The organism is Stenotrophomonas sp. 63632_Sma (assembly GCF_056482875.1).
This window is the reverse complement of record NZ_CM151220.1, coordinates 1,472,234-1,917,340: the sequence shown is the minus strand read 5'-3', so window position 1 is coordinate 1,917,340 and position 445,107 is coordinate 1,472,234. Positions and strand designations below refer to the sequence as shown.

Below are 445,107 nucleotides of genomic sequence, written 5' to 3'. Positions count from 1 at the left end.
GTACTCGCGACCATCACGCTCCAGGTCCACGGCGATCGAGTCGCGGGTGGTGCCCGGCACGTCGGAGGCGATCATGCGCTCCTCGCCGAGGATGCGATTGACCAGCGTCGACTTGCCCACATTCGGGCGGCCGACGAAGGCGATGCGGATGCGGTTCGGATCGTTGTCCAGCTCTTCGCCGCTGCCTTCTTCCGGCAGGCGCTGGACCACTTCGTCCAGCAGGTCGTCCAGGCCCTGGCGATGCGCGGCCGACACGGTCAGCATCTCGCCGAAGCCGTAGCGGGCGAACTCCGAACGCACGGTGTCCTCGTCGGTGCCGTCGATCTTGTTGATCAGCAGCAGCGTCGGGCGCGACAGCTTGCGCAGCCAGGCCAGGATCTCGTCGTCCATCGCCGAGGTGCCCTCACGGGCATCGACCACGAACAGGATCAGGTCGGCTTCCGCCGCAGCGGCGCGGGCCTGGCGGGTGGTAGCCCCTGCCAGACCCTCTTCCTCTTCCGCGATACCGCCGGTGTCGACGACGAGGAAATGATTGTCCTCGTCCAGACGGCAGACACCGTAGTTGCGGTCGCGGGTGACGCCGGGCTGGTCATGGACCAGCGCGTCACGGGTGCGCGTAAGCGCATTGAAAATAGTCGACTTGCCGACATTCGGCCGTCCAACCAGGGCGACCAAAGGCAGCATCGCGATTACTCCAATTTTTAATTTGCCAACCGGAAGGCGGTCAGCTTGCCATCAACGTTCTGCACCAGCAGCACCCCGTCTACGACGATTGGCTGGGCCAGCAGGGCGTCACCGCCGCTCTTTGCCCGTGCCGCCATCGCACCATCGGAGGTCTGCAGCCAGTGCACGTATCCCTTGTAGTCGCCGACCACGACGTAGTCGCCGTGCAGTGCCGGGCCGGTCAGCGAGCGACGGGCCAGTGCGGTCTGCGACCACATCGCCGCGCCGCTGGCCTTGTCCAGGCCGAACACGCCGCCCTTGTTGTCGGTGACGAACACATTGCCAGACGAGACCGCCACGCCACCGGCACCGCCATGGTCGCGCGCCCAGAGCGGGCGACCGGTCGGGCCTTCGATGGCCATCGTCTGGTTCTTGAAGCTGCTCACGAACAGGGTGTTGCCATCCAGCACAGGCGCGCCGTCGACATCGGCCATGCGCTCCAGCTCGGTACGGCCTTCACCGTTGCCCACATTCTGTTCCCACAGGGTGCGGCCATCCTGCTGGGCCAGGGCGGCAACCGCGCCCTCGTCCTTGCCGATGAACAGCACGCCCGGGCCGGTCACCACCGGCGCGTTGCCACGCACGGTCAGCGCCGGCAGCTCGCTCGGGTTGAACCACTTCTGGGTGCCGTTGCCGGCATCGAACGCGGTGATGCGGCCGTCATTGCTGCGCACGTAGACCGCGCCCTGGGCGATGGCCGGCGCGGCGATGACTTCACCCGGAACACGGGCGCGCCACTTCTCGCTGCCGTCGTTGATGTCCAGGGCGATGACCTGGCCATCGAGCGTGCCGATCACGACCAGGTTCTCACCGACCCCCGGGCCGCCGGACAGGCGCAGCTTGGCCTTCTTCTTTTCCTTCTTCGGCTCCCAGGTCCAGACCTTCTTGCCGGTCTGCAGGTCGATGGCGTGCACGCCACCGGTGAGTGCCGCAGCGAATACGTGGCCGTTGGCAACGGCCGGGCCCTGGCGCACGCCGATGCGGCGCTCGCCCTTGCCGAGGTTGACCGACCAGGCCTTGTTGACCTTCAGGGTCGGCTCGAACTTGACCAGCTCAGCCGGTTCCTGTGCCTTCTTCGCGGCCGCGTCCTTGCCGGCGAACCAGCCCTTCACGGTGCTGCAGCCGGTCAGGGCCATGCCCATCAGGAGCACGGTGGCGACGCGGGTGATCATGACCTTCTGACTCATCAAACCGACTCCGCAGGGGCGGCAACGGTGCCGCCGGCGTCCATAACCTTGGTTTCCAGCAGGCGCCGCTGCGGCGCTGCCACGTCCAGCGACTTCAGCGCTTTCTCGTACTGGCCTCGGGCGTCATCACGCTTGCCCTGCGCCATCAGCGCGTCGCCATGGATTTCCAGGCTGCTGCTGTCGGTGGCGCTGCCCAGCAGCTTGATCGCCTCGTCACTCTTGCCGGTGGCCACCAGCAGGCGGGCCACACGCTGGTCGACCACGCGCTGCAGGTCACCTTCGACCTTCACGCCGCGCAGGGTGGCCAGGGCTTCTTCGTTCTTGCCGGCGTCGACCTGGGCCTTGGCCAGCTGCAGCGCCGCGAGGTCGCCGTAGATGCTGGACGGGCCGGCTTCGAGCGCCTTGACCGCCTTGGAGGCGTCGTCGAGCTTGTTCTGCTGCAGGCCAACGAGCGCCTTCTGGTACTCGACATTGGCCGAGGCCAGCTTGCCGCCCTGATCCTTCTGGTACCACTGCCAGCCGGCAATGGCACCGATGGCGATGACTACGCCACCGAGGATGCTGGCGCCATTCTTCCGCAGCCAGCTGCGGACGCGTTCACTTTGTTCGTGCTCGTCGAGCAGATCGTCGATCGCCATGCGTACTCTCGCCCCGCCCATCGGGAGGGACCATTGGGATTAATCGAAGGTGGTGAAACCGCGCCTCAGTGCGAAACCGGGACTACGGAGCCTTCAGAGGATACCTGAAAGCGTGCCACGTTGGCTCGCTGGTAGGGGGTCAGATCGACGATAGCGCCGTTCTGCTGAACCTGGACCGCCGAGGCGTTGCCCAGGGTCACCCGGGTCACCTGGCCCGGCGTGAAGCTGCGGCTCTCGCCGGATTTGATCAGCGCCTTCTCGACGGTAGCGCCGTCCGGGCCGCCGATATCGACCCAGCTGTCGCCGCTGAACTGCATGTCCAGCGTGTTGGTGGCAGCCGCTGGTGCCGGGGCTGAACGCGGCACCGGGGCCAGCGAGGCTACGTACGGGGTGGCGGCCGGCTTGCTGGCCGGGGCGCTCGCCACGTCAGCCACGGCAGCCGGCTCGACGCCGGCGGCAGACGGGGTCACCGGCACAGCGGCCGGGATCGCGTCCAGCGAAGCGGTGTTCGGCGACGGCGTCGCACTGCCATCAAAATGACCACGGGTGGCGAACCACACCGGCACCGCCAGCACCGCGGTGATACCGACATACAGCACGCGACGGCCGAGATTCTCGGCAATGCGGCGCGCACGCGGGGTGTGGGTATGGCTGACCAGGGTGGGCGGAACCACCGGGCCGACCTGGGCCTGCTCCAGCAGCTGGCTCACATCCACGTCCAGCAGGCGCGCGTAGCTGCGCAGCTGGCCGCGCACGAACACCGGCGCCCCCAGCTTCTGCCATTGTTCCTCTTCCAGCGACTTGACCACCTGGACCGGCATGCGCAGGCGCGAGCCGACATCTTCGAGGGTCAGTCCGGCCGCCTCGCGGGCCTGGCGCAGGCGGCTGCCGCAGCCGGCCGCAGTCTCGAGAGTGCTCACAGTCTGGTCATCAATCACAATGCATCAACCCTGGAGTTAGGAGCCCGCTTCCTGCGGAAATTCCTGTCGAATGCGCTGAAGATAGCGGTCAGATGCCGCCCGATCTCCCAGCCGCGCTTCGATTTGAGACGCAAGTTGTAACACGGAACGCGTTGCGGGTGCAGCCGCAATCCTACGTTCGGCGAAGGCCCGGGCCTCCATGAAGCGCCCCTGGCGGAAGCTGAGCTGGGCCATCGCCTCCAGCGCGACCGGGTTTCCCGGCAGCGTTGCCAGCGCCGCACGCAGGTCGCGCTCGGCACGTTCGAACTGACCGGCATCCAGCGCACAGCCCCCGGCATTGGCCTGGGACTCGGCCGGCGTGGCGTAGCCCGGCGCCAGCAGCGCACGATCGAACCAGATCAGCGACTCGGCCGGCCGGCCCTGCTGGCACAGCCACGCGCCGTAATTGTTGAGGATGTCCCCGCGCTGCGGCGCCTGCTCGGCAGCCCTGCGGAAGCTCTCGCCAGCCTGCTGGGTCCGGCCACGGCGCTCGTCGATGCCGGCCAGCAGCACCAGCGCATCGGGCGACTCGGGGGCCAGCTTCAGCGCCTCGCGCGCCTTGCGCTCGGCCGCATCGAGGTTGCCCACCTGCATGTCGCGGGCGGCCAGGGCCAGCAGGTCCTGCAGGCGCACCTGGCGCCGCACGCTGTCCGGATCACGGACCGAGTAGACCGGCGCCTCGCTGGGGCCCAGCTTGGCCTTGGGATGGGATTTGCAGCCGCCGACCGCAACGGCCAGCATGCCTGCGAACAGAACCAGCCAGAGGCGGTCAGGCCGCGGCATCGCTCCCCTTCCCCGCCTGCAGCGTCTTGTTGAACTCCGCCTGGCGGCGGGTGCGGTCCATCACCTGGCCCTTGAGCTGGCCACAGGCGGCGTCGATGTCGTCGCCACGGGTGCGGCGGACCATGGTAAGCACGTTGCTGTCGAGCAGGATCTTCTGGAAGGCACGGATGTGCGCTTCTTCCGAACGCTCGTAGCGGGTGCCCGGGAACGGGTTGAACGGAATCAGGTTGACCTTGCCCGAATCCTTGGCCTGCACCGCGTTGTCGAACTGGCGCATCAGGCGGGCCAGCTCGCGGGCATGCTCGGGCTTGTCGTTGATGCCCTTCATCAGGGTGTATTCGAAGGTGACCGATTCGCGGCGCTTGTTGGCGCGCAGGTAGCGTGCGCACGAGGCCATCAGCTCGGCGATCGGATACTTCTTGTTGAGCGGCACCAGCGTCTCGCGCAGCGCGTCGTTCGGCGCATGCAGCGACACCGCCAGAGACACGTCGCTTTCGGCAGACAGGCGGTCGATCTGCGGCACCAGGCCGGAGGTCGACAGGGTCACGCGCTTGTTGGCCAGGCCGTAGCCCAGGTCGTCGCGCATCACGCTCATGGCGCGCACGACGTTGTCGAAATTCATCAGCGGCTCGCCCATGCCCATCATCACCACGTTGGTGAGGCGGCGCATCTGGTGCGGCACGTTGCCCAGGTGGCGTGCGGCAACCCACACCTGGCCGATGATCTCGGCGGTGGTCAGATTGCGGTTGAAGCCCTGGGTGGCAGTGGAGCAGAACGTGCAGTTCAGGCCGCAACCGACCTGCGAGGACACGCACAGCGTGCCGCGGGTCTTGTCCGGGATGTACACGGTCTCGATGGCGTTCTTGCCATCCACGCCCATCGCCAGCAGCCACTTGTGGGTGCCGTCGGCGGAGGGCTTGTCGAACACGATGTTGGGAACCAGCACCTCGGCATGGGCCTGCAGCTTGGCGCGCAGGACCTTGCCGAGGTCGGTCATTTCATCGAAATCGGTGACGTAGCGATGGTGGATCCACTTCATCACCTGATGGGCACGGAACTTCTTCTCGCCGAGAACCTCGACGAAGAACTTCTCCAGGCCCGCGCGATCGAGGTCGAGCAGGTTCTGCTTGCCAGCCGTGGGTGCCGACTTCGGCAGCGGCTGGATGGCGGGGGACTGTACGACCTCGTTCACGGCATTACTCTCAGCGCGAAACGACTTCGGTGGCGGCGAAGAAGTAGGCGATTTCAATCGCGGCATTCTCGACCGAGTCCGAGCCGTGGGCGGCGTTGGCATCGATGGATTCGGCGAAGTCGGCGCGGATGGTGCCCGCAGCGGCTTCCTTCGGGTTGGTGGCGCCCAGCAGGTCGCGGTGGGCCAGGACGGCGTTCTCGCCTTCCAGGGCCTGGATCATCACCGGGCCGGAGATCATGAACTCGACCAGCGCGTTGAAGAACGGACGCTCGCGGTGCACGGCGTAGAAGCCTTCGGCTTCACGGCGCGACAGCTGCTTGTACTTGGCGGCCACGACCTTCAGGCCGGCCTTCTCGAAGCGGGCGTAGATTTCGCCGATGACGTTCTTGGCAACGGCGTCCGGCTTGATGATCGAAAGGGTGCGCTCCAGCGCCATGGGATGTCTCCAATGGAATCGGGCCGCTGATGGCCCGAAGGGTAACATGAAAAAAACCCGCGTCGGGACGCGGGCTTAGCCTGATAAACGTAGGCGAATTGTAAAAGATAAAGCGGCAGGGTGGTAGTGCCGGCCGCTGGCCGGCAGGCTGGCGCCTCACGGGCTGCCTGCGGTTGCCGGCCAGCGGCCGGCACTACCCTTTGCGCCCATTCACCCACCTGAGTGAAATCTGACCGGTCCGGGCATTTTTGCTGCACTGCAAAATGCCATACGCTACCGTCTGGTCCTAGTATCAAACAATCGTTTGATTAAGGTCCGCCCGCCGATGGCCAAACCCGCCCACTTCTCGACCAAGGACCGGATCCTCGGCGCGGCCGAGGAGCTGTTCGCACAGCACGGCTTCGCCGGCACTTCGCTGCGCCAGGTGACCAGCCAGGCCGACGTCAACATCGCTGCGGTCAACTACCACTTCGGCTCCAAGGAAAACCTGGTCAACGAGGTGTTCCGCCGCCGCATGGACGAGATGACCGGCGCGCGCCTGGCGCAGCTCGAGCGCGCCCGCAGCGAACACCCCGGGCAGCTGCGCCCGGTGCTGGCCGCCTTCGTCGAGCCGGCACTGGCGCTGGCCCAGGACCGCCAGAACGGCGGCGCCTTCGTGCGCGTGATCGCCCGCGCCTACGCCGAGAAGAACGACAACCTGCGCAAGTTCCTGTCCGACCACTACGGTCACGTGCTGCGTGCGTTCGGCAAGGCGATTGCCGAATGCGCCCCCGACCTGAGCAAGGAAGAGCTGTACTGGCGCCTGGATTTCCTGGCCGGCTCGCTCACCTATGCCATGGCCGACTTCGGGCTGATCAAGCGTCCCGCCGGTGTCACCGAAGCGGCGCATCGTGCCCATGCCGCCCACGAACTGATCCATTTCGCCGAAGCCGGGTTCCGCGCCGCCGCACGCGCCAGCGCCCTGCCCGCTTCCCCTTGATTCCACCCAGTAACTGCTGACCAACAAAGGCCCTACACCATGTCCAATTCCCTGCTAGTCCGCCGCGCCGCCGTGCTGGGTGCCGGCGTCATGGGTGCCCAGATCGCCGCCCACCTCACCAACGCTGGCGTCGACACCGTGCTGTTCGACCTGCCCGCCAAGGAGGGTCCGGCTGACGGCATCGTGCTGAAGGCGATCGCCAACCTGGGCAAGCTGAGCCCGGCGCCGCTGGCCAGCAAGTCGCTGGCCGAAGCCATCACCCCGGCCAACTACGAGTCCGGCCTGGAGCAGCTGAAGGACTGCGACCTGATCATCGAGGCCATCGCCGAGCGCATGGACTGGAAGCAGGACCTGTACAAGAAGATCGCGCCGTTCGTGGCCGACCACGCGGTGCTGGCCTCCAACACCTCGGGCCTGGGCATCAACAAGCTGGCCGACGTGCTGCCCGAGCAGCTGCGCCACCGCTTCTGCGGCGTGCACTTCTTCAACCCGCCGCGCTACATGCACCTGGCCGAGCTGATCCCGGCCACCACCACCGACGCCGCCGTGCTGGAAGGCCTGGAAGAATTCCTGGTCACCACTTTGGGCAAGGGCGTGGTATACGCCAAGGACACCCCGAACTTCATCGGCAACCGCATCGGCGTGTTCTCGATCCTGTCCACCATCCACCACACCCAGCAGTTCGGCCTGGGCTTCGATGAAGTGGACGGCCTGACCGGCCCGCTGGTCGGCCGCCCGAAGTCGGCCACCTACCGCACCTCCGACGTGGTCGGCCTGGACACCATGGCCCACGTCATCAAGACCATGGGCGACACCCTGCCCAACGACCCGTGGCATGAATTCTTCAAGTCGCCGAAGTGGCTGGACGCGCTGATCTCCAAGGGCGCGCTGGGCCAGAAGACCGGCGCCGGCATCTTCCGCAAGGTCGGCAAGGACATCGTGGTGCTGGACCTGGAGAAGCAGGACTACCGCGCCGCTGATCGCACCGCCGCACCGGAAGTGGTCGAGATCCTGAAGATCAAGAACCCGGCCGAGAAATTCGCCAAGCTGCGCGAAAGCCAGCACCCGCAGGCGCAGTTCCTGTGGGCGACCTTCCGCGACCTGTTCCACTACAGCGCCTACCATCTGGCCGACATCGCCGAAACCGCGCGCGACGTCGACCTGGCCATCCGCTGGGGCTACGGCTGGTCGCTGGGCCCGTTCGAAACCTGGCAGGCCGCCGGCTGGAAGCAGGTGGCGCAGTGGATTGCCGATGACATCGTCGCCGGCAAGAGCATGAGCAACGCCCCGCTGCCGGACTGGGTGTTCGATGGCCGCGACGGCGTGCACGCCGCCGAAGGCAGCTACAGCCCGTCGCGCAACGCCAAGCTGCCGCGCTCGTCGCTGCCGGTGTATCAGCGCCAGCGCTTCCCGGATCCGCTGCTGGGCGAGAAGTTCGCGCCGGGCGAGACCGTGTTCGAGAACGACGGCCTACGCATGTGGCACGACGGTGATGGCATCGCCGTGGTCAGCTTCAAGACCAAGATGAACACCGTGTCCGACCACGTGCTCGACGGCCTGCAGGAATGCGTGTCACTTGCCGAAAAGAACTTCCAGGGTCTGGTGATCTGGCAGCAGAAGGAACCCTTCTCCGCCGGTGCCGACCTGGCCGGTGCGCTCGGCCTGCTGCAGGCCGGCAAGGTCGACCAGTTCGAAGAGATGGTCGCCAACTTCCAGCGCACCAGCCAGCGCATCAAGTACTCGCTGGTGCCGGTGGTGGCTGCCGTGCGTGGCCTGGCGCTGGGTGGTGGCTGCGAGTTCCAGATGCACAGCGCCAAGACCGTGGCCTTCCTGGAAAGCTACATCGGCCTGGTCGAGGCCGGCGTCGGCCTGCTGCCGGCCGGTGGTGGCCTCAAGGAACTGGCCGTGCGCGCCTCGCAGGCCGCTGGCCCGGGCGGTGACGTGTTCGCCGAACTGAAGAAGACCTTCGAAACCGTGGCGATGGCCAAGGTCTCCAACTCGGCGGTCAACGCCAAGGAACTGGGCCTGCTGCGCAGCACCGACAAGGTGGTGTTCAACAGCTACGAGGCCCTGCACATCGCCAAGGCCGAAGCGCGCGCCCTGGCCGAAGCGGGCTACCGTCCGCCGCTGCCGGCACGCCGCATCCAGGTGGCCGGCGACGTGGGTATCGCCACCTTCAAGATGATGCTGGTCAACATGCTGGAAGGCCGTTTCATCAGCCCGTACGACTACGAGATCGCCGAGCGCATCGCCACCGTGCTGTGCGGTGGCAAGGTCGACCGCGGCACCCTGGTGGACGAAGAGTGGCTGCTGACCCTGGAGCGCAAGCACTTCGTCGAACTGGCCCAGCAGGAAAAGACCCAGGCCCGCATCGCGCACATGCTGAAGACCGGCAAGCCGCTGCGTAACTGATTGATGGCGGGTGCCGGCTGCGGCCGGCACCACCTGCTGTGGCAGTCGAGCATGGCTCGACTCTACAAAACCTATTCGAGAGATCACTGCAATGACCAAGCAAATCCAGGACGCCTACATCGTCGCCGCCACCCGTACCCCGGTTGGCAAGGCGCCCAAGGGCATGTTCCGCAACACCCGCCCCGACGACATGCTTGCGCACGTGCTGCGCAGCGTCGTCGCCCAGGCCCCGGGCGTGGACGTCAACCGCATCGATGACGCGATCATCGGCTGCGCCATGCCGGAAGCCGAGCAGGGCATGAACGTGGCGCGCATCGGCGTGCTGCTGGCTGGCCTGCCCAACACCATCGCCGCGCAGACCGTGAACCGCTTCTGCTCCTCCGGCCTGCAGGCCGTGGCGCAGGCCGCCGACGCGATCCGCCTGGGCAATGCCGACCTGATGCTGGCCGGTGGCACCGAATCGATGTCGATGGTGCCGATGATGGGCAACAAGATCGCCATGGCGCCGAGCGTGTTCGACAACGACCACGTCGCCATCGCCTACGGCATGGGCATCACCGCCGAGAAGGTCGCCGAAGAGTGGAAGGTCTCGCGCGAAGACCAGGACGCCTTCGCCCTGGCCTCGCACCAGAAGGCCATGGCCGCGATCCAGAACGGCGAGTTCAAGGACGAGATCAGCCCGTACGAGATCGTCTCGCACCTGCCGGACCTGGCCGATGGCCAGCGCATCATCACCCGCAACAAGATCGCCGACACCGACGAAGGCCCGCGCCCGGATTCCTCGGCTGAAGGCCTGGCCAAGCTGCGCCCGGTGTTCCGCAACGGCCAGTTCGGCGGCACCGTCACTGCTGGCAACTCGTCGCAGATGAGCGATGGCGCCGGTGCCGTGCTGCTGGCCTCGGAACAGGCGATCAAGGACTACGGCCTGACCCCGCTGGCTCGTTTCGTCAGCTTCTCGGTAGCCGGCGTGCGCCCGGAAGTGATGGGCATCGGCCCGATCGCCGCGATCCCGAAGGCACTGAAGCAGGCCGGCCTGACCCAGGACCAGCTGGACTGGATTGAACTGAACGAAGCCTTCGCCGCGCAGTCGCTGGCGGTGATCCGCGATTGCGGCCTGGACCCGAGCAAGGTCAACCCGCTGGGCGGCGCGATTGCCCTGGGCCACCCGCTCGGTGCGACCGGCGCGATCCGTACCGCGACCCTGCTGCACGGCCTGCGCCGTCGCCAGCAGAAGTACGGCATGGTGACGATGTGCATCGGCACCGGCATGGGCGCAGCGGGTATTTTCGAGGCGCTGTAAGGTTCAAAGCGTTGCCTCGTTGGGCTTCATGGCGTGGGCCGGGTCGGCAGGGCTGCCCGGGACACGCCGTGAACCCCCCTCCGGGGTCCGGCCCAGCCGCTGGCGGCTGTGCGTTCGGGCGCTTGCGAAGCGGTGCTTCGCAAGCAAAGCGCCCTCACCCCTGGGGGCTCGATGGCGCCTTGCTCGTGTGCGCTGTCCTGCGCACACGGCAAGACTGGGGTTGGGCGTCCTGCCCAACCCGCCCAAGGCATGCCTTGGGCCCATGGCGCAAACGGTCCCGGGCAGCCCTGCCGACCCGGCCCTTCCAGCCTCCCCCGGCGGAGGAGTGAGCAAAGGCAAGGGCAGTAGAGCCACGCCATGCGTGGATGCTCGCGGAAACGGAAAAGGCAGCCATTGGCTGCCTTTCTGCTTTTGCTCTTGCCTTTGATTCCGCCCTTCCCGTCCGCGCCGCACGGAAACTGTCGAGAGGGGGCGGATGGCCCTCTCCAAAACCGTTGGCGCCATGGATGGCGCCATCGAGCACCATGGAAGGGCTTTGGCGTGTTTTGGAGAGGGCCATCCGCCCCCTCCCCCACGTATCAATCAAGGCGCAGCACGGAGCGCTTGATAGAACCCTTACTCCGCCAACATCGCCGTCAGTTTCTCCCGCGCCGGCCCTGCCAGCTTCGGGTTGTCCAGCGCGAAGCGGATCGTCGCCTCCACCAGCCCCAGGTGCGTGCCGCAGTCGAAGCGGGTGCCCTCGAAGCGGTAGGCATCGACCTCTTCGGTCTTCAGCAGCTGCGCGATCGCATCGGTCAGCTGGATCTCGCCACCAGCACCACTGCCGGTCTGCTCCAGCAGCTCGAAGATCTTCGGGCTCAGCACGTAGCGACCGACCACGGCCAGGTCGCTCGGTGCGTCCTCCGGCTTCGGCTTCTCCACGATCTGCGAAATGCGACCCTTGCGGCCGTCGAACGCGTCAGTGGCAACGATGCCGTAGCTGGCAGTCTTGTCGTGCGGCACGTCTTCAACGGCGATCACGCTGGCACCACTGGCCTCGTTGAGGTCTGCCATCTGCTTCAGTGCGCCGTCGCCGCGGTTCCAGATCAGGTCGTCCGGCAGCAGCACCGCGAACGGCTCGTCACCGATCACGGCCTTGGCGCACAGCACCGCATGGCCCAGGCCCAGTGCTTCGGCCTGGGTCACGAAGATCGCGCGCACGCCCTTGGGCAGCACATGGCGGATCATCTCCAGCTGCTCCTGCTTGCCGGCGCGCTCGAGCTTCTGCTCCAGTTCGTAGGCCTTGTCGAAGTAGTCGGCCACGGCATGCTTGTAGCGGTTGGTGATGAACACCAGCGTATCGCAGCCTGCTTCGATTGCTTCATCCACAGCATATTGGATCAGCGGACGATCAATGATCGGCAACATTTCCTTCGGAACCGTCTTGGTTGCCGGCAAAAAGCGCGTCCCGAGCCCTGCCACTGGAAAAACTGCCTTGCGAATTCGCTTGCTCATTGGTGCCTGTTGGCCTCACGTGCCGGAAAGGGCACGACTTTAGCGGATGAAATGTAAGCATCCTGTTCGATGGGAGAGAACTCCGGCATCGTCGCGAACAGGATCTCCTGGATGCTGGTCGTGTCGTAACCAGCCACGGCATCGCGCAGGCGCGGGACATTGCCCAGCACCAGGTCACGCGAGAACGTACGTACACCGGCCTCGAGAATCTTCGGGTGCGCGGTGGAACGGTAGTCCTCGTCCGAATAGAACAGCGTCTCGTGCAGCTTCTCGCCCGGACGCAGCCCGGTGTAGATGATCGGAATGTCCTTGTACGGCTGCTTGCCGGCCAGGCGGATCATCTGCTCGGCCAGCACGCGGATCGGCACCGGCTCGCCCATGTCGAGCGTATAGATCGCACCATGCGATGCCGAAGCGGCCGCCTGCAGGATCAGCTGGCAGGCCTCCGGGATGGTCATGAAGTAGCGACTGACTTCCGGGTCGGTGACGGTCACCGGACCGCCACGCAGGATCTGTTCGCGGAACAGCGGCACCACGCTGCCGGCCGAGGCCAGCACGTTGCCGAAGCGCACCGTAACAAAACGGGTATGCGTGGACTTCTGGTCCAGGCTCTGGCAGATCATCTCCGCATAGCGCTTGCTGGCGCCCAGTGCATTGACCGGGTCGACCGCCTTGTCGGTGGAGATGAACACGAAATGCTCAACGCGCGCTTCCAGGCAGGCGCGGGCCACGTTCTCGGTGGCCAGGATGTTGTTGCGCACCGCTTCGCGCAGCTGCCGCTCCAGCACCGGCACGTGCTTGTAGGCAGCCGCGTGGAAGGCGGTGTCGACCGGATGCAGCGACAGGGCGTGGCGGATCACCGCCGGGTCACCGCAGTCGCCCAGCACCGCTTCGATCTCGACATCGGGGAAGCTGCGCCGCAGCTCGCCTTCGATGGTCAGCAGCAGCAGTTCGCTGATCTCGAGCAGGATGATGCGGCCGGCACCATGCCGTGCGCACTGGCGGCAAAGCTCGGAGCCGATCGAACCGCCGGCACCGGTGACCATCACCGTACGCCCGCCCAGCCAGCCACGGATCAGGTTCCAGTCCGGCATGATCGGCTTGCGGCCCAGCAGATCCTCGATCGCCACTTCCTTCAGCTGCCCCGGCAGCGACTGGCCCTGCAGGATGTCGCTGAGCTTGGGCACGGTGCGGAACGGCACACCGGTGCTTTCACAGATGGCGACGATCCGCTGCATGCCCGCCGCGTCCAGCGACGGAATGGCGATCACCAGCAGCTTGGCCGCCGTCTCCCGGACCACTGTCGGCGCATCGTCCAGGGTGCCGAGGATCGGCAGGCCCTGCAGCTTGGCGCCGCGCAGGTGCGGCGCGTCGTCCAGCAGGCCGACCGGCTCGAAATTACCGGAACGGCGCAGGTCACGGACCAGGGTCTCGGCGGCCTGGCCGGCACCCAGGATCAGCACGCGGCGCGCGGACGAGTCCGACTGCAGTGCCTGATAGTCCTTCCAGGCCCGGTACAGCAGGCGCGGCGCGCCCAGCAGCGCCGACAGCGCGAACGGATAGATCACCAGCACCGACATCGGCACGCCGTCGAAGCGCTTCCACATCAGCACCAGCACGATGGCGACCATGCCGATGAAGCTGGCCTTGAAGATGTTCAGCAGGTCGCTGACGCTGGCGAACCGCCACAGGCCCCGATAGAGGCCCACGCGCCAGAACACCATGCCCTGCAGCAGCAGCACCAGCGTGGTGTCAACGTTCCAGAGAGGGAGCTCGGGGGCGTTGGCCAGGATCGAATACCGCCCCGCGTGGAGCAGCTGCCAGCATGCCCAGACCATGAACAGGTCGTGGCAGACGATGGCCGAACGCGGCATCAGGCCGAGGATTCTGTCCCGCCAGGGTGAAGCCATAAGTCAGGTATTTCCTTTTGGGTGGCGCAATCCATTGCGCAGGAGGAGCCAGAGGACGCTCAGCGCAATGAACCACGCGATCGCCACGGCAGCCTCCCACCTCGGCTGCAAATTGGAGCAGACATTAAGCACTGTAATACTGAACAGGCCTAAAGCAAAGTACATCCCTGTTACCTGGGCGTGACTGGCTCCTGCCTGCACCGCGCGCTGGTAGACGTGCTGGGTATGGGGTTCCATCCAGCGTTGTCCGGAAATGATGCGCGCCAGCAGTGTGAAGCCCGCGTCCACAAGGAACGGCGATGCCGACACCAGCAGCAGGATCCAGTGGATGTCGGTCTTGACGCTGGCCAGTGCCAGCACTGCCGCCACCGCGTAGCCCAGCGCGCCACTCCCGACATCGCCCATGAAGATCCGGGCCCGCGGGAAGTTGAACGGCAGGAAGCCCAGGCAGGCCAGGCCCAACGCGACCGCCGCCAGCGAGTACGGCCAGGGCAGCAGCGGCGCCAGCCCCAGCGCGACCACGATGGCCTGGCTGGCCGCGATGCCGTTGATCCCATCCATGAAATTCCAGATGTTGATCAGCGAGGCGGTGAACAGCAGGACCAGTACGGCCAGCAGCCAGCTGCCACCGTGGACCTTGACCAGCGCGGCCAGCAGCGCGGCGGCGATGAAGTGCACCATCAGGCGGCGCATGGCCGGCAGCGGCCGGTGGTCGTCCCACCAGCCGATACCCGCCACCAGCGCCAGGCCAAGGCTGGCGACCAGCAGGCTCGGACGCGCTTCGGGCCAGGCCCACATGGCAATACCGGCGGTCACCAGCAGGCTGATGACAATGGCGATGCCGCCGCCGCGGGGTGTCGCCACGCTATGGCTGCGGCGCTCGCCCGGCTGGTCAAACAGTTGCCGGCGCAGCGCGTAACCCCGCGCCGCCCAGGTCAGTGCCGCACTCAGCAGGGCCAGGCCCAGCAGCGCGCCCATCACGAGCCACGGCATGGATCAGAGCACCGCGTAGTTCAGCAGCGGCTTGACCGTACCCCACTCCTTGCAGCTCGGGCACTGCCAGTGGTGGGTGCGCGCACCGAAACCACAACGGGTGCATCGATAGGCCGGATTGCGCACCAGCAACTGGTCGGTGATGTGCTTGAGGTCGTGCAGGGTCGCCGTGGAATCGGCGCCTTCAGCCAGGGTCAGGTCGATCAGCGCGGACTCGCCACGCACCGACGGGCGATCCTTGAGCTGGCGGCCCAGGTAGGCACGGGCTGGCGCCACGCCCTCCTGCTCTTCCATCAGGCGGGTCAGCGCCAGCACCGGGGCGATGCCGCGGTAGTGCTCGGTCATCTCCGACAGGAACGCGCGTGCGCCTGCCAGATCGCCGACCTTGCGGTAGTTCTGCATCAGCGCCGGCAACAGCTCCGGCAAGTACTCCGGATCGTTGCGCGCGGCACGCTCGAAGGCGCGCACGGCCGCTTCCGGATTGCCGGCATCGGTTTCCAGGCGTCCTTCAATGATGCCGGCACGTACCGACATCGCATCGGCCTGGTAGGCCCGGGCAATCGCTGCCCTCGCCTCTTCCAGCTTGCCAGCACCGCGGAAGCGTTCGGCCAGTTCGCACTCGAACTGCCCGATCAGCTTGCCCATCGGCTCGCCGGTAACGTCCTCGAAACGGGTCGCGTTGTCGATCGCCTTTTCCCAGTCGCGCTCGGCCTGGTAGATACCGATCAGGTGCTTGAGTGCCTGCGGAGCACGCTGATCCAGCTGGGCCAGTTCGGTGAACACGGTCTCGGCGCGGTCCAGCAGGCCGGACTTCATGTAGTCCTCGCCCAGCGCCAGCAGCGCCTGCACGCGTTGCGCATCGCTGAGGTCGTGGCGGTTGACCAGGCCCTGGTGCAGGCGGATGGCGCGGTCGACTTCGCCGCGGCGGCGGAACAGGTGGCCCAGCGCGACCTGGGTCTCGAAGGTTTCCTTGTCCAGCTCGGCGATGTGCAGGAACAGCTCGATGGCCTTGTCCGGCTGCTCGTTGAGCAGGTAGTTCAGGCCGCGGAAGTAGGTGCTGGACAGGCGGCTGACCTGGCTGTCACCGTGGCGTTGACCACCACGCCGTCCGATCACCCACCCGGCCAGTGCGGCCAGCGGAACGAACAGGAAGAACCAGAACCACTCGGTGACGAAATCCATCTTCGATCAGCGTCCATCAAAAGATTGGGGGGAAGCAACCGGTGCCGGCGTGGCGACAGCGGACTTGTTGGCGCGGCGCAACTGGCTGTAGAGCGGAATGACCACGCTCACCAGCACCAGGCCGGCACCGACGATGACACCCACCAGCAGCGCGGCGATCAGGGCCACGCCTACCGAGGTATGCAGTTGGGTAAACAGCAGGTTGATCGACATCGCGGTCATGTTGACCGCACCGATGATCAACCCAAGGATCAGAACCGCCAGCAGGACCAGCAGACGAAAAACCTTCATGCGACAGCTCCAGTGGCAGGAGTCCGTAGCTTATCCGACTCGCGGCTGGATTCGCACGCGGTGGCGCGACGGAAGGCTCAGGCCGGATCGGCGTCCAGCGGCAGCACACTGCTGACCCGCTCACGCAGTTCCTTGCCCGGCTTGAAATGAGGGACGTGCTTGCCCGGCAGGGCAACCGATTCGCCGGTTTTCGGGTTGCGACCCAGGCGCGGCGGACGATAGTGCAGCGAGAAGCTGCCAAAACCACGGATTTCGATGCGATCCCCGGCGGACAGCGATCCGCCCATCATTTCCAGCAACGACTTCACCGCCAGATCGACATCATCGGCCTTCAGGTGCGCCTGGCGGCGCGCAAGGATTTCGATCAGTTCGGATTTGGTCATTACCGGCTCACATCAGGGGTATCTCAGCCTGAAACGGCCCGGGCAATGCCCGGGCCGTCCAGGAAACAACGAACAGCGTAAGGCCGATTACTCGGACTTGTTGCCGTTCAGCTGTGCACGCAGCAGCGCGCCCAGCTGGGTGGTGCCGCTGGAAGCCGAAGAGGACTGGTATTCCTCCAGCACTTCGCGCATTTCAGCGTCGTCCTTGGCCTTGATCGACAGCTGCAGGGTACGGCCCTTGCGGTCCATGCCCACGAACTTGGCTTCGACCTTGTCGCCGACCTTCAGGTGCTGGGTGGCGTCGTCAACGCGCTCGTTGGCGATGTCGCGTGCCGAGACGTAACCTTCGATGCCGTCAGCCAGCTCGATGATCGCGCCCTTGGCGTCGACTTCCTTCACCACGCCTTCGACCTTGGAGCCCTTCGGATTGGCAGCCATGTACTGGCCGAACGGATCCTGCTCCAGCTGCTTCACGCCCAGGGAGATGCGCTCGCGCTCCGGATCGACAGCCAGGACGACGGCGTCCAGGGTATCGCCCTTCTTGAAGTTGCGAACGACGTCTTCGCCGGTGGTGTTCCAGCTGATGTCGGACAGGTGAACCAGGCCGTCGATGCCGCCGTCCAGGCCGATGAAGATGCCGAAGTCGGTGATCGACTTGATCTGGCCCGACACCTTGTCACCCTTCTTGTGGGTGGCAGCGAAGGTTTCCCACGGATTGGCGGCAACCTGCTTCATGCCCAGCGAGATACGGCGACGCTCTTCATCGACGTCCAGCACCATCACTTCGACTTCATCACCAACCTGGACAACCTTGGACGGGTTGACGTTCTTGTTGGTCCAATCCATCTCGGAGACGTGCACCAGGCCTTCGACGCCCGGCTCGATCTCAACGAACGCGCCGTAATCGGTGACGTTGGAGACCTTGCCGAAGACGCGGCTGTTGGCCGGGTAACGACGGCCGATGTTGTCCCACGGATCCTCGCCCAGCTGCTTCAGGCCCAGCGAAACGCGGTTGCGCTCGCGGTCGAACTTCAGCACGCGGACGTCCAGCTCGTCGCCGACGTTCACGACTTCCGACGGGTGACGCACGCGCTTCCACGCCATGTCGGTGATGTGCAGCAGGCCGTCGATACCGCCCAGGTCCACGAACGCGCCGTAATCGGTCAGGTTCTTGACGACACCCTTCAGGATCGCGCCTTCCTGCAGCTTGTCCATCAGCTGCTCGCGCTCTTCCGAGTGCTCGCTTTCGACGACAGCGCGGCGCGAGACCACGACGTTGTTACGCTTGCGGTCCAGCTTGATGAGCTTGAACTCGAGTTCCTTGCCTTCCAGGTAGGCCGGATCGCGCACCGGGCGCACATCGACCAGGGAACCCGGCAGGAAGGCGCGGACATCCTTGATGTCCACGGTGAAACCACCCTTGACCTTGCCGCTGATGCGACCGGTGATGGTTTCGTTCTTTTCCAACGCTTCTTCCAGCTCGTCCCACACCATCGCGCGCTTGGCCTTCTCGCGCGACAGGACGGTTTCGCCGAAGCCGTTCTCGATCGAGTCGAGGGCGACCTTGACGATGTCGCCTTCGGCGACGTCGATTTCGCCAGCGTCGTTACGGAACTGTTCGATCGGCACGATGCCTTCGGACTTCAGGCCAGCGTTGATCACCACGACGTCGCCGCGGACCTCAACAACGGTACCGCTGACGATGGCGCCCGGCTTCAGCTTGGCCAGATTGGCCTGGCTGGCTTCAAACAGTTCGGCAAATGATTCGGTCATTAGATTTACTCTGTTGGACACATGGGTCGGTGGCGTCCCCTTCAGGGGAATGGCGACCGCCCGCCTGTTGGTCGACCCCGGAAACGCAGGTCGTGTGTAGTAGGAAAACCGCCACGCATCATTGCGCGACGGAGCTGGTACAGCACTGCTATGCGCGACCACCACCGATGCTGCTGGCAGTGCTCCCGCGCGAACGGATCAGGCAGCCGGAACCGGAAGCAGATCCATCACTCTGGCAACGACATCTGCGATGCCGATGCCTGTGGTGTCGATGAGGACAGCATCGTCTGCCGGCTTCAGGGGCGCCACGGTACGCTGAGCATCACGGGCGTCGCGGGCCATGATCTCGCGCAGGAGGTCATCAAAGTTAACAGAAACCCCCTTGTCTTTCAACTGCTTATGCCGGCGCTCGGCGCGCTCCTCGGCACTGGCGGTCAGGAAGACCTTGAAGGAGGCGTCCGGGAAGATCACCGTGCCCATGTCGCGGCCATCGGCGACCAGGCCGGGCAGCTCCCTGAATGCGCGCTGGCGCTCCTTCAGGGCAGCCCGGACCTCGGGAATGGCGGCGATGGCCGAGGCCAGCGCGCCGGTGGTCTCCAGGCGCAGCTCGTCGGTGGCATCGGTCCCGTTCACCATGACCCGCATGGCTTCACCCTGCTCGACAAACTGAACGTGGGTATCAAAGGTGCAGCGGACCAGCGCCGAGGCATCGGAGGTATCGATGTCGGCCCAGCTCGCGGCCACGCCCACTGCCCGGTACAGCGCGCCCGAATCCAGGTAATGCCAGCCCATCCGGCGCGCGATGATGCGGCTGATGGTACCCTTGCCAGCCCCTGAAGGGCCGTCGATGGTCAGGACGGGAGCGAGTGGATTCATGGGGTTCCCAGAGCGTGTGAAGGGGTCATTCTAGCCCCTGTCAGACGCCCCCAATGGGATCTTTTGTGCAACCACTTGAAACCACGAGGAAAAGCCCGGTAGAATGGCGGGCTTGAACGAGCGTCAACTGCCGATTGTCTTTCGCATATCGCGGCCACGCTCCACCCGAACAACTACTGTTTACGCCGAGGTATGCCATGAAAGTCCTGTCCTCCCTGAAGTCGGCGAAGGCCCGTCACCGTGACTGCAAGGTCGTGCGTCGTCGTGGCAAGATCTTCGTCATCTGCAAGTCGAACCCGCGTTTCAAGGCGCGTCAGCGCTAAGCCCAACAGCCTTCGCGGCTGCGGCTGGCCCTACGCGGGGCCGACCCGATGCAAAAAGCCGCCTTCGGGCGGTTTTTTGTTTATGCGGCTTTTTCCTGCCGTTTTTGCTGTAATCGCCTTTCTTGACCACTGGGGAGTAGATCGAGATGAAGCGTTACCTGTCCGCCCTGGCCGTGATGGCCACCCTGGCCACCGCCACGCCGGCGCTGGCCGATACCCTGCTTGTCGACCGTGCCCGCGAGAAGCCGGCCGGTGCCCTGCCCGTGCGCGGCCAGAGCATGCAGCAGGTACAGGCGCAGTTCGGCGCGCCGAGCGAGCAGCTGCAGCCGCGTGGCGGGCAGAAGCGGCAATGGCCGACCATCAACCGCTGGGTGTACCCGCAGTTCACCGTCTACTTCGAGAAGCAGAAGGTGATCGACGTGGTGGCCAACCAGGCGGACCCGAACGAAATCGGCCCGAAACCGCCGATCCGTTGATCCCTTTACCCGCCCTGGGCGGGCCTGTGTAGCGAGACCATGAACCAGACCCTTCGTTTTCCTGCCGAGTGGGAAGCCCAGAGCGGCGTCCTGATTGCCTGGCCCACCGCCGACACCGACTGGGCCGACCGCCTGGGCCAGGTGGAAGAGACCTACATCGCCTTGGTCGCGGCCATCACCCGCTTCCAGCCGGTGCTGATCTGCGTGGCCGACGACGATGTGGAGACCTATGCCGAGATGCGGCTGCGCTCCAACCGCATCGACATGGACAAGGTCCACTTCACCACGGCGGCCTACGACGATACCTGGTTGCGCGACTCCGGCCCGATCACCCTGCGCCGTGCCGACGGCGGCTTCCAGCTGCTGGATTTCCGCTTCACCGGCTGGGGCGGCAAGTTCGACGCCACCCTGGATGACCAGCTGGTGGGCGTGCTCGACCAGGCCGGCGTGTTCAACGACGCACCGGTGCGCAGCATTCCGTTCGCGCTGGAAGGCGGCGGCATCGAAACCGATGGCGAAGGCACCCTGCTGACCACCTGGAAGTGCCTGCATGAGCGCCACCCGGACCGCGACCGCGCCAGCCTGACTGCCCACCTGGCCGACTGGCTGCAGCAGGACCGTGTGCTGTGGCTGGACCACGGCTATCTGGAAGGCGACGACACTGATGCGCACATCGATACCCTCGCCCGCTTCGCCTCGGCTGACAGCATTGTCTACCAGGCCTGTGACGACGAGAGCGACTCGCACTACGCCGAACTGCAGGCGATGGGCAATGAGCTGGCCGCGCTGCGTACCAAGGATGGCCAGCCGTACCGCCTGTTCCCGCTGCCGTGGGCACAGCCGGTGATCGACGAAGGCCGCCGCCTGGCGGCGTCGTACGCCAACTACCTGATCGTCAATGGTGCGGTGCTGATGCCGGCCTATGGCGATCCGGCCGATGACCTGGCCCGCGATGTACTGGCGCAGGCGCACCCGGGCCGCGAGATCGTGCAAGTGCCCTGCCGCTCGCTGATCTGGCAGAACGGCAGCCTGCACTGCATCACCATGCAGCTGCCGGCCGGGTTGTTGAAGGCCTGATGGATGACGCCGGGCCCCGCCCGGCGCTCTCCTTGTAGAGTCGAGCCATGCTCGACTGCCTTTCCGCGCGATCTGACCGGAGAGCAGTCGAGCATGGCTCGACTCTACAAAGGGCGGCCCATTCAGCGCGCGACACGCCGTCGCCGCCCATCCGCGCTAACATGCAGGTTTTCCCCCGCAGGAACGCCCCGCATGAACTCGCGCAGCCCCCTTACCGTCGCCCTGATCCAGGAGCGCAACCACGGTGATGCCGCCGCCAACCTGGCGGTGATCGAAGCACGCGTGGCCGAGGCGGCTGCGCAGGGTGCCAAGCTGGTGCTGCTGCAGGAACTGCACAACGGCCCGTACTTCTGCCAGCACGAATCGGTGGACGAGTTCGACCTGGCCGAGCCGATTCCGGGCCCGAGCACCGAGCGCCTGGGCGCGCTGGCGAAGAAGCATGGCGTGGTGCTGGTCGGCTCGCTGTTCGAGCGCCGTGCTGCCGGCCTGTACCACAACACCGCCGTGGTGTTCGAGAAGGACGGTACGCTGCTCGGCAAGTACCGCAAGATGCATATCCCGGACGATCCGGGCTTCTACGAGAAGTTCTACTTCACCCCGGGCGACATCGGTTTCAAGCCGATCGATACCTCGGTGGGTCGCCTCGGCGTGCTGGTGTGCTGGGACCAGTGGTACCCGGAAGCGGCACGCCTGATGGCGCTGGCCGGCGCCGAGCTGCTGCTGTACCCGACCGCGATCGGCTGGGACCCGGACGACGTGCAGGACGAGAAGACCCGCCAGCGCGACGCCTGGGTGCTGAGTCACCGCGGCCACGCCGTGGCCAACGGCCTGCCGGTGCTGAGCTGCAACCGCGTCGGCCACGAGGCATCGCCACTGGGCGCGTCGGGCATCCAGTTCTGGGGCAACAGCCACGTGCTCGGCCCGCAGGGCGAATTCCTGGCCGAAGCCGGCACTGACGCCACCGTGCTGCTGTGCGATGTCGACCTGCAGCGCAGCGAGCACGTGCGCCGCATCTGGCCGTTCCTGCGCGATCGCCGCATCGACGCGTACGGTGACCTGCTCAAGCGCTACATCGACTGAGCCGGAGCCCGCGCATGGCCGTCCTCATCCGTGATGCCGGCCCGGCCGACATCGCCGCGATCACCGCGATCTACGCGGTGGAAGTGACCGACTTCGTCAACACCTACGAGTACGACATCCCCGACGCGACCGAGATGCTGCGCCGTATGCGCGACATCATCGATCGCGGCTTCCCCTACCTGGTCGCCGAGATCGACGGCCAGGTGGCCGGCTATGCCTACGCCAACACCTACCGCACCCGCGTTGCCTACCAGTGGACCGTGGAGAACTCGGTCTACGTCGATGCCGCGTTCCAGGGCCAGGGCGTGGGCACCGGCCTGCTGCAGGCCTTGATCGATGCCTGCGTGGCGCGTGGTTACCGGCAGATGGTGGCCGTGATCGGCGAACCGACCAACGCCGCGTCGATCAAGCTGCACGAACGCTTCGGCTTCGAGCTGGTCGGCGTGTTCCGTGGCCTTGGCCGCAAGCACGGCCGCTGGCTGGATACCGTGCAGATGCAGCGCGCGCTCGGCGATGGCGCCGACACCGCACCTTCCAATGAATGAACCCATGACCGAAACCCTTCCCGAAACCGGCGACGACCTGTTCGCCGGCCAGCCGGTGCGCGTCGTTGAACGCGATGGCGTGCGTTATACCCTGCTGGGCACTGCCCACGTCTCCCGCGCCAGCGTCGAGGCGGTGGAAAAAGCCATCGACAGCGGCCGCTTCGATGCCGTTGCCGTTGAACTGGACCCACAGCGCCTGCAGGCGCTGAGCGATCCGGACACACTGGCCAAGCTCGATCTGGTCGAAGTGATCCGCAAGGGCCGCGTGGCCCTGTTCGCCGCCAACCTGGCCCTGTCCGCGTACCAGCGCCGCCTGGCCGAACAGCTCGACATCGAGCCGGGCGCCGAACTGAAGCGCGCGGTGGAACTGGCGCGCGAGCGCAACCTGCCGGTACACCTGATCGACCGTGAAGTCGGCCTGACCTTCCGCCGTGCCTCGCAACGGCTGGGCTTCTTCGGCAAGCTGAAGCTGGTCGCCGGGCTTGGCGCAGGTCTGTTCTCATCCGAGGAAGTGGGCGAAAACGAGATCGAGAAGCTCAAGCAGGGCGACATGCTGGAGTCGAGCTTCGGCGAGTTCGCCAGCGAGAGCCCGGCGCTGTACGAGACCATCATCGGCGAGCGTGACCGCTACATGGCCACGCGCCTGCGCGAGGAACACGACCCGCAGCAGCGTGAAGTGCTGGCGGTGGTGGGTGCCGGTCACCTTGCCGGGCTGGCCCGCTACCTGGAAACCGACACCGAAGCACCGGCACCGCTGCGCGCCGAGCTGGAAGCGGTGCCGAAGAAGCGCAACATTCCGTGGTTCACGCTGGGCATCCTGGCCATCGTGGCGACCGGCATCGGCGTAGGTTTCTACCGCGGTGGCCTGGGCGTGGGCACCGAACTGCTGGCGACCTGGGCGATGTATACCGGCGGCCTCGCCGGCCTGGGCTGCCTGCTGGCCGGCGGCCATCCGCTGAGCATCCTCACCGCGATCGCGGTGGCGCCGTTCAAGCCGTTCCGCCTGAGCATCCCGACCGGCGCATTCTCGGCGCTGGTGGAAGCGCGCCTGCGCAAGCCGGCGTATGAGGACTTCCTGAAGCTGCGCGACGATGCGCAAAGCCTGAAGGGCTGGTATCGCAACCGCGTCACCCGCGTGGTGCTGACCTTCATGCTGACCAACATCGGCAGCATGCTCGGCCTGTGGCTGACCACGTTCAAGGTGTGGGGCAAGGTGGCGGGTTGATTGTTCCGTGTAGCGTCGAGCCAAGCTCGACTGCGCTCTGGTAGGTGCCAACCTTGGTTGGCACATCATTCCCAAGCAAAAAAGCCACGCATTGCGTGGCTTTTTTTGTGCCACGCTTCCGGCAAGTATGATCAATGAAACTTTTCTGAGCCTGGAGGGCCAGTATGGGAAAAGGTATCAAGATGGCTTCAGCCGTGGACGATCGGAGGAACCGACATACGCTCGAATCACTGCAGAATCGAGCCGAAAATGGTCAAACAATCCCTCCACTGTTCTGTGATGGTGTTGGATGCTCTGCGTCCGTCCGTTTCGTCAAACTTGGACTTCGAAATGGACCGCCGGGAAAAGAGCCGGTAGAGCGGGCTGCATACATAGGCCTCACATCAGCCAGAGATTCAGATCACGCGACAAGCTGCAGCTACAACGCAACCGGAAAGCTCAAGCTGATCATCGCCAATCAATCTGATCCTGACTTCTTGTCAAGCCTTGACGAAGGAAAACACGAGCTTCGCTTACAGCTGCTACACAACGCACTTGGCAATTCTGATCGATCTGTGAAGGCTGGTTACCAGACTGGATCGAAAACTAAAGATGAACACATAAGAACAGACTACATCAGAACTGGTGGAAAGCTCGACGGCTATCTCCGAACTACGATGGACATTCTCAAGCTGCGCGAACGCTGCGAGGAGGATGCCGAGCTGAGCGCGACGCTGCTCCTGCGCTTTGGCAATCGCAAAATCCCTTGGCGCCGTTTCTACTTTGAACAAGATCGGTATGAGGACGCTTGGAAAATGCTGCGTAAGGCCGAGCCTTCGGCCCACCCGTTTGCGATAGCCGGCGTTGTGGATCGAATCTGGCTTCCAAACACCGGTTCGAATCAACGGAATACGTTTCTCAATCTGATTCCGGAACGGCACAAGGTTGGAACTGACGGGATACAGCTGACGTATGGAGCAAGTATCGGTCACACTGACCAAGAATGGCTCCAGCAGTATCCGCATGGCACCCATGTCATTGCGTTTGGCCTTTGGAGGGCATCAGACCCCCAACAAAACTCGGTAAGGCGTCTAGACCCTCACGCGCGCGTAAAGGGTTTCCTCAACCATCAGATCACGCTGTTTCCAAAGTTCAAATCACAGGTGATCAAGGTCGAAATGAGCTGAAAGAAAGGGGGAGGCCGCCCCACTACGACCGGCCTCCCCCACACCACAACACGTTGTCGTGCATTACGGACGGTCGAGCAAGCTCGACCACTACACCGGGGTACCCGGCACGATCTCCAGACCGCGGGCGCGGCGGATCAAGCGTGTCACCGCACTGCGCAGGTCATCCAGCACTGCATAGATCGTCGGCAGGAACAGCAGGCTGACCACGGTCGAGAACGCCAGGCCGCCGGCAATCGCGCGCGCCATCGGCGCGTACTCCGGGCCGTTGCCGAACATCTGCGTACTGGTCAGCGAGATCGGCACCATCGCCAGGATCGCCGTGCCCATGGTCATCATGATTGGCCGCAATCGCTCGCGTGAGCCCTCCACCAGCGCCTGGGTGCGTCCCATGCCGCCGCGCCGCAGGTTGTTGATGTGCTCGATCATCACGATGCCGTTGTTCACCACCACGCCCATCAGCACCAGGATGCCGATGAAGGACATGATCCCGAACGAGGTGCCGGTGATCCAGAACAGCCAGAACACGCCGAAGATCGAGAACAGCACGCCACTCATGATCGCCGCCGGGAACAGCAGCGACTCGAACACCGCCGCCATCACCACGTAGATCATCACCAGCGCGATCAGCAGGTTGAACACCATCTGCTGCATCGCTTCGTCGTCGTTGCCGTAGTCACCGCCATCGAAGGTGAAGCCATAACCGGCCGGGAAGTTCATCGGCTTGAGCACCGACTCCATCGCCTTGCGGCCATCCGGCGCGGTGACCTTCTCGGCCAGGTTGGCCTTGATGGTCAGCGTGGTCTGGCGGTTGGTGCGGCCGATCTGGGTGGCGGACGAACCGACGTCGACGGTGACCAGGCTCAGCAGTGGCACGCTGCGGCCATCGCCGGTACGCACGCTGAAGCCGGCCAGGTCTTCCGGGCTGCTCTGCTCGGCACCGGCGAAGCGCACCCATACCGGCACTTCGTTGTCACCACGGCGGAACTCGCGCATCGGTGCACCGCGCAGCGCCAGGCCGACGAAGCTGGCTACCTGTTCGGCATTGAAGCCGAACGCCGCCGCACGCTCGCGGTCGACGCGCACCTTCAGTTCGCCGCCCTTTTCACCATTGTCGATGCGCACATCGCGCAGCTCGGTGCGCTGGGCCAGCAGCGGCACCACTTCCTGGCCGATCTCCTGCAGCATCGAACTGGAGTCGCCGACCAGCTGCACCTGCACGCCCTGGTTGCCGCCACCGCCGCCATCACCGCCCTGGTTGCCGACGAAGTAGTCGGTGCGGGCCGACTTCGGCAGGCCTTTGCGCAGTTCTTCCTGCAGCGCCTTGATGTCCTTGGCGTACTTCTCGTCCAGGGTGACCACGGTGGAGCTGCCTTCCTGCTCGCTGTACCAGGAGTACACCTGCTTGACGTGCAGGCGCTCGCGGTTGGCGTCGATCCAGTTCTCCACGCGCGCCACTTCCTCGGACATCTGCCGATAGGTGTAGGCGCCCTTCCACATGTAGCCGATGAAGATGTCCTTGCCGCCATCCCCTCCGAACATGTCGACCTTGGTCAGCTTCATCGGCACCAGGCTGACCAGCACCACCAGCACGATGCCGAGCAGGCTCCAGCCGCGATGGTGCAGCGACCAGTCCAGCAGCCTGGCGTAGCGGCGCTGCAGCCGCGCGATCAGGCCGGTCTGCGAGTGCACCAGCTTGGGCGTGGCCATGCGCGCGGACAGCATCGGGATCAGGCTGACCGCGACCAGCCACGAGGCCAGCAGCGAGACCGAGATGGTGATCGCGATCTGCGCCATGAAGATGCTGATGTTGTTGGTCTCGCCGAACAGGTTCGGCACGAACACGATGCAGTGGCACAGCGTACCGGCACTGAGCGCGATGGCCACGTTGCGGGTGCCGATGATCGAGGCCAGCCGCGGCTGCCCCGGCATGCGCTCGCGTTCCTGGTAGATGCTCTCCACCACCACCACGGCGTTGTCGACCAGCATGCCCACCGCCAGCAGCAGGCCCATCATGGTCAGGATGTTCAGCGTCACCCCGACGAAGTACATGAAGCCCAGGGTGATGGTGAAGCAGATCGGAATGGCCAGGGTCACCATCAGCGTGGACGGCCAATGGCGCAGGAAGAAGAACAGCACCGTGATCGACAGGATCAGGCCGACCGCACCGGCCTCGGCCAGTTCCAGCAGCGAGGAGGTCACCGCCTTGCCCTGATTGTCGATCACCTTGATCTGCACGTCGCGCATCGACGCTTCGGCACGGATCGATTCAACCTCGGCCAGTGCCGCGCGCGACACCTCCACCAGATTGGCACTGCGCTCCTTGAAGATATCCAGGCCAACCGCCGGGTTGCCGTCCAGGCGGCGCCCGTAGTTCATCCGCGCCGGCTTCAGGCGCACATCGGCGATATCGCCCAGGCGCAGGCCCTTGGCGTTGATCACCAGATCGCGCATTTCCTGCAGGTCGGTGATCTCACCCACCGGCTGCACGCGCACGCGCTGGCCGTTGTCGTCGATCTGCCCGGCCGAGATCGAGAAATTCAGCGTACGCAGGCGCTCGCTCAGTTCATTGATGCTCAGGCCGTGCGCGTTGAGGCGGTTCGGATCGATGGCGATCTCCACCTCGTTCGGCGGCGCACCGGTGATGTCGACACGGGCCACGCCGGGAATGCGCTCGATGCGCCGCTTGAACTCGCGGTCGAGCATGTCATAGGCGGTGGTCAGGTCGGTGGTGCTGGCCAGGCGCACCTTCAGCACCGGCTGGTCACTGCTGGACCACTTGAACACGTTGTAGCGCTGCAGGTCGTCGGGCAGGTCGCTGCGGATCGCGTCGATGCGCTCGCGTGCATCGGAGGCGGCGATGGCGATGTCGCGGTCCCAGTCGCTGAACTCGATGAAGATCAGCGCCGCTTCGGAGGTGGCCGACGAGCGCATGCGCTTGATGCCGGTCATCGTCGCCAGCGACTCCTCGACCGGACGGATGATGGTCCGTTCCACCTCCTCCGGGGTGGAGCCGGTGTACGGAATCTGCACGAACAGGAACGGCGCGGAGATGTCCGGCAGCGCTTCCAACGGCAACCGGAACGAAGCGATCAGGCCGATCACCACCAGCGACACGAAACACATGATGGTGGTGACCGGACGGCGGATGGAGAACTCGGCCACACTCATGCCGGTTCCTCCGCACCCGCCGCACTGTCCGCTGCACCCGGCTCGATCTCACCGGCATGCTTGCGGCCACGTTCGCGGTAATACGCATCGCCACGACGGTCCATCAGGTCGTACACCACCGGGATCACCAGCAGGGTCAGCAGGGTCGACACCAGCAGGCCGCCGATCACGGTGATCGCCATCGGCGCGCGCACTTCAGCGCCCTCACCCATCGCCACCGCCAACGGCAGGAAGCCGAACAGCGTGCACAGCGTGGTCATGATGATCGGCCGCAGGCGCGAGCGCGCGCCTTCCACAAGCGCCTCGTGCTTTGCTACGCCGGCCTCGCGCAGCTGGTTGACCTTGTCGATCAGGATGATCGCGTTCTTGGTGACCAGACCGACCAGAAGGATCAGGCCGATGAACACCACCACCGAGATGGGCTTGCCGGTCAGCATCAGCGCCAGGATCGCGCCGACCAGCGCCAGCGGAATGGTGAACAGGATCACGAACGGATGCAGCAGCGATTCGAACTGCGAAGCCATCACCAGGTAGACCAGGAAGATCGCCAGGCCGAAGGCGAAGATCAACGACTTCGCCGCCTGCGCCAGCTCCTCACCCTGGCCACCGATGTGCAGGCCGACGCCCGCACCCAGCGGCTGCTCGGCGACCATCTGCTGCACCTCGCGCATGGCCGCGCCGAGGTCGATGTCGCGCAGGTTGGCCGACACCACCGCAACCCGGGTCTGGTCGGCGCGGTGGATTTCGCTGGGGCCAGTGGTGGCGACCACTTCGGCCACCGCGTCCAGCGTGACCGGACGGGTGCTGCCCGGGTTGACGATCAGCCGGCGGATGCTCTCCACGCTGGCGCGGTCGCCCTCCTGCGCACGCACCAGCACGTCGATCTTGCGGTCACGGAAGCTGTAGCGGGTGGCGACATCGCCGCGCACCTTCTTCACCACCACGTCGGCGATCTGGCGGGTGGTCAGGCCCAGCGCACCGGCACGCTCCTGGTCGAAGCGGATCTGGATCTCCGGGAAGCCCTCTTCCACCGTCGACTTCACATCGGCGTAGTGCGCGTTGCCGCGCAGCATCGCCGCCAGGCGCTGGCCGGCCACTTCCAGCGTGGCCATGTCCTGCCCGCGCAACTCGATTTCCAGCGGCGTGGAGAAGCTGAACAACGCCGGCCGCGCGAAGTCGACCTGTGCCCCCGGATGCTGGCCCATGGTGTCACGCAGGCGCTCGGTGATCTCGGCCTCGGTGCGTGCATTGCCACCGCCTTCCATCACCACGGTCAGTTTGCCGATGTTCTCGCCGCTCTCGGTGGGGCTGGCATCCAGGCGGGTGCCGCTGCCGCTGACACCGTACAGCGACGCCACGCCCTCGCCCTTGCCGTGCGCCAGCTGCAGCTCGCGCACCAGTGCATCGGTCTGCTTCAGCGGCGTACCGGCCGGCAGCTTCACCGTCATCTCGAAACGGTCCTGCGCCAGCTGCGGGATCAGGTCGGCACCGAGCATCGGCACCAGCGCCATGGTCGCCACGAAGATGATCGAGGCGACACCCAGCACCTTGCCCGGATGCGCCAGTGCGCTCGGCAGCAGGCGCAGGTAACCGCGCTCGGCACCGGCATAGGGCTTCATCGCCAGATCGCTGGCCTTGCGCATCACCGGGCCCACCACCGCCACCACGCCACGCCACGCCCGCACCACCAGCCAGGCCAGCGCGTAGAAGCTCCAGCGCGCAGTCGCCACGGCACCACGACGGCCCAGCGCCACCGGCTTCTGCCAGCGGTTCTGCGGTTGCCACGGTTCGTTCGGCGCTTCTTCCGGGAACGCCAGCGGCGGCCGTCCCTTCAGCGAGCTCAGCATCGGGATCAGGGTCATCGACACCAGCAGCGAGATCGCGATGGCGATCGCCACGGTCAACGCCTGGTCGCGGAACAGCTGGCCAGCGATGCCATCGACGAACACCAGCGGCAGGAACACCGCGATGGTGGTCAGGGTGGAGGCGACCACCGCCATGCTCACTTCGCGGGTACCGGCGATGGCCGCCTGCAGGATGCCCAGGCCACGCTCGCGGGCCTTGGCGATGCTCTCCAGCACCACGATCGAGTCATCCACCACCAGGCCGGTGGCCAGTGCCAGACCGCCCAGCGACATCACGTTCAAGCTGAGGCCGAGCTGGCCCATGAAGAAGAACGTGGCGATGATCGAGACCGGCAGCGACAGGCTGATCACGAACGTGCTCCAGCCATCACGCAGGAACAGGAAGATGATCAGGATCGCCAGCAGGCCGCCGATCACTGCATCCTTCTTGACGTCGGCGATGGCGTGCTCGATGAAGCGCGACTGGTCCTCGATGGTGGTCATCTCGACATCGGACGGGAACGTGCCCTTGATCTGCTCCAGGCGCTTGCGCAGCGCTTCGGCGGTGGACACGGTATTGGCGTCGCCTTCTTTGTAGATCGCCAGTTCGACCGATTCCTTGCCGCCCAGGCGGATCACCGCTTCGCGCTCCTTGTAGCCCTGGCGCACGGTGGCCACGTCCTTCAGGCGCACCGGCACACCGTTGGCGACCACGCTGGAACCACCGCTGGACGATGCGCTCTGCGCCGCCGATGCCGCCGCGATGGCTGCCGCCGAACCGGTCGACGCGGCGATGTTGAACATCTGCTGCAACGCCGAGTCGGCCGCGCTGCCGTTCGACGCCTGGGTGGTGACCAGCAGGTTGCGGATCTCCTCCAGATCGGCGAACTGGTTGACGGTGCGCACCAGGAAGCGCTGCGAGCCCTCCTCCAGGCGGCCGCCAGAGATGTTGATGTTCTCGTCCTTCAGGCGCTTGATGACGGTGTCGATCGGCAGGTTCAGCTGGGCCAGCTTCTGCTGGTCGATGTCGACCTGGATCTCGTCTTCCAGGCCACCGCCGACCTTGACCGCCGCCACGCCGCTGACCGGCTCCAGCTTCTTCTTCAGGTCTTCATCGGCATAGCGGCGCAGGCCGGTCAGCTCGCGGACCGCATCGGCATCGCTGGTCGGCGCCACCTTGTTCGACAGCACCAGGCGCATGATCGGCTCGGTGGACGGATTGAAGCGCAGCAGCACCGGGGCCTTGGCCTCCAGTGGCAGGTTCAGCGCTTCCATCTTGTCGCGCACCTCCAGGCTGGCCTGGTCCATGTTGGTGCCCCAGGCGAACTCCAGCACTACATCGCTCTGGCCGGTGCGCGAGACCGACTTCAGCTTGCGCAGGTTCTTGACCACGCCGACCGCTTCTTCAACCGGCTGGGTGATCAGGGTTTCGATTTCGGTCGGCGCCGAACCGGTGTACTCGGTGCGCACGGTCAGCGTCGGGTAGCTCAGGTCGGGCAGCAGGTTGACCTTGAGGTTGCCCAGCGCGATCAGGCCGAACAGCAGCAGCGTGACCGTGCACATGGCGATAGTCACGCGACGGCGGGTGGCGAATTCCACCAGGCCGCCGCGCATGCCGGCGGCGGCGCCGTCGCTCGCCGGCGAGGCACCGTGGTCGTGGCCCGGGGCGGTCATTGCTTGCTCCCGGCCTTGTCTGCCGGCTTGGCGGCCGCTGCGACCGTCTTCGGCTTTGCCTTCGGATCGGCGATCACCTGCACTGCGGTGCCGTCGCGCAGGGCGACCTTGCCGGCGGTGACCACCTGATCACCGGCCGCCAGGCCATCACGGATCTCCACCCACGGGCCCTCGGCGTAACCCAGCTTGACCGGAACGCGTGCGACCTTGCCTTCGCGCACCCGGAACACCGCCGGCTCACCATCGTCGAGCAGCGCCAGGCGCGGCACCACCAGCGCATCGGCACGCTGGTCGTAATCGATGCGGATGCGCCCGAACATGCCGGGCTGCAGCGCATGTGCGGCGCCATCGAAGGCGCTGACCACGCGAAACGTACCGCTGCCCGAATCCACCACCGGCGCGATGCGATCGACGGTGCCGGTGAAGCTCTGGCCCGGCAGCGCATCGGCAGCCAGCGTCACCGGCTGGCCGGCGCGCAGGGTGGCCAGCTCGCGCTCGGGCACGTTGAGGGTGGCTTCCAGCCGCGAGTTGTCGACGATGCGGAAGATCGGCGTGTTGATCTGCACGAAGTTGCCGGTCTTGATCGAGCGCGACGCGATCACGCCGGAGATCGGCGCCACCACCGTGGTGTAGGACAGCTCCAGCGTGGCCAGCCGGTACTGCGCGCGGACGTTTTCCAGGTCATAGCGCAGCTGGTCGACATCGGCGGCGCTGACCATCTGCTGGCCGACCAGCTTCTGTGCGCGCTGGTAGTTGTTCTCCAGCTTGCGCATCTGCGCTTCGCTCTGTGCCACGGCCAGCCGCGCGCGGTCCGGGTCCAGGCGCACCAGCGGCTGCCCGGCGGTCACCCGCTGGCCTTCCTCGACCAGCACCGCCAGCGCCACGCCGGAGGTCTTGGCCACCACCTGCGACTCGGCGCGTGGTTCCAGCGCAGCGGTACCGGTGTAGCTGGCCGCGACAGCACGGTGGCTGGCCACGGCCACTTCGACCGGGACCGCATCGACCTTCTTCTCCTCCTTGGTCTCGGCGGCCTTGGCTTCGGAATTGGGCCCTGCGGCGCAACCGCCCAGCAGCAGGGAGGTGGAGATCAGCAGTGCGGCAGCGCAGATTCCGCTGCGACGGCCGGACAGGAAGGTTGGGTGCGACATCGTCAGATCCCTGGAGGATGCGTGGACAGGTGTGGTAGCAAAGTAATGCACCACTTCACGGCAACACCATATCCCAAAGGTCATGGTGTCTTCGTGCCACCGGTCGGCCCGCCCCCCATTTCAGCTAGATGAAACCTGGGGCTATACTCGGGGCGTTCCGTACCCCACGCCGGAACGACCAGACCCGAATCCCCGGAAACGACACCATGCGCCCGCAGCCGCTCGCCGCTTGTCTCGCTCTGGCCGTCCTCCTGCCCCTTGGGGCCGCCGCACAGCCCGCTCCTGCTCCTGCCACACCTGCCCCGGCCCCGGCTCCCGCCGCTGCCGCGGCGCCTGCCGCCCCCACCGGCAACTTCGACAATGGCCGTGTCCTGGCCTACACCTGCCAGGGGTGCCATGGCATCACCGGCTACAAGAACGCCTACCCCAGTTACCGGGTGCCGAAGATCGGCGGCCAGACCCAGCAGTACCTGGCCCAGGCCCTGACCGAGTACCGCCAGGGCAAGCGCAGGCATCCGACGATGCAGGCGCAGTCGATGAGTTTCAGCGAACAGGAGATCGCCGATCTCTCTGTTTACCTGTCCACCGTCAAGTAAGGCCCGCCCATGTCGAAAGCCGCGCATCCGATGCGTCACGCCATCGCCCTGTCCGTTGCCCTGCTGCTGGCCGCCTGTTCACAGTCGCAGGTGGAAAACAGCGAGAAATCCGCCGCCGACCCGGGCCATGCCAGCGGCGAACACGGCTCTTCATCCTCCGCCGGCCTGCCACCGGGCCGCGAGGCCGCCGGCGAGGCCCGCGCCAAGGTGAAGAGCAAGGCCACCAACCAGAGCTGCATCGACTGCCACGGCGCCGACGGCAACGCGCCGATCGATGCGACCTACCCGAAGCTGGGTGGGCAGTACGGTGATTACCTGGCGCATGCGCTGCAGGCCTACCGTGCCGGTGACCGCCAGCATGCGCTGATGACGCCGCAGGCGAAGGACCTGAGTGATCAGGACATCGCCGATCTGGCCGCGTACTTCGGCAGCCGGCCGAGCCAGCTGCGGGATCTGCACGGGGTCAAATGACCGCCGGCGCCCCGGTGGGTGCGGACCTTGGTCCGCACGGACCGTTGATTGGTGGGTGCGGACCTTGGTCCGTACGGAGGCGTAACCGGCTTCGGTAGGTGCGGACCGTTGGTCCGCACGGATCCCGATATCCACGCATGGCGTGGATCTACTGAGTTCACCGGCAGCGCCGGCGGACGCTCAGCTCAGCCTTCCAGCTCTTCCCAGCGCGCGTACGCGGCATCCAGCTCGGCCTGCACCTTGGCCAGCTGCTGGGTGTGCGCCGCCACTTCAGCGCTGCTGCGGGTGTAAAACGACGGGTCGTTCATCGCCGAGGTCAGCCCTTCTACGTCGCCTTCCAGCTTCTCGATGGTCTTCGGCAGCTGCTCCAGCTCGCGTGCTTCCTTGTAGGCCAGCTTGCGCTTGGGCGCGGCCGGCGTAGCGGCCGCTGCAGCAGGTGCAGCTGCGGCTGGCTTGGCGGCAGCCACCACCGCCGGCGCGGCGGCAATGCTGCTGGCGTACCGCTGCCAGTCGCTGTAGCCACCCACGTACTCACCGATCACGCCGTCGCCTTCCATCACCAGCGTGGAGGTCACCACGTTGTCAATGAAGTCACGGTCGTGGCTGACCAGCAGCAGCGTGCCGGTGTACTCGCCCAGCAGCTCTTCCAGCAGCTCCAGGGTTTCCACGTCGAGGTCGTTGGTCGGTTCGTCCATTACCAGCAGGTTGGACGGCTGCGCGAACAGCTTGGCCAGCAGCAGGCGGTTGCGCTCGCCACCGGACAGGCGGGTGATCGGCGCACGCGCACGTTCCGGGGTGAACATGAAGTCCTGCAGGTAGGCATGCACATGCTTGCGCTTGCCGTTGAACTCGAGGAAATCGCGGCCTTCGGCCACGTTCTCGATCGCGCTCCAGTCTTCGCGCAGCACCGCGCGGTACTGGTCGAAATAGGCGATCTGCAGATTGGTGCCCGCGTTGACCTCGCCCTTGGCCGGCTGCAGTTCGCCCAGCAGCAGCTTCAGCAGCGTGGTCTTGCCGCTGCCGTTGGGGCCGATCAGGCCGATGCGGTCGCCACGCAGGATGGTGGTGGTGAAATCGCGGACCATGGTGCGCTCGCCGAAGGCGAACGAAATGTCCTTGACGTCGATGACCTTCTTGCCGGAGCTGACGCCTTGGGCAGCTTCCATCTTGACGTTGCCACTGAGGTCGCGGCGCTGCGAGCGTTCGGTGCGCATCGCCTTCAGGCGGCGCACGCGGCCTTCGTCGCGGGTACGACGGGCCTTGATGCCTTGGCGGATCCAGACTTCTTCCTGCGCCAGCAGCTTGTCGAAACGGGCGTTTTCCTGCGCCTGCGCGTTGAGGCGTTCCTCGCGGCGGCGCTCGTAGTTGGCCCAGTCGCCCGGCCAGCTGGTGACCTGGCCGCGGTCGATCTCGACGATGCGGGTGGCCAGTGCACGCAGGAAGCGACGGTCGTGGGTGACGAACACCACGCTGCCGCTCCAGCCCTTCAGGAACGCTTCGAGCCAGTCGATGGCTTCGATGTCCAGGTGGTTGGTCGGTTCGTCCAGCAGCAGCACGTCGGGGCTGGACACCAGCGCGCGGGCCAGCAGCACGCGGCGCTTCATGCCACCGGACAAGCGGCCGAACTCGGCCTCGCCATCCAGGTCGAGCTTGGTCAGGGTTTCGCTGACGCGCTGGTCCAGGCCCCAGCCGTTGGCGGCGTCGATCTTGGCCTGCACGTTGCCGAGCGCTTCGCCATCGAACACCTCGGCATGGCTGAGGTGGTGGAATTCGGCCAGCCACTGGCCCAGTTCGCCGAGGCCATCGGCGACGACGTCGAACACCGAGCCGGCGGCGCCATGCGGCACTTCCTGCTCCAGGCGGGTGACGCGCACGCCCTGCTGCACGCGGACTTCGCCATCATCAGGCTTGTGGTCGCCGGACAGCAGCTTGAGCAGGGTGGATTTGCCGGCGCCGTTGCGGCCGATCAGGGCGATGCGTTCGCCCGGCTCGATCGACAGTTCGGCCTTTTCCAGCAACAACGGGCCGCCGACGCTGAAGTCGACGTTCTGTAGGGTAATCAGAGGCATCCGGCCATTGTACCGGTTGGGGGCGTCGGCCGGGCTGCACCCGGCACCCGCGGTAGTGCCGGCCGCTGGCCGGCAACCTCAACGGCAACGTCAAAAGCGGGTTTCCTGCGGGATGGCGAAGTGGATCCCGCGATCTGTCGGAACGGCATTCTGCTCTGGTGGGTGTCGACCCTGGTCGACACAGTAGATCCACGCCATGCGTGGATGAGCACTACAAGAAGTGTCGATGGATGGAATCAACTGGGGTTCTGATGGATTACCCCACCTCCCCCAGCAACGCCTGCAGCCCCGGCAGCCACTGCTTGCCGGGATGCCGTACCAGCCACAGGGTGCGCTGCAGGGCGGGCAACGGGGTCTCAAGCACGCGCAGGCGGCCGAGGGCCAGCGGCTCTTCCAGCGCATGACGCGAGAGACAGGCCAGACCGAGCCCGGCGATGGCGGCCTGCTTGATCGCTTCGGTATTGCCCAGCTGCAGGGTCTGCGCGAAACCGCGCAGGTGCGGCAACAAGGCCTGCTCCACCGCTTCGCGGGTACCCGAGCCCGGTTCGCGCAGCAGCCAGCGTGCGCGGCGCAGTTCGTCCAGCGACCAGCGCGCGGGGGCATCGGTGGCGGCGACGATCACCAGCGGGTCCTGCTGCCAGGCGGTGACCTGCAGGCCGCGCTCGTGGCACGGGCCTTCGATCAGGCCGGCGTCCACATCCAGGCGCTGCACGGCAGCAACCACGCCGGCACTGTTGTCGATGCGCAGGTCGACCTCGGCCTGTGGCGCCTGGCGCAGCAGATCGGCGATGCGTGGGGGCAGCAGGTAATTGCCGATGGTGGTGCTGGCGGCCAGCACCAGCCGCAGTGGCGCGCCCTGCGACGGGTCACCGCCGGCGGCGAGCTGGCGCTCGAGGTCGGCGGCGTTGACCAGCAGCGTGCGCGCGGGTTCCAACAGGGCGCGGCCGTGGCCATTCAGCGCCAGGCGGCGGCCGATGCGGTCGAACAGGGGCGTGCCGAAGTGCGCTTCCAGCTCCTGCAGGGCGGCGCTGCTGGCCGACTGCGAAAGCGCAATGGCCTGGCCGGCAGCAGTGGTGCTGCCATGGTCGGCGATGGCGACGAAGACCTGCAGCTGGCGCAAGGTCAGGCGCATGCTATTTACCCGTTTGATAGGTAGGTTTCACCCATATTATTCGTTTTACAGGTCAGAGACTCAGGCGCACGCTTGCCACGTCACCCCAGCCCTGCCCCTGTCATGAACGCCCCCGCTCTCTCCCCCTGGTCCCTGCCCGCCCTGCGCCAACGCTGGCAGCCGCGTCTGCCCGGCCTTCTGCTGGTGGGCCTGATCGCGGCGGCGTCGCTGTACCTGGCCAAGCTTCCCTGGTTGCAGGCGCATGGCCTGAGTGCACTGACCGTCGCCATCGTCGCCGGCATCGTGGTCGGCAACACCCTCTACCCGCGGCTCGCGCCAAGCAGCGCGGCCGGCGTCGGTTTCTCCAAGCATTGGCTGCTACGCGCCGGCATCGTGCTGTACGGCCTGCGCCTGACCTTCCAGGACATCGGCCATGTCGGCGTCAGCGGCGTGCTGATGGACGTGCTGGTGGTGGCCAGCACCTTCGGACTGGCCTGCTGGCTGGGCATGCGCGTGTTCAAGATGGAACGCGAGGCGGCGATGCTGATCGGTGCCGGCAGCGCGATCTGCGGCGCGGCAGCGGTGATGGCCGCCGAACCGGTGGTGCGTGGCCGTGCTGCGCAGGTCACGGTAGCGGTGTCGACAGTGGTGGTGTTCGGCACGCTGGCGATGTTCCTGTATCCCGCCCTGTATGCGCTGGTGCAGTCGCACGGCTGGCTGGCAATGGACGCGCGCCAGTACGGTCTGTTCACCGGCGCGACGGTGCATGAAGTGGCACAGGTAGTCGCCGCTGGCCGCGCGGTCAACGAAGCGGCGGCTGACACGGCGGTGATCACCAAGATGGTGCGGGTGATGCTGCTGGCACCGTTCCTGGTGGCGCTGTCGCTGTGGCTGGCGCGTGGCGGCAAGGCCAGCGCCGATGGCAGCAAGGCGCGCATTGTGGTGCCGTGGTTCGCTTTTGGTTTCGTGGCGGTGGCCGGGTTCAACTCGCTGCATCTGCTGCCGGCCGGCCTTCAGGCGGGGCTGGTGCAGCTGGATACCGTGCTGCTGGCGATGGCGATGGCCGCGCTGGGCCTGACCACCCACGTCTCGGCGCTGCGCCAGGCCGGCCTGAAGCCGCTGCTGCTGGCACTGATCCTGTTCGCCTGGCTGCTGTTCGGGGGCCTGGCGATCCACCAGGGCGTGCTGGCGGTGCTTGGCTGAGCAGGAGCGTGCCGACCAAGGTCGGCACCCACCAGTAGATCCACGCCATGCGTGGATGGCGGCTCCAATTGGGGGTCAGAGCCCTTTCCTGCGGAAAGGGATCCGACCCCACCCCATTAGGCGGGAGCGGCCGCGCGGACGGGTACAATGCGCCATGACTGACTTCTCGACCCTGCCGCTGAGCCCGGCCCTGCAGCCCGGCCTGGATGCCCTCGGCTACACCACCCTTACCCCCGTGCAGGCGCAGAGCCTGCCGGCCATCCTGGATGGCCGCGATGTGATCGCACAGGCGCCGACCGGCAGCGGCAAGACCGCCGCCTTCGGCCTCGGCCTGCTGCAGGCCATCGACCCCAGCCTGATCCGCGTGCAGGCGCTGGTGCTGTGCCCGACCCGCGAATTGGCCGACCAGGTCGGCAAGCAGATCCGCAAGCTGGCCACCGGCATCCCCAACCTGAAGCTGCTGCTGCTGGTCGGCGGTGTGCCGCTGGGCCCGCAGCTGGCGTCGCTGGAAGGCCACGACCCGCACGTGGTGGTCGGCACTCCTGGCCGTGTGCAGGAGCTTGCACGCAAGCGCGCGCTGAATCTTGGCGCGGTGCGCACGCTGGTGCTGGACGAAGCCGACCGCATGCTCGACATGGGCTTCGAGGAGCCGATCCGCGAGATCGCCGGCCGCACCCACAAGGATCGCCAGAGCCTGCTGTTCTCGGCCACCTTCCCCGACAGCATCCGCACCATGGCGCGTGACCTGCTGCGCGACGCGGTGGAAGTGACCGTGGAGGGTGCCGACCAGGCACCGGCCATCCGCCATCTGTTCTGCGAGGTGGAACCGGCGCACCGCCAGAAGGCGCTGGCTGGCCTGCTGCTGAAGTACACGCCGGAATCGGCGGTGGTGTTCTGCAACACCCGCAAGGACGTGGACGAAGTGGCCAACTCGCTGCAGCAGTTCGGCTTCTCCGCACTGGCCCTGCACGGCGACATGGAGCAGCGCGACCGCGAGGAAGTGTTGTTGCTGCTGGCCAACCGCAGCTGCAACGTACTGGTGGCCAGCGATGTGGCCGCACGCGGCCTGGACGTGGAAGAGCTGGCGGCGGTAATCAACTACGAGCTGCCGACCGACGTGGAGAGCTACCAGCACCGCGTGGGCCGTACTGGCCGTGCTGGTGCCAGCGGCCTGGCGATCAGCCTGGTGGCCGGCCGCGAGAAGACCCGTGCCGAAGCCATCGAAGCGCAGATGGGTCAGCCACTGGACTGGCAGAAGACGCCGCTGGCGACTTCGCGCCCGGCCGAGCTGCCGCAGGCCGCGATGCGCACGCTGCGTATCGACGGTGGCAAGACCGACAAGCTGCGCCCGGGCGATATCCTCGGTGCACTGACCGGCGACGCCGGCCTGTCGAGCAAGTTCATCGGCAAGATCGCGATCTTCCCAACCCGCTCCTATGTGGCGATCGCGCGTGAGCAGGCCAACAAGGCCGTGGCCAAGCTGGAAGCCGGCAAGATCAAGGGCCGACGTTTCCGCGTGCGGATGATGTAACCGGGTGACCTGTAGAGTCGAGCCATGCTCGACTCTGTGGGAACAGCGAACGGCAACAGCGCTGCCACCCAAGGTTGGCAACTACCGGCTCCAGGCCATTCGCTCTGGTAGATGCCAACCTTGGTTGGCACCCACCCTTCGATCAGAACACCAGTTCGGTGTGCAGCGGCAGGTCCGCTTCCCAGCGGGCGCGGCCGCCGAGACCGTCCAGTTCGACCAGCACGCCGGCACCGACCACGTCAACGCCCAGGCGGCGCACCAGCGACAACGCGGCGACCAGCGTGCCACCCGTAGCCAGCACGTCGTCGATGATTGCCACGCGGGCACCGGCCGGCAGCGCATCGGCGTGCACTTCGATGCAGTCGCTGCGGTATTCCAGCGTGTATTCCTCGCGCAGCACCTGGCCCGGCAGCTTGCCCGGCTTGCGCACCGGCACGAAGCCGACGCCCAGTTCCAGCGCCATCGCGGCGCCGAGGATGAAGCCGCGCGATTCGATGCCGACCACCGCGTCCAGCTTCTGGTCGCGCCAGCGGTCGGCCATCGCGGTGATGGCACCGCGGAAGTCCTCGCCGTGGGCGAGCAGCGGCATGATGTCCTTGAACAGGATGCCGGGCTTGGGGAAGTCGGCGATGTCGCGCAGGCGGGAGGCCCACTGCGGAGCGACGATGGCGTCGGTCATGTCACGTTGGCTATCTGATGGCGGCATAGGGTACCTGTTCCGGGCGCCGCCTGCCTGTTGGGGGGTGTCTGCCGGGCTGCGCCCGGCACCTGCAGAAGCCACAGCAACATCAAGATCAACGTCAAGAGCGGCATTCCGTGGGATGGCGGGGCGGGTCCGGTTGCGGGAGACGCCGTAAACCCGTCCATGAAGTGACCCCCGGGGCTTGGCCGCGGCATCCATGCCGCGGACACTCCCGCAACCGGACCCACCCCGCCTTCGACAGATTTCTGCGATCTGTCGGGCATTGCTTTCTGTAGATCCACGCCATGCGTGGATGGATCTCTATCGAAATCGAATGTTTCGAGAATTGAACGAAGAGCATCCACGCATGGCGTGGATCTACCGTGTCGACCAAGGTCGACACCTACCCACAGCAGCGGGAATCTGTCGGAGGCGGGGCGGTGTGGGGCTGCAGGACCGTTGGCGCCATGGATGGCGCCATCGAGCCCCCATGGACGGGTTTACGGCGTGTCCTGCAGCCCCACACCGCCCCGCCAGACCACGGAATCCGCTTTTGCTCTGGCTGTTGCCCTGGCCTCTGCGGGTGCAGGGCGCAGCCCTGCCGAAACCCACCCTCAGGAACTGCAGGACAGCATCGAGCAGCCGGCGCGGTTGTCGGCCCACGCCGGGCGCTTGCCGGCGAAATGCTCCAGCCCGGCACGCTCGGTGTACGGATCACGCAGTACGTCCTGCAACGCATGAACACCGCCGAGGTCGCCCTGTTCGGCGCGGTCGATGGCTTCCTGCGCCAACCAGTTGCGCAGCACATACAGCGGATTGGCCGCGGCCATCTTCGCCGTGCGTTCGCTGGCCGACAACGGATCGGCCTGCAACCGTGCCGCGTAGTCCTGCAGCCACTGCTGCAACGGTGCCTGCACCGCCTGCTGGCGCGCCTCGTCGTAGTACACCGCGTCCAGCAGCGCCGCATCCGCTGCCGTCGGATCGAGGCGCATCAGCGCGCGCCAGGCCAGGGTCATGTCCATGGCACCGTCCTGCATCAACTGCTGCCAGCGCAGGTAGAGCTGCAGGTCGTCATCGTCGGCAGCGGCCAGGCCCAGCTTGGCTGCGGCATCGCGACGGGTGCAGGCCACGAAGGTGGACTGGTAGGCCGCCAGACCGGCCTGCAGCGGCGCCACATCGGCGAACAACGGCGACAATGCCTGCGCCAATCGGCTCAGGTTCCAGTACGCCACCTGCGGCTGGGTACCGAAACGATAACGCCTGCCCTGTGCGTCGGTGGTGTTCGGCGTCCAGTCCGGATCGAAATCCTCGACCCAGCCGTAAGGGCCGTAATCAAGTGTGAGGCCGAGCACGGACAGGTTGTCGGTGTTCATCACGCCATGCACGAAACCCACGCGCATCCAGTGCGCGATCATCTCGGCGGTTCGCACCGCGATCTGCGCGAACCAGTCGCCATACAGCGCCTCGCCCTGCCCTTGCAGTCCGGGGAAGTCGCGGGCGATGCAGGCATCCACCAGCTGCTGCAGCAGGGCGGTTTCACCGCGCGAGGCCGGCAGTTCGAACGAACCAAAGCGCAGGAACGACGGCGATACCCGGCACACGATGGCACCCGGCTCCGCGCGCGGGTGGCCGTCGTAGAACATGTCGCGCACCACGTCGTCACCGGTGCCGACCAGCGACAACGCGCGCGTGGTCGGCACCCCCAGATGGTGCATCGCTTCGCTGCACAGGAATTCGCGGATCGATGAGCGCAGCACTGCGCGGCCATCGGCGCCGCGCGAATACGGCGTCGGTCCGGCACCCTTCAGCTGCAGTTCCCAGTGACGGCCATCGGGTGCGACCAGTTCGCCCAGCGAGATCGCGCGGCCGTCGCCGAGCTGGCCCGCCCAATGGCCGAACTGATGGCCACCGTAGTTGGCGGCCCATGGCTGCATGCCTGCATACAGTGCGTTGCCACCGAATACACGCGCGAAACCTTCGCTCTCGACCTCAGCGGTATCGAAGCCGAGCATCGCGGCGACGTCCGGCGCCCAGGCCAGCAGCGTGGGCGCCGTCACCGGGGTCGGCATCACCGGCGACCAGGCCGCGCCCAGCACTTCGCGGCGGCGCGGGCCGGATTCGGGGTCGCCCGGCAGGGTATGCAGCAGGCGGTTGTCGAAACGGGGGCTGTCGGTATCCATGGTGCTGAAGATGGGGGCGACGGCCGCCCGCCTCAATTGCCGCTGAGCGCCTGCAGGTGGCCGCCGTGGGCCTCGGCACGCTGGTAGGCCGGGCGCTCACCGATACGCTTGAGGAAGCCACGCAGTGCCGGCTTGTCGTCGAGGCCACCACCGCGCGCGGCAGCGGCCTGGATCGGGAAGCTCATCTGGATGTCGGCCGCACTGAAGCGCTCACCGGCAAACCACGGGCTTTCGGCCAGGCGGCGCTCCATCCAGTCCAGGTGCAGGCGCCGCTGCGGGCCGATGAAGCCGCGCTCGGCCTTGTCGGCAATGCTGCGTGCGATCGGGCGGGCGAAGAACGGCATCGGCGCGTTGCGGATGCGGCCCATCACCAGGGTCAGCAGCAGCGGCGGCATCGCCGAGCCTTCGGCGTAGTGCAGCCAGTAGCGGTAGGCGATGCGCTCGGCGCCATCGGCCGGCATCGGTGACGGCGACAGCTGGCGTTGGGTGTCATAGCGATCCGCGAGGTAGTCGAGGATCGCGCCGGACTCGGCCAGTACCAGCTCGCCATCCTGCAGCACCGGCGACTTGCCCAGCGGATGCACGTTACGCAGTTCCGGCGGTGCCAGCAGCGTCTTCGGATCGCGGGGATAACGGCGCAGTTCGTAGTCCAGCCCCAGCTCCTCCAGCATCCACAGCACGCGCAGGGAACGGGAGTTTTCCAGATGGTGGACGATGCGCATGGGGGGTGATCCTTGGGGAGGCCCACATCGTACCGCGCGCAGTGCATGCCCTTTGTAGAGTCGAGCCATGCTCGACTGGCTTTGAGAACAGTCGAGCGTGGCTCGACTCTACAAAAAACGGCGGGCAATAAAAAACGCCGGAAGCTTTCGCTTCCGGCGTTCTGGCTACCAAACGGTAGCAGACGGATTAGACCGCCTGCACCTGGTCAGCCTGCATACCCTTCTGACCCTGGACGGCGATGAAGGTAACCTTCTGGCCTTCCTGCAGGGTCTTGAAGCCGGTGCCCTGGATGGCACGGAAGTGCACAAACAGGTCCGGGCCGCTTTCCGGGGTGATGAAGCCGAAGCCCTTGGCGTCGTTGAACCACTTGACGGTGCCGGTCTGACGATCAGACATTTGACTAACTCCTGAAACACATGTTGAAAAAATCGCAGCCACCGGGTATCGGGGCCGAGACTGAGTTGCAGGCGTTGGTAAAGCGGATCGATGAGCGGATCGTGAGATCAACTGCACCAGGCCACGATTCACGGTGACCCTAGCAAACACAGTGGGACGAACGATACGCGTGTTTTCTGCAAAAAGCGATAGCCCGGACGTTCATGGGCAGACCCCGCCCGCTAGACGTGACAAGGGCTGGCAGCCGATCGAGGCTAACTCCGAGTCCCCATTCAGGATTTTCCTACCCTACACTGGGTAAATGACTGAAGCTGAAACCCAAGCTGAACCCGCTCTCCCACGCATATGGGTAGACGCGGACGCCTGCCCCACCGTCATTCGCGACATCCTGTTCCGTGCCGCTGAACGCGTTGGGATCGAGCTGACCCTGGTTGCCAACCAGTGGATCCGGACCCCGCCCTCACGCTGGCTGCGCTCGATCCAGGTCCCCCAGGGCCTGGACGTGGCCGACAGCGCCATCGTCGAACGGGTCGCCGCTGGCGACCTGGTGGTCACCCAGGATATCCCGCTGGCCGCACTGGTGCTGGAAAAGAAGGCGGTGGCGCTGAACCCACGCGGCCAGCTGTACACGCCGAACAACATGGCCGAGCGGCTGTCGATGCGCAATTTCATGGAAGAGCTGCGCGGCGCCGGGGTGCAGACCGGGGGCCCACCGCCGCTGGGCCCGCGCGACCGGCAGCTGTTCGCCGCCGAGCTGGACCGCTGGCTTGCGCGGCGCCCGGTTCGCTGAACGGCCCTACCCGCTCTGGCCCGGCAGGCACAGGCGACGCTGACTGCTGAACCGCCTGGGCTCCCCACTCAATGGATCGTCGAAGGCCAGCCCCTGCGCCAGCAGCTGCAGGGGTGACTCGACCGTTTCATCCGGGCGCGGCCTCAGCTGCGGATACAGGTCATCGCCCTCGATGGGGGCGCCCAGCATCGCCATATGCACGCGCAGCTGGTGCTTGCGGCCGGTTTCCGGCCGCAACCGGTAGCGCCAGACCGGCCCCTCGGCCTCGATCAGCTCGATCCGGCTGCGGGCATTGGGCTCGCCCGGCACTTCGGCCATGCGGAAGAACGGCTCCCCCGGCACCAGACGACTGTCCCGCTGCAGCGGAAACTCCAGCCCAGGCAGCGCCGGTGCCAGCGCCTCGTAGGTCTTCCCGATGCGCCGCTCGCGGAACAGCCGCTGGTAGGCATCACGCGTGGCTGCCTGGGTGGAAAACAGTACCAGGCCGGCGGTCAGCCGGTCCAAGCGGTGCAGCGGCACCAGCTCGGTGTTGCCGGTGCGGACGACCAGGCGCGAGAGCAGGGTTTCGCGTACATACCCACCGGCCGGCGTCACCGGCAGGAAGTGCGGTTTGTCGGCCACCAGCAGGTGCGCATCCAGATGCAGGATGGTCTCGGCGAAGGGAATCACCGGCTCGTCGGCCACCTCGCGGAAGTACTGGATTTCCAGCCCCACCTGCCAAGGCATGTCCGGCGCCAGTGCCCTGCCCTGCGCATCCTGCACGCGGCCTCGGGCGAAGCGGTCCTGCCATTGCGCACGGTCGATGCGCGGGAAACGCACGCACAGGCCATCGAGCAGGCTGGACCAGTGGCCGGGCGGCAGCTGCAGGCGGCTGGGCAAGGTCATGGCGTCCACTCCGGCCACGGGAAAGAGCGCAAGAGTGCCACCGTTGACGCTGCGCAGACAGACCGGCAACGGACACCCCTGGAGCAAACCTCTATCATTGTCGTCTTTAGTCCACGGACCCCCCATGGCCCTCACCGCCACCATCCGCAAGGCCGAACTGCAGATCAGCGACATGGATCGCGGCTACTACGCGACCCACAACCTGACCCTGGCCCAGCATCCGTCCGAGACCGACGATCGCCTGATGGTGCGCCTGCTCGCCTTCGCGCTGAACGCCGGCGACCGCCTGGAATTCGGCCGCGGCCTGAGCACCGATGACGAGCCGGATCTGTGGGAACACGACTACACCGGCGACATCCTGCAGTGGATCGACCTGGGCCATCCGGACGAATCGCGTATCCGCAAGGCCAGCAATCGCAGCCGCCAGGTGCAGGTGATCAACTACGGCGGCAACGCCTCGGAGATCTGGTGGGGCAAGCAGAGCAAGGGCCTGGCACGCTTCGACAATCTCTCGGTGGTTGATCTGGACGGTGAATTCGTCGAGCGCTGGGGCCAGCAGATCCAGCGCGCCATGCGCTGGAGCGTGCTGATCCAGGACGGTGAAGTGCAGCTGCTCAACGACCAGATCCAGCTCGACGTGATCCCGAACTGGCGCAAGCGCGCCAAGGCATGAGCACGATCCGTTGCGACGTGGTTGTCATCGGCGCCGGTGCGGCCGGGCTGATGACCGCGATCACGGCTGGCCAGCGCGGCCGCCAGGTGCAGGTGATCGACCATGCCAACAAGGTCGGCAAGAAGATCCTGATGTCCGGCGGTGGCCGCTGCAACTTCACCAACACCGGCACCACCCCGGCCAACTTCCTGTCGGCCAACCCGCACTTCTGCAAGTCGGCACTGGCGCGCTACACGCCCTGGCACTTCATCGAGCTGGTCAGCAAGCACGGCATCGCGTATCACGAAAAAGAGCTGGGCCAGTTGTTCTGCGATGTCTCGTCCAAGCAGATCGTGAAGATGCTGGTGGACGAATGCCAGGCGGCAGGCGTGCAGGTGCGTACCGACTGCAGCGTGCAGCGCATCGAGCATGGCAGCGATGGATTCCGCGTGCACACCACGCAGGGCCTGTTCCATTGCGCCTCGCTGGTGGTGGCCACCGGCGGCCTCTCCATTCCCAGCATGGGCGCCAGCGGCTTCGGCTATGAAGTGGCCCGACAGTTCGGCCACCAGGTGCTGCCGACCCGCGCCGGGCTGGTGCCGCTGACGCTCAGCGGCAAGCACCAGGAACGGCTGGCCGACCTCAGCGGCGTCGCTCTGCCCATCGAGGCGCGCTGCAACGGAAAGAGCTTCCAGAATTTCATGCTGCTGACCCATCGCGGCGTGAGTGGCCCGGCGATCCTGCAGATCTCCTCGTTCTGGCAACCCGGCGACGCGCTGGAGCTGGACCTGCTGCCCGGCCAGGATGCCGGCGAGTGGTTGCGCCAGATGAAGCGCGAACGTCCTGCCGCCGAGCTGCGCACGGTGCTGGGCGAGGTACTGCCGAAGCGGCTGGCACAGCGGTTGTGCGAACACTGGCTGCCCGACCGGCCCGTGCGCCAGCTGGACGAGCCGGTGCTGCGCCAGGCCGCACAGCTGCTGGGCGCGTTCCCGCTGGTGGCCAGTGGCACCGAGGGCTACCGCACCGCCGAGGTCACCCTGGGCGGCGTGGATACTGCCGAGGTCTCGTCCTCGACGATGGAATCCAAGCGCGTACCCGGCCTGCATTTCGTCGGCGAGGTGCTGGATGTGACCGGCTGGCTGGGCGGCTACAACTTCCAGTGGGCCTGGGCCAGCGGCCACGCAGCCGGTGGCGTGGTGTGAACCACATCGCCGTTCGATGCGTGCAAGGGGTGCGCGCATGGACGGTTCGCCGCGCATCGTGTATCTAGATTTGCAGATTGGGGAGCAGTGCATGCAGAACGCGAACGACATCACCATCCGCCTGCTGATCGTCGATGACAGCGGCGAGAATGCCGAAGCCATCGTCAGCACGCTGCGCAACAGCGGCATCGCGGTACGCCCGTGGCGTCCGCAGGATGCAGCCGAGCTGGCCCAGGTGCTGGCCAGCCAGGCCATCGACCTGGTGCTGGCTTCGCCCTCCCAGGGCATCCCGCTGCCACTGGTGGCCCAGCATATTGCTGCCAGCGGCAAGGACATTCCGCTGGTGCTGCTGGCCGAGCGCATCGACGAGGATGAACTGGTGCAGGCCAGTAGCCACGGCATCCGCGCCCTCGCCCTGCGCCAACGTCCGGAGCATCTGCTCGCCGTGGTCCGCGACCAGTGGGTGGACCTGCAGGCGCGTCGTGGCCTGCGCCGCATCGAGGCGCAGATGCGCGAAACCGAGCGCCGCTGCGACGCGCTGATCGCCTCCTCGCGCGACCCCATCGCCTACGTGCATGAAGGCATGCACATCCGCGCCAACGATGCCTATCTGGACATGTTTGGTTACGAACATTTCGACGACATCGAAGGCATCTCGCTGCTGGACATGGTCGCCGCCCAGCACGTGGAGGGCTTCAAGCAGCTGCTGAAGGGGCTGAGCCGTGGCGAGGCGCCGCCGCCGCAGTACCAGCTCGACGCGCGCCACGAGGATGGCAGTGCGTTCCCGGCGACGATGGAGTTTGCCGCTGCCACCTACGAAGGCGAATCCTGCCTGCAGGTGGTGCTCCGCCGCCGCATGGAATTCGACCCCGAGCTGGCACGTGAGGTCGAGGACCTGCGCCAGCGCGACCAGGTCACCGGCCTGCTCAATCGCCCGACCTTCATGCTGCAGCTGGAAAGCGCGGTGGCCCAGGCCGGGCGCAGCGAAGGCCAGTTCGGCCTGCTGCTGATCGAGCCGGACCACTACGCGCGCCTGCTGCCGGACATTGGCCTGGCCTCGGCCGACACCTTGATCGGCGCGCTCGCCGCGCTGCTGGCCGAGGTGGTCGGCGAGGACGCACAGCTGGCCCGCTTCGGCGAGCACAATTTCGCCGTGCTGCAGGCCGGGCCCTATGCGCAGACCGTGGCACTGGCCGAGCGCATCCGCGAAGCCTACGCCGCGCACGTCTTCAGCATCGGCGCACGCTCGGCCACGGTAACGGTCAGCATCGGTGGCGTGCAGGTGGGCGAGAAGATCGCCAGTATCGGCCAGGTGCTGGCACGCGCCAGCGAATGCACGCAGGCCGCCGCAGAACTGGGCAACACCTGCCGCATCTTCGACCCGGCCGCCGCCGACCGCGTGGAGGAAGAACGCGTGCTGCGCTGGGTCGCCCGTATCCGTGAAGCGCTGGCCGGTGACGGCTTCCAGCTGCACTACCAGCCGGTGCTGAACCTGCAGGGCGAGTCGCTGGAGCTGTATGAGGCCTACCTGCGCCTGGAGCACAACGGCGAACTGCTGAGTCCGACCGCGTTCCTCGGTATCGCGGAGGAGCACGGCCTGCTGGCCGACATCAACCGCTGGGTGGTGTCACGGGCCATCGCGGTGCTGGGCCAGCGTGCACGCGAAGGCCATGCCACGCAGATGCTGGTGAAAGTGACGCCGGAATCGTTCGACGACCCGCAGATGATCGCTACCCTGCGCCGCGAGCTGCAGGCTCAGGGTGTGCCCGGCGAACGGCTGTGGCTGCATGCGCCGGAAGCGAAGGTGTTCACCCACCTGCGCAGTGCACAGCAATTCCTTGCCGAAGTAGCACCGCTGGGCTGCCGCATCGGCCTGGAGCAGTTCGGTTCGGGGCTGGATTCGTTCCAGCTGCTGGCCCACTTCCAGCCGCAGTTCCTCAAGCTGGACCGTGGCTTCACCAGCGACCTGGCAGCCACCCGCGAGAACATCGACCGCATCAGCCAGATCACCGCGCGCGCGCAGGAAGCCGGCATCCGCACCATCGCCGAGTTCGTCAGCGATGCCAATTCGATGACGTTGCTGTTCAGTGCCGGCGTGGACTACGTGCAGGGCGACTTCGTTGGCCCGGCGTTGCCGGAGATGGGTTTCGAGTTCGGATGACCGATGGTAGTGCCTAGCCGCTGGTAGCAACCTCAGGTACCCGGGATTGTACCAGCGGCCGCGACTACCCAAAGAGAAGGCCGGCTTTCGCCTCTCTTCGTTGATCAGGTCATGTCGACCAGGTTTTCGATCTTCACGTCCGGATTGACGTCGGCCTCGTAGTCGACACCCTCCACGCCAAAACCGAACAGGCGCAGGAAATCGGCCTTGTAGCCGGCCAGATCGCTGATCTCGTACAGGTTCTCGTTGGTCACCTGCGGCCACAGCGCGACCACCTTGCCCTGCACGTCCGCGGCCATTTCCTTGTAATCGGCACGCAGGCGGCCGTCGTCATCGACCAGCGCGACGGTGTGGCCATCGCCATCGACCAGGTCGTGGCGCAGACGATCGACCGCCACGCCATCGGCCTTGCCGCCGTAGAGGATGTCGTACAGCACGTCGAGCTGTTCGATGCAGCCTTCGTGCGTGCCCTTTTCCTTCATCACCTTGAACAGCAGCGACAGGTACAGCGGCATGGTCGGAATGGCCGAGCTGGCCTGGGTGACCACGGCCTTCAGTACCGACACGCGTGCATCACCACCGATCCTGGCCAGCTTCTCGCGCAGGCCCAGCACCTTGTTGTCCAGGTCCTTCTTGGCCGCACCGATCGAGCCATTCCAGTAGATCGCCTGGGTGATCTCTTCGCCCACGTAGGTGAAGGCGGTGGTGGTGCAGCCATTGGCCAGCACGCCAGCGTCGGCCAGCGCATCGATCCACATCTGCCAGTCCTCGCCACCCATCACCGCGACAGTGCCAGCGATTTCTTCCGGGGTGGCCGGCTGCAGATGGGTCTCGGTCAGCACTTCCTTGTCGGTATCCAGGCCACGCAGGGTGATCGGCTCGCCGATCGGCTTCAGCGTGGAGCTGATTATCTCTCCGGTTTTCGGGTGCTTGCGGCGCGGCGCGGCAAGGCTGTAGACGACCTGGTCGACCTGGCCGAGATCGGCCTTGATCATCTCGATGGTCCTGGCCTTCACTTCATCGGAGAAGGCATCGCCGTTGATGCTCTTCGCGTACAGGCCGGCTTCGTCGGCGTACTTGTGGAACGCGGCCGAGTTGTACCAGCCCGCGGTGCCCGGCTTGGTTTCACTACCCGGGCGTTCGAAGAAGATGCCCAGGGTGGCGGCGCCACTGCCGAAGGCGGCAGTGATGCGCGCAGCCAGGCCGTAGCCGGTGGAGGCGCCGATCACCAGCACGCGCTTGGGACCATTCTGGATCGGCGGACGTGCGCGGATGTAGTCGATCTGCTGCTTGACCGCGGCTTCGCAGCCGGTCGGGTGGGTGGTGACGCAGATGAAGCCGCGGACGCGCGGTTTGATGACCATGGATACCTCGGGTTGGCAGATGCGGCGCGCGGGGCGCTCAGCAGGAATACGGGCGCGCGCCTGCGCGCGCGAACCGCAGGATCGTAGTGCGCGGGGGAAGATTGCACAACCGACGGCGGCGTAGGGTGGGGTTTGTTCTGCAGGGTTGCACCCTGCACCCGCAGAGGCCGGAGCAACGGCCGGAGCCGGAGCAACTTCAAAAGCTGGGTTCCTGTGGGTTGGCGGGGTGGGTCCGGTTGCGGGGGACGCCGTAAATCCGTCCATGGAGGCTTGGCCGCGGCATCCATGCCGCGGACACCCCCGCAACCGGACCCACCCCGCCTTCGACAGATTTCCGCGATCTGTCGGAGCGGCATTCTGCTCTGGTAGGTGTCGACCTTGGTCGACATGGATGAACTCATTCAATATCTGACAGATGTGTCGACCAAGGTCGACACCTACCAACAGCCGCGCGATCCAACAGCCGCAGGAATCTGTCAGAGGTGGGGCCATGTGGGTTGGCAGGACCGTTGGCGCCATGGATGGCGCCATCGAGCCCCCAAGGACGGGTTTACGGCGTGTCCTGCCAACCCACATGGCCCCACCATTCCACGGAATGCCCGCTGTTGCTATTGCTGTTGCCGACCAGCGGCCGGCACTACCGCGGGTGCAGGGCTGCAAGCCCTGCACACAAAAAACCCCGCTTGCGCGGGGTTCTCTGTGTGTTGCCTGCAGCGGGTGCTTACGGGCGACGGGCCAGGGCCTCGATGTCCTTCGCCTTCGGCAGCAGGTCCTGCTTGCTGACGCGCAGGAAACCGATCGTCAGCATCGGCACCGCCACCAGGATCGAGGACAACACCACGATCACCGCACCGATCATGTGCGTCTCGGCCAGGCCTTCCATCGAGCTGCCGCCGTACATGTACAGGGCAAGTGCCGACAGGAAGAACATCACCGCAGTGATCACCGTACGCGACAGCGTCTGGTTGATCGAACGGTTCAGCACTTCCATCGAGTCCACGCGCAGGCTGCGGAAGTTCTCGCGGACGCGGTCGAAGACCACGATCAGATCGTTGATCGCAAAGCCCATCACCGACAGCAGGCCGGCCAGCACGGTCAGGTCGAACTCACGGCCCAGCAGGGACACGTAAGCGACCGTCACGATCAGGTCGAACATCGCCACGATGCTGGCGGTGACCGCGAACTTCCATTCGAAGCGCACCGCGATGTAGATCAGGAAGCCGGCCAGCATGAAGATGGTGGCGTACAGGCCATTCATCGCCAGGTCCTTGCCGATCTGCGGGCCCACGAACTCGTTGCGGAGCACGGTGGCCTGGTTGTCGGCGGTGGACAGTGCCTTCACCACGGCGGCGGCGGTGGCCTTGTCCTCGTGCGCGGCGTCGCCGGTACCGGCAGCGTGCTCACCGTGCGGGGCCAGGCGGATCAGCAGATCGGTGTTGCCACCGACGCTCTGCACCTGGGCACCGTCGAAGCCACTTTCCTCGAGCCTGGTACGGACCTGCTCGACGTCCACCGCCTTGTCGAAGCGGGCTTCGATCAGGGTGCCGCCGGTGAAGTCCAGAGCGTAGTTGAAGCCCTTGAAGCCGATGATGGCAACCGAGGCCAGGAACACGATGACCGTGACAACCATCGCGACATGGCGCCAGCGCATGAAGTCGATCTTGGTGTCGTTCGGGAGGATGTGCAGCGGAAACAGTTTCATGTGCGTGTCGTCCCGTCAGATGGCCACGTTCTGGAGCTTCTTGCGGCGGCCGTAGATCAGCGTCGCCAGCGCACGCGACACGGTGATCGCGGTGAACATGGAGGCGAAAATACCGATGATCATGGTCAGCGCGAAGCCCTTCAGCGGACCGGTACCGAATGCGAACAGCGCCACACCGACGATCAGGCCGGTCAGGTTGGCGTCGAGGATGGTGCCGGAAGCACGCTCGTAACCGGTCACGATCGCGGTCTTGCCCGGCACGCCGGCACGCAGCTCTTCACGGATACGCTCGTTGATCAGCACGTTGGCGTCCACCGACAGGCCGACCGACAACGCCAGACCGGCGAAGCCCGGCAGGGTCATGGTCGCGCCGAACAGCGACATCACCGCCACCACGATCAGCAGGTTGAACAGCATCGCGATCGAGGTGATCACGCCGAACATGCGGTAGTAGACGCTGAAGAACACCAGGGTGAACAGGAATGCGAACACCACCGCGCGCATACCGTTCTTGACGTTCTCGGCACCCAGGCTCGGGCCCACCACGCGCTCTTCGACGAAGTCCATCGGCGCGGCCAGCGAGCCGGACTTCAGCAGCTTGGCCAGGTCCTCGGCTTCCTTCTTCTGCAGGCCGGTGGTCTGGAAGTTCTTGCCGAACACGCCGTTGATGTTGGCCACCGAGATCACTTCCTCGTTGACCTTGAAGCCACGCACTTCCTGGCCGTCGACGACGGTCACGGTCGGCACGCGCTCGGTGTAGACCACCGCCATCGGCTTGTTCACGTTGGCGCTGGTGAAGTCGAACATGCGCTGGCCGCCGACATTGTTCAGCGTCACGCTGACCGCCGGAGAGCCGCTGTTCGAATCGGTCACCGCCTGCGCGCCGACCATCTGGTCACCGGTGACGATCACGCGCTTGTTCAGCAGGACCGGACCACCGCCATCACGACGCTGGTAGACCTTCGCTTCCGGCGGAATGCGCCCGGAGTTGATGGCGTCCTGTGCATTGCCGTCAACCACCGCGCGGTACTCGAGGGTAGCGGTGGCGCCGATCATGCGCTTTGCTTCGGCGGTGTCCTGCACGCCCGGCAGCTGCACCACCACGCGGTCGGCACCCTGGCGCTGGATGATCGGCTCGGCCACACCGAGCTGGTTCACGCGGTTGCGCAGGGTGTTGATGTTCTGCTCGATGGCGCCGTTGGCAATCTGGGTGATTTCGGTTTCCGGCACGGTCACCGTGATGCGATTGCCGCTGACGTCGTAGCCGAGGGTCGGCTGCGCCTTCACCAGGGCGGTGCGGGCACGCTGCGCGGCGTCGTCACCGGCGGACGGGCTCAGGTTCGCCACGATGCTGTTGTCAGCGCGGCGTTCCACCGACTGGTACGGGATGCGGGCGTCGCGCAGGGTGCTGCGCACGTCTTCGGTGTAGGCGTCCAGGCGCTTGTCGAGGGCGGCCTTCTGGTCGACCTGAAGCACGAAGTGCACGCCACCCTGAAGGTCCAGGCCCAGCACCATCGGACGACCGCCGAGGTTGGCCAGCCAGTCCGGCACGGTCGAGGCCAGGTTCAGGGCCACGGTGTACTTTTCGCCGACCGTGTCACGCAGGGCGTCGCTGGCAGCGGACTGCGCCTTCAGGTCCGGCAGGCGGACGATCAGGCTTTCCCCTTCCTTCTCGACACCGATGGTGGTGACACCGGCCGTCTTCAGGTCGGCCAGCACACGGTCACGCAGCGCATCGTCGATCTGGCCGCCACGGTTGGCGGTGATCTGGAGGGCCGGGTCCTTCTGGTAGATGTTGGGCAGCGCGTACAGCGCGCTGAGCGCCAGTACGATCAGGATGACGACGTACTTCCAGCGTGGAAATTCGAGCATTGCTTGGGTCCCGCGCGGCGCCATCCCCGGCGCCGCGGTTGTGCATCGGAAAGGGAGTGGCTTACTTGGCCGAATCCAGGGTGCCGGTCGGCAGCACGCTGCCAACAGCGCCCTTCTGCACGCGGATGCGCACGTTCTCGGCCACTTCGATGGTGATGAAGTTGTCGCCGATGTCGGTGACCTTGCCGGCGATGCCGCCATTGGTCAGCACTTCGTCACCACGCTTGATCTTCTCCAGCATGGACTTGTGTTCCTTCTGCCGCTTCATCTGCGGGCGGATCATCAGGAAGTACATGATGGCGATCAGGATGACCGGGAACAGCAGCGTGGTCAGGCCCATGCCCTGCGGTTGGCCGCCGGCGGCCTGGGCGTGGGCGGCGGGAATCAGGAAGGCAAGCAGGTTCATCGTTGGTCCTTTGGTTGGGCGGCGCTTCGGCCCTTTCACGGGCACGAGGTGTCGACCGCGGATCTGGGTCAGCCTTGAAGTATGCCACGGCCCCGGGCATTCGTCCTTGGGCCGTTTGGCAGGGGGTGTTCGGGTTACAGGGGCGGCGCGACCGCCCCGCGTGCCGCGTAGAAAGACTCACGGAAGGCCAGGAAGGTTCCCGCCTCGATCGCCGCGCGGATGTCGGCCATGAGCTTTTCGTAATAGAACAGGTTGTGCAGGGTGCCCAGCATCGGCGCCAGCATCTCGTTGCAGCGGTCCAGGTGGCGCAGGTAGGACCGGGTGTAGCCGCCGGTGCAGGCCACGCAGCCGCAGCCCGGCTCGATCGGGTCCATGTCGCGCGCGTACTGGGAATTACGGATGCGAACGGTGCCGAACGAGGTGAAATAGTGGCCGTTGCGCGCGTTGCGGGTGGGCATCACGCAGTCGAACATGTCCACGCCACGTGCGACACCCTCGACCAGGTCCTCCGGCCGGCCCACGCCCATCAGGTAGCGCGGGCGGTCGGCGGGCAGTTCCGGGTCCAGGTGGTCGAGCATGGCGTTGCGCTCGTCTTCGGGCTCGCCCACGGCCAGGCCGCCGATGGCATAGCCGTCGAAACCGATCGCCTGCAGGGCATCGGCCGAGCGGCTGCGCAGGTCGGTGTGCACGCCGCCCTGGACGATGCCGAACAGGGCCGCGTCGTTGCCCAGCTCGTCATGCGCGTTGCGGCTGCGCTGGGCCCAGCGCAGGCTCAGCTCCATCGAACGGCGGGCGACATCCTCGGTGGCCGGGTACGGGGTGCACTCGTCGAAGATCATCACCACGTCCGAATCGAGCACCTTCTGGATCTTCATGCTCTCTTCCGGGCCCAGGAACACGCGGGCACCGTCGGTTGGCGAAGCGAAGGTCACGCCCTGTTCGGTGATCTTGCGGCGATGGGCCAGCGAGAACACCTGGAAGCCGCCGGAGTCGGTCAGGATCGGGCCATCCCAGCGGCAGAAGCCGTGCAGGCCGCCGTGGTCGGCGATGATGTCCAGGCCCGGCCGCAGGTACAGGTGGAAGGTATTGCCGAGGATGATCTCGGCGCCCAGCGCACGCACCTGGTCCGGCAGGATGCCCTTGACCGAGCCATAGGTCCCCACCGGCATGAAGGCCGGCGTTTCCACCGTGCCACGCGGGAAGGTCAGGCGGCCACGGCGGGCACGGCCGTCGCGGGTCTTGAGCTGAAACTGCAATCGGGACATGGAGCGGTCATTCGGGCAAATAGTCGCCCATTGTCTCCCAAAACCGGGTCGACCGCCCATTCAGGCCTGAACGGCACGGCAGTAGAGCCACGCCATGCGTGGCTTTCCTGGCCTCCAGGCACCGGCAAGTGCGCACCAACGGTGCGCACCCACCACAAGCAGGCAGAGGTCAGCGCCCTACCCCGCCTGCGGGAACAACAGCATCGCGTCGCCGTAACTGAAGAAACGGTAGCGCTGCGCGATCGCGTGCTGGTAGGCCTCGAACACGCGCGCCTTGCCGGCGAACGCGGAAATCATCATCAGCAGCGTGCTTTCCGGCAGGTGGAAGTTGGTCACCATCGCGTCGACGCTGCGGATGCGGTAGCCCGGGGTGATGAAGATCTGGGTCTCGCCGGCAAACGGCAGCAGCTCACCGTCACGCATCGCGCTTTCCAGCGCGCGCACCACGGTGGTGCCGACGCCGATCACGCGGCCGCCGGCGGCACGCGTGCGCCGTACCTGCTGCACCAGCTCGGCACCGACATTCAGCCACTCGCGGTGCATCACGTGGTCCTTCAGGTCATCGGCACGCACCGGCTGGAAGGTGCCCGCACCCACGTGCAGGGTGACGTGGCCAAAGTCCACACCCTTGTCCTTCAATGCGGCCAGCAGCGGTTCGTCGAAATGCAGGCCGGCGGTCGGTGCCGCCACCGCGCCCACTTCACGCGCGAACACGGTCTGGTAGCGCTCGCGGTCATCCACACCCGGCTCGCGCTGGATATAGGGCGGCAGCGGCAGGCGGCCGGCATGCAGCAGCCACTGTTCCAGCGATTCCGGCACATGGAACTGCAGCACGTAGAACTCGCCATCGCGACCCAGCACCTCGGCTTCGCCACCGGCATCCAGCGCGATGCGGCTGCCGGCCTTGGGCGACTTGCTGGCGCCCACCTGCGCGCGGGCCTGCTGGCCACCCAGCAGGCGCTCGATCAGAATCTCCACGCGGCCGCCACTGGCCTTCTGCCCGAACAGGCGCGCCGGGATCACCCGGGTGTCGTTGAACACCAGCAGGTCGCCCGGCTGCAGCAGCGACGGCAAGTCGCGCACCTGCAGGTCGGTGAAGGCATCGGGCGCCGGAGGCACCAGCAGCAGGCGGCTTGCGGAACGTTCGGCCAGGGGCGCCTGCGCGATCAGTTCAGCCGGCAGGTCGTAGTTGAAATCGGACTTCTTCAAGGCAGTGGGCGGCAACAGGTCGACAATGGCGCGCATTGTACGTCCAGCGTCTGCGAGCCGGCGTGCTTCGCGGCGAACGTCGCGCAAAATGCTGCTATGCAGCAGGTTTCTGCGGGGTTATCGCGCAAAAAAACAAGTGCTAGCATCGAGTCGGAAGTCCGCTGCACGAGCCTGCCCCAAGCGCGCGTGATGACGCGCGTTTTGCTTTTGAAGACCCGTGCGACCCATTGTTTCAGGAGATCTGCAATGAGCTTCATCGAACGCCTCGCCCCCCTGCGCAACCAGCCCGGCACCCGCCTCACCTCCGGCCTGGACGACGCCACCCTGACCGCCCTGTCCGCCAACCACCCGCAGCTGATCGCCGCGGTGGACGCCGCCGCCGAGGAATTCGCGCGCGTGCAGGCCGACCTGGGGCCGCTGCTGGCGCAGGACGAACAGGCGCAGATCGACGCGATGCAGGACGGTTTCGTCAATTTCTACGCCGATGACGCGGTGACCCCATACGTGGCACTGGCTGCACGCGGCCCGTGGGTGGTCACCCTGAAAGGCGCCGTGCTGTACGACGCCGGCGGCTACGGCATGCTCGGCTTCGGGCACACCCCGGACGCCGTGCTGGAGGCGATGGCCCGCCCGCAGGTTATGGCCAACATCATGACCCCCAGCCTGTCGCAGCAGCGCTTCATCACCGCCCTGCGCGCCGAGATCGGCCACCGCCGTGGCGGCTGCCCGTTCGCCCGTTTCATGTGCCTGAATTCCGGTTCCGAGGCGGTCGGCCTGGCCGCGCGCATCGCCGACGTCAACGCCAAGCTGCAGACCGACCCGGGCGCACGCCACGCCGGTGCTGCGATCAAGCGCGTGGTGGTCAAAGGCAGCTTCCACGGCCGTACCGACCGCCCTGCCCTCTATTCGGACTCAAGCCGCAAGAGCTACATGCAGCACCTGGCCAGCTACCGTGGCGAGGATTCGGTGATCACCGTGGCGCCGTACGACGAAGCTGGCCTGCGCAAGGTGTTCGAGGATGCCGCGCGCAACCAGTGGTTCATCGAGGCGGTGTTTCTGGAACCGGTGATGGGCGAAGGCGACCCGGGCCGCTCGGTGCCGCCGTCGTTCTATGCCGTCGCCCGCGAACTGACCCGTGCCCATGGCAGCCTGCTGCTGCTCGACTCGATCCAGGCCGGCCTGCGTGCGCATGGCGTGCTCTCGGTGGTCGATTACCCGGGCTTCGAAGGCCTGGACCCGCCGGACATGGAGACCTACTCCAAGGCGCTCAACGCCGCGCAGTACCCGCTGTCGGTGCTGGCGGTGACCGAGCATGCCGCGCAGCTGTACCGCAAGGGCATCTATGGCAACACGATGACCAGCAACCCGCGTGCGCTGGACGTGGCCTGCGCCACCCTGGCCCAGCTGACCCCGCAGGTGCGCGCCAACATCGCCGGGCGTGGTGCCGAGGCCGTGCGCAAGCTTGAACAGCTGAAGAACGAGCTGGGCGGACTGATCACCAAGGTGCAGGGCACCGGCCTGCTGTTCTCCTGCGAACTGGCGCCGCAATTCAAGTGCTACGGCGCCAACTCCACCGAGGAATGGCTGCGCCAGCACGGCATCAACGTGATCCACGGTGGCGAGAACTCGCTGCGCTTCACTCCGCACTTCGGCATGGACAGCGAAGAGCTGGACCTGCTGGTGGGGATGGTCGGCCGCGCGCTGCGTGAAGGCCCGCGCCGCGAGCAGGCAGCGGCGGCGTAAGTCTCGTTCTTTGTAGAGTCGAGCTTGCTCGACTCAGCCGTAGCCGCGATCTGAACGAAGAGCAGCCGAGCATGGCTCGGCTCTACAGGGGCCCACCGCGGTCTGAACGAAGTGCAGCCGAGCATGGCTCGGCTCTACAGGGGCCCACCGCGGTCTGAACGAGGGGCAGCCGAGCGTGGCTCGGCTCTACAGACGGCAACCGCGAAGGTCCATACTCCATAGACACCCCGTCCCTGACCGCTCTGCGGTCGGCGATGGGGCGTTTTCGTTTCCGGCCAAGAGACAGGAAGATCCATGAAATCGATCTGTGTGTACTGTGGTTCCAACGCTGGCAGCAAGCCGGCCTATACCGAACGCGCCCTGGCCCTGGGCGACCGCATCGCCCGCGACGGGATGCGCCTGGTGTACGGCGGCGGCAATGTCGGCCTGATGGGAACCGTGGCCAATGCCGTGCTCGCCGCCGGCGGCGAAGTGACCGGCGTGATCCCGCGCCAGCTGGCCGACTGGGAAGTGGCCCACCGCGGCCTGACCGAACTGGAAATTGTCGGTTCGATGCATGAGCGCAAGTCGCGCATGTTCGACCTCGCCGATGGCTTCGTCACGCTGCCCGGCGGCTTCGGCACCATGGAAGAGATCTTCGAGATGCTGACCTGGCGCCAGCTTGGCATCGGCAACAAGCCGTGCGCCTTCCTCGACGTGGAAGGTTTCTACGCCCCGCTGATCGGCATGATCGACCGCATGGTGGAAGAGCGCTTCCTGCACCCGGACCAGCGCCAGGACCTGTGGTACGGCTCGGATATCGAAGCGATGCTGGAGTGGATGAAGAACTACAAGCCAGCGCAGGCCTCGAAGTGGATCGACGAAAAGCGTCGCGCCGCCCTGCGCTGATGCTTTCCTGCGCGGCGGCTCAGACCGCCGCGCAGCTCCACGGTGCGGGCCGCCCCAGCAGATAGCCCTGGCCGTAGTCGCAACCCAGTTCGCGCAGGGTCTGCCGCTGCGCCTCGGTTTCGATGCCCTCACCGATGGTCTCGATGCCCAGCGTACGCGCCAACGACAGCACGCCCTCGACCAGTGCCCGCGTGCTCTGCACTTCCGGCCCATGCAGGCCGGCGATGAAGCTCTGGTCGATCTTCAGCGTACTGATCGGGAAACGGTGCAGGTAGGACAGCGCCGAGAAGCCGGTACCGAAATCGTCCAGCTGCACCTGGATGCCGCGCTCGCGCAGGCCCTGCAGGATGCGCAGCGTGTGCGGGCCATCGTCCAGCAGCGCCACCTCGGTGATCTCCAGGCGCAGCCGGCGCGGATCGGCACCACATGCATCCAGCAGGCCGAACAGGCGGCCGCTGAACCCGGCGGAGCGGAAATGGCGCGGTGATACGTTCACCGAGACGTAACTCTGCCCGCCCTCGGCCAGGCCGGCAATCACCTGTTCGTAGATCAGCCAGTCGACCTGCTCGATCAGGCCGCTTTCCTCGCCCAGCTCCAGGAACGCCCCCGGCAGCAGCAGGCCGCGGCGCTCATGCTGCCAGCGCAGCAGCGCTTCGTGGCCCACCACCTCGCCATCGGACAGGCGCACGATCGGCTGGTAGAACGGCACGAAATCGCGGTTGTTGATCGCACGACGCAGGTCGGCTTCCAGATCGAGGCTGCGCATGGCCTGCTCGCGCATGTCTTCGTCGAAGATCGCACAGCGGTCATGGCCCTGCGCCTTGGCCCGGTACATTGCCGCGTCGGCATCACGCAGCAGCTCTTCGCCGGTGCGGTAGCGGGGGTTCCACAGCGCGATGCCCAGACTGCCGGACGGGAACAGTTCGCGCCCGGCGATCCACATCGATTCCTGCAGCGCCAGCAGGAGGCGCTGGCCAAAGTCCAAGGCCTGGGCCAGGCCCTGCGGGCATTGCAGCAGCACCGCGAATTCGTCACCGCCCAGCCTGGCCACCACGTCCTCGGTGCCGGCCATCGATACGATGCGCTTGGCCACTTCCACCAGCATGCGATCGCCGGCAGCATGCCCGATGCTGTCGTTGACCAGCTTGAAGCGGTCCAAATCGAGGAACAGCACGGCGAACACCGGGCCGCCCTCACGCTTGGCCAGGGCCAGCGCATCCTGCAGGCGGTCCAGCAGATGCAGGCGGTTGGGCAGCCCGGTCAGCGCATCGTGCATGGCCTGGTGGGTCAGGCGCTGTTCGGCACGCAGGCGCTCGCCGATCTGGCCGAGCAGCTTTTCGTTGACCTCGGCCAGTTCGCGCGTGCGTTCCTCCACGCGCTTCTCCAGCTCGGCATGCGCCGAGCGCAGCCGTTGCTGGTCGCGCTGACGGGCCAGGCCGGTACCGATGTTCTGCGCGACGAAGGTCAGCAGGCGCTGGTCATGCACGCTGAAAATGCTGTTCTCGCTGTAGCTCTGCACCACGATCGCGCCGACCACTTCGTCGTCGCGCAGCAGCGGTACGCCCAGCCAGCAGTGCGAACGCGCACCGGATTCACGCACTTCGCCACTGGCCAGCAGCGCGTCGATCTGCGCACGTGATGCCAACAGTGGCCGCCGGTTGCGCACGACGTACTCGGTCAGGCCCCGGCTGAACGGTCGCGGCGCGCGGCTGGCGTTGTGCTCGTCCACCGAATAGACGAAGTCCAGGCCGTTGCCGGCCGGGTTGACCAGGGCGATGTAGAAATTGCGAGCGTCGAGCAGGCGCCCGACCACCCCATGCACCTGTCCGTAGAACTGCGCCAGGCTGTCGGCCGACATCGCCATCTCGGCGATGTTGTACAGGGCGGTCTGCAGCTGTTCGGCGCGTCGACGCTCGGCCACCTCGTCCTGCAGGCTGTGATTGGCGCGCTGCAGTTCCTGGGTGCGCCGCGCCACCTGCTGCTCCAGCCGCACCTGCGCCTGGCGCCGGTCCATCGCGGTCTGCACGTGCTGCGCAACGAAGCCCAGCAATGCGCGCTCGGCCTCGCCATAGCGGGCCGCCTGCTCATAGCTCTGGACCACGATGGCACCGCATACGCGGCCATCGCGCAGCATCGGCACGCCCAGCCAATCCAGACTTTCGGGCCCGCGTTGCGGGTCGTGCTCCTGCTCCATCACCTGCGCCAGCAGTTCGCGCGAGGGACCACTGAGCGGCTTGCCATGACGCAGCAACGCCACGGTCAGGCTGCGCGGCATCTCGCTGGCGTCATGGCTCTGCGTGGGATCGGCGACGAAATCATCGACCTGATCGGCGAAGTACAGGAAACGGATCTGGTCGCGCACATCGTCGTATTCCACGATGTAGCAGTTCTCGGCATACATCAGCGTGCCCAGCACACCATGCACGTGGCGCAGCATCTCGGGCATTTCCAGGTCGGCACCGGCCAGATCTGCAATCTGGAACAAGGCCTGCTGCAACCGCTCGGCCTCTTCCAGCGCCTTGATCTGGCCGGCCTGGCGGCCGCGCTGCAGCGCCAGCTCCATCGCCTGCCGGGCAACCCCCCACCATGCCGGCGAAGGCACCGCGCCTTCCACCGACAACAGCAGGCGCGCCCCATCATGTTCCCAGCCGTGCTGGCCGTCGCCCACGCCTGGCGCCGCCGCATCACCTCCGGCAGCCGCCCTCGGCCAGGCCCCCTGGCCACGGCCAAGCTGCGGGTCATCCCAGCCGACGCGGACCACGGCCGCTTCCGGCAGAAGCGCATGCAACGCGCGCACCAGCGCCGCGCTCAGCACGGCCTCGTGTGGTGGCTCTTCCGCCGGTTCAGCATGCGTGGACAAATGACAATCTCTTGGCGCCGTCAGTGCGTCGCCTCCCCTGAGCCGCCGAGCATAGCGCGCCACCCGGGGGGCAATGGAAGCCCGTGAACCCCGAATCGTGCGCCCGTACGTTTTTCCTGCTGACCGTAGCCCCTTCCGAGCCATGACCCTCGCCCTGCCCGCCCTCGCCACCGGCTATGCGCCATCGCCTGCAGGCCTTACCCTGTACGCCGTGGAAGCCAGCGCACTGCCAACCGATGAAGCCTTGATGCTGGCCTGGGCCGGTGGCGACCTGCGCGCGTTTGAAAGCCTGTATGCGCGCCATCGCAAGCGCCTGTTCGGCTTCCTGCTGCGGCAACTGCGCGACAACGCGCTGGCCGAGGAGATCTTCCAGGACGTCTGGCAGCGGGTGATCAGCGCCCGTGCGGGGTGGCAACCGGACGCGGCGTTCAGCACCTGGCTGTTCCGCATCGCCCACAACCGCCTGAACGACCATTGGCGCGCCGCCCGCCACCGGCCGGCTGCCCCGGCCGATGCCGATCTGCGCCTGGCCGCGATCGAGGATGGACAGACCCCGGAAGGCGAGCTTTCCGAATTCGAACAACGTCGCCGCATCCAGCTGGCGATGGAACAACTGCCGCCCGAGCAGCGCGAAGTGCTGCAACTGCGGCTGGATCAGGAACTGAGCCTGGAGGAGATCGGCCAGATCACCGGCGTAGGCCGGGAAACCGTGAAATCGCGGCTGCGCTATGCGATGGACAAGCTGCGTGCGGGATTGAACGCATGAACCGAGACGAACCGCTGACGCCGGAAGAACGCGAGCTGGCCCGGCTGCTCGGCCGTCGCGCCGAACAGGCACCGCCCGCCGCACTGGACGCCGCCATCCTGGCCGCGGCCCGCGCTGCCGTGGACGCTCCGGCTGCCGATGCGGTCGCCTCTCCCGAAGCACCACGTACGCAGCGCACACGCCCGCGTTGGCCGGCGGTGTTCGGCATCGCCGCCTCGATGGTGCTCGCCATCGGCATCGCCTGGCAGCTGCGTCCGGAACCGCCACCGATTCCGGCGGGTGAGGCCGCTGTTGCGGCGGCACCGGCTGCGGCAGAAGACGTCGCGGCTGCCGATCAGGCCGCTGAGCGCAGTGCAGCCGACAGCGCGGTGGCGACTGCGGAACCGGCCGCTGCGCCCGCAGCACCCGAGGCAGCCCCGGTTGCCGCTGCCCCGGCACCGGCCATCGCGCGCGCAAGCAAGCCTGCGCCGGCCGAGACCGCTGAAGCGCCGGCCCAGGCTGCACGATCGATGGCTGCGGATGCGGCCGCCGATACCTCCTTTGCGGCCCTGCCGCCCGCTCCGGCCGCAGCGCCGGCAGCAGCCCCCCCTGCGCCTCCGGCTCCCACCGCCTACTCGGCACCCGCGCCGCTGATGGCGCCGGTTGTCGCCAGTGGTTCGCTGAAGGCGCGCTCGGCAGGCACGCCAGAGTCCAACAGCGTGCAGGCCGAACAGGCCCCGGCATTGGACCGGGTAGAAATCACCTCGATGAAGCGCGAGGCTCCCAGCCGTTCCGCACCTGGCATCATGCGCCGCGGCAGCGATGCGGGCCTGAGCGCGGATGCCGTGCAGGCCGAGGTGGACGCTGACGCACGACTGCCGCGCCGGCAGTGGCTGCAGAAGATCCGTACACGACGCGACGACGGCCAGCGCGATCTGGCCCGTGCCAGCCTGGAGCGCTACATGCAGCAGTACCCGGAAGCACGCCTGCCGCGCGACCTGCGCCCGCTGCTGGACGACTGAAGCGGACGGGAATACCCGGCAACCCCGTAGAATGACGGGAATGCTCGATACTCTCGCCCAGCCGGTCAGCCACACGCTGGAAGTCAAACACAGCCGTTTCATCGCCCATGCCGCGCCGATCGATGGCGCCGCAGCGGCCATGGCGTTCCTGCAGCAGGTTGCGGTGGCCGATGCCACCCACAACTGCTGGGCCTACCGGCATGGGCAGGACTATCGCTCCAGCGACGATGGTGAGCCGGCCGGCACGGCTGGACGTCCGATTCTGGCGGCGATCGACGGCCAGGGTTTCGACCGGGTGATGGTGGTAGTGACGCGCTGGTTCGGCGGTATCAAGCTCGGTGCCGGTGGCCTTGTGCGCGCCTACGGCGGCGCCGCCGCCGAGTGCCTGCGCACCGCCCCGCGCCTGCCGCTGGTGGCGATGGCCCGGCTGCAGCTGCTGGCCGGCTTCGAGGACCTGGGTACCCTGCATGCCACCCTGCCCGCCTTCGGTGCCGAAAAGCGCGATGAACAGTTCGATGCCAATGGTGTGTGCCTGCGGATCGAATTGCCTGCCGATCAGGTCGACGCATTGAAAATCCGCCTGCGCGACGCCACCCGTGACCGTATCCGCATAGAAGACGACGACCAGGATGACTGACAAGGACGACGCCCCCGCTTCGACCCCGCCGCTGCGGCGCCTCGGCAGCCTGCGCACGCTGTGGCCGTTCGTGCGCCGCCACAGCGGCCTGTTCACCGCCTGGCTGCTGGCCCTGGCGGTGTCTTCTGCAGCCACGCTGAGCCTGCCTCCGGCGGTGAAGCAGATGATCGATCACGGTTTCAGCAGCGGCGGCCAGATCAACCGCGCCTTCGCCCTGCTGATGCTGGTGGCGGTCGTCATGGCGTTGGGCACGGCCGCGCGCTTCTACTTCGTATCGTTGCTGGGTGAAAAGGTCGTGGCCGACCTGCGCAGCCAGCTGTATGCCCACCTGATCCAGCTGGGCGCCGGCTTCCACGACCGCAGCCGCAGCGGAGAGCTGGTCTCGCGCCTGACCGCGGACACCGAACTGCTGCGCAGCGTGGTCGGCTCGACCATGTCCGTAGCATTGCGCAGCACGGTCACCGTCATCGGCAGCCTGGCAATGCTGTTCGTCACCAGCCCGCGGCTGGCCGCATGGTCGCTGCTAGGCATTCCGCTGGCGGTGCTGCCGATCATCATCGGCGCGCGCAAGCTGCGCACGGTCGCACGCAACAGCCAGGACCGCATCGCCGATGCCAACAGCCTGGCCAGTGAAACCCTGGGTGCGGTACGCACGGTGCAGGCACATGCACGCGAGCCGTACGAGCGCGGGCGCTTCGACAAGGCACTCGGTGATGCCATCGGCGCCGCCCGTCGCCGCATCGGCGCACAGTCGCTGGTCACCGCCAGCGCCATCCTGCTGGTGTTCGGCGCCATCGTCGGTGTGTTGTGGCTGGGCGCGCACGACGTCATCGACGGCCGCCTCAGCGCCGGTACGCTGGGCCAGTTCGTGCTGTATGCATTGATCGGTGGCGGCTCGGTGGGCGCGCTGGCCGAAGTGTGGAACGAACTGCAGCGCGCGGCCGGCGGCATGGGCCGTATCGGCGAACTGCTGCAGGAAGACATCGAGATCCGCGCGCCGGCACAGCCGCACGCGCTGCCGCAGCCGCTGCGTGGCGAGATCAGGTTCGACGACGTGGTGTTCCACTACCCGCAGCGACCGGACCAGGCCGCACTGGACCACTTCAACCTGCACGTGCACCCCGGCGAGACCGTGGCGCTGGTGGGTCCGTCGGGGGCGGGCAAGAGCACGGTGCTTTCGATGCTGCTGCGCTTCCATGATCCAGCCAGCGGCCGCATCGACGTGGACGGCATCGACGTGCGCCAGGTCGACCCGGCCGAGCTGCGTGCGCAGCTGGCGCTGGTGCCGCAGCAGCCGACGCTGTTCGCTGCCAGTGCGCGCGACAACATCCGCTATGGCCGCCTGCAGGCCAGCGACGCCGAAGTCGAGGCTGCCGCGCGTGCTGCCGAGGCCGATGGCTTCCTGCGCGCGTTGCCGCAGGGCTATGACAGTGAGCTGGGCGAGCGCGGTGCCCGCCTGTCCGGTGGCCAGCAGCAGCGTGTGGCGATTGCCCGTGCGCTGCTGAAGGATGCGCCGATCCTGCTGCTGGACGAAGCGACCAGCGCGCTGGACGCGCAGAGCGAGCACAGCGTGCAGCAAGCGCTGGAGCGGTTGATGGCGGGCCGCACCACACTGGTCATTGCCCACCGCCTGGCCACCGTGCTCAAGGCCGACCGCATCGTGGTGATGGACCAGGGCCGCATCGTCGCCGAGGGCACGCACGCACAGCTGCTGGCCGAAGGTGGACTGTACGCTGAACTTGCGCGCCTGCAGTTCATCGATTGATGACGTCCGGCTAACATCGGCGCGGCCAAGCTGGCCGCGCAACAACCGCATCCGCTGAAGGAGGTGCACGATGTCGTTCCGTCAGTTCCCCGCCGTCGACAGCAACGGCGAAAGCCACATCATCATCGAGTTCAAGCCCGAGGCGAATGGCAGCGGGCATCACTCTGAAGCCACGCCACGCTACGAACTGGATGACGGGCGGCCGCTGGTGCGCGATGGCCGCGAGTTCACCACCAGTGGCGGCGAGCTGCGACTGACGATCTGAGGTTCGCCGGGCATGACCCGGCGCTACCCGATTTCGTATCGCCCCGCTCTGGCGGGTGTCGACCTTGATCGACCCGCTTTCTTGCCTCTGGTAGGTGTCGACCTTGGTCGACACACCTTTTGCCCAAGGCGGTCGAACATGGCTCGACTCTACAAATGGCGTGATCAATTTTTGGCCAAGCATCTTGACAGCCTTTGCTGGCAGGGCCTGAGCGAGGTTATCCACACGTTTGCTCAGGAACCATCCACACCGCCTGTGGATGAATTCAGCCCAGCACCCGCCCAATGCCGCTGGCGTCCACGTCGGCTGCTGCCCGGGTGATCGCCGCCGCATCGCTGCCGGCCACGAACCCGATGCGAAAATGCACTTCGCCACCAGGCGTGCGCGAGGAATGGATCGAAGCCAGGCTGATGCGATGCTGCTCGAACACGTTCAGCAGCTCACGCAGCGAGCCGGGCCGGTCTTCCGGCAGGTGCACCGACAACGCATTACGCTCGGTCAGGTCAGCCAGCAGATAACCCACGCGTTCAAAGGTGTAGTTGCCGTCCGCCAGCGCCTGCTCGCCGAAGGCACCGCGGTTTGCCGACAGCAGCTGCTCGCGGAATTCACCACGCGCACGGTCGTCGCCCTGCCCGACCTGCGCCTGCAGGGCCTGCAGCTGGCCGACCAGCCGTTCCAGCATCGGCGCCACGTACGGGTTACCGAACTGGATGTCTTCGTAGATCGCCGGGTTGAGCGACAGGATGCGCGAGATGATCGCCGTGTCCAGCTCGAACGATGCCGAGCGGTACGGCATCATCGCGGCCAGATCGCCCAGCTGCGGCTGGTACTGGCGCAGCACGCCGGCCTGGGCCAGGTGGGTGGCATGCACCATCGCCTGTACCAGCGCCATCATCTGGTCGTGGTGCTGCGGCGTGGCCCGCACGCACTCGGCCTGCAGCGCCGTGCACAGCGTATCGACCCATGGCTGCCAGTGCTGCAGCCGCGCTTCGCAGACCACCATCACCCGGCCCTTCAGGGTCGGCGCCTTGGGTGGCGCGGTCATCGGGTGCAGGCCAACCACTTCGGCTTGAGAGGCCAGCATCGCCTGCACCGGCGCTTCCTTCACCGAGGTCACGTCCAGCCACAGCCGGTCCTGCTCACGGCCGGCCGACTGCCGCACGTACTCGGCAATCAGAGCCGGCGTATGCCGGATCGGTGCCGAGAACACCAGCACGTCGGCCTGCGCCAGCAGCTGTTCCGGCGTATGCGAGTCCGGATCGGCCGGATCGTGGCCGATCACCTGCAGCTGCATGTGCTGCTGGAAGAAGCGGCTCAGCCAGCGCCCATAGGCGCCGGCACTGCCGACGATGCCGACCGTGCGCGGCGTGCGTTCGAGCAAGCCGCTCATGCCACGCGTTCGGCGCGGAAGCGCGTGCCTTCGGCCAGTGCGGCAGGCGCCGCCGCGATCACGTCGAACTCTTCGAAGCCATTGTCCAGAGTCGCCTCCAGCGCCGCATGGGTACCGGCAATCGCACGCGAAATCACCTGCTGCATCGATTCACCTCGCAACAGGAACGACACCACCAGCGACATCAGCACGTCACCGGTGCCGGCCACGTCCACCGGCAGCAGCGGCGAAGTCCAGCGCCAGGTTTCCTCGCGACCGACCGCCAGGGTCACCAGCTCACCCGGGTTACCGCCCACGCTGTGCGCGATCACCCAGTGCGGGCCACGGTCCAGCAGCGTGCGCGCGGCGGCGATGGCATCGGCCTCGGCCAGTGCCGGCATACCGGTCAGACGATTCAGTTCGAAGGCGTTCGGGGTCACCAGCCAGGCATGCGGCAGCAATCGCTCGGCGAAGATCGCCTCCAGGCCCGGTTCCACGTAGGGGCCGGTGTGGGTGTCACCAATCACCGGATCCAGGCAGTAACGCAGCTGCGGACAGGCCGGCAGGATGTTGTCCAGCCAGTCGGCGAAGGCGGCACCGTTGGCGGTGCTGCCGAAGTAGCCGGACACCAGCATCTTCGCCCGCTGCGGCAGGCTGCGCTCGTGGGTGCCCAGCAGCAGGTCGGCGAACCAGTCGGCGGGCAGCACGCGACCACGCGTGGTGTCGTAGAACGGCGCGTTGCTCAGCAACACGGTCGGGATCTCCGCCACGCGCACGCCGAGTGCGCGCATCGGCGGTACGGCGGCGCTGTTGCCGGCGTGGCCGTAGACAAGTTGCGACTGGACCGAGATGACATCGATCGGCGACGGACCATCCGGCCGCTGGCGGCGGCCGTGGACCAGGTGGTTATCAAGGGATTCGCTCATGGCCGCATTCTACGCCCAAGGGAGTTTTCGGCAGGGCTTGCAGCCCTGCACCTGCTCAATGCAACGGCAATCGCAACGGCCGAAGCCAAAGCGGCCTTCCGTGGGGTGGCGGGGCGGTGTCGGAGTGCGGGGATGCCGCAAGTACGTCCTTGTAGCCAAAGCGGCATTCCGTGGGGTGGCGGGGCGGTGTCGGAGTGCGGGGACGCCGCAAGTACGTCCTTGTAGGCTTGGCAGCGGCATCCATGCCGCTGACACCCCGCAATCCGACACCGCCCCACCTTCGACAGGTTCACGCGGCTGTTGGTAACTGCGCCTGTTGTTCCGCGCGGCTGTTGGTAGGTGTCGACCTTGGTCGACACATCTGTCAGATATCGAATGAATTCATCCACGCATGGCGTGGATCTACCGTGTCGACCAAGGTCGACACCTACCGGACCCACCCCGCCAACCCGCGGAATGCAGGCTTTTGACGTTGACGTTGATTCAGCAGGTGCAGGGCGGCAAGCCCTGCAAACCCCACCCCCTCAGTGAGCAGCAGGCCGCGACGGTGGCAGCCACGCCGCCACGATGCCCAGCAGCGGCAGGAACGCGGTCAACTGGTAGACGTACTCGATGCTGGTCTTGTCCGCCAGCAGGCCCAGCACAGCCGCCCCAAGCCCACCCATGCCGAAGGCGAAGCCGAAGAACAGGCCGGACACCATGCCGATGCGGTGCGGCATCATCTCCTGCGCGTACACCACGATCGCCGAGAACGCCGACGACAGCACGAAGCCGATCAGCACCGCCAGCACGGTCGTCCACAGCAGATCAGCATGCGGCAGCATCAGCGCGAACGGCGCCACGCCCAGGATCGAGGTCCAGATGATCGGCTTGCGGCCGATGCGGTCACCCAGCGGGCCACCAAGGAAGCCGCCGGCGGCGGACGCCACCAGGAACGCGAACAGATGCAGCTGGGCCTGCGCCACTGGAATGCCGAAGTGGTGGATCAGGTAGAAGGTGAAGTAGCTGCCGATGCTGGCCATGTAGAAGTACTTGCTGAAGATCAGCACCAGCAGGATCGCCAGCACCTTGGCCACGGTGCGCGACGGATGCCGCGGCGCCATCGCAGCCGTGCTGACCGGTCGAGGCGTACCCAGATGCAACGCGTACCAGCGGCCGACATAGGTCAGCAATGCCATGCCGATCAGGGCAGCACCGGCAAACCACGATGCGGCGTGCTGGCCATACGGCACGATCACTGCGGCGGCGATCAACGGGCCCAGCGCTGTTCCGAAATTGCCACCCACCTGGAACACCGACTGCGCGAAGCCGTGACGGCCGCCCGAGGCCAGTCGCGCGATGCGCGAGGCCTCCGGATGGAAGATGGCCGAGCCAATACCGACCATCGCCGCAGCCATCAGCACAACCGCGTAGTTCGGTGCGAAGCCGAGCAGCAGCATGCCGCACAGGGTCGAGGCCATGCCGATCGGCAGCGAGTACGGGGCTGGGCGACGGTCGGTGGCCATGCCGATCAACGGCTGGAAGATCGAGGCGGTAAGCTGGTAGGTCAGCGTGATCAGACCGATCTGGGTGAAGCTGAGATTGAAGCCGCCCTTGATCACCGGATAGATGGCCAGGATCAGCGACTGCATCATGTCGTTGACGACATGCGAGGTGGAGATGGCGGCCAGCACGCCGGGGGCCACCGGGCGTGAGGTCGTTGCGGGAGAAGCCAGGGTCGACATGGACACAGTCAGGTTGGGGGCGAGCCACGCATGCTACGGTGGCCTCCCCCTCCCTTCTGCCGCGTTCGGGTCATGGCATATCGCAAAAAGGACACTCCCTGCCCGGTCCGCGAGACTGCGCCGTGGAACGAGGTTCCGGTGCACCGCCCGGTGACCTGCCGCGCCCGCCACTACAAACCCGGCACCCACATCGCGCCCCACCGGCATCGCCGTCACCAGCTGGTGTTCGCCATGTCCGGACTGATGGTGGTGCGTGCGGACGGCGGCCGCTGGGTGGTGCCCTCGACCCGCGCGATCTGGGTGCCGGCCGGCATGGCCCATGCGGTGGACTGCATCGCTGAGGTGCATATGCGCAGCCTGTATGTGGAACCGGACTTCGCGCCGCAGCTGCCGGACGAGGCGTTCGCGGTACAGGTAGCGCCGTTGCTGCGCGAGCTGCTGCTCGCCGCCAGCCTGATCGAGACCGCGCATGTGGATGACAGCCGCGACGGCCGCGTGGTGCGCCTGCTGCTGGACGAGCTGCACCGCATGGACGTGCTGCCGCTACACCTGCCCTCGCCCTCCGACCCGCGCCTGCAGCGGATCTGCCAGCACATCCAGAAACATCCCGGCGACGACGCCACCCTGCAGGACTGGGCGCAGGCGCTGCAGGTGGACGTGAAAACCATCCAGCGTCATTTCGCCAGTGAACTGGGCATGACCTTCGGGCAGTGGCGGCAGCAGGCGCGGCTGTTGGCCGCCCTGGAGCGACTGGCGGTCGGCGACAAGGTCATCGATGTCGCGCTGGCGATGGGCTACGACAGCCCGAGTGCATTCACCAGCATGTTCAAGCGCCAGCTCGGGCAGACGCCGGCGGCGTTTTTCCGGTAGCGCCGGGCCATGCCCGGCGGCGGCAGTGCGGCACCACAAACGAAAACGCCGGGCATTGCCCGGCGCTGTCGTTCAACACATGCGTCGATGGATCAGGACGTCATCCGGTCCCAGAAGCCCTTCACGCCATCCATGAAGGTGGCCGACTTCGGCGAATGCTTGCGCGCTTCCTCACCGACGAAGGTGGCTTCGAACTGCTCCAGCAGCTTGCGCTGTTCGTTGGTGAGGTTGACCGGGGTCTCCACCACCACACGGCAGTACAGGTCGCCTTCGCTGCGGCTGCGCACCGAACGCACGCCCTTGCCACGCAGGCGGAACAGCTTGCCGGTCTGGGTCTCGGCCGGGATGCGGATCTCCGCTTCGCCGCCCAGGGTGGCCACGCGCACGGTGTCACCCAGTGCCGCCTGCGAGATGCGGATCGGCACTTCGCAGTGCAGATCGTCGCCATCGCGCTGGAAGATCGCATGCTCGCGCACGCGCACTTCCACGTACAGGTCGCCCGGCGGCGTACCGGCCGGACCGGCCTCACCTTCGCCCTGCAGGCGGATGCGGTCGCCGGTATCGACGCCCGCCGGCACCTTCACCGACAGCACCTTGTCTTCCTCGACACGGCCATTGCCGTGGCAGGTCTTGCAGGGCTTGGCAATGATCTGGCCGCGGCCGCCGCAGTTGTGGCAGGCCTGCTGCATGGCGAAGATGCCGCGTTGGATGCGCACCTGGCCGCGGCCATGGCACACGTTGCAGGTCTCGACCTTGCCGTCTTCGGAGCCACTGCCATCGCAGTCGCCGCACTCGGCCAGGGTCGGGATCTCGATGCGGCGCTCGACGCCGCGCACGGCCTCTTCCAGGTCCAGTTCCATCACGTAGCCGATGTCGGCGCCACGACGGGCCTGGCGCGGACCACCGCCGCCACCGCCAAAGATGTTGCCGAAGATATCGCCGAAGATATCGTTCATGTCCGGGCCGCCCGGACCGCCTCCGCCCATGCCGTGCTCGAACGCGGCGTGGCCATGGCTGTCGTACATGCGGCGCTTGTTGCCGTCGGACAGCACTTCGTAGGCTTCCTTGCACTCCTTGAAGGAGGCTTCGGCCGCCGCATCACCCGGGTTGCGGTCCGGGTGGAATTTCATCGCGCATCGACGGTAGGCCTTCTTCAGCTCTTCGTCGTTGGCGGTGCGGGCAACGCCCAGCACTTCGTAGTAATCGCGCTTGCTCATATCGTGAATCGGGTTCCGGAAAGTCGGGATTCGTCAAAGCGGAAGAGCGGAACCAGGTCCGCTCTTGCGTCGGGCGCCCCGACACACCGGTGGGCGGTCAGGACCCTGATGCGACAACGGGACGCTGATGGCCAGCGTCCCGTGTCGGTCCGGATCAGGACTTCTTGTCGTCCTTGACTTCGGTGAACTCGGCGTCCACCACGTCATCCTGCGGCTTGCCCGCATTGCCGGCGTCGGCACCCGGGGCGGCACCGCCCTGGTCGGCCGAAGCGGCGGCAAACAGCGACTGGCCGGCTTCTTCCAGTGCCTTCGACTTGGCTTCGATCTGTGCCTTGTCGTCACCCTTCATCGCGGTTTCCAGGTCGGCCAGCGCCGCCTCGACCTTGCCGATGACATCGCCGCCGACCTTGCTGCCGTGCTCGGTGATGGCGCTCCGGGTGCCGTGGATCAGGGCGTCGGCCTGGTTGCGGGCCTGCACCAGTTCCTGGAACTTCTTGTCTTCTTCGCGGTTGGCTTCCGCGTCGGCGACCATGCGCGCGATCTCTTCCTCGGACAGACCCGAACCGGCCTTGATCTCGACCTTCTGTTCCTTGTTGGTCTTCTTGTCCTTGGCCGACACGTGCAGGATGCCGTTGGCGTCGATGTCGAAGGACACTTCCACCTGCGGCAGGCCGCGCGGGGCCGGCTCGATGCCAGACAGGTCGAACTTGGCCAGCGACTTGTTGAAGCGGGCCTGTTCGCGCTCACCCTGCAGCACGTGCACGGTCACGGCCGACTGGTTGTCCTCGGCGGTGGAGAACACCTGCGAAGCCTTGGTCGGGATGGTGGTGTTCTTCTCGATGATCTTGGTGAACACGCCGCCCATGGTTTCGATGCCCAGCGACAGCGGGGTCACGTCCAGCAGCAGCACGTCCTTGACGTCGCCGCCCAGCACGCCGCCCTGGATCGCAGCACCCAGTGCCACGGCTTCGTCCGGGTTGACGTCCTTGCGCGGTTCCTTGCCGAAGAACTCGGTCACCGCCTGCTGCACCTTCGGCATGCGGGTCTGGCCACCGACCAGGATCACTTCGCTGATGTCGCTCGAACGCAGGCCGGCATCGTTCAGGGCGACGCGGCACGGCTCGATCGACTTCTTGATCAGGTCTTCCACCAGCGCTTCCAGCTTGGCGCGGGTCAGCTTGATGTTCAGGTGCTTCGGACCCGAGGCGTCAGCGGTGACGTACGGCAGGTTCACTTCGGTCTGCTGGGCGCTGGACAGCTCGATCTTGGCGCGCTCGGCGGCGTCCTTCAGGCGCTGCAGGGCCAGCGGATCCTTGCGCAGGTCGATGCCCTGGTCCTTGTTGAACTCTTCAACCAGGTACTCGATGACGCGGTTGTCGAAGTCTTCGCCGCCCAGGAAGGTGTCGCCGTTGGTGGCCAGCACTTCGAACTGCTTCTCGCCGTCGACGTTGGCGATCTCGATCACCGAGACGTCGAAGGTGCCGCCGCCCAGGTCGTACACCACGATCTTGCGATCCTTGTTGTCACCCTTGTCCAGGCCATAGGCCAGCGCAGCCGCAGTCGGCTCGTTGATGATGCGCTTGACGTCCAGGCCGGCGATGCGGCCGGCGTCCTTGGTCGCCTGGCGCTGGCTGTCATTGAAGTAGGCCGGCACGGTGATGACCGCTTCGGTGACCTTCTCACCGAGGAAGTCCTCGGCGGTCTTCTTCATCTTTTCCAGCACCTTGGCCGAGATTTCCTGCGGCGCCATCTTCTTGCCGTCGCTGGTGGCCACCCAGGCATCGCCATTGTCATGGGCGAGGATGCTGTAGGGGACGTGCGCGATGTCCTTCTGCACTTCGGCGTCGGTGAACTTGCGGCCGATCAGGCGCTTCACCGCGTAGAAGGTGTTCTTCGGGTTGGTCACGGCCTGGCGCTTGGCCGAGGCGCCGACCAGGACTTCGCCGTCCTTGGTGTAGGCGACGATCGACGGGGTGGTGCGATCGCCTTCCGAATTCTCGATGACGCGGGCCTTGCCGCCGTCCATGATCGCCACGCACGAGTTGGTGGTGCCGAGGTCGATACCAATGATCTTGCCCATGGGGGAGACTCCTGAGGATGCTTGTTGGGGTCAGTCCGGCCGTTCGGCCGGTGGATGAATACGATGTGGGGGAGGCTCGTGGAACATTCAAGCCATCTCCCGAACGCTGTGTTCAGCGCCTGGAAAACCTTGCCAGGCATGGCCTGGCTCGACCGGGGCCGGGCATCACCCGGCCCAGTCAATCAATCGGCGGCCACCACCACCAGCGCCGGCCGCAGCAGGCGCTCGTTGAGCAGGTAGCCCTTCTGGAACACGGTCACCACGCTGCCCGGGGCGGCGCCCGGGGTCGGCACCTGGCTGATCGCCTGGTGGTGTTCCGGGTTGAACGGCTGGCCGATCGGGTCCAGCAGGACCAGGCCGTTGTCGGCAGCGACCTTCAGCAGCTGCTTGTAGGTCAGCTCCAGGCCTTCGCGCAGCGGATGCGGGTCGTCGCATGCCGGCAGGTCCGGCATCCAGGCTGTCGAATACCGGCAGCAGCTCGCCAAGCAGCTTCTCGTTGGCGAACTTGCGGGCCTGCTCGATGTCACGGGCAACACGCTTGCGCTGGTTCTCGAGGTCGGCGCGCTCACGCAGCGCATCGGCCTTGATCTGCTCGACTTCGGCGCGCAGGCGCTCCACTTCGTCGTTGACGCCGGCGGCGGCGGCCGCATCGGCGGCAGTCTGCTGGGATTCGATATCTGGATGTTCGTGGTTCATGTCTGGGTCCCTGGCGGTCAATCTCCGCCTCCACCCACCCTAGTGTGGGCGGGATGCTGCGTTTCAAGCGTCGGATGTTCCGGGAGTGCGCCCGGCCGGTGAAAAGGCCGCGCCGAGCACATCGGCGGTGGCCTGGACCAGCGGAATCATGCGGTCGTAGGCCATCCGCTTGGGGCCGATCACGCCCAGCACGCCCAGTACCTGGCCATTGGCGGTGTACGGGGCGGTGACCAGCGAGACCCCCTGCAGCGGCATCATCCCGGTCTCCTCGCCAATGAAGATGCGCACGCCCGGGGCCTGGATGGTCCGCTCCAGCAGCTGCAGGATCTCGCGCTTGCTGGAGAACAGCTCGAACAGTTCGCGCAGGCGCTCCAGGTCGGACAGGTCCTGCACCCCCATCAGGCGGGTCTGGCCGGCCACCAGCATGTCGTCGGCGGCCGGCTGCAGGGCCTGCTCGGCCAGTTCGATGCTGTGCGCCAGCAGCTGCTCCAGCTCGGAACGGGCATCGCGCAGCTCCAGCAGCAGGCGGGTGCGGATCTCGGCCATCGGCAGGCCGGCGAAATGCGCATTGAGGTAGTTGGCCACCTGCTCCAGCTGACCCGGCGCGAACTCCTGCCGGGTCTCGATGACGCGGTTCTGCACCTCGTTGTCGGCAAACACCAGGATCGCCAGCACCCGGCGCCCGTCCAGCGCCACGAAATCGATCTGGCGGAAGGCGAACTGCTCGCGCCGCGGCGCACTGACCACGCCGACGAAGTGGCTCATCGCCGACAGCAGCTCCGAGGCGCTGCCGAGCAGGGCCTGGGTGCTGCCGCCGCTGGCCAGCTCCTGGCGCAACCGGGCCAGTTCGCCCTCGCCCGGCGGCTGCATCTGCAACAGGCTGTCGACGAACACCCGGTAACCATGCGCGGTCGGGATGCGCCCGGCCGAGGTGTGCGGCGAGGCCAGCAGCCCCAGGTCTTCCAGGTCGCCGAGGATGTTGCGGATGGTGGCCGGGCTGACCTCCAGGCCGGCCACGCGCGCCAGCGTCTGCGAGCCGACCGGCTCGCCGTCCTGGATGTAACGCGCAATCAGCGTGCGCAGCAGATGGCGCGCACGCGGGGCAAGCTGGTCGGGAGAACCGTGCATGGAATCAACCTGTGAGACACGGACACTAGATAATGGCGGCGCATCACCTTGGCAAGTCATTGGACCTCCCTCGCCCGCGTGCTAGCGTTGCGCGGCTGCTGATACCCCCTTACCCATGCTCAGACATCTTTCGATCAAGGATTTTGCCGTCGTCCGCGCCACCGAACTGGAGTTCGGGCCAGGCATGACCGTGGTTTCAGGCGAGACCGGCGCCGGCAAGTCGCTGATGGTCGACGCGCTGGGCTTCCTGTCCGGCCTGCGCGCCGACAGTGGCGTGGTCCGCCACGGCGCTGCGCGCGCCGAACTTTCCGCCGAATTCGCGCTGGACCAGCTGCAGGCCGCGCGCCAGTGGCTGGCCGACAACGAGCTGGACGACGAGGAACAGTGCCAGCTGCGCCGCGTGATCCGCGCCGATGGCGGTTCGCGGGCGTGGATCAATGGCCGTCCGGTGACCCTGGCCCAGCTGGGCGACCTGGCCTCGTTGCTGGTGGAGATCCACGGCCAGCACGAACAGCAGGCCCTGCTGACGCGCCCGTCGCAGCTGGCCCTGCTGGACGCTTATGCCGGCAACGAGAACGAGCGCCGCCAGGTGCGCCGCGCCGCTGCGGCCTGGCAGGCGCTGGTCGATGAATCGCTGGCGCTGTCGCAACAGGGCGACGTCAGTGACCGGATCGGCTTCCTGGAGCACCAGCTGCGCGAACTGGACCGCGAAGATCTGGAACCGGAGTCGATCGTCGCACTCGGTGCCAGCCACCGCCGCCAGGCCCACGCCAGCGCCCTGCTGAGCGCCTGCCAGGCGGCCAGCAACCAGCTCAATGGCGACGACGGCAGTTCCGCGCTGGACCTGCTGCAGCAGGTGCGCCACGAGCTGTCGCGCCTGATCGAACACGACCCGCGCCTGGGCGAGGTGGACGGCCTGATCGAGAACGCCTCGATCCAGCTGCACGAAGCCCTGTCGCTGCTGGACCGCGTGCATGACGACCTCGACGCCGACCCGGAGCAGTTCGAGGAGAACGAGCGTCGCCTCGGCCGCCTGCACGACCTGGCCCGCAAGCACCGCGTGCCGATGGACGAGCTGGGCGCGCAGCGCGAGCGCATGCATGCCGAAGTGGAACAGCTGCGCGGCGCCGACGAACGCCTGCAGCGCCTGGCCGGCGAAATCGACAAGGCCGCTGCGGCCTGGCGCGTACAGGCCGAGGTGCTGACCGCCAGCCGTCGCAGCGCCGCTGCCGAACTGTCGGCCACCACCACCGGCATCATCGCCGAGCTCGGCATGGGCGGCGGCCAGTTCCTGATCGAGCTGGAACCGCAGGACGCCGGCAAGCCCGACCCGCAGGGTGCCGAACGCGTGGAGTTCCTGGTGGCGGCCAACGCCGGCCAGCCGCCGCGCGCCCTGCGCAAGGTCGCCTCGGGCGGCGAACTGTCGCGCATCTCGCTGGCCATCGAAGTGGCCGCGCTGGACCTGGATGCAGTACCGACCATGGTGTTCGACGAAGTCGACTCCGGCATCGGCGGCGCGGTGGCGGATATCGTCGGCCAGAAGCTGCGCGCCCTTGGCGAGAAGCGCCAGGTGCTGTGCGTGACCCACCTGCCGCAGGTCGCCTCCAAGGGCCACGCGCATTACCGGGTCAGCAAGGCGCCGGTGGAAGGCATGACCCAGAGCGCGGTGGAAAAGCTGGACAGCAAGGCGCGCGAGGAAGAGCTGGCGCGCATGCTCGGCGGCGTGGAAGTGAGCAAGGAAGCGCGCGCCGCCGCCCGCAAGCTGCTGCAGGTCTGAGGCCTGTTCGCGGTTATCCACGCATGGCGTGGATCTACAACGCGCGAGGTAGTGCCGGCCGCTGGCCGGCAACCCAACACAGGTGAACGAAGATCATGAGGTTGCAGGCCAGCGTGCAGCACTACCCCCGTGGCTGCGCCAGATCCACCGTTTCCACCAGAAAATCAAGGAAGGCGCGCACCCGCAGCGGCAGGTAGCCGCCCTGCCCCAGGAACACCGCGTGCACCTCTTCCAGGTCACCGGGGTTGGCCTCCTCCAGCACCGGCAGCAGGCGTCCGGCGGCGATGTCCTCCTGCACCTGGTAGGTCGCCAGCCGCGCCATGCCCAACCCGCCCAGCACCAGCTGCCGCAGCGCGTTGCCGTTGCTGGCGCGGGCATTGCCACTGGGCAGCAGCATGCGCTCGCGACCGTCCTGCAGCAGCGGCCAGCCCTGCATCGCACGCGCATGGCCGATGTCCAGACGGTTGTGCGACATCAGCTCCTCAGCGTTGCGCGGCAGTCCATGCCGCTGCGCGTAGGCTGGCGCGGCCACGATCATCATCCGCGTCGCACCCAGCCGTCGCGCCACCAGGCTGGAACTCTTCAGCGGGCCTGCCCGCACCGCCACGTCGGTGCGCTGCTCAAGCAGGTCGATCACCTCGTCGTTCAAGGTCAGGTCCACGCCCACCTGTGGGTTGCGTTCGAGGAACGCCGGCAGCAGCGGCAACAGGAAATGCTGGCCGAACGGCACGTTGGAATTGACCCGCAGGCGTCCGCGCGGCTCGGCATGGGCGCTGGCGCAGCGCTCGGCCTCCTCCAGGTCGGCCAGCACGCGCAGGCCGCGCTCGTAGAACGCGCAGCCTTCCGGGGTCAGCTGCAGCTGGCGGGTGGAGCGCTGCAGCAGGCGCGTACCCAGCCGCTGCTCCAGCCGTGACACCAGCTTGCTGACTGCCGACGGCGTCATGTCCAGGGTGCGCGCTGCGGCAGAGAAGCCACCGGTCTCGATCACCCGCACGAACACTTCCAGTTCGCCGGATCGGTTGATGTCGGGTCGCGCCATGGCGATGAATCCAGTTCACAGATGATTATCCATGCGCAGTCTAGTTCACAGATCGACGGAGAATCACCATGGCCCTCCCTCCTCCCGGGATTGCCCGATGAACCGCCTCAGCCAGCTCACCGCGACCGCCTTGATCGCCCTCTCCAGCGCAGCCAGTGCCGCCCCGGCCCCGCACTGGGTCGCCAGCTGGCAGGCCAGTCCGCAACCGGTCTGGGGCGCCGATTTCCTGTTCCCGACCCTGGTTCCGGCCACGCTGCAGGACCAGACCTTCCGCCAGACGGCGCGTATCAGCCTGGGCGGGCCTCGGCTGCGGGTGAGGCTGAGCAACGCCTACGGCAGACAGCCGCTGCGGATTGGGGCGGCAAGCGTGACGGCACAGGCAGGCGCAATGCCGCAGCCGCTCAGCTTCGACGGCCAGCCCGGGGTGCTGATCGGCCCCGGTCAGGAACGGCTGAGCGATCCGCTGCCACTGGCCACGGATGACCACCAGGCGTTGCAGATCAGTGTCTTTGTGCCGGGGCCGACGCCCGTGCAGACGTTCCACTGGGAGGGTCGGCAGACCAGTTGGATTGCGCCCGGCGACCAGAGCCAGACCCAGGCTCTGAGCGGGGCCAGCAGCACCACTGCCCGCCTGTTCCTGGCTGGCATCGAGGTCGAGGCGGCGGCCAGCGCACGCAGCGTGGTGGTGATCGGCGACTCGATTACCGACGGCGCCACCGCCAGCCTCGACCAGGACCAGCGCTGGACCGACCATCTGGCGGCGCGCCTGGCATCGCGGGGCGTTGCCGTGGTCAACGCCGGTATTTCCGGGGGGCGGCTGCTGCGCGATGGCATGGGCGAATCCGCCCTGGCCCGCTTCCGGCGTGACGTGCTGGATCAACCAGGCGTGGTCAGCGTAGTCGTGCTGATCGGCATCAATGACATCAGCTGGCCCGGCACCGCCTTCGCCCGGAACCAGGCCCGGCCCACGCTGGCCGAACTGCAGGCGGGGTATCGCACCCTGGCCGAGCAGGCCCATCGGCGGGGTCTACGCATCCTCGGCGCCACCCTGACGCCGTTCGCCGGCGCCCTGCCCGGCACGCCGTTGGACGACTACTACCAGCCGGACAAGGAGGCCCTGCGCCAACAGCTCAATGCCTGGCTGCGCAGCGACAGCCCGTTCGATGCGGTGATCGACCTGGATGCGGCGCTGCGCGACCCGGCCGATCCGTCACGGATGGCCGCCGCCTACGACTCCGGCGACCACCTGCATCCGGGCGATGCGGGTAACCGGGCCATGGCCGAGGCGGTGGATCTGGAGGTGTTGATGGGGCCCCTCACACATGGCGCGGATCTGCCGTAAGCAACGAAAAACCCCGGGCAGGCCCGGGGTTTCGTCGCATCCAGCTGGCTGGAACGGCTTACTTGCGCTTCTTGCGCACGTACAGCACCAGCGAATGCTCTTCCAGCTCGTAGCCGTGGTCGGCCGCGATCTTGCGCTGCAGCTCCTCGATCTCGTGGCTTTCGAACTCGATGATCTTGCCGCTGTCCACGTCGACCATGTGGTCGTGGTGGCCGCCACGGTCCAGCTCGTAGACGGCCTGGCCGCCTTCGAAATTGTGCTTGAGCACGAGGCCGGCGGCCTCGAACTGGGTCAGCACCCGGTAGACCGTCGCCAGGCCGATCTCGTCGCCATGCTCGAGCAGCTGGCGGTAGATGTCTTCGGCGGTCATGTGGTGCTGGGCATTGCGCTGTTCAAGCAGCGCCAGGATCCGCATCCGTGGATGGGTCACCTTCAGGCCGACTTTTCGCAGGTCGTGGGTTTCCATAGGTCTCCGTTCATTGGCGATTTAGCGCCAGCTGCCTCGGATTGGGTCGCGGTGGCACGCCGGGAGTGTATCATCGGTTTGATTTCCCCAACCGCCAGTCCCGATGCGAAATCTCCTGTTGGTCGCCGCCGTCGCCCTGTCCACCACCGGGTGCGGCATCATCTACAAGCAACCCATCTATCAGGGCAACCTGATCCGGGAAGATGCCGTGGCCAAGCTGCAGGTCGGGCAGAGCAAGCAGCAGGTCACCGCGCTGCTGGGCACCCCGTCCATTCCGGACCCGTTCCACGCCCAGCGCTGGGACTACACCTCCAGCCAGCGCGTGAACCGCCTGGGCCGTACCGAGGTGAAGAACTTCACCGTGTTCTTCGACAATGACAACGTGACCCGCTGGGAAGGCGATTACTTCCCGGGTAACGACAAGGCCCTGGCCCAGCAGACCGTGCGCCAGTTCGGCCGCAATCTGCCGAAGGACAAGAAGAAGAAGGGTCGCTGACGCCCCCTGCCCGTCCTCGCGGACGGGCGACAGGAATCAACCGCCGAGCGCGCGACGCCGGCGGTTGTCCTTGGGGTCGGCCTGCAACGGGCGTAGCAGCTCGATGCGGTCGCCATCCAGCAGCACCTGCTGCGGGCGCGCCAGCAGCCCATGCACGGCAGCCGCCGGGCAGTCGGCACTGCCTTCCAGCGCAGCAGCGGCAATGGCCTCGGCCACGGTCGCGCCCTCGTCCAGCTGCAACCGGCGCGAAAGCACCCGCTGCGGCCAGGCCAGCACCACCTCGACCTCGATCATCGCTCAGGCCTCGTCGGCAACGCGGATGAAGTCGTTGACCATGCGGTCGGCCAGGCTCTGGAAGCCCAACGCCAGCGCCGGACCGAGCAGGCGCGAACTGGGCTCGAAGTCCAGGGTCAGGGTGACCTTGCAGGCATCTTCGGCCAGCGCATGGAACTCCCAGCGGCCGTGCAGCTGCTTGAACGGGCCATCGCGCAGCTGCATATCGATGCTGTGCGGGCGCTGCAGGGTGTTTTCAGTCTGGAACCAGGTGCTGAACGAGCCCAGGCCCAGGTCCAGGCGCGCTACCAGCCGGTCCTCGCCCTGCTCCAGGATCTGGGCAGCCGAACACCAGCGGAAACGGCGCGGATAGGCCTGGACATCATTGACCAGGTCGAACATGCGCGCGGCCGAATGTTCGACCAGGGCGCTGCGGCGGATAGTAGGCATGAATACAGGACGTTTCGGCAATCGACCGGGCGGGCCCGAATCGGAGACAATACGGAAATGAGCAAGAACAGCGGCAAGGATAAAGCAAAGAGCGCGACGGCCAACAAAACCATCGCGTTGAACAAGCGTGCCCGCCACGAGTACCACATCGAAGACCGCTTCGAAGCCGGCCTGGCCCTGCAGGGCTGGGAGGTGAAATCGATCCGTGCTGGCCGCGGCAACATCGTCGACGCCTACGCCTACGTGAAGGATGGTGAGATCTTCCTGATCGGCGCGCAGATCACTCCGTTGATCCAGGCCTCGACCCATGTCGTGGCCAACGACCGGCGCGATCGCAAGCTGCTGCTGCACCGGAGCGAGATCGACAAGCTGGTCGGCAAGGTCGAGCGCGATGGCTACACGATCGTGCCCACCGCGATGTACTGGAGCAAGAACAAGATCAAGCTCGAAGTCGCGCTGGCCAAGGGCAAGCAGACCCACGACAAGCGCGATGCCGCCAAGGACCGCGACTGGGCGATCGAGAAGCAGCGCGTGATGCGTCGCGGCAACCGCGACGCGTAAGGCCGTTGCACATGACCATGTAGAGCCGAGCCATGCTCGGCTGCCTTGGCTTTCTGTAGAGCCGAGCCATGCTCGGCTGCCTTGGCTTTCTGTAGAGCCGAGCCATGCTCGGCTTCGGTAAGAAAAGCAGTCGAGCATGGCCCGACTCTACAAAAGGCGGGTCACCCCGCCAGCATGCCCTGCCTGCGCATCCGCGGCGACAGCGCCGCGTGCATCACCGCCAGGTGCATCACTACCGCCAGCTCCGGTGCGTAACGGTCATCGCCCAAGCGCCACTGTTGGGCCAGGTTCGCGGCATCAGCCGGCAGCAACGCCAGCAACTGGGCGTCGTCCAGGGCATCGGCCGCGCCCTGCAGCTGGCGCGCCATCTGTCGCGACTGCCACACATGCACGCCGATGCTGAGACTGGCCAGCGACATCAGCACCACAGCCAGCCCGTGCTCGAACCACTGCGACAGCACTTCCGGCCCCCACAGCAGGGCGGCCAGCACTGCCAGGCCCGGCAGGCGCCACCCCAGCCAATGGATGCGGCCGCGCTGCGACCAGTGCACCACCACCGCGCTGGCGACCAGTGCCGCAGCTGCCGTGGCCGGCAACTCCGTCACCCAGGTGGCCGCCAGCAGCACCGCCAGCACCGCCCAGACCCAGCCCGGCGGCAACGCACGCCGCTGGTAGTCGGCACCGACCGGCCCGATCAGCTGCCGCAGGCTGCGTTGTTGGCTTGCATCGGTCACCCATGGTCTCCGTGTCTGTCCTGGCTCGGATGGTCATCGCCAGTGTGTCGCAAATTCGTGCCCACGAAGTTAGCAATCCGCTATGACAGACGCTCTACAACAAGTTGCGGATTGACAGGACGCGCGGCTCGCCCGCAGCGCTCACCCCGCCGACAGATCCTTGCTGAGGAACACCCTGCATGTGCCGACCGGATCGCATGGCACCCGGCCGAACACGACCCATCCATGCTTCACATAGAAGTCGGGCGCCTGGAAGCTGAGGGTGTACAGCACGCCGGAACGGCAACCGCGACGCCGCGCTTCATCCTCTGCGGCCTTCAGCACACGCGACCCCAGCCCGTTGCCGCGATGGGCCGCTGGCAGATGGAACAGATCCACGAACCACAGGCCCAGTGAGGTTCGCCCGGTAAGGCCCCCTACTACCTTGCCGCTGGCCGGATCGGTAACCAGTACCGCCAGCGCGCGTCGATCGGCACACCCTGCAGCCTCCAGATTGAACTGGTCCAAGCCAGTGCCAATCACCTCCAGCGCTTCGTCGCTGGGTTCATCTGTTACTGCAACGTCTAGCGTCATGGCGTCCTTCCACTGGCTCAACTTCAGGAATCTGGATGCTATCAAGCCTGATCGCACCTACGCCGGCCCGCTTCAGCGTTTGGCGCTATTGCGGCCCGTCTTGAGCACAGACCGATAGCACTGCCTTCAACAACAGATCGGCCTGCAGCCCTGATGCAGGACCTGTTGCCGGAAACGCTGCCGCGAGGGCCTTCGCCGCCTGATCTGCGTGTGGCTGGATGTACCAGGACGATTCAGCCGACAGCATGCCACCGCGCACCTCTTGCCCGATCCGATACTGTCCCCAGTTGCCGGGGCTGACGGAAATGGCCATGAGGCCCCCCGTGGAGTGGTACCGGAAATTCGAGCACGGCGTCCCAAGGGATCGCAACGTGCCAATCAGCTGGGAGACGGACGCTCACCCGCGTGACTGTTCAGGAAGATTGCCGTAAGATCCGTCTCGTTGGGCAGGGTCAGTGTCAGCTTTTATGACGGCATTGGCCCCAAAGCCTTGCAATGCTTGAAGAAACCGGGGGTGCATTGGTTTCGACGGGGGTTGTGAAGTCGCCTGGCGCATGCCGAGGGGGTAGCTTTCCTCGTAAATCCAGCTGCAAAACTCTAGTTGCCAACGACGACAACTACGCTCCGGTCGCTCTCGCAGCCTAAAAACTGCGGTGCGTGACCTTCTGCCGACTTAGGCGGAGCCTCGAAACTGCTTGTGTCCATGCTCGCAGCGTAGAGTCATTATCATGGAATCGCGCTGGGCGGCTGCCTGTCAGTCCGGCACTAGAACACAACAGGCTGGTTCCCGGGTGCGCTTTGCACACCGTGCTGCTCGGGGATGAGATTCAACGGTGAGCTAAGCATGTAGTGCTGGGGATGGAGTGCCTTCGGACGGCGGTTCAATTCCGCCCACCTCCACCAACGAACGGTCCGTCAAGGACCGGAGAAGCCCGGAAATTCCACCAGCGTGGGTTTCCGGGCTTTTTTATTGGCTGCTCTACGCCGCTGCGAAGTTCGACGCCCCGGCGCAATCGCGGTCCGATGCCGTCAAGCAATGTCGGCAACCGCCATCTTCTCTCGCTTTCGACATCACTAAACCACTTCAGAAATTTCCCACCCTCTCCTTGGGGGGGATGTGTCCGCGAAGCCGTTCGTCCTTGGTCGCCATCAAGAGGAGACCACGGGACACCTGCACCCTTCACATCCAAGCCGAGCCCGCGGGGCACGGCCTGTTCGACACATCTTCCACAAAGGAACTGTATCCATGCGTACGTCGCTTCGGGTTTCCCTTGCCAGTGCCATCACCCTGGTCCTGGCCAGCGCCCCCGCCTTCGCCCAACCCACCGAACGGGTATGGACGCGAGGCATGGCCAGCAACGAGCAGTACAGCAGTTTCATCGTCAAGTACCGGGACGGCAGCAGCAAGCGCGTCTCCGCCACCACCGCGCAGGATGCGCTGAAGAAGCGCCTCGGCGTCCAGCAGCGCAGCAAGCGTTCGATCGGCAACGCACCGCCAGCAGCCGCGTCCGTAACCCATCAACGCCGCATGGGCGGCGGGGCCGACGTGGTCACCACGGACAAGCCACTGGACCTCCCGGAAGCGCAGATCCTGATGCAGCGCATCGCCGACGATCCGGACGTCGAGTATGTGCAGCCGAACTACATGATGAGCGCATTCGCCACACCGAACGACCCACGCTACGGCGAGCAGTGGCACTACAGCAATCCGACCAGTGGCGCGCGCCTGCCCGGCGCGTGGGATCGCTCCACTGGCCAGGGCGTGGTGGTGGCTGTGGTCGATTCGGGCTACCTCAACAACAACGACCTGCAGGCCAACCTGCTGCCGGGCTACGACATGATCTCGTCGACCCGTCCGTTCAGTGATTGGCAGTGCATCATCGGCGGAATGAATCCCGGCTGTGGCGGATCCGACGATGGCGATGGACGCGACGCCGATGCCTTCGATGCCTCGGGCATCGCACACGGCACCCACGTCGCCGGAACGGTCGCTGCGGTGACCAACAACCAGATCGGCGTGGCCGGCGTGGCCTACAACGCGAAGGTCGTGCCGGTACGCGTACTCGGCAACCAGGGCAATGGCGGTTCCGCCGACATCATCGATGGCATGCTCTGGAGTGCCGGTATCAACGTGCCCAACGTCCCGGCCAATGCGAACCCGGCCGAAGTCATCAATCTCAGCCTGGGCGGCCGCCGTGCCTGCTCGCCGGCCGAGCAGGATGCAATCGACGACATCACCGCGCAGGGCACCATCGTGGTGGTCGCCGCCGGCAACAGCAATCTGGATGTGTCCGAGTTTGCTCCGGCGAACTGCAAGGGCGTGATCGCGGTGGCTGCCAACGATCAGGGCGGGCGACGCGCGTTCTACTCCAACTATGGCGCAGGCATCCATATCACCGCACCCGGTGGTGAAACCTGGTCCTGCCGCGCGTCCGTCGGCGAGTTCCTGCCGCTGGCCACGCCGCCTAGCCAGGCCAACTGCGCCCCGACCCGTCAGCATCCGGCGCAGGGCATCCTGTCCACGGTGGGTAACAACGCCTTCGACTTCATGTCCGGCACTTCGATGGCGGCGCCTCACGTCGCTGGCATCGTCGCGCTGATGCAAGCGGTGGCGCCGGTGCCAAAGACCACCGACCAGGTCAAGGACATCCTGCGTCGCACTGCGCACCCGATCGCCGCAGCGAACTGCCCGGGTGGCTGCGGGCCAGGCATCATTGACGCGGCCGAAGCCGTGAAGGCAGCCAGCAACTGATGGCATGGCGCAGCGGCCCGGCAAGGTCGCTGCGCCCTCCTCCGTTCCTCAGTTCACGTCTGCCGGAAAGCGGCATCGCTTCACCAGCAGCATGCCCAGCATCGGCGCCAGCGCGAAGGTGGCAAACAGCCACCGGGCCGCACGCGCGGTTTCCTCGGCCCCGCCCGGCTCGATCAGTCCCGCTGCATTGGCGACCATCCCGGCAAGCGCTGCCCCGGCCGCGGTGGCGAACAGCTGGATGGTGGTGATCGACGCACCGGCGCGCTCCTGTTCCTCCGGCGGTGCAGAGGTCAGAACACGTGTCAGCAGGTGAGGCCAAGCCAGACCCACGCCGATCCCGATGACGGCCAGCGCCACGCAGATCGGCACCATCTGCAACCACGTACCGCTGCCCGCAGCCGGCACCCGCAGCGCCAGCCCGATCATGCCCACCCACCCCAGCGCCGGGCCGATCATCAACGCCCGGTCAACGGCGCGCCCGCTGAAGCCGGAGCCGACCAACGACCCGAGCGTCCAACCGGCCGCCATCAGCGCCGCGAGGTAGCCCGCAGCAAGCGGTGATTGTTGATGCAGCACCTGCAGGAACAGTGGCACGAAGACCTCGCCGCTGGTGATCATCACCACCAGCAGCGACATCAGCCCATACAACGCGGCCAGCGGCGAGCGGAGCCGGAGAGCGCCGGAAGGAAGCAGCGTCTGCTTCGCGCGGGACTCGATCCTCACCAGCACCACTGCGAGGAACACGGCCATCACGATGCCAATGAAATTGTTGACTGCGCTCGAGGATGTACTGCCAAGGGAGACGCTGATGACGGCCAGGGTCAGCAGCAGGATCTGCAGCCACGGGACCGAGGACCTGGCCGCAGCTGAAGACGATGCCTCCCTCTGCGGAAGGACGTTCGACGCCAGCAGCGCGAACAACACGGCAACCGCGGTGACCGACCAGAATGCGGCCCGCCATACGCCCCATTCGGCGAAGACGCCGCCCACCGCAGGCCCGATCAACGTCGCCACGCCCCACATCCCCGAAACCAGGGCCATCGCGCGGGGCCAGAGCGGTTCTTCGAACGCGAGCCGGATCATGGCGTAGGCCAGTGCGAACAGGAAGCCGCCGCCGACACCCTGCACCAGCCGCCCCACCAGCATCATCGGCATCGAGGTCGCGAGCGCGCAGATCACGGCACCGGCTGCGAAGATGAGCGTCGCCAGTGCATAGCTTCCACGAGGCCCGGCACGTTCAAGCAGCTTGATCGACAATGCCGACCCCAGGATGGACGCGACCACGAAGAGCGTGGTGTTCCATGCGTAGAGATCCAGGCCACCGATGTCCTCCACCACGGTTGGCAACATGGTGGTGGCGATGTAGACGTTGACCGCATGCAGTGCGACCCCGCCCGCCAGGGCAAGTGAGCGCACTGCATTGCGGCCGGACAGGAGATCGCCCCAGCGGGTGCCGGGGACGGCGATGCCTTGCTGTTCCATTTTCGTTCAAACCTATGATTCATGACCTGCAGCCCAGGGTTCACATGCAGGAAAAAGGGAACTGCCTTATAAAACCTCATGTATTGATGAGGTCAAGGAACCCCGGCCATGAAGATCGATGTCAGCGTTCCGCTTTCCGTGGGCGAAGTCGCGCGTCGCAGCGGGGTCAGCATTGCCACCGTCCACTTCTATGAAGCCAAGGGACTGATCCATGGCTGGCGCAACAACGGCAACCAGCGCCGCTACCGCCGCGACGTGCTGCGGCGCATTGCCGTGATCAAGGTCGCACAGCGTGCAGGCGTTCCCTTGGCCACGATCAAGATCGCGCTGGATGATCTTCCAGCCGAACGGGCGCCCAGTTCGAAGGACTGGGCAAGGCTGTCCAGCAACTGGCGCGACATGCTGAACGAGCGCATCCGCAGCCTGGTCCAGCTGCGCGACCAGCTTGACGGCTGCATCGGCTGTGGTTGCCTGTCACTGAAGGACTGTCCGTTGCGAAACCCTGGCGACCAGTTGTCACAACGCGGCGACGGGGCCGTCTTGCTTGAATCGGACGACGGCAGCCGGAATGGGTCATGATCCATTGCTGCACGCGGCACTGACTGGAACATCGCACAATGAGGCGGCATCCTCCGTCCGTGTTGCTGCCCACTACCTACAGAAGGACCTGCGATGAGAATCGTGATCATCACCTCTGCCCTGCTCCTGGCTGCTTGTGCCGCGACCCCGGCTGCGCACGCGGCTGCACCCGCCATCGCGCCGCCCGGCACCGCAACACTCGAAGCCCTGCTGGCCTGCAAGGCAGGCTCGACCTTCAGCGAAGCCGAGGCCATCGATGCCCTGCAGGCAGCCGGCCTGGCCAGGAAGCCTGGTGGCACGTTCGAGCCGGAAACCACGCCGGTCGCCCTGTTCGGCGGTACCGTCACCCATGCCGACGTGAATGTCGCCGAGGGCGAGAAGAGCATCTTCGTCTACTTGAACGGTGTCGACCCCAAGCGCCTGGCCAAGACCTGGTCGGTGACCACGGTCAACGAATACGCCAACACCGAAGCACCGTCCTACGTGAAGCGCGTCGACAAGCACCACACCCTGCACGTGATTGCCGGTGATGATTACGAAGGCTATTCCGCTGCCGTGAAGTGCCAGATCACACCGTGACGGCCTGACCCGCGCTAGAGCCAGCGCCGTATCCGCTGGCGGAAGGCTGCGTATGCCTCGGGAAAGCGGGCCGACAGTGCCCGCTCTTCCGGCATGATCTGCCATCGGTTGATGTACAGCACGAACAACGGCACGGCCAGCAGTGCGGTCAGGTTCTGCAGGTACAGCATGGCACCTGCCAGGACAGTGGCCTGGCCCAGATACATCGGGTTGCGCGTATAGCGGTACACGCCGTGCGTGACCAGCATGCTCGACGTCGCTGGCCGCAGGGGGTTGACCGTGGTGCCCACGCGCCGGAAGGCCAGCTTCGGCAGCAGGTTCAATACCACGCCGAAGGCCATCACCAGACCCGCAAGCAACTCCGGCACGGGTAGCTGCAGCGCCCCGCCCGGCTGCCATCGGCTGACCATATAGCCGATGGCGGCGCACAACAGCATCACGAGAGGCGGAGGAACACGGGTCTCAAGCCATCGCATCGCAGCCCCGCATTCATCCTGTTCACCCCAGTGTCACACGGGAATGCCTGAATCGCCCGGTTGGCGGCATTTCCGCGCTCCAAACCGACCGCCCGGTATCTTCCGCTTTGACATGCCGACCGCTAGAGTGGCGCCACCGCGCAGGAGGATCGTATGGCAACCACGGGCTTGGGCTTCATCGGCCGCACGACCCTCATCATCACCGTGCTGCTCACTCTGGGCGGCTGCGCGACGTTGCGCCAGTTCGGGCCGTCGGTGCAGGTGGCCTCGGTCACCCCCGGCCAATACATCGCCCTGAAACGCGGCGACATCCTGACCACCGGCAAGCTCAGTTCGGCCACCATGGAGACGCTGCGCGTCGCCGGCCTCGACGAAGGCGTCTGCGCCAAGCCAGGCCTGCCCTGCATCGAGGCGATGGAAGGCAGCATCGTGGTGCGCGAGGAGGACAAGCGCTCAAGCCTGGCCGAACTGTGGCTGCAGTATGCGATGACCTTGCCCGCGCCCAAGCGCGAGTACTCCACGTCAGGCCGTGCCAAGAGCGCGATCACCGAACTGGATGCGGACTTCCAGCCGCGCCTGGACGCGTGGATGCAGGTCGCGCGGCAGGCCTACGCCTACCTGTTCTTCACCGAGCGCACGGCCAACCAGCGCGGTTTCGAAGACCGCCAGACCCAGGTGCGCGACTACTACAACCTGGCCGTGCAGGAAGCCTCGGTACAGTTGTACAACGCCTATGCCACCGGGCGCGTGCATGGTGAAGCCAGCCACTTCCAGCTGGGCCGCTGGACGTTCGTGCTGGCGCCGTCGGGCCAAGCATCACCGCTGGATACGCGTACGCCCACCGAACTGGTACCGGCAGCCTCGCTGTCGTTCACCGGCACGCTGCGCAGCGTGCATCGCCGCGATGGCTTCGGTGCCGAACTGGTGGCCGTGATGGATGATCCCGCCGCCACTACGGCCACCACGCCGCCGGCCACCACAGCCGCCGCGCAGGCCACCACGCCAGTCACGCAGAGCTGGAGCGAGATGCCGTCGCCATCGATGACGGTGCTGCTGCGCTTCTCCGGAAAGAACCTGTGGGAAGTACTGCACGACGACGAGCCGGAACTGGAGATCCACGATCCCTACCAGGTCACGGAAGTCACCCTGCATGGGCAGCAGGTGCCATTGGCCGCGAACTTCACCGCAGGCTACGCACTGTGGCTGGCGCGCTCCAATTTCAGCCACCAATCGCTGCGTTCGCTGTTCGGTGGCAAGGGCGGCATCGACACGCCGCATCTATACATGATGCAGCCCTACGACCCGAACCGCCGCGTGCTGCTGATGATCCATGGCCTGGCCAGCAGCCCGGAAGCCTGGGTCAACGTCGCCAACGAGCTGATGCGCGACGACGAGATCCGCCAGGACTTCCAGGTCTGGCAGTTCTACTACCCGACCAACATGCCCATCGCGATGAGCCACGATGCGATGCGCCACACGCTGGATGAGGTGTTCAAGCACTTCGACCCCAGCGGCAAGGCGCAGGCCTCTCATGACATGGTGCTGGTCGGGCACAGCATGGGTGGGGTGATCTCACGGCTGATGGTGTCTTCTTCCGGCGACCACCTGGTAGAGACCCTGCTGGCGACCGCACAGATGACGCCTGCGCAGCGGGAGCTGCTGCGCACCAAGGGCGCGCCGGTGCTGACCTTCCTGCCGGAACCGGAAGTATCGCGCGTGGTATTCATTGCCACGCCGCACCGCGGTACCGATGTGGCGAGCACCCGCCTCGGCCGCTGGATCGGCCGCCTGGTACGGCTGCCACTGACCGTCCTGGAGGACGTGGCCACCATCGCCAACGACGGCAAGATCGATCGCAACGACGGCAAGCATGGCTACCAGATGAACAGCATCCAGAACCTGGACAAGGACGATCCCTTCGTGCGCGCCGTGGCCGACCTGCCGATGGCACCGAAGGTGCGTTACCACTCGATCATCGCGCGCGCCAAGGCAGATGGTCCGCTGGAAAAGACCGACGACGGGCTGGTGCCCTACTGGAGCTCGCACCTTCCGCACGCGGATTCGGAGAAGGTGATCGTGTCCGGGCACAGCGTGCAGGAAGCCACGCCGGCCATCGTCGAACTGCGGCGGATCCTGCATGAAGACATGCAGGAGCACGACCGGCAGAACAAGTAACGCAAGCGTGGCGGCATCAAGGCAGCAGTGCTCTGGCGGGCCGGGACACCGCCACTGAGGCATGACCGGCGTACTCAGCCTTGTCCGTGGGCCGCAGCGTCGGTGATCAGTTCGGCCACCGCTACCGGCTGCGATGCCAACGAAGCATGACTGGCGTCCAGCGTAATGCTGGCACGTGGCTGCATGCGGGCCGCCATGCGCCGCTGGTTGTCAGGGTGGATCATGTGGTCAGCGCTGGAGACCTGGTACCAGCTCGGCTTGTGTCGCCACGCCGGGTCACTGACGGCATCACCGAACGTGCTCGCCATCGGCGCCTTCTGCGTGACCGCCATCACCCGCGCCTCGTCGGCCTGCAGGTCCTGGCAGAAACTCTCGTGAAATTTGCCGGGCTGCAGCCACAGATAGCCGTCGCTGTCCGGCGCCAGATTGGCCGCCGCCTGCGGCAGCTGTTGCTCGGTAATGCCACCGGGACTCTCACCCGCATCCGGCGCGAACGCGGCGATGAACACCAGGCCGGTCACGTTGGGTTCGTTTCCGGCTTCGGAGATCACCGCGCCACCATAGGAATGACCGACCAGCAGCACCGGCCCCGGGATCTGGCGGATCATGCGCCGGGTTCGCTCTGCGTCGTCGGCCAGCGACGTCAATGGCAGTTCCACGGCATGCAGGTCGTGGAAACCCCGGCGATCGAGCTCCAGGATCACCTTGGACCAATGCGCGGCGCCACCCCAAAAACCATGAACCAGAACGATGCTTGGCTTGCTCATCTTGCAGAACTCCTCACTTGGATGGGATCGTTGCCCGACAGCCACCAGCGCTGCCTGAAGCCACCCGACCAGACTACGGATCGCCACTGCCAGCGGCGATGCACGGACTCCTGAAAACCATGCCAAGGCTCCACACCACCGAATCGCTCCAGGCCGGATCCGATGCCTTGTTTGCGATCTTCCAGTCCTCGCGCATGCACGGCGGCGACATCACCCGCCACGTCGTGCAGCCCGATGGAACCCGCATCATTGCCGAGGGGCGCGGCTGCTTCCATTTCATCGAACAGGGCACGGCACGTCTGCATGCGGATGCAGCGGTCGTGCCACTGCAGGCCGGCGAGCTGCTGTTGATGCCGCATGGCCGGACACATCGCATCGACTGTGCCGGCGAAGCTCTGCGGCCCGTCCATCTGACCACGGCATCCTTTGGATTTGACGGCCCAGGCAGCCAGTTGCTGCTTGATGCCCTGCCCGGCTGGCTGCATGTCCCCGGGGTGGACCGGATGCCAAACGGATTTCCCGCCAGCTCGGCCGATTGGGTGGCGGTTACCCTGGGCGCGATCCAGGTTGAAGCGGCCCGGCCCACCCTGGGCAGTGGGCTTATGCTGTCACGCCTGCTCGACCTGTTGTTTGTCTGGACGCTGCGCTACTGGCTGGGAACCTCCAGTCCACACAACTGCCAGCGTCTGCATGCGCTGGCCGACCCATTGATCGGGCGGGCACTGGCGTTGATGCAGGCACACCCCGCACAGGCATGGACGGTCGAGTCTCTGGCGGCAAGCCTGAATCAATCGCGCTCGAATTTCGCGCAGCGGTTCAGCCTGGCCACTGGCATGTCACCCATGCGCTATCTCGCTGGATCGCGGCTGCAACTGGCCGCAGAGCTGCTGCGCAGCGGAAACCGGCGGGTTTCTCAGATCGCCGGAGACGTCGGGTATCTCTCCGAACCGGCATTCAGTCGTGCTTTCCGCCGCGCCTTCGGTATGAGCCCGAATGCCTGGCGCCAACAGGTGGCAACGTCGCGCGAATGAGGGGAAAACCCTCATCGCCTGTACGCATCCGCCCTTCTATGCTGGCTCCACTACCCCACTGGAGGTCCGCATGAACACGCAAGAGCCCAGCCGCCACCCCAGCCCCGATCCGGCCGAGCGCGACGCCTTCTTCCCGTCGCCGTACTCGCTGTCACAGTTCACATCGGCGAAGAGCGACCTGTCCGGCGCCGACTATCCCGACGCGCGCCGCGATGGCCGCTGGAAGGTGCTGATGATCGCTGCGGACGAACGCTATCTGCCCACCGCCAACGGCCACCTGTTCTCCACCGGCAACCATCCGGTGGAAACCCTGCTGCCGATGTACCACCTGGACAAGGCCGGCTTCGACATCGATGTGGCCACGCTGTCCGGCAACGCCGCCAAGTTCGAGTGGTGGGCGTTCCCGCATGAGGACAAGGAGATCGGCGGACTGTACGACCGCTACGAAGCCCGCTTCCGCCAGCCACTGCCGTTGGATGAGGTGGTGGCAGGCCTCGATGCCGCGTCGGACTATGCAGCCGTGTTCATTCCCGGTGGCCACGGCGCCCTCATCGGACTGCCGCAGAGTCGCGCGGTAAAGGCAGCCCTGCACTGGGCGATGGCCGAGCAACGTCACATCATCACCCTCTGCCACGGCCCGGCCGCATTGCTGGCCACAGGCGTTGACGAGGCCGACGGTGGTTCGCTGTTCCGCGGCTACCGCATCTGTGCCTTCCCCGATGCGATGGACCGGCAGACGCCGGAGATCGGCTACATGCCCGGGCAGCTGCCGTGGTTCTTCGGTGAGCGCCTGGCGCAGCAGGGCGTGCAGATCGTCAACGACGGCATCGATGGCAGCGTGCTGCAGGACCGCCTGTTGCTGACCGGCGACAGCCCGCTGGCCGGCAATGCGCTGGGCAAGCTGGCCGCGCGCACGCTGCTGGACGCATTGGCCGGGCGCTGACTGGCGTGAGCGATCTGGTGCAGGCGTTGCTGGAACTGGAACGCGCCCGCTCACTGAGTGCGGTAGGCGCGGTACTGCGCGGCATCTCTGCACCGCTGGGCTACGACCGCGTGCTGGTGTTCGCCACCGGCACGGGGTTGGAACGCGGTACCCAGCGCGTGTACTGGATCGAGGGCGACTGGTTCGGCGACGGCAGCACTACCGACCTCGCGCGCTACCTGCACGCCTGTCCGGTCAATCGCCACGTTCTGGACAGTGACGCGCCGTTCTTCTGGAGCAAGCGCCAGGGCGTTCGCGGCGAACGCTATCAGGTGGTAAAGCAGCCACGTGGTGAAGGCCTGCACGGTCTGCAGGTGCCGGTGTTCGGCACCACAGGGCTGGAAGGCGCGATCAGTTTTGCGGGGACAGCGATCGATGCATCGGCCAGCGCGCGACTGCTGCTGGATGCTGCTGCAGCTGCAGCATTCCGTGCCGCACGCCGGCTTTCCGAGACGCCCACCGAGCTTTCCGGAAGTGCGTTGAGCACGCGCGAACGCGAGGTGCTGCGCTGGGTCGCCGCCGGCCGTCGCCAGGCGGAAATCGCGGCCACGCTGGGGCTTTCCGCCCGTACGGTGGAGAATCATCTGCGACGCGCGCGCCAGCGCCTGGGCGTGGCAACCACCGCGCAGGCGGTGCGTGCTGCCAGTCGGCGCGGCGAGATCGAGGACTGATCCGGGCAAGACACTTCCGGCGCTCTGGTTCGCGTGTTACACACGCCATGCGCATGTGCGCGATTGCAGAAAGCAAGGACGATGCTTATGAAACTGCAACTGGCCGCGATGGCCGCGTTGGTGATGGCAACGGCAACCCTGGCTCCGGTGGCGGACGCCAATGCCGGGGGACCGAAAGAAAATGTTTCGTGCGTGCCGGTGAAAGTGGACCACAACCGGGTCCACCAGCACTGCACGGAAACCTACACCGATGAGTTCGGCAACGTGTACGAAGCCGAGTACTGGATCGACGAGTACGGCAACCCTTACCTGCGCGACTGAGCCGGCAGGGGACTGCGCCGGGCCGCCCGCCGGGCCGGCGCGCATGCAGCAGCTGCCGCTCGGGTGCATGCTCTACCCGGGGGTAGTTGCACGACACCGCGCAGATGCGCGATTGCAGACACAAGGATGATGCCCATGAAACTGCACCTGGCCTCGATGGCCGCACTGATGTTTGCCGTGGGAGCTCTCTCCACGCCGTCCCAGGCCACCGCCGGCGGTGGTGGCGGTGGTCCGGAGAACACGAACTGCGTCCGGGTCAAGATGGGGCCCTATTACCATCAACGTTGCGAAGTGACGTACTTCGACGAGGACGGCACTCCCTACATCCAGGTGTACTGGATTGACCAGAATGGCCAGTGGTACCTGCCCGCCGACTGAGCACCCATGACCTCCTGATCGCGCCCGCGCGATCCGCCGGGCGGGACCTTCACCGCCCGCCCGGCATCTTCCATCCGCCCATCCCGGCATATCGCCGACCCCACCGTCCATGGCATGCTTCATGAAACCGTTTTCATGGAATGGAGGGATTCCACGATGTTGTCGCGTTTCCGTCGCCCTGCGCTGTGTGCGCTGCTGGCGCTTGCTCTGCCTGCCGTCGCCTGGGCTGCTGCGCCGGTGCCTCTGAAAGTGATGTCGTTCAATGTCCGTACCCCGGCCGATACCGAACCGGGCAAGCGCTGGCCGGACCGTCGCGATGCCATGGTCAAGGTCATCCTCGATGCACACCCGGCCGTGATCGGCACGCAGGAGCTGGTGAAGGAACAGGCCGACTTCCTGTCCGGGCATCTGCCCGGCTACCGCTGGTTCGGTGAAGGCCGCCGCGGTGGCAGCGGCGATGAACACATGGGCGTGTTCTACGACAGCAAGGTGCTGGCCATCGAGGAATCCGGCAACTTCTGGTTATCCGATACGCCCGAAGTACCCGGCAGCATCACCTGGGGCAACCTGTACCCGCGCATGGTCACCTGGGCCCTGTTCCGGCGCCTGGATGATGGCCGCCGTTTCTACTTCATGAATACCCACCTGCCCTACCGCGACGAGGACGAACCGCGCCGGGTGAAGGGTGCCGAGCTGATCGGCAAGCACCTGGAAGCCCTGCCTGCCGACCTGCCGGTGGTCCTGACCGGTGACTTCAACAGCGAGCCCGGCGGTGACACCTACAAGGCGTTCACCCGCCTGCTGCAGGACACACGCACGCAGGTGAAGGCACCGCAGGGACCACGCCTGACCTTCCACGACTTCACCGGCAAGGCCACCGTGCAGCTGGACTGGGTGCTGGTGCGCGGCTTCCATGCCCGCAGTTTCCTCACCGATGACCGCCGCATCGACGGCGTGCTGCCGTCGGATCACTTCCCGCTGGTGGTCGAGCTGGACTGGCCGAAGCACTGAATCTCTGCGGCAGCCGTGGCTACCGCGGCGGCTGCCGCGACAACAGCCGGTACAACGCCAGGTGCTGGTTGCGCGCCTGGCAGATGCGGGCGCCGACAGCAAGGAACACGGCAACGCCGATCAGGCCCAGCCCCAGCATCGGATCAGGCAGTCGCAGGAAACCGATCGCAGCGGCCATCGTCGCCAGCACCAGCAGCACAACGACCGCCACCGAAAGGCCCGCGCCGGGTGGCCCCGGGTCGCCAAACAGCATGCGCTGGGTATCCCGCCTGTCATCACTCATCGTATGTACTCCCTGGAATCTGCCCCACTAGTTACACGGCGGACACGGCTTCCGGCAGAGTCAGAAACGTCACGACTGTGACAACGTCCACAGCACACGCCGCGCTACCCTGCCCCCGTTCCCGAACTGTGGAGAAGGGCATGGCACACCAGAGTCGCCTGGCCGGTTTCATCATCGATTGCGAGGGCATTCCCGCCGACGAAGGCGCCCGCTTCTGGTCCGCCGCGCTCGGCCTGCAGGCGCAGCCCGCCTATGCCGAAGACGGCGCCGAGTACGCCGACCTGCAGGGCGCGCCCGCAGGCATGAACGTGGAGGTGCAACGCGTCAATCACCCTTCACGGGTGCACCTGGACATCGAGAGTGACGACATCGACGCCGAGGCCGACCGCCTGGAGAAGCTCGGCGCGCGCCGGATAGGCTTCATCAAACGCTGGTGGGTGATGGAAGCACCGACAGGCCATCGCTTCTGCATCGTGCGCATGCGCGAGCGCGAGATACCAGCCAATCACTGGCCCTGAAAGAAGAAAGGGACGGAAGCCACTGCTTCCGTCCCCTGCGGTTACTGCACCTGCGCCACACTCGCCGGCTGCGGTGATTGACCCCAACCACCCAGCGCCTTGTACACCCCCACCACGCTGACGTTGACCTCGGACTCGGCCGCGGCCAACGCATCATCGGCTGCCAGCTGCGTACGCTGCGCATCCAGCAGGGTCAGGAAGTCCTCCGAGCCCTCGCGATAGCGGATCTGCGCCAGCGACTCGGCACGGCGTGCCGCCTGCGCCTGCTCGACCACGATCGCCAGCCGCGCCTGCTGCTTGGAATAGCGGGTCAGCGCGTTCTCGGTGTCTTCCAGTGCCAGCAGCACCGTCTGCTCATACTGTGCTGCCACGCCTTCGGCCTCGGCCTTGCTGGCACGCAGGCGTGCACGCACGGTGCCGAAATCGAAGGCCGCCCAGCTCAGCGACGGCGTCAGCGACCAGGCCTTGTTGTTGCCATTGACCAGGCCACTGGCATCGCCACCGAGGAAGCCGACGAATCCGGACAGCGACAGCCGCGGGAACAGATCCGCCGTGGCCACGCCCACCCGCGCGGTAGCGGCAGCAAGACGACGCTCGGCCACGCGCACGTCGGCGCGTTGGCGCAGCAGCTCGCGGGTATCGCCCAGCGGCAGCGCCTTGGCGAATGCCGGCACTTCGTGCGGCGCAAGCATGGCGGTCAGCGTTTCCGGACGCTGGCCCAGCAGAACCGCCAGGCGGTTGCGCGACTGCGTTTCGGCCACTTCCAGCAGCGGAATGTCGGCCTCGATCGCCTTCAGCCGCGCACGACTGCTCTGCACGTCCAGCTCGCTGCCGGCGCCCAGCTCCCAGCGTGCCTCGGTCAGCTTCTGCGTCTCGCGCAGATTGACCAGGGTGTGCTGGGCTACGGCGATGCGCTTCTGTGTGCCGCGCAGCTCGAAGTAGTTGCGTGCCACTTCGGCGGCGATCAGTACCTGTGCGTCGGCCAGGTTGGCCTGCTCGGCATCGAGGTCGGCACGGGCGGCTTCTGCAGCACGGCGCTTGCGGCCGAACAGATCCAGCTCCCAGCCCGCATCGAAGCCGAGCTGGTAGCTTTCACTGAACACCCGCTGCCCACCCAGCTGCGGATCGGGTTGCTTGCGGCGATCGTAACTGCCGCCTGCGGTGACATGCGGCGCCTGGTCGAAGCGGCTTTCGACGAACACCGCGCGGGCCTGGCTGACGCGGGCCACGGCCACGCGCAGGTCCAGGTTGTCCGAAAGTGCGCCGTGAACTAGTTCTTCCAGCACCGGATCATCGAACTGCGCCCACCAGCTCGCCACCGGCGAGGTGGTGCTGAATACCGGCTGCTGCGCCCCCTGCAGCACCACCGGATCCTGCACCGGCGCCTTGTAGTTCGGGCCGACGCTGACACAGCCTGCCAGCACCAGGCTGGAGACGGCCATCGCCAACGTGCGGATCACCATGGCAGCACCTCGCCCAGGTAGGTGAAGCTGCCGTTCGGACCTTCATGGCCGATCAGTGCCATCTGCACGCTGGAGCGCGCGCCTTCGCTGATCTCAATCTCGCCGTGGCCGCCGTTCATATCGGTTTTCACGTAACCCGGATGCACGGTATTGACCTTGATCTGGGTGCTGCGCAGTTCATGCGCCAGCGCCAGCGTCCAGCTGTTCACCGCTGCCTTGGAGGCGTTGTACGCGGGAATCTTGAAATCGTAGATGCCCGAGGTCGGATCAGCGTGCAGGGTCTGCGAGCCGAGCATGCTCGAAACGTTGACGATCCGCCCGGACTTGGCCTGCCTGACCAGTGGCAGGAAGGCCTGGGTCACCGCAACCAGTGCGTACACGTTGGTGTCGAAAGTGCGCTTCCAGGTATCCAGCGACTGTTCGGACGGCGCCTGCGCCGGGTTCTCGATCATGATGCCGGCGTTGTTGACCAGGATGTCCAGGCGCCCATGGCGCTGGCGTACCTGCTCGACTGCTTCGGCGATGCTGGCGGCATCGGTCACGTCCAGCTGGATGGCTTCCACCGGCAGGCCCTCGGCCTGCAGCTTCAGCGCCTGCTCTACGGCGGTCTCGCGCTTGCGGCCGGCCAGCAGCGTATGCACGCCGGCCTGGGCCAGCTGGCGCACGGTCTCGGCGCCGATGCCGCGGGTGGCGCCGGTGACCAGCGCGATCTTGTTCTGATGAGAGTTCATGGATTCTTGCCTCGTGAGGGGGAAGCCGCCGCCGGCCAGCGACCGGCGGCGACGGGGTTCCATGTCAGTGGTGGATGGTCGGCTCGCCGTGCTGCACCAGCTGGCCACCACCGTTGCGGGTGACGAACTTGCGCAGGGCCACGTAGAACACCGGGGTGAGGAACAGGCCGAACAGGGTCACGCCCAGCATGCCGGCGAACACGGTGATACCGGTCACCGAGCGCACCTCGGCACCTGCACCGTGCGACAGCACCAGCGGTACGGTGCCGGCGATGAACGCGATGGAGGTCATCACGATCGGGCGCAGGCGCAGGCGGCAGGCTTCCAGCGCAGCTTCAACGATACCCTTGCCGCCCATCTCCAGCTCTCTGGCAAATTCGACGATCAGGATCGCGTTCTTGCACGCCAGGCCCATCAGCACCACCAGGCCGACCTGCACGAACACGTTGTTGTCACCACCGGTCAGCCACACGCCGAACAGCGCGGACAGCAGGGTCATCGGCACGATCAGGATCACCGCCAGCGGCAGCGACCAGCTCTCGTACAGTGCGGCCAGCACCAGGAAGGCCAGCATGATCGCCACCGGGAACACGATGAAGGCGGCCTTGCCCTGGGTTGCCTGCTGGTAGCTCAGGTCGGTCCATTCGGTGGTCATGCCTACCGGCAGCACCTTGCCGGCGATCTCGGTCAGCTTGTTCATCGCCTCGGCCGAAGACAGCAGGCGCGGGTCGGCTTCACCGGCCAGATCCGCCGCCGGATAGCCATTGAAGCGCAGCACCGGGTCCGGGCCGAAGGTCTGCTTGATGGTGACCATCGAACCGATCGGCACCATCTCGCCGCGGTCATTGCGGGTACGCAGCTTGCCGATGTCCTCGACCGTTTCGCGGTACGGACCGTCCGCCTGCGCGATGACCTGCCAGGTACGGCCGAACTGGTTGAAGTCGTTGACGTAGGCCGAGCCGAGGTAGGTCTGCAGCGTGTCGAACAGTTCGGTGAGCTGCACGCCCTGTGCCTTGGCCTTGACGCGGTCGACCTCGGCATCCAGCTGCGGCACATTGGCCTGGTAGCTGGAAATCGGGAAGGCCATGCCCGGCGTCTGCGCAACGGTGCCCTGCATCGCCTGTACGGCATTCTGCAGCGCGCCGTAACCCAGGTTGCCACGGTCCTCGATGAACATCTGGTAGCCGTTGCCGTTGCCCAGGCCGAGGATCGGCGGCGGCATCATCGAGAAGGCGAAGCCTTCCTGCAGGCCGGCGATCTTCTGGTTGATCTCGGCGTTGATCTGCGCGGCGGTACGGCCATGACGCTCGGCGAACGGCTTGAGCGGAATGAACGCCACACCGGTGTTCGGCGTGTTGGTGAACTGCAGCGCGTTCAAACCCGGGAACGAGATGGTGTGGGCCACGCCATCGGTTTCCTGGGCGATCTTGGCGACCTTGCGCAACATTTCATCGGTACGCGCGATCGACGAACCTTCCGGCAACTTCACACCCGCGATCAGGTACAGCTTGTCCTGGGTCGGGATGAAGCCCGGCGGGACCAGCTTGAAGATCACACCGGTACCGACCAGCAGGATCGCGTAGACCACGAACACCGCACCACGACGGCCGAGGATGCGAGCCACGCCACGCTCGTACTTCTCCGAACTGGACTTGAAGAAGCGGTTGAACGGACGGAACACCCAGCCGAACAGGCGGTCGATCAAGCGGCTCGGCCCGTCCTTCGGCGCACCATGGGCCTTCAGCAGGCGCGCAGCCAGGGCCGGCGACAGGGTCAGCGAGTTGATTGCCGAGATCACCGTGGAGATGGCGATGGTGACCGCGAACTGCTTGTAGAACTGGCCAGTGACACCCGACAGGAAGGCCATCGGCACGAACACGGCACACAGCACCAGCGCGATCGCGATGATCGGGCCGGATACCTCACGCATGGCCTGGTGGGCCGCGGCGGTGGGCGACAGGCCTTCCTCGATGTTGCGCTCGACGTTCTCCACCACCACGATCGCGTCATCCACCACGATGCCGATCGCCAACACCAGGCCGAACAGGCTCAGCGTGTTGATCGAGAAGCCCAGCAGGTACAGCGCGGCGAAAGTACCGACCACCGACACCGGCACCGCGATCAGCGGAATGATCGACGCACGCCAGGTCTGCAGGAACAGGATCACCACCAGCACCACCAGCGCGATCGCTTCCAGCAGCGTGGAGACCACGGCCTTGATCGAGTCGCGCACGAAGATGGTGGTGTCATACACGGCTTCGTACTTCACGTCGGCCGGCATGGTCTTCTGCATCTCGTCCATCGTCGAGATGACCTGGTCGCGGATCTCCAGTGCATTGGCACCCGGCGACTGGAAGATACCGATACCCACCGCGTTCTTGCCGTCCAGCTGCGAACGCAGGGTGTAGTCACCGGCACCCAGTTCCAGGCGGGCCACATCGGCCAGGCGCACGATCTCGCCATCAACACCGCTCTTGAGCACGATGTCGCCGAATTCCTTTTCAGTCTTCAGGCGGCCCTGGGCATTGATCAGGGTCAGGAACTGGCTGTTCGGCAGCGGTTCGGCACCGAGCTGGCCGGCCGAGACCTGCACGTTCTGCTCACGCATGGCGCGCACCACATCACTGGCGGTCAGGCCGCGCGAGGCGACCTTGTCCGGGTCCAGCCAGGCGCGCATGGCGTAGTCACCACCACCGAAGATCTGCGCGTCACCCACGCCCGGAATACGCGCCAGCGCATCCTTGACGTGCAGACGGGCGTAGTTGCGCAGGTACAGGGTGTCGTACTTGCCGTTCGGCGAGGTCAGGTGCACCACCATCAGGAAGGTCGGTGACTGCTTCTGCGTGGTCACGCCCTGCCGGCGCACGTCCTCGGGCAGGCGCGCCTGCGCCTGCGCCACGCGGTTCTGCACCTTCACCGCCGCCGCGTCCGGGTCGGTGCCCGGGCGGAAGGTGACGGTCATCTGCAGCACACCGTCCGAGCCGGCGACCGACTTCAGGTACATCATGCCTTCGACGCCGTTGATGGCCTCTTCAAGCGGGGTGGCGACGGTCTCGGCAATGACCTTGGGGTTGGCGCCCGGATACACCGTGCGCACGACCACCGACGGCGGCACCACTTCCGGGTACTCGCTGATCGGCAGGATTGGAATCGTGATCAGGCCTGCGGCGAAGATCACGATCGACAGCACCGCCGCGAAGATCGGCCTGTCGATGAAGAAACGGGAAAAGTCCATGGAGGAATTCCTGGGAAAGGCGTTCGGCGGGCAACAGCCTCCCCGCCCCTCGCCGAGATGACGAAGGCAGGGAAGGCTGCCGCTGGCGCCGGCAGCTAAGCGGGGACGCGGATCAGGAGACGGCGGATCAGTGGTTCAGCGCGGCGGTGGCATCGCGGCCCGGTGCCGGCGGCGCAGCCTGCGGCTGCATCGCCACGGCCTTGGCCTGCACCGGCATGCCCGGCATGAAGACCTTCTGCACGCCGTCGATGATCACCTTGTCGCCGGCCGCCAGGCCATGCTCGACAATACGCAGGCCGTCGGCGGTGCGGCCGAGCTGGATGTCACGGCGCTGGGCCTTGCCATCCTTGTCGACCACGTACACGTACTTGCGATCCTGGTCGGTCAGAACAGCCTTCTCGTCGATCAGCAGGGCCTGGAACTGGCCGCTGCCGAGCAGCTGCACGCGGGCGAACAGGCCCGGCGTGAACTGGCGGTCGGCGTTGTCCAGCAGCGCGCGGACACGGATGGTGCCGGTGCTGCGCGCCACCTGGTTGTCGAGGAAGTCGACCTTGCCGGAGTGCGGGTAGCCCTCTTCACCGGACAGGCCAACCTTCACCGGCAGGTCGCTGTCACGCTCGCTCGGCCGCTCGCCCTTGCGCGCCATCTGTGCATAGCGCAGGAAGGTGCTTTCATCGGCATCGAAGTAGACGAACACGGTGTCCAGCGAGACCAGCGTGGTCAGCACGCTGGCGCTGTCGCCGGCGGTGACCAGGTTGCCGGCGGTGACCATCGCGCGGCCGGCACGGCCGTCGATCGGCGCACGCACCTTGGTGAACTCCAGGTTGAGGCGGGCCGCATCCAGCGCAGCCTGCGCCGCCTGTACGGCGGCACCGGACTGGTCAGCCGCAGCGCGACGCTGCTCGGCCGTCTCGGTGGAAATGGCCTGCTGCTCGGACAAGCGCTTGGCACGCTCGGATTCACTGCGGGCCAGCGTGGCCTGGGTGCGGGCGCGGGCCAGTTCGGCAGCGGCGCGATCGTACTCGGCCTGGTAGCTGCGCGCGTCGATGGTGAAGAGCACTTCGCCCTTCTTCACTTCCTGGCCTTCGACGTAGTTGACCTTGTCGATGTAGCCGGACACGCGCGGGCGCAGTTCAACGCTCTGTACCGCTTCGACGCGGCCGCTGAACTCGTCCCACTGGCTGACCTGCTTGACCAGCACCGGTGCAGCACTGACCTGCGGCGGCGGCGGTGCACCGGCTTCTTCGGCGTGGCCGCCGCTGCAGGCCGCCAGCACGGCTGCGGCGAGGATCGACACGCCGACCATCGCGATGCGATGGCCGAAACGATGTGGGGTGGAATTGGGGGAAGTCATGGCATGCATCCGTACGGAGGGGTGGTACAGCTAGATGAGAACGTGTTGCAAAAACAGGCGGCGTATCCTGCGACCTCAACCATGGTCGAGGTCAAGCGACGCCTGCGGTATCGCGCCACAGGGGAGGAACGTCCAGGTGCAGCAGGCCGCGCGGCAGTTCGGCATCACTGCTGTCGCAGCGGACGATGGCGCGGTTGTCGCGGCAGCCATCAAGCAGGGAGACCACGCGACGGCCGACCAGCAGTGAGCTGGGCCACTCGATGCAGGCATTGGCCGCGTTGGCCGGCGTACACACCGGGCTGCAGACTTCCAGCATCTGCGCGCGCACGCCCAATGCCTGGGCTTCCTGGTGCACCACCTGCGCGTACATGCGCAGCGCCGCAGTGGTGATCGAGGTTTCGCCGTAGCCCGCCCATGGCTTGGCATTGGCCGGGCTGCCGATCATCACGTAGCGGCGCGCATGCACGTTGTCCTGCAGCAGCGGCAGCAGATGACGCACTGCGTGCACGTGCGGCATCAGATCGGCCTGCATCGCGCCCAGCAGTTCATCGCCGTTGCGGTCAGTCACCCGGCCGCGACGGTAAGGGCCGCCCATTGCGGCGATCACTGCCGCCAGCGGACGCGGGCGATGCGCGATGCGTTCGGCCAGTGCGCGCGCCGAGCCGTCATCGCTGAGCGAACCCAGCAGCGTCTCCAGGCCCGGCTCATCGGCGAACTGCTCATGCAGCGCCGCCAGCCGGCCCGGGTCGCGACCGACTACCAGCACCGGGCTGCCGGCTTCCAGCAGTGCGCCAACCACGCCCTGGCCGACGGCACCGGTGCCGCCGAGGACCAGGACTTCGGGCGTCAGCATCCCATTCACGGGACATTTCCTCCCAAATCCGGGATAGTCCCGATTCGACGCAGCCAATCGCCCTTGTGCGGGGCCAGGCGGATGGCACCGCCACGCTGCTGACGCATCGGCGCGGTAAACTCACGGAAGTCCTTGTGTACCAAGGAACTCGGGCGGACTTCAACGGTCATTGCCAGGTCCAGGGTGCTCTGGCCGGCGTTCCGGAGACGGGCAAGAATGTTGCGCAGGCTCATGGCGGACGGGCTCCAAATAACGAATGGCGCCACGATAGACCTCAAACCTTTACTTGATTAGTCCTGATTAAGGGGAATAATCATCCCGCTCCCGGTCCAATCGTTCTGTCACGATTGTCCCATCACCGACGTCCAGGATCCCAGACCATGTCCCACGATCTCAACGAGACGCTGATCTTCGTCAAAGTGGTCGAGCAAGGCAGTTTCATTGCCGCTGCCAAATCGCTCGGCCTGCCCAAGACCACGGTCAGCCGCAAAGTGCAGGAGCTGGAAACGCGCCTCGGTGCGCGCCTGCTGCACCGGACCACCCGCCGCCTCGGCCTGACCGAAGCGGGTTCGATCTACCACGAACATTGCCAGCGCATCGCGCGCGAGCTGGAAGAAGCCGAGAGCGCGGTGAGCCAGCTGCAGTCCGGTCCGCGCGGCTGGCTGCGCTTCACCGTGCCTTACTCGATCGGCATCACCTGGATTGCACCGCTGCTGGGCCAGTTCCATGCGCAGTATCCAGAGATCCGCTTGGACATGCACATGGGCAACGAGAAGCTGGACCTGATTGCAGGTGAGGCGGACCTGGCCCTGCGCGTGGGTGCCCTGCCCGATTCCAACCTGGTGGCACGCAAGCTGGGCAGCCTGCGCACGCAGGTGTTCGCCAGCCCGGCCTACATCGAACGCTATGGTGAGCCACTGCATCCGGAAGAGCTGCAGTTCCATCGCATCTTGGCGATGCGCAAGCCGTACCACACCGGCAACTCGCCGCGCTTCACCTGGCAGCTGGGCGAGAACGGCGGCGAGCTGCGCGACTTCCCTGTTACCCCGCTGATGACCGCCAACGACATGTCTGCGTTGAATGGTGCATTGGTGTGCGGCGAAGGCCTGCTGCTGACCGGGGACGTGATGGCCAAGCCGTTCGTTGAGTCGGGCATGGTGCGCCGCGTGCTGGCTGGCTGGACCGGGCCGGAAGTGGACTTCAACGCCGTGTTCGCCGGTGGCCGCCTGGTCTCGCCGAAGGTGCGTGCATTCGTCGACTTCCTGGTCGAGAAGCTCAACTTCGACGCCAATTACATGCTGGCGCAGTGCCCGGGCGCGAAGCTGGCGCAGCAGCAGAAGGAAAAGGAAGACGCCGCGCTGGAAAGCAGCGGCAAGCGGATCTTGGAGAAGGTGGCCGCTTCGGCCGCATGACCGGAAGCATCCACGCATGGCGTGGATCTATCCGGCGCGCGGTGCAGCTCCATGTAGAGTCGAGCCATGCTCGACTTTGCTTCTGGAACCGCGCCGACCAAGGTCGGCACGGGTTCGCATCTGTAGAGCCGGGCCATGCTCGGCTGATATGCAAAGCAGTCGAGCATGGCTCGACTCTACATGTGCTATCGGCGTGCCGAGCAACGCTCGGCACCTACAGAAAATGCCGCCTGCAAGGGCGGCATTTTCGTTCCGGCGGCGCGGCTTTCGGTAGATGCCGACCTTGGTCGGCGCCGTTCGGAGAAGCCGCGACCGGGAGCGCTATCGGCGTGCCGAGCGAGCTCGGCACCTACAGAAAATGCCGCCTGCAAGGGCGGCATCCTCGTTCCGGCTACGTGGCTTTCAGTAGATGCCGACCTTGGTCAGCGCCGTTTGGAGAAACCGCGACCGGGAGCGCTATCGGCGTGCCGAGCAACGCTCGGCACCCACAAAAATGCCGCCTGCAAGGGCGGCATTTTCGTTCCGGCTACGCCGGAACCGTAACGCTACGCGTTACTGCTTCAGGGGAATCACGCGGATTTCGACGCGGCGGTTCTTGGCGCGGCCGGCATCGGTGCTGTTGTCGGCAATCGGGTACGACTTGCCGGCGCCCAGGGTTTCGATGCGCACGCTCTGCACGCCCTGGCCGATCAGGTACTGCGCGACCGAGTCGGCACGTTCCTTCGACAGGCGGTTGTTGACCGCGTCACTGCCGATGCTGTCGGTATGGCCGACCACTTCGATCATGGTCTGGTTGTAGTCACGCAGGGTGCCTGCCACGCCATTGAGCGAGCCGTAGAACTGCGGCTTCAGGGTCGACTTGCCGAAGTCGAAGGTGATGCCGTCCGGCAGGTTCAGCATGATGTTGTCGCCCTGGCGCTGCACATCAATGCCGGTGTTGGCAGTGCGCTCGCGCAGTGCGCGTTCCTGGCGATCCTGGTACTGGCCTACCGCGGCGCCGCTGAGCGCGCCGATGCCGGCGCCGATCAGCGCATGCTGACGACGCTCCGTGGCGCTGTCACCGGTCAGCAGGCCGGCGGCTACGCCGATGGCGGTGCCGATCAGCGCGTTGCGGCCGGTGCGGTTCTGCTGCTCGGTCGGGTTGCCGTACTGGTCACTCTGTACGTAGGAGCCGCCGGTGGCGCAGGCCGACAGGACGGCCGCACTCATCAGGGCCAGTGCGACGTTGCGGGTGGTGTTGCGGATCATGAGGTTCTCCTTGGTTTCCGGTCGGCCGGCGGCCTGCGGGCGCAAAGAGAATAAACAGCCCGATGCGATGCCGGAATGATGATCGGGCACGTCGACAGGGCCGCGTTCAGCTAACTGACCAGATCTCTCAGCCCGCACTTTACCCCGCTCCCGACTGCCGGTAGGCAGCCAGCGCGGCATCGCGGCCAACCGCCAGATCCACCAGCGGCGTGCGCGGATAGCCCGGGGCATGCGCCGCCAGCAGCAACGGATGCTGCCACGGCGCGAAGCGCGCTTTCACCGGCAGCGCCCCCAGTTCGGGCACCCAGCGGCTGATGTAGCGGGCCTGGGGGTCGAACTTCTCGGCCTGGGTCACGGGGTTGAACACGCGGAAGTAAGGTGCGGCATCGGCACCGGTCCCGGCCACCCACTGCCAGCCCATCGTGTTGTTGGCCAGGTCGGCATCGACCAGGGTGTCCCAGAACCAGCGCGCGCCATGCAGCCAGTGCGCGCGCAGGTGCTTGCACAGATAGCTGGCCACGATCATCCGCACCCGGTTGTGCATGTAACCGGTGTGCCACAGCTCGCGCAGGCCTGCATCGACGATCGGCACGCCGGTGTTGCCGCGCTGCCAGTCGTGCAGCTGCGCGGCACTCGGTGTGGCCCACGGGAAACGGTCAAAGCGCGGGTTGAGGTTGTCGGTCGGCGTCTTCGGGAAGTGATGCAGCAGGTGGTAGGCGAAGTCACGCCAGCCCAGTTGGCGAAGGTAGCCGTCGATGTCGGCGTCGGTGCCGGCACTGCGCAGCCCTTCCAGCGCATGGGCAATCCGCCAGGGTGCGATTTCGCCGAAATGCAGGTGCGGCGACATCCGCGAGGTGCCCACGCGATCTGGCAGGTCACGCTGCTCGCGGTAGCCGCGCAGCGCACCGTCCTCGAACACGGACAGCGCTTCCAGCGCACCGGCTTCACCCGGCTGCCAGTGCTCCCAGAAGCCGGTATCCCAGTCCAGCGTCGGTGCCAACTGGAGATCATCCAATGCCAGGCTGTCGACCGCGTGCGTCGCCAATGCTTCCGGTGCGGCCTGCAGCGCAGGCAGGCGCCAATGACTGAGTACATTGCGCCAGTACGGCGTGAATACCTTGTACGGCTGACCCTGCTGGGTGGCGATATCCCACGGCTCGAACAGCAGGCTGCCATTGCAGCTCTGTGCGTCGATGCCCTGCTCGCGCAGCGTGCGCTTTATGGTGGCGTCGCGTGGCTGGGTGGCCGGTTCGTACTTGCGGTTCCAGTACACCGCCCCGGCGCCGGTCTGCTCGATCAGCAACTGCAGGGCCGGCAGGCTGTCACCGCTGCGCAGCACCAGCGACGAACCACGCGCGCGCAGGTCCGCATCCAATCCGCCCAGTGAACGGTGGCGCCAAGCATCGGAGGCGGCACCCGGCACCCACTCGCCCTCTTCGTGGGGCGCATGGATGTAGATCGGCACCACGTCGTGACCGGCATCCAGCGCGGCCTGCAGGGCCGGATTGTCCTGCAGCCGCAGATCACGGCGGAACCATACCAACGCTACCGACACAGACACCGCCTTCGTTGTTGAAGGCGGACATGATAGCCAGCGGCGGTGAAGGCGTTGCACGCAGACGCCGTCTGCTAGGCTGCCGGCCCCGTTATCGGAACAACGACGCCATGGATGACCTGCACGCTGCCTTCGCCCGTTTCGGCCCGTTGCAGGCCCAGGACGAACATGACTGGCAGGGCCCGTTCCCGCTGCCCCCGGTACTGGCACACTTCTACGCGCAGGTCGGGCCGCTGGGCGAAGAGATCAATGCCAGGGTTGGCCGCGCCGGCATTACCGTTCCCGGCCTTGATGTCTGGATACCGCCACTGCAACGCCTGTGGAGCCAGCAGGCCGGCTATCGATGGCATGGCATCAGCGGCGAACGGATCAACGACTGGCCATCGAACTGGCTGGTGATTGCCGATCGCGGCGCCGATCCGTTCATCCTCGACCTGGATGACGGCCGTGTGCTGTTCAGTCACCACGGTGCGGGCCTGCTGGATGCCGGCGAGATCACTGCCGATGTGCCGACCTTGATGGCGGCTCTGGCTGCTGCAGGCACGGTGTACCTCGATGCCGGCGATGACCTCTACAACGACGATGACGATGGCGGCATCCGTCCTGAACACCAGGAGGCAGCCGTACAGGCGTTGGCCCGGGTACTGGGCGACCGCCTGCAGGCCGAGTCGTTCATCGGGACGTTGCTGGACTGAATCCACGCATGTCGTGGATCTACTTCTCGAAACGCTGCATCGCCTCGCTGATCAGTACCCGCGCCTCGGCGGCGTTGCCCCAGCCATTGAGCTGCACCGGGTTGCGACCGGCCGGCAGGTCCTTGTAGACCCGGAAGAACGCCTCGATGCGCTGACGCTCGACCTCCGGCAGATCCTTCAGGTCGCGGATGCTGGCGTAGGTCGGGTCGACCTTATCGGTCGGCACGCCGATGATCTTCTCGTCGTGCTCACCGCCATCGATCATCTTCAGATAGCCGATCGGCCGGAAGCGCACGATCACGCCCGGATGCAGCGGTTCACGGGTCAGCACCAGCGCGTCCAGCGGATCGTTGTCACCGGCCAGGGTGCGCGGCATCGAACCGTAGTTGGCCGGATAGGCGACCGGCATCGACTGGAAGCGGTCCACATGGACCAGGCCGTCTTCCTTGATCTCGTACTTGGTGAAGCTGCCGGCCGGAATCTCCACCGCCAGATTCACCTCCTGTGGGGCCTGCTTCGGCTGGGCCACCAGGAACGGATGCAATACGGTATCGGCAGCGGTCACCGCACTGGCCAGCAACAGCAGGGCGGCACCGATGGCGGCGAGCGGAAGGATGCGCCGGGGCGTGGTCATATGCGTCTTCTCACTCCCAGCAGCGGTCGGCACGGCCCTTGGCGGTCTGTGCACGCGGGCAGTCGCGTGGCCTGATGCGACCTTCGGTCAGCTCCGTGCGCTGCTTGCCACCCTTGGCATCACGGCGCAGTTCGAAGGCATCGTAGAGACGGCCGGTCACCGTGCGTGCTTCATAGCGCAGGTGCTGCGGATCAATGTTCAACACCTGGAACAACTGGGTATCCTCGGCCACCGGATCCATCGTCCTGCGTGCTTCGTCGGAAAGGCGGTACTGCTTCGGTCCGGCCACGGTCACCACATACTGCGGCGTCGCGGCATGCCCTTCGCCACGGCGACCATAGGTGTGATCGTGGCCCTGCAGCACCAGATCGACGCTGTGGCGGCGTACCACCGGCAACAGCACGTCACGCAGCGCAGCGTTCTCGCGGCCTTCGCGGGGTGAGTAGAACGGCTGGTGCAGCAGCACGATGGTCCACGGCTGCGGGTTGCCGGTCAGAACCTTGTCCAGCCACTGTGCCTGCGCCTTGGCGGTGCCGAGGTCGAGTGCCGAGGTGCCATCGACCACCGCCACGCGTACACCCTGCGCATCGAACCAGTAGCTGGTCTGCTGCGCGGCGGTGGCGCCATTGCCCGGCAGCGCGAAGGTCACCGGCCAGTGCCGGCCCAGCACGCGACGCTCCTGCGGCGTGTCCTCGAATTCCTCGAAGTACTCATGGTTGCCGATCGCCGGGGCCACCAGTGTTTCCTGCGCCAGCCATCCGGTGGCGGCAAACCACTCGCCCCATTCGCTGTCGTCCATGTTGTCGCCGCCGCTGACCAGGTCACCGGCGAACAGGCTCATGCGCGCCTGCGGTGCAGCCTTCTGTGCGGCACGCACCACGCGGCTGACATGGCTGACGTTCTTGTTCTGGGTATCACCGAAGTACAGCAGGGTCAGCGGCTTGTCGGCCGCGGCCAGCGTGCGCAGCTGGTTCCAGGCGCTCCAGCTGCCATTGCCCTGCACGCGGTAGACGTACTGGGTGTCCGGCTGCAGGCCAGCGATGTCGGCACGATGATGGTGCGACAGCCCGTTCTCGGTCTGCAGTGCTCGCGTCGTCGCACGCACCTGGCGGATGCCCTCGATGGCCGGCGAATCCCCGGCGAGGGCAATCTCGAGCAGCGGTGCCTGCACGCTGCCGTCAGTACGCCAGGCCACGGCGAAACCGTGGCTGGGATCCACCGCCGGCGAGGCGACGATGCGATCCGGCACCGGCGTCGCTGCGTAGTGGCGGCTGCCCGCTGGCACCTGGGTGTTGGGTTCGGCCGCTGCGAACGACAGCGACGGCAGTGCCAGCAGCAGGCCCAACGCCAGCGTGCGCATCACGCACTGCCGGCTCATGCGCCACACTCCAGCGGCAATGCCAACTGCTTGGCGATGCTCTCCCAGTCGAACGCCACCACGCCCTGGTCGTCATGCACTGCATACAGTGCGCCGTGCGGGAAGCGCGCACTGAGTTGCTGCATCATCCAGATGCCGTCGGTGTTGGCCACGGTATTCCCCTGGAACGCGCCCACCGGCTTCAGCGTGTGCCGGTCGAACAGATGGAACACGCTGCGCTGCTTGCCCTGTTCGGTGGTGATCCACCAGCCGTCCTTGCCGCAGGTACGCAGGGTCACGCCTTCGGCCTGCGCCTTGAACACGTCGCGGCCGAACGTGGTGCCGGTGAAGCGTCCGGCCAGGGTGTAGACCTTGAACTCGCTGGCGTAGCTCTCATCCTCTTCGGCGATCAACAGGCGATCATTCTCCGGATCGCCCCAGATCGACTCGACCACGCGCAGCGCACCGGTTTCGCTGGTGTCACCGATGCTGGCCACCAGCTTCGCCTCGACCTTCGCACCGTCGCGGGTCACGTGGTACTGGCGCACGCGCTTGTCCAGCTCGGCCAGCGGCGGCAGGATGTCACGCCCCTGCGCATCCTCGCCGTTGTCCCAGGAGTCGGTAACGTAGACGCTGTAGCCATCGGCACGGCGGTCGACCCACAGCCCGTACGGCTTGCGCAGGTCGTCCGCAGCGAACGTCGCCAGCGGCGCGAAGTCCGGCAGGCTCAGCACCTGCACGCGGTGATTGTCGCGCTCCACGATCCACAGCAGGTCGTCGGTCACCGCGATGCCGTTTGGGCGATCGAACTGCCCTGGCCCGGTGCCGCTGCTGCCAACGTCACGCAGGTGCTGGCCGGTGCTGCCATCGTAGACCACCAGCTTGTCGGTGGCCTTGGCGGTGGCAATCAGCCACAGCTTGCCATCCGGCGCACGCCACGCCGCCGGCGAATCGATGTTGTCGGCCGGGGTCATCGGTGACAGGAAGGCTTCGGCGATGGTGGTCACCGTGCGCGCGCCCCCGGCTTTCGCTGCCGTAGGGGCCGCGGCCGGATCGTTGCCGGTCGCCGGCGTGCAGCCGGCGGCCAGGGTCGCCGCGAGCGCGACCGCCAGGACGGTGATGCCACGCCCCATCACAGTGCCACCTTCAGGCCCAGCGCATAGGTGCGGCCGTACTCTTCCATCTGCAGGGTGCGCGAGCGCGTGCCCTGGTACAGCTCCAGCGGCTTGTCCAGCAGGTTCTGTGCTTCGAAATACATGCTCACCCGCGGGGTGAACTTGTAGTCCAGCGAGAAATCGAGCTGGGTGTTCGGTGCAACGTAGATGTCGAACGCCCGGCCCTTGCCGATGCTGTCCAGGTACTCGCTGCGGTACACCGCCGCCAGGCGTGTACTCACACCGTACTTTTCATAGCCGATGTGTGCGCTGTAGACATGCTTGGAGGCGCGCGGCAGTGTGAAGTCCTCGCCTGCACGGTCCTTGATGCCGGCATCGAACTTGGTATCCAGCCAGGTGCCACTGGCACCGACCAGCAGGCCATCCAGGCCGTCCGGCAGGAAGGCCAGCTGCTGCTGCCAGTTGAATTCCGCACCGCGCACGGTGGCCTTGCGGCCATTGATCGGCTGGGTCACGTCAAAGCCGCCATAAGCGGGATCATTGGTCCGCACCGTTTGCACGATGTAGCCATCGATCGACTTGTGGAACAGGCCAAGTGAAACGATACCGGTGCTGCCGATGTACTTCTCCACCGACAGGTCGATGTTCTTCGACTCGTACGGATCCAGTTCCGGATTACCCAGGCGCACTTCCTCGTCGCCGCGGCTGTAGCCCACGCGTGGCGAGACATCGCCGAAGGAAGGACGCGATACGGTCTTGTTGGCCGAGGCGCGCAGTACCCAGTCATCGGCCGCGTCGTAGCGCAGGTGCAGACCCGGCAGCACGTTGGTGTAGCTGCTGTTGGCCACCCGCGGGGTGACGGTGAAGCTGCGTCCGTTGGCGGCCACGTCCACCTGGTTGCCGATCGCCTTGAACTGGGTGTTTTCCACGCGCACACCGCCGATGATGCGCAGCGCGCCCACATCCCAGGTACCCATGGCGTAGCTGGCGAAGATGTCTTCGCTGGCCACGTAGTCCTCTTCCAGCGATGTCATCGCGTTGCCACCGGCATCCTGGGGACGGGCGCTGTACTGGCCGCCATTGGCCGCCCAGAAGGCACGCATCGCGGCCGAATCCATGCCGTCACCGAGGTTGCCGTGGCGGTGCTCCGGCGAGGAGGTGCTCCAGCTCGACAGCGCCACCTTCGGGCCGACACGCAGTTCGCGCTCGTCCACATTCACGTCACGGTCGCGCCAGCGACCCAGCAGGCCGAACTTGATGCTGCTGCTGTCGCCGTCGAAGCGCACGTTGACCTGCGCGCTGTGCTCCTTGTCGTTCACCTGCTTGGGTGAGAGCACGAAGCGGTCGAACGCGTAGTTGCTGTTGTCCAGCCACTGCGGGTTGTCGAAACTGTAGCTGGGCAGGCGGCTGCTTTGGTCCAGGGTGCCGTTGAAGGCCTTGCCGTTGAGCTTGAAGCGCGCCTCCATCTCGTCGTTCACGCGCTCTTCGGTACGGGTGTAGCCGATCCGGTAATCGACCACGGCGTTGGTCAGCTTGTTCTCGCCACCGAGACTGGCCGCGAAGGTGTTCTCCTTCTTGGTGCGGTAGCGCATGCGCTTGTCGATGGAATCTTTCGGCATTCCATCCAGGCGGTACTGGTCGGTGCCGGTCTTGACCATCTTCGCGTCGTCGAAGTTGAAGATCACGCGCTGGCGGGTCTCCGCATCGTCGAACTGGCTGTACAGCGTGCGCAGGTAGTACTTGCTGTCTTCATTCGGGCGCCAGTCGAGGTTGAGGTTGGCACCGATGCGCTTGCGCTCGATCTCGTACTTGCGGTGCTGCAGGTTGATCGCGGTGACATCGCCGGGGACGGCATCGTCCTCGCCGTCATACTCCACTTCGGTGTTGTCCGACTCGAACCTGCGCTTCTGGTAGTTCACGCCCAGCGCCACGCCGAAGGTGTCGTTGAACACTTCGCTGTAGTTGAAGGCGGCCTTGGGGCTGGTCTCGCCGGACAGCTGCTGGTGGCTGCCTTCGATCTTGCCACGCAGGCTGCGACCGTCGCGGTCGAAGGCCGAGGCCGATTCCACCAGCACGGCGCCGCCGATGGCATCACCGGGCATGTCCGGGGTCGGCGACTTGACCACGCGCAGGCGCTCGGTGGAGTCGGACGGGATCACGTCCAGCGGTGCGGCGCGGCTGGAATCCTCCGGCGTACCGATGGCGATGCCATCCACGCTGACGCTGTTGAGGTTGGCGTCCAGACCGCGGATGACCACGAAGCGCCCCTCGCCCTGGTCGCGGGTCACGCTGATGCCCGGCAGGCGCTGCAGCGACTCGGCCACGTTCTTGTCCGGGTACTGGCCCAGTGCATCGGAGGACACGGCGTCTTCGATCGCATCACTGCTGCGCTTGAGGTCGACCGCGCGGATCTGTGATTCGAGCTGGGCGCGCACTTCGATGCGGTCCAGGTCGACCGCATCAGCGGCCACGGCGCCGGTGGCGGCAACCGCCTGCTGCCCGGCCGCCTGCAGCGGGGCTGCGGCCCCCATCGCCAGGGTCAGGGTGATGGCAACGGCCAACGGAGTCTTGATATGCACTGGGAATCCCCATTCCTGTTAAGAATGGGTCTGCACGGTATGTCCGCAAGGTTGCATGGCCGTGACATGCGCCTGCACATTTCGAGTAACGCCGCTCCGGGCCAGGTTTGGGTTCGGCCCGCCGATCCGGCAAAATGGCGCCCTCTCTCCTTTTCCCCTTCCCGACCATGAAGATCGTCGAAGTGCGCCACCCGCTGGTGCAGCACAAGATCGGCCTGATGCGCAACGCTGCGCTCAGCACCAAGGATTTCCGCGAACTGGCCAACGAGCTGGGTACGCTGCTGGCCTACGAGGCCACCGCCGACCTGGACACCGAGCCGCACACCCTGCCCGGCTGGGCCGGCCCGGTCACCGTGCAGCGCATTGCGGGCGCCAAGATCACCGTGGTGCCGATCCTGCGCGCCGGCCTGGGCATGCTCAGCGGCGTGCTGTCGCTGATCCCGGCGGCCCGTGTCAGCGTGGTCGGCCTGCAGCGCGATGAGGAAACCCTGCAGCCGGTGCCCTACTTCGAGCGCCTGACCGGGCGCCTGGAAGAGCGCGACGCGCTGATCCTGGACCCTATGCTGGCCACCGGCGGCACCCTGATCGCCACCATCGACATGCTCAAGCGTGCCGGCGCCCGCCGCATCAAGGGCATCTTCCTGGTGGCCGCGCCGGAAGGCATCGAAGCGGTCAAGGCCGTGCACCCGGACGTGGAGATCTACACCGCAGCCATTGATGCCCAGCTCAACGACAAGGGCTACATCCTGCCGGGCCTGGGCGATGCCGGTGACCGCATCTTCGGTACCCGCGTCGGCTGATCCGACGATCCGGGGTCAGAGCCCTTTCGCCACGAAAGGGATCTGACCCCAACAGCGCAGGCCGTCGCGGCCGCGTTGCGATTCTTCACGTGCTCTTGGCGCCGGGAAGCGAATGCTCCGCGCACCCGCCACCCTTGGAGCTCCCGATGAAAGCCTCTTTCCTGCTGGCCGCCGTCCTGCTGGTCGGCCTGCCCCTGGCTGCCAATGCCACCACTCCGCAGCAGCAGCGCATGGCCGAATGTTCGGCCAAGAACAAGGGGCTGAAGGGCGATGCCTACAAGACTGCACAGAGCTCCTGCCTCAGCGGCCACGCCGCCGACGCCAAGCCGGTCAATACGCAGCAGGAACGCATGCGCAAGTGCAACGCTGACGCGGGCGCCAAAAAGCTGGCCGGTGATGCGCGCAAGACCTTCATGAGCAGCTGCCTGAAGGCCTCGTAGCAATCACGTCCGGGTAGAACGCCATCCACGCATGGCGTGGATCCACGGACATCAGTGAAAGGCCGGGCATTGCCCGGCCATGCCATTACCCCAGGGCGCGTGCCTTCAGCTCACCCTGCTCGTGCAGGGTCACGAAACGCCCCTTGTCATCCCTGCCAAGCTGCGCCAATGCCACCTGCGGGTCGTGGGTGAAGAACAGCCGCACGTTGCGCGCCAGCTTGTCTTCCAGGAACTGCCGCTTCTCGTCGATCAGCAGCTCGGCATTGCGGTCATAGCCCATGGTGATCGGCACGTGTACCCATGAGCGGCCCGGGATCAGGTCGGCACAGAACACCACGCCACCATGCGCACTTTCGCCTGCATGCGCGTGACCGACGATCTCGGCCAGCATCAGCCCCGGTGTATGCCCGTCGCTGTAACTGAAGCGCACGCTGCGGCCGAGCGCCTTCGAGTACTCCCCGTCCACCACTTCCAGCCGGCCACTGGCCTGCAGCAGGCCCGGCAGTTCCGGAATGAAGCTGGCGCGATCGCGCGGGTGTGGCTGCACGGCGCGCTGCCAATGCTGCGCGCCGACTACATAGGTTGCGTTGGGGAACAGCAGCTCGGGCTCACGCCCTTCGCTCCATGCCGCCAGCAGGCCACCGGCATGATCGAAATGCAGGTGGCTGAGCACCACCACGTCGATATCCTCGTGCTCGAAGCCGGCTTCGCGCAGCGAATCGATCAGCACGTGCTGGCTTTCCTGCACACCGTAGCGTTCGCGCATGCGCGGATCGAAGAACGCCCCGATACCGGTTTCAAACAGCACCGTCTTGCCTTCCAGCGGGCTGGCAAGCAGCGCACGGCAGGCCAGCTCGATGCGATTGAGCTCGTCCGGTGCCGCCCATTTTTCCCACAACGCGCGCGGCGCGTTGCCGAACATCGCGCCGCCATCGAGGCGCTGCGAGTTTCCACGAATAGACCAGAGTTTCATGTGTCGATTATCGGCGCCGGCTCGTTAAATAATCGCTAGAAGGGAAACAGAAAACCCCGCCGGCAAAGGCGGGGTTTCGATAATCAGCCGGATTGCCGGCCCGCAGCCGGCACCACCGGATCAGTGTGCCGGCACCACCTGGGCACTGCCGACCGGATTGCGCGGGTCGCTGCCGCCGAACAGCTTGTTGGCCCTGCGGTCCCATTCCACGGTCTGCAGGTTGCCCCACACGTGGCTGGAACCGCGGCCACCCGCGGCGACATTGCCCGGCAGGTCGATCTTGTGGCCCATCGCCTGCAGCTGCTTCACCGTCGCCGCGTCGAACGCATCGTCCTCGGCTTCGATCAGGTCCGGCAGCCACTGGTGGTGGTAGCGCGGCAGTGCGGCAACCTGCTGCGCATCCAGGCCGTCGTCGTAGCCGAGGATGCCCAGCAGCACCATGGTGATGATGCGGCTGCCACCCGGGGTGCCCAGCACCACCACCTTGTCGGCGTTCTCCATGAAGGTCGGCGTCATCGAGCTGAGCATGCGCTTGCCCGGCTTCGGCGCATTGGCTTCATAGCCCATCACGCCGAACGCATTGGGCGTGCCCGGCTTCAGCGCGAAGTCGTCCATCTCGTTGTTCAGCAGCACGCCGGTGCCCTTGGGAATCAGCCCCGAGCCGTACAGCAGGTTGACGGTCTGGGTGGCGCCGACGCGGTTGCCGTCGCGGTCGATGATCGAGAAGTGCGTGGTTTCGTCGTCTTCCAGCGGCGTCGGGTTGCCCGACAGCAGGTCGCTGGGCGTGGCCTTCTCCGGATGGATGGTCGCCCGCAGGCCCTGTGCATAGTCCTTGCTGGTCAGCACCTTCTGCGGGATCTGCACGAAGTCCGGATCGCCGAGGAAGAAGGTGCGGTCGCGGTAGGCGCGACGCATCGACTCCACCACCAGATGGGTGCGGTGCGCCGGGTCCATTTTCCTGATATCCCAGCCTTCCAGGATCTGCAGCATGCTGGCCAGCGCGATGCCACCGGACGACGGCGGCGGCGCAGTGGTGATCTTCCAGCCGTTGTAGTTGAACACGATCGGCTCGCGCTGCTTCACGCGGTAACCGGCCAGCTCTTCAGCGGTCCACTTGCCGCCGGCCTGCTTCACGCCGGCCAGCAACAGCGTTCCGGTCTGGCCCTTGTAGAAGCCATCGAAGCCACCTGCGGCCAGGCGCTCCAGCGTCTGTGCCAGCTCCGGCTGCTTGAACAGGTCACCGCTGGCGATCGGCTTGCCATTGCGCAGGTAGACCTCGCGAGTGCCGGGATAGCGCTCCATCACTTCACGGCGCGAGGCATAGCCCTTGGCCATGCGGTCGTACACCGGGAAGCCTTCGCGCGCGATGCGGATGGCCGGCTGCAGCGAGGTCGCCAATGGCAGCTTGCCGTGCTTGGCCGACAGTTCGACCAGTGCTGCGGGCAGGCCCGGGATGCCAGCCGACCACGCGCCGTTGACCGAGCGGTCACGGTCGAGGTTGCCCTGCTTGTCGAGGAACGCCTGCGGGGTTGCTGCAGCCGGCGCGGTCTCGCGCGCATCCAGCATCACGTCCTTGCCGGTGGCCGCATCATGCAGCAGGAAGAAGCCGCCACCGCCCAGGCCGGAACTGATCGGCTCGACCACCGCCAGCGTGGACGATACCGCCACCGCGGCGTCGAAGGCGTTGCCGCCCTGCGCCAGGATGTCGATGCCGGCCTGGGTGGCCAGCGCGTGGCCGCTGGCAATGGCCGCGCCATCGGGGCGCTCGGCACGGGCCGGGCTGTCGGCCCAGGCAATCGGGCTCAGCAGCAGGCCGAGCAGCAACAGGCGGCGGACGATCAGCGTCTTCATTCGGATGGGGGCTCCGCATAGAGTTCGGGGTGATCGTGCTGCAGCTGGCGCAGCTTGGCCAGCAGCTGGTCTTCCGTTTCCACGATCTCCGGGTCCGGGTCGATGCACTCGACCGGGCAGACGACCACGCACTGTGGCTCGTCGAAATGACCCACGCATTCGGTGCAGCGCGCAGGGTCGATCACGTAGATGGTTTCACCCATCGCAATGGCCTGGTTCGGGCAGGCCGGCTCGCATACGTCGCAGTTGACGCAGAGCTCGTTGATTTTCAGCGACACGGCGATACTCCTCGCCCGCGCCCTGGGACAAAGGACCGGCCAGCGCGGGCGCGCGGGCCGGTCAGGTCATCAGCGGCGCCCTTGCAGGACGCCGCCCGGGCCATGCCGGAGCATGGCCGCCATGGCTCGGTATTACTTGGCTTCGACGAAAATGTACTCGGCACCGGTCGGCTGGATCGCAGCCTGTACGCGGGCGTTGTCGGCCGACTGGCCGATGAAGACGACGCGCACGCCCTTCATCGAATCCGGCGACACGTCCTTGAACACGGCCTGGATCATGTCAGCCATCTTGCCCGAGGCCGACGAACCGAAGGCCAGCATGTTGCCCGGCTGCACGCCACGGGCCACGGCCTGGGTCGCGCTCTCGGTCTGGCGCTCGTACTTGGCCTGGAAGTCCGGGTCCGATTCCGGCGAGAGGTAGTACAGGAACGGGCTGTTGGTGATGTTGCCCATGTTCTGGATCGCCACTTCCTGCAGGTACTTCTTCCAGCCTGCATCGTCGTCCTTGGACGGAGCGACCAGGGCCTGCTTGGCCTCGTCGACCGGAGCGGCCTCTTCCTTCTTGCAGGCGGTGAAGGCCAGGGCCAACGAAGCGATCAGCATCGCGCGCATGGTGGTGTTCATGGGTTTCCTCCCGGAATGGTGCGTGGTGTTGTACGTAATGGGGTGCGGGTACAGCGGGGCTTACGACTGTGCCGACTTCGCTTCGCGGACCTTGCGCAGGGCTTCGAGCACCGCGGCCGGCACGAAGCCGGACACGTCGCCGCCCAGGCGCGCGATCTCGCGGACCAGCGAGGACGAAATGAAGCTGTGCTGCTCGGCCGGGGTCAGGAACAGGGTCTCGACCTCGGGGATCAGGTGCCGGTTCATGCTGGCCATCTGGAACTCGTACTCGAAGTCGGACACCGCGCGCAGGCCGCGCAGCAGCACCCCGCCCTGGACCGAACGTACGAAATGCGCCAGCAGGGTATCGAAGCCGATGACCTCGACGTTGCTGTGGTGGGCCAGCGCGCCACGCGCCAGCTGCACGCGCTGCTCCAGCGGCAGCGCCGGGCCCTTGGACGGGCTCTGCGCCACGCCGACCACGACCTTTTCGAACAGCGGCGCGGCCCGGCTCACCAGGTCGATATGACCATTGGTGATGGGGTCGAACGTGCCGGGGTAAACGGCGATGCGGCGATTGGCCACGGTCATGGGCGGTTGCAGATGTTCAGATGAGGTCAAAGTGTAGCAGTGGCGCGGCGGTACAGGGCAAAGCGCACCTCGCGGGTGCCGCCCTCGCGGTGCAGCAGCCAGTCCGGCGGCAGCACCGGCACGTGGCCGGCCGGCGATTCCAGGTACAGCCAGGCATCGGCGGCCAGATGCCGCGGGAGCTGGGCCAGCACGTCCTGCCACAGGCCGTCGGCGAACGGCGGGTCGACGAAGACCAGATCGGCCTGCTGCGCCGGCGCGCCCTGCAGCCAGCGCAGGGCATCGGCCTGCACGACGCTGATCTGGTCGCTGGCCTGCAGCTTGGTCACGGCAGCGGTCAGATTGCGTCCCAGCTGCGCGTCGCGTTCGACCAGGGTGGCGTGTGCGGCACCGCGCGAGACCGCCTCCAGGCCCAGTGCGCCACTGCCGGCGAACAGGTCCAGCACGCGGGCCCCACCGAGCCTGGGCATCAGCCAGTTGAACAGGGTCTCGCGCACGCGGTCGCTGCTGGGCCGCAGCCCCGGCAGGGTCGGCACCGGCAGGCGGGTATTGCGCCAGCGCCCGCCGATGATGCGGACCTGGCCGTCATTGCCGCCACGGCCGCTCATCGGCGCCCCCGGCGGGAGGTATTCGAGAATTTCAGCATGAGCGGGATTGTAGTTCGGCCGGGCTTTGCCCGGCACCCGCAGAAGCCACAGCAACGGCCGAAGCAACAGCAACAGCGGGCATTCCTTGGGATGGCGGGGTGGGTCCGGTCGAGGGGGACGCTGCAAGTACGTCCATGTAAGCTCGGTCGCCGCTTGCTCGTGTGCGCTGTCCTGCGCACACGAGCAAGCGGCGACCAAGGCTACATGGACGTACTTGCGCCGCCCCCGCGAACCCACAGTGCCCCGCCATCCCACGGGATGCCGCTCTGGCCCTGGCTTTGGCAGTTGCAGTTGCACTGAGCGGGTGCCGGGCGCAGCCCGGCCGATCAACCCCTTGATTTCGGGACAATCAGCCATACCCCTTGGCGAGGCCGCACGCGCTGGCGCGGCATTGCACACGGAGCCTTATCGATGACCGAGACCACCCAGACCGAAACCCTTGGCTTCCAGACCGAAGTCAAGCAGCTGCTGCAACTGATGATCCACTCGCTGTACTCCAACAAGGAGATCTTCCTCCGCGAGCTGGTCTCCAACGCCGCCGACGCTGCCGACAAGCTGCGTTTCGAGGCCCTGACCCAGCCGGCCCTGCTGGAAGGCGACAGCGAACTGCGCGTGCGCGTCAGCTTCGACCCCACCGCCCACACCATCACCATCGAAGACAACGGCATCGGCATGAGCCGCGCCGAAGCCATCGCCCACCTCGGCACGATTGCAAAGTCCGGCACCGGCGATTTCCTGCGCCAGCTGTCCGGCGACCAGAAGAAGGATTCGCAGCTGATCGGCCAGTTCGGCGTCGGCTTCTACAGTGCCTTCATCGTCGCCGACGAAGTGGAAGTGACCTCGCGCCGCGCTGGCCTGGCAGCAGGGGAAGGCGTGCGCTGGACCTCGCGCGGCGAAGGCGATTTCGAAGTCGCCACGGTCGACAAGGCCGAGCGCGGCACCCGCATCGTGCTGCACCTGAAGGACGGCGAGCACGACTTCGCCGATGGCTGGCGCCTGCGCAGCATTCTCAAGAAGTACTCGGACCACATCGGCCTGCCGATCCAGATGCCCAAGGAGGGCGGTGAAGAAGGCGCAGCGGTCGAGTGGGAAACCGTCAACCGCGCCAGCGCACTGTGGACCCGCCCGCGCACCGAAATCAGCGATGCCGAATACACCGAGTTCTACAAGCACGTCGCGCACGACCACAGCGACCCGCTGGCGTGGAGCCACAACAAGGTCGAGGGCAAGCTGGAGTACACCTCGCTGCTGTACGTGCCCGGCCGTGCGCCGTTCGACCTGTACCACCGCGATGCGCCCAAGGGCCTGAAGCTGTACGTGCAGCGCGTGTTCGTGATGGACCAGGCCGAGCAGTTCCTGCCGCTGTACCTGCGCTTCATCAAGGGTGTGGTCGATTCCAACGACCTGTCGCTGAATGTCTCGCGCGAGATCCTGCAGGCCGGCCCGGTCATCGACTCGATGAAGGCCGCGCTGACCAAGCGCTCGCTGGACATGCTGGAGAAGCTGGCCGCCGACAAGCCGGAGCAATACGCCACGTTCTGGAAGGAATTCGGCCAGGTGCTGAAGGAAGGCCCGGCCGAGGACTACAACAACCGCGAGAAGGTGGCCGGCCTGCTGCGCTTCGCCTCCACCCGTGGTGACGGCGATGCGCAGAGCGTGTCGCTGGCCGACTACCTCGGCCGCATGACCGAAGGCCAGGACAAGATCTATTACCTGACCGGCGAGAGCTACAGCCAGGTCCGCAACAGCCCGCACCTGGAAGTGTTCCGCAAGAAGGGCGTGGAAGTGCTGCTGCTGACCGACCGCATCGACGAGTGGCTGATGGGCTACCTGACTGATTTCGACGGCAAGGGCTTCGTCGACATCGCCCGTGGCGACCTCGACCTGGGTGCCTTGGAAACCGAAGCGGACAAGCAGGAACAGGAAGCGGCGGCCAAGGACAAGCAGGGCCTGGTCGAGCGCCTGAAGACGGTGCTGGGTGATGACGTGGCCGAAGTGCGCGTCTCGCACCGCCTGACCGATTCGCCGGCGGTACTGGCCATCGGCGAACAGGACCTGGGCCTGCAGATGCGCCAGATCCTGGAGGCCAGCGGCCAGAAGGTACCGGACAGCAAGCCGGTGCTGGAGATCAACCCGGGCCACCCGCTGATCGCCAAGCTCGACGCCGAAGCCGATGGCGCGCGTTTCGACGACCTCGGCCGGGTGCTGTTCGACCAGGCTGCGTTGGCCGCCGGTGACAGCCTGAAGGATCCGGGTGCCTATGTGGCGCGCCTGAACAAGCTGCTGCTGGAGCTGTCGGTCTGATCGAGGCGGTGGTCGCCGGGCATGGCCCGGCGCTACCGGGTGCTGGTGGATGCCAACCTTGGTTGGCATTCCTGCTTTGGTAGGTGCCAACCTTGGTTGGCACTGCTGCCCTGGTAGAGGCCAACCTTGGTTGGCGCCCCAAAAGCGTGCCAACCAACGTTGGCACCTACCAGGGCGGGTCGAGCGTGCCGACCAAGGTTGGCACCTACCAGGCTGGGTCGAAGCGTGCCGACCAAGGTTGGCACCCACCAGGGGTGGCGGTTGGCAGCTGCCGAGGGGGTTCAGGCGTCCCGATCCAGCAGTGAGCCCAGCATCTGGTCCTGGCGACGGATCACCGTGGCATTGGCGGCAAAGGCCACGACCTCGGCTTTCGCGGCCAGCAGATCACCCAGCGGCGCGCCGGCATCGGCGCCGATGGACGCCACCGAAGCCTGCACCCCACCCTGCTCGGTGGTAATGCGCTGCAACTGCAGGTGCTGGGCATCCGGGGTCGCCAGGTTGGCCACGTTGTGCGCGGCCACCTGCACGCCCTGCTGGGCCGCACGCATCCCGCTGAGGGCGATTCCCATCACGTTGTCCATGGCGGTCTCCGGGCCGCACGACTCAGCCCTCCGGACCGGTTAACGGCCGGTGGGCCGCAACCTTGAGTCCACATCGGCCCGACAGGCCCGAGTGGTAGCATATCCCTCTGATTTCAGCGCCTTTTGCCAATGCTCAGTTTTTTCCGCCGCAAGAAGCCCCAGGATGCCCCCGCAACGGAGGCGCCCAAGACCCAGCACTACTCGGCTGAAGAGCTGGCGGCGGCATTCCCGTCGGCCGCGCCGGTCGAGGACAAGGAGCCGGCGCCGGTAGCAGTACCGGCCGAGCCTGTACCGGTCGAGCCGCCCCCAGCAACCGCCGTGCCGGTCGCTGTCGAGCCCACCCCGGTTATTCCGGCCCCAGCCGCACCGGTTCCGGCAGCTCCTGCACCGTCGGCTCAGATCGACGTCGCCCCCATCGCGACCCCGGCCATCGAACCGGCACCCGTACCGCTGCCTGAGCCCACCCCGGCACCGACACCGGCACCGGTCACCGACGACCTGCCTGCCGCCGCCTCGATCGACGCCGTTCCGGCGCCTGCCGGCAAGCCCGGCTGGCGCGAACGCCTGCGCAACAGCGTCATCGCGCGCAGCTTTGGTGGCCTGTTCTCGCGCAACCCCAAGCTCGACGACGACCTGCTGGACGAGCTGGAAACCGCACTGATCACCGCCGACGTCGGCGTGGGCGCCACCACCGACCTGGTCGAGGGCCTGCGCAAGCGCATGAAGTCGCGCGAGTTCGCCGACGCCAATGCGCTGCTGGCCGCGCTGCGCGCGGAGCTGATCGCAATCCTGCAGCCGGTGGCCAAGCCGCTGGTGATCGACCGCACCGCCAAGCCCTTCGTGGTGCTCACCGTCGGCGTCAACGGCGTTGGCAAGACCACCACCATCGGCAAGCTGGCCAAGCGCTTCAAGGACGATGGCCACAGCCTGATGCTGGCCGCCGGTGACACCTTCCGCGCCGCCGCCGTGGCCCAGCTGCAGGCCTGGGGCGAGCGCAACGGCGTGGCCGTGGTCGCGCAGGGGCAGAACGCCGATGCCGCTTCGGTGGCATTCGACGCGCTCCAGGCCGGCAAGGCCCGTGGCACCTCGGTGCTGATCGCCGACACCGCCGGCCGCCTGCATACCCAGTCCGGCCTGATGAACGAGCTGGGCAAGATCCGCCGCGTGCTCGGCAAGATCGACCCCACCGCCCCGCACGAAGTGCTGATGGTGATCGACGGCACCACTGGCCAGAACGCGCTGTCGCAACTGCGCCAGTTCAATGCCGCAGTGAACGTGACCGGCCTGGTGGTGACCAAGCTGGACGGCACCGCCAAGGGCGGCGTGGTGTTCGCGCTGGCCCGCGAGTTCGACATTCCGATCCGTTTCGCCGGCATCGGCGAGCGCCCGGAAGACCTGCGCGTGTTCGACCCGGAAGCCTTCGTCGACGCCCTGCTGCCCGAAGCGCTGGGCGCCTGATACACCGTGCAGCCACGCATGGCGTGGCTCTACTGCAATCCAGTAGAGCCACCCCACGGGTGGCTCCTCTCTGGAACACCGATGCCCCGCCAGCCGCACGCCAGCGCCGGAACCACGCAGACCGATGGCTTCGTCGCCCACCTGCTGCATTGGTTCGACGACCACGGCCGCCACGACCTGCCCTGGCAGCACCCACGCAGTCCCTACCGGGTCTGGCTGTCGGAAATCATGCTGCAGCAGACCCAGGTGAGTACGGTCATCCCGTATTTCCAGCGGTTCCTGCAGCACTTCCCGACCCTGCCCGACCTTGCCGCAGCCAGCAACGACGCGGTGATGGCGCAGTGGGCCGGGCTCGGCTACTACGCCCGCGCACGCAACCTGCATGCCGCTGCGAAGCGCTGCGTGGAACTGCACGACGGCGACCTGCCGCGTGATTTCGATGCATTGCATGCCCTGCCCGGCATCGGCCGCAGCACCGCCGGTGCGATCCTCAGCCAGGCCTGGAACGACCCGTTCGCGATCCTCGATGGCAACGTCAAGCGGGTGCTCAGCCGTTACCACGGCATCGATGGCTTCCCCGGGCTGCCGGCCATCGAGAAGCAGCTGTGGGCGATCGCCGAGGCGCATGTGGCGCAGGTGCCGGCCGGGCGCATGGCCGACTACACGCAGGCGCAGATGGACCTGGGCGCGACGGTGTGCAGCCGCGCCAAACCGGCCTGCGTGATCTGCCCGTTGCAGGATGACTGCGTGGCACGGCGCGAAGGCCGCACCGCTGAACTACCCACGCCCAAGCCCAGCAAGACCCTGCCCGAGCGCGAGGCCGTTGCGCTGCTGCTGCGCGACGCCCAGCAGCGTGTGCTGCTGCAGAAGCGGCCGGACACCGGCATCTGGGCGCAGCTGTGGACGCTGCCGCAGGCCGATGCCGGCAGCGTGCTGCAGGACTGGTTCGACGTGCACGTCGACGGCTCGCTGGAAGAGGCCGAAGAGCTGCCAGTGCTGCAGCACACCTTCAGCCACTACAAGCTGCATCTGCAGGTATTGTCGCGGCAGGTACACGGCCTGCGCGTGGAAGAACCCACGCTGCGCTGGGTCGCCAGCGACGAACTGCACGCGCTGGGCCTGCCGGCACCGATCCGCAAACTGCTCGACGGCGCAACGATCAAGACGCCGAAACGAAATTCCAAGAAACCCCGCAACCACGAGTGAATGCCATGTCCCGAACCGTCTTCTGCCAGTACGAACAACGCGATGCCGAGGGCCTGGACTTCGTGCCCTACCCCGGCGAACTGGGCCAGCGCATCTTCAACAACATCGGCAAGCAGGCCTGGGCTGCGTGGCTGGCGCACCAGACCATGCTGATCAACGAGAACCGCCTGTCGCCGCGCACGCCGGAGCATCGCGCGTTCCTTGAAGGCGAACTGGTCAAGTTCCTGTTCCAGAAGGACGCGGAAAAGCCGGCCGGCTTCACCCCGGAAGCCTGACACACAGGTAGTCTACCGCTGGCCGGCAACCTGGCATCTGCGCGATGCCGGCCAGCGGCCGGCACTACCACGCTATTTCGTGCTTTCCTCGCGCTCCTGCACCTGCGCCTGGCGCAGCTCCTGCTCGGAGGCGCGCAGCGCCTTCACGTCCAGCTTGCGGATGCTGTCGATGAAGCACGGCATGCGCGGGCCACCGGCGGGGTCGCGCACCAGCACCTTGTCGAAGCGCGCCGAAACACGGTTCATCTGGCTGGTCAGGCCGATGGCGGTGGCATACGGCAGGTCCTGGCAGGGCCCCCTCAATTCCAGCAGATAGGCCTCGCTGGGACGCGTCCACACCGCCAGCGCGCTGTCACCCAGTTCGGTCCAGCCGTTGAGGCTGCCGAAGAACTGCATGTCGTTCTGCGGCGCGCCGGCATGGGCACGGTACAGGTCAAGTTTCTCGGCAGAGCTGAGCCGGCCGGTGGTCGCGCAGGCGGCCAGCGCCAAGCAGAGTCCGGCCATCAGGATCGGGGTCTTCATGGCGATCTCCTCGGGGAACTGTCGCCATCATGCGCCTGCGCAGACAACGCCGGCGCGAAAGCCAGTACCCCATTCAGCAGCCGGTCGGCGGTCGCCCCAAGCAGGCCCAAGGCTCCGGATTCCGGTAGTCGCCAACCTTGGTTGGCGCTTGCCCTGCAGGAGCAGCCGACCAAGGTCGGCTTCCACCAAAGCGGGCCCGGCGCCTCAGACGTCGGCGTGGGCCAGCGCGTGCAGGCGCCCCTCGCGCAGCTCCAGCACCCGGTCCAGGCGCCGTGCCAGGCTGCGGTCGTGGGTCACCAGCACCAGGCTGGTATGCCGCGCACGATTCAGTTCCAGCATCAGCTCGAACACAGTGCCCGCAGTGCGGTCATCCAGGTTGCCGGTCGGCTCGTCGCCGAGCACGCAGGCCGGATGATTGACCAGCGCACGCGCCACTGCGGCACGCTGGCGTTCGCCACCGGACAGTTCGCCGGGCTTGTGGTCCAGGCGATGGCCAAGGCCGACCGCTTCCAGCAGCGTGGTGGCCCGGCTGCTCGCCTCGGCCACTGCAGTACCGGCCAGCAGCACCGGCATCATCACGTTTTCCAGCGCGGTGAACTCAGGCAGCAGGTGGTGGAACTGATAGACGAAGCCCAGCGCCTGGTTGCGCAGCAGGCCGCGCGCGGTATCGGACAGCGCTGACATGCGCTGGCCGGTCACATAGACCTCGCCGGCGGTCGGAATGTCCAGGCCACCCAGCAGGTGCAGCAGCGTGCTCTTGCCGGCACCGGAGGCACCGATGATCGCGACCGTTTCGCCGGCGGTCACGGTCAGGTCCAGGCCATCGAACACCGGGGTCTGCATGCGCCCTTCGGCGTAGGTCTTGCCCAGTGCTTCGGCGCGGATCACTTCATCGCCGCGGTTGAAGACCTTATTCATAACGCAGGGCCTCCGCCGGCTGGGTGCGTGCTGCCCGCCAGGCGGGATACAGGGTGGCCAGGAAGCTCATCAGCAGCGCGACCACGGTGATCGCCACCACGTCGCCGGTCTGCATGTCGGTCGGCAGGCCGGTGATGTAGTACACATCCTCCGGCATCAGCTTGACGTTGAACACACTCTCGATGGCACCGAGGATGCGCTCCAGGTTGAGTGTGAGGGTGATGCCACCGATCAGGCCGGCCAGCGTGCCGAAGATGCCGATCAGCGAGCCCTGCACCATGAACACCTGCATCACCCCGCCCGGGGTCAGGCCCAGCGTGCGCAGGATGGCGATGTCGGCCTGCTTGTCAGTGACCAGCATCACCTGCGAGGACACCAGGTTGAAGGCGCCCATGGCGATGATCAGCGACAGCAGGATGCCCATCACCACCTTCTCCATGCGCAGCGAGTGGTAGAGGTTGGCGTTCTGCTGGGTCCAGTCACTCACGCGGTAAGCGCCGCCAAGGCTCTGCGCCAGATCCACGCCCACTTCCAGCGAACGGTCCATGTCGTGCAGTTTCAGCCGCACGCCGGTGGCACCGTCGCTGCGCAGCACGCGCTCCAGGTCCTGCATGTTGGCGAAGCCGACGCCGCGGTCGACCTCGTTGTAGCCGGCCTCGAAGATGCCGCTGACGGTGAAGCGTTTCATCCGTGGCACCGCACCGGCAGGCGTGCCCTGCACTTCGGCGAAGGTCACCAGCACCTGGTCGCCGACATCAACGCCCAGCCAGATCGCCAATTCCTTGCCCAGAAGCAGGTTGAAGCTGCCCGGCGTGAGGCTGCCATAGCTCCCCTTGGTGACCTTCTTGTCGATCACCGATACCTTCGGCTCCAGCGCCGGATCGATGCCCTGGATGATCGCGCCCTGCACGCGCGGGCCGCTGATCATCGACTGGATCTCGATGTACGGCGCAGCACCGGCCACGCGCGGGTCCTTGCTGGCCACGTCGACCACGCGCATCCAGTCCGGCATCGGCTCGCCGTCACGGCTGATGGTGGTGTGCGCGGTCATCTGCAGCAGGCGGCTGCGGATTTCCTTCTGGAAACCGCTCATCACGGCCAAGGTGGTGATCAGCACCGTGACGCCGAGCGCGATGCCCAGGATCGATGCCATCGAGATGAAGGAGATGAAGCCGTTGCGGCGCTTGGCGCGCAGGTAGCGCAGGCCAATGGCCACGGGAATGGGTTTGAACATGCAGGCACGCCGGTCAATTCAGCTTATGGTGCCATCGACCGGGGCCTACGGGAAACGCCACGTGCGGCCACGGCCAGTCGCAGTTCACGTCGCTGCCCGGAATCGAGCACATCCGGCCAGAACAGCAGGCGCCGGCGGCGCCGATCCTCACGCCAGAGCAACAACAGCCATGGGCCACGCACGACCAGCTGGGGTGCATCGGCGTCCTGCCCGGCCACCTGCAGCGGCTCAGGTGGTAGCGGCAGAAGCACCTGCACGCGTGGCCTGCGCTGGCGCCAGGCCAGTTCGGCCAACCCGATGACCCAGGCCAGCACCACCGCGGGCATCAGCAGCCGTGAAGGCAGATCCGATGCACGCAGCAGCCAGGGCGCAGCCAGCAGCACCGCCAACTGGGCGGCAGCCTGCAGCCGCGAGGGGCGCCACTCAAGGCTTGAGGGCGAGGATCTTCTGCATGAGGGGGATCGCGTGCGCATGTGGACAGGCCTCATAGCCCATGAACCAGCGCCACAACTTATCGTCCTCGCAGTCGAGCAGGAACAGGAAAACCTCGCGCTCTTCGGTCGGCGCAGTGCTCCATTCGTGGTCCAGGTAGCGACCGAACAGCTGGTCCAGCTCACGCATGCCGCGGCGGCAACGCCAGCGCAGCTTCTTCAGCAGAACGTCTTCTTCCATCATGTTTCTCCAGATACAGCAAAGCCACGCATGGCGTGGCTCTACTGGGGTGGCACAGCCACGCGTGGCGTGGCTCTACCGGGTACAGCCAGGCCTGATCAGGCGCGGCGTTCCATCATCAGCTTCTTGATCTCGGCGATCGCCAGCGCCGGGTTCAGGCCCTTCGGGCAGGTCCGGGCGCAGTTCATGATGGTGTGGCAGCGGTACAGCTTGAACGGATCTTCCAGATCGTCCAGGCGTGCACCGGTGTCCTCATCGCGCGAGTCGATGATCCAGCGGTAGGCCTGCAGCAGGATCGCCGGGCCCAGGTAACGCTCGCCGTTCCACCAGTAGCTCGGGCAGCTGGTCGAGCAGCAGGCGCACAGGATGCACTCGTACAGGCCGTCCAGCTTCTTGCGGTCTTCCGGCGACTGCAGGCGCTCACGATCCGGCGGTGCCGGAGTCTGGGTGCGGATCCACGGCTTGATCGAGGCGTACTGCGCGTAGAAGTGGGTCAGGTCCGGAACCAGATCCTTGACCACGTTCATGTGCGGCAGCGGGTAGATCGGCACTTCCTTCTTGCCGCAGTCCGAGATGGCTCGGGTGCAGGCCAGGGTGTTGGTGCCGTCGATGTTCATCGCGCACGAACCACAGATACCTTCGCGGCAGGAGCGGCGGAAGGTCAGGGTCGGGTCGATCTCGTTCTTGATCTTGATCAGGGCGTCCAGGACCATCGGGCCACAGGCGTCCAGATCGACTTCATAGGTATCGGTGCGCGGGTTGCTGTCGTCGTCCGGACTCCAGCGGTAGATCTTGAAGGTGCGCACGTTCTTGCCGCCGTTCTTGACGGGGAAGTGCTTGCCCTTCGTGATCTTGGAATTCTTGGGGAGTGAAAACTCGGCCATGGCTGCTCTCGTTGGCTCAGGCGGCCCGCGCCCGTGGGCGCGGATTGCATGGTAGGCGGGGTCGGATCAGTACACGCGCGGCTTCGGCGGCACCACGGACACGTCGTCGGTCAACGTGTACATGTGCACCGGACGGTAGTCGAAGCTGCACTTGCCCTTCTCGTCGACGCTGACCAGGGTGTGCTTCTGCCAGTTGACGTCGTCGCGGTCCGGATAGTCCTCGTGCGCATGCGCGCCGCGGCTTTCCTTGCGCTGTTCGGCCGAGTTGATCGTCGCCACCGCGTTGAGCAGCAGGTTGTTCAGCTCGTAGGTCTCGATCAGGTCCGAGTTCCAGACCAGCGAACGGTCGGAGACCTTCACGTCCTGGAACGAGTCGAAGATCTTGTCCATCTTCTCGCAGCCTTCCTTCAGCGTCTGGCTGGTGCGGAAGACCGCCGCGTCGGCCTGCATGGTGCGCTGCATGCGATCGCGGATGACCGAGGTCGGGGTATCGCCGTTGGCGTGGCGCAGCTTGTCCAGCAGGCCCAGCGCCTTGTCGCAGGCATCGGCCGGCAGCGGCTTGTGCGACGCGCCCGGCTTGATGGTCTCGGCGCAGCGGTTGGCCACTGCACGACCGAACACCACCAGGTCCAGCAGCGAGTTCGAGCCCAGTCGGTTGGCGCCGTGCACGGACACGCAGGCGGCTTCACCGATGGCGTACAGGCCCGGCACCACGGCATCCGGGTTGTCGCCGACCTTGCGCACGACTTCGCCGTGATAGTTGGTCGGGATGCCACCCATGTTGTAGTGCACGGTCGGGATCACCGGGATCGGCTGCTTGTGCACGTCGACGCCGGCGAAGATGCGGGCGCTTTCTGCGATGCCCGGCAGCTTCTCGTCGATCACGCCCGGGCCAAGGTGGGTCAGGTCGAGCAGGATGTGGTCCTTGTGCTCGCCGACGCCGCGGCCTTCGCGGATCTCGATGGTCATCGAACGGCTGACCACGTCGCGCGAGGCCAGGTCCTTGTAGTGCGGCGCGTAGCGCTCCATGAAGCGCTCGCCGCTGCTGTTGCGCAGGATGCCGCCTTCACCGCGGACACCCTCGGTGATCAGGCAGCCGGCGCCATAGATGCCGGTCGGGTGGAACTGCACGAACTCCATGTCCTGCATGGCGATGCCGGCACGCATGGCCAGGCCGCCACCGTCGCCGGTGCAGGTGTGCGCCGAGGTGGCGCTGAAGTAGGCACGGCCGTAACCGCCGGTGGCCAGCACCACGCCCTGGGCGCGGAACAGGTGCAGGGTGCCATCGGACATGTCCAGAGCCAGCACGCCGCGGCAGGCGCCTTCGTCATCGAAGATCAGGTCGAGTGCGAAGTACTCGATCATGAAGCGCGCGTCGTGCTTCAGCGACTGCTGGTACAGGGTGTGCAGCATCGCGTGGCCGGTACGGTCGGCCGCCGCGCAGGTACGCTGCGCCGCCGGGCCTTCGCCGTACTTGGTGGTCATGCCACCGAACGGACGCTGGTAGATCTTGCCTTCGGCGGTGCGCGAGAACGGCACGCCGTAGTGTTCGAGCTCGATGATGGCCGGGATGGCCTCACGGCACATGTATTCGATGGCGTCCTGGTCGCCCAGCCAGTCCGAACCCTTGATGGTGTCGAAGAAGTGGTAGCGCCAGTCGTCCTCGCCCATGTTGGCGAGTGCGGCCGAGATACCGCCCTGGGCGGCAACGGTGTGCGAACGGGTCGGGAAGACCTTGGTCAGGCACACGGTCTGCAGGCCCTTGGCGGCCAGGCCGAACGTGGCGCGCAGGCCGGCGCCGCCGGCGCCCACCACGACCATGTCGTACTTGTGTTCGGTGATCTTGTAAGCGGACATCTAATCTGGATTCCTGTGTAGGTGCCTGGGCTCAGGCAACGCCGAGGGCGATGCGGCCCACCGCAAACACACTGACGATCATGCCGAGCACGGCGACGAACTTCACCGCGGTCTGCAGCACCAGGGCCAGCAGCGATTCGTGGATGTAATCTTCCAGCACGACCTGCATGCCGAGCTGCGCGTGCCAGAACATGGCGATCAGCAGGCCGATCAGCGGCACCGCGTTCCACGGCTTGGCCACGGCGGCGGCGGCGGTCGCGTAGTCCGAGCCCAGCAGGCCCAGCACGAAGACCAGGAACCAGATGCCCAGGGCCACCAGGGCGGCGGCAGTCAGGCGCTGGTGCACGAAGTGCTCGGTGCCGGTCTTGGCCGAACCGAGGCCGCGTACGCTCTTCAACGGGGTACGGAACTTGCTCACGCGGCACCTCCGAACATCACATAGGCCCACACCAGCAGGGTGATCACCAGGCTGCCGATGACCGACAGCCAGCTGCTGCGGATGAAGGCGGGGATGCTGAAGCCGATGGCGAAGTCCTGCACCACATGGCGGATGCCATTGCACAGGTGATAGGCGAACGACCATGTCCACGCGAACAGGAACACGCGGCCATACCAGGCCCCGGCGTGGCCGGTGAAGCAGTTCCAGGACTCGGGCCCCATCATCAGGGCCAGCAGGCCGGCGGCGATGATGAGGGCACCAACAGACAGAAAGACGCCAGTGGCTCGATGCAGGATCGAGGTGGCCATCTGAATCTGCCAGCGATACACCTGAAGGTGCGGGGAAAGTGGGCGTTGTCTGGTCGCCATTCGCTGGGCTCGTTGTCTCGGCTGGGCGGCACACGGCCGCGTTGGCTCAATGCTGATCAGAAATCGATGCAGCGTCCGTTTTTCTCCCAATCGCCATACCGCACCGGATCAAGTCCGCCGCGGCCGCCGAATTCCTCTGCTTTTTCCTGTTCCACGGGCACGGGTGCCGCGGGGTCCAGCGGGGCTTCAGATTCGTCGTCGGGAGTGGGGGTTGTTTGGCCTATCATGTTCGGTCTCGCAACGCACAAATTTTAGACCTCGTTCACGTGCCTGACAACCTGCCCCCTGCTTTCGTCGGATATCCGCGCCTGCCCGGCCACCAGCTGCTGAGCCTGCAAGGCCCGGATGCAGCTGTCTTTGCCCACGCCCAGTTCAGCAGCGATGTCACCGCCCTGCCCCTGCAGCACTGGCAGTGGAGCGCCTGGCTGAGCGCCAAGGGCCGCACCCTGGCGGTGTTCCAGCTGCTTCGGCTAGCGGACGACCACGTGATGCTGGTGCTGGCCGACGGCGATGCCGATGCGATTGCGTCGCAACTGCAGCGCTTCGTGTTCCGCCGCAAGGTGAAGGTACTGGTGCGCAGCGATCTGGCCGTGGCCGGCGCGTTCACTGCGCCCGAAGCCGCCAGCGGCGCTGCGATTGCGCAGACCGCAGGTGACGGCTGGGAGCTGGACCTGGGCAGCGACGCCCTGCCGCGGACCCTGCGCATTGGCGCCGCCGATGCCTTTGCAGCCAGCAGTGAAGCCGATGAGACCGCTTTCGCGCTGGCCTGGCGCCAGGCCGACCTGCGCTACGGCCTGCCCCGGCTGCAAGAAAGCCAGCGCGAAGTGTGGACCCCGCAGCAGCTGGGGTTGGACCGCCTGAACGGCTACAGCGTGAAGAAGGGCTGCTATCCGGGCCAGGAGATCGTCGCCCGCACCCACTTCCTCGGCAAGGCCAAGCGTGCGGTGCAGCTGCTGCATACCGCGGCACCGGCGCAGGCAGGCGATGGCGTGCAGCAGGACGGCGCAGCGCTGGGCACGATTGCCTGCGTGGCCGGCGACCTGGCACTGGCGGTGCTGCCGCTGGAAGCCAGCGACGCTGATCTGCAGGTGGGTGATGCGATCGCGCAGCGCATGCCGTTGCTGGATGGCCTGGCGCGCTGAGCCCGGTGGATGAAGGAATGGTAGTGCCGGCCGCTGGCCGGCAACCATGCATGGTTGAAGTTGCCGGCCAGCGGCCGGCACTACCCGTTACAGCCGCTCGCCGGATTCCGGGTTGAAGAAGTGCAGGCCCTGCGGGTGGATCGCCACGCGGATCTGCTCGCCCACCGCCGGCAGCGACTGCGGCGCCACGCGCATGGTCAGCGCGTGCTGGCCACTGCTCAGGTTGACGAAGATCTCGTTGCCGACCGGTTCGATGCCTTCAATGCGTGCGGCAAATGCATGCGCATCATCGGCACTGGCCGGCTGCAGGTGTTCCGGGCGCACGCCCACCGCGATCGGCTTCTGCAGCCACGCCGGATCGATCGTGGCCTGGCCCAGCGGTGCACGCCATTCGCCGTCGACCACGGTCACGCCGCCGGCATCGCCCTGCAGCGTGCCACGCAGCACGTTCATCGCCGGGCTGCCGAGGAAACCGGCCACGAACAGATTGGCCGGGCGGTCGTACAGCGCCATCGGCGTATCGATCTGCTGGATGATGCCGTCCTTCAGCACCACGATGCGCTGGCCCAGGGTCATTGCTTCGACCTGGTCGTGCGTCACGTAGATCATGGTGGTGCCCAGCTTGCGATGCAGCTGCGCGATCTCGGTACGCACGCTGTGGCGCAGCTTGGCGTCGAGGTTGGACAGCGGCTCGTCCAGCAGGAACACCGCCGGCTCGCGCACCAGTGCACGGCCCAGCGCAACACGCTGGCGCTGGCCACCGGACATCGCCTTGGGCAGCTTGTCCATCATCTCGGTCAGGCCCAGGGTCTGCGCTGCTTCGGCGATGCGCTTGTCGATGGTCGCCTTGTCATGCCCGCGCAGCTTCAGGCCGAAGGCCAGGTTCTCGGCCACGGTCATGTGCGGGTACAGCGCGTAGCTCTGGAACACCATGGCGATGTCGCGGTCCTTCGGCGCCACGTCGTTGACCACGCGATCACCGATGGTCAGCGTGCCGCCGCTGATCTCCTCCAGGCCAGCCACCATCCGCAGCAGGGTCGACTTGCCACAGCCGGACGGACCGACCAGCACCATCAGCTCGCCATCGGCGACCTCGAAGCTGGCGTCCTTCACCGCGACCTGGCCGTTGTCATAGACCTTGCGCACACCCTGCAACTGCACTTTTGCCATATCACCTATCCGGTCCGCCCGAAGCCGGGCTGTCTTTTGGGACTGCCTCGGCCCTCCCGATGGCAGTGATGATTGCGCGCCTGCCGCATGACGGCGAGTACTGCAATCGAATACAGTTGCCCATTCTGCCATGTAAACGTTTTCACGTGGCACTATCCGATGATCGGTGCGCACCGATCTGCGTCGGCGGTTGAACGAAGGTTCCGCCGAGGTAGTGGTTTCGAATGGAACGGTCTTCCAGTACCCCGGAGACCGCCCCCGACGAACCTCGGACAGGCAGTTGCGCGGATGTCCCCCGAACCCAGCCATGAAGCGATTGACAACGATGTCACCCGGATCTGAAACTCGAGCGATGCACGACACCCTCTTCCTGTTCGGTGCCACAGGTGATCTGGCCCAGCGCTACCTGTTCCCTTCGCTGCTTCGCCTGCTTGGCGACGGCCTGCTGCCGGAGGACTTCCGCATCCGTGCGCTGGCCCTGTCCGGGCATGACACCGAAGCCTTCCATGACATCCTGCGGCCGCGCCTGCAGCAGGCCATGCCGATGGCCACGCAGGACGACATCAGCGCCCTGCTGCGCCGCATCGACTATCGTTCGGTGGACCTGCGCGACGTCGACTCGGTTGCCGCCGCAGTCTCCGACCTGGTGCACCGCAAGTGCGTCAGCTACCTGGCCATTCCGCCGGGCCTGTACATCTCCACCTGCGAAGGCCTGGCCAAGGGTGGCGCCCTCGCCGCACCGGCACGCCTGATGCTGGAGAAGCCGATCGGCAGCGACAGCGAGAGCGCCGAGGAAATCATCAGCACCATCGGCCAGTGGATCGACGAGGACCGCGTGTTCCGCCTCGACCACTACCTGGGCAAGGCAGCAGTGCAGAACCTGATCGCGCTGCGCTTCGGCAACACGCTGCTGGAAGCGGTGTGGAACCGCAACTACATCGAATCGGTGCACATCCTGGTCGCCGAAAGCGAAGGCGTGGATGGCCGCGACGCCTACTACGCCCGCTCCGGCGCGCTGCGCGACATGGTGCAGAGCCACATCCTGCAGCTGCTGTGCATGGTGGCGATGGAGCCGCCGGCCTCGCTGGAAGCCGACCGCATCCGCGACGAGAAGGTCAAGGTGCTGCGCGCCCTGCGCCCGCTCGATGCCAAGCACGCCGCGCGTGACAGCATCCGTGGCCGCTACACTGCCGGTACCATCAACGGCCAGCCGGCCCAGGCCTACCAGCCGCCGGAAGGCAGCGACGTGGAGACCTTCGCCGGGGTCACCGCGCATATCGACAACTGGCGCTGGAGCGGCGTGCCGTTCCACCTGGTCACCGGCAAGCGCCTGCCCGAGCGCACCACCCGCGTGGTGGTGACCCTCAAGCCGGTCACGCATTGGTTGTTCGAGCGTCCGCAGCGTGCGCAGGCCGCACCGAACCGCCTGGTGTTCCAGCTGCAGCCGCAGGAGAACATCGAACTGGGCCTGATGAGCAGCCTGGCCGGGCCGGAATGGGGCGCGCTGGAACTGCAGCCGCTGGAGCTGGAGCTGTCGGTGCCGACCGGCCTGCATCGCCGTATCGCCTACGAGCGCCTGTTCCTGGACGCGTTCAACGGCAACCACACCCTGTTCGTGCGCGATGACGAAGTGCGTGCCGCCTGGGCCTGGATCGACAGCGTTGCCGATGCCTGGAAGGCGGCCAACCTGCCGCTGGAACCCTACCCTGCCGGCCAGTGGGGCCCGGCCAACGCGGTCGACTTCCTGCCGCAGGGCGTGGATGCGCCAGATAGCGGAGCGTCGGAATGAGTGCCAGCTCGCAGCCCGTGCTGGTCGCCGACATCGGTGGTACCAATGCCCGCTTCGCCCTTGCCGACACCTCGCAGGACGCCCCGCTGCTGAAAGAGAGCATCCGCGAGTACGCCGTGGCGGAGTTCCCGTCGCTGGGTGATGCCGCGCGCCACCATCTGGAGCAGATCGGTGCCACCGCAAGCCGTGGCGTGTTCGCAGTCGCCGGTCGTGTCGATGGTGACGAAGCCCGCATCACCAACCATCCGTGGGTGATCTCGCGCAGCCGCACGGCCGCGATGCTTGGTTTCAACGAACTGCACCTGATCAACGACTTCGCCGCACAGGCGATGGCGATTTCGCTGCTGCAGCCCGATGACGTGGTCCAGGTCGGCGGTGCCGCCTGGGTGCCGGGCAAACCCGGCCAGCCGCGCAACTACGCGGTGATCGGGCCGGGTACGGGCCTGGGTGTCGGTGGCCTGATCCTGCGCCACGGCCGCTGCTACCCGCTGGAAACCGAAGGCGGCCATGTCAGCTTCCCGCCGGGAACCCCGGAGGAGATCCGCATCCTGGAGATCCTGTCCGAACAGTTCGGCCGCGTCTCCAACGAGCGCCTGATCTGCGGCCCTGGCCTGGTCAACATCCATCGCGCCGTATGCGAGATGGCCGGCATCGATCCGGGCCAACTGCAGCCGGTGGACGTGACCGCCCGCGCCCTGCACGGTGACCCGCAGGCGATGCGCACCGTCGATGTGTTCTGCGCCGTGTTCGGCGCCATCGCAGGCGACCTGGTGCTGACCCAGGGCGCGTGGGACGGCGTGTTCCTGACCGGCGGGCTGACCCCGAAGATGCTCGATTCGCTGCAGCACTCTGGTTTCCGCCAGCGCTTCGAACACAAAGGCCGCTTCTCTTCGATCATGGCGCGGGTGCCCTCGTTGGCCGTGATGCATCCCCACGCCGGACTGCTGGGCGCCGCCGCCTACGCCGCCGACGCCGAACGTGACGCACCTGGAGTTGCCGCATGAGCCCCACCACCTTCCACGACGACCGCATCGAGTTCATCCAGCACGGCGATGCCGATGGCTGGATCGAGGCGGTGGCCGCCGAGATGGCGCAGACCCTCAACCACGACATCAACGAAGTGGGCCGCGCCCGCATCCTGTTGTCCGGCGGCACCACGCCGGCACCGGTGTACCAGGCGCTGGCCGAACTGGACGTGCACTGGGACCGCGTGGAAGTGAGCCTGGCCGATGAGCGCTGGCTGTCGCCGCAGGATCGCGACAGCAATGCCTGGCTGGTGCGCGAGAATCTGCTCAAGCGCGCCGAAGGTGCGCATTTCGATCCGCTGGTGCGCATCGGCAAGCCGCTTCCGGAATGCGTGTACACCGCCAACCTGCAGGCGCAGCACAGCCAACCGCCGAGCCTGGTGGCGCTGGGCATGGGCAACGACGGCCACACCGCCTCGCTGTTCCCCGGCTCGAAGGACCTGGCCCGCGCACTGGAAAGCACCCTGCCCTACGCGGCGCTGGATGCCACCGGCTGCCCGGGCGCGAACCAGTGGCCGCTGCGCATCACGCTGACCCCGCATGGCCTGCGCCAGTGCCGCCAGCGCCTGCTGCTGCTGCGCGGCAAGCAGAAGCTGCAGGTACTGCGCCAGGCGCTGGACAGCAATGACGCCCAGCATTACCCCATCCTCAATGCGATCAACCTGGACGGCGCGCGCCTGCGCGTCCACTGGGCTGATTGATGTTGGCGGCGGCGCCGTGCCGCCGCTTGCCTCTCGCCACCACGAACGCCGGTAGCCAATGAGCCTCCATCCGCAACTGCAAGCCATCACTGAGCGTGTCATCCGCCGCAGCGCCGCCTCACGCGCCGCCTACCTGGCCGCGATCGACGCCTCCCTGCGTGAAGGCCCGTTCCGCAGCCGCCTGAGCTGCGGCAACCTCGCCCACGGGTTCGCCGCCTGCGGCGGCACCGACAAGAGCCGCCTGCGCGGCGGCGTGACGCCGAACCTCGGCATCATCACCGCCTACAACGACATGCTGTCGGCGCACCAGCCGTTCGAGACCTATCCCGAGCAGATCCGCGAGATCGCCCGCGAGCTGGGCGCCACCGCACAGGTGGCCGGCGGCGTGCCGGCGATGTGCGACGGCGTCACCCAGGGCCGCGGCGGCATGGAACTGTCACTGTTCTCGCGCGATGTGATCGCGCAGGCCACCGCGATCGGGCTCAGCCACGATATGTTCGACACCACCGTCTACCTCGGTGTGTGCGACAAGATCGTGCCGGGCCTGCTGATCGGTGCGCTGGCCTTCGGCCATCTGCCGGCGGTGTTCGTGCCGGCCGGCCCGATGACCCCGGGCATCCCGAACAAGCAGAAGGCCGAAGTGCGCGAGCGCTACGCCGCCGGCGAGGCCACCCGCGAGGAACTGCTGGAAGCGGAATCGGCCTCTTACCACGGTGCGGGCACCTGCACCTTCTACGGCACCGCCAACTCCAACCAGGTGCTGCTGGAAGCGATGGGCGTGCAGCTGCCGGGCGCATCGTTCGTCAATCCAGGCACGCCGTTGCGCGACGCCCTCACCCGTGAAGCCACCGAGCGAGCGCTCGACATCACGGCACTCGGCGACGACTTCCGCCCGTTGGGCCGGATCATCGACGAGCGCGCGATCATCAACGCGGTCATCGCACTGATGGCGACCGGCGGTTCGACCAACCACACCATCCACTGGATCGCGGTGGCGCGTGCGGCCGGCATCGTGCTGACCTGGGACGACTTCGACGAACTGTCGCAGCTGATCCCGCTGCTGGCCCGCGTCTATCCGAACGGCGACGCCGACGTGAACCGCTTCGCCGCAGCAGGCGGCCCGGCCTTCGTGTTCGGCGAACTGATCAAGGCCGGCCTGATGCATGGCGACCTGGTCAGCGTGGCACGTGGCGGCATGACCGACTATGCGCGCGAGCCGCAGCTGCGCGACGGCCAGCTGGTCTACCTGCCGGGCCTGGAATGCAGCGCCGACGAAGAGGTGGTGCGTGGCGTCGACAATCCGTTCGAACACCAGGGTGGCCTGCGCCTGCTGCGCGGCAACCTCGGCAAGTCGCTGATCAAACTGTCGGCGGTGAAGCCGCAATACCGCACGATCGAAGCACCGGCGGTGGTGGTCGATGCGCCGCAGGTGTTGAACAAGCTGCATGCCGGCGGCCTGTTGCCCGAGCATTTCGTGGCGGTGGTGCGTTACCAGGGCCCGCGTGCGAACGGCATGCCGGAACTGCATTCGCTGGCGCCGCTGCTGGGCCTGCTGCAGAACCAGGGCCGGCGCGTGGCGCTGGTCACCGACGGCCGCCTGTCCGGCGCCTCGGGCAAGATTCCTGCGGCGATCCATGTGACGCCGGAAGCGGCGCGGGGTGGTCCGCTGGCCAAGGTTCGCGAGGGCGACATGATCCGCCTCGATGGCGAGGCCGGCACGCTGGAAGTGCTGGTGGACGCAGCCGAATGGGCTGCGCGTCCACTGGCGCCGAACACCGCGCCGGCAGCGCACGACCTGGGCCGCAACCTGTTCGCGATCAACCGTCGCGTGGTGGGACCGGCGGACCAGGGTGCGATTTCGATTTCGTGCGGGCCGGCGGCGGCCGATGGCGGGCCGTGGGAGTACGACGCGGAGTATGAGCTGGGGCACGATGCCGCGGCGGCGGCGGCGCCGCATGAGGCGAAAGACGCCTGAAGCGAAAAGCCGCGGCAGGCTTCCCGGCTTGGGCAGTAGAGCGCCCTGGCCGGGACACGCCGTAAACCCATCCATGGGGGCTCGATCGCGGCATCCATGCCGCTCACGGTCCCGGCCAGGGCGCTCTACTGCCCTTGGACAATTCCCGGCGCGTCATTTGCGCTGCGGCCACTGAATCAAGAAGAGCAAAGGCAAGGGCAAAAGCATGGGTATCGAACAACATCAGGTGAAGGCGGCGGAGCTGTTGCGTGCGGCGGGCATCCTGCCGGTGGTGACGATTCATACGCTGGACCAGGCGCGTGCGGTCAGCGCGGCGCTGCTGGAAGGTGGCTTGCCGGCCATCGAGCTGACGCTGCGCACGCCGGTGGCGATGGAAGCGCTGGCGATGCTCAAGCGCGAGCTGCCGGACGTGGTGGTGGGTGCCGGTACGGTGCTGACCGTGGAGCAGATGCAGCAGTCCATCGATGCGGGTGCGGATTTCCTGGTGACCCCGGGTACGCCGCCGGCGCTGGCTGATGCACTGGCCGCTGCGCCGCTGCCGGTGGTGCCGGGTGCGGCAACGCCGACCGAGCTGCTGTCGCTGTACGCGCGCGGCTTCCGCGTGTGCAAGCTGTTCCCGGCCACGGCCGTGGGCGGGCTGGCGATGATCAAGGGCCTGGCCGGCCCGGTTGCCGACCTCAAACTGTGCCCGACCGGTGGCATCACCGAAAACACCGCCGCCGAATACCTCGAGCAGAAGAACGTGGTCTGCATCGGTGGTTCGTGGATGGTGCCGGGCAACTGGATCGCCGACGGCGAATGGGACAAGGTGCGCGCCAGCGCCGCAGACGCCGCAAAGATCATCAAGCGCGTGCGCGGCCACTGAGCCCGACAAAGGTGTAGAGCCGCGCCCACGCTCGGCTCCGGCATCATCAAGGGTCAGAGCCCTTTCCCACCGGGAAAGGGATCCGACCCCAGGCGACGAGCGCGCACAGCGCGCGACCCGCTCCTGCTCTTCCTTCTTCATTCCGCGGTGGACGCGTACGGAACCTGTCCGTGGCCATGCGGAGGGATTGCGCAGGGGCGTAAGCGCCATGGATGGCGCGCCCGAGCCTCCAGGGATGGATCCACGGCGTCCCCTGCGCAATCCCTCCGCAGGGCCAACCCCACGAATCCTGCCGCACACCGCGAGGGGCTCAGCCGTTGGCCGAAACCCTTACAGCGGCCGTGCCGGATCCACCAGCCCATACTGGCTGGCCATCCGCGCCAGCGCGATGTTGTCGTGGATTCCCATCTTCTCGAACAACCGCGCCTTGTGCGTGTTCACCGTCTTCGCACTCAGGCTCAGCCGCCGCGCGATGTCTTCCTGGCGCAGGCCCTGGGTCAGCAGCAGTGCCACTTCCAGCTCGCGCGGTGACAGGCTGTCGAACGGCGAACCGTTGCCCTCCACCGTCGACAACGCCAGGTTCTGCGCGATGCTGGTGCCCAGGTAGCGGCGGCCACCGGCGACGTCGCGCACTGCGCGCAGCAGTTCCTGCGCATCGCAGCCCTTGCCGATGTACCCGGCAGCACCGGCTTCCAGCAGGCGCTTCGGCAGCGGGCCGTCTTCCAGCACCGACACGATCACCACGCGGGTGTTGCGGTGGCTGCGGACGATGCGCTCGGTCACTTCCATGCCGCTTACGCCCGGCAGGTGCAGATCGCACAACACCACGTCCGGCAGCAGCTGGCGGACTTCACGCAGCGCGTCTTCGCCGGTCTCGGCTTCGCCCACCACCTCGATGTCGGTTTCCCCCGACAGAATCATCTTCATCCCGGTGCGGACCAGCGCATGGTCATCCACCAGGTAGACTCGAATCGTCATTCACGTACCTCTTCGAATGCGGCCATTGCAGGTCAAGCTAGGCAGGGTGCCGATACCCCTGCAAGCGCGTTCGGAATGCGACCCCGGCAATCTGCCTTGCGCATCACACTACCGCGCGTTGTGCTTGCCCCCTGTCTTGCAGAACCTGCTGCAACGAAACAACTGATCTATCACGTAGACGTCCCTCAAGGGCCATCCACGTCAATCCCCCTGTGATGATGCTTCGCTGGCCTTCGCTGGCGGCGAGCCGTGACGTCGCCATGGGTGCCGGCGACTGAACATGACCAGATAGCACCCTACCACCCAAACCAGCGCGGCACACCATCCCGCCAGGATATCGGAGGGGTAATGCACCCCCAGGTAGACCCGGGACACGCTGACCAGCAGGCTGAATGCCGGTGCCAGCAGCAGCACCGGCCAGCGCCAGCGGGTGTTCCAGGCCAGCAGTACCAGGGTCACTGCCAGGGTCATCGAGCCCATCGCATGGCCGCTGGGGAAGCTGAACGTCGATTCCGGCGCGATCGATTCCCACAGGCTGGGGCGCTGGCGCTGGAAGAAGTGCTTGCTGCCCATGTTCAGCAGCGCCGAGCCGACGAAGCTGACCGCCACGAAGGTCGCCTCGCGCCAACGCCGGTAGCCCATCAGCACGCCGATGATCAGCACGTCGGCCGGGATCAGGAACCATTCGTAGCCCAGTCTGGAAATGAGCACGAAGAAGCGGTCCAGCAGCGGCGAATGCAGGCCATGCATCTGCCACAGCAGCGGCGCATCGAAATGGAACGATTCAAACTCGTGCACCTCGTCAGCCAGGGCGACGAAGCCGGCCAGCGGCAGCAGCACGCCACCGAACAGCAGGACCAGGCGCCAGGCATTGCGCGCCATCCAGTGGCGGAAGCCGGAGGCGGACTCCGGTGCAGCGAGGATCGCAGGCTTATCCGGCGCTTCGGACATACTTGTGTTCGACGTAATCGTCGATCAGGGCGACGAATTCCTGGGCGATGTTCTCGCCACGCAGGGTCACCTTCTTTTCGCCATCGACGAACACCGGCGCTGCAGGCGTTTCACCCGTGCCGGGCAGCGAGATGCCGATATTGGCATGGCGCGACTCACCCGGCCCGTTGACGATGCAGCCCATCACCGCCAGGGTCATGTTCTCCGCACCCGGGTGGTGGATCTTCCACAGCGGCATCTTCTCGCGCACGTGGTTCTGTACCACCTTGGCCAGCTCCTGGAAGAACTCGGAGGTGGTGCGGCCGCAGCCCGGGCAGGCCGTGACCAGCGGCGTGAAGGCGCGCTGGCCGGTGGTCTGCAGCAGCTCCTGGGCGACGATCACTTCCTGCGTACGCGACTGGCCCGGTTCCGGGGTCAGCGAGATGCGGATGGTGTCACCGATGCCCTCCTGCAGCAGCACGCTCAGCGCCGCGGACGAGGCGACGATGCCCTTGCTGCCAATTCCGGCCTCGGTCAGGCCCAGGTGCAGGGCGAAATCCGAGCGCTGGGCCAGGTCGCGGTACACCGCGATCAGCTCCTGCACGCCACTGACCTTGGCCGACAGTACGATGCGGTCGCGCGGCAGGCCGAGCTCCACCGCCTGCTCTGCCGAATCCAGCGCCGAGCGGATCAGCGCCTCGCGCAGCACGCGGCCGGCGTCCCAGGGCTGCTCACGCAGGTTGTTCTCGTCCATCAGCCTTGCCGCCAGGGCCTGGTCCAGCGAGCCCCAGTTGGCACCGATGCGCACCGGCTTGTTGTGGCGGATCGCGAACTCGATCAGCTGGGCGAACTGCAGGTCCTTCTTCTTGCCGAAGCCGACATTGCCCGGGTTGATGCGGTACTTGGCCAGCGCTTCGGCACAGGCCGGTTCGGCGGTCAGCAGCTGATGGCCGTTGTAATGGAAGTCACCGATCAGCGGCACGTCGATGCCCATCATCGCCAGCTTGTCGACAATGCGCGGGATCGCCGCAGCCGCTTCCACGGTATTGACGGTCAGCCGCACCATTTCCGAACCCGCACGCCACAACTCGGCCACCTGCTTCACGCTGGAGGCCACGTCGGAGGTATCGGTGTTGGTCATCGACTGCACCACGACCGGCTTGCCTCCGCCTACGGTGACCCCGCCGATCTGGACGGCATGGGTCTGGCGGCGGGGCCAGGCAGTGGCATCGGAAGGGGGCGTCGGGCGGGTAACGGCGTCGTGCATGGGCGCATTCTACCGCCCGCCTCCGCATTCCGGGTGACTCGCATTCAGCCGGCGGCACGGCTGCGGCCGATTGTCGCAGGCACGGTCACGCGTGAACGCATACGATGAGCGTGAATGACCGGTCCCGACGCCCCGTTTCTCCGAACCCTGTGCAGCCTGCGCTGGCTTGCCGTAGGTGGCCAGGCCGCCACCATCCTGGTTGCCACCTGGGTGCTGGGCCTGCCGTTGCCGCAACTGCCATTGTGGGCGGGCGTGGCCGTGCTGACCCTGTTCAACATCTACACCCAGCTGCGCCCGGAGGCGGCCGACACCGCGCCACTGACCGCGTTCGGCCACATCCTGGTGGACGTGATCATCCTGACCTGGATGGTGGGCTGGAGTGGCGGCATGGCCAACCCGTTCAGTTCGCTGTTCCTGATCCTGATCGCGCTCGCCGCGTTCGCCCTGCCCCTGCGCTGGGCACTGGCGGTGGCGCTGGCCTGCCTGCTCGGCTACGCCGCCAGCGGCATCTTCGGCCAGTCGCTGCCGGATGGCTATTTCCGCGCCCAGGACCTCAACCGCTGGGGCGTGGTCGCCAATTTCCTGATTTCCGCAGCGGTCGTGCTGACCTTCTCCACCCGCCTGGCACTGGCGCTGCGCCAGCGCGAACTGGAACTGTCGGCCCTGCGCGAACGCTTCGCCCGCAACGAGGGCATCGTCGCCCTGGCCACCCATGCCGCCTCGGTGGCGCATGAACTGAACACGCCTCTGGCGACCATGACCCTGCTCGCCGATGACGTCGCCGAGCGCAGCGAAGAGCCCGAAGTACGCGAAGACATGGAAACCCTGCGCGAGCTGCTGGTGCAGTGCCGCGAGCGCGTGCTGGCGCTGGCCGCACCGGCCTCGGCCGATGCACCGGGTCGCAGCCACTCCAGCGCCCAGCAGGTACTGGAACAGTGGCGCCTGGTGCGGCCGACCATCGACCTGCATCGCAATGACGATGCGCCGCTGCGGCTGCCACTCGACCCGGGCGTGGGTCATCTGCTGATGGTCCTGCTCAACAATGCCGCCGATGCCGGCGAGCAGGCCGGCCGGCCGCGCGTGGACCTGGACCTGCGCATCGAAGGCGACGACCTGATCGGCGAAGTCCGCGACTACGGCCACGGCTTCGACGCCCGTGCCGCGGTGCTGCCGGGCAAGCTGTTCGGCAGCAGCAAAAGCGAGGGCATGGGCGTCGGCCTGGCCCTGTCCCATGCCACCATCGAACGCCTCGACGGCGAGATGTGGATGCGCCCGGCCCAGGGGGCCGGCAGCCGCGTCGGCTTCCGCCTGCCGCTGACCCCACGTGAGGACACCCCATGAGCCTTCATCACTCCACCCTGGGCCTGCTGGTCGACGACGACGAGCTGTACCTGCGCACCCTGCAGCGCAGCCTGGCCCGCAAGGGGCTTGAAACGCAGACCGCGCAGGATGCCGCCAGTGCGCTGGCGCTGGCCCGCCAGCATCCGCCGGCGTTCGCGCTGATCGACCTGAAGCTGGGCAGCGATTCCGGCCTGGCACTGATCCAGCCGCTGCGTGCCCTGCGCGCGGACATGCGCATCCTGCTGGTGACCGGCTACGCGAGCATCGCCACCGCCGTGGAGGCGATCAAGCTCGGCGCCGACGACTACCTGCCGAAGCCGGCCACGGTGCCGATGATCCTGCGCGCCCTCGGCGAGGAAGACGATGGCCCGGCCGACGATGGCGAAATGGAAGTGCCGGACGCGATGACGCCGATCAGCCGCCTGCAGTGGGAACACATCCAGCAGGCGATGCACGAGACCGGCGGCAACGTGTCCGCGGCAGCGCGCCTGCTCGGCATGCACCGTCGTTCGCTGCAGCGCAAGCTGGCAAAGCGGCCAAGCCCGGAACGCGATCCCAGCCGTTGATTGCCGAACCCGTCCGGCTCAGACCTCGGCCAGCGCCGGTCGGTCCTGCGCGGCACTGGAACGCGATGCCGGGGCATCGACCCGCGCCGCCGCCGTCTCCTGCAGCAGCGGCGACGGCAGCGCGCAGGCCGGATGCATGCGCAGGAAGCCATAGATCGCACCTGCCAGGCCGATCATCAGGCCCGGAGTAAAGGCCGCGCGGGTCAGTCCGCCGACCATGCCCTGGTGCTCCTCGATCGAAGAAACGATCTCGATGGCGGCCTCATCCTGCGGATAGGGACATCCCTCCGGATCCAGCGCAGCCGCAAGAACCAGCAGCTCCCGGGTGGACACATCGCCGTGGCACAGGGTGTGGCTGAACCCCCATTTGCCGCGCGCGTCGGCCACAGCCCGCCGCATGTCACGCAACTGCGCGGGATCGCCGGTGCGGGCATACAGATCCGCGGCCGCCAGACCGATGCCGACACTGCCATGGCACCAGGTCGGGAAGTTCTTCTGCCCATCCTGCAGGTGGATGTCACGCCAGTGCCCGGTATGCGGTTCGAACAGCGCCGCCTGGAACGCAAAGGCTCCTTCGGCCAGCTGCCGCCAGGCGGCCCGCTCAGGCACGCTGCCGGCATCCGAACGCGCCAGCCGTGCCAGCGCCCAGCCCATGCCCATCGCGCCGTGGCCAAAGCCACCGATCGGCTCGCGGAACTGTGGCGTCGGCCAGCGTGCGCCGTCCGTGTCGACGATCGCAGCATCCTGCAGGCGACGTCCCGCTGCGGCCGCCAGCTCGAGCCAGCGCGCGTTTCCGGTAGCCCCAGCCAGCGACAGCAACGGCAGGATCATGCCGGACACGCCATCAATCAGTTCGAACTTCGTCGCCTCCTGGAACCCGCGACGCTCTGCGGCTTCTGCGCAGCGCTCCGCCAGCGCCAGCAGCGCCGGTCGCTGCAACAGGTCGTTCAATGCCAGCAATGCCCAGATCTGCGAACCGGTTCCGACGAATCCACCATCGATCTCGGCGGGATGCCGCTCACACATGGTCTGGAACACCGCGAGGGCGCCATCGATGGCCGGGGCCAGCCCCACTACCGGGTCGGCACGCCCCTGCTCCACTTCCCGGCGGTAGGCCGCCAGTGCGAACGCAATGCCTCCCAGCCCGAAATACAGGTCGGGCTGCACCGGCTGGACGGTCCACCCGGTACGGGTCACCTCGGGTGTGATCCAGGTCATCGAACCGTCTTCGCCGTGCACCGCCAGCCGCAGCAGGCTCTCCACCGCGCGCGCGGCCAGCGTGCGACGGCGTGCATCCAGGTCGTCCGCACGCGGATGCTGTGCTGCATAGCTGTGGCCGGATCTAGCCTCGGCGCGGGCCAGCGCATGCTGGTTCAGGTCGGTGGCTACCAGCGTGCTGCGGATGGTCACGTCTTCCAGGTCGATGCGCATCGCACGCCAGTTGTCGGTGATGGAGCGGATGCGGGCCGCGTCCAGCTGCGATGCGAAGATCGGAATGTCACCGTGGCGCAGGTCGTCCACTTCGCCGCGCACGGTCTCCAGGTCCGATGGCGCGGCCGGTGACACCGCCGCATTGCGCACCAGCAGGTCGATCGCGCGTTCAACCGCCTGGGCTTCGTTGTGCAGCGATGCCGGATGCCAGAGCATTCGCCCGAGCTCGGCGTAGGCCATGGTCGGCCGCCGCACATCGCGCACCTGGCAGCCCTCGAAAGCCGCCAGGAGCGGCATCAGTTCACCCTTCGCATCGAGCGCGCGCAGGCGCCCACTGGCGTCGATGAAGCCCTCGCTGATGTGATCCCAGTACAACGACACATCGGGCTGCGCGCTGGGATGATTCTGCGCAACGGAGACCTCGGCCTCAACCATGCCCAAGCGGGCCGGTTCCGTCCCGTCCTCGACAATCACCGGCACCTGTACCCGCGGCTGCTCGCCCGGCAGTGCGCCGGCTGCGGACAGATCCACGCCTTCCATGCCCAGGCCGGCAGTACGGAATGGCACGATTCCGGTACGCAGCACTGAATTACGCATCAGCTTGACGGCGGTGTCGTACGCATCGCCAAGCCCTGATGGCTCAATGTCGATTACCCGGGAGAACACGCTTTCGGCGTCGACCACAACCGGCACCGGCCCGACCGCGATCAGATTCTCCAGATGGATGTCGGTGCCACCGACCAGGCGCAGGATTGCCAGCCAATGGCCAAGACCGCGGTAGTAGGCACGCAGTTCAAGGTCATCGGCACAGTAGCGGTGCGCGGCGAAGGCGGCCCAGCCGTGGCTGCCACGATCAATCACCTTCGGCACGCATACGCGGTCAGGGCCGTCACCAAAGACCGTGGACAACAGGCCATCAAGCGTCGCATCGATGCGCAATGAGCGTGGCTTGTACATCACCGTGCCGCCATCGAACTGCAGCCGCGCCACGGTCCGGCCGCCACCATGCAGGTCACCGCGTCCCAATGCAACGGCATGCAGCGTGCCCGCCGGCGCACCCAGCAACTCTGCCAGCGCCGCACGATCGCTGCCGATGCGAACAGCGAGCTCCACCACAGCCGCACATTGTCCTTCGAGCATGCGCGTCAGGCGCGGCAGCAGCACCGGATAGCGTCGCTGCAGATGCGTGCGGAAGCCCTCGCTGGTGGCCAGGGCAACGAATTCGTCCAGCACCCCAGCGCTGTCAAGCGGGCCGATGTCACCGCTGCGCGCAGCGGCGTGCAGTTCCAGCAGCAGCACGCGGTTGAGCTTGAGCTGGGCATGCTCACGCAGTGCCGCATCGCCCCGTGCATGCAGCAGATCGCGCTCGCCAGGCTGCAGAGCAATGGCGGGATCATGCAGGCCGGCAACCAGCGCAGCGCGCGCCTGGGCAAGGAAATGTTCGGTGATGCACGCAAACGCGGCCGCAGCCGGAGAAGCGGTCATTACGCCCCCTGCGAGATATCGAGAGTCTGTTCCAGTCGCCGGCACGCAGCTGCATGCCTCTGCGTGCCGGCTCGGGTTACATCAGCAACACAGGCAGTGGTTGATCACCGATACCGTGGTGGTGCACTCGTTGGTGCCCCCGGTGATCATGGTGTCCGAAGCTCCGGTGAGGGCCGCTTCGGTGGCTGCCGCACCGTAGATGAACAGCGAACCCGCAGGGTTGGCACACCCATCCACATCGTCCGAGCCATTGAGCCAGCCGGACACAACATCGTCGTTCAGATCCATTCGCAATCTCCTGTCATTCACAACATGAGGCGTTGAGGACATGGATCGATTCCACGTCCCTTCGGATACGGCCAGTCCCTGGCATCAACATCATGCTGCGAGCGATACTGGATGACAGGTACAGCCGCCCGTGCACACTGCATCCGCGTGTCAAGTGCGTCAAGCTGCGCTGCGGCAGGGCGCACGAATACGCTGCACGTGCGGTACGGAAGTGACGTGGAATGAGTGGCCGCGCCGCCATTCCTGCGCGACCGGATCGAAGGCAACCGGAGAGGCATCGGATGGTAGTGGCGGCCGGCATCCGCAGGCCGGGTCAGCTCTTCAGCTGCGCCAGGATCTCGCGGGTCATCGGATCGGCAATCGCCACATCCTCACCCTGCAGCGCCGGCAACAGGCCACTGGCCAGCTGCTTGCCAAGCTCGACACCGAACTGGTCGAAGGCATTGATGTTCCAGATCACCGACTGCACGTACACGGCGTGTTCGTACATGGCGATCAGCGTACCCAGCGCCTGCGGGGTCAGCGCGTCGAGCAGGATCAGCGTGCTCGGGCGGCCGCCCGGGTAATCACGGTGCGGGTCGTCGCTGCTCTGGCCATTGGCCAGTGCTTCGGTCTGCGCCAGCAGATTGGCCAGCAGGGCCTGATGATTGATCGTGTAGGGATCGTCGTTGTGTACGCAGCCGATGAAGTCGGCCGGAACGATGCTGGTTCCCTGATGCAGTGCCTGGAAGAAGCTGTGCTGCACATCGGTGCCCGCGCCGCCCCACCACACCGGCACGGTGTCGGTGGTGACCGGCTGGCCGTCACGCTGCACGCGCTTGCCCAGGCTTTCCATCACCAGCTGCTGCAGGTAGGCTGGCAGCAGCGCCAGGCGCTGGTCGTAAGTCATCACCGCATGCGTGGCATGGCCCAGCACGTTGCGGTTCCAGATGTCGGTCAGGCCGTGCAGCACCGGCAGGTTGCGCTCCAGCGGTGCATCCAGCGCGTGCGCATCCATCTGCGCGGCGCCTTCCAGCAGCTGCTCGAAGCGCTCGAAACCGATCGCAAGCGCGATCGGGAAACCAACGGCCGACCACAGCGAATAACGGCCACCGACCCAGTCCCACATCGGCAGTACGCGATCGGCGGCGATCGCGAAGGCCTTGGCGGCGCGATCCGGATTGGCGCTCACTGCATACAGGCGCTCGCTGCCACCCAGCCAGTCGTGCAGGATCTGGCCGTTGAGCAGGGTTTCCTGGGTACCGAAGGTCTTGGAGATGAGGATGCCGGCGGTCTTCGCCGGATCCAGCGTGGCCAGCGTACGCTGCATGGCCGCGCCGTCCACGTTCGATACGAAATGCACGCGCAGGCGCGCGCCGGTGACCGGGCGCAACGCATCGGCGACCAGGCGCGGACCGAGATCGGAACCACCGATGCCGACGCTGACCACGTCAGTGACGCCGCTGTCTTCCAGCGCACGCACCAGCACGCCCATGCGCTGGCGGATCCCGCGCGCGGTGGCATAGGCCTCGGCTGCAACCGGCGCATCGACCACGTCGCCGCGCAGCGCGGTATGCAGCGCGGCGCGACCTTCGGTCAGGTTGACCTGCTCGCCACGGAACAATCGGGTGATGGCACCACCGACATCACGGTCGGCGGCCAACGTGAGCAGGGCCTGCAACGCCGCGGCATCGTATTTCTGCCGCGCGAAATTGACATACAACGGACCGACCCGCAGCGCCAGGTCCTGCACGCGGCCGGGTTCGGCGGCGAGCAGGCTGGGGATGCTTGCGCCCTTCAGGCGCTGGGCGTGGGAATGCAGCGAGTCGAATCCGTTGTTCGTTGTCATGCGGCCTGGGTCGGGATCGTGTCGTTGGTGTGGGAGATCTGGTTCTTGCCATCAACGTACACCAGCTTCGGCTTGAAGCTGTCAGCTTCCTGCTCGGTCATGCTGGCGAACGCGGCGATGATGATGATGTCACCGACCTGCACGTGGCGCGCGGCACCACCGTTGAGCGAGACAACGCCGCTGCCGGCTTCGGCACGGATGGCATAGGTCGAGAAGCGCGCACCGTTGGTCACGTCCCAGATGTGCACCTGCTCGAACTCGCGGATGCCGGTGGCAGCCAGCAGGTTGTCATCGATGGCGATCGAGCCTTCGTAGTTCAGCTCGGAATGGGTGACGGTGGCGCGGTGGATCTTGGTCTTGAGCAGGGACAGGTGCATGGGGGCGCTGCAACGGCAAAGGAAAGAGCGGATTCTAGCACCCGCTTGGCCATCGTCAGGGGGCCGCAGCAGGACGCTGAGGGCTGTTCAGGCCCCCTCCCCCGGCGGCGGCGGCGCGGCATGCCCGGAACGGCCCTCCAGAGACAGCCGGAACACCGTATGGAAGGCCAGCCCGGCGACCAGGCCGAAGCCACCTGCGGCCAGCACCTGCAAGGCATAGCTGATCACGTCGAAGGTGTCGACATAGCGCAGGCGCTGCAGCAGCGGACCATTGTCCGCGCCCGGCCAGGTGCAGGTGGCCATGGCCAGCGCGCCCAGTCCGAAGCCGACCAGCACGAATCCAGTCCGGCGCAGCCGCTGTTGAGACTGCAGGATCAGCGCCATCGGCAGCAACACCGCGATCGCATTGCACACGGCCAACACGAACATCAGCCCACCGCCGGTGAGCGCAGGCATCGGCGTGCGCCTGAATTCAAGCGCGAACAACAGGCCGCCAAACAACTGGGCCGGCAGCATGCCGGCGGCCAGCACCGCCAGGATCGAGGCCTGGGCAAGACGGCCGGTATCAGTGCTGGGGGTCTTCATTTCCGGTCTCCCGTCCGTGGGAAGTCGAGAGGCGCCCGTTGCGGGCGCCCCGGAGCCGCATGCGGCTCAGAACTCCAGGTTGTCGATCAAGCGGGTAGTACCCAGCCGCGCGGCGATCAGCGCCACGCGGCCACCGCCGTCGAAGGTCGGCTCGGCCAGCTCCGGGGTCCGCAGCACTGCATAGTCGACCTGGAAACCGGCCACCTGCAATGCCGCCGTGGCGTCGGCCTCGATGCGATCACGTGCCTGCCCGGCCACGTAGCCTTCGCGCATGCCCAGCAGGGTGCGGTGGATGGTGGTCGCAAGCGGGCGCTGTTCGGCGCTCAGGTACTGGTTGCGCGAACTCTTGGCCAGGCCATCCTCGTCGCGCACGATGTCCGCACCGACAATCTGGATCGGGAACGACAGTTCGGCCACCATCTGCTTGATGACGGCCAGCTGCTGGTAGTCCTTGCGGCCAAACACGGCCACGTCCGGCTGCACCTGCAGGAACAGGCGCGCGACCACCGTGCACACGCCATCGAAGTGCCCCGGACGGCTGGCGCCTTCCAGCACTTCACTCACGCCCGGCGCGTGCATGCGCGTGGTCTTGTCCACCCCCAGCGGGTACATCACCTCGACGCTGGGCAGCCACACCGCATCGCAGCCGGCCTGCTCCAGCCCGGCTACGTCGGCCTCGGGCGTGCGCGGGTAGCGGCTGAAATCCTCGTTCGGCCCGAACTGGGTCGGGTTGACGAAGATGCTCGCCACCACCTTGTCGGCGTACTGGCGGGCCAGGGTCACCAGCGAATGGTGACCCCCATGCAGGTTGCCCATGGTCGGCACCAGCGCCACGCGCAGGCCCTCGCGCTTCCACTGGGCGATCTGCCCGCGCAGTGCGCCGAGCTCGTTGAAGGTCTGGATCATTGGGCGTAGGCGTGCTGTTCGTCGGGGAAGCTGCCGTCGCGCACCGCGTCGGCATAGGCGCGGGTGGCACCGGCCACCGAACCGCCTTCGGCAAGGAAATCCTTGACGAACTTGGGACGGCGATGACCACTGTCCAGGCCGAGGAAATCATGCAGCACCAGCACCTGGCCATCGCACTGCGGGCCTGCGCCAATGCCGATGGTCGGCACATCCACCGCAGCGGTCACTTCGGCGGCGACCGGAGTCGGCACGCATTCGAGCACCATGATGCTGGCGCCGGCAGCGGCCACAGCCTTGGCATCTTCCACCAGCTGGCGCGCGGCATCGCCACGACCCTGGATCTTGAAGCCGCCCAGTCGCAGCACCGACTGCGGGGTCAGGCCCAGATGCGCGCAGACCGGAATCTCGCGCTCCACCAGGTAGCGGATGATGTCGACCTTGAAGCCGGCACCTTCGATCTTGACCATCTCCGCGCCCGCCTGCAGCAGCTGCAACGAGGCATCCAGCGCCCGCTCCGGGGTGGCATCGGCGCCGAACGGCAGGTCGGCCACCAGCAACGCACGCTGCAGCACGCGGGCCACGGCGCGGGTGTGGTAGACCATGTCGGCCACAGTCACCGGCAAGGTCGAATCATGGCCCTGCACGACCATGCCCAGCGAATCGCCGATCAGGATCAGGTCGACGCCGTTGGCATCGAAAGTGCGGGCGAAGCCGGCGTCGTAGGCGGTCAACATGACCAGCTTCTGGCCATTGCGCTTGGCCTCGGCCAGGGCGGGAACGGTCCAGGGCTTGCTGTCTGCGTGGGTGCTCATGTGCTGATAACCGGGGGAGATAACCTGGGCATTATCACCCTATCGGCGCAATCCCGCAGGCATCCACCCGCATCACTGCATCCCGCACGCGGCCATGGCCGGGAATGGCCAGATCCGGCGCGATTTCGGCCAGCGGCACCAACACGAAGGCACGCTCGTGCAGGTAAGGATGCGGCACCTGCAGACCAGGCTGGTCGAGCACCTGCGCGCCATACAGCAGCAGGTCCAGGTCCAGCGCGCGCGGGCCCCAGTGCACCGCCGGATCGCGTACGCGACCAGAACGCTGCTCCAGCGCCAGCATCGCCTGCAGCAGCGTATCGGCGGGCAGCGTGGTCTCGACCGCAGCCACCGCGTTGACGAACGGCGGCTGGTCTTCATTGCCCCAGGCCGGCGTGGCGTACAGCCTTGAGGCTTGGCGCAGGCGGGTATCGGGCAGGCCGTCGAGCGCGGCAATCGCCGCGCCGACGGTGACGGCCGCGTCGCCAAGGTTGGCGCCGAGGCCGATCCAGGCAAGGGTCATCGTTTACTCGCCAGCCGCACCGGCCGGGGCACCCGGACGACGGCGGCGACGGCGGCGCTTGCGCGGTGCCCCGCTCTCGTCATCCCCCTCTTCGCTGTGCATCACGTCCAGCGACGATTCCAGCTCGCGACCGGACTGCGCCTGCGCCTCACGCCAGAACTCGACATCGGCGGCGTGCTCGGCCGAGGCCACCTGGCGCAGGCTGAGGAAGTCGAACGCAGCGCGGAAGCGCGGATGGGTCAGGGTACGGAACACGCGCTTGCGCTGGCGCGAGCTGAAGCGCGACTGCAGCAGCCAGATTTCCTGCATCGGCAGCGAGAAGCGGCGCGGCAGCGCGATGGTGCTCAGCTGCTGCACCGTGACGCGATCGGCGGCACGGCGCTGCGCCTCTTCCGGTGCCACGCCCTGCTTGAGCAGGGTTGCCTGGGCGCGGCAGAACGCCGGCCACAGCAGCAGCGCAAACAGGAACGCGGGCGAGACTGGTTCATCGTTGGCCACGCGGGCATCGGTGTTGGCCAGGCCCTCCACCAGCATGCGGCGCAGCGCGCCGGTGCGGTTGGACTTCAGCGCCTTGGCGCTCTCCGGGAACAGCACGTCGAGCAGACCGTAGCGCTCCAGGCCTTCGAAGCTGGCCACGCCGTGCCCGGACAGGAACAGCTTCAGCACTTCTTCGAACAGGCGTGCCGGCGCGGCTTCGTTGAGCAGGCCAGCCAGCTGCGGGATCGGCGCGGCGGTGCCCTCTTCGATCTGGAAGCCGAGCTTGGCCGCCAGGCGCACGGCGCGCAGCATGCGCACCGGGTCTTCCTGGTAGCGCTGTACCGGGTCGCCGATGAGCTTCATCAGGCGCGCCTGCACGTCTTCGAAGCCACCGGTGTAGTCACGCACCGAGAAGTCCTCGATGGCGTAGTACAGGGCGTTGCAGGTGAAGTCGCGGCGGACGGCGTCGTCTTCGATGGTGCCGTACACGTTGTCGCGCACAAGCATGCCGTTTTCCATCTCGCGGTCGCCACTACCGTCATCGCTGTTGGCGCGGAAGGTGGCGACTTCGATGATCTCGCGGCCGAACACAACGTGGGCGAGGCGGAAACGGCGGCCGATCAGGCGGCAGTTGCGGAACAGCTGCTTGACCTGTTCGGGCGTGGCGTCGGTGGCCACGTCGAAATCCTTGGGTTGGCCATTGACCAGCAGGTCGCGCACCGCGCCGCCGACAAGGTAGGCGCCGAAGCCGGCATCGCGCAGGCGATAAAGCACGCGCAGGGCGTTCGGGCTGATGTCCTTGCGGGAGATCGTGTGCTGGTCGCGCGGGATGACGCGCAGGCTGAACGGTGATGTAGCAGAGGAAATGATGTTGGCGCTTCCGGTTGAAGTTTCGGGATTGCCCAATGGCATCGAGGTGCATATACTAGCGCTCCTGCCTCGGCAGCGACACAGTTACGCTCCCTTCGTCTAGTGGTTAGGACGTGGCCCTCTCAAGGCTAAAACAGGGGTTCGAGTCCCCTAGGGAGCGCCAGTCGCCGCAGCAGGAACCGAAAAAGCCCGCCTTGTGCGGGCTTTTCTGTTTTCCGGGATTGCAGTGATTGCGGTCGGGTTGGTCGCTTTGGCGCCCCCCTGCAATCGGCTTGAGCCGGTGGGGTCACCCAGGGCAGGACACGCCGTAAACCCATCCATGGGGGCTCGATGGCGCCATCCATGGCGCCAACGGTCCTGCCCTGGGTGACCCCACCGACTCTGAACGGTTTCCCGCGATCTGCGGCAACAATCGACCAGCGCTTCGCCGCATCCGCACGCACCACGAAACTGTCAGGAGGGGGCAGGCCGCCCTCTCCAGGACCGTTGGCGCCATGGATGGCGCCATCGATGGATGGGCTCTTGCGTGTCCTGGAGAGGGCGGCCTGCCCCCTCACACTCTGGACAAGCAGGCGCCAACGGAACGCAACCGAAGCCAGTCGCCGTCAGCCTTCCATCTGCTCCAGCTCCTTGCCCTTGGTCTCGCGTACGTAGCGGACCACGAAGACGATCGAGAGGATCGCCGCGACCGCGTAGATGCCATAGGCGCCGGCCAGGCCGATGCCGGCCAGCAGCATCGGGAAGGTCACGGTGATCGCGAAATTCGACGTCCACTGCGCCGCACCGGCAACGGCCAACGCCGGGCCGCGGATCTGGTTCGGGAACATCTCGCCCAGCATCACCCACATCACCGGGCCCCAGGACATGTTGAAGAACACCACATAGACGTTGGCCGCAACCAGCGCCAGCCGGCCCATGCCATCGGACAGCTGCAGGCGACCATCGGCCAGGCTGCCGCTGGCAAACGCCACCACCATCAGCACCAGCGCCACCGACATGCCAACCGAGCCGATCCACAGCAGCGGCTTGCGCCCGATGCGGTCGATCAACAGCACCGTCAGGAGGCAGGCGCCGATGCTCAGCGCGCCGGACAGCACGTTGATCAGCAGCGCGTCGCTTTCCGAGAAGCCCACCGCCTGCCACAGCACCGCGCCGTAATAGAACACCACGTTGATGCCGACCAGCTGCTGGAACATGGCCAGGCCAATGCCTACCCAGAGGATCGGGCGCAGCTTGCCGGTGACCGTGTCGCGCAGGTCGCTGAAGCGCGGCTTGTGCTGATCCTGGGCCAGGCTGGCTTCGATCTCGGCCTGCTTGGTCGCCGCTGCCGCCTCGCCGTACAGTCGCGACAGTACCGCCCTCGCCTGCTGCTGACGCCCCTTCAGGACCAGGAAGCGCGGGCTTTCCGGAATCACCAGCAACAACAGCAGGAACAGCCCGGACGGCAGCGCCTGCATCCAGAACATCCAGCGCCAGGCCTCATGGCCCAGCCATAGCGGCTCGGTTGACGCCCCAGCAGCTCGGGCCAGCAGGTAATTGCTGAGGAAGGCGGCGAACAGGCCGCAGATGATCGCCATCTGCTGCACCGTGGCCAAACGCCCGCGATAGCGCGCCGAGGCCACCTCGGCAATGTAGGCCGGCGACATCACGCTGGCCGCGCCCACCGCGAAGCCGCCGAGCACGCGTGCGGCGATGAACAGCCAGGAAGCGTGAGCGGCACCGGCGCCCAGCGCCGAGACCAGGAACATCAGTGCCGAGGCGATCAGCACGCCACGACGGCCCAGGCGATCCCCCAGCCAGCCGGCCAGGAAGGCACCGATCGCGCAGCCCAGCAGCATCGAGGCCACTTCGAAACCGAGCGCCGCCTCGCTGGAGTTGAAGGCCTGGCGCAGGCCGTCGACCGTGCCATTGATGACACCACTGTCGAAGCCGAACAGGAATCCACCCAGCGTGGCCACGCAGCTGATCAGGACGATGAATGCAGTGTTCTCACCACCATGGGAGGCGATGTTGGGCTGAGCTGGGGACATGAACGATCCTGCTGGGAAGGGGTCCGGCCATCCAACGCAGCCGGCTGACCCGCAGCGTCGCACAGGCCTCACCCTGCCGCCAACGACCACCACGGCCGCGCCTGCCAGACGCCCGATTTCCGCCCCGCGCCGACACCGGGGGCCAACCTGTTCTAGAATTGGCGGGTTCAGGAATCGATCCACCCCCAGCCCATGCCCTTTGTCGTCACCGAAAACTGCATCAAGTGCAAACACACCGATTGCGTGGAAGTATGCCCCGTGGATTGCTTCCACGAAGGCCCGAACTTCCTGGTGATCGACCCGGATGAGTGCATCGACTGCACCCTCTGCGAACCGGAATGCCCGGTCAACGCGATCTTCCCGGAGGACGATGTTCCTGCCGGCCAGGAGAGCTTCGTCGCCCTCAACGCCGAGCTGGCGAAGGAGTGGCCGGTACTGACCGTGCGCAAGGACCCGCCCGCCGACGCTGGCGAATGGGACGGCAAGCCAGACAAGCTGAAGCTGCTGGAGCGCTGAGAAGCGCTCGCTGCGACAACGAAAAAGGGCGCCCATGGCGCCCTTTTTCGTTGCTCGGCAAATACCAACCGCAAGATCCGGTAGCTGCCAACCGCAGGATCCGGTAGGTGCCAACCTTGGTTGGCACCGAAGCGCCGACCAAGGTCGGCCTCTACCCGGGCACGTGCGGACCTGGGCCCGCACCCACCCGACCGGCCCTTACTGGGCCAGCTTTGCCTTGAGCGCGGCGATCAGCTTCACCGGCGCTTCTGCAGTGGCCGGCAGGCCACGCGGGTCGACCGCGGAGATGTAGGCGCCGGCATCGACGGCGACCACGCGGACCAGGAAGTTGCTGCCTTCGTAGGCCACGTCATACGAGCCCAGCAGCTGCGCGCGGCTGGCGATGGTCACGCCTTCCACGCCTTCCAGCGCGGTGCCGACCTTGGCGAAAGCCTCGTCCTTGCCGCCGGCGATGGTGAAACCGGTGTTGCCCACGGCCGGGGCCGCAGCCACCGGGGCCGCCGGCTTGGTCGCCGAGGCAAGGGTCGGCACCTTGTTGTCACTGGTGGCGTTGGGCAGGTTCAGGTCCGGCGGCACTTCCAGCGGACGCATCTCCGGGGCCAGGGCGTAGTCGCCCTTGACGCCACGCTTGAAGCAGCCGGTGGTGCCGGCGGCAACGGCCACCGCAAGCAGGGCGTAGGACAGCACGCGGACGGTGGATACGGATTGACGCATGTGAATCTCCTGGGTCAGACCAAGACGGAAGGTCAGTGGCTGGAAAGGGCTTCGAGGGCGGCGATGTCGCCGGCAAGGTGATCGGCCGCCGGATGGTGCGCCACCGACAGCGGCAGCAGCGGCAGGCGCAGGTCGTGACCGATGCCGATACGGCGCAGCAACGCCTTGACCGGAATCGGGTTCGGCTCAACGCCGCAGAAATCATGGAACGGCTGCAGGCGCGCATCCCAGGACCCGGTGGCTTCGTGGTCGTGGGCGGCAGCCAGCTCGCACATCCGGCGGTAGGCGCCGGGCAGCACGTTGGAGCCGACCGAGATCAGGCCATCGATACCGGCCTGGATCGAGCGCGCGGCCGTACCGTCGTCGCCACTGAACACGGCAAACTGCGGGCTGCGCAGGGCGAGCAGCGCCTGCACCCGGCCGGTGTCACCCACCGCCTCCTTGATGCCGACGATGTTGGGATGGCTGGCCAGTTCGGCCACGGTCTCCGGCTGCATGTCGCACCCGGTACGGCCGGGCACGTTGTACAGCACGACCGGTAGCCCGCCCTGGTCGGCAACCGCGCGGTAGTGGGCGATCAGGCCAGCCTGGGTCGGCCGCACGTACGGCGGGGTGACCACCAGCGCGTGGCTGGCGCCAAGCGCGGCGGCACGGCGGGTCTGTTCGATGGTCTTGGCGGTGCCCGACAGGCCGGTACCGGCCATGACCGGGATGCGGCCGCCGATGCGCTCGACCGCGCTGGCCAGCAGCAGGTCGTACTCGGCATCGGTGAGGGTCGCTGCTTCACCGGTCGAGCCGGCTACGACAACGCCATGGACGCCACCTTCCAGTTGCAGGTGCAGCAGGCGCTGCCAACCGTCGGGATCGAGGGCGCCGTCGGCCCGGAACGGGGTCGCCAGCGCGGTGATGAGGCCGGAAAGGGACAAGGACGTGCTGCTCTTGGCTGGAAAGGGAAAACGCCCGCCACGAAAGGCCGGGGGCGACCTGAATGTTACTTGCGGCGCGAAAGCACGGGCAAGTATGCTGGACACCGGTGGATCCCCGCCTCTGGCGGGCATTCAGACTAACGCATGCATTACCCGGAATCGCCTTGACCGACACCACCCCGCGCCCCGCGCCGAGCGAAAACCACCTCCTGATCAACGCCTACACGACGCATCCGGAGTCCCCCCTGCTGTCCGTCACCCGCCGCATTGCCGACAGCGGCTGCAATCTGGTGGACGCACGCCTGGCCACGGTCGGCCGCGATGTCTCGGTCACCGCCCTGGCCACCGGCTCCTGGGACTCGGTGGCCAAGCTGGAAGCGATGCTGACCCGGCTGGAGCGCGAAGAGGGCCTGAAGCTGGTCTGGTACCGCACTGCCGCCAAGCAGGCGCAGTCCAACCTGCTGCCGTACATCGTCGAAGTGATCGCCGCCGACAAGCCCGGCATCCTGTTCCAGCTGGCCGATTTCTTCGACCGCCAGGGCATCACCATCGAGAACCTGCAGAGCACGCGCTACCGCGCCATGCAGACCGGTGCGGAGATGTTCAGCGCGCAGGTCACCATCGGCGTGCCGGCCAACATGCACATCGCCGCGCTGCGCGACGATTTCCTTGAATTCTGCGACCACCTGAACCTGGACGCGATCATGGACCCGATGAAATTCTGATTCTTCGCGCGCCTCTCACGGGCGCGTGGCGTTTCATGCAATTGTCGTAGAAAGAACCCAGGCTCGACAGAAGGACCTCATGAACAACGGCGATACCCTGGACAGCACCACCCTCTCCCTGCCGCTGGCGCTGTCCGGTGGCGAACAGGCCACTCTCGGCGACTACGCCGGCCACTGGCTGGTGCTGTACTTCTATCCCAAGGACAGCACCCCCGGCTGCACCACCGAAGGCATCGACTTCAACGCACTTCTGCCCAAATTCAAGAAGGCAGGCGCGGTGGTACTCGGTGTCTCGCGCGACTCGGTGAAGTCGCACGACAACTTCTGTGCCAAGCAGGGCTTCAACTTCCCCTTGGTCAGCGATGGCGACGAAGCGCTGTGCGGCGCCTTCGACGTGATCAAGATGAAGAACATGTACGGCAAGCAGGTACGTGGCATCGAACGCAGCACCTTCCTGATTTCCCCCGACAGCCGCATCGTGCAGTCCTGGCGCAAGGTCAAGGTTGCCGGCCATGCCGATGCCGTTCTCGCCGAACTGAAGGCCTCCCAGTCCAAGTGAGTCCCACTGCCTACTGTGTCTGCCATCACCCTGCCCCGCAGCAGGCCGTGGTGGTTTTTCCCTGTCCGTAACCAGGAATCGACGATGACCCGAGGCAAGCGCATCTACGTGCTGGATACCAACGTGCTGATGCACGATCCCACCGCGCTGTTCAAATTCGAGGAGCACGACGTCTACCTGCCCATGCAGGTGATCGAGGAGCTGGACAACGGCAAGAAGGGCACCTCCGAAGCGAGCCGCAACGCCCGCCAGGTGAGCCGCTTCCTCAACGAGCTGGTGCAGGAATCCGGCCTGGACAACCTGGCCGACGGCATTCCGCTGCAGCGACCCAATGGCCTGCAGCTGCGCGGCAAGCAGAGCGCCGGCAAGCTGCGCTTCCAGACCAGCCATTTCGACGCCGGCAAGAGCTTCGGCAAGGTCATCCCGGACAACGCCATCCTCGGCGCGATCCTGGCGCTGAAGGAAGAAACCCCGGACCTGCCGGTGGTGTTCGTTTCCAAGGACATCAACCTGCGGATCAAGGCCGCGATCGCCGGCATCGTGTCCGAGGACTACGAGAACGACCGTGCGCTGGACGATTTCAGCCTGCTCTACACCGGCGCCACCGAGCTGCCGGAAGACTTCTGGAAGCGCCACGGCGATGACCTGCGCAGCTGGAGCGACAAGGGCCGCACGCATTACGAAATCCTGGCGCAGGATGGCGAGGAGTGGTACCCGAACCAGTACGTCTACCTGCCTGGCGAAGATGAAGTCGAGCTGCGCGTCAGCCGCGTGGTCGGCGACGGCAAGGTGGTGCTGTCACTGGTCGATGATTTCCGCCACGGCAGCCACGCCGTGTGGGGCATCAGCGCACGCAACCGAGAACAGAACTTCGCGCTCAACGCACTGATGGATCCGGAGATCGACTTCGTCACGCTGCTGGGTACCGCCGGCACCGGCAAGACCCTGCTGGCGCTGGCCGCCGGCCTGGCGCAGACGATGGACCAGCAGCGCTACCGCGAGATCATCATGACCCGCGCCACGGTCAGCGTCGGCGAGGACATCGGCTTCCTGCCCGGCACCGAGGAAGAGAAGATGACGCCGTGGATGGGTGCACTGACCGACAACCTGGAAGTGCTCACGCACAACCAGGAAGGCGGCACCTGGGGACGCCAGGCGACCAACGACCTGCTCGCCAGCCGCATCAAGATCCGCTCGATGAACTTCATGCGCGGCCGCACATTCCTGTCGCGCTACCTGATCCTGGACGAGGCGCAGAACCTCACCCCCAAGCAGATGAAGACGCTGATCACCCGTGCCGGCCCCGGCACCAAGATCGTCTGCCTGGGCAACGTCGAGCAGATCGACACCCCGTACCTGACCGAGACCACCTCGGGCCTGACCTACGCGGTGGATCGCTTCAAAAACTGGCCGCATAGTGCGCACATCACCCTGCGCCGAGGCGAACGCTCACGCCTGGCCGATTACGCTTCGGAGGTGTTGTGAACCGCTGCACCCGCCTGCTGCTGCCCACGGCTGCGATCGCCCTCGCAGCCGTCCTGGGTGCCTGCACCACCACGCGCGGCCCCGCCAGCGTGCCGACCGCCGAGCGTACCGGCCAATCCTGGGTGGTCACCCGCCCGATCATCGCCGCGCAGGTACTCGATACCTGCTCGCGCCCCAGTCCCGGCCGCGAGGCCGGGCGGGTCAGTGGTTACTGGGCGCCCAGCCGGCAGCAGATCGACCAGCTGGAAGCGCAGCTGTCGTCGCTGGAATCACAGGTACCGAAGGTGCTGGACTTCGACCGCCAGTACGTCGGCATCGAAAGCGCCGGCAAGCGTCTGATCTACATCAACGCCTTCCATCTGCCCGACGACAGCGGCATCAACCCGGCACGGGAAGCGATCCGCGTCTGTGACGGCGGCACGCAGTTCTGGGGCGCGGTATTCGACCCGGCCAGCAACACCTTCAGCGAGCTGCAGTTCAACGGCGGCTTCGGCGGGCCCTGAGGGGCCCCGCCGATGGGAATACGCCTGCCCACCTGGGTCTGGATCGGCGCGGTCGCGCTCTCGTGCGTTGCCGGCATGGTCAACGTGGTCGGCTTCCTCGGTTTCGAGCACCAGGCGGTCAGCCACATGACCGGCAGCACCAGCCAGCTGGGCATGGCGCTGGCCCAGGGTGACTGGCGCGCGGTCGGCCACCTGTGGGGATTGCTGATCGCGTTTTCGCTGGGCGCGATGCTCAGCGGCCTGCTGATCCAGGACAGCGCATTGCAGCTGGGCCGCCGCTACGGTGTCGCGCTGGCGCTGGAATCGGCACTGCTGCTGGTGGCCATTCCGCTGTTCGAACAGCATCAGATCTGGGGTGCACTGGCCGCCGCCATGGCCTGCGGCCTGCAGAATGCGATGGCGACCACCTTCAGTGGCGCGGTGGTGCGCACCACCCACCTCAGCGGCATGTTCACCGACCTCGGCATCGGCCTGGGCCACCTGCTGCGCGGACTGCCGCTGCAGGTACGGCGGCTGACCCTCAGCGGCCTGATCATCAGCGGCTTCCTCGCCGGCGGCATCCTCGGCGCCTGGTTGTTCATGCGCTGGCAATACGACGCCCTGCTCGCCCCCGCCCTGCTGACCGGCCTGACCGGGCTGGGTTATGTGGTGTACCAGCAGTGGGCGCGTTGGCGGCATTGAATCAAGGACATCCACGCATGGCGTGGATCTACCTTCCCCAGCTGGACCACGGCACAATCGCCGAATGAGCCCGACCACTCCCGTTTCCGCCCTCACCATCGCCGGCTCCGACTCCGGCGGTGGCGCCGGTGTCCCTGCCGATCTCAAGGCCTTCGCCGCGCACCGCGTGCATGGCCTGGCCGTGTTCGCCGCGCTGACTGCACAGAACACCCGTGGCGTCACCGCCGTGCATGTGCCACCGATCGCATTCCTGCAGGCGCAGATCGAAGCCTGCTTCGATGACTTCGATATCCATGCCGTGAAACTCGGCATGCTGGCCAACGCCGAGGTGATCCATGCCGTCGCCGACGCACTGGAAAAGCATCGCCCGCCGCACGTGGTGCTGGACCCGGTGATGGTCGCCACCAGCGGCGCGCGCCTGCTGGAGGAAAGTGCGCTCAAGGCCATGCGCGAACGCCTGCTGCCGTTGGCGACGCTGGTTACGCCCAATACCCCGGAAGCAGAACTCCTGATCGGCCGGAAGATCGCCAACGGCGATGACGCCGAACAGGCTGCCTCTGCCCTGCTCGATCTCGGAGCCGGCGCAGTCCTGCTCAAGGGTGGCCACCTGCAGGAAGGCAACCGCGTGATCGATCGCTACTTCGACGGCGTCAGCAGCGAAGAATTCATCCACGCCCGCCTGCCGCTGGACGCACATGGCACAGGCTGCACGCTCGCCTCGGCCATCGCCGCGCAGCTGTGCAACGGCCTGAGCCTGGCCAATGCCTGCGAAGCCGGCATCGACTACGTTGCGCGCGGCCTGCAGCAGGGCTACGCGCCTGGCCGCAGCGAGGTGCTGGTGCTCGATCACTTCGGCGCGGCACCGCACGCATGAGCCTGACGTCGAGCGTCCTCGCCGTGCAGTGCGACGACGGCCATCGCTACGAAGTGATCGCCTGCGTGCCTGCACAGCCCATCGCGCGCCTGCTGTGGCTGCCAGCGCTGGGCGTGGCCGCGCGTCACTACCTGCCACTGGCATCGGCGCTGGCGGCGAAGGGCGTGGCGGTCTACCTGCATGAGTGGCGCGGCAACGGCAGCAGCTCACTGCGCCCGTCGCGCACGCAGGACTGGGGCTATCGCGAGGTACTCGAACAGGATCTGCCGGCCAGCCAGGCCGTCCTGGCCGCAGCCGATGACGCCGCCGACGCCCTGCCCTGGATCATCGGTGGACACAGTCTGGGCGGGCAGCTGGCCTGCGTGCATGCCGGCCGCAACCCGCAGCACTTCAACCGGCTGTGGCTGGCGGCCAGCGGCTCACCGTTCTGGCGTGGCTTCCCACCACCGCGCGGCTGGCTGCTGCCGCTGGTCTATCGTTTCCTGCCGTGGATCGCGCAACGCCAGGGCGTGCTGCATGGTCGGCGCCTCGGCTTTGGTGGCACCGAAGCGCGCGGGCTGATCGCCGACTGGGCGCGCGTTGGCCTGAACAACCACTACGCCGCGGCCGGCATGAACGAAGACCTCGATGCGCAGATGGCGCGCGTGCATGGCAGCGCGCAGGCCGTGTTGATGGAGCACGACTGGTTGGCACCGACCGGATCGATGCAGACGCTGCTGGCGAAGCTGCCGAATGTGGACGCGCAGCTGCGCGTGCTGTCCGCGCAGGAACTGGGCACGCGCGCCGATCATCTCGCGTGGCTGAAGGCGCCGGAGGCCGTAGCTGACAGCTTTTTCATTCAGTTGGATGAAAATTTTCACAAAACTGTTGACGGTACGCGCCGACATCCGCATAATTCCGCTCCTGTCGCAGGGCGCCCGTAGCTCAGTTGGATAGAGTACCTGGCTACGAACCAGGCGGTCGGGAGTTCGAATCTCTCCGGGCGCACCACTCGACAGGTTTCCAGCATCCGCCGCTGGAAATGCAGTAAAATTTAGCAGTAAGTTGATTGTGTACCGCGCGCCCGTAGCTCAGTTGGATAGAGTACCTGGCTACGAACCAGGCGGTCGGGAGTTCGAATCTCTCCGGGCGCACCATACACAGTCAGCACAACAAGTTTATGTATTTGGCGCCCGTAGCTCAGTTGGATAGAGTACCTGGCTACGAACCAGGCGGTCGGGAGTTCGAATCTCTCCGGGCGCACCATTACACCGAAACAGCAGGCCTCGGCCTGCTGTTTTTTTATGTGTGTTTTTCGGCAGGGCTGCGCCCTGCACCCCTGGTAGTGCCGGCCGCTGGCCGGCAACCTCAACAGCAAAAGCAAAAGCAAAAGCTGGCATTCCGTGGGTTGGCGGGGCGGTGTCGGAGTGCGGGGACGCCGCAAGTACGTCCCTGTAGGCTTGGCAGCCGCATCCATGCGGCTGACACCCCGCACTCCGACACCGCCCCACCTTCGACAGGTTCACGCGGCTGTTGGTAGGTGTCGACCTTGGTCGACACATCTGTCAGATATCGAATGAATTCATCCACGCATGGCGTGGATCTACCGTGTCGATCAAGGTCGACACCTACCAGAGCAGTACGCCGTTCCGACAGATCGCGGAAAACTGTCGAAGGCGGGGTGGGTCCGGTTGCGGGGGCGTGAGCCGCATGGGCCCGAGGCATGCCTCGGGCGGGTTGGGCAGGAGGCCCAACCCGGGTCTTGCCGTGTACGCAGGACAGCGCACACGAGCAAGCGGCGACCGAGCTTACATGGGTGAGGGCGCTTTGCTTGCGAAGCATTGCTTCGCAAGCGCCCGAACGCACAGCCGCCAGCGGCTGGGCCGGGCCCCGGAGGGGGACTTGCAGCGTCCCCCGCAACCGGACCCACCCCGCCTCCCCACAGGGAACCAGCTTCTGCTGTTGCTGTTGCTCCAGCTCGTAGCGGGTGCAGGGCGCAGCCCTGCCGTACCCCTACCCCCTGGCCATTGACTGCCACCACTGTGACAGCAGCTCCGGCCTGCGCAGGCGCTCTCGCCACCAGCGCAGTGCGGCGCCATCCTCGCCGGTGCGCCAAGCCAGCCAGAAGGTCTCTTCCGGCTTGTGCTCCTCCACCTCGCGGATCACCAGCTGGCCACGCGCCACCGCCGCGCGCGCGCACGGCTCGGGCAGGAAACCGAAGCCCACGCCTTCGCACTGCAGCTTCAGCTTGCTGGCCATGTCCGGCACCGTCAGCATCTCCTGCCCCATCAACAGGCCGACCGTGCGCGGCAGCAACCGCCGCGCCGAATCGGAGACCGCGATCGCGCAGTGTTCGACCAGCTGCTCGCGACCCAGCACACCCGGCACTGCGGCCAACGGATGACCGGGCGCGACCGCGAACACGAACTCCACCGTACCCAGCGGCTCGACCACGTAACCGCCGCCGCTGGGACCCTCGCCCGGCGCACCAACCAGCAGGTCGGCACGGCGGTCCAGCAAGGCCTCCCAGGTACCGGACAGGGCCTCGCCGATCAATCGCAGCCGGGTCGGTGCCTCGGCCTCACGAAATGCGGCGATGTCCGGGCCGAGCAGCCAGGTCGGGAACACCGAGTCCACCGCCAGGGTCAGTTCGGTCTCCCAGCCCGACGCCACCCGGCGCACCCGCAGTTCCAGCTCCCGGGCTGCGCGCAGCAGGTGGCGGCCCTCGTCCAGCAACGCGCGGCCAGCCTCGGTCGGCTCGGCGCGCGGGCCGACCCGGTCGAACAGCTGTACACCCAGGTCCTCCTCCAGCTTGGCCACGGTGTAGGAGATGGTCGAAGGCACTTTGTGCAGGGCCTTTCCGGCGCCGGCGAACGAGCCGCGGCGGTCGATGGCGTCCAGGATCTGCAGGGCATCGAGACTGAGTTTGAGCATTCGAATTTTTCGATGATGGCTGTCAAAACTATCCGTTTTTCAAACCCCGGGCGCAAGCGGATACTTCTCTCCAACGGGGAAACACAGCGGCTACCAGCCCACCCCGCCCCATCGAAACCATCGAACAAGGAGATTCCATCATGCTGCAGATCCGCAAGAGCGCTACCCGTGGCCTGGCCGAGCATGGCTGGCTGTCCTCGCGCCATACCTTCTCCTTCGCCAACTACTACGACCCCCGCTACGTCAGCTTCGGACCGCTGCGGGTGATCAACGAAGACAAGGTGATCGGCGGCCAGGGCTTCGGCACCCACAGCCACAGCAACATGGAGATCGTTTCCTATGTGCTGGGCGGCGCGCTGGAGCACAAGGACTCGATGGGCACCGGCTCGGTGCTGCGTTACGGCGACGTGCAGCGCATGAGCGCCGGCAGCGGTGTCAGCCACAGCGAGTTCAATCACTCCGCCGACGAGACCGTGCATTTCCTGCAGATCTGGATCTTCCCGGACGCGGAGAACATTACTCCGTCGTACGAAGAGACCCACTTCGCACCGGAAACCAAGCGCGGCCAGCTGCGCCTGATCGCCTCGCCGGACGGTGCCGATGGTTCGCTGCGCATCCACCAGGATGCCCGCATCTTCGCCACCATCCTCGATGGCGGCCAGAAGCTGCACCACGCCCTCGGCAACGGTCGTGGCGCCTATGTGCAGGTGGCCCGAGGCCAGCTGCAGGTCAATGGCATCACCCTGGAAGCCGGTGATGCACTGCAGGTCAGCGACGAAGCACAGCTGACCCTGGAGAACGGCAACGACGCCGAAGTGCTGGTGTTCGACCTGCCGCTGTAATGACAACGCCCGCGATGCCGAAAAGCATCGCGGGCGTATTTGTAGAGCCGAGCCATGCTCGGCTGCGGTTTGACAGCCAGCCGAGCGCGGGCTCGGCTCTACAGCACCACCGGCGTCAGAACTTGTACGTCATCGCCAGGCGCACGTTGCGCGGCTCACCCCAAGTATAGGTGCTGTACCAGCTGAAGATCGTGTAGTACCGCTTGTCCAGCAGGTTGTTGACGTTGAGCGTGGCCGACAGGCGATCGTTGAATTCATAGCGCGCCATTGCATCGAGCAGCCAGTAGGGTTGGGTGCGATGCACCACCTTGGCCTGCGTGGCCGGGTTGGTGATCTCGCCGAAAGTGGAATCCTGCCAGCGCGCGCCACCGCCCAGCGTCAGCCCCTTCCAGTCGCCGCGCAGGCGGTAGCTGGTGTGCAGGCTGAACTGGTTTTCCGGCTCCAGTGTGGTCACCTTGGCACCGGCCTGGCGGGCGATCTTGTGCGAGAACCCACCCTGCACCTGCCAGCCCTCGGCCAGCTGGCCCGACATTTCCAGCTCGTAACCCTTGGTACGCACGCCCATCAGGGCGCGATAGGCATCCTGCCCGTCCGGTGTCTTGCCACCAGTGGGCTGGGCGAAGTTGTCCTGGTCGAGCTGGAACAGCGCCGCACTGGCGTTGAAGCGCCCATCGAGGAACTCGGCCTTCAGGCCCATCTCGTAGCTGCGGCCTTCCAGCGGATCCAGTGCCTTGCCCTGCTCGTCGCGTTCGCTGTGCGGTTTGAAGATGGTGCTGTAGCTGGCGTACACCGAATAGTGCTCACCGAGGTCGTAGACCACGCCGGCATACGGCACGAACACGCCGGTCTCGCGCGTGTCCGGCGAGCGGTAGCTGGCCAGGCGACTGCCCACGATCACCTTCAGTGGATCGGCCACGTCGAAACGGCCGACCACATACAGGCCGTTCTCACGCGTCACTTCGTTGTTGCTGTAGCTGCGCTGCCACTCCGGCTCGGGAATGTCGCCATTCCAGGTTCTGTAGTCCGGCACGGTATCCGGGAACCCCGCCTGCGGGCCGTAGCCGGTGTTGGTCCAGCGCTTGCGCGAGGCGCTGCCACCGACGACCAGCTCATGCTCGCGGCCGAACAGGCCGAAATGACCGCTCAGGTAGAAGTCGGCCGCATTGCTGACGGTCTTGCCAACGTACTTGCCGAGCCACAGGCTGACGCCCTCGCCGGTCAACGGATCGGGATTGCCGGCGGCGGCACCGGCCAGTGCCGCGTCATAGCCGTTGACCTGGTGGTTGAGCTGCAGCTTGGCCACCCAGTCGTTGGCGAAGGTGTGCTCGAGCGTGGCGAAGCCGGTGCGCACATACTGGCGCCAGCCACTCCAGCGCGTGCCGTTGTTGAACGAACGCGGCATGTGATTGAAGTTGCCGGCACTGTCCAGAAGAGGGATGCCACCCCAGGTCGAGCCCTTCGGGTCGCTGTCCATCGTATCGCCACCCACGGTCAGCAGCGTGCGCTCGCCCAGATCGGCTTCCAGCACTGCGTAGCCCACCTTGCTGGTGCGCTGGTAGAAGTCGAGATTGGAATGCTTGTCCTGCCAGGCGCCCACCGCACGACCGCGCACGCGTCCATCGGCGGTCAACGGGCCGCCAACATCGATCTCGGCACGATAGTCATCCCAGCGGCCCACACCCAGCGTCGCACTGCCGGCGAACTCCTTGCCCGGCTTCTTGCGCACCAGGTTGATGGTCGCGCCCGGATCGCCCATGCCGGTGAGCAGGCCGGTCGCGCCCTTGAGCACTTCGATGCGGTCATAGATCGCGGTATCGCTGAGCGTGTTGCCCGCCGAATAGGCCGAGTCACGCGACATCGGGATGCCGTCGTACTGGAAGTTCTGCACGGCAAATCCACGTGCGTAGTACTCGGTGCGCTCGCTGTCGTAGGTGACGATGCTGATGCCCGGGGTCACCCGCATCACGTCATCGATGCCGTTCAGGCCAAAGTCGTCCATCTGAGCGCGGGTAATGACGCTGATGGTCTGCGGGGTCTGCCGTGGCGTCAGCACCAGGCGGGTGGCGGTGGCGATGGTGCCGGGCGTGTACGCGCCGCTGCCCTCGGTGATGGTGCCGAGCAGGTTGGCGGTGACCTGCACGGTCTGCAGGGTCTGCGACGCCGGGGCCTCGGCGGCCTTGTCCGGCTCGGCGGCGGACTGCGCGACTGCGATGCCGCTGCTGGCCAGTGCGGTGATCAGCAGGCCCCGGGCAAGCGCCTGCGGCAACGCACGGCGACGCGGCAATGGGGACGGAATACGGGCATCAGGCACAGACAGCACGACGGGACCTCCACGATCGAGTGGGATCCTCTGGCGGCGGCTGGAGGGAAGACGGGGACGCGGCCGGATGGCCGCAGGCGCAGGAGTGTACTCCCCTGCGCCCCGGCTGTCGTGCGGTGTGCTGTGGTGCGGCGCGCTGCCGCAGGCTCAGCCGCCGATGGCGGCGCAGGCCTCCAGGATCAGTGCGGTCACGTCCTTCGGCTGCGAGGCCAGCGAGGCATGGCTGGCATCCAGCTCCAGCAGTCGCTTGGGCTGCATGCGCGTGGCCATTGCCCTCTGGTTCTCCGGCGCGATCATCCGATCATGGCGGGACAGCTGGTACCAGCTCGGCTTGTGCTTCCACGCCGGGTCGCTCACCGCATCACCGAAAGTGCTGGCCAGCGGCGCCTTCTGGGTCACCGCCATCACCCGGCCCTCATCGTCGCTCAGATCCTGGCAGAAGCTCTCATGGAACTTGTCCGCACGCAGCCACAGGTAGCCATCGCTGTCCGGCGCAAGGTTCGGCGCCGCCTCCGGCAGGTGCTGCTGGGTGATGCCACCGGGGCTCTCGCCGGCATCAGGCGCGAAAGCGGCGATATAGACCAGGCCCTTCACGTTGGCCTCGTTGCCGGCCTGGCTGATCACCGCACCACCGTAGGAGTGGCCGACCAGCAGCACCGGCCCGTCGATCTGCCGGATCATTTTCTGGGTGCGGCCGGCATCGTCGGCCAGCGAGGTGAGTGGCAGTTCCACCGCCTGCACGCGGTCATGGCCGTTGCGATGCAGTTCCAGGATCACCTTGGCCCAGTGTGCGGCCCCGCCCCAGAAGCCGTGGACGAGGAGGATGGTGGGTGTCGTGCTCATGTACAGGTCTCCGGCAGCGGGCGGCGGAATGCCGACCGTGCAGCCACTGTCCGTGGGCGACGTTAATCGCCAGTGACGCGATCGGGTCACTGCAATCGTATGCGTCGCCCGATGTCACGCATGGCACTTGCCGAGCCGTCCTGAAAACGTTTTCATGAACACCCCCTGGAGCTTCGCACCGCGCATGACGCCCTCATCCCCACGTGCCCAGCAGCACGCCACCCGTGCCGCCTTCTTCATTCCCGGATTCGCCACCGCCGCCTGGGCGCCGATGGTGCCCTACGCCAAGGCCAAGGCCGGGCTGTCCGACGCCAGCCTCGGCGCCGTGCTGCTGTGCCTCGGGCTCGGCTCACTGCTGGCGATGCCACTGGCAGGTGCGCTGACCGGGCGGCTGGGATGCCGCCGGGTGATGGTGATCACCTGCGCGACGATGCTGTGCGCCCTGCCCTTGCTGGTGCTGGCGCCCTCTCCGGTAGCGCTGGGCGCCGCCCTGTTCGTGTTCGGCGCCGGCGTCGGTGCACTGGATTGTGCGATGAACATGCAGGCGGTCGCGGTCGAGCGCGACGCCGGGCGCGCGATGATGTCCGGATTCCATGCCTTCTACAGCATCGGCGGCTTCGTCGGCGCCGGCTGCATGACCGGCATGCTGATCCTGGGTACGCCGCTGTGGCTGGCCGCGCTGGTTTCGGTGGCCGCACTGCTGCTGGTGGCAGTGCTGTCGGCACCGCACTGGCGCCCGCAACGGATCCTGCATGAAGGCCCCCTGCTGGCACTGCCGCATGGCGTGGTGCTGTTCATCGGCGTGCTGGCCTTCGTGGTGTTCCTCGCCGAGGGCTCGATGCTGGACTGGAGCGCGGTGTTCCTCGCCGAAGTGCGGCAGGTGCCACGTGACCAGGCCGGTGCCGGCTTTGCACTGTTCACCCTGGCGATGACCGCGATGCGCCTGTTCGGCGACGGCATCGTCGAACGCCTCGGCCGCACCCGCACGATGGTCTTCGGCGGCATCACCGCTGCGGCCGGTTTCACCCTGGCGACGCTGGTGCCATCGTTTCCGGTGGCGCTGGCCGGCTACGTACTGGTTGGGCTGGGCTGCGCCAACATCGTGCCGGCGCTGTTCTCGATGGCCGGCCAACAGCGGGTGATGCCGGAGAGCATCGCCATCACTGCGGTCACCACGCTGGGCTACGCCGGCATCCTCGCCGGTCCGGCAGCGATCGGCGCACTCGCACACGCTACCAGCCTCGGCTTCGCCTTCCTGTGCGTGGCCGCGCTGCTGCTGGGCGTCGCGGCGTCTGCGCGCTCGCTGGCAAGACGGGTGGCCTGACAGAAAAAAAGGGACGGAGGGGATTAAGTCGTTTCTGGCCCAGCTGTGCGGGAAACGACTTAATCCCCTCCGTCCCCTTTTCTCAGCTGCGTGTCAGCCACTCGGCCTGGGCCGGCAGCTGCGGTGCGGGGCACGCGCTCTGCGGGTGGTGCTGGTCGCGCGCCATCCAGTCATCGACCACGCCGGCCAGCAGGTCCAGCCGCAGCGGCAGGGTGATGTGGTCCTCGCCGCGCATCTCGATGTAGTGTGCGCGCGGGTTGGCCTGGGCCAGTTCGCGGCCTTGGCTGACCGGAATGTGCTGGTCGCCCTGCCCGTGCAGCAGCAGCACGCAGGCGCGGGTATCGGCCAGCGCGCGCGCTACATCCACGCGGTCCAGATCGACGTCGATGCGGCGGCTGGCGGCGGCGATCACCTGATTGATGTCCTGGCCGCCGTAGCGCCAGCGCGCGTACGACGCCACCGCCTGCGCCTTCAGGCCTTCCGGCTGCAGTCCCATCAGGTGCGGAATCATCGTGCGGATCGCCACACCGGCATTGGCGAACGATTCCATCGCCACCACGCCTTCCACCTGGTCGCCCAGCTTGTCGGCGGTGAACACCGCTGTGGCGGCGCCATAGGACACGCCGAACAGGTACAGCGGGCCGGTTACTTCACCACGTGCACGCAGCTCGCCGATTACATCCACCACATCGTCGGATTCATAGGTGCCGTATCCGGACGGACCTGCACCGGACTGTCCATGGTTGCGCAGGTCCAGGGTGATCACGCGATAGCCGGATTCGGCCAGCTGCAGCGACCACGGCAGCATCGAATCGCCGTTCATCATCCAACCGTGCAGCAGCACCACGGTGCCGCGCGGGGCCTGCGCGCGGAACGGTTGCGGTACTGCCAGGCTCAGGCCGGTATCCAGCGGCAGGCCGTTCTCGTGGCGCTGCGGCAGGTAGTGATAACGCGCGCCGTAGTCGCCGGGATCGAACACACGCCAGAAGATCGGCACGCCATCGCGGCCCGGCGCGAAGCCATGGCGGTTGGGCAGTTCGGCGATGGCCGCGGCAATACGCGGGCGATCGAGCAGGGTCGATACGCCACCTGGCGCGATCAGCCTGTCGGCGAGCGAGGTGGACGAGGCATTGATCGAGGAGGAGCATGCAGCCAGCCACAGGCCGGCGCACGCCAGCAACAGCAGCAGCAGGCGCTTCATATCACGTCATAGGGGTGAATCAGACAGGCTGGGACGTTAACGCCTCGATAGACCGGCCATCTATCGCGCGCGGATGACGGCTTGATGACAACGCAGGAACGATTCAGCTTGGTGTACAAGCTGTATCCGTTCAGTCATTGATCCGGATCAATGAACGCGCGCGCGGGATTGCCCACAGTGCCGCCATGCGCACCTCGCTCAAGCTCGCCATTGCCCTGGCCGCCACGTTTGCCGCCGCCTACGGCATCGCCCGCACCACGCCCTACTGGTTCGCACCGCGACAGACGGCGCAGGTCGACATCCACGATCCGACGCTGATCGCGCAGGGACAGTACCTGTCGCGCGCCGCCGACTGCGCCGCCTGCCACACTGCGCCGGGCGGCAAGCCGTTCGCCGGTGGCCTCGGTATGCAGACGCCGATGGGCACGATCTACTCGACCAACATCACGCCCGATCCGGACACCGGCATTGGCGCCTACAACTACGCCGACTTCGAGCGCGCGGTACGTCGCGGCATCCGTCACGATGGGCAGCCGTTGTATCCGGCAATGCCGTATGCCTCATACGTGATCGCCAGCGATGCCGAGATCAAGGCGCTGTACGCCTACTTCATGGGCTCGGTGCAGCCGGTGAAGCAGGGCAACGCCGACAGCACGATCCCGTGGCCGGCCAACATGCGCTGGCCACTGGCCTGGTGGCAGCTGCTGTTCGCACGCCCGCGTACGTTCAACCCGGATCCGTCGCTGGATGCCAGCCAGCAGCGCGGCGCCGAACTGGTGGAAGGCCTGGCCCACTGCGGCGCCTGCCACACGCCACGTGGCCTCGCGTTCCAGGAAAAGGCGATGGCCGATGATGGCAGCCGCCAGTTCCTGTCCGGCTCGGTGCTGGAAGGCTGGTATGCGAAGAACCTGCGCAATGAATCAACCGGTCTGGCCAGCTGGAACGAGGGCGAGATCGTCGACTTCCTGCGCACCGGACGCACCGATCGCTCCGCGGCCTTCGGCGGCATGGCCGACGTGGTCGAGCACAGCACGCAGTACCTGTCCGACGCCGACCTGCTGGCGATGGCCCGCTACCTGAAACAGCTGCCGGCGCGCGAGGGCCGCAGTTCGCAGTGGTCGCCGGGTACCGACACCACCACCGCCGCACTGCGCAGCGGCGACTACCGTGTTGCCGGTTCACTGGCCTATGCCGAGCACTGCCAGGCCTGCCACCGTGCCGACGGGCGCGGCATGCCCCGCGTCTACCCGGCCCTGGCCGGCAACTCGATCGTGTTCGCCGATGATCCCAGCTCGCTGGTACAGGTAACCCTGATCGGCGGCCGCACGCCGCATACCCCGCACGACCGCATGGCCTTCACCATGCCCGGTTTCGAGCAGCTGCCGAATGCACAGCTGGCACAGATCCTGACCTTCATCCGCAGCAGCTGGGGCAACCAGGCCAGCGCGGTGAGCGAGGTCGACGTGGCGCGCATGCGCCGGGTGGTGCGTGACAAGCCGGTGCACTACGTTCCGCAGGAGGCCGCACGATGAAACGTTCGCGCAAACGCTCCCGCCTGCTGGTCGGCAGCGTGGTCACCCTCATGCTGCTGGCCGGTGCCGGTGCCGGCGCCCTCGCCTATCGCCATCTGTACCCGGACCTGGATGCCGCCGTAGCCAGCACGATCGATATCCTCGATGCGCAGGGCAAGGTGGTCGGGCACTACCACGCACCCAGCGCCGAGGAGATCGCCGGGCTCGGCAATGCAGAATCGGTGATGCTTGGCCGCCGCATCCTCAACGAGACCGCGCGCCTGCTGCCGGACAACGTCGGCAACGATCTGAACTGCAATTCGTGCCACATGGCCGAGGGCAAGCGACCGTTCGGCAACCACTACTTCAATACGGGCGGCGGCGCCTATCCGCGCTACATGCCGCGCCCGGGCAAGGTGATCGGGCTGACCGAGCGCATCAATGGCTGCCTGCAGCGCTCGATGAACGGCAAGCCGCTACCGAAGGACTCACCGCAGATGCGCGCGATGCTCGACTACATGGCGTGGCTGAGCAGTCCCGTGCCAGACGGTGCAAAGGTGGCCGCCCCCAGCGAGGGCCCCATCGACAGCACGCTGACCCCGGACCCGATCCGCGGCCAGGCGCTGTACGCCGTGCAGTGTGCCGCCTGCCATGGCGACAACGGCGAAGGCAGGCGCGACGCCAGCGGTGATATCGCCTTCCCGCCGCTGTGGGGCGACCACAGCTTCAACATCGGCGCCGGCATGGCGCGCCTGTACAAGGCGGCCGGTTTCGTCAAGCACAACATGCCGCCGGCGGTGACCCGCGAGCCGCCACTGGGGCAGCAGGTGATGCCCGACCAGGATGCGGTGGACATCGCCAGCTACTTCATCAACCAGCCGCGGCCGGACTTCGCCAACAAGGCCAAGGACTGGCCGCGCGACCCGAAACCCAAGGACGCGCGGTACTGAGGAGGGCGTGGTTCAGCGCTTGACCAGCTCGACCCGGCGATTGCGCGCCTTGCCTTCCTCGCTGCCATTGTCGGCCACCGGCCTGTCGGCGCCGAAGCCGGCCGCCTGCAGGCGGTCGGCGTTGACCCCCTTGGCGGTCAACGCCGCCACCACCGACCGCGCACGATCCTCGGACAAGCTGCGGTTGTGCGCGGCCGCGCCGCTGTTGTCGGTGTGGCCTTCGATCGACAGTTTCAGCGACGGGTCGGCACGCAGCAGGTCCAGCACCTGCGCCAGTTGCGGTTCGGACGTCGACAGGATCTGCGCCTTGTCGGTGGCGAAGTTGACCTGGATCGCCACGCGGCCGTCGCTGTCCAGCTTCTTCTTCAACGCATCGGCCGGCAGCAGCGCCGCGGTCTGGGTGAAACCCTTGCGCTCGACCACGACCCAGCCTGCGCTGAGGTATTCGAGGCGAGCATGCACCCACACCTGGCGGCCGTCAGCCAGATCGACGCGATAGACCACGGTGTCGTAGTTGTCCCAGCTGTAGCTGGCCGCGTTGCCGTAGGACGACTGCACCTGCTTCGACACGCCCTCGGCCGCCTCGTGCGGGATGCGCCCCTCGAACACCTTGGTGCCGTTGACCTGGGCCATCATCGCCTCAAGGTTGCGGCGTACTTCATGCATCGAGTATTCGCGCTCGCCCTTGTCGAAATCGGCAGCGAAGGTGCGGCCCTCGACCGGTTCGAAGTGATCTCCGGTCCAGAACGGGAAGGCATCGAAATCACGCTGCTCGGGCGTGTTGCGCTCACGATAGCCGGCCGGCAGGGACAGGTGCGGGAAACGGTCCGACCACTGCGCGGTGGCCTTGAACGGAACGTCATCCACGACCACCAGACCGGCGCCGTTGCTGTCCACCGCCAGCTGCACCCACACGGTGCGGTTGGCCTGGCGCAGCACGTAGACGGTGGTGGGTGCGTCCTGTTCACCGTTCACCGCATCGATGAAGCCACCCCCGATCTCGCCTTCCAGTTGCGGGCCGTAGTAGATGTCGCGCAGCAGCGTGCCTTCAAAGACCTTGCGGCCGCCAGCGGCGGTGATCACACCGTCGAAGTTGCGCTGCACTTCCAGCGCAGAGAACGCCTTGTCGGGGGCCGCCTCACTGTCGGTCACGATGCGTGCCGACCAGCTCGGACCTTCCACCCAATGCACACCCTCGCCCATCCGGAACGGGAAGCGCGCCCAGGCGCGCGGGTGCGGGGCGTTCTGCGGCGCGTAGCCCTGCGGCAAGCTGAAGAACGGCAGCTCACCCAGCGTGGTGTCGCTCAGCGGCACGCTACCGGTGTCGAACGGCACCAGAGGCACCGGCTTGCCATCGCGGTCGGTGAGTGCGGTGCCATCGGCGGCTGCCGTTGAACCCGCTGGGGCGGCGGCCGGTGCTGCGGCCCCGTCCGCCGTGGCTGGCGCAGGCGGTGCCACCTCTCCATCCGAGGGCGTCCGGTTGCACCCTGCCAGCAGCACCAGGGCTGCACCTCCCAGCCAGATCTTCGATCGCTTCTGCATCGCCACCACCTCAGGTCCATTGAAGCGCCGAGCATACCCGAAGGCCGTGACCGCCCCCACAGTGCCATCGTTCCTGCGCTGCCACGTCATGCCGATGTCATTGGCGCTGCCGACACTCCGGGGTTTCCTCCCTCTGAAGGTCCGGTTTCGATGCGAACGATTGCGCGTTTTCCCCGTGTCTCGCTGCTGGTCCTGCTGATCGCCCCCGCCCTGGACGCCCTCGCAGAAGCACCGCAGGGCGATACGGGCGAAGCGCGCAGCAGCGATGCGCGTACCCTCGACCAGGTACAGGTGATTGGTCAGGCCACCAGCTACGCGAAGACTTCGGTGCGCGCGGAAACACTGAACCGGCAGACGGTGATGAGCAGCGTCAACGACGCGCTCAACGAAGTGCCCGGCGTGGTGGTCAGCGAGGCCGATGCCACCGGTTCGTCGGTGTGGGGCACGCAGATCAGCATGCGCGGCTTCGTCACCAACCGTGACACCCAGCAGATCGGGACCACCATCGACGGCCTGCCCAATGGCGGCTCGGGCTACGGCGGCGGTTCGCTGGCCAACCGCTACATCGATACCCTGGACCTGGAAACAGTGGAAGTCAGCCAGGGCACCGCCGATATCTCCTCGCGCTCGAACGAAGCCCTCGGCGGCACCCTGAACTTCCTTATCAACGATCCGCTGCAGGACAGCCGCTTGCGCTTAGTGGTCGGTGCCGGTGACAACGAAGCGCGCAAGTACTACGTGCGCTACGACACCGGCCTGCTCGGCGGCCATACCCGCGCCTGGGTCAGCGCTTCTTCCGCGCGCGTGCACGACTGGATCGACGGCAGCGGCAAGACCAGCAATGACCACATCGCCGGCAAGTTCATCACCGAGCTGGATCGCTGGACGCTGACCGGCTACCTGTCCTACAACGATGCCGACGAGCCGGAGTACACCAGCGTCTCGCCGAAGGGCTTCGCCACCAATCCGGACCGCGACAACCTGGTCGGCACCCTCACCGGCATTCCGTACCTGGACCAGAACTACCGTTCCGGCTCGCGTGCGCTGCGCGAGAACACCTTCGGCTACCTGCGCGCGGCCTTCGACGGCGGCAACGGCTTCAAGGCCTCGGTGGCGGCTTACGGGCACCGCATGGAAGGTCGTGGCGACTGGCTGCCCCCCTACCTGGCGCAGGTCAGCGATGATGGTGCCGGTCGCCCGGAGTCGGAGTACATCGGTGGAAAGACCGTGTACGGCGGCAGTAACCGCGGCCAGATATTCTTCGTCAATCCCGATGGCAGCGCCGCGCAGCGTCTGGCCAGCTGCAGCCCACGGCTGGGCTTCACCGCCGAGTACGATCCGAACTGCTACGCGGGCAACGTGCTGGGCGCGCAGTCCTACCGCCACACCCACTACGACAACGACCGCATGGGCGTGACCGCCGACGTCGAGTGGCGGCAGACCTTCGGTGCGGTCGACAACACGATCCGCGGCGGCCTGTGGGTGGAGAAGCTGGACCGCTCGGCGCGCCGCGACTGGCATCGCCTGCTCAACGTAGGCCAGGACATCGCCTTCGACCATCAGCCGTACTGGGTGCAGTTCGAGGACAAGTACAAGGTTGACGAACAGATGTACTACGTCGAGGACGTGGCCCGCTTCGGGCCGTTCAGCGCACGCCTGGGCGTGAAGCAGTTCTTCGTCGACCAGTCGCGCCGCCGCGTGATCGGTGCCAGCGAGCACGTCAAATCCGATTCCAAGTCCGATCCGCTGCTGTCCACCGGCTTCACCTGGGCGCCCGGTGTGGAAGGCATGGAGCTGTTCGCTGGCTTCTCGCAGAACTTCGCCGCCATTCCCTCCGGCGTGCTCGGCGAGACCGACCCGCAGCGCTTCCGCAACGTCGAGCCGGAGACCGCCGACAACATCGAAGTCGGCATGCGCATCAGCCGCTGGCCGCTGACCGCGTCGGTCACCCTGTACAACATCAAGTTCGACAACCGCATCGTCTATCTGCCGGCCGGTTTCGTCAGCGGCATCGACTACCTGGGCGAGACCGACGGTGTCTACGAGAACTTCGGTGGCGTGGAAAGCAACGGCCTGGAGGCGGCGTTCGGCTATGGCTGGGACAACGGCTGGCGTCTCAACGCCGCCTATACCTACAACCGCTCCAAGTACCTGGGCAGTGGCGATGCCGCACGTGATACCCAGCTTGGCATCGTCGACGGTGCCAAGGTGATCGGCCAGCCCGAGCAGACCCTGGTGCTGTCGGCCGACTGGCAGGGCGAAAACTGGAACTTCGGCCTGTCCGGTCGCTACCTGGGCACGCGCTACCTCGATGCCGCCAACGTCAACAAGCTGCCCTCGGCCACCGTGTTCAACGCCAATATCGGCTTCGACCTGCAGGGCCTGTCGCCGCGCCTGAAGGGCATGGGTGCCAACCTGGTGGTGAGCAACCTCACCGACAAGCGGTATCTTGCAGGGGTGGACGGCCGCGACAATGCCTTCATCGGCGCCCCGCGCACTGTCGGCATCTCCTTCCGTGTGGACCTGTGAGTGAGCCCGTGACTGATATCGGCCGACGCCGGTTGTTGCAGGCCGGCGTTGCCGCCGGCCTTTCCCCGCTGCTGCCCAGCATCGCCCGGGCTGCAGCGATCGCCCCCGCCGCGCAGACGCGCAGCCTCGAAGACCTGCAGCACATCGTGGTGTTCATGCAGGAGAACCGCTCGTTCGACCACTACTTCGGCACGCTGCCGGGCGTACGGGGTTTCGGCGATCGCTTCGTGGCTCCCGCGCCGGCACTGCAGACCGGCGGCCGCACGCGCAGCCTGTGGCTGCAACCCGATGCCAGCGGCACGCGCGCGATCGCACCGTTCCCGCTGGATACCGCCGCGCACTTCGGCTACATGCGGGTGGAGGGCACACCACACACCTGGCCGGACGCACAGCGCGCCTGGGACCACGGCCGCATGGGGCAATGGCCGAAGGCCAAGCAGAACCACTCGATGGGCTACTTCCAGCGCAGCGACCTGCCCTTCCAGTTCGCACTGGCCGATGCCTTCACCATCTGCGACGCCTACCACTGCGCGATGCAGGCCGGAACCAACCCGAACCGGGTGTTCCTGTGGACCGGTCACAATGATGCACACGCGCGTGCTGGCGGCCCGGTGATCGCCAACTCGCACGACAACTTCCCCGAGCACGGCGGGCATCCGGCGTCGTATCGCTGGACCAGCTATGTCGAACGCCTGCAGAAGGCGGGCGTCTCCTGGCAGATCTACCAGGACATGGCCGACAACTTCACCGACAACCCGCTGGCCGGCTTCGAGGCGTTCCGCCAGGCCTACCGTGCTGCGCCAGGGCATGACCCGCAGCTGCGCGCGCGTGGGGTCAGCACGCGTGGCCTGGCGCAGCTGCGCCAGGACGTGGTCGATGGGCGCCTGCCGCAGGTCAGCTTCATCATCGCCGACGCGGCCGGCAGCGAGCATCCCGGCCCCTCCAGCCCGGCCCAGGGCGCGGCCTATACCGCACGCGTGCTGGATGCACTGACCGCCGATCCGGAGGTGTGGAGCCGCACCGCCCTGCTGCTGATGTTCGACGAGAACGACGGCTTCTTCGACCACATGCCGCCACCGGCACCGCCTTCACCGATAAACGGTGGCTGGGCGGGTATGTCTTCGGTCAGTACCGAAGGCGAGTACCACCGCCATCCGGCACCGGGCGACGAGAAGTACGACGCCGCCGAGCTGCGCGGCCGCCCGTATGGACTGGGTCCGCGCGTGCCGCTGTACGTGATTTCACCCTGGAGCCGCGGTGGCTGGGTCGATTCGCAGGTGTACGACCACACTTCGGTCATACGGCTGATCGAACGCCGCTTCGGCGTGGCCGCGCCCGACATCTCGCCCTGGCGCCGTGCGGTCTGCGGAGACCTGAGCAACGCCTTCGACTTCGCCCAGCGCGATACCCGTCCGTTCGTACGCGGCCTGCCCGACGTGAGCGCGGCGGCCGCACGTGCCGCCGCCCTGCCAGGACGCACCGTGCCAGCGTTGCCGGAGGGGCTGGAACCGGCGCAACAGGAGCGTGGCGTACGTCCGGCGCGTGCCCTGCCCTATCGGCCGCAGGCATCGATTGCCGCGATCGACACATCGGGCGTGGAACTGGTGCTGTCCTGCGAAGGTGCGGCAGCGGTCCTGCATGTCTACGATCGGCTGCGGCTGGGTGCAGTGCCACGCCGCTATACACTGGTACCGGGCACGCCACTGCGGGAGCGCTGGCCGCTGGATGTGCACGGTCGCTACGACCTTTGGCTGCTGGGCCCGAACGGCTTCCACCGTCACTTCCAGGGCGCTGCCAAAGGACCCGTTGTGCAGGCGTCGGTCGAGCGCGCCGACGGCCAGCTGCGGCTGCACCTGCGCAATCTCAGCGATACCGCACAGCAGCTGCGCGTGCATGCCGGTGCCTATGCCGGGCACATGCCGGAACAGACGCTGGCGCTGCCGGCGCATGCGGAGACCGCATTGGCGTGGGATGCAGCGCCTACCGCGGGCTGGTACGACCTGCAGGTCGGCGCGGGTGAGAGCATGCTGCGTCTGGCCGGGCGTGCCGAGGATGGTCGCCCTGGCACCAGCGACCCCGCGATGGGCAGCGAACCATTGCGGTTCGAGCACGATTGAACCGCTCCGCCCTTGTAGAGTCGAGCCATGCTCGACTGCTTTTTCCGGTCAATGATCGAAGAACGATCGAAAAGCAGTCGAGCATGGCTCGACTCTACAAGGGGGCGTGCCTGATCAGGCCTCCTGCAGCCCCGGCCGACCGTGCTCGACCGCGTAGCGCTTCCAGCTCTGCAGCGCGCCATTCGGCTGCATCACGGTATCCAGCGTCTTCATGTCGCCGATCCATGCATCACGGGTGACATCGCACAGCACATAGCCACGCTTGTCGGTGGTCGCCTTCAGATAAGGGCTGTGCGCGAGCTGATTCCTTGCGTACGCATCCACGCCCTGGCCGTCGGAGCCGGACGTGATCGAAGTGGCGAGGAACTCACTGGAGACCACGCCCGAATCACGATGGTCCTGCACCAGGTCGCTGGCGTAATGCCGGTGCGCGTCGCCACACGCCGTCACCACGTTGCCGAAGCCAACCTTCTGGATGTGGTCAAGCAGGCGCCGGCGGCTGTCCAGATAGCCCGACCACTGGTCGTCGGAGGACTGCACCATCCCGTCCTTCTCGCGCATGTAGTTGCCCAGTGCCACCTGGTGGGCAATGGTGTGCCAGCGCGGCGCGGCATCGGCCAGGCCGTCGAACAGCCAGCGCTCCTGCGTCGCACCCACAATGCTGCGCTCCGGCGATTCCACCTCCTCGCGCAGCGCCATGTTCACCTGCTTGCTGCGGTACTGGCGCGTGTCGAGCAGGTGCAGGTCCATCAGCGTGCCATAGCGTGCGCGCCGGTACATCTGCATGTGACCATCGCGCGGGAATGCCGAACGGCGCAGTGGCATGTTCTCGTAGTAGGCCTGGAACGCCTGTGCGCGGCGCAGCAGGAACACTTCGCTGGGCGTATCGTCCTGGTCTTCGGCGCCGGCCCAGTTGTTGTCCACTTCATGGTCATCGAAGGTGACGAACCACGGCGCCGACGCATGCGCGGCCTGCAGGTCTGCATCGCTCTTGTACTGGGCGTAGCGGCGACGGTAGTCGTCCAGCGTGTAGGTCTGCGGCCCGACATGATTGCGCAGGTTGGTGAACGGCTGGCCGTTCATTCTCCGCAGGCCCGGCTGGCTTTCGCCTTCGTAGATATAATCACCGTAGTGGAAAACGAAATCCAGCGATTCCTCGGCAATGCGCCGCCACGCGGTGTAGTGGCCTTCTTCGTAGTGCTGGCAACCGGCCACCGCAAAGCGCACGCGATCCACTGCGGCCGTGGCTGCGGGCAGCGTGCGGGTGCAACCGACCGCACTGGCGTGGCCGCCTACGGTGAAGCGGTACCAGTAAGGCCGTGCGGGCGCCAACCCACCCAGCTCCACGTGCACAGCGTGGCCGAGTTCGGGATGCGCCATCGCCGAACCCTGGCGTACCACCTTGCGCATGCCCTCGTCCGCCGCCAGCTGCCATTCGACCACCATCGGCCGGGTCGGCATGCCACCGCCGAACACCAGCGGCTCGGTCGCCAGCCGTGTCCACAGCACCATGCCATCGGCCGAAGAATCACCCGAGGCCACGCCCAGGGTGAACGGCGTGCTGGCGAACCGCGGCGACGCCAGCAGGTTGCGCGGGTTCAGCGCGGCGGCATCGGTCTGTGCGGCCAGCGCGTGCGCCGTGCCCATCCAGGCGCCGGCAGCAGACAGGCCGGCCAGGGCCAGGAATCGCCTGCGATTGATCGTATCCACGGCTGCGCCCTCAGTTGTAGATGATGTGGAAATAGAAGAAGCGGCCGTAGTCGTCGATCTCGGTACGGAAGCGCCCGTTCGGGCCGTTGCTGTAGGTCGGCTGGGTGTTGAACAGGTTCTTGGCCTCGTACTTCAGCGTCACGTGCTTGCTGACCTTGTGGCTGAAGCCCATGTTGAAGGTCATGTACGGGTCGTAGTACGAATCCAGCCACTGGGTATCGCCGAAGTCGACCAGCATCCGGCTGCGGTAGGTACCGGACAGGCGCAGCTGTGCGCTCTTCCACGGCATGCGCCAGATCACCGACCCATTGAGCGACCAGTCCGGCTGGTACAGCAGGCGGTCCAGGCGGCGTTCGGTGCCATCACTGATGCGGTAGTTGGTCTGGCCTTCCAGCCGCGTGGCGTTGAAGTACATGTCGAAGCGCTGGCGGCCCCACTGCAGGTTGCGATTGGCGACCGCGAACTCGACGCCGCGCAGCCTGGACTCGTCGGTGTTCATCGGCTGGGTGACCCGATAGCGCGTGTCACCCACATTCTCGAAGGTGGTCAGGGTGTAGATGTCGTCCTTGATCACCTTGTCGAACAGCGCAATCGAGACCAGGCCGTTATTGCCATTGAAGTACAGGTCCCACGCCAGGTCGATGTTGGTGGAACGGCGCGGCTGCAGGTTGGCGTTGCCCTGCTTGATGGTGCAGAAGCCCCTGCCCTCCTCGTCATCACCACAGCTGGTGCTGGTGGCCTGGGCGATGTTGCTGGGTGTCGGCCGGCCCAGCGTTCGGCTGGCGGAGAAGCGCAGGCGCTGGTCCTCGCTCAACTTGAACGTCGCATTCAATGAAGGCAGCAGGTTGTTGTAGCCACCGCTCGTATTGCGGAAGGCAGAGGTATACGTAGTGCCGCCATCATCGCTGAATGGGCTGTAGGCATCGAAGCGGGTGTGGTCGTAGCGCAGGCCGCCGATCAGCAGCAGCCGGTCCCAGGCGTAGTGTGCGGACACGTAGGCATTGGTGATGTCCTCCACGTACTTGTAGTCGCTGGTGAAGTTGGCATTTGGATACGCCGCATTGTTGTTGCCCAGTTTCGGCAGCAGTTCCTCGTTCCACTTGCGGTTGTCGATCAGCGGGAAGCCCGGCACGCTGCCCAGCAGCGTCGAACCCGGATACAGGTAATCGTTGAGCGTGGCACTGCTCTTGAAGTAGTCGAAGTCGATGTCCTGCCAGATCTTCAGGTGGCGGTATTCGGCGCCGGCGGCCAGGCCGAAGCCACGCGCATCGGCGTCGATGTTGTAGCTGAAGTCGACACGCAGGTTGTCGATGCTCTCCTTGGCGTCGCGCGGCGAGACATAGGCCTGTGCCGGGTTCAGCTTGAACGCCGAGCTGGTCAGCAGGCTGGAGTCGGAAACCGCCACTGCGTTCGGGAAGCCGTGGCTGTCGTTCTCGTAGTCGACGAACAGATTGCTTGGGTAGGCGCGCACACCCCAGTAGACCTGGTTGTTGTGGAAGGTCTCTTCGGTATGGCCGCCACGCAGGGTCAGCCGCGAGCGATCACCGATATCCCAGTTGAAGCTGGCGATGGCGCCCCGGTTGCTGCGGTCCCAGCGGTCGTGGCGGTTCTTGATGTAGATGCTGTTGATCTGGGTGGTACCACTGTCTTCGGTCTGGTTGCGGATCGGAAACTTGGCGTTGCCGTACAGATCGGTCTTGTTCATCGTCGAGTTCTCGTAGAACCGGTACGAGTACAGCAGCAGCGATGCGTAGAAGGGATCATCCGAAGGCTTCCACTCAAGCTTGGCGGAGCCACCGAAGTTGGTGATGAAGTTGGTGTAGGTGCCGGTGCTGAAGTTGCCCGGCGCACGCAGCCCGTTCCAGCCCTTGGCCTCGTCCGGCCCGGTGGTACCGTCGGTGAGGTACTTGCCGGCGTCGTTGTAGTAGTAGTTCGACTCCACCCAGCGCTTGACGCTGTTGCGCGAACGCTGCTCATAGCGCGCTACCGCAACAAGGCCGAATTCCTGGTCGGCACCGAACTGGTTGGAGAACACCATCTTGGCGCTCTTGCCGAAATGCCCCAGGGTCTCGTGGTTGCCACCGGCACTGCGCTCGACATTGGTCTCGGCCGTGGAGTAGATACCAGCCACATCGGCGAACACGTACCTGCCGGACCGGTCGAAGGCACTGCGGCTGATGATGTCGATCACGCCGCCGATCGCATCCGGCGCCTGCTCCGCGCTGAAGCTCTTGTAGATGTCGGTGCGGGTGCCGATGTCGCTGGGAATCAGCTGCAGGTTGTTCATGCGCTCACCCGAGCCACTGCCACCCACGCTGGCAATCGCGATGCCATCGATGGTGGTGTAGTTGAGGTTGGCCTGCACGCCACGCACCGTCACGTAACGGGGCTCACCGGCATCCTCCACGGCACTCAGGCCTGGCGCGGCCATCAGGCTCTCGGCCAGCGTCTCGTCGCCGTAGCTGTCCATCTCGTCGTAGACCACCGAATCCTTGATCACCGGCGAGGTCTTCTTCTGGTCGATCACCTCATGCGCAGCAATCACCTTCACCGTGCCCAGGGTCGGCGCCACCACCGCTTCGGCCTCGCGCGGCTTCGGCGCGGCCGGCTTCGGTTCGTTGTGTGCCGGCGCAGGATCAATGGCGATGACGTTGCCATCCACCACGGTGTAGCCCAGGCCGGTCCCTGCCAGCAGCGCGTCCAGCGCCTGCTTGACGGTGGCACCGCGCGGCACCGCCCCGGCCATGTGCACTTCACCACTGCCCGAATACAGGAACTGCACGCCGGAACTGCGCGACAACTGCTCCAGCGCGCGCGCCAGCGGCTGCGCCGCGATCGGCGCCGAAACGCGGGCCTCGAGGCCATCGGCAGTGGCCGCAGCCGCCAGCGGCACGCTGCAGGGAGACAGGGCGAGGATGATCGACAGGTAGAGCGTGTTGCGCATCACGGGTCCTTGGAAGAGAGAAGGCAGCAGGTGCCGCTGCGTGACTCGGCAGCGGCTTCTCCCAAGTAAGAGCCCGCATCCACCGAAGTGGAGAACGCGGATTTGATGAATTTTTTCTGACAACCCACGGCCATGTCGACCTCAGCGACTGCCAACCCGCACGGTGTCGCCTTCTCGCCGCACCACGAAGCGCGGGTCGCGCTCGAGGAAGGCCTGCAGCGCACCGATGCGATGCGCGTCCAGGCTGCCGGACAACCGCGCCGACGCCGCACCTTCATCCAGCACCCGCACCTGCACCTGGTTGTGGCGGTTGAAGGCGGCGGCCACCTCATCCAGCCGCTCGTCCAGGAAAGAGACCTTGCGTTGCTGCCAGTCCAGCAGCATCGACAACGGCACATCCAACGACTCGACCGCATGGCTGCGCGCGTCGACCTGCACCACCTGGCCTTTACCCAGTTGTGCAAGACGCCGCGCATCCGCACCGTGGCTCCACACTTCCACCTCGCCGGAAACCACACCGATGCGGGTGCCCTGCAGCCGTCGCGACACGTCGAACACCGTGCCGATATCGCGGATCTGCAATCCGTTCACCTGCACCTCGAACGGCCGTCGGTCCTGGGCGATGTCGAACGTGGCCTCGCCCTGCAGCAGCTCCACCCTGCGGCTGAACCCGCCCATGCGCACCCGCAGGCGGCTGTCCGCGTTGAGCCGCACCTGGGTCTGGTCTGGCAGCACCAGGTCGCGAATTTCTCCATGTCCGGCGCTGTAAAGCTGCTCGGTAGGCATCAGCTGCGGAACCAGGCCCACGCCGAGCAGGGCGATACAGGCTGCGGCAGCCGCCACCCACCAACGCGTGCGACGGCTGTGCGGCGCACTGCGCAGCGGGGCCTGTGCGTGTCCGAACAGCGGCACGACCTTGGCAGCGGCCTGCTGTGGCGGCACCGAGGCCTCTTCAGCCAATGCCGATTGCAGCGCCTCACCAACCTGCCGGTGCAGTGCGAGCGCGTGCATATAGGCGCGCACATGCTCCGGCGAGCGCTTCATCCAGTCCAGCAACGCAACCCGCTCGGCTTCGCCCAGCACGCCCTCGCGATTGCGCTGGAACCAGTCCATGGCCTCGCTGGCGATCGCGTCGTCGGCCGCACCCGATGGATTCCGTTTCATGTGAGCTCCCTGGCGCCCAGCGCCTTCCTGCAGGCGTCCAGCCCCTTGCCGATATGCTTGCGCACCATGTGCACCGAGACCTGCAGCTGCTGGCTGATTGCCGGGCAGTCCAGCCCGTCGCGGTAATGCAGCTCCATCACCCGCCGCGTGGTCGCCGGCAGCCGTGCGATGGTGGTGCGGATATCGTTCCAGCGCTGCGCGCGCTCGAATTCGCCTTCGATGTCTTCTTCGCTCTTCAGCACTTCGGCCAGGAGGTCGACGTCCTCCAGCGGCGGCAGCGAAGAACGCGCGCGCGCGTGCTCCCGTGCAAGATTGGCGGCCACGGTGAACAGGTAGGCTTCCGGGTTCTCGACCGCGTCGGCATGCTCACCGGTGCTGCGCAGCAGCCGCAGGTAAACCTCCTGCGCCAGATCCTCGGCATCTTCGCTGGCAGAACCCCGGCGCAGGAAGAAGCCGCGCAGCAGCCGCCGCCGCAGCGCATAGCTCTTCTCCCAGATCCTCACGCTGTTCACGGCCGGCCAACCACCCCAAGGCTGGAAAGCCCCGCAGGGTGACGGCCATCGATGACAGTGGCGTTTCAACTGCCGGCACGCAGCCGCTAGAATGCCGCCCCTGCAGTTTCCGGCAGCCGGCACAAGGAGTGCCCCGCAATGAACGCCCGCACCGCCATCAACACCCTCAGCAGCCTGCTGTTCCTGCTGCTGGTCGCCCACACCACCGCCTACCAGCAGCAGATGTGGCCGCCCAGCCGTGTCGTCCACGTGCATCCGGTGGTCGTCGCCCTCGCCTACGCGCTGGGCCTGCTCACCCTGCTGCTGTGGATCGGAGGACGCCGCTTGCCGGAACGCTGCCAGCAGCTCTCAGGCTGGCTGCCGATCGTGGCCTGGTGCCTGCTGGGCGTTGGTGTGGCGGTCATCCCGATGTTCTTCCCGGGCCTGTCCCCGGCCTGATCAGCGGCCGCACCCGGCGCGCCCGGCCATGATACGGCGCCCCGTGCCAACCCTTGCTTGCCAGAGACCCAAGCCCTGCCCGCCTATCGAAGCCGGGGGGGGCGGGCCTACGCTTGTCTTCTCGGCGGCCGCGACGGTCGCCCTTCGCGTCACGGCCCCGCCGTTGCGACCCCGCTCCAGTGCTGTGCGCCCTGCCGGTGTTGTCGCCCAGGCAGAAGTCCGACCGGCGCCCTCTGGAGACAGTCATGAACCAAGCGCTCATTCCCTTCGATACCGATCCACTGGAAACCCGCGAGTGGCGTGAATCACTGGAAGCGGTGATGCAGGCCGGTGGCCGGCCGCGCGCGCACTACCTGATCGACCAGCTCAGCGAGCTGGATGCACAGCAGCACGGCGACCTGCATACCCGTGCCTGGACCGCCTACGTCAACACCATCCCGCCCGAGCGCCAGCCGGCCTACCCGGGTGATCTGGCCATCGAGCGCCGCCTGAACGCGATGATCCGCTGGAACGCGATGGTGATGGTGCTGCGTGCCGGCAAGCATTCCAACGTCGGTGGCCACATCGCCACCTACCAGTCGGCGGCAGTACTGTACGACGTGGGCTTCGATCATTTCTTCCGTGGCCGTACCGACACCTTCGACGGCGACATGATCTACATCCAGGGCCACTCCGCGCCGGGCATCTATGGCCGCGCGTACGTGGAAGGCCGCATCGATCCGGCGCGCATGGACAACTTCCGCCGTGAAGCCGGGCGCGAAGGCCTGTCCTCGTATCCACACCCGCGATTGATGCCGGAGTTCTGGCAGTTCCCCACCGTGTCGATGGGGCTGGGCCCGCTGACCGCCGCCTACCAGGCGCGCTACATGCGTTACCTCGAGTATCGCGGTCTGAAAGAACACCAGGGCCGCAAGGTCTGGGCCTTCCTCGGCGACGGCGAGATGGATCAGCCCGAATCGCTGGCGGCAATTTCCCTGGCCGGTCGCGAGCGGCTGGACAACATCGTGTTCGTGGTCAACTGCAACCTGCAGCGCCTGGACGGTCCGGTGCGCGGCAACGCCAAGGTCATCCAGGAACTGGAAGGCACCTTCCGCGCGGCCGGCTGGAACGTGATCAAGCTGATCTGGGGCAGCGGCTGGGACGACCTGCTCGCCCGCGACCACAGCGGCCTGCTGCGCCAGCGCATGATGGAATGCGTGGACGGCGACTACCAGACCTTCAAGTCGCAGAACGGTGCCTACGTGCGCGAGCATTTCTTCGGCCGCTACCCCGAGCTGCTGGAGCTGGTCGCGCACATGAGCGACGACGACATCTGGGCGCTGGCACGTGGTGGCCATGATCCGCAGAAGGTGTTCGCCGCCTACCAGCAGGCGGTGAACACCAGCGGCCGGCCGACGGTGATCCTGGCCAAGACGGTCAAGGGTTTCGGCATGGGTGAAGCCGGTGAAGGCCAGAACATCAACCACCAGCTGAAGAAAATGAGCGCCGACGCGGTGCGCGCCTTCCGTGACCGCTTCAACCTGCCGGTCAGCGACGAACAGCTGGAAGAGATGCCCTATCTGCGCCCGGAACCGGGCAGCGCCGAAGCCATCTACTTCGCCGAGCGCCGCCGCATCCAGGGCGGGCAACTACCCGCGCGCCTGGCCAAGGTCGATCCGCTGCCGCTGCCGCCGCTGTCGATCTTCAACACCCAGCTGCAGGGCAGCGGCGATCGCGGACAGTCCACCACCATGGGCTTCGTGCGCATTCTCACCAGCCTGCTGAAGGACCCGGAACTGGGCAAGCTGGTGATTCCGATCGTGCCGGATGAATCGCGCACCTTCGGCATGGAAGGCCTGTTCCGCCAGATCGGCATCCACTCCTACCTGGGCCAGCTGTATACCCCGCAGGATGCCGGCCAGCTGAGCTATTACAAGGAAGCCAAGGACGGCCAGATCCTGCAGGAAGGCATCAACGAATCCGGCGCGATCTGCTCGTGGATCGCCGCCGGCACCGCCTACAGCAACCACGGCCTGGCGACGATCCCGTTCTACATCTTCTACTCGATGTTCGGCCTGCAGCGCGTCGGTGACCTGGCCTGGGCCGCCGCCGATGCGCGCACCCGTGGATTCCTGCTGGGTGCCACCTCCGGCCGCACCACGCTGATGGGCGAAGGCCTGCAGCATGACGACGGCCACAGCCACGTGCTGTCGTCGGTCATCCCGAGCTGCGTATCCTACGACCCGACCTACAACTACGAGCTGGCGGTGATCATCCACGACGGCCTGCGCCGCATGTACGTCGAGCAGGAAGACATCTACTACTACATCACCGTACTCAACGAGAACTATCCGCAGCCGGCGCTGCCCGAGGGCGCCGAGGCCGGCATCCTGAAGGGCCTGTACCTGCTGCACCCGGCGGCCGCCGACAGCGACTCGCAGCCACGCGTGCAGCTGATGGGCAGCGGTTCGATCCTGCGCGAAGTGGAAGCCGCGGCAGAACTGCTGCAGCAGGACTTCGGCATCGCCAGCGATGTGTGGAGCGCGACCAGCCTGACCGAACTGCGCCGCGATGGCCTGGCCGCCGAGCGCTGGAACCTGCTGCATCCGGCCGAGGAGCCCCGCGTGCCCTACCTGCAGCAGTGCCTGCAGGGCCATGAAGGCCCGGTGGTGGTGGCCACCGACTACATGAAGATCGTCGGCGACCAGATCCGTCCCTTCATCAACGACCGCCGCTTCACCGCACTCGGTACCGATGGCTTCGGCCGCTCCGACACGCGTGAGTCGCTGCGCACGTTCTTCGAAGTGGATCGCCACTTCATCGTGCTGGCCGCCCTGAAGTCGCTGGCCGACGAAGGCCGCATCGAGCGCGCGCGGATGCAGGACGCCATCGACAAGTACGGCATCGACACCGGCAAGCGCGACCCGGCCGCGGTGTAAGGCTGCAGCATTCACCACGCCCGTTCTGCGGGCGTGGTGCCGGTGGCAACGCTAGGGCATCCGCTTGAACAGATTGGTCTGCAGGATCGGCGTACCATCGTGGCTGTAGAACGCCTTGGTCTCGGTCATCGTCGAGCGGTCAGCCGCCACAGTATAGATACGGGTGGAGGCCGGCGTGCCGTGGTCCACCAGCTGCATCACCAGGGTGTTCGGCGCCGGCAGTTTCAGGTTGGCCTTGTCCGCGCCATAGGTGCCGGACAGGGCGCCCGGCGTACCATCCAGCGCCAGCGTGCCGTCGGACTTCATGGTATTGCCATCGTGCAGGACGATGTCCACATGTGAACTCCAACGCCCCGCACCGGCGTCCTTGAACTCCAGCACCACCTGCTTCGGGCGCTGCGCCTCGGGCAACGCAGACGTAGCGATATCCAGCGACCAGCGCCCCAACAGCGGTGAAGGAGACGCCTCCACTGCCAGCGTCGGAACGGCGGGGAATGAAAGCGCAGACAACAACACAGCGGACAACAGCTTCATACGTTGCTCCGTTCCCGTGAAGAGGACGCTGCGTGAAGCACTGTGGGGCGCAGCATCCGGATGCTGCACAGCATCGGCGCCCCGCACAAGGCAGGGCGCTGAACGGAGGGCAACGCCGTGCCTTAATAGCCAACCTTCACAGTGAACATCACGTTTCGCGGCGCGCCGTACCAGCCCTGGTTGTAGAAGCCGATCTGCGAGTAGTAGTGGCGGTCGAACAGGTTGTTGATGTTGACCGCCGCCGACACATTGGAACTGAACTGATAGCGCGCCATCAGGTTCACCAGTGCGTAGCTGGGCTGCTCCACGGGCACACGGCGATTCCCTGGCGCGGTGGCGGTCTGGTACATGCGGTTCTGCCAGTCAACGCCACCGCCGATCGTCAGCCGGTCCCAGGCACCCGGCAGCCGCCAGGTGGTGAACAGCTTGAACAGGCTGCGCGGCTTGGCGGTGTTGATCGCCCGTCCCTGTGCATCCTGCGCGATGAAGGTGGTGAAGCTGGTACCCAGGCTCCAGCCCGGTAGCGGCTCGCCGGCCAGCTCCAGTTCCAGGCCATCCACGGTTGCGCCCTTCACCGCACGGTAGGCCGCCTGCGTGCTGCCTTCGACCAGACCACCAGTGGCCTCGGCCAGGTTGTCCTGCTGGGTGCGGAACAGCGCGGCCGAAGCATTCAAACGCTCCTGCAGCCAGCTGCCCTTGAGGCCCAGCTCATAGCTGCGGCCACTGACCGGATCGAGGATCTGCCCGGATTCATTGCGGTTGTTCTGCGGCTTGAAGATGCCGGTGTAGCTGGCGTACACGCTGCTGTAGCTGTTGAGGTCCCAGACCACGCCGGCATACGGTACGAACTCGTTGCGGTAGCGGTACTTCCGCTTGGTGCCAAAGTAGACCTGGTCGGTCTCCCAGTTGCTCATGCGGCCACCGACGATCACGTGCAGCGGATCGGCCAGTGACAACCGCGCCACCGCGTAGGCACCGCTCTGATGGTTGTCCAGATCGTCGGCCTGGGTCTTGCTGCTGGCCCACGTCGGCTCCGGCGTGCCCGGCCCGTGCCAGTCCAGATAGCTGGCCAGCGGCGGCAGCGGCGCCAGCGCGCGGTACTGCCCCAGCGCGATTTCATCGCGTGAGCGCGACCAGCCGATGGACGCAGTGTGCTGGCGGCCGAACAGCTGGAACGGACCGGTCAGGCTGGCGCTGATCGCTTCGCGGCGCACCGGACCGTCGTAGCGGGTGAAGCTGTTGCCATTGGGCATGGCACCAGTGACCGGGTCAGGATAGCCACCGCGATAGAGATGCTTCATCTCCATGTCGGTATGCGATCGGCTGTAGGAGACGCGCGCCTGCCAGTCGTTGCTGAAACGATGGTTGAAATCGAAGAAGCCGTTGCGGGTATCGGTGCTCATCCGTGCCCACGGCGCGGTGGCTGATACCGAGCGGTCGAAGCGGGTACGCCTGCCATCGGCGTTGAACAGCGCGAAGCCGCTGCCGAAGCCGCGGTTGTCGTTGCTCTGGTAGGAGATGCCGGCGATCAACCCGGTGTCCTCGCCCAAGTCCACGCTGACCACGCCGTAGAGCGTCTTCGCCGTACTGTCCAGGCCAGCGGTGTAGCTGTCGCCCTCTGCCTGCGCAGCGACCACGCGACCACGCACACGCCCTTCCCGGCTCAGCGGGCTGGACACATCCGCCCACGCGCGCCGTGCGTCCCAGCTGCCGAGGCTGATGCCACCACTGGCAGCGAACTCGCGCAGCGGGCGCTTGCGCACGTAGTTCACTGCCGCCGAGGGATTGCCGGCGCCGGTCATCAGGCCGTTGGCGCCGCGCACGATCTCGATGCGGTCATACACCACCATGTCCAGGTTGTTCTCGCCGAAATTCCACGGCGACAGCACCGGCATCACCACGCCATCGAACTGGTAGTTGTCGATGTCGAAGCCGCGTGCGGAGAACGAGTAGCGGTTGGCGTCGCTGCGCGTGACCGAGATGCCAGGCGCGGTCGCCAAGGCATCGGCGGTGCTGAGCAGGCCACGGTCCTCGATCTGCTGGCGGGTGACCACGCTGACGGATTGCGGGGTCTGCCGCGAGGTCAGCGACAGTCCGGTCGCCGTGCCCATCGAGTCGGTGGTGTAGGAACGCGACGTTTCCGTGCTGCCATCGAGGTCGGCCGTGACCTGCACGGTTGGAAGCTGGGAAGGCGTTACGGACGGAGTGCGTTCGGCGGCGTGGGCAGCGTTGAACAGCGCCAGGGTCGTGCCGATGGCGCTAGCCAGGGCACACGGGCGGAAACAGGCAGGCATGGGAGATCCAGCGGGAAGGAAAGGCTGGATGAGAATTATTGTCATTTGAGCGTGAGCGCACGTATGCGCGGACGCAGCAGGCGTATGCGCACTGCCGACGATGGTCCGGACTCAGCGAAGCTCGCTGGGCGCGATGCCGTAGCGCGCGCGGAATGCGGTCGCGAAATTGGTGGCGTGCCGGTAGCCGACGAAATGTGCGGCCTGCTGCACGCTGCAGCCCTGCCGCAGCTGCTCGCAGGCCAACTGCAGGCGCCGCTCGCGCAGCCAGGCGAACACCGAACACCGGTGCACCTGCTGGAACTTCAGCCGCAGGCTGCTCGGGCTCATGCAGGCCAGGCGCGCCAGATCCTCCAGGCTGTGGTCAGCCGCAGGTGATGCCTGCAGGCAGTCGATCACCCGTTGCAGCATGCGGCGATCACGTGCTGAAACACGCTGGTCCGGCGATGCCTCCTGGGCAGGCGCACCCAACGCCATCGCCAGCATCTGCAGGCCCACACCCTCGCACAGCAGCGCATGCATTGCGCCCTGCCAGGTCCCCGACAGCAACTGTTCGGCGGCATGTTCAAGATGCGCGGGTACCTGCCAGCTGTGCAGCCGCCGGCGACCATGGCGATGCGCCTGCAACAGCAGTTCGCTGATCACCGGATCATCCATCTCGGCCGGTGCATCCAGCGAGACATTCAGACTGCGCATCCGTTGACCGGCCGGATGAATCGCAGTCATCGGCGTGGCATCGGCCAACACCATCGCGCCGGCGCCGCGGTTCATGCCGATCACAGCCTGCCCTTCCAGGCGTGCTCCGGCACGACCTTCCAGCATCACGATCGCAGCGAACGGCGGGGGTGCCTCCGAAGTCGCCTCGAACGGCTGATGCGCGACCACGTCCGACAGCGCCAGGCTGATGCCAGGGCGCAAGCAGCGCTGTTCCACCCTGCCCTCGACCACGCACAGCGCGCCCGAATCGGCGGCGGACGCGAGTGCTGGCAACCGATAGCGGAAACCACTGCTGCGGCCCAAGCGGTCCAGGTCGGCGAGGGTGAGGCTGTGCATGGTGCGCCCGTGAAGAATCACCCGCCATTCTCATATGAGAACCGTTCTCATATCCAGCCCTGGTGGCAAGGCCCAATCCGCCCTTGTCGATACAAAGAGTTACGTTATAACATTTCACATCAACTTCACGGATCGTGTCATGCGCCGCCATCTCCTTGCTGCAGCCATTCTGTTCGCCGTCCACACCGCCCAGGCCGCGGACGAACCCACCCTCCCCACCCTCCAGGTCCAGGCCACCCAGCCCTCGCGCATCGACAGCCGGGTCGCCGTCGACAATCCGCAGGCGCAGAACCGCACCCTCGGCGGCCTGCTCGAACACGTCTCCGGTGTGCAGAGCAGCGCCTTCGGGCCGAATGCGGGCGCCCCGGTCATCCGCAGCCTCAGCGGCAACCGCGTGCAGATCCTGCAGGACGGCCAATCGATTCTGGGCATGAACGCGATCAGCGGTGACATCAACATCCCGTTCGATCCGCTGTTCGTACGCAGCGTCACCGTCAACAAGTCCTCCGACACCGTGCGCTATGGGGGCAATGCGATCGGCGGCAGCGTGGAGATCGACTCGGGCCTGATCTCGCGCAGCATGGAAGACAGGGATCAGTCGATGGAACTGGTCCTGCGCAAGGGCTTCAACGCGGCCGACGCGCAGGGCTTCCGCATGAACTTCAACAACCAGCGCAACATCTCCACCAATCTGCAGGTGTCGCGGCAGCGCATCTCGCACTACGACATCCCCGGCAACAGCAAGGCCAGCGTCTGCAACACCGGGCTGTTCCCGGCAGGCGGGGGCGTCAACTCGGCACTGGCCGACGCCTGCCAGAAAGAGGCGCGCGTCCAGCAGATCTACAACAAAGCCTCGCAGCCGTACATCGACCAGTTCATGACCGAGAACCCGGACTGGGCCGATGGTGATTTCTCCTTCTACACCAACAATCCGACGTCGGTCTGGCAGCGCCGCACCTACATCAATCCGGTCAACCCGGCCTACGTGCCCGGCACGCCGTCGTATGTGCAGAAGCAGATCAACAACGATGTGACGCCCGACTACCATCACCGGCTGGGCAACAGCTATGCGCGCAACAGTCAGGTGGCCTTCGGCTCGACCCTGTTCTTCGACCGTGGCTACGTGGGTGTCAGCATTGATGCCAAGGACAGCGAGTACGGCGTTCCAGGCTTCTCGATGCAGAACCTGTCGTTCGGTTCCAACTATGCCGATGGCCTGCCGGTGGGCGTGGTGATCAAGCAACAGCGCTACGCGCTGGAAGCCCTGCTGCGTGATCCACTACCGTGGTTCGAGCGCGCGGAACTCCGCGTTTCCAAGCTGGACAACACCTCAGGCGAGCGGCTGGGCGCCACCAAGGCCAACGACTACGATTTCGAGAGCACCCAGGCCGAGCTGCTGCTCAGCCATCAACGCATCGGCCCGCTCAGCGGCCTGCTCGGTTTCAGCCATCAGTCGCGTGATGTCACCGGCAGTGGTTCTCAGCGCTACCTGCCGGACGTGGACACCCGCAGCAATGCGGTGTTCCTGAAGGAAACGCTCGACTTCGGCTGGGCCAGTTTCGACGCTGGCGTGCGCCACGAGCGCGTTGACCATGACCTGCAACCAAGCCGCTTCAAGACCGCGCGCAATGCCGCCAACACCAAACTGCAGGACCGCGACTCCCGGCTCAACAGCTACAGCCTGGGTTCGTATGTCGAGCTGGGGCCGATGTTCGCGGCCAAGGTGCGCTACTCGTCTTCGCAACGTGCCCCGGAGATCAACGAGCTGTATGCCAGCAACGCACACTACTCGGTGATGACCCAGGAAGAAGGCAACCAGAATCTGGAACCGGAACGCGCGAAGAACCTGGAACTGACCGGCCTGTTCCATCTCGGCGGTTTCGAGCTCTCCGCCACCGCGTACCGGATGAAGTACGAGAATTATCTCTACCTCGGCTACTCCGGCCTGCAGACCGCCAACCGCCTGCCACTGAAGTACTGGAAGCAGACCGACACCACGGTGAAGGGCTTCGAGATCGATGCTTCGCAGGCATTGGACCTGGGCCGCTTCGGCACGTTGAATGTGTCCGCCTTCGCCGACCTGGTGAAGAACAAGGCCGACCGCCCCGATTCGCTGCGTGCCCACAATGACGGCGAGTACCTGCCGAACATGCCGACCAACCGCTACGGTGCCAACCTGCAATGGCAGCGCGAGGGCTGGAAGGCGCAGCTGTCCAGCACCTACTACGACACCCAGAAGTACCTCGGCCGCAATGTCAGCGAGGAAGTGCCACTGGATGCGTTCAACATGGTCGACCTGCAGGTCAGCCGCGAACTGCCGGTGCGCAACAGCTACATCGCCGGCGTGGAGGTGTTCGTCAACGGCAGCAACCTGCTCAATGAAGAAGCACGGCCGCACAATTCGCCGTTGAAGTACATCGCACCGTTGCCCGGGCGGGGCTTCCAGGTGGGTGTGACGGTGAAGCTCTGACAACCGGATGCATCGGTACACGCCTGCAGGCAGACGGCCTGCAGGCGTCGTCCATCGCCCCCCCTGCGTGGTTGCGCCACGCTCCCCGGTTGATTCACCATCGGCAGAAAAGGAGAGCGTGATGAACTGGAAGCATGCGGTTTCACTGGCGCTGTTGTTGTCCGTTTCATCAGGCGCAAGTGCTGCGTCTGCGATCACCTACGACAAGGATGGCCGCTACGGCTATTCGATGAACCAATCTTCCCTCACCACTGCGATGCAGCAGTCGCTGCACTACTGCGCAGCGCGATCGCGCAATTGCGGTCAGTCCGCCAGCACCAGCAGCGAAGGCTATTCGGCCATAGCGACCGGCACGATTGCGTTGGGCTTTGCACTGGGTGAGAAGACCGCGGACGCCGCGCAGCGGAAGGCCGAAAGAATGTGCAGGGAACGTGCCAACGACTGCACGCTTGCCTTGCTGTGGCGGGAAACCTCAACTCGCTATCTTGAACCGCCACAGCTGCCCGGTGCGCCCGCTCCGGCACCAGCGGCGACGACCGCGCCAGTGCCAACGCCTGCCATCCGCACCGATCAGCCAGGATAGCCAGCTCCACGCCGGCTGTACTTTCGAGTGTCGGATAATGAAAAACGCCTGCAGATCGAGGATCTGCAGGCGCTTCTTTGTATCTGGCGGAGTGAGAGGGATTCGAACCCTCGATAGAGCTTTTGACCCTATACTCCCTTAGCAGGGGAGCCCCTTCGGCCACTCGGGCATCACTCCGGGTTTTCTCCGCGTCTGGTGCGTTGCACCTCAGCGGGGCGTGAATCATAACGTTAATCGAGTGCGAAGGTAAAGCGTTATTCGGCAGAATTTTCGCTACCGGTGCCACCGGCTTCGTCACCGCGCTGGATGCGCTGATAGATCTCTTCGCGATGCACAGCGACGTCCTTCGGCGCGGTGATGCCGATACGCACCTGGTTACCCTTGACGCCAAGCACGGTGACGCTCACCGAGTCTCCGATCATCAGGGTTTCGCCGACGCGGCGAGTCAGGATCAACATTTTTGTAAGTCTCCATGGAACCGTGTGGAAGGGTATCCCCCACCGGCTTGACGCTCCGTCAAGAAGCGCTACCACGACAAAGGGAAAAGATTCGCAATGGTACCGTCAGCCGTCCCGCTCCTACAAGGAGGGGGACGGCCAGGTTCATCACAGGCGGGGGCTGACCCATTCGACGACTGCAGCCAGCGCAGTGGCAAGGGCGGGCCCGTCCTCGCCACCACCCTGGGCGAGGTCCGGGCGTCCGCCGCCCTTGCCCCCGATCTGACCGGCGATATGGGACAACAGTTCCCCGGCCTTGACCTTGCCCATTGCGCTGCCGTTCACACCTGCGACCAGGGCGGCCTTGCCGTCCTGGGCGCCGGCCAGCACGATCACCGCATTGCCCAGCTGCTGCTTCAGGCGGTCCATGGCGTCACGCAGGGCCTTGGCATCGAAGCCCTCCAGACGGGCGGCCAGCACCTTCACGCCCGCAACCTCGACCGCCTGGCCGGACAGGTCGGCGGTAGCACCGGCGGCAACCTTGGCCTTCACGGCGTCCAGTTCGCGCTCCAGCTGCTTCTGGCGCTGACCGAGGGCACGGATCTTCTCGACCACGTCGGCAGCGCTGCCACCGAGCAGGTCGGCGGCTTCGGCCAGACGGGCCTCTTCGGCGTCCACGTAATCCAGGGCGCCCTGGCCGGTGACCGCTTCGATACGGCGCACGCCGGCGGAAACACCGCCCTCGGAGGTGATCTTGAACAGGCCGATGTCGCCGGTGCGGTTGACGTGGGTACCGCCGCACAGCTCGGTGGAGTAGTCACCCATCTTCAGCACGCGCACGTGTTCGCCGTACTTCTCGCCGAACAGGGCCATCGCGCCGAAATCCAGCGCTTCCTGCATGCCCATATTGTGCACTTCGGCAGCGTTGTTGGCACGCACCTGCTGGTTGACCTTGCGCTCGATCACGGCCAGCTCTTCCGCACTGATCGGCTGGAAGTGCGAGAAGTCGAAGCGCAGGCGATCCGGCGCCACCAGCGAGCCCTTCTGCTGCACGTGGGTGCCGAGCACTTCGCGCAGGGCGGCGTGCAGCAGGTGGGTGGCGGAGTGGTTGAGGATGGTGGCGCCACGGCGCTCGCCATCGACCTGGCCGGACAGCACATCACCGACCTTCAGACCGCCTTCGGACAGGGTGCCGACGTGGCCATGGAACTGGCCGGCGAACTTCTGGGTGTCTTCTACCGCCAGGCGCACGCCGTTGCCGGTGAGCACGCCGGTGTCGCCGACCTGGCCGCCGGACTCGGCGTAGAACGGGGTCTGGTTGGTGATCACGATGACCGCATCACCGGCATCGGCCGACTGCACCGGACGACCGTCCTTGAGCAGCGCCAGCACGGTCAGGCCGTCGGCCTGCAGGCGGTCATACCCCAGGAACACGGTTGGGCTGAGGGTCGCCACCAGCTCGGCCGGCAGGGTCACGCCACCACCGAACTTGCCGGCGGCGCGCGCGGTCTCGCGCTGCTGCTCCATCGCGGCGTCGAAGCCGGCAATGTCGACGGTCAGGTCGCGCTCGCGGGCGATGTCCTGGGTCAGGTCGAGCGGGAAGCCATAGGTGTCGTACAGGCGGAACGCGTCAACGCCCGGGATCACGCCATTGCTGGCCTTGCCGGCCACGTCCTCGAAGATCTTCATGCCGGCATCGAGGGTTTCGGCGAAACGCTCTTCCTCGGCCTGCAGCGCACGGGTGACGGTATCCACCGCCGCCGGCAGTTCCGGGTAGGCCTCGCCCATCTGCTCGACCAGGGTCGGCACCAGCTTGCTGAAGAACGGCTGGCGCACGCCCAGCATCCAGCCGTGGCGCAGGGCGCGGCGGATGATACGGCGCAGCACGTAGCCGCGGCCTTCGTTGGACGGCAGCACGCCGTCGACGATCAGGAACGAACAGGCACGGATGTGGTCCGCGATCACGCGCAGTGACTTGTTTTCCAGGTCGGCGGTGCCGGTCAGCTCGGACGCCTTGCGGATCAGCGCCTGGAACAGGTCGATCTCATAGTTGGTGTGCACGTGCTGCAGGATCGCCGCCAGGCGCTCCAGGCCCATGCCGGTATCCACGCACGGCGCCGGCAGCGGCACCAGGGTGCCATCCGGCTGGCGGTCGAACTGCATGAACACCAGGTTCCAGATTTCGATGAAGCGGTCGCCGTCCTCATCCGGGGAGCCCGGGGGGCCGCCGGCGATATGGTCACCGTGGTCGTAGAAAATCTCGGTGCAAGGGCCGCACGGACCGGTGTCGGCCATCTGCCAGAAGTTGTCCGAGGCGAACGGTGCGCCCTTGTTGTCGCCAATGCGCACGATGCGCTCTTCCGGCACGCCGACCATGTCGCGCCACAGTGCGTACGCTTCGTCATCGGTCTGGTAGACGGTGACCAGCAGGCGCTCGGCCGGCAGCTTCCAGACCTGGGTCAGCAGTTCCCAGGCCCAGGCGATCGCATCCTTCTTGAAGTAGTCGCCGAACGACCAGTTGCCCAGCATTTCGAAGAAGGTGTGGTGGCGTGCGGTGTAGCCGACCTGGTCGAGGTCGTTGTGTTTGCCGCCCGCGCGCAGGCAGCGCTGCACGTCGGCCGCGCGCACGTAGCTGCGCTTCTCCGCGCCAAGGAACACGTCCTTGAACTGCACCATGCCGGAGTTGGTGAACAGCAGGGTCGGATCATTGCCCGGCACCAGCGGCGCCGACGGCACGATGGTGTGGCCTTTGCCCTTGAAGAATTCAAGGAAGTCGCTGCGGATCTGGGAAGTCGTGAATTTGGCGGATGCGTTCATTGGGGGCTGGCAGTCTGCGGGCCGGCGGGCCCGGACCACCGGCCGCGTTGGCCAGGGTCGCGAGGGACCGCCGAAAACCTAAAGGGTATCAGGCCCGGCGCCGCCAGTCTCAGTCATCCGGGTCGTAGCGGGTCGCACGGCGGATGCTGTCGCCGTCGAAGCCCCGTCGGGCCAGCAGATCGGCGGCCTTGCGCCGCTGCGTCAGGTCCTGCGGACCGGCCTCGCCAAAGCGTCGGCGGACCAGATCACGGGCATTTTCCTGCCAGTCGCCTTCGTAGCTGTCCATCGCCGCGGCAATCGCGGCACTGTCCAGGCCGTGAGTGCCCAGCTCGGCGCGGACATGGATCGGCCCATAACCGGTGTTGGCGCGCATCCGCACCAGGTTCTCGGCGAAACGGGTGTCGTCCTGCCAGCCGGCCTCTGTCAACTTGGCCACAGCCGCCTGCGCGGCTTCGTCTTCGATGCCGCGTGCGGTCAGCTTGCGGGTGAGCTCCTTGCGCGAGTGCTCGCGGCGGACCAGCAGGCCCAGCGCTCGTTGCACGGGCGTCTGCTCGCGCGGCCGGCGTTTGCGGCCGGTGGGAATGTCGTCGGCGTCGGACATCGGTGCTCCAAGGGTGGCGCCATCCGTGGCGCCCAGCCCATCCCTGGGCGATTCGAACCTGCGGGACAGGGCGACGTCACTGACGGCGCCGCCCTGCCCCACAGCAAGCCTTATTCGTCGTCACCTTCGTCGTCGCCTTCCTCACGGGTGGCTTCGGTCGGCTGGAACTTCTCGCGCAGCTCGGCTTCAAGCTTGGCAGCGACCGTCGGGTTGTCGCGCAGGTAGCCACGGGCGTTGTCCTTGCCCTGGCCGATACGCTCTTCACCGTAGCTGTACCAAGCGCCGGCCTTCTCGACCAGCTTGGCATCCACACCCATGTCGATCAGCTCGCCCTCGCGGCTGATGCCTTCGCCGTACAGGATCTCGGTGATGACCTGCTTGAACGGAGGCGCCAGCTTGTTCTTGACGACCTTGATCTTGGTCTGGTTGCCAATGATCTCGTCGCCCTTCTTGATTGCGCCGATACGGCGGATGTCCAGGCGCACCGAAGCGTAGAACTTCAGCGCGTTGCCGCCGGTGGTGGTTTCCGGACTCTGGCCCGGCATCATCACGCCGATCTTCATGCGCAGCTGGTTGATGAAGACCACCAGGGTGTTGGAGCGCTTGATGTTGCCGGTCAGCTTGCGCAGCGCCTGGCTCATCAGGCGGGCCTGCAGGCCCGGCAGCTGATCGCCCATCTCGCCTTCGATTTCGGCCTTCGGGGTCAGCGCGGCGACCGAGTCGATCACCAGGATGTCCACCGAACCCGAACGGACGAGCATGTCGGCGATTTCCAGCGCCTGCTCGCCGGTATCCGGCTGCGACAGCAGCAGGTCATCCACGTTCACGCCCAGCTTGGCGGCGTAGATCGGGTCCAGCGCGTGCTCGGCGTCGATGAAGGCCGCGGTGCCGCCCATCTTCTGGCATTCAGCGATGGCCTGCAGGGTCAGCGTGGTCTTGCCCGAGGATTCCGGCCCGTAGATTTCAACGACACGGCCCTTCGGCAGACCGCCAATGCCCAGCGCGATGTCGAGCATCAGCGAACCGGTCGGGATGGCTTCGACGGGCTCGACCACGCGGTCGCCCATGCGCATCACCGAGCCCTTGCCGAACTGCTTTTCGATCTGGCCCAGAGCTGCAGCGAGGGCGCGCTTCTTGTTCTCGTCCATCGGATTGGTCCTTGCAGAGGTCGTGTCGTTGGAGGTGCTGTCTTTGGGGGTCTTCTTTGCCATGGGTTCACTTTAAGTCGGACGTATCGCACAGGCTGAGATTCTGCCCGGCGCTCTGAAAAGAATTATCGGACATCCGTACCAACCTCAGTGGAACCAGAGAATCGCCACAAAAGACCGCGGGGTAATGCGCTATGGAACGGGTCAACGGTTGGGTCGCAACAGGCCGCAATAGAGGCCCTCAATCGAGAAGTCCTGGTCAGGCAGCACCTCGATCGGCTTGTAGTCGGGATTGCGCGGCAGCAGGCGGATACGATCCTTGGCGATCTTCAGCAGCTTGACGGTGATCTCGTCATCGATGCGGGCCACGACGATCTGTCCGGAATGAGCATCGCGGGTGCGGTGCACGCCGATCAGGTCACCGTCGAAGATGCCCTCGTCGATCATCGAATCGCCCTGCACCTTCAACAGGTAATCCGGTGCCGGCGAGAAGAACACCCGGTCCAGCACCACGAAGTCGTCCGAGCCGATATCGGCACCGATCGGCAGGCCGGCTGCGACACGGCCCAATACCGGCAGGCGCAGGACGCTGTCGGGCAGGCCCGGCTCGGCCAGCTTCTCGACCGGTGGCGCCTGTACCAGGCGGATGCCGCGGGCCTGGCCCGGGATGCGACGGATCGCACCGGCCTGCTCCAGGGCCTCCAGGTGGTACTGGGCCGCGCGCACGCCCTTGAAGCCGAACGCACGTGCGATTTCAGTCTGCGACGGCGGCGCGCCTTCGCTCTCGATACGCTCGGCGATCAACTGCAGGATCGCCTGCTGGGTGTCGGTCAGGTCCATGGTTAGTAGTATTACTACTAATGAGCAGGACTGCAAGTGCCGGGGGCGACACGGCGGCATCTGTGGTGCCGAGCCGTGCTCGGCGATCGTCGCTGGGCTTGGCCTGGCTGGCAGAGACAAAGGCGGAGCAAAAGCAGCCGACCAGCGGTCGGCTCTACAGGAATCGCGCAGCGATTCCGCGGTTCCCGTTGGGAACCGCTGCGGCAAGCACACTATGTGTGTTTGCCGCTTCTCCAGATCGAAAACAGGATCCAGACGCCGCAGAAGCCGGCGCCGATGAAGCCGCATACGCCCAGCGCCAGCAGCCAGCGGCTGGAGACGCCACCTACACTGTGCATCACGATGGATGAGCCGATGATCAGGGCAGCAGTGACGATGCCCATCACCAGCCGGTTCGCCGCACGGTTCACCTGCTCGCCGAAGCCCTGCAGCGCCGTGGTTTCCACCTTCAGCTGCAGGCGCCCACGGCGGGCGGCCTGGACCAGCTTGCGCAGGTCGCGGGGCAGTTCACCGGCGAAGTCGACCAGGCCCAGCAAGCTGCGGCGGCCGCGCTTGAGCAGGGCCTTGGGCGCATAGCGCTGCAGTACCACCCGTTCCAGGAACGGGCGCGCGGCGCTGGCCATGTCGAAATCCGGGTCCAGCTGCCGCCCCATCCCTTCCAGTGTCAGGAACGCCTTGATCATCAGCGCCAGGTCGGCCGGCAGGGTCAGGCTGTAGCTGCGCAGCAGCTGGGTGATGTCGCCCAGCATCAGACCGATGCGCAGGTCCTTCAGCGGCACGCCACGGTACTGGTCGACGAACTGGCTGATGTCGTGCTGCAGCCGGTTCTCGTCCACTTCCACGCCGCCGGCCCAGTCCAGCAGCACGTCGGCCACGCCCTGCGGGTCCTGCTCGACCAGCCCGTGCAGCAGCTGCGCAACCTGGAAACGACGCACTTCGGACAGCGCACCGACCATGCCGAAATCGATCACGCCGATACGGCCGTCGCGCAGGTAGATGATGTTGCCGGGATGCGGATCGGCGTGGAAGCTGCCGTCCTCCAGCACCATCTTCAGCACGATGTCCGCACCGCGTCGCGCCAGTTCGCGCCGGTCCAGCCCCGCCGCATCGACGCCGGCCAGATCACGCCCTGGAATGCCGTCGACGAAGTCCTGCACGTTCAGGCTTTCGCAGGTCCACTGCCAGTGCACGTCGGGAATCAGGATGTCGTCGCGGCCCTTGAAGTTGCGCGCGATGCGCTCGGCATTGCGGCACTCGGCGGCGAAATCCAGCTCGCGGCGCAGCGACACCGTGAACTGCTGCACCACCTCGGCCGGGCGGTAACGACGCAGGTCCGGAAGCCGGGCTTCAATGATTTCGGCCAGGCGGGCCAGCAGCCGCAGGTCGGCCTCGACCACATCGCGGATGCCGGGGCGACGCACCTTCAGCACCACCTCGCGACCGTCATGCAGGCGCGCGCGGTGGGCCTGCGCCAGCGAAGCGGCGGCCATCGGGGTTTCATCGAGGAAGGCGAACACTTCTGAAGGCGATGCACCTAGGTCGGCCTCGAGCTGCTCGCGGATATCCGCGTACGGCAGCGCCGGCACCGCGTTCTGCAGTTCGGAGAGCTCGGCGATCCATTCCGGCGGCAGCAGGTCGACGCGCGTCGCCAGTACCTGGCCGAGCTTGACAAAGGTCGGGCCGAGATCCTGCATCGCGCTGCGCACGCGCACCGGCGCGGTCATCCGCAACAGTTCCTGCCGCTCCTCGTTCCAGTGCAGCAGGCGCCCTGCCCGCTCCAGCGTGCTGGCCAGGCCGATGCGCCGCACCACATCGCCGAAGCCATAGCGGATCAGGACGACGGCGATTTCCTGCAGTCGGCCCAGGTCACGGACCGTGCCCAGCGTTTCCCACATCATGCGTGCTCCGGACGATTACCGGATCAGCATGTCACAGCTGGGCGTCGATACCGCGCAATGCCGCCGCCACGGTTTGCCGGCGGATGGCTTCGCGGTCGCCATCGAACTGGAACAGCTCGGCACGGGCGTAGCCACCGCGGCGCTTCCAGCCGATCCAGACACTGCCGACGGGCTTGTCCGGGCTGCCACCGCCGGGTCCGGCAATGCCGGTCACCGCCACGGCGATACCGGCGCCGGAATTGACCAGCGCGCCGGACACCATTTCCAGCACGGTTTCGCGGCTGACCGCGCCGAACTGCTCCAGAGTCTGCGCACGCACGCCCAGCAGGCGCTGCTTGGCCTCGTAGCTGTAGACCACCATGCCGCAGTCGAAGAACGCCGAGGAACCGGCGATATCAGTCATGCACTTGGCGATCCAGCCACCACTGCAGCTTTCAGCGGTCACCAGCTGCAGCGAAGCCTGCTGCAGGCGCTGCCCGAGCGCGGCGGACTGGGCATTGAGTTCAGCGTCGGTGGGAATGGACATCGGCATGACGGTGGGGTGAAGAACCTGCACGTTGTACCGCAGATGACAGCTGGATGTCGCGCCCCTCCGGCACGGTTGCGCTGCCGGCCAGCGGCCGGCACTACCGGGCATGGGCCGCTACCTCACCACTCCGGCAGTTTCTCCGGCAGCAGCGCCCGGATCGGCGCGCCGTCGGCACTGGCAGCCAGCTTTTCGGCTTCTGCGATCGGCAGGTCGACCTGCAGCAGCCAGCCGTCATCGTCGGCCTGCTCGCTGCGGATCACTTCCAGCTGGTGCAGGCGCGCACGCAGGCGCCCGGCATCCGGCGGCAGGCGCAGTTCGCCGGTGACATGCTGCAGGCCCAGGCGCTTGCCCAGCACTGCCTGCAGCAGCTCCAAGCCCTGCCCGTCACGCGCGGAAATCCACACCCGCTCGCGACGCGACTCATCCGGGATACCGTCCTGGCCATCGTGGCGAACGTCGGCGCCCTCGATCCGGTCAATCTTGTTGAACACCAGCAACTGCGGCAGGTCACCGGCACCGACCGCGGTCAGTACCTCGTCCACCTGGGCGATGCGCTCCTCGCGGTGCGGATCGGCGGCGTCGACCACGTGCAGCAGGAAATCGGCCTCGCGCGCCTCGGACAGGGTCGAGCGGAACGCAGCGACCAGGTCATGCGGCAGATCACGGACGAAGCCGACGGTGTCGGCCAGCACCACGTTGCCGCCCGGCACCGCGATGCGGCGCACGGTCGGGTCCAGCGTTGCGAACAGCTGGTCGGCGGCGTACGCCTCGGCGCCGGTCATGGCGTTGAACAGGGTCGACTTGCCGGCGTTGGTGTAACCGACCAGGGCCACGCGCGGCAGCTCGCTGCGCACGCGCGCACGGCGCATCTGGGTGCGCTGCACCTCGACCTTTTCCAGCCGCTTCTGCAGCTGCTCGACACGCTTCTGCAACAGGCGGCGGTCGGTTTCCAGCTGGGTTTCACCCGGGCCACGCAGGCCGATCGAACCACCGCGCTGGCGCTCCAGGTGGGTCCAGCCGCGCACCAGCCGCGTGGCCAGGTGACGCAGCTGCGCCAGCTCGACCTGCAGCTTGCCTTCGTGGCTGTGCGCACGCTGGGCGAAGATGTCCAGGATCAGGCCGGTACGGTCGATCACCCGGCGCTCGAGGAAGCGTTCCAGGTTGCGCTCCTGGCCCGGGCTCAACGCATGGTTGACCAGGATCAGGTCGGCACCGCTGGCATCGGCCGCGGCCTTGATCTCGTCCAGCTTGCCGCTGCCGATCAGGGTCGACGGATTCGGACGATCCAGGCGTACGGTGATCGTCGCGGCGATGCTGGCCCCAGCCGAGCGGGCCAGATCACCGAACTCTTCAAGCACATCGTCTTCCAGCTTGCCGAAATGGGGCTGGATCAACAGGGCGTGTTCGCCCTTCTTCGAGCGGTCAAACATTCACCGCTCCGGTATTACTCGTCTGCTTCATCACCTGCCTGACCACCTTCACCCGACTGCACATAACCACCGCCCGGACCGACCTTCACGTTGCGTGCCGGAACGACCGTGGAAATGGCGTGCTTGTAGACCATCTGACTGACCGTGTTGCGCAGCAGGACCACGAACTGGTCGAACGACTCGATCGTGCCCTGCAGCTTGATGCCGTTCACCAGGTACACCGAAACCGGCACGCGTTCGCGCCGCAGTGCATTCAAGAAAGGATCCTGCAGCGATTGCCCCTTGGACATTGCACACTCCTGATTATTGTTCTTATTGGGTTGCCGACGGTTGCCACGGCCCCCGAGCCGCCCGCCGACCGATGATGTTACACGGCTGGCGGGGGTTCAGCGTGCGACGAAGGTCGACACCGCGCCGGCCAGGCGCTCGTGGTCGATATGGGGGTCGAACCAGCGCGCATCAAGCTCGCCGCGCAGCCAGGTCAGCTGGCGCTTGGCCAGCTGGCGGGTGGCGAAGATCGCCTTGTCACGGAAGCGGGCGGCATCGCCCTCCCCCTCCAGGTATTCCCAGGCCTGCCGATAGCCGACCGCGCGCACTGCCGGCAGGTCCAGCGGCGCCTCCACGGCAGCCATTTCCGGCATCGCGCGCAACGCCCGCACCTCGTCGAGGAAGCCCTGCGCCAGCATGGCGTCGAAGCGCGCCTCGATGCGCTGGTGCAGCACCGCGCGGTCACGCGGCGCCAGGATCAGCTTGAGGGTGCGCACCGGCAACGGCGCCACGCCCGGCCGGCGCTGCCATTCAGTGATGGGGGTGCCGGTCAGGCGATAGACCTCCAGCGCCCGCTGGATGCGCTGCGGGTCGGTGGCATGGATGCGTGCCGCTGCTGCTGGATCGACCTTGGCCAACTCTGCGTGCAGCGCCGCCCAGCCACGCTCGGCCGCCTCGGCGCTGAGCGCTTCGCGCGTCGCCGGATCGGCCTCGGGCATCGGCGACAGGCCCTGCAACAGGGCGCGGAAGTACAGGCCAGTGCCACCGGCCAGGATCGGCATCTTGCCGCGTGCCACGATGTCGGCCACGACCCGGCCGGCATCGGCGGCGAATTCGGCTGCCGAGTAGGTCTGCCAGGGATCGCGCAGGTCCAGCAGATGGTGCGGCGCCTGCGCACGCTCTGCCGCATCGGGCTTGGCCGAACCGATATCCAGGTGGCGGTACACCAGCGCCGAATCGACGCTGACGATTTCGCCATCCAGCTGCTGTGCCAGAGCGATCGCGGTGGCGGTCTTGCCACTGGCGGTCGGCCCCATCACGGCGATCGCCAGCGGCCGCCGGTCGATGCCCATCAGTCTTCGTCCGGCCAGCGGATCGTCGGCGTGGCGTCGGCGCGCGGCGTCGGCACCGCCTCGACCGCTTGCCAGATCTTCAGCGCATCGACGGTGGCCGCCACGTCATGCACGCGCACGATGCGCGCACCACGCTGCACCGCAATCAGGTGCGCGGCCACCGACGCAGCCACGCGTTCGGACGGCGTGTCGCGGCCGGTCAGTTCCCCCAGGCTGCGCTTGCGCGACAAGCCAGCCAGCATCGGCACGCCCAGTTCCAGGAAGCGTTCCGAGCGCGCCAGCAGGGTCATGTTGTGGGCCGTGGTCTTGCCGAAGCCGAAACCGAGGTCGACCAGCAGGTTCTTCTTCGCGATGCCGGCCATTTCTGCAGCGAACAGGCGCTGCACCAGGAAACCGTGCACCTCGGCGACCACGTCATCGTAGTGTGGGTCAGCCTGCATGTGGCCCGGCTCGCCCTGCATGTGCATCAGCACCACCGGCACGCCGGTTGCAGCGGCGGCGTCCAGCGCCCCGTCCTGGCGCAGGCCGAAGATGTCATTGATCATGCCCGCGCCGGCGGCCACGGCCGCACGCATCACCTCCGGCTTGAAGGTATCGATACTAATCGGAACCTGCGTACGGGCGGCCAGCTGCTCGATCACCGGAAGCACCCGGCGCAGCTCTCCCTCGACCGATACCGGCGCGGCGCCCGGGCGGGTGGATTCGCCGCCGATATCGAGCAGGTCCGCGCCCTCCTCGACCAGCTTCAGGCCATGTGCGACCGCGGCCTCGGTGGTGTCGTGCGCGCCGCCATCGGAGAACGAGTCCGGGGTGACGTTGACGATGCCCATGACCCGGGCGCGGTCGAGGCGCAGGATGCGGCCGGCGCAATCGAGCTGGGGCGAGGTATCGAACATGGGCAATCCTGCAGGGACAACGGCGGGTAGTTTAGTTCGGCAGGGCGGCGCCCTGCACCCGCAGAGGCCAGAGCGACAGCAACAGCCGGAGCAACAGCGGGTTTACTGAGGGATGGCGGGGTGGGTCCGGTTGCGGGGGACGCCGTGAATCCGTCCATGGAGGCTCGGTCGCGCCATCCATGGCGCTCACGCCCCCGCAACCGGACCCACCCCGCCTTCGACAGTTTTCTGCGATCTGCAGTAGATCCACGCCATGCGTGGATGACTCATTCGATATCTGACAGATGTGTCGACCAAGGTCGACACCTACCAACAGCCGCGGAGATCTGTCAGAGGTGGGGCGGTGTCGGAGGGCGGGGTGTCAGCCGCATGAATGCGGCTGCCAAGCTTACAGGGACGTACTTGCAGCGTCCCCGCACTCCGACACCGCCCCGCCAAACCACGGAATGTTGCTGTTGCTGTTGAGGTTGCCGGCCAGCGGCCGGCACTACCGCGGGTGCAGGGCGCAGCCCTGCCAACACCCTTAACGGCGGCGGCGCTTTCGGTCCACGTACAGGGTCCTGACGATGCTCAGCACGATGCCGACACCGATACCCACCACGCAGCCCAGCAGCAGATTGTCGGCCCCCAGGCCCACACCCACGCCGACCACGGTGGCGATGACCATTTCGGCGGTGTGGGAAATCGGTTCGGGCTTCGGGGCGGACATGCGGGCTCCAGCGTCAGATCAGTTCTTCGGGATGGGCCAGTGGCCCGGAAACGACGAAGCCGGGTTGCCCCGGCCTCGTCTGGTGTCACGTGCAGCGGGCCGTCAGTGCGATTCGGCCGGGCCTGCGATCGGCGGCAGCGGACGGGCGTCGCCGCCCTTGTCGTTGCCACCATCCTTGTTCGACTTGTTCCAACCGGCCGGCGGCGGCGGATCGCGGCCTTCCATGATGGCGTCGATCTGCGGCGCGTCGATGGTCTCGTACTGCAGCAGCAGCTGGGACATCGCGTGCAGCTTGTCCAGGTTGGCCGTCATCAGCTCGGTGGTGCGTGCGTAAGCCTCGTCGAGGATGTTGCGCACTTCCTCGTCGATGCGGCGCGCGGTGTCGTTGGACACGCTCTTGTGCTGGGTGACCGAACGGCCCAGGAACACCTCGTCGTCCTCTTCGCCATAGGCGATCGGGCCGAGCTGGTCGGACAGGCCCCACTTGGTGACCATGTTGCGGGCCATCTTGGTGGCGCGCTCGATGTCGTTGGAGGCGCCGGTGGTGACCTTGTCGGCACCGAAGATCAGCTCCTCGGCCACGCGGCCACCGTACAGCGAGCACAGCTGCGACTTGATCGCCACGCGGTTCATCGAGTACTTGTCGCCTTCCGGCAGGTACATGGTCACACCCAGCGCACGGCCGCGCGGAATGATGGTGACCTTGTAGACCGGGTCATGCTCGGGTACCAGACGGCCGACGATGGCGTGGCCGGCTTCGTGGTAGGCGGTGAGGGTCTTCTCCTCCTCGCTCATGGCCATCGAGCGGCGCTCGGCACCCATCAGGATCTTGTCGCGGGCACGGTCGAAGTGGTCCATGCGGACCTCCTTCTCGTTGCCACGCGCGGCGAACAGGGCAGCCTCGTTGCAGAGGTTGGCCAGGTCGGCGCCGGAGAAGCCCGGGGTACCACGCGCGATCACCATCGGCTCGACGTCGTCGGCCAGCGGCAGCTTGCGCATGTGCACCTTCAGGATGTGCTCGCGACCCTTCACGTCCGGCAGGCCGACCACGACCTGGCGATCGAAACGGCCCGGGCGCAGCAGCGCCGGATCCAGCACGTCGGGACGGTTGGTCGCAGCGATCACGATCACGCCTTCGCCACCTTCAAAACCGTCCATTTCGACCAGCAGCTGGTTCAGGGTCTGCTCGCGCTCGTCATGACCGCCGCCCAGGCCGGCGCCACGGTGACGACCGACGGCGTCGATTTCGTCGATGAAGATGATGCAGGGGGCGTGCTTCTTGGCCTGCTCGAACATGTCGCGCACGCGGCTGGCGCCGACGCCGACGAACATTTCCACGAAGTCCGAACCGGAGATCGAGAAGAACGGCACCTTGGCTTCGCCCGCGATGGCCTTGGCCAGCAGCGTCTTGCCGGTACCCGGCGGGCCGACCATCAGCACGCCGCGCGGAATCTTGCCGCCCAGCTTGGTGAACTTGGACGGGTCGCGCAGGAAGTCGACCAGCTCGCCCACTTCTTCCTTGGCCTCGTCGCAGCCAGCGACGTCGGCGAAGGTGACCTTGATCTGGTCTTCGCCCTGCAGCTTGGCGCGCGACTTGCCGAAGGACATCGCGCCCTTGGCACCGCCACCACCGCCCTGCATCTGGCGCATGATGAACAACCAGAAGCCGATGATCAGGATGACCGGCAGGAAATTCATCAGGATCGCGCCGAGGGAAATGCCGCTGGACGGCTCCTCCTGCACGATCTCCACGTTCTTGGTACGCAGCACGTTGATCAGGTCACGATCGAACGGTGCGGTGATGGTGGACGACTGCCCACCGCGGGTGGTGTAGGTCAGCTGGCTGGTGCCGCCGCGCATGTCGCCGCCAAAGGCGACCTTCTGCACGTTGCCACTGTCCACCTGGTCCAGGAACTGCGAGTACGACGCGCCCTGCGCGCCGGCCCCGGAGGACTTCGGCGAGAAGCTCTGGAAGACCACCATCAGCACGACGGCGACGACCACCCATAGCAGGAGGTTCTTGGTCAAGTCGTTCATCCTCATTGGCTCCGGTGTTCCTCTCAGTGCTGGCGTTGCGTTGGGGTCGAACTTGCGTACATTGCGAGCTTACTTCATGTGGGCGCGTTTTCCCTGACCCAAGGCATACACCTCGGGAGAGCGCTTGCGCGAGGCTTCCGGCTTGCGGATGGAGACCTTGTCGTACCGGCGGCGCATGTCGCGCACGTAGTCGTCAAAGCCCTCGCCCTGGAACAGCTTGATCAGGAATGCCCCACCGGTCTTCAGGTGGTTGTCGGCAAAATCCAGAGCCAGCTCCGCCAGGTGCATCATCCGCGGCTGGTCGACCGCGCCTACACCACTCTTATTGGGGGCCATGTCCGACAGCACAAGGTCTACCGGCTGATCCCCGAGCATGGCTTCAAACTGCGATAGAACGGCCTCTTCCCTGAAGTCACCATGAAGGAACTCCACACCGGCCAGCGGAGGCATGTCCAGGATATCCAATGCCAGCACGCGGCCGGTGTCGCCGATCTGTCTCCGAACCTGCTGAGACCAGCCGCCGGGGGCCGCGCCGAGGTCGACCACCACCATGTGCGGCTTCAGCAACCGGTCACGTTCCAGCAGCTCTTCGAGCTTGTAGGCCGCGCGCGAGCGCATGCCTTCGGCCTGGGCCTTCTTCACGAAGGGGTCGGAGAAGTGTTCCTTGAGCCAGCGCTGGCTGCTTTTGCTGCGGGTAGCCATTGAAAATAGGGGCTGATGGGGTCCTCATGATACCCTGATCGCCCCATTCAACCGTGTTTTCCTGCATGTCCATCGCCCTGACCGCTTCCCAGACCCGTTTCCTGCGCGGCCAAGCCCACGACCTGAAGGCCCTGCTGCAGACCGGCGGCAAGGGCGTGACCCCGGCCTTCATCGCTGAGCTGAACGAAGTGCTGGAGCGCCACGAGCTGGTCAAAGTGAAGGTCGCTGCCGAAGACCGCGACGCCCGTGACGTGATGATCGGCGAGATCGTCGAAGCCACCGAGAGCGCGTTGGTACAGCGCATCGGCCACGTCGCCGTGCTGTACCGCCCGAGCAAGGAACAGCGCCAGATCGTGCTGCCGCGCGGCTGATCGTCTTACTGCCATGCAGCTGAACCACGAACCGCCCGATTACGCCTACAGCCTGCGCGCCGCCGATGGCCGCTCGGCCAAGGTGAATGACCAGGTGCTGGGCAGCAGTTTCTTCCTGACCCCGGACCAGCTGGTCACGCAATGGCCGGTAGTGAGCGCCACCGCGCTGCAGCTGGCTGACCTGGAGCCGATCCTGGCGCTGAACCCGGCGCTGATCGTGCTCGGCACGGGTGACCGCCAGGTATTCCCGCCGGCAGTGGTAATGGCTGCCTGCCTGTCACGCGGCATCGGCCTGGAAGTGATGAACAATCCGGCCGCCGCGCGCACCTTCAACATCCTGGCGGGCGAAGGCCGCAAGGTCGCGGCCGCTTTCATTCTGGAAGGCTGAGGTCGAGGCGTCGGGCGCGCCCCGGCGCTAGCCGCCAGAAGCGGTGCAGCGGAAGGCCGAGAACTGCTTCAGCCGCCCGATCAGGTTGCCGCCCTGGCCCCAGCGGATGTCCATGACCTTCCAGTCCTGGCCCTGCCTTTGCAGCAGGACACGGTCGGTCCAGCGATAGTCGCCTATCGCCATTTCGACGAGCACCCAACTGCCATCGCCGCTCGTCGCGGGCAGCCCCACCTTTACCGTTTCCGGCCGATCCGGCGCCATGAGATACGGGCTCTGGTCCAGCATGTGCGGCTTCTCGTCATGCGCGGCCAGCACCGCACAGGTCCGCTCGTAAGCGCGCTGCGCATCGATGGCTGAGCGCAGCGCATCGCCCAGCAACGGCGGAATGGTCGCTTCGTCCGAAGCCGGCGCCTGGACGGCCGCGTAAAGACGGGTGACCACGTCGCGCGGATCGCTGGCTGCGGAGGCCAGCGGCGCGACGATGAGCAACGCGAGAGTGGAAGCAAGACGGAGCATGGGGCACCGGATCGACTGGGACCGCTCAAGAATGCCGGGTATCCCGTCCGCCGTGAAGGTGAGCCTGCGACACACAAGGTCGCAAATGACCACTCTGCAGTACCCGGGTCGAGCATGGCTCGCCTCTACAGGTCAGGAACGCCGGGCATGGCCCGGCGCTATCGCATCTGACGATCAGCGTGCCGGCAGGTACTGCTGCGGGTCGACCGGCTTGCCGTTGTAGCGAATCTCGAAGTGGACCATGTCGCGGTTCGCACCGGTACGGCCCATTTCGGCGATCTGCTCACCGGCCTTCACGCTCTGGCCTTCATTCACCAGGCGCTTGCGGTTGTGGCCATAGGCCGACAGCCACTGGTCGCTGTGCTTGATGATGATCAGCTCGCCGTAGCCGACCAGGCCGGCGCCGGAATACACCACCACGCCATTGGCGGTGGCCTTGACCGCCTGGCCGCTGGTGCCGGCGATGTCGACGCCCTGCTTGGTCGCATCACCAGCCACGTAACGGCCAACGATGGCGCCATCAGCCGGCCAGCGCCAGGCGATGTTGCTCTTCACCGGACCGACCGGCGCCGGGGCCGGCGTGGTGCTGCCGCCACTGCTGCCACCGGAACGCGGCGGGGTGACCACCGTGGTGGGCGCGCGGCCGCCGCTGGCACCGGCCGGATACAGCCGGATCACCTGCCCCGGATAGATCGTCGAGGGGTTGTCCAGGCTGTTCCAGGCAATCAGGTCGGCCGGGGTGATGTCATGGATGCGGGCCAGCGCATAGATGGTGTCGCCCTTGCGCACCACCACGGTCTGCCCCGGCTTGGGTACCGAGGTCTTCGGCGTGGTCACACCGCCACCGGTGCTGCCACCACCAGGACGAACCACGGTGGCGGTGCCGCAGGCGGACAGGGTGGAAACCAGCAACGCCAGCGCGCCGATGCGCACTCCCTTGCTCAGACGATCAGGACTCATGCGAACTTCGACCTCCATACAAGCCAGGCGATCAGCACCACCACCAGCGCGGTGGCGATCCAGCCCAGCGGTTCAATCCAGCGACGCAGCGCCGCTTCAGCACGCGCACCACCGATACGGATGACCGCAGCCAGCACGAACACGCGCTTGCCACGACCGATCAGCATGCTCAACAGGTACTGCGGCATCGGTACACCGACGATACCCGATGCCCACGTGAAGACCTTCATCGGGATGGGCATGAATCCGCCCAGCACCAGGAAGGTGAACACTGCCCACGGCGACTCGGCCATCTTCGCCTGCACGGTGGTGATGCCCTGCTCGATGGCCGGCAGCATGCCCAGCGCCTCGAACAGCGGCTTGATCGCCTCGAAGGCGTAATGACCCAGCGCGTAGCCAACCAGTGCGCCGACCATCGAGCCGGCCAGGCTCAGGGTGGCGAACCACCAACCGCGCTTGGGCTGGGCCACGCACATCGGCGCCAGCATCACCTCCGGCATCACCGGGAAGATGATCGCCTCGAAGAAGCTCAACACCGTCAGGTAGGTCGGCGCGCGTTCGTGCGCCGCCCACTTCATCGCCCGCTCGTACAGCGGCCCGAAAATCTTCATGCAACCCTGCTCCGTGGATTAGTCGAGCATGCCAGACAGCAGCGGCACGAACGTGACCGGCGCCAGCACGTGTTGTTCGATGCTGCCGTCGGCCTTGCGGTCCAGCTGTACCAGCGACTGCGCCCCGGGGCCACCGACCGGCGCCACCAGGCGGCCGCCCTCGGCCAGTTGCTCGATCAGGGCGTCGACCAGTGCCGGCGCCGCCGCAGTAACCACGATGGCATCGAACGGACCGTGCTCGGCCCAGCCGACGCGACCGTCGTCATGCTTGGTGCGGATGTTCATGCCCAGCGCACGGAAGCGCTTGCGGGCCTGCCGCAGCAGATCACCGATTCGCTCCACGGTGTAGACCTCCAGGCCCAGCGCACCGAGGATGGCGGCCTGGTAACCGGAACCGGTGCCGACTTCCAGCACCCGCTTCGGCGCGACCTGGAGGACCGCCTCGGTCATCCGCGCGACCACCCAGGGCTGCGAGATGGTCTGGCCGTGGCCGATCGGCAGCGCAGTGTCTTCGTAAGCCCGTGACGCCAGCGCCTCATCAATGAACAGATGGCGCGGCACCACCCGGATCGCATTCAAGGTCGGCTCGTCAACGATGCCGGCTTCGCGCAGGCGGTCGACCAGGCGGTCACGCACACGCTGCGAGGTCATGCCGATACCGACGGCTTCCGGTTGCAGGCGCAGGCGTGGACTCATGCCGGCCGGTCCAGCGCGGCACTGAGGCCGCCGACCCAGCTGGCCACTTTCTCCAGTGCCTGGTAGCGGGTCAGGTCGACCTGGATCGGGGTGATCGAGATATGCCCGGTGCGCACTGCATGAAAGTCGGTACCGGGGCCGGAGTCCTGCTCACGGCCGGCCGGGCCGATCCAGTACACCTCGTTGCCGCGCGGGTCTTTCTGCGCGATGCAGCCTTCGGCGCGGTGGCGGTTGCCGAGGCGGGTGACCTCGAAGCCCTCGACCTCGCTCCACGGCAGATCAGGCACGTTGACGTTGAGGATGGTGTCAGCCGGCAACGGATCGGCCTTGAGCCGGGCAACGATCTCCACGGCAGCGCGCGCGGCGGTCTCGAAGTGTTTCGGATCGTGGTTGCGGGTAACCAGCGAGACCGCCACCGCCGGCAGCCCGAGGAAGCGACCTTCCATCGCCGCCGAGACGGTGCCGGAGTAGATCACGTCATCGCCGAGGTTGGCGGCATTGTTGATGCCGGACACGACAATGTCCGGTTCGAACTCGAGCAGCCCGGTCAGCGCCAGGTGCACGCAGTCGGTCGGAGTGCCGGCCACCGAGACGGTGTAATGGTCGATGCGCTTGAGGCGGATCGGCAGGTCCAGGGTCAGCGAATTGCTGGCGCCGGAGCGATCACGGTCGGGCGCGACCACCGTGACTTCGTGTCCGGCCTCGCGCAGCACCGAAGCAAGCATCCGGATGCCTGCGGCGTCGACGCCATCGTCGTTACTGACCAGGATTCGCATCTTCGATTTAACCGCTTGATTTTCCAAGAATTCGATTCCGTCACCGTGCAGTGTGGGCGGGACCGTCGTACTCCCCTGCGGAAGCCGTCGACCCTGCAAGGGCATCGTCTATTGTGCCGCATGCGAGCCGCCGGTCCTACCCTGTCGGCGGTCATGACCGACATCGAACCGTCATAGGCAGAGCTGCGCCGGCGGTTTACCCTGTGCGCATGTCGCACCCTGAAGACGAAGATCCGGCCGCATTGTTCCGTGCGGCCATCGGCGAAGTGACGCCGCTGCGCAAGGATGCCGAGCCGGCGCCTGCCGCGCCCCGGCCGAAGCCGCGCGCGCGCATGGCCGAACGTGACGAGGCCGAAGCCGCCGGCGAATTCGCCCGACTGCTGCGCGACAGCACGCCGCTGGAAGCCGGCGACGTGGCCAGCTATCGCCGCGACAACCTGCCACCACGCTTGTTCCAGCGCCTCAAGCGTGGCCAGTACTCGGTGCAGGACGAGCTGGACCTGCACGGCGCCACTGCGTCGCAGGCGGAGGCGCTGCTGCGCCAGTTCCTGCTGGAAGCGCATGCACACGACTATGGCTGCGTGCGCATCATCCACGGCAAGGGCCTGCAGTCCGATGGCGGTGCACCGGTGCTGAAGAATCTGGTCGATCGCCTGCTGCGGCTGCGCAACGACGTACTGGCGTTCCATTCGGCGCCGACCGGACAAGGCGGCACCGGCGCGGTGCTGGTGCTGCTGGCGCGCAGATGAAAAAGGGGACGGAGGGAATTAAGTCGTTTGTGCCACAAACGACTTAATTCCCTCCGTCCCCTTTTTCTGTCAGGCCTGCGAGGCGTCTTCGACGGGGCCGAGTTCGTGCAGTACGGCGGTGGCGTAGCAGCCTGGCGGCAGCGCGAATGACAGCTCCAGCACGTCGTCGGCCAGCCACTGGTGCTGCAGCAGCGCCGGGCGCAGGCGCAATGCGCGGCGCTCCTGCTTCAGCCGTGCGTCTTCCAGGCCGGCCCGCAGTGCCTTTGACTCGTCGTCGTCCAGCGCGGCCAGCTCCAGCTCACGTGCTGCGTCGGTGCTGCGCAGCTCGCCTTCGCCCCACAGCGGTGCACTGGGATGGATGTCGAAACGCGCCAGTCGCTCGGCCAGCACGTCGGTGTACGGCTCGGGGCCGAACACGCTGCGGCTGCCATCAAGCATCCACACTTCGCCATCGAGCGGCTGATCCCAGTTGCCCTGCTCCACGCGCGCGGCCAGCACGCGGTTGAACAGCGCAGAGCGGGCTGCAGAGAGCAGCAGCGAACGCTGGTCCTTGCGCATGCGGCGGCCACCGAACATCGCCAGTGCCGCCGGCACATTGCCGCCGTCGCGGCCAAAGCGCTGTTCGCCGAACCAGTTCGGCAGGCCGCGCTCGGCAATCTGCTGCAGGCGCTCGCTGATCGCTGCAGCATCACCCTGCACCTCGCGCAGCACCAGCTTGAAGCGGTTGCCGGCCAGTGCGCCACGCTGCAGCTTGCGGTTGTGCCAGGTGGCTTCGAGCACTTCGATCTCGTCGCTGGCCAGCTCGGCCAGGTCCGGCGCGACGCGCTTGGGCAGGTGCACGCTGAAACGCTGGGTGGTGACCGCATGGCGATCCTTCATGCCGGCGTAGCTCACCGCCATTTCCGGCAGGCCTGCCCACTTGGCCAGCACCTTGGCCACATGCACAGTGTTGGCACCACGCTTGCGGATGTGCAGCAGCAGGTGTTCGCCTTCACCGGTCGCCTCGAAGGCCGGCAGTTCGTCAACCTGGAAATCATCCGGCGTGGTGCGGATGCGCGCCGTCAGCAACGGTGCACCAAACGCCAACGGCAGCGGGATCATGCCGCCACCAGCAGTACCACCGCCTGTGCGGCGATGCCTTCGCCACGGCCGGTGAAGCCCAGCTTCTCAGACGTGGTGGCCTTGACGCTGACTGCATCCAGCGGCAACTGCAGCAACCCACCGATGCGCTCACGCATCGCCAGCGAATGCGGGCCGACCTTCGGACGCTCGCAGATCACGGTGATGTCGGTGTTGCCGACGCGCCAGCCACGCTCGCGCAGCAGGCTGTCGCAATGGCGAACGAAATCACTGCTGTCGGCGCCCTTCCAGCGGTCGTCGCTCGGCGGGAAATGCTGGCCGATATCGCCCAGCGCCAGCGCGCCGAGCATCGCATCGCACAGGGCGTGCAGGATCACGTCGCCATCGCTGTGCGCGAGCACGCCGCAGCTGTGCGGCACGTTCACGCCGCCGAGCATGATGTGATCGCCTTCACCGAAGGCATGGACGTCGTAGCCCTGGCCGATGCGGACGGGCGGGAACGGTGCGGTGCTCATGGATGCAACCCTTGCAACAGGGCCGCGCGGACGGTCAGCCGGCGCGGCGGGAAAGTACGAATTCGAACCGGTCCAGATCGGCCGGGGTGGTGACCTTGAAGTTGTCCTCGCTGCCTTCCACCAGCAGCGGGCGCTGGCCCTGGCGCTCCATGGCCATGGCCTCGTCGGTGACGTCAACACCGGCGGCCGCTGCGTCGGCCAGCGCGCGGCTGAGCTGGTGGCGGCGGAACAGCTGCGGCGTCAGTGCGCGCCACAGGCGCTCGCGTGGCTCGGTGCCATCGATGCCGCCGTCGTCGCCAGCGCGCTTGAGGGTGTCGCGCACCGGCGCAGCCAGGATCGCCCCGACCGGGTCGGCACGACCGACTTCAAGCAGACGACCGAGATCGGCCAGCGACAGGTTCGGCCGTGCAGCATCGTGAACCAGCACGAATTCATCGGCACGCACGGTGTCCGGCAGCGCCTGCAACCCGGCCAGCACCGAGGCGGCACGGGTCGCGCCGCCGATGCAGGTCAGCACCGGCTTGCCCGACCACTCATTCCAGCCCGGCCAGTCGGCATCGTCCTGGCCGATCACCACCATCGCTCCGGCCACGGCGGGGTGCGCCAGCAGCGCGTCCAGCGTGTGGGCGAGCAGGATCTGCCCGCCCGCCTGCAGGTACTGCTTGGGCAGCGGTGCACCGAAGCGGGTGCCACGGCCGGCCGCAGGAACAACGACCCAGATCGCCGCGCTCATGGCACGTCTGCCGGGTGTTCGCCCGCCTGGGCAGTGACGCCGGCAGCAGGCTGCGCCGGGTGGACCGGCGCATCCTCGACCACACGGTAGAACTTCTCGCCAGGCTTGATCATGCCCAGCTCGCTGCGCGCGCGTTCCTCGATGGCGGACTGGCCTTCCTTGAGGTCCTTCACTTCGGCAGCGAGCGCGTCGTTGCGCTGCTGCAGACCCTCATTGTCCCGCTCCTGGTTGGCGACCTGGGCTTCGAGCATCATCACTTCACCCGAGTTGCCCGGACCGAACCAGAAGCGGTACTGCAGCCAGCCCAGCAGCAGGGCCAGCACCAGCAGCATCCAGCGCCAGTCGCGCATCGGCTCAGCGCTTCAGCGAAACGAACGCGTCACGACCGGCGTAACGCGCGCCGGCGCCGAGGGCTTCCTCGATGCGCAGCAGCTGGTTGTACTTGGCCACGCGATCGCTGCGGCACAGCGAGCCGGTCTTGATCTGGGTGGCGGTGGTGGCCACCGAGATATCGGCAATGGTGGTGTCTTCGGTTTCGCCCGAACGGTGCGAGACGACGGCGGCATAGCCGGCGCGGTCGGCCATCGCGATCGCTTCCAGGGTTTCGCTGAGCGTGCCGATCTGGTTGACCTTGATCAGGATCGCGTTGGCGGTGCCCGAGTCGATGCCTTCCTGGAAGATCTTCGGGTTGGTCACGAACAGGTCGTCGCCAACCAGCTGCACCTTCTTGCCGATGCGGTCGGTCAGCAGCTTCCAGCCGGCCCAGTCGTTCTCGGCCAGGCCATCTTCAATCGTGATGATCGGGTACTGCGCGGCCCAGTCGGCGAGGAAGTCGACGAACTGCTCGGAGGTCAGGCGCTTGTTCTCGCCGACCAGGTTGTACTTGCCGTTTTCGAAGAACTCGCTGGAGGCCACGTCCAGGCCCAGCAGCACGTCTTCACCGGCGGTGTAGCCAGCCTTGCCGATCGCTTCGAGGATGGTGTCGAGCGCCTCGACGTTGCTGCGGAAGTCCGGTGCGAAGCCGCCTTCGTCGCCGACCGCCGTGCTCAGGCCGTGGCCCTTCAGCACCGACTTCAGCGAATGGAAGATTTCGGTGCCCGCGCGCAGCGCTTCGGAGAACGAGGTGAAGCCGACCGGCAGCACCATGAACTCCTGGAAGTCGACGTTGTTGTCGGCGTGCGCGCCGCCGTTGATGATGTTCATCATCGGCACCGGCAGCGACGGGGTCACGCCGGTCTTGGCAGCCAGGTACTGCCACAGCGCCTGCTTGTTCGATGCAGCGGCGGCGTGCGCGGCGGCCATCGAAACACCCAGCAGCGCGTTGGCGCCCAGGCGGCCTTTGTTCTCGGTGCCGTCGAGGTCGATCAGGCGACGGTCGAGGCCGGCCTGGTCGGTGGCTTCGAAGCCCTTCAGCGCATTGGCGATGGTGGTGTTGACGTTGTCGACAGCCTTGCGCACACCCTTGCCCAGGTAACGGGTCTTGTCGCCGTCACGCAGCTCGACCGCTTCCTTGGTGCCGGTCGAGGCGCCGGAGGGAACCGCGGCACGACCGAACGAACCGTCCTCCAGGATGACTTCGGCTTCCAGCGTGGGGTTGCCACGGCTGTCGAGGATTTCACGGGCGTGGATGCTGCGGATCGTACTCATGGTCGGGCCGGTTACCTGTATGGAGAGGGGGCGACAAAACGAATGCCGCGTGATTATCCCCGGCTGCCCGCCACTTGCCAAATGGCGTGGGCGGCCTCAGCCCCAACTGGACCCGATCACGATCAGGATCATCGACACCAGCATCACCAGCAATGCACCGGCAATCGCTGCCAGGATGGGGCCACGCCGCCGTCGCCAGGCCAGCACCATCGCCACCGGACTGCCCAGGAAGGACAGCACCATCGTGACCAGCGCGCCCAGCAGCCACCACTGCGTGGCCTGCACGCCGTTGTTTCCATCCCCCGGCGGCCGGAAACCGGACGTGAAGGCCAGCACGCCCACCACCAGGGCGATCCAGGTCAACACGGACAGCCCCAGGGCGATCAGGCCCCAGGGCCAGCCACGCGCCGATGTGGTCGTATTCATCAAAGCAATCCGTAGAACAGGGCGCCCAGCCACAGCGAGAGCAGGATGATCGCCAGGCCAGCCGTGACCTTGCCGCGATTCAGCCGCCAGGCCAGCACAGCGGCAGCGACGCATCCCACCGCACCGAGCAGCTCCGCCATCAGCAGCGCAATGAAGTACGCCCGCAGATCGAGCGCACTGCTGCCATCACCGGGGGGCCGCACCGACGCAGCGCCGATCAGTACCAGCCCGAACATGCCCACGGTGAACAGCACGGCCAGACCCAGTGCGATCACGCCCCAGGGCCACTGTTTCCAGTGCCGGCGGTGACGCTGGGTTTCCAGCGCCAGCCACGGGTCACGACTCACGCGAAGCGCGAAAAGCCGTGCTTCTTGGTCACCGCATCGAGTTCCATCAGGGTCTCGAGCAGCGCTTCCATCTGGTCCAGCGGCCATGCATTGGGGCCATCGGACAGCGCCTTGGACGGGTCCGGATGGGTCTCGGCGAACAGGCCGGAGATGCCCACCGCCACGGCGGCACGGGCCAGCACCGGCACGTGCTCACGCTGGCCACCGGAACTGGTGCCCTGCCCACCCGGCAGCTGCACCGAATGGGTGGCGTCAAACACCACCGGGCAACCGGTATCGCGCATCACCGCCAGCGAACGCATGTCGCTGACCAGGTTGTTGTAGCCGAAGCTGGCACCGCGCTCGCAGACCATGATCTGCTCGTTGCCGGTGGCCTTGGCCTTTTCCACGACCGGCTTCATGTCCCACGGCGCCAGGAACTGGCCCTTCTTGATGTTGACCGGCTTGCCGGCCGAGCACACCTTGCGGATGAAGTCGGTCTGGCGGACCAGGAACGCCGGGGTCTGCAGCACGTCCACCACCGAGGCCACTTCGTCCATCGGGGTGTATTCGTGGACGTCGGTCAGCACCGGCACGCCGATCTGCTTCTTGACCTCGGCCAGGACCTTCAGGCCCTCTTCCATGCCCGGGCCGCGGAATGCGGTGCCCGAAGTGCGGTTGGCCTTGTCGAAGCTGGACTTGAAGATGAAGTTGACGCCGAGCTTGTCGGTGACTTCCTTCAACTTGCCGGCGGTATCGAGCTGCAGCTGCATCGACTCGATCACGCAGGGGCCGGCGATCAGGAACAGGGGCTGGTCCAGCCCGACCTCGAATCCACACAGTTTCATGGCGTTTCCTTGTTGTCCGCGGCACCGGCCGGGCCGGTGCGCTGGGGGTTGAAGCGTGCAAGATGGGGGCCGGCGGCCCCCATCACAAGTCAGGCGCGGGCTTCCTGCAGCAGCTTGCCGCCGGCCTTGCGCTCGCGTGCGGCACGGATGAAACCGATGAACAGCGGGTGGCCGTCACGCGGCGTGGACAGGAATTCCGGGTGCGCCTGGCAGGCCAGGAACCACGGGTGCGCATCGCGCGGCAGCTCCACCACTTCCACCAGGGTGTCGTCCATCGACTTGCCAGCGATCACCAGGCCCGCATCTTCCAGCTGGGTGCGGTAGCGGTTGTTGAACTCGTAGCGGTGGCGGTGGCGCTCGGCAACCACGTCCTTGCCGTACAGCTCACGGGCCAGCGTGCCCGGCTTCAGGCGCTGTTCCTGCAGGCCCAGGCGCATGGTGCCACCGAGGTCGCTCTTGTCATCACGCTTTTCGACGTCACCGGTTGCCGTGCGCCATTCGGTGATCAGGCCGATCACCGGGTTCGGCGACTGGCGGTCGTTCTCGGTGCTGTTGGCACCTTCCAGGCCGACCACGTTGCGGGCGTAATCGACGACGGCCGCCTGCATGCCGTAGCAGATGCCGAAGTACGGCACGTGCTGCTCGCGGGCGAACTTCGAGGTCAGCACCTTGCCTTCGAAACCACGGTCACCGAAGCCGCCCGGCACCAGGATGCCGTCGACATCGGCCAGTGCGGCCATGTCGGTGCCTTCCAGGTCCTGTGCTTCCAGCCACTTCAGGTTGACCTTGGTGCGCTGGCGCAGGCCGCCGTGCTTGAGCGCTTCGCCGACCGACTTGTAGGCATCCTGGTGATCGACGTACTTGCCGACCACGGCGATGGTCACTTCGTCCAGCGGATGCAGGGTCGCATCGACCGCGTCTTCCCACATCGACAGATCGACCGGACCGACCTTGTCGGCCAGCTTCAGCTGGTTGACCACGATCTCGTCCAGGCCCTGCGCATGCAGGCCCGACGGAATGCGGTACAGGACGTCCACGTCCGGCACGCTGATCACCGCGCGCTCGGAAACGTTGGTGAACTGGGCGATCTTGCGGCGCTCCGAATCCGGCACGGCCTGTTCCGAACGGCACAGCAGCACGTCCGGCTGGATGCCGATCGAGCGCAGTTCCTTCACCGAGTGCTGGGTCGGCTTGGTCTTCAGCTCACCGGCGGCGCCGATGTACGGCACCAGGGTGAGGTGCATGAACAGTGCCTTCTCCGGGCCACGCTCAGTGCGCACCTGGCGGATCGCCTCCAGGAACGGCAGCGACTCGATGTCGCCGACAGTACCGCCGATCTCCACCAGCGCCACGTCGTAGCCTTCGGTGGCCTCGTCGATGCAGCGGCGGATTTCATCGGTGATGTGCGGAATGACCTGCACGGTCGCGCCCAGGTAATCGCCGCGGCGTTCCTTGCGGATCACGTTCTCGTAGATACGACCGGTGGTGACCGAGTTCTTGCGGCTCAGGCGGGTGCGCACGAAGCGCTCGTAGTGGCCCAGGTCGAGGTCGGTCTCGGCGCCGTCGTCGGTGACGTAGACCTCACCGTGCTGGAACGGGCTCATGGTGCCCGGGTCGACGTTGATGTACGGGTCGAGCTTCATCATCGTGACCTTCAGGCCACGGGCTTCGAGAATGGCGGCCAGCGACGCGGCGGCAATGCCTTTGCCGAGCGAGGACACCACGCCGCCGGTTACGAAAATCAAGGGAGTCATGGCTGCAAGCATCCTGTCTGGAAATGGAAAACGGCAGCACCACGCGCACCCGGAGGGCGGGCATGGTGCTCAGAGGGGGTTTTCCGGTTCGCTGGGACAGCGAGGGAGGTGCTGATCCGTGCGGCGGCAGGCGCCGGACGGGGACCACCGTGCGAGGTCGGGGTGGCCGTGCCGGTCAAATCGACCGTCACCTGCGACCCGCCATGCTGGAAGCCACGCTTGGCCGCTCCAGCCCATTCGCAAATGGTGGACACGCACTTACTCCCGGAAAGCCATAGTTTACAGATTGATGGCCGCCAACCCAAGAGGCAGATGGCACGCCACTAAAAAGAAACGCCCCGCAAAGCGGGGCGTTCCGGAGCGCAACCCTTGTCGCAAGGGCGCCTGGCAGGGGGCGGGATCAGCGCTTCTTGCGCGCTTCCTCTTCCTCTTCCTGCTGCGGGGCCGGCTGGCCCTGCGCCTTCATTTCGGCATTGGCCTGGGCCCGACGCTTGGCCTTGGCATCGGCCTCGGCCTGCGCCTTGTCGGCCTGGTCGCCCTGCTGCGGGGCCGGCTGGCCGGCGTTCTGCGCCACCACCAGCGGCACTGCAACGGCGGCAGCGGCCAGGATCGCAATGGTCAGCAACTTCTTCATGAGGTCCTCCTCGCGGTATGGCTTGGATGTTTCGACCCAACGGGGGTCGCCGGTGTTCAGATTCCAGCAGCTGCCATTTTACCCCCTCTGCGTCGCCGAGACTGAACCGCAGGCGTGCAAAATCCCGTGCCAGACCCCACACTTGCCCGTCGCTCCAAGCTTTCGAAGACAGATGAACGCCCGTTATAACGCCGCCGATATTGAAGTCCTGTCCGGCCTTGACCCGGTCAAGCGCCGTCCCGGCATGTATACCGACACCGCGCGCCCGAACCACCTGGCGCAGGAAGTGATCGACAACTCGGTGGACGAGGCCCTTGCCGGCCACGCCCGCTCGATCGAGATCACCCTGTACAAGGACGGCAGCGTGGAGGTCAGCGATGACGGCCGCGGCATGCCGGTGGACATCCATCCGGAAGAGAAGATCCCGGGCGTCGAGCTGATCCTCACCCGCCTGCATGCCGGCGGCAAGTTCAGCAACAACAACTACACCTTCTCCGGCGGCCTGCACGGCGTCGGCGTCAGCGTGGTCAATGCGCTGTCGACCCTGGTGGAAGTGCACATCAAGCGCGAAGGCGCCGAACACCGCATCACCTTCCGCAACGGCGACCGCGCCACCCCGCTGGAAGTGGTCGGCAGCGTCGGCAAGAAGAACACCGGTACCCGCGTGCGCTTCTGGCCGGACCCGAAGTACTTCGACACGCCCAAGTTCGCGGTGCGCGCGCTCAAGCACCTGCTGCGCGCCAAGGCCGTGCTGTGCCCGGGCCTGACCGTGAAGCTGACCGACGAGGCCACCGGTGAAGTTGATACCTGGTACTACGAAGACGGCCTGCGCGATTACCTGAAGCTGGAGCTGGGCGATCGCGAGATGCTGCCGGCCGAGCTGTTCGTCGGCAACCTGAAGAAAGACACCGAGATCGTGGACTGGGCCGTGGCCTGGCTGCCGGAAGGCGAGCTGGTGCAGGAAAGCTACGTCAACCTGATCCCCACTGCCCAGCACGGCACCCACGTCAACGGCCTGCGCACCGGCCTGACCGAGGCGCTGCGCGAGTTCTGCGACTTCCGCAACCTGCTGCCGCGTGGCGTCAAGCTGGCCCCGGAAGACGTGTGGGACCGCGTGTCGTTCGTGCTGTCACTGAAGATGACCGACCCGCAGTTCAGCGGCCAGACCAAGGAACGCCTGTCCTCGCGCCAGGCCGCCGGCTTCATCGAAGGCGCCGCCCACGATGCGTTCAGCCTGCTGCTGAACCAGAACGTGGAGCTGGGCGAGAAGATCGCGCAGATCGCCATCGAGCGCGCCAGCGCGCGCCTGAAGACCGAAAAGCTGGTCGTCCGCAAGAAAGTCACCCAGGGCCCGGCCCTGCCCGGCAAGCTGGCCGACTGCATCAGCCAGGACCTGTCGCGCACCGAGCTGTTCCTGGTGGAGGGTGACTCGGCAGGCGGCAGTGCCAAGCAGGCGCGTGACAAGGACTTCCAGGCGATCCTGCCGCTGCGCGGCAAGATCCTCAACACCTGGGAAGTGTCCTCCAACAGCGTGCTGGCGTCGGAAGAAGTGCACAACCTGGCCGTGGCCATCGGCTGCGACCCCGGCAAGGACGACATTGCTGGCCTGCGCTACGGCAAGGTCATCATCCTGGCCGACGCGGACTCGGACGGCCTGCACATCGCCACCCTGCTCACCGCGCTGTTCCTCAAGCACTTCCCGGCGCTGGTCGATGCCGGCCACGTGTTCGTGGCGATGCCGCCGCTGTTCCGCATCGATGTGGGCAAGCAGGTGTTCTATGCCCTGGACGAAGAAGAGAAGCGCTCGATGCTGGACAAGATCGAACGCGAGAAGATCAAGGGCGCGATCAACGTCACCCGCTTCAAGGGCCTGGGCGAGATGAATCCGCCACAGCTGCGTGAATCGACCATCCACCCCGACACCCGTCGCCTGGTGCAGCTGACCGTGGACGACGGCGAGCAGACCCGTTCGCTGATGGACATGCTGCTGGCCAAGAAGCGCGCCTCCGACCGCAAGGGCTGGCTGGAGAGCAAGGGCGATCTGGCTTCGCTGGAAGTCTGACCCGACGCGGGGCCGGATCCGTTTCCTGCAGGGAAACGGCTCTGGCCCCATCGCCCGGTAATGCCGGTTCATGTGCCCTTGGCATTACGCCCCCATCGGCAAACCCGGCGGCGCCATAATGCGCGTCCATCTGTGTGGACCATCGTATTGGCCAGCCACTCGCTGCTGTTCCCGGGCCTGCCGCTGCACAGCGCGCGCCTGGTCCTGAGCCCGATCCGCCGCGACGATGCGGCCGCCCTGTTCGCGATCCAGTCCGATCCGGACGTGATGCGGTTCTGGAACCACCCGGCGTGGACACGACCGGCCGAAGCGCGCGCGCAGATCGACGATGACCTGGCGGCACAGGCCACCGGCACCCAGCTCAAGCTGGCCGTGCGCGAAACGCTGGATGGCCCGTTGCTGGGCATCTGCGTGGTGTTCGCCCTGGATCGCGATGCCGCTCGTGCCGAGATCGGCTACCTTCTGGCCCCCGACAGGCAAGGCCAGGGCTACATGCACGAAGCGCTGCAGCATCTGCTGGACTACCTGTTCCAGACTCTGCGCCTGCATCGCGTGGAAGCCGAAGTCGACCCGCGCAACCGGCCCTCGGCACACGTGCTTGAACGGCTGGGCTTCCACCTGGAGGGCGTGCTGCGGCAGCGCTGGCGCATCCAGGGCGAACTGTCCGATTCGGCGGTATACGGCCTGCTGGCTGACGACGACGTGCGCACACCCCTGCCCGCTTGACCCAATCTGGCCAGTGGCGGCCTCGACGCGCGGCCATGCCTTTGGACACATACGGCCTGCCCTCCACCGGCCTAGCATCGGAACCCCCTTCCGCTGCCGATCCGGTGCCATGAAGTCCCTGCTGCACACTGCCGCGCTCTGCGTCGGCCTGCTCATCGCCCCAGCCAGCGTGCTGGCCGCGCCCGACGCCGAGGCCAAGCCCGATCCGAAAGACGACAAGACCGAAGCGCCCGCGCTGCCCGCCGATGCGTCAGCCCGCCAGAGCATGCGCCTGGCCGGCCGCACCCTGGACTACACCGCCACCGTCGGCACCCTGCCGGTGCGCGATGCCAAGGGCAAGGTGATCGCCGATGTGGTGTTCACCGCCTATACGATGCCGGGCAAGGACCGGCCGGTGACCTTCGCGCTCAATGGCGGCCCGGGTGCATCGTCGGTCTACCTCAACATGGGCGCGATCGGGCCCAAGGTGGTCACCTTTGGTTCGGAGGGTGACAGCGCATCGGCGCCGGCCACTCTGCACGACAACCCCGGCACCTGGCTGGACTTCACCGACCTGGTGTTCATCGACCCGGTCGGCACTGGCTTCAGCCGTGCACGCATCGGCGATGACGAAGCGAAGAAGCAGCTGTACAACCCCAGCGCCGACATCGAATACCTGTCGCGCTCGATCTACGACTGGCTGCTGCGCAACCAGCGCATGGGTGCACGCAAGTACCTGACCGGCGAGAGCTACGGCGGCTACCGCGGCCCGCGCATCACCCACTTCCTGCAGACCCGCCTGGGCGTGGCGATGAACGGCCTGGTGCTGGTGTCGCCGTACCTGAGCCCGACCCTGGAAGACAACGCCGATGTCTCGCCGATGGCGTGGATGCAGACGCTGCCGTCGATCGCTGCAGCGCATCTGGAGCGCCAGGGCAAACTGACCGATGCGGCGATGCGCGACGTGGTGGAATACACCCGCGGCGACTACGCCACTGCGCTGATGAAGGGCCGCAGCGATCCGCAGGCGACCGAGGCGATGCTGCGCCGGGTGACCGAGCTGACCGGGCTGGACCCGCAGTTCGTGCGCCGCGCCGGTGGCCGACTGGAGACGCAGGCCTATCTGCGTGAGGTGTTCCGCGACAAGGGCACGCTGGGCAGCCGCTACGACTCCAACGTGACCGCGTTCGATCCGTTCCCGAATGATCCGGAACAGCGCGCCAACGATCCGCTGCTGGACAGCATCATCGCGCCGACCACCACGGCGATGGTCGACTTCGTGACGCGGGTGGTTGGCTGGAAGGTGGATGCACGCTACCAGGCGCTGAACTACGACGTGAACCGGCTGTGGGACCGCAACGGCGAGCTGCGCCAGGGCGCGGTGACCCAGCTGCGGCAGGCGGTGGCGATCGATCCGCATCTGCAGGTGCTGATCGTGCATGGCTGGAATGATCTGTCGTGCCCGTTCATGGGGTCGATCCTGACGGTGGACCAGATGCCGGCGATGGGCAGCAATCCGGACCGGGTGCAGGTGCGCAGTTATCCGGGCGGGCACATGTTCTACAGCCGGGTGGACAGCCAGGCGGCGTTCCGCAGGGATGTGCAGGCGTTGTTCCAGCGTAACTGAGGGTGGTGGTGGTGGCCGGGCCTGCGGCCCGGCACCCGCTGGGGATCAACTGCCACTGCAACAGCAAGAGCTGGCATTCCGTGGGTTGGCGGGGTGGGATGGGCAGGCGGGGGACGGCAAAAACTGCTCCTGCGTGCCTCGTAGAGCGCCTTGCTCTTGTGCGCTGTCCTGCGCACACGGCAAGACCGGGGTTGGGCGTCCTGCCCAACCCGCCCGGCGCATGCCCCGGGCCCATAGCGCTCTGCGCCCCCGCCTGCCCATCCCACCCCGCCGCTGACAGGTTCCTGCGGCTGTTGGTGGGTGCCGACCGTTGGTCGGCACGGGGGCGGATCCCTGTTTCTGCTCTGGTAGGTGTCGACCTTGGTCGACACGATGTGTCCGGAAGAATTCTCTGCCCATGAAAAAGCCCGCCGAATACCGGCGGGCTTTTTCGTTTGCAACCTTGGCGTGGCGATCAGGTCCAGCCGAACAGTTCGAACAGCTTCAGGATCAGGTACGCGCAGCCTCCGGCAGCCGGGATGGTCAGAATCCAGGCCCAGACGATGCGTTCGATGACGCCGAACTTCAGCGAGCGCGGGTTCTTGGCGAAGCCGACGCCCATGATCGCGGTGGAGATGCTGTGCGTGGTCGAGACCGGCATGCCGAAGTGGGCGGCCAGGGTCAGGATGGTGGCCGAGCTGGTCTCCGCGGCGAAGCCGTGGATCGGGTGCAGCTTGACCATCTTGTGACCCAGGGTCTTGATGATCTTCCAGCCGCCCGAGGCAGTACCGGCCGCCATCACCACCGCACAGGTCAGCACGATCCACATCGCGATGCCGTCACCGGCGCTGGCGTCCGGGTGCATGAAGGCCAGCCACGACGGCAGGTTGTCCAGCGCGCCGGTGGCTTCAGCGCCGATCAGGGTCATGGCGATGATGCCCATGGTCTTCTGCGCGTCGTTGTGGCCGTGGGCGAAGCCCATGTAGGCCGCCGAGGCGATCTGCGCCTTGCCGAAGAAGGCGTTGACGATGCGCGGGCGGGCCAGACGACCGATGGCACCACCGATCTTGGCCAGGCCGGCAATCAGGCCCCACAGCAGCACCATCACCACGATGCCGAGCAGGAAGCCGGCGATCGGCGAGGTGATCATCGGCACGAACACCTTCCACAGCAGGCCCTTGTTCTGCGCCCAGCTGCCCAGGCGCTCGGACCAGATCAGGGCATCCCAGTTGTTGTGGGCAGCGGCCAGGCCGGCGCCGCAGAGGCCACCGATCAGGGCGTGCGAGGACGAGGAAGGCAGCCCCTTCCACCAGGTGATCAGGTTCCAGATGATGCCGCCCAGCAGGGCGCACAGGATCACCTGCGGGGTGACGTCGACCACGTTGGTGTTGAGCAGGCCCGAAGCGATGGTCAGCGCCACCGCGGTACCGGTCAGTGCACCGATGAGGTTCATGAAGGCGGCCAGCATCACCGCCCAGCCGGGCGAGAGCACCTTGGTCGCCACCACGGTGGCAATGGAGTTGGCGGTGTCGTGGAAGCCGTTGATGAACTCGAAGACGAGCGCGGCCAGGATCACCACCAGGACAAGGGTCAACATGCGGCGGCGTCCGTCAGCTGTTCTTCAACACGATCTGGTACGCCACCACGCCGGCCTCGCGGCAGCGGTCGATGGCCTTTTCCAGGATCTCGAAGAATTCCTTCAGCAGGAACATCTGCAGGTTGTCCAGGCGGCCCGAGTAGATGTCGCGGTACAGCTCGAGCATCAGGCGGTCGGCCTCGTTCTCCAGCGAACGCAGCTTCTCGTTGAGAGCGGTCATCCGGTCCAGGTTCATGTGGCGCAGGTCGGCCACCATCTCCACCACCACGCCGGCAGCCTGTTCCAGCATCGCCGCGCGCGGCGCGAAGTCGATGTGCTCCAGGTGGGTCGTGGCCAGCGAATAGCGATCGGCGAACTTCTCGATCTGCTTCGGAATCTTGTACAGCGCCGAGCCCAGCGCTTCGATGTCTTCGCGCTCGATCGGGGTCATGAAGCTGTCCACCAGCGCCTGGCTGATCTTGTCCGAGGCCGCGCGTTCGCGCAGGCGGGCCAGCTTGAACGCGTCCAGCGCGGGCTGGCGGTCGGCCTCGCGCAGCATGGAATGCAGCGCCTTGGCGGCGTCGGAAGCCGCGACGGCAGCCTCATCGAGCAGGGTGTAGAACTGTTTGCCGGAACCGAAAATGGTCTGCAGAGAGAACATTGAGAAACCTGTCAGCCGTCGCGGGAAGGACGGCACCAGACGGAATTATGACGGCTAGATGACCATCACGGGTATCCCTGCCCCCTTCCGGGGCTCTGGAAGCCCCAACCTGAACAGGCGGTTGCCACCCTGCCACGCCCCTTTGCTAAGATGCCAGCGCGCCTTCGGGCGCACCTTATGGACGACGACCCTTACCCCCCTGCGCCGCGCCGGACCCTGTTCCTGAGCGCCAGCCGCCATCGCAAGCACCCGCCCTCCCTGCCACCAACCGGGGACGACGCCCGTGTTTGAAATGATCCTGATTGTCTTCGCGCTTGTTCTGCTGAACGGCTTCTTCGCCATGTCCGAGATGTCGGTCATGACCTCGCGCAAGAGCCGCCTGAAGCAGATGGCCGCCACCTCCAAGCGTGCCGCCAAGGCGCTGGAGCTGTCGGAGAAGCCGGAGAGCTTCCTGTCCACTGTGCAGATCGGCATCACCGTGATCGGCGTGCTGACCGGCTACCTCGGCGGTGAAGCACTGGGTGAAGCCTTCGCCGGCTGGATCCAGGGCCTGATGCCGGGCTTTGCCTACGCCGGCAACGTCGGTACCACGCTGGCGGTCAGCCTGATCACCTTCATCACGCTGATCTTCGGCGAACTGGTGCCCAAGCGCCTGGCACTGACCCGCTCGGAGGCCATTGCCGGCCTGGTGGCGATGCCGATGAGCTGGCTGGCCAAGCTGGCCCTGCCCTTCGTCTGGCTGCTGTCCAAGACCACCCAGCTGGTGCTGCGCCTGTTCGGCCTGGGCAAGGATGAAGTCGCCTCGGTGACTGAAGAAGAGATCCGCATGCTGGTGGCCGAGAGCCACGAGGCCGGTGTGATCGACGCCCACGAGCGCGACATGATGAACCGCGTCATGCGCCTAGGCGACCGCACCGCCGACAGCCTGATGACCCCGCGCAACCGTATCGCCTGGCTGGATACCCAGGCTGGGCTGGAGCGCAACCTGGAAATCATGGCCGAGCACGAGTTCTCGCGCTACCCGGTGCTGCGCGACAACGACATGGACGTGGTCGGCGTGCTTGAACTGAAATCGCTGGCCACACGCATGGCGCGCGGCGACAACGCGCTGTTCCAGACCCTGCGCGAACCGCTGTACGTGTCTGAATCCACCCACGCGATGAAGCTGCTGGAGATCTTCCGCGAGGAACAGCAGTCGATGGCGCTGGTGGTGGACGAGTACGGCGAGATCCAGGGCCTGGTGACCATCAGCGACCTGATGGGCGCCGTGGTCGGCCGCCTGCAGGCAGTGGAAAATGCCGACGAAGATGCGCTGGTGGTGACCCGCGAGGACGGCTCGCTGCTGGTGGACGGCTCGCTGCCGATCGAGGACCTGCGCGAGCTGATCGGCAGCAACGACCTGCCCGATGCCGAGGATGGCGACTACTACACGCTGGCCGGCATGTGCATCCACTACTTCGGCCGCATCCCGCACGCGGGCGAGTACTTCGACTGGGCCGGCTGGCGCTTCGAGGTGGTCGACCTGGACGGTGCGCGGGTGGACAAGCTGCTGCTGCGCACGCTGTCCGACGAGCAGGCCGATGAGCTCACCGCCTGAGGCCGGCCAGGGTCCGGGCGTTGAGCGCCCGGCCTACCGTAACGAGGGCATCCGCACCCTGCTGGAGATGTTCGCCTCCGGCGACCCGGCCGAGCACATGCCGCTCGGCCAGATCCTGTGCAACCTGCAGCAGAGCGCGTTCGGCGTGTTCCTGTTCGTGGCGATCCTGCCGTCGTTCATCCCGATCCCGGGCATGGGCGGCGCGGTCAGCGGCCCGCTGGTGATCCTGATCGGCCTGCAGATGTTGTTCTGCCTGCGCCGGCCGTGGCTGCCCGGCTTCATCGCCCGCCGCGGGCCCAAGCGCGGCACCATGCACCGCTTCCTGGACCGCATCGACCGCCCGCTGCGGCGGTTGGACAAGATGCTGAAACCGCGCCTGCCGCAGCTGCTGACACCGCTGCCGGCGCATGCCTTCAGCGGCCTGCTGCTGGTGTTGCTGGGCCTGCTGCTGTCGTTACCGATTCCCTTCACCAACTTCCTGTTCGGCTTCCAGCTGCTGCTGTTCTCGCTGGCACTGCTGGAACGCGATGGCGCGCTGATGCTGTTCAACTGGATCGCGGCGCTGGCGGCGATCGCGTTCTTCGGTTTCAGTTCGGGGCAGCTGGTGGGCTACACGGTGGAACTGTTCCAGCGCTGGTTCTGAGCCGGAATCCGGTAGAGCCGGCCGCTGGCCGGCTGCCACGTTTCCAGGTTTGCCAGCCAGCGGCCGGCACTACCAATACCGGACATCGGCCATCACCGAAGGTCGATGAATCCGTTGTCGGCCAACGCCGCCGGTTCGTCCTGCACTGCCGACAACACGAAACTCAGCGCTGTGCCCAGCAGCGTGCCCGGTCCATCCCAGTACTCGGCCGAGTCGGCGCGCACCAGGATCAGGCGCAGGTTCGGGTCGTCCTTGCCGCCCGGGAAGAACAGCTTCATCGCTGGCGACCACAGTTCCTCGATCTTCGCGCGATCATCAACCACGCGCGCGCGCCCGGCCACCGACACATAGGTGTTCTTCGATGGCGAGGCATAGGCCACGTTGACGCGCGGGTCGAGCGCAATCTCGGCCACCTTCGGGCTGTCAGCAGTGATGACGAACCACAGATCACCGTCGAAGGTGACCTGCTGGGTGGCCAGCGGCCGGCTGTAGAGGCGGCCGTCGACGCCGGTGGTGGTGAACATCGCCACCTCCACGTCCTTGATCAGTTCTGCCAGCTGGGCAATGTGTTCGGCGCGGGTGTCGGCCATGTGGGGGCTCCTTCGATATGAGCCCCCATCAGACGCGGTTCGGCCGCAATGGGCCGTGACGCAATTGTTCAGCCCGCGTGGCGGGCGTGCCAGGCCTGCATCGCCAGTTCGAACGAGCGCAGGCGCGCACGGTGGTCATACAGGTTGGCGGTGAGCATCAGCTCGTCCGGCTTGTGGCGCTCGACAAACGCGGCGATGCCTTCCGCCACCTGCTGCGGATCCCCCAGCACGGTGCAGGCCAGTGCCCGCTCCACGCCCACTTTTTCGTGCGGCTCCCAGAAGGACTCGATGTCGTCGATGGGTGCCGGAATCTTGCCTGGTCGGCCACGACGCAGGTTCACGAAACTCTGCTGCTGGCTGGTGAACAGGCGCCGCGATTCGGTTTCGCTGTCGCTGGCAACGACGTTCAGGGCCAGCATCGCGTGCGGCTGCTTCAGCGTGGCCGAGGGGCGGAACTCGCGGCGGTACACGGCAAGGGCTTCATCCATCGCGTCGGGTGCGAAGTGCGAGGCGAACGCGTATGGCAGGCCCATCGACGCGGCCATGCGCGCACCGAACAGGCTGGAACCGAGGATCCAGGTCGGCACCCGCAGGCCACCACCCGGAACCGCCTGCACCGCCTGCCCGGGCTGTACCGGTTCGAAGTAATGCAGCAGCTCGCGCACGTCCTGCGGGAACTGGTCGGCGCTGTCGAAATAGCGGCGCAGTGCACGCGCGGTCGGCTGATCGGTGCCCGGCGCACGGCCCAGGCCGAGGTCGATGCGGTCCGGATAAAGCGAGGCGAGCGTGCCGAACTGCTCGGCCACCTGCAGCGGCGCATGGTTGGGCAGCATGATGCCGCCGGCACCGACGCGGATGCGCTTTGTGCCACCCGCCACGTGACCGATCAGCACGGCGGTGGCCGCGCTGGCGATGCCAGGCATGTTGTGGTGTTCGGCCAGCCAGTAGCGGCGGTAGCCCAGCGCATCGGCGTGCTGGGCCAGTTCCAGCATGTTGGCGAAGGCAGCGGTGGTGTCACTGCCCTCGCAGACCGGGGCCAGGTCAAGGATCGACAACGGGATCATCAGCGGTTTTCCGTCACAGGATCCCCCATGCATGGGGTCGGTCGGGCGCGGCGGCCAGTGACGGTGGCGGGATGCTGATTCCCGTGGGACGGGTTCAGGGCCCGCCGGACCGATCCGGGGTGCCCTGATCCGCGCCAAGCGCGATTGGTAGTGCCGGCCGCTGGCCGGCATGCAGGTAGATCGCTTCGCAGCCGGCCAGCGGCCGGCTCTACCGGGGAATCGACGTCCCGGCTTAGAACGCGCTGGGGCGCGGCTCCGGCAGCGGCTGGTCGACCATTGGCTTCAGTTCGGCATCCAGCGCCACGCGCTCGTCGAACACGAAGCAGCGGCCTTCGTAGCCTTCGCCGCCCACCTCCTCGAAGTAGCCGAGGATGCCACCGTCCAGCTGCAGCACGTTGTCCATGCCGTCGTTGACCATCCACAGCGCGGCCTTCTCGCAGCGGATGCCGCCGGTGCAGAAACTGACCACCGTGCTGTCTTTCAGCGCCTCGCGGTGCGGCGCCAGCGCCTCGGGCAGGTCGGTGAACTTGTGAATCGGCAGCACCAGCGCATCCTTGAAGGTGCCGTACTCCACTTCCTGCAGGTTGCGGGTATCGAGCATCACCACCGGCTTGCCGGCGTCGTCATGCCCCTGCCGCAACCAGCGTTGCACCGTGGCCGGATCGACCGCCGGCGCCCGCGGATAGTCCAGCGGCTGACCGTCGTCACGGCGGAAGCTGATGATCTCGTCCTTCACCTTGGCCTTCAGCCGCGCGAACGGCTGATGTTCACTGAAGCTGGTCTTGACCCGCATATCGGCAAACCGCACGTCAGAACGCAGCGCCGCGTAGAAACCCTCGACCGCCTCCGGCGCACCCGCCAGGAACAGGTTCAGCCCCTCGCCCGCCACCAGGATCGTGCCCCGCAACTGCGCCGCCTCGGCACGCGCCAGCAACTGGTCGCACAGGGCCTGGGGAGCGTCGATGACGGCGAAATGATAGGCAGCGGTATTGGCGATCATCCCGCCATTTTAGCGCCTCCCGCCCGCACGGACAGATTCAGGGGTCGGATCCCTCTGCACGGCAGAGGGATCCGACCCCGGCAGGCACCCGGAACCTGTCAGAGGCAGGGCGGTGTGGGCAGGCGGGACCGTTGGCGCCATGGATGGCGCCATCGAGCCCCCATGGACGGGTTTACGGCGTGTCCCGCCTGCCCACACCGCCCTGCCCACCACGGATTGCCTGCTGTTGCTGTTGCTGTTGCTGTTGTAGTTGCTGTTGTAGTTGCCCTGGCATCGGCGGGTGCCGGGTGCAACCCGGCCAGAAGCCCCCCTTACCCCCGCAACAGCACGAACGGCAGCAGCACCAGCGCCGCCGCACCGGCCATCGCCAGCAGCACCAGCACCACATACACCGGCCGGCGCCGGAACAGGCTGCCGAAGGTCTCCGCCGTGCCATCACGCAATGCCTGCTCACGCTCGGCACGGATGCGCGGCCCGCGTTCGGCCTGGTATTCCGCCATCAGCGCCTTTGCACGCGGATGATCGGCGTCCTCGCGCAGCCACAGGCCGCCGTTGGAAATGCCCCAGGGGCTGGGTTCGGTGCGATACCAGGCGATGCCGTGCTGGTCGAGCAGCGTGCAGACATCGGCGTATTCGTCGTCGCCGACATTGCGCAGATTGAGCAGGAGTTTTGCCATGCCCCCATGATACCCGGCGCCGATGCGCTACCCTTGCCGCCCTCGCCCTGCGCCCTTCCGGAGACGCCCGATGCGCCGCCTGCTGCTTCCCCTGCTGCTGTCCCTCGCCGCCGTTGGCTGCTCGACCGAACCGTCCGGCCCGCCGCCGGGTGGCACCCTGACCACATTCGAGCGCATCGATACCGTCCCGGGTACCGGCGCCGAAGCCGTTGCCGGCAACAAGGTGACCGTGCACTACACCGGCTGGATCTACGACAACCGCACCGAAACCAAGCACGGCAAGACCTTCGACAGCTCCTTCAAGCACGGCGAACCGTTCACCTTCGCGCTCGGCGCCGGCCAGGTCATCCGCGGCTGGGATGAGGGCGTGGCCGGCATGAAGGTCGGTGGCAAGCGCACCCTGATGATCCCGCCGGATTACGGCTATGGCGACCGCCGGGTTGGCCCGATTCCGGCCGGTTCGTCGCTGGTGTTCGATGTCGAGCTGCTCGATGTCAAACCGTAATGCCGCACCGCTTCCGCGGGTCGCCGTCATCGGCGGCGGCCCGGCCGGCCTGTTCGCCGCCGAGCGCCTGCGCGCCGCCGGTCTGGAGGTGGACCTGTACGAGGCCAAGGGTTCGCCCGGCCGCAAGTTCCTGATCGCCGGCAAGGGCGGGCTCAACCTCACCCATTCCGATCCGCGTCCGCTGTTCGACAGCCGCTACCGCGAGCAGTCCACGACCGTGGGCCGCTGGCTGGATGGCTTCGATGCGCAGGCATTGCGCGACTGGGCCGGCGGTTTTGGCGTGGAGACCTATGTGGGCAGCTCCGGTCGCGTGTTCCCGGTCGACCGCAAGGCCGCGCCGCTGCTGCGCGGCTGGGTGCGCCGCCTGAAAGAACAGGGTGTGCGCCTGCACGCCAACCACCGCTGGATCGGATGGAGCGACGACGGCGCCCTGCGATTTGAAACCGAAGACGGCGCCGTTGAAGTGCATGCCGATGCTACCGTGCTGGCCATGGGCGGCGGCAGCTGGCCGCAGCTGGGCAGCGACGGCGCCTGGGTCTCGCCACTGCAGGCACGTGGCGTGGACATCGCACCGCTGCAGTCGGCCAACTGCGGTTTCGACGTGGACTGGACGCCGTTCTTCGCCGAGCGCAATGCCGGCGCACCGTTGAAGCCGGTGGTCGCGCACTGGCTGGACCTGGCGGGACAACCGCAGTCGCTGCAGGGCGAGTGCGTGGCCAGCGAGTACGGCATCGAAGGCAGCCTGATCTACGCATTGGCCGCAGACCTGCGCGAGACCATCAACCGCGATGGCCACGCGATGCTGTGGCTGGACCTGGTACCGGGCCGCGATGAAGCACGCCTGCTGGCCGACCTGTCACGCCCGCGCAAGGGTCGCAGCTTCGGCGAGCACCTGCGCCGCCAGGCCGGCCTGGATGCAGTGAAAGCCGCACTGGTGTTCGAGATGCTGGGCAAGGAAGCGGGCAACGACCTGCCTGCCGTGGCAGCTACGCTCAAGCGCCTGCCCCTGCGCCTGCTGCGCCCCCGGCCGATGGCCGAGGTGATCAGCACCGCCGGTGGCGTGCGCCTGGATGCGCTGGATGATGGCCTGATGCTGCGGGCAGTGCCCGGCGTGTTCTGTGCCGGCGAGATGCTGGACTGGGAGGCGCCGACAGGTGGCTACCTGCTGACCGCGTGCTACGCCAGTGGCCTGCGTGCTGCGGAAGGCGTGATCGGGTGGCTGGCAGCGCGGTGACACCTGCGTTGTAGAGTCGAGCCATGCTCGACTGCTTTTGATTCAGGCGATAGAGCAGTCGAGCATGGCTCGACTCTACAAAAACCATCGAGCAAGCTCGACGCTACATCACCACGGCCGGCGCATGCTCACTGACGCCAACGCGACGCCACTGGGATGCGGATAGGTCTCCTCGCGCACGCTGATGAACCCGTGCCGTTGATAGAACGGCACGGCGTTGAGCGAGGCCGACAGCACTACCTCACGATCACGATCGGCCATCGCCAGCAGGCGCTGCATCAGCGCCTGGCCGATGCCCTTGCCGCCGCGATCCGGATCGACGAACAACGCATCAACCTCGTTGGCATCGGTATCAAACACGCCGAACCCGAGCAGGACACCCTGCCCGTCCTCGGCCACCACGCAGCCCCCCTGCGACAACAGCCGCGCGTACTGCGACGGTGGCGGCGAGGCAGACCAGGGCGCGATGACCTCGGGAGGGTAATGGCTGCTGCAGATCTCGCGCACGCAGCGCGTACGCAGGGCCCACAGCCTGGCCACATCATCCATGGTGCCGGTCCTGAACTGCATGACGCCTCCTTGTAGGGTCGAGCTTGCTCGACTGCGTGGAAAAGCAGTCGAGCATGGCTCGACGCTACAGAATCGTTATCGCGACTTGCTGGCGCGCAGCGCCTGGATCTTCGGCGGCGGCTGGAACGAGTCGCTGCGTGCATCGGCCCAGAACGCATGGAACACCGCATGGTCGGGCACCTTGTGCAGCAGTTCGCCTGGTTCCAGGTAGCGGTACAGCGAGGCCAGCGAACGGATTTCCACCGGTGAGACGCGGCGCAGGATGTGCTCCGGCCCCAGCTCGGCAGGATCGTTCAGGCCCGCCGCACACAGCAGCTCCTTCAGGGCGTGCAGCGTGTGCTCGTGGTAGCTGTACACACGGGTGGCCTTGTCCGGTGCATCCAGATGCTTCCAGCGTGCAGGGTCCTGGGTCGCGATGCCGGTCGGGCACTTGTCGGTATGGCAGCTCAGTGATTGGATGCAGCCCAGCGCGAACATGAAGCCTCGGCCGGCATTGCACCAGTCAGCCCCCAGCGCGATGGTCCGCGCGATGTCGAACGCGCTGGTGATCTTGCCGGCCGCACCGATGCGGATGCGATCGCGCAGATCCAGGCCGACCAGGGTGTTGTGCACCAACAGCAGCGCTTCGTGCATCGGCACGCCGACATGGTCGACGAACTCCGCCGGTGCCGCACCCGTGCCACCCTCGGCGCCGTCGACCACGATGAAGTCCGGCAGCAGCCCGGTTTCCTGCATCGCCTTGGCAATGCCGAACCACTCCCATGGATGGCCGATGGCCAGCTTGAAACCGACCGGCTTGCCACCGGACAGCTCGCGCAGGCGTGCAACGAACTGCAGCAGCTCGACCGGCGTCGAGAACGCCGAGTGACGCGACGGTGACACGCAGTCCACACCCATCGGCACGCCACGCGTCACCGAGATCTCGGCGGTCACCTTTGGCGCCGGCAGCACGCCACCGTGGCCGGGCTTGGCGCCCTGCGACAGCTTGATCTCGATCATCTTGACCTGATCATGGGTGGCATTGGCAACGAAGCGTTCCTCGCTGAATCCGCCCTTCTCGTCACGGCAACCGAAGTAGCCCGAGCCGATCTCCCACACCAGGTCGCCGCCCATCTCGCGGTGGTAGGGCGAGATCGAACCTTCGCCGGTGTCGTGATAGAAGCCACCGCGGCGTGCGCCTTCGTTCAGCGCGCGGATGGCATTAGCCGACAGCGAACCGAAGCTCATCGCCGAGATGTTGAACACGCTGGCCGAATAAGGCTTGGCACAGTTCGGGCCGATCAACACACGGAAGTCATGCTTGGCGATGGCGGTCGGTGCCAGCGAATGGTTGATCCACTCGTAATCCACCGCATAGGTGCTGCGCAGGGTGCCGAACGGCACCGTGTCCATCTCGTTCTTGGCGCGCTGGTAGATCAGTGCACGCTGCTGGCGCGAGAACGGCACGTCTTCCAGGTCGCTCTGCACGAAGTACTGGCGGATCTCCGGGCCGATCGATTCCAGCCCGTAGCGGAAGTGCGCCATCACCGGATAGTTGCGGCGCAGCGTGCTGCGCTTCTGCAGCAGGTCCCAGGTCCCCAGCGCCACCATCGCGGCAGTCAGGCCGACGCCCCAATACCAGGCCGGCCAGATCGTGGCCAGCCACAGGCATATCGGGAACATCAGGATGGCGAGCAGGTAGACGATATACCGGTGCATGGCTTTCCTCGGTTGCAACTGCCCCCGAGTCTACCGCGCCACCCGCTGCCAAGGCTTACAAGCGATCGTCAACCACGTTGCGCGGCCAGGCCGATTTCACGTCGTAGACCAGGCCTCCCGGCGCCAGCAGGCCCCGGATTGCGGATTCATCCATCGCCTTGAAACGGGCGTGGGCCACTGCCAGCACCACCGCGTCATAGCATCCCGCCCCGGGATCGGCCAGCCAATCCAGGCCCTCGCCGGTCAGCGCCGCCGGGCCGACCCAGGGGTCGCTGACCTCCACCTGCGCACCGGCATCACGCAGGCGTTGCGCCAGTTCCAGCGCGCGGCTGTTGCGCAGGTCCGGGCAATCCTCCTTGAAGGTCACGCCCAGCACCAGGATGCGTGCGTCCGCCGGCGCACGGCCACGCTCGGCCAGCATCGCCAGCACCCGCGCCGCCACGTGCTCGCCGACGCGGTTGTTGACCTGTCGTGCGGTGTGGATCAGGTCCGGGTGATAGCCCACGCTCTCGGACTTGTGCAGCAGATAGTACGGGTCCACGCCGATGCAGTGGCCGCCGACCAGCCCCGGCCGGAACGGCAGGAAATTCCACTTGCTGCCGGCGGCGTCCAGTACGTCCTGGGTATCGATGCCCAGCCTGTCGAAGATCAGGGCCAGCTCGTTGACCAGCGCAATGTTGACGTCGCGCTGGATGTTCTCGACCACCTTGGCCGCTTCGGCCACCCGCATCGACGGTGCCGGGAAGGTACCGGCGGCGATGATGCGCTGGTACAGACCATCAATCACCGCAGCAACTTCCGGTGTCGAGCCGGAAGTGATCTTGCGGATGTCGGCCAGGCGCCGCTGGCGGTCGCCGGGGCTGACCCGTTCCGGGCTGTAGCCGCAATAGAAGTCTTCGTTGAAGCGCAGGCCCGAACCCTGCTCCAGCAGCGGCACGCACACTTCCTCGGTGGTACCGGGGTAGACCGTGGACTCGTAGATCACCAGGTCGCCGGCGCGAAGATGACTGGCAATCAGCCGTGTCGCCGAACGCAGGGGCTCCAGGTCGGGCTGCTCGTAAGCATCGATCGGGGTCGGCACGGTGACGATGTAGACGTTGCAGGCATCGAGCAGTGCCGGATCGCTGCCGTACTGCAGCAGCTGCGCACTGGCCAGCTCGTCGGATTCCATTTCCAGCGTGTGGTCCTGGCCGTTGCGCAGCTCGGCGATGCGACCGGCATCGATATCGAAACCCAACGTCGGCCACTGCCGGCCAAACGCCACCGCCAACGGCAGGCCGACGTAGCCCAGGCCGATCACCGCAAACCGGGGTGCGCTGGCCGCCGCTACCGGCGCACTCATCGGCACATCCCGCGCAACGGATGCGATCGCACATACGCTGCCATGGCCTCGGCCAACACACTCATCTGCTGCACCACTCCGGAAAACCTGCGCCAGAAAGGCTACAGCCTACCGGCCCCGGCGCCCTGCCGCCAAGGCGGGCTCAGGACCCCAACGCCACCGCGGCCGGTTCCAGTTCGCCGTCTGCGCCGGTCCAGGCCTGCAGCAGGCGCTCGAATCCACCGCTGCCAAGCAGGAAGCCGGGCCACGCGGCGTCGACGATCTGTGCCAGCAGCTCCGGTTCGATCCGCCGCGTGCCCATCGACCAGCGCGGAAATGCGCGCTGCACCACGGGGGCACGGCACAACACTTTCAGCTGCCCGTGGCTGCGCGCATTGAGGATGCGCTGGAACACCGAATCGATGCCGTCCTCCGGGCCCTCGAGATACTGCAGGAAGCGCGCTCCGTCGAACATCAGCACACCGGTGACACCGGCTACACGATTGAATGCCGTGGCGTCGGCCAGCAGGCGGTCAAGATCGGTTGTCTGCAGATCGGCGCGGGCCTCACTGGCATAGGCAATCGCGTGCAGCGACATCAGGTGGCTCCCCCCCTGGGAACGATGGCAGGGACTATGACATGAATGCGATCGACAGTTAAGCACGCCGCGGCCATGATGCAATCCGGTTGCGGAACCGCAGGTGGGCTACAATCGGCGCCGCGCTGCAGGCCCGGATGGCGAAACTGGTAGACGCATCGGACTTAAAATCCGCCGGGGGCAACCCCATGCCGGTTCGATTCCGGCTCCGGGCACCACACGCACGCAGCACATCCCGCTTTCAGATCGCCCGCGAATAACGTGGTTGCTCGTGCGCGGCACGCAGATACGGGTCGAAGCACATCGCCAGCAACCGCAGCAACGGTCGCCCGGGTTCGCTGGCACGCACCACGCCATCGCGGTATTCGGCCAGGCCATCTTCCTGCAGCCGCTGTACCGAACGCAGGTCCTCGGCAAAGTACTGCTCGAAATCCAAGCCGTGACGCTGCCCCAGCAGCACGCCATCCACCTCGCCCTGGCACATCAGCTGCTGGATCAGTTCCGCGCGCAACTGGTCGTCGGCACTCAACGCCACGCCGCGCCAGACCGGCAGCTGGCCCTGGTCCACCGCGTCCTCCCACGACGGCAGGTCGCGCGGATTCTGGCTGTAGGTGGCACCGATGTGGCTGATCGCACTCACGCCCAGGCCGAGCAGATCGGTATCGGCATGGGTGGTATAGCCCATGAAGTTGCGATGCAGCTGGCCGGCGCGCTGTGCGCGCGACAGATCCTCTTCCGGCAACGCAAAGTGATCCATGCCGATGTACTGGTAGCCCGCCGCGGAGAGCTTCTCCACCGCCAGGCCCAGCAGCGCCAGCTTGTCTTCCGGTGACGGCAAGCGGCTTTCGTCGATCTGCTTCTGCGCGCGGAACAGATGCGGCAGGTGCGCGTAGCCGTAGACCGCCAGACGGTCCGGGCGCAGCGCCAGCACCAGCTCGAGGGTGCGACCGAAGCCTTCCAGGCTCTGTCCCGGCAACCCATAGATCAGATCGACGTTGACCGAACGCATGCCGCTGTCGCGGCAGGCGCGCAGGATGTCCAGCGTCTGCTGCACGCCCTGCACGCGGTTGATCGATTCCTGCACCTGCGGATCGAAATCCTGCACGCCCAGGCTGGCCCGGTTGAACCCCAGCCGCGCCAGCATGGCGACGTCGCGGGTGTCGATGAAGCGCGGATCGAGTTCGATCGAGAAATCGCGCTGCGGCGAATCACTGAAATCGAAGCGCCGGCGCAACCCTTCCACCAGCGTGGTCATCGCTTCGGCATCGAGGAAGTTCGGCGTACCACCACCCAGGTGCAGCTGGATCACCTCGCGGCCGTCATCGAACTGCGGCGCCAGCAGGTCGGCCTCGGCCAGCACGCGTGAGACGTAGCTGTGGCCACGACCGCGATCACGGGTGATCACCCGGTTGCAGCCGCAGTAGAAGCAGGGGCTGGAACAGAACGGCACATGCACGTAAAGCGAAAGCGCACGGGCCAGCTGGTTGCTGTCGGCGATCGCCTGGCGCAGTGCCGGCGCGTCGAAGCCATCATGGAAATGCGGCGCGGTCGGGTACGAGGTGTAGCGCGGGCCCGGCCGGTCGTGCCGGCGCAGAAGATCGGGGTCGAAGGTCCAGGCCAGGCCACCAGCGGCGGGAGAGAACGTGTCCATGCCGCCAGCATCGCGCCGGGCGGCCTGCGCCGCCTTGACCCAGATCAATCCTTGGCAGGGATGCCCAGCACCGGCAGGCCGACCTGCGGCCAGCGCAGCATCTGGTAGCGCTTCCAGAAGGTGTCACCGATGCGCGCGGCCACGTCGTTGGCCAGCTCCTGCATCGGCGGGTTGTTGCATTCGGCGGTGGTGATCCGGAACAGCACCAGCCAGCGGTCGAACAGGTCCTTGTCCAGCTCGATGGCCATGTGCTTGGACATCGGCGAGCCCTTGAACCGGCGGGTGCCGCGCAACATCGCCGACCAGAAGTCGACCAGCTGCGCCAGGTGCTCGGGCCAATCGTGGACGTGCGCGCCGAACACCGGCCCCAGCCGCTCTTCCTCGCGCACGCGCGCATAGAAGTCGTGAACCAGGCGGGTCACTTCCTGCTCGGTGCACAACTCGGGCGAGGCGACGGGGAGGACAGGCGGCGGTGTTGCGTTCATCGGGGTACCCAAAGCGTGCCGGCAGTGTGCCGCAGCCGGCCATCACCACCGTTGATCCAGATCAATGTCGGCGCAGTCCGCTGCGCCTAGGCTGGCACGCTTGCAGGAAGCATGCCCTGCGGATGCGGCGCCGACCCTGGCGAAGTATACGCGCCGCCCACTTTTCGATCCGGGACAGCATGAACAGACCTTCTCCCAACCGCCGCCAGCGGCTGATCCAGCAGTGGGGCGCCATCCTCTGGCCCAGCTTCATCGCCGCCGGCGTGGCCAGCGTGGTGTTCTTCGCCTTCGTCGATCCATTGCGCCTGCAGGCCATCAGTTTCCCGGGCACCGCAATCAGCCGCGAACTGGGTTACACGGCGGGATTCTTCATGTTCTGGTCGGTGACGGCACTGTCCAGCGCGGTCACCTGGTACCTGCAGCGGCCCATGCCGAGCGATGACGACGACGAGCTGCCGCTGGGATGAGCACGTCATGTACCCGGACTCCCCGTCCCTGGCACTGGCGCGGCACGCTCAGCGCCGCCCTGCTGGCGCTGTTCTACGCACTGCCGTGGCTGCGCTGGGAGGGCCGCCAGGCGCTGCTGCTGGACATCAACGCGCGGCGATTCGACCTGTTCGGCTGGACCCTGTGGCCCGGCGACGTCGGCGTACTGATCGGCCTGCTGGCGGTGCTGGCCGTCGGCCTGGCGCTGCTTACCCACCTCGCCGGACGCATCTGGTGCGGCCATGCCTGCCCGCAGACGCTGTGGCGGCGCGCCTTCGACTGGATCGCCCGCAGCGCGGCCCGCATGCTGCCGGCACCTGCTGTACGCCCGGTCACCCAGCTGGCCTGGGGACTGCTGTCAGTGTGGACCGGCATTACCTTCGTCGGCCTGTTCAGCCCGATCACCGGCTTGCTGGCCGCCGCGCCAAACGCCGGCTGGAGCGGCTGGAAAACGTTCTGGGTGCTGTTCTATGCCGCCGCCACCTGGGCAAACGCCGGCTTCCTGCGCGAGCAGGTCTGCCGTTCGCTGTGCCCGTTCGCACGCATGCAGCCGCTGCTGACCGATCCACATACGCCGCGCATGCTGTACGACGCCCGCCGCGGCGAGCCACGCGGACCTCGCCCATCCGGCCTGGGCGGGGTGCTGGGCCGTGGCCGCGGCCTGCTCGACCCGACCACTGCGCAGGACTACGTATTCCGCGCCGCGCATCCGCTGCTGGCTGGACCGATGCCGACCTTCAGCGCCGACCGTCTGGGTGATTGCACCGATTGCGCGGCCTGCGTCATTGCCTGCCCGATGCAACTGGACATCCGCCAGGGACCGCACGCCGATTGCCTGGCCTGCGGTGCCTGCCTGGAGGCCTGCGCACAACAGCAGCACCGGGCCGGTTTCGGTCCGGCGCTGGTGCGCTACTGCAGTCCGCAGGCAATGGCCGGACAACCGAAGCGCCTGTGGCGACCCCGGACGTTGGCGCTGCTGTCCTTGCTGCTGGCGCTGCTTGCCTGCGGCGCCTGGCGCCTGCTCTGAATCAACGCGACCCGCTGGCGTGCGGCGGCACAAGCTGCGCACGCCGGACGATGCCCAGCTGTTCGATGATCAGCGCCATTTCGTTGGTGACTTCGGTACGCTCGGTCCCCTGCGGGACCAGACGGTCCAGCACCTGCTGGTAGGTATCCCAGAACGCCGGACCGCATCCGTGTTTGTGGTAACTGGCTTCCAGTTCGCGGCGTACCCGTTCAGCCAAGCCATGCATGCCGTATTCCATACGACCTCCGTTGGACTTGTTCTGCATCGTTGACGGTCTACCGACTCACTTGCGTGCTACTGAAAGGCTCCCAGGCTTCACGCCTGGTTGACTCCAATTAGTCATAGATTTCACGACAGGTCAATTACATGCGGCGACTTTCGCGATTGAAATTATTAATCGTTCACGAAACCACATACGGGACCCCGGGGCCCCCGGATGGGGTGAAGCCGACAGGCCGCGGGAACCATGGACCGATGACTCCAGTAGATGGCGCCGATTGTGACCCTCAGATCGATCGATCTTGCCTATTTTTCTAAGCATACTTAGCAAATTGCGCTTAGCGTGCTAAATGCGACAAAAGGCGGCGCAAGTCAGATGGATTCGCCCGCCGACGCTTCTGTCGTGGGGAACAGGTTCGGATAGCGCTGATGCAGGATGTACTGCCGCAGGGCCGGAATCGGGAAATCCTTCGGCCATTGCGACACTGCGGAACGGCTGATGCCAAAGAAGCGGGCCAGTTCGGCATCGGTCTGGAATCCCAGCCGGGTGCGCACCTGCCGCTTGCTCCAGAATTCGGTCACGGTCGGTCCTTCTGTTAACCAGACTGATTCTTGCGACAAGGCTTCTTCGCAATCCACGCGTTAAGCTGGCTTGCATAGATGAATACTCTCGGCCAACGACTCGCGGCAGCCATGAAGAAGGCCGGGCACCCACGCCCGGCCGATCTGGCACGCGCCGCCAAATCAACGACAGCAACCATCAGCAACTGGCTCAACGACCACGTGAGCGCCTCGCACGTGAAAGCCGAACAGCTGTTCCGCATCGCCGATGCGGCCAAGCTGGACGCACGCGAGCTGCTGTACGGGGTCAGCGGGCTCGGCGTCGGTGAGCCTGGCAGTGCCTACATCCCCAGCCAGGCCCATCTGGATGTCTGGCAGGACGCCTACGAGCTGGTCAGTCACCTGGTGGCCGAGAACGGGCTGGAGATCGACCATCGCCGCCATGCAGCGTTGGATCTGCTCGCGTTCGAACTGCTGATGGATGGCTTCAGCCGCAGCAAGGTCGCCCGCGTGCTGACGACTTCGATGACGTGAATGCACCGCCGCTGGTAGCATGGACCGCGATGGGGATGGGGCTCCCCCGATAACCGCCTGAGAAGGCTGATGGCTCCTGCCAGGACGAACCCGGTGTTCGTCGACGGCAGGTCGTGCCTGCCCTCGGCGTTCGCCATTGACCCTGCGAACCCGCATTCGAGGCACGCCATGCAAACACTGAACAATTATTTCCTGGTCTTCGTCGGAGGCGGCATCGGTGCCTGCCTGCGCCATGCCTGCAACCTGATCGGCGCGCGGGTGGCCGTCGGCAGTCCCTGGCCCTGGTCGACCTTCCTGATCAACGTCAGCGGCGCCCTGCTGATGGGCGTGGTGGTCGAGGTCTTCGCGATGCGCAATGGCGCCTCGCCGCAGCTGCGCCTGCTGCTGGCCACCGGCATCCTCGGCGGCTACACCACGTTTTCCACCTATGCGCTGGAGATCGGCCTGCTGCTGCAGCGTGGCCAGCATGGGCTGGCGGCACTGTATGCCGGCGGCTCGGTGGCACTGGGCCTGGCCGGCCTGTTCGGTGGGATGAAGCTGGCCCGGCTGGTGCTCGGCTGACGCTCAGGCCGCACTGGCACGGGCCTGTCCCCGCCATTCCCGCGGCGACTGCCCGGTGTGCGCCTTGAACGCGCGCGACAGCGCCGCTTCGCTGCCGTACCCCACATCGTCGGCAATCCGCTTCAGCGGTCTGCCTTGGCGCAGTGCCTGCTGCGCCAGCCCCACCCGCCAGCCCTGCAGGTACTGGCCCGGCGTGGTGCCCATCGCCTCGCGGAAGCTGGCGGCGAACACGCTGCGTGACATGCCGGCCACTTCGGCCAGGTCTTCCAGCGTCCACGCCTGCGCCGGCGCTTCATGCATCGCCACCAGCGCCAACCGCAGCCGCGGATGACCCAGCCCGGCGAACAGGCCGCCACGCATCTCGCCGCCTTCCATCAGCTGACGCAGCACCTGGATCATCACCACCTCGAACAGCCGGTTGACCATCGCCGCCCGCCCGCAACGCTGCTCGAACGCTTCTTCGAACAGCAGTTCCAGCGCCGCGTTGCCGCCATACAGATCGGCCAGCGGCAGGCAGATGAAATCAGGCAGCGCGGCGCTGATCGGATTGAGCCGACCGCCCTCGAAATGCAGGTTGGCGCAGGCCATGTCGGCGCCCTGCTGCGGGTCGGTGCTGAAGCGATGCGGCATCGGCCGCGGATACAGCAGCAGGCTCGGCACTTCGACCTGCACGGTCTGCTGCCCGTGGCTGACCTGCACCGGCCCGCGCCGCACCAGGTGCAGCTGACCCGCCTCGTCTTCGCCCTCCAGCGTGTTGATGCCGCACAGCGCACCGGCATGGAATACCGAGGCGGTCACCGCAAAACGTTCAAGCAGTATGGCGAGACGGTCGACCATGACGGGACTCCGGGTCAAGCGAGGCGAGCTCAATGCGACAGATCGTATCGGAATCGCCACCGAGATGGTCGACTGAACGCCGCCCTCTCTGCGCCCTCAAGCCTCCTGTGAATGACGGATCACCACGAAGCCCTCTTCCTGCGCAGGTGCCACGAAGTGACGGGTGATCTGCTCGAAGGCTTGGTCGCTGGCCTGGAACGGGTGCTCGCCGCGCGCGTTGCGGGCATGCAGCCGCGCCTTGCAGATGGCGTCGGCAACATCGAGAAAATGCAGCTGGTGGGCAACACCGGCCGACTCGAACAGTTCGCGGCCCCATGCACGGGCGGCCGGCGTGTTGAACGGAACGTCGAGCACGACCGAAACGCCGACCTGCAGGATTGCGCATACATGCTGCATCAGCGCTCCGCGCAGCGCGGCCGCGCGCTGCAGGTAATCGGCAACGGAATGGATCTGGTCGGGATACAGCGCGGCCAGCCAGGCGTCCTCGCTGATCAGCACATGACGTGGCTGCGCCGCCAGCTGCTGCGACAGGGTGGATTTGCCGGCACCGATCTTGCCGCACACCAGGTGCAGGGTCGGCGCATTGTCGGTCGATGAAAGATGATGCATCTGCGTTCTCCTCGATGGATTCCAGTACCCGGGAGAGCGCCGCATGCAACCCGCCTTCCCGGGCGGGTTGCATGGCCGTGGCGACCGCGCGCTATCCCGCCTTCCCGTGGGGAATGCGGATAATCGACGCGGTGCTGTGCAGGACCATGCCGCCAGCGTAGAGCGCAGCCTGGCCGGCGGGCAATCCCCTGCGGCAGTGCAGCGCGCGCAAGGTTTTGCGGGGATCTATGCTCGGCGCCATTCCCGCATGGAATGACCACGATGCGACCCTTGCTTCGATGCGCCCTCGCCCTCGGCCTTCTGCTGCCTGCGGCATCGCTGCTGGCCGCGCCACCCACGGCACCACGCATGCTCAGCGGCGAGCTGCAGGGCGCCCCCTGGCGGCTGGACGTGCCGGCTGACTGGAACGGCGACCTGGTGATGCTGGCGCACGGCTACGAGCCGGTGGGCGTGCCACGCACTACGCCGATGACCGCCAATGACAGCACCGCAACGCTGCTGTCCGCAGGCTACGCCGTCGCGCAGAGTGCCTACGCCAGCCAGGGCTGGGCAGTGGCCGATGCGATCACCGACATGGAGCGCCTGCGCCAGCACGCGCTGGGCGAACTCAAGCGCGTGCGCCACACCTGGCTGCTCGGATTCTCGATGGGCGGCGCGGTGACACTCGCCAGCCTCGAACGCTTCCCGCAGCACTACACCGGTGGCGTCTCGCTGTGCGGTGCCAATCTCAGTGGCGAACAGATCGCCGCAGATCTGCTGACCACGCTGGTCGCCTTCGATTACTTCTTCCCCAACGCTGCAGGCCTGCCGGCCACCGGACTGGCTTCGCATGAAGCGGCCGTGCTGCCGCAGGGAGTGCTCTATCAGGGCATCGCCGACGCGCTGCAACGGAATCCCCAGCATGCCGACGTGCTCGCCAAGCGACTGCAGGTCGCTCCGGATGCACTGGCCGGGACAATCAGCCTGCACACGCTGGTCCTGCATGAACTGGCCACGCGCAGCGGCGGCATGCCGGCCGGCAACCTTGGTGTGGTGTACAGCGGATTCGGTGACGACGCCGCGTTCAATGCCGGCGTGCAGCGCATCGCTCCCGTGCCTGCGGCACAGGCCGATGTCCGCGCGAAGCTGGCACTGAGCGGCGCGTTGAAGCGACCGCTGGTGGTCCAGTTCAACAACAACGATCCCACCATCGTGCCGCACATGCAGGCGATGTATCCGCAGATGGCCGCACAGGGCGGCGCGCGACCATTGCCGCGCGTGCTGCCGCCGGTGGGCGAAGGGCATTGTGGCTTCTCTGAAGCACAGGTTGTCGATGCCTTGAAGGCAATCCAGCGTTGAGCTCAACGTGTCGCAGCGCATCAGGGGTACGCCATAAGGACTGCTATGGTGGCCGGGCCCATTGACGGGCACACAAAGGACTGACGTGATGATCAAGACGACCTTGAAGACCGTGATGTTCCTTGGCATGGCCGTGACCGGGCTGGCCTTCGCCGCAGGCCCCTGTGAATTCTGCAGCCAGCAGTACGAATATTGTCTGCGCGCAACTTCAGGCCCACTGGCCAAGACACCCGCAGAATGCCTGGCCCAGTACAAGATGTGCCGCGAAATGGATTGCCAGTCCTCCTGACCGGCATCCGGTAAGCTCCTGCGGGGAGCTCAAGCTTACCACGCTGCCAAACGCTTACGATGCAGGGACCCGTGCAGCATCTGCCGCCTCCCCTCCCTACTGACACAACGCATGCGATGGCCTTCTTCGAACGACTGAGCGACACCCGCTACCTGCCGACCGAACACACGGGCGGCGCATGGAACATCCGCGAACAACACATCGCACCTGCGATCGGGCTGCTGGCGCACCACCTGGAACGCGACGCCGCAGCGCGTGGGCACGGTTTTCTGATCGCGCGCCTGTCCTACGACATCCTCGGCACCATTCCGATCGAAGCGATGGAGGCCGACGTACAGGTGCTGCGCGGTGGTCGCACCATCGAACTGGTCGAAGCCACGCTGCGCCATGACGATCGCCCGGCGCTGCGCGTGCGTGCATGGCTGATGCGCCCGAACGATACGCAGGCCATCGCCGGCACGCCGATCGCCGGCATTGCTCCGCCGGAATCAATGCCCGCGTGGGACCCAGGTACGGTCTGGCCAGGCGGTTTCATCAAGAGCGTGGAGATCCGCCGACACGATCAGGGGCCCGGCCGTGCCACCTACTGGGCGCGCGCGAAGCACGCGCTGCTGGACGGCGAGCCGGTCAGTCCGCTGGCCCGTGCCGCCACCCTGTTCGATCTGTCCAATGGCATGGCCGTGCGCGCCGATCCGAAGGAGGTCGCCTTCCCCAACCTCGATCTGACCGCGCACCTGTTCGGCATGCCCGAAGGCGAGTGGCTGGGCTTCGACACGTCGGTGTCGTTTGGCCACCAGGGTCTCGGCTTGACCAGCACCGTGCTGCACGATGCGCGCGGTCCGATCGGCATGCTCGGCCAGGCACTGACCGTACGCCCGTGACCCCAAAGGGCGGCGTCAGCCGCCCAGCGTACCCATGGTGAAGGTGTAGCCGGAGCTCATCAGGAATTCGCGCATGCGCATCTCCGCGCGCCGCGGTGAGGCGAGGTTGGCCGGTGCATACAGCGCGTAGACCACGCCCGCGCCTTCGATGGCTTCACGCCGCACGCCACAGTGGCGGGTCTCCGAAGCAATCACCCATCCATCCTTCAGCCGATCCGGTCCGATCGACTGGCCGTTCATCAGGCGGAACGTCAGCCAACGTACTTCCACAGAAGATTTGCTCATTGCCGGCATACCGCCAGCGTGCCGCGATCGTTCATGTCCTTGCTCGCCATTGCAGCTCCCTAAGACTTGGAACTCGACCATAGCGCCTTGCCATGTCGTGGGCGAATGAGACTGGAGGGGCCCTTATGTCGCCAGGCCGAACCGCGTCCACAGCGCTTCGCGCCCCGGCTGCGTCAGGCGCAGTTCGCGTCGACCCTCAACCCGCCGAAGCCAATCGTTCTTCACGAAGCTGTCCAGCATCGCCTCGCCGACCAGCCCGGCCAGATGCGGGCGCCGCTCGGTGCAGTCCAGGCATCCTCGGCAGTAGCGCGCAGGCTTGACCGTCACGGGAAGCCGCAGCAGCTCAGCCAGCGGCTGGCCGAGCTCCTGCAGGAACGCTGCGCCCTCCACACTCACCCGCCAATGCGCCTGGTGCGGGACCAGGTGCCCTGCCTGCAACAAGCGGTCGGTGATCGCCACCGCATGCACACCGGCCAGATGCCGGTAGCAGGAACGCGCCTGGCGCAACGCCGGCATGCTGCGTGATGCCTCAGCGGTGCAGGACGGCGTGCGGTCCGCAACGCGCAGGATGCCCTCCAGCATGTCGGCGACTTCGTGCGAGGCCAGCCGGTGATAGCGATGGCGCCCCTGCGCGACAGCGACCAGCAGGTCGCCCTCGACCAGCCTGCGCAGATGCGTGCTCGCCGTCTGCGGTGTCACCCCAGCCACGCGTGCCAGCTCCGTCGCGGTATACGCACGCCCATCCATCAACTGCAGCAGCATGGATGCGCGCGCCTGGTCGCCAACCAGGGCACCGACGCTGACAAGGGAACCTGAGGTGTGGACCATGCCCGCATTGTGGCACGCCATTGCAGGCCGACAGTTCGATGCAGGCCGAAGCGTCGGCACCCGCTGCCACGGCACAGTGGCCACCCCGATAGTGCAAGGCCTGCCGTGAAAACCGCTCCGATTCCCCGCCGCCGCATCACCCCTTCGGTCCTGTACCCGGGCACGCCTGTGTTGCTGATGACCACGCTGAACGACGACGGCAGCAGCAACATCAGTCCGTTGTCTTCGTTCTGGGCCCTGGGCAACCGGGTAGTGCTGGGCCTCGGCGTGCAGGGTCAGGGCTATCGCAACCTGCAGCTGCGCAACGAGTGCGTACTGAACTTCCCATCCTCCGCGCAGGCCGCACAGGTCGAGGCCATCGCGCGCGCGACAGGCTGCGACCCGGTGCCCACTGCCAAACAGGCGATGGGCTACGTGCACGTCCGCGACAAGTTCGCGCTGGGGGGCTTCAGTGCGGTCGCCTCGACGCACGTCGCGCCAGAGGCGATTGCCGAGTGCCCGCTGCAGGTGGAAGTCAGCGTGATGGCGATGCACCCGCCCGGCGAGGATGACGGTCAGGGCTTCGTGATCGTCGAAGGACGGATCCGTTGCGTGCATGCGCACGAAGCGATCACCGTGGCTGGCACCCAGCACATCGATGTCGCCCACTGGAAACCGTTGATCTATCTGTTCCGCCACTACCTGAGCGTGGGTGAACCAGTCGGGCGCAACTTCCGCGCGCAGACGCCGGTCCACGATCCGGCGTAGAGCGGGTGATTCAAGGTGCCGGCGATGGTGGGTGGCTGGTCACTGAAATCCAGTACGACACCATGTCCACATAGCGGCCGTCGCGCTTCACCGCGCGCGGCGCGACGCCGGATTCGGTGAAACCCAGCGATTCATACAGCGCGCGCGCGGCGGCGTTGTCCGCCAGCACCGTGAGAGTGAGCGATTCGATGCCTTCCGCGCGCGCAGCCGCGAACGCGGCAAGAAGAAGCTGACGGGCGATACCCTGGCCTCGATGGCCAGCACCCACATGGACACTGTGCACTTCCGCCGTATGCCGTCGCGCCATCCGCACCGGGCGTACGTAACGCAGGAAACCCACCAGCATGCCGTCCACGAACGTGCCGAAGTAGCGCGTGCCGGGATCGGCAAGCTGGGCGCGCATCACGTCCGCCGAGTCATTCTGCGCCTCGGCCAGCGTGGACAGGAACGCCGCAGGCGACTCGCGAAGGGCCTGCAACCGTGCTTGCCAGAGAATATCGGCGTCGTCAGCGCCGAGTTGCCGGAGAAGCATGCGACACACCTGTGAGCTTGCTGATGCACAGGTGCCCAGCCTAGCGCGGGTTCGCCTGATACGGCGTGCATGCAAGAATGAAGACGGCTCCTTCTTCACTCTCCGCCATGACTGAACTTCAGATTCCCCGCGTTGGATGCGGCGCCGTCGTCCGTGATGCCGACGGCCGCATCCTGCTGATCCAGCGCGGACGCGATCCGGAGCGCGGGCACTGGGGCCTGCCCGGCGGCAAAGTCGACTGGATGGAAACGGTGGAGGCTGCCGTGGTCCGCGAAACTCGCGAGGAGACGGCGTTGGAAGTGACGCTGCTGCGCCTGCTGTGCGTGGCCGATCATTTCGAGCCGACACTTGCGCAGCACTGGGTTGCGCCGATCTTCGAGGCTCGGGCCCCTGCCGGTGCCGAGGCCTCCATCCAGGAGCCGGGTGTGCAGACCGGCCTGGGCTGGTTCGCGCAGGATGCGCTGCCCCAGCCGCTGACCCAGGCCACGGTGCAGGCGCTGGCCTGGCTGTAGCGGATATCGATCCGGACGCAGGTTAGCTGGCATCCAGACAAACAAAAAAGCCCTGACCGGAGTCAGGGCTTTTCAATTGGAGGCCTCAAGCGGAATCGAACCGCTGTAAACGGATTTGCAATCCGGTGCATAGCCACTCTGCCATGAGGCCAACGTACTGCGCGCCAGGAACGGAGCCCTGACAAGACAAAACCCCATGATGGGGCCTGTCGGAACATGGAGCGGGAAACGAGACGTGTACTAGGACAGTAAGTCGTTGTTTCCCAAACACTTTCTTCGTTGGGCTGGCCAGCGAAGACCTCAATTGTAGCCTTGTTTTTCGTCCTCGGCAACAAATTCGTCCAAAGAGTTCCACGGACGTCCATAGAGCTGCACTCAGCACACCACACCCACGATCGGTACATCGTCGTAGGCGACTGCCTCGAACTCATCACCCACGCCCGGTTGTCTGCCCGCATCCATCATCGCGAAGACAACCCAGGTAGATGGTTCTGGTGATGGCACAAGTCGGATGCCACCTGGAAGCGCCAGCACCACAACTCACAGGCGACCTTCTGTCCAAGCTCCTTTGGAAGAACGCTCACGCTGGCCACCGCGTTCCCACACACGATTCTTTATCGATATATCAGGATGACGGGGCAAGCATGACAGGTGCGGGTTTGCTGCGTCCGGCTGGACATTGGGCGACGATTGCGGCCCCCTCGCGCTTCCTAAGACCGCTGGCATATCAGGTCATACCTAGACGGTTTTGCAGAAACCGTAACTTCTCACGACCCTGATAGCGTGAGCGTCGCTGTCGAGCCTACGTCCCGATGCTCGACCTTCTAATCGATGATTTTTGCACATCGAACACACGACGACTACCAGTTGCGCGAACTGGTGAGAAGTATTCAAACCACATGACGAAGCGGCCTTCGGGACCCACTTCCTACACAAGCGACAGGCCGACCATGAGGTCGGCGACAAAGGAGTCGGTCATGTAGTTCTTCTCCTGGAAGGAGACGGAGCATGCACGAGAACAAGAATGATGCACCAACATCAAAGGTGTTCTATCGCCCGATCGAAGCGTCCATCCGCTGGGCCGGGCTGCTGCGATACGAGCAGGTGATCCTGGCTTCGATTTCGTCGCCAAGGCGCCTGCCGCAGTCGTTGGACTGTCCACGTTGTGACGAGCTGCGGCTTTGCACCGAACGCATCTTCGACGGCATCCTCAATGGAGAACTGCCCTTCGGACGGAACGGCATCACGACGCGCGATTCCGCGCTGATCGACTCCCCTGATCTGACGGTGCGCCACGTCGATCTGAAGAGCTGGATGCGCCAGCACTATCCCGAGCAACGACCGTGCTTCCTCTTCTCCCGGAGCGAGCGCATCGCCCATCCCTTCATCTCGGTGGAAACTGGGCAGGCGATGCTAGTCGAGCGCCTGGCCCTGAAGTCCACCTTGGACCAGTACAAACGCCAACTGCATGAGTTGCAGGAAAAGCACGGGGCGCTTCTCAAGCAGATGGCGCCCTCTACTGGCGCACAGTGCCTGATCAGTGATCGCGCCGAAGCCACCTACCTGAACATTATCGGCAGCATGCTGGACCTGATGCTCGGCCAGTCGCCTTCGGGCGTGCCGTACTCCAGCTTCAAGACGCAGGAGGCGGTGGTCAGTGCATTGGTCGCCCATCACAGCGGCGCAATGGGGATCGCGGAGCGGACGCTAAACGGCAAGTTCGCCACGGCCAGACGCCGGCTGCGTAGCGCAACAGTCTGAGGTTTTCCATCTTGTATGTGCAATCGCGGAGATTGCATTTGCAATGTCTTTTCCCATCCATGTCTATTGAATGGAGGTCACGCCAACAAACGCCACTGAGCGTTCAGGAGTGACCGCCATGTCGCAAACACCTGCACTGCCCGCAAGCGAGCGCCGCATCCTGCGGCTTGATGAAGTCGAAACCAAGTCGGGTTTCAAACGCGCCCACATCTACAACCTGATGCGCAAAGGCCTGTTCCCGAAGGCGCTGCGCCTGGGCGTGCGCGCGGTCGGTTGGGACTCCATCGAGATCGATCAGTGGATCGCCGAGCGCGTCAACAACCGGGCCTGACCCGTTCTCCAGCGGACTTCCCATCCTCACACGGAGAACGCCATGCAGGTCGTATCCATCATTTCAACCAAAGGTGGCGTCGGCAAGACCACCACGGCCGCGAACCTCGGCGGGCTTGCCGCGGACGCGGGGCTGCGTGTACTGCTGCTCGACCTCGACGTGCAGCCCACCTTGTCCTCGTACTACGAGCTAGGCCACCGCGCACCTGGTGGCATCTACGAGTTGCTGGCCTTCAACGAGCGCGACCTCGGGCTGCTTGTGTCCCGCACGATCATCGAGGGCCTGGACTTGGTGCTCTCCAACGACCACCGAGGCGAGCTGAACACTTTGCTGCTGCACGCGCCGGATGGGCGCCTACGGTTGCGCCATCTCTTGCCGGTCCTGGCGCCTCTCTATGACCTGGTGCTGATCGACACCCAAGGTGCGCGCTCGGTGCTGCTGGAGATGGCGGTGCTCGCCTCCAACCTCGCGCTGTCGCCCGTGACCCCGGAAATTCTCGCGGCGCGCGAGCTGCGGCGCGGCACCATGCAGTTGCTCGAAGACATTGCGCCCTACCGGCACCTGGGCATCGAGCCTCCACCTCTGCATCTGCTCATCAATCGTGTCCACCCTGTGTCAGCCAATGCACGGCTGATCCAGCAGGCCCTGCGCGATCTTTTCCAGGACCACGCCGGCATCCGCGTGCTGGCTACCGACGTGCCGGCCATCGAGGCGTATCCGCGTGCAGCTACGCGCGGATTGCCAGTGCATCGGGTCGAATACCGCCAGCCGCCGGGCAGAGTCGCCCCCGCCGCGCTCGACACCATGCGCGGCCTCGCAGACGAACTATTTCCGCAATGGCGGCACCGATTTGCCATGGTGTCCGGCCGTCCGCCACACCCTCTTGATGCCGGGAGGTCCCATGGCGAACGCACATGAGCTTGCCCGTGGCCACAAGCGGCTTCGCGCCCTGATCGAGTTCGCGGTTGGCGAAGGTTGGCACGTCAAACGCACGCCTGGCGGCCACCTCAAGTTCACCAAGCCTGGCTGCGCCGCGATCTACACCAGCTCGACGGCCAGCGACCACCGGGCGACCCTGAATGCCCGTGCGCAAATCCGCCGCGCCGAGCGCGAGGCCCGATACCAAGCGCAGGGAGGCGGCCATGGCTGAGATCACCTCCCAGCAGATGGCCGGCAAGCTGCTCGCGGCCGGGTTCGAGCGTAGCGGCCCGTCAGCCTCGACCTTGAGCGACCCGATCGCCGACACACCCATGGTCGTGACCCTAGATCAGTTGCGCCCCTACGACCACGATCCCAGGAAAAAACGCAACCCGGCCTACGAGGAAATCAAGGCGTCCATCCGCGAGCGCGGTCTGGACGCGGCGCCGGCCATCACTCGCCGACCAGGTGAGGACCACTACATCATTCGCAACGGCGGAAATACGCGGCTGGCGATCCTGCGCGAACTATGGTCAGAGACCAAGGACGAGCGGTTTTTCCGTGTATCGTGCCTGTTCCGGCCGTGGCCCAGCCGCGGCGAAGTCGTCATGCTGACCGGCCACCTGGCCGAGAACGAATTGCGCGGGGGCCTCACGTTCATCGAGCGCGCCCTCGGCGTCGAGAAGGCGCGCGAGTTCTACGAGCAAGAAAGCGGCACTGCCTTGAGCCAGTCCGAGCTGGCCCGCCGCCTCGCCGCCGATGGCTTCCCGGTACAACAGTCGCACATCAGCCGCATGAACGACGCGGTGCAGTATCTCCTGCCCGCGATCCCGACCGTGCTCTATGGCGGTCTCGGTCGCCATCAGGTCGAACGCCTGTCGGTCATGCGCAAAGCCTGCATGCTCGCGTGGGAGCGCTACGCCAAGGGCCACCCACTGGTTCAGGACTTCGACGAATTTTTCCAGGACGTGCTGTCGCAATTCGACGTCCAGGCCGACGAGTTCTCCGCGCAGCGTGTACAGGACGAGCTGATCGGCCAGATGGCCGAGATGCTTGGTGTCGATTACGACGTGCTCGCCCTGGACATGACCGAATCCGAGAGCCGGCAGCGCGCCTTGGTCAGCGACCCAACGCCGCCCTCGACGCCGCCTGCGTTGCCGGAGCCGGGAACCATCGCGCGCCCACCTGCCAACACTGCGCCACCCATCGCAGGGGCTGCATCCGCAGCGCCGCCTGCAGGCCGACCTGCGGCAACGCCCTCGACGCGCGAGAGCGACACGGATGCCAGTCAGGCAAGTCCGGCCAACCCTGCGGTGGGTGGCGATCTGCTTCGGGAGCACATCGTCTCGCCGGCACCGACGACCGAACGGCTCCAGTCCATTCAGCGTATGGTCGCCGACCAGTTGGGTGATGCGCTGCCGCCAGACTTCTCGGTGAGCGTCTTGCAGTCCATCCCTGTGCAGGCTGGCGGGCTCTATCCGATCTCCGATGTCTGGTACATCGATCCCGGCCTGGACACAGCCGAGCGCCTGCGCATCCACATCGCACAGTTCGCCCGCGAAATCGCGGGCGAGGCAGACCTGGACGAGTGCATTGATGACCGTGCAGAGGGTATCGGTTTCGTCTGCCGGGCCCGCACCCAAAGCTCGGCGCCGCTGGGCCGTGCCGTCCTCGCGCTGTTAGCGTGCCTGGCCGGTCAGCGGCCCGCCGACGTCGGCCTGCACGACGGGCAAATCGTCATCGAACTGCCGGCGCTGCTGCACGGCCAGGGTGATGCGGCCCAGCGATTGAGCGATACCTCGCTGGTCAAGCTGTTCCGGCTGCTGCGGTTGGCCCGGCACCTGCTCGACCTTGAAGCCGGCGCTGCAGGCGTTGGAATTTGAGCGAGGGAGGCCAGCATGTCCGCACCACACCCACTCAACCAGGCCGTCATCGCCCAGGCCCTCTATGACTTGCGTAATGGGCAACTGCGCCGGTGCAAACTGATGGGGTTTGGCGAGGAAGAACTGGACGCCCTCAAGCATCCCGCGCTGATCAGCGTGCTCGCCAACGCTAACGTCTCCTGGTGCTCGGTGACGGTCAACCGCGAAGTGCTCCGGCGACTGCTCAAGCAGGCGCAGGACGTGGAGAAGGAAATCGCCACGGTCGATCGCATGCTCAGGCTGGGCGCGAGCACCGAGATGGTCAGTCGGTTCTATGGCCTGACCCATCAGGAGGTGGCGCTTCGCCGCGAAATCCTCGGCCTGCCGAAGCGCAAGGGCCGCCACCCCGTGCTGGATGAGAAACAGGACACGGAGCTGTGGCGGCAATGGAAGGCCGTGACCGGCAGCAGAAATGTCGATCTCGAAGACGAAACCTCCATCCTCGACGCCACCATGGACTTGGCCGAAGGCATGTCGCTGCCTCTGTCGGTGGTCTGGGCCTCGATCAAGAGCTGGGTCGATCAGGGATTGGGTTGAGCCATGGCCGTGGACAACACCACACCACGCCGTGGCCCCGTCGCACTCGCGGACCTGTTCGACGCCGCCTTGAAAGACCTCGTGCCCAAGCCCAGCCCCAGTGCGCCAGCACCCATGCCTGCGCCGACGCCCGCCACGTCCGGCGATGCCTTCCTCTTCAGCGGCAACCGGCATGAGACCGTGCCGCGGCGGCTGTTCCTCGACCGTCGCCTGACGCCGCTGGAGCGCAACGCCTGGCAGGTGTTCCGGCTGATGCTCAACGACGATGGCGTGACCGCCTTCCCGACTTATGAGCAGCTTCGCCCCTGGCTGGCGTCGATGCCCTGCGCCGGGCAGGCCTCGCATGAAACCGTGGCCCGAGCGTTGACACTGTTGCGCCTCACCAGATGGTTGAGCCTGGTGCGGCGACGGCGTGACCCCAAGACCGGCCGCATCCTCGGCAACCTCTATGTTCTGCACGACGAACCACTGACGCCCTTCGAGGCCATGCAGCTCGACGCCGACTACCTGGCACTGGTCAGCCAGTCCCTTGGCCATTCGGCCAAGGCCGTCCAGATGGTCGGCCTGAACACCCTCAAGGAGATCGCGGAAGATCCGCTGCTCTCTGGGCGCACACTGCCGTCGCGGCTGCAAGTCCTGGCAGAACGCCTCGCCAGCCAAGGCATCACGGCCGCCGAGAGTTATCCACAGGAGGATGCCGCCCACGAATCCGAAGAAGGAGCATCGAGCCTTCTTCGGAATGCGGATGACCCATCTTCGGAATCCGAAGCAGGGGCGAAACCCGCGCCAGACGCCTCTCTTCGGAATCCGAAGCAGGCCCGTACAGTACGTAGTAGTCGTATTAATGAAGTACGTACTACCGCGCAGGCGCGCGCGCTGGGCGATTTGCAATGGCCCAAGCGCTTCACGGAACTGAAGGCAGAGCAGCAGACAGGTGCCAGGGTGGCATTGCAGCAGGTCGATGCCGCGCTGAGACAGGCCGTGCTGGACGAATGGGCCACACGATGCAGCAATCATGGCATCCGCAATCCTGCGGGGTATCTGTTCGGCATCATCCAGCGCGCCATCCATGGCGAGTTCAATGCCTGGGCCAAGAAAGACGCGCCATCGGCATCCGTCCCGCCAAACGAGCGGCCACCACCAGCACCGCCACCTCAGCCGCAGGGTAAGCCAGTGCCACCGGAAGTCGCCAAGCAGCACATCGAGCGGCTACGCAATCTGCTCGCCAGCAATTGAGTCGGCATGCAAGGTGGTGAAAGTAGATGTCCATGGCCGCCAGTAGAGCTATCCCCTGGGGATAGTTCCGCTGCTGGGCACAACACCAGGCTGTCGCAGGCCTGGGATCGACCCTCTGCCGCAGCATCGGTGTTGTCCCCCCTGATCCCGGCGTGCAGCGTTCGTTGGCGCTCCATGGAGCTATCCCCAGGGGATAGCTCATGCCGCATGCAACCGCCACGCCCTAAACCGGGGCCGGCCGGGATTCGGATTCTTGACTGACTGCCTTCCGCTTCCTGCCGAAGCTGGCCGCTCCTTTTCCAACAACGAGCGGACACCATGGCAACCAATGAACCTCTGCAACTGAATCTCGGCTCCCTGCGCAGTGCGATGTCGCTGACCCTGCACACCCACCACGCTTCCCGCATCTGGCACGGCCGCGCCGCCACCGAGGGGCGACCGGGCATCGTCGGCCTGAACGGCTACATCGCTCAGATGAACAAGATGCGGCGGGGCTCGGAGCAGGACGACCCGTACAGCGACTTCTGGATGCTGCGCATCGAGGAAAAGCTCGACCACACCAAGGCCACGCTGCAATCGCTGCGCGAGCAGGTGGACCAGGCGCTGGCGAGCGTGCCGCCAGCGCTTAGCCTGGGCGAAAACCTCAACGTGCAGCCGGTCAAGCTGCCGCTCTTCGTCAACGCGCAGCTCGGCTTTGCCGCGGTCTATCTTCTGGCCGACTACGACGACATCGCCCGCAAGCTGATCCTCGCCCATCACACCGCGCTCATTGACCGCAGCACCTTGGAACGCTGGCTCAACGAGGGCGCACATTCACTGCGCAGCCTGTTCTCGCTGGCCCAGCAGTACCGCTATTCGGGCTGCACACGCGATGATTTCGCGTCGAAGAATGCCGCAGCGCGGGCCGCGCTGGAGAAGTACGGCGAACTGCCGCAGGACGTGCTGGAAGGCACTCGCCGCTCGAAGTTTGCGCCGCCCATCGTGCGCCGTGGCCTGCAGCAGCGCAGCGACGGTCCTGCCGAAGCACCTCCGCCCGGAGATGAAGCCACCACCGCAGAGCCGCCCGAAACCGCAGCCGACGAGGACGAGCCGGCATGAGCGATCCGAACCAACCGACCCGCTACTTCCGAGGCCTGCAACAGGGTGCCTTCATGCGGCTGGAACACGCAGCCTCTCTAAAAGGCCTTTTAAAGCCTTTTAAGGGTAAAGGGGACTTCGAGGCCTGGGCCAGCCAGTGCTTCGCCATGCGCGACGAGTTGATTGCCCTGGCACAGCGACAGGTGCTGGAGCAGGCATGCGGGCACCCCTTCCACCTGCTGTCCATCGAACTGGCCCAACAGACCACCGGCGCAGGAACCGTCTTCTTGCGCTGGCGCAGGCACGACAGGTCGGCCATGGGCGTGGCGCTGTGGCGGGAGCTGATCGCCAGCACCAGCACGCCCGTCAACCTGCTGGCCGACCTGCACGCGATCGAGCTGCAGCGCATCACGTTGAACATGCAGATCAGCCTGCTGCACACCTTGGGCAGGCAGGCGCAGGAATGCGCCAGCAAGGCGGCCCAGGCGGACGACGCCTACCTGCGCCGACTCACGCCCATTCCCGCCGCAATGCGCGATCGATGATTGCGCCGGGCATCCAGCACGCTCCCGACGCCGACGAGGCACGGGTATTCAACCACCACGGAGATCACACCATGAGCACGCATTTTTCCGGCGAAGGCAACATCGGCTCGCCACCGGAGTACCGCGAATTCCCCAACGGCAACGACGAACCCAGCCGCCTGCTGCGCCTGAACGTCTATTTCGATAACCCCGTACCCAAGAAGGATGGCACCTTTGAGGATCGGGGCGGCTTCTGGGCGCCGGTGGAAATCTGGCACCGCGACGCCGAGCACTGGAAGGACCTGTACCAGAAAGGCATGCGCGTGCTGGTCGTCGGCCGCATGGAGCGCGAACCCTGGACGGACAACGAGGATCAGCCGCGCGAGACCTGGCAGATCAATGCGCGCAGCGTCGGCATCCTGCCGTTCCGCATCGAATCCGTGACCCTCAGCCCAAAGCTGCAGGAGGCAGAGCCCAAGCCCCAGGCCGCGCAGGAACCGGCTGCGCCGAAAGAATCCAAACGCAGGAAGTGAACCAGCTTGGAGGGCGGTGGCACGTCTTCGCCGCCCTCCATGCGCTGGTGGAGCTATCCCCAGGGGATAGCTCCACCAGCGTCCACTGAATTCCACGCGCTCCCGCAAATCGCGGCTCCCGATCCGCACACCTGCGGCCACGCGCGCCTCCCGTACAAGCGATTCCATCCCGTGAAAGCGGTCGCCGCCGCATGCGGCTTGTTTGCTGCTGCCCCAGGCGGCGCTCGGCATCCTCGATTCCAGCAACTCCATGAACAACGGGAATCGGGATGGACGGACATGCGGCTGTTCTTGTGCGAGAAGCCCTCCCAGGGCAAAGACATTGGCCGGATTCTCGGTGCCACGCAGCGCGGTGAAGGCTGCCTCAACGGTTCCGGCGTCACCGTCACCTGGTGCATCGGCCATCTCGTCGAAGCGGCAGCCCCCGAGGTCTATGACACGGCGCTCAAGCGCTGGTCGCTGGAGCAGTTGCCCATCATTCCTCAGCACTGGCGGGTCGAGGTCAAACCGAAAACCGCCACGCAGTTCAAGGTCGTCAAGGCGCTTCTGGCGAAGGCGACCCAGCTTGTCATCGCCACTGATGCCGACCGCGAAGGCGAGTTGATCGCCCGCGAGATCATCGATCTGTGCGGCTACCGCGGTCCCATCGAGCGGCTGTGGCTGTCGGCGCTCAACGATGCGTCCATCCGCGCCGCGCTCGGCAAGCTCCGGCCGTCGGCCGAGACCCTGCCGATGTACTACTCGGCACTGGCGCGCTCTCGGGCGGACTGGCTCGTCGGCATGAACCTCAGCCGCTTGTTCACGGTGCTGGGACGACAGGCCGGCTATGACGGCGTGCTGTCGGTCGGCCGCGTCCAGACCCCCACGCTCAAACTGGTCGTGGACCGCGACCGCGAGATCGCCGCCTTCGTGTCCGTGCCGTACTGGGCCATCGACGTGTCCCTGTCCGCTGGTGGCCAGACTTTCACCACGCAATGGGTTCCCCCGAAAGCATGCACCGACGACGCCGGCCGCTGCCTGCAGCAGCCCATCGCGCAGCACGCCGCGCAGCAGATCCGCGTCGCGGACAGCGCCCAGGTGGTGTCGGTCGAAACTGAGCGCGTGCGGGAAGGCCCGCCGCTGCCGTTCGACCTGGGGACCTTGCAGGAGGTGTGTTCCAAGCAGCTTGGGCTGGATGTGCAGGAGACCTTGGACATTGCTCAGGCCCTGTACGAGACGCACAAGGCCACGACGTACCCGCGCTCCGATTCGGGATACCTGCCCGAAAGCATGTTCGCCGAGGTGCCAACGGTTCTCGACAGCCTGGTCAAGACCGATCCGTCGCTGCGACCGATCATGGACCAGCTCGACCGCACTCAACGCTCACGCGCCTGGAACGACGCAAAGGTATCCGCGCACCACGGCATCATCCCGACGCTCGAACCGGCGAACCTCTCGACCATGAGTGAGAAGGAACTGGCAGTGTATCGGCTGATCCGGGCGCACTACCTGGCGCAATTCCTTCCTCACCACGAGTTCGACCGCACCGTGGCGAACCTCTCCTGCGGCCAGCAGACGCTGGCGGCCACCGGCAAGCAGGTCGTCGTCAAGGGTTGGCGCCTGGTGCTGGCCGAACCGCAAATTGAGGAGGATGGCGCCCCTGCGGCGCGCAGCCAGGTACTGCCCGCGCTGCGCGAGGGGCTGGCATGTCAGGTGGCCGACGTCGATCTGAAGGCGCTCAAGACGCTGCCCCCTCGGTCTTATACGCAAGGCGAGTTGGTCAAGTCCATGAAGGGCGTCGCCAAACTGGTCTCGGACCCGCGCCTGAAACAGAAGCTCAAGGATACGGTCGGCATCGGAACCGAAGCGACGCGGGCCAACATCATCAGTGGCCTGCTGACGCGGGGCTACCTCGTGAAGAAGGGCCGCGCCATCCGTGCCTCGGATGCGGCCTTCACCCTGATCGACGCGGTACCCACAGCGATTGCCGACCCAGGGACAACCGCCGTCTGGGAACAGGCGCTGGACATGATCGAAGCTGGGCAGCTCACGCTGGACGTATTCATCAGCAAGCAGGCTGCATGGATCTCACAGTTGATCGCGCAGTACGGCAACACGTCCCTGTCCATCAAGGTTCCCCAAGGGCCGGCTTGCCCGCAGTGCGGCGCGCCCACGCGCCAGCGCACCGGCAAGAGCGGCCCGTTCTGGTCGTGCAGCCGCTACCCCGACTGCAAAGGCACTCTGCCGGTCGAATCCGGCACGTCCAAGCGTAGTGCCTCGCGTCCGCGCAGTGGCGGCCGCAAAGGCTCCTGACCGACCCCGTTCCCCGTGAGCCGTGCCCGCCATCGGCGGCGCGGCCTGTGTCCCGCATGCCCTGCGGGACGCCCAGCGCGCAACGCCTTCTTGTCCGTGTGCGCGTCCCGCTTGGTCATCCCCGGCCGCGGGACCTGAAGGTAGCTTCTCCGCGAACCGCCTCCCGCGTTCTGCTGATCTGCATTTCTCCCGCCTCTGCGAAGGGTCCCCCGATGGCTTGCCAGGCTGCGCGAGCCACCCGGAGACCCTTCGTGGTCAGCGGTATTCGGTGCCGGTGCCCGCCGGCGCAAAAACGGGCTCCCTTTGTGCGCGGATGTGCGCCAGACGATGCCGGCGCGAACCACGACATGCGCCGGGTGTGATTGCTGATGAGCAGACGGTTCTAGCGACGACCGGGCCTGCACCAGCCCACGGGTGGTTCTTTCCTCCCGAGCCGAAGGCCGCAAGGCCTTCGGCGCCTTTCTCCTGCCTATCAACGTCCCGGCCCGCCCCGGGCCACACGAACAGGAGACCCGACATGAACCCGCAACCTTGCACCCTTCGCGGTGCGCCCCAGGCCGCGCCACTGCTGTATGGCAGCGTGTGCAGCGGCATCGAGGCCGCGAGCCTCGCCTGGCAACCCCTCGGCCTTGAAGCCGCGTGGTTCGCCGAGATCGACCCGTTCCCGAGCGCCGTGCTCGCTCACCGTTACCCCCACGTGCCCAACCTGGGCGACATGACCGCGATCGCCCGTCAGGTGCGCGCCGGCACCGTGCCGGCGCCCGACATCCTGGTCGGCGGCACGCCATGCCAGTCGTTCAGCGTTGCCGGCGCCCGCCAGGGACTGGATGACCCGCGCGGCGCCTTGACCCTTGCCTATGTGGAGCTTGCAAATGCCATCGACCAAACCCGCCACCAAGACCGCCGCCCGCCGGCAACGCTCGTCTGGGAAAACGTCCCCGGCGTCCTCAACGACCGCAGCAATGCCTTCGGACATTTCCTGGGCGCACTGGCCGGCGAAGGCCGTGCGCTCCAGCCGCCAGGGGAAAAATGGGCGCACGCTGGTTGTGTGTCTGGACCCCGCCGCCGCATCGCCTGGCGCGTGCTCGACGCTCAATATTTCGGTGTCGCCCAACGCCGCAAGCGCGTGTTTCTTGTGGCAAGTGGTGGAGATGGTCTCGATCCCACCGAAGTACTTTTTGAGCGCGCAGGCCTGCTCGGGGATTCTTCTGCGGGCCGCGCGCCGTGGCAAGAAGCTGCCCGCGCTACTGAACCGGGTGCTGCAGCAGCAGGCGGATACGCAGGATTCGCCGGGCTGACGCAGCCCTACGGCAAGGTCACCACGATGTTCGGATTCAGCGGCGGCACCGGCCCCGTCGATGTTGCGGCATGCCTGATGGCCGCGGGTCCCAAGCACGACATCCGCACCGAGACGTTCATGGTGCAGTCCGTCGCCGGCAGCATCGCCCATACCCTCGACACCGCCAACAACGGCAAGGGCAGCAGCGAGGACGGCACCGGCAAGGGCGTGCCGATCATCGCCTTCACCGCCCAGGGCAGCGGCGCGGATGCCACGATCGACCTGACGCCAACGCTGCGTGCCGGCGGGCATCGCAACAGTCATGCAAACGCCGGCGTCGTACCCGCCATCGCCTTCGCGCAGAACAACCGCGGCGAAGTGCGCTTCGAGTCAGGCCATGGACAGGTAGCTTGCACCGTCCTGTCCAACGGCAAGCCGGGCTACGGCGTGCCCATGGTGACCTGCGTTGCCCTCCGGGGACGGCCGCAGGGTCTTGCCGCCGAGCTGGGCGGCAGCGTAGCGGCCGCGCTGCGTACCAGCGGCGGCGGTGCTGACAAGCCCCATGTGCTGGCCCCCGACTTCGAGGCCCATTTCCGCTACGACTGGAACGACCCCGGCCCCGGCGACTGGTCGCAATGGCGGGTGCGGCGGCTGATGCCGATGGAGTGCGAGCGGCTGCAGGGCATGCCCGACGACTACACGCTGATCCCGTATCGCGGGAAGCCTGCCGCTGACGCTCCGCGCTACAAGGCGATCGGCAACTCCATGGCCGTCCCATGCATGGCTTGGCTGGGCAACCGGCTGGTGCAGTGCCTGCACAAGACGGGCTCGACCGCTTCGGATTGATCGACGACGCAGCCTGCGCGCCGCGCCATTCTCGTCCCTGCATTGCCGATGTATCGGCAGCAGCCCGCAGCCAGGGTGTCAAGGCTGCCGTGGGTTCCGCCCACGCCACCCGCCAGTTCGCTTCGGCATCTCACCGGCGAACGCTGCCCACCGGGGCATCGATGCCTCCTTTCTCTAACCCACGGGATGGTCGCCACGTCCCGTCAGGGGCATGTCGCCACCCGGTCGATTTCAGGACTTTCCATGGACACCATCACCAAGCAAGACCGCATCATGCTGAAGAACCTCAAGGTCGCCGACTTCGCCAGCGAGGAAACGCTGTGCTTCACCGCGACCGTCGTGTTCGACGGCACTCCCATCGCCGAGGCCCGCAACGACGGGCATGGCGGCTCGACATTCCTCCGCGCGCTCAATAACAAGACGACGCTGCTGGCTCAGGCCGAAGCCTTCGCCAAGGAACTGCCGCCTGCGCCGCTCGATCTCGGCCAGGAGGGTGAAGACCCCCATTACATCGACATGACGCTCGACTTCCTGGTCGATGAGCTGGCCGATGCCATGCACGCGGAACGCAAGGTGCGAGCCGCTTTCAACCGCGACATCGGCAACAAGGTGCTGTTCATCAAGGACGGCAAACTGCTGTTCATCAAGGGCATCAAGCTCAAGGCCATCGCCGACCGCAAGGCGTACTTCGCTTCGCTGCGCGCCCGGCAGGCCCAGCCCATCGTCATCCTCGCCGAGCTTCCGCCCGAGCAGGCATTCGACCTGTGGAAGCAGCATGTCCTGGGCGACAAGCCCGATTGACCCAGCGCCACCGCACCCTCCTGACAGCCCCGCACTCGATGCGGGGCTTTTCTTTTCTGCGCCCATCAATCGGGGCTGGGTCGGATGCCGTTTTCCCACTGACGCCGAGCGGCCCTCGCACGAAGCTGCCCGCATGTTCGCTGATTCGTCAGCACATGCCAGCAGCCAGGGTTCCAGGCTGCCGCGGGTCCCTCCCGCGTTGCCCACCAGTCCGCATCGCATCAAGTCTGCGGACGCGCGTCCTCGTGACGTCGATGCCTTTTATCAACCGCGTGCGGGAGCTGCCATCCCGTGAGGGACAAGGCCCCGCTTTTCAAAGGAGTCCGTCCATGTCCCAGCAAGCCTCTTTCGGCCAACTGGCCTCGACCTACTGCGGCAAGTTCCTGCCGCTCGAAGTCCTGCAAAGCGCCGCCGGTCACTACATCGGCACGCGCGATACCGAAGGTCCCGTTTCGCGGGAATCCCGCGAGTACTTCCGCAGCTACGCCGCGGCTCAACGTGCGCTCGAAAGAGGCGGCTGGACCCAGCTCGCCACGCCCTGATCCAACTGGAGGAATCACGTCATGAACCAGCTTCTGCCACAGGAAGTCGTCGATCAGATCATGCGGGAAGAGCAGCATTTCGCTGCCGCGCCCCAAGCCTTCTTCGAGGCCTGGAAGCGTGGTGTCGAGATCGCCGGCCCGCAATGGTTCGGCGACGGCACCCGCGAAGGCCTGAACCAGGCCAACACCAAGTGGGATTTGCGTCCCGACATGCTGCGGCTCAACGATGCCCTCGGCGTCCTGAGCAGCGGCGAACGCATGTTCCTGTCCGCCATGGTCAGCTTCTACAACGCGCGCGAGGGCGGTGCCATGCTCAAGCGCTGCCACTTCGACGGGCTGTCGGACTTCGACGGTCTCGACCTGGAACGCCGCAAGGTCATCGCCGACCTGCTGGTGAACTACAGCGGCTGGTGAGCCGGTCTCCGGCACGCCACTGTCCTCTCGATCCCACGTGAGGGACATGCGCCCATGAGGCCATGTCCCTCAATTTTTCTTACCCATCGCCCGGCGCCAACGGCCTTGGGCTATTCCCGCGGATGCCATCGTCCGCATGGGCTGGCTCCGCTCACTTCCCCGAAAGGAGCCACCATGGCAAACAACTACTACGAAGGCACGGGCGTTCTCGTGCTCGACCGCGTTACTCCCGTCATCAAGGCGCTGTTCGGCGCCTTTGCGCTGGATGAAAACCATCCCGGCAATGGGCAGGCTTACATCGCCCAGATCGCCGAGACCAATGACCCGCGCTGGACGGATGTGCTGGATGGCCTGGAAGACCTGGCCACACAACTCGGCATCCCCATGCCCGACGACGAAGAACTGTCGATTCCACCTCTGCTTGAACGGCTGGCCGCGCACTTCGGTGCTGACCAGGACTGGGAGCTGGAGAACCTCATCGAGCACCACCAGTTCGAGGACAGCGCCGACCTGGAAGCCTTGTTTCTGATCGCCTCCTGCCTCGATGACGGTCATCACCTGACCGCCATCCAGTTCGAGGGTTGCTGGCATTGCAGCAAACCGAGGCTGTTCGAGTTCGGCGGCAACGGCTGCTACCTGAGCCGCGAGGCCCAGGTCTTCAGAACGTCCTCGCAGGCACTCCAACTCGGCGACCAACTGCGCAAGACCATCGTGGCCACCGACATCGAAGAGGCCTCGGCGTTGATCGCGCTGGAGGCCGCCAACCTGCTTGCCGGCATCACCGACGAGCATTTCCGCCTGAATGTGCGCCATCGCATCGCCGAACGGCTGGCCCAGACGCCAACGATCAGCGCCGACTGACGCATTTTCCACTTTCAACCCACCGGGTCCAATTCCCGGTGGCGGGGATTGGCTCCATTATTCAAATCTGGAGAGTTGCCATGTCCCTGAAACCCAATCCATTTCTCCGCGGCTACTGGAATCTGAAAATCGTCCGCACGCTGTGCATCAGCTACGAGGACGGAAGCCCGCATGTTTGGCGAATCGTCCACGCGAGCCAAAAGCACTTTTCCGACGAGGAACTGATTTCATCCTCGTGCATCATCACCAGCGATTTCGCCGTGGTCAAAAATGGTCCCCAACCCGTGAATGCCGAGGTACTGGCCGAATGCGATGCCGGAGAAGGTGTCAGCGGTGAAGGCGTAATCGGCGCCGTGGTCTATGCCATCCATGGCGACGACTTCGACGGCCGCCCCATCCACGTCGGCGATACCTATTCGGCTGAAGCGGCACGGGAAGTCGTGCAGCGCCTGAGTTTCGAGACCGGCTACTACAGCCGGTGCTGGGAAATCAGCAGTGCACACATAAGCGAGGAAACCGGCCAATACCTCGCCAACCTGGCAGACCTCGCCACGCCGGAGGCATTCCTGTTCATCGCGTTCCGGGTTCCTTACAGCCCGGCGATCGGCATCAAGCTGATCTCCACCCCCTGGACGGACAAGAACCTGGAGCGCGTCGAGGGGATCAGTGCGGAGCAGCTTCGCCAGGAGCACCGAAGCAAGGGCATGCCGGATGACCTGGCGAACGTCATTGAACTGGCCGGCCAGGCCGATGTGCGCATCCTGATTCTCGACGCCGACGCACCCGTGCTGTTGGGCCTGCCGTTGGCCGAGTCCTAGCAGCCACGCGACACAACATCCTTCCTCTTTGTTCTCCCCATACCAGCCCGTCTCCCTCCCGGAGCCGGGCTGGTTCATTTTCATAGGAGCAACCTCATGTTCCCCAACCTCATCCCTAGCACGTCCGACTTCGAGTACCAGCTCGGTTCCTGCGTCAATGCCATGGGCCAGGACGACGCCATCGGCCAGATCCTGGTATTCGAGCGCATGAGCGGCACGCTGCACATGCGCCATGTCGCCAGCGTCGAACTGGTGGACACCGACATTGACGACTACGAAATGGTCGTCTTCGACGGTGGCAACACCAGCGGCGATACATGGAAACATGTCTTCTTCCCACGTCAGCGAGAACACTACTTCGTGTACGAAGCCTGACCCAACCAAGCCCCTTTCGAGGGGCTTTTTCTTGTCCGAAGCGCTGGAAAGCGGGTGCGACGCTGTGCGATTTCTTGCGGGCAGGCCGCCCATTTCAGAGCCATCCTTGCTCCATGTTCGTCGGCGTTGCCGACACATGCCCTGGCAGCCGAGGCCTTCAAGGCTGCAAGTGCGGGACACCGTGCTGGTCGATTCTTCCTACGGACGTACCGCGTCCATCCACCCACAAGGGACCTCTCCCTTGTGGGCGGGGAATCCCTTGTTCTTTCTCAAGGAGATTCCCATGGATCGCTCTCTCATCAAGACCCTGATGCCTTCGCTTGTCGCAGGCCATGTGCCCCGCAACGTGCGGTCGTTCAAGTACCGCGTGTTCGATGATCAGCCGCAATCCTCGACGCTGGGCTTCGCCATCGATCCCCAACCCTTCGACGGCAAGGTGGTCGCGGCGAATGACGATGCCATCGTCGTCAAGCTCAAGCCCAGCGAGTTCGCGGTGCTCGACCCCAACCTGGTGACCACCGTCCCGAGCGAGGGCGCCAAGGTTCATGTCCAACCCTACGCCCGGCGACGTTTCGACGGCCTGCGCGCGGACACCCCGGAAGTCGTTACCGAGAAGACTTCGGATGGCACGCCTTACACCATCACGAGGCATATCCTCGGCAAAGCGCCCGCCAAGCTGCCCATTCCCGAGCCGCAGTGCATGGAACTGGGCCAACTCATCGAGCAGTTGGAGGAGATGCCCGCGCCCGACGGGTTCCGGTGCATCACCCACATGCTGGTCGATGCAGGTGCCCGCGACTTCGTCTGGGTCGATCCCAAGCCCTCCAAGATCATCGAGACCCCGCCGGCGATCAGCTTCACGGTTTCAACCACCAAGTTCGAGGGTCAGGTGACGATCCTCTACGACCGTGGCGGCGACACCTACGTGGTGGAGCTGCATCGCGACGGTGAATTGATCGATCGGCACGACGAGGTGTATTTCGACATGCTCGGTGACGTGCTGGAGCGGCTCATCGACGACGGGCGCTGGCGCCTGATCGACGTCAGCGTGATCGACGCCAAAGCTCCTCGGCGACGTCAGGCGGTTCCAGCCTGACATGCCAGACAGGAAGCCCAGCGGCACGACTGACCAGTCCATAGCCTACCGGCGACTGCCCCACAAGCCTTCCATCCGTTTGGGTGGAGGGCTTTTTCTTAATCCATACAGGAGATTTCAACCATGTCACTGCGATTCAGAGGCTCCGACCTGCGCCCCGTGCTTGCCGAGGCCATCGCCAACCAATGCCGCGTCGCCCTGGCCAAGGACCAGGGCGTGTACTTCCTCGCCGAGCGCGGAGAGCGCCGCCCCGATGGCCGCGTGAAGCTGCTGGCCTATGCCGTCGGCTGCAACCCGGATATCGACCCGTTCGATGACTGGTGGGAACTGGCACGCGCCGAACTTGGAGGCGACGACTTCGGCGAGTTCTTCGACCCGAAAGACAGCGTTTTCACTCGCATTCTGCAAAGCTCAGATGATCTGGAGCTGTCCGCCACCGCTACGCATCTGTCACTGGCGGCGGTGGAATCGGCGTAGTCAAAAATGTCCGCATACCCTTTGAAGCCCCCATTTTGGGGGCTTCTTTTTGGGCGGAACTGGGCAGCCTGGAAAAAATGGGAAGCGCCCGGATGCCGATTGATTGCTGTCGCACGCGCGAGGCCCGGCGATGCTGCCCCCATGCCTGCTGACGTCGTCAGCGACATGCCAGGCAACCATCGGTCTTCGAGGTTGCGGCGCAGTTTCGACTGCGTGACCGAGCCAGCTCGCACCGCATCCATTCGCGAGCGGCCACCAGTCTCTGGTGGCGGATGCTTTCGCCTTATCAACCCACCGCGGGGTTACGCACCTCTCCCCGCATGCGTGGGCTGGTGTGTCTCCGCTTCATCCCTATGGAGATTCACCATGAACACCACTTCAAACGAGAAATCGTATTTCGACCTCCACACTTCGGGCATCGGCTACATCCAGCGTGTCCGTGAAGTGCCCGTCAGGGGCGGCCGCCGAGCGCAGCCTTTCCTGGCATGCACCATCGCCGCGCTGGTCGGCCCTGCCAGGGACCCCAGCTACCGCTACTTCGACGTCAAAGTCTCGGGTGCCGAGGCCAAGAAGCTCGTCCAGCGCTACATCGGCGTTGACGATCCCAAGCAGCGCCCACTGGTGCGCTTCCGTACTGGCGATCTGCGCGCCGATCCCTTCATCCGCGACAAGGGTGAACGCAAGGGCGAAGTAGGCGGGTCTCTCAAGGCCCGGCTGCTCAAGACCGAACTGATTGACCGGGCCGAACTGGCCTCGATCAAGCAGCACGAGCTGATCACCCGCGGCATCGGCTACCTCAGCCGCCCGAAGGACGTCACTCCCAAAGACGGTGATCCCTTCCTGTCGTGCTGCATCGCAGCGCTGACCGGCCCTGTCGATGAACCGGAGTATCGGTATTTCGACACGATCGTCGCCACCCCTGAAGCCGAGCACCTGGTTCGCCGGTGCGTGCAGGCCATCGAAGCGGATCGCAAAGTGCTGGTCGCCTTCCGTCTGAACGACATGAAGATCGATCCGTACATCCGCACCAAGGGCGAGCACGCCGGGGAACCGGCCGCGAGTCTGGAATCGACGCTGGTCCACATCGGTCTGATCAAGATCGATGGCACCCAGGTCTATCCCACGAGCCAGGCGCAAGCCGAGGCACCGCAGGCCCAGGACGCATCCGCGCCCGAAGCCGAGGACGCTGCCGACACCGCTGCCGAGCAGCCTGCCGAGTCCGCCGAGCGCGAGCCCGCAGGTGAAGTCGAGGAGCAGGAGCCGGCATTGGCTGCTTCGTTCTGATCCGGCATGGCCCCTCACGGGGCCTTGCCTTTTTCCTATTTCTCAAGGAGAAGCATCATGGCAGTCACATCGGCACCCGAGAAATCGGCCACGCCCATTATCGTCCCGGGCCAGCTCGCGCTGCGCACCATTCACGGCCGCAACGGAAAGTTCAACGTTGGCAAGCTCGAATGCCAACTCGGCAAGTTCACGATAAAAGATGCCGAACTGGAGCAGTACCCCGAGGGCAAGTACCAAGGGGAATTCGTCCTCCGCTACATCTTCCTCAAAGGCTATCCGATCAGCGACGGCAGCATGCGTTTCGAGATGCGCGCCAACCTGGACGGCATGACACTTTTCGGCATCGACAAGCTGAGCAAGGCCGAAGCACATAGCTTCGCCCCACAGGAAGTCGATCCGCTCGATGAAGAGCAAGGGCCGCCGCCTGCGGCAACGCCGGTCAAGGCCTCCAAGGCATCCAGGTCCGCCAAATCTGCACCCGTGCAGGCCTCCGCGGACCCGCTGATCGATACGACGCCCTTCGGCGTGGACGCGCCGCCGCCTGCTACGGCTGCTGCCCCCGGCAGCACCGAGGATGGCGACGCCGCACTGTTCGGCCTGTTGTGGCCGCTGGGCGAGTCCGTGAAGCTGGATTCGACCATCGACCGCCGCGCCCTGCGCGCGCAGATCGCCCGCCTGGACGAACTGGGCTACGCGCTGGACTTCAAGACGCAGGAGTGGAGCCGCCGGGCCGAACTGCAACCTGCGTAACCATGGGCGCCGCATCCGCGGTGTCCTTCATCCACCCGCCGGGGTTCCTTCCCCATGCGGGGGAGGCCTCGGCTCCTTTTTGGAGGTCTCCATCATGTCCACCATCGCTTGCGATTCCCCTCGCTCCGCTCTGGATGAACCCGCTTGGCGGGCTCTCTGCGAGACGGAAGCCGCACAAGCCACCAAGGGGTGCGGACTGTCTCACGACTACTACGTCGAACGCTTCAGTTCCGCGATCGACGAGCAAGTTGCTCGATTGCCCGAAGACCAACGCGCACAAGCGCTGCAGATCGCACAGGAATGGGACTACGCGACACCGGCCGAAAGGCAGGAAGCCCAGGACTGGAACGCTGAACACGGCTATTGCTCGCACGGAATCGAACTGGGTTATTGCCCGGCCGGTTGCGATTCGGACTACTGAGGTCCGGCACACGTCATCGCCGCTTGATCGGCTTTTCACCACCCGTCGGGGTTCTCCCCCTGCGGGAGGCCTCCGACTCTACTTTTTCCAGGAGGCCTCTCATGGGCTGGTATTTCTCTCCCCAATCGCGGTCTGAGCTGATCGCGGAATTGATCGCACCGCAGCAGACCGAGCGCGTCAGCGCGAAGGTCATCGCTCACGCACTGCGCGGCAACGTGCTGTGGTCCGTGGTCGAAATGACCGCCAAGGTCGAGGGTGTGCATCGTGATCTCGCGCCGGGCCAGTCCCTGCGCTACATCCGCTGCGATCTGCTGGAACGCAGCGGCAACCAGTGGGGCTACAAGCCGCTGGAAGAGTCCATGCACCCGTACTACTACTCGTGCCCGCTGTCCTATCTGGACCTCGCACCGGAGCAGTCCGCCGACTGGCGTGCAGGCGTTCGCGCCTACCACGCACGGCGACGCACACCCACGGCTGTCACGGCTCCCGCCGCGACGCTGATGGCCTGAGCCAGGAGGAACCAACATGGACCCGATCCTGGCTGCGCTCTCACCCTCGCTGCTGGCACTCGTTGAAGGAAGTTTGTCCAACGACGAAGTGTCCTCCGACGAGGAGATGCTGGAGTACTTCATCAGCAACGGCCTCACCGAGGAACAGGCACGGCAGGCACTGACCTACCGCGACCAGTACCTCAACAACATCTACCTGGACGGCTTCACGCCGATCACGGCGGTGGACGAGGCGCTTCACTTCAACCCGCACACCCGGCAGTTCGAGCCGGACTGAGCGATTTTCTTCCCACTGGGGCAGTACTTGCCCCAGGGGGCGGTGCTGTTCCCGTTCATCCGAGGACACCACCATGCCCGCAAACACTTCTTCCACGCTGTACCGCATCGACGAATGCCCGGACGTGATGGCCGACGCCTGTGTCGGCGATGACCAGGGCAACCTGATCTTCCTGTCCATCTGGGCGCGCGACACCGCCGTCCAGCAGTTCCTTGCTCGCCTGACCCTCGGGCGCGACGAGCAGGGACTGGACCAGTTCCACATCATCACCGATCAGGGCGGCAGCGTCCCGGTGTTCGTCGGCAACGTCGATCGCCTGGAAAAGCGCATGACCCGCGCTTACCGGCGAACGCTGTTCGGTTCGCTGTCCAACGTGTGGCTGTTCGACCGGCGCTGCGTCAAGCCCGACAAGGCCAACGCCAGCGCATTGGCATTGCTGCCACGCGACAGTGCCCACCGGCTTGACCGCCTGTGGATGCTGGTGCGGGACACCTGCCCGTTGCCGCTGCTCGACCACTGGCGCGAGACCGTGCTGGAACTGCTGCAAAGCCGCGAGATGCTGGCCCGCCTTCCGTTCGCCCTCGGGCCGCTGGAAGGCCATCGGCTCGCCATCGACGTGCCGGCGCTGACCTTGGCGCTGGGTTCCCTGATCCGCAGTGACGTGCTCACCGCCTATCCATACCCGGCCAAGATCTGGACGCCGGAAGTGGTAGCGGCCTGACCCACCCACGGAGGCACGCCTTGGCGTGCTTCCGTGTTTCATCCCCGCCAACCAGGAGACTTCCATGGCCCTCATGTTCCCGCGGCTCGCCCGCAATTTCGCCAAGAACGGGTACTACCCGACCGACGAACCCACGCTCGAAAGAGCCCTCAACGCACTGATGCCCAGCGACGGGCCGATGTGCATCCTCGATCCCTGCGCCGGCGAAGGCGTGGCGATCGCCGAAGCCGCCCATGCCCTCGGGCGCGAGCAGGCCAAGGCGTTCGCCGTCGAGTTCGACGCGGAGCGGGCACGCCATGCCCGAGGTCTGGTCGATCACTGCCTGCACGCGGACCTGATGGACACGATGGTCTCCAAACAGTCCTTCGGGTTGCTCTGGCTCAACCCGCCGTATGGCGACCTGTCCAAGGACGTCAACGGCAACATCGGATACCAGGGCCAGGGCCGTGCCCGCCTCGAAAAGCTGTTCTATCAGCGTTCGCTGTCGCTGTTGCAGTACGGCGGCGTGCTGGTCTTCATCGTTCCCGGCTACGTGCTCGACGCGGAGCTGGTCGGCTGGCTGACACGTCACTACACCGATCTGCGGATCTACCGAGCGGTGGAGACGCAGTTCAAGCAAGTGGTGATCTTCGGCCGAAGGGTGCGCCAGCGCGAGCAGGCCCCCGATGGCGTCAAGGCCGTGCGCAGCCTGCTGCTGCAGGTTGGGCTTGGCGAAGTCGAAGCCGAGGAACTTCCGAGCGAGTGGCCGTTCTTGCCATACATCATCCCCGCCAGTCCGGCCGAGCCGGAGCATTTCTTCCGCGTGACGATGGAGCCCGAACAGTTCGCCGACGAGGTTGGCAGGCTGCAAGGCCTCTGGCCGTCGCTGGACACGCACTTGGGGGCCGCGCAGCAGTCGCTGCGTCCACCGGCGCGAGCCTTGTCCCACTGGCATCTCGCCCTGGCCTTGGCCGCGGGCGCGATCTCCGGCGTTGTGCGCTCCCAGACGGGGCGCGTGCTCGTCGTCAAAGGTGACACCCACAAGGACAAGACGCTCCAGCGGGAATTCACCGAACGCGAAGACGGCTCCATCGCCGAGACCCGCATCCTCACCGACAAGTTTGTGCCCGTCATCCGCGCGTGGGACATGACGCCTGGCTCCGCGACACGGGGCGAGGTGTTAACCATCCGCTGATCCACCGGACGCGCTGCCGTCCTGCTGTACCACATCGAAGGAGAAACACCATGTTCCCCAATCCGTTCAAGCGGCCAGCGCCGCACAAGCAACCGTTGTTCGCACCGAGTACGTTGAAGTTGAGCGAGAAGGTGCATTGGCTGGCCCGAAGAGGCCTGATCGACCCCTTAGCCTATGTCCAGCGCCATGTGCGCGGGGACTGGGGCGAGATCGATGAGGCCACACGCCAAGCCAACGACGTGGCGATCCAACAGGACAACCTGATGATCTCGCAGTTCAGGATCACGCCGGACCTGGCGCTAATCGTCAAGACCAGCGAGGACCACGAGACCACGGTGATCCAGCTTCCCGAAGAGCGGGACCTGATCTGACGTCCCCACATCGTCATCCTCATTTTCCTGACGGAGCCACTTCACTCCGGCAGGGGTGTCGTGGCTCAATGACTCATCAAGGAGGAGCCCATGGCATCACATCGCATCGAAACCTACTGTCAGAGCCTGGCGTTCCCCATCGGGGCGCTTATCTTCAGCAAAGGCATTGACCGCCTGGTCCGCTCGGGTCGCCTCGACCCGATCCCGTACTTCAGGCGCCACACCCGTGGCGACTGGGGCGACGTCAACGTCCAGCAATGGCAGGCCAACAGCACCGCGCTTCAATCAGGCGCATCGCTGGCATCGCACTACGTGATCCATCCGGGGCTGGCCATTCGCATCGTTACCGACGCGGAGCGCCACGCCACCGTCATCGTTCTGCCGTCCGAGGACTGAGCACGGTTCAGCCGCTGGCCACCCAGGCCAGCACCTTCAACCACCGTCGGCCACGCGTCGATTTACTTCCCACCACGGGGCATGCCACTGCCCCGCTGGGGGTGGTGCATGCCCCTTTTTCTTTGGAGCATCACCATGTCCCTCGATCTCGAAACCAATGCCGCTGAAGCCGCGCCCGTACAGGGCGAACTGCTCGACGCGGAATCCTCCCCTCTGACCCTGAGCCTTCAGGATTTCGTCGGCGAGTTCGGCGACGAACTGCTCGACGCCCTCAACAGCGCCAACCCGCCGGTCTATACCGGCCAACCGCAAGCACATCGCCAGCTCATCGTCGCCAGCCTCAAGCGCAAGCTATTCCAGGCCCAGGCCGAAGTCGTCCACGCCGCCGCGGAGCTGCTGATTGACCGTGGCGAGCGCGCCGCGATCGTCAATGGCGAGATGGGCTGCGGCAAGACGACCGTCGGCATCGCCACGGCCGCTGTGCTCAACGCCGAAGGCTACCGCCGGACCTTGGTTCTCTCGCCCCCGCACCTTGTTTACAAGTGGCGGCGCGAGATCCAGGAGACAGTAGCGGGCGCGAAGGTCTGGGTGCTCAACGGCCCCGATACCTTGGTCAAGCTCATCAAGCTGCGCGAGCAGTTGGGTGTGCAGCCGACCGGCCAGGAGTTCTTTGTCCTGGGGCGCGTCAGGATGCGAATGGGGTTCCACTGGAAGCCTGTCTTCACCCAGCGGCGCACCCGCCACGGCGACGTGGCGGCCTGCCCGGACTGCGGCACGGTCATCACCGACCTCGACGGCGAGCCGGTCAACCCGGTCGCGCTTGAAGCCGAGGAGTACCGCAGGAAGTGCAGCCATTGCGCAGCGCCCCTGTGGACGCTGATCCGCCCACGCAGCCTGTCCGGCAACGACCAGTCCTCGGCCGTGCTGAAAGCCTTGAAGCGCATCCCGACCATCGGGGCAGTCACCGCGCAGAAGCTGATGCAGAAGTTCGGAGACGGCTTCCTGGCCTCGATGCTCGGCGACAACATCCATGAGTTCATCAATCTCATGGACGGCAACGGCGAGCTGGTGTTTTCCGACCGTCAGGCCACCCGCATGGAACGTGCGATGGCCAACATGGAGTTCGGCTTTGGCGAAGGCGGCTACCAGCCGTCCGAGTTCATCAAACGCGTGCGACGTGAAGTCGCCTGAGTAATTGTTCCAACGGGGGCAACCCCGACGAGGAACCTGATGTTCCGTCATCAGTAGCCTACCGGCACATGCAGGACTGGTAACGGTCTTGTGTGAAGCTGCCGGGACAATGTAGCTGGGCCTTCGGGCCGCGCCGCTGCCGTGAGGCAAGGCGTTACCTGCGAGCATCAATGCGGGTACGGCGCTAGGCTGGGTGGTATGACCAACGCAAGTGAACTGCTGTTAAACACCGTTATGAATGACAAGCCAAAGATGCTGACAGGCTTGAACCAAAAGGTATGCGGTCGGTTGCTCTTTATCCGTTTTGGGGGCACACGGACATCATGACCGCCGGTGGAAAGGCAGGGTCTAACCCATCTCGTTACTCAAGCGAAACACGGTAAGCCCGTATCGCTGCCCTTCGGGGCAGGCAGACCGTAAGGAATGCTGTTGGTGGTGCGGGTAAAGGAATGTGGAGAAAGCGAATGCCGTCCTGTAATGGGACGGATAGGGGTTGAGCCGTAAGGCGACATCATCCCACGCGAAAGCGGGCAGACTTCCACTTGGTCTTTCTCTACGAGAAAACTTGTCCAACCTTCTACAAGAGGGAATTGCAGATGACTACGCAAGAAATTGCTTGCGCGGGTGCGCCCTCACACGAATCGGTCACATGGCACAGCATCGACTGGGCTGCGTGTCACCGTGAAGTGCGAAGGCTCCAGGCGCGTATCGTAAAGGCGACTCGGGAAGGAAAACACGGCAAGGTGAAAGCCCTGCAGTGGATTCTGACCCACTCGTTCAGCGGCAAAGCATTGGCCGTCAGACGAGTCACCGAGAACCAAGGTAAGAAGACGCCGGGCGTGGATGGCATCACATGGTCCACCCCGGAAGCCAAGTCTCAAGCCATGTTGTCAATCAAGCGGCGCGGGTATCGTCCCCAACCGCTGAAGCGTGTCTATATTCCTAAAGCCAATGGGAAGATGCGGCCGCTGGGTATCCCGACCATGAGAGACAGGGCGATGCAGGCGCTATACCTGCTGGCTCTTGAACCCGTGGCCGAGACCACAGCGGACGGACGCTCGTTTGGGTTCCGACCGGAGAGGTCCACGGCGGACGCCATCGAACAGTGCTTCACGGCACTGTCCAAGAAGGTGGCACCGCAGTGGGTTCTCGAAGGCGACATCAAGGGCTGCTTCGACAACATCAGCCATGACTGGCTCATGGGTCATGTACCGACGGATCGCGAGATTCTGAGGAAGTGGCTCAAGGCCGGATACATGGAAGATCGGCAACTTTTTCCAACAGAAGCTGGTACCCCGCAAGGGGGCATCATCTCGCCAACTCTGGCGAATCTCGTCCTCGACGGGCTGGAAGCCAAACTGGATGCTGCGTTCGGAAGAAAGCGGTACGCCAACGGTGTACAGACCCGTTTGATGGTCAACTATGTGCGGTATGCGGACGACTTCATCGTGACAGGACGCTCGAAAGAGCTACTGGAACAGGAGGTCATGCCGATCATCGAGGACTTCATGCGGGAACGGGGGCTCACGCTCTCACCCGAGAAGACCAAGATCACGCACATCGACGAGGGCTTCGATTTCCTCGGGCAAAACGTGCGCAAGTACAACGGCAAGCTGTTGATCAAGCCGTCGAAAGCGAACGTGGCGACCTTTTTGGAGAAAGTGCGCTCGGCGGTCAAAGGCAATAAGGCGCTGGATCAGCCTCGGCTGATTCGGATGCTCAACCCAATGATCCAAGGCTGGGCGAATTATCACCAGCACGTCGTGTCCAAAGCGACGTTCGCGCGTGTCGATCATGAGATTTGGCGTGTGTTGTGGCAGTGGGCCGTTCGTCGGCATCCGCAGAAAAGCAGCGTCTGGATCAAGCAGCGCTACTTCCACTCCGTAGGCACCCGTAACTGGGTGTTTGCGGCGGCGACGGGTGAAAGGTTCCCTGATGGGAACCCCATCCTGTCGTCACTGCGGAAGGCAACGGATACGCCCATTCGGCGACACCGGCCAATCAAGTTGGAAGCCAATCCATTCGACCCGACGTGGGAGACGTACTTTGAGGAGCGTGTAAGCCTCAAGATGCAGAACTCACTGCGGGGCAGGAAGAAGCTCATCAACCTCTGGTTGGCACAGGATCGTCGTTGTCCGATCTGCCAAGAGTTGATCACGCAGGAGACGGGGTGGCATGTCCACCACATCATTCGGCGGGTCGATGGCGGAAAGGATGGGAACACCAATCTCATCATGGTGCATCCAAACTGTCATAACCAGATTCACGTCAATGGTCTCAAGGTGGTGAAGCCGGTCCGCGAAAGCGGGCTTTGAAAGGCTTGAGCCGTATGAGGGGAAACTCTCACGTACGGTTCTTAGGGGGGGATGGGCCAGCAATGGCCTGTCCCTACCCGACTACCTGCCGCAAGGCACGTTCGACCTGCTCATCGCCGACGAGGCGCACGAGTACAAGAACGGCGGCAGTGCCCAAGGCCAGGCCATGGGTGTGCTGGCAGCGAAGGCTCGCAAGACCTTGCTGCTGACTGGCACGCTGATGGGCGGCTACGGGGACGACCTGTTCTACCTGCTGTTCCGAGCCCTTCCGGGGCGGATGATCGAAGACGGCTACCGCCCGACCACGAGCGGCAGCATGACCTCGGCCGCGATGGCGTTCATGCGCGATCACGGGGTCTTGAAGGACATCTACTCCGAGAGCACCGGCACGGCGCACAAGACGGCCAAGGGCACCAAGGTATCGGTGCGCACGGTCAAGGCCCCGGGCTTCGGCCCCAAGGGCGTCTTGCGCTGCATCCTGCCGTTCACGATCTTCCTCAAGCTCAAGGACATCGGCGGCAACGTCCTGCCGCCGTATGACGAGGAGTTCCGAGAAGTCGCGATGGACACGGCGCAAGCCGCGGCCTACCGCGATCTGGCGGGTCGGCTGACCGCGGAGCTGAAACAGGCTCTTGCACGACGCGATACGACTTTGCTGGGTGTGGTGCTCAACGTGCTGCTGGCCTGGCCAGATTGCTGCTTCCGGTCGGAAACCGTGGTGCATCCGCGCACGCGCAACACCTTGGCGTTCGTCCCGGCTCAGTTCAACGAGTTCGAGTTGACGCCGAAAGAGCGCGAGCTGATCGACATCTGCAAAGAGGAGAAGGCGCAGGGGCGCAAGGTCCTGGCCTACACGGTCTATACCGGCACACGCGACACGACCAGCCGGTTGAAGGTGCTGCTAGAGCAAGAAGGTTTTCGGGTGGCGGTGCTGCGCGCAAGCGTGGATGCCAGCCGTCGCGAGGACTGGATCGCCGAGCAACTGGACCGTGGCATCGATGTGCTCATCACCAACCCCGAGCTGGTTAAAACGGGACTGGACCTGTTGGAGTTTCCGACGATCGTGTTCATGCAGTCGGGCTACAACGTGTACTCGCTGCAGCAGGCGGCACGCCGCTCCTGGCGCATCGGGCAGAAGCTGTCCGTGCGCGTGATCTACCTCGGCTACGCCGGTTCCTCGCAGATGACCTGCCTAGAGCTGATGGCCAAGAAGATCATGGTCTCGCAGTCCACCTCGGGCGACGTGCCCGAATCGGGGCTGGATGTGCTCAACCAGGACGGTGATTCCGTCGAGGTCGCACTGGCCCGGCAATTGGTCGCCGCCTGACCCCCACGCCATCGCCGGCCTAGTGCCGCCGGCTTTCTGTTGTTCCTACCTCGTAGCCATGCCCGTGTTCTTCGCGGGCATGGCTACGCATTTTCATTTCAAGGAGATTTCCATGAACACCAACACCCCTTCGATCGAACCCGCAGACGGCGGCGAGATCGAGATGCAAGTCGCTGTTGCCTGCGTCGATGTTTCCGGCACCCCCGACATGCCGGTCTTCAAGGTCAGAACCACCCAGGAGGAATACGATCAGGGTGCCCACTACTACAAAGCCAAGGATCTGGCCGAAGAAGCCCGGTACGAAGGGCCGTTCGTCTGCTTCGACGCTGCCGAATATGGCCCCATCCTGTCGGCCGCCCGCGAACTGGGCCTTGCCCCGCAGGTCGTCGTGGTCGATATGACCGACGGCCAGATCCACTCCATCCGCTGCGACACCGGCGAGATCAAGGTCGTCTGCTACGACACCAGCGACACCGACGAGTACTCGGCGGCGGTGGCGGACCGGCCGCTCGGCGAGAACGGCCAGCTCGTGCGCTGCTGGGCGCATGCCCAACTGGCACAGGTCGATCCCGGCTTGAAGCTGGCTCGGGATTGATTCGGCAGAGTCCGATCTGCGCTTTCACTGGCCCCTTCGGGGGCCTTTTTCTTTGGAGTGAGGCTGTCGGGAAATCGGGCGCTGCCTGGTTCGCATTGTTTGCTGCTGCTCGTGACCCGAGCGGCGATGGTGAGGGCTCGATGTTTCAGGACGACGCGCCATGTGCCCCTCTCCACCGTGGTTTCACCATCCCGAACGCCGCCTGCTGGCGGGATTTCTCGGCCTGCTTTGGTTGGTACTGGCTGGCGGCTGCGCGACAACGACTGCACCGCACGCACCCGATGCCTTCGAGGAAGTCTCGACCGCGCCCGAACCCGAAGCACCCGAGTACATCCCCGTTGTGCGCTACGGGCGCTACACGTTGGTCGAGCTGGCCCCCACGGCGGCGCAGCGCGACCTGCTGTTGCAGACCATCGATGTTTCGATGCCGGCGGATGCCCGCGTCACGGTCGGCGATGGGCTGCGGCATGTGCTCAAACGCAGCGGCTACAGCCTGTGTCAAACAGCACATGCCGTGATCGAGTTGTATGCACTGCCGCTGCCGGCGGCGCACCTGCATCTCGGTCCCATGACTTTGCGCGACGCGCTGCTCACCCTGGCTGGTCCGGCCTGGGAACTGCACGCGGATGACCGCGCACGACAGATTTGCTTCGAGCGGCCCGGCGACAGCGTGGCCATCGAACCAATGCCCGAACCGGCCGCCGCCGATGCGGTGCAGACCTTCCCACTGATGCCCTCCATTCCAGGCGGCCAGCCATGAACACTCCCCAATCTTCGCGGCGCCCGGCTGTCGCCGTGGTGATGCAAAGCCTGCTCTGGCTCTGGCTGCTCGGTCTCAGCGTCATCGTGGCCCTCGGCTACCAGGCGATGAGCGACCAGGCCGACGAGAAACGGCTCGACTCCCGTTTGCAACGCCTCGAAGCGCAGACGGTGGCCCTGGCTGAGACCATCGGAACCATCCAGCAGCGTCCGCCTGTCGCAACGGCGGCGGACCTCAAAGAAACCCGCCAAATCCTGGAAGCACGCGCTTCCCAGGTTGAGAAAACATTGAGCAGCTACGCAGCCGCCGACGACCTTCAGGCGCTGCGCGCGGAGATCGAGCAGATCAAGACGCGCCAGACCGCCGCGCGTGCAGCAACACCCACCCAGCCGCGCACATCGAGCAAGCCCGCCGCCAAGCCTGAACCGCCGCCACTGCCGTTCCGCATCGTCGGCGCCGAACTGCGCGCCGGCCAGCTCAGCGTGTCCGTCGTGCCGAGCAGTGGAAACTCTACGCCCGACCAGCTACAGGTGCTGCTGCCCGGTGATGCGGTCGGTCCATGGCGCTTGCAGGCAATCGATGGCAGCGCCGCGGTGTTCCAAGCCGGCGACCAGACCCGTCGCGTGGCGATTCCCTGATCGGAGCACACGACATGAAGCCGTCGATCATCCTTTCCGCACTCCTGCTGGCTTCAGTCCAGTGGCCCGCGTGGGCGCAGCAGCCAGCCACAGCTCCCGCCCGCAATGCGCAGAGCCAGGAGCGCCCGCTGGCCGCCCGCGTCCTGGACGACCGAGTAGCAAGCAACTGGGGCCTCCAACCCCAGGAATGGGCGCGCTACCGCGAGCTGATGGATGGGCCGCTGGGCATCTACTCGCCCAACCTGGACCCGCTGTCTGCCCTAGGCATCGAGGCACGCACCGACGAAGAACGGCGGCGCTATGCAGAGCTGCAGGTGCAAGTCGAGGCACGCCGCGTCGAGAAGCTGCTCGCCTACCAACGTGCCTACGACGAAGCCTGGCAGCGCCTGAACCCCGGCATGCAGCGCGTGAACCTGCCCGACGACGGGCCGGGCACCGGCACCGCGCGCGGCAGCGGTCGCATGGCGGTGTTCGTCAAGGACGGCTGCGCGGTCTGTGGGCAGCTCGTGCAGCGGCTGCAATCCTCGGGTGCCGAGTTCGACCTGTATATGGTGGGCAGCCGCCAGGACGACGCACGCATCCGCGACTGGGCCAAGCGCGCGCAGATCGACCCGGCACGCGTGCGCAGCGGCAGCATTACCCTCAACCACGACGGTGGCCGCTGGCTGTCGCTGGGCCTGCCCGGTGACTTGCCCGCGACTGTGCGCGAGGTGAACGGCCAATGGCAGCGCCAGCCGTAGCGGCCACCTCCGTCTCGCAGCTCTTGCGCGCACTGGTGCTCGCTACCGGCCTGTGCGCCTGCGCCGCCCATGCCCAGGAGATTCCGCCACCCGCCTACCAGCTCGCCGCCCAGCGGGCGGGCATCCCCTCGACCGTGCTCTACGCCGTGGCCTTGCAGGAGAGCGGAGTTCGACGCAACGGGCGCATCGTCCCGTGGCCGTGGTCCCTCAATGTCGCCGGCCAGTCGCGCCGCTTTGCCACGCGCGCCGATGCCTGCTCGGGCTTGCAACAGGCAATGCGCGCCACGCCTCACACGCGCATCGATGCAGGCCTGGGCCAGATCAACCTCGGCTACCACAAGCACCGCTTCACCAGCGCGTGTGACCTGCTGGACCCGTATCGCAACCTCGCCATCGCCGCTGAAATCCTGAACGAGCAGCACACGTCCGGCGAAGACTGGCTGCTCGCGATCGGCCGCTACCACCGTCCTGCGGGCGGCGAACCCGCCGCCCGCTACCGGCGCAGCGTGTCGCGCCATCTCGCGCGTGTGCAGGGCGCACGTCCAAACGCGGCGGTGCTCGCCGCGCGCCAGGAGACTTCCCCATGACGAAATCCCATCTGGCCCTGCGGGGCCTGCTTGTGCTGCTGGCAGGACTGCCGCTGGCATCGCGTGCCGGCGATCCGCTGATCGTGGTCGAAGATCGCGGTGGCACGTCGGCGCTGCCGTACTACGAGGCCCTCAACCTCCAGCCGCGCGCCGATGTCCCGGCCCGTCCCCCCATTCCGACGCCACAGGTTCCCGCCACACCCGCGGACGAGACAGCGATGCTGCCGGTGCGCAGCGCCAAGCTCACGCCCGGCACCGTCGCGCGGCGCGTGATCGAAGCGCCCGGCCTGCGGCCGTTCGTGGTCATCGGCGACGACGACGCCTCCCGGGCCTGGTTGCAGCGCCGCAGCGTTGCTTTGCGCGAACGCGGCGCGGTCGGCTTGGTGGTCAATGTCGAGACCGCGCAGGGCCTGGCACGGCTGCGTGCCCTGGTGCCGGGCGTGCCGCTTGCGCCCGTAGCCGGAGACGACCTGGCCGATCGCCTGGGCCTGCGGCACTACCCGGCGCTGATCACGGCCACCGGCATCGAGCAATGAAGCCATGTCGGGGAAACAGCCGGTCGAGGTTCTGCTACGCCCAGCGGTGGAGCTATACACCGTCGCAGCGTGTGCAGGCGCCGCGTTTCTGTCCCTGGTGGCCCCATGGTCGCTCGCGCTGAGCCCGGCCATGGGCGTCGGCAGCGCCTTGGCGTTCGGCGCCTATGGCGCGATCCGCTACCGCGATGCCCGCGTGATCCTGCGCTACCGGCGCAACATCCGCCGCCTGTCGCGCTACGTGATGACGAGCAAGGACGTGCCCGTCAGCCAGCAGCGGCTTTTCATCGGGCGCGGGTTCCTGTGGGAACAAAAACACACCCATAGGCTGATGCAGACGTACCGGCCGGAGTTCCGCCGATACGTCGAGCCGACGCCTGCCTACCGGCTGGCACGGCGACTGGAGGAGCGGCTGGAGTTCGCGCCGTTCCCGCTATCCCGGCTGTCCGCGCTCACGGGCTGGGATGTGCCTTTCAACCCGGTGCGTCCGCTGCCGCCTGTGGGCGGCCTGCCACGCCTGCACGGCATCGAACCGGACGAGGTGGACGTCAGCCTACCGCTCGGCGAGCGTGTCGGGCACTCGCTGGTGCTGGGCACCACGCGCGTGGGCAAGACGCGACTGGCCGAGTTGTTCGTGACCCAGGACATCCGCCGCAAGAGCGCTGCCGGCGAACACGAAGTCGTGATCGTCATCGACCCCAAAGGGGATGCGGACCTCTTGAAGCGCATGTATGTCGAGGCCAAGCGCGCGGGCCGTGAAGGCGAGTTTTACATCTTCCACTTGGGCTGGCCGGAGATTAGCGCCCGCTACAACGCGGTGGGCCGATTCGGTCGCATCTCGGAAGTCGCCACCCGTATCGCAGGGCAACTCTCCGGTGAAGGCAATAGCGCGGCCTTCAGGGAGTTCGCGTGGCGCTTCGTCAACATCATTGCCCGTGCCCTAGTGGAACTGGGACAGCGCCCGGACTACATGCTGATCCAGCGGCACGTCATCAACATCGACGCGCTGTTTATCGAGTACGCCCAGCACTACTTCGCCAAGACCGAGCCCAAGGCCTGGGAGGTGATCGTCCAGATCGAGGCCAAGCTCAACGAGAAGAACATTCCGCGCAACATGATCGGGCGCGAGAAGCGCGTGGTTGCGCTGGAGCAGTATCTCTCCCAGGCGCGCAACTACGACCCGGTGCTCGACGGACTGCGCTCGGCAGTTCGGTACGACAAGACCTACTTCGACAAGATCGTCGCGTCATTGCTGCCGTTGTTGGAAAAGCTCACGAGCGGCAAGATCGCGCAGCTCCTGGCACCGAACTATTCCGACCTGGCCGACCCGCGCCCGATCTTCGATTGGATGCAAGTCATCAGGAAGCGCGCCATCGTCTATGTGGGACTGGACGCGCTGTCCGACGCCGAGGTTGCCGCAGCGGTCGGGAACTCCATGTTCTCCGACCTGGTTTCGGTGGCGGGCCATATCTACAAGCACGGGATCGACGATGGCCTGCCGGACGCCTCTGCTGGCGCGCGCGTGCCGATCAACGTCCATGCGGACGAATTCAATGAACTCATGGGTGACGAATTCGTGCCGCTTATCAACAAAGGCGGCGGCGCCGGGCTGCAAGTCACCGCGTACACGCAGACCCTCTCGGACATCGAGGCCCGCATCGGCAACCGCGCGAAAGCTGGCCAGGTGATCGGCAACTTCAACAACCTGTTCATGCTGCGCGTGCGCGAGACGGCCACCGCCGAACTGCTGACGCGGCAGTTGCCGAAGGTCGAGGTCTATACCACTACCATCGTCTCAGGGGCAACCGACAGTTCGGACATCCGCGGCGCGACGGATTTCACGTCGAACACCCAGGACCGCATCAGCATGTCCAGCGTGCCGATGATCGAGCCATCGCACGTAGTCGGCCTGCCCAAAGGCCAGTGCTTCGCGCTGCTGCAGGGCGGCCAGCTTTGGAAGGTTCGCATGCCGCTGCCGATACCAGACCCGGATGAAGTGATGCCGGCGGACCTGCAACAACTGGCGGGGTACATGCGCCAGAGCTACAGCGAGGCTACGCAGTGGTGGGAGTTCACCAGTTCCCCGACCTTGCAGAATGCGGCCTTGCCCGATGACCTGCTGGATGATGCGGCTCCAGCCGAGTCTGCTGCGGTGGCCACCGCCACCGACCACAATGCCGACGAGGCCGCGCCATGAAGGACGCCGCATCGACCGCGCAGCGGGAGCAGAACCAGCGCCAGGGCCTGATCGTCGGCACCGTCACCTTGCCGTTTCGCTTGCTTGGAGTGCTGATCGGCTCGCTGCTGTTCTCGATCGTGGTGGAGTGCGTCGGCATGCACCTGTTCTGGAAGGACCAGGGCTGGCGCCATTCCCAGCAGATGTTGCAGTACGAGCTTGGACACCTGTCCAGCCACTTCACGCGCAGCGTGGTCGTGCAGGAGCCGGGGCGCACAGCGCACGAGTTGGTGGATACAGGCTACGAATGGGTGTTTGTTCGCTCCGGGCTGCTGGCGCGCATGAGCCAGACCGCCGAGCGCGTCCGCGCACCCAGCCACGAGCAGGCGCGCAACTTCCGCTACTACATCAGCCAAGTCTATGTCTGGGCCGAGAGCTACCTGATCGCCGCGGCCTTCACGACGCTGACCTTCCTAGTGCGCCTGCTGGTCCTGGTGCTCACGCTGCCGCTGATCTTCACGGCCGCTTTCGTCGGTCTGATTGATGGTCTGGTACGACGCGACGTGCGCAGGTTCGGCGCGGGCCGCGAATCCGGGTTCATCTACCACCGCGCGAAAGCCAGCCTTATGCCCCTGGCCGTGCTGCCGTGGATCACGTACCTGGCACTGCCGATCTCGGTGCATCCATTGCTGATCCTGTTGCCGAGCGCCGCCTTGCTGGGACTGGCCGTGAGCCTGACTGCGGGCAGCTTCAAGAAGTACCTCTAGCCGATCAATCCGGTCATCCGCAGGTTCCTATTGTTTGCGGCCTGAAACAGCCCTGATCTCCACGATCTAGCCATTGCTGATCACACAGGAATGGCGCGATGTTGGCTCCGATCTGGCTGCGCGCCGCGCATCGCGGCGTGCCCACTTTTCTCGTGACGGTCCTTGTGTTGGGCCAGTCCTCGATGGCGTTGGCCGAGTCCCCAGCGCAGCGTCAGGAGCTGGTCGCAGCGCTGCGCCAACTCGACGCGCTGGAGCACACGGTCACCGACAGCGCCGCGCATGCCCCCATCCAGCCGGGCGAGCGCTACCACTTCGACTACCCGAGGCTGCTGGCTGACCTGGCGCGCGTGCGCGCCGGCATCCAGGCCCATCTCACACCGTCGCGCGCCCAGCCGCGCGACCCGTCCGAATTGACCGGCGACTACCGCACGGAGCGGGTCGTCCCGCCATCACCGCCGACGACCGCGGAGGGCAAGCCATGAACGGCGCCCAGGTCTCGGCATTTCAAGCCAACAGCGGCATCGCACCTTCAGCGATGGCGACCGTCCTGGTCGGCGTCGTGTTCGCGGTCCTGCTCGTCTGGGGCGTTTGGGCCATGCGAACGGCCTACGTGGGGTGGTCCGAGAGCCGCCTCAACCAACGCCAGTTCCTCGGCGTCTGCATCCGATTCGTCGCGATGTACCTCGTCCTGACTTTCTTCCTCCTCTCCTGACCTGAAAGGCATGACCATGCACAACCGCATCCTCACTTCCCGTCTTGCCCAGCGCGCCGCCGTGGCCTTGGGCGCCGCTGCGCTGCCCGCGCTGTCGTTCGCGCAGGGTCTGCCGCAGTTGGAGAACCCGACCCGCGGCACGGGCAACGGCATCATGGAAACGATCCGTAACTACGGCTACGACATCATCATGCTCGTGGCCCTCCTGGTCGTGGCGTCGATGTTCATCGGCGTCTGCTACCACGCCTACGGGACCTACGCGGAAATCCACACCGGCCGCAAGACGTGGGGCCAGTTCGGCCTCACGGTCGCCATCGGCGCCGTCCTGCTCGTGATCGGCATCTGGCTGCTCACCGAAGCCACCGGCATCCTGTAAGCGAGGCTGGTATGTCCGAGCAGCAGCACGTCCGTGCGGATGGGACCGTGACGTTCCTTCCGCACCGGCTCAACCGCCATCCCGTTGTCGTGCGCGGCCTCACCGCCGACGAGCTGTGGATCTGCTGCGGCTTGTCCGGCGGCGCCGGCCTGCTGGTCGGCGCGCCGCTGTCGTGGGTGTTCCGCACGATCGCGCTAGCTCCCACGTTCGTCGTCCTGGGCGTGGCCTTGGGCGTGTTTATCGGCGGCGGCATTCTCCGCCGCCTCAAGCGCGGGCGTCCCGACACCTGGCTGTATCGGCAACTGCAATGGCGCATTGCGACACGTCATCCACTGATGGCGGGTTGGGTGGGCGGCCATGTGCTGATCTCACGTTCCGGCTTCTGGACCACCCGAAGGAGCGCGCGATGAGCCGCTTCAAGAACGAGATCACCCACCTGCAGGCGCACATCAAGACGCTTCGCCTGGGGACTGGTGCCCTGATCATCGTCGCCCTGGTCATGGGTGGCGGCTGGTGGAGCGCTCCGCGCGATCTGACCATCCACGTTCCGCCTGACCTGCGCTCCGGCAGTACCAGGAAGTGGTGGGAAGTGCCGCCCGAATCGGTCTATGCGTTCACGTTCTACGTGTTCCAGACGCTCAACCGCTGGCCGACGAATGGCGAAGAGGACTACGCGCGCAACCTCCACACGCTCTCGCCGTACCTCACCCCGTCCTGCCAGGCCTTCCTGCGCGCGGACTACGACTACCGCCGCAGCACGGGCGAGCTGCGCCAGCGCGTGCGCGGTATCTACGAAATCCCCGGCCGCGGCTACGGCGACGACCCCACGGCCCGCGTGCGCGTGGTTTCCGACCGCGACTGGGTAGTGACGCTGGACATCACCGCCGACGAGTACTACGGCGCCGAGCAAGTCAAGCGCGCTCTGGTGCGCTATCCCGTGAAGGTCACGCGGGTGGACGTCGATCCTGCCCGCAACCCGTTCGGCCTGGCGCTCGACTGCTATGAGGGCGCGCCCCAGCGCATCAGCACGCCGGAGCCGACGCGCCCGGCGTCTGGCGGCCTGTCTCCGCAAGCGCCTCAAGGAGAAATCCCATGAAGCATCCTGTACTCACGTTGCTGGGGCTGTTGGCAGTGGCCGCGGCTCCCGCTGTCCAGGCGGTGGAGATCCTGCGCTGGGAACGCATGCCGCTGGCGTTGCCGCTGAAGGTCGGCCAGGAGCGCGTCGTGTTTATCGACCGCAACGTCCGCGTGGGCGTGCCCGCGGGCGTCGGCGAGCGCCTGCGGGTGCAGAGCGCGGGCGGTGCGGTGTACCTGCGCGCCAGCGAGCCGATCGAACCCACGCGGCTGCAATTGCAGGACGCCGACACGGGCGCGCTGATCCTGCTGGACATTGCGGCGGAGCCAGCCAAGGACGGGGAAGCCGAGCTGGAACCAGTGCGCATCGTCGAGGGCAACAGCACCCCGGCGCGCTATGGCGATCAGCCCGGCGATGACAACGAAGCTCCGGCGCGCGCCCAGGACCAGGCCGGCGCGCGAGCGGCGCGACGCGAGACCCCGGTGCCGGTTGTCCTGACGCGCTTCGCCGCACAGAACCTCTACGCGCCGCTACGCACCGTGGAGCCGCTGCCGAGCGTCATGCGGGTGAACCTGCGCCGTGACCTCGACCTCGGCACGCTGATGCCGACGCTGCCCGTGCGCGCGGTCGCGCTCGCGTCGTGGCGTCTGGAAGACCAGTGGGTGACCGCCGTGCGCCTGACCAACAGCAGCAGCGGCTGGATCACCCTGGACCCGCGCGTGCTGCAAGGCGATTTCCTCACCGCCACCTTCCAACACGAGGCGCTTGGTCCCCGCGGGACGCCCGAGGACACGACCGTCCTGTACCTGGTGACGCGCGGGCGTGGCCTGGCGCAATCGCTGCTACCAGCGGTCAACCGCTTCGACCCGGCCGTGCATCTCCCACAACCGGAAGCCAGTTCCCAGGATGGCACCGACCGCAAGGAGGTCCGCCATGCGCAGTAATGGACTCCTGAAGTGGCTGATGATCCCGGTTGCCGTGCTGGTGCTGTTCGTCGCCATCCGGCTGTTCTCGGGTGGCAGCACTTCGGCACCACCGACCGCGGATGCCGGCGCCAAGCTCACTCCAGCGGAAATGAAGGCGCTGGGCATCGAGGGCGATACCCCGCGCGACACCGTGGCGACGCTCGTTGCTCAAGTGAAGCAGTTGCGCACCGAGCTTCAGACCGCGCTCTCGGACAACAAATCCCAGCGCGAAGAAAACCAGCGACTGCGCCAGCGCGAGAACTCCATTGACCAGCGCATCAATTCGGCCCTCGACTCCGAGCGCACTAACCTACGTCGCGACCAAGAGCAGGCAGCCAGCGCGCGCCAGCAGACCGAAGGGCTGCTTGCCGACCTGCAACGGCGCCTGGACAGTATCGGGGGACGTGGCGGCGGCCATGCCGACCTGCCGGTGGGTCTGGGGCTGCGTGACGGCGACGAGGCCGGCATGGAAGGCGGCGTGCGCTGGGTCGAACCCGACGATGCGAGGAAAGTCGAGGGGCGCAACAGCAGTCGTGGCACGGGTAGCGGCATGAGCTTCCCGACGAGCTTCGGCCCCGCACAGAGCACGTTGGAAACCACGGCGGAAACCGTGGCGAACGCAGGCGCACGCGCCGCAGGCGTGAAGAGCGCCAAGGCGGTCTATACCGTACCGACCAATTCGACGCTGATGGGGTCGGTGGCGATGACGGCGCTGATCGGCCGCGTGCCGATCGACGGAACCGTCAACGATCCGTACCCCTTCAAGGTGTTGGTCGGATCGGACAACCTGACCGCCAATGGCATCGACATTCCCGACGTGGCCGGTGCCGTGTTCAGCGGCACCGCATCGGGCGACTGGACGCTCTCGTGCGTGCGCGGCCAGGTACGCAGCATCACCTTCGTCTTCCACGACGGCACGATCCGCACCATCCCCGAAGACCGCGACGGCAACCAGCAGAACAACCAGCAGCAGAACTCTCAAAGTGGAGGCCTGGGCTGGATCAGCGACCCATACGGCATTCCCTGCGTCAGCGGGGAGCGTCGCAGCAACGCCCAGCAGTACCTTGGCTCGCAAGCCCTGATTACCGCCGCCGGTGCCGGCGTCGCCTCGCTGATCGACAGCGACAGCGGCCAGATGTCCTACGTCGGCGCCGACGGCTCCATCGGCAGCGTCGGCATCTCGGGCAATGAAGCCGTGGGCCGCATCCTGGCCGGTGGCGTGCGCGACATGGCCGACTGGGTGAACAAGCTATACGGCCAGGCCTTCGCCGCCGTCTATGTCCAGCCCGGCGCGAAGGTCGCCGTCCACCTCGAAAAGCCGCTTGCCATCGACTTCGATCCCGAAGGCCGCAAGGTCGATCACCGCGCAGGAGAAAGCCATGCTCTCGAACTTGAATAAGGGCCTGGCGCTGGCCCTCGCCGTCGCGGTGCTCGGCGGCTGTGCCACCAGCAAGGAAAAGCTGCTCCCGCACGGCGATAGCACGATGATGGACATCTGGCAGCAGAACGCCGGCGACGGCAGCGGTGGCGCCGGCCAGGTGGCGCGCAGGCAATTGCTCGATGCACGCCAGAGCCTGCGCCGGCCGCTGACCGAGGCCGACGTGGAGGCCGCACCCGCCGAACAGATGCGCTACACGCGCACGGCGCGAAACGAGGTCTATCGCCAGTTCCACCGCCTGCCGAACCCCGACCTTGTCATGTATGTGTACCCGCACCTGGCGGGTACCGACCCCGTGCCGGTTCCGGGCTACACGACAGTCTTCCCCCTGTACCAGCGCGTGCAGTACGCCATGCCGGGCGAGCGCGTGGAGGACTACTGATGCGCTGGAAACTCCCTTGGCCGAAGCTGGCTGCATCCGATGGTGGCAATGACGAGCAGCCGGACGGCTGGCAGCGCCACGTCGAGGCGTTGCGCCAGGCCGGCATCGCCGAACCCGGAGCGACGATCCAGGGCCGCAAGCCGGCGACCGTGGCGGACGAGCAGGCGCTGTACGACGTCGCGCAGTCGTTCGCGGAGCTGCTGCCGTGGGTGGAGTTCCTGCCGCCGTCGAAGTCCATGCTGCTGGAGGACGGGCAATCGGTCGCAGCCTTCTACGAGCTGGTCCCGCTGGGCACCGAAGGTCGGGAGCCTGGCTGGCTCGCGCATGCCCGCGACGCGCTCGAAAACGCGCTCCAGGATTCGTTCGATGAGCTGGACGAGAACCCCTGGGTGCTCCAGCTCTACGCCCAGGACGAACCCAGCTTCGACCAGTACATGCAGACCCTGCGCAACTACGTGCAGCCGCGCGCTCGCGGCACGGCCTTCACCGAGTTCTATCTTCGCTTCTTCGGCCACCACCTGCGCGCGGTGGCCAAGCCCGGCGGCCTGTTCGAGGACACGGTGGTCACGCGGTTGCGCTGGCGCGGCCAGACGCGGCGCGTGCGCATGGTGGTCTATCGCCGGGCCACCGGTCAGGCGAACCGCCGTGGCCAGACACCCGAGCAAATGCTGAACATCGTCTGCGATCGCCTTTGCGGCGGCCTGGCGAACGCCGGCATCCAAGCCCGGCGCATGGTCGCGGCCGATGTTCACGACTGGTTGCTGCGGTGGTTCAACCCACGCCCCACGATGCTCGGGCCAAGCGCTGAGGATCGAGAGCGCTTCTATGCGCTGGCCCGCTATCCCGACGAGGTGGAGGAAGGCGAGATCGAGCTGGCGAGTGGTCGGGATTTCAGCCAACGGCTGTTCTTCGGTCAGCCTCGCTCCGATGCCGGGCACGGCACCTGGTACTTCGACGGCATGCCGCACCGTGTGCTGGTCACCGACCGACTACGCATGCCGCCCGGTACGGGACACCTGACTGGCGAAACCCGCAAGGGGGATGCGATCAACACGCTTTTCGATCAGATGCCCGAAGACACCACGATGTGTCTGACCATGGTGGCGACGCCCCAGGACATCCTCGAATCGCACCTGAATCACCTGGCTAAGAAGGCTGTCGGCGAAACACTGGCATCGGAGCAGACGCTCAAGGATGTGCAGGAGGCGCGCTCGCTCATCGGCAGCGCGCACAAGCTCTACCGCGGCACGCTGGCCTTCTATCTGCGCGGACGCGACGAAGCCGAGCTTGACAGGCGCGGCCTGGACCTCGCCAACGTGATGCTCAACGCGGGGTTGCAGCCCGTGCGCGAGGACGATGAAGTCGCGCCGCTCAACAGCTACCTGCGCTGGCTACCGTGCTGCTACAACCCTGCGCAGGATCGGCGGAACTGGTTCACCCAACTGATGTTCGCCCAGCATGTGGCGAATCTCTCGCCGGCGTGGGGTCGCAGCCAGGGTACGGGCCATCCGGGCAACACGTTCTTCAACCGCGGTGGCGGGCCGATCACGTTTGATCCGCTGAACCGCTTGGACAGGCAGATGAACGCCCATCTGTTCCTATTCGGCCCCACCGGCTCGGGCAAGAGCGCAACGCTCAACAACCTCTTGAATCAGGTCACGGCCATCTACCGGCCGCGGCTGTTCATCGTGGAAGCCGGCAACAGCTTCGGTTTGTTCAGCGACTTCGCCAAGCGCCTGGGTCTGACCGTAAACCGAGTCAAGCTGGCTCCTGGCTCAGGCATCAGCCTGGCGCCGTTCGCCGACGCTCGCCGGCTGATCGAAACGCCCAGCAACGTGCAGACGCTTGATGCCGATGCACTGGATGAAGAATTGCCAGCCGATTCCTCGGTCATGGAGGAGGACGAGCAGCGCGACGTGCTGGGTGAACTGGAGATCACGGCACGGCTGATGATCACAGGCGGCGAGGACAAGGAAGAAGCTCGGATGACGCGGGCCGATCGCTCGCTGATCCGCCAGTGCATCCTCGATGCCGCCGAGCACTGCGTGGCCGAGAAACGCACGGTGCTCACGCGCGACGTGCGCAACGCGCTGCGCACGCGCGGCCAGGACCCGACGCTGCCCGAGATGCGGCGCGTGCGGCTGCTGGAGATGGCGGACGCGATGGACATGTTCTGCCAAGGCACGGACGGCGAGATGTTCGATCGCGATGGCACGCCGTGGCCCGAGGCCGACATCACGCTGGTGGATCTCGCGACCTATGCTCGGGAGGGCTACAACGCGCAGCTCTCCATCGCCTACATCAGCCTGATCAGCACGGTGAACAACATCGCCGAGCGCGACCAGTACCTGGGCCGTCCGATCATCAATGTGACCGACGAAGGCCACATCATCACGAAGAACCCGCTACTCGCGCCCTACGTCGTAAAAATTACAAAAATGTGGCGCAAGCTAGGGGCCTGGTTCTGGCTGGCTACACAAAATATCGACGATCTGCCGCGTGCCGCGGAGCCCATGCTCAACATGATTGAGTGGTGGATCTGCCTGTCGATGCCGCCCGATGAGGTCGAGAAGATCGCACGCTTCCGCGAACTCTCACCCGCGCAGAAAGCGCTGATGCTTTCTGCGCGCAAGGAGGCGGGGAAATTCACCGAGGGCGTCATCCTCTCCAAGAGCATGGAAGTGCTGTTCCGCGCCGTGCCGCCCAGCCTGTACTTGGCGTTGGCGCAGACCGAACCCGAAGAGAAGGCCGAGCGCTACCAGCTCATGCAGCACTACGGCTGCACCGAACTGGAAGCGGCCTTCAAGGTGGCCGAGAAGATCGACCAGGCGCGCGGCATCGAGTCGCCGGCCCTGGAACTGTCGTAAGACGGAGAACGCCATGGAACAGAAACGTCCTTCCATTCCGATGCAGGTCCAGGCGTTCCGCCGCCGCAACGGGCGGCCCCGCTGGCCCTGGGCATTGGCTGCTGTGCTGGTCGCGCTGCTGCTGATCTGGCTTGTGTCGAGGTCGCCCGGCGAATCCCCGCCGCAGCCGCCCACGCCGGTCAGCATGGCACCGGTGGCCGGGCCGCCCTGGCTAATGGGCAACCCCAAAGGCCGTTTCACGCTGACGCTCTATGCTGACCTGGAGTGCCCGTTCTGCCGGGAGTATTTCCCGCAGCTCAAGCGGTGGGTGGGCACCAACGCCGACGTGGCGCTGCAATGGCACCACCAGCCGCTGGCCGCGCACGAGCCGGCTGCGTCGGCCGAGGCACGTCTGGCCGAATGCGCAGCCGAATCTGGCGGGCATGCCGCGTTCTGGCAGGCGGTCGAATGGGTCTATGCCCACACGCGCAGCGACGGCCAGGGCTTGCCGGATGGCTTGCGCTACCCCGAATCGACGCCAGCCATCGAGCAGTGCATGTCAAGCGAAAGACCCAGTGCGGCTATCCGCGCCCAGGCTGCGGAAGCCACCAAGAGCGGCGTAACCGCCACTCCATCACTGCGCCTGCTCGATCGCCAGACGGGCCAGGCCATCCTGCTGCAGGGACCGATCGAGGGCGACGCCTTGTTGTCTGCCATGGACATGCTGGCGGCTGATGGTCCGACCGGCACACCCCCATCCGAAATGCCTGCCGACGTCGTCGGCGACATGCCCAGGTAGCCCCGGTCTTCATGGCTACGGCGCAGTCCGCTGCGCTGACCGCAACCCGTTCGCCTCGCATCCTGGTCGCGAACGATCACCGCTGCCGCGGTGATGGATGCACCTTGTTCGTTCCCCAGGAGGGCTTGCCCTCCCAGGGCGCGCGCCCTCCGATCTCACCGTCTGGAGGTTCGCCATGTCTTTCGTCGTCAACGACTCCTGCCTGGAGTCGCTTTCCGCCACCGCTGCCCAACACGAGGACTGGATCATCCAGCAAGCCATCGTGCTGCTGGAGAGGCGGGTTTTCAAAGCTGGACCGTGCCTCAGCCGACCGGCCGCTGTGCGGGACTACCTGCGCCTGAAACTGGTCGCTGAGCCCAACGAGATATTCGCCGCTGTGTTCCTGAACAGCATGAACCAGGTGCTGGCCTACGAGCCGCTGTTCAAGGGCACGATCAACGCGACTTCGGTCTATCCACGTGTCGTCGTACAGCGTGTGCTGGAGCTGAATGCCGCCGCGGTGGTCTTCGCCCACCAGCACCCCTCGGGCATCTCCGAACCGTCGAGCGCGGATCGCATGCTGACCCAGCAACTGCAGGCCGCGCTGGCGCTCATCGATGTGCGGGTACTGGACCACATCATCGTCGGCCAGGGTTCCCCGTTCTCCTTTGCGGAGTCCGGCCTGCTGTAACGGTCGCATTGCTTCATTGATCCTCGCGGAGGCTTCGGCCTCCGTTTTTTTATTGGCGCGGGACAAGCAGGTATGCGGGCAGCCCGCGATGCGCATTGTTTGTTGGGGTGGCATGAGGTTCGCGTTTGACTATGGCCCTGATCAACTTTCGGGGCACGCGACATGCCGGCATCCTTTTCCACGTTCGCGTCGGGCTGGCGAACCCTTGGCCTGGTTGTGGCGCTGCCGGCGTCCCTGGCCGTGTTCAGCCCCGTCATCTTCGCGGCCGACGTATTGGTCGTCACCGACAGCCACCACCCGGTCAAGACCATGGGCGGCGAGCGGCTGATCGAGCTGGACGAAGCCCGCCGGATTGAAGCGGAGCTTTCTGCTGAACTGCCCGCCGCCCCCGAACAGGCGGCGGCCACCGTCAAGCGTCGGCTGAACCAAGGCGGCGCCGACCTACAGCGCCGCATCGCTTCCGCATACCAAGGCGTCACCGACGCATGGAGCCTGGGCATCACCAGCATCCCGGCTGTCGTGGTGGATCAGCGCTACGTGGTCTATGGCGAGCCGGATGTGGCGCGCGCCGTCGCGCGCATTGAGCAGCGTCGGAGGGCCCAGCCATGAAGCGGCCATTCGACCTTATGCGCCGCATGCGGGCTGGCGTGGCTTCCTTGCTGCTGCTCAGCGCCACGGGTAGCTACGCCTTGAACACCACCGCCATCGTTGCCTCGGTGGCCTCGCCCGATTGCTTGGAGTACCGGGTGGTGGGTATCTGCTACTGGCTCTACTGCACCTGGGGAGGCTGCACGGTGCGCACCTCTGTCAAGGTGCGCCACTACATTCCCGATGCGGTCGTCTCCAGCTACAGCAACACGGGCGAGAACCCGTGGGTCGAAGTCCGGGCGATGAGTACGGCCAACCCGTCCGCCCAAGCGGGCGGCGATGGAACGACGAACGAGGATCACGAAAACAATCTCGCGAAATTCAAGAACGCCGACGTGATCGGCCATCCCGGCGTCGAGGTGTTCAACCAGTTTGTTTCGTCCTCGGGCTACTTCTGCGAGGGCGCGGGAACGGCATTCATGCCGTATCTGCTCAGCACCTTGGACACGCTTGCCTGGCGCTACAACGTGCCCGAGATGGCCTACCCGGAGGCATTGATTCCCGGCATGCGCGAGGTCGGCGCACGCACCACGATGAACCTTTGGGGCAACGTGTATCCCCGCGGCGGCTTCCTACACCAGACCGACGACCACAAATCGGGAGCCGTGGTGGCCCAGCGTGCGGGCGATGTCGTCACGCGCCGCGGGCAGTTGCACGTGTACCAGCCGCTGCTTGCCAATGCCCGCGATGGCTACTGGCCCGCCGGCGCGCTGATGGAGGGTGATGCCTCGACTGGCAAGTGGCAGGAACTCACGCCCGTCCTGTCCTCGTCCTGCACGGTTTTCCCACGCACCGGCTTCCTGACCCAGGCCCAGCAAGGCGACTACGCCTGGGCGCTGTGGCGGCCGTATGCCTGCTGCGAACGCCGTGGACAGGTGTTCCTTGGCAGCGTTGATTTCCTTTGAGGTGTCGCGATGAAGCGTTCCGAATCTATGCAGTTCTCCCCACCGGCTCGTGGCAAGAGGATCTGTTTGGCGCTTACCGGCGCGTTGGTTCTGGCAAGCGGCGTGGCCTGGGGCCAACTGGGCTACCAGACCAGCGGCAACGTCATCGGCGATGACGTCATGTATTCCATCGGCGGCGGCAGCGCCGTTTCGATGGGTCGCGCAGCCGGCATGCGCTCGCTCGGCGTGGGTGTCGGCTGGAACAGCAATCTGATCTGCGGCGACATGAGCATCCAGACCACGTTGAAGAATCAACTCAACGGTGTCACCAATGGCTTTCAGCAGATCATGTCCTCGGTGATCCAGAGTGCTACGAGTGCTGTGGCGTCCCTGCCGGCGTTGATCATCCAGCGGGCAGATCCAGGCCTCTACAACCTGCTCACCAACGGCGTTCTGCAAGCGCGGCTGGATTTCGACCGCTCGAAGCTGACGTGCCGCGCCATGGCCGAAAAGATGGCCGAAACGGCGGGCGGCCAACTCGGCTGGAGCCAGATGGCCGAAGGCATGGCGTTGCGTGATGCAGTGTCGAGCACGGATGCCGTCTCGGCCATCGAGCAGGCCGAGACGCGCCGTGGCAACGATGGCGTGCCCTGGGTCGGGGGAAGCAATGCCGGCGGCTCCGGTCAGCCCGCGATCAAGGTGGTCGGTGACGTCACCCGCGCGGGCTACAACCTGGTCAATGGCCGCGGGGTGACCGACACGTCGGCAATCGCTCCGGCCAGTTGCACGAGCCTGTCGTGCCAAACCTGGACCACGCCGCAGGCGGCCATCGAGTGGGCAACACGGGTGCTCGGCGAGAAGGAGCAGCGCACCTGCGACGCCTGCACCAAGACGGAGACGGTGCCCGGCGTCGGGCTGACGCCCCTGATCCAGGAGGAGTACGACGCCAAGCTGCAGGCGCTCCAAGACCTGGTATCCAAGGCGAAGAACACGACGCCCGAAAACCTGCGGGAGGCCGGCAGTGCGTCGCTGCCCATCACGCGCGGCGTGGTCGAGGCACTGCGCGACGAGCCGGATCAGCACCTCCTGTCGCAGCGCCTGGCGTCCGAGGTTGCGCTGGCGTCGGTGCTGGAGAAGGCGCTACTGCTGCAACGCACTCTGCTGACCGGCAAGAAGGAACCCAACGTGGCGGCCAACCAGCTCGCCGTGGAGGCGGTGAACCACGAGAGCGACACGCTCGATCGCGAGATTCGCAACCTCAAGACCGAGCTGGAGCTGCGCCGGGAGCTGGCGAACAACTCGCCCATGGCGATCATCCAGCGCCACGGCACGCGCGCGGCGGGCTCGCGTGGCATCTACGAAGGCGATCCAGTGCCTGACCGCCTCGATCAGTTGCAGAAGGGCAATCCGGGAGGCCGGCCATGAGCCTGATGCGTGCGACCTGGCTGCGCCCGCGCTGGCTGTTCAGCCGGCGCGCAGCGAAGGCGCTGCTGTGGACGGTGGTACTCGCGGCCGTCGCCGTGAGCGCCAACATCGTTGGCATCTACCTCGTCGGAAGCGTCGCGGGCTGGGAGCGTTGGCTGGCGGCAGCAGCGGGCTACTTCCTGGTCTGGCGGCTGTGCCTGTATGGCGCGACGGCCTACGGCTGGGTCTGGATGCGTCGCCGGCTGCTTGCGCGTGAGGACGACGCGCAAGCGCGGCGCCGCCTGGTGCGCAGCGAGATCGCCGGCGTCGTTGCCATCGTGGCGCTTGAAGCCAGCCTGTTGATGCAGGGTTGAGGGGAGGGCCGAGCCATGACGCTTTTCACGACCGACTACCTGGAGTACTACCTGACCCTGGTGTCCTGGATCGTCAACAACGGCATCTGGGCGGTACTGGTATCCAGCGGGGTATTCGCACTGCCCTTCGTGACGATCATCGTGCAGGAATGGCTCAAGGCCCGTGCGGAGGGTGCCGACGAAGGCAACAAGGGCGTGCTCTCGGCCGCACGCATCGAGAACCGGGTGTTCGTCGCCATCGTAGTGGTGATGTTCGCCGGCATCCCCTTCATCGACGTGGATCTCAACACCATTCAGTACGACAGCTCGCGCTCGGCCCAGTGCCAGGTCAACGTGCCGCAGCCCACGGATACCGGCTGGTCCCAGTCCTTCAGCACCATCAACAACCAGAGTGCCAAGGTGCCGGTCTGGTGGGCCTTCATGCACGCGCTCTCGCGCGCCGTCACCAGCGCCTCGGTGGCGGCAATTCCGTGCGGGACAGACCTACGACAGATGCGCATGGAGATCGACGCTACCCGCATCAACGACCCAGTTCTGGCTCAGGAAGTGGCCGATTTCACACACGACTGCTACGGACCTGCACGCGCTAAATTGTTCATGGCGCGGCCGGAGCTGGACGAAGCTCAAATGAACGACGTGACCTGGATCGGTTCGAGGTTTTTCACGGATACCGGCGGCTACTACGACAGCTACCGTTCCAGCACGGCGCGCGAGTCATGGCCCTATGACGACACCCGCGACGCAGGGCTTGCGCAGGTGGCCAGTGGCGGCGGTTACCCGACCTGCAGGCAGTGGTGGGCCGATGGCAGCAACGGCCTGCGGGCACGGCTGCTGAGCCAGGTGGACCCCAGCCTGTTGAATCGCTTGGCGGGCTGGGCCGGGTTCCTGAGCCGTACCGAGGTGGACGATTCGGTGGTCCGTACCATCGCGTCACCGCGACAGCAGAAGCTCAACCAGGGTTCGGTCTATACCGACTACGGCGGCCAGATCGACAAGACCCTGCCGAACATCGTGACGCGGGCCACGGGGGATGTAGGAATGGCGGTCGGGGCACTTGCCGCATTTCCCGCCATGGACGTGGTGCGCCAGGCGCTGCCCATGGTGCTTGCCTTGCTCAAGATGGCACTGGTCATCTGCATCCCGCTCGTACTGGTCGTCGGAACCTATGACCTGAAGACGGTCGTCACCGTCAGCGTCGTGCAGTTCGCGCTGTTCTTCACCGATTTCTGGTTCCAACTCGCACGCTGGATCGACAGCACCATCCTCGATGCGCTCTATGGGTGGGGCTTCGGCTGGAACCGGCCACACACTAACTTCGATCCACTGGTGGGGCTGAATAATGCCTTTGGCGACCTGCTCCTGATGTTCGTCATGGGCACGATGTTCCTGGTCTTGCCGGGCTTTTGGCTTGCGAGCCTTACCTGGGTTGGGATTCGGGCCGGGCACGTCATCCAGGGGCTTTCAGATGGCAGCAAGAGCGCCGGCCAAGCAGGCGGTAAGGGCGCTGGGGCCCTTACCGGAGGTAAGCTGAAGTAGCGCGGTGCCGATCAGTCGTCGGTGTACAACTCGTGCGACGTATCGTTGTACAGATTGGGATCGTAGCCGGGTGTCTTGCGCAGTTCGGTGAGGTCGGTGAACGGCCACTCGTCTTCTTCCGAGGTATTGGCAGCCGCCGCCCATCCCGCCACCACGACTCCCAGCAACACGAGTGCGAACCAGAAGGCGGCGTAGAGCAGCGCGCCCAGCACAGCCAGCTTGACCGCCCACAGCAGCACTGTGACACCAACCGAAGGCACCCCTGTGGCCACCAACCAATTCGATACCCGCCGTTCGCCACGCGCATAGGCACGCCATCCACGGCCAAAGGCGCGGCCGATACGTTCTGCGGTGCTGGTGCGGGTTGTGGTGTTCATGGTCGTCTCCTGCTACTGAGGAATGCCTATTCCAGTGTGCTCCACTTCATTCCGTTTCGGGCTTCCAATGTGTCTTCTCGCTGCTTCAGGACGCTTCGTCATCCGGTTCTATCGGGCCGGGGTCGGGTTCCACGCCGATGCGGTAGGTGGCAACGAAACGCGGCCAGTCCACATGGTCAACCAGATCGATGTCCTCGATGACGCTGACCTTCGTTTCCGCACGCTCGAACAGGGCGATGCTCTTGGCGGGATAGTTGTTGCGCGACGGATAGAGTACCCCGTCAAACAGAGGTTGGCCGTCGTCGCCGACCATCGCATGCACATGAGCGGACACCTGCTGCGTGTGCGTGTAGCCACGGCTGGCCAACTGCTCCAGGTTCAGGCCAAAGTAGCCCGCCATGACGCCTGGTGCCGTGAGATCGGCCAGAAGCACGTCGGCCATCACCCCTACGGCGCGCACCATCCTGCCCTGGACTTCTTTCAATGCGATCGAGCGCTTCGCGTCATCAAGCCACTGATGCTTGTGAAACACCGACTCCATCAGCGCCGTGGGCAGGTCGCGCCCCAGGTAGAGCACGCCGTAGGTTCGGGCAGGGTCGTCGTAGCGATTGGTGCTGCTGCGACCATAGTACAGCGGGCTGCCCCGATAGACGACGCGGCTCACATGCTGGAGCAGTTCACCGGCATCGATCAGGAACGAAGGCAGCTCGTGGCTCATGGCAGTCTCGCTTCAATGCACCTGAACGCCCAGCACGTTGAACACGGCCTCGGCCACGTCGTCGATCGTGCCATGCGTCACCGCATCCACCGGCGAGCGACCGCCCAAGCCTTCGAGCGGTTCGGACAGTGCGCGGTAGATCGTCCAGTGATCGATACCCTCGACCTCCTGAAGCACGGTTTGGGTCAACTGCTGTTTCACCGGGTCGAGCTGCCAGTCGGGCAGCTTCTGACCGCGTGGCCCCACGTTCAGCGCCAGCAGCCGACGCGCGAGGATGTCCTTGTAGATCTGCTGGCGCGACTTGTCCGCCAGCTTGGCGAACTCCGCGGGCGGCAGGTTGTGCGGCTGGTTGAAGGTTTCCAGCAGCACGGCACGGCCTCGCTGGACGTCGGTTTCATTCGGTGCCCAGCGCGTGTCGGCGCGCAGCGCGGCCGCCTTGCGTGCAAGGGCCTGCCCAACGGTCTCCCCCTGCAAGTTGGCGGGCAGTGTCACCGCTTCCACGCGCTCGTGGACGAACGCCTGCAACTCGGCCGCGAAAGCCGTGGCATCCCGGATTTCGACGGTATCCGCGAAGCGGCGTACATCTTCCACCGTGACGCGCGGCAGACGGTCGGCAATGAATTCAATGGCAGTGGGCATGGTCATCTCCCGAGTAGGTTTGAGACAGGCTTCACTCTAGTCGCCTTTGTCGCGTTTGTCAACTTTGACGCCTAGAGAGCAACGTACCCGGCGGAAGCAGCGCCTTCGCAGCATAGACCGAGGCCAGCGCCTGGTCGCCGTCCAATGCATTCGAGCGGGTTCCACATTGACGGTGGAGCCGCGGTCCAGGCCCCGCTATACCGAAACGGTTAAAGGCCAAAGGGTCGAAATGGCAAGGGAATGGGGTGCAAGGGGAAAGGCCCTACCTCGAAAAGGCCAAAAGGCCTCCCGGTCGGCCCGTCATTAGGACACCTCACATGCTCTCCCTGTTCCAGCGAAAACGGCCCCCGGTCGCTGCCGCACCGACGCCACCACCCGTCACCGACCTCCCGAAAGGGCTGCTGCGTCCTGAGTCGGCCGCATCGCTGCTGGCCACCCCACGCCGGCAGAAGCTGCTGGAGCACATCTGGCAGCGCACGTCGCTCTCACACCGGCAATTCGCCACCCTGTACCGCACGCCCCTGGAACGCTACGCCGAACTGGTCCAAGCCTTTCCGGCCTCCGAGGCGCATCACCATGCCTATCCGGGCGGCATGCTCGACCACGGCCTGGAGATCGTGGCCTACAGCCTGAAACTGCGGCAGTCCCATCTGCTGCCCATCGGTGCCAGTCCCGAAGACCAGGCGGCGCAGTCCGAAGCCTGGACCGCCGCCGTCGCCTATGCTGCGCTGCTCCACGATATTGGCAAGATCGCCGTCGATCTACACGTCGAACTGGCCGACGGCAGTACTTGGCATCCGTGGCATGGCCCGCTGCACCAGGCGTACCGATTTCGCTACCGTGACGACCGCGAATACCGCCTGCACAGCGCTGCAACAGGCTTGCTCTATCGCCAACTGCTCGACCGCCACGTCCTGGACTGGCTCAGCGACTATCCGGCTCTCTGGGCACCGCTGCTCTATGTGCTGGCCGGTCAGTACGAACATGCCGGTGTACTAGGGGAACTCGTCGTGCAAGCAGACCGGGCGTCGGTGGCCCAGGAGCTGGGCGGCGATCCGGCGCGCGCCATGGCCGCGCCCAAGCACGCACTGCAACGCAAGCTGCTGGACGGGTTGCGCTACCTGCTCAAGGAACAGTTGAAGCTGAACCAGCCGGAAGCCTCCGATGGCTGGCTCACCGAGGATGGTTTGTGGCTGGTGAGCAAGACGGTCTCGGACAAACTGCGCGCACACCTCCTGTCTCAGGGGATCGATGGCATTCCTGCGAACAACACCGCCGTGTTCAACGTACTGCAGGACCACGGCATGCTCCAGCCCACCTCGGACGGCAAAGCGGTCTGGCGCGCGACCGTCACCAGCACGACCGGCTGGTCCCATTCGTTCACCCTGTTGCGTCTCGCTCCCGCGCTGATCTGGGAGTCTGGCGAGCGACCAGCACCTTTCGCAGGCACGGTAGAGATCGACGCGACGCCCGCGGAAAACGACGCCAGCATGTCGGCTCCCGCGCCAACCGTCTCGGTGAACCCAGCGCAGGGAGGTCAAGAGCCTCCAATTTGGGAGGACGACAGCACCACCATCGTTTCACCGCCCGCGGCCCAGCCCGTGCCCGACGTCATGGAGGACTTGCTCGCGATGGTGGGCTTGGGTGAGTCGGCCGGCGTTGGTCAGGATGCCGAAGAGTTCCTCCACCCTCCCGCGCCAGCAACAGCCGCGACGTCCATTCCATCACCTGTACCCGCGCCTACGCCTGGGTCATCGGCAACGAAGCCATCCGCGGAACAGTTCATGGTTTGGCTGAAGCAGGGAATCACCTCACGACGGCTCATCATCAATGACGCGAAGGCGCTCGTGCATACGGTGAATGACACGGCCTACCTGGTCAGCCCGGGTGTGTTCCAACGCTATGCGCAGGAGCATCCCGAAGTGGCCGCGCTCGCCAAGCAGGAGAATCAACAGGATTGGCAGTGGGTGCAGAAGCGCTTCGAGAAGCTGCAGCTACATCGCAAGCACCCCAATGGCCTGAACATTTGGACCTGTGAGGTCACGGGCCCGAGGAAGTCCCGCCGACTGCATGGCTACCTCCTTGAAGATGGGTCCTTGGCATTCCCCGAAATACCGCCCAACAATCCCTATCTTGCTCTGACTCAGGAAGGATGACGCGATTCGGGCATTGATCGCCACCGTCGTTTGGCGACGATCAATACCCCGCGAAAGCTGGCAACATTTGGCGAACTGAGCTACTCGGCCCGCGCCAACTCCTGCGCAAGGAACGGAGCGGTTCGGCTGCCAGACGTTCGGGCCACCTGCTGAGGGGAGCCCGCCACCACGATGCTGCCGCCGGCAGCGCCTGCACCAGGCCCCACGTCGATCACCCAATCGGCCTGAGCCACCGCGCGCATATCGTGCTCGATCATCACCACGGTGTTGCCGGCATCGACCAGGCGCTGCAACTGCACCAGCAGCCGGTCGGCATCCGATGCATGCAGCCCGGTGGTTGGCTCGTCGAGCACGTACAGGCTTCGGCCGCGCTGGCTGCGCTGAAGCTCGGTCGCCAGCTTGATGCGCTGCGCCTCGCCACCGGAAAGTTCCGTGGCCGGTTGCCCCAGGCGCAGATAGCCCAATCCGATATCGCGCAGCAATTGCAGGGGCCGGGCCACGGCGTCTTCACCCGCAAAGAATTCGCTGGCTTCGTCCACGGTCATCTGCAGCACCTCGGCGATGTTGCGCCCGTTCCATCGCACCTTCAGCGTGGCCTCGTTGTAGCGTGCGCCATGGCACGTCGGACACGGGGCGTACACGCTGGGCATGAACAGCAACTCCACACTGACGAAGCCCTCGCCCTCGCAGGTCTCGCAACGCCCCTTAGCCACGTTGAACGAGAAGCGCCCGGCGTCATAGCGGCGGCGTCGCGCATCGGGCGTGGCGGCGAACAGCTTGCGCACGTGGTCGAACAGGCCGGTGTAGGTGGCCAGGTTGGACCGGGGCGTGCGCCCGATCGGCTTCTGGTCCACCTGCACCAGGCGCTGTATGGCGTCCACGTCGCCCGCCAGATGACCGCCAGTCGCTTCGATCACTGCCGGCCCTTCGCTGGTGGCGCTTTCGGCCGCGTCGTCCTCGGGCTCGTGGCCCAAGTGCAGTAGCACCAGCTCCGGCAGCGCCTGCGCGACGAGGCTGGACTTGCCCGAGCCGGAGATGCCGGTGACGGCCGTCAGCACGCCCAGCGGAATGCGTGCGTCCACGCCATGCAGGTTGTGACGATGAATGCCCTGAAGCTCCAGCCAGCCGGTCGCTTCGCGTGCCCGGCTTCCCGGCGCGGCGATTTCGTCGAACAGATAGCGGGCGGTGCGCGATTCGGCAATCTTGCGCAGGCCGTCCGGCTCGCCGCTGTAGAGCACGCGGCCGCCACGCTCCCCGGCATCCGGCCCCACATCCACCAGCCATTGCGCGCGGCGCATCAGGTCCAGGTCGTGCTCGACCACGAACACCGAGTTGCCGGCGTCACGCAGCCGGTCGAGCGCGTCGTACAGCGCCTGGCTGTCGGAGGGGTGCAACCCCGCCGAGGGCTCGTCGAGCACGTACACAACACCGAACAGCAGGGAACTCAATTGCGTGGCCAGCCGCAGGCGCTGCAACTCGCCGGCCGAAAGCGTCGGCGTGGCCCGGTCCAGCGTCAGGTAACCCAGGCCCAGCCCACGCAGTTGACGCAGGCGCGCCATCACACCGCCGGCCAGGCGCTGCGCGGCGAGGCGCTTTTCTTCCGACAGCGCGGAGGTGCGGCGCACGTCGGGCGATACCGCATGGACGGCACGGCCGGAGGCCGCGCGTTCGGCACGGTCGCGTCGGGTCGCTTCCTTGTCCGTAGCCTCCCCCGCTGCATGGGCGCGGAAATCGCCCTGGGCAATGGGTTCGAGCAAGGCAGCCAACTGGTCCAGCGGCATCTGCATGAACGCGCCGATGTCCACGCCGGCGAAAGTGACCGACAGCGCCTCGGGCTTGAGCCGCTTGCCGTGGCAGGTGGGGCACGGCTTGCCCTCCATGAACCGGGACACGCGCTTTCTCATCAGTGCGCTTTGGGTATTGGCAAAGGTGTGCAGCACATACCGCCGGGCGCCGGTGAAGGTGCCCATGTAGCTCGGCTCCATCTTGCGCTTGAGCGCGACGCGAGTTTCGGCGGGCGTGAAGCCGGCGTACACCGGCACTGTCGGTGTTTCCTCGGTGAACAGAATCCAGTCGCGATCCTTCTTCGGCAGGTCCTTCCACGGTCGGTCAACGTCGTAGCCCATGCTGACCAGGATGTCGCGCAGGTTCTGGCCTTGCCAGGCGGGGGGCCAGGAGGCGATCGCCCGCTCGCGGATGCTCAGGGAGGGATCGGGCACCATGATGGCCTCGGTCACCTCGTACACATGGCCCAGGCCGTGGCAGGTCGGGCACGCTCCCTGCGGCGTGTTGGGCGAAAAATCCTCGGCGTACAGCATCGGCTGGTTGGCTGGGTAGGCGCCGGCGCGCGAATACATCATCCGCACCAGGCTGGACAGGGTGGTCACACTGCCCACGGAGGAACGCGCGTTGCTGGAGCCCCGCTGCTGTTGCAACGCCACCGCCGGCGGCAGGCCGTCGATCGCATCGACGTCCGGCACGCCGGCCTGGTCGATCAGGCGCCGCGCATAGGGGGCCACCGACTCGAAGTAGCGCCGCTGCGCCTCGGCGTAGATGGTGCCGAAGGCCAGCGAGGACTTGCCGGAGCCGGAAACGCCGGAGAACACCACCAGCGCGTTACGCGGGATGGAAACGTCCACCTCTTTGAGGTTGTTCTCGCGCGCGCCGCGCACTTCCACCATGCCGCTGGCCGCAGCCGTACAAGAGGATTCACCGAAAGAATTGTTTGGCATGTTTTTATCCTGTAGTTCGTCCCGCTCAGGACGGGACTTCCTGAGTTCGGGGGCCGCGGCGACTGGCTTCGAGCGCCGCGGTGACAGTGCGGGCGTCGTAGCTGCCGCGCAGACGACGACCCTCGACGAAGAACGTCGGCGTGGCGTGCGCACCGCTGGCGACCGCACTGGCGAGGTCGCGCTCGACACGCTCGATCACCGCGGTGCTGTCGAGATCCGCGATGAACCGTTCGACGTCGAGCCCAAGCTCGGCGGCGTAGCCGATCAGATGCTCGCGCTCCAGCGCATGCTGACGGGTGAACACGAAGTCCAGCCACGGCCAGAACATCCCCTGGTTCGCCGCTGCCTCGGACGCCCGCGCGGCAATCGGCCCGTGCGGGTGGTGCGGCAGATGGCGCACCACATACCGCAGGTCGTCCCCGAAGTGGGCGCGCAGATCGTCCCACGAACCGGTGGCGTGCGCACAGTACGCGCACTCGAAGTCCACGTACTCGACGAGTGTGAGCTGGGCGTCCTCCGGCCCGCGGATGTGATCGATCTCCGGATCGACCGGTGGCTCAAGCACCATCGGCAGGTCAGCGGTCTTCTCACCCCACCGCTGGGCGGCGACCTTGAAGATCAGCCACCCGAGCAACGTGGCGAACACCATCGACACGAGCACGCCGACCGTCGCCTGGCGGCCCAGGTCGGAGGTCGTGCCGAACGCGAGCCCGATGATCAGCAGCGACACGGTGAACCCGATCCCGGACAGTGCCGCACCACCGAACACGCTCCCCACCCCGACGCCCTCGGGCAGCCGGCCCAGGCCGAGACGGACGGCGACGAGAGTGATGAGCCCGATGCCCAGGAGCTTGCCGAGCACGAGCCCTGCGATGACGCCCCACGTGACTGGCGAGCCGAAGGCCTCGGCGAGCAGCCCGCCACGCACGTCCACTCCGGCGTTCGCCAAGGCGAACACCGGCACGATCAGCAGCGCCGTCGGCAGCCGCAGGAACTCGTGCAATCGCTCGTTCACCGAGATACCCCGGGACAGCCCGCAGTCCACCGCGCGGGCCGATGCGGCACTCGGAGACTGCCAGAAGTCGCGGAACAGTTGTTTTGCCGCGACGACCTTGTGACGTTGCGTCGCGTAGGCGGGGATCAGCAGCCCCGCGGCCATCCCGGCGAGAGAGGCATGGATGCCGGAGTACACGGTTGCGAGCCACAGCACGATCACGATCAGCACATACGGCATTGCCCGCCACTGGCGGGTGCGCCCTAGCCACCACAACGCAACGAGACTGGCGAGGGCGATCAACAACGGGACGATCCGAATCTCCTCGCTATAGACGATGCCGATGATGGACACGGCGAGGAAGTCATCGACCACGGTCAGGGTGAGCAGGAACACGCGCAACTGACCGGATAGCCGCGGGCCGACGATCGCCAGGGTGCCCAGCATGAATGCCGTATCGGTGCCGACCACCGCCCCCCACCCGTGCAGGCCCTCACTTCCGGCCAGCCCCACGATCAGGACATACACCAGCGCGGGAAGCACGACACCTGCGACACCCGCGATCAGAGCGAGACGGGCACGGCTGCGGTCCCTGAGCGATCCGTGGGCAAACTCCTGACGCACCTCCAGGCCGATCAGGAAGAAGAAGACCACCATCAGGCCGTCGTTGACCCAGTGATGCAGATCCATGTGCAGGCCCAGCGGCCCGAAGTCAAACCCGACGTCCAGGTGCCACAACGCGAAATAGGCATCGGATAGCGGCGAGTTCGCCCACGCCAGCGCCACGACCGTGACGATCACCAGCAGCACCGCAGCACCAGACTCCGTGCGCAGATAGCGGGCAACGCGTCCCCGGCTGATATTCGCCGAGGATGCACCGAAAGAAGTGGCTGACATGTTCTTATCCTGTTCCTGTAGTTCGTGAAGTCGCGATGAGCCGGTTTCGGAGGCGACCGGTCAGGCGTCCGCCTCTGGCAGCGTCCCATCATCCAGCGAGCGCAGCCAAGTAAGCCTTTCTCCCAGCCTGCGCTCAACACCTCTGTCCGTTGGCTGATACCAGCCCGGCCGCGCCACGCCCTCGGGAAAGTAGCTTTGCCCAGCGGCATAGCCGTTGGGCTCGTCATGGGCGTAGCGGTAGCCTTCGTGATACCCCATCTGCTGCATCAGCTTCGTCGGCGCATTGCGAAGATGGAGAGGCACAGGCAGGGAGCCGCTGTTCTTGACGAAGGCCTTCGCCTTGTTCCAGGCGGCATAGGCAGCGTTCGACTTGGGGGCGGCAGCAAGGTAGGTCGCTGCGTGGGCAATCGGTATTTCGCCTTCGGGGGAACCCAGCCTCTCATAAGCCAGCGCGGCATTGAGCGCCAGTTGCAGCGCCTGCGGGTCGGCATTGCCGATGTCTTCGCTGGCCACTACCACCATGCGGCGGGTCACCTGGCTGACGTCGCCGCTACCGTCGAGGATGCGGGCCAGCCAATACAGGGCCGCATCAGGGTCGGAGCCCCGTAGCGACTTGTGGAAGGCTGAGAGCTGCCAGTAGAACTCGTCGCCGCCCTTGTCGAACCTGCGCAGCGATGGACTGGTGGACAGCCTGGCGAACTCGCCATCGACCACGGTCTTGCCAGCGCCCGACGCAGCATTCGTCACCTGCTCAAGCAGATTGAGGAAGCGCCTGCCATCGCCATCGGCAAAGCCCTTGAGCAGATCCAGCGCGTCCGCGTCCAACGTGACGCCCTGGAGATGCGGCAGTGCGCGTTCGTAGAGCTGGTTCAGTTCGTCGCCGGACAGCGGTTCGAGGGTATAGACCTGCGCGCGCGAGAGCAGAGCGGAATTGACCGCCAGCCCCGGATGCTCGGTCGTCCCCCCCACCAGGGTCAGGAGCCCCGACTCGACATGGGGCAGTAGGGCATCCTGCTGCGCCTTGTTGAAGCGGTGGATCTCATCGACGAAAAGCACCGTCGATCGACCATGGTTGTCCAGTTCTGCCTGGGCCTCGTCGATGGCTTGCCGGATGTCCTTCACCCCGGCAAGCACGGCCGAGATGGCGATGAATCGGCTGTCGGTCGCACTGGCGGCCAGGCGCCCCAAGGTGGTCTTGCCCACGCCTGGCGGCCCCCAGAGGATGAACGAGTGCAACTTGCCCGCCTCGAACGCGAGACGAAGCGGCTTGCCGGGGCCGAGCAAGTGCCGTTGCCCGACGAATTCATCCAGCGTCTTGGGCCGCAGGAGTTCGGCCAAGGGAGGCTTGGGCTTTGTCGTGAATAGATCGGTCAAGTTCCTCTCCCTGGCATTTCTAATAGTTGACGTTCCGATAAGGTGGGCACCTCAATCCAGAGAGCCGGATTTATCCAACGCCGTGGGCTCTTTGTCGCTAATCGCATGCATGATGATGCGAGAGCCGCGGTAGCCGATGCTATGGTTCCATACCCAGCTCAACGCGACGCTGAGACGATTTCGCGTACCGATCAGAAAGTAGATATGCGCGAGCTTCCAGATCCACCACGCAAAGGCTCCACGCAGCTTAACCCGCCCCATGTCAATTACGGCCAGGCTGCGGCCGATGGTGGCCAGGTTCCCCTGATGCCGGTATTTGAAAGGCCCGTCAGCGAGCTTGCCTTTCAAACGCCGTCCAATGAGGTTGGCGACGTACTTGCCTTGCTGTTTGGCGGCGGGGGCGATGCCCGGTACGGACTTCCCATCGGCCATGGTGCACGAGGCGGTATCGCCGATGGCGAAGACCTCCGGGCGGCCGGCCACCGTCAGGTCGGGACCAACGACCACTCGACCCGCACGATCAGACGCAGCACCCAGCCAGCGGGCCGCGGGAGACGCCTGGACCCCGGCGGCCCAGACGATGGTCTTGGCCGAAAGGGGCTTGCCGCCATACACCACGCCGTCGGCCGAGCATTCGGTGACCGGCGTACCCAGCACGACCTCGACCCCGAGCTTTTCGAGTGCTTGGCGCGTATAGGCCGACAGATCCTCTGGAAAGACGGACAACAGACGCGGGCCCGCCTCGATCAGTACAACCCGCGACGTGCTCGGGTCAATCGAGCGGAAGTCACGCGCCAGCGTGTCTCGCGCCAGCTCGGCGATGGTTCCGGCCAATTCAACCCCGGTGGGACCACCACCGATGATGACGAACGTCTGCAGCGCGGCACGCTGCTGAGGATCGCTCGTGCGCTCGGCCTCCTCGAAGGCCGCGAGAATTCGGCCTCGAATGGTCGTGGCATCTTCCAGCGTCTTCAACCCCGGCGCGAAAGCCCCCCATTCGTCGTGTCCGAAATAGGCATGGGTAGCACCTGTCGCGAGTACGAGCGTGTCGTAGGTTTGGCGCGAGCCATTGTTGAGAATGACCTGACGCGCGTCCTGGTCGATACCTTCCACTTCCGCCATCAAGGTGTTCACTTCCGGGCGATTGCGGAAGAGATAGCGAATAGGCCAGGCGATCTCGGATGTCGAAAGTGACGCCCCTGCAACCTGGTAAAGCAAGGGTTGGAACAGGTGATGATTGCGCCGATCGATGATCGTCACATCGACCTCGGCACCAGCAAGCTGGTTGGCAACCTCGATCCCGCCGAAGCCCGCTCCGATAATGACGACGTGATGTCGATTTTTGGAGGTCTTTGTCATGACCTGATCTCCTCTCTCTCAGCGTTTCAGCGCCGATGCGTGGTGTGCCATATGCTCGCCAATGAAACTGGCAATGAAGTAGTAGCTGTGGTCGTAGCCCGGGCGCAGATTCAACGTGAGCGGGTGTCCCGTCTCGTCGCAGGCTTTGCGCAGCAGATCGGGCTGAAGCTGACTCTCCAGGAACTCGTCGCCCAAGCCCTGATCCACCAGCAGCGGCAGACGCTCCTGCACGGTGCGAATCAGCTCCACGGTGTCGTACTGCTTCCACGCCTCCCGGTCGCTACCCAGATACGCCTCGAAGGCCTTGTGTCCCCAGGGAACCTGGGTGGGAGCGACGATGGGCGAGAAGGCCGAGACGCTGCGATAACGGCCCGGGTTTCGCAGGGCGATGACCAAAGCACCGTGTCCCCCCATGGAGTGGCCGCTGATGCTCCGCTCCGCTGTCACGGGAAAGTGGGCCTCGATCAGCGCCGGTAGTTCCTGCACGACGTAGTCATACATCCGATGATTCGCAGCCCAGGGTTCCTGTGTGGCGTTGACGTAGAAACCCGCCCCCTGTCCGAGGTCATAGGCGGGATCGTCGGCAACGCTTTCGCCGCGAGCGCTGCTATCGGGCGCGACGACGGCAATGCCATGTTCGGCTGCGTAGCGCTGGACGGCGGACTTGGTGATGAAGTTCTGCTCGGTGCAGGTGAGGCCTGAAAGCCAGTACAGCACCGGCACCTTGCCGTGCTGTGCCTGCGGAGGCAGATAGACGCCGACTTTCATCGTGCAACCGAGCGTCGTGGATTCATGCTGATAAACGTCCTGCCAACCATCAAAGCTGGCGTGATGTTCGATGCGTTCCATGGTGTTCTCCTATGTTCAAAGGAACGGCGCAGCTCTCGCGCGCCAGGACGGCAGCTCGTCAGGAAGATTTCTCTTCCGCTGCCGTGTCGCCGTGGGCGTGTCTGATCCTGCGCACGATCCACCAGATCGTCAGCATCACCGCAGGCACCAGAACCGCCATCACCGGCGCCACGCTGTCGTGAACCATCGGAATGCCCTTGAGCAAGTAGCCGAGAAGACTCACGACGTAATAAGAAATTGCCGCGACCGAGAGGCCTTCGACGGTTTGCTGAAGGCGCAATTGCATCTTGGCCCGGTTGTTCATCGAAGCCAGCAGATCGCGGTTCTGGCGTTCAAGCTCGACGTCGATCCAGGAACGCAGCAACGCGATGGCCCGGGTCAGCTTGTCGGAGAGCTTGGTCTGGCGCTCCTTTACGGATTGGCATGTCCGCATGGCGGGAGCGATGCGACGCTGCAGGAAATCCGCCCAGGTGCAGTACCCGGATACGGCCTCTTCCGCAAGCGCTGCCAGCCTTTCCTCGACGATCTCGTAGTAGGCACGGCTGGCGCCGAAGCGATAGAGATTCGCCGCAACGCCAGCTTCCAGCTCGGCAGCCAGGCCGGTCAATTCGGACAGCAGCACGTCGCTGTCGCGCCGTTCCACCAAGCTCGTACACATCTCGTCGGTGATCGCCGCAAGGCGCGACTCCATGCGTCGCAGTTCCGACGTCATCGATCGTGTCAACGGCAGGGACAGCAACGCCAAGGTGCGGTAAGTCTCGATCTCCAGCAGACGTTGAGCCAGCGCACCCGCCCGCGCCGGGGTCAAATCGCGGGCCAGGACGAGGATCTGCGTCAGGCCATCCGCATCCTGTCGGAAATCGGTCAGGATGGCGGCAGAGCCGTTCTCCACCAGCGAGTAGCACAGGCTGGCAGGATCGAAGCGATCGACCTCCTTCTCCGTTTCCGGCGTCCACGGAAGAAGTCTCAAACGGATGCCGGATACGACCGGGCCGGGAGGAACAAATCCATGCTTGAACGGATTTTCGCCGCACGGCTCTCCCGTCTCGGAATCTAGGGAAGCGCACCAGAGATACGTCGAGAACTCGGTGTGCTTTTCGCAGTGCAGGTCTCCTTCATCCCATGTCACACCGTGGAGCGGCGTAGCATGGTCGGGCTCGGCAACGCCGAAGCGATGAGACAACTCGCTCATCGCCATCTGATCCCTGGCCTGGTCGCCTTCGGTCATGAAAGCGAGCTGCAATATGCCGCGAGGGGCCTGAATCAAGAGATGCGGGCGCGCATGCACTTCCCCCACGGCGGCAGCACGATCGGTGTAGGCCGGCATGCCGTACACGGTGGCGGTCGGGGCAGGTTGTACGGTCGTCGTATTGATGTTGGCCGGCTCTTTCATAACGACCTCATTTCTTCTTGGTTGAAAAACACGCTTCAAAGCAAATGCCCGCAGCCATGCGTTTCGCACATGGCTGCGGGCCGATCTTCATGAGTAGGCACCGCTCTACACGGTCCGTCTAATAGGCTCGCCGTGTAGAGGCTTGTGCTGACCCTTTCAGAACGCCCTCAGCTTCCTAGCTTTCAGACGAAGGTGTACGAGCAGACCTTGTTGCCCGCCGGATCACGCAGGTAGGCCGCATAGGCACCCGGCAGGTGACCACGTGCGCCAGGCTGGCCCTCGTCGGTGCCGCCTGCGGCAAGGCCGGCGGCGTGGAAGGCATCCACTTCGGCGGGAGTGGCGGCAGCAAAGCCGATCGTCACGCCGTTGCTGGAAGGCGCTTCACCATTGCCCGGACGGGCGATGATGAAAGCCGGCTTTTCGCGACCGAAAAGCACCCATCCGTTGCCGAAAGGACCGAGGTTCTTGATGCCGAGAGCACCCAGAGCGGCGTCATAGAACGCGGCCGACTTCTGGACGTCGGCGGCGCCGATGAAGACGTGCGAGAAGATGCCGTCGCCGGAAATGACAGGATTGGACATGGTTAATTTCCTTGGTGGTTGGTTTTGAATGGAGAGTGGGCGATCAGTAGTGGATCACCGTGCGAATCGACTTGCCTTCATGCATCAGGTCGAAGGCGTGGTTGATCTCGTCGAGACCCATGGTGTGGGTGACGAACGGGGCGAGATCGATCTCGCCTTTCATTGCGTCTTCCACCATGCCCGGAAGTTGGGTACGCCCCTTGACCCCGCCGAAAGCAGAGCCCTTCCAGGTCCGGCCGGTGACCAACTGGAACGGACGGGTCGAGATTTCCTTGCCGGCACCGGCGACGCCGATGACGATCGACTGGCCCCAGCCACGGTGGGCAGCTTCCAGAGCCGAACGCATGACGTTGACGTTGCCGATGCACTCGAAGGTGTGATCGACACCCCAGCCGGTCATCTCGATCAGAACCTCGTGAATCGGCTTGTCGAAGTCCTTCGGGTTGAGGCATTCGGTCGCGCCGAAGGTACGAGCCAGCTCGAACTTCGCCGGATTGGTATCGATGGCGATGATGCGGCCCGCTTTGGCCTGGCGCGCACCCTGAATCGCAGCGAGACCGATGCCGCCGAGGCCGAAGATGGCCACCGAGTCGCCGGGCTGTACCTTGGCCGTGTTGTGCACGGCGCCGATGCCGGTGGTCACACCGCAGCCCAGCAGGCAGACGTGCTCGGGATTGGCGTCCGGGTTGATCTTGGCCAGCGAGACTTCGGCGACGACCGTGTATTCGCTGAAGGTCGAGCAACCCATGTAGTGGTAAAGCGGCTGACCGTTGTACGAGAAGCGAGTCGTACCATCGGGCATCAGCCCCTTACCCTGGGTTGCGCGAACCGCGACACACAGGTTGGTCTTGCCGGACTTGCAGAACAGGCACTCGCCGCACTCGGCGGTGTAGAGCGGAATGACGTGATCGCCAGGCTTCACGCTGGTCACACCTTCACCCACCTCCACGACGATACCCGCACCTTCATGACCCAGCACGACCGGGAAGAGACCTTCCGGATCGTCGCCCGACAGGGTGAAGGCGTCGGTATGGCAAACGCCGGTGTTCGTGATCTTGATGAGCACCTCGCCCTTGCGCGGCGGCTCGACGTCGATCTCGACGATTTCCAGCGGCTTTCCTGGCCCGAAGGCAACTGCTGCACGTGATTTCATGATGTCGCTTCCTTTACTAGCTAACTAAATTTGCCCTCACCGAGGGCACCCTGGTGCCTCTACCGCAGATAGGAGCGGACGATAGAGATGGTCTCGTCAATGGACTTGTTCTGCGAATCGCTCCTGATGTCACTACGGGGAAACTCTTCCCGCAGATAGCTCTCCAGAACGGTCGCCATCAATCCGTTGACTGCCCCACGAACGGCCGCAAGCTGCTGAAGAATTGCAGGGCATTCCGCACCTGCATCGAGCGCTTGCTCAAGAGTCGCGACCTGACCTTTGATGCGCCGGATGCGCGTCAGGGCTTGCTTCTTTTCTTCCGGGCTATGTGGCATCGAACACCTCTCAACTTGGGTACACCGCCGCATTATACAATACTCCCCCATAGTATATGCGGCCGAACTTCGCCACAAATTCTGTGCTCTTCGAGCACTCTTACAGGCTAGTACAGGTTTGTTCCCAAGAAGCGCAAAATATTCAAATCAATGAATATTTCTTGCATGTACCGACAGCATCGGGGCAAGTTCAAAACTGGTCAAACTGGAAAAATCTATGCGCAGATAGACATGATCTATCTAAGCCGACTCATCGAGCTGAAGCTATCAAGATGAGACCGGCTAGGCGACCTGACGACCCGAGTACCGAGCCTTCCGCAGTGCAGGCAACATCTGGCCGTCCCAGTCGCGATCGACGGCAACCTGGGCCTGTTCCTGGTTTCGTTCGAGCGCATCGACGTCAAGATCTGCGATTGCCCATGCCTGCGTGCCGCACGTCGTCGCGAGAATGCCGTCCTCAGGGAATCCGCGATCCATGGGTGCATAGATCGTGGCCTCGCCAGTATTCGTGTCCAGCGCCGGACTCCAGTCAGCAGCTCCGGTCGTCACGGCCTGCGCGATGAACATTCGGTTCTCCAGTGCCCGCGCCATGCAGCCCACACGGACCCGGGTTGCACCTGCTTGGGTGTCGGTACAGCTCGGAACCAGCAGCAGGCGCACTCCCGCCTCTCGCTGGGCTCGCACGGGCAATGGAAACTCACTGTCATAGCAAACAGCGATGCCGGCACGCACGCCTTTCAAATCGAACACCTTGAGTTCGTCGCCACCCTCGATGACGCCGGCGTCTTTCTCGAACCCCGTCAACTGCAATTTGTCTTGGTAGTCGCGTGTGCCGTCAGGCGCAAACCACCAAGCCCGGTTGCGGTAGCGGTCCAATCCAACCTGGGTCAAAAACGTACCGGCCTGAATGGTCATGCACAACTCGCGCGACAGGTCGGCATACAGTGCCAGCCACGCAGGCTGCAAGGCCTGCAGCGCGGCCAGAGAGGCGTTGAAATCATGGCGGATGCCAGGCTCGAACGTTGCAGCCAGTTCGAGGGATAGATACTCGGGCAACACGGCCAGTTCCGCCCCGCCACGGCGCGCCTCCTCCAGAGCCAGCCGCTGCCGCGCAGCAAATGCCTCGAAGTCCGCGGGCTGACCCACTGAGTATTTCGCAACTGCTACTTTCATTTCGCGTTCTCCAGGGAGTGCAGCCACATCGTGAGCGTCTGCTCGGTTTCGCTCGGCTCACCCACCTGCTTCCAGGGCAGCGTAACCTTCATGTCCGACTGCCGCACGTAGCCGCGACGGGTCCAGAAGGGGTCATTACTGCGGTAGTTGGAAGGACGCCGGAGATCGTCGTCTGCACGATCCACCGACGCGAACGATGCCCACTGCATGCCGCCCAACGAACGGGCATGCGCTTCGCGCTCGTCAAAGAAGCGATGGCCCAGGCCAAGGCCCCGGAAGGCCGGGAGCAGGACTGATTCGCCACAGTAAAACACTGCCTCCACCGGGATTCCTCGATCGGCGAACGGCACATGGAAGGCCGGCTCCGCATCGCCGAGCGGCAACCCCGTGGACGCACCCACGACCACATCATCAGCGAGCGCGAGTACCAGCAGGCTGTCTGCCGAACGGGCGTACATGGCGAGGTAGTGCTTCTCGTATTCGGTGTCGCCCTCGTATAGGTAAGGAAAGCTGCGGAAGACGCTCGCCCGCAGGCCTGCCACGGCATCGAACCATTCGGCAATGTCCGCGCCACGACGAACCAGCACCTGCACGTCGCTGGTCATTTCAGGCGTCCCCTCCAACCTGTGCGATCCAGTCGCCGAGGTTGTAGTAGTTGGTGACACGAGCGATCTTGCCATCGCGGATCTCGAAGAACGCGCCGCCCGGCAGCACGTAGCGCTGGCCCTGGGCTTCCGGCAGCCCGTCGTCCGTCACCTTGTATTCGCCATGCACCACGTACTCCGCGCCTGCACGCAGGCCGTCGGCGCTGACCATCACCACGATCCCGCGCAGTTGCTCGCCATAGCAGCGGTCCATGCGCTGCAGGAAGGCGCGGAAGGCTTCGCGACCGACCTCACGAGCGCCCTGGTTCAAGTCGTGCGCGACGTCATCGGTCAACATTGACAGCATGGCCTCGCGGTCGCCGCGGTTGAAGGCGTCGTAGTAGGCAGTGATGAGAGTCGCAGCGTTCATTCGCGTTCCTTGTTGGGTTGTTCGGAGCGGAGCATTCCGGGGTGTTGTCAGTCTGGGCAACCGCGCTCCCCTTGTATATGGAATTGTTGCGATTTTATAATTCCACAATCTGGAACAATTAACGAGCAGCGAAACCGGCCATGAGGCGTGCGTCATGAACAAGGAAATGGAACTACTGCGCATCTTTCGGGTGGCGGCCGAAAGCAGCAGTTTTCGCGATGCGGCCGTCCGGCTGGGGACTTCTCCGCAAGGTGTAACCCGTGCCATCCAGCAACTGGAGCAACACTACGGCGAGGTGTTGTTTCATCGAAGCACGCGCCAGGTGCGCATCACCGCCTTCGGCGAAGGGCTGCTAGACCAAGTGCGCCCCGCATTGGAGCGGTTCGAGGATCTGTGGCGACCGCCTGGCTCCGACCAGCAGGCCTCTCTGTCCGGTACGGTTCGCATCACCGCACCGCACAGCTTGGGCGCCAGAGCGGTGCTACCGGCACTGGAGCGCGTGGCCGCGCGTCATCCAGGCATCACGCTGGATGTGCGCCTGTCCGATCGCATCAGCAATACGGTTGACGAAGGGATTGACGTCGGGATCAGGGTCGGATTCATGCGCGATAGCCGCTTCGTCGCACGCAAGGCCGCCGACATGAGACTCCCCATCGTTGCCGCTCCGCGCCTGATCAAGAAAGTGGGCGTACCTGCAAACATCGATGCGCTAAGCAGCCTGCCAGTTACCGTGGCCTTGGATATCAATACCGGCCGTCCCTGGCCTTGGCACTTCAAGGCGGGACGCCAGTGGACACCTACCGCACCCACTCTCGTCGCCGACAATGCCGACATGGAAATGGGAGCGGCGCTGGCCGGGATCGCGTTCGCGCAACTGGCGGACTACATGGCCGCCCCCTACATTGCCAGCGGGAAGCTCGTGCGAGTGCTGGAGAACGAAGAACCTCCGGCATGGGGGTTGTACGTCTATCGGCCTCAGCGTGGCCCCATTCCGGGAAGGGTTCGAGCGGTATTTGATGAAATGCTGGTCGCCGTTGGATCGTTGCCAGCTTTGCGCTGACACGTCGCAAGACGCTGTAGGGCAAACACCTTGGAAAGCGGGGCACTGAGCCTCGGCGGCTCACCCCTCCGGTTGAATGATGAGCCGACCGTCTGCCCGCTTGCCCCAGGTGCAGATCGGTCGGCCATGCAACCCAATGCCGGCGAACGATTAGATGTAAATGAATTGCCGGTACAACCCATCCAACTGACGACGAATGTCTTCGACGCGCTGCTCGTCACCGGTATCGGTAAATTCGAGTAGCTGCTGTTCCTTGGCAGTGATCTGATCGCAAAGGTCGGACAAGTTCTCGCAGAAAGCCTCGGAATGAACGGTGGGCTCCTCCGTATTCGTCTCTTCCCCTGCTAGTTTTCGCACAGACGAGGCTGGAGAAATCCCATTTTCCTCGTTAAAGGCAATTTGAAGCTGCCTGCGCCTATTGGTCTCATCGATCGCCTGCTTCATCGCCGGCGTCACCGCGTCGGCGTACAAGATCGCCTTGCCGTTTTCATTCCGAGCGACTCGACCGATCATCTGAATGAGCGCATGGGCCGAACGCAAGAACCCTGCACGGTCTGCATCGAGAATGGCAACCAATGATGCCTCTGGAATATCCAGCCCTTCGCGCAAAAGACTAATCCCAATCAAAACATCGAACTCTCCTGCGCGCAGGCCATTGATGATCTCAACACGATCCTCCGCTTTTATGTCCGAATGCATGTAGCGCGCTCGAATCCCGTTGTCCGTCAAGAAATCCGTTAGCTCTTCTGCACTGACCTTCGTCAGCGTAGTCACAAGCACTCGATTCTTTCTCTTCACGCACTTCGATATTTCGGCAAGCAGGTCATCTATGTATCCATCCGCTTTCCGCACTTCAACCTTGGGGTCAAGCAGTCCCGTTGGCCTGATAACCTGTTCGACAACCCTGCCTTTCGACACCCTCAGCTCGTAGTCGCCCGGAGTAGCGGAAACAAAGATGGTCTGAGGCTTGACCTTCTCGAACTCGTCAAAGTTCAATGGCCGGTTGTTCTTCGATGAAGGCAAACGGAACCCGTAATCGATCAGCGTGTCCTTGCGCGCCTGATCCCCCCGGTACATTGCGGATATCTGTGGCACCATGACATGAGATTCATCGACGAACAGCAGCCCGTCTTTCGGCAAATAATCCAGCAACGTGATCGGAGGAGAAGCTGCGTCTCGGTCGCTGAAGTAGCAGGAATAATTCTCCATCCCCGAGCAATAGCCGACCTCGCGCATCATTTCCACGTCATGCGTGATCCGCTCGTACAGCCTGTTTGCCTCGACCAAGCGATTATTCCTGTTCAGCTCGGCAACCCGCTCTTCCATATCAGCGAGTATCTTTTTGGACGCGGAATCTATTTTGTTCGTGGGCGGTGCGAAAAGCGTTTTTGGCGAAACCAAATAATGGTCTATCTCTCCCAACGTCTTGCCGGTAACAGGGTCCATCCATTGGACAGACGCAACAGTGTCATCCAACAGTTCCACCCGAACCGCCCTGTACTCGGAATCAGCGGGGAAAATGTCAATCACATCACCTTGGACGCGGAACGTTGCACGCTTGAGAGTGCGCTCCGTGCGATCATATTGCAGCAAAGCCAAGCGACGAATTAGCTCTCTCTGGTTTAGTTTGACCCCAGGGGACAGAGCGATCTGTAGCGCTCGGTATGCATCTGGATCACCCAGGCCGTAGATTGAAGACACCGAAGCGACGACGATCACGTCACGACGCTCAATCAAGGATTTGGTCGTGGACAGGCGCAGGCGCTCAAGGTGGTCATTGATGGCCGAGTCCTTTGGAATGAAACGATCGGTGCCCGGCATATAGATTTCGGGCTGAAAATAATCGTAGTAGGAAACGAAGTACTCGACCGCGTTCTCAGGAAAGAAGTGCTTCATTTCACCATAAAGCTGCGCGGTCAACGTCTTGTTAGGAGCCAAGATCAACGTAGGCCGCTTCAGACGATGAATCACATTGGCCATGGTGAAGGTCTTACCTGAGCCGGTGATACCTTTCAGCGTCTGGTGCGTCGCACCGTCTTCTATGTCCGACAGCAGGCGCGCTATCGCCTCTGGCTGGTCCCCCGCCGGCGTATAGTTGGAGTGCAGAATAAACATACCGGTTGACATTAGATATCTCCTAATTGAGCTACTTCAATTTGTCCTGATGTATCGGCTATTTCAGAAGACCTATAGCAGTACCAAACTGGGGTGTAAATGACGGCGATCCTGCCGCGCCCCACCTGGGCGCAGGCGTCGCCAACATGATAGCCCAACACATGGGCGGGCTTCCCAGTGCATATCCGCCGATCGCCACGACGTCAGCCAACGGCCCGTCTGCCAATGCACCTAGAGCCACTCGCCTCGTTGAGCGCCGACATCGAGCCGTGGCGGGCGAGGTTGCTCTGTACGCCCAATGTGTGGCGCCGGCTCCCGCCGATACGCGCCTTTGTCTCTCTTAGCCCTCCAGACGAGGCGTTGGAAACGTGGAGCTACGTCGCCCCTCTAAAGATGCACGATCTCAACATTCGGCCATTTGCCTGCAAGGTACTCGGCCACTAGCCTCCGATGGCAGTGATGGGGCTTGTCTTCGCTGCAAAGCAGGCAACTGTTATCAATCTTTTCTTTATCGATTGACTCAATCCTTCGGGACGACATTAAATCCAGAAATTTCCTGGCGTAGATATCCCAATCTCCCCCTTTTATTTTATATTCCTCGAACATGTCTTTGGTTGGAGCAAGTGCTGGTAGATGTTCATATTCCATCCCACACAACGCCTCGGAAAAATATCGAAGATCCTCGCGTTTAGCGAAGCCGGCCAATTGCGAAACATTATTCAGGCGAACATCGACAAGGCGCTTGGCACCAGAAGCACTTAACTTGGTGAAGAAGGACCGCGCGGAGGTCTTAGTGAATCCAATCGTGAATATTTTCATCTGCCTTATTCCCCTCGTTCCTTCATCCATAAATGGCTGTTATTGAGCTACCGCCAGGCATGCCCGTCAATCGCAGCTAAGGAAACGCTGGGGGCATGGTGTACTAGCTGCGCCACAACGGCCATGGCAGGCTCCATTTTCTCGCCGCTTCAACGGCCACGACCCGAACAGTTCAAGAGCTTAGCACCGCCTTTTGCGGTTGCGTGCCTCACCACTCACGCTTACTCCCTTCCAGAACGCGCCAACTGCTAAGCTACATGAGGACGACTCGCCCCACAGCGCAAAGCACCTGTGTTCGCGCTATTGGCTGTCCCGTGCGTTGTGGTGCTGACCGTCGATGACGAGTCGAACCTACAGTATGGGCACTGCGCGCGGCAGCCTTTCATGCGTGCCAGCTACGTGCCCAAGGTTGGACGCGGATCGAAGCGTGCGCAGGGTTTTTCGTGAAAGTATAAAATCTAATCAACTTTATCAGAAGAAAATCTATGATCGTAAGAAACTTTGAATACTTGCTTGCTTTGCACCGTGAAGGCCATTTTGGCAACGCGGCCAAAAGCTGCAATGTTTCTCAGCCGACACTCTCCGCGGGCATTAAGCAATTGGAGGAAGACATGGGTGTCGAGATCGTGCGTCATGGGCGACGCTATGACGGCCTCACTTCTGAAGGGATGCGCGTACTGTCTTGGGCTCAGCAGATGTATGACGACTGCAAAGGGCTGGAGCGAGAACTCTCCGCATTACGGCGAGGTATAGAGGGGCAATTCCGGCTAGGGATACTCCCAGGAACTGCCGGTGTAGCGCCCACATTAAGCATCGCCCTTGCTGAAAAAACACCCTTACTTCAACAATCAGTTCTGGTTTCCGGCGCTTCTTCCCTGCTACAGGCGATTCGAGAAAACAATTTGGATATCGCACTCATGCATTTGGAGGATATCCCAGGGGAAGACTTCGATACTCACCTTCTGTACCGTGAACGCATTTTCCTTTTTCACGCCGCGAGAACACAGCAACCCCGAAGCACAACGTGGGACCATGTTCTCAATAGACAACTCTGCGTGCTGAACTCGGCAGTACCTGAACCCATTCAAGATAGGCTGATGCAATGTACCGCGCAGACTATTCGCACTGATTCAATTGACGTGCTATCGGCACACGTGGCGACAGGAAAATATTCGGCAGTTCTTCCGCAATCTCTCGCCGGCCAACTCGCGCACATTCCAAATCTCCACGCAATCGCAATCAATGGACCAATGTCGCACTCAAATGTCGGATTCGTTGCCGGGAAAAATGCGTTCGAGGCACCGTCATCGCGTGCATTGCTCGAAATGGTGCACACCCCCGAACTCGCCGCCACTCTTCAATCCGTTATATCGATCCATCGTCGGTTCCAGCCCAAAGCAGACTCATCTCAAAGCCCCCTGAAATAGCGAGTCTTGAAGAGCAACTCTGTATTGCTTCAACCAGGCGAAGATTGCAGGCATGCCGTGTGCGCCGCTAACAGGCGCCACGTGCTGAGCAACCCATCGAAGGCCACCAGGTCCAGGGGCAACTCGGGGGACAGGAGTACCTGCTGCATGCGGCCTCCTCATGTCTCGCTGGGTCGAGCTGACTGTTCCTAGATCAAGCTAGGAGGCGCGATGTAGCCATGATCGTTGCCCTCTCCCGGCTAGGAGACGAGCACGGCTCGACGATCCCGCGTAGATAGATCGTGCCTATCTGCACATAGATTATTCCAGTTTGACCACTTCTGAGCTTGATCCGATGCTGTCAAGACCGCAGAAGGAGACGCGGCCAACGGCTAGGCAGTACCACGATCGTTCTTCTTGACAGCGGTAAGTCTCGTTTCCCACTTCGATTTAGAAGATGGAAACATTAACGCACAGAGGTGACGAAATGACTCCGACCGGTAACCGAATCGTGACTTTCGAGAAGCCCTTGGAAATGAAGGTCAACACCTTCAAATTTCCAGAGCTGATAACCCCTCAAGGGAAAAGCGCACCCCATGGCGCTATCCTCAAAATAGTTACCACAAATATCTGTGGCAGCGACCTTCACATTTATCGCGGTTCGTTTGCTGTTCCCAAGGGAATGACCATGGGCCATGAAATGACCGGCGAAGTGATCGAAGTGGGATCAGACGTCGAAGTCGTGAAGAAGGGCGACATCGTTTCCGTTCCCTTCAATGTGGGGTGTGGGCGTTGCTACAACTGCAAGCATATGCGCTCCGATGTATGCGAGAACACCAACCCCGAAATCGACTGCGGAGCCTACGGGTTCAACCTCGGTGGCTGGACGGGGGGGCAAGGTGATTATCTCTTCGTACCGTATGCGGATTTCAATCTCCTTCGCTTCCCTGACAAGGATGCCGCCATGGAAAAAATCCGCGACCTGACCCTTCTCTCTGACGTATTACCCACAGCTTTCCATGGGTTCGCTGGCCCGGACTGGCCAGCCGCACCGGCCTACGTCGTCGGCGAAAACATCCTGATCTTCGGTGCCGGGCCGGTCGGCAGAGCGGGTGCCGCCTGCGCCAGACTTCTGGGTGCAGGCGCCATCATCGTTGCCGATTACATTCAAGAGCGGCTGGACCTTCTCAAGCCACACGGCGTGGAAACCATCAACCTTTCCGACGGCGTGCCGATCGAGGAGCATCTCGAACGCATTACCGGGCACAGGGAGGTGGATCGCGTCATCGACTATGTTGGTGTGGACTGCCGCGGGTTTGGCGCGGAGGCTGACAAGATCGTGGAGAGCGCTGTTACCAACGCAATGCTCAAATATGTCCGCTTCGGCGGAATGACCAGTACGGTCGGTGTGTACTGCGCAAACCCGATCTCGAAAGACCCGAAAGCCAAGAAAGGCCATATGGATCTGGAATGGTCCAACGCCTGGATCAAGTCGCCGCGAATGTCGGCTGGTCAATCTCCGACGGCCAACTACAACCACGCGTTAATGCGGGCGATACTGAACGATCGCATGCCTTACCTTTCGCCGATGATGAACACTAAATTCATCAAGCTCGAAGACGCGCCCGCCGCGTACAAAGAGTTCGACGCGGGTTCTGCATACAAGTACGTCATCGACCCGCATGGTTCAGTGCGGCATTAAGCATCCGGCGCGGGCTAAGCATCAGGATGTCTCACACTTTCTGGTGAGAGGCATTCTGGTCCCGCCAGTCTCCGGGCAGCAACTTGAGCCGGCGAATATTTTCGCCGGCATTTGCCGTCTGCCCCAAGGTACTTGCCTTGGCTCGGACCAGGAGCAGAGCCTCAGCAATCCGCAGGTGATGATCAACCGCAAGCGTGTTCAAGCGCTTGGTTCGCAATCGGCCAAGGGTCAGACGGGGACGATGCACGGCATCCATTGACGTGCGTGGCTGGAGATAGCCTTCGTCTGATCCTTATCACCCCACGGACTTGATCAGGCTCGCCTGGTGTTGTGCCTGCCTCGGGCCATCGCACGGTCAACCCAGCCCTGGCTCATTCAGCCAGAAGTTTCCAATGATGTGGCCGAACTCGCCGCCGCCAGAATGGCAGTCACTTCTATAGGGAGATAGCACAGTGTTGGATAAGTCGGAACGGGAGGGTGGCCTATGGAGCTGCGCCATCTTCGCTGCTTCGTAGTTCTTGCTGAGGAGCTACATTTCACGCGGGCGGCTGAGCGCCTGCATATCGAACAACCACCGCTATCACGAGCCATCAAGGAACTTGAGGACGAGTTGGGCGTAGTGCTCTTCGACCGAAACCGACGAGGAACAGTTCTAACGGCGGCGGGCGCGGTCTTCTTGCAAGATGTTCGCCGTCTATTCACAGTGCTGGAACAGGCTCGTGAAAATGCCAAGGCTGTGGCATCGGGCTTGCGCGGTAGCCTGCGCATCGCTGTATCAGATGGGGCTATCGATCCACGGCTGTCGGCATTTCTGGCTCGTTGCCGCGCCGAGGAGCCGGAGATCGAAATACGCTTGTCAGAAGTGCCTCTGGCAGAGCAAGTGCGTGGCTTGCGTTCGGGCGACTTCATGATCGGGTTCGCGCACACGGCCGATGTCGGCGACGGTATCGCTGCCGAACCAATCTGGCATGACCCGCTGGTGATTGCGGTGCCAGCTCGTCACTCATTGCTCACCTACAAGGAGGTGCCACTTCAAGAACTTCAAGGCCATCCACTTGTCCTGTGCGACCCGCAGGTATGCGAGGGCTATTGCCGCGAACTCAAGCGGCTGCTCAACACGTTGGAGCACAAGCTGAATGTTGTCGAGGAAGTGTCCTCGCTAGACATGATGCTCACGTTGGTCGGCGCCGGCTACGGCATCGGCTTTATGACGGCGACCAAGATTCCCATCTCCCAACGGCCGGATGTGGTGATCCGCCCCTTGGCGATGGATTCCGCCGTGATCACCACCTACCTGCTTCGGCCCGACGGCGGCAATTTATCGGCTTCGGTGGAGCGTTTTATCGTTCGCCTTCGCGACTCTTCGGACGGTTGACGGAGCTGGCAGGCTAGACACTCAGGGATCAGTGTCGGCACGCAGATTGCGTTCGGTCGCCGTCATCAGGTCAGCCGCGCTTATTCCAAGTGCCGTAGAAATTTTCAGTATGAGCGGAAGCGTGGGCACGTGCTCACCACGCTCGATCTTACCCATGTGAGAACGCGAAATGCTTGCCCGAGATGCGAACTCGTCTTGCGCGACTCCTTGAGCGACGCGCGCAGCGCGCACGGCCTTTCCGAAGGCTGACGCCGACTCGGATTCATACGTCGATGTGCCAGAAGGACGGCCTGGCTGAATTGTTGATTTCTGCATTAGCAGAAGCGTCAAACAATCTGCCACAATTAACCACGTTAAAGATAACGACGTTAAACTTCACTCTTTCCTGCAACGCTGGTTTGCCTTTCTGGACAGATCGCTTATTGGGGGCCCTCATGCATGACGCCACCAGCCAGTTTTCCCATTTCAGGCTTGCTATCGCGCCCGGAGTGCCATCCTCTTGCCTCACAACGCTTCTTGCCCTACAGCGCGCGGAGGAACCAGAAGTCACCATCACGTTCTTTGAGACCTCAGCCGATGATCTGTTGACGGGCCTTGAGGAAGGCCGCTACGACGCTGGAATGTCGCTTCGGAACGCTGGTGCTCCGGCCGTGAAAAGCCAACCGCTCTGGGTGGAGAACGTGGCTGTTGCAGTGCCGCTGGGGTCCCCCTTAGTTGCCCAGGCGAAGATCACGCTTGCCGAGCTTCTGGACTATCCGGTGTTTCGCTGGCCGGCGGAGACTTGCCTACTGCTGGATCAGCGACTGTCCTTTCTTCCGTTGAGCCAGCAGAGCATTCAGCATGTGACTTCGTTCGAGATGATGGCGCTTTGGGTGACCGCTGGCTACGGAGTGGGGCTCTCCGCGCAATCGCGCATTGAGCGTGCCCATGCGTGGGGGATCACTATGCGACCGCTTTCAGACGGCCCCTACGAGATCGTGACATACCTGCAGCGGCCCCACGGACGAGCCAATGTTGTTTCTGAGCGGTTCGAGCACAGGGCAATGCTGGTTGCCAGGGACAGCGCGGCTTGCTCGAACAACCCATAGCCCGCTCTCGCCGAGGCTGCGTGCGGGTAGTTACAGCGGCACGCGCCTGTTAGCGCGCCAGTGATAGCACTTTCATCTCTGGCAATATGATGAATGAACATGGTCTTTGGAGGCACGAATGGTTGGAAGTGGTTGGGACCGAGTACCAATTGACTCGCAAAGCATCGATGCGCCGCTGTCGCGCGCGGCGGTGTTTCTCACGTTGACGGTCGCCGAGGGCCACGAGGCCCTTCAGGTGGTCGCCGGCGTCTTGGACGGGCTGGACGACCTGATCAAAACGGTGGGCTTCCGCGATCTCAACGGCCGGCTGTCGTGTATCACTGCACTGGGATCGGCGCTATGGGACCGTTTCCAGACCGGGAAGCGCCCGAAGGAACTACGGCCCTTCCTGCCCATCGAGGGTGCTAAGCACACCGCGCCTGCCACGCCCGGCGACCTGTTCTTTCACATCCGTGCCGAACGTGAGGACCTCTGTTTTGAATTCGAGCGCCTGCTGCTGGACCAACTGGGCAGCAGCGTGACGGTGGCCGACGAGGTGGTCGGTTTTCGCTACTTCGACTCCCGCGACCTGCTTGGCTTTGTCGATGGCACGGCCAACCCGACCGGGCACGACATCGGCGCCTCGACGCTGGTCGGCAGTGAAGATCAGGCGTTCGCCGGCGGCAGCTACTTGGTGGTGCAGAAGTATCTGCACCAAATGCAGCCGTGGGCTCGGCTCGCCAAGGACGAGCAAGAGCGGATCATCGGCCGGGAGATCGTCAGCAATGTCGAATTGCCCGACGCGACGAGCGGCCAGAAATCGCACAAGACCCTCGCCACGATCGTGGACGACGACGGCACCGAGCACGACATCCTGCGCGACAACATGCCCTTCGGCCGCCCCGGCCAGGGCGAATATGGCACCTACTTCATCGGCTACTCCAGGCATCTGTGGGTGACGCAGAAGATGCTGGAGCGCATGTTCCTCGGCGATCCGCCAGGCATGCACGACCGCCTGCTCGATTTCTCGACGGCGCACACCGGCGCCGTGTTCTTCGCTCCCGCACCGCGCACGCTGAGCGAACTCGTGGAGGCGGTGCAAGCGTAATGCAGGGGCCACAAGGCCCCTGCAAGGTTTGAGAGCCCTATGCTCCGTCTAGAACTACTGCGCTATCCACCAGCCGACGAACGCTTTGCCGCACATCCTCGGGGATGGGGTACGGGGCAATGGCCTCGGGCATATCCGCATGGTGCTGGTAGTCGCCCATGATGACCCGGATGATTGCCGGCACGTTGGTCGGCGTGACCGCATCAATGGCCGCGCGATCCCCCAGGTCAGGGTGCGGCTGGGTCAGCATGCGGTACAGATCCCACGAATCCGCGTGCGGGCACTGGTTCATGAGCACCTGGGCCAGCTTGTGCTTGAGCGGCACCAGTTGCCAATCGGGAACACGCTGCCCCCGATTGCCCAAACTGATGGACAGCAACTTGCCCGCTTTCAGTTCGCGGTTGATCTGGTCCTTGGACTTTCCGGCCAGCTTGCCGAACAGCGGGACCGGCAAGCTGCTTGGAGACTCGTAGATGGTCAGCATTTCCTCGCGCTCGCGCTGGATCGCGGACACTTCCGGCTCTGGGGCATGCGTCGGAGGCGGCGGCACCTGAGACAGCCGCTGGAACGTGATCCCGCCGCCATTCGAGGTCACGACAATGGGTGTTGCTACAACGGGCGAGACGCTGGTGAGAGTGGGCTCGGCCACCGTGGGGGCCGTCTCCACCGCTTCCTCCGCTTCCGCCATCGCCGGCACTCCGTCGATACGGATGGTCAGGTGCGCGCTCGCGGCTTCCACTTCGCCCTGTTCGAGCAGGTCGAGCCGATCGGCCCAGTCCTGCATCATCCGACGGCGCGGCTCAACGTACTTGGCGTGGTTGTAGGACGAACTCACCTTGTTGGGGTCGGAATGGGAAAGCTGCGCGTCCACCCAAATCTTCGGGTAGCCAATCTCGTTGAGCGCCGTCGAGATGGTGCCGCGGATGCCGTGGCCGGTCAGGCGCCCCTCATAGCCCATGAGCTGCACGGCCTTGTTGAGAGTGTTCTCGCTGATGCGCTTCTTGAGTTCGCTGCGGTGTGACAGCAGGTACCTCTGCGCCGGCCGCATCACCCCCAGAAGATAGCGCACGATCTCGATGGCCTGCAGGGATAGCGGCACGATATAGGGGGGCACATCCTGCGGCCGCTTCCCTGCCTTGCGCATTTCATCCTGGAGCTGCTTGACGATCTGCGGTGGGATGATCCACAAGCCGCGGTCGAGGTCGAACTGTTCGGGTTCGGCCAACCGCAGTTCGCCGGTGCGCACCCCGGTCAGGAACAGCAGCCGGACGCCAAGCTGGGTCTGCCAGCCACGGGGGTTGTAGAGCCGGAGCTTCTGGAGGAACTCGGGCATCTCGGGCAGGTGCAAGTAGGGATTGTGGGCTACCGGGGGCTTGGGTTCGGCTACCACGTCCAGGTCTGCGGCCGGGTTGACCTCCAGCCCCTCGGCGATGACCAGGGCATAACGGAACATCTGGTTGAACCAGGTGCGGACCTTTTCCGCAGTAGTGAACGCCTTGCGCTTCTCGATCGCCGCCAGGACGCCCAGAAGCTGAGGGCGGCGAATGTCATAGATCGACATCTTCCCCAGAGTGGGCAGCACGTCTTTGTTAAAGATGCGTAGGATCTGGGAAAGCGTGCTCTGACGGCCTTCCTTGAGTTCCTTACGGCGATGCTCGACCCAAGCATCGAAGACGGTCTTGAAGGTGTATTCGCCTGCCAGCTTGGCCGCGTGCCGTTTCTGGTCGCGCTCGACCTGGGGATCGATCCCCCTGGCAAGCAGGGCCTGGGCCTTGTCTCGCTCGGTCCGGGCTTCACGCAGGCTGAGGGCAGGATAGCCGCCTAGGCACAGGCGCTTTTGCTTGCCCAGCCAGTAGTAGCGGAATTGCCATGACTTGCCGCCTGCGGCTGAGACCATCAGGCCCAGGCAGTCGTTGTCGGAGAGGGTGTAGCGTTTTCCGGTGGTCTTCGCCTGCCGGACGGTCAGATCAGAGAGCGCCATTTCGAGACTCCTAAGTAATGACTTAGGCCCTATGCTCGTCATGGTTCCCGCTCAGCCCCAGCAACTATCCGGTAGCCGACCCACCCGTATTCTTGTGCCTTATTTGGTCACTCAAAAACGGTAGCTGTGGGTGGATTTCCGTGGCACTCGCTGGAATGAAAAAAGGAGCCGAAGCTCCTTTTTTCAATGACCTACAGACCCCAGTAGAAGTCTGTAGATCAAAATTTGGAGCGGGAAACGAGACTCGAACTCGCGACCTCAACCTTGGCAAGGTTGCGCTCTACCAACTGAGCTATTCCCGCGTAAGCCGCCATGGTACCGGAAATCCGGAACACACACCAGCGATTTCACTTTTCTGACTGCGCGTAAAGCCTTGTGGCCCAACGTGCCCCGCCTTGCCGTGGCGGGAGAAAAACAAGGCCCCTACCGGGGCCCTGTAGAATCTGGAGCGGGAAACGAGACTCGAACTCGCGACCTCAACCTTGGCAAGGTTGCGCTCTACCAACTGAGCTATTCCCGCAGATTCCGTTCGACCTGCGTCGAAGGAGCGCTATTGTGTCCAAATTCCTTCACGCCGTCAACAGTCTTCACACGATGCGGTCATGGGCGTCCGCACTGGGGTACGCTGCCCCGCCCAGCCCCGTGCGCCCATGTTCCTTCGCGGCAAGCCCCTGTTGATCGCCCTGCTGCTGCATCTGCTGGTGGCCCTGCTGTACTGGGCACTGATTCCCCTGGGAATGAACTGGTATCGCGACCATTTCGGCTTCACCTCCCATCGCGACATCAGCCTGGGCATCGCCCAGTTTTATCTGTTCTGGATGTTCATTGGCGCCCAGCCGCTGATCGCGGTGCTGCGGCCACTGTTTGCCAAGCTGCTGGTCCTGACGATTCCTTTGGCGTTCGCCAGCTGGACGCTGATGCACAACCATCCGCTGCGCCTGCTGTACTTCACCGCCGGGCCCGGCCTGCTGGCACTGGCCGCAATCGTCATCTCCGCATGGTATGCATCACGCAACCGCCTCCCCGCCGCCATGGACACCGCCGATGCCTAGACGCTACGTCCGCCTGTTCTGGTTGCTGGTCGCGCTGACCTGGCTGGCGCTGATCGTCGCGCTGGTCAATGCCGGCTTCACCCCGGACTACTGGTTGCTGCACCGCCTGGAAGGCGCCGAACTGCCCTACCCGACCAGCACTGTCATCGTGTTCGCGTTGCTGGGCACGGTAGAACTGGTCGTGGCCGCCTTGATCGTGCGGCCATGGAAACTGAAGCGACTGTGGCTGCGCCTGTTGATTGCCTTCGTTCTGCTGCTGGCGTGGTCGGTACCGTGGATGCTGTCGGCCATGCATCAGCCACCGGTGCACGGCATGCACCTGCTGTGGTTGCTGCTGCTGGACGTGGGACTGCTGCTGGCGCTGTGCGTGGTGTCGCTGGTCAGCGTCCTGGGACGCATTTCCGGCAGGAAGAAGACCCCGACTGCGGTTCCTTAAGGCGCTGGATCCGAGGGCTTCACCGCTTCATTTTCGGATCTCTTGCATGGATTGCGGCAGGCCGATGCAGGAAGTTGAGGATCCGCCAGCGACAAACGCCTGCATCGTGCCCCTGCCCATCGCATTCCGTGCTCCCCCTTCCTTCTGGCTGCTGGCATCACTCATCTGGCTACTGCTGGTTGCCGCGCTCATCCATGCCGGCTTCAAGCCAGACTACTGGCAACTGCGTCACACCGAGTCCGGGACACTGCCCTATCCCATCGGCTCGGTGATCACGTTCGCGCTGATCGTCCTCGTGGAAATGACAGCGCTGGGCCTGGCTGTGCAGCCATGGCGGTTCCGCCGCCTGTGGCTGCGGATCCTGATCAGCCTCATTCCATGGCTGGGGTGGAACGTCCTATGGGGCTTGGCTGCCATGCATCAATCTCCCGTGCGCGACGTTCACTCGAACTGGCTGCTCGGCATGAGCGCCCTCCTGCTGCTTGCACTGCTCGTGGTTGTGCCGGCCTCACTCTGGCCTCGCCTGCGACGCTGGCTCGGGAACTGAGGCCCGCGCCTACTTCCGGAACTCCACCCGCACATGCTGGCCGAAGCGCGCCTTGGCCTCGCCGTCGAACTCCAGCACACACTCCACCACCTTGGCCACGCCGCGCCCCGCGTCTTCGGGCAAGCGCGCCTGCGCGAACACCGGACTGATGCGCACCACGCGTGCGGGTGGCAGTGAGCCGGTGTTCTCGGCGCCATCGCTGTCCGGTACGACGGTGGCCTTCATGCCCACCTGCACGGCATCGGCATAGGCGGCGCTCAGTTCTGCGCGCACCTGCAGCGGGCGTGCCGGCAGCAGCGAGATCGCCGGCTTGCCACCCTGCACGAATGCACCGAGGCCCGGCATCTGGCCGACCACGGTGCCGGCTTCCGGCGCGCTCAGCGACATCTGCTGCAGTTTCAGTCTGGCGTGTTCCAGCTTGTGCTGGGCCATGTCGACCTGCGCACCGGCCACATCGACATCGGCGCGCACACCTGCCAGCTGCTGCTTGGCCGCATCGGCCTGCTGGTTGGACGACACGCCTTCGCTGGCGCCGGTGGACAGACGGGTGGCGTTGCGCTCCAGTTCGCGCAACTGCGCCTGGCTGCCCTTCAGGCGGTCGTTGGCCAGGGCCAGATCGGCGGTGGCCATCGCCACTTCCTGCTGCAGCAGGGCGCCATCCAGCGACAGCAGCAACTGTCCCTTCTTCACTGTGGCACCCTCCTTCACCGGCGCGGCGGTGATCGAGCCATCCACCGGCGGTGCCAGCGCGATCAAACCGCCCTCGACGTCGATGATGCCGCGCGCGACCGCAACCTTGTCGGCGGCAGCAGTGCTGGCCTTACCGGCGGATGCTTGGGCCGGCGCCTCTTTGGAACAAGCGCCGAGCAGCAATGCCGCGGACAGGGCCAGGCTGAGGGGAAGCAGGTGCGACGTCTTGGTCATGGGGCGGACTCTACAGTTTCGTTCTGGCGGCGGTCATCACGGACCATGCCGTCTTCCATGGCGATCACCCGATCGGCATGCCGGATCAGGCGCGGATCGTGGCTCACGCACAGCACGGTGGCGCCATGCGCACGTGCGTAGCGATGCAGGATGTCGATCACGCGCTGGCCATTCTCGGCATCCAGCGCGCTGGTCGGTTCGTCGGCGAAGATCAGCGTCGGCGACTTGGCGAAGGCGCGCGCAACGGCCACGCGCTGCTTCTCACCACCGGACAGCTGCGCCGGTCGCATGTGGCTGCGGTGGCTGAGGCCCACCTCGTCCAATGCCTTGCGGGCCAGCGGTTCGCTTTCGCGATTGCTCATGCCGCGATAGCCCAGCGGCAGCTGCACCTGTTCCAGTGCGGTCAGTGCGGGGAACAGATTGAAGCCCTGGAACACGAAGCCGACATGGTGCAGGCGGAAGCGCTCCACTTCACTGCGCGTCATGTGGCCCACATCCTGCCCGAGTGCGTGCACGCGGCCGCCATCGGGCGCAGACAACCCAGACAGCAACGACAGCAGGGTGCTCTTGCCGCAGCCGGACGGGCCCGACACCAGCGTCAGCTCGCCGGGATAGATGTCCAGCGACAGGCCGCGCAGCACCGGCACCTGTACATCGCCGGACATGAAACCCTTTTCAAGTGCGTCGGCCTGCAGGGTCGGGGCGACGGCGCGTATGGAAGTCATCGGCCGGTCCTCAACGCAACAGCAACGATGGATCGGAGCGGACGACACTGCGTACCGCCATGATGCTCGACAGCATGGCCATCACCGCGACCAGTGCAACGCAACCGATGATCACCATCGGTGTCAGCTGCACCGGCACGCGCTGGGTCTGTGCGATCAACAGCACGACGGTACTGAACGCCGCCGCCAGCAACATGCCCACGCCGCCGATCAGCAGCGCCTGCTCGAACACCACCCGCGCCAGCGCATAGCGCCCGGCACCGAGTGCATTGAGCGTGGCGTACTCGCGCACCGAACCGGCCACCACCGAAGCAAACGACTGGTTGGTGATCACCGCGCCGACGAAGCAGACGATGACGGCCATGAACAACACTGCGATGCCGGCACCGGTATCGAACAGCCAGTATTGCTGCGAGCGGCTGGCGAACTCCGGTGCGGTCCAGAACTCGACCGGCGTGGCCTGCCCCATCGACGTGGCCAGGCGGTCGCGCACACGGTCGGCCAGGTCCGGCGAACGCAGGCCCGCCACGAAATAGGTACTGCCCTCGTGCGGATCGGTACTCGCGATGGCGCGCGCGGTATCCAGCGAGGCCAGCACGTTGACGCCACCAAGGCCACGCAGGCCCGGTTGTGCCGCGACCACGCGCACTGCCTTGCCATTGATCCACGCACGGTTGTTCTGCAGGTCCACGCCCAGCGTATCCAGATCGGCGCTATCGACGATCACCGCACCGGGTTCGCGCAGCTGCGCGCGCAGGTCGGCGGGCAGGATGCGCGCGAACATCATCGCGTCGCCTTGGGTGGAGATGCCGGACAGATACACAGAAACGTTACCGGTACCCTGCGCGCTGGAGCGCCATTCGCCATCGACCCACTCGTAGGGTTCGACGCGGGTGACATCCGGATCCATGCGCAGGTGGCTTTCCACATCCGCACTGATTGCATGGCCGTAGTTCACGCTCTGGGTGCCGGGGAAACCGGCCCAGATATCAGCCGACGATGCCTTCACGTAGATCGCGGCGGTACCGAAGATACCCAGCACCAGCGCCGCCTGCACGATCAGCAGCACGCCAGCGAAGCACATCGCCAGCACTACCGGCAGGAACCGGCGCCACTCATAGGCCAGGGTCTTTCGGGCCAGCGCAATCATTGCGACGCGTCCTCGGCTTCGACCGGCAGCGGTGCGCCACCGAGGGCGCGGTACAGCGAAGCAAACGCGAGCACGCGTGCGCCCTGCGCACCGATCAGATCAGCCTGCGAGGCGAGCGCGGCACGCTGCGTATCCAGTCCATCGAACTCGCTGGACAGGCCCAGCTGCACCTGCCGCGCTTGGCGCTTGACCTGCTGGCCGGCGGCATCATTGGCCGCACGCAGCGACTGGATGCTGCTGTCCTGGCGCGCCAGGCTGCCCAGCGCGCCCTCCACTTCGCTCACGCCTTCCAGTACCGCCTTGCGGTAACCGAGCAGTGCAGCATCCAGCTGCTTTTCGTCGGCATGGAAACGTGCACGGCGTTGGCCCCAATCCCACAGCGGGATATCGACGTACGGGCCGATCGACGGACTGGAATCGGAGTTGGAGCGGGCGTTCTGGGTGAGGTTGTAGGCGTACAGGATCGAGCCACCAAGACTGACCCGCGGATACATCGCGGCACGTGCGGAGCCCTTGCTCGCCGCGGCCTGCATCACTTCAGATTCGGCCAGCAGAATCTGCGGGCGGTGGCGCAGCAGATCGGCCGGTACCTGCTGCAGCGAGAACGTGCCCAGCTTCGGCGGCGAGCGATAGGCGCGCCAAGCCGGATCCGGGCCATCACGGCCCAGCAACAATGCCAGCGCACGGGCGGCGTTGTCGGCGTTTTCCCGGGCTTGTGCGATGGCGGCGTGGGTGGCGGCCTGGCGTGCACGCAGGCGATCAAGTTCGCCCGGCTCATCCAGGCGCAGGCGCTGGCGGACCAGGGCCAGGTGCTCGCCGCGGTCATCCACCGATTGCTGGCGGGCCAGCAGGTCCTGCTGGGCCTGTGCAACGGTCAGGTCCAGATAGCTGCGCACCACGTCGGCAATCACCGCCACCTGCGCGGCATTGCGCAGCGCCTCGGCATTGCCGGCCGAAGCCTGCGCGCTCAACTGCGCGCTCTCGGCGGCACCGAACAGGCCCAGGTCCCAGATCGCTTCGATGCCGGCATGGAAGTAGGTATCGACGGCGGCGGCGTCCTGCACCTGCTTGGCGCTGGCCGAGATTTCCGGCAGGAAACGCGAGTCGGAAGTGCCGGCGACGATCCGAACGGCCTGCAGGCGCAGCGTGGCCTGCTGCAGGTCGAGGTTGCCGGCGATGGCCTGATCGACCAGGCCATCCAGTGCCGGGTCGGACAGCACTTTCCACCACTGTCTGGCATCCACTGCCACGCCCTGGCCCTGCGGCACCTGGGTCCAGGTGCTGGGCGTGCGGTCAGGCAGGTCCGGAACAGGCACCGACATGCAACCGGCCAGGGCCAGGCTTGCCAACAACGCGCCAGGGCGCAGCACTGCATGCAGGGAGAGTCGGTGCCCGGCCTTGGGCACTGCCACTGAAGTGATACGCCTGACCACCAGCCCGCCAACGTGTAGAAGGAGCATGAAGGCTACCGTGCGATTGTGGAGCGAACATGGAGAAATCGTCCGAAAAAGGTCACAGCACGCGTGCGGTTCAGGCAACGCCGACCCAGTCTTTCACTACGCTTTCAATGCGTTCTCGACACGGAACACTGGACGACTTTCACAGCGTATTGCACATTGCGGCATTGTCTTGCTTCGATGCTGCCCGACCGTGAAACACCCCCGCCGCTGGCTGCTGATTGGCTCGATCACGACAGCGACTGTCGGTGTGATCGTGCTCGTCCTGACCACCCCACTGGTCTCGAACGCCGTGCTGCTACTGATGGAGCGCAGCAACTTCATCCCCCGTGAATCTTCGATCTTCACGTTCGAGCCATATGCCATCAACCAGGGCTCGTCGAACTACTGGCTGTACGGAAAGGACCGGACCTACTACTACCACTTCACCTACGAAGATGACGCTCCCTACGTCTACATCCCGCAGGACAACCGCTGCCCCGGTTTCCACCGGCAGGATGCCCGGACCTGGTGCAGCGCCCTGCCCGGCAAGGCACGCTAGCGCGGCGGTGGTGCAACCGGTGTGACAAACGAAAAACGCCCCCTTGCGGGAGCGTTCTTCTTGAATCTGGAGCGGGAAACGAGACTCGAACTCGCGACCTCAACCTTGGCAAGGTTGCGCTCTACCAACTGAGCTATTCCCGCAGATTCCGTTCGACCTGCGTCGAAGGAGCGCTATTGTGTCGATATTGCTGCACGGCGTCAACAGGAATTTTCGCGTGCATTGTGGGGCGGCGTTCAGGCCCCCAGGACCGATACCTCAGGTTCGCAGGCCACGGCGATGGAAGTAGACCTGCTCGGCGATGCGCCGCGTGGTCGCCGTGTGCAGCAGTGCGTTGAGCGGCCAGTCGGCCTGAAGGTGATCCATCGCCCAGCGCAGCAGGTACTTGCCGTGAAATGCGGGGGCTACCTGCAGCGCTACCCGTTCGGCGCCCGGCCCCTGGCCGCGCAGATGGCGGGCAATCGCCTCGCCGACCGCCCAGCCATGCCGCCACGAGGAATGGATGCCCCCGGCGGACAATGGCGAGACGATGCCCGCCGCGTCGCCGGTCAGGATCACGCGTTGGCCGGTGAACGGCCCATCCGGCCGGCCGCAGGGCACCAGCCCTGCGCGGGTGGCCGAGGGACGCGCCGAAGGCGGAATGCCGACCACATCGCGCACGTGCTCAAGGAAGCCATCAATATCAGGCGGGCGTACCTGATTCGGGTCATGGCGCAGCGCCAATCCCACCTGCAGGCCGGTTGGATTCTGCGCGACCCAGCCGATGTAGCCCGGTGCAAAGCGCTTGCTGACGAAGCAATGGAGTGCGTCACCCTGCGGCAATTGCAGGCCGGCGAACTCACGTTCGACGCCGTAGAGATTGTCGCGCACCTGGCCTAGGCCAGTGCGCCGGGCCACGCGCGAACGTGCGCCATCGGCACCGACCAGGTAGGCGCAGCACCCTGCCCCTTCCACCTGCCAGCCGTCACCACTGCGATGGGCGTCGGTAAAGGACTGCTGCAGGCGAAGGTCGACACCGTTCGCGCGCAGCTCGCTGGCCAGCCAGCGCATCAGGTTCGGCGTATCGGTGGTGAGGAAGTAATAGCCCGGCGCGGCCAACAACACGCTGCGCAGGTTCGGCGCATACAGCCGCACATTGGCAACGCGTTGCACCAGGTATTCGGGCATGCGCCCCAGCCAGGTCTGCTCCATCGCTTCCTTCACCACGATGCCGGTGGTGTGCAGGCGTTCGCCGGGATGTGCCTTGCGCTCCAGCACGCAGACGCGCAGGCCGTATTGGGAAGCGGCCAGCGCGCAGGCGGCACCGGCGAAACTGGCACCGACGATGACCACGTCGTGATCGTAGGCGGAGGATTGATGAGGCATCGCGGCGTCACCCTTGGAACGAAGGATGCAGCATCCAACCTTCATGTGGTGGGGCGATGGGGCGACGGTGAAGTGGCAATGAAGCGCGTTGGACGCAAACGAAAAACGCCCCCTTTCGGGAGCGTTTTTCTTGAATCTGGAGCGGGAAACGAGACTCGAACTCGCGACCTCAACCTTGGCAAGGTTGCGCTCTACCAACTGAGCTATTCCCGCTTGGGAGGCGAAATTTTACCTATTCCAAGGATGGCGTCAAGCGCTTTTTTAGGGTCTGCGAGGCACCTTGCATTGCGTATCCACGCATGGCGTGGATCTACTATGGCATCCCCGCAAACCGATGGATCCGCATCATCCGTGGATGCGGCATTTCCAGTTGATCCACGCCATGCGTGGATGGGGCATCACCGTAGATCCGTCCAGCGTGTCGAGTAGATCCACGCCATGCGTGGATAAACGCACCGATGGGGTCAGAGCCCTTTCCTGCGGAAAGGGATCCGACCCCGGGGCTCAGTTGCCCAGCTTCTTCTGCCGCGCACGCTCGCGCGCCGCGCGTTCGTCGTCGCGCAGGCTCGGCCAGGCGGCGTGCAGGTACTGCAGGCCCGACCACAGGGTCAGCACCGCGGCGATCGCCAGGGTCCAGTCGCCGATGTGGAACACCGGCCAGCCCATCCAGATGTCTTCCACCGGCACGTTCGGGGCCACCGAGTACAACAGGCACAGCAGTGCGACCATCTGCGCGGTGGTCTTGACCTTGCCGATCATCGCCACGCGCACCTTGGCGCGCTGGCCCAGCTCGGCCATCCATTCGCGCAGCGCCGATACCGCAATTTCACGGCCGACGATGACTGCCGCCCAGAATGCCATCCACGGCGTCGGGTGACCCTGCACGATCAGGAACAGCGCCACCGCCACCATCAGCTTGTCCGCGACCGGGTCGAGGAAGGCGCCGAAGGCCGATTCCAGCTGGTAACGGCGTGCGATCCAGCCATCGAGCCAGTCAGTGATCGCGGCCAGGCCGAAGATCGCCGCCGAAGCGAAGTTGGTCCAGGTGTAGGGCAGGTAGAACACCAGCACCAGCACCGGGATCATCACGATCCGCAACAAGGTCAGCCAGGTGGGCAGGGTCAACTTCATGCTTGCGTGCTTCTCTCTCTACTCGGCCGGATCAGGCGTGGCCAACCCGTGCAGGTTAGCGTAGATACGTGCCGCGAGGGCGTCATTGATGCCTTCCACCTTGGCGATTTCCGCTTCACCAGCGGCTTTCAGGCCGACCAGACCGCCGAAATGCTTGAGCAGGCTGGCGCGGCGGCGCGGCCCGATACCAGGGATGTCCTCCAGCTTGCTGGTCATCCGCGCCTTCTGGCGGCGGCCGCGGTGGCCGGTGATGGCGAAGCGGTGCGCCTCATCGCGCACCTGCTGGATGAACTGCAGTGCCGGATTGGCCGCGCCCGGGCGCAGCTCGCGGCCATCAGGCATCACCAGCGCTTCGTGGCCGGCGCGGCGTTCCACGCCCTTGGCCACGCCCACCAGCAACACGCCTTCCACGCCCAGGTCGGCCAGCGCGGCCTGGGCCTGGGCCAACTGGCCGGCGCCGCCGTCGATCAGCAGCACGTCCGGCAGCACGCCCTGCTCTTCCACCGCACGGCGGAAACGGCGGTCGATGGCCTGGCGCATGGCGGCGTAGTCGTCGCCCGGCTCGATGCCGCTGATGTTGAAGCGGCGGTACTGCGCGCGCACCGGACCGGCGGCGTCGAACACCACGCATGAGGCCACGGTGGCCTCACCCATGGTGTGGCTGATATCGAAACATTCAACACGCTTGACCGGCTCGGCCAGGCCCAGCATGTCGCGCAGTGCATCGCTGCGCGCGTGCTGCGCGTTGCGGCTGTTGAGTTCGGTCGCCAGGGTCAGCTGCGCGTTGCGGCTGGCCAGCTCCACGTAGCCGGCACGCTCGCCGCGCACGTTCCACTTCAGCTGTACCTTGCGCTCGGCCGAGGCCGACAGCGCGGCCACCAGCAGGTCGGCATCGGGAATCTCGCGGTCCAACAGGATCTCGCGCGGCGGCTCGAATTCGATGTAGTACTGCGAGACGAACGCGGCCAGCACTTCCTCCGAGCTTTCTTCACCGTTGGTGCGTGGGAAGAACGGGCGGGTACCGAGGTTGCGGCCATCGCGGAAAGCCAGCAGCAGCACGCAGGCCTGCGAACCCTGCATGGCCACCGCCAGCACGTCCAGATCGGCGGCACGGCCATCCACGTACTGGCGGGTCTGCATGCTGCGCAGCGAGGAGATCAGGTCGCGCAGGCGCGCGGCCTGCTCGAACTCCAGTGCCTCGCTGGCGGCCTGCATCTGCTCGCCCAGTTCGCGGGTCAGCTCGTCGCTCTTGCCTTCCAGGAACAGCGCGGCGCGGCGCACCGATTCGGCGTAGTCCGGCGCCGGCACCAGCTCCACGCAGGGCGCGCTGCAGCGACCGATCTGGTACTGCAGGCACGGCCGCGAGCGGTTGCGGAACACGCTGTCCTCGCAGCTGCGCAGCTTGAACAGCTTGTGCATCAGGTTCAGCGTTTCACGCACCGCGGTGACGCCGGGATACGGCCCGAAATAGCGGCCAGGAATGGCGCGCGGGCCGCGATGCAGCGCGATGCGCGGCCAGTCCTCGCGGGTCAGCAGCACATGCGGATAGGTCTTGTCGTCGCGCAGCGAGACGTTGTAGCGCGGCGACAGCGACTTGATCAGCTGGTTTTCCAGCAGCAGCGCCTCGGCTTCCGAGCGCGTCACGGTCACGTCCATGCGCGCGATCTGCGAGATCATCGACATGATCCGCGCGTTCTTCGGGCTGCCGTTGAAATAGCTGCCGACACGGTTGCGCAGCGCGCGCGCCTTGCCCACGTACAGCAACGTGTCGTCGGCGGCGTACATGCGGTACACGCCAGGGGCGGTACTGAGCTGGGCCGCGAAGGCCTTGCCGTCGAAGGCCGGGGCGGGAACGTCTGTCATTCGCTGATCGGGACTTCGCTGAGCACGCCGCTGTCCGGGTCGAATCGCAGCACGGCATGGGCGTCGGTCTCGGCGATCCACACCGCACCGGCGCCTACCGCCAACCCCGCCGGGCCATGCAGGCGTCGTGGCAACGGCTGGGTGGTCAGTTCGCCACCGCCCAGGCGCAGCGTGCGCAGGCGGCCGTTGCCAGTATCGGCAATCCACAACAGCGGCGCATCCGGACTCAGCGCGATGGCCTGTGGGAACTGCAGGCTGGCGTCCGAACGCGGACCGTCTTCGCAGCCGAAGCGCCACGGCCCCTGCCCGACCAAGGTCTGCACCAGGTCGCCGCGCAACTGCAGCGCGCGGATCGAGGAACCCAGCGCATCGGCCACGTACAGCACCTGCTGCACCACGGCCAGCGCAGTCGGCTGGGCAAAGGCAGCCAGATGCCCGCTACCATCACGCTCGTCGATGGAACCACTGCCCGCGCGCCATTGCAGGCTGCGCTGGCCCAGGTGGTAGCTCCAGATGCGGTTGTCGCCGGCCATGGCGATCTGCAGCTGATTGTCGGCAATGGCCAGGCCGACAGGATGGTCCAGCGCAACCTGCCGCGCCTGCGCGACCGGGCCTTCCATCGGTGCACCGGGACGGCCGTTGCCGCACAGGGTATCGACGATCCCGGTCAGCAGGTTGATACGACGCACCGCGTGGTTGCCGGTGTCGGCGACGTACAGCGAATCGCGCTCCAGCACCAGCGCCTGCGGGCGGTGGAACGCGGCTTCGGCGAGGTTGCCGTCCATGAAATCGGCGGTGCCCAGCCCGAACTGGCGCAGGATGCGGCCACCGTGGCTGCATTCGAGGATGCGATGATGGCCGCTGTCGGCGATGTACAGGCGTTCGGTGCTGACCGCCAGGCCGAGCGGGAAGCGCAGCGCGTGGCGCGGCTCCGGATGCAGTTCGCTGCCACCGCGCGGCGGCGCCGACGGCGCGCCCTCGCACAGCGCGTTCAAGGCACGCTCCAGTTCGCCGGGTGCGCCCTGCCCGACCAGCCGTTGCTGTTCGCGGCCCTGCGCATCCAGCAGCACCAGGGTCGGCCAGGCGGTGATGCCGAAGCGGCGCCAGCCATCCCAGTCGGCATCGAGCAGGACCGGCATCGTCAGGCCCTGGCGACGCAGCAGCTTCAGTGCGGCGCCGGCCTCGCGTTCGAAATCGAAGCGCGGCACCTGCAGCACCAGCGGCTGCAGCTTGCCGGGGTGGCGCGACAGCCATTGGCCGAACTCGGCCAGGCGTTGCGCGCTCCAGGCGGAGGCGGCGTTGACGAACAACAGCGCCACCGGCCGACCGCGCAGTTCGGTCAGGGTGCAGGGGGTGGCGTTGAGCCAGGTGGCGAACTCGGGCAGGTCCGGGACGGGCTGGACGTTCATGGCCCGATTATGCCGGAGTCGGCGTCATGCAACAGTCGTGCCACGGCACGTTTTGCAGCATCGTCGACCAATGTCCAGACCTGTTCGAAATGCTCACTGCCGCCGGTATACGGGTCCGGGATCGCACCCCTGCCCTGCCCGCCGGACCACGGCAGGTACAGCGCCAGGCGTTCGCGCTGGGCGGGTGTGGCCAAGCGACCCGCATCGCGCAGGTTGGCCTCATCGGCGCACAGGATCCAGTCGAAGCGGTCGAAATCCGCGACCTGCAGCTGGCGCGCGCGCAGGCCGCCGATGTCCACGCCATGCCCGGCCGCGCAGGCGATCGCTCGCCGGTCCGGTGGCTCGCCCACATGCCAGTCGCCGGTGCCGGCCGAATCGACCTGCACCCGACCAGCCAGCGGCGAAGCGTCCAGGCGCGCGCGCAGCGCACCTTCGGCCATCGGCGAACGGCAGATGTTGCCGAGGCAGACGACCAGCAGCTTCATCGGGCAGCCAGCGTCTGCAGCAATGCTTCGGCGCGTTCCAGGTCCTCGGGCGTGTCGATGCCCGGCGGGAACGGTTCGGGCGAGATCGCCACGCTGATCGGGAAACCCGCTTCCAGCACGCGCAGCTGTTCCAGCGATTCGACCTGCTCCAGCTGGCCCGGCGGCATCGCCGCGAACTGCTGCAGGAAACCGGCGCGATAGCCGTAGATGCCGATGTGGCGCAGCCAGTTGTGACCGGCCGGCAGCGTGTCACGGCTGCGGGCAAAGCCATCGCGGTGCCAGGCGATCGGGGCGCGGCTGAAGTACATCGCCTCGTTGCGCACGTTGCGCACCAGCTTCACCACGTTCGGGTCGAACAGGGTATGCGCGTCTTCTACGGTCGTGGCGAGGGTCGACATCGGCGCATTGCCTTCAACCAGTGCCTGGGCCACCGCGCGGATACCCGCCGCCGGCGCGAACGGCTCGTCGCCCTGCAGGTTGACCACGACGGTGTCATCGGCCCAGCCGGCGATGCGCGCGCACTCGGCCAGGCGGTCGGTACCGGAGGCATGCGAGGTGGCGGTCATCGCCACCTTCACTTCGGCCAGGCCGGACAGTGCGTCGGCAATGCGTTGATCGTCGGTAGCGACCCAGACCTCGCCGGCACCGGCCTGCAGCGCGCGACGCGCCACGTGCAGCACCAGCGGCTCACCGCCCAGCGGGCGCAGCGGCTTGCCCGGCAGCCGCGAGGCGGCATGGCGGGCCGGGATGGCGACGACGAATTCGGTCATGGGGCGGTACTCAGCAGGCTCGTTACAACGGGAATGCGGCCGGCGGCGCATGAATGCAAGCGCCGCCGCGCCACTCAGTTCGGTCGCAGCTTGTCCAGGCGGTCGGTCAGCGCCACCCAGAATGCGGCAGGCAGCTCGGCGCGCAGCGGGACCGCGTAGTGCCAGTCATTGCCGAACGCGCGGCATTTCACCGCGTCCTTTTCAGTCATCAGCACCGGCAGCTGGCTGCCAAAGGACAGGTCCTGCGGCTGATAGGCCTGATGGTCAGCGAAGGCGTGCGGCACGACACCGATGCCACGCGCGCGCAGCATGTCGAAGAAGCGCTGCGGGTGGGCGATGCCGGCCACGGCGTGCACACGCTGGCCCTTGAAATACGACAGCGGACGGGCACGGCCACCGGCCAGCGGTTGTGCGCTGTCGATGTGCAGGGCCATCGGCCACTGGCCGAAGCCGCAGGCCTGTGCTGCAGTCTCCTCATCGGCCTGGCCGAGGTTGACCACGCGGAAATCGCACTCGCTGGCGCGGCTGACCGGCTCACGCAGTGGCCCGGCCGGAATCATCCGGCCATTGCCGTAGCGGCGCTGCGCATCGACCACCTCGATCTCGATGTCGCGTGCCAGCCGGTAGTGCTGCAGGCCGTCGTCGCAGACGATCACATCGCAGCCGGCCTCGATCAGCGCCTTGCCGGCTGCAACACGATCACTGTCCACGCGCACCGGCACGCCGGTCTTCCAGGCAATCAGCACCGGCTCGTCGCCACCCTTGGCGGTCGGCGTATCGGCCTTGACCCACAGCGGCTTGTTGGCATCTTCGCGGCCGTAGCCACGACTGGCCACGCCCGGCTTCCAACCGGCGGCACGCAGGCGCTCCACCAGCGCAATGGTCAGCGGCGTCTTGCCAGTCCCACCGGCGGTGATGTTGCCAACCACGATGACCGGCACCGGCAGCGTGTAGCGCTTGCGCCAGCCACGCCGATAGGCGCGCCGGCGCAGCGCGGTGACGCCGGCATACAGCGGCGCCAGCAGGCGCATCGCCCACGGAACCGGGGTGCCGTCGTACCAGTACGGCGGGGTCTGGGTACCCTTGCCGGCCATCAGTCCTGCCTTTCGCGGAACTGCATGCTGTGCAGATGCTGGTACAGGCCACCCATGGTGAGCAGCTCCTTGTGGGTACCGCGCTCGACGATGCGACCGTGGTCCATCACCAGCACCTGGTCTGCATGCTCGATGGTCGACAGGCGATGCGCGATGACCAGCGTGGTGCGCTCGGGCATCAATCGCTGCAGCGCGTCCTGCACCAGGCGCTCCGATTCGTTGTCCAGCGCTGCGGTGGCTTCATCGAGGATCAGGATCGGCGCGTCGCGCAGGATCGCACGGGCGATCGCCAGGCGCTGGCGCTGGCCACCGGACAGCAGCGCGCCGTTCTCGCCCACCGGGGTCTGCAGCTGCTGCGGCATGCGTGCGATGAACTCCCAGGCATTCGCGGCTTCAGCTGCCGCTCGGATCTGTTCATCCGTCGCGTCCATGCCATAGGCGATGTTGGCGCCGATGGTGTCGTCGAACAACATGACCTTCTGCCCGACCATCGCCACCTGGCGACGCAGGTCGGCCAGCGGATAGTCGTCCAGTGCCACCCCGTCGAGGGTGATGCGCCCGCCGCTGGGTTCGTAGAAGCGCGGCACCAGCCGGATCAGGCTGGTCTTGCCGCTGCCGGATCGACCAACGATGGCGGTGACCGTACCCGGCTTGGCCACGAAGCTGATGTCGTCCAGGGCGATGCCACTGTCTTCGCGGTAACGCAGCATGACGTGCTCGAAGGCCAGTTCGCCACGCACGCGCTGCACCGTGTTGCGGCCTTCGTCGCGCTCGACCGGCATGTCGAGGATGTCGAACAGGCGCTCGGCGGCGGACACACCGCGGGAGATCGAGGACTGCACGCTGGTCAGGCGGCGCAGCGACGGGATGATCGCCGTCATCGAGATCATCAGGCCCATGAACTGGCCGGCATTGAGGCGCCCTGCCAGTGCTTCACGGGTCGACACCCAGACGATCACCGCCAGCGCCAGCGCGGCCAGGAACTGGACCACGCTGGAGGCACCGGCACGGGTGATTTCCACCTTCATGTTCAGCGCCAGCATGCGGTTGGCCAGGCGCGAGTAGCGCGACATCTCATGCTGCTGGGTGCCGTGCACCTTCACTTCCTGCTGGGCCGCCAGTGACTGCTCGGCGGTCTGCGCCATCGTGCCCATGCCGTCCTGGATACCGCGGCTGATGCGCCGGTAGCGCTTGCCCACGTAAGACACGATCACGCCGATCATCGGCACCACCACCAGCATGGCCACGGTCACCTTGACGCTCATCTGCAGCATCACCGCCAGCATGGCGATGATGGTCAGGGTGTCGGCAACCACGGTCTTGAGCGCATCGGCGCTGGCCTGGGTGACCTGCTCGGTATCGAAGTTGAGGCGACTGACCATCACCGGCGTCGATTCGGTATCGAAATGCGAGGACGGCAGGTGCAGGTACTTGGCCAGCACCTGTTCACGCAGGTCGCGCACCACGCTGCGACCGGTCTTGGCCAGCGCGTAGTCGCTCACCCAGGTGGCGGCGCTGCGCATCAGGAACAGGCCAAGGATGGTCAGCGGCAGGATCACCGCCATTTTCGGTTCGGGATTGACGAAGCCACGGTTGACCAGCGGCTCCATCAGCTTGGTGAAGTGGTAGCCGGCTACCGACTCCACCGCCATGGCGATGACGGCGGCGACCATCATGCCCCAGTAGGCACGGGTGTATCCCAGCAGACGTTTGTAGATCGGCCACACCGGCGCGTGTTTGGAACTCATGGACGCACCTCGGGTGCTGTTGCAATGGCAATACGGCGGAAGCCGAGCTGACCAAGCGCATCCTGCGCGGTCACCACGGCCTGATAGGGCGTGCGGGCATCGGCGCGTAACAGCACCGGCTGGGTACGGTCGCTGCCGGCAACGGCCGCGATGGTCTGCTTGACCGACTCGACGTCGCTGCGCAGCACTTCCTGGTCATTGATGAAGTAGCGGCCTTCGGCGTTGATCAGCACGCTCAACGAGCGCGGCGGCTCATTGCTGGGCTGCTGGCTGGCCGTAGGCAGCTCCACCTGGAGTGTCGAGCGCGCATCGAAGGTGGTGGTGACCACGAAGAAGATGATCAGCACCAGGATGACGTCGATCAGTGGCACCAGGTCGATATGCGGCTCATCCTGGGATCGGTCGTTGCCGATACGCATCGATCAGGCCTTCGCCGTGGCCGCGCCGGCCGGGCGCGTGGCAGCAGCAGGGTTCATCACGCCGGGGCGGCCATCCAGCGTATCCAGCAGCGCGCTGGCTTCCTGCTCCATCTCTACCACGTAACCGTGGATACGGCCCTTGAAGTAGCGGTGGAACATCAGTGCTGGAATGGCGACGATCATGCCGGTGGCGGTGCACACCAGCGCCTTGCCGATACCACCGGCCAGCTGGTTCACATCACCCACGCCATGGTCGAGGATGCCCAGGAACATCTGGATCATGCCGATCACAGTACCCAGCAGGCCCAGCAGCGGCCCGGCCGATGCGATGGTGCCCAGCGCGTTGAGGAAACGCTCCATGCGGTGCACCAGGTGGCGGCCGGTGTCTTCGATGCGCTCGCGGATCTGGTCACGCGGACGGTTGCGCGCTTCCAGCGCGGCGGCCAGCAGCGCGCCCAGCGGCGAGTTCGCCCGCAGGGTCTGCAGGTGGGCGGGGTCGAGCTTGCCGCGTGCCGCCCAGTTGCGCACTTCCTGGCCGAGGCCGGGCGGCAGCACTTCAGTACGTCGCAGGGACCAGAAACGCTCCAGGATGATCGCCAAAGCCAGTACGCCCAACAGCAGCAGCGGCACCATCGGCCAGCCACCGGCCTTGACCAGTTCCCACACGTTTCAACCCTCCGGCCCAACGGCCGCTTGTTCGATCGGCGATAGGATAGCAGCCGACCGCGCCCGCCCAGCGGCATCCCACCACCGGGATGCGTGGATGCGCTGTTCACGCAGCTGCAGCCCTTGTGCGCCAAGCCATATGCGGATCGCCCCGGAATCGGCCGTGGCCAGCACCTCGGCCCCTTGCGCCTGCCAGCGCTGGACCACGTCCTGGCGGGGGTGCCCGAAGCGGTTGCGGTGCCCGGCCGAGACCACCGCCAGCCGTGGCGCCACGGCCTCGACCCACGGCGCGCTGGAACTGCCACCGCTGCCATGGTGCGGCACAAGCACCACATCCGCCTTCAGCGCTGCCGGGTATGCCTTCAGCAGCGCCTGCTCGGCCGGGCGGCCGATATCGCCAGGCAGCAGGACCACGCCGTGACGGCTGGCGACGCGCAGCACGCAGCTGTCCTCGTTCTCGGCCTGGCGGCTGCCCGGTGCCGGGTGCAGGACCTGGAAATCAACGCCGTCCCACTGCCACTGCATCCCTTGCTGGCAGGGCGCAGCGCCGGCGATGGTGCTGCCCGGTGGCGCCAGCAGCTGCAGTCCGGGCAGCTGCCTTCGCAGGCTCGGCAGGCTGCCGGTGTGATCAAGATGGTCATGGCTGAGCATCGCCTGCTGGGGCGGCCCCTGTCCGAGCGCGCGCAGGGACGGGACCAGAATGCGTTCGTTGCCGTCGCCGCCGGTCGGCGGCCCCACGTCGTACCAGAGCGCGTGCCGCGCCGTACGCACCAGCACCGCGGTGCCCTGCCCTACGTCGTGCACCAGCAGCTCCAGTTCGCCTTCAGCCGGTGCATGCCGGGCGGGCCACAGCAGCGGCAGGCACAGCAGCAGGCCTGCCAAGGTACCGCCAGCGCCGCGTGGCAGCAGCCACCAGAACACCCCCGCCACTGCCGCCGGCACCGCCCAGCGCGGCGCCTCGGCCAACCACCACATCGCCTGCGGGTGCAGCGCCAACGGCTGCAGGGCCTGCCAGCTGAGCTCGAACAGCCAGGCGGCGGCGCGCCATGCCCAGCGCCCGGCGCCATCATGCAACGCGTGCAGGCCGGTACCCAGCAGCGACAACGGCACCACCAGCAGGGTCCACCACGGAATGATCGGCAGATTGACCAGCGGCCCCAAGCGCGCGGTGCCGCCGAACAGGGCCACGCACAGCGGCAACAGGCCGAGGCTGGCCACGCCCTGGGCGGCCAGAAAGCCGCGCAGGCCCCCACCGACGCCGTCCGGCCCGGTTCGTGGAAGGCACCACAGCAGCCACAGCACGCCCCCGAAACTGAGCCAGAAGCCGGCCGACAGCACCGACAGCGGCGCCGGCAGCAGCATCACCATCGCGGCCAGGGCCAGTCCCTGCCCCGCACCCACCGGGCGACGCCCGGCACGGGCCAGTGCCACCAGCCCGATCATCAGCGCCGCACGCACTGTTGGAAGCGCGCCGCCGGCGGCCACGGCATAGACGGCTGCGGCCAGCGCCGCGCCCCATGCCGCCGCCTGCGGCCGAGGCCGGAACCGTCCCAGCACCGGGCACAGCCACCACGACACGCGGCACAGCAGTACGCCAAAGCCAGCCACCACGCCAACGTGGAAACCGGAAATGGCGACCAGATGGGTCAGGCCCAGCGCGCGCAGGTGCTCCCAGTCGGCATCGGACAGGCCGCGCGTGTCGCCCAGTGCCAGGGCCTGCACGAACCGCGCGGCAGGATGTGCCACCTGCGTTGCGATGGCGTCACTGCTGCGCTCGCGCCAGGCCGGCAGGCCCTGTGCAGGCGCGCGCTCACGCGCAGCGCCGGGGTCGCGCACCGTGCCATTGCCGGAAATACCGCGCAGCAATGCATGGCGTTCGCCGTCAAAGCCTCCAGGATTGATCCGCGAACGCGGTGCCCGCACCCGCAGCGACAGCTCCCAGTACGCGCCAGCTTGAACCGCATGGCGCCCACCATCGGTGCCGCTCGCAGGCGGTCCACGCCATGGATCGTTCCAGGTGATCTGCAGGCGCTTGCCACGCAACGAGGGCAGCGCATCGGCCTCGTCGACCTTCAACACGAAACGGGTATAGCCGGGGCCACTGTGTGGAAGATCAACCACTCGGCCAAGGACCTGCACGTCCTGCGCGGGCCCTCCGGGTGGAAGCTGGCCCTGCAGGACCCAGTGTCCGTGCAATGCCGCCCACGACAGGCCGAACAGCGCAGCCGTCCAGGCGCGGCCGCGCCAAGGCACGATCCAGCCTGTGGCGCTGGCAATGGCCAACGGCATGCACAGCCACAGCGGCGGCAGCACCGGCAGCTGCACGCAGGCCAGCGCACCCAGCACCAGACCGGCGGCACAACCACTGCCAAACAGCGGTGGAGCGGATCGTTCGGCGACCATCACCCCAGCCTGCCGCCGGGGCAGCAGCGTGCCTATCGGGCTTTAGCCCGTATTGGCGTCAGCGGCGGACGCTACCGCGATGGAAGTTGACCCGGAAGCTGGCACCGCCGCCGGCCGCCTCGCCGACACTGACCGAACCGCCATGGTGCTGCACGATTTCCTTCACCAGATGCAGGCCCAGGCCACTGCCGCTACCCGCTGCGCGCAGACGATGGAACGGCTCGAAGATCGCTTCACGGTCGCCCACCGGAATACCGGCGCCCTGGTCGCTGACCTCCAGCAGGCCACGTGCATCCAGGCGCACGCAGATGGTGCCGCGTCCGCCGCCGTGGACGATGGCGTTGTGCACCAGGTTGGCGATCACCCGCCCCAGCGCCAGGCTGTCGCCATGGATCCACACTGGCATCTCGGGTGCATCCACTTCGAAGCCGTAACCGGCCCCCACCACCAGCGGCGCCAGATCGGCGGCCGCTTCGCGCACCAGCAACGCCAGATCCAGCCGCTGCAGTGCGCCGACATTACGATCAAGTCGCTGCAGGTCAAGCAGGTGCTCGGCAACGTTACCGAGCCGCGCCACGTCGGTCAGCAGCTGCGACTTCAGCTCGCCCTGCGGCAACTGCGACAGGCGCGCCTGCACCACTGCAATCGGCACCCGCAGTTCGTGCGCGGCATCGGCGAGGAACTTGTCACGCGCGGCATACCCCTGCTGCACCTTGTCGATCGCGTCGTTGAAGGCTTCCACCAGCGGTGCGACCTCGGTCGACACCAGCTGCGCATCCAGACGCGCCCCCGGCTGGCCGATATCCAGCTCCTTGGCCTGTTGTGCGGAGCGGCGCACGCCGCGCATCGCGCGGTGGATCACGGTCGGCATGACCAGCAGCGTGATCACGATCAGCGGCAGGAAAAACCACAGCCCGATCAGGCGCAGCACCATCAGCGCACCGTCCAGCAACCCGCCCTTCGGCGCCCCACCCACCATCACCGTGATGCGCCGCCCGTCCTCCTTGCGGATCATGACCCGCGCCACGTCCAGGTACGGCGGCACCAGCGAGCCGAGTTCGGTGGCACCCAGCGTCGGCAGGCGCGCGAGCAGCGGGGCGTGGATCGCCGGAATCGTGCCGCGTTCCAGCCAGACACCCTTGTCGTCGACCGCCGCGAACCAGAGGTTGCCCCCGGCCTCGGCGTCGAGCTTGTTCCAGCGCGCCTGGTCCAGCACCAACCGCCCGCCTTCACTGTGCACGGCCTTGGCCACGGCTTCGGCCATGAACATGTCCATGCCCCAGGTGTCCTTGTCGCCCCAGGTCAGGATCAGCGCAACAACGGCGAACAGCACGGTGAAGGCCTGCGCCAGGAACAACCGCCAGGCCAACCCCAGCGTGATGGAACGGATCGGACGTGTCGGACGCGCCATCTCAGGCCTCCGCCAGCAGGTAGCCGACGCCCCGGATCACATGGATTTCAACGCCCGCCCCGGCCTGCTGCAGCGCCTTGCGCAGCTTGGAAATGTGCGCATCGAGCGCATTGGACTGGATCTCATCGTCGAAGCCGTACACCGCGGCCTCCAGTGCCGTGCGGGTGACCGTGCGCCCCTGGCGCATCGCCAGTGCCTGCAGTACCAGCACCTGGCGCCGCGGCAGCGCCAGCGGTTGGCCCTCCACCTGTGCCTGCAGCGATTCGAAGTCGAATTCCAGCCGGCCCAGATGCAGGCTCGGTGTCACCATGGCCGAGGGCCGCCGCGAGACAGCACGGATCCGCGCCATCAGCTCCTCGATCGCCACCGGCTTCACCAGGTAGTCGTCGGCACCGACATCCAGGCCCTCGACCTTGTCTGACAACCTGCCCTTGGCCGTCAGCATGATCACCGCCAGGTTCGGGCGCAGCGCGCGTGCGGTGGCGACGAAAGCCACGCCATCGCCATCGGGCAGCTGACGGTCCAGCAGCATCAGCTGATGCACCGGCTCGCGCAGCGCAACCGCGGCTTCGGCCAGGCTGCCGACCACGTCGGCGACCACGCCCTGCCGCTCCAGGCCCGACTGCAGGGCTCGGGACAGATCGGGATCGTCTTCGACCAGGAGAATGCGCATCAGGGGCTCGGCTACCGGAAACGGTGCCGATCATAGTGCCTGGCGCCAGGTTTGGGCGTCTTCGTGTGCCAGTTGCGAAGGCGCAATGTTCTGACAATGTTGTACCCGCACCATGCACAGCCATCCCCCGCAAAGTGGTTGATCGATGCCGTCGCTGTCCCCGACCCTGCTGCGCCCGTTGCTGTTCTCCGCTGCCATCGGCCTGCCGTTGATCACCCACGCCGCCGACCGGAACCCGGGCGTGCAGGCCGGTATCAGTGCCGGCGCGACCTCGGGGGCGTACGCCCACTACGACGTCAAGCCGCTGGTCGTACCGTCCATTGCCTGGCAGGGCGAGCGCTTCTTCGCCAGCCCGGGCTCGCTGGGCATGTACCTGTACAAGCGCGAGGGCCTGCGCCTGTCGGCGGCAGTCACGCCCTACACGCTGCGCTTCAAGACCGACGACGTGAACGACCCGCAGCTGCGCCGCCTGCACAGCCGGCAGATGTCGGCCATGGCTGGCATCAACGGTGAGTACAGCGCCGACTGGGGCATCGTCGAGGCCAGCGTGGTGCGCGAGGTCACCGGGCACGGAGGTGGCATGGAGTCGCGCCTGCACTACAGCTATCCGATCCAGGCCGGTCGCTTCACCTGGGTGCCCAAGGTCGGCGTGGTGCACTCCAGTGCGCGCCTGCTCGACTACTACTACGGCATCACCGACGAAGAAGCGCTGCGCTCGGGACTTGCCGCCTACAACCCGGGCAGCGCGACATCACCGAGCCTGCAGATCGCAGTCAGCACGCCCTTGGGCACGAAGTGGCGCGCGACCGGCGTCGTCGCCAACCAGTGGTTCGGCGATGCAGTAAAGGACAGCCCGATGGCCCGTCGCGGTACACAGACGTCGGCCTTCGTTTCCCTGATGCGCTCGTTCTGATCGAGCGCCCGCAACGGACAAGGACCCCCCATGGCCTCCGTCTCCCCTGCTGCTGAAGCGCACGCGATCCTGCGTGCCCCCGACCTGGACAGCGCCGAGCGCGCCTACCTGGGGCTGCTGCCCGACCTGGAACACGTGAACGCGCTGACGCGCCGCGCACTGGGCCTTTCGCGTGCTGCCGATGCGGCACGCGGCTACGCGTTGTCGATGACGCTGGTGGGATTGCGCCTGCAGGAACTGGAGATGGGCGAAGCGACCGCAAAGGAACATCGCCAGGCCACGCTGCGCAGCCTGCGCCAGGCCTTCAGCGCCTGAGCGCGGGCCAGCGACGCTGCCGGTGCTGCAGGGCAGCGGGAAGACTCAGCGGAACGTGGTCCACGCCAGCACTGCCGCCAGCAGGGCCACCCAGATCACCGCCTTGAAGGTACCCTCCAGCATGTTGCCGCCGAACAGCAGCTCAAGGATGGGATTGGGCCGGGAAACCGGAACGTGATCGCTCATGCGGCAGCTCCTTGCAGTGACGGCGCGATTGCGCGGTAGACCGGAGTCTACGCCTGCACGGCCCGGATTCATCGCCCCCCGGCCGTCTTTGGCGGTTCAATTCCGGCCTTCGTCGCAGGCCGGCTGCAGCACCCCACATGTCATGCCAGCCTGCGTGCACTTTCCCGCTGGAGCACCGTGCCATGCCGATGCTTGCCCTGATGCTGCTGCTCTCCAGCCTGTTCGGCGCTGGCAACGGGCCCACTGAAGAGGCCCTTCGCAGCCAGATCCTGCTTGCCGAAACCCAGCAGCCGGACGTCGTACGACAGGATTGCGGTTCGCCCTCCCTGCTGCTTTACCGGCTGCGCCAGGACCGGGTCCTGAGGCTGGCCAACCAGCCCCTGCAACACGAACCCGGCGTTGCCCAGCCCACGCGTGGTGCGACGGTTCGCGTCGCCCAGCTCTGGGAGCGCGTGGACGGTCACTGGAAGCTGCAGCGGATGATCAGCGTCGAAGACCTGGTCGTGCAACGCTGACCATGTGGAACCGTGATCGATGCCTGAAACGAGAAAAACCGGCACAAGGCCGGCTTCCGTCGTGATCCACCGCTGCACCGGCAATGCCGGGAGCCAGGTGGTGGGCGGTACAGGGTTCGAACCTGTGACCCCTACCATGTCAAGGTAGTGCTCTACCGCTGAGCTAACCGCCCATCTTGTTCTTGCCGCCCGAAAGCTGGCCTTGCTACGTAAAAACCCGGCGCCAGGGCCGGGCTTTGCAGTTCACGACAGCCCCCTTCCAGGGACTTCGTGGTGGGCGGTACAGGGTTCGAACCTGTGACCCCTACCATGTCAAGGTAGTGCTCTACCGCTGAGCTAACCGCCCGATTTTGCTTCTGAACGTCCGCGATTGCGTCGGTGCAGGCCGCGTATATTACGGATGCCGGCCGTGAAGCGCAACACTTTTGTGAAGAAGATGCTGCACTGCCGCGTTCAGCCCAGACTCGCTTCCTTCAGCTGCCGGATCTGGTCACGCACGCGGGCGGCATCCTCGAATTCCAGGTCCTTGGCGTGCTGGTACATCTGCTGCTCCAGCGCCTTGAGACGGGACGCCAGCTGGGCCGGGCTGAGCGATCGATAGTCACTCCCCTCCTCGGCAACGCCGGGCCTGCCCTTGCCCTTGCCCTTCTTTGCTTCCTTCTCGGCCGCATCGGAGCGCGCACCTTCCAGCACGTCGGTGATCGGACGCGCCACCGAGCGCGGCACGATGCCGTGCTGCTCGTTGTACTCGACCTGCTTGGCGCGACGGCGGTCGGTCTCGTCGATCGCCGCCTGCATCGAACGGGTGATCCTGTCCGCATACAGGATCGCCTTGCCACGCACGTTGCGGGCGGCACGGCCGATGGTCTGGATCAGCGAGCCGGTCGAGCGCAGGAAGCCCTCCTTGTCGGCATCCAGGATCGCCACCAGGGACACCTCGGGCATGTCCAGGCCCTCGCGCAGCAGGTTGATGCCCACCAGCACATCGAACTTGCCCAGGCGCAGGTCGCGGATGATCTCCACGCGCTCGACCGTGTCCACGTCCGAGTGCAGGTAGCGCACGCGGATGCCGTGCTCGGTCAGGTACTCGGTGAGATTCTCGGCCATGCGCTTGGTCAGCGTCGTGACCAGCACCCGGTCACCGGCCTTGATGCGCGCGTTGGCCTCGCTCATCAGGTCGTCAACCTGGGTGCCCACCGGGCGGATCTCCACCACCGGGTCGATCAGCCCGGTGGGGCGTACGACCAGTTCGGTGATCTCGTCACCGGCCTCGCGGTACTCATAGGGGCCTGGCGTGGCCGACACATAGATGCTGCGGGGGCAGCGCTCTTCCCACTCCTCGAAGCGCAGCGGCCGGTTGTCCAGCGCCGAGGGCAGCCGGAACCCGAACTCGACCAGCGTCTCCTTGCGCGAACGGTCGCCCTTGAACATGGCACCGATCTGCGGAATGGTCACGTGCGATTCGTCGATCACCAGCAGCGCGTCGGCCGGCAGGTAGTCGAACAATGTCGGCGGCGGTTCGCCGGCGTTCTTGCCGGTCAGGTGCCGGGAGTAGTTCTCGATGCCGTTGCAGTAGCCGACCTCGGCCATCATTTCCAGATCGAACTGGGTGCGCTGCGCCAGGCGCTGCGCCTCCACCAGCTTGTTCTGCGCGTACAGCTGCTCCAGGCGCTCCTTCAGCTCGACCTTGATCGTCTCGATCGCCGCCAGCACACGCTCGCGCGTGGTGGCGTAATGGGTCTTCGGGTAGACCGTGAAGCGCTGCATGTTGCGCAGCGTCTCGCCGGTGAGCGGATCGAACAGGGTGATCTTCTCGACCTCGCCATCAAACAACTCCAGGCGCAGCGCCTCGCTGTCCGACTCGGCCGGGAACACGTCGATGACTTCACCACGCACGCGGAACGTACCGCGCTGCAGCTCGTATTCGTTGCGCGTGTACTGCAGCTGGGTCAGGTGGTTGATCAGGTCGCGCTGGTCGATGCGCTCGCCCTTGGACAGGATCAGGCGCAGCGACAGGTAGTCTTCCGGCGCGCCCAGGCCATAGATTGCCGACACCGTCGCCACCACGATCGCGTCCGGGCGCGACAACAGGGTCTTGGTCGCCGCCAGCCGCATCTGCTCGATGTGCTCGTTGATCGAACTGTCCTTCTCGATGAAGGTGTCCGACGACGGTACGTAGGCTTCCGGCTGGTAGTAGTCGTAGTAGCTGACGAAGTACTCCACCGCGTTGTGCGGGAAGAACGCCTTGAACTCACCATACAGCTGCGCCGCCAGCGTCTTGTTCGGCGCCATGATCAGCGTCGGCTTCTGCACGTTCTGGATGACGTTGGCGATGGTGTAGGTCTTGCCCGAGCCGGTGACGCCCAGCAGGGTCTGCTTGGCGATGCCCGCTTCGAAGTTGCTGGTCAGCTTTGCGATGGCATCAGGCTGGTCGCCCGCCGGCGAATACGGCGAGACGAGTTCAAAACGGTCGCTCATGATGGTGCCAGTTCCCGGGAGTGGTGAGTATACGGGGCATGGAGTGACGGCCCGCTGAGGGGTTTCCGGGCAGGTGAGCGCGGCGTTGGCTGATGGTGGCGCCTAGCTGGACAAGGGAGGCTGGACCCATGCGCCACCTCCCCTTCCCCAGCCCTACCGCACCGCGAGGCATGCATCTGGTCGAACTGTTGGCGGTCGTGGCAGTGATGGCCGTGCTACTGGCGGCCGGCTGGCCCTCCCTGCAGTCCCTGCTGTTGCGGCAGCGCGCGGACGCCACCCGCATCAACTTGCAGTCCGGACTCGCTACTGCGCGCTACCAGGCGATCATGCGGCGTACCTTGATCGGCATCTGCGCAAGTACCGATGGCCATCACTGCGGCGACGACTGGAGCCAGGGCTGGATCATCTACAGGGCAATCGGCGGGCGACAACCACCCTCTTCTGCCGACGCCATTCTGATGCACCAGACAGGCTTTCCGAACATCAAGATCCGGGGAGCCACCAGCAGTGGCCGACCACAACTTTACTTCCAACCGGATGGCCGCAGCCCTGGCGCCAACCTGACGCTGCGCATCTGCGCGGACGGCCGTGAGCACTCCCGGATAATCGTCAGCAACAGCGGTCGCGTCCGATCAACACGGACCAGGACAGATCGACCCTGCTGAAAACAAAAAAGGCCTGCGGATGACCGCAAGCCTTTGATGCGTATAACTTGGCGCCCGAAGTTGGACTCGAACCAACGACCCCCTGATTAACAGTCAAGTGCTCTAACCGGCTGAGCTATTCGGGCGGGGAGGCGCATTGTAATCACCTCGGTCAGAGAGTGCAACACTCCTGTCCACGACGACCGCCGACGCACTTTTCCCACATCACCAGCATTCGGACAGCGTGCCCTTGGACGTCTTCACATTGGCCTGGTTGAGGGACAGGTCACCACACTTGTCTTTGGTCTGAGCATTGGCAGCCGTCGCCGTAAATGTAAACGTCGATTGCGCGGCTTCCATGGACAAGGTGTAAGCCGCCGTACCACCCTCACGAGGAGAGTTGATGGAATCCGCGCCGCCCGGGAAGGTGAAGCCCACATAGGTGTTGTTGACGGTGTGGTAGCGCTCGGCCAGCTGCGCGTACTCCACCAGGTCGGCCTTGGCCTGCGCCCGCCGCGACTTCCGCACATGTTCGCTGTAGTTCGGGTAAGCAATCGCAGCGAGGATCGCCACGACCGCCACCACAATCATCAGTTCAATGAGAGTGAACCCGCGGGCCAGGCGGCCAGGGGCAAACGTCGTGTGCATTGCGGCAACTCCATTGATCGACGAAGCACGGATGCCACTCACTGGATCTGCCTCCACGACTGGCGACCACACGGGTAAGGCAAGTACATCGGTTTTGCACCTGCCACCGAAATCTGCATCAGGCAGGCCTCGCCAGGCGGCGTCGGAGGCGGGGTCCCTGGCTCACCCGGATCCGGCGGCGCAAGGCGAGGGACAACAGAGGTCGTGACATCCCTGACCGGAGCGTTACCGCCCGTTTCCAGGGGTACACCAGCCGTACCTGCCCCCGGCGACGTGCCATCCGGTGCACCGAAGCGCACCTGCGACATTGCCGCTTCGCCACTGCCGGCCTGCAGGCCAAACACCCAGTTCGCACCATCCACCGAGCAGCCCCTGGCCTCGGACGGGATATAGGTTGGCATGAAGACCACCCCGGAAACGATGCGCGGATTGCCGACTGCACGCTCCTTGTCGGACAGCGTTACGGTCCAGCCACGGCTCAGCGTCGGGATAGTACCCGGCAGCAGGGTACGAACGTCATTCTCAAACTGTGCCGCGAACAAACGCAGATTGGCCGAGGTCAACGTGGCACTGGGCTGCCCGGTTTCGACGTCATTGATGCCATAGAGCGCCTGCACCGCAGCATCGTTCTCATCGCCGTAGTACGAGAAGCTGCCGGTCCCGAAGATCAGCATCACGCCACCGGACGGGCCCGCGGTCACGGTCATGCCGCCGGTGATCGGTTGGCGATAGGTCCGCTTGTCGCTGCGATCGACATGAGTATCGGTGGTGAACAGCGGAACTGTCGGTGCCGCGTCGGCGCGCAGGTCGAACTTCCAGACCGCTCCTCGCTTGTCAGCACCATAGACGGTATCGGCAAGACCATCGCGAACCCGTTCGCTCTGTCCAGCCCCGCCCCAACGATCGACCACGACGATGTTGCCCAGCCCATTGCTACCGGCGGGCAGATCTGTACCCGACTCGACCGCCTCGATCATGCGGATGGTCGGCGTGCTGCCTGCTGCCATGTCGACCACGAACAACACGGCTTTGCCACTCTCGCTTTCATAGCCATTGCCAAAGATCGCCCGGAAGCCCACCGAGCCATCGGCATTCTTCATCGGCACGATCACCGGCTTGCCCAGCACATGGCCGATATTCGCTCGCACTTCGTCATCCAGTGCGGCGTTGAGATCACTGATTTCCCATAGCAGCGAGCCGGTGCCGCCGAAGCTGGCCGGATCAGACACATCCAGCGCGAACACGCTGCGGCCACCTGCGCCGGCCGTACCCACCAGCGAGGTGGTCCAACCGCTGCTGCCATAGGTATCGCTGATTGTCACTGGGCCATCGACGTAGTAGCGATGCTGGAAGCGCTGGATGTTCTGGTTGGTGGGATCGTTGGGCAGCAACAGATTGCCCATATGACCCAACGATGTGGATGGAATATAGGCAAACAGCTCCTTGCCACCATCGCTGTCCATCTCGCCATCCGCGCCCATGCCGCCATCAAAGGCGTGCAGCATCCCGTCGTTGGCAGCCGCGTAGACCATGTAGCGTCGGTCATTGCGCTTGGTGACCATATAGTCGGCATAACTGGTGCCCATCGCGCCCGGCAGACGGCGGAAGCCGTAGTCATCCAGCGGCGAGCTCAGGGCCGGCGTAGAGGTGATGATGTCCCCAAGCACTGTGGTACGGTCGCGCAGCCTGCCGCCGCTGCGCTTTTCGTTGGTTGTGTCTCCACGCAGATACGCCACGGCGGTCGCCGAATTCGTGGCGAGCCCTTCCAGTTCCGAGGCACTGCAGATCAGCATGCCCGGATACATCACACTCGACTTGTCGCACAGGTTGGCCAGGCTGACATTACTGCCGGTGAAATCAACCAGTTCACCGTTGCGCCAGAAGCGGATGCGGCGTGATGCGGCCGCTGGCATCTTCGCCGACGCTTCCCATGCCTCCTCCGAGACAATCCTGCGCGTTGAGTCGTCCACTTTCAGCGAGTAGGCATGCAACCTGCCATACCAGTCGGTGCCGTTGTTGGTCGCCTCGTAGAACGGCTCCACCGACAGCGAACCCACGCCGATACGAGCCCCCGTCAACGAACGCGAGCCGGACGGCGTGGCCCCTTGGGCAACATTGCTGATGATCCGGCGCATGGCAGCGGTGATTTCGCCCGGGCGCGTGGCGTTGACCATCTCGCCGCGGGTGTCATATACCGCGTTCCACAGCTCGTCGACCGCTTCCGGCTTGAGATCCTGCGTCGTGGTCGGGAAATTGGGCTTGACCACGTACGGATCGGGACTGAGCACCCAGGGGCGTTTCGGATCCGGAAGGTACTTGACGCCGAACTCTTTGCCCTGAGTACCCAGCGTCACACCGTAGAAATTCATGTGCAGTTTTCTGTTGCAGTCCAATGACGGGTCCGGACTGGAACTGCTGCACTCTGCAGGAACCGGCACAGAGCCGTTATCAAGGTCTTCGACCAGCGGGCCCTTGTAGTAAGGCGCCACCAGGTCCTTCATCAGAGTATTGTTTTCGCTTTCATTGATGTAACCGTCAGTGAACAGCATACCCGCATTCTTCTGGCAGGCCAGCAGCACAGGCGCCCCGTCATCCGTGCGCTGGAACTGCTGGCCAAGATATGCTGCGGCAGAACGGTTTGGCGTGGAGCCACTGGCTCGCATTCTGCCCATGATGTCGTACAGCAACTTCGACTTCTCGGTCTCGTCGGTCATGTTGTACATCTTGACCTTCTTCAGATCATCCGGCCGATCATTGATGCGGAACCAGCCCACGCGCAGGTTCGTAGTGCCATGCAGCGCATTGGTGGCCGCACCGATCAAGGCTTCGCGACGGGTCCGATACAGACTGAACCAGTTCGCGAAACTCTGGATGGCAGCGTTGTACTTCGCCTGGTCCTTGTTGAAATTCTCCAGCTTGATTTCATACTTGTACAGGGTGCCTGGACGCCCGCCAGCGGGATTGGTCACCGCGACAGGAGCCGCAGTGTAGCCATACTCTGCCGGCAGCGTGGCTGGGTCCGCCAGGAAGAACGTTGCCGGATAGAAGGCCACGGCAGCGTCGCAGGACGTGCTGTTGATGGTGGTCGCGCGGGTGACCCTGTCAAATGATCCATCTCTTTGTGTAGCGCCACCGCTCAAGCTGCACCGGTTACGTTCGATACGGGCGCCTACCGGCAGCGTCATCCCGAAACGAAAACGGAAGCGCCAGTTGGCGGAGTCCCCGCCTCCGACAGCGATACTGGTCAACAGTGATTCCACGGTGAGGTCCAGCGCACCGCCGATTTTGTAGGGCGCGCCGGTCGGCCGCGGGTCGAGAGGCGCACTGGCAGGCTTGATCGCCATGTAGTTGGAGGCCGCCTCGCCCGACAGGCCCGTCTTCCAACCGGGGTAGGTTTCGCGGGGATCGTAATACGACGGGTTGACGTCCGGGGAACGGGCGAATCCAAAATTGTCCAGCGGCGGTATGGCCACCTGGCTATCACGCCCATAACTCGGGAATACGTACAGATAGCGCTGCACGGAATCACCGTAGCCGTTGGCAACGCCCTGTTTGTAGAAGCTGCTGCCATCCCAGCGATAGACACCATCACGAGTATTGTTCAGCGTTTCCCACAGCATCGAACCGGAATCATCCAGTGCCATCAGGAAGGCCGGTGCCGTCTGCACCTGGATGTTCAGCGGCGCCTGTGCCAGCGTGCCCTGGCCCTGGGCCGCCATCAGCGTATAGATGAAGTAGCCCCCACCCAGCGCCAGTGCGGCGCCACCTGCGGCCATGAAGCGGAATTTGCGCGAAGCCATGGCCTGCGTCCTCAGAGTTTGAATACGGTATCGATGACCACTGCGGACGAGCTGGCATCCGCATCGTCAGTGGCGAACCCAGTGATCTGGTAGATCGGCGTGATGTCTTCCAGTGGCCGCCCCATCTCCAGCGCCGATTCACCAATTACGCAACTGTCGATCTGCCTTACATTGACGGCAGAGCGAGTATCGTCGCGGCGCTCTACGGCCCAATCGGCCGGGTCGAATCCATCATCGCAGACCCGCGACACATCGCTGGCCTGCACCAAGCTCTCGTCGCCGATATCCTGGCGATTGGCGATCTGTTCCACCGTGCGCTCGGCTGCACGCACCACGCCTTCCGAATTCTGGAACGCCCGGTTGGCGGCTCGGTAATTGGCTGCCATCTTCTCCTGCATGCCCGCCACCTGCATGCCAGCGATACCCAGCAATGCCAGCAGGATGAGCATGATCAACGCGACATACAGCACCGCACCACGCTGCTGGCGGGGAGCGGTGACCGGCCTGAACGAACGCTGGAAATGGGCCATGATCAGTTTCCGAACAAGCGATTGCGCAGGGCAATCGAGACTTCATAACTGGAGCGGTAGCGACCGTCGGGCTTGTCACTGTTGGTGAACTCAACGCCGAGCACCGATAGCGCATTGGCCGATTGGGCCGAGGACGACGGCGATGGACTGCGCGCCAGCAATCCGACCTGCACTTGCCCCACACGCAACCACTGTGCGGCACCCTCGGCATTGGCATCCGTGCTGACCCCGCCGGCTGCGGCGAGCTGGGTGATGTTGCCGGCCGGCGGAGCACTGATGCTGATGTTGGCGGTGTTGTCCAGGCCGTACATCAGTTGCAGGCTTTCGATGCCTTCCACCAGCTCTTCATTGATCTTGTACTCCCCATCGCTGTCGGCACGCGCTCGCCGCAGCCCAGGCTGTTTCGTCTCCGGATTGATACCCACGTAATAGACCATCGACTCGGCGCGATAGAGCATCGTCTGCCCGGTTGGCTGCGCCACGTAGCGCGACAGATCCAGAGAGGTCGCAGTCACCCGCGCAGCGCTCAACGTGCCTGCGAACACATCGGCATGCCCACAGTCGGCGATGCCGAACAGAGTGGGCGTGCTGATGCCATCGCTGGTCAGGCGCGCGACGTGGTCACTATCCACGTCCAGGAGTGCATCGCCGCCATCGGAAGAAATCGCCGTGACCGGCACCCCCATGGGGGCGAAGAAGCGGAGCAACAGCACATCGCTGCCGCCGGCCGGTGCCGGGCTCAATCCGGCGATCGCAGCCGGCAGGCCTTGCGGCGCGGACCAGTCCGCGCCTAGCGCCAGACTGCCGCCGGGAGCCGTGCCGGGAGCGTCGAAGCCCTGGATGGAAACACTGAAATCCAACGGACTGCCAGCACCGGAGGTAGCACCAAGATGCGATACCGGGTCTCCCTGGTTCTTTACTACATGGGCCTGGTCGTTGACACAGCCCATGTGCCCGGCCATTCGGATGTCCCGCTCCAGGAAGTCCAACGCGAATCGTGCATTTTCCTGAACGCGGGATGCTCCCTCAGACAGGCGCGAAGCCGTCTGTGAGGCAATGAACACCTGGACCACGCCCAGCATCAACACCAGGCTGATCACCAGCGCGACCATCAGTTCGACCAGCGATAGACCAGCCATGGCGGTACGACGTTTCATGGTCATGCTCACAATTCCGTCGCCAGAGCGAAGGTGGTGGCCTTGTCCGGATCATCCGGATCCCAGCGCTGGTCGCCCCAGGTGATCGCCACGTTCACCACGCCCCCCTTGTAGGTCACCTCGGCGCCGGCATCGTCACCCAGCGCTTTTACAACCTGGCATTGCCAACGTTCAATCTTTGCACCAATAGCGACTTCGCCGGTATCGGCCGCGCACGCCTTCCCTGCGGTTTTGCTGCCTGCCGCAAACGACGCGGCGGTGTACCACGCCGCTTGATAGCGGTTGCTGCGCATCTGCTCGGTCAAGTCGTAGGCGAGATTGGTTGCCTGGGTACGGTAGTTGGCGCTCTGTACAAAGCGGACGTTCATGGTCTGCAGCAGGGCGAATCCCAGCAGGCCGAATGCCAGAACGATAATTGCAATCAGCACTTCCAGCAGAGTGAAGCCGCCCGCTTGGCGTGCACGGATCGAACGCGGGTTCATGAGCAGGTTTCCTTGGTGCTGCGGATCTGCCCAGAGGCATTTACCGTAAGAGTGCGCTTGTCCAGTGCGCCCTTGCTGCAGACATCCGGCTCCAGCAGGATCGACTGATCGCTGGCGGCCCTGCGGCGCCCCCGCCCATCGAAGGCGATCTCTTCCGACGGTCCACTCAGCTGCAGCTTGGGGCTGCCGCTGACGAACCGCAGTACGGTTTCCTCGGAGGACATCGTGCCATCACCATCGGTGTCAGTGAAGGCCAACATGCCGGCAGACCAGCTACCGTCACAGCTCGCGCCGTCGCTGCTGCCACACACGCCACCGCCACGGTTGCTGCGAATTGCCTCGCTCCGCGCCAGGCTGAGCAGGCCCAGTACTTCATTGTTTGCCGACGCAACCCGATTGGAGCGGAGAGTGCCTTGGAAACTCGGAAAGGCGATCGCGGCCACGATCGCCAGCACGGCAACCGTGACCATCAACTCAACCAGCGTAAAGCCGTTTTGCCGGCGCAAAGACATTGGACGCTCCCCAGCGTGTTGATGGCCACGATGGGCCATCGCCCTGCCACCGGCAAGCGGCGGCAGGATGAACGGTCATTCCGGGGCGACGGGCGTCAACGCCTTGACGGCCCGCCCTCCCCTGCCTGTCCCGGCGCGATCCCCATCGCGCCGGCGCAGGCTCAGGCCAGCACCTGGTAGCAGGGCTGGTATTCGCCGGAGATCTTCATCCGGCGCTGTTCGACGAAGGCGCGCAGCAGCGCGTCCAGGGCCTGCATCATGTCCGGGTCACCATGGATCTGGAACGGCCCGAACTGCTCGATGCGGCGCATGCCGTCTTCCTTCACGTTGCCGGCAACGATGCCCGAGAACGCCCGGCGCAGGTCGGCCGCCAGCGCGTGCGGGGCACGCCCGTGGTGCAGGTCCAGCGCGGCCATTGCCTCGTGGGTCGGCACGAACGGCTGCTGGTACTCCCACGGAATCTCGATCGACCAGTTGAAGAAGAACGAGTCCTTCTGTGCCAGGCGGTGCTCACGCACGCGCTTGATGCCGTTGGCCATCTTCTTTGCCACCGCCACCGGGTCGCCGATGACGATCTCGTAGCGCTCGGCGGCTGCATCGCCCAAGGTCAGGCGGATGAAGCGATCGATCTGCTCGAAGTACGGCGCTGCCACCGTCGGGCCGGTCAGGATCAGCGGGAACGGCAGGTCCTTGTTTTCCTCGCGCAGCAGGATGCCGAGCAGGTACAGGATTTCCTCGGCGGTGCCGACGCCACCGGCGAACACGATGATGCCGTGGCCGATGCGGACGAAGGCCTCAAGGCGCTTCTCGATGTCCGGCATGATCACCAGGTGGTTGACGATCGGGTTCGGCGACTCGGCCGCGATGATGCCCGGCTCGGTCAGGCCGATGTAGCGCGTCACGGTGCGGCGCTGCTTGGCGTGGGCAATGGTGGCGCCCTTCATCGGGCCCTTCATCGCGCCTGGACCGCAGCCGGTGCAGATGTCCAGGCCGCGCAGGCCCAGCTCATAACCCACCTGCTTGGTGTACAGGTACTCGTCGCGCGAGATCGAATGGCCACCCCAGCACACGACCAGGTTCGGGTCGCCCGGGTTGAGGATGCGCGCATTGCGCAGCAGGCCGAACACCGCGTTGGTGATGCCCTCGGACGACTCCAGCTCGGCCGCGTAGGCCGGGCCCATCTCGATGGCCATGTAGGCCAGGTCACGCACCACGGCGAACAGCAGTTCGGCGACGCCGCGGATGATCTCGCCATCGACGAAGGCCATCGCCGGTGCATTGACCAGGTCGATGCGCACGCCGCGATCCTGCTGCGCCACCTGGATGTCGAAATCGGGATACAGATCGCGCGCCGCGCGCGGATCGTCAGAGGCGCTTCCGCTGGTCAGCACGGCCAGCGCGCAGCGGCGCAGCAGCTCGTGCATACCGCCGGCAGACGCATCGCGCAGGCGGGCCACTTCGGCCCGCGACAGCACATCCAGCCCACCGCGCGGGTAGATCCGCGCATCCTGCACCGGCAGTGCACGGGCTGATTTTTCGTTCGTGGTCATGTCCAATTTTTCGCTTCCTTCAAGGTTTCCGACTGTACTGCCGCCCCCTTAAAAAGCAAAACGGCCGGGAAGCCCGACCGTTGGATGTGTGCTTCCCGCGTTCGCCTTTCCGGGACCGCATCGGCGGCGTTGGCACCGCGCACATTTCCGGATGCTACGCCGATGTCAGATGACCTGCAAGGACTTTCGCATGAACGGAAAACGGCCGGGTTTCCCCGGCCGTTTCCACTTACTGCTTCAGGCTCTGACGGATCAGAACTTGTACTTCACGGTCAGCTGCATCGACCAGCGCGACACGGCGGTGTTGCCCTTGTCGTTGTTGTTTTCCTGGATCGACGAGTTGTCGGTACGGCCGGTGAAGTTGTACAGGTACTTGCCGGTAGCCGGGTCGATACCCGAGTAGTTGGCAACGCGACGGGTGGCGTAGAAGCCGTAATCGTCGATCAGACCCCACTTCTTGTTGAGCAGATTGCCGACATTCATGATGTCCAGCGCGATCTCGCCCTTGTGGGTCTTCGCAAAGCCCGGGAACTCCTGGCTGATGCGGACATCGAAGCTGTTGACCCACTTGGCGCGGTGCGCGTTGGCCGGGACCACGCTGCCACGGTAGGCATCAAGCTCCGGATTCTGCGCCAGCCATTCGAAGAACTTCTTCTCCATGTCGGCGCCGCCGGTGAAGATCACGTCACCCGGGCCCTTCGGCACGTAGAACAGATCGTTGGTGCCTGCGCCGTCGCCGTTCACGTCGTTATAGAACACGTAGCTGTACGGACGACCCGAACGGCCTTCATAGAACAGGCCGACGCGGGTGGCATTGTCACCGAAGAAGTTGTGCTTCCACTCCAGGGTACCGGTGATGCGGTCCTTGATCGCATAGCGCGAGTTGTACGCAACGTTGTCGTTGGCGTTCAGGCTCAGCGTGTTGTTCCAGTTCGAGGTGTTCTGCGAGCTGGACAGCGGGCTCACTTCCTTCGCCTGAGTGTAGGTATAACCCAGCGACCAGCCCCAGTTCTCGGTCAGCGGCTTGGCCAGCGAGAACGTAGCCTGGGAACCACGACCCTTGTCGGTGTTGCGCAGCAGGATCACGTCGCCGATATCGCTCGGACGGTTGACACGGTCACTCGGGCAGGTCTGATCGGTGGCCGAGCAGGCACGACCGTTCTTCTGGCCAGCCTGCATGCCGTTCGAGCCAGCATTGGCACCGTTCATGCCGTAGTCGTTCCAGTACAGCGCACGACCGTCCTGACCAACCGAGCGGTTGGCGTTCGGGGTCATGACGTCCAGACGATCGAAGTACAGACCATCCTTGACCTTGGTGACCAGCAGCTCGGCCGACGCCACGATGCCGTACCACGGCAGTTCGTGATCGAAGGCCAGGTTGGCCTTCCAGACCGACGGCAGGCGGGTACCGGGAGCGATCAGGTCGACGTTCTGACGTGCCGAAGCAAGCGACGGGTCCGGGATGAACGGATTGTCAGCATCGAAGCTGAAACCACCCGGATTGCGGGTCAGGTTGTACTCGGCGTAGTTCAGGCCGGTGTTCTGGTAGGCACCCGCCAGCCACACGTTCGGGGCAGCACCGCCGAACAGGCCCACGCCACCGCGCAGCTGGGTCGGACGGTCGCTATCGAAGGTGTAGTTGAAGCCGACGCGCGGCTGGAACAGCTTCTTGTCGACCAGCTTGGTGTTGTTGAAGCCGTACAGCTGCTCGATGCGCGGGTTGTACAGGCGCTGGGTGCTGAAGTCCGGCATGTCAACGCGGACACCGAACATCAGGCTCAGGTTGTAGTTGATCGCCCAGGTATCCTGGATGAACAGACCCGTGTTCTTCAGGTGGAACTTCGCCGGAATGTCATCCAGGCTGCCACCAGCACGCGGCACGCGCACCTGGTACGCGGACGGGGTGCCGGCTTCAAACGCAGCCAGGTTGGCGAACTCATACGCGCCGTACAGGTTGCGACCGTAGAAGTTCATCAGGTCGTTGTCGGTGTAGTCAAAGCCGAACTTGACGGTGTGGTCACCGACATACCAGGTACCGGCACCGAAGGCGCTCAGTTCCTTCGACTCCACCAGGTTGGTGTGGGTGTTCTGCTCGGTACCCAGGTACAGCGAATTGTTGTTGTCGAAGCGGACGCGGATCTGCGGCAGGTGCGAAGCGGCAACGCGGTTGGACGAGTAGTCCTTGTGCGAGACCTTGAACTCGGTCGAGAAGTTCTCGGACCAGTCACTGAACAGTTCACCCATCCAGGTCTCATACTCGGTCGGCTGGGTGTACCAGAAGTCACTCAGCGAAATTTCGCTGTTGCTGACCTTCGGGAAACGCACCACGTCCTGCTTCATCTTGTTGTAGCGCAGGGCCGCACGGTGGTTCTCGTTGATGTTCCAGTCCAGCTTGACCGCGTACTCTTCGATCTCGGTCTTGTTGTTCAGCGCACCGACGCCGCCGACCTGATAGCCAAGATCGGACATGCGCTTCTGGACGCGGGCGATATCAGCATCACTGATGCCGCCAGCCTTGTTGTAGGGGCTTTCGCCAAGGCTGACACCGCCACCGCTACGCTCGTACTTTTCGTAGTTGGTGAAGAAGAACAGCTTGTCCTTGACGATCGGGCCGCCGAAGGTCATGCCGTAGGTCTTCTCGTCCTTGAAGCCGTTAAAGTCCTGCTTGTCACCTTCCAGGCGCGAACGGACCATGTCCTTGTCGCGGTACGAACCGTACACGGTGCCGTGGAATTCATTGGTACCCGACTTGGTCACGGCGTTGATCACCGCACCCGTACCACCAGCGATGGTGGTGTCGTAGTTGGCCAGGTCAATGTTGATTTCCTGGATGGCGTCCATCGACACCGGCTGACGCTCGGTCGGCAGGTTGTTGGAGCCCAGGCCGAACGGATCGGAGGCGCTGATGCCGTCGATGCGGATGGCGTTGTAACGGGTGTTCTGGCCACCGGCCGAGATCGCGCCGTCAGCCTTGCTGACCTGCGAGATGCGCGGATCCAGGCGGATGTAGTCCTGGATGTTGCGGTTGGCCGACGGCAGCGCGTCCATCGTTTCGCGCGTCACGTTGGTGCCGCTGCCCATCTTGGTGGCGCTGAACAGGTCCAGGCCGCCGGCGGTGGCGACAACGTTCACGGCGTCCAGGTTGGTGGCGGCCAGATCGCCGCCGAGGCTGGCGTTGACCGTGTTGACCTGGTTCAGGTTCAGGTAGACACCTTCTTCGGTCTTGGTGCCTTCACCGGACTTGGTGATGGTGATGGTGTACGGGCCACCCACGCGCAGGCCGCGCGCGTTGTAACGACCCGACGCGTCGGTGGTGGCACGCGAAACGGTGCCCGACTCGGTGTGGGTGATGGTGACTTCAGCGCCAGCGACAGGCTGGCCTGCAGAGGACATCACCTGGCCGCCGACACCGGCAGAGGTGCTCTGGGCGAAGGCGGGAGCGGCGGCGAGCGCAGCCACGAGACCAAGGGTGAGCTTGGACATCCGGAGTGGGTGGGTCATTTTTCGGTAGCCTCGATGCGAGTTGGCGATGGCGGAAAAAAAGCGCATCCAAACAGCCCTGCGGGTGGCTGGTCGGACATTTATCTGGGGTTCCCTACCGCTTGGCTGAAGGAAGCCACAACGGTTAACACTAGATTAACACGCTACGCCATCAATGTGACGGTTGTGCGACAAACGGCACCCGATCGCAACGCAATCGTGACGGGTTCTTCACTCCGCCTTTCCCTAGCACTCACTCGGCCGGGGACGCCCCGCTGGCATCGAGAATCTGGCCGCGCCAGGTGGCGCCAGCACCGGACAACAGGGTCACGGCCGCAGCGGCGGCGGCCTCCGGGCCTTGGGCGGCCGGGTCCTGGTCGACGGAATACGCCCGGGCCCGCAGGGCTGTGCGCAGCGGGCCGGGGTACAGGCCACTGACACGTACCGGGCTGCGGCCGAGTTCGTCGTGCAGGCTGGCGATCAGGCCACGCAGGCCATGCTGGGCCACACCGTAACCGCCCCAGTAAGCCTGCCCGACCCGGTCGGGGGCATCGACCGCAAACACCAGCGCCGCATCTTCGCGCTGCCGCAGCAGTGGCAGGCAGGCCTGGGCCAGCCAGGCCGGCGCGGTCAAGGTAACGTGCACCGCGCGGGCGAAACTGGCTGGGTCAGCCAGCTCGAACGGGGTCAGGCCCGGGAAGTGGGCGGCACAGACCAGCAGGCCGTCCAGCCGCCCCAGCTCGCGCTGCAGGGCCTGGGCCAGCTCGGCATAGTCGTCGGGGCCTGCGCCTTCCAGGTCCAACGGGTACAGCAGGGGTTCCGGGCCGACCGCCTGGACCTGGGCGTAGACACGGTCCAGGCGCCGCGGCTTGCGGCCCAGCAGGACCACGGTGGCCCCAGCGGCTGCAGCAGCCACTGCCGCAGCACTGCCCAGCCCACCACCGGCACCGGCGACCAGTACCACGCGATCCTGCAACGGGCGGCCATCGAGCGCCCCGTCGGTCGGTGACGTCGATGGCCAGGCACTCATCCCTGGGTCGCCTCTTCGACGATGCGCTTGAGCTCGCCGGCTTCGAACAGCTCCAGCACGATGTCACAGCCGCCGATCAATTCACCGTTGATGAACAGCTGCGGGAAGGTCGGCAGGTTGGAAAAGCGCGGCAGGTTGGCGCGGATCTCGGGCTCTTCCAGCACGTTGACGGTGCGCAGGGTGACCGCGCCGGCCGCCATCAATGCCTGTACGGCGCGGCTGGAGAAGCCGCACATCGGGTATTGCGGGGTGCCCTTCATGAACAGCACGAGCGGGTAACGATCGACCTCGGCCTGGATTTGCTGCATTACCGCCACAACCACACTCCTTGCTTCGCCGGACAAACCGACCGTGATGGTCGGCTAGACTGCCCACGGTAGCCGCCATTGTAAGCGGATGGAACCGGCTGCCGCCGCCCCCTGGCCACGAACCTGTCCATGCCTGTCGAATTGCCTGCCCTGCCCTACCTCTCCGGCTCCCTGCAGCCGCACCTGTCCGCACAGACCGTGGAACTGCATCACGGCCGCCACCATCGCGCCTATGTGGATGCGGTCAATGCCGGCATCCTCGGCACCGAGTGGGAGGAAGCGTCGCTGGAGGAGATCGTCCGCCACGCCCAGGGCACGCTGTTCGATGCCGCTGCACAGGCCTGGAATCACAGCTTCTACTGGCAGTGCCTGCGCCCGCGCGGCGGCGGTGAGCCGCAGGGGCGGCTGGGCGAGCTGGTCAAGCGCCAGTTCGGCGACGTGCAGCGCCTGCGCGAGGAATTCAACCGCACCGCACTGGGCCTGTTCGGCTCGGGCTGGGTGTGGCTGGTGCAGCATCCGGGCGGGCAGCTGGGCATCCAGGCCACCCGCAATGCCGGCACGCCGCTGACCGGCGAAAGTACGCCACTGCTGTGCTGCGATGTATGGGAACACGCTTACTACACCGACTACCAGAATGATCGCGCGCGCTATCTGGACGCGTTCTGGCAGATGGTCAACTGGGAATTCGCCGAGAGCCAGCTGCGCTGAGGCAGCGGCTCCGCCACGGGGTAGTGCCGGCCGCTGGCCGGCATCCCCATACGCGCACGAACATACCCGATCTGCCGGCCAGCGGCCGGCACTACCGGGAAACAGTACGGAGCTTCACGCGCTCTCGTGCGCGGCCACCGCGTCCATCACCCGTGCCGAGTACACCAGCGCGGCGCCTGCATTGAGCGACACTGCCACGCCCAGCGCCTCGGCGATCTCCTCGCGGCTGGCGCCGTGCTTCAGCGCTGCATCCACATGCACGGTGATGCAGCCGTCGCAGCGGGTGGTCACTGCCACGGCCAGCGCGATCAGCTCGCGGGTCTTGGCATCCAGGTGGTTGGTCTGCGCGCCGGCATTGGCCAGGGTGGCATAGCCCTTGACCGTATCCGGCGAGAGCTTGCCGATCTCGCCGATGCGGCCCTTCAGTTCCTTGCGGTAGGCAATCCAGTCGAGCATGGTCGTGACTCCTGTGAAAGGAGCTCCACGCTACCACCGGGAATGTTGCGCCGATGCCTGCACCGGCGCGCCACATCGTTGCATTGCCGGCCAGCGGCCGGCACTACCGGGTTCAGCGGTTGCGCAGCGCGTGTACCGCCGGCGCCACCTGGGCCTGACGACCCAGCTCCAGACCCACCTGGTCCAGTGCATCGGCCAGTGCATCAGCAGCATCATCGCGCAGCGTGGCATGACCGACCTTGCGGCCCTCACGCGGCTCCTTGCCGTAGTCGTGCCAGTGGCCGCTGGCCTGGGCCAGCACCGGCGCCGGGTCCGGCATCGCGCCCAGCCAGTTCAGCATGCAGGCATGGCCGAGCATGCGGGTGCTGCCCAGCGGCAGGCCCAGCACGGCGCGCAGGTGATTCTCGAACTGCGAGGTCTCGCTGCCTTCGATGGTCCAGTGGCCGGAGTTGTGCACGCGCGGCGCCATCTCGTTGGCCAACAGCTCGCCATCGCGGCAGAACAGCTCCAGCGCGAACACGCCGACATACTGCAGGTGCTCGGCGACGCGACGGGCATAGCCGATCGCGGCCTCGTGCTCGGCGGCCGACAACACGGCCGGCGCCACGCTGGCCGACAGCACGCCGTCGACGTGCCAGTTGCCGGTGACCGGCCAGGCCTCGAAGCTGCCATCGCGGCCACGCACGGCAACCACGCTGACCTCCCGCTGGAAGGCCACGAAGCCTTCCAGGATCAGACCAGTACGCTCGACCTGCGCACCCAGCGCATCCCATGCGGCATCGATGTCGGCCTCGCTGCGCAGGCGGAACTGACCCTTGCCGTCGTAACCGAGGCGGCGGGTCTTGAGGATGCACGGCAGACCGAACTCAGCAGCCTTCGCGGCCAACTCGTCACGGCTGCGGATGTCAGCGAAGGCCGGCAGCGGAATGCCCAGCTGCTGGAACAGGGTCTTCTCGCTCAACCGGTCCTGGGCCACGGCCAGTGCGGCCGGCGGCGGGTAGACCGGCACGCGGTCGGCCAGGAACTGCGCGCTGTCGGCCGGCACGTTCTCGAAATCGAACGTGACCACGTCGACCTTGGCCGCGAAATCCGCCAGCGCCTGGCGGTCATCGAAGGCACCGACGGTGAGCGGCGCCAGCGGGCCGCTGCAGGCGTCGGCTGCGGGGTCGTACAGTTCGAAGCGCAATCCCAGCGGCGCACCGGCCAGTACCATCATGCGGGCGAGCTGGCCGCCACCCAGGATGCCTACGGTCAGGCTCATTGGCGCGGATCGTCGTGGGCCATCACGTCTTCGGTCTGGCGTGCGCGGAACGCGTCGAGCGCCTGGCCGATCGCCGGCTGGTCACTGGCCAGCATCGCGGCGGCGAACAGCGCGGCGTTGGAGGCGCCGGCATTGCCGATGGCGAAGGTGGCGACCGGGATGCCGGCTGGCATCTGCACGATCGACAGCAGCGAATCCATGCCGTTGAGGGCCTTGGACTGCACCGGCACGCCCAGCACCGGCACGGCGGTCTTGGCGGCGATCATGCCCGGCAGGTGCGCGGCCCCGCCGGCACCGGCGATGATCGCGCGCAGGCCGCGCGGGCCCGCCTGCTCGGCGTAACTGAACAACACATCCGGCGTCCGATGCGCGGACACTACCTTCACTTCGAACGGAACACCCAGAGCTTCAAGCTTCTGGGCGGCGTGCTGCATGGTTTCCCAGTCGGAACGGGAACCCATGACGATGCCGACAAGCGGCGCGATCGGGTTGGGGGTCATTGGCCGTCACCTGCCTTAAAGACGTATTCTAGCCATCTTCCACGCAAGACGAAGAACCATGGATCGCAAGCTGCTCGACCTGCTGGTGTCACCGGACACCCGCCAGCCCCTGTCCCTGCTGGATGGCAAGGGCCTGGAAGCCCTCAACAAGGCCATTTCCGCCGGCGCGGTGAACAAGGCCGATGGCAACCCGCTGGCGCAGCCGCTGCGCGAAGCGCTGGTCACCCGCGACCGCAAGCAGGTGTTCCGCGTTGACGACGGCATCCCGGTGCTGCTGGCCGAGGAAGCCATCCCGACCGCCCAGATCGCCGACTTCCCGGCCGCATGAGCGCGCTGCCGACGCCGGATGCGGCCGTTGTCGCCGCCGATGTCGCGCGTGCGCTGGCCGAGGACCTGGGCAGCGGCGACGTCACCGCCGCCCTGCTGCCCGACCAGGCCGACAGCGCCTACCTGCTGTGCAAGCAGGACGGGGTGATCGCCGGCCGCCCCTGGTTCGACGCCACCCACCGCGCACTCGATCCGGACGTGCGCATCGAATGGCATGTCTCCGAGGGCGACACGGTCACCGCCGGCACCGTACTGGCGCTGCTGCACGGGCGCAGCCGCAGCCTGGTGAGCGCCGAGCGCACTTCGCTGAACTTCCTGCAGACGCTGTCCGGCACCGCCACGACCACCGCGCGCTACGTGGCAGCCGTGGCCGGCACCGGCACGCGCATCCTCGACACCCGCAAGACCCTGCCCGGCCTGCGCCTGGCGCAGAAGTACGCGGTGCGCTGCGGCGGTGGAGAGAACCATCGTTTCGGCCTGTACGACACGGTGATGCTGAAGGAAAACCACATCCGCGCTGCCGGTTCACTGGCCGCAGCCGTGGCTGCCGCACGCCGGCAATGGCCTGGGTTGCCGCTGGTGGTCGAGGTCGAGGATCTTGCGCAGCTGCGCCAGGCGCTGGAAGCTGGTTGCGAACGCATCCTGCTGGATGACTTCAGCCCCGACCTGCGCCGCGAGGCGGTGCGCATCACGGCGGGCCGCATTCCGCTGGAAGTGTCCGGCAGCGTGGGCCTGGGTGGCCTGCGTTCGATCGCCGAGGACGGCGTGGACTGCATCTCCATTGGCGGCCTGACAAAGCACGTGCAGGCGATTGATCTGTCGCTGAAGCTGGGCCCGCCGCCGGGCTGAGGCCTGACCCGGTTCTCACACCCGGCGTTCACGACAGCGCTGCGACGCTGCGGTCATCCCCCACAGGAGCCGCGCATGCGCCGGATGCTCTTGCCTGCCTGCCTGCTGCTGGCCGCAGCCCCCTTGTCCGCAGCGGCCGCCGAAGCCTGCGATGTGCCGCCCCGCTTCGGCCTGAGCCCGTTGGCGGTGGCCATCCGCAATACCGCCTGCAACGAGCACCGGCTGTGGTTCCGGCCCTTCATTGATCGCGATGGCCGCGCCGCCAGCCTCAGTGTCACCGAGGCCGAAAGCGATCACCTGGCCGACAACGGCCTGATCGCCTGGCAGCGCGTGGCCGGCTACTGGCGCAACAGCGGCACGCTCAACGCAATGGGCAGCATCGCCGGCGCCAGCAACTGCCTGGCACCGCTGGGTACGCGCTACACCGACAGCGACTGCCGCGCCTTCCTGGTCGACAACCCGTGGTCAGCCGCGTTCATTTCCTGGGTGATGGTGCAGTCCGGCGTTCCTGGCTTCAACACCTCGCCACGCCACATCGACTACATCCGTGCCGCGTACCAGGGCGGCCCCTCGGGCGTGCCGTACCGGTTGGTCGATCCCGCGTCCGCAAAACCCGCACCGGGCGACCTGCTGTGCTTCCTGCGCGACCGCAGCGCCACGCTCAGCTACAGCGGGCTGGTGCAGGCACTGGGCAATGGCTCGGTGGGCCACTGGAAATCACATTGCGAAGTGGTGGTAGCGGCCAATCTTGGCGGCGACCAGACCCTGTACCTGGTCGGTGGCAACGTGATGAACACCGTGGCGATGCGGTTGCTGCCGCTGGACCGCACCGGGCTGATCAAGCTGCCGCCCGCGCGCGAACGCAACAGCACCGGCATCGACCCCAGCTGCACGCCGGGCCGCGAGGACGAATGCAGCTTCAACCGGCAGGACTGGGCAGCGCTGCTGCAGTTGATCGCCACATCACCGCTGGTGATGCCCTCTCCCACTGCGACGCCGATGCAGCCCGCCCCGACACCGCAACCGGTCATCGTGCCCGCGCAACCGGTATCCAGCGAACCGCAGCCGCGGCGGTGAATCCAGCGCTTGATCCAGCGCACGTTCGCCGCCATCTTTGCGGAATCGACCTCTGACGGCTGACGCCATGCCCACCCTGCTGCTGTTGCTGATTGCCGGCGGAATCATCTACTTCTTCTGGAACGCTGCGCGTTCGGCCGCCGAGCGCGCGGTCGAGCTGGGACGCAATGCCTGCCGCGCAGCCGACGTGCAATGGCTGGACCAGGCGGTGCATGCCACCGGCCTGCGCCTGTCGCGCGGCGAGGATGGCCGGCTCGGTTTCGAGCGCACGTTCAAGTTCGAGTATTCCTACGATGGCATCGATCGCCACGTGGGCCGCATGGTGCTGCGCGGCGACCAGTTGATCTCGTTCACTGGCCCGGGCGCGGCGCGGATCAGCCAGATCCGGCCGGATGCGGAGGATGCCGAGGATGTCTAAGGGCTTTGAGTGCCGACCAACGGTCGGCACCCGCCGGTAAATCCTGTAAAGGAAAACGCCGCCCATCGGGGCGGCGTCAGAGGGATTACTTGACCACGCGCAGGTTCGGGCGACCCTTGGGCGGCGGACTGGCCGGCGGGGTATCGTCCGGCGGCGTGCCTTCCTCGTGCAGCAGTTCGTCGCTGGTCGGCGCAGTTTCGCTGCCCGGAATGTCATCCGGCAGTGCCATGCCCTGCCCGGTCTCGCGGGCGTAGACGGCCAGCACGGCGCTGATCGGCACCTGCACCGGGTAGCTGGTGCCGGAGAAGCGCGCCGAGAAGCTCACCATCTCGTTGTCGATCATCAGCCGCACGACAGCGCGTTCGGCGATGTTGAGCACAACCCGGCCATCCTTGACCGCCGAAGGCGGGACCTGCACGCCGGGGACGCCGGCGTCGACCAGGATGTGCGGAGTCAGCTGGTTGTCGTTGATCCATTCCACCAGCGCCCGCAGCAGGTACGGGCGGTGGCTGGTCATGTGGAAGAAGTCTTCGGTCATGCGTGAAGTGTACGCGCCCGGCGCCCCGCCGGGGCAGATCGTCTGCACGCCGGTCGGCGTGCAGACGGGTAAAGCAAGACGGGATCAGCCCGGCAGATCGCGCAGCTTCTTTTCCTGGTCGGTCAGGCTGCGGACAAAACCCGGATGGCGGAAGATGCGGTTGCCGTAGTCTTCAATCGCCTTGCCGTCCTTCGGCAGCGGCACATCCAGCGACTGCAGGCGCCAGATGATCGGCGCCATCGCGCAGTCGGCCAGGCTCATTTCCGGGTTGAGGAAGAACTTGCTGGCCTTGAACAGCGGCAGCGAGGCCGTCAGCAGTTCTTTCAGGCGCTTGCGACCGGCCTCGGCCTGGGTCTTGTTGCCCAGCTGGATGGCCTGCACCTGCGGCACCCAGTCGTGCTCGATGCGCAGCATGGCCAACCGGATGCGGGCACGCGACAGCGGATCGACCGGCATCAGCGGCGGATGCGGATAGCGCTCATCGAGGTATTCGCTGACCACCGACGCGGCGTAAAGCACCAGTTCGCGTTCGACCAGGGTCGGCACCGAGTGGTACGGATTGAGGTCGATCAGGTCTTCAGGCGGGTTCTGTGGATCGACCGGAACGAAGTCGAAGGTCACACCCTTGGCCGCCAGCACCAGGCGTACACGGTGGCACAGTACGTCGTCGTTCGAGGAAAACAGCGTCAGTGTATTGCGCATGCGTACGCTCGCCGCCATCAAAGGCTCTCCCACGACAGGAGACCGCCTGCCGCATCGGCGCCGCCGGCACCGTGCCAGCGATCGACTCCTCCCCGAGTGTGCAACCGACCATCACAAAAGCCAATAGGCCCGTGTGATGGTCGGCGGCAGATTCAGTGAACGTCCTTCCAGTATTCCTTCTTCAGCAGGTACAGCAGGAAGGTCAGCAGGGCCAGGAACAGGATCACCCACACGCCCAGCTGCTGGCGCTTGAGCGCGGCCGGTTCGCCGGCGTATTCGAGGAAGTTGGTGATGTCACGCACGGCCTGGTCGTACTGTCCGGCATCGACGTTGCCTGGCGTTTCCAGGCGCAGGCCGGTCACCGGCGGGTCCATGCCCGGCGCCTCCGGCTTGCCATGCACGGCATGCTGCAGGCCCTGCATTTCCCACAGCGGGTTGGGCATGGACGCGTTGGCGAACAGCGCGTTGTTCCAGCCCAGCGGCCGGCTGCTGTCCAGGTAGAACGACTTGAGGTAGGTGTAGACCCAGTCATTGCCGCGCACACGCGCAATCAGGCTGAGGTCCGGCGGCATCTTGCCGAACCACTTCTCTGCGTTCTCCTTGGGCATCGCCACCGGGATCGGATCGCCGATCGCCGAGCCGGTGAAGTTGAGGTTGTTCATCACCTCCTCTTCGGTCAGGCCCAGGTCCTGCGCCATCCGCGAATAGCGCAGGTATTTCAGCGCGTGGCAGCCGGAGCAGTAGTTCATGTACAGCTGCGCGCCGCGCTGCAGCGAAGCGCGGTCTCCGAGGTCGTTGCCGGCCTGCAGCAGCTTGGTGCCGCCCTCGGCGGCGGAGGCCAGGAAACTGCCCAGCATCAGGGCGGCCGTCAGGGCCAGCCGGACCATCCAGCGTTCAGTCATGGGTGGTCACCCTCTCCGGTACCGGCTTGGTCCTGTCCAATCGTGTCCATAGCGGCATGGTGATGAAGAACGCGAAGTACAGGAAGGTCAGCACCCGCCCGATGTAGGTCTCGTGCACGTCGGTGCCTGGGCCGGAACCGATCACGCCCAGCCAGACGAAGCACACCGCCAGTACGCCCAGCATCACCTTCGAGATCCAGCCGCGGTAGCGCACCGATTTCACCTTCGCCTTGTCCAGCCACGGCACCAGGAACAGGATCGCGATGGCCGAGAACATCACGAGCACGCCGCCCAGCTTGTTCGGCACCACGCGCAACATCGCGTAGTACGGCGTGTAGTACCAGACCGGCTTGATGTGCTCCGGGGTCACCAGGCGGTTGGCCTCGGTGAAGTTGTCGTGCTCCAGGAACAGGCCGCCGAAACCGGGCGCGAAGAAGATGATGAAGGCGGCGATGATCAGCAGGAAGCCGGCGCCGACACCGTCCTTGAGCGTGTAGTACGGGTGGAACGGGATGCCGTCGGCCGGCGCGTTCGGCGACCAGCGGTTGCCCTTCGGCCCCTTCTTGATCTCCACGCCGTCTGGGTTGTTCGACCCCACTTCGTGCAGCGCGCCCAGGTGCAGCACCACCAGCAGCAACAGCACCAGCGGCAAAGCGATGACATGCAGCGCGAAGAAGCGGTTGAGCGTGGCGTCACTGGGCAGGTAGTCGCCCATGATCCACTCGGTCAGGCCGTTGCCGATCACCGGTATGGCGCCGAACAGCGAGATGATCACCTTGGCGCCCCAGAACGACATCTGGCCCCACGGCAGCACGTAGCCCATGAAGGCTTCGGCCATCAGCACCAGGTAGATCAGCATGCCCAGGATCCACACCAGCTCGCGCGGCTTCTGGTAACTGCCGTACAGCAGGCCGCGGAACATGTGCAGGTAGACCACGATGAAGAACAGCGAGGCCCCGGTGGAGTGCATGTAGCGGATCAGCCAGCCCCACTCCACATCGCGCATGATGTATTCGATGGAACCGAACGCCTCGGCGGCGTTGGTCTTGTAGTGCATCGTCAGGAAGATGCCGGTGACGATCTGGTTGACCAGCACCAGCAGCGCCAGCGAACCGAAGTAGTACCAGATGTTGAAGTTCTTCGGCGCGTAGTACTCGCTGACGTGCTTGCGGTACACCGGCATCAGGCCCGGTGCCCGGGCATTGACCCAGTCGGCCACGCCGCTGGCGGTACGGCTGAGGATATTGGCCATCAGGCAGCCCCCTGCGGATCGACACCGATGATGATGGTGTTGTCGTCCTGGTAGTGGTGCGCGGGCACCTTCAGGTTGATCGGCGCCGGCACGTCCTTGAAGACGCGGCCGGACATGTCGAAGCGCGACTTGTGGCAGGGGCAGAAGTAGCCGCCCTTCCACTGCGGGTCGTAGGGTTCAGGCCGGATCTCGGCGACCATTTCCGGCGAGCAGCCCAGGTGCGTGCACAGGCCGACCAGCACGGAGATGTCCGGCTTGATCGAGCGCAGCTCGGGGTTCTGCTTCAGCACGTACTCCGGCTGCTGGTCCTTCTCGCCGGACTCGGGGTCCTTGAGACGGCCGTCCAGCCCGTGCAGCGCATCGAGGATCGCCTTGGACCGTTTGACGATCCAGATCGGCTGGCCACGCCATTCCACGATCAGGCGTTGGCCTTCCTGCAGGGCGCTGATGTCGGCCACCACCGGTGCGCCGGCAAGCTTGGCGCGGGCACTGGGGTTCCAGGATTTGATGAAAGGAACTGCGGTGAATCCGACGCCGACGGCGCCCACCACGGCTGTGGTGGCAGAAAGAAAACGCCGACGTCCGGTGTTGACTGGATCGTGTACCCCATCGTTGGCCATCCGGCACTCCGATATTGATTAGGTAGCTTTAAGGCTGCCAGCGGATCCGGTGGGGGCCAGAGCCGCATTGAATCACGGTCGAGTGTAGCGGAACCGTCGCGCGCCACACAACGCATTGCAACAACATTGATTGCGGGGTTGCCGGCCAGCGGCCGGTCGGTACCGGCCATTGCCCAGGGGTTGCCGGCCAGCGGCCGGCACTACTGGTGCGTCAATGCGGTGCGGTAACGCTCGGCCAGCTGCCCGACCCGGCGCACGTAGTACTGGGTTTCGCTGTAGGGCGGTACGCCACCATGGCGGTCGACCGCGCCTTCGCCGGCGTTGTAGCCCGCCGCCGCCAGAGTCAGATCGCCATTGAAGCGCTTCAACAACCACGCAAGATACTGCACGCCGCCACGGATGTTCTGCCCGGCATCGTAGGAATCACTGACCCCGAAGCGGGCAGCGGTCGGCGGCATCAGCTGCATCAGGCCCTGCGCACCCGCGCGGCTGAGCGCGGTCGGGTTGTAGGCCGACTCGGCGTGGATGATCGCGCGCACCACAGCCTCTTCCACGCCGAACTCGCGCGCGGCCGAGGTGATCTCGGCCTGGAAGGCCGAGGTGTTCAGGCGCACGGTGCCGAAGTCCACGCGTGGATTGACCCCGCACGCGTAGCAGCGCTCCATGAAACTGTAGCGGATGGTCCGCACCGGGCCGAGATTGGCGACCTGGGTCGGGCGCGCACTGGTGTAGTGGCGCACGCCGTCCTTCATGAAGGAATAGACCTGGCCGCTGACCATGCGTCCGGCGCGCAGGGCGACCGGCTGTGCTGGAGCAGCTGCGGGTGCGGATGCGGGTACGGACGCAGGTGCGACCGTTGCCGGCGTTGCGGCGCTGGCGGCAACGGCCACCGGATTGCGTTCGATGCTGGCCACTGCGGTCGGCGTCGGCCTTGGCGCGGCCACCACCGGGCGCGGCGCCGGACGGGGGTCGCGGCTGTAGCTGATGGTACTGCAGCGCGCACCCGCCACCCGCTTGCTCACATAACTGGTGACGCCGTCAGGACCCTGGCACTTGTACAGGGTTCCGGCGCTGGCCGGCGCAGCGGTCAGCGCAGCGATGATGATCGCCGTTGTCCCCAGTATCCCCTTCATGGCGGCGAGTGTCCCAGCTTCGCCGGGGCTTGCCAAGCGATGTGGCTCAGCCTGTGACCGGCGGCACAGCCAGCACCTGGCCCAGCCCGGCCAGGCGCTGGGCCAGTTCGTCGCGCAGGCCTGGCGGCGTGGTCCACAGCGCCACCGGCACGCGGTCCAGGCTCAGGATCTGCGCCAGCATCATGCCCCGGCTCTCAGCACCCATGCGCAGCAGGCAGTGCTCGGCGCCGTCCGCCTCCAGCACCCCGCACCAGGGCGGAATGCGCCCTTCCAGCTCGGCGCGGCTGCCGGCCAGGCGCAGGATCGCCTGCAGCGCGAACGGGGCCTGGCTGACTGCCTGCCGCACCATTACATCCGGCGGTGCCGGGGTGCGTCGGTGCATGCCCGGCTCGGAGCATTCGCGTACCGCGCCCATCCGGTCCACGCGCAGGGTGCGCCAGTCCTGGCGGCCCAGATCCCAGGCCAGCAGGTACCAGCGCCGCCCGTAATTGACCAGATGCTGGGCCTCGACCTCGCGCTGGGTCACCGCGTCCTGCGCACTGCGGTACTCGAAGGCCAGCCGCGCCGCCTGCCGGCAATGCAGGGCCAGCCGGCCCAGCAGGCGTGCATCGGTTGACGGAAGATCGGACAGGGTAGCCGTCGCTGCATGCACCTCGCCTGCCTGCTGGCGACGGCGGGCCGGCACCAGCGGGTCGAGCTTGGACAGCAGGCCACGCGCGGTGTCGTCGATCCCGGCGACGGTGGCCGAGGCCGCACGCAGCGCGATGGCCAGGGTGGTCGCCTCCTCCTCGTCCAGCAGCATCGGCAACACCGGCGCGCCGGACCCCAGCTGGTAGCCGCCACCAACGCCGGCCGAGGCCTGTACCGGGTAACCCAGCTCGCGCAGGCGCTCGATGTCACGGCGGATGCTGCGCCGGTCCGCACCCATGCGCTCGGCCAGTTCGGCCCCGGACCACTGGCGGCGGGCCTGCAGCAGGGCGATCAGGCGCAACAGTCGATGGGCGGCATGGCGCATGAAGGATCGAGGACAGAAGTCGTCCGCAATAGTGCCCCAGGATGAGCTCCAGTTCACCACCCACCGCAAGGAGCAATGCCATGACATCCCGCCAGATCAACCTGTACCACGCCGCCCGTTCACGCTCGAGCGGCGCCGTGGCCCTGCTCGAAGCGCTGGGTGCCGACTACCGCATGCAGGTGCTGGACCTGAAGGCCGGCGCCAACCTGGCCCCGGCCTACCTGGCCATCAACCCGATGGGCAAGGTGCCGGCCATCGTCCACAACGGCGCACTGGTGACCGAGCAGGTGGCGATTTACCTGTACCTGGCCGACCTGTACCCGGAAGCCGGGCTGGCCCCGCCGATCGGCGACGCCCTGCGCGGCCCCTACCTGCGCTGGATGGCCTTCTACGGCGCCTGTTTCGAGCCGGCGATGATCGACAAGGCGATGCATCGCGAGCCGCCGCCGCGCCTGATGTCGCCCTACAACGACGCGGAGACGGTGCTGCAGGTGATCGAAGCCCAGCTGGCGCAGGGGCCGTACCTGCTCGGCGAGACGATGAGCGCCGCCGACGTGCTGTGGGGCAATGCGCTGGCCTGGACCACCGCCTTTGGCCTGGTGCAGCCGGCGCCGGCAACGGCTGATTACATTGCACGGATGAGTGCGATGACCGCTTTCGACCGTTCGCGGCAGATCGATGCGGAGCTGGCAGCGGCCTGAGGCATGCCGACGGGCGCGGCCGGGCGCTACCGGGGGGGACCCGGAATTCCAGTAGATCCACGCCATGCGTGCATGACCCGCCCGCCGTGCCTGCGGGACGGAAAGCAGCCAGGCATGGCCTGGCTCTACTGGGCCGGCGCGCGCGCTGGGATGCGGGTAGAATTGCCCGCTTTCCCGCCACCCGAATGGATTAAGCGCCATGACCGGGACGCCAGACGTCTTTCCGCCCGCCACGCCGGGCGGTACCCCGCTCGTTGCCCTGCCCGCCGGTCCGCGCAAGCCCGACCAGGTGAAAGGCAAGCTGTACATCAAGACCCACGGTTGCCAGATGAACGAGTACGACTCGGCCAAGATGGCCGACGTGCTTGCCGCCAGCGATGGGCTGGAACTGACCGACAGCCCGGACGACGCCGACGTCATCCTGGTCAATACCTGCTCCATCCGCGAGAAAGCGCAGGAGAAGGTATTCAGCCAGCTGGGCGTATGGAAGAGCCTGAAGAACAAGGGCCGCGAGGTCATCATCGGCGTGGGCGGCTGCGTCGCTTCGCAGGAAGGCGAGGCAATCATCAAGCGCGCGCCGTTCGTCGACCTGGTGTTCGGCCCGCAGACCCTGCACCGCCTGCCGGAATTGATCCGTGCACGGCGCGAGCAGAAGCGCCCGCAGGTGGACATCAGCTTCCCTGAGATCGAGAAGTTCGACCGCCTGCCCGAGCCACGCGCCGAAGGTGCTTCGGCCTTCGTCTCGATCATGGAAGGTTGTTCCAAGTACTGCTCGTTCTGCGTGGTGCCCTACACCCGCGGTACCGAAGTCAGCCGCCCGTTCGAGGACGTGGTGGTGGAGGTGGCGCAGCTGGCTGCACAGGGCGTGCGTGAGATCAACCTGCTCGGCCAGAACGTCAACGCCTACCGTGGGCCCTATGGGGACGGCGAGTTCGCCGACCTCGGCCTGCTGATCCGCACCATCGCCGAGATCGATGGCGTCGGCCGCATCCGCTTCACCACCTCGCATCCGCTGGAGTTCAGCGATTCGCTGATCGACGCGTTCCGCGACGTGCCGCAGCTGGCCAACTTCCTGCACCTGCCGGTACAAGCAGGCAGCGACCGCGTGCTGTCGGCGATGAAGCGTGGCTACACCGCACTGGAATTCAAGTCGAAGATCCGCAAGCTGCGCGCGGTGCGCCCGGACATCTCGATCAGCTCGGACTTCATCGTCGGCTTCCCCGGCGAGACCGATGCCGATTTCGAGAAGACCATGAAGCTGATCGAGGACATCGGCTTCGACCACAGCTTCTCCTTCATCTATTCGCGTCGCCCGGGTACACCGGCTGCGGATCTGGAGGACACGATCAGCGATGCCGAGAAGCACGCGCGCCTGTCGCGCCTGCAGGAACGCATCAATGCGCATGCCGCCGGCATCTCCGAGAAGATGGTCGGTACCGTGCAGACGGTGCTGGTGGAAGGTCCTTCGCGGAAGAACCCGAACGAACTGACCGGCAAAACCGAGAACATGCGTTCGGTGAATTTCCCGGCGCCGGCACGATTGATCGGCCAGTTCGTGGACGTGGTGATCACCGAAGCGCTGACCAATTCGCTGCGCGCGCGGGTGGTGGCGGAATAAGGTTAGGGTGTGCCGACCAACGGTCGGCACCCACCGGAGTTGATGCCGGCCAGCGGCCGGCACTACCGGATGGCATGCCCTAATCCAGGCGCTTGCGGAAACGCAGGATCGCCAGAGTCATCATCACCACGATGAAGGCCAGCAGCGCCAGCGCATCGTGCCACAGCTCCCACAGCGAGGCGCCACGCAACATGATGCCGCGCACCAGGCGCAGGAAGTGGGTCAGCGGCAGCACTTCGGCCAGCCACTGCACCGGCCGCGGCATGCCGGCGAACGGGAACATGAAGCCCGACAGCAGGATCGACGGCAGGAACAGGAACAACGTCATCTGCATCGCCTGGAACTGCGAGCGCGCGCGCGTTGAGATCAGCAGGCCCAGCGCCAGGTTGGCCAGCACCAGCAGCACCGCGGCCAGATAGATGTCCAGCAGGCTGCCGCGGATCGGCACCTGGAACAGCCAGGTGCCCAGCACCAATACCAGCGTGGTCTGCAGCAGACCGATGGCCGCATAGGGCAGCACCTTGCCGACCATCAGTTCGCTGCGCGACACCGGTGTGGCGATCAGCAGTTCCATGTTGCCGCGCTCGCGTTCGCGCACCACCGCTACGGCCGTGAACATCACCAGGGTCATGGTCAGGATCACCCCGATCAGGCCCGGCACGATGTTCACCGCCGAACGCCGCTGCGGGTTGTAGAAACTGGTCACGCTGATCGGACCACCAGCGATGCTGCCTTCGCGCAGCGGCCGCGTGTTGCTGGCCGGTCGCGTATCCAGCGGCACCTGTGCCAGCTGGATCGCTGCGCTCTGTACCACGGTGTCGCTGCCGTCGACCAGCACCTGTACCGCCTCGCGTCCATCGAAGCGACGACGCTCGAAGTCGGCCGGCACCACGATGCCGACACTGATTTCGCCACGGCGCAGCGCCTGCATCAGTTCATCGGGCGTGTACGCCTCGCTGCGCGGCGTGATCACGCCGGTGGCGACCATGTCCTGCACCAGCGCGCGTGACGCCGCGCTGTTGGCCTGGTCGGCGACACCGGCGTTGAGATGGCGCAGGTTGAGATTGATCGCGTAGCCGAACAGCAGCAGCTGCATCACCGGAATGCCGACGATCATCGCCAGCGTGATGCGGTCGCGGCGCAGCTGCCGCAGCTCCTTGAGCATGATCGCCCACAGGCGGCGCAGGTTCATGCCGCCGGCTCCCGGCCACGGCCGCGGGTGGCCGCCACGAACACGTCTTCCAGGTTCGGTGCCACCGCCTCGATGCGGGCCTGCGGATCGGCGCTGGCCAGCGCGCGCCGCAATGCGGCGGCGTCCGCGACATCCTCGCTGCACAATACCCGCAGCTGGGTGCCGATCTGCGCCACGCTCAGCACGCCGGGCAGCTCAGACAGTGCGCGGCTGGCCTGGCGCGGCTGCGTCGAGGTGACCTGCAGCGTGCGGCCGTCCAGCCGTGCACACAGTTCGGCCGGCGTGCCATCGGCCACCAGCGCGCCTCGATCGAGGATCGCCAGCCGGTGGCAACGCTCGGCCTCGTCCATGTAGTGGGTCGACACCAGCACCGTCGTACCGGCATCGGCCAGCTCGAACAGGGCTTCCCAGAAATCGCGGCGCGATTCGGGATCGACCGCACTGGTCGGCTCGTCCAGGAACAGCAGTTCGGGCGAATGCACCACGGCACCGGCCAGGGCCAGGCGCTGCTTCTGGCCACCACTGAGCGTGCCAGCCAGTTGTGGCTGGCGGTCCTGCAGCCGGTATTGCTGCAGCAGTTCGTCGACCCGCTGCCGGGCCTGTGCGCGCGGCAGGTCCTGGATGGCGGCGAGGAACTCCAGGTTCTCGCGCACCGACAGATCTTCGTACAACGAGAAGCGCTGGGTCATGTAGCCGATGCGTCGGCGCAGCGCTTCGGCCTGCTCGGGAACCGCCAACCCCAGCACCTCGATCTGCCCTGCGCTGGGTTCCAGCAGGCCGCACAGCATGCGGATGGTGGTCGACTTGCCAGACCCGTTCGGGCCCAGAAAACCGTATACCTGTCCGCGCGGTACGGTCAGGTCGACGTTGTCCACGGCCAGCAGCTCGCCGAAGCGGCGGGTCAGGCCCTGCGCATGCACCGCGATGTCCGCACCGGTGTTCAGAAGCGCACCTGTACCGGAAGACCCGCTGGCAGTTTCTGCATGTCGCTGTTCCCGTCCACTTCAATCTCGGCCAGATAGCTCAGCCGTTCGACGTCATCGCCGGTCAGTGCGTAGTACGGCGTGAACGATGGTTCGCTACGGATCGCACGTACATGCCCCTTCAGCACGGTGTTGCCGCCTTCCAGCTGTATCTGCGCGGCCTGCCCGACGGTGACCTGCAGACGCAGCGGTTGCGGCAGGTAGACACGCGCATAGGGGCGCTCGCCGACCAGCATCACCGCCAGCGGTGCGCCGATGGGGGCCTGGTCACCCTGCCGGTACGGCAAGGCATCGACCACGCCATCGCGTGGCGCGCGCAGCTGCAGTTTCTGCAGGTTGACCCCCTGCACTACCTGTTGTGCCTGTGCGGCTTCGGCGGCGGCCTGGCCCTGGGCGATGTCCTGCGCGCGGCTGCCATGCACCAGCTCCAGCCAGGCCTGTTCGGCGGCACGCACGCTGGCCTCGGCATTGCCGGCGGCGGCACGTGCGCGATCCAGTTCGGCGGCGGCGATCAGGCGCTGCTGCGCCAACGGCTGGACCCGTCGGGAATAGGCACTTGCTTCGGCAGCCTGTGCGCGCAACGCGGCCAGTTGTGCCTGGGCCTGAGCGATCTGCTCCTGGCGTGGGCCGATCTGCAGTTCTTCCAGCTGCGCCTGCGCACGCGCCGTATCAGCCTGCGCTGCGGCGAACTGCGCGTCTCCCCGCGCCGGGTCCAGCTGCATCAGCACGGTCCCGGCCTTGACCTGCTGGCCCTCGCGCACCTCCACCGTGGCGATCACTTCGGCCGCCGGTGCCGGCACCGTGATCCGGTCCCACTCCAGCGTGCCCAGCGCAGTCGGCGTTGACTGCCCACACCCCACCAGCAGGCCGATGCCCGCCAGTCCGATTCCACGCATCCCGTTGCCGATGCCCATGCCATCCCCTCCTGCGACGGCGACACGGTGCCATGTGCCCCGTGCACCCTCAATGATTCCAATCAGCCCTGACGGTTTTTTCACCACGCGTGGGCAAGCCTTTTGCTGCAAGGCTCCGCACCACCTATCCACAGGTTGATTCGGCATCATTCCACAACCGTTGTGGAAATCCGGCAGGACCCGGCGCTGTTGCTCGCCCGGCAACGAAACCTGCACTGCCATCACGATGAATGCCCCCCGCGCAGGCCACCCGTGGCAGTGCTGCCGTAGCGACCGGCGACCATGACGCTTTTTTCACCAGGACCTCATGGGCCTTGTGGCACAAGCATTGCGAAGGTCTATCCACAGGTTTCCGCGTGCCCCGTCCACACCGCGTGTGGAAAACGCTGTATCGACCGTCTGCTGGCCGTGTGCCCCGCACGCGCGCTACCCTTGTCCTCCCTGAATACACTGCGGTGGAAGGCGTCAGCCCCACCCCAAGCAATGAAAAGCATCGATCATCGAGACTTCACCCTGTCGCCGGAAGACAACGAGCGACTGGCCAACCTGTGCGGCCCCTTCGACGGGCACCTGCGCCAGATCGAGCTGAAGCTCGGCGTGGAGATCGCAAATCGTGGCTTCGTGTTCCGCATCAGCGGCCCCAACGAAGCCATCGTCGAGGCGCAGAAGCTGGTTGAAGCGCTGTACGCCGAAGCCGGCGAAACGGCCTTCGACAACCATGCCATCCACCTGCGCCTGGCGCAGGCCAATGTCGAGCAGATCGCCGAGCGCTCTTACGAAGCGCAGGAGGTTGCGATCAAGGTCAAGCGCGGCACGGTGCGCGGCCGCGGCGCCAACCAGGGCCGCTACCTGCACCAGATCGCCACCCACGACATCAACTTCGGCATCGGCCCGGCCGGTACCGGCAAGACCTTCCTGGCCGTAGCCAGCGCAGTCGAAGCCCTGAACGAATCGCGGGTGCAGCGCCTGATCCTGGTGCGCCCGGCGGTGGAGGCCGGCGAGAAGCTGGGCTTCCTGCCCGGCGACCTGAGCCAGAAGGTCGATCCCTACCTGCGACCGCTGTACGACGCCCTGTACGAGATGATGGGCGTGGAAAAGGTGGTCAAGCTGCTGGAGAAGAACGTCATCGAGATCGCGCCGCTGGCCTACATGCGCGGCCGCACGCTCAACGATGCGTTCGTGATCCTGGACGAAGCACAGAACACCACCATCGAGCAGATGAAGATGTTCCTGACCCGCCTGGGCTACGGTTCCACTGCGGTGGTCACCGGTGACCTGACCCAGACCGACCTGCCCAAGCACGTGAAGTCCGGCCTGCGCGACGCCATCGACGTGCTGCGTGAGGTCGAGGGCGTCAGCTTCACCTTCTTCGAATCCCGTGATGTGGTCCGCCACCCGCTGGTCGCGCGCATCGTGAGCGCGTACGACCGCCGCGACCTGCATCAGATCCAACCTGGAGCAACTCCATGACCCGTGGTCCCGTGCGATTGGACGTCGCCGTCAGCTATGCCCTGCCGCGCGCCGGCCTGCCGGCGGCAGTGAGCTTCCGCAAGTGGGTGGCCGCCGCGTTGAAGGGCCGCATCCGCGAGGCCGATCTGGCCATCCGCGTGGTCGATGCCAAGGAAGGACAGTCGTTGAACCGCCATTACCGCGGCAAGGACTACGCCACCAACGTGCTCAGCTTCCCGGCCGAAGTGCCCGAAGGCCTGCCCAAGGGCGTCAAGTTCCCGCTGCTGGGTGACCTGGTGATCTGTGCTCCGGTCGTGGCACGGGAGGCCGACGAACAGGGCAAGGCACTCAATGCCCATTACGCGCATCTGACCGTGCACGGCGTGCTGCACCTGCTCGGCTGGGACCACGAGGACGACAAGGAAGCCGAGGCGATGGAGCAGCTGGAGCGGGAAATCCTGGCCGAGCTGGGCATCGACGATCCATACGCGGGCGAGCGCTGAGCGGGCCACCGCCCGTCGCCAGGAACACGAGAGGAACAAGGATGACCTCGGGAAACGGCTCAATGATGTTTGTGATCGGCGCCACCTTGTTCGCCATGCTGCTGGTGCTGGGCGCGTATGCCGTGCGCCGCATCAGCGCCCACGAACCCAGCGGCAGGCACTGGCTGCTGCGCAGCCTGGCCCTGCTCTCGCCCGTGTGCCTGCTGGCCGGGCTGGCGATCGGCATGATCGGCCCGCACCTCAGCGGACGGTTGGAACCGGCCCATCTCCCCGGTCTGCTTGAAACGTCGATGGTGCTGACGCTGGTGGGTGCACTGACCCTTCCGCTCCTGTGGCGGATGATCGTGCACCGCCGCCTGGGCCGCTCCGTGAACGCACTCCCGTTCTTCCACGCCAGCCGTACCTCGCTGCTGGTGCTGTTCGTGCTGGCTGTGATCTACATGAAAGTGGCCAGGACCGCGGCAGTGGAACTGATGCCCTGGCTGACCAGCCCGGGCCTGTGGCCGGCGGTGGCGCGCATCGCGGGGCAATCGATGCAGGTCGCCATGCTTGCGGTCATGTTGACGCTCTCACTGATGGTCGTACGGCGGGCGATGACCGGTTTCCTGCGCCTTCTCAACGGGCTGTTCCGGCGCTCGCCGGGGCTATGATGGCGGCCCTTCGCCTGCGGAAACCGACCGTGTCACTGCGCTGCTGCCTGCCCCTGCTCTGTGCCCTCGCCGCTCCCTCCGCCTTCGCCACCAGCCTGGACCTGCCGGCCCTGATCGAATGCCGCCAGGGCGTGGCCGAGCAGGCCGCGCTGGCGCCGCTGCTGGCCGATCCGCTGAAGGCCGTGGCCCAGGGCCTGCAACCGCTGCCGCAGGGCAACCAGTTCATGAGCGAGTTCCGGCTGGCCAGCCCGATCACCGTCTTCGGCCAACAGACCGAGCGGGTGGCGGTGGCCGGCGCCAGCATCATGGCGGTGCTCGACCAGGCCGACCCACGCCCGCTGGCCAAACGGCTGGAATTGGAGACCGGCTACGACCAGGACGGCAAGTTCATGGCCGGCCGCGAACTGGTCAGCCGCGACGTGACCGACCCGAAGACCGGCGAGGCCCAGATCGAGTCGATCATCCTCAGCGTCTCCACCGTGGCCTCCCACCCCGGCAAGACCCTGGCCGGCTGCACCTACAGCCTGGACCTGCCCGAGGAGGAGCCGGTGGCCGCCCCAACCCCGGCCACCGGCAGTCACTGACAGGCCGTCACATCCTGCTAGACTTGGGTCAACGCCCGGCCTGCCGGGTGCCTTTTTTCCAGAGATGTCAGAAGACGACAGTAGTAGCTCCCCTGCGGAGCACAGTGAAAAGAAGCGCGGCTGGCTTGAACGCCTGACCTCCGCCTTCTCCGGCGAACCCCATACCCGCGACGAGCTGGTCGCTGTCCTGCACACCGCGCAGGAAGAGGGTCTGATCGCCGCCGATACCCTGAAGATGATGGAAGGCGCCATTTCGGTGGCCGAGCTGACCGTGGGAGACGTGATGATTTCGCGCTCGCAGATGGTCTCGCTGCCGGTTGAAGCGCCCTTCCTGGAACTGATGAAGCAGGTGGTCGAATCCGGCCATTCGCGCTTCCCGGTACACGGCGAGAACAAGGACGACATCCTTGGCATCCTGCTGGCCAAGGACCTGCTGCGCGGCGTGGTTGCCGACAACGGCCCGGCCAACGTGCGCGAGCTGCTGCGCCCGGCGGTGCTGATCCCGGAAGCGAAGAAGCTCAACGTGCTGTTGAAGGAATTCCGCCTGTCGCGCAATCACATGGCCATCGTGGTGGACGAGTACGGCGGTGTCGCCGGCCTGGTCACCATCGAGGACGTGCTGGAACAGATCGTCGGCGAGATCGACGATGAGCATGACGAGGCTGAAGATCCCTCGGCGCAGATCGCCATCCAGTCCGACGGCCAGTACGTGGTCGACGCGCTGACCCCGATCGGCGACTTCAACGAGCGCTTCGGCGCGACGTTCTCCGACGAGGACTACGACACCATCGGCGGCCTGGTCACCGAGGCCGTGGGCCATCTGCCGGAAGTCGGTGACGAGCTGGCGCTGGATCGCTTCATGTTCCGCGTGGCCCGCGCCGATGCGCGCCGGGTACAGGCCTTCCACGTGACCGTGCTGCCGCCGGACGCGCAGGACGACGCTTGAAGCGCCGCGGCCTGATCCTCATGGTGTGGCTGGCACTGTGCGTGCTGGCCATGGCCCTGCCGCTGGCCGCCTTCGCGCAGCCGGTCGCAGCCACACCTGCCGTACCCGCGACCAGCGCTGAAGCCCCTGCCCCGCGCATCGGCGTGGTGACCATGCAGCCGGGCACCGTGTTCTTCGAACGCTTCGGCCACGACGCCATCGTCGTGGTCGATCCGGTCAGCGGCGAGGCAACCTCGTACAACTTCGGCTACTTCGATCCGTCCGAGGACGATTTCATCAGCCGCTTCGCACGCGGCGACATGATGTATTACCTGGTGGCGCTGCCGTTGCAGCAGGACCTGTCCTACTACGACGAGACCGGCCGTGGCGCCAGCGTGCAGTGGCTGGACCTGCGCCCGGACCAGGCGCGTGCGCTGGCCGCCGACCTGGCCGAGCGGGCCAAGCCGGAAAACGCGCGCTACCACTACGATTACTACACCGCCAACTGCGCCACGATGGTGCGCGACACGGTGGACAAGGCATTGGGTGGCGGCCTGCAGTCGCAGCTGTCGGGGCGCTCGCGCGGCAACACCTACCGCAGTGAATCGGTCCGCCTGGCGTCGCCGGCACCGTGGATGTGGCTGGGCTTCGATGTCGGCCTTGGGCCGTTCGCCGACCAGCCGCTGTCGCGCTGGCAGGAAGCCTTCGTGCCGATGCGCCTGGCCGATGCGCTGCGCCAGGCACGCAACAGCGATGGCCGTCCGCTGGTGCAGTCCGAACAGGAACTGCTGCCGCATCGTATCGATGCGGAGCCGAAGGAATTCGCGCGCCGCTGGTGGCCGTGGCTGCTGCTCGGGCTGATCGTGGCCGGCGGCGTGCTGGCGCTGCGCAACCGCCCGCGCCTGCTGGCCGGGCTGGCCCTGCCGTTCTGGCTGCTGTGCGCCCTGTTTGGTGGCGTGCTGGTGTTCCTGTGGGGCTTCAGCATCCACTACGCCGCGTGGGCCAATCGCAACCTGCTGCTGCTTTCGCCGCTGGCCGTGCTGCTGTTGCCGGGTGCAATCGCCCTGCTGCGTCGTCGCGTGCCGGGCCGCATGTTCAGGATCGTGCTGTGGCTGCTGGCGGTACAGGCGGTGGCCGCGCTGGTACTGCACTGGCTGAGCCTGCAGGCACAGTACAACGTGCAGTGGATCGTGCTGCTGCTGCCCGTCCACGTCGCGCTGGCATGGGTGCTGGGGCGTACTCCTCACTTGTCCAAAACACAGCCCTGACGCACGATGGCGGGCATGTCATTGCCCGCCTCTGCTGCCGCGCCCGCCTCGGCCAACCCCGCCTGCGTCATCAACTGCGTCCACTACGATGACGAGGGCAAACGCCACGACATCACCCTGGACGCCATCAGCGATGTCATTGCCAGTGGCAACGGCTTCGTCTGGGTCGGCCTGTACGACCCCAACGACGATGTGCTGTTGAAACTGCAGGAAGAGTTCTGCCTGCACGACCTGGCCATCGAGGATGCGCGCAACGCGCACCAGCGGCCCAAGGTCGAGACCTACGGCAATTCGATGTTCGTGGTGGTGACCACCGCGCAGATGGTCGACGAGCGCATCCAGTACGGCGAAACCCATGCCTTCCTCGGCCCGCGCTTCCTGGTGACGGTACGCCATGGCGCGTCGCTGTCCTATGCCCCGGTGCGTGCGCGGGTGGAACGCGAGCCGCAGCTGCTGAAGATGGGCCCGTCGTACTGCCTGTACGCGGTGACCGACTTCGTGGTCGACAACTACCTGCCGATCGTGCACCGCTTCCGCGACACCCTGGAGCTGCTGGAGAAGGACATCTTCGCCGACACCTACAAGCGCAGCACGGTGGTGCGGCTGTACGAGCTCAAGCGCGAGCTGAACAAGATGCGGATGGCGGTGGCGCCGCTGCAGGATGTGCTGGCGCAGCTGCGCCGCTACCAGGGCGAGCTGATCCCCGACGAAGTGAAGCTGTACATCCGCGACGTCCACGACCACGCAGTACGCATCAGCGATGTGATCGACACCCTGCGTGAGATGCTGGGCACCGCGCTGAGCGTGAACCTGTCGCTGGTGACGCTGGCGCAGGGCGAGACGGTCAAGCGGCTGGGTGCATGGGCCGCGCTGCTGGCGGCGCCGACACTGATCACCAGCTGGTACGGCATGAACTTCAGCCACATGCCTGAGCTGAGCGAGCCGTGGTCGTACCCGCTGATGATCGTGGGCGTGGGCGGTGTGTGCGTGGGGCTGTACCGGTTGTTCAAGCGCGCGAAGTGGTTGTAGGGCGTATCGACCAACGGTCGATACCCACCAGGCACGGGGGGCGTCGATACCCACCGAGCATGTGGGCATCGATACCCACCAAACCGGTAGGCCACGACCGTTGGTCGTGGCGCATGGCCCGCTTCTGGTAGTGCCGGCCGCTGGCCGGCAACCAGGCAATGCCGGCCAGCGGCCGGCACTACCGTTCGGCATCAAGCCACGTAGACGGTCTTGATGTTCATGAACTCATGGATGCCGTGGTCGGCCAGCTCCCGGCCGAAACCGGACTGTTTGCTGCCGCCGAACGGCAACCGCGCGTCGCTCTTGACGATGGCGTTGACGAACGCTGCACCACACTCCATGCGCTGCGCGAAACGTTCGCCGCGCACTGGATCGCGCGTCCACACGCTGCCGCCCAGGCCGAAGCGGGTGTCGTTGGCCACGCGCAGTGCCTCGGCCTCGTCAGCGACACGGATCACCGCAGCCACCGGCCCGAACAGCTCCTCGTCGTAGGCCGGCATGCCCGGGCCGACCTGATCGAGCACGGTCGCCGGATAGCCGGCATGTGTACCCGCAATCGGCTCACCACCCAGCAGTACCCGCGCGCCCTTGGCCACGCTGGCCCTCACCTGCTTGTGCAGTTCGTCGCGCAGGTCCGCGCGCGCCATCGGCGCCAGCGTGGTACCGCGCTCGTCCGGATCACCGTACTGGCGCTCGCCCGCGGCTTCCACGAAGCGCCGGGTGAACTCATCGGCCACCGCCTCGACCACGATGAAGCGCTTGGCCGCGATGCAGGTCTGCCCGCTGTTATCGAAGCGCGACTTCACCGCCGCCGCCACGGTCTTGTCGAGGTCGGCATCGTCGAGCACCACGAAGGCATCGCTGCCGCCCAGTTCCATCACTGATTTCTTCAGCTGGCTGCCGGCATTGGAAGCGATCGAGCGCCCTGCCCGCTCGCTGCCGGTCAGCGTCACCGCCTTCACCCGTGCGTCGCGCAGCACCTCGGCCGCCTGCTCGTTGTCGATATGCAACACATCGAACACGCCGTCGGGCAGGCCACCGTCACGGCATACCGCCAGGATCAGGTCGGCGCACTGCGGCACGTTGCTGGCGTGCTTGAGCAGGGCCACGTTGCCTGCCATGAACGCCGGGGCGAGGAAACGAAACACCTGCCAGATCGGGAAATTCCACGGCATCACCGCGAACACGCAGCCGATCGGCTCGTAGCGCACATAGCTGCGCTGGGCTTCGGTGTCGATCAGCTGCGGCTTGAGGTAGTCGGCAGCATGGTCGGCGTAGTACTCGCAGGCCGCCGCGCACTTGTCGACCTCGGCCAACGCCTCTGCCTTGAGCTTGCCCATCTCATGGGTCATCGCCTGCTGCAGATCGTCGCGGCGCGCACGCAGTTGGCCAGCGATCTGCTTGAGGATCGCCCCCCGCTCCTGCAGCGAGCGCTCGGCCCAGCCGGGGAAGGCATCGGCAGCGGCCTGCAGGCGCTGCTCGACGTCGGCAGCACCCATCAGTTCATGGCGGTAGGTCACCTGGCCGGTGGCCGGGTCGACAATCTCGACGGTCATGGGGGATCTCCATCTGGAAGACCCCCATTGTGCGCCGCCGGCCGTGAGCCGGATGTTGCCGACGCTGTCGACAAACCGTGTGCTCAGCCGTTGTCCTGGCGTGCCAGCTGCAGGTCGCGCTGGCGCCGTTTCTCGGCACGCGCGTTGATGTACCAGCCGATCACCGCGGCGATCGACACCGCCGACACCAGCAGGGTGGCCAACGCGTTGATCTTCGGGCTGATGCCCATGCGCACCGAGGCGAACACCTTCATCGGCAGCGTGGTCGAGCCCGGCGTGGCGACGAAGCTGGCCACCACCACGTCATCCAGCGACAGGGTAAACGCCAGCAGCCAACCGGCCACCAGCGCCGGCGCGATGATCGGCAGCGTGATGCGGCCGAACACGGTCAGCCGGCTGGCGCCAAGGTCCATCGCGGCTTCTTCCAGCGACAGGTCCATTTCCTGCAGGCGCGAGGACACCACCACGGTGACGAAGCACAGGGTGAAGGTGACGTGGGCGATCCAGATGGTGGTCAGGCCGCGCGCCGGAAAGCCGGGAATCGCGCCCATAGAGGCCAGCAGCGCCATCAGCGAGAAGCCCAGGATCACATCCGGCATCACCAGCGGCGCGGTCACCAGCGCGCCGAACAGCGGCTTGCCACGGAAGCGCTTGAAGCGCGTCATCACCATCGCCGCCAGCGTGCCCAGCACGGTGGCGGTACAGGCGGTCCAGAACGCCACCACCAGGCTGGTCCACATCGCATCCATCAGCGCGCGGTCGGCGAACAGGTCGCTGTAGGCGCGGGTGGAGAACCCGGCCCAGACCATCGCCAACCGCGAGCTGTTGAACGAATAGAACATCAACAACAGGATCGGCAGGTACAGGAAGGCGAAGCCGAGCAGCAGCACGCTCAGCCCGAGGCCCTTTGCGCTACGCGGGCTCATGCCTGCTTCCCTTCCAGCAGGCGCTGCTGGGAACGGTTGAACAGCAGGATCGGCACCAGCAGCAACAGGATCATCGCAACTGCCATCGCCGACGCGCCCGGCCAGTTGCGGTTGTTGAAGAATTCATTCCACAGCTGGCGGCCGACCATCAGCGTTTCCGAGCCACCCAGCATTTCCGGAATAACGAATTCACCGATCGCCGGGATCATCACCAGCATGCAACCGGCGATGATGCCGGCCTTGGACAGCGGCAGGGTGATGCGTAGGAACGCCTGCCACGGCTTGGCACCGAGGTCGTAGGCAGCTTCCAGCAGGCGGTGGTCATGCTTGACCAGGTTGGCGTACAGCGGCAGCACCATGAACGGCAGATAGCAGTAGACGATGCCGATGTAGGCGGCGGTCGGGGTGTCGATCAGCTGCAGCTTGGGCAGGCCCATGCTGGTCATCAGCGATTGCAGGCCGGTGAACTGCAGGAACTGGTCGAGCAGGCCGTTGCGGTCCAGGATCGCCTTCCATGCATACACGCGGATCAGGAACGAGGTCCACGACGGCAGCACCACCAGCATCATTGCCACGTTGCGCGCGGCGGGCGACAGGCGGGCGATGGCGTAGGCCATCGGGTAGCCGATCAGCAGGGTCAGGAAGGTCGAGATCGCCGCGATCTTGATCGAGCTCAGGAACGCCTGCGCATAGATCGAATCGCGGAACAGCGCCAGGTAGTTTTCCAGGTTCAGCTTCAGCGAGAAGCCGCCGTCGGCGTACTGCAGCAGCCAGGTGTACGGCGGCGAGCCGACCCGGCTGAGCGAGAAGCTGATCATCAGCACGATCAGGAACGGCACTGCGAAGAACAGCAGCAGCCACAGGTACGGAATGCCGATCACCGTGGCACGCAGCCCCGGCAGCCAGCGCTTCAGGCCGGCGACGCTCATGAGGTCAGCACCACGCCGTCGTTGTCGCGCCAGTGCACCCACACGCTGTCACCCCAGGTGAGGCCGTCGCTGGCCCAGCGCTGCGAGTTGGCGAAGTTGGCCAGCACCTTGGCACCGCTGGGCAGGCGCACGTGGTACACCGAGTGGCTGCCGAAGTAGGCAATGTCCTCGATCACGCCCTGCGCCTTGTTGGTGTGCCCTTCCGGCTCGTCCTTGCCGATCATCACCTTTTCCGGGCGCAGCGCGAACGCGACCGGCTGCCCTTCATAGCCGGTGATGCCATGGGCGATGTAGATCGGCGCAGGGAACAGCGGCGAGCGCACGGTCACGTACTCGGGAAGGTCCTCGTCGATCACCCCGTCGAACAGGTTGACCGAACCGATGAACTCGGCGACGAAGCGGTTGGCCGGCTGCTCGTAGACCTCGTCCGGCTTGCCGACCTGCTGGATCCAGCCGGCATCCATCACCGCGATGCGGGTGGCCATGGTCATCGCTTCTTCCTGATCGTGGGTGACCATCACGCAGGTCACACCCGACGATTCGATGATGCTGACCAGTTCCAGCTGCATCTGCGAGCGCAGTTTCTTGTCCAGCGCGCCCATCGGCTCGTCCAGCAACAGCAGCTTCGGCCCTTTGGCCAGCGACCGCGCCAGCGCCACGCGCTGCTGCTGGCCGCCGGACAGCTGATGCGGCTTGCGCTTGCCCAGGTGCCCCATCTGCACCAGGTCCAGCATCTCGCCGACGCGCTTGTTGATCGCGTCCTTGCCCAGGCCATCCTGCTTCAGGCCGAAGGCGATGTTCTGCTCGACCGTCATGTGCGGGAACAGGGCGTAGGACTGGAACATCATGTTGACCGGCCGTTGGTACGGCGGCAGCGCGTCCAGGCGCTGGCCATCGAGGGTGATGCTGCCCTTGGTAGGCGTCTCAAAGCCGCCGAGGCAGCGCAGCAGGGTCGATTTGCCACTGCCGGAGCCACCGAGCAGGGCAAAGATCTCGCCCTTGCGCACGTCCAGGTTGACGTCGTCGACGGCGACGAAACCGTCGAATTCCTTGCGCAGGTCACGAATGGAGAGATAGCCGGGCGCACCGGTCGTGTCGACGACGGTGGCTACCGGCTGGGCTTCAACGGGCATGGGGGCTCCGGGAGCGGGCGGTGGACAGCGGCCGCCATTCTAACGGCCGGGGGGCCCAGGGGATATGACGGCGGCAGGCGGAAGCGGCCGCTGGCCAGCCCCGGGGGCCCTGGGAGTGTCGGTTTTCCCCCGCCATGGTGGCCTGTCCGCGCAAAGGCCCGGGCTCCCCTGGACGCCCCTGCGGTCGTCCCGGCCAGACACCACAGGCGACGCCTCGATCTGCAACGTTTTTCAGAACCGGATCTGTTGAAGGCCCGGGGCATTCCCCGCGCAATGGCCCGGATCAAGCCCCTGCATGGACCCATCCTGGTGACTTCCCCGGACCGCCCCTCCCCTTTCCCGCCCCGCATGCCGGGCTCCCTGCCTGCAACGCTGCCGCTGGTCATCATCGGCGCCGGCCAGGCCGGGCTGTCCCTCAGCGCGCTCCTGCAGGAAGCCGGCGTCGAGCATCGCGTGCTGGAGGCCGAAACCGTGGGCGCCAGCTGGCAGCGGCGCTGGGATTCGTTCCAGACCAACACCGCCAACGCGACGATGGCCCTGCACGGCCATGCCTATGCGGGTGACGACCCGGAAGGTTTCATGGGGGCCCCCGAGGTGATCCGGCGGCTGCGCGACTATGCCGACGAACGTTCGTTGCCGATCAGCGAAGGTTGTGCGGTTCAGCGGGTCACGCCCGAATCGGGCGGCTATGCCATCGAAACCAGCCACGGATTGATCCGCGCTGGGGCGGTTGTGGTCGCCACCGGCGAGTACCGGCGCGCGCGGATGCCCCGGGTCCCGTTCGCGCCCGCGCGGGGTCTGACGGTGCTGCACTCCGGCGACTACCGCAGCCCCCGCCAGCTGCCCGACGGCGGCGTGCTGGTCATCGGTGGCGGCCAGTCCGGCGCGCAGATCGCCCAGGACCTGCGCGACAGCGGTCGCAGCGTGCACTGGTCACTGGCCCAGCGGCATTCGCATACCCGCCGGCTGCGCGGCAAGGACTCGATGACCTGGTGGGACATGGCCGGGCGTATCCACCAGCATGTGAGTGAAGCGGCCGCCGTCCTGGCCGGAGAACCGGATGCGCTGCGCAAGGCCCGTACCGCCGAATTCCCGCTGATTTCCGGCAAGGGGCGTGCCGGCCTGGGCAGCTCGATCAGCCTGCTGGCGATGCACCGCGCAGGCATCAGGCTGCTGGGTCGGTTGCAGGGCTTCGATGGAAACGTCGCCCGCTTCGCCGATGTGCGCCCGCAGCTGCGCACCGCGATCGAGGCGACACGGACCGAATATGCCTATCTCGATTCGCTGGCCAGCGCGTACTACGCCACGCGGCCCGAACCGCGCACCGACGATGCCCGCTACATTCCCGACGAGGTCTATCTGCATTGGGAGCCGGACGCCGCCCCGCGTGAACTGGATCTGCGGACGGAAGGCATCCGTTCGGTGGTGCTGGCCACCGGCTTCGTCGCCGAATGGCCGTGGCTCGACGTGCAGGGCGTGCTGGACGCACATGGCTATCCGCTCGGCGAGTTCGGCGTTTCACCGCATCCGGGGCTGTTCTTCATCGGCATGCACAACCTGCAGCGGATGAGTTCGTCGTTCCTGTGCAACGGCGGTCGCGATGCACGTGACCTGTTGCCGGCGATCCTGCGGCACCTTGACCAGGGCGGCAGTACCGCGCCCGGCCAAGGATGAAGCAATCCGCCGGGCATGGCCCGGCGGCGCCAGACCGGCTTAACGGCCGGTCTTCACCTCGGTCCACAGCCGGGTGTAGAGCTTGTCGGTTTCCGGCGTATTGATCGAATAGGTGAACATCTTGTCGGCCACGTCGGCCGGCGGGTAGATGGTCGGGTCGGTACGGATCGCCTCATCCACCAGCGGGGTCGCGGTCGGCACCGGGTTGGCGTAGTGGATGAAGTTGGTGTTGGCCGCGGCAACCTTCGGCTGCAGCAGGTAGTTGATGAACGCGTACGCGGCTTCCGGATGCTTGGCATCCTTCGGGATCGCCAGCATGTCGAACCACTGCGGGGCGCCTTCCTTCGGGATCGAGTAGGCCACGTGCACGCCATTGCTGGCTTCCTCGGCGCGGTCGCGGGCCTGGATGATGTCACCCGACCAGCCCACCACCAGGCAGGTGCCGCCATTGGCCAGCGAACCCACGTACTGCGAGGAGTGGAAGTTCTGCACGTACGGACGGATCGACTTCAGCAGGTCGGCCGCCTTCTGCAGCTCGGCCGGGTCGCCGCTGTGCGGGTCCAGGCCCAGGTAATGCAGCGCGATCGGGATCATGTCCGCCGGCGTGTCCAGGATGGTCACGCCGCAGTCCTTCATCTTGCTGATGTTCTCCGGCTTGAACACCAGGTCCCAGCTGTTGGCGATGTCGGTGCTGCCGCCGAAGCGCTGCTTCAGCATCTCCACGTTGTAGCCGATGCCAGTGGTGCCGATCATGTACGGCACGCCGTACTGGTTGCCCGGGTCCTGGGTGGCGATGCGCTTCATCACCGCCGGATCGAGGTTGGCCAGGTTCGGGATCTTGCTCTTGTCCAGCGGCAGGAACACGCCGGCCTGGATCTGGCGACCGAAGAAGTTCAGGGTCGGCACCACCACGTCGTAGCCGCTGTTGCCGGCCAGCAGCTTGGTCTCGACCATCTCATCACTGTCGAACACATCGTAGGTCACCTTGATGCCGCTCTCCTTCTCGAAGGTCGGGATGGTGTCCTCGGCGATGTAATCGCTGTAGTTGTAGACGTTCAGGACCTGGCTGTCCTGCGCGCCGCCGTTGCCACCGCTGCAGGCGGCGAGCATGGCGGAGGCCAGGCCGAGCGTGAGGATACGCAGCTTCATCGGGTGCTCCAGAATGCGGGAAGGGGGGCCGGCGGGGCCGGCAACGGGTGCCAGCCTACCCCCCGGCGGCGGATTTTTCTATTCCAGATGCTCAGACGTTCAGCAGCAGGAACTCGCGCTCCCACGAACTGATGACACGGAAAAAGGTCTCGTATTCCTTGCGCTTGACCGAGATGTAGGCACGGCAGAAGCGCTCGCCCAGCAGGGCCTGCAGCTCGCTGCACTGCTCCAGCCCGTCCAGCGCTTCGCCCAGCGAGCGCGGCAGGTTGTAGCCCAGTTCCTTGGCGCTGCCGGTCACCGGCGCATCCGGTGCCAGCCGCTCGCGGATGCCCAGCAGGCCGCAGGCCAGGGTCGCCGCCATCGCCAGGTACGGGTTGGCATCGGACCCGGCGAAACGGCTTTCCACGCGCATGTTCTCCGGCGTGTCCAGCGGCACACGCAGCCCGCAGGTGCGGTTGTCATAGCCCCAGTGCACGTTGCTCGGCGAGACCTCGCCGAACACCAGCCGGCGATAGGAATTCACGTTCGGCGCAAAGAAGGCCATCGCCTGCGGCACGTACTTCTGCAGGCCGCCCAGGTAGTGGCCGAACACCGGGCTGAACTCGCCCTCGGCATGGGTCTCACCGGCGAACACATTGCTGCCATCGCTCACCCGCACCAGGCTCTGGTGGATGTGCATGGCGCTGCCCGGCTCGTTTTCCATCGGCTTGGCCAGGAACGTGGCATACACCCCGTGGCGCATCGCCGCTTCGCGCATGGTGCGCTTGAACAGGAATACCTGGTCGGCCAGGTCCATCGCATCGGCATGGGTGAAGTTGACCTCCAGCTGTGCCGCGCCGGATTCGTGGATCAGCGTGTCCACGTCCAGCTTCATCGCATCAGCGTAGTCGTACATCAGGTCGAGAATCGGGTCGAATTCGTTGACCGCATCGATCGAGTACGACTGCCGCGCGGTTTCCGGACGCCCGGAGCGGCCGGCCGGTGGCAGCAGCGGGAAGTCCGGGTCGGTGTTCTTCTGCACCAGGAAGAACTCCAGCTCCGGCGCCACCACCGGGCGCAGGCCCAGCTCGGCGTAGGCCGCCAGCACGCGGCGCAGCACGTTGCGCGGTGCCAGCTCGTGCGGCTCACCGCTCTTGGTGTAGCAATCGTGGATGACCTGCGCGGTGGCATCGGCCGCCCACGGCACCATGCGCACCGTGTCCGGATCGGGGCGCAGCATCATGTCCGAGTCCGACGGCGAGGTCAGGTCGTAGTAATCGTCAGGGAACTCGCCGGTGACGGTGGTGGCGAAGATGCCTTCGGGCAGCCGCGTGCCGTAGTCGTGCGAGAACTTGTCAGCCGGAATGATCTTGCCGCGCGCGTTGCCGGTGATGTCCGGCACCAGGCACTCGACCTCGGTGATGCGCCGCTCCTTCAGCCAACGCAGCAGACTGCTTTCCTGCGGTGCGGGGGGCGTAGCCGTCTTGCGCGGGCGCGTTCGGGAACTCATCGGGAATCCAGTCGGTTCTGTTGGTGCTGCCGGCAAGCTTGGCCGAACGCACGGAAAATAGCGTGATAGAACGGCGAATCCATGACACGCCACTCCGGGTGCCACTGTACGCCGAGCACGAAACCATGGTGCAGGCTGCGTGCCGCCTCGACCAGGCCATCATCGGCCACGGCTTCGACCTGGAGCCCCTGCGCCAGGCGGGCGATACCCTGCCCGTGTACCGAATTGACCTGCGTCCGGTCACTGCCGCTCCACCGCGCCAACCAGCCATCAGCGGCCAGGGTGACCGTGTGGGCCGGCCCGTACTGCACCTCCACCGGCGCCTGCGGGTCTTCGCGATGGTCGGCCAGGCCAGGCACCGCATGCACCTGCGGATGCAGGCTGCCACCCAGTGCGACGTTCAATTCCTGGAAGCCGCGGCAGATCGCCAGCACCGGCAGGTCCAGCGCCAGCGCCTCGCGCAGCAGCGCGAACGCATTGGCATCACGGGCCGGGTCATGCGGATTGCCTGGCCAGCTGCGGCCGCCCTCATAGTGCTGCGGTTCGATGTTGCTGACCGCGCCGGTCAACAGCAGGCCATCGAGCCCCTGCAGCCATTCGCCAGCCGGCAAAGGAGGCCGCAGGCTCGGCAACACAACCGGGGTCACCTCGGCCGCCTCGGCCAGCGCGCGCACGTACTTCTCGCCGGCCACCGCAAAGCGGTGATGGCCGAGCACGGTGCTGTCGGTGGGCAGGCCCACCCAGGGCAGGCGGCGCATGGGAAAACTCCTTGGCGTGCCGACACGTTACCCGTCGCCCGGCGAACGCGGCAAGTCGTCGCCGTCACACCATGGCCGTCACGCATCGGCGAAACTAAGCGCGTGAACGCTGATCGCCCTCCCCCGCTCCGCCCGTCCGTACTGCGCCCGCAAGGCCTGCGATGAGCGCCGCCTTCCCGCCCAGCTGGTACGCCGCCAGCTTGCCCGAGCCGCCCGCACTTCCCTCGCTGCAGGGGAATGTGCAGGCCGATGTCGCAGTGCTTGGCGCGGGCTACACCGGCCTGACCGCAGCACTGGAACTGGCTACGCGTGGCCAGCGCGTGGTGGTGCTGGACGCGCAGCGGATCGGTTGGGGCGCGTCCGGTCGCAACGGTGGCCAGGCGCTGGTGGGCTATGGCTGCGAGGTGGGCGAGCTGGAGCGCCAGCTCGGCCGCGACGATGCGCGCCACCTGTTCGACTGGTCGCGTGACGCGGTGCAGGCGATGCGCACCCGCATCGATCGCCACGGCATCGACTGCCATTGGGTGGAAGGCCATGCCAGCGTCGCCATCCGCGAACGGCATGAGCGTGAACTACTGGCCAACTGCGAGCACCTGCAGCGCCACTACGACTACCCGATGCAATGGTGGAACCGTGATGCCCTGCGCGCGCAGCTGGACAGCCCACGCTACCGCGCCGCGATGTTCGACCCGCTCAGCGCGCACCTGCAACCGCTGGCGTATGCACGCGGGTTGGCCGATGCGGCGCGCGCCGCCGGCGTGGTGATCCACGAGAACTCCGCGGTGACCCGCGTGCAGCGGGGACCACAGCCTTCCCTGCATACCGCTCAGGGCAGCGTGCGCGCTGCGCATCTGGTGGTGGCCGGCAACGCCTGGCTGCAGGGCCTGCTGCCCGTGCTGGAGCGGCGGATCATGCCGGTCGGCACCTATATCGGCGCCAGCGAACCGCTGGGTGCTGAACGCGCCCGGGCGCTGATCGGCAACAACATGGCCGTGGCCGACACCGCATGGGCTCTGGACTACTTCCGCCTCAGCCACGACCACCGGCTGCTGTTCGGCGGCCGCGCCAGCTACTCGGCCCTGCCCCCACCCGGCCTGCGCGGGGTGATGCAGCGGCGCATGCACCAGGTGTTCCCGCAGCTGGCCGACGTGGCACTGGACCAGGTCTGGGGTGGTTATGTGGACATCACCCGCAACCGCGCCCCGCACTGGGGCCGGCTGGACGGCAACCTGTACTTCGCGCAGGGGTTCTCCGGCCATGGGGTGGCCGCCGCCGGGCTGGCCGGCGAGGTGATCGCCGCCGCCATTGCCGGCCAGAGCGAGCGCCTGGACGTGTTCCAGCGCCTGCGGCATGCGCCCTTCCCCGGTGGCCGGCTGCTGCGCACGCCGCTGCTGGTGGCGGCGATGTCGTGGTACAAGCTGCGGGATGCGTTGTGGTAGCGGAACCCTTCCCGCCCACATAATCGGTGCAGGAGCTGGGGGAGCACGTGGATGCAGTGGTGGAAAGACGGCCTGCTGGTGAGGATACGGGTCAGCCCCGAGGGGCTGGTGCTCGCACTCGTCTATGCCGTCACCTGCTGGGGTGCGCGCAAACTGTCATTGGACCAGTTCTTCCTGCCTGCCGGCGTACGGGTGGCCGCATTGCTGTTGTGCCCGCCTCGACTGTGGCCCTACCTGCTGATTGGTGAATACGCCTACTTCGCGCATCTGCGCATCCCCCTGATCAGCAAATACAACCTGACCTGGGTGATCCTGGCCTCGGTGTTCCTGATGCCCGCCGTGATGCTGATCGTGCGCCTGCACCGGAAGCTGCTTGCGCGCACCACGATCCTCGGCGTGATCTCCATTGCGGTATGCGCCGCGACGGTCATCAGCCTGCTCAACCTGGGAATCTCGTACCTGCTCTGGGAGCCGTTGCAGAACGCATCATTCATCACCAACGTGTTGCGCTATGCGCTGGGCGACTTCACCGGCATCCTCATCCTGGCGCCACTCGCACTGCTCTGGATCCGTCGCGCCGAGGAGCAATGGACGCCCCGGTCAGTTGCTGCTGTGGCAGGAGCACTCGCAGCCATGCTGGTCGTTGGCCTGCAGGCGACTCCGGTACCTGCCTCGATCACGGCGCCTGGCTCGCTGCAGTTGTTGTTGATCCTGCCTATTCCCGCAATCGCCCTGACCTGCCTGCTGGGATGGCGCGGTGCGGCCATCGGTGTCGCCGCCGTTAACATGATTCTTGGCGTCAGCACCCCCGCCGACCATCCGACGGCATTCGACCCGGCCACTTTCGCTACCCAGCAGGCCATGGCCATCGCCAGCATCGCCCTCCTGCTGCTTGGCGCACGCATCACCCACTTCCAGAACCAGCACCGGTTGCGCGAGGAAGATGGCAGAGCGGCCCTGCAGCTCGCACGGAATTCACATCTGGCCAGCGAGATGGACCTGCGTGAGCGCGCGGCCCATCTGCGCCAGTTGGGCGATGGCATGGACCTGTCGCTGAACGAAATGGTGAACTGGCTGCATGCGCAGGGCCATCACGCCGTGGCCGACAGCCTGCGGCATACCTCGGAGGTGCATTCACGCCTGTTCCGGGCCCAGGCCAGCATGATCTATCCCGCCGCCCTGGAACGGCTGGGCTTGTACGTGGCCTTGCAGGCGGGTGGAGTGCGTGAGGCGTGGAATGCCACGCATCGAATCGGGCAACCCAGGTTGGTGGGTGATCCGTGTCAGCTCAGCCCCGGCTTGCAGCTGGCAGCCTATCGCTCGATCGTCGAAGCAGTTTCGATCCTCCTGGGCAGCGAGAAAGGCCAGCTCATGGTCCAGGCCCGCTGCGGGCAACGTGCCGGCCACCGCGGCATCGTCGTTGTGGTTGCGGCGATGGATCCGCATCAGACGCTGTCAACGGCAACCCTCGATCTTGCAACGTCCCAATTATCTGCTCGGATAACCGCCTATCGTGGTGCGCTGCATTGTGGCCGTAGGAGAATCAGGCTGATGCTGGTTGAAGCAGCCGATGCATCACAGGGCGAAGAGGCCTCGGTCTGGGGAACCGGTGTACCTGCCGGACTGCAGCCGCCCGGGACAGCCCCCCACTCTTTGTAGCCCGGTGAAAAATGCGATGAATATCACAACCTTGTCGTGACATTCTCCAAGTCTCCTTTTCGTATGTCCGCATCACGGATAGTAGGGTGAGATTGCGCCCATCTGAATCTATCGATACTGTCGCGCTGAAGGGAGTGCGTCATGTATCGACTGGACAGCGATAGTGTTCGACGAGCAGGGGAGGCTTGCGTTTGAAGTGGCTGAGAAATGGGTTTGAGCTGAGTTTCCGTATCCGCCCGGCAGGCCTTGCGCTGGCGGTACTCTACGCTGTCGCGTGCTGGACCACCTGGCACCTTTCCGTCGATCAGTTCTTCCTTCCGGCTGGAATCCGTGTTGCGGCGCTCTTGCTGACCCCGAAGCGAATGTGGGCCTATCTGGTACTTGGCGAGTATGCCTACTTCGCCCACATGCGCTATCCGATGATTGAAGATTACGGAATGGCCTGGGTCATTTTCGGATCCGCATGCCTCATACCAGCAGTGGCGCTGATCGTTCATCTTCATCACAAGCTGATTGCTTCCACTACCGAAAGCTGGTTGCTTTCGATCGCGGCATCCGCTGCGCTGGTGGCCACTGCTCTCAAGCTCGGTCTGATTCACATGCTGTGGCCAGTTCCGCCGAGCATGCCGTTCTACACGAACGCGATGCTCTACGTGCTCAGCGACTACATTGCAATCCTTACGGTCGCGCCCCTGGCGCTGCTCTGGATACGCCGACACAGCGGCTATGACTGGACGACCTGGCGACGCCGACCGACCATCGCAGCCCTCACTTCGCTGGGCATGCTGGGCGCCCTGCTGCTCCAGGTCAGCACGGAGGATCACTCGGCACGAGCAACGCTGCAGTTGTTGCTGGTGCTGCCAGTCATCGCACTGACTTGCATGCACGGTTGGCGAGGGGCGGCTGTGGGTGTTCCTCTGATGAACATCATCCTCAGCCAGACCATGCCAACCACAGGTCTGCCCGGGTCATTCGACGAGACCACTTTCTTCACCCAGCAGATCATTGCCATCACTAGTACAGCGCTTATCGCGCTGGGACCGCGCATCACCCATCATTACAATCAGCGCACACCTGTAGCGATGTCAGCATCGCGGGTCAATGCACTCTCGCGCTCGGCGCATCTTGCCAACGAGCAGGACCTGCGCGAACGCGCGCTGGGCCTGCGCCAGATTGCAGATGACATCGAAGAGGCTCTGGGAGAGACAGTGCAACAACTCAAGGCCGATGGCCATGAAGTTCCTGCGTCTGATTTGCTCCGCACCTTCTCGCAACGCTCACGACGATTCCGTGAACTGACCAGTATGGTCTATCCCACGGAGCTCGAGCATGCAGGCCTCTATGTCGCCTTGCGTGCCGGGGGACTCAGCGAAACCTGGAACGCCAGCCATCGCATCGTCCGTCCGATACTTGGCGGGGATCCATGCCAGCTGAGCATGGGCCTGCAGCTTGCCGCGTATCGCACCTTTGCCGAAGCCGTATCCCTTTTCCTGAAGGACGAATCCGGCCAGATCCAGATCAGCGCTCGCTGCGGTCGCTATAGAGGCGTGCACGGTATCGTGCTGAGGGTCGCGCTGCTGGACCGACATCGCACACTCGCCTCGCGAACCATGGAGAGCGCCATTGATCGCCTCTCTGCACGCGTGCACGCCTATTCCGGACGCGTGCAATGCCGGGGCCACCGCATCACCATGGTGTTGCTGGACACTGCAGGCGAGGCCGAGCGCGGAACACTTCCATACAAGCGAAACGACATTTGCGAGACGCCCGCGCGCCAGTGATCGCAGACGGACGATCGATAGCCCAGGCGACGCCTGTGGCTCGCCCCCCGCAGAGGTGTTTCCTCGCTCTGCGAAGCAAGCCACAGGCAGGCCACCTGTATTCAGCCCGTCATTTGCTACTGACCTCGCGCTCGACGGACCAGACTGCCCCACGGCCCTCTCCATAGACGACCAGAGAAAAATCAGGCCCGCGGAAGACAACGCTGCGGCGAGCATTCTTCGGTATCGCCAAAGGTTTGGACGGCAACGACACGCGAGCTACGGTCTTGCCGGCCGGCAATGCCCAGAACGTCGATTCGATGTTGGCAACGATCAGATTGACCTGGCCGGTCAGATCATTGACCTGGTAGTACGACACTCCATCCCGCTCGAATGCGTAGACAAGCCATGCGGGATCTGAACTCAGATCAAGCGCCGCAGGCTGGCTCTCTCCCAACCCAGCCGTTGCCAGTGGTACACCCTGCCCTCCGCCCGGACAGCATGCAAACGACAGCGCAGGAACGACCAGCAGCGCAGCAGCGGCGCTCAACTTCGACAACCGGGAAAATCTCACAGGCATCTCCATGATTGAAAGGTGGACAACATCAAGGCAACACAGGCGCGGCCTTGGTAGATAGTGCAATATCCCCTGAGTGCCCCCCTGGCGACGTGAACAATCTCAGGACACGCTTCCCTGTCAGCATACTGGCGCCGCTCACAACCCCGCCGTTCGCATCACTCGCCCTACGTGGATACGGACAACGGCAGAGTTTCTGCCAATACCGTTGCACACCCCGCGAAGTACCGCTACTTTCGCCGCTGGACCGTTACCGCCCCGAGGGAATGTGAGCGTTGCTCGCGTACCAGCCCATCCGAGATGGAGCGCCGTGAAGAACATGGCACTAGCCGGCATTCCAATGCACCCGGCCGGGCTTCTCTTGGCTGCCGCGTACGCTATTGCCTGCGTTTCCGCCCGACAGTTTTCCCTGGACCAGTTTTTCCTTCCCGCCGGTATCCGCGTGGCAGCGCTTTTGATCGTTCCACAACGCCGATGGCCTTATGTATTGCTGGGAGAATTGGGCTACTTCGCATATCTGCGCATCCCTACGATCGACGAGTACGGTCTGGAATGGGTCATCCTGGCGTCCACGCTGCTGATGCCGATGGCGATGCTGGTAGTTCACCTCCATCTGAGAAAAACCATATCCGAGGCAGCCACCGGATTCTGGCTGCTGTCCCTTTCAATCTCGGCAGCGGTTGCGGTTACCGGCCTCAACCTGAGCCTTTCTCGCCTGCTGTGGCCAGTTCCTCCCCCGGACACCCTGCTGGATGCTGCCGAAAGAGTCGTATTTGGTCATTTTGCCGCGATCATTACCATGGCCCCCCTGGCCCTTCTTTGGGCCCGGCGGCGCTCCGGTTCTCCATGGCAGAAGAGGTTGCTCGTTCCATCCCTCGTGGCCATTGCTCTGATGCTGGCCCTGGGGCTGTGCATGCAGCTGATTTCGACGGATGCCCATTCGACCCGTACCCACCTTGTGCTATTGGCGGCACTCCCAGCCATCACCCTGACCTTCATGCATGGATGGCGTGGCGCTGCCATCGCGATTCCACTGTTGAACCTTCCACTTCATTTCGCCACCCCCAGCACCGGCCTGCCGGCCTCGTTTGATCTGGGCACGTTTTCCACCCAACAGAACATGGCGGTGATGAGTGTCGCGCTGCTTGCGCTCGGTTCCAGCATCAGCTATCACCATCAGCGCGCCCGATCCCGCGGTCTGGCCGAGGAAACGACGCTGCGCCTGACACGCAGTTCTCACCAGACCAGCGAACGTGAGCTGCGTGAACGGGCCGCCCATCTGAAGCGTCTGGGCGACGGCATGGACAGCTCGCTCGTTGAAATGGTCAGCTGGCTCAAATCGCAGGGCCATCATGCCGTGGCGAACAGCCTGCAACACGCGTCATCCGTGCACTCACGTCTGTTCCGCGAGCAGGCCAGCATGGTCTACCCCACTGGATTGGAACAGGTCGGGTTGTACATCGCGCTGCAAGCAGGCGGCGCATGCGAGATCTGGAACAACACGCATCGCGTCATTCCGCCCAGGCTGGCGGGTAACCCCTGCCTGCTGACTGTGGATCTGCAACTGGCCATCTACCGCTCCTTGATCGAGGCGGTGTCACTGCTGCTGGAGCTGGAGGCTGGGCAGGTCTGCGTGCGTGCCCGAAGTGGCCAGGCGGGCGGACGTCGCGGCATCGTTGCTATCGTGAGCCTGCTCGACCGTGACTGCACGCTGTCGACACGCACCACCCAACAGGCCGTCGAGCGTCTGGCCGGACGGATGCTTGCCTACGGCGGAACGGTCCACTGCCGGGGCAATCGCCTGCGACTGGTCCTGCATGAATCGATCACCCACACCTCGCCAGCGGCGGCCTGACACGGGATCTGGCCCGGCGCGCAACGTTCGCCGCTAAAGTTACACCCGAAACCGCCGCTATCCGTGCCGAGCCCTCCTTCGTGAGCCACCGCATCATGCCCGTCCTGCCGCAGGCCGCCGTCGATGGCGACCTGGCCGATCCGTTGCCACAGCGGATCCTGCTGGTCGAAAATTCCCGTGCCTTTACCGGCATGCTGCGCGAAGCCATCGAGCAACGCCTGGAACTGCCGGTGGTGATCGCCTCCACCCTGGCCGAGGCCGATCGCCTGCTGAGCGAGGGTGGCGGCTGGTTCCTGGTGCTGACCGGGTTGGTGCTGGCCGACGGCGACCGCGATGCGGTGGTCGAGTTCTTCCTCAAGCGTGACCTGCCGACCGTGGTGGTCAGCGGCGTGTACGACGAGGACCTGCGCAAGCGCGTGCTGCAGCAGCAGATCATCGACTACGTACTGAAGAACACCCCCGGCAGCATCGACTACCTGGTGTGGCTGGTGCAGCGGCTGGAACGCAACCGCCGCATCGCGGCGCTGGTGGTGGACGATTCGCCGTCCGCGCGCGGCTATGCCGCCGCCCTGCTGCGCATGTACGGCCATGAGGTGCACGAAGCGGCCGATGGCAACGAGGGCCTGGCCGCGATCGAGGCGCATCCGGCGATCCGCCTGGCGGTGGTCGACCAGGAAATGCCCGGCATGCAGGGCGTGGAATTCACCCGCCGCCTGCGCACCCTGCGCTCGCGCGACAAGGTGGCGGTGATCGGTATCTCCGGCAACACCGACGCCTCGCTGATCCCGCGCTTCCTGAAGAACGGTGCCAACGACTTCCTGCGCAAGCCATTCTCGCGCGAGGAATTCTTCTGCCGGGTCTCGCAGAACGTGGACCAGCTGGAATTGATCGGCACCCTGCAGGATCTGGCCACCCGCGACTTCCTTACCGGCCTGCCCAACCGCCGCTGCTTCCTGGAACAGAGCCAGCGCCAGCTGCCACAGCTGCAGCTGCATGGCCAGTGCGTGGCGGTGGCGATGATCGACATCGACCACTTCAAGCACATCAACGACACCCACGGCCACGAGGCCGGCGACGATGCGCTGCGTGCGGTGGCCGGTGCGGTGGCCGCGCATGCACGCAGCCAGGACCTGATCGCACGCTTCGGTGGCGAGGAGTTCTGCCTGCTGGTGCCGGACATGGAACAGGACGAGGCACTGCAGTACTTCGAGGAACTGCGACAGCGCATCGCCGCACTGGAAGTGGACATTGGCACCGCGACGCTTCGCATGACGGTCAGCATCGGCCTGTGCTGCCTGCGCCCGCAGCGTGATGCGCTGCACCGGCTGATCTCCGAGGCCGACCGCCAGCTGTACCTGGCCAAGGCCGGTGGCCGCAACCGGGTCAGCTGCACCACGGTGGCCAGCCCGCTGCGCCCGCGCGAGCCCGCCCTGCCCTGACCGGCCCGCTTTGATCCAGATCAACGCCGCACCCGCGCGGCGGCTCTACAGTCGGCCCCGACATACGCATGAAGGGGAGCCGGGGATGGCACTACTGGTCTGGCAGGACGATCTGAACATCGGCATCGATGTGATCGACCAACAACACCGCCGCATCATCGAAATGCTCAACCACCTGCACGTGGCCCAGGCCAGCATGCAGCGTGCGGCGGTGGGTGAAGTGATCGACGAGGTGGTGGACTACACCATGTCGCACTTCGCGTTCGAAGAAGAGTTGATGGAAGAAGCGGGCTACCCGTTCTGCGCCGCGCACAAGCGCGTGCATGAGGTCTTCATCAAGCGGGTATCGGAATACCGCATGCGCTTCCAGGCCGGCGAGGACATCAGCGACGAACTGCGCACCATGCTCTCACGCTGGCTGTTCAATCACATACGCGGTGATGACCAGGCCTATGCCGAACAGGTCAAGGCGCACCTGAACCAGTTCGCCCGCGAGCACCAAGGGGGCGGTTGGCTGGGGCGTACGCTCAAGCGCTTCTTTGGTTGAGCCTCAGGGCGCGCCGGTGCAGTGCCACCAGCGCGCACAGGGTCGCCACCGCAGTCAGGCACAGGTAGTAACCCACCGCGACCAGGCCGAAGCGTTCGGCCAGCCAGGTGGCCAGGTACGGCGCCGGTGCCGCGCCAAGGATGCCGGCCAGGTTGAAAGACAGCGACGCGCCGGTATAGCGCACCTCCACCGGGTAGATCTCGGCCAGGAAGGTGCCGCAGGGGCCGTAGGTCAGGCCCATCAGGAACAGGCCCAGGCACAGGAAGCCAGTGACCAGCCACGGGCTGTGCGGCTGGAACAGCGGCGCGAACAGCACACCGAAACCGACGATCAGTACGCTGGCGACGATCATCGTGCGCCGCGTGCCCCAACGGTCGCCATAGCGCGCCGACAGCGGGATACCCAGCGCGAAGAACAGCATGCCGGCCATCTGCATCAGCAGGAACTGCTCGCGGCTGTAGCCCAGCACCGCGGTGCCATGGCCGAGACTGAACACCGTCATCAGGTAGAACAGCACAAAGGTGGCGAACGCGCCCAGGGTACCCAGCAGCATCGGCACCGGATGGTCACGCAGTACCGTCCACATCGGCAGCCGCACCGGCGCCTTGCGCTCCAGCGCTCTCTTGAAATCGGGCGTCTCGTGGATGTTCAGGCGCACCCACAGGCCAAGGCCGACCAGCAGTGCGCTGGCCACGAACGGGATACGCCAGCCCCACTGCAGGAAGTCATCCTGGCTCAGGCAGCGGCCGAGCACCAGGAAAATGCCGGCCGACAGCAGGAAGCCGAGCGGCGCACCCAGCTGCGGGAACATGCCGTACCAGGCACGTTTGCCCGGCGGTGCGTTCTCGGTGGCCAGCAGCACTGCCCCACCCCACTCGCCGCCCAGCCCCAGGCCCTGGCCGAAGCGGCACAGCGCCAGCAACGCGGGGGCCCACAAGCCAATCTGCGCGTGGGTCGGCAGCAAACCGATCAGCACCGTGGACAGGCCCATGGTCAGCAGCGCGGCCACCAGCGTGGCCTTGCGGCCGATACGGTCACCGAAGTGGCCGAACACTGCCGAGCCCACCGGACGCGCGATGAACGCGACCGCGAAGGTCGCCAGTGACTGCAGCAGCGCCGCCTGTTCGCTGCTGTCCGGGAAGAACAGGTGTGGGAACACCAGCACCGCGGCCGTGGCGTAGATGTAGAAATCGAAGAATTCGATGGTGGTGCCGATCAGGCTGGCCAGCAGGACTCGACTGGGGGAATTCACGGACGGCGCGGCAGCGGTGATCGTCGACATCGGCAACACGGGTAACGGCGGATCGCCCGATTCTGCCACGGGCCGGTGGCCGCACGGGGCGATGGTTTCAGCCGACACCGATGCCAACGGAATTTTTCGGGCCACCCGCTAGGCTGCGCCACCGGTCCCTGCATGGATGCTTTGCCGATGACTGCAGTCGCGCTGTCGTGGTCCGATTCGCCGAAGCTGCCGCGCATGGCGGCATGGCTGGTGGTGCTGCTGGTGCATGGGTTGATGGCGCTGTGGCTGCTGGGCAGTGGCAGGATCATGCTGCGCAGTAACGACGACGCAAGGATCTCGCTGCGCTGGCTGCCGCCGGAACCGTCGACGCTGGCGCCTCAACAGCCTACCCTGCGCTCCGCACAGGTGACGCGTCCGGCCGCTTCGGCGATGCCACGTCCTGCCCCGGCTGCCCAGACAGATTCCACCCTACCAGCCGCAGAGGAAACGGCCGTTGCGGCGCCGCTGATCCTGGGCCTCCCGGCGGGCAGCATCGACGGTGGCGACGGCATCAGCGCTGCGGGTGTCGCTCCGCGCCTTATTGGTCGCCGCGAGATACACCCGGCATTCGCGCCGCGCCGCAATTACTTCCGGATCCGCCGGCAGATGACGCCGGAGCAGATCGTGCATGGCGTAGCGCAACTGCTGGGTTTGTGGCCACCGGGGTACATTGTCGACCCCTGCGAGCTGGGCAAGCAGGACATGGAGTATTTCCAGAACGCCGTCGAAGAAGCCGACCGCGACATGCTGCGTGCGGCAGTGCTGCAGGTGAGTACCCGCTGCCGGTAGCTCGACAGCTGTCTGCCTTCTGTAGAGTCGAGCCATGCTCGACTGCTCTTCGCGAGAAGCAGCCGAGCATGGCTCGGCTCTACCGAAGAACGAAAAGTAGTCGAGCAAGGCTCGACTCTACAAAGAGCGAACAGCGGTCAAGCAGCCGCGTCGTTACAACTGGATCCAGGTGGCCTTGATCTCGCTGTACTTGTCGAAGGCGTGCAGCGATTTGTCGCGGCCGTTGCCGGACTGCTTGTAACCACCAAACGGTGCGGTCATGTCGCCGCCATCCCAGCCGTTCACCCAGACGCTGCCGGCGCGCAGCTGGCGCGCAACCCGATGCGCGCGGCCCAGATCGCGTGTCCAGAGACCGGCGGCCAGTCCGTAGCGGCTGTCGTTGGCCACGCGCACGGCTTCGGCCTCGTCGTCGAAACCGAGCACCGCCAGCACCGGCCCGAACACTTCCTCGCGTGCCAAGGCCTGCTCCGGGCGCACCTGGTCGAACACCGTGGGCTGCGCATAGCTGCCACCCGCCTCCACCTCGGCACGATGCCCGCCCAGCAGCAGGCGGGCACCTTCAGCTTCGGCGCGTGCGATATCCCGCATCACCTTGTCCAGATGCGCGGCGTCCACCAGCGCGCCCATCGGCGCGTCGGCGTCCAGCGGATGCTGCGGCTGCATGTGCTGGCCATAAGCAACCACCCGGTGCACGAAATCCTCACGGATCGAGCGCTGCACCAGCAACCGCGACCCAGCGGTACAGACTTCGCCCTGGTTGAAGAAGATGCCCTGCGCCACGGCCTTGGCCGCCGCGTCCAGATCGGGCGCGTCGGCGAACACCACGTGCGGGCTCTTGCCGCCGCATTCCAGCCAGACCCGCTTGAGGTTGGATCGCCCGGAATACTCCAGCAACTTCGCGCCGGTGGCAGTGGAACCGGTGAACGCCAACACATCCACATCCATGTGCAGGGCCAGCGGTTCGCCGACGCGCGCGCCATGGCCCGGCAGCACGTTCAGCACTCCCTCCGGCAGGCCCGCCTCGGCGGCCAGCGCCGCCAGCCGCAGCGCACTCAGCGGCGACCGCTCCGAAGGCTTGAGCACCACCGAGTTGCCCATCGCCAGCGCCGGCGCGACCTTCCAACAGGCCATCAGCAACGGGAAATTCCACGGCACGATGGCCGCCACCACGCCCGCGGCTTCGCGGGTGACCAGTCCGAGTTCGTGCGGGCCAGTCGGCGCGATCTCGCCATACAGCTTGTCCACCGCTTCGGCGGTCCAGGTCAGGCACCGCACCACGCCGGGCAGGTCGATACGGCGTGCGTCACGCACCGGCTTGCCCATGTCCAGGGTTTCCAGCAGCGCCAGCTCATCGGCGTGCTTCTCCACCAGCGCGGCCAGCGCCAGCAACACGCGCTTGCGATGCGCCGGGCTCGCCTGCGACCAGTGGCCCGCCTCGAAGCTGCGCCGCGCGGCCAGTACCGCGCGTTCGACATCCTGCGCGTCGCAGTCGGCAACCGCGCCCAGCACGCGACCATCGATCGGGCTGATGCAGTCGAAGCGGGCGCCGCTGGCGGCATCGACATAACGGCCATCGATGAAGGCCTGGCCCGGCATCGAGAGCTGAAGGGACAGCGCCTGCCAGTGGCTGCGGTCGGGGAAATCGGCCATGGGAAGCTCCAGCGGTCAACGAGCTTTGGTTATACCGGGACCGCCGCGACTCCACCGTGACGCGGCTGCGCTACATTCGTCGCATCGGACCCGATGGAGCTGGCATGAAGCGTCCCGAAAGCGACCTGCACGACCTGGCCACCCAGCGTCCCGAGTCACTGGACGCGTACTGGATGCCGTTCACCGCCAACCGCCAGTACAAGGCCGCGCCGCGCCTGCTGGTACGCGCCGAAGGCATGCACTACGAGGACGTCGACGGCCGCCAGATCCTCGACGGCACTGCCGGCCTGTGGTGCTGCAACGCCGGCCACGCCCGCCCACGCATCGTCGACGCCATCGTCGAGCAGGCACGTACCCTCGACTACTCGCCGGCCTTCCAGATGGGCTCGCCGCCGGCCTTCGCGCTGGCGCAGCGGCTGGCCGCACTGGCGCCTGCCCCGCTCAACCATGTGTTCTTCACCAGCTCCGGCTCCGAGGCGGTGGATACCGCGATGAAGATCGCGCTGGCCTATCACCGCCAGCGTGGCGAGGGCCAGCGCACCCGCTTCATCAGCCGCGAGAAGGCTTACCACGGGGTCGGTTTCGGCGGCATGGCGCTGGGTGGGCTGCCCAACAACCGCAGGGCGTTCGGCCTGCAGCTGGGCGGCGTGGACTACCTGCGGCATACCCTGGACCTGCCGCGCAATGCGTTCAGCAAGGGCCTGCCACGCCAGGGCGCGGAGCTGGCCGACGACCTGGAACGGCTGATCGCGCTGCACGATGCCTCGACCATCGCGGCGGTGTTCGTCGAGCCCATTGCCGGTTCGGCCGGGGTGATCCTGCCCGCGCCCGGCTACCTCCAGCGCCTGCGCGAGCTGTGCGACCACCACGGCATCCTGCTGGTGTTCGACGAGGTCATCACCGGTTTCGGCCGGGTCGGCATGCCCTTCGCCGCGCAGCGCTTCGGGGTCACCCCGGACCTGCTGACCTTCGCCAAGGCGGTCAGCAACGGCGCGGTACCGCTGGGTGGCGTGCTGGCCAGCGACGCCGTGCATGCAACCCTGATGCAGGCACCGCCGCAGGCCATCGAGCTGTTCCATGGCTATACCCATTCCGGCCATCCGCTGGCCTGCGCCGCAGCGCTGGCCACGCTGGAGGTCTATGCCGAGGAGCGCCTGTTCGAGCGTGCCATCGAGCTGGGCGAATACTGGCAGGAACGGCTGCATGCGCTGCAGGGCCTGCCCAACGTGATCGACATCCGCAACTTCGGGCTGGTCGGCGCGGTCGAGCTGGCGCCGCGCCGCGATGCCCCCGGCAGCCGTGGCTACGAGGTGTTCCGGCGCTGCTTCCAGGACGGCCGGCTGCTGGTGCGCTGTACCGGCGACATCATCGCGCTGTCGCCACCACTGATCGTGGACAAGGCGCAGATCGACCAGATCACCGGCATCCTGGGCGAGATGATCAGGGCCACCGCCTGAGCCCGGGCCGGCGGTGGCGAGCGGGTACAATGGGCGGTTCCGCTCCTGCTCGCTGCCGTGCCCATGGATATCGTCGTCAAAGAAGAACTCAAGGCCTACATCGACCCGCTGACCGCGGACGAACATGACGCGCTGGAGCGCAGCATCCTGGCCGAAGGCTGCCGCGATGCGCTGGTGCTGTGGGGTGATGTGCTGGTCGATGGCCACAACCGTTTCGGCATCTGCCAGAAGCATGGCCTGCCCTTCAATACCGTGCAGAACACCCGCTTCCAGAGCATGGAAGACGTGCACCTGTGGATGATCGAGCAGCACCTGGGCCGCCGCAGCGTGTCCGACTTCCAGCGCGGCGTGCTGGCGCTGCGCAAGCGCGACATCCTGGCCGCCCGCAAGCAGATCGAGCAGGCGCAGCTGCAGCGCGAGAGCGACGGCACCGCCGAAGCCATCGAGGACGCGGGTGAGGACAGCCCGCCGTGGGAACCGGCACCGAAGATCAGCCGCGCCGAGCTGGCCCGCGAGGCCAAGCTGAGCACCAGCCAGGTCGGCATGATCGAACGCATCCACGCCCAGGCCGCGGCCGAGGTGGTGGAAGCGGTGAAGGCCGGCGTGATCTCGATCAGCGCTGCTGCTGCCGTGGCCGACCTGCCGGAAGACGAGCAGCGCGCCGCTGCCGCCGGTGGCAAGGATGAGCTGAAGCAGGCCGCCAAGCGCGTGCGCGAGTCCAAGCGCAAGCCGCGTGCACCGAAGCCGGAAGCAGCCGAGATGGACTTCGAGGAAGCGGACGAAGAGCAGATCGCCAGCCGCGACGCCGAGGTGCTGTCGGCACTGGAGCAGCTGGGCGAGGATGCCCCGGCGCTGCGCCGCCGCGTGGTCGCGCTGACCCGCGAGAACGACACCCTGCGCGCGCAGCTGGCGGCGTTGCGCAAGCAGCTCGAAGCGCTCTGAGCCAGCGGGTAGTCGCCGCTGGTGGCTGCCCAACCCCATGGACGTTCCGGGTGCGTTGCGGATGCCGGCCAGCGGCCGGCACTACCAGATGCTCATGCCGTGCCGGTTAGACTTCCGGCATGACGTCTGCCAACGATCCGCGCCGCGCACAGCTGCGGCGCCTGAAAGCCCTCGCGCTGGGACTGCTGCTGTTGATGCTGGCCGGTTTCGCGGTCAGCCACTGGCAGGGCGAGCGCGGCATCTGGGCCTGGGTCTCGGCCTTCTGCGAAGCAGCGGCCGTAGGCGCACTGGCCGACTGGTTCGCGGTCGTCGCGCTGTTCCGGCGGCCGATGGGCCTGCCGATCCCGCATACGGCAATCATCCCACGCAGCAAGGAACGCATCGGCGACAGCCTGGCCCTGTTCGTGCGCGACCAGTTCCTTGAACCACAGGTCCTCTTGGCAAAGCTGCAGGTGTTCGATCCGGCCAGCCGCCTCGGCAGTTGGCTGGCCGATCCGGCGCGCTCACGGATGCTGGCCGACATGGCCCGCGGCTGGGCCTTGCAGGCACTGGACTTCTTCGACGAAACCGCGGTGCGCCGGCAGCTGCACGCCTTCGTGGTGCAGCAACTGCGGCAGTGGAATGCCGCCGCCACCGCCGGTGAGCTGCTGGCCCTGCTGACCGCCGATGGGCGCCACCAGCGCGTGCTGGACGAGGGCCTGCAGCGCTTGGGGCGCTGGCTGGAGCAGCCGGAAGTGAAGGAGCGCGCCTCGCAGCTGATCGTGCGTTACATCCAGCGCGAGTGGCCGACGCTGTCGAGCACGGTGAACTGGGTCAAGCCGATCGACGAGATCGGCGATAGCCTGGCCGAGCGACTGGCGCGGGCGGTGCTGGAAGAACTGCAGCAGGTGCTGGCCGAGCCGCAGCATCCGCTGCGCCAGGACTACGAGAGCTGGCTGCAGAACTACGTGCAGCGCCTGCGCGAGGACCCGGCCCTGGCCGAGCGCATCGAACAGCTCAAACAGGAAATGATCGACCACCCTGCCCTGCAGGAGTACGTGCAGGGGCTGTGGGCGCGCATCCATGCCAGCCTGCGCGCGGACCTGCAGCGTGAGGATTCTGCGCTGGTCGGCCACCTGCATCGCAGCCTCGCGTCACTGGGCAGCAGCCTGCAGGCCGACCCGGCCCTGCGCGACGCGCTGAACCAGCATCTGCTGGAGGGCGCCCAGCGCCTCACCGGCCGCCTGCGCGAAGGCGTGACCGCGCACATCGCGCAGACCGTGAAGAGCTGGGACGAACGGCATCTGGTCGAACAGCTGGAACTGAGCGTGGGCCGCGACCTGCAGTTCATCCGCTTCAACGGCACCCTGGTGGGCGGCCTGATCGGCCTGCTGCTGCACGCCGCGACGGTGGTGTTCAGGTTCTAGGACCCCATCCGGCAGTCGATCCACGCTCTGCGTGGAGACGGAATTCGTCACGCTTGATTAACGAAATGCGAATGCCTATCATTTGCCGATCGGTTGTACGCTTAGCCAAGCGGGGCACGGAAGCACGCACCTACCCGCCCCTTCGCCCGTGTACATCCCCCGACTAACGGGTCGCCCGCACCAAGCGGGTGGCGCACCGTCGATGGGACTCGCTGGGCGACGTGCGCGAAGCGCATGGCTGCTGTGTCTGCGCATTCCATCGCCTGTTTCGTCCTGCATGGAATCGCACCGATGGCAATGCCGTTGAACCACCCTCATCCCACTCTGCTGGCCCTGGCCGTGACCGCACTGATGATCGCCCCGCTGGCCCATGCCGACGGCACTGCCGATCCTTCCGCGCGCACGCTGGATACGGTCCAGGTCACCGCTGACGGCGATATCGTCGACAGCTATACGGTCAAGCGTGCCAGCACGGCCACCAAGCTCGGCCTGTCGCTGCGCCAGACACCGCAGTCGATGACCGTGGTCACCCGCCAGCGCCTGGACGACATGGGCCTGTTCTCGCTGTCCGATGTGATGGGCCAGGTCACCGGCGTGGCGGTATCGGTTACCGACAGTGAGCGCATCAACTACGTCTCGCGCGGCTACAACATCACCAATTTCCAGGTCGATGGGATGCTCAACACCTTCGGTGGGTACATCAAGACCAACACCGACAGCGTGATCTATGACCGCATCGAAGTGGTGCGCGGCGCAACCGGCCTGACCACCGGTGCCGGCGATCCCTCGGGCACCATCAACTTCGTGCGCAAGCGTCCTATCGACAGCTTCCAGATGAGCGCCAACCTGACCCTCGGGCGTTGGGGCAACCAGCGCCTGGAGGCCGACCTCGGTGGCCCGGTTGCGCTCGACGGCCGCATCCGCGCGCGCGTGGTGGCGGCCAAACAACAGAGTGACTCGTTCCGCGATGTCTACAAACTGGACAAGGACGTGTTCTACGGCATCGTCCAGGCCGACATCACCGACACGACCCTGCTCGAGGCCGGCTACGAATACCAGTCGCCGCGCACCACGGGCGTGACCTGGGGCGTGGTGCCGTACTGGGGGTCCGATGGCCAGCCCGCCAACCTGCCGCGCTCGACCAACCTGTCCGCCCGCTGGAGCAGTTGGCCGATCATCGAAAAGAGCGCATTCGCACGCCTTGAGCAGCAGTTGGGCAACGGCTGGACCGCGAAGGCCGCCTATACCCGCTCCAAGCGCGAAACCGACGGTGCGGTGTGGTATGGGGCCTCCGGCTACCCGAATGCCGATGGCAGCGGCATCAGCGCCTTCGTCGGCAGCTTCGGCGAGAACGGCGACATGCAGGTGTTCGACTTCAACGTTGGCGGTCCGTTCCGGCTGTTCGGCCGGGAACACGAGCTGGTGCTCGGTTTCGGCCAATCGGTGCGCAAGGGTGACGTGCCTGCCACCGACACCGCTGCCTACCCGGACAGCTACACCCGTGTACCCGATTGGCACCGCTGGAACGGAGACGTCGCGCCGCTGCAGGTTACCCGCCTGGGCTATCTGGCTTCTGAAGACGAACTGCGCCAGCGCGCGGCCTATCTGGCGACGCGCCTGCAGCTGGCCGATCCGTTGACCGCGGTGCTTGGCGCGCGCTACGGCAGCTGGGAAACGCGTACCTGGAACTACACCCATGACGCCGCCGGTCGCCTGACCGATACGCGTCGCGGCGGCTACAAGCCGGACGACTCGCTCACTCCGTATGCCGGCTTCATCTACGACTTCAACCGCTACTTCAGCGGCTACGTCAGCTACACCGACATCTTCCAGCCGCAGAACTACCGTGACCGGGACAACAACTACCTCGAACCGGTGGTCGGTGACATGTGGGAGGCCGGCGTCAAGGCCGAGTTCTTCGACGGTCTGCTGAATGCTTCCGCGGCCGTGTTCAAGGGCCAGAAGGACAACGTTGCCGAGCTTGATGACTCGGTGCCGGAAAACTCGCTGCCGGGTGGGGTCAGTGCCTACCGCTCCACCGGCAAGGGCAACAAGGTCAAGGGCTGGGAGATCGAAGCACAAGGCAGCCTTGGTGAGAACTGGAACCTGGCGGCCGGCTTCACCCACACCGTCAGCCGCAATGCGCAGGGCGTGCGCCAGAACACCGTCGTCCCGGTCGATCTGTTCCGCCTCAACGCCAGCTGGCGACCGGGCGGTGCTGAAGGCCGCTTCTGGCTGGGCGGTGGCGCCACCTGGCAGAGCGGAATCTGGAGCCTGAGCAACAAGCCGCGTGCGGATTTCCTGACCAGCGGCAAGCGCGACCGCGTGGCAATCGAACAGGGCGACATCTACCTGCTCAACCTGTCGGCGGGCTATCGCTTCAACGAGAACTTCACCGCGCAGGTAAACGTGAACAACCTGCTGGACAAGAAGTATTACAACCGCGTCGGTTTCTATGACGGCGTGTTCTGGGGCGAACCGCGCAATGTGACGATGACACTGCGCTGGAAGCTCTGACCCTCGATGGATGGCACCGGTTCTGCGACCGGTGCCCGGCCACGGATGGCCAACCCCGGCGCGCTGCGGTGCGCCGGTTCCTTTTCACTGAAACCTGCAGGAACGCCGTGGACCGCTCGCCCGCAACCGCCAGCCCCCGCACCTTCTTCTCCAACCCGCGCTGGGGCGTGCTGTCACGCTCGCTGGCGGCGATCTTCGGCGGCTACACGCTGGCTTCTGTGACCAGCGTATTCTGCGCGGTGGCGCTGCCCGGCGCACGTGGCCAGACCGTGCTGACCGGCATGCTGCTGGCCATTCTGGTGGCCGCCTGCGCGGCGCTGTGGGCGTTCGCCACCCGCAGTGCGCTGCGTGCGTGGGTCGGCATCCTCGCCCCCACCCTGCTGATGGCAGTCATCGCGCGCATGCTGGGGGCCTGGGCATGAAGAACGGATTCCGCCAGTCGATGGCCTGGCTGCACACCTGGACCGGCCTGCTGGTCGGCTGGCTGCTGTTGCTGATTTTCATGGCCGGCACGGCCAGCTACTACCGCGAGGAAATCAGCCGCTGGATGCGCCCGGAACTGCCCTCCAGCAACGTCAGCATCGATGTGGCCGCGCAGCGTGCCGTGGACTACCTGCAGGCCAACGCCGCGCAGGCCGAGAACTGGTTCGTCACCCTGCCACAACCGCGCAACCCCGCCATGCAGATGTTCTGGCGGCTGCCGCCGGAGCTGGCCGACCCCAGCCGTGGCCGTCGAGGGGGCTTCGGCGACGCAACACTGGACCCGAACACCGGGCAGGCACTGAAGGCCCGCGAGACTCGCGGCGGTGATTTCTTCTACCGCCTGCATTTCGACCTGCACTACATCCCGGTGCTGTGGGCGCGCTATCTGGTCGGCTTCTGTGCGATGTTCATGCTGGTGGCAATCATCACCGGCGTCATCACCCACAAGAAAATCTTCAAGGACTTCTTCACCTTCCGCAAGGACAAGGGCCTGCGGTCCTGGCTCGATTTCCACAACGTCAGCGCGGTGATGGCCCTGCCCTACCACGCGATGATCACCTACACCGGCATCGTCACCCTGATGATCATGTACCTGCCGTGGGGCGTGAAGGTGGCCTACCCGCAGGACGAGGATGCCTTCTACAGCGAGGCCTTCGGTGGCATGCCGGAGGTGACTGCACCTGCCGAAGGCCGCGCCACCCCGCTGCCGATCGCGCAGCTGCTGGACAGCGCGCGTGCACACTGGCACGGCGTGGAAGTGGCCGGCTTCACCGTGTCCAACCCGGGCGCGGCCAATGCGGTGATCGACATCCGCCAGCGCGACGGCAAGCGCCTGTCCACCGACACCCCGGCCGTGCGCTACGACATGGTCAACGGCACACTGCTGGAAGAAACACCGCCTTCCGGTGGCGCCACCGCCACCCGCGGCGTGCTGTACGGCCTGCACCTGGCGCGCTTCGCCGACTGGGGCCTGCGCGCACTGTTCTTCCTGTCCGGCCTGGTCGGCTGCCTGATGGTGGCCAGCGGCGTGGTGCTGTGGGCGGTGAAGGAACGGCCCAAGCACGCCAAGAGTGGCCGCACCGGCTTCGGCTTGCGCCTGGTCGATGCGTTGAACATCGGTACCGTGGCCGGCCTGCCGATCGCCTTTGCAGCGTACTTCTGGGGCAACCGCCTGCTGCCGCTGGACATCGCCGAACGCTCCAGCGCCGAGGCCAACGTGTTCTTCTACGCCTGGGGCGCGGCACTGCTGGCCGCCTTCATCTGGCCGAAGCGGATGATGTGGGCCTGGCAGCTGTACCTGGGCGCAGCCGCGTTCGCGCTGGTGCCGGTGGTCAATGCGCTGACCACGCATGCGCATCTGGGCAACACCCTGCGCAACGGGGACTGGGTGCTGGCTGGCTTTGATCTGTCGATGATCGCGTTCGGCGCGATGCTGGCGCTGTGCGGCTGGCGCATGCAGCGCTGGACACCACCGCTGAGCGCGGCCGAGAAGAAGAAGCGTGCAGCGGCGGCGGCGGCGCCCAAGGCCCCGGTGGACGCTGCAGAAACCGCCGAAGCGGAGGCCAGCGCATGATGCTGCTCGCGTTGACCCTGTCGTTCTCTGCGTTCACCGCGCTGTCGCTGGCGATGGAGAAGCACCAGCACGACCTGCACGGCAAGGCTGCAGCCACCCCGGCACGGCGCACGCAGTGGCGGGTGCTGGGTTGGGCCCTGCTGACGATAGCGTTCGCATTGTGCGTGGTCGACCACGGCTGGGCGATGGGCCCGGTGCTGTGGCTGGGCGTGATGACCGTGGGCGGCGTGGTGCTGTCGTTCGGGTTGTACCCGTACCGGCCGAAATGGATCGCGCCGCTGGCGATCGCGCTGCCCGTGGCCGGGCTGCTGGTGGCGTTGCTGTAACCGCCATCCACGCATGGCGTGGATCTACTGAACGGCCATCCACGCATGGCGTGGATCTACTGAACAGCCATCCACGCATGGCGTGGATCTACTGAACAGCCATCCACGCATGGCGTGGATCTACTGAACAGCCATCCACGCATGGCGTGGATCTACTGAACAGCCCTCCACGCATGGCGTGGATGTACCGGCCAGAGATGGGGAGTGCCGGCCGCTGGCCGGCATCCCATGAACCCTCTGCGGATCTGACACCGTTGCCGGCCAGCGGCCGGCATTACCGGACTTACCCCAACCGCTTCAGTTCCCACGCGCGGTGGATGCGCGCGTTGCGCTCGAAATCCGGGCCGATGGTGCGTGCGGTGATCTCGCGGCACTGGGCAAATTCGGCGATGGCGTTCTCTTCCAGCTTGAAGCGGCGGAAGTTGTTGGAGAAGTACAGCACGCCACCCGGCGCCAGCCGCGCCACCGCCGCGCGCAGCAGCTTCAACTGCTCGCGCTGCACGTCGAAGTCATCGGCGCGTGCGGAGTTGGAGAAGGTCGGCGGATCGCAGAAAATCACGTCGTACTGGCCACGGTCGCCTTCCAGCCAGGCCATCGCATCGGCCTGCACCAGCAGGTGCTGGTTGCCGCCCTGCCCGTTCAACGCCAGGTTGTCGTAGCACCACTGCAGGTAAGTCGCCGACAGGTCGACGCTGGTGGTGCTGGCCGCACCGGCCACGGCGGCCTGCACGCTGGCCACGCCGGTGTAGCAGAACAGGTTGAGGAAACGCTTGCCACGCGCCTGTTCGGCCATCATCCGGCGCAGCGGGCGGTGGTCGAGGAACAGGCCGGTGTCCAGGTAGTCGAACAGATTCACCTGCAGCAGCGCGTTGTTCTCGCGCACCACGATGAACTCGTCACGCTGCTCGAAACGGCCGTACTTGCTGCCGCCCTTGCCGCGCTCGCGCGACTTCATCGACACCTGTTCCGGCGGCACGCCGAATACTTCCCGTGCAGCGGCCAGCAGTTCGTTGCGGCGGCGGCGCACGTCGTTCTCCGGAATCGCCGCCGGTGCGGCGTATTCCTGCACGTGCAGGAAGGTACGGCGCTTGCCACCGTCTTCCTCGTAGACATCGATGGCCGCCGCGTATTCCGGCAGGTCGGCGTCGTAGGCGCGGAAGCAGGTGATGTCCTCGCGGGCACGCCAGCTCTTGAACTTCTTCAGGTTCTTGCGCAGGCGGTTGGCCACCATCTGCGCACCTTCGCTCAGCTCGCGCGGCTGCGCCGGGTCACGGCCCGGCACGGCGATCGGGTCGCAGACGATCAGCGCGCATTCCAGCGCACCGTTGAACATCTGGTACTTCTTGCCCGCACGCAGGCCGGTGGCAAAGGCCAGTTCGTCGTTGCCGCACAGCAGGCTGGCGCGCCACTGCGGCACCGCCTTCTGCAGGGCATTGCCCAGTGCGCGGTACAGCGCCGGGTCGGCGGCCAGGCGTTCGTCATACGGCGGGTTGCAGACCACCGCACCGATCTCCTGCTCCGGCGCGGCCAGGTCGGCCACATCGGCGCGGGTGAAGCGGATCGCGTGGGCGACGCCCGCGACCTCGGCATTCTCGCGTGCCGCCTGGATCGCGGTCGGGTCGATGTCGCTGCCGTGGATGACCGGCTTCAGCGCGGCCAGGCCAGCCGCTTCGCGGTCACGCGCCTCGCTCTGGATGCTCTTCCAGGTCGCCTTGTCGAAGCCCAGCCAGCGGCTCGGCGGCAGGCTGCCGTGGCGCATCAGGCCGGGCGCGACGTCGGCGGCCATCAGCGCGCCCTCGATCAGCAGCGTGCCGCTGCCGCACATCGGGTCCAGCAGGCCGCCACCGGCGGCGTGCAGCCGCGGCCACTGCGCGCGCAGCAGCAGCGCGGCGGCCAGATTTTCCTTCAGCGGTGCCTCGTGAGCGGCGCCGCGCCAGCCACGGCGATGCAACGGGCCGCCGCCGAGGTCGATCGACAGCGAGGCACGGCCTTTGCGCAGTGACAGGTTGACGCGCACATCCGGCAGGTCGGTGTTGACCGACGGGCGCTCCAGACCTTCATCACGCATGCGGTCGACGATGGCGTCCTTGATCCGCTGCGCGGCAAAGCGGGCATGGGTGATCTTGTCGCCCGACACGTGCGCGTCCACCGCCAGGGTCATCTCCGGCTTGAGGTGCTCGTGCCACGGCAGCGCACGCACGCCGTCATACAGGGCCTGCTCGTCCGGGCACTCGAATTCGTCGATCGGCCACAGCACGCGACTGGCCAGGCGTGACCACATCACGATCCGCAGCGCCTGCTCCAGTTCGCCCTCGGCGTTGACGCCGGCAATGGTGGCAGTGGCCTTGCCAAGGCCCAGGGCCGACAGTTCATCGGCAAGCAGGTATTCCAGGCCCTTGGCGCAGGAGACGAAGAATTTCACAGGATCGGTTCGCAGGTGGTCGGGCGCGGCACTGGGGCCGGGCCAGTCGGAAAGGAGGGCCGTAGGCACGGCCGGCAAGCCCGCGCCGGGGGCGGCGGGGCTGCCATTGTAGTCAATGCGGGCGGGCGCGCCGTGCGCCCGGGCTTCACAGTTGCCGCAGCAGGCGCTCGAAGGCCTGCGCGGAGGCCTCCACGTGGTGCTCCAGGCGGTGGCCGTCGTCGACCAGCAGCAGCTGCGCGGAGCGCGCCTGGGCCCAGGCGATCACTCCAGCGGCCGGCACCACGTCGTCATGCCAGGCCTGGACCACGGTGGTCGGCACGGCGGCGGCGTCCAGCGCCGGCATCGGGCCCATCGTGGTCGGCGGCACCATCAGGAACAGGCCGGCGACCGGGACCTGCAACGAGGCGATGGCGGAGATGTAGGCGCCCAGGCTGGAACCGGCCAGCACCACCGGACCCTGCCGGGCGGCGATGGCGGTGCGTTCAACCAGGCGGCGCAGGCGGGTCGGCACGTCACCTACGCGGCTGACCTCGCTCATCGCGTCCAGGTCTGTATAGTCCGGGCGCTCATGAGTCCAGCCCAGGCGCTGCGCCACGTCGGCCAGCGCGGTGACCTTGGTCGCCTCCGGGCCGCTCTCGAAGCCATGGGACAGGATGCAGTGGCCGCGGCTCATGCGCGTGCTCCGTGGGCGCGGGCCAACGAGGAAAGGGAAGGCAGGTTCATGCCGCAATGCTAGCATCGCCGGATGCCCAACCCGCTCCTGCCCGGCCTGCAACTGCAGCCCCTGCCCTACGAAGACCGTCTGCCACTGCGCGACCCGGCCACGCTGGAGATGGTGGTGATCCACTGCACCGAGCTGCCCGACCTGGCGATGGCCCGCGAGTACGGTGAGCGTGTGCTGTACGACAGCGGTGCCGGCAACAGCGGCCACTTCTACATCGACCGCGATGGCAGCGTGGTGCAGTACGTGGCGCCGGAGCGCGTGGCGCATCACGTGCGCGGCATGAACGCGTATACGCTGGGCATCGAGCTGGTCAACACCGGGCGCTACCCGCACTGGTTCGACAGCCGCCAACAGGCGATGGACGAGCCCTACACCGAGGCACAGCTGCAGGCGCTGGAAGGCCTGCTGCAGGCGCTGGTGGCGCACTATCCGTCGCTGCGGCGGATTGCCGGGCATGACCAGCTGGACCTGGACCAGGTGCCGGCCAGCGACGATGCGACGCTGACGGTGGCACGCAAGCGTGATCCGGGGCCGTTGTTCCCGTGGGCGCGGATCCTGGCGAAGGTGCCGTTGCAGCCGGTTGGGTGAGGGTTTGCAGGGCTGCGCCCTGCACCTGCAGAAGCCTAAGCCAGAGCAACAGCAGAAGCTGACTTCCTGAGGGGAGGCGAGGTGGGTCCGGTTGCGGGGGGCGCTGCAAGTCCCCCTCCGGGGCCCGGCCCAGCCGCTGGCGGCTGGGCGTTCGGGCGCTTGCGAAGCAGTGCTTCGCAAGCAGAGCGCCCTCACCCATGTAAGCTCGGTCGCGCCATCCATGGCGCTCACGCCCCCGCAACCGGACCCACCCCGCCTTCGACAGATTCCTGCTGCTGTTGGTGGGTGCCGACCGTTGGTCGGCACGGGATCGAATCGATCGGAGGGTGCCTTTGTAGAGTCGAGCCACGCTCGACTGCTCTTTGCGTGCGAATCGGGCACGAGGGGGGCAGAGCCGTTTTCCGTTGGAAAACGGATCCGACCCCGCGCGCCTCAGGCGCCGGTCGCCACCGGGCGGCTGCTGTCGCTGACCCAGCCGCTCCAGGAATCGGCGTAGATGCGTGCGCCGGACAGACCGGCCGCTTCCATCGCCAGCAACAGGTGGCAGGCGGTCACGCCGGAGCCGCACATCAGCACCACCTGCTGCGGATCACGGTTGCCGATCACGCCCTGCAGTTCGGCGCGCAGTTCCTGTGCATCACGCAGGCGGCCGTCGGCGACGTTCAACGCAAACGGACGGTTGACCGCGCCCGGCACGTGGCCGGCGACCGGGTCCAGCGGCTCCACTTCGCCGCGGAAGCGCTCGCCTGCGCGTGCGTCGACCAACCAGCCCGGCGCGTGCTTCAGGCGTGCGCTGATTTCCTCGGCATTGGCGATCTGAGTGGTGTCGAAACGGCCTGGGTAAGCCGGCAGCGCGGTCACCTCATCCTGCCCCGTCGCCAAGGGATGCCCTGCGCCCTGCCATGCGGCGATGCCACCATCAAGCACGGCCACCTTGCTGTGCCCGAACAGGCGCAGCAGCCACCACAGGCGCGAGGCGGCCATGCTGCCATCGCTGCCGTCGTAGACCACCACCTGGGTGTCGGGACCGATGCCCCACTGGCCCAGTTTCGCGGCGAAGGCATCGCTGTCCGGCAGCGGGTGACGGCCGTGGCCGCTGCGGGTCAGATCCGACAGGTCCCGATTGAGGTCGGCATACACCGCGCCCGGAACATGCCCCGCCAGATACTGGCCGTTACCCGCCTGCGGATCGGCCAGCGAGGAACGTGCATCGACCACGCGTACGGCGGTACTGGCGGTGGCACGTGCGTCGACCACACGCACACCTTCGCCCAACACTGCGGCCAGGGTGGTGACATCGACCAGGGTGGTCCACGGCGGATCGATCGGCTTCATTGCACTTGCTCCAGGCGGCGACGCAGGTTGTAGAGGATGGCGGCGGTGGCGCCCCAGATGCGCTGGCCGGGCCAGCCATATTCGAGGACGTGGCGGACGCGGCCGCGATGATTGATTTCGACCTGGTGCAGGTTGTCGGCTGCCATCAGGTAATCGAGCGGCACTTCAAACACTTCGGCCACTTCACTGGGCTGTGGCACCGGTACGAAATCCGGATCGACCACGGCCACCACCGGCGTGACCCGGTAGCCGGTGATCGTCACGAAGGGATCGAGATAGCCCAGCGCCTGCACCTGGCCGGGCGCCAATGCGATTTCCTCCTGGCTCTCGCGCAGTGCAGCGGCCAACGCATCGCGGTCATCGGGTTCGGTGCGGCCACCGGGGAAACCGACCTGGCCACCATGGGTACGCAGGGTTTCGGTGCGACGGGTGAGAATGACCTGTGCGCCGTTGGCGCGCGGCACGATGCCGGCCAGTACGGCGGCTTCCACCGGGGGCCCGGGCGGCAGCAGATCGATCAGTTCACTGCGGTTCCAGCCGTCGCCGGCCGGCGGCTCGGCCAGTGGATGCAGCGCGCGCATCAGGCGCTCGTGATCAGCCAGCGAGCCGCGCAGTGATTGCTGCAGCTGTTCACGCAGAGGTTGCACGCGATGCAGGATGCGGCTGCGTTCCTCGTTGCTCATCGACGACCACCGCGCGATCTCATCGATATGCCGCCCGCAGCCGGTGCATTGCCGGTGCGGATCCAGCGTGCACACTCCGATGCAGGGACTTGCGACAACACGCGCCGTTTTTTCCATTGTTTGCACCCGGCAACAGTAGCGCGATCGGGCTGAATTTGCGCGGGGTCAATATGCAGTGCACGGCAGCGTCGCGCTCCGCGCAAACAAAAACGCGCCGGTGGGATCACCGGCGCGTTTCGTTTACCGCTTCGATTTACTTGACGCTGACCAGCTTGATCTCGAACTGCACAGCCACGTTCGGCGGGAACGGGGTGCGCGGGTCGGCACCGTAGGCCTGGTCCGGCGGCAGGGTGACTTCCCACTTCGAGCCAGCCGGCATCTGCAGCAGGGTCTCGCGCATGGCCTTCATTTCGACTTCGCTGACCTTGATCGACGGAATCTGCTGGGCCGGGCGGGCTTCGGTCGGGCGCTGGCCGTACGGGAACGGACCGGCCACTTCCAGCTGCACGGTGCTGGCCTGGGTCGGCTTGGCGCCCTTGCCGGCTTCG

Annotated in this window: 423 protein-coding genes, 14 tRNA genes, 1 other RNA gene, 3 pseudogenes and 1 riboswitch (2 of these 442 only partly in view); of the genes and pseudogenes, 201 read left to right on the top strand and 240 right to left on the bottom strand. The window is 65.8% G+C overall.

All coding sequences use genetic code 11. The annotated features are described in order from the left end of the window. From der to ndk, 7 genes are all read right to left on the bottom strand, one after another. Positions 1 to 684, bottom strand: partial view of a ribosome biogenesis GTPase Der gene (gene der / locus ACZK45_RS08925; protein ID WP_049453247.1) — the beginning only. Its footprint begins 714 nt before the window's first position; 684 of the gene's 1,398 nt are visible here — the first part of the coding sequence; its start codon is at positions 682 to 684; the stop codon falls past the left edge of the window. Between the two features lie 17 nt (positions 685 to 701). Further along, positions 702 to 1,910: an outer membrane protein assembly factor BamB gene (gene bamB / locus ACZK45_RS08920; RefSeq protein ID WP_121503076.1), complete on the bottom strand. Its 1,209-nt coding sequence runs from the start codon at positions 1,908 to 1,910 to the stop codon at positions 702 to 704. Continuing rightward, positions 1,910 to 2,548 carry a YfgM family protein gene (locus tag ACZK45_RS08915; protein ID WP_032130493.1) on the bottom strand — a complete coding sequence of 213 codons (639 nt, stop codon included), beginning with the start codon at positions 2,546 to 2,548 and terminating at the stop codon, positions 1,910 to 1,912. Before ACZK45_RS08915 ends, bamB begins: the two co-directional genes overlap by 1 nt. Before the next feature lie 65 nt (positions 2,549 to 2,613). After that, the gene (locus tag ACZK45_RS08910; RefSeq protein ID WP_125895525.1) at positions 2,614 to 3,486 is read right to left on the bottom strand and encodes a RodZ domain-containing protein; all 873 of its coding nucleotides are present in this window, start codon (positions 3,484 to 3,486) and stop codon (positions 2,614 to 2,616) included. Positions 3,487 to 3,504: 18 nt separating this feature from the next. Further along, positions 3,505 to 4,290, bottom strand: coding sequence for a type IV pilus biogenesis/stability protein PilW (gene pilW, locus ACZK45_RS08905; RefSeq protein ID WP_478445701.1), 786 nt, complete (start codon positions 4,288 to 4,290; stop codon positions 3,505 to 3,507). Then, positions 4,277 to 5,482, bottom strand: a complete 1,206-nt coding sequence (gene rlmN / locus ACZK45_RS08900; protein ID WP_005409296.1) for a dual-specificity RNA methyltransferase RlmN — start codon at positions 5,480 to 5,482, stop codon at positions 4,277 to 4,279. Before rlmN ends, pilW begins: the two co-directional genes overlap by 14 nt. Positions 5,483 to 5,492: 10 nt before the next feature. Then, complete coding sequence (ndk, locus tag ACZK45_RS08895) at positions 5,493 to 5,918, bottom strand: nucleoside-diphosphate kinase (RefSeq protein ID WP_008265389.1); 426 nt, start codon at positions 5,916 to 5,918, stop codon at positions 5,493 to 5,495. 325 nt (positions 5,919 to 6,243) lie between these two features. Here ndk and ACZK45_RS08890 point away from each other — a divergent pair, with 325 nt between their 5' ends. From ACZK45_RS08890 to ACZK45_RS08880, 3 genes are all read left to right on the top strand, one after another. Beyond that, entirely contained in the window at positions 6,244 to 6,897 is a 654-nt protein-coding gene (locus ACZK45_RS08890; RefSeq protein WP_006431024.1) for a TetR/AcrR family transcriptional regulator, read from the top strand. A gap of 39 nt (positions 6,898 to 6,936) precedes the next feature. Beyond that, entirely contained in the window at positions 6,937 to 9,309 is a 2,373-nt protein-coding gene (locus ACZK45_RS08885; protein WP_253144399.1) for a 3-hydroxyacyl-CoA dehydrogenase/enoyl-CoA hydratase family protein, read from the top strand. A gap of 91 nt (positions 9,310 to 9,400) precedes the next feature. Beyond that, positions 9,401 to 10,609 (top strand): acetyl-CoA C-acyltransferase, encoded by a 1,209-nt coding sequence (locus ACZK45_RS08880; RefSeq protein ID WP_005409292.1) that lies wholly within the window; start codon positions 9,401 to 9,403, stop codon positions 10,607 to 10,609. A gap of 615 nt (positions 10,610 to 11,224) precedes the next feature. Here ACZK45_RS08880 and galU read toward each other — a convergent pair. The 8 genes from galU to cmk all read right to left on the bottom strand — a co-directional run bounded on the left by galU (position 11,225) and on the right by cmk (position 19,511). Further along, positions 11,225 to 12,103, bottom strand: coding sequence for a UTP--glucose-1-phosphate uridylyltransferase GalU (gene galU, locus ACZK45_RS08875; RefSeq protein WP_164081207.1), 879 nt, complete (start codon positions 12,101 to 12,103; stop codon positions 11,225 to 11,227). After that, a complete protein-coding gene (locus ACZK45_RS08870) occupies positions 12,100 to 14,013 on the bottom strand; it encodes a polysaccharide biosynthesis protein (protein ID WP_032130079.1) in 1,914 nt (637 codons plus the stop codon). The genes galU and ACZK45_RS08870 overlap by 4 nt, the downstream gene beginning before the upstream one ends. Before the next feature lie 3 nt (positions 14,014 to 14,016). Beyond that, complete coding sequence (locus ACZK45_RS08865) at positions 14,017 to 15,006, bottom strand: MraY family glycosyltransferase (RefSeq protein WP_293798056.1); 990 nt, start codon at positions 15,004 to 15,006, stop codon at positions 14,017 to 14,019. A gap of 3 nt (positions 15,007 to 15,009) precedes the next feature. Further along, the gene (gene lapB / locus ACZK45_RS08860; protein WP_005416232.1) at positions 15,010 to 16,188 is read right to left on the bottom strand and encodes a lipopolysaccharide assembly protein LapB; all 1,179 of its coding nucleotides are present in this window, start codon (positions 16,186 to 16,188) and stop codon (positions 15,010 to 15,012) included. Positions 16,189 to 16,194: 6 nt separating this feature from the next. Next, positions 16,195 to 16,479: a LapA family protein gene (locus tag ACZK45_RS08855; protein WP_010484569.1), complete on the bottom strand. Its 285-nt coding sequence runs from the start codon at positions 16,477 to 16,479 to the stop codon at positions 16,195 to 16,197. Positions 16,480 to 16,556: 77 nt separating this feature from the next. After that, positions 16,557 to 16,862: an integration host factor subunit beta gene (locus ACZK45_RS08850; protein ID WP_005409286.1), complete on the bottom strand. Its 306-nt coding sequence runs from the start codon at positions 16,860 to 16,862 to the stop codon at positions 16,557 to 16,559. 87 nt (positions 16,863 to 16,949) lie between these two features. Then, a complete protein-coding gene (gene rpsA, locus ACZK45_RS08845) occupies positions 16,950 to 18,635 on the bottom strand; it encodes a 30S ribosomal protein S1 (RefSeq protein ID WP_005416230.1) in 1,686 nt (561 codons plus the stop codon). Between the two features lie 198 nt (positions 18,636 to 18,833). Further along, on the bottom strand, positions 18,834 to 19,511 hold the full coding sequence (gene cmk / locus ACZK45_RS08840; RefSeq protein ID WP_125895521.1) for a (d)CMP kinase: 678 nt from the start codon (positions 19,509 to 19,511) through the stop codon (positions 18,834 to 18,836). Positions 19,512 to 19,708: 197 nt separating this feature from the next. On the opposite strand from cmk, the gene ykgO reads away from it, so the two are divergent. The 7 genes from ykgO to ACZK45_RS08805 all read left to right on the top strand — a co-directional run bounded on the left by ykgO (position 19,709) and on the right by ACZK45_RS08805 (position 25,403). Next, entirely contained in the window at positions 19,709 to 19,834 is a 126-nt protein-coding gene (ykgO, locus tag ACZK45_RS08835; protein WP_005409283.1) for a type B 50S ribosomal protein L36, read from the top strand. Positions 19,835 to 20,010: 176 nt separating this feature from the next. Beyond that, a complete protein-coding gene (locus ACZK45_RS08830; protein ID WP_423175526.1) occupies positions 20,011 to 20,310 on the top strand; it encodes a hypothetical protein in 300 nt (99 codons plus the stop codon). Between the two features lie 39 nt (positions 20,311 to 20,349). Next, positions 20,350 to 21,387: an agmatine deiminase family protein gene (locus ACZK45_RS08825; RefSeq protein WP_478445700.1), complete on the top strand. Its 1,038-nt coding sequence runs from the start codon at positions 20,350 to 20,352 to the stop codon at positions 21,385 to 21,387. A gap of 192 nt (positions 21,388 to 21,579) precedes the next feature. Then, on the top strand, positions 21,580 to 22,467 hold the full coding sequence (locus ACZK45_RS08820; RefSeq protein WP_005409280.1) for a carbon-nitrogen hydrolase: 888 nt from the start codon (positions 21,580 to 21,582) through the stop codon (positions 22,465 to 22,467). Between the two features lie 14 nt (positions 22,468 to 22,481). Then, a complete protein-coding gene (locus ACZK45_RS08815; RefSeq protein ID WP_107432020.1) occupies positions 22,482 to 23,012 on the top strand; it encodes a GNAT family N-acetyltransferase in 531 nt (176 codons plus the stop codon). A 4-nt stretch (positions 23,013 to 23,016) separates the two neighbouring features. Then, positions 23,017 to 24,237 carry a TraB/GumN family protein gene (locus ACZK45_RS08810; protein WP_107432021.1) on the top strand — a complete coding sequence of 407 codons (1,221 nt, stop codon included), beginning with the start codon at positions 23,017 to 23,019 and terminating at the stop codon, positions 24,235 to 24,237. 164 nt (positions 24,238 to 24,401) lie between these two features. Further along, positions 24,402 to 25,403, top strand: a complete 1,002-nt coding sequence (locus ACZK45_RS08805) for a hypothetical protein (protein ID WP_043035156.1) — start codon at positions 24,402 to 24,404, stop codon at positions 25,401 to 25,403. Positions 25,404 to 25,493: 90 nt separating this feature from the next. On the opposite strand, the gene ACZK45_RS08800 is transcribed toward ACZK45_RS08805, so the two are convergent. The 3 genes from ACZK45_RS08800 to ACZK45_RS08790 are packed head-to-tail and all read right to left on the bottom strand — an operon-like array spanning position 25,494 to position 33,240. Beyond that, positions 25,494 to 28,574 carry an efflux RND transporter permease subunit gene (locus ACZK45_RS08800; protein WP_478445699.1) on the bottom strand — a complete coding sequence of 1,027 codons (3,081 nt, stop codon included), beginning with the start codon at positions 28,572 to 28,574 and terminating at the stop codon, positions 25,494 to 25,496. Further along, positions 28,571 to 32,092: an efflux RND transporter permease subunit gene (locus ACZK45_RS08795; RefSeq protein ID WP_478445698.1), complete on the bottom strand. Its 3,522-nt coding sequence runs from the start codon at positions 32,090 to 32,092 to the stop codon at positions 28,571 to 28,573. The genes ACZK45_RS08800 and ACZK45_RS08795 overlap by 4 nt, the downstream gene beginning before the upstream one ends. Next, positions 32,089 to 33,240: an efflux RND transporter periplasmic adaptor subunit gene (locus ACZK45_RS08790; protein WP_478445697.1), complete on the bottom strand. Its 1,152-nt coding sequence runs from the start codon at positions 33,238 to 33,240 to the stop codon at positions 32,089 to 32,091. Before ACZK45_RS08790 ends, ACZK45_RS08795 begins: the two co-directional genes overlap by 4 nt. 206 nt (positions 33,241 to 33,446) lie before the next feature. On the opposite strand from ACZK45_RS08790, the gene ACZK45_RS08785 reads away from it, so the two are divergent. Beyond that, entirely contained in the window at positions 33,447 to 33,836 is a 390-nt protein-coding gene (locus ACZK45_RS08785) for a c-type cytochrome (protein WP_049457840.1), read from the top strand. 9 nt (positions 33,837 to 33,845) lie between these two features. Then, positions 33,846 to 34,307: a c-type cytochrome gene (locus tag ACZK45_RS08780; protein WP_006361215.1), complete on the top strand. Its 462-nt coding sequence runs from the start codon at positions 33,846 to 33,848 to the stop codon at positions 34,305 to 34,307. Between the two features lie 185 nt (positions 34,308 to 34,492). Here the strand turns inward: ACZK45_RS08780 and ACZK45_RS08775 are convergent, their stop codons facing one another. Together ACZK45_RS08775 and ACZK45_RS08770 are read right to left on the bottom strand one after the other, a co-directional pair. Then, positions 34,493 to 36,376, bottom strand: a complete 1,884-nt coding sequence (locus tag ACZK45_RS08775; protein WP_180836829.1) for an ATP-binding cassette domain-containing protein — start codon at positions 36,374 to 36,376, stop codon at positions 34,493 to 34,495. A gap of 256 nt (positions 36,377 to 36,632) precedes the next feature. After that, a complete protein-coding gene (locus ACZK45_RS08770) occupies positions 36,633 to 37,508 on the bottom strand; it encodes a LysR family transcriptional regulator (protein ID WP_125895769.1) in 876 nt (291 codons plus the stop codon). Between the two features lie 102 nt (positions 37,509 to 37,610). Here ACZK45_RS08770 and ACZK45_RS08765 point away from each other — a divergent pair, with 102 nt between their 5' ends. Together ACZK45_RS08765 and dbpA are read left to right on the top strand one after the other, a co-directional pair. Continuing rightward, a complete protein-coding gene (locus ACZK45_RS08765; RefSeq protein WP_478445696.1) occupies positions 37,611 to 38,690 on the top strand; it encodes a YeiH family protein in 1,080 nt (359 codons plus the stop codon). 154 nt (positions 38,691 to 38,844) lie between these two features. Continuing rightward, entirely contained in the window at positions 38,845 to 40,221 is a 1,377-nt protein-coding gene (gene dbpA, locus ACZK45_RS08760) for an ATP-dependent RNA helicase DbpA (RefSeq protein WP_049461879.1), read from the top strand. A gap of 142 nt (positions 40,222 to 40,363) precedes the next feature. Here dbpA and ACZK45_RS08755 read toward each other — a convergent pair whose 3' ends face one another. The 4 genes from ACZK45_RS08755 to ACZK45_RS08740 form a co-directional block, all read right to left on the bottom strand. Continuing rightward, a complete protein-coding gene (locus ACZK45_RS08755) occupies positions 40,364 to 40,900 on the bottom strand; it encodes an adenine phosphoribosyltransferase (protein ID WP_032969786.1) in 537 nt (178 codons plus the stop codon). A 617-nt stretch (positions 40,901 to 41,517) separates the two neighbouring features. Beyond that, on the bottom strand, positions 41,518 to 43,083 hold the full coding sequence (locus ACZK45_RS08750) for a protein adenylyltransferase SelO (protein WP_478445695.1): 1,566 nt from the start codon (positions 43,081 to 43,083) through the stop codon (positions 41,518 to 41,520). A 32-nt stretch (positions 43,084 to 43,115) separates the two neighbouring features. After that, a complete protein-coding gene (locus ACZK45_RS08745) occupies positions 43,116 to 43,805 on the bottom strand; it encodes a glutathione S-transferase family protein (RefSeq protein WP_010484523.1) in 690 nt (229 codons plus the stop codon). Positions 43,806 to 43,992: 187 nt separating this feature from the next. Then, on the bottom strand, positions 43,993 to 44,202 hold the full coding sequence (locus ACZK45_RS08740; protein WP_004153307.1) for a cold-shock protein: 210 nt from the start codon (positions 44,200 to 44,202) through the stop codon (positions 43,993 to 43,995). Between the two features lie 301 nt (positions 44,203 to 44,503). Here ACZK45_RS08740 and ACZK45_RS08735 point away from each other — a divergent pair, with 301 nt between their 5' ends. Then, complete coding sequence (locus ACZK45_RS08735) at positions 44,504 to 44,992, top strand: YaiI/YqxD family protein (protein WP_010484520.1); 489 nt, start codon at positions 44,504 to 44,506, stop codon at positions 44,990 to 44,992. A gap of 6 nt (positions 44,993 to 44,998) precedes the next feature. Here ACZK45_RS08735 and ACZK45_RS08730 read toward each other — a convergent pair whose 3' ends face one another. Beyond that, a complete protein-coding gene (locus ACZK45_RS08730) occupies positions 44,999 to 45,877 on the bottom strand; it encodes a pseudouridine synthase (protein ID WP_478445694.1) in 879 nt (292 codons plus the stop codon). Positions 45,878 to 46,001: 124 nt separating this feature from the next. On the opposite strand from ACZK45_RS08730, the gene ACZK45_RS08725 reads away from it, so the two are divergent. The 3 genes from ACZK45_RS08725 to ACZK45_RS08715 all read left to right on the top strand — a co-directional run bounded on the left by ACZK45_RS08725 (position 46,002) and on the right by ACZK45_RS08715 (position 49,892). Beyond that, positions 46,002 to 46,550 (top strand): YaeQ family protein, encoded by a 549-nt coding sequence (locus ACZK45_RS08725; RefSeq protein WP_049400101.1) that lies wholly within the window; start codon positions 46,002 to 46,004, stop codon positions 46,548 to 46,550. Then, positions 46,547 to 47,731, top strand: coding sequence for a BaiN/RdsA family NAD(P)/FAD-dependent oxidoreductase (locus ACZK45_RS08720; protein ID WP_121503055.1), 1,185 nt, complete (start codon positions 46,547 to 46,549; stop codon positions 47,729 to 47,731). The genes ACZK45_RS08725 and ACZK45_RS08720 overlap by 4 nt, the downstream gene beginning before the upstream one ends. Before the next feature lie 91 nt (positions 47,732 to 47,822). Continuing rightward, on the top strand, positions 47,823 to 49,892 hold the full coding sequence (locus ACZK45_RS08715) for a GGDEF/EAL domain-containing response regulator (protein ID WP_478445693.1): 2,070 nt from the start codon (positions 47,823 to 47,825) through the stop codon (positions 49,890 to 49,892). Positions 49,893 to 49,996: 104 nt separating this feature from the next. Here the strand turns inward: ACZK45_RS08715 and fabV are convergent, their stop codons facing one another. The 6 genes from fabV to queA all read right to left on the bottom strand — a co-directional run bounded on the left by fabV (position 49,997) and on the right by queA (position 57,746). Further along, the gene (gene fabV, locus ACZK45_RS08710) at positions 49,997 to 51,256 is read right to left on the bottom strand and encodes an enoyl-ACP reductase FabV (protein WP_478445692.1); all 1,260 of its coding nucleotides are present in this window, start codon (positions 51,254 to 51,256) and stop codon (positions 49,997 to 49,999) included. A 721-nt stretch (positions 51,257 to 51,977) separates the two neighbouring features. Then, positions 51,978 to 52,958, bottom strand: coding sequence for a protein translocase subunit SecF (gene secF, locus ACZK45_RS08705; RefSeq protein ID WP_125895587.1), 981 nt, complete (start codon positions 52,956 to 52,958; stop codon positions 51,978 to 51,980). A 15-nt stretch (positions 52,959 to 52,973) separates the two neighbouring features. Then, entirely contained in the window at positions 52,974 to 54,830 is a 1,857-nt protein-coding gene (gene secD, locus ACZK45_RS08700; protein ID WP_049437257.1) for a protein translocase subunit SecD, read from the bottom strand. A 61-nt stretch (positions 54,831 to 54,891) separates the two neighbouring features. After that, positions 54,892 to 55,236, bottom strand: coding sequence for a preprotein translocase subunit YajC (gene yajC / locus ACZK45_RS08695; RefSeq protein WP_046430173.1), 345 nt, complete (start codon positions 55,234 to 55,236; stop codon positions 54,892 to 54,894). Positions 55,237 to 55,370: 134 nt separating this feature from the next. Continuing rightward, positions 55,371 to 56,501 carry a tRNA guanosine(34) transglycosylase Tgt gene (gene tgt / locus ACZK45_RS08690; RefSeq protein WP_125895585.1) on the bottom strand — a complete coding sequence of 377 codons (1,131 nt, stop codon included), beginning with the start codon at positions 56,499 to 56,501 and terminating at the stop codon, positions 55,371 to 55,373. A gap of 177 nt (positions 56,502 to 56,678) precedes the next feature. After that, positions 56,679 to 57,746: a tRNA preQ1(34) S-adenosylmethionine ribosyltransferase-isomerase QueA gene (gene queA / locus ACZK45_RS08685; RefSeq protein ID WP_478445691.1), complete on the bottom strand. Its 1,068-nt coding sequence runs from the start codon at positions 57,744 to 57,746 to the stop codon at positions 56,679 to 56,681. A gap of 210 nt (positions 57,747 to 57,956) precedes the next feature. Between queA and ACZK45_RS08680 the strand changes: the two genes are divergently transcribed. Together ACZK45_RS08680 and ACZK45_RS08675 are read left to right on the top strand one after the other, a co-directional pair. Further along, entirely contained in the window at positions 57,957 to 59,453 is a 1,497-nt protein-coding gene (locus ACZK45_RS08680) for an aminotransferase class III-fold pyridoxal phosphate-dependent enzyme (protein WP_253145989.1), read from the top strand. A gap of 294 nt (positions 59,454 to 59,747) precedes the next feature. After that, complete coding sequence (locus tag ACZK45_RS08675) at positions 59,748 to 60,341, top strand: LOG family protein (RefSeq protein ID WP_125895582.1); 594 nt, start codon at positions 59,748 to 59,750, stop codon at positions 60,339 to 60,341. Between the two features lie 19 nt (positions 60,342 to 60,360). Here ACZK45_RS08675 and ACZK45_RS08670 read toward each other — a convergent pair whose 3' ends face one another. Next, on the bottom strand, positions 60,361 to 63,201 hold the full coding sequence (locus ACZK45_RS08670; protein ID WP_125895581.1) for a bifunctional diguanylate cyclase/phosphodiesterase: 2,841 nt from the start codon (positions 63,199 to 63,201) through the stop codon (positions 60,361 to 60,363). 247 nt (positions 63,202 to 63,448) lie between these two features. Between ACZK45_RS08670 and ACZK45_RS08665 the strand changes: the two genes are divergently transcribed. From ACZK45_RS08665 to ACZK45_RS08645, 5 genes are all read left to right on the top strand, one after another. Further along, a complete protein-coding gene (locus ACZK45_RS08665) occupies positions 63,449 to 63,967 on the top strand; it encodes an RNA polymerase sigma factor (protein ID WP_229301232.1) in 519 nt (172 codons plus the stop codon). Further along, positions 63,964 to 64,968: a hypothetical protein gene (locus ACZK45_RS08660; RefSeq protein WP_125895580.1), complete on the top strand. Its 1,005-nt coding sequence runs from the start codon at positions 63,964 to 63,966 to the stop codon at positions 64,966 to 64,968. The genes ACZK45_RS08665 and ACZK45_RS08660 overlap by 4 nt, the downstream gene beginning before the upstream one ends. A gap of 40 nt (positions 64,969 to 65,008) precedes the next feature. Beyond that, on the top strand, positions 65,009 to 65,605 hold the full coding sequence (locus ACZK45_RS08655) for an IMPACT family protein (protein WP_049400110.1): 597 nt from the start codon (positions 65,009 to 65,011) through the stop codon (positions 65,603 to 65,605). Continuing rightward, a complete protein-coding gene (locus ACZK45_RS08650) occupies positions 65,598 to 67,370 on the top strand; it encodes an ABC transporter transmembrane domain-containing protein (RefSeq protein WP_032128297.1) in 1,773 nt (590 codons plus the stop codon). The genes ACZK45_RS08655 and ACZK45_RS08650 overlap by 8 nt, the downstream gene beginning before the upstream one ends. 70 nt (positions 67,371 to 67,440) lie before the next feature. Continuing rightward, a complete protein-coding gene (locus tag ACZK45_RS08645) occupies positions 67,441 to 67,635 on the top strand; it encodes a hypothetical protein (protein WP_005409247.1) in 195 nt (64 codons plus the stop codon). 265 nt (positions 67,636 to 67,900) lie between these two features. Here ACZK45_RS08645 and ACZK45_RS08640 read toward each other — a convergent pair whose 3' ends face one another. The 3 genes from ACZK45_RS08640 to ACZK45_RS08630 all read right to left on the bottom strand — a co-directional run bounded on the left by ACZK45_RS08640 (position 67,901) and on the right by ACZK45_RS08630 (position 71,654). Continuing rightward, positions 67,901 to 69,025 (bottom strand): prephenate dehydrogenase, encoded by a 1,125-nt coding sequence (locus ACZK45_RS08640; RefSeq protein ID WP_125895579.1) that lies wholly within the window; start codon positions 69,023 to 69,025, stop codon positions 67,901 to 67,903. Continuing rightward, positions 69,022 to 69,930, bottom strand: coding sequence for a pyridoxal kinase (pdxY, locus tag ACZK45_RS08635; protein ID WP_125895578.1), 909 nt, complete (start codon positions 69,928 to 69,930; stop codon positions 69,022 to 69,024). Before pdxY ends, ACZK45_RS08640 begins: the two co-directional genes overlap by 4 nt. A gap of 524 nt (positions 69,931 to 70,454) precedes the next feature. Continuing rightward, positions 70,455 to 71,654, bottom strand: a complete 1,200-nt coding sequence (locus tag ACZK45_RS08630; protein ID WP_293796513.1) for an MFS transporter — start codon at positions 71,652 to 71,654, stop codon at positions 70,455 to 70,457. Positions 71,655 to 71,726: 72 nt separating this feature from the next. Here ACZK45_RS08630 and ACZK45_RS08625 point away from each other — a divergent pair, with 72 nt between their 5' ends. Next, positions 71,727 to 72,524: an AraC family transcriptional regulator gene (locus ACZK45_RS08625; protein ID WP_049463047.1), complete on the top strand. Its 798-nt coding sequence runs from the start codon at positions 71,727 to 71,729 to the stop codon at positions 72,522 to 72,524. A gap of 92 nt (positions 72,525 to 72,616) precedes the next feature. On the opposite strand, the gene dnaJ is transcribed toward ACZK45_RS08625, so the two are convergent. From dnaJ to hrcA, 4 genes and pseudogenes are all read right to left on the bottom strand, one after another. Beyond that, positions 72,617 to 73,741 (bottom strand): molecular chaperone DnaJ, encoded by a 1,125-nt coding sequence (dnaJ, locus tag ACZK45_RS08620; RefSeq protein WP_032128292.1) that lies wholly within the window; start codon positions 73,739 to 73,741, stop codon positions 72,617 to 72,619. Positions 73,742 to 73,895: 154 nt separating this feature from the next. Then, a complete protein-coding gene (dnaK, locus tag ACZK45_RS08615) occupies positions 73,896 to 75,821 on the bottom strand; it encodes a molecular chaperone DnaK (protein WP_093999974.1) in 1,926 nt (641 codons plus the stop codon). A gap of 182 nt (positions 75,822 to 76,003) precedes the next feature. Next, positions 76,004 to 76,517: pseudogene (gene grpE, locus ACZK45_RS08610) on the bottom strand (nucleotide exchange factor GrpE). Between the two features lie 63 nt (positions 76,518 to 76,580). Then, the gene (hrcA, locus tag ACZK45_RS08605; RefSeq protein WP_107432375.1) at positions 76,581 to 77,645 is read right to left on the bottom strand and encodes a heat-inducible transcriptional repressor HrcA; all 1,065 of its coding nucleotides are present in this window, start codon (positions 77,643 to 77,645) and stop codon (positions 76,581 to 76,583) included. Positions 77,646 to 77,760: 115 nt separating this feature from the next. Between hrcA and recN the strand changes: the two genes are divergently transcribed. After that, a complete protein-coding gene (gene recN, locus ACZK45_RS08600) occupies positions 77,761 to 79,422 on the top strand; it encodes a DNA repair protein RecN (protein ID WP_032128288.1) in 1,662 nt (553 codons plus the stop codon). 121 nt (positions 79,423 to 79,543) lie between these two features. On the opposite strand, the gene ACZK45_RS08595 is transcribed toward recN, so the two are convergent. Next, positions 79,544 to 80,461, bottom strand: a complete 918-nt coding sequence (locus ACZK45_RS08595) for a LysR family transcriptional regulator (protein ID WP_125895980.1) — start codon at positions 80,459 to 80,461, stop codon at positions 79,544 to 79,546. A gap of 97 nt (positions 80,462 to 80,558) precedes the next feature. Here ACZK45_RS08595 and ACZK45_RS08590 point away from each other — a divergent pair, with 97 nt between their 5' ends. Further along, positions 80,559 to 81,803: an SGNH/GDSL hydrolase family protein gene (locus ACZK45_RS08590; RefSeq protein WP_125895981.1), complete on the top strand. Its 1,245-nt coding sequence runs from the start codon at positions 80,559 to 80,561 to the stop codon at positions 81,801 to 81,803. Positions 81,804 to 81,861: 58 nt separating this feature from the next. Here ACZK45_RS08590 and fur read toward each other — a convergent pair whose 3' ends face one another. After that, positions 81,862 to 82,269 carry a ferric iron uptake transcriptional regulator gene (fur, locus tag ACZK45_RS08585; RefSeq protein WP_005409235.1) on the bottom strand — a complete coding sequence of 136 codons (408 nt, stop codon included), beginning with the start codon at positions 82,267 to 82,269 and terminating at the stop codon, positions 81,862 to 81,864. A 103-nt stretch (positions 82,270 to 82,372) separates the two neighbouring features. On the opposite strand from fur, the gene ACZK45_RS08580 reads away from it, so the two are divergent. Further along, the gene (locus ACZK45_RS08580) at positions 82,373 to 82,765 is read left to right on the top strand and encodes an outer membrane protein assembly factor BamE (protein WP_010484453.1); all 393 of its coding nucleotides are present in this window, start codon (positions 82,373 to 82,375) and stop codon (positions 82,763 to 82,765) included. 36 nt (positions 82,766 to 82,801) lie between these two features. Here the strand turns inward: ACZK45_RS08580 and ACZK45_RS08575 are convergent, their stop codons facing one another. Beyond that, a complete protein-coding gene (locus tag ACZK45_RS08575) occupies positions 82,802 to 83,059 on the bottom strand; it encodes an RnfH family protein (RefSeq protein ID WP_032128285.1) in 258 nt (85 codons plus the stop codon). Between the two features lie 3 nt (positions 83,060 to 83,062). After that, a complete protein-coding gene (locus tag ACZK45_RS08570; RefSeq protein ID WP_010484449.1) occupies positions 83,063 to 83,488 on the bottom strand; it encodes a type II toxin-antitoxin system RatA family toxin in 426 nt (141 codons plus the stop codon). 57 nt (positions 83,489 to 83,545) lie between these two features. On the opposite strand from ACZK45_RS08570, the gene smpB reads away from it, so the two are divergent. After that, positions 83,546 to 84,049: an SsrA-binding protein SmpB gene (smpB, locus tag ACZK45_RS08565; RefSeq protein ID WP_010484447.1), complete on the top strand. Its 504-nt coding sequence runs from the start codon at positions 83,546 to 83,548 to the stop codon at positions 84,047 to 84,049. Between the two features lie 161 nt (positions 84,050 to 84,210). On the opposite strand, the gene ACZK45_RS08560 is transcribed toward smpB, so the two are convergent. The 3 genes from ACZK45_RS08560 to ACZK45_RS08550 all read right to left on the bottom strand — a co-directional run bounded on the left by ACZK45_RS08560 (position 84,211) and on the right by ACZK45_RS08550 (position 85,669). Then, the gene (locus ACZK45_RS08560; RefSeq protein ID WP_032128284.1) at positions 84,211 to 84,783 is read right to left on the bottom strand and encodes a hypothetical protein; all 573 of its coding nucleotides are present in this window, start codon (positions 84,781 to 84,783) and stop codon (positions 84,211 to 84,213) included. Positions 84,784 to 84,924: 141 nt separating this feature from the next. Continuing rightward, entirely contained in the window at positions 84,925 to 85,377 is a 453-nt protein-coding gene (locus ACZK45_RS08555; protein ID WP_478445690.1) for a GNAT family N-acetyltransferase, read from the bottom strand. Between the two features lie 64 nt (positions 85,378 to 85,441). Beyond that, positions 85,442 to 85,669 (bottom strand): hypothetical protein, encoded by a 228-nt coding sequence (locus ACZK45_RS08550; protein ID WP_478445689.1) that lies wholly within the window; start codon positions 85,667 to 85,669, stop codon positions 85,442 to 85,444. A gap of 197 nt (positions 85,670 to 85,866) precedes the next feature. Here ACZK45_RS08550 and ssrA point away from each other — a divergent pair. Together ssrA and ACZK45_RS08540 are read left to right on the top strand one after the other, a co-directional pair. Further along, positions 85,867 to 86,259, top strand: a transfer-messenger RNA (tmRNA) gene (gene ssrA, locus ACZK45_RS08545). 343 nt (positions 86,260 to 86,602) lie between these two features. Then, positions 86,603 to 88,108, top strand: a complete 1,506-nt coding sequence (locus ACZK45_RS08540) for a S8 family serine peptidase (protein ID WP_223224726.1) — start codon at positions 86,603 to 86,605, stop codon at positions 88,106 to 88,108. Positions 88,109 to 88,156: 48 nt separating this feature from the next. Here the strand turns inward: ACZK45_RS08540 and ACZK45_RS08535 are convergent, their stop codons facing one another. Continuing rightward, positions 88,157 to 89,590, bottom strand: coding sequence for an MFS transporter (locus tag ACZK45_RS08535; protein WP_478445688.1), 1,434 nt, complete (start codon positions 89,588 to 89,590; stop codon positions 88,157 to 88,159). 108 nt (positions 89,591 to 89,698) lie between these two features. Between ACZK45_RS08535 and soxR the strand changes: the two genes are divergently transcribed. Then, positions 89,699 to 90,169 (top strand): redox-sensitive transcriptional activator SoxR, encoded by a 471-nt coding sequence (soxR, locus tag ACZK45_RS08530; RefSeq protein WP_032128280.1) that lies wholly within the window; start codon positions 89,699 to 89,701, stop codon positions 90,167 to 90,169. A gap of 93 nt (positions 90,170 to 90,262) precedes the next feature. Further along, positions 90,263 to 90,748, top strand: a complete 486-nt coding sequence (locus ACZK45_RS08525) for a hypothetical protein (protein ID WP_125895152.1) — start codon at positions 90,263 to 90,265, stop codon at positions 90,746 to 90,748. A 14-nt stretch (positions 90,749 to 90,762) separates the two neighbouring features. On the opposite strand, the gene ACZK45_RS08520 is transcribed toward ACZK45_RS08525, so the two are convergent. Continuing rightward, positions 90,763 to 91,224 carry a methyltransferase family protein gene (locus ACZK45_RS08520; protein WP_125895150.1) on the bottom strand — a complete coding sequence of 154 codons (462 nt, stop codon included), beginning with the start codon at positions 91,222 to 91,224 and terminating at the stop codon, positions 90,763 to 90,765. A gap of 153 nt (positions 91,225 to 91,377) precedes the next feature. On the opposite strand from ACZK45_RS08520, the gene ACZK45_RS08515 reads away from it, so the two are divergent. Further along, on the top strand, positions 91,378 to 93,399 hold the full coding sequence (locus tag ACZK45_RS08515) for an esterase/lipase family protein (RefSeq protein ID WP_478445687.1): 2,022 nt from the start codon (positions 91,378 to 91,380) through the stop codon (positions 93,397 to 93,399). 74 nt (positions 93,400 to 93,473) lie between these two features. On the opposite strand, the gene ACZK45_RS08510 is transcribed toward ACZK45_RS08515, so the two are convergent. Next, the gene (locus ACZK45_RS08510; RefSeq protein ID WP_125895148.1) at positions 93,474 to 94,166 is read right to left on the bottom strand and encodes an alpha/beta hydrolase; all 693 of its coding nucleotides are present in this window, start codon (positions 94,164 to 94,166) and stop codon (positions 93,474 to 93,476) included. A 167-nt stretch (positions 94,167 to 94,333) separates the two neighbouring features. On the opposite strand from ACZK45_RS08510, the gene ACZK45_RS08505 reads away from it, so the two are divergent. From ACZK45_RS08505 to ACZK45_RS08480, 6 genes are all read left to right on the top strand, one after another. Then, positions 94,334 to 95,197, top strand: a complete 864-nt coding sequence (locus ACZK45_RS08505) for a helix-turn-helix domain-containing protein (protein WP_478445686.1) — start codon at positions 94,334 to 94,336, stop codon at positions 95,195 to 95,197. A gap of 70 nt (positions 95,198 to 95,267) precedes the next feature. Beyond that, entirely contained in the window at positions 95,268 to 96,140 is an 873-nt protein-coding gene (gene hchA, locus ACZK45_RS08500) for a glyoxalase III HchA (protein WP_180836703.1), read from the top strand. A 5-nt stretch (positions 96,141 to 96,145) separates the two neighbouring features. Next, the gene (locus ACZK45_RS08495; RefSeq protein ID WP_049423583.1) at positions 96,146 to 96,850 is read left to right on the top strand and encodes a PA1136 family autoinducer-binding transcriptional regulator; all 705 of its coding nucleotides are present in this window, start codon (positions 96,146 to 96,148) and stop codon (positions 96,848 to 96,850) included. Between the two features lie 87 nt (positions 96,851 to 96,937). Further along, entirely contained in the window at positions 96,938 to 97,171 is a 234-nt protein-coding gene (locus tag ACZK45_RS08490; protein WP_032128272.1) for a hypothetical protein, read from the top strand. Positions 97,172 to 97,306: 135 nt separating this feature from the next. Continuing rightward, positions 97,307 to 97,549 carry a hypothetical protein gene (locus tag ACZK45_RS08485; protein WP_049462602.1) on the top strand — a complete coding sequence of 81 codons (243 nt, stop codon included), beginning with the start codon at positions 97,307 to 97,309 and terminating at the stop codon, positions 97,547 to 97,549. A 156-nt stretch (positions 97,550 to 97,705) separates the two neighbouring features. Then, positions 97,706 to 98,560 (top strand): endonuclease/exonuclease/phosphatase family protein, encoded by an 855-nt coding sequence (locus ACZK45_RS08480; protein ID WP_478445685.1) that lies wholly within the window; start codon positions 97,706 to 97,708, stop codon positions 98,558 to 98,560. Between the two features lie 19 nt (positions 98,561 to 98,579). Here ACZK45_RS08480 and ACZK45_RS08475 read toward each other — a convergent pair whose 3' ends face one another. Beyond that, the gene (locus ACZK45_RS08475) at positions 98,580 to 98,843 is read right to left on the bottom strand and encodes a hypothetical protein (protein WP_049423576.1); all 264 of its coding nucleotides are present in this window, start codon (positions 98,841 to 98,843) and stop codon (positions 98,580 to 98,582) included. Positions 98,844 to 98,983: 140 nt separating this feature from the next. Here ACZK45_RS08475 and ACZK45_RS08470 point away from each other — a divergent pair, with 140 nt between their 5' ends. Then, on the top strand, positions 98,984 to 99,361 hold the full coding sequence (locus ACZK45_RS08470) for a VOC family protein (protein ID WP_032128267.1): 378 nt from the start codon (positions 98,984 to 98,986) through the stop codon (positions 99,359 to 99,361). 41 nt (positions 99,362 to 99,402) lie between these two features. Here the strand turns inward: ACZK45_RS08470 and ACZK45_RS08465 are convergent, their stop codons facing one another. From ACZK45_RS08465 to ACZK45_RS08440, 6 genes are all read right to left on the bottom strand, one after another. Then, complete coding sequence (locus tag ACZK45_RS08465) at positions 99,403 to 100,824, bottom strand: efflux transporter outer membrane subunit (RefSeq protein WP_121503706.1); 1,422 nt, start codon at positions 100,822 to 100,824, stop codon at positions 99,403 to 99,405. Then, positions 100,818 to 101,555 (bottom strand): SDR family oxidoreductase, encoded by a 738-nt coding sequence (locus ACZK45_RS08460; protein WP_012510730.1) that lies wholly within the window; start codon positions 101,553 to 101,555, stop codon positions 100,818 to 100,820. Before ACZK45_RS08460 ends, ACZK45_RS08465 begins: the two co-directional genes overlap by 7 nt. 64 nt (positions 101,556 to 101,619) lie before the next feature. Further along, positions 101,620 to 104,790: an efflux RND transporter permease subunit gene (locus ACZK45_RS08455; RefSeq protein ID WP_032128264.1), complete on the bottom strand. Its 3,171-nt coding sequence runs from the start codon at positions 104,788 to 104,790 to the stop codon at positions 101,620 to 101,622. A 127-nt stretch (positions 104,791 to 104,917) separates the two neighbouring features. Further along, positions 104,918 to 106,144 (bottom strand): efflux RND transporter periplasmic adaptor subunit, encoded by a 1,227-nt coding sequence (locus ACZK45_RS08450; protein WP_032128263.1) that lies wholly within the window; start codon positions 106,142 to 106,144, stop codon positions 104,918 to 104,920. 91 nt (positions 106,145 to 106,235) lie between these two features. Further along, complete coding sequence (locus ACZK45_RS08445; protein ID WP_049400332.1) at positions 106,236 to 107,006, bottom strand: SDR family NAD(P)-dependent oxidoreductase; 771 nt, start codon at positions 107,004 to 107,006, stop codon at positions 106,236 to 106,238. Then, positions 107,003 to 107,230 (bottom strand): hypothetical protein, encoded by a 228-nt coding sequence (locus ACZK45_RS08440; RefSeq protein ID WP_478445684.1) that lies wholly within the window; start codon positions 107,228 to 107,230, stop codon positions 107,003 to 107,005. Before ACZK45_RS08440 ends, ACZK45_RS08445 begins: the two co-directional genes overlap by 4 nt. Positions 107,231 to 107,377: 147 nt before the next feature. On the opposite strand from ACZK45_RS08440, the gene ACZK45_RS08435 reads away from it, so the two are divergent. Further along, the gene (locus ACZK45_RS08435; protein WP_005409107.1) at positions 107,378 to 108,409 is read left to right on the top strand and encodes a LysR family transcriptional regulator; all 1,032 of its coding nucleotides are present in this window, start codon (positions 107,378 to 107,380) and stop codon (positions 108,407 to 108,409) included. A 552-nt stretch (positions 108,410 to 108,961) separates the two neighbouring features. Here the strand turns inward: ACZK45_RS08435 and ACZK45_RS08430 are convergent. Then, on the bottom strand, positions 108,962 to 109,657 hold the full coding sequence (locus tag ACZK45_RS08430) for a YiaD family glycine zipper/OmpA-like lipoprotein (RefSeq protein ID WP_010484399.1): 696 nt from the start codon (positions 109,655 to 109,657) through the stop codon (positions 108,962 to 108,964). Between the two features lie 139 nt (positions 109,658 to 109,796). After that, positions 109,797 to 111,212: a cryptochrome/photolyase family protein gene (locus tag ACZK45_RS08425; protein WP_478445683.1), complete on the bottom strand. Its 1,416-nt coding sequence runs from the start codon at positions 111,210 to 111,212 to the stop codon at positions 109,797 to 109,799. A gap of 110 nt (positions 111,213 to 111,322) precedes the next feature. On the opposite strand from ACZK45_RS08425, the gene ACZK45_RS08420 reads away from it, so the two are divergent. Next, complete coding sequence (locus tag ACZK45_RS08420; protein ID WP_478445682.1) at positions 111,323 to 111,907, top strand: hypothetical protein; 585 nt, start codon at positions 111,323 to 111,325, stop codon at positions 111,905 to 111,907. Between the two features lie 19 nt (positions 111,908 to 111,926). Here ACZK45_RS08420 and ACZK45_RS08415 read toward each other — a convergent pair whose 3' ends face one another. The 4 genes from ACZK45_RS08415 to ACZK45_RS08400 are packed head-to-tail and all read right to left on the bottom strand — an operon-like array spanning position 111,927 to position 117,544. Then, positions 111,927 to 112,541, bottom strand: a complete 615-nt coding sequence (locus ACZK45_RS08415) for an inorganic diphosphatase (RefSeq protein WP_478445681.1) — start codon at positions 112,539 to 112,541, stop codon at positions 111,927 to 111,929. 10 nt (positions 112,542 to 112,551) lie between these two features. After that, positions 112,552 to 113,901, bottom strand: a complete 1,350-nt coding sequence (locus ACZK45_RS08410; protein WP_478445875.1) for a purple acid phosphatase family protein — start codon at positions 113,899 to 113,901, stop codon at positions 112,552 to 112,554. A gap of 14 nt (positions 113,902 to 113,915) precedes the next feature. Next, entirely contained in the window at positions 113,916 to 115,031 is a 1,116-nt protein-coding gene (locus tag ACZK45_RS08405) for a phytase (protein WP_478445680.1), read from the bottom strand. Continuing rightward, a complete protein-coding gene (locus ACZK45_RS08400) occupies positions 115,031 to 117,544 on the bottom strand; it encodes a TonB-dependent receptor (RefSeq protein WP_478445874.1) in 2,514 nt (837 codons plus the stop codon). Before ACZK45_RS08400 ends, ACZK45_RS08405 begins: the two co-directional genes overlap by 1 nt. A gap of 215 nt (positions 117,545 to 117,759) precedes the next feature. Between ACZK45_RS08400 and upp the strand changes: the two genes are divergently transcribed. Together upp and ACZK45_RS08390 are read left to right on the top strand one after the other, a co-directional pair. Beyond that, the gene (gene upp, locus ACZK45_RS08395) at positions 117,760 to 118,392 is read left to right on the top strand and encodes a uracil phosphoribosyltransferase (protein ID WP_005409099.1); all 633 of its coding nucleotides are present in this window, start codon (positions 117,760 to 117,762) and stop codon (positions 118,390 to 118,392) included. Positions 118,393 to 118,538: 146 nt separating this feature from the next. Further along, on the top strand, positions 118,539 to 118,832 hold the full coding sequence (locus ACZK45_RS08390) for a PsiF family protein (RefSeq protein ID WP_032130275.1): 294 nt from the start codon (positions 118,539 to 118,541) through the stop codon (positions 118,830 to 118,832). A gap of 85 nt (positions 118,833 to 118,917) precedes the next feature. On the opposite strand, the gene ACZK45_RS08385 is transcribed toward ACZK45_RS08390, so the two are convergent. From ACZK45_RS08385 to rsmD, 6 genes are all read right to left on the bottom strand, one after another. Then, entirely contained in the window at positions 118,918 to 119,805 is an 888-nt protein-coding gene (locus ACZK45_RS08385; RefSeq protein WP_019338337.1) for an MBL fold metallo-hydrolase, read from the bottom strand. A gap of 120 nt (positions 119,806 to 119,925) precedes the next feature. Beyond that, entirely contained in the window at positions 119,926 to 121,656 is a 1,731-nt protein-coding gene (ggt, locus tag ACZK45_RS08380; RefSeq protein ID WP_478445679.1) for a gamma-glutamyltransferase, read from the bottom strand. Further along, positions 121,653 to 121,934 carry a YfhL family 4Fe-4S dicluster ferredoxin gene (locus tag ACZK45_RS08375; protein WP_004153175.1) on the bottom strand — a complete coding sequence of 94 codons (282 nt, stop codon included), beginning with the start codon at positions 121,932 to 121,934 and terminating at the stop codon, positions 121,653 to 121,655. The genes ggt and ACZK45_RS08375 overlap by 4 nt, the downstream gene beginning before the upstream one ends. A gap of 132 nt (positions 121,935 to 122,066) precedes the next feature. Further along, positions 122,067 to 122,558: a hypothetical protein gene (locus tag ACZK45_RS08370; protein ID WP_004153167.1), complete on the bottom strand. Its 492-nt coding sequence runs from the start codon at positions 122,556 to 122,558 to the stop codon at positions 122,067 to 122,069. A 60-nt stretch (positions 122,559 to 122,618) separates the two neighbouring features. Next, entirely contained in the window at positions 122,619 to 123,128 is a 510-nt protein-coding gene (gene coaD / locus ACZK45_RS08365) for a pantetheine-phosphate adenylyltransferase (RefSeq protein ID WP_032130277.1), read from the bottom strand. 26 nt (positions 123,129 to 123,154) lie between these two features. Further along, entirely contained in the window at positions 123,155 to 123,733 is a 579-nt protein-coding gene (gene rsmD / locus ACZK45_RS08360) for a 16S rRNA (guanine(966)-N(2))-methyltransferase RsmD (RefSeq protein WP_180836687.1), read from the bottom strand. Between the two features lie 450 nt (positions 123,734 to 124,183). Here rsmD and htpG point away from each other — a divergent pair, with 450 nt between their 5' ends. Then, positions 124,184 to 126,076, top strand: coding sequence for a molecular chaperone HtpG (gene htpG / locus ACZK45_RS08355; RefSeq protein WP_478445678.1), 1,893 nt, complete (start codon positions 124,184 to 124,186; stop codon positions 126,074 to 126,076). Positions 126,077 to 126,357: 281 nt separating this feature from the next. Here the strand turns inward: htpG and ACZK45_RS08350 are convergent, their stop codons facing one another. After that, a complete protein-coding gene (locus tag ACZK45_RS08350) occupies positions 126,358 to 126,657 on the bottom strand; it encodes a hypothetical protein (protein ID WP_032128872.1) in 300 nt (99 codons plus the stop codon). A gap of 129 nt (positions 126,658 to 126,786) precedes the next feature. On the opposite strand from ACZK45_RS08350, the gene ftsY reads away from it, so the two are divergent. The 3 genes from ftsY (at position 126,787) to ACZK45_RS08335 (ending at position 129,596) form a co-directional block, all read left to right on the top strand. After that, positions 126,787 to 128,115: a signal recognition particle-docking protein FtsY gene (gene ftsY, locus ACZK45_RS08345; protein WP_478445677.1), complete on the top strand. Its 1,329-nt coding sequence runs from the start codon at positions 126,787 to 126,789 to the stop codon at positions 128,113 to 128,115. Positions 128,116 to 128,196: 81 nt separating this feature from the next. Beyond that, positions 128,197 to 129,321: an A/G-specific adenine glycosylase gene (gene mutY / locus ACZK45_RS08340; RefSeq protein WP_049423543.1), complete on the top strand. Its 1,125-nt coding sequence runs from the start codon at positions 128,197 to 128,199 to the stop codon at positions 129,319 to 129,321. A 5-nt stretch (positions 129,322 to 129,326) separates the two neighbouring features. Next, complete coding sequence (locus ACZK45_RS08335) at positions 129,327 to 129,596, top strand: oxidative damage protection protein (protein WP_032128874.1); 270 nt, start codon at positions 129,327 to 129,329, stop codon at positions 129,594 to 129,596. A gap of 72 nt (positions 129,597 to 129,668) precedes the next feature. Here ACZK45_RS08335 and ACZK45_RS08330 read toward each other — a convergent pair whose 3' ends face one another. The 10 genes from ACZK45_RS08330 to ACZK45_RS08285 form a co-directional block, all read right to left on the bottom strand. Beyond that, a complete protein-coding gene (locus tag ACZK45_RS08330) occupies positions 129,669 to 130,118 on the bottom strand; it encodes a DUF6491 family protein (RefSeq protein ID WP_049460626.1) in 450 nt (149 codons plus the stop codon). A gap of 204 nt (positions 130,119 to 130,322) precedes the next feature. Continuing rightward, on the bottom strand, positions 130,323 to 131,036 hold the full coding sequence (lolD, locus tag ACZK45_RS08325; RefSeq protein WP_014036806.1) for a lipoprotein-releasing ABC transporter ATP-binding protein LolD: 714 nt from the start codon (positions 131,034 to 131,036) through the stop codon (positions 130,323 to 130,325). After that, positions 131,029 to 132,270, bottom strand: a complete 1,242-nt coding sequence (locus ACZK45_RS08320) for a lipoprotein-releasing ABC transporter permease subunit (protein ID WP_478445676.1) — start codon at positions 132,268 to 132,270, stop codon at positions 131,029 to 131,031. The genes lolD and ACZK45_RS08320 overlap by 8 nt, the downstream gene beginning before the upstream one ends. A 23-nt stretch (positions 132,271 to 132,293) precedes the next feature. Next, the gene (locus ACZK45_RS08315) at positions 132,294 to 132,743 is read right to left on the bottom strand and encodes a hypothetical protein (RefSeq protein ID WP_125895115.1); all 450 of its coding nucleotides are present in this window, start codon (positions 132,741 to 132,743) and stop codon (positions 132,294 to 132,296) included. After that, a complete protein-coding gene (locus ACZK45_RS08310; RefSeq protein ID WP_005409080.1) occupies positions 132,694 to 132,942 on the bottom strand; it encodes an FAD assembly factor SdhE in 249 nt (82 codons plus the stop codon). The genes ACZK45_RS08315 and ACZK45_RS08310 overlap by 50 nt, the downstream gene beginning before the upstream one ends. A gap of 98 nt (positions 132,943 to 133,040) precedes the next feature. Further along, a complete protein-coding gene (locus ACZK45_RS08305) occupies positions 133,041 to 133,826 on the bottom strand; it encodes a succinate dehydrogenase iron-sulfur subunit (RefSeq protein WP_005409079.1) in 786 nt (261 codons plus the stop codon). Between the two features lie 66 nt (positions 133,827 to 133,892). Then, a complete protein-coding gene (sdhA, locus tag ACZK45_RS08300) occupies positions 133,893 to 135,683 on the bottom strand; it encodes a succinate dehydrogenase flavoprotein subunit (RefSeq protein ID WP_049445482.1) in 1,791 nt (596 codons plus the stop codon). Between the two features lie 31 nt (positions 135,684 to 135,714). Next, a complete protein-coding gene (gene sdhD, locus ACZK45_RS08295; protein WP_032128865.1) occupies positions 135,715 to 136,101 on the bottom strand; it encodes a succinate dehydrogenase, hydrophobic membrane anchor protein in 387 nt (128 codons plus the stop codon). Then, complete coding sequence (sdhC, locus tag ACZK45_RS08290; RefSeq protein WP_024958620.1) at positions 136,098 to 136,490, bottom strand: succinate dehydrogenase, cytochrome b556 subunit; 393 nt, start codon at positions 136,488 to 136,490, stop codon at positions 136,098 to 136,100. Before sdhC ends, sdhD begins: the two co-directional genes overlap by 4 nt. 56 nt (positions 136,491 to 136,546) lie before the next feature. Next, entirely contained in the window at positions 136,547 to 136,717 is a 171-nt protein-coding gene (locus ACZK45_RS08285) for a DUF1674 domain-containing protein (RefSeq protein WP_478445675.1), read from the bottom strand. Positions 136,718 to 136,756: 39 nt separating this feature from the next. On the opposite strand from ACZK45_RS08285, the gene ygfZ reads away from it, so the two are divergent. After that, positions 136,757 to 137,632: a CAF17-like 4Fe-4S cluster assembly/insertion protein YgfZ gene (gene ygfZ / locus ACZK45_RS08280; RefSeq protein WP_180836683.1), complete on the top strand. Its 876-nt coding sequence runs from the start codon at positions 136,757 to 136,759 to the stop codon at positions 137,630 to 137,632. Positions 137,633 to 137,719: 87 nt separating this feature from the next. Here the strand turns inward: ygfZ and ACZK45_RS08275 are convergent, their stop codons facing one another. Next, complete coding sequence (locus ACZK45_RS08275) at positions 137,720 to 138,802, bottom strand: ABC transporter ATP-binding protein (RefSeq protein WP_071229277.1); 1,083 nt, start codon at positions 138,800 to 138,802, stop codon at positions 137,720 to 137,722. 352 nt (positions 138,803 to 139,154) lie between these two features. Here ACZK45_RS08275 and zwf point away from each other — a divergent pair, with 352 nt between their 5' ends. The 5 genes from zwf (at position 139,155) to eda (ending at position 145,157) form a co-directional block, all read left to right on the top strand. Then, the gene (gene zwf, locus ACZK45_RS08270) at positions 139,155 to 140,591 is read left to right on the top strand and encodes a glucose-6-phosphate dehydrogenase (RefSeq protein WP_478445674.1); all 1,437 of its coding nucleotides are present in this window, start codon (positions 139,155 to 139,157) and stop codon (positions 140,589 to 140,591) included. Next, on the top strand, positions 140,588 to 141,595 hold the full coding sequence (gene glk, locus ACZK45_RS08265) for a glucokinase (RefSeq protein ID WP_478445673.1): 1,008 nt from the start codon (positions 140,588 to 140,590) through the stop codon (positions 141,593 to 141,595). Before zwf ends, glk begins: the two co-directional genes overlap by 4 nt. Beyond that, complete coding sequence (gene pgl, locus ACZK45_RS08260) at positions 141,592 to 142,317, top strand: 6-phosphogluconolactonase (RefSeq protein ID WP_125895702.1); 726 nt, start codon at positions 141,592 to 141,594, stop codon at positions 142,315 to 142,317. The genes glk and pgl overlap by 4 nt, the downstream gene beginning before the upstream one ends. A 58-nt stretch (positions 142,318 to 142,375) precedes the next feature. Continuing rightward, complete coding sequence (gene edd / locus ACZK45_RS08255) at positions 142,376 to 144,292, top strand: phosphogluconate dehydratase (protein WP_478445672.1); 1,917 nt, start codon at positions 142,376 to 142,378, stop codon at positions 144,290 to 144,292. A 205-nt stretch (positions 144,293 to 144,497) separates the two neighbouring features. Beyond that, positions 144,498 to 145,157 carry a bifunctional 4-hydroxy-2-oxoglutarate aldolase/2-dehydro-3-deoxy-phosphogluconate aldolase gene (gene eda, locus ACZK45_RS08250; RefSeq protein ID WP_032128859.1) on the top strand — a complete coding sequence of 220 codons (660 nt, stop codon included), beginning with the start codon at positions 144,498 to 144,500 and terminating at the stop codon, positions 145,155 to 145,157. Between the two features lie 330 nt (positions 145,158 to 145,487). On the opposite strand, the gene ACZK45_RS08245 is transcribed toward eda, so the two are convergent. The 3 genes from ACZK45_RS08245 to ispG form a co-directional block, all read right to left on the bottom strand. Then, positions 145,488 to 146,135: a response regulator gene (locus ACZK45_RS08245; protein ID WP_004153112.1), complete on the bottom strand. Its 648-nt coding sequence runs from the start codon at positions 146,133 to 146,135 to the stop codon at positions 145,488 to 145,490. A gap of 201 nt (positions 146,136 to 146,336) precedes the next feature. Further along, positions 146,337 to 147,086 (bottom strand): phosphatase PAP2 family protein, encoded by a 750-nt coding sequence (locus ACZK45_RS08240; protein ID WP_478445671.1) that lies wholly within the window; start codon positions 147,084 to 147,086, stop codon positions 146,337 to 146,339. Beyond that, a complete protein-coding gene (gene ispG / locus ACZK45_RS08235; RefSeq protein ID WP_478445670.1) occupies positions 147,067 to 148,332 on the bottom strand; it encodes a flavodoxin-dependent (E)-4-hydroxy-3-methylbut-2-enyl-diphosphate synthase in 1,266 nt (421 codons plus the stop codon). Before ispG ends, ACZK45_RS08240 begins: the two co-directional genes overlap by 20 nt. Positions 148,333 to 148,446: 114 nt before the next feature. Between ispG and ACZK45_RS08230 the strand changes: the two genes are divergently transcribed. Together ACZK45_RS08230 and ACZK45_RS08225 are read left to right on the top strand one after the other, a co-directional pair. Next, positions 148,447 to 149,673 carry an ATP-binding protein gene (locus ACZK45_RS08230; RefSeq protein ID WP_032128856.1) on the top strand — a complete coding sequence of 409 codons (1,227 nt, stop codon included), beginning with the start codon at positions 148,447 to 148,449 and terminating at the stop codon, positions 149,671 to 149,673. Continuing rightward, positions 149,670 to 150,239 (top strand): response regulator transcription factor, encoded by a 570-nt coding sequence (locus ACZK45_RS08225; protein WP_012510702.1) that lies wholly within the window; start codon positions 149,670 to 149,672, stop codon positions 150,237 to 150,239. The genes ACZK45_RS08230 and ACZK45_RS08225 overlap by 4 nt, the downstream gene beginning before the upstream one ends. 18 nt (positions 150,240 to 150,257) lie before the next feature. Here ACZK45_RS08225 and ACZK45_RS08220 read toward each other — a convergent pair whose 3' ends face one another. From ACZK45_RS08220 to pcnB, 9 genes are all read right to left on the bottom strand, one after another. Beyond that, a complete protein-coding gene (locus tag ACZK45_RS08220) occupies positions 150,258 to 153,155 on the bottom strand; it encodes a type 2 lanthipeptide synthetase LanM family protein (RefSeq protein WP_478445669.1) in 2,898 nt (965 codons plus the stop codon). Between the two features lie 81 nt (positions 153,156 to 153,236). Continuing rightward, positions 153,237 to 153,443, bottom strand: coding sequence for a DUF6229 family protein (locus ACZK45_RS08215; protein WP_010484314.1), 207 nt, complete (start codon positions 153,441 to 153,443; stop codon positions 153,237 to 153,239). A 313-nt stretch (positions 153,444 to 153,756) separates the two neighbouring features. After that, positions 153,757 to 155,271, bottom strand: coding sequence for a glucose-6-phosphate isomerase (pgi, locus tag ACZK45_RS08210; protein ID WP_478445668.1), 1,515 nt, complete (start codon positions 155,269 to 155,271; stop codon positions 153,757 to 153,759). Beyond that, complete coding sequence (gene panD / locus ACZK45_RS08205; RefSeq protein WP_032128853.1) at positions 155,268 to 155,648, bottom strand: aspartate 1-decarboxylase; 381 nt, start codon at positions 155,646 to 155,648, stop codon at positions 155,268 to 155,270. The genes pgi and panD overlap by 4 nt, the downstream gene beginning before the upstream one ends. Before the next feature lie 87 nt (positions 155,649 to 155,735). Then, entirely contained in the window at positions 155,736 to 156,233 is a 498-nt protein-coding gene (locus tag ACZK45_RS08200) for a hypothetical protein (RefSeq protein WP_049400941.1), read from the bottom strand. A 66-nt stretch (positions 156,234 to 156,299) separates the two neighbouring features. Continuing rightward, positions 156,300 to 157,139, bottom strand: coding sequence for a pantoate--beta-alanine ligase (gene panC, locus ACZK45_RS08195; protein WP_346486844.1), 840 nt, complete (start codon positions 157,137 to 157,139; stop codon positions 156,300 to 156,302). Continuing rightward, entirely contained in the window at positions 157,136 to 157,951 is an 816-nt protein-coding gene (gene panB / locus ACZK45_RS08190) for a 3-methyl-2-oxobutanoate hydroxymethyltransferase (RefSeq protein ID WP_005416119.1), read from the bottom strand. The genes panC and panB overlap by 4 nt, the downstream gene beginning before the upstream one ends. Before the next feature lie 34 nt (positions 157,952 to 157,985). Next, positions 157,986 to 158,471 carry a 2-amino-4-hydroxy-6-hydroxymethyldihydropteridine diphosphokinase gene (gene folK / locus ACZK45_RS08185; protein ID WP_478445667.1) on the bottom strand — a complete coding sequence of 162 codons (486 nt, stop codon included), beginning with the start codon at positions 158,469 to 158,471 and terminating at the stop codon, positions 157,986 to 157,988. Positions 158,472 to 158,474: 3 nt separating this feature from the next. Next, entirely contained in the window at positions 158,475 to 159,854 is a 1,380-nt protein-coding gene (pcnB, locus tag ACZK45_RS08180) for a polynucleotide adenylyltransferase PcnB (RefSeq protein ID WP_478445666.1), read from the bottom strand. Positions 159,855 to 159,906: 52 nt separating this feature from the next. Between pcnB and ACZK45_RS08175 the strand changes: the two genes are divergently transcribed. Further along, positions 159,907 to 159,981: transfer RNA gene (locus ACZK45_RS08175), tRNA-Glu, on the top strand. A 442-nt stretch (positions 159,982 to 160,423) separates the two neighbouring features. Here the strand turns inward: ACZK45_RS08175 and ACZK45_RS08170 are convergent. Beyond that, a complete protein-coding gene (locus ACZK45_RS08170) occupies positions 160,424 to 161,848 on the bottom strand; it encodes a sugar porter family MFS transporter (protein WP_478445665.1) in 1,425 nt (474 codons plus the stop codon). A gap of 192 nt (positions 161,849 to 162,040) precedes the next feature. On the opposite strand from ACZK45_RS08170, the gene fdxA reads away from it, so the two are divergent. Continuing rightward, entirely contained in the window at positions 162,041 to 162,364 is a 324-nt protein-coding gene (gene fdxA / locus ACZK45_RS08165) for a ferredoxin FdxA (RefSeq protein WP_004153066.1), read from the top strand. A 198-nt stretch (positions 162,365 to 162,562) separates the two neighbouring features. Here fdxA and ACZK45_RS08160 read toward each other — a convergent pair whose 3' ends face one another. Both ACZK45_RS08160 and dapA read right to left on the bottom strand, forming a co-directional pair. Continuing rightward, positions 162,563 to 163,078: a hypothetical protein gene (locus ACZK45_RS08160; RefSeq protein ID WP_006432432.1), complete on the bottom strand. Its 516-nt coding sequence runs from the start codon at positions 163,076 to 163,078 to the stop codon at positions 162,563 to 162,565. Between the two features lie 32 nt (positions 163,079 to 163,110). After that, a complete protein-coding gene (gene dapA, locus ACZK45_RS08155; RefSeq protein ID WP_049423505.1) occupies positions 163,111 to 164,004 on the bottom strand; it encodes a 4-hydroxy-tetrahydrodipicolinate synthase in 894 nt (297 codons plus the stop codon). A 164-nt stretch (positions 164,005 to 164,168) separates the two neighbouring features. On the opposite strand from dapA, the gene ACZK45_RS08150 reads away from it, so the two are divergent. From ACZK45_RS08150 to ACZK45_RS08105, 10 genes are all read left to right on the top strand, one after another. Beyond that, positions 164,169 to 164,729: a glycine cleavage system transcriptional repressor gene (locus tag ACZK45_RS08150; protein WP_005409051.1), complete on the top strand. Its 561-nt coding sequence runs from the start codon at positions 164,169 to 164,171 to the stop codon at positions 164,727 to 164,729. Positions 164,730 to 164,808: 79 nt separating this feature from the next. Next, positions 164,809 to 165,288, top strand: a complete 480-nt coding sequence (locus ACZK45_RS08145) for a peroxiredoxin (protein ID WP_032128846.1) — start codon at positions 164,809 to 164,811, stop codon at positions 165,286 to 165,288. Positions 165,289 to 165,372: 84 nt separating this feature from the next. After that, a complete protein-coding gene (locus ACZK45_RS08140) occupies positions 165,373 to 166,773 on the top strand; it encodes a PhoH family protein (RefSeq protein WP_010484287.1) in 1,401 nt (466 codons plus the stop codon). Then, positions 166,770 to 167,276 (top strand): hypothetical protein, encoded by a 507-nt coding sequence (locus ACZK45_RS08135; RefSeq protein ID WP_032128845.1) that lies wholly within the window; start codon positions 166,770 to 166,772, stop codon positions 167,274 to 167,276. The genes ACZK45_RS08140 and ACZK45_RS08135 overlap by 4 nt, the downstream gene beginning before the upstream one ends. 12 nt (positions 167,277 to 167,288) lie before the next feature. Further along, a complete protein-coding gene (locus ACZK45_RS08130; protein ID WP_049463692.1) occupies positions 167,289 to 167,957 on the top strand; it encodes a YoaK family protein in 669 nt (222 codons plus the stop codon). A 64-nt stretch (positions 167,958 to 168,021) separates the two neighbouring features. Continuing rightward, positions 168,022 to 168,831: a bifunctional hydroxymethylpyrimidine kinase/phosphomethylpyrimidine kinase gene (gene thiD, locus ACZK45_RS08125; protein ID WP_049400932.1), complete on the top strand. Its 810-nt coding sequence runs from the start codon at positions 168,022 to 168,024 to the stop codon at positions 168,829 to 168,831. Continuing rightward, entirely contained in the window at positions 168,828 to 169,754 is a 927-nt protein-coding gene (locus ACZK45_RS08120; protein WP_478445664.1) for an alpha/beta hydrolase family protein, read from the top strand. Before thiD ends, ACZK45_RS08120 begins: the two co-directional genes overlap by 4 nt. Next, positions 169,745 to 169,821, top strand: a tRNA-Arg gene (locus ACZK45_RS08115). Before ACZK45_RS08120 ends, ACZK45_RS08115 begins: the two co-directional genes overlap by 10 nt. Positions 169,822 to 169,890: 69 nt before the next feature. Beyond that, positions 169,891 to 169,967: transfer RNA gene (locus tag ACZK45_RS08110), tRNA-Arg, on the top strand. 32 nt (positions 169,968 to 169,999) lie between these two features. Then, a tRNA-Arg gene (locus tag ACZK45_RS08105) sits at positions 170,000 to 170,076 on the top strand. 747 nt (positions 170,077 to 170,823) lie between these two features. Here ACZK45_RS08105 and ACZK45_RS08100 read toward each other — a convergent pair. Further along, on the bottom strand, positions 170,824 to 171,744 hold the full coding sequence (locus ACZK45_RS08100; protein ID WP_049461318.1) for a LysR family transcriptional regulator: 921 nt from the start codon (positions 171,742 to 171,744) through the stop codon (positions 170,824 to 170,826). Positions 171,745 to 171,884: 140 nt separating this feature from the next. Here ACZK45_RS08100 and ACZK45_RS08095 point away from each other — a divergent pair, with 140 nt between their 5' ends. Continuing rightward, entirely contained in the window at positions 171,885 to 172,586 is a 702-nt protein-coding gene (locus ACZK45_RS08095) for a pirin family protein (protein WP_012510689.1), read from the top strand. A gap of 115 nt (positions 172,587 to 172,701) precedes the next feature. Here the strand turns inward: ACZK45_RS08095 and ACZK45_RS08090 are convergent, their stop codons facing one another. Both ACZK45_RS08090 and ACZK45_RS08085 read right to left on the bottom strand, forming a co-directional pair. After that, positions 172,702 to 174,906, bottom strand: coding sequence for a TonB-dependent siderophore receptor (locus tag ACZK45_RS08090; protein ID WP_478445663.1), 2,205 nt, complete (start codon positions 174,904 to 174,906; stop codon positions 172,702 to 172,704). 147 nt (positions 174,907 to 175,053) lie between these two features. Then, a complete protein-coding gene (locus ACZK45_RS08085) occupies positions 175,054 to 175,749 on the bottom strand; it encodes an alpha/beta hydrolase (RefSeq protein ID WP_253146035.1) in 696 nt (231 codons plus the stop codon). Between the two features lie 184 nt (positions 175,750 to 175,933). Here ACZK45_RS08085 and ACZK45_RS08080 point away from each other — a divergent pair, with 184 nt between their 5' ends. Further along, positions 175,934 to 177,073 carry an MFS transporter gene (locus tag ACZK45_RS08080; protein ID WP_478445873.1) on the top strand — a complete coding sequence of 380 codons (1,140 nt, stop codon included), beginning with the start codon at positions 175,934 to 175,936 and terminating at the stop codon, positions 177,071 to 177,073. Positions 177,074 to 177,155: 82 nt separating this feature from the next. Here ACZK45_RS08080 and ACZK45_RS08075 read toward each other — a convergent pair whose 3' ends face one another. Continuing rightward, the gene (locus tag ACZK45_RS08075; RefSeq protein WP_032128432.1) at positions 177,156 to 178,274 is read right to left on the bottom strand and encodes an alpha/beta fold hydrolase; all 1,119 of its coding nucleotides are present in this window, start codon (positions 178,272 to 178,274) and stop codon (positions 177,156 to 177,158) included. A 185-nt stretch (positions 178,275 to 178,459) separates the two neighbouring features. Here ACZK45_RS08075 and ACZK45_RS08070 point away from each other — a divergent pair, with 185 nt between their 5' ends. Next, positions 178,460 to 179,806: a c-type cytochrome gene (locus tag ACZK45_RS08070; protein ID WP_478445662.1), complete on the top strand. Its 1,347-nt coding sequence runs from the start codon at positions 178,460 to 178,462 to the stop codon at positions 179,804 to 179,806. Then, positions 179,803 to 180,735, top strand: a complete 933-nt coding sequence (locus tag ACZK45_RS08065; protein ID WP_478445661.1) for a c-type cytochrome — start codon at positions 179,803 to 179,805, stop codon at positions 180,733 to 180,735. Before ACZK45_RS08070 ends, ACZK45_RS08065 begins: the two co-directional genes overlap by 4 nt. A gap of 12 nt (positions 180,736 to 180,747) precedes the next feature. Here ACZK45_RS08065 and ACZK45_RS08060 read toward each other — a convergent pair whose 3' ends face one another. Further along, the gene (locus tag ACZK45_RS08060) at positions 180,748 to 182,277 is read right to left on the bottom strand and encodes an OmpA family protein (RefSeq protein WP_478445660.1); all 1,530 of its coding nucleotides are present in this window, start codon (positions 182,275 to 182,277) and stop codon (positions 180,748 to 180,750) included. A gap of 150 nt (positions 182,278 to 182,427) precedes the next feature. Between ACZK45_RS08060 and ACZK45_RS08055 the strand changes: the two genes are divergently transcribed. Then, positions 182,428 to 184,806: a TonB-dependent receptor gene (locus ACZK45_RS08055; protein WP_478445659.1), complete on the top strand. Its 2,379-nt coding sequence runs from the start codon at positions 182,428 to 182,430 to the stop codon at positions 184,804 to 184,806. Between the two features lie 8 nt (positions 184,807 to 184,814). Further along, the gene (locus ACZK45_RS08050) at positions 184,815 to 186,923 is read left to right on the top strand and encodes a phosphocholine-specific phospholipase C (RefSeq protein WP_478445658.1); all 2,109 of its coding nucleotides are present in this window, start codon (positions 184,815 to 184,817) and stop codon (positions 186,921 to 186,923) included. Between the two features lie 114 nt (positions 186,924 to 187,037). Here ACZK45_RS08050 and ACZK45_RS08045 read toward each other — a convergent pair whose 3' ends face one another. The 4 genes from ACZK45_RS08045 to ACZK45_RS08030 form a co-directional block, all read right to left on the bottom strand. After that, a complete protein-coding gene (locus ACZK45_RS08045) occupies positions 187,038 to 188,633 on the bottom strand; it encodes an alkaline phosphatase D family protein (RefSeq protein ID WP_253144559.1) in 1,596 nt (531 codons plus the stop codon). A gap of 10 nt (positions 188,634 to 188,643) precedes the next feature. Then, positions 188,644 to 191,577: a TonB-dependent receptor gene (locus ACZK45_RS08040; RefSeq protein ID WP_478445657.1), complete on the bottom strand. Its 2,934-nt coding sequence runs from the start codon at positions 191,575 to 191,577 to the stop codon at positions 188,644 to 188,646. A 141-nt stretch (positions 191,578 to 191,718) separates the two neighbouring features. Further along, entirely contained in the window at positions 191,719 to 192,741 is a 1,023-nt protein-coding gene (locus tag ACZK45_RS08035; RefSeq protein ID WP_478445656.1) for a FecR family protein, read from the bottom strand. Continuing rightward, positions 192,738 to 193,253 carry an RNA polymerase sigma factor gene (locus ACZK45_RS08030; RefSeq protein WP_049400446.1) on the bottom strand — a complete coding sequence of 172 codons (516 nt, stop codon included), beginning with the start codon at positions 193,251 to 193,253 and terminating at the stop codon, positions 192,738 to 192,740. Before ACZK45_RS08030 ends, ACZK45_RS08035 begins: the two co-directional genes overlap by 4 nt. A 138-nt stretch (positions 193,254 to 193,391) precedes the next feature. Between ACZK45_RS08030 and ACZK45_RS08025 the strand changes: the two genes are divergently transcribed. Together ACZK45_RS08025 and aceE are read left to right on the top strand one after the other, a co-directional pair. Then, the gene (locus tag ACZK45_RS08025) at positions 193,392 to 193,691 is read left to right on the top strand and encodes a hypothetical protein (protein WP_032128423.1); all 300 of its coding nucleotides are present in this window, start codon (positions 193,392 to 193,394) and stop codon (positions 193,689 to 193,691) included. 245 nt (positions 193,692 to 193,936) lie between these two features. Then, positions 193,937 to 196,609, top strand: a complete 2,673-nt coding sequence (gene aceE, locus ACZK45_RS08020; RefSeq protein ID WP_478445655.1) for a pyruvate dehydrogenase (acetyl-transferring), homodimeric type — start codon at positions 193,937 to 193,939, stop codon at positions 196,607 to 196,609. 51 nt (positions 196,610 to 196,660) lie between these two features. Here aceE and ACZK45_RS08015 read toward each other — a convergent pair whose 3' ends face one another. The 3 genes from ACZK45_RS08015 to ACZK45_RS08005 form a co-directional block, all read right to left on the bottom strand. After that, positions 196,661 to 197,143 (bottom strand): LuxR family transcriptional regulator, encoded by a 483-nt coding sequence (locus ACZK45_RS08015; protein WP_478445654.1) that lies wholly within the window; start codon positions 197,141 to 197,143, stop codon positions 196,661 to 196,663. Between the two features lie 122 nt (positions 197,144 to 197,265). Beyond that, on the bottom strand, positions 197,266 to 199,437 hold the full coding sequence (fauA, locus tag ACZK45_RS08010) for a TonB-dependent alcaligin siderophore receptor FauA (protein WP_478445653.1): 2,172 nt from the start codon (positions 199,435 to 199,437) through the stop codon (positions 197,266 to 197,268). Positions 199,438 to 199,548: 111 nt separating this feature from the next. Continuing rightward, a complete protein-coding gene (locus tag ACZK45_RS08005; protein WP_049422688.1) occupies positions 199,549 to 200,487 on the bottom strand; it encodes a helix-turn-helix transcriptional regulator in 939 nt (312 codons plus the stop codon). 139 nt (positions 200,488 to 200,626) lie between these two features. Between ACZK45_RS08005 and ACZK45_RS08000 the strand changes: the two genes are divergently transcribed. Beyond that, on the top strand, positions 200,627 to 202,957 hold the full coding sequence (locus ACZK45_RS08000) for a TonB-dependent receptor (RefSeq protein WP_478445652.1): 2,331 nt from the start codon (positions 200,627 to 200,629) through the stop codon (positions 202,955 to 202,957). Positions 202,958 to 203,078: 121 nt separating this feature from the next. Continuing rightward, positions 203,079 to 203,540 carry a DUF4189 domain-containing protein gene (locus tag ACZK45_RS07995; protein ID WP_478445651.1) on the top strand — a complete coding sequence of 154 codons (462 nt, stop codon included), beginning with the start codon at positions 203,079 to 203,081 and terminating at the stop codon, positions 203,538 to 203,540. An 84-nt stretch (positions 203,541 to 203,624) separates the two neighbouring features. On the opposite strand, the gene ACZK45_RS07990 is transcribed toward ACZK45_RS07995, so the two are convergent. The 15 genes from ACZK45_RS07990 to rlmE all read right to left on the bottom strand — a co-directional run bounded on the left by ACZK45_RS07990 (position 203,625) and on the right by rlmE (position 218,924). Next, a tRNA-Ser gene (locus tag ACZK45_RS07990) sits at positions 203,625 to 203,717 on the bottom strand. Between the two features lie 77 nt (positions 203,718 to 203,794). Next, complete coding sequence (csrA, locus tag ACZK45_RS07985) at positions 203,795 to 203,998, bottom strand: carbon storage regulator CsrA (protein ID WP_004152909.1); 204 nt, start codon at positions 203,996 to 203,998, stop codon at positions 203,795 to 203,797. Between the two features lie 147 nt (positions 203,999 to 204,145). Continuing rightward, positions 204,146 to 206,794, bottom strand: coding sequence for an alanine--tRNA ligase (gene alaS / locus ACZK45_RS07980; RefSeq protein ID WP_253144618.1), 2,649 nt, complete (start codon positions 206,792 to 206,794; stop codon positions 204,146 to 204,148). Between the two features lie 109 nt (positions 206,795 to 206,903). Continuing rightward, complete coding sequence (recX, locus tag ACZK45_RS07975) at positions 206,904 to 207,395, bottom strand: recombination regulator RecX (protein WP_014036760.1); 492 nt, start codon at positions 207,393 to 207,395, stop codon at positions 206,904 to 206,906. A 110-nt stretch (positions 207,396 to 207,505) separates the two neighbouring features. Continuing rightward, positions 207,506 to 208,543: a recombinase RecA gene (gene recA / locus ACZK45_RS07970; RefSeq protein WP_049449560.1), complete on the bottom strand. Its 1,038-nt coding sequence runs from the start codon at positions 208,541 to 208,543 to the stop codon at positions 207,506 to 207,508. Between the two features lie 204 nt (positions 208,544 to 208,747). Further along, positions 208,748 to 209,383 (bottom strand): transcriptional repressor LexA, encoded by a 636-nt coding sequence (gene lexA / locus ACZK45_RS07965; RefSeq protein WP_032128412.1) that lies wholly within the window; start codon positions 209,381 to 209,383, stop codon positions 208,748 to 208,750. A 212-nt stretch (positions 209,384 to 209,595) separates the two neighbouring features. Further along, a complete protein-coding gene (gene ubiB / locus ACZK45_RS07960; protein WP_478445872.1) occupies positions 209,596 to 211,278 on the bottom strand; it encodes a 2-polyprenylphenol 6-hydroxylase in 1,683 nt (560 codons plus the stop codon). Positions 211,279 to 211,312: 34 nt separating this feature from the next. Next, positions 211,313 to 211,807: a CinA family protein gene (locus ACZK45_RS07955; RefSeq protein ID WP_010484249.1), complete on the bottom strand. Its 495-nt coding sequence runs from the start codon at positions 211,805 to 211,807 to the stop codon at positions 211,313 to 211,315. A 122-nt stretch (positions 211,808 to 211,929) separates the two neighbouring features. Then, positions 211,930 to 213,240 (bottom strand): ribosome rescue GTPase HflX, encoded by a 1,311-nt coding sequence (hflX, locus tag ACZK45_RS07950; protein WP_478445650.1) that lies wholly within the window; start codon positions 213,238 to 213,240, stop codon positions 211,930 to 211,932. Between the two features lie 14 nt (positions 213,241 to 213,254). Beyond that, positions 213,255 to 213,530: an RNA chaperone Hfq gene (hfq, locus tag ACZK45_RS07945; protein ID WP_004152891.1), complete on the bottom strand. Its 276-nt coding sequence runs from the start codon at positions 213,528 to 213,530 to the stop codon at positions 213,255 to 213,257. 96 nt (positions 213,531 to 213,626) lie between these two features. Then, a complete protein-coding gene (miaA, locus tag ACZK45_RS07940; protein WP_180838532.1) occupies positions 213,627 to 214,580 on the bottom strand; it encodes a tRNA (adenosine(37)-N6)-dimethylallyltransferase MiaA in 954 nt (317 codons plus the stop codon). After that, complete coding sequence (gene folP / locus ACZK45_RS07935; protein ID WP_253144623.1) at positions 214,580 to 215,476, bottom strand: dihydropteroate synthase; 897 nt, start codon at positions 215,474 to 215,476, stop codon at positions 214,580 to 214,582. Before folP ends, miaA begins: the two co-directional genes overlap by 1 nt. 523 nt (positions 215,477 to 215,999) lie before the next feature. Beyond that, positions 216,000 to 216,185, bottom strand: a complete 186-nt coding sequence (locus ACZK45_RS07930) for a hypothetical protein (protein ID WP_121503759.1) — start codon at positions 216,183 to 216,185, stop codon at positions 216,000 to 216,002. Between the two features lie 102 nt (positions 216,186 to 216,287). After that, positions 216,288 to 218,222, bottom strand: coding sequence for an ATP-dependent zinc metalloprotease FtsH (ftsH, locus tag ACZK45_RS07925; RefSeq protein WP_010485966.1), 1,935 nt, complete (start codon positions 218,220 to 218,222; stop codon positions 216,288 to 216,290). A gap of 69 nt (positions 218,223 to 218,291) precedes the next feature. Then, on the bottom strand, positions 218,292 to 218,924 hold the full coding sequence (rlmE, locus tag ACZK45_RS07920; RefSeq protein WP_005409014.1) for a 23S rRNA (uridine(2552)-2'-O)-methyltransferase RlmE: 633 nt from the start codon (positions 218,922 to 218,924) through the stop codon (positions 218,292 to 218,294). A 65-nt stretch (positions 218,925 to 218,989) separates the two neighbouring features. Between rlmE and yhbY the strand changes: the two genes are divergently transcribed. Together yhbY and ACZK45_RS07910 are read left to right on the top strand one after the other, a co-directional pair. Then, complete coding sequence (yhbY, locus tag ACZK45_RS07915; protein ID WP_004152868.1) at positions 218,990 to 219,295, top strand: ribosome assembly RNA-binding protein YhbY; 306 nt, start codon at positions 218,990 to 218,992, stop codon at positions 219,293 to 219,295. Positions 219,296 to 219,308: 13 nt separating this feature from the next. Continuing rightward, positions 219,309 to 219,683 carry an Mth938-like domain-containing protein gene (locus ACZK45_RS07910; protein ID WP_012510659.1) on the top strand — a complete coding sequence of 125 codons (375 nt, stop codon included), beginning with the start codon at positions 219,309 to 219,311 and terminating at the stop codon, positions 219,681 to 219,683. Between the two features lie 27 nt (positions 219,684 to 219,710). Here ACZK45_RS07910 and ACZK45_RS07905 read toward each other — a convergent pair whose 3' ends face one another. The 5 genes from ACZK45_RS07905 to surE all read right to left on the bottom strand — a co-directional run bounded on the left by ACZK45_RS07905 (position 219,711) and on the right by surE (position 223,242). After that, on the bottom strand, positions 219,711 to 220,199 hold the full coding sequence (locus ACZK45_RS07905) for a hypothetical protein (RefSeq protein WP_293798405.1): 489 nt from the start codon (positions 220,197 to 220,199) through the stop codon (positions 219,711 to 219,713). A 174-nt stretch (positions 220,200 to 220,373) separates the two neighbouring features. Next, positions 220,374 to 221,159, bottom strand: coding sequence for a peptidoglycan DD-metalloendopeptidase family protein (locus ACZK45_RS07900; protein WP_253144629.1), 786 nt, complete (start codon positions 221,157 to 221,159; stop codon positions 220,374 to 220,376). After that, a complete protein-coding gene (locus ACZK45_RS07895; RefSeq protein ID WP_014036746.1) occupies positions 221,156 to 221,770 on the bottom strand; it encodes a YqaA family protein in 615 nt (204 codons plus the stop codon). Before ACZK45_RS07895 ends, ACZK45_RS07900 begins: the two co-directional genes overlap by 4 nt. 18 nt (positions 221,771 to 221,788) lie before the next feature. Further along, entirely contained in the window at positions 221,789 to 222,466 is a 678-nt protein-coding gene (locus ACZK45_RS07890) for a protein-L-isoaspartate(D-aspartate) O-methyltransferase (RefSeq protein WP_010485977.1), read from the bottom strand. Next, the gene (gene surE, locus ACZK45_RS07885) at positions 222,463 to 223,242 is read right to left on the bottom strand and encodes a 5'/3'-nucleotidase SurE (protein ID WP_180837497.1); all 780 of its coding nucleotides are present in this window, start codon (positions 223,240 to 223,242) and stop codon (positions 222,463 to 222,465) included. The genes ACZK45_RS07890 and surE overlap by 4 nt, the downstream gene beginning before the upstream one ends. A gap of 209 nt (positions 223,243 to 223,451) precedes the next feature. Between surE and ACZK45_RS07880 the strand changes: the two genes are divergently transcribed. Continuing rightward, a complete protein-coding gene (locus ACZK45_RS07880; RefSeq protein WP_032130120.1) occupies positions 223,452 to 223,991 on the top strand; it encodes a Smr/MutS family protein in 540 nt (179 codons plus the stop codon). 69 nt (positions 223,992 to 224,060) lie between these two features. Here the strand turns inward: ACZK45_RS07880 and truD are convergent, their stop codons facing one another. The 10 genes from truD to ACZK45_RS07830 form a co-directional block, all read right to left on the bottom strand. Further along, the gene (truD, locus tag ACZK45_RS07875; protein WP_293798400.1) at positions 224,061 to 225,092 is read right to left on the bottom strand and encodes a tRNA pseudouridine(13) synthase TruD; all 1,032 of its coding nucleotides are present in this window, start codon (positions 225,090 to 225,092) and stop codon (positions 224,061 to 224,063) included. Continuing rightward, positions 225,089 to 225,586 (bottom strand): 2-C-methyl-D-erythritol 2,4-cyclodiphosphate synthase, encoded by a 498-nt coding sequence (gene ispF / locus ACZK45_RS07870; RefSeq protein WP_253144637.1) that lies wholly within the window; start codon positions 225,584 to 225,586, stop codon positions 225,089 to 225,091. The genes truD and ispF overlap by 4 nt, the downstream gene beginning before the upstream one ends. Before the next feature lie 34 nt (positions 225,587 to 225,620). Further along, entirely contained in the window at positions 225,621 to 226,319 is a 699-nt protein-coding gene (ispD, locus tag ACZK45_RS07865) for a 2-C-methyl-D-erythritol 4-phosphate cytidylyltransferase (RefSeq protein ID WP_478445649.1), read from the bottom strand. Then, entirely contained in the window at positions 226,316 to 226,669 is a 354-nt protein-coding gene (ftsB, locus tag ACZK45_RS07860; protein WP_032130117.1) for a cell division protein FtsB, read from the bottom strand. The genes ispD and ftsB overlap by 4 nt, the downstream gene beginning before the upstream one ends. Before the next feature lie 4 nt (positions 226,670 to 226,673). Beyond that, positions 226,674 to 227,966 carry a phosphopyruvate hydratase gene (gene eno, locus ACZK45_RS07855; RefSeq protein ID WP_032130116.1) on the bottom strand — a complete coding sequence of 431 codons (1,293 nt, stop codon included), beginning with the start codon at positions 227,964 to 227,966 and terminating at the stop codon, positions 226,674 to 226,676. Between the two features lie 96 nt (positions 227,967 to 228,062). Then, positions 228,063 to 228,392, bottom strand: coding sequence for a hypothetical protein (locus ACZK45_RS07850; RefSeq protein ID WP_049400376.1), 330 nt, complete (start codon positions 228,390 to 228,392; stop codon positions 228,063 to 228,065). Then, positions 228,392 to 228,739: a hypothetical protein gene (locus tag ACZK45_RS07845; RefSeq protein WP_125895670.1), complete on the bottom strand. Its 348-nt coding sequence runs from the start codon at positions 228,737 to 228,739 to the stop codon at positions 228,392 to 228,394. Before ACZK45_RS07845 ends, ACZK45_RS07850 begins: the two co-directional genes overlap by 1 nt. After that, positions 228,736 to 229,566 (bottom strand): 3-deoxy-8-phosphooctulonate synthase, encoded by an 831-nt coding sequence (gene kdsA / locus ACZK45_RS07840; protein WP_014036736.1) that lies wholly within the window; start codon positions 229,564 to 229,566, stop codon positions 228,736 to 228,738. Before kdsA ends, ACZK45_RS07845 begins: the two co-directional genes overlap by 4 nt. 89 nt (positions 229,567 to 229,655) lie before the next feature. After that, the gene (locus tag ACZK45_RS07835) at positions 229,656 to 231,320 is read right to left on the bottom strand and encodes a CTP synthase (protein ID WP_032130113.1); all 1,665 of its coding nucleotides are present in this window, start codon (positions 231,318 to 231,320) and stop codon (positions 229,656 to 229,658) included. A 400-nt stretch (positions 231,321 to 231,720) separates the two neighbouring features. Next, complete coding sequence (locus ACZK45_RS07830) at positions 231,721 to 231,954, bottom strand: hypothetical protein (protein WP_005416022.1); 234 nt, start codon at positions 231,952 to 231,954, stop codon at positions 231,721 to 231,723. A 172-nt stretch (positions 231,955 to 232,126) separates the two neighbouring features. Here ACZK45_RS07830 and parE point away from each other — a divergent pair, with 172 nt between their 5' ends. The 3 genes from parE (at position 232,127) to ACZK45_RS07815 (ending at position 236,348) form a co-directional block, all read left to right on the top strand. Beyond that, complete coding sequence (parE, locus tag ACZK45_RS07825) at positions 232,127 to 234,016, top strand: DNA topoisomerase IV subunit B (protein ID WP_019338185.1); 1,890 nt, start codon at positions 232,127 to 232,129, stop codon at positions 234,014 to 234,016. Between the two features lie 147 nt (positions 234,017 to 234,163). Beyond that, positions 234,164 to 234,742: a GNAT family N-acetyltransferase gene (locus tag ACZK45_RS07820; RefSeq protein WP_049421510.1), complete on the top strand. Its 579-nt coding sequence runs from the start codon at positions 234,164 to 234,166 to the stop codon at positions 234,740 to 234,742. A 109-nt stretch (positions 234,743 to 234,851) separates the two neighbouring features. Then, positions 234,852 to 236,348, top strand: a complete 1,497-nt coding sequence (locus ACZK45_RS07815) for a S10 family peptidase (protein ID WP_478445648.1) — start codon at positions 234,852 to 234,854, stop codon at positions 236,346 to 236,348. A gap of 454 nt (positions 236,349 to 236,802) precedes the next feature. Here ACZK45_RS07815 and ACZK45_RS07810 read toward each other — a convergent pair whose 3' ends face one another. Together ACZK45_RS07810 and ACZK45_RS07805 are read right to left on the bottom strand one after the other, a co-directional pair. Further along, complete coding sequence (locus tag ACZK45_RS07810; RefSeq protein ID WP_478445647.1) at positions 236,803 to 237,924, bottom strand: inorganic phosphate transporter; 1,122 nt, start codon at positions 237,922 to 237,924, stop codon at positions 236,803 to 236,805. A gap of 13 nt (positions 237,925 to 237,937) precedes the next feature. Further along, the gene (locus ACZK45_RS07805) at positions 237,938 to 238,564 is read right to left on the bottom strand and encodes a DUF47 domain-containing protein (RefSeq protein ID WP_004152833.1); all 627 of its coding nucleotides are present in this window, start codon (positions 238,562 to 238,564) and stop codon (positions 237,938 to 237,940) included. A 292-nt stretch (positions 238,565 to 238,856) separates the two neighbouring features. Here ACZK45_RS07805 and ACZK45_RS07800 point away from each other — a divergent pair, with 292 nt between their 5' ends. Both ACZK45_RS07800 and ACZK45_RS07795 read left to right on the top strand, forming a co-directional pair. Then, positions 238,857 to 240,161 carry a hemolysin family protein gene (locus ACZK45_RS07800; RefSeq protein WP_049462710.1) on the top strand — a complete coding sequence of 435 codons (1,305 nt, stop codon included), beginning with the start codon at positions 238,857 to 238,859 and terminating at the stop codon, positions 240,159 to 240,161. Further along, positions 240,145 to 240,804: an exopolysaccharide biosynthesis protein gene (locus tag ACZK45_RS07795; protein ID WP_032128944.1), complete on the top strand. Its 660-nt coding sequence runs from the start codon at positions 240,145 to 240,147 to the stop codon at positions 240,802 to 240,804. The genes ACZK45_RS07800 and ACZK45_RS07795 overlap by 17 nt, the downstream gene beginning before the upstream one ends. Positions 240,805 to 240,896: 92 nt before the next feature. Here the strand turns inward: ACZK45_RS07795 and ACZK45_RS07790 are convergent, their stop codons facing one another. From ACZK45_RS07790 to ACZK45_RS07775, 4 genes are all read right to left on the bottom strand, one after another. After that, on the bottom strand, positions 240,897 to 241,394 hold the full coding sequence (locus ACZK45_RS07790; protein ID WP_121503766.1) for a pyridoxamine 5'-phosphate oxidase family protein: 498 nt from the start codon (positions 241,392 to 241,394) through the stop codon (positions 240,897 to 240,899). Positions 241,395 to 241,462: 68 nt separating this feature from the next. Then, positions 241,463 to 242,458 (bottom strand): LLM class flavin-dependent oxidoreductase, encoded by a 996-nt coding sequence (locus ACZK45_RS07785; RefSeq protein WP_478445646.1) that lies wholly within the window; start codon positions 242,456 to 242,458, stop codon positions 241,463 to 241,465. Positions 242,459 to 242,690: 232 nt separating this feature from the next. Beyond that, positions 242,691 to 243,458 carry a sulfurtransferase gene (locus ACZK45_RS07780; RefSeq protein WP_005408988.1) on the bottom strand — a complete coding sequence of 256 codons (768 nt, stop codon included), beginning with the start codon at positions 243,456 to 243,458 and terminating at the stop codon, positions 242,691 to 242,693. Positions 243,459 to 243,769: 311 nt separating this feature from the next. Then, a complete protein-coding gene (locus ACZK45_RS07775) occupies positions 243,770 to 244,135 on the bottom strand; it encodes a DUF6164 family protein (RefSeq protein ID WP_049396360.1) in 366 nt (121 codons plus the stop codon). Positions 244,136 to 244,205: 70 nt separating this feature from the next. On the opposite strand from ACZK45_RS07775, the gene ACZK45_RS07770 reads away from it, so the two are divergent. Together ACZK45_RS07770 and ACZK45_RS07765 are read left to right on the top strand one after the other, a co-directional pair. Beyond that, complete coding sequence (locus ACZK45_RS07770; protein ID WP_180837491.1) at positions 244,206 to 244,640, top strand: FKBP-type peptidyl-prolyl cis-trans isomerase; 435 nt, start codon at positions 244,206 to 244,208, stop codon at positions 244,638 to 244,640. Continuing rightward, positions 244,627 to 245,874, top strand: a complete 1,248-nt coding sequence (locus ACZK45_RS07765) for a TIGR03862 family flavoprotein (protein ID WP_180837490.1) — start codon at positions 244,627 to 244,629, stop codon at positions 245,872 to 245,874. Before ACZK45_RS07770 ends, ACZK45_RS07765 begins: the two co-directional genes overlap by 14 nt. A gap of 108 nt (positions 245,875 to 245,982) precedes the next feature. Here the strand turns inward: ACZK45_RS07765 and ACZK45_RS07760 are convergent, their stop codons facing one another. From ACZK45_RS07760 to ACZK45_RS07745, 4 genes are all read right to left on the bottom strand, one after another. Continuing rightward, entirely contained in the window at positions 245,983 to 246,444 is a 462-nt protein-coding gene (locus ACZK45_RS07760; RefSeq protein ID WP_132809775.1) for a GNAT family N-acetyltransferase, read from the bottom strand. 75 nt (positions 246,445 to 246,519) lie between these two features. Further along, positions 246,520 to 248,142 carry an FMN-binding glutamate synthase family protein gene (locus ACZK45_RS07755; RefSeq protein ID WP_049420983.1) on the bottom strand — a complete coding sequence of 541 codons (1,623 nt, stop codon included), beginning with the start codon at positions 248,140 to 248,142 and terminating at the stop codon, positions 246,520 to 246,522. A gap of 55 nt (positions 248,143 to 248,197) precedes the next feature. Beyond that, the gene (locus tag ACZK45_RS07750) at positions 248,198 to 249,484 is read right to left on the bottom strand and encodes a nucleotide sugar dehydrogenase (protein ID WP_032128936.1); all 1,287 of its coding nucleotides are present in this window, start codon (positions 249,482 to 249,484) and stop codon (positions 248,198 to 248,200) included. A gap of 142 nt (positions 249,485 to 249,626) precedes the next feature. Beyond that, positions 249,627 to 250,061, bottom strand: coding sequence for a BLUF domain-containing protein (locus tag ACZK45_RS07745; RefSeq protein WP_032128935.1), 435 nt, complete (start codon positions 250,059 to 250,061; stop codon positions 249,627 to 249,629). A 131-nt stretch (positions 250,062 to 250,192) separates the two neighbouring features. Between ACZK45_RS07745 and ACZK45_RS07740 the strand changes: the two genes are divergently transcribed. Continuing rightward, a tRNA-Leu gene (locus ACZK45_RS07740) sits at positions 250,193 to 250,279 on the top strand. 23 nt (positions 250,280 to 250,302) lie between these two features. Here ACZK45_RS07740 and hemN read toward each other — a convergent pair. Both hemN and ACZK45_RS07730 read right to left on the bottom strand, forming a co-directional pair. Next, the gene (hemN, locus tag ACZK45_RS07735) at positions 250,303 to 251,712 is read right to left on the bottom strand and encodes an oxygen-independent coproporphyrinogen III oxidase (RefSeq protein WP_125894748.1); all 1,410 of its coding nucleotides are present in this window, start codon (positions 251,710 to 251,712) and stop codon (positions 250,303 to 250,305) included. Between the two features lie 44 nt (positions 251,713 to 251,756). Further along, on the bottom strand, positions 251,757 to 252,197 hold the full coding sequence (locus ACZK45_RS07730) for a group III truncated hemoglobin (protein ID WP_032128934.1): 441 nt from the start codon (positions 252,195 to 252,197) through the stop codon (positions 251,757 to 251,759). A gap of 179 nt (positions 252,198 to 252,376) precedes the next feature. Here ACZK45_RS07730 and ACZK45_RS07725 point away from each other — a divergent pair, with 179 nt between their 5' ends. Then, entirely contained in the window at positions 252,377 to 252,664 is a 288-nt protein-coding gene (locus tag ACZK45_RS07725) for a hypothetical protein (RefSeq protein ID WP_010486039.1), read from the top strand. After that, positions 252,661 to 253,710 carry a 4Fe-4S dicluster domain-containing protein gene (locus tag ACZK45_RS07720; protein ID WP_180837489.1) on the top strand — a complete coding sequence of 350 codons (1,050 nt, stop codon included), beginning with the start codon at positions 252,661 to 252,663 and terminating at the stop codon, positions 253,708 to 253,710. The genes ACZK45_RS07725 and ACZK45_RS07720 overlap by 4 nt, the downstream gene beginning before the upstream one ends. A gap of 1 nt (position 253,711) precedes the next feature. Here ACZK45_RS07720 and ACZK45_RS07715 read toward each other — a convergent pair whose 3' ends face one another. Both ACZK45_RS07715 and ACZK45_RS07710 read right to left on the bottom strand, forming a co-directional pair. Next, positions 253,712 to 253,948 carry a hypothetical protein gene (locus ACZK45_RS07715; protein WP_032128931.1) on the bottom strand — a complete coding sequence of 79 codons (237 nt, stop codon included), beginning with the start codon at positions 253,946 to 253,948 and terminating at the stop codon, positions 253,712 to 253,714. A 353-nt stretch (positions 253,949 to 254,301) separates the two neighbouring features. After that, positions 254,302 to 254,511: a helix-turn-helix domain-containing protein gene (locus ACZK45_RS07710; protein ID WP_032128930.1), complete on the bottom strand. Its 210-nt coding sequence runs from the start codon at positions 254,509 to 254,511 to the stop codon at positions 254,302 to 254,304. A 111-nt stretch (positions 254,512 to 254,622) separates the two neighbouring features. Between ACZK45_RS07710 and ACZK45_RS07705 the strand changes: the two genes are divergently transcribed. Continuing rightward, a complete protein-coding gene (locus tag ACZK45_RS07705; RefSeq protein WP_010486043.1) occupies positions 254,623 to 255,024 on the top strand; it encodes a transcriptional regulator in 402 nt (133 codons plus the stop codon). A gap of 22 nt (positions 255,025 to 255,046) precedes the next feature. Further along, positions 255,047 to 255,110, top strand: a riboswitch (Fluoride riboswitch). An 82-nt stretch (positions 255,111 to 255,192) separates the two neighbouring features. Continuing rightward, complete coding sequence (crcB, locus tag ACZK45_RS07700) at positions 255,193 to 255,585, top strand: fluoride efflux transporter CrcB (RefSeq protein WP_032128929.1); 393 nt, start codon at positions 255,193 to 255,195, stop codon at positions 255,583 to 255,585. A 3-nt stretch (positions 255,586 to 255,588) separates the two neighbouring features. On the opposite strand, the gene ACZK45_RS07695 is transcribed toward crcB, so the two are convergent. Continuing rightward, complete coding sequence (locus ACZK45_RS07695) at positions 255,589 to 256,422, bottom strand: AraC family transcriptional regulator (protein WP_032128928.1); 834 nt, start codon at positions 256,420 to 256,422, stop codon at positions 255,589 to 255,591. 96 nt (positions 256,423 to 256,518) lie between these two features. Continuing rightward, entirely contained in the window at positions 256,519 to 257,031 is a 513-nt protein-coding gene (locus ACZK45_RS07690) for a P-loop nucleotide/nucleoside kinase family protein (RefSeq protein ID WP_180837488.1), read from the bottom strand. Between the two features lie 261 nt (positions 257,032 to 257,292). Between ACZK45_RS07690 and ACZK45_RS07685 the strand changes: the two genes are divergently transcribed. The 3 genes from ACZK45_RS07685 (at position 257,293) to ACZK45_RS07675 (ending at position 259,539) form a co-directional block, all read left to right on the top strand. Further along, positions 257,293 to 258,369 carry an alpha/beta hydrolase family protein gene (locus ACZK45_RS07685; protein ID WP_180837487.1) on the top strand — a complete coding sequence of 359 codons (1,077 nt, stop codon included), beginning with the start codon at positions 257,293 to 257,295 and terminating at the stop codon, positions 258,367 to 258,369. A gap of 88 nt (positions 258,370 to 258,457) precedes the next feature. Further along, a complete protein-coding gene (locus ACZK45_RS07680) occupies positions 258,458 to 258,658 on the top strand; it encodes a hypothetical protein (RefSeq protein ID WP_032128925.1) in 201 nt (66 codons plus the stop codon). Between the two features lie 116 nt (positions 258,659 to 258,774). Continuing rightward, the gene (locus ACZK45_RS07675) at positions 258,775 to 259,539 is read left to right on the top strand and encodes a thioesterase family protein (protein ID WP_293792561.1); all 765 of its coding nucleotides are present in this window, start codon (positions 258,775 to 258,777) and stop codon (positions 259,537 to 259,539) included. 15 nt (positions 259,540 to 259,554) lie between these two features. Here the strand turns inward: ACZK45_RS07675 and ACZK45_RS07670 are convergent, their stop codons facing one another. Together ACZK45_RS07670 and ACZK45_RS07665 are read right to left on the bottom strand one after the other, a co-directional pair. Then, positions 259,555 to 259,824: a hypothetical protein gene (locus tag ACZK45_RS07670; RefSeq protein ID WP_032128923.1), complete on the bottom strand. Its 270-nt coding sequence runs from the start codon at positions 259,822 to 259,824 to the stop codon at positions 259,555 to 259,557. A 123-nt stretch (positions 259,825 to 259,947) separates the two neighbouring features. Further along, positions 259,948 to 260,652: an ArsR/SmtB family transcription factor gene (locus ACZK45_RS07665; RefSeq protein WP_049420989.1), complete on the bottom strand. Its 705-nt coding sequence runs from the start codon at positions 260,650 to 260,652 to the stop codon at positions 259,948 to 259,950. A gap of 105 nt (positions 260,653 to 260,757) precedes the next feature. On the opposite strand from ACZK45_RS07665, the gene ACZK45_RS07660 reads away from it, so the two are divergent. Continuing rightward, positions 260,758 to 261,399 carry a flavin reductase family protein gene (locus ACZK45_RS07660; RefSeq protein WP_107432308.1) on the top strand — a complete coding sequence of 214 codons (642 nt, stop codon included), beginning with the start codon at positions 260,758 to 260,760 and terminating at the stop codon, positions 261,397 to 261,399. A 10-nt stretch (positions 261,400 to 261,409) separates the two neighbouring features. Here the strand turns inward: ACZK45_RS07660 and ACZK45_RS07655 are convergent, their stop codons facing one another. Continuing rightward, on the bottom strand, positions 261,410 to 261,931 hold the full coding sequence (locus ACZK45_RS07655) for an N-acetyltransferase family protein (protein WP_478445645.1): 522 nt from the start codon (positions 261,929 to 261,931) through the stop codon (positions 261,410 to 261,412). A gap of 107 nt (positions 261,932 to 262,038) precedes the next feature. Between ACZK45_RS07655 and ACZK45_RS07650 the strand changes: the two genes are divergently transcribed. Next, positions 262,039 to 262,443 carry an NUDIX hydrolase gene (locus ACZK45_RS07650; protein WP_478445644.1) on the top strand — a complete coding sequence of 135 codons (405 nt, stop codon included), beginning with the start codon at positions 262,039 to 262,041 and terminating at the stop codon, positions 262,441 to 262,443. A gap of 77 nt (positions 262,444 to 262,520) precedes the next feature. Here ACZK45_RS07650 and ACZK45_RS07645 read toward each other — a convergent pair. After that, positions 262,521 to 262,594, bottom strand: a tRNA-Cys gene (locus ACZK45_RS07645). A gap of 857 nt (positions 262,595 to 263,451) precedes the next feature. Here ACZK45_RS07645 and ACZK45_RS07640 point away from each other — a divergent pair. The 56 genes and pseudogenes from ACZK45_RS07640 to ACZK45_RS07365 all read left to right on the top strand — a co-directional run bounded on the left by ACZK45_RS07640 (position 263,452) and on the right by ACZK45_RS07365 (position 312,724). Continuing rightward, positions 263,452 to 264,204: a hypothetical protein gene (locus ACZK45_RS07640; protein ID WP_023093477.1), complete on the top strand. Its 753-nt coding sequence runs from the start codon at positions 263,452 to 263,454 to the stop codon at positions 264,202 to 264,204. 118 nt (positions 264,205 to 264,322) lie between these two features. Then, positions 264,323 to 264,535, top strand: a complete 213-nt coding sequence (locus tag ACZK45_RS07635) for an AlpA family transcriptional regulator (RefSeq protein ID WP_009459729.1) — start codon at positions 264,323 to 264,325, stop codon at positions 264,533 to 264,535. A gap of 42 nt (positions 264,536 to 264,577) precedes the next feature. Then, positions 264,578 to 265,453 carry a ParA family protein gene (locus ACZK45_RS07630; protein WP_023093476.1) on the top strand — a complete coding sequence of 292 codons (876 nt, stop codon included), beginning with the start codon at positions 264,578 to 264,580 and terminating at the stop codon, positions 265,451 to 265,453. Continuing rightward, positions 265,437 to 265,685, top strand: coding sequence for a hypothetical protein (locus tag ACZK45_RS07625; protein WP_019726333.1), 249 nt, complete (start codon positions 265,437 to 265,439; stop codon positions 265,683 to 265,685). Before ACZK45_RS07630 ends, ACZK45_RS07625 begins: the two co-directional genes overlap by 17 nt. Next, positions 265,678 to 267,336 (top strand): ParB family protein, encoded by a 1,659-nt coding sequence (locus tag ACZK45_RS07620; RefSeq protein ID WP_023093475.1) that lies wholly within the window; start codon positions 265,678 to 265,680, stop codon positions 267,334 to 267,336. Before ACZK45_RS07625 ends, ACZK45_RS07620 begins: the two co-directional genes overlap by 8 nt. 15 nt (positions 267,337 to 267,351) lie before the next feature. Further along, positions 267,352 to 267,912 (top strand): DUF2857 domain-containing protein, encoded by a 561-nt coding sequence (locus tag ACZK45_RS07615; protein ID WP_023093474.1) that lies wholly within the window; start codon positions 267,352 to 267,354, stop codon positions 267,910 to 267,912. 3 nt (positions 267,913 to 267,915) lie between these two features. Beyond that, positions 267,916 to 269,148: an STY4528 family pathogenicity island replication protein gene (locus ACZK45_RS07610; protein WP_023093473.1), complete on the top strand. Its 1,233-nt coding sequence runs from the start codon at positions 267,916 to 267,918 to the stop codon at positions 269,146 to 269,148. A gap of 318 nt (positions 269,149 to 269,466) precedes the next feature. Continuing rightward, complete coding sequence (locus ACZK45_RS07605; RefSeq protein WP_023093472.1) at positions 269,467 to 270,246, top strand: PFL_4669 family integrating conjugative element protein; 780 nt, start codon at positions 269,467 to 269,469, stop codon at positions 270,244 to 270,246. After that, positions 270,243 to 270,770 (top strand): DUF3158 family protein, encoded by a 528-nt coding sequence (locus ACZK45_RS07600; RefSeq protein WP_034084952.1) that lies wholly within the window; start codon positions 270,243 to 270,245, stop codon positions 270,768 to 270,770. The genes ACZK45_RS07605 and ACZK45_RS07600 overlap by 4 nt, the downstream gene beginning before the upstream one ends. 71 nt (positions 270,771 to 270,841) lie before the next feature. Beyond that, a complete protein-coding gene (locus ACZK45_RS07595) occupies positions 270,842 to 271,282 on the top strand; it encodes a single-stranded DNA-binding protein (RefSeq protein ID WP_031684101.1) in 441 nt (146 codons plus the stop codon). A 279-nt stretch (positions 271,283 to 271,561) separates the two neighbouring features. Then, entirely contained in the window at positions 271,562 to 273,574 is a 2,013-nt protein-coding gene (locus ACZK45_RS07590; protein WP_023093469.1) for a DNA topoisomerase III, read from the top strand. Positions 273,575 to 274,091: 517 nt separating this feature from the next. Beyond that, positions 274,092 to 275,699 (top strand): DNA cytosine methyltransferase, encoded by a 1,608-nt coding sequence (locus ACZK45_RS07585; RefSeq protein ID WP_023093468.1) that lies wholly within the window; start codon positions 274,092 to 274,094, stop codon positions 275,697 to 275,699. Positions 275,700 to 275,942: 243 nt separating this feature from the next. Beyond that, positions 275,943 to 276,500, top strand: coding sequence for a hypothetical protein (locus tag ACZK45_RS07580; protein ID WP_034084950.1), 558 nt, complete (start codon positions 275,943 to 275,945; stop codon positions 276,498 to 276,500). Positions 276,501 to 276,829: 329 nt separating this feature from the next. Then, on the top strand, positions 276,830 to 277,042 hold the full coding sequence (locus ACZK45_RS07575; protein WP_023093466.1) for a hypothetical protein: 213 nt from the start codon (positions 276,830 to 276,832) through the stop codon (positions 277,040 to 277,042). 21 nt (positions 277,043 to 277,063) lie between these two features. Then, positions 277,064 to 277,456 (top strand): hypothetical protein, encoded by a 393-nt coding sequence (locus tag ACZK45_RS07570; protein ID WP_023093465.1) that lies wholly within the window; start codon positions 277,064 to 277,066, stop codon positions 277,454 to 277,456. 174 nt (positions 277,457 to 277,630) lie between these two features. After that, positions 277,631 to 278,317: a hypothetical protein gene (locus ACZK45_RS07565; RefSeq protein WP_023093464.1), complete on the top strand. Its 687-nt coding sequence runs from the start codon at positions 277,631 to 277,633 to the stop codon at positions 278,315 to 278,317. 80 nt (positions 278,318 to 278,397) lie between these two features. Further along, on the top strand, positions 278,398 to 279,135 hold the full coding sequence (locus ACZK45_RS07560) for a DUF5983 family protein (RefSeq protein WP_023093463.1): 738 nt from the start codon (positions 278,398 to 278,400) through the stop codon (positions 279,133 to 279,135). A gap of 96 nt (positions 279,136 to 279,231) precedes the next feature. Beyond that, complete coding sequence (locus ACZK45_RS07555) at positions 279,232 to 279,510, top strand: hypothetical protein (protein WP_023093462.1); 279 nt, start codon at positions 279,232 to 279,234, stop codon at positions 279,508 to 279,510. Positions 279,511 to 279,793: 283 nt separating this feature from the next. Beyond that, a complete protein-coding gene (locus ACZK45_RS07550; protein WP_023093461.1) occupies positions 279,794 to 280,606 on the top strand; it encodes a hypothetical protein in 813 nt (270 codons plus the stop codon). A 123-nt stretch (positions 280,607 to 280,729) separates the two neighbouring features. Then, entirely contained in the window at positions 280,730 to 281,083 is a 354-nt protein-coding gene (locus ACZK45_RS07545; RefSeq protein ID WP_023093460.1) for a DUF3085 domain-containing protein, read from the top strand. Between the two features lie 366 nt (positions 281,084 to 281,449). After that, positions 281,450 to 282,367, top strand: coding sequence for a DUF3577 domain-containing protein (locus ACZK45_RS07540; RefSeq protein WP_023093459.1), 918 nt, complete (start codon positions 281,450 to 281,452; stop codon positions 282,365 to 282,367). A 57-nt stretch (positions 282,368 to 282,424) separates the two neighbouring features. After that, positions 282,425 to 283,117, top strand: coding sequence for a DUF3275 family protein (locus tag ACZK45_RS07535; protein ID WP_023093458.1), 693 nt, complete (start codon positions 282,425 to 282,427; stop codon positions 283,115 to 283,117). A gap of 94 nt (positions 283,118 to 283,211) precedes the next feature. After that, the gene (locus ACZK45_RS07530; protein WP_023093457.1) at positions 283,212 to 283,538 is read left to right on the top strand and encodes a hypothetical protein; all 327 of its coding nucleotides are present in this window, start codon (positions 283,212 to 283,214) and stop codon (positions 283,536 to 283,538) included. 101 nt (positions 283,539 to 283,639) lie between these two features. Beyond that, on the top strand, positions 283,640 to 284,047 hold the full coding sequence (locus ACZK45_RS07525; RefSeq protein WP_023093456.1) for a hypothetical protein: 408 nt from the start codon (positions 283,640 to 283,642) through the stop codon (positions 284,045 to 284,047). A gap of 16 nt (positions 284,048 to 284,063) precedes the next feature. After that, the gene (locus ACZK45_RS07520) at positions 284,064 to 284,324 is read left to right on the top strand and encodes a hypothetical protein (RefSeq protein WP_003050326.1); all 261 of its coding nucleotides are present in this window, start codon (positions 284,064 to 284,066) and stop codon (positions 284,322 to 284,324) included. Positions 284,325 to 284,397: 73 nt separating this feature from the next. Further along, entirely contained in the window at positions 284,398 to 285,045 is a 648-nt protein-coding gene (locus tag ACZK45_RS07515) for a hypothetical protein (RefSeq protein WP_023093455.1), read from the top strand. A 64-nt stretch (positions 285,046 to 285,109) separates the two neighbouring features. Next, positions 285,110 to 286,219 (top strand): DUF6094 domain-containing protein, encoded by a 1,110-nt coding sequence (locus tag ACZK45_RS07510; RefSeq protein WP_023093454.1) that lies wholly within the window; start codon positions 285,110 to 285,112, stop codon positions 286,217 to 286,219. A gap of 50 nt (positions 286,220 to 286,269) precedes the next feature. After that, positions 286,270 to 286,590 carry a hypothetical protein gene (locus ACZK45_RS07505; protein WP_023093453.1) on the top strand — a complete coding sequence of 107 codons (321 nt, stop codon included), beginning with the start codon at positions 286,270 to 286,272 and terminating at the stop codon, positions 286,588 to 286,590. A gap of 90 nt (positions 286,591 to 286,680) precedes the next feature. Beyond that, positions 286,681 to 286,986: a hypothetical protein gene (locus ACZK45_RS07500; protein WP_023093452.1), complete on the top strand. Its 306-nt coding sequence runs from the start codon at positions 286,681 to 286,683 to the stop codon at positions 286,984 to 286,986. A 135-nt stretch (positions 286,987 to 287,121) separates the two neighbouring features. Continuing rightward, positions 287,122 to 288,156 (top strand): annotated as a pseudogene (locus ACZK45_RS07495) (DEAD/DEAH box helicase); the annotation flags it as partial. 617 nt (positions 288,157 to 288,773) lie between these two features. After that, on the top strand, positions 288,774 to 290,492 hold the full coding sequence (gene ltrA, locus ACZK45_RS07490; protein ID WP_033955702.1) for a group II intron reverse transcriptase/maturase: 1,719 nt from the start codon (positions 288,774 to 288,776) through the stop codon (positions 290,490 to 290,492). Between the two features lie 82 nt (positions 290,493 to 290,574). Then, positions 290,575 to 291,819, top strand: a pseudogene (locus tag ACZK45_RS07485) (helicase-related protein); the annotation flags it as partial. A gap of 112 nt (positions 291,820 to 291,931) precedes the next feature. Further along, positions 291,932 to 292,414 (top strand): hypothetical protein, encoded by a 483-nt coding sequence (locus ACZK45_RS07480; protein ID WP_023093446.1) that lies wholly within the window; start codon positions 291,932 to 291,934, stop codon positions 292,412 to 292,414. Between the two features lie 160 nt (positions 292,415 to 292,574). Further along, the gene (pilL2, locus tag ACZK45_RS07475) at positions 292,575 to 293,174 is read left to right on the top strand and encodes a PFGI-1 class ICE element type IV pilus protein PilL2 (protein ID WP_023093445.1); all 600 of its coding nucleotides are present in this window, start codon (positions 292,575 to 292,577) and stop codon (positions 293,172 to 293,174) included. After that, the gene (locus ACZK45_RS07470) at positions 293,171 to 293,812 is read left to right on the top strand and encodes a hypothetical protein (RefSeq protein WP_023093444.1); all 642 of its coding nucleotides are present in this window, start codon (positions 293,171 to 293,173) and stop codon (positions 293,810 to 293,812) included. The genes pilL2 and ACZK45_RS07470 overlap by 4 nt, the downstream gene beginning before the upstream one ends. Positions 293,813 to 293,826: 14 nt before the next feature. Further along, complete coding sequence (locus ACZK45_RS07465; RefSeq protein WP_023093443.1) at positions 293,827 to 294,552, top strand: TIGR03759 family integrating conjugative element protein; 726 nt, start codon at positions 293,827 to 293,829, stop codon at positions 294,550 to 294,552. Continuing rightward, entirely contained in the window at positions 294,534 to 295,139 is a 606-nt protein-coding gene (locus tag ACZK45_RS07460; protein ID WP_023093442.1) for a transglycosylase SLT domain-containing protein, read from the top strand. The genes ACZK45_RS07465 and ACZK45_RS07460 overlap by 19 nt, the downstream gene beginning before the upstream one ends. Continuing rightward, positions 295,136 to 295,675, top strand: coding sequence for an integrating conjugative element protein (locus ACZK45_RS07455; RefSeq protein ID WP_023093441.1), 540 nt, complete (start codon positions 295,136 to 295,138; stop codon positions 295,673 to 295,675). Before ACZK45_RS07460 ends, ACZK45_RS07455 begins: the two co-directional genes overlap by 4 nt. A 4-nt stretch (positions 295,676 to 295,679) precedes the next feature. Then, positions 295,680 to 297,869, top strand: coding sequence for a type IV conjugative transfer system coupling protein TraD (gene traD, locus ACZK45_RS07450; RefSeq protein WP_023093440.1), 2,190 nt, complete (start codon positions 295,680 to 295,682; stop codon positions 297,867 to 297,869). Next, positions 297,866 to 298,615, top strand: coding sequence for a TIGR03747 family integrating conjugative element membrane protein (locus ACZK45_RS07445; protein ID WP_023093439.1), 750 nt, complete (start codon positions 297,866 to 297,868; stop codon positions 298,613 to 298,615). The genes traD and ACZK45_RS07445 overlap by 4 nt, the downstream gene beginning before the upstream one ends. Before the next feature lie 98 nt (positions 298,616 to 298,713). Further along, complete coding sequence (locus ACZK45_RS07440; RefSeq protein ID WP_023093438.1) at positions 298,714 to 299,097, top strand: integrative conjugative element protein, RAQPRD family; 384 nt, start codon at positions 298,714 to 298,716, stop codon at positions 299,095 to 299,097. Continuing rightward, a complete protein-coding gene (locus tag ACZK45_RS07435) occupies positions 299,094 to 299,327 on the top strand; it encodes a TIGR03758 family integrating conjugative element protein (RefSeq protein WP_009459672.1) in 234 nt (77 codons plus the stop codon). The genes ACZK45_RS07440 and ACZK45_RS07435 overlap by 4 nt, the downstream gene beginning before the upstream one ends. A 10-nt stretch (positions 299,328 to 299,337) precedes the next feature. Then, positions 299,338 to 299,703, top strand: a complete 366-nt coding sequence (locus tag ACZK45_RS07430) for a TIGR03745 family integrating conjugative element membrane protein (protein ID WP_430280334.1) — start codon at positions 299,338 to 299,340, stop codon at positions 299,701 to 299,703. A gap of 11 nt (positions 299,704 to 299,714) precedes the next feature. Further along, positions 299,715 to 300,113, top strand: a complete 399-nt coding sequence (locus tag ACZK45_RS07425) for a TIGR03750 family conjugal transfer protein (RefSeq protein ID WP_023093436.1) — start codon at positions 299,715 to 299,717, stop codon at positions 300,111 to 300,113. Beyond that, positions 300,110 to 300,799, top strand: a complete 690-nt coding sequence (locus ACZK45_RS07420) for a PFL_4703 family integrating conjugative element protein (protein WP_023093435.1) — start codon at positions 300,110 to 300,112, stop codon at positions 300,797 to 300,799. The genes ACZK45_RS07425 and ACZK45_RS07420 overlap by 4 nt, the downstream gene beginning before the upstream one ends. Then, the gene (locus ACZK45_RS07415; RefSeq protein WP_023093434.1) at positions 300,796 to 301,722 is read left to right on the top strand and encodes a TIGR03749 family integrating conjugative element protein; all 927 of its coding nucleotides are present in this window, start codon (positions 300,796 to 300,798) and stop codon (positions 301,720 to 301,722) included. Before ACZK45_RS07420 ends, ACZK45_RS07415 begins: the two co-directional genes overlap by 4 nt. Next, entirely contained in the window at positions 301,712 to 303,142 is a 1,431-nt protein-coding gene (locus ACZK45_RS07410) for a TIGR03752 family integrating conjugative element protein (RefSeq protein WP_023657222.1), read from the top strand. The genes ACZK45_RS07415 and ACZK45_RS07410 overlap by 11 nt, the downstream gene beginning before the upstream one ends. Continuing rightward, entirely contained in the window at positions 303,123 to 303,563 is a 441-nt protein-coding gene (locus tag ACZK45_RS07405) for a TIGR03751 family conjugal transfer lipoprotein (RefSeq protein WP_009459662.1), read from the top strand. The genes ACZK45_RS07410 and ACZK45_RS07405 overlap by 20 nt, the downstream gene beginning before the upstream one ends. Further along, on the top strand, positions 303,563 to 306,430 hold the full coding sequence (locus ACZK45_RS07400; RefSeq protein WP_023093432.1) for a conjugative transfer ATPase: 2,868 nt from the start codon (positions 303,563 to 303,565) through the stop codon (positions 306,428 to 306,430). The genes ACZK45_RS07405 and ACZK45_RS07400 overlap by 1 nt, the downstream gene beginning before the upstream one ends. Positions 306,431 to 306,443: 13 nt before the next feature. After that, the gene (locus ACZK45_RS07395) at positions 306,444 to 307,208 is read left to right on the top strand and encodes a DsbA family protein (RefSeq protein ID WP_023093431.1); all 765 of its coding nucleotides are present in this window, start codon (positions 306,444 to 306,446) and stop codon (positions 307,206 to 307,208) included. 175 nt (positions 307,209 to 307,383) lie between these two features. Beyond that, positions 307,384 to 307,878 (top strand): JAB domain-containing protein, encoded by a 495-nt coding sequence (locus tag ACZK45_RS07390; protein ID WP_023093430.1) that lies wholly within the window; start codon positions 307,384 to 307,386, stop codon positions 307,876 to 307,878. Positions 307,879 to 308,040: 162 nt separating this feature from the next. Further along, the gene (locus ACZK45_RS07385; protein WP_023093429.1) at positions 308,041 to 308,487 is read left to right on the top strand and encodes a TIGR03757 family integrating conjugative element protein; all 447 of its coding nucleotides are present in this window, start codon (positions 308,041 to 308,043) and stop codon (positions 308,485 to 308,487) included. Then, positions 308,484 to 309,431, top strand: coding sequence for a TIGR03756 family integrating conjugative element protein (locus ACZK45_RS07380; RefSeq protein WP_023093428.1), 948 nt, complete (start codon positions 308,484 to 308,486; stop codon positions 309,429 to 309,431). Before ACZK45_RS07385 ends, ACZK45_RS07380 begins: the two co-directional genes overlap by 4 nt. A 9-nt stretch (positions 309,432 to 309,440) precedes the next feature. Beyond that, positions 309,441 to 310,835, top strand: coding sequence for an integrating conjugative element protein (locus ACZK45_RS07375; RefSeq protein WP_023093427.1), 1,395 nt, complete (start codon positions 309,441 to 309,443; stop codon positions 310,833 to 310,835). 5 nt (positions 310,836 to 310,840) lie between these two features. Beyond that, entirely contained in the window at positions 310,841 to 311,188 is a 348-nt protein-coding gene (locus tag ACZK45_RS07370; protein WP_086247884.1) for a hypothetical protein, read from the top strand. Between the two features lie 15 nt (positions 311,189 to 311,203). Beyond that, on the top strand, positions 311,204 to 312,724 hold the full coding sequence (locus tag ACZK45_RS07365) for a conjugal transfer protein TraG N-terminal domain-containing protein (RefSeq protein WP_023093425.1): 1,521 nt from the start codon (positions 311,204 to 311,206) through the stop codon (positions 312,722 to 312,724). A gap of 11 nt (positions 312,725 to 312,735) precedes the next feature. Here the strand turns inward: ACZK45_RS07365 and ACZK45_RS07360 are convergent, their stop codons facing one another. From ACZK45_RS07360 to ACZK45_RS07350, 3 genes are all read right to left on the bottom strand, one after another. Continuing rightward, on the bottom strand, positions 312,736 to 313,101 hold the full coding sequence (locus ACZK45_RS07360) for a DUF3742 family protein (protein ID WP_023093424.1): 366 nt from the start codon (positions 313,099 to 313,101) through the stop codon (positions 312,736 to 312,738). 85 nt (positions 313,102 to 313,186) lie between these two features. Next, the gene (locus tag ACZK45_RS07355) at positions 313,187 to 313,819 is read right to left on the bottom strand and encodes an RES family NAD+ phosphorylase (protein WP_023093423.1); all 633 of its coding nucleotides are present in this window, start codon (positions 313,817 to 313,819) and stop codon (positions 313,187 to 313,189) included. 12 nt (positions 313,820 to 313,831) lie between these two features. Then, positions 313,832 to 314,458, bottom strand: coding sequence for a hypothetical protein (locus ACZK45_RS07350; protein WP_023093422.1), 627 nt, complete (start codon positions 314,456 to 314,458; stop codon positions 313,832 to 313,834). 317 nt (positions 314,459 to 314,775) lie between these two features. Between ACZK45_RS07350 and mobH the strand changes: the two genes are divergently transcribed. Then, complete coding sequence (mobH, locus tag ACZK45_RS07345; protein ID WP_023093421.1) at positions 314,776 to 316,614, top strand: MobH family relaxase; 1,839 nt, start codon at positions 314,776 to 314,778, stop codon at positions 316,612 to 316,614. 80 nt (positions 316,615 to 316,694) lie between these two features. Here the strand turns inward: mobH and ACZK45_RS07340 are convergent, their stop codons facing one another. The 12 genes from ACZK45_RS07340 to ACZK45_RS07285 all read right to left on the bottom strand — a co-directional run bounded on the left by ACZK45_RS07340 (position 316,695) and on the right by ACZK45_RS07285 (position 330,468). Beyond that, positions 316,695 to 319,346, bottom strand: a complete 2,652-nt coding sequence (locus ACZK45_RS07340; protein ID WP_023093420.1) for an excinuclease ABC subunit UvrA — start codon at positions 319,344 to 319,346, stop codon at positions 316,695 to 316,697. A gap of 25 nt (positions 319,347 to 319,371) precedes the next feature. Beyond that, complete coding sequence (gene nhaA / locus ACZK45_RS07335; protein ID WP_023093419.1) at positions 319,372 to 321,237, bottom strand: Na+/H+ antiporter NhaA; 1,866 nt, start codon at positions 321,235 to 321,237, stop codon at positions 319,372 to 319,374. 60 nt (positions 321,238 to 321,297) lie between these two features. Beyond that, on the bottom strand, positions 321,298 to 322,611 hold the full coding sequence (locus tag ACZK45_RS07330; protein ID WP_023093418.1) for a replication-associated recombination protein A: 1,314 nt from the start codon (positions 322,609 to 322,611) through the stop codon (positions 321,298 to 321,300). A 51-nt stretch (positions 322,612 to 322,662) separates the two neighbouring features. Further along, complete coding sequence (locus ACZK45_RS07325) at positions 322,663 to 323,970, bottom strand: NAD(P)/FAD-dependent oxidoreductase (protein WP_023093417.1); 1,308 nt, start codon at positions 323,968 to 323,970, stop codon at positions 322,663 to 322,665. An 18-nt stretch (positions 323,971 to 323,988) separates the two neighbouring features. After that, entirely contained in the window at positions 323,989 to 324,819 is an 831-nt protein-coding gene (gene fghA / locus ACZK45_RS07320; RefSeq protein WP_023093416.1) for an S-formylglutathione hydrolase, read from the bottom strand. 58 nt (positions 324,820 to 324,877) lie between these two features. After that, positions 324,878 to 326,212: a DUF3422 family protein gene (locus ACZK45_RS07315; RefSeq protein WP_023093415.1), complete on the bottom strand. Its 1,335-nt coding sequence runs from the start codon at positions 326,210 to 326,212 to the stop codon at positions 324,878 to 324,880. Positions 326,213 to 326,394: 182 nt separating this feature from the next. Further along, positions 326,395 to 326,793, bottom strand: a complete 399-nt coding sequence (locus tag ACZK45_RS07310; protein WP_023093414.1) for a VOC family protein — start codon at positions 326,791 to 326,793, stop codon at positions 326,395 to 326,397. 43 nt (positions 326,794 to 326,836) lie between these two features. Then, a complete protein-coding gene (locus tag ACZK45_RS07305; RefSeq protein WP_011871467.1) occupies positions 326,837 to 327,946 on the bottom strand; it encodes an S-(hydroxymethyl)glutathione dehydrogenase/class III alcohol dehydrogenase in 1,110 nt (369 codons plus the stop codon). A gap of 59 nt (positions 327,947 to 328,005) precedes the next feature. Further along, positions 328,006 to 328,281 (bottom strand): formaldehyde-responsive transcriptional repressor FrmR, encoded by a 276-nt coding sequence (gene frmR, locus ACZK45_RS07300; protein ID WP_023093413.1) that lies wholly within the window; start codon positions 328,279 to 328,281, stop codon positions 328,006 to 328,008. 282 nt (positions 328,282 to 328,563) lie between these two features. Continuing rightward, a complete protein-coding gene (locus tag ACZK45_RS07295) occupies positions 328,564 to 329,454 on the bottom strand; it encodes a carbon-nitrogen hydrolase family protein (RefSeq protein WP_023093412.1) in 891 nt (296 codons plus the stop codon). Then, positions 329,451 to 330,059, bottom strand: coding sequence for a GNAT family N-acetyltransferase (locus ACZK45_RS07290; RefSeq protein ID WP_023093411.1), 609 nt, complete (start codon positions 330,057 to 330,059; stop codon positions 329,451 to 329,453). The genes ACZK45_RS07295 and ACZK45_RS07290 overlap by 4 nt, the downstream gene beginning before the upstream one ends. A 1-nt stretch (position 330,060) precedes the next feature. After that, a complete protein-coding gene (locus tag ACZK45_RS07285) occupies positions 330,061 to 330,468 on the bottom strand; it encodes a ketosteroid isomerase-related protein (RefSeq protein ID WP_017514126.1) in 408 nt (135 codons plus the stop codon). Between the two features lie 154 nt (positions 330,469 to 330,622). Between ACZK45_RS07285 and ACZK45_RS07280 the strand changes: the two genes are divergently transcribed. Next, positions 330,623 to 331,528 carry a LysR family transcriptional regulator gene (locus ACZK45_RS07280; protein WP_023093410.1) on the top strand — a complete coding sequence of 302 codons (906 nt, stop codon included), beginning with the start codon at positions 330,623 to 330,625 and terminating at the stop codon, positions 331,526 to 331,528. Between the two features lie 150 nt (positions 331,529 to 331,678). Here ACZK45_RS07280 and uvrB (ACZK45_RS07275) read toward each other — a convergent pair whose 3' ends face one another. Together uvrB (ACZK45_RS07275) and ACZK45_RS07270 are read right to left on the bottom strand one after the other, a co-directional pair. After that, positions 331,679 to 333,655, bottom strand: a complete 1,977-nt coding sequence (gene uvrB, locus ACZK45_RS07275; protein ID WP_023093409.1) for an excinuclease ABC subunit UvrB — start codon at positions 333,653 to 333,655, stop codon at positions 331,679 to 331,681. Positions 333,656 to 334,030: 375 nt separating this feature from the next. Next, complete coding sequence (locus ACZK45_RS07270; RefSeq protein WP_414489358.1) at positions 334,031 to 334,492, bottom strand: DUF488 domain-containing protein; 462 nt, start codon at positions 334,490 to 334,492, stop codon at positions 334,031 to 334,033. A gap of 455 nt (positions 334,493 to 334,947) precedes the next feature. On the opposite strand from ACZK45_RS07270, the gene ACZK45_RS07265 reads away from it, so the two are divergent. From ACZK45_RS07265 to ACZK45_RS07255, 3 genes are all read left to right on the top strand, one after another. Next, positions 334,948 to 335,889 (top strand): LysR family transcriptional regulator, encoded by a 942-nt coding sequence (locus tag ACZK45_RS07265; protein ID WP_028698648.1) that lies wholly within the window; start codon positions 334,948 to 334,950, stop codon positions 335,887 to 335,889. A gap of 514 nt (positions 335,890 to 336,403) precedes the next feature. After that, positions 336,404 to 337,570: a glutathione-independent formaldehyde dehydrogenase gene (locus tag ACZK45_RS07260; protein ID WP_020924942.1), complete on the top strand. Its 1,167-nt coding sequence runs from the start codon at positions 336,404 to 336,406 to the stop codon at positions 337,568 to 337,570. Between the two features lie 484 nt (positions 337,571 to 338,054). Then, positions 338,055 to 338,945, top strand: coding sequence for a LysR family transcriptional regulator (locus ACZK45_RS07255; RefSeq protein WP_023093405.1), 891 nt, complete (start codon positions 338,055 to 338,057; stop codon positions 338,943 to 338,945). Between the two features lie 21 nt (positions 338,946 to 338,966). Here the strand turns inward: ACZK45_RS07255 and ACZK45_RS07250 are convergent, their stop codons facing one another. Further along, complete coding sequence (locus tag ACZK45_RS07250; RefSeq protein WP_071536335.1) at positions 338,967 to 339,260, bottom strand: helix-turn-helix domain-containing protein; 294 nt, start codon at positions 339,258 to 339,260, stop codon at positions 338,967 to 338,969. On the opposite strand from ACZK45_RS07250, the gene ACZK45_RS07245 reads away from it, so the two are divergent. Together ACZK45_RS07245 and ACZK45_RS07240 are read left to right on the top strand one after the other, a co-directional pair. Further along, positions 339,218 to 340,033: a substrate-binding domain-containing protein gene (locus tag ACZK45_RS07245; RefSeq protein WP_023093404.1), complete on the top strand. Its 816-nt coding sequence runs from the start codon at positions 339,218 to 339,220 to the stop codon at positions 340,031 to 340,033. The two genes, ACZK45_RS07250 and ACZK45_RS07245, sit on opposite strands and share 43 nt — an antisense overlap. Positions 340,034 to 340,151: 118 nt before the next feature. Continuing rightward, positions 340,152 to 341,120 carry a Dyp-type peroxidase gene (locus ACZK45_RS07240; protein ID WP_023093403.1) on the top strand — a complete coding sequence of 323 codons (969 nt, stop codon included), beginning with the start codon at positions 340,152 to 340,154 and terminating at the stop codon, positions 341,118 to 341,120. Positions 341,121 to 341,157: 37 nt separating this feature from the next. Here the strand turns inward: ACZK45_RS07240 and ACZK45_RS07235 are convergent, their stop codons facing one another. The 3 genes from ACZK45_RS07235 to ACZK45_RS07225 all read right to left on the bottom strand — a co-directional run bounded on the left by ACZK45_RS07235 (position 341,158) and on the right by ACZK45_RS07225 (position 343,621). Continuing rightward, complete coding sequence (locus ACZK45_RS07235) at positions 341,158 to 343,101, bottom strand: tyrosine-type recombinase/integrase (RefSeq protein WP_023093402.1); 1,944 nt, start codon at positions 343,099 to 343,101, stop codon at positions 341,158 to 341,160. 226 nt (positions 343,102 to 343,327) lie between these two features. Then, positions 343,328 to 343,403: transfer RNA gene (locus ACZK45_RS07230), tRNA-Gly, on the bottom strand. 142 nt (positions 343,404 to 343,545) lie between these two features. Then, positions 343,546 to 343,621: transfer RNA gene (locus ACZK45_RS07225), tRNA-Gly, on the bottom strand. Between the two features lie 130 nt (positions 343,622 to 343,751). On the opposite strand from ACZK45_RS07225, the gene ACZK45_RS07220 reads away from it, so the two are divergent. From ACZK45_RS07220 to ACZK45_RS07210, 3 genes are all read left to right on the top strand, one after another. Further along, positions 343,752 to 344,153 carry a hypothetical protein gene (locus ACZK45_RS07220; RefSeq protein WP_478445643.1) on the top strand — a complete coding sequence of 134 codons (402 nt, stop codon included), beginning with the start codon at positions 343,752 to 343,754 and terminating at the stop codon, positions 344,151 to 344,153. Further along, the gene (locus ACZK45_RS07215) at positions 344,146 to 344,589 is read left to right on the top strand and encodes a hypothetical protein (protein ID WP_478445642.1); all 444 of its coding nucleotides are present in this window, start codon (positions 344,146 to 344,148) and stop codon (positions 344,587 to 344,589) included. Before ACZK45_RS07220 ends, ACZK45_RS07215 begins: the two co-directional genes overlap by 8 nt. Positions 344,590 to 344,653: 64 nt before the next feature. Further along, a complete protein-coding gene (locus ACZK45_RS07210; protein ID WP_478445641.1) occupies positions 344,654 to 345,136 on the top strand; it encodes a hypothetical protein in 483 nt (160 codons plus the stop codon). Positions 345,137 to 345,145: 9 nt separating this feature from the next. Here the strand turns inward: ACZK45_RS07210 and ACZK45_RS07205 are convergent, their stop codons facing one another. From ACZK45_RS07205 to ACZK45_RS07190, 4 genes are read right to left on the bottom strand one after another with little or no spacing between them, the layout of a single operon-like run. Then, complete coding sequence (locus ACZK45_RS07205; RefSeq protein WP_293794653.1) at positions 345,146 to 346,060, bottom strand: HlyD family secretion protein; 915 nt, start codon at positions 346,058 to 346,060, stop codon at positions 345,146 to 345,148. Then, a complete protein-coding gene (locus tag ACZK45_RS07200) occupies positions 346,057 to 346,785 on the bottom strand; it encodes an ABC transporter ATP-binding protein (protein ID WP_032128913.1) in 729 nt (242 codons plus the stop codon). The genes ACZK45_RS07205 and ACZK45_RS07200 overlap by 4 nt, the downstream gene beginning before the upstream one ends. Before the next feature lie 10 nt (positions 346,786 to 346,795). Then, positions 346,796 to 347,935 carry an ABC transporter permease gene (locus ACZK45_RS07195; protein ID WP_253143279.1) on the bottom strand — a complete coding sequence of 380 codons (1,140 nt, stop codon included), beginning with the start codon at positions 347,933 to 347,935 and terminating at the stop codon, positions 346,796 to 346,798. After that, entirely contained in the window at positions 347,932 to 349,395 is a 1,464-nt protein-coding gene (locus ACZK45_RS07190) for an efflux transporter outer membrane subunit (protein WP_125893542.1), read from the bottom strand. The genes ACZK45_RS07195 and ACZK45_RS07190 overlap by 4 nt, the downstream gene beginning before the upstream one ends. Before the next feature lie 190 nt (positions 349,396 to 349,585). Here ACZK45_RS07190 and ACZK45_RS07185 point away from each other — a divergent pair, with 190 nt between their 5' ends. Continuing rightward, entirely contained in the window at positions 349,586 to 349,933 is a 348-nt protein-coding gene (locus ACZK45_RS07185) for a hypothetical protein (protein WP_253143281.1), read from the top strand. A 67-nt stretch (positions 349,934 to 350,000) separates the two neighbouring features. Here the strand turns inward: ACZK45_RS07185 and ACZK45_RS07180 are convergent. From ACZK45_RS07180 to ACZK45_RS07110, 15 genes are all read right to left on the bottom strand, one after another. Next, positions 350,001 to 350,076 (bottom strand) — tRNA-Gly (locus ACZK45_RS07180). 115 nt (positions 350,077 to 350,191) lie between these two features. Then, positions 350,192 to 351,298, bottom strand: coding sequence for an NAD(P)/FAD-dependent oxidoreductase (locus ACZK45_RS07175; RefSeq protein ID WP_478445640.1), 1,107 nt, complete (start codon positions 351,296 to 351,298; stop codon positions 350,192 to 350,194). A gap of 137 nt (positions 351,299 to 351,435) precedes the next feature. After that, positions 351,436 to 351,511: transfer RNA gene (locus tag ACZK45_RS07170), tRNA-Gly, on the bottom strand. A gap of 291 nt (positions 351,512 to 351,802) precedes the next feature. Further along, complete coding sequence (pgsA, locus tag ACZK45_RS07165) at positions 351,803 to 352,429, bottom strand: CDP-diacylglycerol--glycerol-3-phosphate 3-phosphatidyltransferase (protein WP_012510614.1); 627 nt, start codon at positions 352,427 to 352,429, stop codon at positions 351,803 to 351,805. Positions 352,430 to 352,447: 18 nt separating this feature from the next. Continuing rightward, the gene (gene uvrC, locus ACZK45_RS07160) at positions 352,448 to 354,292 is read right to left on the bottom strand and encodes an excinuclease ABC subunit UvrC (RefSeq protein ID WP_478445639.1); all 1,845 of its coding nucleotides are present in this window, start codon (positions 354,290 to 354,292) and stop codon (positions 352,448 to 352,450) included. Then, positions 354,289 to 355,701 (bottom strand): hypothetical protein, encoded by a 1,413-nt coding sequence (locus tag ACZK45_RS07155; RefSeq protein WP_478445638.1) that lies wholly within the window; start codon positions 355,699 to 355,701, stop codon positions 354,289 to 354,291. The genes uvrC and ACZK45_RS07155 overlap by 4 nt, the downstream gene beginning before the upstream one ends. After that, entirely contained in the window at positions 355,698 to 356,186 is a 489-nt protein-coding gene (locus ACZK45_RS07150; protein WP_032128907.1) for a low molecular weight protein-tyrosine-phosphatase, read from the bottom strand. Before ACZK45_RS07150 ends, ACZK45_RS07155 begins: the two co-directional genes overlap by 4 nt. Continuing rightward, on the bottom strand, positions 356,183 to 356,956 hold the full coding sequence (gene kdsB, locus ACZK45_RS07145; RefSeq protein ID WP_180837474.1) for a 3-deoxy-manno-octulosonate cytidylyltransferase: 774 nt from the start codon (positions 356,954 to 356,956) through the stop codon (positions 356,183 to 356,185). The genes ACZK45_RS07150 and kdsB overlap by 4 nt, the downstream gene beginning before the upstream one ends. A 74-nt stretch (positions 356,957 to 357,030) precedes the next feature. Then, positions 357,031 to 358,050 (bottom strand): tetraacyldisaccharide 4'-kinase, encoded by a 1,020-nt coding sequence (gene lpxK / locus ACZK45_RS07140; RefSeq protein ID WP_125893538.1) that lies wholly within the window; start codon positions 358,048 to 358,050, stop codon positions 357,031 to 357,033. Continuing rightward, positions 358,050 to 359,798: a lipid A export permease/ATP-binding protein MsbA gene (gene msbA / locus ACZK45_RS07135; protein WP_032128904.1), complete on the bottom strand. Its 1,749-nt coding sequence runs from the start codon at positions 359,796 to 359,798 to the stop codon at positions 358,050 to 358,052. The genes lpxK and msbA overlap by 1 nt, the downstream gene beginning before the upstream one ends. Further along, positions 359,795 to 360,217 (bottom strand): ExbD/TolR family protein, encoded by a 423-nt coding sequence (locus ACZK45_RS07130; RefSeq protein ID WP_032128903.1) that lies wholly within the window; start codon positions 360,215 to 360,217, stop codon positions 359,795 to 359,797. The genes msbA and ACZK45_RS07130 overlap by 4 nt, the downstream gene beginning before the upstream one ends. 3 nt (positions 360,218 to 360,220) lie before the next feature. Beyond that, the gene (locus ACZK45_RS07125; RefSeq protein WP_019337175.1) at positions 360,221 to 360,883 is read right to left on the bottom strand and encodes a MotA/TolQ/ExbB proton channel family protein; all 663 of its coding nucleotides are present in this window, start codon (positions 360,881 to 360,883) and stop codon (positions 360,221 to 360,223) included. A 3-nt stretch (positions 360,884 to 360,886) separates the two neighbouring features. Beyond that, positions 360,887 to 363,286 carry a DNA internalization-related competence protein ComEC/Rec2 gene (locus tag ACZK45_RS07120; protein ID WP_478445637.1) on the bottom strand — a complete coding sequence of 800 codons (2,400 nt, stop codon included), beginning with the start codon at positions 363,284 to 363,286 and terminating at the stop codon, positions 360,887 to 360,889. A gap of 58 nt (positions 363,287 to 363,344) precedes the next feature. Further along, positions 363,345 to 364,697 carry a sensor histidine kinase gene (locus ACZK45_RS07115; protein WP_049462677.1) on the bottom strand — a complete coding sequence of 451 codons (1,353 nt, stop codon included), beginning with the start codon at positions 364,695 to 364,697 and terminating at the stop codon, positions 363,345 to 363,347. Between the two features lies 1 nt (position 364,698). Next, positions 364,699 to 365,370, bottom strand: a complete 672-nt coding sequence (locus tag ACZK45_RS07110; protein WP_032128900.1) for a response regulator transcription factor — start codon at positions 365,368 to 365,370, stop codon at positions 364,699 to 364,701. Between the two features lie 145 nt (positions 365,371 to 365,515). Here ACZK45_RS07110 and ACZK45_RS07105 point away from each other — a divergent pair, with 145 nt between their 5' ends. Both ACZK45_RS07105 and ACZK45_RS07100 read left to right on the top strand, forming a co-directional pair. Next, positions 365,516 to 366,283, top strand: a complete 768-nt coding sequence (locus tag ACZK45_RS07105; RefSeq protein ID WP_478445636.1) for a MipA/OmpV family protein — start codon at positions 365,516 to 365,518, stop codon at positions 366,281 to 366,283. Between the two features lie 30 nt (positions 366,284 to 366,313). Then, positions 366,314 to 366,598 carry a hypothetical protein gene (locus ACZK45_RS07100; protein ID WP_019337170.1) on the top strand — a complete coding sequence of 95 codons (285 nt, stop codon included), beginning with the start codon at positions 366,314 to 366,316 and terminating at the stop codon, positions 366,596 to 366,598. Positions 366,599 to 366,643: 45 nt separating this feature from the next. On the opposite strand, the gene ACZK45_RS07095 is transcribed toward ACZK45_RS07100, so the two are convergent. Beyond that, entirely contained in the window at positions 366,644 to 366,784 is a 141-nt protein-coding gene (locus ACZK45_RS07095) for a hypothetical protein (protein ID WP_010486087.1), read from the bottom strand. 182 nt (positions 366,785 to 366,966) lie between these two features. Here ACZK45_RS07095 and ACZK45_RS07090 point away from each other — a divergent pair, with 182 nt between their 5' ends. After that, entirely contained in the window at positions 366,967 to 367,299 is a 333-nt protein-coding gene (locus ACZK45_RS07090) for a hypothetical protein (RefSeq protein ID WP_125893534.1), read from the top strand. Between the two features lie 98 nt (positions 367,300 to 367,397). On the opposite strand, the gene ACZK45_RS07085 is transcribed toward ACZK45_RS07090, so the two are convergent. The 3 genes from ACZK45_RS07085 to uvrB (ACZK45_RS07075) form a co-directional block, all read right to left on the bottom strand. Beyond that, positions 367,398 to 367,472, bottom strand: a tRNA-Val gene (locus ACZK45_RS07085). 98 nt (positions 367,473 to 367,570) lie between these two features. Then, positions 367,571 to 367,645, bottom strand: a tRNA-Val gene (locus ACZK45_RS07080). Positions 367,646 to 367,752: 107 nt separating this feature from the next. Further along, the gene (gene uvrB / locus ACZK45_RS07075; protein ID WP_164160602.1) at positions 367,753 to 369,777 is read right to left on the bottom strand and encodes an excinuclease ABC subunit UvrB; all 2,025 of its coding nucleotides are present in this window, start codon (positions 369,775 to 369,777) and stop codon (positions 367,753 to 367,755) included. Between the two features lie 170 nt (positions 369,778 to 369,947). Here uvrB (ACZK45_RS07075) and ACZK45_RS07070 point away from each other — a divergent pair, with 170 nt between their 5' ends. Next, positions 369,948 to 370,442, top strand: coding sequence for a GspH/FimT family pseudopilin (locus ACZK45_RS07070; protein WP_478445635.1), 495 nt, complete (start codon positions 369,948 to 369,950; stop codon positions 370,440 to 370,442). A 48-nt stretch (positions 370,443 to 370,490) separates the two neighbouring features. Here ACZK45_RS07070 and ACZK45_RS07065 read toward each other — a convergent pair. The 11 genes from ACZK45_RS07065 to grxD all read right to left on the bottom strand — a co-directional run bounded on the left by ACZK45_RS07065 (position 370,491) and on the right by grxD (position 383,927). Further along, positions 370,491 to 370,567 (bottom strand) — tRNA-Asn (locus ACZK45_RS07065). A 79-nt stretch (positions 370,568 to 370,646) separates the two neighbouring features. After that, positions 370,647 to 371,069, bottom strand: coding sequence for a type IV pilin protein (locus tag ACZK45_RS07060; protein ID WP_164079896.1), 423 nt, complete (start codon positions 371,067 to 371,069; stop codon positions 370,647 to 370,649). Positions 371,070 to 371,107: 38 nt separating this feature from the next. Beyond that, entirely contained in the window at positions 371,108 to 374,869 is a 3,762-nt protein-coding gene (locus ACZK45_RS07055; protein WP_478445634.1) for a pilus assembly protein, read from the bottom strand. Between the two features lie 11 nt (positions 374,870 to 374,880). Continuing rightward, positions 374,881 to 375,399 carry a PilX N-terminal domain-containing pilus assembly protein gene (locus ACZK45_RS07050; protein WP_458073712.1) on the bottom strand — a complete coding sequence of 173 codons (519 nt, stop codon included), beginning with the start codon at positions 375,397 to 375,399 and terminating at the stop codon, positions 374,881 to 374,883. Between the two features lie 2 nt (positions 375,400 to 375,401). After that, positions 375,402 to 376,562 carry a PilW family protein gene (locus tag ACZK45_RS07045; RefSeq protein ID WP_478445871.1) on the bottom strand — a complete coding sequence of 387 codons (1,161 nt, stop codon included), beginning with the start codon at positions 376,560 to 376,562 and terminating at the stop codon, positions 375,402 to 375,404. A gap of 2 nt (positions 376,563 to 376,564) precedes the next feature. Beyond that, positions 376,565 to 377,038, bottom strand: a complete 474-nt coding sequence (gene pilV / locus ACZK45_RS07040) for a type IV pilus modification protein PilV (RefSeq protein ID WP_478445633.1) — start codon at positions 377,036 to 377,038, stop codon at positions 376,565 to 376,567. Then, complete coding sequence (locus tag ACZK45_RS07035; RefSeq protein ID WP_164079891.1) at positions 377,035 to 377,550, bottom strand: GspH/FimT family pseudopilin; 516 nt, start codon at positions 377,548 to 377,550, stop codon at positions 377,035 to 377,037. The genes pilV and ACZK45_RS07035 overlap by 4 nt, the downstream gene beginning before the upstream one ends. A gap of 161 nt (positions 377,551 to 377,711) precedes the next feature. Beyond that, positions 377,712 to 379,100 carry a nucleotide 5'-monophosphate nucleosidase PpnN gene (gene ppnN / locus ACZK45_RS07030; RefSeq protein WP_010486098.1) on the bottom strand — a complete coding sequence of 463 codons (1,389 nt, stop codon included), beginning with the start codon at positions 379,098 to 379,100 and terminating at the stop codon, positions 377,712 to 377,714. A gap of 252 nt (positions 379,101 to 379,352) precedes the next feature. Next, on the bottom strand, positions 379,353 to 382,601 hold the full coding sequence (locus ACZK45_RS07025; RefSeq protein WP_080355163.1) for a TonB-dependent receptor: 3,249 nt from the start codon (positions 382,599 to 382,601) through the stop codon (positions 379,353 to 379,355). Positions 382,602 to 382,833: 232 nt separating this feature from the next. Continuing rightward, positions 382,834 to 383,610 (bottom strand): SDR family NAD(P)-dependent oxidoreductase, encoded by a 777-nt coding sequence (locus tag ACZK45_RS07020; RefSeq protein ID WP_197615039.1) that lies wholly within the window; start codon positions 383,608 to 383,610, stop codon positions 382,834 to 382,836. Continuing rightward, positions 383,607 to 383,927, bottom strand: a complete 321-nt coding sequence (gene grxD, locus ACZK45_RS07015; protein WP_005408852.1) for a Grx4 family monothiol glutaredoxin — start codon at positions 383,925 to 383,927, stop codon at positions 383,607 to 383,609. Before grxD ends, ACZK45_RS07020 begins: the two co-directional genes overlap by 4 nt. 120 nt (positions 383,928 to 384,047) lie before the next feature. Between grxD and ACZK45_RS07010 the strand changes: the two genes are divergently transcribed. Beyond that, positions 384,048 to 384,626: a superoxide dismutase gene (locus ACZK45_RS07010; protein ID WP_478445632.1), complete on the top strand. Its 579-nt coding sequence runs from the start codon at positions 384,048 to 384,050 to the stop codon at positions 384,624 to 384,626. 114 nt (positions 384,627 to 384,740) lie between these two features. On the opposite strand, the gene ACZK45_RS07005 is transcribed toward ACZK45_RS07010, so the two are convergent. The 3 genes from ACZK45_RS07005 to purE all read right to left on the bottom strand — a co-directional run bounded on the left by ACZK45_RS07005 (position 384,741) and on the right by purE (position 386,843). Next, complete coding sequence (locus tag ACZK45_RS07005) at positions 384,741 to 385,082, bottom strand: carboxymuconolactone decarboxylase family protein (RefSeq protein WP_478445631.1); 342 nt, start codon at positions 385,080 to 385,082, stop codon at positions 384,741 to 384,743. 112 nt (positions 385,083 to 385,194) lie between these two features. Continuing rightward, positions 385,195 to 386,343, bottom strand: a complete 1,149-nt coding sequence (locus ACZK45_RS07000; protein ID WP_032128885.1) for a 5-(carboxyamino)imidazole ribonucleotide synthase — start codon at positions 386,341 to 386,343, stop codon at positions 385,195 to 385,197. Continuing rightward, positions 386,340 to 386,843, bottom strand: a complete 504-nt coding sequence (gene purE / locus ACZK45_RS06995; protein ID WP_005412808.1) for a 5-(carboxyamino)imidazole ribonucleotide mutase — start codon at positions 386,841 to 386,843, stop codon at positions 386,340 to 386,342. The genes ACZK45_RS07000 and purE overlap by 4 nt, the downstream gene beginning before the upstream one ends. Positions 386,844 to 386,901: 58 nt before the next feature. Between purE and ACZK45_RS06990 the strand changes: the two genes are divergently transcribed. The 4 genes from ACZK45_RS06990 to ACZK45_RS06975 all read left to right on the top strand — a co-directional run bounded on the left by ACZK45_RS06990 (position 386,902) and on the right by ACZK45_RS06975 (position 389,514). After that, a complete protein-coding gene (locus ACZK45_RS06990; protein WP_005408847.1) occupies positions 386,902 to 387,171 on the top strand; it encodes a Trm112 family protein in 270 nt (89 codons plus the stop codon). Further along, on the top strand, positions 387,168 to 388,019 hold the full coding sequence (gene nadC / locus ACZK45_RS06985; RefSeq protein ID WP_049463565.1) for a carboxylating nicotinate-nucleotide diphosphorylase: 852 nt from the start codon (positions 387,168 to 387,170) through the stop codon (positions 388,017 to 388,019). Before ACZK45_RS06990 ends, nadC begins: the two co-directional genes overlap by 4 nt. Before the next feature lie 75 nt (positions 388,020 to 388,094). Then, entirely contained in the window at positions 388,095 to 389,096 is a 1,002-nt protein-coding gene (locus ACZK45_RS06980; RefSeq protein WP_478445630.1) for a DUF2272 domain-containing protein, read from the top strand. Between the two features lie 67 nt (positions 389,097 to 389,163). Next, on the top strand, positions 389,164 to 389,514 hold the full coding sequence (locus tag ACZK45_RS06975; RefSeq protein ID WP_049423257.1) for a DUF3301 domain-containing protein: 351 nt from the start codon (positions 389,164 to 389,166) through the stop codon (positions 389,512 to 389,514). Positions 389,515 to 389,599: 85 nt separating this feature from the next. Here the strand turns inward: ACZK45_RS06975 and ACZK45_RS06970 are convergent, their stop codons facing one another. From ACZK45_RS06970 to ACZK45_RS06940, 7 genes are all read right to left on the bottom strand, one after another. Further along, positions 389,600 to 390,052 carry a ClpXP protease specificity-enhancing factor gene (locus tag ACZK45_RS06970; protein ID WP_019659028.1) on the bottom strand — a complete coding sequence of 151 codons (453 nt, stop codon included), beginning with the start codon at positions 390,050 to 390,052 and terminating at the stop codon, positions 389,600 to 389,602. Between the two features lie 84 nt (positions 390,053 to 390,136). Beyond that, complete coding sequence (locus tag ACZK45_RS06965; RefSeq protein ID WP_032128879.1) at positions 390,137 to 390,772, bottom strand: glutathione S-transferase N-terminal domain-containing protein; 636 nt, start codon at positions 390,770 to 390,772, stop codon at positions 390,137 to 390,139. 134 nt (positions 390,773 to 390,906) lie between these two features. Further along, positions 390,907 to 391,656 (bottom strand): cytochrome c1, encoded by a 750-nt coding sequence (locus ACZK45_RS06960; RefSeq protein WP_317224131.1) that lies wholly within the window; start codon positions 391,654 to 391,656, stop codon positions 390,907 to 390,909. Beyond that, positions 391,649 to 392,908, bottom strand: coding sequence for a cytochrome b (locus ACZK45_RS06955; RefSeq protein WP_032128877.1), 1,260 nt, complete (start codon positions 392,906 to 392,908; stop codon positions 391,649 to 391,651). Before ACZK45_RS06955 ends, ACZK45_RS06960 begins: the two co-directional genes overlap by 8 nt. After that, positions 392,908 to 393,528 carry a ubiquinol-cytochrome c reductase iron-sulfur subunit gene (gene petA, locus ACZK45_RS06950; protein WP_010486121.1) on the bottom strand — a complete coding sequence of 207 codons (621 nt, stop codon included), beginning with the start codon at positions 393,526 to 393,528 and terminating at the stop codon, positions 392,908 to 392,910. The genes ACZK45_RS06955 and petA overlap by 1 nt, the downstream gene beginning before the upstream one ends. A 200-nt stretch (positions 393,529 to 393,728) precedes the next feature. Then, a complete protein-coding gene (locus ACZK45_RS06945) occupies positions 393,729 to 394,661 on the bottom strand; it encodes a lytic transglycosylase domain-containing protein (RefSeq protein WP_346485008.1) in 933 nt (310 codons plus the stop codon). A 46-nt stretch (positions 394,662 to 394,707) separates the two neighbouring features. After that, entirely contained in the window at positions 394,708 to 395,676 is a 969-nt protein-coding gene (locus ACZK45_RS06940) for a helix-turn-helix transcriptional regulator (RefSeq protein WP_478445629.1), read from the bottom strand. A gap of 80 nt (positions 395,677 to 395,756) precedes the next feature. Here ACZK45_RS06940 and ACZK45_RS06935 point away from each other — a divergent pair, with 80 nt between their 5' ends. Further along, a complete protein-coding gene (locus ACZK45_RS06935) occupies positions 395,757 to 396,377 on the top strand; it encodes a glutathione S-transferase family protein (RefSeq protein ID WP_478445628.1) in 621 nt (206 codons plus the stop codon). A 199-nt stretch (positions 396,378 to 396,576) separates the two neighbouring features. Further along, positions 396,577 to 397,995: a tRNA (N6-isopentenyl adenosine(37)-C2)-methylthiotransferase MiaB gene (gene miaB / locus ACZK45_RS06930; protein WP_125893521.1), complete on the top strand. Its 1,419-nt coding sequence runs from the start codon at positions 396,577 to 396,579 to the stop codon at positions 397,993 to 397,995. A 79-nt stretch (positions 397,996 to 398,074) separates the two neighbouring features. Here the strand turns inward: miaB and ACZK45_RS06925 are convergent, their stop codons facing one another. The 3 genes from ACZK45_RS06925 to ACZK45_RS06915 are packed head-to-tail and all read right to left on the bottom strand — an operon-like array spanning position 398,075 to position 401,084. Continuing rightward, the gene (locus ACZK45_RS06925) at positions 398,075 to 399,187 is read right to left on the bottom strand and encodes an ABC transporter permease (RefSeq protein ID WP_478445627.1); all 1,113 of its coding nucleotides are present in this window, start codon (positions 399,185 to 399,187) and stop codon (positions 398,075 to 398,077) included. Beyond that, positions 399,184 to 400,107: an ABC transporter ATP-binding protein gene (locus tag ACZK45_RS06920; protein WP_049399907.1), complete on the bottom strand. Its 924-nt coding sequence runs from the start codon at positions 400,105 to 400,107 to the stop codon at positions 399,184 to 399,186. Before ACZK45_RS06920 ends, ACZK45_RS06925 begins: the two co-directional genes overlap by 4 nt. 20 nt (positions 400,108 to 400,127) lie before the next feature. After that, positions 400,128 to 401,084: an HlyD family secretion protein gene (locus ACZK45_RS06915; RefSeq protein WP_478445626.1), complete on the bottom strand. Its 957-nt coding sequence runs from the start codon at positions 401,082 to 401,084 to the stop codon at positions 400,128 to 400,130. Positions 401,085 to 401,567: 483 nt separating this feature from the next. Between ACZK45_RS06915 and ACZK45_RS06910 the strand changes: the two genes are divergently transcribed. The 7 genes from ACZK45_RS06910 (at position 401,568) to ACZK45_RS06880 (ending at position 407,492) form a co-directional block, all read left to right on the top strand. Continuing rightward, positions 401,568 to 402,554: a PhoH family protein gene (locus ACZK45_RS06910; RefSeq protein ID WP_478445625.1), complete on the top strand. Its 987-nt coding sequence runs from the start codon at positions 401,568 to 401,570 to the stop codon at positions 402,552 to 402,554. Further along, positions 402,551 to 403,036 carry an rRNA maturation RNase YbeY gene (ybeY, locus tag ACZK45_RS06905; protein ID WP_005408831.1) on the top strand — a complete coding sequence of 162 codons (486 nt, stop codon included), beginning with the start codon at positions 402,551 to 402,553 and terminating at the stop codon, positions 403,034 to 403,036. The genes ACZK45_RS06910 and ybeY overlap by 4 nt, the downstream gene beginning before the upstream one ends. A 41-nt stretch (positions 403,037 to 403,077) precedes the next feature. After that, positions 403,078 to 403,686 carry a hypothetical protein gene (locus tag ACZK45_RS06900; RefSeq protein ID WP_346484996.1) on the top strand — a complete coding sequence of 203 codons (609 nt, stop codon included), beginning with the start codon at positions 403,078 to 403,080 and terminating at the stop codon, positions 403,684 to 403,686. Next, complete coding sequence (locus tag ACZK45_RS06895) at positions 403,686 to 404,270, top strand: hypothetical protein (RefSeq protein WP_478445624.1); 585 nt, start codon at positions 403,686 to 403,688, stop codon at positions 404,268 to 404,270. The genes ACZK45_RS06900 and ACZK45_RS06895 overlap by 1 nt, the downstream gene beginning before the upstream one ends. Positions 404,271 to 404,334: 64 nt before the next feature. Next, on the top strand, positions 404,335 to 405,216 hold the full coding sequence (locus ACZK45_RS06890; protein ID WP_005408827.1) for an HlyC/CorC family transporter: 882 nt from the start codon (positions 404,335 to 404,337) through the stop codon (positions 405,214 to 405,216). Continuing rightward, the gene (locus ACZK45_RS06885; RefSeq protein ID WP_478445623.1) at positions 405,213 to 406,463 is read left to right on the top strand and encodes a lipoprotein N-acyltransferase Lnb domain-containing protein; all 1,251 of its coding nucleotides are present in this window, start codon (positions 405,213 to 405,215) and stop codon (positions 406,461 to 406,463) included. Before ACZK45_RS06890 ends, ACZK45_RS06885 begins: the two co-directional genes overlap by 4 nt. A 6-nt stretch (positions 406,464 to 406,469) precedes the next feature. Beyond that, positions 406,470 to 407,492, top strand: a complete 1,023-nt coding sequence (locus ACZK45_RS06880; protein ID WP_012510579.1) for a magnesium and cobalt transport protein CorA — start codon at positions 406,470 to 406,472, stop codon at positions 407,490 to 407,492. 191 nt (positions 407,493 to 407,683) lie between these two features. On the opposite strand, the gene ACZK45_RS06875 is transcribed toward ACZK45_RS06880, so the two are convergent. The 4 genes from ACZK45_RS06875 to ACZK45_RS06860 all read right to left on the bottom strand — a co-directional run bounded on the left by ACZK45_RS06875 (position 407,684) and on the right by ACZK45_RS06860 (position 412,036). Continuing rightward, positions 407,684 to 409,048, bottom strand: a complete 1,365-nt coding sequence (locus ACZK45_RS06875) for an NAD-dependent succinate-semialdehyde dehydrogenase (RefSeq protein ID WP_478445622.1) — start codon at positions 409,046 to 409,048, stop codon at positions 407,684 to 407,686. Positions 409,049 to 409,131: 83 nt separating this feature from the next. Further along, a complete protein-coding gene (locus tag ACZK45_RS06870) occupies positions 409,132 to 409,974 on the bottom strand; it encodes an ABC transporter permease subunit (protein WP_478445621.1) in 843 nt (280 codons plus the stop codon). Next, positions 409,971 to 410,903, bottom strand: coding sequence for an ABC transporter permease subunit (locus tag ACZK45_RS06865; RefSeq protein WP_032130238.1), 933 nt, complete (start codon positions 410,901 to 410,903; stop codon positions 409,971 to 409,973). Before ACZK45_RS06865 ends, ACZK45_RS06870 begins: the two co-directional genes overlap by 4 nt. Then, complete coding sequence (locus ACZK45_RS06860) at positions 410,900 to 412,036, bottom strand: ABC transporter ATP-binding protein (protein WP_110711760.1); 1,137 nt, start codon at positions 412,034 to 412,036, stop codon at positions 410,900 to 410,902. Before ACZK45_RS06860 ends, ACZK45_RS06865 begins: the two co-directional genes overlap by 4 nt. A gap of 273 nt (positions 412,037 to 412,309) precedes the next feature. On the opposite strand from ACZK45_RS06860, the gene ACZK45_RS06855 reads away from it, so the two are divergent. Further along, positions 412,310 to 413,710 carry a flavin-containing monooxygenase gene (locus tag ACZK45_RS06855; RefSeq protein WP_180837460.1) on the top strand — a complete coding sequence of 467 codons (1,401 nt, stop codon included), beginning with the start codon at positions 412,310 to 412,312 and terminating at the stop codon, positions 413,708 to 413,710. Between the two features lie 39 nt (positions 413,711 to 413,749). On the opposite strand, the gene ACZK45_RS06850 is transcribed toward ACZK45_RS06855, so the two are convergent. The 3 genes from ACZK45_RS06850 to ACZK45_RS06840 all read right to left on the bottom strand — a co-directional run bounded on the left by ACZK45_RS06850 (position 413,750) and on the right by ACZK45_RS06840 (position 417,106). Beyond that, the gene (locus ACZK45_RS06850; RefSeq protein ID WP_032127877.1) at positions 413,750 to 414,859 is read right to left on the bottom strand and encodes a polyamine ABC transporter substrate-binding protein; all 1,110 of its coding nucleotides are present in this window, start codon (positions 414,857 to 414,859) and stop codon (positions 413,750 to 413,752) included. Between the two features lie 91 nt (positions 414,860 to 414,950). Next, positions 414,951 to 416,348: a glutamine synthetase family protein gene (locus ACZK45_RS06845; RefSeq protein ID WP_049423285.1), complete on the bottom strand. Its 1,398-nt coding sequence runs from the start codon at positions 416,346 to 416,348 to the stop codon at positions 414,951 to 414,953. Next, positions 416,345 to 417,106, bottom strand: coding sequence for a gamma-glutamyl-gamma-aminobutyrate hydrolase family protein (locus tag ACZK45_RS06840; protein ID WP_478445620.1), 762 nt, complete (start codon positions 417,104 to 417,106; stop codon positions 416,345 to 416,347). The genes ACZK45_RS06845 and ACZK45_RS06840 overlap by 4 nt, the downstream gene beginning before the upstream one ends. 161 nt (positions 417,107 to 417,267) lie before the next feature. On the opposite strand from ACZK45_RS06840, the gene ACZK45_RS06835 reads away from it, so the two are divergent. The 3 genes from ACZK45_RS06835 (at position 417,268) to ACZK45_RS06825 (ending at position 421,985) form a co-directional block, all read left to right on the top strand. Beyond that, the gene (locus ACZK45_RS06835; protein ID WP_180837458.1) at positions 417,268 to 418,545 is read left to right on the top strand and encodes an NAD(P)/FAD-dependent oxidoreductase; all 1,278 of its coding nucleotides are present in this window, start codon (positions 417,268 to 417,270) and stop codon (positions 418,543 to 418,545) included. Positions 418,546 to 418,596: 51 nt separating this feature from the next. Next, complete coding sequence (locus ACZK45_RS06830; RefSeq protein WP_478445619.1) at positions 418,597 to 420,204, top strand: MASE1 domain-containing protein; 1,608 nt, start codon at positions 418,597 to 418,599, stop codon at positions 420,202 to 420,204. Between the two features lie 185 nt (positions 420,205 to 420,389). Next, the gene (locus ACZK45_RS06825) at positions 420,390 to 421,985 is read left to right on the top strand and encodes an MASE1 domain-containing protein (RefSeq protein WP_260467284.1); all 1,596 of its coding nucleotides are present in this window, start codon (positions 420,390 to 420,392) and stop codon (positions 421,983 to 421,985) included. A gap of 109 nt (positions 421,986 to 422,094) precedes the next feature. Here the strand turns inward: ACZK45_RS06825 and ACZK45_RS06820 are convergent, their stop codons facing one another. Further along, positions 422,095 to 422,514 (bottom strand): hypothetical protein, encoded by a 420-nt coding sequence (locus ACZK45_RS06820; protein ID WP_260467283.1) that lies wholly within the window; start codon positions 422,512 to 422,514, stop codon positions 422,095 to 422,097. A 346-nt stretch (positions 422,515 to 422,860) separates the two neighbouring features. Between ACZK45_RS06820 and ACZK45_RS06815 the strand changes: the two genes are divergently transcribed. The 3 genes from ACZK45_RS06815 to ACZK45_RS06805 all read left to right on the top strand — a co-directional run bounded on the left by ACZK45_RS06815 (position 422,861) and on the right by ACZK45_RS06805 (position 426,382). Further along, a complete protein-coding gene (locus tag ACZK45_RS06815) occupies positions 422,861 to 424,396 on the top strand; it encodes an MASE1 domain-containing protein (protein ID WP_478445870.1) in 1,536 nt (511 codons plus the stop codon). A 95-nt stretch (positions 424,397 to 424,491) separates the two neighbouring features. Continuing rightward, positions 424,492 to 425,835, top strand: coding sequence for a diguanylate cyclase (locus ACZK45_RS06810; protein ID WP_032127881.1), 1,344 nt, complete (start codon positions 424,492 to 424,494; stop codon positions 425,833 to 425,835). 85 nt (positions 425,836 to 425,920) lie between these two features. Continuing rightward, positions 425,921 to 426,382: a bacteriohemerythrin gene (locus tag ACZK45_RS06805; protein WP_004151683.1), complete on the top strand. Its 462-nt coding sequence runs from the start codon at positions 425,921 to 425,923 to the stop codon at positions 426,380 to 426,382. On the opposite strand, the gene ACZK45_RS06800 is transcribed toward ACZK45_RS06805, so the two are convergent. Next, a complete protein-coding gene (locus ACZK45_RS06800; protein WP_478445618.1) occupies positions 426,363 to 427,664 on the bottom strand; it encodes an MFS transporter in 1,302 nt (433 codons plus the stop codon). The genes ACZK45_RS06805 and ACZK45_RS06800 overlap by 20 nt on opposite strands. 147 nt (positions 427,665 to 427,811) lie before the next feature. Here ACZK45_RS06800 and ACZK45_RS06795 point away from each other — a divergent pair, with 147 nt between their 5' ends. Continuing rightward, entirely contained in the window at positions 427,812 to 428,453 is a 642-nt protein-coding gene (locus ACZK45_RS06795; RefSeq protein ID WP_478445617.1) for a hypothetical protein, read from the top strand. A gap of 153 nt (positions 428,454 to 428,606) precedes the next feature. On the opposite strand, the gene ACZK45_RS06790 is transcribed toward ACZK45_RS06795, so the two are convergent. Continuing rightward, a complete protein-coding gene (locus ACZK45_RS06790) occupies positions 428,607 to 430,103 on the bottom strand; it encodes an aldehyde dehydrogenase (RefSeq protein WP_478445616.1) in 1,497 nt (498 codons plus the stop codon). A 104-nt stretch (positions 430,104 to 430,207) separates the two neighbouring features. Between ACZK45_RS06790 and aptA the strand changes: the two genes are divergently transcribed. The 7 genes from aptA to ACZK45_RS06755 all read left to right on the top strand — a co-directional run bounded on the left by aptA (position 430,208) and on the right by ACZK45_RS06755 (position 438,807). Next, positions 430,208 to 431,560, top strand: a complete 1,353-nt coding sequence (gene aptA, locus ACZK45_RS06785) for an omega-aminotransferase AptA (RefSeq protein WP_478445615.1) — start codon at positions 430,208 to 430,210, stop codon at positions 431,558 to 431,560. Positions 431,561 to 431,623: 63 nt separating this feature from the next. Next, positions 431,624 to 432,502: a plasmid replication/partition related protein gene (locus ACZK45_RS06780; protein ID WP_032127886.1), complete on the top strand. Its 879-nt coding sequence runs from the start codon at positions 431,624 to 431,626 to the stop codon at positions 432,500 to 432,502. 119 nt (positions 432,503 to 432,621) lie between these two features. Then, positions 432,622 to 433,908, top strand: coding sequence for a DUF445 family protein (locus ACZK45_RS06775; protein ID WP_107432504.1), 1,287 nt, complete (start codon positions 432,622 to 432,624; stop codon positions 433,906 to 433,908). 291 nt (positions 433,909 to 434,199) lie between these two features. Further along, positions 434,200 to 436,425, top strand: a complete 2,226-nt coding sequence (locus ACZK45_RS06770) for a TonB-dependent siderophore receptor (RefSeq protein ID WP_478445614.1) — start codon at positions 434,200 to 434,202, stop codon at positions 436,423 to 436,425. A 107-nt stretch (positions 436,426 to 436,532) separates the two neighbouring features. Beyond that, on the top strand, positions 436,533 to 436,847 hold the full coding sequence (locus ACZK45_RS06765; RefSeq protein WP_125893479.1) for a DUF3649 domain-containing protein: 315 nt from the start codon (positions 436,533 to 436,535) through the stop codon (positions 436,845 to 436,847). After that, on the top strand, positions 436,844 to 438,481 hold the full coding sequence (locus ACZK45_RS06760) for a PepSY-associated TM helix domain-containing protein (RefSeq protein ID WP_071228416.1): 1,638 nt from the start codon (positions 436,844 to 436,846) through the stop codon (positions 438,479 to 438,481). The genes ACZK45_RS06765 and ACZK45_RS06760 overlap by 4 nt, the downstream gene beginning before the upstream one ends. Further along, on the top strand, positions 438,478 to 438,807 hold the full coding sequence (locus tag ACZK45_RS06755) for a DUF3325 domain-containing protein (protein WP_032127891.1): 330 nt from the start codon (positions 438,478 to 438,480) through the stop codon (positions 438,805 to 438,807). Before ACZK45_RS06760 ends, ACZK45_RS06755 begins: the two co-directional genes overlap by 4 nt. A 283-nt stretch (positions 438,808 to 439,090) precedes the next feature. Here ACZK45_RS06755 and rlmKL read toward each other — a convergent pair whose 3' ends face one another. Together rlmKL and ACZK45_RS06745 are read right to left on the bottom strand one after the other, a co-directional pair. Next, positions 439,091 to 441,229: a bifunctional 23S rRNA (guanine(2069)-N(7))-methyltransferase RlmK/23S rRNA (guanine(2445)-N(2))-methyltransferase RlmL gene (rlmKL, locus tag ACZK45_RS06750; RefSeq protein WP_478445613.1), complete on the bottom strand. Its 2,139-nt coding sequence runs from the start codon at positions 441,227 to 441,229 to the stop codon at positions 439,091 to 439,093. 145 nt (positions 441,230 to 441,374) lie between these two features. Further along, positions 441,375 to 441,902 carry an alpha/beta hydrolase gene (locus ACZK45_RS06745; RefSeq protein ID WP_014036558.1) on the bottom strand — a complete coding sequence of 176 codons (528 nt, stop codon included), beginning with the start codon at positions 441,900 to 441,902 and terminating at the stop codon, positions 441,375 to 441,377. 72 nt (positions 441,903 to 441,974) lie between these two features. On the opposite strand from ACZK45_RS06745, the gene ACZK45_RS06740 reads away from it, so the two are divergent. Next, a complete protein-coding gene (locus tag ACZK45_RS06740; RefSeq protein WP_180838443.1) occupies positions 441,975 to 442,541 on the top strand; it encodes an N-acetylmuramoyl-L-alanine amidase in 567 nt (188 codons plus the stop codon). Between the two features lie 432 nt (positions 442,542 to 442,973). On the opposite strand, the gene ACZK45_RS06735 is transcribed toward ACZK45_RS06740, so the two are convergent. The 3 genes from ACZK45_RS06735 to ACZK45_RS06725 form a co-directional block, all read right to left on the bottom strand. Further along, complete coding sequence (locus ACZK45_RS06735) at positions 442,974 to 443,876, bottom strand: sulfurtransferase (protein WP_478445612.1); 903 nt, start codon at positions 443,874 to 443,876, stop codon at positions 442,974 to 442,976. Further along, complete coding sequence (locus ACZK45_RS06730) at positions 443,873 to 444,676, bottom strand: CoA pyrophosphatase (protein ID WP_032127895.1); 804 nt, start codon at positions 444,674 to 444,676, stop codon at positions 443,873 to 443,875. The genes ACZK45_RS06735 and ACZK45_RS06730 overlap by 4 nt, the downstream gene beginning before the upstream one ends. Positions 444,677 to 444,812: 136 nt before the next feature. Continuing rightward, on the bottom strand, positions 444,813 to 445,107 hold the final stretch of the coding sequence (locus tag ACZK45_RS06725; RefSeq protein ID WP_032127896.1) for an FKBP-type peptidyl-prolyl cis-trans isomerase N-terminal domain-containing protein. It continues 407 nt past the right edge of the window; 295 of the gene's 702 nt are visible here — the last part of the coding sequence; its start codon lies beyond the right edge, outside the window — the gene reads right to left on this strand; the stop codon is at positions 444,813 to 444,815.

What these genes read in the sequence shown, in the direction of transcription:
- bamB (WP_121503076.1), bottom strand. Translation starts at nt 1,910, where the DNA reads ATGAGTCAGAAGGTCATGATCACCCGCGTCGCCACCGTGCTCCTGATG.
- ACZK45_RS08915 (WP_032130493.1), bottom strand. Translation starts at nt 2,548, where the DNA reads ATGGCGATCGACGATCTGCTCGACGAGCACGAACAAAGTGAACGCGTC.
- pilW (WP_478445701.1), bottom strand. Translation starts at nt 4,290, where the DNA reads ATGCCGCGGCCTGACCGCCTCTGGCTGGTTCTGTTCGCAGGCATGCTG.
- ndk (WP_008265389.1), bottom strand. Translation starts at nt 5,918, where the DNA reads ATGGCGCTGGAGCGCACCCTTTCGATCATCAAGCCGGACGCCGTTGCC.
- ACZK45_RS08890 (WP_006431024.1), top strand. Translation starts at nt 6,244, where the DNA reads ATGGCCAAACCCGCCCACTTCTCGACCAAGGACCGGATCCTCGGCGCG.
- ACZK45_RS08885 (WP_253144399.1), top strand. Translation starts at nt 6,937, where the DNA reads ATGTCCAATTCCCTGCTAGTCCGCCGCGCCGCCGTGCTGGGTGCCGGC.
- ACZK45_RS08880 (WP_005409292.1), top strand. Translation starts at nt 9,401, where the DNA reads ATGACCAAGCAAATCCAGGACGCCTACATCGTCGCCGCCACCCGTACC.
- galU (WP_164081207.1), bottom strand. Translation starts at nt 12,103, where the DNA reads ATGAGCAAGCGAATTCGCAAGGCAGTTTTTCCAGTGGCAGGGCTCGGG.
- ACZK45_RS08870 (WP_032130079.1), bottom strand. Translation starts at nt 14,013, where the DNA reads ATGGCTTCACCCTGGCGGGACAGAATCCTCGGCCTGATGCCGCGTTCG.
- ACZK45_RS08865 (WP_293798056.1), bottom strand. Translation starts at nt 15,006, where the DNA reads ATGCCGTGGCTCGTGATGGGCGCGCTGCTGGGCCTGGCCCTGCTGAGT.
- lapB (WP_005416232.1), bottom strand. Translation starts at nt 16,188, where the DNA reads ATGGATTTCGTCACCGAGTGGTTCTGGTTCTTCCTGTTCGTTCCGCTG.
- ACZK45_RS08855 (WP_010484569.1), bottom strand. Translation starts at nt 16,479, where the DNA reads ATGAAGGTTTTTCGTCTGCTGGTCCTGCTGGCGGTTCTGATCCTTGGG.
- ACZK45_RS08850 (WP_005409286.1), bottom strand. Translation starts at nt 16,862, where the DNA reads ATGACCAAATCCGAACTGATCGAAATCCTTGCGCGCCGCCAGGCGCAC.
- rpsA (WP_005416230.1), bottom strand. Translation starts at nt 18,635, where the DNA reads ATGACCGAATCATTTGCCGAACTGTTTGAAGCCAGCCAGGCCAATCTG.
- cmk (WP_125895521.1), bottom strand. Translation starts at nt 19,511, where the DNA reads ATGAATCCACTCGCTCCCGTCCTGACCATCGACGGCCCTTCAGGGGCT.
- ykgO (WP_005409283.1), top strand. Translation starts at nt 19,709, where the DNA reads ATGAAAGTCCTGTCCTCCCTGAAGTCGGCGAAGGCCCGTCACCGTGAC.
- ACZK45_RS08830 (WP_423175526.1), top strand. Translation starts at nt 20,011, where the DNA reads ATGGCCACCCTGGCCACCGCCACGCCGGCGCTGGCCGATACCCTGCTT.
- ACZK45_RS08825 (WP_478445700.1), top strand. Translation starts at nt 20,350, where the DNA reads ATGAACCAGACCCTTCGTTTTCCTGCCGAGTGGGAAGCCCAGAGCGGC.
- ACZK45_RS08820 (WP_005409280.1), top strand. Translation starts at nt 21,580, where the DNA reads ATGAACTCGCGCAGCCCCCTTACCGTCGCCCTGATCCAGGAGCGCAAC.
- ACZK45_RS08815 (WP_107432020.1), top strand. Translation starts at nt 22,482, where the DNA reads ATGGCCGTCCTCATCCGTGATGCCGGCCCGGCCGACATCGCCGCGATC.
- ACZK45_RS08810 (WP_107432021.1), top strand. Translation starts at nt 23,017, where the DNA reads ATGACCGAAACCCTTCCCGAAACCGGCGACGACCTGTTCGCCGGCCAG.
- ACZK45_RS08805 (WP_043035156.1), top strand. Translation starts at nt 24,402, where the DNA reads ATGGGAAAAGGTATCAAGATGGCTTCAGCCGTGGACGATCGGAGGAAC.
- ACZK45_RS08800 (WP_478445699.1), bottom strand. Translation starts at nt 28,574, where the DNA reads ATGAGTGTGGCCGAGTTCTCCATCCGCCGTCCGGTCACCACCATCATG.
- ACZK45_RS08795 (WP_478445698.1), bottom strand. Translation starts at nt 32,092, where the DNA reads ATGACCGCCCCGGGCCACGACCACGGTGCCTCGCCGGCGAGCGACGGC.
- ACZK45_RS08790 (WP_478445697.1), bottom strand. Translation starts at nt 33,240, where the DNA reads ATGTCGCACCCAACCTTCCTGTCCGGCCGTCGCAGCGGAATCTGCGCT.
- ACZK45_RS08785 (WP_049457840.1), top strand. Translation starts at nt 33,447, where the DNA reads ATGCGCCCGCAGCCGCTCGCCGCTTGTCTCGCTCTGGCCGTCCTCCTG.
- ACZK45_RS08780 (WP_006361215.1), top strand. Translation starts at nt 33,846, where the DNA reads ATGTCGAAAGCCGCGCATCCGATGCGTCACGCCATCGCCCTGTCCGTT.
- ACZK45_RS08775 (WP_180836829.1), bottom strand. Translation starts at nt 36,376, where the DNA reads ATGCCTCTGATTACCCTACAGAACGTCGACTTCAGCGTCGGCGGCCCG.
- ACZK45_RS08770 (WP_125895769.1), bottom strand. Translation starts at nt 37,508, where the DNA reads ATGCGCCTGACCTTGCGCCAGCTGCAGGTCTTCGTCGCCATCGCCGAC.
- ACZK45_RS08765 (WP_478445696.1), top strand. Translation starts at nt 37,611, where the DNA reads ATGAACGCCCCCGCTCTCTCCCCCTGGTCCCTGCCCGCCCTGCGCCAA.
- dbpA (WP_049461879.1), top strand. Translation starts at nt 38,845, where the DNA reads ATGACTGACTTCTCGACCCTGCCGCTGAGCCCGGCCCTGCAGCCCGGC.
- ACZK45_RS08755 (WP_032969786.1), bottom strand. Translation starts at nt 40,900, where the DNA reads ATGACCGACGCCATCGTCGCTCCGCAGTGGGCCTCCCGCCTGCGCGAC.
- ACZK45_RS08750 (WP_478445695.1), bottom strand. Translation starts at nt 43,083, where the DNA reads ATGGATACCGACAGCCCCCGTTTCGACAACCGCCTGCTGCATACCCTG.
- ACZK45_RS08745 (WP_010484523.1), bottom strand. Translation starts at nt 43,805, where the DNA reads ATGCGCATCGTCCACCATCTGGAAAACTCCCGTTCCCTGCGCGTGCTG.
- ACZK45_RS08740 (WP_004153307.1), bottom strand. Translation starts at nt 44,202, where the DNA reads ATGTCTGATCGTCAGACCGGCACCGTCAAGTGGTTCAACGACGCCAAG.
- ACZK45_RS08735 (WP_010484520.1), top strand. Translation starts at nt 44,504, where the DNA reads ATGACTGAAGCTGAAACCCAAGCTGAACCCGCTCTCCCACGCATATGG.
- ACZK45_RS08730 (WP_478445694.1), bottom strand. Translation starts at nt 45,877, where the DNA reads ATGACCTTGCCCAGCCGCCTGCAGCTGCCGCCCGGCCACTGGTCCAGC.
- ACZK45_RS08725 (WP_049400101.1), top strand. Translation starts at nt 46,002, where the DNA reads ATGGCCCTCACCGCCACCATCCGCAAGGCCGAACTGCAGATCAGCGAC.
- ACZK45_RS08720 (WP_121503055.1), top strand. Translation starts at nt 46,547, where the DNA reads ATGAGCACGATCCGTTGCGACGTGGTTGTCATCGGCGCCGGTGCGGCC.
- ACZK45_RS08715 (WP_478445693.1), top strand. Translation starts at nt 47,823, where the DNA reads ATGCAGAACGCGAACGACATCACCATCCGCCTGCTGATCGTCGATGAC.
- fabV (WP_478445692.1), bottom strand. Translation starts at nt 51,256, where the DNA reads ATGGTCATCAAACCGCGCGTCCGCGGCTTCATCTGCGTCACCACCCAC.
- secF (WP_125895587.1), bottom strand. Translation starts at nt 52,958, where the DNA reads ATGAAACTGTTTCCGCTGCACATCCTCCCGAACGACACCAAGATCGAC.
- secD (WP_049437257.1), bottom strand. Translation starts at nt 54,830, where the DNA reads ATGCTCGAATTTCCACGCTGGAAGTACGTCGTCATCCTGATCGTACTG.
- yajC (WP_046430173.1), bottom strand. Translation starts at nt 55,236, where the DNA reads ATGAACCTGCTTGCCTTCCTGATTCCCGCCGCCCACGCCCAGGCCGCC.
- tgt (WP_125895585.1), bottom strand. Translation starts at nt 56,501, where the DNA reads ATGTCCCGATTGCAGTTTCAGCTCAAGACCCGCGACGGCCGTGCCCGC.
- queA (WP_478445691.1), bottom strand. Translation starts at nt 57,746, where the DNA reads ATGCGCGCCATTGTCGACCTGTTGCCGCCCACTGCCTTGAAGAAGTCC.
- ACZK45_RS08680 (WP_253145989.1), top strand. Translation starts at nt 57,957, where the DNA reads ATGAGCTTCATCGAACGCCTCGCCCCCCTGCGCAACCAGCCCGGCACC.
- ACZK45_RS08675 (WP_125895582.1), top strand. Translation starts at nt 59,748, where the DNA reads ATGAAATCGATCTGTGTGTACTGTGGTTCCAACGCTGGCAGCAAGCCG.
- ACZK45_RS08665 (WP_229301232.1), top strand. Translation starts at nt 63,449, where the DNA reads ATGCTGGCCTGGGCCGGTGGCGACCTGCGCGCGTTTGAAAGCCTGTAT.
- ACZK45_RS08660 (WP_125895580.1), top strand. Translation starts at nt 63,964, where the DNA reads ATGAACCGAGACGAACCGCTGACGCCGGAAGAACGCGAGCTGGCCCGG.
- ACZK45_RS08655 (WP_049400110.1), top strand. Translation starts at nt 65,009, where the DNA reads ATGCTCGATACTCTCGCCCAGCCGGTCAGCCACACGCTGGAAGTCAAA.
- ACZK45_RS08650 (WP_032128297.1), top strand. Translation starts at nt 65,598, where the DNA reads ATGACTGACAAGGACGACGCCCCCGCTTCGACCCCGCCGCTGCGGCGC.
- ACZK45_RS08645 (WP_005409247.1), top strand. Translation starts at nt 67,441, where the DNA reads ATGTCGTTCCGTCAGTTCCCCGCCGTCGACAGCAACGGCGAAAGCCAC.
- ACZK45_RS08640 (WP_125895579.1), bottom strand. Translation starts at nt 69,025, where the DNA reads ATGAGCGGCTTGCTCGAACGCACGCCGCGCACGGTCGGCATCGTCGGC.
- pdxY (WP_125895578.1), bottom strand. Translation starts at nt 69,930, where the DNA reads ATGAGCGAATCCCTTGATAACCACCTGGTCCACGGCCGCCGCCAGCGG.
- ACZK45_RS08630 (WP_293796513.1), bottom strand. Translation starts at nt 71,654, where the DNA reads ATGTCGACCCTGGCTTCTCCCGCAACGACCTCACGCCCGGTGGCCCCC.
- ACZK45_RS08625 (WP_049463047.1), top strand. Translation starts at nt 71,727, where the DNA reads ATGGCATATCGCAAAAAGGACACTCCCTGCCCGGTCCGCGAGACTGCG.
- dnaJ (WP_032128292.1), bottom strand. Translation starts at nt 73,741, where the DNA reads ATGAGCAAGCGCGATTACTACGAAGTGCTGGGCGTTGCCCGCACCGCC.
- dnaK (WP_093999974.1), bottom strand. Translation starts at nt 75,821, where the DNA reads ATGGGCAAGATCATTGGTATCGACCTCGGCACCACCAACTCGTGCGTG.
- hrcA (WP_107432375.1), bottom strand. Translation starts at nt 77,645, where the DNA reads ATGCACGGTTCTCCCGACCAGCTTGCCCCGCGTGCGCGCCATCTGCTG.
- recN (WP_032128288.1), top strand. Translation starts at nt 77,761, where the DNA reads ATGCTCAGACATCTTTCGATCAAGGATTTTGCCGTCGTCCGCGCCACC.
- ACZK45_RS08595 (WP_125895980.1), bottom strand. Translation starts at nt 80,461, where the DNA reads ATGGCGCGACCCGACATCAACCGATCCGGCGAACTGGAAGTGTTCGTG.
- ACZK45_RS08590 (WP_125895981.1), top strand. Translation starts at nt 80,559, where the DNA reads ATGAACCGCCTCAGCCAGCTCACCGCGACCGCCTTGATCGCCCTCTCC.
- fur (WP_005409235.1), bottom strand. Translation starts at nt 82,269, where the DNA reads ATGGAAACCCACGACCTGCGAAAAGTCGGCCTGAAGGTGACCCATCCA.
- ACZK45_RS08580 (WP_010484453.1), top strand. Translation starts at nt 82,373, where the DNA reads ATGCGAAATCTCCTGTTGGTCGCCGCCGTCGCCCTGTCCACCACCGGG.
- ACZK45_RS08575 (WP_032128285.1), bottom strand. Translation starts at nt 83,059, where the DNA reads ATGATCGAGGTCGAGGTGGTGCTGGCCTGGCCGCAGCGGGTGCTTTCG.
- ACZK45_RS08570 (WP_010484449.1), bottom strand. Translation starts at nt 83,488, where the DNA reads ATGCCTACTATCCGCCGCAGCGCCCTGGTCGAACATTCGGCCGCGCGC.
- smpB (WP_010484447.1), top strand. Translation starts at nt 83,546, where the DNA reads ATGAGCAAGAACAGCGGCAAGGATAAAGCAAAGAGCGCGACGGCCAAC.
- ACZK45_RS08550 (WP_478445689.1), bottom strand. Translation starts at nt 85,669, where the DNA reads ATGGCCATTTCCGTCAGCCCCGGCAACTGGGGACAGTATCGGATCGGG.
- ACZK45_RS08540 (WP_223224726.1), top strand. Translation starts at nt 86,603, where the DNA reads ATGCGTACGTCGCTTCGGGTTTCCCTTGCCAGTGCCATCACCCTGGTC.
- ACZK45_RS08535 (WP_478445688.1), bottom strand. Translation starts at nt 89,590, where the DNA reads ATGGAACAGCAAGGCATCGCCGTCCCCGGCACCCGCTGGGGCGATCTC.
- soxR (WP_032128280.1), top strand. Translation starts at nt 89,699, where the DNA reads ATGAAGATCGATGTCAGCGTTCCGCTTTCCGTGGGCGAAGTCGCGCGT.
- ACZK45_RS08525 (WP_125895152.1), top strand. Translation starts at nt 90,263, where the DNA reads ATGAGAATCGTGATCATCACCTCTGCCCTGCTCCTGGCTGCTTGTGCC.
- ACZK45_RS08520 (WP_125895150.1), bottom strand. Translation starts at nt 91,224, where the DNA reads ATGCGATGGCTTGAGACCCGTGTTCCTCCGCCTCTCGTGATGCTGTTG.
- ACZK45_RS08515 (WP_478445687.1), top strand. Translation starts at nt 91,378, where the DNA reads ATGGCAACCACGGGCTTGGGCTTCATCGGCCGCACGACCCTCATCATC.
- ACZK45_RS08510 (WP_125895148.1), bottom strand. Translation starts at nt 94,166, where the DNA reads ATGAGCAAGCCAAGCATCGTTCTGGTTCATGGTTTTTGGGGTGGCGCC.
- hchA (WP_180836703.1), top strand. Translation starts at nt 95,268, where the DNA reads ATGAACACGCAAGAGCCCAGCCGCCACCCCAGCCCCGATCCGGCCGAG.
- ACZK45_RS08490 (WP_032128272.1), top strand. Translation starts at nt 96,938, where the DNA reads ATGAAACTGCAACTGGCCGCGATGGCCGCGTTGGTGATGGCAACGGCA.
- ACZK45_RS08485 (WP_049462602.1), top strand. Translation starts at nt 97,307, where the DNA reads ATGAAACTGCACCTGGCCTCGATGGCCGCACTGATGTTTGCCGTGGGA.
- ACZK45_RS08480 (WP_478445685.1), top strand. Translation starts at nt 97,706, where the DNA reads ATGTTGTCGCGTTTCCGTCGCCCTGCGCTGTGTGCGCTGCTGGCGCTT.
- ACZK45_RS08475 (WP_049423576.1), bottom strand. Translation starts at nt 98,843, where the DNA reads ATGAGTGATGACAGGCGGGATACCCAGCGCATGCTGTTTGGCGACCCG.
- ACZK45_RS08470 (WP_032128267.1), top strand. Translation starts at nt 98,984, where the DNA reads ATGGCACACCAGAGTCGCCTGGCCGGTTTCATCATCGATTGCGAGGGC.
- ACZK45_RS08465 (WP_121503706.1), bottom strand. Translation starts at nt 100,824, where the DNA reads ATGGTGATCCGCACGTTGGCGATGGCCGTCTCCAGCCTGGTGCTGGCA.
- ACZK45_RS08460 (WP_012510730.1), bottom strand. Translation starts at nt 101,555, where the DNA reads ATGAACTCTCATCAGAACAAGATCGCGCTGGTCACCGGCGCCACCCGC.
- ACZK45_RS08455 (WP_032128264.1), bottom strand. Translation starts at nt 104,790, where the DNA reads ATGGACTTTTCCCGTTTCTTCATCGACAGGCCGATCTTCGCGGCGGTG.
- ACZK45_RS08450 (WP_032128263.1), bottom strand. Translation starts at nt 106,144, where the DNA reads ATGACTTCCCCCAATTCCACCCCACATCGTTTCGGCCATCGCATCGCG.
- ACZK45_RS08440 (WP_478445684.1), bottom strand. Translation starts at nt 107,230, where the DNA reads ATGAGCCTGCGCAACATTCTTGCCCGTCTCCGGAACGCCGGCCAGAGC.
- ACZK45_RS08435 (WP_005409107.1), top strand. Translation starts at nt 107,378, where the DNA reads ATGTCCCACGATCTCAACGAGACGCTGATCTTCGTCAAAGTGGTCGAG.
- ACZK45_RS08430 (WP_010484399.1), bottom strand. Translation starts at nt 109,657, where the DNA reads ATGATCCGCAACACCACCCGCAACGTCGCACTGGCCCTGATGAGTGCG.
- ACZK45_RS08420 (WP_478445682.1), top strand. Translation starts at nt 111,323, where the DNA reads ATGGATGACCTGCACGCTGCCTTCGCCCGTTTCGGCCCGTTGCAGGCC.
- ACZK45_RS08415 (WP_478445681.1), bottom strand. Translation starts at nt 112,541, where the DNA reads ATGACCACGCCCCGGCGCATCCTTCCGCTCGCCGCCATCGGTGCCGCC.
- ACZK45_RS08410 (WP_478445875.1), bottom strand. Translation starts at nt 113,901, where the DNA reads ATGCGCACGCTGGCGTTGGGCCTGCTGCTGGCACTGCCGTCGCTGTCG.
- ACZK45_RS08405 (WP_478445680.1), bottom strand. Translation starts at nt 115,031, where the DNA reads ATGGGGCGTGGCATCACCGTCCTGGCGGTCGCGCTCGCGGCGACCCTG.
- ACZK45_RS08400 (WP_478445874.1), bottom strand. Translation starts at nt 117,544, where the DNA reads ATGGGGGCCGCAGCCCCGCTGCAGGCGGCCGGGCAGCAGGCGGTTGCC.
- upp (WP_005409099.1), top strand. Translation starts at nt 117,760, where the DNA reads ATGAAGATCGTCGAAGTGCGCCACCCGCTGGTGCAGCACAAGATCGGC.
- ACZK45_RS08390 (WP_032130275.1), top strand. Translation starts at nt 118,539, where the DNA reads ATGAAAGCCTCTTTCCTGCTGGCCGCCGTCCTGCTGGTCGGCCTGCCC.
- ACZK45_RS08385 (WP_019338337.1), bottom strand. Translation starts at nt 119,805, where the DNA reads ATGAAACTCTGGTCTATTCGTGGAAACTCGCAGCGCCTCGATGGCGGC.
- ggt (WP_478445679.1), bottom strand. Translation starts at nt 121,656, where the DNA reads ATGAAGACGCTGATCGTCCGCCGCCTGTTGCTGCTCGGCCTGCTGCTG.
- ACZK45_RS08370 (WP_004153167.1), bottom strand. Translation starts at nt 122,558, where the DNA reads ATGAACACCACCATGCGCGCGATGCTGATCGCTTCGTTGGCCCTGGCC.
- coaD (WP_032130277.1), bottom strand. Translation starts at nt 123,128, where the DNA reads ATGACCGTGGCCAATCGCCGCATCGCCGTTTACCCCGGCACGTTCGAC.
- rsmD (WP_180836687.1), bottom strand. Translation starts at nt 123,733, where the DNA reads ATGAGCGGCCGTGGCGGCAATGACGGCCAGGTCCGCATCATCGGCGGG.
- htpG (WP_478445678.1), top strand. Translation starts at nt 124,184, where the DNA reads ATGACCGAGACCACCCAGACCGAAACCCTTGGCTTCCAGACCGAAGTC.
- ACZK45_RS08350 (WP_032128872.1), bottom strand. Translation starts at nt 126,657, where the DNA reads ATGGACAACGTGATGGGAATCGCCCTCAGCGGGATGCGTGCGGCCCAG.
- ftsY (WP_478445677.1), top strand. Translation starts at nt 126,787, where the DNA reads ATGCTCAGTTTTTTCCGCCGCAAGAAGCCCCAGGATGCCCCCGCAACG.
- mutY (WP_049423543.1), top strand. Translation starts at nt 128,197, where the DNA reads ATGCCCCGCCAGCCGCACGCCAGCGCCGGAACCACGCAGACCGATGGC.
- ACZK45_RS08335 (WP_032128874.1), top strand. Translation starts at nt 129,327, where the DNA reads ATGTCCCGAACCGTCTTCTGCCAGTACGAACAACGCGATGCCGAGGGC.
- ACZK45_RS08330 (WP_049460626.1), bottom strand. Translation starts at nt 130,118, where the DNA reads ATGAAGACCCCGATCCTGATGGCCGGACTCTGCTTGGCGCTGGCCGCC.
- lolD (WP_014036806.1), bottom strand. Translation starts at nt 131,036, where the DNA reads ATGAATAAGGTCTTCAACCGCGGCGATGAAGTGATCCGCGCCGAAGCA.
- ACZK45_RS08320 (WP_478445676.1), bottom strand. Translation starts at nt 132,270, where the DNA reads ATGTTCAAACCCATTCCCGTGGCCATTGGCCTGCGCTACCTGCGCGCC.
- ACZK45_RS08315 (WP_125895115.1), bottom strand. Translation starts at nt 132,743, where the DNA reads ATGCGCACGCGATCCCCCTCATGCAGAAGATCCTCGCCCTCAAGCCTT.
- ACZK45_RS08310 (WP_005409080.1), bottom strand. Translation starts at nt 132,942, where the DNA reads ATGGAAGAAGACGTTCTGCTGAAGAAGCTGCGCTGGCGTTGCCGCCGC.
- ACZK45_RS08305 (WP_005409079.1), bottom strand. Translation starts at nt 133,826, where the DNA reads ATGGCCGAGTTTTCACTCCCCAAGAATTCCAAGATCACGAAGGGCAAG.
- sdhA (WP_049445482.1), bottom strand. Translation starts at nt 135,683, where the DNA reads ATGTCCGCTTACAAGATCACCGAACACAAGTACGACATGGTCGTGGTG.
- sdhC (WP_024958620.1), bottom strand. Translation starts at nt 136,490, where the DNA reads ATGGCGACCAGACAACGCCCACTTTCCCCGCACCTTCAGGTGTATCGC.
- ACZK45_RS08285 (WP_478445675.1), bottom strand. Translation starts at nt 136,717, where the DNA reads ATGATAGGCCAAACAACCCCCACTCCCGACGACGAATCTGAAGCCCCG.
- ACZK45_RS08275 (WP_071229277.1), bottom strand. Translation starts at nt 138,802, where the DNA reads ATGGCAAAAGTGCAGTTGCAGGGTGTGCGCAAGGTCTATGACAACGGC.
- zwf (WP_478445674.1), top strand. Translation starts at nt 139,155, where the DNA reads ATGCACGACACCCTCTTCCTGTTCGGTGCCACAGGTGATCTGGCCCAG.
- glk (WP_478445673.1), top strand. Translation starts at nt 140,588, where the DNA reads ATGAGTGCCAGCTCGCAGCCCGTGCTGGTCGCCGACATCGGTGGTACC.
- pgl (WP_125895702.1), top strand. Translation starts at nt 141,592, where the DNA reads ATGAGCCCCACCACCTTCCACGACGACCGCATCGAGTTCATCCAGCAC.
- edd (WP_478445672.1), top strand. Translation starts at nt 142,376, where the DNA reads ATGAGCCTCCATCCGCAACTGCAAGCCATCACTGAGCGTGTCATCCGC.
- eda (WP_032128859.1), top strand. Translation starts at nt 144,498, where the DNA reads ATGGGTATCGAACAACATCAGGTGAAGGCGGCGGAGCTGTTGCGTGCG.
- ACZK45_RS08245 (WP_004153112.1), bottom strand. Translation starts at nt 146,135, where the DNA reads ATGACGATTCGAGTCTACCTGGTGGATGACCATGCGCTGGTCCGCACC.
- ACZK45_RS08240 (WP_478445671.1), bottom strand. Translation starts at nt 147,086, where the DNA reads ATGTCCGAAGCGCCGGATAAGCCTGCGATCCTCGCTGCACCGGAGTCC.
- ispG (WP_478445670.1), bottom strand. Translation starts at nt 148,332, where the DNA reads ATGCACGACGCCGTTACCCGCCCGACGCCCCCTTCCGATGCCACTGCC.
- ACZK45_RS08230 (WP_032128856.1), top strand. Translation starts at nt 148,447, where the DNA reads ATGACCGGTCCCGACGCCCCGTTTCTCCGAACCCTGTGCAGCCTGCGC.
- ACZK45_RS08225 (WP_012510702.1), top strand. Translation starts at nt 149,670, where the DNA reads ATGAGCCTTCATCACTCCACCCTGGGCCTGCTGGTCGACGACGACGAG.
- ACZK45_RS08220 (WP_478445669.1), bottom strand. Translation starts at nt 153,155, where the DNA reads ATGACCGCTTCTCCGGCTGCGGCCGCGTTTGCGTGCATCACCGAACAT.
- ACZK45_RS08215 (WP_010484314.1), bottom strand. Translation starts at nt 153,443, where the DNA reads ATGGATCTGAACGACGATGTTGTGTCCGGCTGGCTCAATGGCTCGGAC.
- pgi (WP_478445668.1), bottom strand. Translation starts at nt 155,271, where the DNA reads ATGACAACGAACAACGGATTCGACTCGCTGCATTCCCACGCCCAGCGC.
- panD (WP_032128853.1), bottom strand. Translation starts at nt 155,648, where the DNA reads ATGCACCTGTCCCTGCTCAAGACCAAGATCCACCGCGCCACCGTCACC.
- ACZK45_RS08200 (WP_049400941.1), bottom strand. Translation starts at nt 156,233, where the DNA reads ATGAAGACCCCCAGCACTGATACCGGCCGTCTTGCCCAGGCCTCGATC.
- panC (WP_346486844.1), bottom strand. Translation starts at nt 157,139, where the DNA reads ATGATCCAGACCTTCAACGAGCTCGGCGCACTGCGCGGGCAGATCGCC.
- panB (WP_005416119.1), bottom strand. Translation starts at nt 157,951, where the DNA reads ATGAGCACCCACGCAGACAGCAAGCCCTGGACCGTTCCCGCCCTGGCC.
- folK (WP_478445667.1), bottom strand. Translation starts at nt 158,471, where the DNA reads ATGACCCTTGCCTGGATCGGCCTCGGCGCCAACCTTGGCGACGCGGCC.
- ACZK45_RS08170 (WP_478445665.1), bottom strand. Translation starts at nt 161,848, where the DNA reads ATGTCCCCAGCTCAGCCCAACATCGCCTCCCATGGTGGTGAGAACACT.
- fdxA (WP_004153066.1), top strand. Translation starts at nt 162,041, where the DNA reads ATGCCCTTTGTCGTCACCGAAAACTGCATCAAGTGCAAACACACCGAT.
- ACZK45_RS08160 (WP_006432432.1), bottom strand. Translation starts at nt 163,078, where the DNA reads ATGCGTCAATCCGTATCCACCGTCCGCGTGCTGTCCTACGCCCTGCTT.
- ACZK45_RS08145 (WP_032128846.1), top strand. Translation starts at nt 164,809, where the DNA reads ATGAACAACGGCGATACCCTGGACAGCACCACCCTCTCCCTGCCGCTG.
- ACZK45_RS08140 (WP_010484287.1), top strand. Translation starts at nt 165,373, where the DNA reads ATGACCCGAGGCAAGCGCATCTACGTGCTGGATACCAACGTGCTGATG.
- ACZK45_RS08130 (WP_049463692.1), top strand. Translation starts at nt 167,289, where the DNA reads ATGGGAATACGCCTGCCCACCTGGGTCTGGATCGGCGCGGTCGCGCTC.
- thiD (WP_049400932.1), top strand. Translation starts at nt 168,022, where the DNA reads ATGAGCCCGACCACTCCCGTTTCCGCCCTCACCATCGCCGGCTCCGAC.
- ACZK45_RS08120 (WP_478445664.1), top strand. Translation starts at nt 168,828, where the DNA reads ATGAGCCTGACGTCGAGCGTCCTCGCCGTGCAGTGCGACGACGGCCAT.
- ACZK45_RS08100 (WP_049461318.1), bottom strand. Translation starts at nt 171,744, where the DNA reads ATGCTCAAACTCAGTCTCGATGCCCTGCAGATCCTGGACGCCATCGAC.
- ACZK45_RS08095 (WP_012510689.1), top strand. Translation starts at nt 171,885, where the DNA reads ATGCTGCAGATCCGCAAGAGCGCTACCCGTGGCCTGGCCGAGCATGGC.
- ACZK45_RS08085 (WP_253146035.1), bottom strand. Translation starts at nt 175,749, where the DNA reads ATGAGCACGACACCCACCATCCTCCTCGTCCACGGCTTCTGGGGCGGG.
- ACZK45_RS08080 (WP_478445873.1), top strand. Translation starts at nt 175,934, where the DNA reads ATGACGCCCTCATCCCCACGTGCCCAGCAGCACGCCACCCGTGCCGCC.
- ACZK45_RS08075 (WP_032128432.1), bottom strand. Translation starts at nt 178,274, where the DNA reads ATGAAGCGCCTGCTGCTGCTGTTGCTGGCGTGCGCCGGCCTGTGGCTG.
- ACZK45_RS08070 (WP_478445662.1), top strand. Translation starts at nt 178,460, where the DNA reads ATGCGCACCTCGCTCAAGCTCGCCATTGCCCTGGCCGCCACGTTTGCC.
- ACZK45_RS08065 (WP_478445661.1), top strand. Translation starts at nt 179,803, where the DNA reads ATGAAACGTTCGCGCAAACGCTCCCGCCTGCTGGTCGGCAGCGTGGTC.
- ACZK45_RS08060 (WP_478445660.1), bottom strand. Translation starts at nt 182,277, where the DNA reads ATGCAGAAGCGATCGAAGATCTGGCTGGGAGGTGCAGCCCTGGTGCTG.
- ACZK45_RS08055 (WP_478445659.1), top strand. Translation starts at nt 182,428, where the DNA reads ATGCGAACGATTGCGCGTTTTCCCCGTGTCTCGCTGCTGGTCCTGCTG.
- ACZK45_RS08040 (WP_478445657.1), bottom strand. Translation starts at nt 191,577, where the DNA reads ATGCGCAACACGCTCTACCTGTCGATCATCCTCGCCCTGTCTCCCTGC.
- ACZK45_RS08035 (WP_478445656.1), bottom strand. Translation starts at nt 192,741, where the DNA reads ATGAAACGGAATCCATCGGGTGCGGCCGACGACGCGATCGCCAGCGAG.
- ACZK45_RS08025 (WP_032128423.1), top strand. Translation starts at nt 193,392, where the DNA reads ATGAACGCCCGCACCGCCATCAACACCCTCAGCAGCCTGCTGTTCCTG.
- aceE (WP_478445655.1), top strand. Translation starts at nt 193,937, where the DNA reads ATGAACCAAGCGCTCATTCCCTTCGATACCGATCCACTGGAAACCCGC.
- ACZK45_RS08015 (WP_478445654.1), bottom strand. Translation starts at nt 197,143, where the DNA reads ATGAAGCTGTTGTCCGCTGTGTTGTTGTCTGCGCTTTCATTCCCCGCC.
- fauA (WP_478445653.1), bottom strand. Translation starts at nt 199,437, where the DNA reads ATGCCTGCCTGTTTCCGCCCGTGTGCCCTGGCTAGCGCCATCGGCACG.
- ACZK45_RS08005 (WP_049422688.1), bottom strand. Translation starts at nt 200,487, where the DNA reads ATGCACAGCCTCACCCTCGCCGACCTGGACCGCTTGGGCCGCAGCAGT.
- ACZK45_RS08000 (WP_478445652.1), top strand. Translation starts at nt 200,627, where the DNA reads ATGCGCCGCCATCTCCTTGCTGCAGCCATTCTGTTCGCCGTCCACACC.
- ACZK45_RS07995 (WP_478445651.1), top strand. Translation starts at nt 203,079, where the DNA reads ATGAACTGGAAGCATGCGGTTTCACTGGCGCTGTTGTTGTCCGTTTCA.
- csrA (WP_004152909.1), bottom strand. Translation starts at nt 203,998, where the DNA reads ATGTTGATCCTGACTCGCCGCGTCGGCGAAACCCTGATGATCGGAGAC.
- alaS (WP_253144618.1), bottom strand. Translation starts at nt 206,794, where the DNA reads ATGAACGCATCCGCCAAATTCACGACTTCCCAGATCCGCAGCGACTTC.
- recX (WP_014036760.1), bottom strand. Translation starts at nt 207,395, where the DNA reads ATGTCCGACGCCGACGACATTCCCACCGGCCGCAAACGCCGGCCGCGC.
- recA (WP_049449560.1), bottom strand. Translation starts at nt 208,543, where the DNA reads ATGGACGAGAACAAGAAGCGCGCCCTCGCTGCAGCTCTGGGCCAGATC.
- lexA (WP_032128412.1), bottom strand. Translation starts at nt 209,383, where the DNA reads ATGGACCTGACCGACACCCAGCAGGCGATCCTGCAGTTGATCGCCGAG.
- ubiB (WP_478445872.1), bottom strand. Translation starts at nt 211,278, where the DNA reads ATGTGGGAAACGCTGGGCACGGTCCGTGACCTGGGCCGACTGCAGGAA.
- ACZK45_RS07955 (WP_010484249.1), bottom strand. Translation starts at nt 211,807, where the DNA reads ATGTCCATTCCCACCGACGCTGAACTCAATGCCCAGTCCGCCGCGCTC.
- hflX (WP_478445650.1), bottom strand. Translation starts at nt 213,240, where the DNA reads ATGTTTGACCGCTCGAAGAAGGGCGAACACGCCCTGTTGATCCAGCCC.
- hfq (WP_004152891.1), bottom strand. Translation starts at nt 213,530, where the DNA reads ATGTCCAAGGGGCAATCGCTGCAGGATCCTTTCTTGAATGCACTGCGG.
- miaA (WP_180838532.1), bottom strand. Translation starts at nt 214,580, where the DNA reads ATGGGCATCGACCGGCGGCCGCTGGCGATCGCCGTGATGGGGCCGACC.
- folP (WP_253144623.1), bottom strand. Translation starts at nt 215,476, where the DNA reads ATGTTCGATACCTCGCCCCAGCTCGATTGCGCCGGCCGCATCCTGCGC.
- ACZK45_RS07930 (WP_121503759.1), bottom strand. Translation starts at nt 216,185, where the DNA reads ATGTCCGCCCCGAAGCCCGAACCGATTTCCCACACCGCCGAAATGGTC.
- ftsH (WP_010485966.1), bottom strand. Translation starts at nt 218,222, where the DNA reads ATGAACGACTTGACCAAGAACCTCCTGCTATGGGTGGTCGTCGCCGTC.
- rlmE (WP_005409014.1), bottom strand. Translation starts at nt 218,924, where the DNA reads ATGGCTACCCGCAGCAAAAGCAGCCAGCGCTGGCTCAAGGAACACTTC.
- yhbY (WP_004152868.1), top strand. Translation starts at nt 218,990, where the DNA reads ATGTCCATCGCCCTGACCGCTTCCCAGACCCGTTTCCTGCGCGGCCAA.
- ACZK45_RS07910 (WP_012510659.1), top strand. Translation starts at nt 219,309, where the DNA reads ATGCAGCTGAACCACGAACCGCCCGATTACGCCTACAGCCTGCGCGCC.
- ACZK45_RS07905 (WP_293798405.1), bottom strand. Translation starts at nt 220,199, where the DNA reads ATGCTCCGTCTTGCTTCCACTCTCGCGTTGCTCATCGTCGCGCCGCTG.
- ACZK45_RS07900 (WP_253144629.1), bottom strand. Translation starts at nt 221,159, where the DNA reads ATGAGTCCTGATCGTCTGAGCAAGGGAGTGCGCATCGGCGCGCTGGCG.
- ACZK45_RS07895 (WP_014036746.1), bottom strand. Translation starts at nt 221,770, where the DNA reads ATGAAGATTTTCGGGCCGCTGTACGAGCGGGCGATGAAGTGGGCGGCG.
- ACZK45_RS07890 (WP_010485977.1), bottom strand. Translation starts at nt 222,466, where the DNA reads ATGAGTCCACGCCTGCGCCTGCAACCGGAAGCCGTCGGTATCGGCATG.
- surE (WP_180837497.1), bottom strand. Translation starts at nt 223,242, where the DNA reads ATGCGAATCCTGGTCAGTAACGACGATGGCGTCGACGCCGCAGGCATC.
- ACZK45_RS07880 (WP_032130120.1), top strand. Translation starts at nt 223,452, where the DNA reads ATGTCGCACCCTGAAGACGAAGATCCGGCCGCATTGTTCCGTGCGGCC.
- truD (WP_293798400.1), bottom strand. Translation starts at nt 225,092, where the DNA reads ATGATCCCGCTGCCGTTGGCGTTTGGTGCACCGTTGCTGACGGCGCGC.
- ispF (WP_253144637.1), bottom strand. Translation starts at nt 225,586, where the DNA reads ATGAGCACCGCACCGTTCCCGCCCGTCCGCATCGGCCAGGGCTACGAC.
- ispD (WP_478445649.1), bottom strand. Translation starts at nt 226,319, where the DNA reads ATGAGCGCGGCGATCTGGGTCGTTGTTCCTGCGGCCGGCCGTGGCACC.
- ftsB (WP_032130117.1), bottom strand. Translation starts at nt 226,669, where the DNA reads ATGCGCGACTGGCGCTGGATGCTGCTGGTGCTGGCCCTGCTGCTGGGC.
- eno (WP_032130116.1), bottom strand. Translation starts at nt 227,966, where the DNA reads ATGAGTACGATCCGCAGCATCCACGCCCGTGAAATCCTCGACAGCCGT.
- ACZK45_RS07850 (WP_049400376.1), bottom strand. Translation starts at nt 228,392, where the DNA reads ATGAATACGACCACATCGGCGCGTGGCTGGCCCTGGGGCCTGATCGCC.
- kdsA (WP_014036736.1), bottom strand. Translation starts at nt 229,566, where the DNA reads ATGAAACTGTGTGGATTCGAGGTCGGGCTGGACCAGCCCCTGTTCCTG.
- ACZK45_RS07835 (WP_032130113.1), bottom strand. Translation starts at nt 231,320, where the DNA reads ATGACTCCCTTGATTTTCGTAACCGGCGGCGTGGTGTCCTCGCTCGGC.
- ACZK45_RS07830 (WP_005416022.1), bottom strand. Translation starts at nt 231,954, where the DNA reads ATGAAGAAGTTGCTGACCATTGCGATCCTGGCCGCTGCCGCCGTTGCA.
- parE (WP_019338185.1), top strand. Translation starts at nt 232,127, where the DNA reads ATGAACGCCCGTTATAACGCCGCCGATATTGAAGTCCTGTCCGGCCTT.
- ACZK45_RS07815 (WP_478445648.1), top strand. Translation starts at nt 234,852, where the DNA reads ATGAAGTCCCTGCTGCACACTGCCGCGCTCTGCGTCGGCCTGCTCATC.
- ACZK45_RS07810 (WP_478445647.1), bottom strand. Translation starts at nt 237,924, where the DNA reads ATGTTGACCCTTGTCCTGGTGGTGATCCTGGCCGCGCTCGTCTTCGAG.
- ACZK45_RS07805 (WP_004152833.1), bottom strand. Translation starts at nt 238,564, where the DNA reads ATGTTCTCTCTGCAGACCATTTTCGGTTCCGGCAAACAGTTCTACACC.
- ACZK45_RS07800 (WP_049462710.1), top strand. Translation starts at nt 238,857, where the DNA reads ATGATCCTGATTGTCTTCGCGCTTGTTCTGCTGAACGGCTTCTTCGCC.
- ACZK45_RS07795 (WP_032128944.1), top strand. Translation starts at nt 240,145, where the DNA reads ATGAGCTCACCGCCTGAGGCCGGCCAGGGTCCGGGCGTTGAGCGCCCG.
- ACZK45_RS07790 (WP_121503766.1), bottom strand. Translation starts at nt 241,394, where the DNA reads ATGGCCGACACCCGCGCCGAACACATTGCCCAGCTGGCAGAACTGATC.
- ACZK45_RS07785 (WP_478445646.1), bottom strand. Translation starts at nt 242,458, where the DNA reads ATGATCCCGTTGTCGATCCTTGACCTGGCCCCGGTCTGCGAGGGCAGT.
- ACZK45_RS07780 (WP_005408988.1), bottom strand. Translation starts at nt 243,458, where the DNA reads ATGATCGCCAATACCGCTGCCTATCATTTCGCCGTCATCGACGCTCCC.
- ACZK45_RS07775 (WP_049396360.1), bottom strand. Translation starts at nt 244,135, where the DNA reads ATGGCAAAACTCCTGCTCAATCTGCGCAATGTCGGCGACGACGAATAC.
- ACZK45_RS07770 (WP_180837491.1), top strand. Translation starts at nt 244,206, where the DNA reads ATGCGCCGCCTGCTGCTTCCCCTGCTGCTGTCCCTCGCCGCCGTTGGC.
- ACZK45_RS07765 (WP_180837490.1), top strand. Translation starts at nt 244,627, where the DNA reads ATGTCAAACCGTAATGCCGCACCGCTTCCGCGGGTCGCCGTCATCGGC.
- ACZK45_RS07760 (WP_132809775.1), bottom strand. Translation starts at nt 246,444, where the DNA reads ATGCAGTTCAGGACCGGCACCATGGATGATGTGGCCAGGCTGTGGGCC.
- ACZK45_RS07755 (WP_049420983.1), bottom strand. Translation starts at nt 248,142, where the DNA reads ATGCACCGGTATATCGTCTACCTGCTCGCCATCCTGATGTTCCCGATA.
- ACZK45_RS07750 (WP_032128936.1), bottom strand. Translation starts at nt 249,484, where the DNA reads ATGAGTGCGCCGGTAGCGGCGGCCAGCGCACCCCGGTTTGCGGTGATC.
- ACZK45_RS07745 (WP_032128935.1), bottom strand. Translation starts at nt 250,061, where the DNA reads ATGTCGCTGCACGCGATTGCCTATGCCAGTGAGGCCCGCGCCGATCTG.
- hemN (WP_125894748.1), bottom strand. Translation starts at nt 251,712, where the DNA reads ATGGACACGTTCTCTCCCGCCGCTGGTGGCCTGGCCTGGACCTTCGAC.
- ACZK45_RS07730 (WP_032128934.1), bottom strand. Translation starts at nt 252,197, where the DNA reads ATGAACGCAACACCGCCGCCTGTCCTCCCCGTCGCCTCGCCCGAGTTG.
- ACZK45_RS07725 (WP_010486039.1), top strand. Translation starts at nt 252,377, where the DNA reads ATGAACAGACCTTCTCCCAACCGCCGCCAGCGGCTGATCCAGCAGTGG.
- ACZK45_RS07720 (WP_180837489.1), top strand. Translation starts at nt 252,661, where the DNA reads ATGAGCACGTCATGTACCCGGACTCCCCGTCCCTGGCACTGGCGCGGC.
- ACZK45_RS07715 (WP_032128931.1), bottom strand. Translation starts at nt 253,948, where the DNA reads ATGGAATACGGCATGCATGGCTTGGCTGAACGGGTACGCCGCGAACTG.
- ACZK45_RS07705 (WP_010486043.1), top strand. Translation starts at nt 254,623, where the DNA reads ATGAAGAAGGCCGGGCACCCACGCCCGGCCGATCTGGCACGCGCCGCC.
- crcB (WP_032128929.1), top strand. Translation starts at nt 255,193, where the DNA reads ATGCAAACACTGAACAATTATTTCCTGGTCTTCGTCGGAGGCGGCATC.
- ACZK45_RS07695 (WP_032128928.1), bottom strand. Translation starts at nt 256,422, where the DNA reads ATGGTCGACCGTCTCGCCATACTGCTTGAACGTTTTGCGGTGACCGCC.
- ACZK45_RS07690 (WP_180837488.1), bottom strand. Translation starts at nt 257,031, where the DNA reads ATGCATCATCTTTCATCGACCGACAATGCGCCGACCCTGCACCTGGTG.
- ACZK45_RS07685 (WP_180837487.1), top strand. Translation starts at nt 257,293, where the DNA reads ATGCGACCCTTGCTTCGATGCGCCCTCGCCCTCGGCCTTCTGCTGCCT.
- ACZK45_RS07680 (WP_032128925.1), top strand. Translation starts at nt 258,458, where the DNA reads ATGATCAAGACGACCTTGAAGACCGTGATGTTCCTTGGCATGGCCGTG.
- ACZK45_RS07675 (WP_293792561.1), top strand. Translation starts at nt 258,775, where the DNA reads ATGGCCTTCTTCGAACGACTGAGCGACACCCGCTACCTGCCGACCGAA.
- ACZK45_RS07670 (WP_032128923.1), bottom strand. Translation starts at nt 259,824, where the DNA reads ATGAGCAAATCTTCTGTGGAAGTACGTTGGCTGACGTTCCGCCTGATG.
- ACZK45_RS07665 (WP_049420989.1), bottom strand. Translation starts at nt 260,652, where the DNA reads ATGGTCCACACCTCAGGTTCCCTTGTCAGCGTCGGTGCCCTGGTTGGC.
- ACZK45_RS07655 (WP_478445645.1), bottom strand. Translation starts at nt 261,931, where the DNA reads ATGCTTCTCCGGCAACTCGGCGCTGACGACGCCGATATTCTCTGGCAA.
- ACZK45_RS07650 (WP_478445644.1), top strand. Translation starts at nt 262,039, where the DNA reads ATGACTGAACTTCAGATTCCCCGCGTTGGATGCGGCGCCGTCGTCCGT.
- ACZK45_RS07640 (WP_023093477.1), top strand. Translation starts at nt 263,452, where the DNA reads ATGCACGAGAACAAGAATGATGCACCAACATCAAAGGTGTTCTATCGC.
- ACZK45_RS07635 (WP_009459729.1), top strand. Translation starts at nt 264,323, where the DNA reads ATGTCGCAAACACCTGCACTGCCCGCAAGCGAGCGCCGCATCCTGCGG.
- ACZK45_RS07630 (WP_023093476.1), top strand. Translation starts at nt 264,578, where the DNA reads ATGCAGGTCGTATCCATCATTTCAACCAAAGGTGGCGTCGGCAAGACC.
- ACZK45_RS07625 (WP_019726333.1), top strand. Translation starts at nt 265,437, where the DNA reads ATGGCGAACGCACATGAGCTTGCCCGTGGCCACAAGCGGCTTCGCGCC.
- ACZK45_RS07620 (WP_023093475.1), top strand. Translation starts at nt 265,678, where the DNA reads ATGGCTGAGATCACCTCCCAGCAGATGGCCGGCAAGCTGCTCGCGGCC.
- ACZK45_RS07615 (WP_023093474.1), top strand. Translation starts at nt 267,352, where the DNA reads ATGTCCGCACCACACCCACTCAACCAGGCCGTCATCGCCCAGGCCCTC.
- ACZK45_RS07610 (WP_023093473.1), top strand. Translation starts at nt 267,916, where the DNA reads ATGGCCGTGGACAACACCACACCACGCCGTGGCCCCGTCGCACTCGCG.
- ACZK45_RS07605 (WP_023093472.1), top strand. Translation starts at nt 269,467, where the DNA reads ATGGCAACCAATGAACCTCTGCAACTGAATCTCGGCTCCCTGCGCAGT.
- ACZK45_RS07600 (WP_034084952.1), top strand. Translation starts at nt 270,243, where the DNA reads ATGAGCGATCCGAACCAACCGACCCGCTACTTCCGAGGCCTGCAACAG.
- ACZK45_RS07595 (WP_031684101.1), top strand. Translation starts at nt 270,842, where the DNA reads ATGAGCACGCATTTTTCCGGCGAAGGCAACATCGGCTCGCCACCGGAG.
- ACZK45_RS07590 (WP_023093469.1), top strand. Translation starts at nt 271,562, where the DNA reads ATGCGGCTGTTCTTGTGCGAGAAGCCCTCCCAGGGCAAAGACATTGGC.
- ACZK45_RS07585 (WP_023093468.1), top strand. Translation starts at nt 274,092, where the DNA reads ATGAACCCGCAACCTTGCACCCTTCGCGGTGCGCCCCAGGCCGCGCCA.
- ACZK45_RS07580 (WP_034084950.1), top strand. Translation starts at nt 275,943, where the DNA reads ATGGACACCATCACCAAGCAAGACCGCATCATGCTGAAGAACCTCAAG.
- ACZK45_RS07575 (WP_023093466.1), top strand. Translation starts at nt 276,830, where the DNA reads ATGTCCCAGCAAGCCTCTTTCGGCCAACTGGCCTCGACCTACTGCGGC.
- ACZK45_RS07570 (WP_023093465.1), top strand. Translation starts at nt 277,064, where the DNA reads ATGAACCAGCTTCTGCCACAGGAAGTCGTCGATCAGATCATGCGGGAA.
- ACZK45_RS07565 (WP_023093464.1), top strand. Translation starts at nt 277,631, where the DNA reads ATGGCAAACAACTACTACGAAGGCACGGGCGTTCTCGTGCTCGACCGC.
- ACZK45_RS07560 (WP_023093463.1), top strand. Translation starts at nt 278,398, where the DNA reads ATGTCCCTGAAACCCAATCCATTTCTCCGCGGCTACTGGAATCTGAAA.
- ACZK45_RS07555 (WP_023093462.1), top strand. Translation starts at nt 279,232, where the DNA reads ATGTTCCCCAACCTCATCCCTAGCACGTCCGACTTCGAGTACCAGCTC.
- ACZK45_RS07550 (WP_023093461.1), top strand. Translation starts at nt 279,794, where the DNA reads ATGGATCGCTCTCTCATCAAGACCCTGATGCCTTCGCTTGTCGCAGGC.
- ACZK45_RS07545 (WP_023093460.1), top strand. Translation starts at nt 280,730, where the DNA reads ATGTCACTGCGATTCAGAGGCTCCGACCTGCGCCCCGTGCTTGCCGAG.
- ACZK45_RS07540 (WP_023093459.1), top strand. Translation starts at nt 281,450, where the DNA reads ATGAACACCACTTCAAACGAGAAATCGTATTTCGACCTCCACACTTCG.
- ACZK45_RS07535 (WP_023093458.1), top strand. Translation starts at nt 282,425, where the DNA reads ATGGCAGTCACATCGGCACCCGAGAAATCGGCCACGCCCATTATCGTC.
- ACZK45_RS07530 (WP_023093457.1), top strand. Translation starts at nt 283,212, where the DNA reads ATGTCCACCATCGCTTGCGATTCCCCTCGCTCCGCTCTGGATGAACCC.
- ACZK45_RS07525 (WP_023093456.1), top strand. Translation starts at nt 283,640, where the DNA reads ATGGGCTGGTATTTCTCTCCCCAATCGCGGTCTGAGCTGATCGCGGAA.
- ACZK45_RS07520 (WP_003050326.1), top strand. Translation starts at nt 284,064, where the DNA reads ATGGACCCGATCCTGGCTGCGCTCTCACCCTCGCTGCTGGCACTCGTT.
- ACZK45_RS07515 (WP_023093455.1), top strand. Translation starts at nt 284,398, where the DNA reads ATGCCCGCAAACACTTCTTCCACGCTGTACCGCATCGACGAATGCCCG.
- ACZK45_RS07510 (WP_023093454.1), top strand. Translation starts at nt 285,110, where the DNA reads ATGGCCCTCATGTTCCCGCGGCTCGCCCGCAATTTCGCCAAGAACGGG.
- ACZK45_RS07505 (WP_023093453.1), top strand. Translation starts at nt 286,270, where the DNA reads ATGTTCCCCAATCCGTTCAAGCGGCCAGCGCCGCACAAGCAACCGTTG.
- ACZK45_RS07500 (WP_023093452.1), top strand. Translation starts at nt 286,681, where the DNA reads ATGGCATCACATCGCATCGAAACCTACTGTCAGAGCCTGGCGTTCCCC.
- ltrA (WP_033955702.1), top strand. Translation starts at nt 288,774, where the DNA reads ATGACTACGCAAGAAATTGCTTGCGCGGGTGCGCCCTCACACGAATCG.
- ACZK45_RS07480 (WP_023093446.1), top strand. Translation starts at nt 291,932, where the DNA reads ATGAACACCAACACCCCTTCGATCGAACCCGCAGACGGCGGCGAGATC.
- pilL2 (WP_023093445.1), top strand. Translation starts at nt 292,575, where the DNA reads ATGTGCCCCTCTCCACCGTGGTTTCACCATCCCGAACGCCGCCTGCTG.
- ACZK45_RS07470 (WP_023093444.1), top strand. Translation starts at nt 293,171, where the DNA reads ATGAACACTCCCCAATCTTCGCGGCGCCCGGCTGTCGCCGTGGTGATG.
- ACZK45_RS07465 (WP_023093443.1), top strand. Translation starts at nt 293,827, where the DNA reads ATGAAGCCGTCGATCATCCTTTCCGCACTCCTGCTGGCTTCAGTCCAG.
- ACZK45_RS07460 (WP_023093442.1), top strand. Translation starts at nt 294,534, where the DNA reads ATGGCAGCGCCAGCCGTAGCGGCCACCTCCGTCTCGCAGCTCTTGCGC.
- ACZK45_RS07455 (WP_023093441.1), top strand. Translation starts at nt 295,136, where the DNA reads ATGACGAAATCCCATCTGGCCCTGCGGGGCCTGCTTGTGCTGCTGGCA.
- traD (WP_023093440.1), top strand. Translation starts at nt 295,680, where the DNA reads ATGTCGGGGAAACAGCCGGTCGAGGTTCTGCTACGCCCAGCGGTGGAG.
- ACZK45_RS07445 (WP_023093439.1), top strand. Translation starts at nt 297,866, where the DNA reads ATGAAGGACGCCGCATCGACCGCGCAGCGGGAGCAGAACCAGCGCCAG.
- ACZK45_RS07440 (WP_023093438.1), top strand. Translation starts at nt 298,714, where the DNA reads ATGTTGGCTCCGATCTGGCTGCGCGCCGCGCATCGCGGCGTGCCCACT.
- ACZK45_RS07435 (WP_009459672.1), top strand. Translation starts at nt 299,094, where the DNA reads ATGAACGGCGCCCAGGTCTCGGCATTTCAAGCCAACAGCGGCATCGCA.
- ACZK45_RS07430 (WP_430280334.1), top strand. Translation starts at nt 299,338, where the DNA reads ATGACCATGCACAACCGCATCCTCACTTCCCGTCTTGCCCAGCGCGCC.
- ACZK45_RS07425 (WP_023093436.1), top strand. Translation starts at nt 299,715, where the DNA reads ATGTCCGAGCAGCAGCACGTCCGTGCGGATGGGACCGTGACGTTCCTT.
- ACZK45_RS07420 (WP_023093435.1), top strand. Translation starts at nt 300,110, where the DNA reads ATGAGCCGCTTCAAGAACGAGATCACCCACCTGCAGGCGCACATCAAG.
- ACZK45_RS07415 (WP_023093434.1), top strand. Translation starts at nt 300,796, where the DNA reads ATGAAGCATCCTGTACTCACGTTGCTGGGGCTGTTGGCAGTGGCCGCG.
- ACZK45_RS07410 (WP_023657222.1), top strand. Translation starts at nt 301,712, where the DNA reads ATGCGCAGTAATGGACTCCTGAAGTGGCTGATGATCCCGGTTGCCGTG.
- ACZK45_RS07405 (WP_009459662.1), top strand. Translation starts at nt 303,123, where the DNA reads ATGCTCTCGAACTTGAATAAGGGCCTGGCGCTGGCCCTCGCCGTCGCG.
- ACZK45_RS07400 (WP_023093432.1), top strand. Translation starts at nt 303,563, where the DNA reads ATGCGCTGGAAACTCCCTTGGCCGAAGCTGGCTGCATCCGATGGTGGC.
- ACZK45_RS07395 (WP_023093431.1), top strand. Translation starts at nt 306,444, where the DNA reads ATGGAACAGAAACGTCCTTCCATTCCGATGCAGGTCCAGGCGTTCCGC.
- ACZK45_RS07390 (WP_023093430.1), top strand. Translation starts at nt 307,384, where the DNA reads ATGTCTTTCGTCGTCAACGACTCCTGCCTGGAGTCGCTTTCCGCCACC.
- ACZK45_RS07385 (WP_023093429.1), top strand. Translation starts at nt 308,041, where the DNA reads ATGCCGGCATCCTTTTCCACGTTCGCGTCGGGCTGGCGAACCCTTGGC.
- ACZK45_RS07380 (WP_023093428.1), top strand. Translation starts at nt 308,484, where the DNA reads ATGAAGCGGCCATTCGACCTTATGCGCCGCATGCGGGCTGGCGTGGCT.
- ACZK45_RS07375 (WP_023093427.1), top strand. Translation starts at nt 309,441, where the DNA reads ATGAAGCGTTCCGAATCTATGCAGTTCTCCCCACCGGCTCGTGGCAAG.
- ACZK45_RS07370 (WP_086247884.1), top strand. Translation starts at nt 310,841, where the DNA reads ATGCGTGCGACCTGGCTGCGCCCGCGCTGGCTGTTCAGCCGGCGCGCA.
- ACZK45_RS07365 (WP_023093425.1), top strand. Translation starts at nt 311,204, where the DNA reads ATGACGCTTTTCACGACCGACTACCTGGAGTACTACCTGACCCTGGTG.
- ACZK45_RS07360 (WP_023093424.1), bottom strand. Translation starts at nt 313,101, where the DNA reads ATGAACACCACAACCCGCACCAGCACCGCAGAACGTATCGGCCGCGCC.
- ACZK45_RS07355 (WP_023093423.1), bottom strand. Translation starts at nt 313,819, where the DNA reads ATGAGCCACGAGCTGCCTTCGTTCCTGATCGATGCCGGTGAACTGCTC.
- ACZK45_RS07350 (WP_023093422.1), bottom strand. Translation starts at nt 314,458, where the DNA reads ATGCCCACTGCCATTGAATTCATTGCCGACCGTCTGCCGCGCGTCACG.
- mobH (WP_023093421.1), top strand. Translation starts at nt 314,776, where the DNA reads ATGCTCTCCCTGTTCCAGCGAAAACGGCCCCCGGTCGCTGCCGCACCG.
- ACZK45_RS07340 (WP_023093420.1), bottom strand. Translation starts at nt 319,346, where the DNA reads ATGCCAAACAATTCTTTCGGTGAATCCTCTTGTACGGCTGCGGCCAGC.
- nhaA (WP_023093419.1), bottom strand. Translation starts at nt 321,237, where the DNA reads ATGTCAGCCACTTCTTTCGGTGCATCCTCGGCGAATATCAGCCGGGGA.
- ACZK45_RS07325 (WP_023093417.1), bottom strand. Translation starts at nt 323,970, where the DNA reads ATGACAAAGACCTCCAAAAATCGACATCACGTCGTCATTATCGGAGCG.
- fghA (WP_023093416.1), bottom strand. Translation starts at nt 324,819, where the DNA reads ATGGAACGCATCGAACATCACGCCAGCTTTGATGGTTGGCAGGACGTT.
- ACZK45_RS07315 (WP_023093415.1), bottom strand. Translation starts at nt 326,212, where the DNA reads ATGAAAGAGCCGGCCAACATCAATACGACGACCGTACAACCTGCCCCG.
- ACZK45_RS07310 (WP_023093414.1), bottom strand. Translation starts at nt 326,793, where the DNA reads ATGTCCAATCCTGTCATTTCCGGCGACGGCATCTTCTCGCACGTCTTC.
- ACZK45_RS07305 (WP_011871467.1), bottom strand. Translation starts at nt 327,946, where the DNA reads ATGAAATCACGTGCAGCAGTTGCCTTCGGGCCAGGAAAGCCGCTGGAA.
- frmR (WP_023093413.1), bottom strand. Translation starts at nt 328,281, where the DNA reads ATGCCACATAGCCCGGAAGAAAAGAAGCAAGCCCTGACGCGCATCCGG.
- ACZK45_RS07295 (WP_023093412.1), bottom strand. Translation starts at nt 329,454, where the DNA reads ATGAAAGTAGCAGTTGCGAAATACTCAGTGGGTCAGCCCGCGGACTTC.
- ACZK45_RS07290 (WP_023093411.1), bottom strand. Translation starts at nt 330,059, where the DNA reads ATGACCAGCGACGTGCAGGTGCTGGTTCGTCGTGGCGCGGACATTGCC.
- ACZK45_RS07285 (WP_017514126.1), bottom strand. Translation starts at nt 330,468, where the DNA reads ATGAACGCTGCGACTCTCATCACTGCCTACTACGACGCCTTCAACCGC.
- ACZK45_RS07280 (WP_023093410.1), top strand. Translation starts at nt 330,623, where the DNA reads ATGAACAAGGAAATGGAACTACTGCGCATCTTTCGGGTGGCGGCCGAA.
- uvrB (WP_023093409.1), bottom strand. Translation starts at nt 333,655, where the DNA reads ATGTCAACCGGTATGTTTATTCTGCACTCCAACTATACGCCGGCGGGG.
- ACZK45_RS07270 (WP_414489358.1), bottom strand. Translation starts at nt 334,492, where the DNA reads ATGGATGAAGGAACGAGGGGAATAAGGCAGATGAAAATATTCACGATT.
- ACZK45_RS07265 (WP_028698648.1), top strand. Translation starts at nt 334,948, where the DNA reads ATGATCGTAAGAAACTTTGAATACTTGCTTGCTTTGCACCGTGAAGGC.
- ACZK45_RS07260 (WP_020924942.1), top strand. Translation starts at nt 336,404, where the DNA reads ATGAAGGTCAACACCTTCAAATTTCCAGAGCTGATAACCCCTCAAGGG.
- ACZK45_RS07255 (WP_023093405.1), top strand. Translation starts at nt 338,055, where the DNA reads ATGGAGCTGCGCCATCTTCGCTGCTTCGTAGTTCTTGCTGAGGAGCTA.
- ACZK45_RS07245 (WP_023093404.1), top strand. Translation starts at nt 339,218, where the DNA reads ATGTGCCAGAAGGACGGCCTGGCTGAATTGTTGATTTCTGCATTAGCA.
- ACZK45_RS07250 (WP_071536335.1), bottom strand. Translation starts at nt 339,260, where the DNA reads ATGCAGAAATCAACAATTCAGCCAGGCCGTCCTTCTGGCACATCGACG.
- ACZK45_RS07240 (WP_023093403.1), top strand. Translation starts at nt 340,152, where the DNA reads ATGGTTGGAAGTGGTTGGGACCGAGTACCAATTGACTCGCAAAGCATC.
- ACZK45_RS07235 (WP_023093402.1), bottom strand. Translation starts at nt 343,101, where the DNA reads ATGGCGCTCTCTGATCTGACCGTCCGGCAGGCGAAGACCACCGGAAAA.
- ACZK45_RS07220 (WP_478445643.1), top strand. Translation starts at nt 343,752, where the DNA reads ATGTTCCTTCGCGGCAAGCCCCTGTTGATCGCCCTGCTGCTGCATCTG.
- ACZK45_RS07215 (WP_478445642.1), top strand. Translation starts at nt 344,146, where the DNA reads ATGCCTAGACGCTACGTCCGCCTGTTCTGGTTGCTGGTCGCGCTGACC.
- ACZK45_RS07210 (WP_478445641.1), top strand. Translation starts at nt 344,654, where the DNA reads ATGCAGGAAGTTGAGGATCCGCCAGCGACAAACGCCTGCATCGTGCCC.
- ACZK45_RS07205 (WP_293794653.1), bottom strand. Translation starts at nt 346,060, where the DNA reads ATGACCAAGACGTCGCACCTGCTTCCCCTCAGCCTGGCCCTGTCCGCG.
- ACZK45_RS07200 (WP_032128913.1), bottom strand. Translation starts at nt 346,785, where the DNA reads ATGACTTCCATACGCGCCGTCGCCCCGACCCTGCAGGCCGACGCACTT.
- ACZK45_RS07195 (WP_253143279.1), bottom strand. Translation starts at nt 347,935, where the DNA reads ATGATTGCGCTGGCCCGAAAGACCCTGGCCTATGAGTGGCGCCGGTTC.
- ACZK45_RS07190 (WP_125893542.1), bottom strand. Translation starts at nt 349,395, where the DNA reads ATGCTCCTTCTACACGTTGGCGGGCTGGTGGTCAGGCGTATCACTTCA.
- ACZK45_RS07175 (WP_478445640.1), bottom strand. Translation starts at nt 351,298, where the DNA reads ATGCCTCATCAATCCTCCGCCTACGATCACGACGTGGTCATCGTCGGT.
- pgsA (WP_012510614.1), bottom strand. Translation starts at nt 352,429, where the DNA reads ATGAAGTTGACCCTGCCCACCTGGCTGACCTTGTTGCGGATCGTGATG.
- uvrC (WP_478445639.1), bottom strand. Translation starts at nt 354,292, where the DNA reads ATGACAGACGTTCCCGCCCCGGCCTTCGACGGCAAGGCCTTCGCGGCC.
- ACZK45_RS07155 (WP_478445638.1), bottom strand. Translation starts at nt 355,701, where the DNA reads ATGAACGTCCAGCCCGTCCCGGACCTGCCCGAGTTCGCCACCTGGCTC.
- ACZK45_RS07150 (WP_032128907.1), bottom strand. Translation starts at nt 356,186, where the DNA reads ATGAAGCTGCTGGTCGTCTGCCTCGGCAACATCTGCCGTTCGCCGATG.
- kdsB (WP_180837474.1), bottom strand. Translation starts at nt 356,956, where the DNA reads ATGACCGAATTCGTCGTCGCCATCCCGGCCCGCCATGCCGCCTCGCGG.
- lpxK (WP_125893538.1), bottom strand. Translation starts at nt 358,050, where the DNA reads ATGGCCGGCAAGGGTACCCAGACCCCGCCGTACTGGTACGACGGCACC.
- msbA (WP_032128904.1), bottom strand. Translation starts at nt 359,798, where the DNA reads ATGAGTTCCAAACACGCGCCGGTGTGGCCGATCTACAAACGTCTGCTG.
- ACZK45_RS07130 (WP_032128903.1), bottom strand. Translation starts at nt 360,217, where the DNA reads ATGCGTATCGGCAACGACCGATCCCAGGATGAGCCGCATATCGACCTG.
- ACZK45_RS07120 (WP_478445637.1), bottom strand. Translation starts at nt 363,286, where the DNA reads ATGGTCGCCGAACGATCCGCTCCACCGCTGTTTGGCAGTGGTTGTGCC.
- ACZK45_RS07115 (WP_049462677.1), bottom strand. Translation starts at nt 364,697, where the DNA reads ATGGCGCGTCCGACACGTCCGATCCGTTCCATCACGCTGGGGTTGGCC.
- ACZK45_RS07110 (WP_032128900.1), bottom strand. Translation starts at nt 365,370, where the DNA reads ATGCGCATTCTCCTGGTCGAAGACGATCCCGATCTGTCCCGAGCCCTG.
- ACZK45_RS07105 (WP_478445636.1), top strand. Translation starts at nt 365,516, where the DNA reads ATGCCGTCGCTGTCCCCGACCCTGCTGCGCCCGTTGCTGTTCTCCGCT.
- ACZK45_RS07100 (WP_019337170.1), top strand. Translation starts at nt 366,314, where the DNA reads ATGGCCTCCGTCTCCCCTGCTGCTGAAGCGCACGCGATCCTGCGTGCC.
- ACZK45_RS07095 (WP_010486087.1), bottom strand. Translation starts at nt 366,784, where the DNA reads ATGAGCGATCACGTTCCGGTTTCCCGGCCCAATCCCATCCTTGAGCTG.
- ACZK45_RS07090 (WP_125893534.1), top strand. Translation starts at nt 366,967, where the DNA reads ATGCCGATGCTTGCCCTGATGCTGCTGCTCTCCAGCCTGTTCGGCGCT.
- uvrB (WP_164160602.1), bottom strand. Translation starts at nt 369,777, where the DNA reads ATGAGCGACCGTTTTGAACTCGTCTCGCCGTATTCGCCGGCGGGCGAC.
- ACZK45_RS07070 (WP_478445635.1), top strand. Translation starts at nt 369,948, where the DNA reads ATGCATCTGGTCGAACTGTTGGCGGTCGTGGCAGTGATGGCCGTGCTA.
- ACZK45_RS07060 (WP_164079896.1), bottom strand. Translation starts at nt 371,069, where the DNA reads ATGCACACGACGTTTGCCCCTGGCCGCCTGGCCCGCGGGTTCACTCTC.
- ACZK45_RS07055 (WP_478445634.1), bottom strand. Translation starts at nt 374,869, where the DNA reads ATGGCTTCGCGCAAATTCCGCTTCATGGCCGCAGGTGGCGCCGCACTG.
- ACZK45_RS07050 (WP_458073712.1), bottom strand. Translation starts at nt 375,399, where the DNA reads ATGGCCCATTTCCAGCGTTCGTTCAGGCCGGTCACCGCTCCCCGCCAG.
- ACZK45_RS07045 (WP_478445871.1), bottom strand. Translation starts at nt 376,562, where the DNA reads ATGACCATGAAACGTCGTACCGCCATGGCTGGTCTATCGCTGGTCGAA.
- pilV (WP_478445633.1), bottom strand. Translation starts at nt 377,038, where the DNA reads ATGAACCCGCGTTCGATCCGTGCACGCCAAGCGGGCGGCTTCACTCTG.
- ACZK45_RS07035 (WP_164079891.1), bottom strand. Translation starts at nt 377,550, where the DNA reads ATGTCTTTGCGCCGGCAAAACGGCTTTACGCTGGTTGAGTTGATGGTC.
- ppnN (WP_010486098.1), bottom strand. Translation starts at nt 379,100, where the DNA reads ATGACCACGAACGAAAAATCAGCCCGTGCACTGCCGGTGCAGGATGCG.
- ACZK45_RS07025 (WP_080355163.1), bottom strand. Translation starts at nt 382,601, where the DNA reads ATGACCCACCCACTCCGGATGTCCAAGCTCACCCTTGGTCTCGTGGCT.
- ACZK45_RS07020 (WP_197615039.1), bottom strand. Translation starts at nt 383,610, where the DNA reads ATGAGTGCCTGGCCATCGACGTCACCGACCGACGGGGCGCTCGATGGC.
- ACZK45_RS07010 (WP_478445632.1), top strand. Translation starts at nt 384,048, where the DNA reads ATGCCTGTCGAATTGCCTGCCCTGCCCTACCTCTCCGGCTCCCTGCAG.
- ACZK45_RS07005 (WP_478445631.1), bottom strand. Translation starts at nt 385,082, where the DNA reads ATGCTCGACTGGATTGCCTACCGCAAGGAACTGAAGGGCCGCATCGGC.
- ACZK45_RS07000 (WP_032128885.1), bottom strand. Translation starts at nt 386,343, where the DNA reads ATGAGCCTGACCGTAGGCATCCTGGGTGGCGGCCAGCTCGCCCGCATG.
- purE (WP_005412808.1), bottom strand. Translation starts at nt 386,843, where the DNA reads ATGACCCCCAACCCGATCGCGCCGCTTGTCGGCATCGTCATGGGTTCC.
- ACZK45_RS06990 (WP_005408847.1), top strand. Translation starts at nt 386,902, where the DNA reads ATGGATCGCAAGCTGCTCGACCTGCTGGTGTCACCGGACACCCGCCAG.
- nadC (WP_049463565.1), top strand. Translation starts at nt 387,168, where the DNA reads ATGAGCGCGCTGCCGACGCCGGATGCGGCCGTTGTCGCCGCCGATGTC.
- ACZK45_RS06980 (WP_478445630.1), top strand. Translation starts at nt 388,095, where the DNA reads ATGCGCCGGATGCTCTTGCCTGCCTGCCTGCTGCTGGCCGCAGCCCCC.
- ACZK45_RS06975 (WP_049423257.1), top strand. Translation starts at nt 389,164, where the DNA reads ATGCCCACCCTGCTGCTGTTGCTGATTGCCGGCGGAATCATCTACTTC.
- ACZK45_RS06970 (WP_019659028.1), bottom strand. Translation starts at nt 390,052, where the DNA reads ATGACCGAAGACTTCTTCCACATGACCAGCCACCGCCCGTACCTGCTG.
- ACZK45_RS06965 (WP_032128879.1), bottom strand. Translation starts at nt 390,772, where the DNA reads ATGGCGGCGAGCGTACGCATGCGCAATACACTGACGCTGTTTTCCTCG.
- ACZK45_RS06960 (WP_317224131.1), bottom strand. Translation starts at nt 391,656, where the DNA reads ATGACTGAACGCTGGATGGTCCGGCTGGCCCTGACGGCCGCCCTGATG.
- ACZK45_RS06955 (WP_032128877.1), bottom strand. Translation starts at nt 392,908, where the DNA reads ATGGCCAATATCCTCAGCCGTACCGCCAGCGGCGTGGCCGACTGGGTC.
- petA (WP_010486121.1), bottom strand. Translation starts at nt 393,528, where the DNA reads ATGGCCAACGATGGGGTACACGATCCAGTCAACACCGGACGTCGGCGT.
- ACZK45_RS06945 (WP_346485008.1), bottom strand. Translation starts at nt 394,661, where the DNA reads ATGAAGGGGATACTGGGGACAACGGCGATCATCATCGCTGCGCTGACC.
- ACZK45_RS06940 (WP_478445629.1), bottom strand. Translation starts at nt 395,676, where the DNA reads ATGCGCCATGCCGCCCATCGACTGTTGCGCCTGATCGCCCTGCTGCAG.
- ACZK45_RS06935 (WP_478445628.1), top strand. Translation starts at nt 395,757, where the DNA reads ATGACATCCCGCCAGATCAACCTGTACCACGCCGCCCGTTCACGCTCG.
- miaB (WP_125893521.1), top strand. Translation starts at nt 396,577, where the DNA reads ATGACCGGGACGCCAGACGTCTTTCCGCCCGCCACGCCGGGCGGTACC.
- ACZK45_RS06925 (WP_478445627.1), bottom strand. Translation starts at nt 399,187, where the DNA reads ATGAACCTGCGCCGCCTGTGGGCGATCATGCTCAAGGAGCTGCGGCAG.
- ACZK45_RS06915 (WP_478445626.1), bottom strand. Translation starts at nt 401,084, where the DNA reads ATGGGCATCGGCAACGGGATGCGTGGAATCGGACTGGCGGGCATCGGC.
- ACZK45_RS06910 (WP_478445625.1), top strand. Translation starts at nt 401,568, where the DNA reads ATGAAAAGCATCGATCATCGAGACTTCACCCTGTCGCCGGAAGACAAC.
- ybeY (WP_005408831.1), top strand. Translation starts at nt 402,551, where the DNA reads ATGACCCGTGGTCCCGTGCGATTGGACGTCGCCGTCAGCTATGCCCTG.
- ACZK45_RS06900 (WP_346484996.1), top strand. Translation starts at nt 403,078, where the DNA reads ATGACCTCGGGAAACGGCTCAATGATGTTTGTGATCGGCGCCACCTTG.
- ACZK45_RS06895 (WP_478445624.1), top strand. Translation starts at nt 403,686, where the DNA reads ATGGCGGCCCTTCGCCTGCGGAAACCGACCGTGTCACTGCGCTGCTGC.
- ACZK45_RS06890 (WP_005408827.1), top strand. Translation starts at nt 404,335, where the DNA reads ATGTCAGAAGACGACAGTAGTAGCTCCCCTGCGGAGCACAGTGAAAAG.
- ACZK45_RS06880 (WP_012510579.1), top strand. Translation starts at nt 406,470, where the DNA reads ATGGCGGGCATGTCATTGCCCGCCTCTGCTGCCGCGCCCGCCTCGGCC.
- ACZK45_RS06875 (WP_478445622.1), bottom strand. Translation starts at nt 409,048, where the DNA reads ATGACCGTCGAGATTGTCGACCCGGCCACCGGCCAGGTGACCTACCGC.
- ACZK45_RS06870 (WP_478445621.1), bottom strand. Translation starts at nt 409,974, where the DNA reads ATGAGCCCGCGTAGCGCAAAGGGCCTCGGGCTGAGCGTGCTGCTGCTC.
- ACZK45_RS06865 (WP_032130238.1), bottom strand. Translation starts at nt 410,903, where the DNA reads ATGAGCGTCGCCGGCCTGAAGCGCTGGCTGCCGGGGCTGCGTGCCACG.
- ACZK45_RS06860 (WP_110711760.1), bottom strand. Translation starts at nt 412,036, where the DNA reads ATGCCCGTTGAAGCCCAGCCGGTAGCCACCGTCGTCGACACGACCGGT.
- ACZK45_RS06855 (WP_180837460.1), top strand. Translation starts at nt 412,310, where the DNA reads ATGGCCCGGATCAAGCCCCTGCATGGACCCATCCTGGTGACTTCCCCG.
- ACZK45_RS06850 (WP_032127877.1), bottom strand. Translation starts at nt 414,859, where the DNA reads ATGAAGCTGCGTATCCTCACGCTCGGCCTGGCCTCCGCCATGCTCGCC.
- ACZK45_RS06845 (WP_049423285.1), bottom strand. Translation starts at nt 416,348, where the DNA reads ATGAGTTCCCGAACGCGCCCGCGCAAGACGGCTACGCCCCCCGCACCG.
- ACZK45_RS06840 (WP_478445620.1), bottom strand. Translation starts at nt 417,106, where the DNA reads ATGCGCCGCCTGCCCTGGGTGGGCCTGCCCACCGACAGCACCGTGCTC.
- ACZK45_RS06835 (WP_180837458.1), top strand. Translation starts at nt 417,268, where the DNA reads ATGAGCGCCGCCTTCCCGCCCAGCTGGTACGCCGCCAGCTTGCCCGAG.
- ACZK45_RS06830 (WP_478445619.1), top strand. Translation starts at nt 418,597, where the DNA reads ATGCAGTGGTGGAAAGACGGCCTGCTGGTGAGGATACGGGTCAGCCCC.
- ACZK45_RS06815 (WP_478445870.1), top strand. Translation starts at nt 422,861, where the DNA reads ATGGCACTAGCCGGCATTCCAATGCACCCGGCCGGGCTTCTCTTGGCT.
- ACZK45_RS06810 (WP_032127881.1), top strand. Translation starts at nt 424,492, where the DNA reads ATGCCCGTCCTGCCGCAGGCCGCCGTCGATGGCGACCTGGCCGATCCG.
- ACZK45_RS06805 (WP_004151683.1), top strand. Translation starts at nt 425,921, where the DNA reads ATGGCACTACTGGTCTGGCAGGACGATCTGAACATCGGCATCGATGTG.
- ACZK45_RS06800 (WP_478445618.1), bottom strand. Translation starts at nt 427,664, where the DNA reads ATGTCGACGATCACCGCTGCCGCGCCGTCCGTGAATTCCCCCAGTCGA.
- ACZK45_RS06795 (WP_478445617.1), top strand. Translation starts at nt 427,812, where the DNA reads ATGACTGCAGTCGCGCTGTCGTGGTCCGATTCGCCGAAGCTGCCGCGC.
- ACZK45_RS06790 (WP_478445616.1), bottom strand. Translation starts at nt 430,103, where the DNA reads ATGGCCGATTTCCCCGACCGCAGCCACTGGCAGGCGCTGTCCCTTCAG.
- aptA (WP_478445615.1), top strand. Translation starts at nt 430,208, where the DNA reads ATGAAGCGTCCCGAAAGCGACCTGCACGACCTGGCCACCCAGCGTCCC.
- ACZK45_RS06780 (WP_032127886.1), top strand. Translation starts at nt 431,624, where the DNA reads ATGGATATCGTCGTCAAAGAAGAACTCAAGGCCTACATCGACCCGCTG.
- ACZK45_RS06775 (WP_107432504.1), top strand. Translation starts at nt 432,622, where the DNA reads ATGACGTCTGCCAACGATCCGCGCCGCGCACAGCTGCGGCGCCTGAAA.
- ACZK45_RS06770 (WP_478445614.1), top strand. Translation starts at nt 434,200, where the DNA reads ATGGCAATGCCGTTGAACCACCCTCATCCCACTCTGCTGGCCCTGGCC.
- ACZK45_RS06760 (WP_071228416.1), top strand. Translation starts at nt 436,844, where the DNA reads ATGAAGAACGGATTCCGCCAGTCGATGGCCTGGCTGCACACCTGGACC.
- ACZK45_RS06755 (WP_032127891.1), top strand. Translation starts at nt 438,478, where the DNA reads ATGATGCTGCTCGCGTTGACCCTGTCGTTCTCTGCGTTCACCGCGCTG.
- ACZK45_RS06745 (WP_014036558.1), bottom strand. Translation starts at nt 441,902, where the DNA reads ATGAGCCGCGGCCACTGCATCCTGTCCCATGGCTTCGAGAGCGGCCCG.
- ACZK45_RS06740 (WP_180838443.1), top strand. Translation starts at nt 441,975, where the DNA reads ATGCCCAACCCGCTCCTGCCCGGCCTGCAACTGCAGCCCCTGCCCTAC.
- ACZK45_RS06735 (WP_478445612.1), bottom strand. Translation starts at nt 443,876, where the DNA reads ATGAAGCCGATCGATCCGCCGTGGACCACCCTGGTCGATGTCACCACC.
- ACZK45_RS06730 (WP_032127895.1), bottom strand. Translation starts at nt 444,676, where the DNA reads ATGGAAAAAACGGCGCGTGTTGTCGCAAGTCCCTGCATCGGAGTGTGC.